Origin of the sequence: Streptomyces sp. NPDC001816 (assembly GCF_042892235.1) — a bacterium.
GTDB lineage: Bacteria > Actinomycetota > Actinomycetes > Streptomycetales > Streptomycetaceae > Streptomyces.
On sequence record NZ_JBIATY010000005.1, the window covers coordinates 1 to 458,701 of the forward strand.

The 458,701-nt window shown below is 71.5% G+C and carries 366 protein-coding genes and 24 pseudogenes (1 of these 390 cut by a window edge); 188 read left to right on the forward strand and 202 right to left on the reverse strand.

The genetic code is table 11. The features are described from left to right. The 8 genes from ACFYZZ_RS18850 to ACFYZZ_RS18885 all read left to right on the forward strand — a co-directional run. Positions 1-660, forward strand: a 660-nt coding sequence (locus ACFYZZ_RS18850) for an alpha-glucosidase C-terminal domain-containing protein (RefSeq protein ID WP_389176906.1), incomplete at its 5' end; no start/stop codon positions are given. 30 nt (positions 661-690) lie between these two features. Then, entirely contained in the window at positions 691-2,055 is a 1,365-nt protein-coding gene (locus ACFYZZ_RS18855) for a maltokinase (RefSeq protein ID WP_389176908.1), read from the forward strand. A 4-nt stretch (positions 2,056-2,059) separates the two neighbouring features. Beyond that, the gene (glgB, locus tag ACFYZZ_RS18860) at positions 2,060-4,267 is read left to right on the forward strand and encodes a 1,4-alpha-glucan branching enzyme (protein ID WP_389176910.1); all 2,208 of its coding nucleotides are present in this window, start codon (positions 2,060-2,062) and stop codon (positions 4,265-4,267) included. Positions 4,268-4,357: 90 nt separating this feature from the next. Beyond that, entirely contained in the window at positions 4,358-5,446 is a 1,089-nt protein-coding gene (locus tag ACFYZZ_RS18865; RefSeq protein ID WP_389176912.1) for a glutamate--cysteine ligase, read from the forward strand. Between the two features lie 189 nt (positions 5,447-5,635). Next, the gene (locus ACFYZZ_RS18870) at positions 5,636-7,540 is read left to right on the forward strand and encodes an AMP-dependent synthetase/ligase (protein WP_389176914.1); all 1,905 of its coding nucleotides are present in this window, start codon (positions 5,636-5,638) and stop codon (positions 7,538-7,540) included. Between the two features lie 160 nt (positions 7,541-7,700). Beyond that, entirely contained in the window at positions 7,701-8,135 is a 435-nt protein-coding gene (locus ACFYZZ_RS18875) for an ATP-binding protein (protein WP_389176916.1), read from the forward strand. A 219-nt stretch (positions 8,136-8,354) separates the two neighbouring features. Then, positions 8,355-9,731 (forward strand): NAD(P)/FAD-dependent oxidoreductase, encoded by a 1,377-nt coding sequence (locus ACFYZZ_RS18880; protein WP_389176918.1) that lies wholly within the window; start codon positions 8,355-8,357, stop codon positions 9,729-9,731. A gap of 123 nt (positions 9,732-9,854) precedes the next feature. Then, a complete protein-coding gene (locus tag ACFYZZ_RS18885) occupies positions 9,855-12,071 on the forward strand; it encodes an FUSC family protein (protein ID WP_389176920.1) in 2,217 nt (738 codons plus the stop codon). A 7-nt stretch (positions 12,072-12,078) separates the two neighbouring features. Here ACFYZZ_RS18885 and ACFYZZ_RS18890 read toward each other — a convergent pair whose 3' ends face one another. Then, positions 12,079-12,933: a SigB/SigF/SigG family RNA polymerase sigma factor gene (locus tag ACFYZZ_RS18890; protein ID WP_389176921.1), complete on the reverse strand. Its 855-nt coding sequence runs from the start codon at positions 12,931-12,933 to the stop codon at positions 12,079-12,081. Between the two features lie 155 nt (positions 12,934-13,088). Between ACFYZZ_RS18890 and ACFYZZ_RS18895 the strand changes: the two genes are divergently transcribed. Continuing rightward, positions 13,089-13,331, forward strand: coding sequence for a hypothetical protein (locus ACFYZZ_RS18895; protein ID WP_389176923.1), 243 nt, complete (start codon positions 13,089-13,091; stop codon positions 13,329-13,331). A gap of 257 nt (positions 13,332-13,588) precedes the next feature. Beyond that, positions 13,589-14,047, forward strand: a complete 459-nt coding sequence (locus ACFYZZ_RS18900; RefSeq protein WP_386578654.1) for a cyclic nucleotide-binding domain-containing protein — start codon at positions 13,589-13,591, stop codon at positions 14,045-14,047. A gap of 4 nt (positions 14,048-14,051) precedes the next feature. Here the strand turns inward: ACFYZZ_RS18900 and ACFYZZ_RS18905 are convergent, their stop codons facing one another. Then, positions 14,052-15,386, reverse strand: a complete 1,335-nt coding sequence (locus tag ACFYZZ_RS18905) for an MFS transporter (RefSeq protein ID WP_389176925.1) — start codon at positions 15,384-15,386, stop codon at positions 14,052-14,054. Between the two features lie 88 nt (positions 15,387-15,474). Then, positions 15,475-16,089: a LysE/ArgO family amino acid transporter gene (locus tag ACFYZZ_RS18910; protein ID WP_145881705.1), complete on the reverse strand. Its 615-nt coding sequence runs from the start codon at positions 16,087-16,089 to the stop codon at positions 15,475-15,477. Between the two features lie 66 nt (positions 16,090-16,155). On the opposite strand from ACFYZZ_RS18910, the gene ACFYZZ_RS18915 reads away from it, so the two are divergent. Continuing rightward, complete coding sequence (locus ACFYZZ_RS18915) at positions 16,156-17,040, forward strand: LysR family transcriptional regulator ArgP (protein ID WP_389176927.1); 885 nt, start codon at positions 16,156-16,158, stop codon at positions 17,038-17,040. Positions 17,041-17,049: 9 nt separating this feature from the next. Here ACFYZZ_RS18915 and ACFYZZ_RS18920 read toward each other — a convergent pair whose 3' ends face one another. After that, positions 17,050-17,757 carry a TetR/AcrR family transcriptional regulator gene (locus ACFYZZ_RS18920; protein ID WP_389176929.1) on the reverse strand — a complete coding sequence of 236 codons (708 nt, stop codon included), beginning with the start codon at positions 17,755-17,757 and terminating at the stop codon, positions 17,050-17,052. Between the two features lie 136 nt (positions 17,758-17,893). Between ACFYZZ_RS18920 and ACFYZZ_RS18925 the strand changes: the two genes are divergently transcribed. The 3 genes from ACFYZZ_RS18925 to ACFYZZ_RS18935 all read left to right on the forward strand — a co-directional run bounded on the left by ACFYZZ_RS18925 (position 17,894) and on the right by ACFYZZ_RS18935 (position 21,307). Further along, positions 17,894-19,114 (forward strand): saccharopine dehydrogenase family protein, encoded by a 1,221-nt coding sequence (locus tag ACFYZZ_RS18925; protein ID WP_389176931.1) that lies wholly within the window; start codon positions 17,894-17,896, stop codon positions 19,112-19,114. Between the two features lie 100 nt (positions 19,115-19,214). Further along, positions 19,215-19,463: a WhiB family transcriptional regulator gene (locus tag ACFYZZ_RS18930; protein ID WP_389176933.1), complete on the forward strand. Its 249-nt coding sequence runs from the start codon at positions 19,215-19,217 to the stop codon at positions 19,461-19,463. A 317-nt stretch (positions 19,464-19,780) separates the two neighbouring features. Beyond that, on the forward strand, positions 19,781-21,307 hold the full coding sequence (locus ACFYZZ_RS18935) for an alpha/beta fold hydrolase (protein ID WP_389176935.1): 1,527 nt from the start codon (positions 19,781-19,783) through the stop codon (positions 21,305-21,307). A gap of 31 nt (positions 21,308-21,338) precedes the next feature. On the opposite strand, the gene ACFYZZ_RS18940 is transcribed toward ACFYZZ_RS18935, so the two are convergent. The 4 genes from ACFYZZ_RS18940 to ACFYZZ_RS18955 are packed head-to-tail and all read right to left on the reverse strand — an operon-like array spanning position 21,339 to position 26,132. After that, positions 21,339-23,174 carry a sensor histidine kinase gene (locus ACFYZZ_RS18940; protein ID WP_389176937.1) on the reverse strand — a complete coding sequence of 612 codons (1,836 nt, stop codon included), beginning with the start codon at positions 23,172-23,174 and terminating at the stop codon, positions 21,339-21,341. After that, positions 23,171-23,875 (reverse strand): response regulator transcription factor, encoded by a 705-nt coding sequence (locus tag ACFYZZ_RS18945; protein WP_389176938.1) that lies wholly within the window; start codon positions 23,873-23,875, stop codon positions 23,171-23,173. The genes ACFYZZ_RS18940 and ACFYZZ_RS18945 overlap by 4 nt, the downstream gene beginning before the upstream one ends. Positions 23,876-23,895: 20 nt before the next feature. After that, entirely contained in the window at positions 23,896-24,648 is a 753-nt protein-coding gene (locus ACFYZZ_RS18950) for a L,D-transpeptidase family protein (RefSeq protein ID WP_389176940.1), read from the reverse strand. 56 nt (positions 24,649-24,704) lie between these two features. After that, positions 24,705-26,132 (reverse strand): M1 family metallopeptidase, encoded by a 1,428-nt coding sequence (locus ACFYZZ_RS18955; RefSeq protein WP_389176942.1) that lies wholly within the window; start codon positions 26,130-26,132, stop codon positions 24,705-24,707. Positions 26,133-26,295: 163 nt separating this feature from the next. Between ACFYZZ_RS18955 and ACFYZZ_RS18960 the strand changes: the two genes are divergently transcribed. Next, on the forward strand, positions 26,296-26,646 hold the full coding sequence (locus tag ACFYZZ_RS18960; RefSeq protein ID WP_389176944.1) for a DUF488 domain-containing protein: 351 nt from the start codon (positions 26,296-26,298) through the stop codon (positions 26,644-26,646). Between the two features lie 2 nt (positions 26,647-26,648). Here the strand turns inward: ACFYZZ_RS18960 and ACFYZZ_RS18965 are convergent, their stop codons facing one another. Then, positions 26,649-28,322, reverse strand: a complete 1,674-nt coding sequence (locus tag ACFYZZ_RS18965; RefSeq protein ID WP_389176946.1) for an FAD-binding dehydrogenase — start codon at positions 28,320-28,322, stop codon at positions 26,649-26,651. Between the two features lie 65 nt (positions 28,323-28,387). Then, on the reverse strand, positions 28,388-29,014 hold the full coding sequence (locus tag ACFYZZ_RS18970; RefSeq protein WP_389176948.1) for a TetR/AcrR family transcriptional regulator: 627 nt from the start codon (positions 29,012-29,014) through the stop codon (positions 28,388-28,390). Between the two features lie 113 nt (positions 29,015-29,127). Here ACFYZZ_RS18970 and ACFYZZ_RS18975 point away from each other — a divergent pair, with 113 nt between their 5' ends. The 3 genes from ACFYZZ_RS18975 (at position 29,128) to ACFYZZ_RS18985 (ending at position 31,862) form a co-directional block, all read left to right on the forward strand. Next, positions 29,128-29,757, forward strand: a complete 630-nt coding sequence (locus ACFYZZ_RS18975) for an alpha-ketoglutarate-dependent dioxygenase AlkB family protein (protein WP_389176950.1) — start codon at positions 29,128-29,130, stop codon at positions 29,755-29,757. A 91-nt stretch (positions 29,758-29,848) separates the two neighbouring features. Continuing rightward, positions 29,849-30,595, forward strand: a complete 747-nt coding sequence (locus tag ACFYZZ_RS18980; protein ID WP_389176952.1) for an MBL fold metallo-hydrolase — start codon at positions 29,849-29,851, stop codon at positions 30,593-30,595. A 31-nt stretch (positions 30,596-30,626) separates the two neighbouring features. After that, on the forward strand, positions 30,627-31,862 hold the full coding sequence (locus tag ACFYZZ_RS18985; RefSeq protein ID WP_389176954.1) for a DUF4032 domain-containing protein: 1,236 nt from the start codon (positions 30,627-30,629) through the stop codon (positions 31,860-31,862). A 28-nt stretch (positions 31,863-31,890) separates the two neighbouring features. Here ACFYZZ_RS18985 and ACFYZZ_RS18990 read toward each other — a convergent pair whose 3' ends face one another. Beyond that, positions 31,891-32,757, reverse strand: coding sequence for a universal stress protein (locus tag ACFYZZ_RS18990; RefSeq protein ID WP_389176956.1), 867 nt, complete (start codon positions 32,755-32,757; stop codon positions 31,891-31,893). 190 nt (positions 32,758-32,947) lie between these two features. Here ACFYZZ_RS18990 and ACFYZZ_RS18995 point away from each other — a divergent pair, with 190 nt between their 5' ends. The 3 genes from ACFYZZ_RS18995 to ACFYZZ_RS19005 are packed head-to-tail and all read left to right on the forward strand — an operon-like array spanning position 32,948 to position 36,449. Then, positions 32,948-34,624 carry an FAD-dependent oxidoreductase gene (locus ACFYZZ_RS18995; protein ID WP_389176957.1) on the forward strand — a complete coding sequence of 559 codons (1,677 nt, stop codon included), beginning with the start codon at positions 32,948-32,950 and terminating at the stop codon, positions 34,622-34,624. Then, positions 34,621-36,102 carry an ATP-binding protein gene (locus ACFYZZ_RS19000; RefSeq protein ID WP_389176959.1) on the forward strand — a complete coding sequence of 494 codons (1,482 nt, stop codon included), beginning with the start codon at positions 34,621-34,623 and terminating at the stop codon, positions 36,100-36,102. The genes ACFYZZ_RS18995 and ACFYZZ_RS19000 overlap by 4 nt, the downstream gene beginning before the upstream one ends. Further along, a complete protein-coding gene (locus ACFYZZ_RS19005) occupies positions 36,099-36,449 on the forward strand; it encodes a UBP-type zinc finger domain-containing protein (RefSeq protein ID WP_389176961.1) in 351 nt (116 codons plus the stop codon). The genes ACFYZZ_RS19000 and ACFYZZ_RS19005 overlap by 4 nt, the downstream gene beginning before the upstream one ends. Positions 36,450-36,493: 44 nt before the next feature. Here the strand turns inward: ACFYZZ_RS19005 and ACFYZZ_RS19010 are convergent, their stop codons facing one another. The 5 genes from ACFYZZ_RS19010 to ACFYZZ_RS19030 form a co-directional block, all read right to left on the reverse strand. After that, positions 36,494-37,714 carry an SGNH/GDSL hydrolase family protein gene (locus ACFYZZ_RS19010; RefSeq protein ID WP_389176963.1) on the reverse strand — a complete coding sequence of 407 codons (1,221 nt, stop codon included), beginning with the start codon at positions 37,712-37,714 and terminating at the stop codon, positions 36,494-36,496. Further along, the gene (locus ACFYZZ_RS19015) at positions 37,711-40,062 is read right to left on the reverse strand and encodes a glycoside hydrolase N-terminal domain-containing protein (protein WP_389176965.1); all 2,352 of its coding nucleotides are present in this window, start codon (positions 40,060-40,062) and stop codon (positions 37,711-37,713) included. Before ACFYZZ_RS19015 ends, ACFYZZ_RS19010 begins: the two co-directional genes overlap by 4 nt. A gap of 12 nt (positions 40,063-40,074) precedes the next feature. After that, complete coding sequence (locus ACFYZZ_RS19020; RefSeq protein ID WP_389176967.1) at positions 40,075-41,877, reverse strand: alpha-galactosidase D; 1,803 nt, start codon at positions 41,875-41,877, stop codon at positions 40,075-40,077. A 36-nt stretch (positions 41,878-41,913) separates the two neighbouring features. Next, entirely contained in the window at positions 41,914-43,101 is a 1,188-nt protein-coding gene (locus tag ACFYZZ_RS19025) for an ROK family protein (protein WP_389176969.1), read from the reverse strand. 155 nt (positions 43,102-43,256) lie between these two features. Continuing rightward, entirely contained in the window at positions 43,257-45,038 is a 1,782-nt protein-coding gene (locus tag ACFYZZ_RS19030; protein WP_389176971.1) for a M4 family metallopeptidase, read from the reverse strand. A 310-nt stretch (positions 45,039-45,348) separates the two neighbouring features. Between ACFYZZ_RS19030 and ACFYZZ_RS19035 the strand changes: the two genes are divergently transcribed. The 9 genes from ACFYZZ_RS19035 to ACFYZZ_RS19075 all read left to right on the forward strand — a co-directional run bounded on the left by ACFYZZ_RS19035 (position 45,349) and on the right by ACFYZZ_RS19075 (position 54,702). Next, positions 45,349-46,548, forward strand: a complete 1,200-nt coding sequence (locus ACFYZZ_RS19035) for a serine hydrolase domain-containing protein (RefSeq protein WP_389176973.1) — start codon at positions 45,349-45,351, stop codon at positions 46,546-46,548. Between the two features lie 52 nt (positions 46,549-46,600). Next, positions 46,601-47,875 carry a CAP domain-containing protein gene (locus ACFYZZ_RS19040; protein ID WP_389176975.1) on the forward strand — a complete coding sequence of 425 codons (1,275 nt, stop codon included), beginning with the start codon at positions 46,601-46,603 and terminating at the stop codon, positions 47,873-47,875. Between the two features lie 56 nt (positions 47,876-47,931). Continuing rightward, a complete protein-coding gene (locus ACFYZZ_RS19045) occupies positions 47,932-48,609 on the forward strand; it encodes an AIM24 family protein (protein WP_389176976.1) in 678 nt (225 codons plus the stop codon). 153 nt (positions 48,610-48,762) lie between these two features. Continuing rightward, positions 48,763-49,803 carry a tetratricopeptide repeat protein gene (locus ACFYZZ_RS19050; RefSeq protein WP_389176978.1) on the forward strand — a complete coding sequence of 347 codons (1,041 nt, stop codon included), beginning with the start codon at positions 48,763-48,765 and terminating at the stop codon, positions 49,801-49,803. After that, the gene (locus ACFYZZ_RS19055) at positions 49,800-49,922 is read left to right on the forward strand and encodes a hypothetical protein (RefSeq protein WP_389176979.1); all 123 of its coding nucleotides are present in this window, start codon (positions 49,800-49,802) and stop codon (positions 49,920-49,922) included. Before ACFYZZ_RS19050 ends, ACFYZZ_RS19055 begins: the two co-directional genes overlap by 4 nt. Then, positions 49,919-50,944, forward strand: coding sequence for a polyprenyl synthetase family protein (locus ACFYZZ_RS19060; protein WP_389176981.1), 1,026 nt, complete (start codon positions 49,919-49,921; stop codon positions 50,942-50,944). Before ACFYZZ_RS19055 ends, ACFYZZ_RS19060 begins: the two co-directional genes overlap by 4 nt. Positions 50,945-51,170: 226 nt before the next feature. Further along, positions 51,171-52,781: a serine/threonine protein kinase gene (locus ACFYZZ_RS19065; RefSeq protein WP_389176983.1), complete on the forward strand. Its 1,611-nt coding sequence runs from the start codon at positions 51,171-51,173 to the stop codon at positions 52,779-52,781. A gap of 123 nt (positions 52,782-52,904) precedes the next feature. After that, positions 52,905-53,939 (forward strand): hypothetical protein, encoded by a 1,035-nt coding sequence (locus ACFYZZ_RS19070; RefSeq protein WP_389176985.1) that lies wholly within the window; start codon positions 52,905-52,907, stop codon positions 53,937-53,939. 109 nt (positions 53,940-54,048) lie between these two features. Beyond that, entirely contained in the window at positions 54,049-54,702 is a 654-nt protein-coding gene (locus ACFYZZ_RS19075; protein WP_389176987.1) for a DUF2238 domain-containing protein, read from the forward strand. A gap of 15 nt (positions 54,703-54,717) precedes the next feature. Here the strand turns inward: ACFYZZ_RS19075 and ACFYZZ_RS19080 are convergent, their stop codons facing one another. Beyond that, positions 54,718-55,701, reverse strand: coding sequence for an aldo/keto reductase (locus ACFYZZ_RS19080; protein WP_389176989.1), 984 nt, complete (start codon positions 55,699-55,701; stop codon positions 54,718-54,720). Between the two features lie 168 nt (positions 55,702-55,869). On the opposite strand from ACFYZZ_RS19080, the pseudogene ACFYZZ_RS19085 reads away from it, so the two are divergent. Beyond that, a pseudogene (locus ACFYZZ_RS19085) lies at positions 55,870-56,891 on the forward strand (cholesterol oxidase substrate-binding domain-containing protein); the annotation flags it as partial. Positions 56,892-56,911: 20 nt separating this feature from the next. On the opposite strand, the gene ACFYZZ_RS19090 reads toward ACFYZZ_RS19085, so the two are convergent. Next, positions 56,912-57,805 (reverse strand): SDR family oxidoreductase, encoded by an 894-nt coding sequence (locus ACFYZZ_RS19090; RefSeq protein ID WP_389176991.1) that lies wholly within the window; start codon positions 57,803-57,805, stop codon positions 56,912-56,914. Between the two features lie 168 nt (positions 57,806-57,973). Between ACFYZZ_RS19090 and ACFYZZ_RS19095 the strand changes: the two genes are divergently transcribed. Continuing rightward, a complete protein-coding gene (locus ACFYZZ_RS19095) occupies positions 57,974-58,873 on the forward strand; it encodes a LysR substrate-binding domain-containing protein (protein ID WP_389176993.1) in 900 nt (299 codons plus the stop codon). A 1-nt stretch (position 58,874) separates the two neighbouring features. On the opposite strand, the gene ACFYZZ_RS19100 is transcribed toward ACFYZZ_RS19095, so the two are convergent. Both ACFYZZ_RS19100 and ACFYZZ_RS19105 read right to left on the reverse strand, forming a co-directional pair. Then, a complete protein-coding gene (locus ACFYZZ_RS19100) occupies positions 58,875-59,480 on the reverse strand; it encodes a TetR family transcriptional regulator (RefSeq protein WP_389176995.1) in 606 nt (201 codons plus the stop codon). Further along, complete coding sequence (locus ACFYZZ_RS19105; RefSeq protein WP_389176997.1) at positions 59,477-60,970, reverse strand: MFS transporter; 1,494 nt, start codon at positions 60,968-60,970, stop codon at positions 59,477-59,479. The genes ACFYZZ_RS19100 and ACFYZZ_RS19105 overlap by 4 nt, the downstream gene beginning before the upstream one ends. 431 nt (positions 60,971-61,401) lie before the next feature. On the opposite strand from ACFYZZ_RS19105, the gene ACFYZZ_RS19110 reads away from it, so the two are divergent. After that, positions 61,402-61,776: a tyrosinase cofactor gene (locus ACFYZZ_RS19110; protein ID WP_389176998.1), complete on the forward strand. Its 375-nt coding sequence runs from the start codon at positions 61,402-61,404 to the stop codon at positions 61,774-61,776. 34 nt (positions 61,777-61,810) lie between these two features. After that, on the forward strand, positions 61,811-62,632 hold the full coding sequence (locus ACFYZZ_RS19115) for a tyrosinase family protein (RefSeq protein ID WP_389176999.1): 822 nt from the start codon (positions 61,811-61,813) through the stop codon (positions 62,630-62,632). Here the strand turns inward: ACFYZZ_RS19115 and ACFYZZ_RS19120 are convergent, their stop codons facing one another. Together ACFYZZ_RS19120 and ACFYZZ_RS19125 are read right to left on the reverse strand one after the other, a co-directional pair. Then, positions 62,633-63,325 (reverse strand): ribonuclease H, encoded by a 693-nt coding sequence (locus ACFYZZ_RS19120; RefSeq protein WP_389177001.1) that lies wholly within the window; start codon positions 63,323-63,325, stop codon positions 62,633-62,635. A gap of 34 nt (positions 63,326-63,359) precedes the next feature. Beyond that, a complete protein-coding gene (locus ACFYZZ_RS19125; protein WP_389177003.1) occupies positions 63,360-64,154 on the reverse strand; it encodes a VOC family protein in 795 nt (264 codons plus the stop codon). A gap of 156 nt (positions 64,155-64,310) precedes the next feature. On the opposite strand from ACFYZZ_RS19125, the gene ACFYZZ_RS19130 reads away from it, so the two are divergent. The 5 genes from ACFYZZ_RS19130 to ACFYZZ_RS19150 all read left to right on the forward strand — a co-directional run bounded on the left by ACFYZZ_RS19130 (position 64,311) and on the right by ACFYZZ_RS19150 (position 70,018). Continuing rightward, complete coding sequence (locus ACFYZZ_RS19130) at positions 64,311-65,348, forward strand: zinc-binding alcohol dehydrogenase family protein (protein ID WP_389177005.1); 1,038 nt, start codon at positions 64,311-64,313, stop codon at positions 65,346-65,348. A gap of 231 nt (positions 65,349-65,579) precedes the next feature. After that, entirely contained in the window at positions 65,580-67,022 is a 1,443-nt protein-coding gene (locus ACFYZZ_RS19135; protein WP_389177007.1) for a family 2B encapsulin nanocompartment shell protein, read from the forward strand. Between the two features lie 16 nt (positions 67,023-67,038). Next, on the forward strand, positions 67,039-68,091 hold the full coding sequence (locus tag ACFYZZ_RS19140; RefSeq protein WP_386578605.1) for a family 2 encapsulin nanocompartment cargo protein terpene cyclase: 1,053 nt from the start codon (positions 67,039-67,041) through the stop codon (positions 68,089-68,091). A gap of 49 nt (positions 68,092-68,140) precedes the next feature. Continuing rightward, on the forward strand, positions 68,141-69,025 hold the full coding sequence (locus tag ACFYZZ_RS19145; protein ID WP_389177009.1) for a geranyl diphosphate 2-C-methyltransferase: 885 nt from the start codon (positions 68,141-68,143) through the stop codon (positions 69,023-69,025). A 96-nt stretch (positions 69,026-69,121) separates the two neighbouring features. Then, entirely contained in the window at positions 69,122-70,018 is an 897-nt protein-coding gene (locus ACFYZZ_RS19150; RefSeq protein ID WP_389177011.1) for an aminoglycoside phosphotransferase family protein, read from the forward strand. Between the two features lie 45 nt (positions 70,019-70,063). On the opposite strand, the gene ACFYZZ_RS19155 is transcribed toward ACFYZZ_RS19150, so the two are convergent. Beyond that, positions 70,064-70,546, reverse strand: coding sequence for a VOC family protein (locus tag ACFYZZ_RS19155; RefSeq protein ID WP_389177013.1), 483 nt, complete (start codon positions 70,544-70,546; stop codon positions 70,064-70,066). Between the two features lie 122 nt (positions 70,547-70,668). On the opposite strand from ACFYZZ_RS19155, the gene ACFYZZ_RS19160 reads away from it, so the two are divergent. Beyond that, complete coding sequence (locus ACFYZZ_RS19160; RefSeq protein ID WP_389177015.1) at positions 70,669-71,874, forward strand: epoxide hydrolase family protein; 1,206 nt, start codon at positions 70,669-70,671, stop codon at positions 71,872-71,874. A gap of 19 nt (positions 71,875-71,893) precedes the next feature. Here ACFYZZ_RS19160 and ACFYZZ_RS19165 read toward each other — a convergent pair whose 3' ends face one another. The 3 genes and pseudogenes from ACFYZZ_RS19165 to ACFYZZ_RS19175 form a co-directional block, all read right to left on the reverse strand. Continuing rightward, positions 71,894-72,349: a helix-turn-helix domain-containing protein gene (locus tag ACFYZZ_RS19165; protein WP_389177017.1), complete on the reverse strand. Its 456-nt coding sequence runs from the start codon at positions 72,347-72,349 to the stop codon at positions 71,894-71,896. Positions 72,350-72,358: 9 nt separating this feature from the next. Further along, a complete protein-coding gene (locus tag ACFYZZ_RS19170) occupies positions 72,359-72,811 on the reverse strand; it encodes an ATP-binding protein (RefSeq protein WP_386578599.1) in 453 nt (150 codons plus the stop codon). Between the two features lie 387 nt (positions 72,812-73,198). Then, a pseudogene (locus ACFYZZ_RS19175) lies at positions 73,199-74,494 on the reverse strand (DUF6777 domain-containing protein); the annotation flags it as partial. A 183-nt stretch (positions 74,495-74,677) separates the two neighbouring features. On the opposite strand from ACFYZZ_RS19175, the gene ACFYZZ_RS19180 reads away from it, so the two are divergent. Beyond that, on the forward strand, positions 74,678-75,946 hold the full coding sequence (locus ACFYZZ_RS19180) for a streptophobe family protein (RefSeq protein WP_389177019.1): 1,269 nt from the start codon (positions 74,678-74,680) through the stop codon (positions 75,944-75,946). 19 nt (positions 75,947-75,965) lie between these two features. Here ACFYZZ_RS19180 and ACFYZZ_RS19185 read toward each other — a convergent pair whose 3' ends face one another. The 4 genes from ACFYZZ_RS19185 to ACFYZZ_RS19200 all read right to left on the reverse strand — a co-directional run bounded on the left by ACFYZZ_RS19185 (position 75,966) and on the right by ACFYZZ_RS19200 (position 80,368). Further along, entirely contained in the window at positions 75,966-76,967 is a 1,002-nt protein-coding gene (locus tag ACFYZZ_RS19185) for a serine/threonine-protein kinase (RefSeq protein ID WP_389177021.1), read from the reverse strand. After that, positions 76,967-77,527: a hypothetical protein gene (locus ACFYZZ_RS19190; RefSeq protein WP_389177023.1), complete on the reverse strand. Its 561-nt coding sequence runs from the start codon at positions 77,525-77,527 to the stop codon at positions 76,967-76,969. Before ACFYZZ_RS19190 ends, ACFYZZ_RS19185 begins: the two co-directional genes overlap by 1 nt. 8 nt (positions 77,528-77,535) lie before the next feature. Then, a complete protein-coding gene (locus ACFYZZ_RS19195) occupies positions 77,536-79,875 on the reverse strand; it encodes an FHA domain-containing protein (RefSeq protein ID WP_389177025.1) in 2,340 nt (779 codons plus the stop codon). A gap of 82 nt (positions 79,876-79,957) precedes the next feature. Continuing rightward, positions 79,958-80,368 carry a hypothetical protein gene (locus ACFYZZ_RS19200; RefSeq protein WP_389177027.1) on the reverse strand — a complete coding sequence of 137 codons (411 nt, stop codon included), beginning with the start codon at positions 80,366-80,368 and terminating at the stop codon, positions 79,958-79,960. Positions 80,369-80,695: 327 nt separating this feature from the next. On the opposite strand from ACFYZZ_RS19200, the gene ACFYZZ_RS19205 reads away from it, so the two are divergent. Both ACFYZZ_RS19205 and ACFYZZ_RS19210 read left to right on the forward strand, forming a co-directional pair. Further along, on the forward strand, positions 80,696-81,076 hold the full coding sequence (locus ACFYZZ_RS19205) for a nuclear transport factor 2 family protein (protein WP_094221750.1): 381 nt from the start codon (positions 80,696-80,698) through the stop codon (positions 81,074-81,076). Positions 81,077-81,204: 128 nt separating this feature from the next. Beyond that, positions 81,205-81,309: pseudogene (locus ACFYZZ_RS19210) on the forward strand (DUF1905 domain-containing protein); the annotation flags it as partial. A gap of 126 nt (positions 81,310-81,435) precedes the next feature. On the opposite strand, the gene mgrA reads toward ACFYZZ_RS19210, so the two are convergent. Next, positions 81,436-82,428 (reverse strand): L-glyceraldehyde 3-phosphate reductase, encoded by a 993-nt coding sequence (gene mgrA, locus ACFYZZ_RS19215; RefSeq protein WP_389177029.1) that lies wholly within the window; start codon positions 82,426-82,428, stop codon positions 81,436-81,438. 126 nt (positions 82,429-82,554) lie between these two features. Between mgrA and ACFYZZ_RS19220 the strand changes: the two genes are divergently transcribed. Further along, on the forward strand, positions 82,555-83,436 hold the full coding sequence (locus ACFYZZ_RS19220) for a LysR substrate-binding domain-containing protein (RefSeq protein WP_389177031.1): 882 nt from the start codon (positions 82,555-82,557) through the stop codon (positions 83,434-83,436). Between the two features lie 133 nt (positions 83,437-83,569). Then, positions 83,570-84,085, forward strand: coding sequence for a DUF664 domain-containing protein (locus ACFYZZ_RS19225; protein WP_389177033.1), 516 nt, complete (start codon positions 83,570-83,572; stop codon positions 84,083-84,085). Here ACFYZZ_RS19225 and ACFYZZ_RS19230 read toward each other — a convergent pair. The 8 genes from ACFYZZ_RS19230 to ACFYZZ_RS19265 form a co-directional block, all read right to left on the reverse strand. After that, positions 84,067-85,137, reverse strand: coding sequence for an adenosine deaminase (locus ACFYZZ_RS19230; RefSeq protein WP_389177035.1), 1,071 nt, complete (start codon positions 85,135-85,137; stop codon positions 84,067-84,069). The genes ACFYZZ_RS19225 and ACFYZZ_RS19230 overlap by 19 nt on opposite strands. Before the next feature lie 46 nt (positions 85,138-85,183). Beyond that, positions 85,184-85,576 (reverse strand): VOC family protein, encoded by a 393-nt coding sequence (locus ACFYZZ_RS19235; protein ID WP_389177037.1) that lies wholly within the window; start codon positions 85,574-85,576, stop codon positions 85,184-85,186. A 108-nt stretch (positions 85,577-85,684) separates the two neighbouring features. Then, entirely contained in the window at positions 85,685-86,614 is a 930-nt protein-coding gene (locus ACFYZZ_RS19240) for a M48 family metalloprotease (protein WP_389177039.1), read from the reverse strand. Continuing rightward, a complete protein-coding gene (locus tag ACFYZZ_RS19245; RefSeq protein ID WP_389177041.1) occupies positions 86,614-86,982 on the reverse strand; it encodes a BlaI/MecI/CopY family transcriptional regulator in 369 nt (122 codons plus the stop codon). The genes ACFYZZ_RS19240 and ACFYZZ_RS19245 overlap by 1 nt, the downstream gene beginning before the upstream one ends. A gap of 257 nt (positions 86,983-87,239) precedes the next feature. Next, on the reverse strand, positions 87,240-88,148 hold the full coding sequence (locus ACFYZZ_RS19250; RefSeq protein WP_389177043.1) for an aldo/keto reductase: 909 nt from the start codon (positions 88,146-88,148) through the stop codon (positions 87,240-87,242). Positions 88,149-88,185: 37 nt separating this feature from the next. Next, positions 88,186-89,508: an aldehyde dehydrogenase family protein gene (locus tag ACFYZZ_RS19255; protein WP_389177045.1), complete on the reverse strand. Its 1,323-nt coding sequence runs from the start codon at positions 89,506-89,508 to the stop codon at positions 88,186-88,188. Between the two features lie 122 nt (positions 89,509-89,630). Continuing rightward, positions 89,631-90,833 carry an RNA polymerase sigma factor gene (locus ACFYZZ_RS19260; RefSeq protein WP_389177047.1) on the reverse strand — a complete coding sequence of 401 codons (1,203 nt, stop codon included), beginning with the start codon at positions 90,831-90,833 and terminating at the stop codon, positions 89,631-89,633. Next, complete coding sequence (locus ACFYZZ_RS19265; protein ID WP_389177049.1) at positions 90,833-91,183, reverse strand: YciI family protein; 351 nt, start codon at positions 91,181-91,183, stop codon at positions 90,833-90,835. The genes ACFYZZ_RS19260 and ACFYZZ_RS19265 overlap by 1 nt, the downstream gene beginning before the upstream one ends. Before the next feature lie 151 nt (positions 91,184-91,334). Between ACFYZZ_RS19265 and ACFYZZ_RS19270 the strand changes: the two genes are divergently transcribed. Beyond that, positions 91,335-92,387 (forward strand): acyl-CoA dehydrogenase family protein, encoded by a 1,053-nt coding sequence (locus ACFYZZ_RS19270; protein WP_389177051.1) that lies wholly within the window; start codon positions 91,335-91,337, stop codon positions 92,385-92,387. 478 nt (positions 92,388-92,865) lie between these two features. Here the strand turns inward: ACFYZZ_RS19270 and ACFYZZ_RS19275 are convergent, their stop codons facing one another. Next, positions 92,866-93,402, reverse strand: coding sequence for an HXXEE domain-containing protein (locus tag ACFYZZ_RS19275; RefSeq protein ID WP_389177053.1), 537 nt, complete (start codon positions 93,400-93,402; stop codon positions 92,866-92,868). A 2-nt stretch (positions 93,403-93,404) separates the two neighbouring features. After that, positions 93,405-93,617, reverse strand: a pseudogene (locus ACFYZZ_RS19280) (alkanesulfonate monooxygenase); the annotation flags it as partial. A gap of 35 nt (positions 93,618-93,652) precedes the next feature. Between ACFYZZ_RS19280 and ACFYZZ_RS19285 the strand changes: the two are divergent. Then, positions 93,653-94,044 (forward strand): annotated as a pseudogene (locus ACFYZZ_RS19285) (FAD-binding domain-containing protein); the annotation flags it as partial. Positions 94,045-94,072: 28 nt separating this feature from the next. Here the strand turns inward: ACFYZZ_RS19285 and ACFYZZ_RS19290 are convergent. Then, positions 94,073-95,107, reverse strand: a complete 1,035-nt coding sequence (locus ACFYZZ_RS19290) for a MerR family transcriptional regulator (RefSeq protein WP_389177055.1) — start codon at positions 95,105-95,107, stop codon at positions 94,073-94,075. 94 nt (positions 95,108-95,201) lie between these two features. Here ACFYZZ_RS19290 and ACFYZZ_RS19295 point away from each other — a divergent pair, with 94 nt between their 5' ends. Next, positions 95,202-95,666, forward strand: a complete 465-nt coding sequence (locus ACFYZZ_RS19295; protein WP_389177057.1) for a sigma factor — start codon at positions 95,202-95,204, stop codon at positions 95,664-95,666. Between the two features lie 224 nt (positions 95,667-95,890). Further along, on the forward strand, positions 95,891-96,328 hold the full coding sequence (locus ACFYZZ_RS19300; protein WP_389177059.1) for an SPW repeat protein: 438 nt from the start codon (positions 95,891-95,893) through the stop codon (positions 96,326-96,328). A 143-nt stretch (positions 96,329-96,471) separates the two neighbouring features. Here the strand turns inward: ACFYZZ_RS19300 and ACFYZZ_RS19305 are convergent, their stop codons facing one another. Then, the gene (locus tag ACFYZZ_RS19305) at positions 96,472-97,929 is read right to left on the reverse strand and encodes an APC family permease (protein WP_389177061.1); all 1,458 of its coding nucleotides are present in this window, start codon (positions 97,927-97,929) and stop codon (positions 96,472-96,474) included. A gap of 119 nt (positions 97,930-98,048) precedes the next feature. Here ACFYZZ_RS19305 and ACFYZZ_RS19310 point away from each other — a divergent pair, with 119 nt between their 5' ends. Beyond that, the gene (locus ACFYZZ_RS19310) at positions 98,049-99,233 is read left to right on the forward strand and encodes an ROK family protein (protein ID WP_389177063.1); all 1,185 of its coding nucleotides are present in this window, start codon (positions 98,049-98,051) and stop codon (positions 99,231-99,233) included. A gap of 101 nt (positions 99,234-99,334) precedes the next feature. After that, the gene (locus tag ACFYZZ_RS19315; protein WP_389177065.1) at positions 99,335-102,058 is read left to right on the forward strand and encodes an exo-beta-D-glucosaminidase; all 2,724 of its coding nucleotides are present in this window, start codon (positions 99,335-99,337) and stop codon (positions 102,056-102,058) included. Positions 102,059-102,097: 39 nt separating this feature from the next. On the opposite strand, the gene ACFYZZ_RS19320 is transcribed toward ACFYZZ_RS19315, so the two are convergent. After that, a complete protein-coding gene (locus ACFYZZ_RS19320) occupies positions 102,098-103,552 on the reverse strand; it encodes a hydrolase (RefSeq protein WP_389177066.1) in 1,455 nt (484 codons plus the stop codon). A 216-nt stretch (positions 103,553-103,768) separates the two neighbouring features. Between ACFYZZ_RS19320 and ACFYZZ_RS19325 the strand changes: the two genes are divergently transcribed. Beyond that, a complete protein-coding gene (locus tag ACFYZZ_RS19325; RefSeq protein ID WP_389177068.1) occupies positions 103,769-104,032 on the forward strand; it encodes a GlsB/YeaQ/YmgE family stress response membrane protein in 264 nt (87 codons plus the stop codon). Between the two features lie 7 nt (positions 104,033-104,039). Here ACFYZZ_RS19325 and ACFYZZ_RS19330 read toward each other — a convergent pair whose 3' ends face one another. Next, on the reverse strand, positions 104,040-104,816 hold the full coding sequence (locus tag ACFYZZ_RS19330; RefSeq protein WP_389177070.1) for a GNAT family N-acetyltransferase: 777 nt from the start codon (positions 104,814-104,816) through the stop codon (positions 104,040-104,042). A 40-nt stretch (positions 104,817-104,856) separates the two neighbouring features. Then, positions 104,857-105,018, reverse strand: coding sequence for a hypothetical protein (locus ACFYZZ_RS19335; RefSeq protein ID WP_389177072.1), 162 nt, complete (start codon positions 105,016-105,018; stop codon positions 104,857-104,859). A 909-nt stretch (positions 105,019-105,927) separates the two neighbouring features. Between ACFYZZ_RS19335 and ACFYZZ_RS19340 the strand changes: the two genes are divergently transcribed. Next, the gene (locus tag ACFYZZ_RS19340) at positions 105,928-106,410 is read left to right on the forward strand and encodes a nucleoside deaminase (protein WP_389178235.1); all 483 of its coding nucleotides are present in this window, start codon (positions 105,928-105,930) and stop codon (positions 106,408-106,410) included. Positions 106,411-106,452: 42 nt separating this feature from the next. Here ACFYZZ_RS19340 and ACFYZZ_RS19345 read toward each other — a convergent pair whose 3' ends face one another. Next, a complete protein-coding gene (locus tag ACFYZZ_RS19345) occupies positions 106,453-107,307 on the reverse strand; it encodes a GNAT family N-acetyltransferase (protein ID WP_389177074.1) in 855 nt (284 codons plus the stop codon). 249 nt (positions 107,308-107,556) lie between these two features. Then, positions 107,557-108,177, reverse strand: coding sequence for a chaplin (locus tag ACFYZZ_RS19350; protein ID WP_389177076.1), 621 nt, complete (start codon positions 108,175-108,177; stop codon positions 107,557-107,559). A gap of 308 nt (positions 108,178-108,485) precedes the next feature. Here ACFYZZ_RS19350 and ACFYZZ_RS19355 point away from each other — a divergent pair, with 308 nt between their 5' ends. Continuing rightward, positions 108,486-110,123, forward strand: coding sequence for an alpha/beta hydrolase (locus ACFYZZ_RS19355; protein ID WP_389177078.1), 1,638 nt, complete (start codon positions 108,486-108,488; stop codon positions 110,121-110,123). A 107-nt stretch (positions 110,124-110,230) separates the two neighbouring features. Then, positions 110,231-110,755: a DUF4232 domain-containing protein gene (locus ACFYZZ_RS19360; protein WP_389177080.1), complete on the forward strand. Its 525-nt coding sequence runs from the start codon at positions 110,231-110,233 to the stop codon at positions 110,753-110,755. Between the two features lie 221 nt (positions 110,756-110,976). Here the strand turns inward: ACFYZZ_RS19360 and asnB (ACFYZZ_RS19365) are convergent, their stop codons facing one another. The 6 genes from asnB (ACFYZZ_RS19365) to ACFYZZ_RS19390 all read right to left on the reverse strand — a co-directional run bounded on the left by asnB (ACFYZZ_RS19365) (position 110,977) and on the right by ACFYZZ_RS19390 (position 133,424). Continuing rightward, positions 110,977-112,818, reverse strand: a complete 1,842-nt coding sequence (asnB, locus tag ACFYZZ_RS19365) for an asparagine synthase (glutamine-hydrolyzing) (RefSeq protein ID WP_389177082.1) — start codon at positions 112,816-112,818, stop codon at positions 110,977-110,979. Between the two features lie 274 nt (positions 112,819-113,092). Then, positions 113,093-113,872: an alpha/beta fold hydrolase gene (locus ACFYZZ_RS19370; protein WP_389177084.1), complete on the reverse strand. Its 780-nt coding sequence runs from the start codon at positions 113,870-113,872 to the stop codon at positions 113,093-113,095. 62 nt (positions 113,873-113,934) lie between these two features. Next, positions 113,935-115,074 carry an alpha/beta hydrolase gene (locus ACFYZZ_RS19375; protein WP_389177087.1) on the reverse strand — a complete coding sequence of 380 codons (1,140 nt, stop codon included), beginning with the start codon at positions 115,072-115,074 and terminating at the stop codon, positions 113,935-113,937. Next, entirely contained in the window at positions 115,071-117,710 is a 2,640-nt protein-coding gene (locus ACFYZZ_RS19380; RefSeq protein WP_389177090.1) for a thioester reductase domain-containing protein, read from the reverse strand. The genes ACFYZZ_RS19375 and ACFYZZ_RS19380 overlap by 4 nt, the downstream gene beginning before the upstream one ends. Before the next feature lie 33 nt (positions 117,711-117,743). Further along, positions 117,744-131,567, reverse strand: coding sequence for an SDR family NAD(P)-dependent oxidoreductase (locus tag ACFYZZ_RS19385; protein WP_389177093.1), 13,824 nt, complete (start codon positions 131,565-131,567; stop codon positions 117,744-117,746). A 132-nt stretch (positions 131,568-131,699) separates the two neighbouring features. Continuing rightward, entirely contained in the window at positions 131,700-133,424 is a 1,725-nt protein-coding gene (locus ACFYZZ_RS19390; protein WP_389177096.1) for a fatty acyl-AMP ligase, read from the reverse strand. 422 nt (positions 133,425-133,846) lie between these two features. Here ACFYZZ_RS19390 and ACFYZZ_RS19395 point away from each other — a divergent pair, with 422 nt between their 5' ends. Beyond that, on the forward strand, positions 133,847-134,941 hold the full coding sequence (locus ACFYZZ_RS19395; RefSeq protein ID WP_389177099.1) for a chemotaxis protein: 1,095 nt from the start codon (positions 133,847-133,849) through the stop codon (positions 134,939-134,941). Positions 134,942-135,062: 121 nt separating this feature from the next. After that, on the forward strand, positions 135,063-136,088 hold the full coding sequence (locus ACFYZZ_RS19400) for a Gfo/Idh/MocA family protein (RefSeq protein WP_389177102.1): 1,026 nt from the start codon (positions 135,063-135,065) through the stop codon (positions 136,086-136,088). Here the strand turns inward: ACFYZZ_RS19400 and ACFYZZ_RS19405 are convergent. Both ACFYZZ_RS19405 and ACFYZZ_RS19410 read right to left on the reverse strand, forming a co-directional pair. Further along, positions 136,078-138,102, reverse strand: coding sequence for a phosphocholine-specific phospholipase C (locus ACFYZZ_RS19405; RefSeq protein WP_389177105.1), 2,025 nt, complete (start codon positions 138,100-138,102; stop codon positions 136,078-136,080). The genes ACFYZZ_RS19400 and ACFYZZ_RS19405 overlap by 11 nt on opposite strands. Positions 138,103-138,241: 139 nt before the next feature. Continuing rightward, positions 138,242-138,655: an SsgA family sporulation/cell division regulator gene (locus tag ACFYZZ_RS19410; protein WP_389177108.1), complete on the reverse strand. Its 414-nt coding sequence runs from the start codon at positions 138,653-138,655 to the stop codon at positions 138,242-138,244. A 348-nt stretch (positions 138,656-139,003) separates the two neighbouring features. Here ACFYZZ_RS19410 and ACFYZZ_RS19415 point away from each other — a divergent pair, with 348 nt between their 5' ends. Beyond that, positions 139,004-140,440, forward strand: coding sequence for a PP2C family protein-serine/threonine phosphatase (locus ACFYZZ_RS19415; protein ID WP_389177111.1), 1,437 nt, complete (start codon positions 139,004-139,006; stop codon positions 140,438-140,440). A 43-nt stretch (positions 140,441-140,483) separates the two neighbouring features. Here the strand turns inward: ACFYZZ_RS19415 and ACFYZZ_RS19420 are convergent, their stop codons facing one another. Beyond that, positions 140,484-141,977, reverse strand: a complete 1,494-nt coding sequence (locus ACFYZZ_RS19420) for a hypothetical protein (RefSeq protein ID WP_389177113.1) — start codon at positions 141,975-141,977, stop codon at positions 140,484-140,486. A gap of 308 nt (positions 141,978-142,285) precedes the next feature. On the opposite strand from ACFYZZ_RS19420, the gene ACFYZZ_RS19425 reads away from it, so the two are divergent. Both ACFYZZ_RS19425 and ACFYZZ_RS19430 read left to right on the forward strand, forming a co-directional pair. Next, positions 142,286-143,431 (forward strand): aminoglycoside phosphotransferase family protein, encoded by a 1,146-nt coding sequence (locus ACFYZZ_RS19425; RefSeq protein ID WP_389177116.1) that lies wholly within the window; start codon positions 142,286-142,288, stop codon positions 143,429-143,431. Between the two features lie 243 nt (positions 143,432-143,674). Beyond that, a complete protein-coding gene (locus ACFYZZ_RS19430) occupies positions 143,675-145,645 on the forward strand; it encodes an N-acetylmuramoyl-L-alanine amidase (RefSeq protein ID WP_389177119.1) in 1,971 nt (656 codons plus the stop codon). Positions 145,646-145,658: 13 nt separating this feature from the next. Here ACFYZZ_RS19430 and ACFYZZ_RS19435 read toward each other — a convergent pair whose 3' ends face one another. The 8 genes from ACFYZZ_RS19435 to ACFYZZ_RS19470 form a co-directional block, all read right to left on the reverse strand. Beyond that, positions 145,659-146,156: a hypothetical protein gene (locus ACFYZZ_RS19435; protein WP_389177122.1), complete on the reverse strand. Its 498-nt coding sequence runs from the start codon at positions 146,154-146,156 to the stop codon at positions 145,659-145,661. A 55-nt stretch (positions 146,157-146,211) separates the two neighbouring features. Continuing rightward, the gene (locus ACFYZZ_RS19440; protein ID WP_389177125.1) at positions 146,212-149,106 is read right to left on the reverse strand and encodes an ATP-binding protein; all 2,895 of its coding nucleotides are present in this window, start codon (positions 149,104-149,106) and stop codon (positions 146,212-146,214) included. Positions 149,107-149,247: 141 nt separating this feature from the next. After that, complete coding sequence (locus ACFYZZ_RS19445) at positions 149,248-150,144, reverse strand: universal stress protein (RefSeq protein WP_389177127.1); 897 nt, start codon at positions 150,142-150,144, stop codon at positions 149,248-149,250. 140 nt (positions 150,145-150,284) lie between these two features. Then, positions 150,285-150,527, reverse strand: coding sequence for a DUF397 domain-containing protein (locus ACFYZZ_RS19450; protein WP_386578545.1), 243 nt, complete (start codon positions 150,525-150,527; stop codon positions 150,285-150,287). Positions 150,528-150,609: 82 nt separating this feature from the next. Continuing rightward, on the reverse strand, positions 150,610-151,776 hold the full coding sequence (locus ACFYZZ_RS19455) for a thiolase domain-containing protein (RefSeq protein ID WP_389177130.1): 1,167 nt from the start codon (positions 151,774-151,776) through the stop codon (positions 150,610-150,612). Then, entirely contained in the window at positions 151,773-152,855 is a 1,083-nt protein-coding gene (locus tag ACFYZZ_RS19460) for a thiolase domain-containing protein (RefSeq protein ID WP_389177133.1), read from the reverse strand. The genes ACFYZZ_RS19455 and ACFYZZ_RS19460 overlap by 4 nt, the downstream gene beginning before the upstream one ends. After that, positions 152,852-153,802, reverse strand: a complete 951-nt coding sequence (locus ACFYZZ_RS19465; protein WP_389177136.1) for a Zn-ribbon domain-containing OB-fold protein — start codon at positions 153,800-153,802, stop codon at positions 152,852-152,854. The genes ACFYZZ_RS19460 and ACFYZZ_RS19465 overlap by 4 nt, the downstream gene beginning before the upstream one ends. 175 nt (positions 153,803-153,977) lie before the next feature. Further along, on the reverse strand, positions 153,978-154,778 hold the full coding sequence (locus ACFYZZ_RS19470; RefSeq protein ID WP_389177139.1) for a crotonase/enoyl-CoA hydratase family protein: 801 nt from the start codon (positions 154,776-154,778) through the stop codon (positions 153,978-153,980). Between the two features lie 187 nt (positions 154,779-154,965). Here ACFYZZ_RS19470 and ACFYZZ_RS19475 point away from each other — a divergent pair, with 187 nt between their 5' ends. Continuing rightward, a complete protein-coding gene (locus tag ACFYZZ_RS19475; protein ID WP_389177142.1) occupies positions 154,966-156,579 on the forward strand; it encodes an acyl-CoA synthetase in 1,614 nt (537 codons plus the stop codon). 170 nt (positions 156,580-156,749) lie between these two features. Beyond that, positions 156,750-158,498, forward strand: a complete 1,749-nt coding sequence (locus tag ACFYZZ_RS19480) for a sulfatase (RefSeq protein ID WP_389177145.1) — start codon at positions 156,750-156,752, stop codon at positions 158,496-158,498. Here the strand turns inward: ACFYZZ_RS19480 and ACFYZZ_RS19485 are convergent. Both ACFYZZ_RS19485 and ACFYZZ_RS19490 read right to left on the reverse strand, forming a co-directional pair. Further along, the gene (locus ACFYZZ_RS19485; protein ID WP_389177148.1) at positions 158,467-159,339 is read right to left on the reverse strand and encodes an alpha/beta fold hydrolase; all 873 of its coding nucleotides are present in this window, start codon (positions 159,337-159,339) and stop codon (positions 158,467-158,469) included. The genes ACFYZZ_RS19480 and ACFYZZ_RS19485 overlap by 32 nt on opposite strands. Before the next feature lie 50 nt (positions 159,340-159,389). Further along, positions 159,390-159,857, reverse strand: a complete 468-nt coding sequence (locus ACFYZZ_RS19490) for a bacteriocin immunity protein (RefSeq protein WP_389177151.1) — start codon at positions 159,855-159,857, stop codon at positions 159,390-159,392. A gap of 142 nt (positions 159,858-159,999) precedes the next feature. Between ACFYZZ_RS19490 and paaK the strand changes: the two genes are divergently transcribed. The 4 genes from paaK to ACFYZZ_RS19510 all read left to right on the forward strand — a co-directional run bounded on the left by paaK (position 160,000) and on the right by ACFYZZ_RS19510 (position 163,760). Next, positions 160,000-161,295, forward strand: coding sequence for a phenylacetate--CoA ligase PaaK (gene paaK / locus ACFYZZ_RS19495; protein ID WP_389177154.1), 1,296 nt, complete (start codon positions 160,000-160,002; stop codon positions 161,293-161,295). 88 nt (positions 161,296-161,383) lie between these two features. Continuing rightward, on the forward strand, positions 161,384-161,716 hold the full coding sequence (locus ACFYZZ_RS19500) for an ArsR/SmtB family transcription factor (protein WP_389177157.1): 333 nt from the start codon (positions 161,384-161,386) through the stop codon (positions 161,714-161,716). Positions 161,717-161,848: 132 nt separating this feature from the next. Beyond that, the gene (locus ACFYZZ_RS19505; protein WP_389177160.1) at positions 161,849-162,763 is read left to right on the forward strand and encodes a TIGR03620 family F420-dependent LLM class oxidoreductase; all 915 of its coding nucleotides are present in this window, start codon (positions 161,849-161,851) and stop codon (positions 162,761-162,763) included. A gap of 46 nt (positions 162,764-162,809) precedes the next feature. Continuing rightward, positions 162,810-163,760 (forward strand): hypothetical protein, encoded by a 951-nt coding sequence (locus ACFYZZ_RS19510; RefSeq protein ID WP_389177163.1) that lies wholly within the window; start codon positions 162,810-162,812, stop codon positions 163,758-163,760. Between the two features lie 7 nt (positions 163,761-163,767). Here ACFYZZ_RS19510 and ACFYZZ_RS19515 read toward each other — a convergent pair whose 3' ends face one another. From ACFYZZ_RS19515 to ACFYZZ_RS19525, 3 genes are read right to left on the reverse strand one after another with little or no spacing between them, the layout of a single operon-like run. After that, positions 163,768-165,294, reverse strand: a complete 1,527-nt coding sequence (locus ACFYZZ_RS19515) for an acyl-CoA synthetase (RefSeq protein WP_389177166.1) — start codon at positions 165,292-165,294, stop codon at positions 163,768-163,770. A gap of 42 nt (positions 165,295-165,336) precedes the next feature. After that, the gene (locus ACFYZZ_RS19520; RefSeq protein ID WP_389177169.1) at positions 165,337-166,887 is read right to left on the reverse strand and encodes an acyl-CoA synthetase; all 1,551 of its coding nucleotides are present in this window, start codon (positions 166,885-166,887) and stop codon (positions 165,337-165,339) included. Beyond that, a complete protein-coding gene (locus ACFYZZ_RS19525) occupies positions 166,884-168,011 on the reverse strand; it encodes an NAD(P)H-dependent flavin oxidoreductase (RefSeq protein WP_389177171.1) in 1,128 nt (375 codons plus the stop codon). Before ACFYZZ_RS19525 ends, ACFYZZ_RS19520 begins: the two co-directional genes overlap by 4 nt. A 153-nt stretch (positions 168,012-168,164) precedes the next feature. On the opposite strand from ACFYZZ_RS19525, the gene ACFYZZ_RS19530 reads away from it, so the two are divergent. Continuing rightward, positions 168,165-169,931: a serine hydrolase gene (locus ACFYZZ_RS19530; protein ID WP_389177174.1), complete on the forward strand. Its 1,767-nt coding sequence runs from the start codon at positions 168,165-168,167 to the stop codon at positions 169,929-169,931. Between the two features lie 42 nt (positions 169,932-169,973). Here ACFYZZ_RS19530 and ACFYZZ_RS19535 read toward each other — a convergent pair whose 3' ends face one another. The 9 genes from ACFYZZ_RS19535 to ACFYZZ_RS19575 form a co-directional block, all read right to left on the reverse strand. Continuing rightward, a complete protein-coding gene (locus ACFYZZ_RS19535; RefSeq protein WP_389177177.1) occupies positions 169,974-171,533 on the reverse strand; it encodes a phytoene desaturase family protein in 1,560 nt (519 codons plus the stop codon). Between the two features lie 65 nt (positions 171,534-171,598). Further along, positions 171,599-173,818, reverse strand: a complete 2,220-nt coding sequence (locus ACFYZZ_RS19540) for a tetratricopeptide repeat protein (RefSeq protein WP_389177180.1) — start codon at positions 173,816-173,818, stop codon at positions 171,599-171,601. A gap of 121 nt (positions 173,819-173,939) precedes the next feature. Beyond that, positions 173,940-174,788 carry an oxygenase MpaB family protein gene (locus ACFYZZ_RS19545; RefSeq protein ID WP_389177183.1) on the reverse strand — a complete coding sequence of 283 codons (849 nt, stop codon included), beginning with the start codon at positions 174,786-174,788 and terminating at the stop codon, positions 173,940-173,942. A 60-nt stretch (positions 174,789-174,848) separates the two neighbouring features. Continuing rightward, complete coding sequence (locus ACFYZZ_RS19550) at positions 174,849-175,532, reverse strand: MBL fold metallo-hydrolase (protein WP_389177186.1); 684 nt, start codon at positions 175,530-175,532, stop codon at positions 174,849-174,851. Positions 175,533-175,681: 149 nt separating this feature from the next. Then, positions 175,682-176,191, reverse strand: a complete 510-nt coding sequence (locus ACFYZZ_RS19555) for a 3-isopropylmalate dehydratase (protein WP_389177189.1) — start codon at positions 176,189-176,191, stop codon at positions 175,682-175,684. After that, on the reverse strand, positions 176,188-177,444 hold the full coding sequence (locus tag ACFYZZ_RS19560; protein WP_389177192.1) for an aconitase/3-isopropylmalate dehydratase large subunit family protein: 1,257 nt from the start codon (positions 177,442-177,444) through the stop codon (positions 176,188-176,190). The genes ACFYZZ_RS19555 and ACFYZZ_RS19560 overlap by 4 nt, the downstream gene beginning before the upstream one ends. After that, positions 177,435-178,367 carry an oxaloacetate decarboxylase gene (locus ACFYZZ_RS19565; protein ID WP_389177195.1) on the reverse strand — a complete coding sequence of 311 codons (933 nt, stop codon included), beginning with the start codon at positions 178,365-178,367 and terminating at the stop codon, positions 177,435-177,437. The genes ACFYZZ_RS19560 and ACFYZZ_RS19565 overlap by 10 nt, the downstream gene beginning before the upstream one ends. A gap of 11 nt (positions 178,368-178,378) precedes the next feature. Continuing rightward, positions 178,379-179,812 (reverse strand): MmgE/PrpD family protein, encoded by a 1,434-nt coding sequence (locus ACFYZZ_RS19570; protein ID WP_389177198.1) that lies wholly within the window; start codon positions 179,810-179,812, stop codon positions 178,379-178,381. Between the two features lie 47 nt (positions 179,813-179,859). Further along, the gene (locus ACFYZZ_RS19575; protein ID WP_389177201.1) at positions 179,860-181,257 is read right to left on the reverse strand and encodes an MFS transporter; all 1,398 of its coding nucleotides are present in this window, start codon (positions 181,255-181,257) and stop codon (positions 179,860-179,862) included. A gap of 141 nt (positions 181,258-181,398) precedes the next feature. Between ACFYZZ_RS19575 and ACFYZZ_RS19580 the strand changes: the two genes are divergently transcribed. The 6 genes from ACFYZZ_RS19580 (at position 181,399) to ACFYZZ_RS19605 (ending at position 187,798) form a co-directional block, all read left to right on the forward strand. Next, positions 181,399-182,163 carry an IclR family transcriptional regulator gene (locus tag ACFYZZ_RS19580; RefSeq protein WP_389177204.1) on the forward strand — a complete coding sequence of 255 codons (765 nt, stop codon included), beginning with the start codon at positions 181,399-181,401 and terminating at the stop codon, positions 182,161-182,163. 193 nt (positions 182,164-182,356) lie between these two features. After that, a complete protein-coding gene (locus ACFYZZ_RS19585) occupies positions 182,357-183,553 on the forward strand; it encodes an exo-beta-N-acetylmuramidase NamZ domain-containing protein (protein WP_389177207.1) in 1,197 nt (398 codons plus the stop codon). Positions 183,554-183,637: 84 nt separating this feature from the next. Continuing rightward, the gene (locus tag ACFYZZ_RS19590) at positions 183,638-184,624 is read left to right on the forward strand and encodes a GNAT family N-acetyltransferase (RefSeq protein ID WP_389177210.1); all 987 of its coding nucleotides are present in this window, start codon (positions 183,638-183,640) and stop codon (positions 184,622-184,624) included. Beyond that, complete coding sequence (locus tag ACFYZZ_RS19595) at positions 184,621-185,973, forward strand: ABC transporter substrate-binding protein (protein WP_389177213.1); 1,353 nt, start codon at positions 184,621-184,623, stop codon at positions 185,971-185,973. The genes ACFYZZ_RS19590 and ACFYZZ_RS19595 overlap by 4 nt, the downstream gene beginning before the upstream one ends. Further along, the gene (locus tag ACFYZZ_RS19600; RefSeq protein ID WP_389177216.1) at positions 185,967-186,932 is read left to right on the forward strand and encodes a carbohydrate ABC transporter permease; all 966 of its coding nucleotides are present in this window, start codon (positions 185,967-185,969) and stop codon (positions 186,930-186,932) included. The genes ACFYZZ_RS19595 and ACFYZZ_RS19600 overlap by 7 nt, the downstream gene beginning before the upstream one ends. After that, positions 186,929-187,798: a carbohydrate ABC transporter permease gene (locus ACFYZZ_RS19605; protein ID WP_389177219.1), complete on the forward strand. Its 870-nt coding sequence runs from the start codon at positions 186,929-186,931 to the stop codon at positions 187,796-187,798. The genes ACFYZZ_RS19600 and ACFYZZ_RS19605 overlap by 4 nt, the downstream gene beginning before the upstream one ends. Before the next feature lie 22 nt (positions 187,799-187,820). On the opposite strand, the gene ACFYZZ_RS19610 is transcribed toward ACFYZZ_RS19605, so the two are convergent. Next, positions 187,821-188,126, reverse strand: coding sequence for a hypothetical protein (locus tag ACFYZZ_RS19610; RefSeq protein WP_389177222.1), 306 nt, complete (start codon positions 188,124-188,126; stop codon positions 187,821-187,823). Continuing rightward, positions 188,126-188,719 carry a hypothetical protein gene (locus tag ACFYZZ_RS19615; protein ID WP_389178238.1) on the reverse strand — a complete coding sequence of 198 codons (594 nt, stop codon included), beginning with the start codon at positions 188,717-188,719 and terminating at the stop codon, positions 188,126-188,128. Before ACFYZZ_RS19615 ends, ACFYZZ_RS19610 begins: the two co-directional genes overlap by 1 nt. 57 nt (positions 188,720-188,776) lie before the next feature. Between ACFYZZ_RS19615 and ACFYZZ_RS19620 the strand changes: the two are divergent. After that, positions 188,777-189,109: pseudogene (locus tag ACFYZZ_RS19620) on the forward strand (alcohol dehydrogenase catalytic domain-containing protein); the annotation flags it as partial. Positions 189,110-189,162: 53 nt separating this feature from the next. Here ACFYZZ_RS19620 and ACFYZZ_RS19625 read toward each other — a convergent pair. Genes ACFYZZ_RS19625 through ACFYZZ_RS19635 form a run of 3 tightly spaced genes read right to left on the reverse strand, consistent with a single transcriptional unit; the run spans position 189,163 to position 194,416 of the window. Then, positions 189,163-189,555 (reverse strand): hypothetical protein, encoded by a 393-nt coding sequence (locus tag ACFYZZ_RS19625; RefSeq protein WP_389177225.1) that lies wholly within the window; start codon positions 189,553-189,555, stop codon positions 189,163-189,165. After that, positions 189,555-191,900, reverse strand: a complete 2,346-nt coding sequence (locus tag ACFYZZ_RS19630; protein WP_389177228.1) for a DUF4132 domain-containing protein — start codon at positions 191,898-191,900, stop codon at positions 189,555-189,557. The genes ACFYZZ_RS19625 and ACFYZZ_RS19630 overlap by 1 nt, the downstream gene beginning before the upstream one ends. Then, the gene (locus ACFYZZ_RS19635; RefSeq protein ID WP_389177231.1) at positions 191,900-194,416 is read right to left on the reverse strand and encodes a DUF4132 domain-containing protein; all 2,517 of its coding nucleotides are present in this window, start codon (positions 194,414-194,416) and stop codon (positions 191,900-191,902) included. Before ACFYZZ_RS19635 ends, ACFYZZ_RS19630 begins: the two co-directional genes overlap by 1 nt. Before the next feature lie 900 nt (positions 194,417-195,316). Here ACFYZZ_RS19635 and ACFYZZ_RS19640 point away from each other — a divergent pair. Beyond that, positions 195,317-196,360 carry a trypsin-like serine protease gene (locus tag ACFYZZ_RS19640; protein WP_389177234.1) on the forward strand — a complete coding sequence of 348 codons (1,044 nt, stop codon included), beginning with the start codon at positions 195,317-195,319 and terminating at the stop codon, positions 196,358-196,360. A 58-nt stretch (positions 196,361-196,418) separates the two neighbouring features. On the opposite strand, the pseudogene ACFYZZ_RS19645 reads toward ACFYZZ_RS19640, so the two are convergent. Next, positions 196,419-197,401 (reverse strand): annotated as a pseudogene (locus ACFYZZ_RS19645) (LysR family transcriptional regulator). A gap of 245 nt (positions 197,402-197,646) precedes the next feature. Here ACFYZZ_RS19645 and ACFYZZ_RS19650 point away from each other — a divergent pair. Continuing rightward, the gene (locus tag ACFYZZ_RS19650) at positions 197,647-198,567 is read left to right on the forward strand and encodes an NADP-dependent oxidoreductase (RefSeq protein WP_389177237.1); all 921 of its coding nucleotides are present in this window, start codon (positions 197,647-197,649) and stop codon (positions 198,565-198,567) included. A 123-nt stretch (positions 198,568-198,690) separates the two neighbouring features. After that, entirely contained in the window at positions 198,691-199,395 is a 705-nt protein-coding gene (locus tag ACFYZZ_RS19655; protein ID WP_389177240.1) for a type 1 glutamine amidotransferase domain-containing protein, read from the forward strand. Positions 199,396-199,509: 114 nt separating this feature from the next. Here the strand turns inward: ACFYZZ_RS19655 and ACFYZZ_RS19660 are convergent, their stop codons facing one another. The 3 genes from ACFYZZ_RS19660 to ACFYZZ_RS19670 all read right to left on the reverse strand — a co-directional run bounded on the left by ACFYZZ_RS19660 (position 199,510) and on the right by ACFYZZ_RS19670 (position 206,765). Beyond that, on the reverse strand, positions 199,510-201,600 hold the full coding sequence (locus tag ACFYZZ_RS19660; RefSeq protein WP_389178240.1) for an ATP-binding cassette domain-containing protein: 2,091 nt from the start codon (positions 201,598-201,600) through the stop codon (positions 199,510-199,512). Positions 201,601-201,669: 69 nt separating this feature from the next. Next, positions 201,670-203,535, reverse strand: a complete 1,866-nt coding sequence (locus ACFYZZ_RS19665) for a S8 family peptidase (RefSeq protein ID WP_389177243.1) — start codon at positions 203,533-203,535, stop codon at positions 201,670-201,672. 380 nt (positions 203,536-203,915) lie between these two features. Beyond that, positions 203,916-206,765, reverse strand: coding sequence for a LuxR C-terminal-related transcriptional regulator (locus tag ACFYZZ_RS19670; RefSeq protein WP_389177246.1), 2,850 nt, complete (start codon positions 206,763-206,765; stop codon positions 203,916-203,918). Positions 206,766-207,009: 244 nt separating this feature from the next. Between ACFYZZ_RS19670 and ACFYZZ_RS19675 the strand changes: the two genes are divergently transcribed. The 3 genes from ACFYZZ_RS19675 (at position 207,010) to ACFYZZ_RS19685 (ending at position 210,448) form a co-directional block, all read left to right on the forward strand. Next, entirely contained in the window at positions 207,010-207,483 is a 474-nt protein-coding gene (locus tag ACFYZZ_RS19675) for an ATP-binding protein (RefSeq protein ID WP_389177249.1), read from the forward strand. Positions 207,484-207,527: 44 nt separating this feature from the next. Next, positions 207,528-209,258, forward strand: coding sequence for a sigma-70 family RNA polymerase sigma factor (locus ACFYZZ_RS19680; RefSeq protein ID WP_389177252.1), 1,731 nt, complete (start codon positions 207,528-207,530; stop codon positions 209,256-209,258). Positions 209,259-209,326: 68 nt separating this feature from the next. Next, positions 209,327-210,448: an RNA polymerase sigma factor gene (locus tag ACFYZZ_RS19685; protein WP_389177255.1), complete on the forward strand. Its 1,122-nt coding sequence runs from the start codon at positions 209,327-209,329 to the stop codon at positions 210,446-210,448. Here the strand turns inward: ACFYZZ_RS19685 and ACFYZZ_RS19690 are convergent. The 3 genes from ACFYZZ_RS19690 to ACFYZZ_RS19700 form a co-directional block, all read right to left on the reverse strand. Next, a complete protein-coding gene (locus tag ACFYZZ_RS19690; protein ID WP_389177258.1) occupies positions 210,426-211,001 on the reverse strand; it encodes a YceI family protein in 576 nt (191 codons plus the stop codon). The two genes, ACFYZZ_RS19685 and ACFYZZ_RS19690, sit on opposite strands and share 23 nt — an antisense overlap. Positions 211,002-211,236: 235 nt before the next feature. After that, positions 211,237-211,569, reverse strand: coding sequence for a hypothetical protein (locus tag ACFYZZ_RS19695; RefSeq protein ID WP_389177261.1), 333 nt, complete (start codon positions 211,567-211,569; stop codon positions 211,237-211,239). Positions 211,570-211,745: 176 nt separating this feature from the next. Next, entirely contained in the window at positions 211,746-212,702 is a 957-nt protein-coding gene (locus ACFYZZ_RS19700) for a proline dehydrogenase family protein (protein WP_389177264.1), read from the reverse strand. A 133-nt stretch (positions 212,703-212,835) separates the two neighbouring features. On the opposite strand from ACFYZZ_RS19700, the gene ACFYZZ_RS19705 reads away from it, so the two are divergent. Both ACFYZZ_RS19705 and ACFYZZ_RS19710 read left to right on the forward strand, forming a co-directional pair. Then, the gene (locus ACFYZZ_RS19705) at positions 212,836-213,792 is read left to right on the forward strand and encodes a GlxA family transcriptional regulator (RefSeq protein WP_389177267.1); all 957 of its coding nucleotides are present in this window, start codon (positions 212,836-212,838) and stop codon (positions 213,790-213,792) included. Between the two features lie 381 nt (positions 213,793-214,173). Next, positions 214,174-214,309, forward strand: a pseudogene (locus ACFYZZ_RS19710) (IS5/IS1182 family transposase); the annotation flags it as partial. Between the two features lie 44 nt (positions 214,310-214,353). Here ACFYZZ_RS19710 and ACFYZZ_RS19715 read toward each other — a convergent pair. From ACFYZZ_RS19715 to ACFYZZ_RS19730, 4 genes are all read right to left on the reverse strand, one after another. After that, a complete protein-coding gene (locus tag ACFYZZ_RS19715; RefSeq protein WP_389177269.1) occupies positions 214,354-215,412 on the reverse strand; it encodes an AraC family transcriptional regulator in 1,059 nt (352 codons plus the stop codon). A gap of 61 nt (positions 215,413-215,473) precedes the next feature. Next, positions 215,474-216,901, reverse strand: a complete 1,428-nt coding sequence (locus tag ACFYZZ_RS19720; RefSeq protein ID WP_389177272.1) for an aldehyde dehydrogenase family protein — start codon at positions 216,899-216,901, stop codon at positions 215,474-215,476. After that, entirely contained in the window at positions 216,898-217,776 is an 879-nt protein-coding gene (locus tag ACFYZZ_RS19725; RefSeq protein ID WP_389177275.1) for an SDR family NAD(P)-dependent oxidoreductase, read from the reverse strand. Before ACFYZZ_RS19725 ends, ACFYZZ_RS19720 begins: the two co-directional genes overlap by 4 nt. Further along, a complete protein-coding gene (locus ACFYZZ_RS19730) occupies positions 217,773-219,119 on the reverse strand; it encodes a flavin-containing monooxygenase (RefSeq protein WP_389177278.1) in 1,347 nt (448 codons plus the stop codon). The genes ACFYZZ_RS19725 and ACFYZZ_RS19730 overlap by 4 nt, the downstream gene beginning before the upstream one ends. A 353-nt stretch (positions 219,120-219,472) precedes the next feature. Between ACFYZZ_RS19730 and ACFYZZ_RS19735 the strand changes: the two genes are divergently transcribed. Beyond that, positions 219,473-220,705 (forward strand): MFS transporter, encoded by a 1,233-nt coding sequence (locus ACFYZZ_RS19735; protein ID WP_389177281.1) that lies wholly within the window; start codon positions 219,473-219,475, stop codon positions 220,703-220,705. On the opposite strand, the pseudogene ACFYZZ_RS19740 reads toward ACFYZZ_RS19735, so the two are convergent. The 3 genes and pseudogenes from ACFYZZ_RS19740 to ACFYZZ_RS19750 all read right to left on the reverse strand — a co-directional run. Continuing rightward, positions 220,671-220,832, reverse strand: a pseudogene (locus ACFYZZ_RS19740) (Appr-1-p processing protein); the annotation flags it as partial. The gene ACFYZZ_RS19735 and the pseudogene ACFYZZ_RS19740 overlap by 35 nt on opposite strands. Before the next feature lie 563 nt (positions 220,833-221,395). Beyond that, entirely contained in the window at positions 221,396-222,574 is a 1,179-nt protein-coding gene (locus ACFYZZ_RS19745; protein ID WP_389177283.1) for an acyl-CoA dehydrogenase family protein, read from the reverse strand. An 83-nt stretch (positions 222,575-222,657) separates the two neighbouring features. Further along, positions 222,658-223,032: a ferredoxin gene (locus tag ACFYZZ_RS19750; protein WP_386578513.1), complete on the reverse strand. Its 375-nt coding sequence runs from the start codon at positions 223,030-223,032 to the stop codon at positions 222,658-222,660. A gap of 216 nt (positions 223,033-223,248) precedes the next feature. On the opposite strand from ACFYZZ_RS19750, the gene ACFYZZ_RS19755 reads away from it, so the two are divergent. After that, a complete protein-coding gene (locus tag ACFYZZ_RS19755; protein WP_389177286.1) occupies positions 223,249-223,614 on the forward strand; it encodes a DUF6479 family protein in 366 nt (121 codons plus the stop codon). A gap of 112 nt (positions 223,615-223,726) precedes the next feature. On the opposite strand, the gene ACFYZZ_RS19760 is transcribed toward ACFYZZ_RS19755, so the two are convergent. Beyond that, a complete protein-coding gene (locus ACFYZZ_RS19760) occupies positions 223,727-224,182 on the reverse strand; it encodes an RpiB/LacA/LacB family sugar-phosphate isomerase (RefSeq protein WP_389177289.1) in 456 nt (151 codons plus the stop codon). A gap of 878 nt (positions 224,183-225,060) precedes the next feature. Here ACFYZZ_RS19760 and ACFYZZ_RS19765 point away from each other — a divergent pair. From ACFYZZ_RS19765 to ACFYZZ_RS19775, 3 genes and pseudogenes are all read left to right on the forward strand, one after another. Beyond that, on the forward strand, positions 225,061-226,203 hold the full coding sequence (locus ACFYZZ_RS19765; RefSeq protein ID WP_389177292.1) for a globin domain-containing protein: 1,143 nt from the start codon (positions 225,061-225,063) through the stop codon (positions 226,201-226,203). Positions 226,204-226,382: 179 nt separating this feature from the next. After that, positions 226,383-227,516 (forward strand): nitric oxide synthase oxygenase, encoded by a 1,134-nt coding sequence (locus ACFYZZ_RS19770; protein ID WP_389177295.1) that lies wholly within the window; start codon positions 226,383-226,385, stop codon positions 227,514-227,516. 139 nt (positions 227,517-227,655) lie between these two features. Continuing rightward, positions 227,656-227,774: pseudogene (locus ACFYZZ_RS19775) on the forward strand (Tn3 family transposase); the annotation flags it as partial. Between the two features lie 153 nt (positions 227,775-227,927). Here ACFYZZ_RS19775 and ACFYZZ_RS19780 read toward each other — a convergent pair. Both ACFYZZ_RS19780 and ACFYZZ_RS19785 read right to left on the reverse strand, forming a co-directional pair. Beyond that, on the reverse strand, positions 227,928-229,214 hold the full coding sequence (locus tag ACFYZZ_RS19780; RefSeq protein WP_389177298.1) for an MFS transporter: 1,287 nt from the start codon (positions 229,212-229,214) through the stop codon (positions 227,928-227,930). Then, a complete protein-coding gene (locus tag ACFYZZ_RS19785; RefSeq protein ID WP_389177301.1) occupies positions 229,211-229,750 on the reverse strand; it encodes an ArsR/SmtB family transcription factor in 540 nt (179 codons plus the stop codon). Before ACFYZZ_RS19785 ends, ACFYZZ_RS19780 begins: the two co-directional genes overlap by 4 nt. Positions 229,751-229,827: 77 nt before the next feature. Here ACFYZZ_RS19785 and ACFYZZ_RS19790 point away from each other — a divergent pair. The 5 genes and pseudogenes from ACFYZZ_RS19790 to ACFYZZ_RS19810 form a co-directional block, all read left to right on the forward strand. Continuing rightward, a pseudogene (locus ACFYZZ_RS19790) lies at positions 229,828-230,213 on the forward strand (ATP-binding cassette domain-containing protein); the annotation flags it as partial. Positions 230,214-230,411: 198 nt separating this feature from the next. Then, a complete protein-coding gene (locus ACFYZZ_RS19795) occupies positions 230,412-230,531 on the forward strand; it encodes a hypothetical protein (protein ID WP_389178244.1) in 120 nt (39 codons plus the stop codon). 93 nt (positions 230,532-230,624) lie between these two features. Then, the gene (gene dhaK / locus ACFYZZ_RS19800) at positions 230,625-231,617 is read left to right on the forward strand and encodes a dihydroxyacetone kinase subunit DhaK (RefSeq protein WP_389177304.1); all 993 of its coding nucleotides are present in this window, start codon (positions 230,625-230,627) and stop codon (positions 231,615-231,617) included. A 46-nt stretch (positions 231,618-231,663) separates the two neighbouring features. Next, positions 231,664-232,275 carry a dihydroxyacetone kinase subunit DhaL gene (gene dhaL, locus ACFYZZ_RS19805; RefSeq protein ID WP_389177308.1) on the forward strand — a complete coding sequence of 204 codons (612 nt, stop codon included), beginning with the start codon at positions 231,664-231,666 and terminating at the stop codon, positions 232,273-232,275. Beyond that, positions 232,268-232,678 carry a PTS-dependent dihydroxyacetone kinase phosphotransferase subunit DhaM gene (locus ACFYZZ_RS19810; protein ID WP_389177311.1) on the forward strand — a complete coding sequence of 137 codons (411 nt, stop codon included), beginning with the start codon at positions 232,268-232,270 and terminating at the stop codon, positions 232,676-232,678. Before dhaL ends, ACFYZZ_RS19810 begins: the two co-directional genes overlap by 8 nt. Positions 232,679-233,028: 350 nt before the next feature. Here the strand turns inward: ACFYZZ_RS19810 and ACFYZZ_RS19815 are convergent, their stop codons facing one another. Both ACFYZZ_RS19815 and ACFYZZ_RS19820 read right to left on the reverse strand, forming a co-directional pair. Next, positions 233,029-233,265 (reverse strand): hypothetical protein, encoded by a 237-nt coding sequence (locus ACFYZZ_RS19815; protein ID WP_389177314.1) that lies wholly within the window; start codon positions 233,263-233,265, stop codon positions 233,029-233,031. 68 nt (positions 233,266-233,333) lie between these two features. After that, positions 233,334-234,140: a glycoside hydrolase family 75 protein gene (locus tag ACFYZZ_RS19820; protein WP_389177316.1), complete on the reverse strand. Its 807-nt coding sequence runs from the start codon at positions 234,138-234,140 to the stop codon at positions 233,334-233,336. Positions 234,141-234,709: 569 nt separating this feature from the next. Here ACFYZZ_RS19820 and ACFYZZ_RS19825 point away from each other — a divergent pair. Further along, positions 234,710-235,696 (forward strand): fibronectin type III domain-containing protein, encoded by a 987-nt coding sequence (locus ACFYZZ_RS19825; protein ID WP_389177319.1) that lies wholly within the window; start codon positions 234,710-234,712, stop codon positions 235,694-235,696. Between the two features lie 182 nt (positions 235,697-235,878). Beyond that, complete coding sequence (locus tag ACFYZZ_RS19830; RefSeq protein ID WP_389177322.1) at positions 235,879-236,418, forward strand: hypothetical protein; 540 nt, start codon at positions 235,879-235,881, stop codon at positions 236,416-236,418. A 10-nt stretch (positions 236,419-236,428) separates the two neighbouring features. On the opposite strand, the gene ACFYZZ_RS19835 is transcribed toward ACFYZZ_RS19830, so the two are convergent. The 4 genes from ACFYZZ_RS19835 to ACFYZZ_RS19850 all read right to left on the reverse strand — a co-directional run bounded on the left by ACFYZZ_RS19835 (position 236,429) and on the right by ACFYZZ_RS19850 (position 240,550). Further along, entirely contained in the window at positions 236,429-237,001 is a 573-nt protein-coding gene (locus tag ACFYZZ_RS19835) for a PadR family transcriptional regulator (RefSeq protein WP_389177325.1), read from the reverse strand. Positions 237,002-237,031: 30 nt separating this feature from the next. Continuing rightward, positions 237,032-239,047: an FAD-dependent oxidoreductase gene (locus ACFYZZ_RS19840; RefSeq protein WP_389177328.1), complete on the reverse strand. Its 2,016-nt coding sequence runs from the start codon at positions 239,045-239,047 to the stop codon at positions 237,032-237,034. A 115-nt stretch (positions 239,048-239,162) separates the two neighbouring features. Continuing rightward, positions 239,163-239,531 carry a hypothetical protein gene (locus ACFYZZ_RS19845; protein ID WP_389177331.1) on the reverse strand — a complete coding sequence of 123 codons (369 nt, stop codon included), beginning with the start codon at positions 239,529-239,531 and terminating at the stop codon, positions 239,163-239,165. A 134-nt stretch (positions 239,532-239,665) separates the two neighbouring features. Then, positions 239,666-240,550 (reverse strand): hypothetical protein, encoded by an 885-nt coding sequence (locus ACFYZZ_RS19850; RefSeq protein WP_389177334.1) that lies wholly within the window; start codon positions 240,548-240,550, stop codon positions 239,666-239,668. Between the two features lie 288 nt (positions 240,551-240,838). Here ACFYZZ_RS19850 and ACFYZZ_RS19855 point away from each other — a divergent pair, with 288 nt between their 5' ends. Further along, a complete protein-coding gene (locus tag ACFYZZ_RS19855; protein ID WP_389177337.1) occupies positions 240,839-242,905 on the forward strand; it encodes a SpoIIE family protein phosphatase in 2,067 nt (688 codons plus the stop codon). A 4-nt stretch (positions 242,906-242,909) separates the two neighbouring features. On the opposite strand, the gene ACFYZZ_RS19860 is transcribed toward ACFYZZ_RS19855, so the two are convergent. Beyond that, entirely contained in the window at positions 242,910-243,695 is a 786-nt protein-coding gene (locus ACFYZZ_RS19860) for a putative protein N(5)-glutamine methyltransferase (RefSeq protein WP_389177340.1), read from the reverse strand. Between the two features lie 247 nt (positions 243,696-243,942). Between ACFYZZ_RS19860 and ACFYZZ_RS19865 the strand changes: the two are divergent. Beyond that, positions 243,943-244,521 (forward strand): annotated as a pseudogene (locus tag ACFYZZ_RS19865) (VWA-like domain-containing protein); the annotation flags it as partial. A 68-nt stretch (positions 244,522-244,589) separates the two neighbouring features. Here the strand turns inward: ACFYZZ_RS19865 and ACFYZZ_RS19870 are convergent. Then, positions 244,590-245,678, reverse strand: coding sequence for a hypothetical protein (locus ACFYZZ_RS19870; protein WP_389177343.1), 1,089 nt, complete (start codon positions 245,676-245,678; stop codon positions 244,590-244,592). Positions 245,679-245,802: 124 nt separating this feature from the next. Between ACFYZZ_RS19870 and ACFYZZ_RS19875 the strand changes: the two genes are divergently transcribed. Continuing rightward, positions 245,803-246,201 carry a MarR family winged helix-turn-helix transcriptional regulator gene (locus tag ACFYZZ_RS19875; RefSeq protein WP_389178246.1) on the forward strand — a complete coding sequence of 133 codons (399 nt, stop codon included), beginning with the start codon at positions 245,803-245,805 and terminating at the stop codon, positions 246,199-246,201. A gap of 7 nt (positions 246,202-246,208) precedes the next feature. On the opposite strand, the gene ACFYZZ_RS19880 is transcribed toward ACFYZZ_RS19875, so the two are convergent. Both ACFYZZ_RS19880 and ACFYZZ_RS19885 read right to left on the reverse strand, forming a co-directional pair. Next, entirely contained in the window at positions 246,209-246,931 is a 723-nt protein-coding gene (locus ACFYZZ_RS19880) for a GNAT family N-acetyltransferase (protein WP_389178248.1), read from the reverse strand. Positions 246,932-247,008: 77 nt separating this feature from the next. Next, positions 247,009-247,543, reverse strand: a pseudogene (locus tag ACFYZZ_RS19885) (zinc-binding dehydrogenase). Positions 247,544-247,711: 168 nt separating this feature from the next. On the opposite strand from ACFYZZ_RS19885, the gene ACFYZZ_RS19890 reads away from it, so the two are divergent. From ACFYZZ_RS19890 to ACFYZZ_RS19915, 6 genes are all read left to right on the forward strand, one after another. Continuing rightward, positions 247,712-248,317 (forward strand): sulfite oxidase-like oxidoreductase, encoded by a 606-nt coding sequence (locus ACFYZZ_RS19890; RefSeq protein WP_389177346.1) that lies wholly within the window; start codon positions 247,712-247,714, stop codon positions 248,315-248,317. Beyond that, complete coding sequence (locus tag ACFYZZ_RS19895; RefSeq protein ID WP_389177349.1) at positions 248,310-249,080, forward strand: ferredoxin reductase; 771 nt, start codon at positions 248,310-248,312, stop codon at positions 249,078-249,080. Before ACFYZZ_RS19890 ends, ACFYZZ_RS19895 begins: the two co-directional genes overlap by 8 nt. 267 nt (positions 249,081-249,347) lie before the next feature. Then, positions 249,348-249,932, forward strand: a complete 585-nt coding sequence (locus ACFYZZ_RS19900; RefSeq protein WP_389177352.1) for a hypothetical protein — start codon at positions 249,348-249,350, stop codon at positions 249,930-249,932. Positions 249,933-250,143: 211 nt separating this feature from the next. Further along, positions 250,144-251,112: an acetylxylan esterase gene (locus ACFYZZ_RS19905; protein ID WP_389177355.1), complete on the forward strand. Its 969-nt coding sequence runs from the start codon at positions 250,144-250,146 to the stop codon at positions 251,110-251,112. 25 nt (positions 251,113-251,137) lie between these two features. Continuing rightward, complete coding sequence (locus ACFYZZ_RS19910; RefSeq protein ID WP_389177358.1) at positions 251,138-251,542, forward strand: nuclear transport factor 2 family protein; 405 nt, start codon at positions 251,138-251,140, stop codon at positions 251,540-251,542. 182 nt (positions 251,543-251,724) lie between these two features. Beyond that, positions 251,725-252,468 carry a GntR family transcriptional regulator gene (locus tag ACFYZZ_RS19915; protein WP_389177361.1) on the forward strand — a complete coding sequence of 248 codons (744 nt, stop codon included), beginning with the start codon at positions 251,725-251,727 and terminating at the stop codon, positions 252,466-252,468. Here the strand turns inward: ACFYZZ_RS19915 and ACFYZZ_RS19920 are convergent. Next, positions 252,446-253,216, reverse strand: coding sequence for a class I SAM-dependent methyltransferase (locus ACFYZZ_RS19920; RefSeq protein ID WP_389177364.1), 771 nt, complete (start codon positions 253,214-253,216; stop codon positions 252,446-252,448). The genes ACFYZZ_RS19915 and ACFYZZ_RS19920 overlap by 23 nt on opposite strands. A gap of 99 nt (positions 253,217-253,315) precedes the next feature. Between ACFYZZ_RS19920 and ACFYZZ_RS19925 the strand changes: the two genes are divergently transcribed. Continuing rightward, positions 253,316-253,714 carry a nuclear transport factor 2 family protein gene (locus ACFYZZ_RS19925; RefSeq protein WP_386575466.1) on the forward strand — a complete coding sequence of 133 codons (399 nt, stop codon included), beginning with the start codon at positions 253,316-253,318 and terminating at the stop codon, positions 253,712-253,714. 41 nt (positions 253,715-253,755) lie between these two features. Here the strand turns inward: ACFYZZ_RS19925 and ACFYZZ_RS19930 are convergent, their stop codons facing one another. After that, entirely contained in the window at positions 253,756-254,622 is an 867-nt protein-coding gene (locus tag ACFYZZ_RS19930; RefSeq protein ID WP_389177367.1) for a hypothetical protein, read from the reverse strand. A gap of 475 nt (positions 254,623-255,097) precedes the next feature. Between ACFYZZ_RS19930 and rho the strand changes: the two genes are divergently transcribed. Next, positions 255,098-256,246 carry a transcription termination factor Rho gene (gene rho / locus ACFYZZ_RS19935; RefSeq protein WP_389177370.1) on the forward strand — a complete coding sequence of 383 codons (1,149 nt, stop codon included), beginning with the start codon at positions 255,098-255,100 and terminating at the stop codon, positions 256,244-256,246. Between the two features lie 91 nt (positions 256,247-256,337). Next, positions 256,338-257,171 (forward strand): annotated as a pseudogene (locus tag ACFYZZ_RS19940) (D-alanyl-D-alanine carboxypeptidase family protein); the annotation flags it as partial. Between the two features lie 131 nt (positions 257,172-257,302). On the opposite strand, the gene ACFYZZ_RS19945 reads toward ACFYZZ_RS19940, so the two are convergent. The 14 genes and pseudogenes from ACFYZZ_RS19945 to ACFYZZ_RS20010 all read right to left on the reverse strand — a co-directional run. Further along, positions 257,303-258,613: a glycosyltransferase family 87 protein gene (locus tag ACFYZZ_RS19945; RefSeq protein WP_389177373.1), complete on the reverse strand. Its 1,311-nt coding sequence runs from the start codon at positions 258,611-258,613 to the stop codon at positions 257,303-257,305. Further along, a complete protein-coding gene (gene mptB / locus ACFYZZ_RS19950; protein ID WP_389177376.1) occupies positions 258,610-260,004 on the reverse strand; it encodes a polyprenol phosphomannose-dependent alpha 1,6 mannosyltransferase MptB in 1,395 nt (464 codons plus the stop codon). Before mptB ends, ACFYZZ_RS19945 begins: the two co-directional genes overlap by 4 nt. 131 nt (positions 260,005-260,135) lie before the next feature. Beyond that, a complete protein-coding gene (locus tag ACFYZZ_RS19955; protein WP_389177379.1) occupies positions 260,136-261,074 on the reverse strand; it encodes a glutaminase in 939 nt (312 codons plus the stop codon). A gap of 50 nt (positions 261,075-261,124) precedes the next feature. After that, positions 261,125-262,534 carry an aspartate ammonia-lyase gene (gene aspA / locus ACFYZZ_RS19960; RefSeq protein WP_389177381.1) on the reverse strand — a complete coding sequence of 470 codons (1,410 nt, stop codon included), beginning with the start codon at positions 262,532-262,534 and terminating at the stop codon, positions 261,125-261,127. A gap of 143 nt (positions 262,535-262,677) precedes the next feature. Further along, entirely contained in the window at positions 262,678-263,694 is a 1,017-nt protein-coding gene (locus ACFYZZ_RS19965) for an asparaginase (RefSeq protein ID WP_389177384.1), read from the reverse strand. 32 nt (positions 263,695-263,726) lie between these two features. Next, positions 263,727-265,169 (reverse strand): amino acid permease, encoded by a 1,443-nt coding sequence (locus ACFYZZ_RS19970; RefSeq protein ID WP_389177387.1) that lies wholly within the window; start codon positions 265,167-265,169, stop codon positions 263,727-263,729. Further along, positions 265,166-265,843: a FadR/GntR family transcriptional regulator gene (locus tag ACFYZZ_RS19975; protein ID WP_389178251.1), complete on the reverse strand. Its 678-nt coding sequence runs from the start codon at positions 265,841-265,843 to the stop codon at positions 265,166-265,168. Before ACFYZZ_RS19975 ends, ACFYZZ_RS19970 begins: the two co-directional genes overlap by 4 nt. A gap of 170 nt (positions 265,844-266,013) precedes the next feature. Then, positions 266,014-266,850 carry an undecaprenyl-diphosphate phosphatase gene (locus tag ACFYZZ_RS19980; protein WP_389177390.1) on the reverse strand — a complete coding sequence of 279 codons (837 nt, stop codon included), beginning with the start codon at positions 266,848-266,850 and terminating at the stop codon, positions 266,014-266,016. Positions 266,851-266,926: 76 nt separating this feature from the next. Beyond that, positions 266,927-267,301, reverse strand: a complete 375-nt coding sequence (gene crcB, locus ACFYZZ_RS19985) for a fluoride efflux transporter CrcB (RefSeq protein ID WP_389177393.1) — start codon at positions 267,299-267,301, stop codon at positions 266,927-266,929. Then, positions 267,298-267,678, reverse strand: a complete 381-nt coding sequence (locus ACFYZZ_RS19990; RefSeq protein ID WP_389177396.1) for a DUF190 domain-containing protein — start codon at positions 267,676-267,678, stop codon at positions 267,298-267,300. Before ACFYZZ_RS19990 ends, crcB (ACFYZZ_RS19985) begins: the two co-directional genes overlap by 4 nt. Beyond that, complete coding sequence (gene crcB, locus ACFYZZ_RS19995) at positions 267,675-268,136, reverse strand: fluoride efflux transporter CrcB (RefSeq protein ID WP_389177399.1); 462 nt, start codon at positions 268,134-268,136, stop codon at positions 267,675-267,677. The genes ACFYZZ_RS19990 and crcB (ACFYZZ_RS19995) overlap by 4 nt, the downstream gene beginning before the upstream one ends. 215 nt (positions 268,137-268,351) lie before the next feature. Beyond that, entirely contained in the window at positions 268,352-269,317 is a 966-nt protein-coding gene (locus ACFYZZ_RS20000) for an SMP-30/gluconolactonase/LRE family protein (protein WP_389177402.1), read from the reverse strand. A gap of 100 nt (positions 269,318-269,417) precedes the next feature. After that, on the reverse strand, positions 269,418-269,708 hold the full coding sequence (locus ACFYZZ_RS20005) for a winged helix-turn-helix domain-containing protein (protein ID WP_389177405.1): 291 nt from the start codon (positions 269,706-269,708) through the stop codon (positions 269,418-269,420). Positions 269,709-269,891: 183 nt separating this feature from the next. Next, positions 269,892-270,179, reverse strand: a pseudogene (locus ACFYZZ_RS20010) (glycosyl hydrolase 53 family protein); the annotation flags it as partial. Here ACFYZZ_RS20010 and ACFYZZ_RS20015 point away from each other — a divergent pair. Continuing rightward, positions 270,178-270,918 (forward strand): annotated as a pseudogene (locus ACFYZZ_RS20015) (LacI family DNA-binding transcriptional regulator); the annotation flags it as partial. The pseudogenes ACFYZZ_RS20010 and ACFYZZ_RS20015 sit on opposite strands and share 2 nt — an antisense overlap. A 15-nt stretch (positions 270,919-270,933) precedes the next feature. On the opposite strand, the gene ACFYZZ_RS20020 reads toward ACFYZZ_RS20015, so the two are convergent. Both ACFYZZ_RS20020 and ACFYZZ_RS20025 read right to left on the reverse strand, forming a co-directional pair. Further along, positions 270,934-271,617 (reverse strand): response regulator, encoded by a 684-nt coding sequence (locus ACFYZZ_RS20020; RefSeq protein WP_389177408.1) that lies wholly within the window; start codon positions 271,615-271,617, stop codon positions 270,934-270,936. Then, positions 271,614-272,462, reverse strand: a complete 849-nt coding sequence (locus tag ACFYZZ_RS20025) for a sensor histidine kinase (RefSeq protein ID WP_389177411.1) — start codon at positions 272,460-272,462, stop codon at positions 271,614-271,616. Before ACFYZZ_RS20025 ends, ACFYZZ_RS20020 begins: the two co-directional genes overlap by 4 nt. Positions 272,463-272,601: 139 nt before the next feature. Here ACFYZZ_RS20025 and ACFYZZ_RS20030 point away from each other — a divergent pair, with 139 nt between their 5' ends. The 4 genes from ACFYZZ_RS20030 (at position 272,602) to ACFYZZ_RS20045 (ending at position 276,567) form a co-directional block, all read left to right on the forward strand. Then, positions 272,602-273,309: an ABC transporter ATP-binding protein gene (locus ACFYZZ_RS20030; RefSeq protein ID WP_389177414.1), complete on the forward strand. Its 708-nt coding sequence runs from the start codon at positions 272,602-272,604 to the stop codon at positions 273,307-273,309. After that, positions 273,306-275,615: an FtsX-like permease family protein gene (locus ACFYZZ_RS20035; protein WP_389177417.1), complete on the forward strand. Its 2,310-nt coding sequence runs from the start codon at positions 273,306-273,308 to the stop codon at positions 275,613-275,615. Before ACFYZZ_RS20030 ends, ACFYZZ_RS20035 begins: the two co-directional genes overlap by 4 nt. A gap of 129 nt (positions 275,616-275,744) precedes the next feature. Beyond that, positions 275,745-276,095, forward strand: a complete 351-nt coding sequence (locus tag ACFYZZ_RS20040; RefSeq protein WP_389177419.1) for a VOC family protein — start codon at positions 275,745-275,747, stop codon at positions 276,093-276,095. A gap of 73 nt (positions 276,096-276,168) precedes the next feature. Further along, entirely contained in the window at positions 276,169-276,567 is a 399-nt protein-coding gene (locus tag ACFYZZ_RS20045; RefSeq protein WP_386575435.1) for a MarR family winged helix-turn-helix transcriptional regulator, read from the forward strand. Here ACFYZZ_RS20045 and pqqB read toward each other — a convergent pair. The 6 genes from pqqB to ACFYZZ_RS20075 all read right to left on the reverse strand — a co-directional run bounded on the left by pqqB (position 276,564) and on the right by ACFYZZ_RS20075 (position 282,323). Further along, positions 276,564-277,454, reverse strand: coding sequence for a pyrroloquinoline quinone biosynthesis protein PqqB (gene pqqB, locus ACFYZZ_RS20050; protein WP_389177422.1), 891 nt, complete (start codon positions 277,452-277,454; stop codon positions 276,564-276,566). The two genes, ACFYZZ_RS20045 and pqqB, sit on opposite strands and share 4 nt — an antisense overlap. A gap of 65 nt (positions 277,455-277,519) precedes the next feature. After that, entirely contained in the window at positions 277,520-278,632 is a 1,113-nt protein-coding gene (locus ACFYZZ_RS20055; protein WP_389177425.1) for a hypothetical protein, read from the reverse strand. A 19-nt stretch (positions 278,633-278,651) separates the two neighbouring features. Further along, a complete protein-coding gene (locus ACFYZZ_RS20060; RefSeq protein WP_389177428.1) occupies positions 278,652-279,047 on the reverse strand; it encodes an SseB family protein in 396 nt (131 codons plus the stop codon). A 134-nt stretch (positions 279,048-279,181) separates the two neighbouring features. Next, positions 279,182-279,808 (reverse strand): UTRA domain-containing protein, encoded by a 627-nt coding sequence (locus ACFYZZ_RS20065; RefSeq protein WP_389177431.1) that lies wholly within the window; start codon positions 279,806-279,808, stop codon positions 279,182-279,184. Positions 279,809-279,853: 45 nt separating this feature from the next. Next, complete coding sequence (locus tag ACFYZZ_RS20070) at positions 279,854-281,566, reverse strand: purine-cytosine permease family protein (RefSeq protein ID WP_389177434.1); 1,713 nt, start codon at positions 281,564-281,566, stop codon at positions 279,854-279,856. A 139-nt stretch (positions 281,567-281,705) separates the two neighbouring features. Continuing rightward, the gene (locus ACFYZZ_RS20075) at positions 281,706-282,323 is read right to left on the reverse strand and encodes an AAA family ATPase (RefSeq protein ID WP_389177437.1); all 618 of its coding nucleotides are present in this window, start codon (positions 282,321-282,323) and stop codon (positions 281,706-281,708) included. A gap of 45 nt (positions 282,324-282,368) precedes the next feature. Between ACFYZZ_RS20075 and ACFYZZ_RS20080 the strand changes: the two genes are divergently transcribed. From ACFYZZ_RS20080 to gap, 5 genes are all read left to right on the forward strand, one after another. Beyond that, positions 282,369-282,641 (forward strand): hypothetical protein, encoded by a 273-nt coding sequence (locus ACFYZZ_RS20080; protein WP_389177440.1) that lies wholly within the window; start codon positions 282,369-282,371, stop codon positions 282,639-282,641. A gap of 137 nt (positions 282,642-282,778) precedes the next feature. Then, positions 282,779-283,900, forward strand: a complete 1,122-nt coding sequence (locus ACFYZZ_RS20085) for a glycoside hydrolase family 19 protein (RefSeq protein ID WP_389177443.1) — start codon at positions 282,779-282,781, stop codon at positions 283,898-283,900. A 26-nt stretch (positions 283,901-283,926) separates the two neighbouring features. After that, positions 283,927-284,694, forward strand: coding sequence for an NPP1 family protein (locus ACFYZZ_RS20090; RefSeq protein ID WP_389177446.1), 768 nt, complete (start codon positions 283,927-283,929; stop codon positions 284,692-284,694). Positions 284,695-284,747: 53 nt separating this feature from the next. Further along, the gene (locus ACFYZZ_RS20095) at positions 284,748-285,704 is read left to right on the forward strand and encodes a GlxA family transcriptional regulator (RefSeq protein WP_389177448.1); all 957 of its coding nucleotides are present in this window, start codon (positions 284,748-284,750) and stop codon (positions 285,702-285,704) included. Between the two features lie 103 nt (positions 285,705-285,807). Then, complete coding sequence (gap, locus tag ACFYZZ_RS20100) at positions 285,808-286,806, forward strand: type I glyceraldehyde-3-phosphate dehydrogenase (protein ID WP_389177451.1); 999 nt, start codon at positions 285,808-285,810, stop codon at positions 286,804-286,806. 92 nt (positions 286,807-286,898) lie between these two features. Here the strand turns inward: gap and ACFYZZ_RS20105 are convergent, their stop codons facing one another. After that, positions 286,899-287,621 (reverse strand): IclR family transcriptional regulator, encoded by a 723-nt coding sequence (locus ACFYZZ_RS20105; protein ID WP_389178254.1) that lies wholly within the window; start codon positions 287,619-287,621, stop codon positions 286,899-286,901. A gap of 134 nt (positions 287,622-287,755) precedes the next feature. Here ACFYZZ_RS20105 and ACFYZZ_RS20110 point away from each other — a divergent pair, with 134 nt between their 5' ends. The 8 genes and pseudogenes from ACFYZZ_RS20110 to ACFYZZ_RS20145 all read left to right on the forward strand — a co-directional run bounded on the left by ACFYZZ_RS20110 (position 287,756) and on the right by ACFYZZ_RS20145 (position 300,487). Continuing rightward, positions 287,756-287,902, forward strand: coding sequence for a hypothetical protein (locus ACFYZZ_RS20110; protein WP_389177454.1), 147 nt, complete (start codon positions 287,756-287,758; stop codon positions 287,900-287,902). Beyond that, positions 287,866-289,011, forward strand: a pseudogene (locus ACFYZZ_RS20115) (MFS transporter); the annotation flags it as partial. The gene ACFYZZ_RS20110 and the pseudogene ACFYZZ_RS20115, both read left to right, overlap by 37 nt. Positions 289,012-289,362: 351 nt before the next feature. Continuing rightward, positions 289,363-291,948, forward strand: a complete 2,586-nt coding sequence (locus ACFYZZ_RS20120) for a Pls/PosA family non-ribosomal peptide synthetase (RefSeq protein WP_389177457.1) — start codon at positions 289,363-289,365, stop codon at positions 291,946-291,948. 13 nt (positions 291,949-291,961) lie between these two features. After that, positions 291,962-295,216, forward strand: coding sequence for an amino acid adenylation domain-containing protein (locus ACFYZZ_RS20125; protein WP_389177460.1), 3,255 nt, complete (start codon positions 291,962-291,964; stop codon positions 295,214-295,216). A gap of 42 nt (positions 295,217-295,258) precedes the next feature. After that, positions 295,259-296,263, forward strand: a complete 1,005-nt coding sequence (locus tag ACFYZZ_RS20130; RefSeq protein WP_389177463.1) for a TauD/TfdA family dioxygenase — start codon at positions 295,259-295,261, stop codon at positions 296,261-296,263. Further along, positions 296,260-297,330, forward strand: a complete 1,071-nt coding sequence (gene sbnB / locus ACFYZZ_RS20135; RefSeq protein WP_389177466.1) for a 2,3-diaminopropionate biosynthesis protein SbnB — start codon at positions 296,260-296,262, stop codon at positions 297,328-297,330. Before ACFYZZ_RS20130 ends, sbnB begins: the two co-directional genes overlap by 4 nt. A 36-nt stretch (positions 297,331-297,366) precedes the next feature. Continuing rightward, positions 297,367-298,392, forward strand: a complete 1,026-nt coding sequence (gene sbnA, locus ACFYZZ_RS20140; protein WP_386575411.1) for a 2,3-diaminopropionate biosynthesis protein SbnA — start codon at positions 297,367-297,369, stop codon at positions 298,390-298,392. 148 nt (positions 298,393-298,540) lie between these two features. Then, a complete protein-coding gene (locus ACFYZZ_RS20145; protein ID WP_389177469.1) occupies positions 298,541-300,487 on the forward strand; it encodes a protein-arginine deiminase domain-containing protein in 1,947 nt (648 codons plus the stop codon). Between the two features lie 97 nt (positions 300,488-300,584). On the opposite strand, the gene ACFYZZ_RS20150 is transcribed toward ACFYZZ_RS20145, so the two are convergent. Beyond that, the gene (locus ACFYZZ_RS20150) at positions 300,585-301,502 is read right to left on the reverse strand and encodes a pirin family protein (RefSeq protein ID WP_389177472.1); all 918 of its coding nucleotides are present in this window, start codon (positions 301,500-301,502) and stop codon (positions 300,585-300,587) included. A 74-nt stretch (positions 301,503-301,576) separates the two neighbouring features. Between ACFYZZ_RS20150 and ACFYZZ_RS20155 the strand changes: the two genes are divergently transcribed. Continuing rightward, positions 301,577-304,966, forward strand: coding sequence for a hypothetical protein (locus ACFYZZ_RS20155; protein WP_389177474.1), 3,390 nt, complete (start codon positions 301,577-301,579; stop codon positions 304,964-304,966). A 25-nt stretch (positions 304,967-304,991) separates the two neighbouring features. Here ACFYZZ_RS20155 and ACFYZZ_RS20160 read toward each other — a convergent pair whose 3' ends face one another. From ACFYZZ_RS20160 to ACFYZZ_RS20175, 4 genes are all read right to left on the reverse strand, one after another. After that, positions 304,992-306,158 (reverse strand): substrate-binding domain-containing protein, encoded by a 1,167-nt coding sequence (locus ACFYZZ_RS20160; protein ID WP_389177477.1) that lies wholly within the window; start codon positions 306,156-306,158, stop codon positions 304,992-304,994. A 26-nt stretch (positions 306,159-306,184) separates the two neighbouring features. Beyond that, the gene (locus tag ACFYZZ_RS20165) at positions 306,185-307,231 is read right to left on the reverse strand and encodes an ABC transporter permease (RefSeq protein WP_389177480.1); all 1,047 of its coding nucleotides are present in this window, start codon (positions 307,229-307,231) and stop codon (positions 306,185-306,187) included. Further along, positions 307,228-308,742: a sugar ABC transporter ATP-binding protein gene (locus ACFYZZ_RS20170; protein ID WP_389177483.1), complete on the reverse strand. Its 1,515-nt coding sequence runs from the start codon at positions 308,740-308,742 to the stop codon at positions 307,228-307,230. Before ACFYZZ_RS20170 ends, ACFYZZ_RS20165 begins: the two co-directional genes overlap by 4 nt. 86 nt (positions 308,743-308,828) lie before the next feature. Then, a complete protein-coding gene (locus ACFYZZ_RS20175; RefSeq protein WP_389178257.1) occupies positions 308,829-311,720 on the reverse strand; it encodes a SpoIIE family protein phosphatase in 2,892 nt (963 codons plus the stop codon). Positions 311,721-312,091: 371 nt separating this feature from the next. Here ACFYZZ_RS20175 and ACFYZZ_RS20180 point away from each other — a divergent pair, with 371 nt between their 5' ends. Both ACFYZZ_RS20180 and ACFYZZ_RS20185 read left to right on the forward strand, forming a co-directional pair. Further along, positions 312,092-312,991, forward strand: a complete 900-nt coding sequence (locus tag ACFYZZ_RS20180) for a DUF6424 family protein (protein WP_389177486.1) — start codon at positions 312,092-312,094, stop codon at positions 312,989-312,991. A gap of 13 nt (positions 312,992-313,004) precedes the next feature. Continuing rightward, positions 313,005-314,129 (forward strand): DUF2235 domain-containing protein, encoded by a 1,125-nt coding sequence (locus ACFYZZ_RS20185; RefSeq protein ID WP_389177489.1) that lies wholly within the window; start codon positions 313,005-313,007, stop codon positions 314,127-314,129. A gap of 113 nt (positions 314,130-314,242) precedes the next feature. Here the strand turns inward: ACFYZZ_RS20185 and ACFYZZ_RS20190 are convergent, their stop codons facing one another. Beyond that, positions 314,243-315,028, reverse strand: coding sequence for a TetR/AcrR family transcriptional regulator (locus ACFYZZ_RS20190; protein ID WP_389177492.1), 786 nt, complete (start codon positions 315,026-315,028; stop codon positions 314,243-314,245). A 240-nt stretch (positions 315,029-315,268) separates the two neighbouring features. On the opposite strand from ACFYZZ_RS20190, the gene ACFYZZ_RS20195 reads away from it, so the two are divergent. The 3 genes from ACFYZZ_RS20195 to ACFYZZ_RS20205 all read left to right on the forward strand — a co-directional run bounded on the left by ACFYZZ_RS20195 (position 315,269) and on the right by ACFYZZ_RS20205 (position 319,742). After that, positions 315,269-316,981 carry an MFS transporter gene (locus ACFYZZ_RS20195; RefSeq protein ID WP_389177495.1) on the forward strand — a complete coding sequence of 571 codons (1,713 nt, stop codon included), beginning with the start codon at positions 315,269-315,271 and terminating at the stop codon, positions 316,979-316,981. Between the two features lie 185 nt (positions 316,982-317,166). Continuing rightward, the gene (locus ACFYZZ_RS20200; protein ID WP_389177498.1) at positions 317,167-318,498 is read left to right on the forward strand and encodes a cytochrome P450; all 1,332 of its coding nucleotides are present in this window, start codon (positions 317,167-317,169) and stop codon (positions 318,496-318,498) included. A 131-nt stretch (positions 318,499-318,629) separates the two neighbouring features. Beyond that, positions 318,630-319,742 carry an aminotransferase class V-fold PLP-dependent enzyme gene (locus ACFYZZ_RS20205; RefSeq protein ID WP_389177501.1) on the forward strand — a complete coding sequence of 371 codons (1,113 nt, stop codon included), beginning with the start codon at positions 318,630-318,632 and terminating at the stop codon, positions 319,740-319,742. 116 nt (positions 319,743-319,858) lie between these two features. Here ACFYZZ_RS20205 and ACFYZZ_RS20210 read toward each other — a convergent pair whose 3' ends face one another. From ACFYZZ_RS20210 to ACFYZZ_RS20225, 4 genes are all read right to left on the reverse strand, one after another. Beyond that, positions 319,859-320,278 carry a roadblock/LC7 domain-containing protein gene (locus tag ACFYZZ_RS20210; protein WP_389177504.1) on the reverse strand — a complete coding sequence of 140 codons (420 nt, stop codon included), beginning with the start codon at positions 320,276-320,278 and terminating at the stop codon, positions 319,859-319,861. Next, positions 320,275-322,248 (reverse strand): nitrate- and nitrite sensing domain-containing protein, encoded by a 1,974-nt coding sequence (locus tag ACFYZZ_RS20215; protein WP_389177506.1) that lies wholly within the window; start codon positions 322,246-322,248, stop codon positions 320,275-320,277. The genes ACFYZZ_RS20210 and ACFYZZ_RS20215 overlap by 4 nt, the downstream gene beginning before the upstream one ends. Positions 322,249-322,546: 298 nt before the next feature. Beyond that, positions 322,547-323,266: an LmeA family phospholipid-binding protein gene (locus ACFYZZ_RS20220; RefSeq protein ID WP_389177509.1), complete on the reverse strand. Its 720-nt coding sequence runs from the start codon at positions 323,264-323,266 to the stop codon at positions 322,547-322,549. A 46-nt stretch (positions 323,267-323,312) separates the two neighbouring features. Next, entirely contained in the window at positions 323,313-325,457 is a 2,145-nt protein-coding gene (locus ACFYZZ_RS20225; RefSeq protein ID WP_389177512.1) for an MMPL family transporter, read from the reverse strand. Positions 325,458-325,678: 221 nt separating this feature from the next. Here ACFYZZ_RS20225 and ACFYZZ_RS20230 point away from each other — a divergent pair, with 221 nt between their 5' ends. After that, positions 325,679-326,302 carry a TetR/AcrR family transcriptional regulator gene (locus ACFYZZ_RS20230; RefSeq protein ID WP_389177515.1) on the forward strand — a complete coding sequence of 208 codons (624 nt, stop codon included), beginning with the start codon at positions 325,679-325,681 and terminating at the stop codon, positions 326,300-326,302. 274 nt (positions 326,303-326,576) lie between these two features. On the opposite strand, the gene ACFYZZ_RS20235 is transcribed toward ACFYZZ_RS20230, so the two are convergent. Beyond that, positions 326,577-328,646, reverse strand: coding sequence for a SpoIIE family protein phosphatase (locus tag ACFYZZ_RS20235; protein WP_389177518.1), 2,070 nt, complete (start codon positions 328,644-328,646; stop codon positions 326,577-326,579). A gap of 249 nt (positions 328,647-328,895) precedes the next feature. On the opposite strand from ACFYZZ_RS20235, the gene ACFYZZ_RS20240 reads away from it, so the two are divergent. Then, positions 328,896-331,268, forward strand: coding sequence for a SpoIIE family protein phosphatase (locus ACFYZZ_RS20240; RefSeq protein ID WP_389177521.1), 2,373 nt, complete (start codon positions 328,896-328,898; stop codon positions 331,266-331,268). Between the two features lie 23 nt (positions 331,269-331,291). On the opposite strand, the gene manD is transcribed toward ACFYZZ_RS20240, so the two are convergent. Both manD and ACFYZZ_RS20250 read right to left on the reverse strand, forming a co-directional pair. Next, positions 331,292-332,533, reverse strand: coding sequence for a D-mannonate dehydratase ManD (gene manD / locus ACFYZZ_RS20245; RefSeq protein ID WP_389177524.1), 1,242 nt, complete (start codon positions 332,531-332,533; stop codon positions 331,292-331,294). Between the two features lie 56 nt (positions 332,534-332,589). Continuing rightward, entirely contained in the window at positions 332,590-334,035 is a 1,446-nt protein-coding gene (locus ACFYZZ_RS20250) for a gluconokinase, GntK/IdnK-type (RefSeq protein WP_389177527.1), read from the reverse strand. A gap of 249 nt (positions 334,036-334,284) precedes the next feature. Between ACFYZZ_RS20250 and ACFYZZ_RS20255 the strand changes: the two genes are divergently transcribed. After that, positions 334,285-334,482: a hypothetical protein gene (locus ACFYZZ_RS20255; protein WP_389177530.1), complete on the forward strand. Its 198-nt coding sequence runs from the start codon at positions 334,285-334,287 to the stop codon at positions 334,480-334,482. Positions 334,483-334,508: 26 nt separating this feature from the next. On the opposite strand, the gene ACFYZZ_RS20260 is transcribed toward ACFYZZ_RS20255, so the two are convergent. The 7 genes and pseudogenes from ACFYZZ_RS20260 to ACFYZZ_RS20290 all read right to left on the reverse strand — a co-directional run bounded on the left by ACFYZZ_RS20260 (position 334,509) and on the right by ACFYZZ_RS20290 (position 341,789). Continuing rightward, a complete protein-coding gene (locus ACFYZZ_RS20260) occupies positions 334,509-335,696 on the reverse strand; it encodes a VWA-like domain-containing protein (RefSeq protein WP_389177532.1) in 1,188 nt (395 codons plus the stop codon). Between the two features lie 11 nt (positions 335,697-335,707). Further along, on the reverse strand, positions 335,708-336,973 hold the full coding sequence (locus ACFYZZ_RS20265) for an AAA family ATPase (RefSeq protein WP_389177535.1): 1,266 nt from the start codon (positions 336,971-336,973) through the stop codon (positions 335,708-335,710). Then, the gene (locus ACFYZZ_RS20270; protein ID WP_389177537.1) at positions 336,916-338,697 is read right to left on the reverse strand and encodes an ankyrin repeat domain-containing protein; all 1,782 of its coding nucleotides are present in this window, start codon (positions 338,695-338,697) and stop codon (positions 336,916-336,918) included. The genes ACFYZZ_RS20265 and ACFYZZ_RS20270 overlap by 58 nt, the downstream gene beginning before the upstream one ends. After that, positions 338,694-339,827 carry a gala protein gene (locus ACFYZZ_RS20275; RefSeq protein WP_389177540.1) on the reverse strand — a complete coding sequence of 378 codons (1,134 nt, stop codon included), beginning with the start codon at positions 339,825-339,827 and terminating at the stop codon, positions 338,694-338,696. The genes ACFYZZ_RS20270 and ACFYZZ_RS20275 overlap by 4 nt, the downstream gene beginning before the upstream one ends. Positions 339,828-339,936: 109 nt before the next feature. Beyond that, positions 339,937-340,009: pseudogene (locus tag ACFYZZ_RS20280) on the reverse strand. 59 nt (positions 340,010-340,068) lie between these two features. Beyond that, positions 340,069-340,622: pseudogene (locus ACFYZZ_RS20285) on the reverse strand (FAD-dependent oxidoreductase); the annotation flags it as partial. Between the two features lie 33 nt (positions 340,623-340,655). Then, positions 340,656-341,789 (reverse strand): aromatic ring-hydroxylating dioxygenase subunit alpha, encoded by a 1,134-nt coding sequence (locus ACFYZZ_RS20290; protein WP_389177543.1) that lies wholly within the window; start codon positions 341,787-341,789, stop codon positions 340,656-340,658. A 271-nt stretch (positions 341,790-342,060) separates the two neighbouring features. Here ACFYZZ_RS20290 and purU point away from each other — a divergent pair, with 271 nt between their 5' ends. Continuing rightward, positions 342,061-342,930: a formyltetrahydrofolate deformylase gene (purU, locus tag ACFYZZ_RS20295; protein ID WP_389177546.1), complete on the forward strand. Its 870-nt coding sequence runs from the start codon at positions 342,061-342,063 to the stop codon at positions 342,928-342,930. A gap of 31 nt (positions 342,931-342,961) precedes the next feature. On the opposite strand, the gene ACFYZZ_RS20300 is transcribed toward purU, so the two are convergent. The 14 genes from ACFYZZ_RS20300 to betA all read right to left on the reverse strand — a co-directional run bounded on the left by ACFYZZ_RS20300 (position 342,962) and on the right by betA (position 364,430). Then, complete coding sequence (locus tag ACFYZZ_RS20300) at positions 342,962-345,292, reverse strand: FdhF/YdeP family oxidoreductase (protein ID WP_389177549.1); 2,331 nt, start codon at positions 345,290-345,292, stop codon at positions 342,962-342,964. A gap of 36 nt (positions 345,293-345,328) precedes the next feature. After that, positions 345,329-346,156 (reverse strand): dihydropteroate synthase, encoded by an 828-nt coding sequence (gene folP / locus ACFYZZ_RS20305; protein WP_389178260.1) that lies wholly within the window; start codon positions 346,154-346,156, stop codon positions 345,329-345,331. A gap of 138 nt (positions 346,157-346,294) precedes the next feature. Beyond that, positions 346,295-346,906 carry a sarcosine oxidase subunit gamma gene (locus tag ACFYZZ_RS20310; protein ID WP_389177552.1) on the reverse strand — a complete coding sequence of 204 codons (612 nt, stop codon included), beginning with the start codon at positions 346,904-346,906 and terminating at the stop codon, positions 346,295-346,297. Continuing rightward, entirely contained in the window at positions 346,899-350,156 is a 3,258-nt protein-coding gene (locus tag ACFYZZ_RS20315) for a sarcosine oxidase subunit delta family protein (protein WP_389177555.1), read from the reverse strand. The genes ACFYZZ_RS20310 and ACFYZZ_RS20315 overlap by 8 nt, the downstream gene beginning before the upstream one ends. Before the next feature lie 11 nt (positions 350,157-350,167). Continuing rightward, positions 350,168-351,400: a sarcosine oxidase subunit beta family protein gene (locus ACFYZZ_RS20320; RefSeq protein WP_389177557.1), complete on the reverse strand. Its 1,233-nt coding sequence runs from the start codon at positions 351,398-351,400 to the stop codon at positions 350,168-350,170. Further along, a complete protein-coding gene (gene glyA, locus ACFYZZ_RS20325; protein ID WP_389177560.1) occupies positions 351,397-352,683 on the reverse strand; it encodes a serine hydroxymethyltransferase in 1,287 nt (428 codons plus the stop codon). The genes ACFYZZ_RS20320 and glyA overlap by 4 nt, the downstream gene beginning before the upstream one ends. Then, entirely contained in the window at positions 352,680-353,540 is an 861-nt protein-coding gene (locus tag ACFYZZ_RS20330) for a bifunctional methylenetetrahydrofolate dehydrogenase/methenyltetrahydrofolate cyclohydrolase (RefSeq protein ID WP_389177563.1), read from the reverse strand. The genes glyA and ACFYZZ_RS20330 overlap by 4 nt, the downstream gene beginning before the upstream one ends. Positions 353,541-353,562: 22 nt before the next feature. Then, positions 353,563-356,001, reverse strand: a complete 2,439-nt coding sequence (locus tag ACFYZZ_RS20335; RefSeq protein ID WP_389177565.1) for an FAD-dependent oxidoreductase — start codon at positions 355,999-356,001, stop codon at positions 353,563-353,565. Positions 356,002-356,220: 219 nt separating this feature from the next. Continuing rightward, complete coding sequence (locus ACFYZZ_RS20340; protein WP_389177567.1) at positions 356,221-357,189, reverse strand: ABC transporter substrate-binding protein; 969 nt, start codon at positions 357,187-357,189, stop codon at positions 356,221-356,223. A gap of 13 nt (positions 357,190-357,202) precedes the next feature. Further along, complete coding sequence (locus ACFYZZ_RS20345; protein ID WP_389177569.1) at positions 357,203-359,203, reverse strand: ABC transporter permease; 2,001 nt, start codon at positions 359,201-359,203, stop codon at positions 357,203-357,205. After that, complete coding sequence (locus ACFYZZ_RS20350) at positions 359,203-360,291, reverse strand: glycine betaine/L-proline ABC transporter ATP-binding protein (protein WP_389177571.1); 1,089 nt, start codon at positions 360,289-360,291, stop codon at positions 359,203-359,205. The genes ACFYZZ_RS20345 and ACFYZZ_RS20350 overlap by 1 nt, the downstream gene beginning before the upstream one ends. A gap of 20 nt (positions 360,292-360,311) precedes the next feature. Further along, positions 360,312-361,781, reverse strand: a complete 1,470-nt coding sequence (locus tag ACFYZZ_RS20355) for an aldehyde dehydrogenase family protein (protein WP_389177574.1) — start codon at positions 361,779-361,781, stop codon at positions 360,312-360,314. Between the two features lie 138 nt (positions 361,782-361,919). Beyond that, complete coding sequence (locus ACFYZZ_RS20360) at positions 361,920-362,756, reverse strand: 5,10-methylenetetrahydrofolate reductase (protein WP_389177577.1); 837 nt, start codon at positions 362,754-362,756, stop codon at positions 361,920-361,922. Between the two features lie 3 nt (positions 362,757-362,759). Next, positions 362,760-364,430 (reverse strand): choline dehydrogenase, encoded by a 1,671-nt coding sequence (gene betA, locus ACFYZZ_RS20365; RefSeq protein ID WP_389177580.1) that lies wholly within the window; start codon positions 364,428-364,430, stop codon positions 362,760-362,762. Positions 364,431-364,579: 149 nt separating this feature from the next. Here betA and ACFYZZ_RS20370 point away from each other — a divergent pair, with 149 nt between their 5' ends. Then, positions 364,580-365,377, forward strand: coding sequence for an IclR family transcriptional regulator (locus ACFYZZ_RS20370; RefSeq protein ID WP_389177583.1), 798 nt, complete (start codon positions 364,580-364,582; stop codon positions 365,375-365,377). 70 nt (positions 365,378-365,447) lie between these two features. On the opposite strand, the gene ACFYZZ_RS20375 is transcribed toward ACFYZZ_RS20370, so the two are convergent. The 7 genes from ACFYZZ_RS20375 to ACFYZZ_RS20405 form a co-directional block, all read right to left on the reverse strand. Next, the gene (locus tag ACFYZZ_RS20375) at positions 365,448-366,581 is read right to left on the reverse strand and encodes an aromatic ring-hydroxylating dioxygenase subunit alpha (RefSeq protein WP_389177586.1); all 1,134 of its coding nucleotides are present in this window, start codon (positions 366,579-366,581) and stop codon (positions 365,448-365,450) included. Between the two features lie 32 nt (positions 366,582-366,613). Next, the gene (locus ACFYZZ_RS20380; RefSeq protein WP_389177589.1) at positions 366,614-367,798 is read right to left on the reverse strand and encodes an NAD(P)/FAD-dependent oxidoreductase; all 1,185 of its coding nucleotides are present in this window, start codon (positions 367,796-367,798) and stop codon (positions 366,614-366,616) included. Further along, on the reverse strand, positions 367,795-368,157 hold the full coding sequence (locus tag ACFYZZ_RS20385) for a bifunctional 3-phenylpropionate/cinnamic acid dioxygenase ferredoxin subunit (RefSeq protein ID WP_386575325.1): 363 nt from the start codon (positions 368,155-368,157) through the stop codon (positions 367,795-367,797). The genes ACFYZZ_RS20380 and ACFYZZ_RS20385 overlap by 4 nt, the downstream gene beginning before the upstream one ends. A gap of 255 nt (positions 368,158-368,412) precedes the next feature. Further along, positions 368,413-369,048, reverse strand: coding sequence for an MBL fold metallo-hydrolase (locus ACFYZZ_RS20390; protein WP_389177592.1), 636 nt, complete (start codon positions 369,046-369,048; stop codon positions 368,413-368,415). Continuing rightward, the gene (locus ACFYZZ_RS20395; protein ID WP_386575322.1) at positions 369,045-370,130 is read right to left on the reverse strand and encodes an S-(hydroxymethyl)mycothiol dehydrogenase; all 1,086 of its coding nucleotides are present in this window, start codon (positions 370,128-370,130) and stop codon (positions 369,045-369,047) included. Before ACFYZZ_RS20395 ends, ACFYZZ_RS20390 begins: the two co-directional genes overlap by 4 nt. Positions 370,131-370,569: 439 nt before the next feature. Further along, positions 370,570-371,367, reverse strand: a complete 798-nt coding sequence (locus ACFYZZ_RS20400) for a maleylpyruvate isomerase family mycothiol-dependent enzyme (protein WP_389177595.1) — start codon at positions 371,365-371,367, stop codon at positions 370,570-370,572. Between the two features lie 143 nt (positions 371,368-371,510). Next, entirely contained in the window at positions 371,511-373,019 is a 1,509-nt protein-coding gene (locus tag ACFYZZ_RS20405) for an MFS transporter (RefSeq protein WP_389177598.1), read from the reverse strand. 131 nt (positions 373,020-373,150) lie between these two features. On the opposite strand from ACFYZZ_RS20405, the gene ACFYZZ_RS20410 reads away from it, so the two are divergent. Next, positions 373,151-373,588 carry a MarR family winged helix-turn-helix transcriptional regulator gene (locus ACFYZZ_RS20410; protein ID WP_389177601.1) on the forward strand — a complete coding sequence of 146 codons (438 nt, stop codon included), beginning with the start codon at positions 373,151-373,153 and terminating at the stop codon, positions 373,586-373,588. 50 nt (positions 373,589-373,638) lie between these two features. On the opposite strand, the gene ACFYZZ_RS20415 is transcribed toward ACFYZZ_RS20410, so the two are convergent. Together ACFYZZ_RS20415 and ACFYZZ_RS20420 are read right to left on the reverse strand one after the other, a co-directional pair. After that, positions 373,639-374,442, reverse strand: coding sequence for an SDR family oxidoreductase (locus ACFYZZ_RS20415; protein WP_389177603.1), 804 nt, complete (start codon positions 374,440-374,442; stop codon positions 373,639-373,641). Further along, positions 374,439-375,446 carry an NADP-dependent oxidoreductase gene (locus ACFYZZ_RS20420; RefSeq protein WP_389177606.1) on the reverse strand — a complete coding sequence of 336 codons (1,008 nt, stop codon included), beginning with the start codon at positions 375,444-375,446 and terminating at the stop codon, positions 374,439-374,441. The genes ACFYZZ_RS20415 and ACFYZZ_RS20420 overlap by 4 nt, the downstream gene beginning before the upstream one ends. A gap of 235 nt (positions 375,447-375,681) precedes the next feature. Between ACFYZZ_RS20420 and ACFYZZ_RS20425 the strand changes: the two genes are divergently transcribed. Beyond that, positions 375,682-376,188, forward strand: a complete 507-nt coding sequence (locus ACFYZZ_RS20425; protein WP_389177609.1) for a DUF485 domain-containing protein — start codon at positions 375,682-375,684, stop codon at positions 376,186-376,188. Next, positions 376,185-377,801 (forward strand): cation acetate symporter, encoded by a 1,617-nt coding sequence (locus tag ACFYZZ_RS20430; RefSeq protein WP_389177612.1) that lies wholly within the window; start codon positions 376,185-376,187, stop codon positions 377,799-377,801. The genes ACFYZZ_RS20425 and ACFYZZ_RS20430 overlap by 4 nt, the downstream gene beginning before the upstream one ends. 190 nt (positions 377,802-377,991) lie before the next feature. Here ACFYZZ_RS20430 and ACFYZZ_RS20435 read toward each other — a convergent pair. Together ACFYZZ_RS20435 and ACFYZZ_RS20440 are read right to left on the reverse strand one after the other, a co-directional pair. Then, positions 377,992-378,165, reverse strand: a pseudogene (locus tag ACFYZZ_RS20435) (helix-turn-helix domain-containing protein); the annotation flags it as partial. Beyond that, positions 378,158-378,685: pseudogene (locus ACFYZZ_RS20440) on the reverse strand (hypothetical protein); the annotation flags it as partial. The pseudogenes ACFYZZ_RS20435 and ACFYZZ_RS20440, both read right to left, overlap by 8 nt. A gap of 293 nt (positions 378,686-378,978) precedes the next feature. Between ACFYZZ_RS20440 and ACFYZZ_RS20445 the strand changes: the two are divergent. Next, positions 378,979-379,470, forward strand: a pseudogene (locus ACFYZZ_RS20445) (SDR family NAD(P)-dependent oxidoreductase); the annotation flags it as partial. Between the two features lie 101 nt (positions 379,471-379,571). Here the strand turns inward: ACFYZZ_RS20445 and ACFYZZ_RS20450 are convergent. Genes ACFYZZ_RS20450 through ACFYZZ_RS20470 form a run of 5 tightly spaced genes read right to left on the reverse strand, consistent with a single transcriptional unit; the run spans position 379,572 to position 384,523 of the window. Further along, positions 379,572-380,849, reverse strand: coding sequence for an ABC transporter substrate-binding protein (locus ACFYZZ_RS20450; protein WP_389177614.1), 1,278 nt, complete (start codon positions 380,847-380,849; stop codon positions 379,572-379,574). A 5-nt stretch (positions 380,850-380,854) separates the two neighbouring features. Further along, positions 380,855-382,078, reverse strand: coding sequence for a branched-chain amino acid ABC transporter permease (locus tag ACFYZZ_RS20455; protein ID WP_389177617.1), 1,224 nt, complete (start codon positions 382,076-382,078; stop codon positions 380,855-380,857). Continuing rightward, positions 382,075-382,956, reverse strand: a complete 882-nt coding sequence (locus tag ACFYZZ_RS20460) for a branched-chain amino acid ABC transporter permease (protein ID WP_389177620.1) — start codon at positions 382,954-382,956, stop codon at positions 382,075-382,077. Before ACFYZZ_RS20460 ends, ACFYZZ_RS20455 begins: the two co-directional genes overlap by 4 nt. A 5-nt stretch (positions 382,957-382,961) precedes the next feature. Next, the gene (locus tag ACFYZZ_RS20465; RefSeq protein WP_389177622.1) at positions 382,962-383,768 is read right to left on the reverse strand and encodes an ABC transporter ATP-binding protein; all 807 of its coding nucleotides are present in this window, start codon (positions 383,766-383,768) and stop codon (positions 382,962-382,964) included. After that, complete coding sequence (locus ACFYZZ_RS20470) at positions 383,765-384,523, reverse strand: ABC transporter ATP-binding protein (RefSeq protein ID WP_389177625.1); 759 nt, start codon at positions 384,521-384,523, stop codon at positions 383,765-383,767. Before ACFYZZ_RS20470 ends, ACFYZZ_RS20465 begins: the two co-directional genes overlap by 4 nt. Before the next feature lie 188 nt (positions 384,524-384,711). Between ACFYZZ_RS20470 and ACFYZZ_RS20475 the strand changes: the two genes are divergently transcribed. Genes ACFYZZ_RS20475 through ACFYZZ_RS20485 form a run of 3 tightly spaced genes read left to right on the forward strand, consistent with a single transcriptional unit; the run spans position 384,712 to position 387,379 of the window. Continuing rightward, a complete protein-coding gene (locus ACFYZZ_RS20475; protein ID WP_389177628.1) occupies positions 384,712-386,007 on the forward strand; it encodes a PucR family transcriptional regulator in 1,296 nt (431 codons plus the stop codon). Then, on the forward strand, positions 386,004-386,669 hold the full coding sequence (locus tag ACFYZZ_RS20480; RefSeq protein ID WP_389177631.1) for a TetR/AcrR family transcriptional regulator: 666 nt from the start codon (positions 386,004-386,006) through the stop codon (positions 386,667-386,669). The genes ACFYZZ_RS20475 and ACFYZZ_RS20480 overlap by 4 nt, the downstream gene beginning before the upstream one ends. A 59-nt stretch (positions 386,670-386,728) precedes the next feature. After that, on the forward strand, positions 386,729-387,379 hold the full coding sequence (locus tag ACFYZZ_RS20485) for a dihydrofolate reductase family protein (RefSeq protein ID WP_389177634.1): 651 nt from the start codon (positions 386,729-386,731) through the stop codon (positions 387,377-387,379). On the opposite strand, the gene ACFYZZ_RS20490 is transcribed toward ACFYZZ_RS20485, so the two are convergent. Both ACFYZZ_RS20490 and ACFYZZ_RS20495 read right to left on the reverse strand, forming a co-directional pair. Continuing rightward, a complete protein-coding gene (locus ACFYZZ_RS20490) occupies positions 387,357-387,599 on the reverse strand; it encodes an SDR family oxidoreductase (protein WP_389177637.1) in 243 nt (80 codons plus the stop codon). The two genes, ACFYZZ_RS20485 and ACFYZZ_RS20490, sit on opposite strands and share 23 nt — an antisense overlap. 125 nt (positions 387,600-387,724) lie before the next feature. Further along, entirely contained in the window at positions 387,725-388,168 is a 444-nt protein-coding gene (locus ACFYZZ_RS20495; RefSeq protein WP_389177640.1) for a hypothetical protein, read from the reverse strand. A 41-nt stretch (positions 388,169-388,209) separates the two neighbouring features. On the opposite strand from ACFYZZ_RS20495, the gene ACFYZZ_RS20500 reads away from it, so the two are divergent. Both ACFYZZ_RS20500 and ACFYZZ_RS20505 read left to right on the forward strand, forming a co-directional pair. After that, positions 388,210-389,340, forward strand: a complete 1,131-nt coding sequence (locus tag ACFYZZ_RS20500) for a saccharopine dehydrogenase family protein (protein WP_389177643.1) — start codon at positions 388,210-388,212, stop codon at positions 389,338-389,340. Positions 389,341-389,412: 72 nt separating this feature from the next. Beyond that, positions 389,413-389,772 (forward strand): annotated as a pseudogene (locus tag ACFYZZ_RS20505) (aminotransferase class I/II-fold pyridoxal phosphate-dependent enzyme); the annotation flags it as partial. 162 nt (positions 389,773-389,934) lie between these two features. Here ACFYZZ_RS20505 and ACFYZZ_RS20510 read toward each other — a convergent pair. From ACFYZZ_RS20510 to ACFYZZ_RS20545, 8 genes are all read right to left on the reverse strand, one after another. After that, positions 389,935-392,331: a glycoside hydrolase family 65 protein gene (locus ACFYZZ_RS20510; RefSeq protein ID WP_389177646.1), complete on the reverse strand. Its 2,397-nt coding sequence runs from the start codon at positions 392,329-392,331 to the stop codon at positions 389,935-389,937. Then, a complete protein-coding gene (locus tag ACFYZZ_RS20515) occupies positions 392,328-393,071 on the reverse strand; it encodes an HAD family hydrolase (RefSeq protein ID WP_389177649.1) in 744 nt (247 codons plus the stop codon). The genes ACFYZZ_RS20510 and ACFYZZ_RS20515 overlap by 4 nt, the downstream gene beginning before the upstream one ends. Before the next feature lie 189 nt (positions 393,072-393,260). Continuing rightward, positions 393,261-396,008 carry a bifunctional YncE family protein/alkaline phosphatase family protein gene (locus tag ACFYZZ_RS20520; RefSeq protein WP_389177652.1) on the reverse strand — a complete coding sequence of 916 codons (2,748 nt, stop codon included), beginning with the start codon at positions 396,006-396,008 and terminating at the stop codon, positions 393,261-393,263. A 4-nt stretch (positions 396,009-396,012) separates the two neighbouring features. Beyond that, entirely contained in the window at positions 396,013-397,368 is a 1,356-nt protein-coding gene (locus ACFYZZ_RS20525) for an ABC transporter permease (RefSeq protein ID WP_389177655.1), read from the reverse strand. Continuing rightward, positions 397,365-398,306, reverse strand: a complete 942-nt coding sequence (locus ACFYZZ_RS20530) for an ABC transporter ATP-binding protein (RefSeq protein WP_389177658.1) — start codon at positions 398,304-398,306, stop codon at positions 397,365-397,367. The genes ACFYZZ_RS20525 and ACFYZZ_RS20530 overlap by 4 nt, the downstream gene beginning before the upstream one ends. A gap of 182 nt (positions 398,307-398,488) precedes the next feature. Then, positions 398,489-399,463 (reverse strand): antibiotic biosynthesis monooxygenase, encoded by a 975-nt coding sequence (locus tag ACFYZZ_RS20535; protein WP_389177661.1) that lies wholly within the window; start codon positions 399,461-399,463, stop codon positions 398,489-398,491. Between the two features lie 6 nt (positions 399,464-399,469). Further along, complete coding sequence (locus ACFYZZ_RS20540) at positions 399,470-402,187, reverse strand: molybdopterin-dependent oxidoreductase (protein WP_389177664.1); 2,718 nt, start codon at positions 402,185-402,187, stop codon at positions 399,470-399,472. Further along, entirely contained in the window at positions 402,184-403,011 is an 828-nt protein-coding gene (locus ACFYZZ_RS20545; protein WP_389177667.1) for an FAD binding domain-containing protein, read from the reverse strand. The genes ACFYZZ_RS20540 and ACFYZZ_RS20545 overlap by 4 nt, the downstream gene beginning before the upstream one ends. A 503-nt stretch (positions 403,012-403,514) precedes the next feature. On the opposite strand from ACFYZZ_RS20545, the gene ACFYZZ_RS20550 reads away from it, so the two are divergent. The 5 genes from ACFYZZ_RS20550 to ACFYZZ_RS20570 all read left to right on the forward strand — a co-directional run bounded on the left by ACFYZZ_RS20550 (position 403,515) and on the right by ACFYZZ_RS20570 (position 409,261). After that, on the forward strand, positions 403,515-403,646 hold the full coding sequence (locus ACFYZZ_RS20550) for a hypothetical protein (protein ID WP_389177670.1): 132 nt from the start codon (positions 403,515-403,517) through the stop codon (positions 403,644-403,646). Beyond that, a complete protein-coding gene (locus ACFYZZ_RS20555; protein ID WP_389177673.1) occupies positions 403,643-404,116 on the forward strand; it encodes a hypothetical protein in 474 nt (157 codons plus the stop codon). The genes ACFYZZ_RS20550 and ACFYZZ_RS20555 overlap by 4 nt, the downstream gene beginning before the upstream one ends. After that, complete coding sequence (locus ACFYZZ_RS20560; RefSeq protein ID WP_389177676.1) at positions 404,097-404,690, forward strand: hypothetical protein; 594 nt, start codon at positions 404,097-404,099, stop codon at positions 404,688-404,690. The genes ACFYZZ_RS20555 and ACFYZZ_RS20560 overlap by 20 nt, the downstream gene beginning before the upstream one ends. A 263-nt stretch (positions 404,691-404,953) precedes the next feature. Continuing rightward, positions 404,954-407,809: a peroxidase family protein gene (locus ACFYZZ_RS20565; RefSeq protein WP_389177679.1), complete on the forward strand. Its 2,856-nt coding sequence runs from the start codon at positions 404,954-404,956 to the stop codon at positions 407,807-407,809. 84 nt (positions 407,810-407,893) lie between these two features. Then, on the forward strand, positions 407,894-409,261 hold the full coding sequence (locus ACFYZZ_RS20570; protein ID WP_389177682.1) for a hypothetical protein: 1,368 nt from the start codon (positions 407,894-407,896) through the stop codon (positions 409,259-409,261). A 36-nt stretch (positions 409,262-409,297) separates the two neighbouring features. Here ACFYZZ_RS20570 and ACFYZZ_RS20575 read toward each other — a convergent pair whose 3' ends face one another. Both ACFYZZ_RS20575 and ACFYZZ_RS20580 read right to left on the reverse strand, forming a co-directional pair. Then, positions 409,298-410,392 carry a response regulator gene (locus ACFYZZ_RS20575; protein ID WP_389177685.1) on the reverse strand — a complete coding sequence of 365 codons (1,095 nt, stop codon included), beginning with the start codon at positions 410,390-410,392 and terminating at the stop codon, positions 409,298-409,300. Then, on the reverse strand, positions 410,385-410,627 hold the full coding sequence (locus ACFYZZ_RS20580; protein WP_389177688.1) for a hypothetical protein: 243 nt from the start codon (positions 410,625-410,627) through the stop codon (positions 410,385-410,387). Before ACFYZZ_RS20580 ends, ACFYZZ_RS20575 begins: the two co-directional genes overlap by 8 nt. 457 nt (positions 410,628-411,084) lie before the next feature. Between ACFYZZ_RS20580 and ACFYZZ_RS20585 the strand changes: the two genes are divergently transcribed. Further along, positions 411,085-411,633, forward strand: coding sequence for a DUF1062 domain-containing protein (locus ACFYZZ_RS20585; RefSeq protein ID WP_389177691.1), 549 nt, complete (start codon positions 411,085-411,087; stop codon positions 411,631-411,633). 49 nt (positions 411,634-411,682) lie between these two features. On the opposite strand, the gene ACFYZZ_RS20590 is transcribed toward ACFYZZ_RS20585, so the two are convergent. Continuing rightward, positions 411,683-412,156, reverse strand: a complete 474-nt coding sequence (locus tag ACFYZZ_RS20590) for an ArsI/CadI family heavy metal resistance metalloenzyme (RefSeq protein WP_389177694.1) — start codon at positions 412,154-412,156, stop codon at positions 411,683-411,685. A gap of 79 nt (positions 412,157-412,235) precedes the next feature. Here ACFYZZ_RS20590 and ACFYZZ_RS20595 point away from each other — a divergent pair, with 79 nt between their 5' ends. From ACFYZZ_RS20595 to ACFYZZ_RS20610, 4 genes and pseudogenes are all read left to right on the forward strand, one after another. Continuing rightward, positions 412,236-412,616, forward strand: coding sequence for an ArsR/SmtB family transcription factor (locus ACFYZZ_RS20595; RefSeq protein WP_389177697.1), 381 nt, complete (start codon positions 412,236-412,238; stop codon positions 412,614-412,616). Next, a pseudogene (locus tag ACFYZZ_RS20600) lies at positions 412,613-413,357 on the forward strand (aquaporin). The gene ACFYZZ_RS20595 and the pseudogene ACFYZZ_RS20600 overlap by 4 nt, the downstream one beginning before the upstream one ends. Before the next feature lie 27 nt (positions 413,358-413,384). Further along, entirely contained in the window at positions 413,385-413,807 is a 423-nt protein-coding gene (locus ACFYZZ_RS20605) for an arsenate reductase ArsC (RefSeq protein ID WP_389177700.1), read from the forward strand. A gap of 382 nt (positions 413,808-414,189) precedes the next feature. Further along, positions 414,190-414,849: an NADPH-dependent FMN reductase gene (locus ACFYZZ_RS20610; RefSeq protein ID WP_389177704.1), complete on the forward strand. Its 660-nt coding sequence runs from the start codon at positions 414,190-414,192 to the stop codon at positions 414,847-414,849. 58 nt (positions 414,850-414,907) lie between these two features. On the opposite strand, the gene ACFYZZ_RS20615 is transcribed toward ACFYZZ_RS20610, so the two are convergent. After that, entirely contained in the window at positions 414,908-415,336 is a 429-nt protein-coding gene (locus ACFYZZ_RS20615) for a VOC family protein (RefSeq protein WP_389177707.1), read from the reverse strand. Between the two features lie 282 nt (positions 415,337-415,618). Here ACFYZZ_RS20615 and ACFYZZ_RS20620 point away from each other — a divergent pair, with 282 nt between their 5' ends. The 6 genes from ACFYZZ_RS20620 (at position 415,619) to ACFYZZ_RS20645 (ending at position 423,486) form a co-directional block, all read left to right on the forward strand. Further along, positions 415,619-416,698: a GlxA family transcriptional regulator gene (locus tag ACFYZZ_RS20620; protein ID WP_389177709.1), complete on the forward strand. Its 1,080-nt coding sequence runs from the start codon at positions 415,619-415,621 to the stop codon at positions 416,696-416,698. Continuing rightward, a complete protein-coding gene (locus ACFYZZ_RS20625) occupies positions 416,695-418,473 on the forward strand; it encodes a thiamine pyrophosphate-binding protein (RefSeq protein WP_389177711.1) in 1,779 nt (592 codons plus the stop codon). The genes ACFYZZ_RS20620 and ACFYZZ_RS20625 overlap by 4 nt, the downstream gene beginning before the upstream one ends. After that, positions 418,463-419,098, forward strand: a complete 636-nt coding sequence (locus ACFYZZ_RS20630) for an SRPBCC family protein (RefSeq protein ID WP_389177714.1) — start codon at positions 418,463-418,465, stop codon at positions 419,096-419,098. Before ACFYZZ_RS20625 ends, ACFYZZ_RS20630 begins: the two co-directional genes overlap by 11 nt. Further along, a complete protein-coding gene (locus ACFYZZ_RS20635) occupies positions 419,095-420,114 on the forward strand; it encodes a 3-oxoacyl-ACP synthase III family protein (RefSeq protein WP_389177716.1) in 1,020 nt (339 codons plus the stop codon). The genes ACFYZZ_RS20630 and ACFYZZ_RS20635 overlap by 4 nt, the downstream gene beginning before the upstream one ends. A 3-nt stretch (positions 420,115-420,117) precedes the next feature. After that, positions 420,118-421,137, forward strand: a complete 1,020-nt coding sequence (locus ACFYZZ_RS20640; protein ID WP_389177719.1) for a histidinol-phosphate transaminase — start codon at positions 420,118-420,120, stop codon at positions 421,135-421,137. 186 nt (positions 421,138-421,323) lie between these two features. Then, complete coding sequence (locus ACFYZZ_RS20645; RefSeq protein WP_389177722.1) at positions 421,324-423,486, forward strand: SpoIIE family protein phosphatase; 2,163 nt, start codon at positions 421,324-421,326, stop codon at positions 423,484-423,486. Between the two features lie 15 nt (positions 423,487-423,501). On the opposite strand, the gene ACFYZZ_RS20650 is transcribed toward ACFYZZ_RS20645, so the two are convergent. Beyond that, entirely contained in the window at positions 423,502-424,686 is a 1,185-nt protein-coding gene (locus ACFYZZ_RS20650; RefSeq protein ID WP_389177725.1) for a type III polyketide synthase, read from the reverse strand. A gap of 734 nt (positions 424,687-425,420) precedes the next feature. Here ACFYZZ_RS20650 and ACFYZZ_RS20655 point away from each other — a divergent pair. The 21 genes from ACFYZZ_RS20655 (at position 425,421) to ACFYZZ_RS20755 (ending at position 452,930) form a co-directional block, all read left to right on the forward strand. Beyond that, positions 425,421-426,899, forward strand: a complete 1,479-nt coding sequence (locus ACFYZZ_RS20655) for a sugar transferase (RefSeq protein ID WP_389177728.1) — start codon at positions 425,421-425,423, stop codon at positions 426,897-426,899. Between the two features lie 73 nt (positions 426,900-426,972). Beyond that, positions 426,973-428,298: a nucleotide sugar dehydrogenase gene (locus tag ACFYZZ_RS20660; RefSeq protein ID WP_389177731.1), complete on the forward strand. Its 1,326-nt coding sequence runs from the start codon at positions 426,973-426,975 to the stop codon at positions 428,296-428,298. Next, on the forward strand, positions 428,288-429,568 hold the full coding sequence (locus ACFYZZ_RS20665) for a glycosyltransferase family 4 protein (protein WP_389177734.1): 1,281 nt from the start codon (positions 428,288-428,290) through the stop codon (positions 429,566-429,568). Before ACFYZZ_RS20660 ends, ACFYZZ_RS20665 begins: the two co-directional genes overlap by 11 nt. Continuing rightward, complete coding sequence (locus ACFYZZ_RS20670; protein WP_389177737.1) at positions 429,565-430,935, forward strand: Wzz/FepE/Etk N-terminal domain-containing protein; 1,371 nt, start codon at positions 429,565-429,567, stop codon at positions 430,933-430,935. Before ACFYZZ_RS20665 ends, ACFYZZ_RS20670 begins: the two co-directional genes overlap by 4 nt. Next, positions 430,932-432,452, forward strand: coding sequence for a Wzz/FepE/Etk N-terminal domain-containing protein (locus ACFYZZ_RS20675; protein WP_389177740.1), 1,521 nt, complete (start codon positions 430,932-430,934; stop codon positions 432,450-432,452). The genes ACFYZZ_RS20670 and ACFYZZ_RS20675 overlap by 4 nt, the downstream gene beginning before the upstream one ends. 3 nt (positions 432,453-432,455) lie before the next feature. Beyond that, positions 432,456-434,390: an asparagine synthase (glutamine-hydrolyzing) gene (gene asnB / locus ACFYZZ_RS20680; RefSeq protein ID WP_389177743.1), complete on the forward strand. Its 1,935-nt coding sequence runs from the start codon at positions 432,456-432,458 to the stop codon at positions 434,388-434,390. Between the two features lie 19 nt (positions 434,391-434,409). Next, the gene (locus ACFYZZ_RS20685) at positions 434,410-436,605 is read left to right on the forward strand and encodes a bi-domain-containing oxidoreductase (protein WP_389177746.1); all 2,196 of its coding nucleotides are present in this window, start codon (positions 434,410-434,412) and stop codon (positions 436,603-436,605) included. Further along, positions 436,602-438,548: an alginate lyase family protein gene (locus tag ACFYZZ_RS20690; RefSeq protein ID WP_389177749.1), complete on the forward strand. Its 1,947-nt coding sequence runs from the start codon at positions 436,602-436,604 to the stop codon at positions 438,546-438,548. Before ACFYZZ_RS20685 ends, ACFYZZ_RS20690 begins: the two co-directional genes overlap by 4 nt. Positions 438,549-438,561: 13 nt before the next feature. Next, the gene (locus tag ACFYZZ_RS20695; protein ID WP_389177752.1) at positions 438,562-440,106 is read left to right on the forward strand and encodes a right-handed parallel beta-helix repeat-containing protein; all 1,545 of its coding nucleotides are present in this window, start codon (positions 438,562-438,564) and stop codon (positions 440,104-440,106) included. 1 nt (position 440,107) lies between these two features. Next, complete coding sequence (locus tag ACFYZZ_RS20700; protein WP_389177755.1) at positions 440,108-441,349, forward strand: O-antigen ligase family protein; 1,242 nt, start codon at positions 440,108-440,110, stop codon at positions 441,347-441,349. A 2-nt stretch (positions 441,350-441,351) separates the two neighbouring features. Continuing rightward, complete coding sequence (locus ACFYZZ_RS20705; protein WP_389177758.1) at positions 441,352-442,557, forward strand: glycosyltransferase; 1,206 nt, start codon at positions 441,352-441,354, stop codon at positions 442,555-442,557. Beyond that, positions 442,558-443,793, forward strand: a complete 1,236-nt coding sequence (locus ACFYZZ_RS20710) for a class I SAM-dependent methyltransferase (protein ID WP_389177761.1) — start codon at positions 442,558-442,560, stop codon at positions 443,791-443,793. It abuts the gene before it with no gap. A gap of 13 nt (positions 443,794-443,806) precedes the next feature. After that, positions 443,807-444,601 (forward strand): glucose-1-phosphate cytidylyltransferase, encoded by a 795-nt coding sequence (locus ACFYZZ_RS20715; RefSeq protein ID WP_389177764.1) that lies wholly within the window; start codon positions 443,807-443,809, stop codon positions 444,599-444,601. After that, positions 444,598-445,245 (forward strand): PIG-L deacetylase family protein, encoded by a 648-nt coding sequence (locus ACFYZZ_RS20720; protein ID WP_389177767.1) that lies wholly within the window; start codon positions 444,598-444,600, stop codon positions 445,243-445,245. The genes ACFYZZ_RS20715 and ACFYZZ_RS20720 overlap by 4 nt, the downstream gene beginning before the upstream one ends. Positions 445,246-445,248: 3 nt before the next feature. Beyond that, positions 445,249-446,274, forward strand: coding sequence for an NAD-dependent epimerase/dehydratase family protein (locus ACFYZZ_RS20725; RefSeq protein WP_389177771.1), 1,026 nt, complete (start codon positions 445,249-445,251; stop codon positions 446,272-446,274). Continuing rightward, entirely contained in the window at positions 446,262-447,545 is a 1,284-nt protein-coding gene (locus ACFYZZ_RS20730) for a DUF4910 domain-containing protein (RefSeq protein WP_389177774.1), read from the forward strand. The genes ACFYZZ_RS20725 and ACFYZZ_RS20730 overlap by 13 nt, the downstream gene beginning before the upstream one ends. Further along, positions 447,542-448,849 (forward strand): hypothetical protein, encoded by a 1,308-nt coding sequence (locus ACFYZZ_RS20735; protein ID WP_389177777.1) that lies wholly within the window; start codon positions 447,542-447,544, stop codon positions 448,847-448,849. The genes ACFYZZ_RS20730 and ACFYZZ_RS20735 overlap by 4 nt, the downstream gene beginning before the upstream one ends. Then, complete coding sequence (locus ACFYZZ_RS20740; protein WP_389177780.1) at positions 448,846-449,802, forward strand: glycosyltransferase family 2 protein; 957 nt, start codon at positions 448,846-448,848, stop codon at positions 449,800-449,802. The genes ACFYZZ_RS20735 and ACFYZZ_RS20740 overlap by 4 nt, the downstream gene beginning before the upstream one ends. Further along, on the forward strand, positions 449,799-451,031 hold the full coding sequence (locus ACFYZZ_RS20745) for a polysaccharide pyruvyl transferase family protein (protein WP_389177783.1): 1,233 nt from the start codon (positions 449,799-449,801) through the stop codon (positions 451,029-451,031). Before ACFYZZ_RS20740 ends, ACFYZZ_RS20745 begins: the two co-directional genes overlap by 4 nt. After that, the gene (rfbC, locus tag ACFYZZ_RS20750) at positions 451,028-451,579 is read left to right on the forward strand and encodes a dTDP-4-dehydrorhamnose 3,5-epimerase (RefSeq protein ID WP_389177786.1); all 552 of its coding nucleotides are present in this window, start codon (positions 451,028-451,030) and stop codon (positions 451,577-451,579) included. The genes ACFYZZ_RS20745 and rfbC overlap by 4 nt, the downstream gene beginning before the upstream one ends. A 7-nt stretch (positions 451,580-451,586) precedes the next feature. Next, the gene (locus tag ACFYZZ_RS20755) at positions 451,587-452,930 is read left to right on the forward strand and encodes a glutamate-1-semialdehyde 2,1-aminomutase (RefSeq protein WP_389177788.1); all 1,344 of its coding nucleotides are present in this window, start codon (positions 451,587-451,589) and stop codon (positions 452,928-452,930) included. Positions 452,931-452,962: 32 nt separating this feature from the next. On the opposite strand, the gene ACFYZZ_RS20760 is transcribed toward ACFYZZ_RS20755, so the two are convergent. After that, entirely contained in the window at positions 452,963-453,604 is a 642-nt protein-coding gene (locus tag ACFYZZ_RS20760) for a phosphatase PAP2 family protein (RefSeq protein WP_389177791.1), read from the reverse strand. A gap of 259 nt (positions 453,605-453,863) precedes the next feature. Between ACFYZZ_RS20760 and ACFYZZ_RS20765 the strand changes: the two genes are divergently transcribed. From ACFYZZ_RS20765 to ACFYZZ_RS20795, 7 genes are all read left to right on the forward strand, one after another. Next, positions 453,864-454,877: a L,D-transpeptidase gene (locus ACFYZZ_RS20765; protein ID WP_389177794.1), complete on the forward strand. Its 1,014-nt coding sequence runs from the start codon at positions 453,864-453,866 to the stop codon at positions 454,875-454,877. 61 nt (positions 454,878-454,938) lie between these two features. Next, complete coding sequence (locus ACFYZZ_RS20770; RefSeq protein ID WP_389177797.1) at positions 454,939-455,445, forward strand: SigE family RNA polymerase sigma factor; 507 nt, start codon at positions 454,939-454,941, stop codon at positions 455,443-455,445. Further along, positions 455,438-456,160, forward strand: a complete 723-nt coding sequence (locus tag ACFYZZ_RS20775) for a L,D-transpeptidase (protein ID WP_389177800.1) — start codon at positions 455,438-455,440, stop codon at positions 456,158-456,160. Before ACFYZZ_RS20770 ends, ACFYZZ_RS20775 begins: the two co-directional genes overlap by 8 nt. Before the next feature lie 91 nt (positions 456,161-456,251). Further along, on the forward strand, positions 456,252-457,619 hold the full coding sequence (gene dacB, locus ACFYZZ_RS20780) for a D-alanyl-D-alanine carboxypeptidase/D-alanyl-D-alanine-endopeptidase (protein WP_389177803.1): 1,368 nt from the start codon (positions 456,252-456,254) through the stop codon (positions 457,617-457,619). Between the two features lie 15 nt (positions 457,620-457,634). Continuing rightward, positions 457,635-458,054, forward strand: a complete 420-nt coding sequence (locus ACFYZZ_RS20785; protein ID WP_389178277.1) for a hypothetical protein — start codon at positions 457,635-457,637, stop codon at positions 458,052-458,054. Beyond that, complete coding sequence (locus ACFYZZ_RS20790; protein WP_389177806.1) at positions 457,976-458,329, forward strand: cytochrome P450; 354 nt, start codon at positions 457,976-457,978, stop codon at positions 458,327-458,329. Before ACFYZZ_RS20785 ends, ACFYZZ_RS20790 begins: the two co-directional genes overlap by 79 nt. After that, on the forward strand, positions 458,319-458,701 hold the 5' portion of the coding sequence (locus tag ACFYZZ_RS20795) for a hypothetical protein (RefSeq protein WP_389177809.1). It continues 70 nt past the right edge of the window; only the first 383 of its 453 coding nucleotides appear in the window; its start codon is at positions 458,319-458,321; the stop codon falls past the right edge of the window. The genes ACFYZZ_RS20790 and ACFYZZ_RS20795 overlap by 11 nt, the downstream gene beginning before the upstream one ends.

The following is a 458,701-nucleotide window of genomic DNA, read 5'->3' on the forward strand; positions in this document are numbered from 1 at the left end:
CGTATGCGCGCCAACATCGGCATCCGCCGCCGCCTCGCCCCCCTGCTCGACAACGACCGCAACCAGATCGAGCTGTTCACCGCCCTGCTGCTCTCCCTGCCCGGCTCACCGATCCTCTACTACGGCGACGAGATCGGCATGGGCGACAACATCTGGCTCGGCGACCGCGACGCCGTGCGCACCCCCATGCAGTGGACCCCCGACCGCAACGCCGGATTCTCCTCCTCCGACCCCGGCCGGCTGTTCCTGCCCACGATCATGGACCCCGTCTACGGCTACCAGGTCACCAACGTCGAGGCCTCCATGTCCTCGCCGTCCAGCCTGCTCCACTGGACCCGCCGCATGATCGAGATCCGCAAACAGAACCCCGCCTTCGGACTCGGCACCTACACCGAACTGCAGTCCTCCAACCCCGCCGTCCTCGCCTTCCTCCGCGAACACGGCGACGACCTGGTGCTGTGCGTCCACAACTTCTCCCGGTTCGCACAGCCCACCGAACTCGATCTGCGGGTCTACGACGGACGGCACCCCGTCGAGCTGATCGGCGGCGTGCGCTTCCCCGCCATCGGTGAACTGCCCTACCTCCTGACCCTCGCGGGCCACGGCTTCTACTGGTTCCGGCTCACCCGAGTCGCATCCCGCATCGGCCGCCGCCGCTGAGCAGCGGCGCCGAGGAAAGGACGCGTCACCATGCCGAAGACCATCACCCACCGGCCGAGAGGCGCGAGGGGCACCGAGCGGCCCCTGGCCTCGCTGAGCGGGCTGCTGCGCGAATGGCTGCCCCTGCAGCGCTGGTTCGCGGGCAAGGACCGGCCCGTCACCGATCTGTCGCTGCTGTCCATGAGCGAGCTGTTCCCGGGATGCCTGCACCTGCTGGTCCACGCCTCGCACGCGCCGGTGCCCACCCCCGGCGGCACACCGCCGCCCGGCGACTGCTACCAGCTGCTCCTGGGTGTGCGTGAGCACCTCGCACCGCGGCTGGAGCGGGCGTACGTCGGCCGGGTCGAGGAGGGTCCGTTCGCCGGCCTCGCCGTGTACGACGCGCTGCAGGACCCGCGCTCGGCCCATCTGCTCCTGGAGCGGCTGCGGCAGCCCGGCACCTCGGGTCCGCTGTGCTTCGAGAAGACCCCGGGCGTCCGACTGCCCGGTGGCCTCCCGCCGCGGCTGCTGGAGGCCGAGCAGTCCAACTCGTCGATCGTCTACGGCGACGCGTACATCCTGAAGCTCTTCCGGCGCATCCAGCCGGGCGTCAACCCCGACCTCGAGGTGCCGGGCGCACTGGCCGCACAGGGTTGTGCGCGGGTGCCGGCGCCGGTCGCCTGGTTCAGCACGAGTGCTCCGAGCCCGGCCACGCTGGGCGTCCTGCAGCCGTTCCTGCCGGACGCCACCGACGGCTGGACGCTGGCGCTGCGCGCGCTCGCCACGGGTGACGACTTCACCGCCGAGGCCCGGGAGCTGGGCCGGGCCATGGCCGAGGTGCACCTCGCGCTGGCCGACGCCTTCCCGCCGGCCGGGCCGGGCGAGCGGGGCCGTACCGCGGAGGCGATGTGCGCGCGGCTGGACGCGGCCACGCACGCGGTGCCCGCGCTGCGGCCCTTCGTACCGGGCCTGCGGGCCGCGTTCGGTGCGCTGGCCACGTGCGACACCGGGCCGCCGGCCCAGCGCATCCACGGCGACATGCACCTCGGGCAGGTGCTGCAGGCAGGGCGCGACTGGTTCGTCATCGACTTCGAGGGCGAGCCGTCCCGGCCGCTGGCCGAGCGGCGGGCCGCGCAGTCCCCGGTGCGGGACGTGGCCGGGATGCTGCGCTCCTTCGACTACGCGGCCCGGCAGCGCCGCCCCTGGCGGCCGGAGTGGGCGCGCCGCTGCCGCGAGGCGTTCTGCGCGGGCTACGCGGCCCGCGCCGGGTGGGATCCACGCAAGAAGCACGCGCTGCTGCGCGCGCACGAGACGGACAGGGCGGTGTACGAGGTGCTGTACGAGGCGAGACACCGTCCGGACTGGCTACCGGTTCCGATGGCCGCGATCCAGCGGCTCGCGGTGTGGGGAGGCTGACGTCATGACCCGGAACGACACCGCACTTCCCCGGCCGGCGGGACCCGCTCCGTCCGCGGCCGCCCCGCTCGACCAGGGCGACCGCGACCGTCTGCTCGGCGGCGCGCACCACGACCCGCACGCCCTGCTGGGCGCCCATCCGGTGCCGGGCGGCACGCTGTTCCGGGCGCTGCGCCCGAACGCCCGCAAGGTCAGCGTCGTCGTCGACGGGATGCACAGCGCGCTGGCGTCGGAGGGCGGCGGTCTGTTCGCCGCCGTGCTGCCGTACGACGAGATCCCGTCGTACACGCTCCATGTCGCGTACGACGACGGTGAGCAGGAGGCGGAGGATCCGTACCGCTTCCTGCCCGCCCTCGGCGAGCTGGACCTGCACCTGGTCCGCGAGGGCCGGCACGAGCAGCTGTGGCGGGCGCTCGGCGCCGAGCCCATGACCCATCAGGGGGTCGCGGGCACCCGCTTCACCGTGTGGGCGCCGAACGCCCAAGGGGTGCGGGTCGCAGGCGACTTCACGTACTGGGACGGCATGCAGTACCCGATGCGGTCGCTCGGCGCGTCGGGCGTGTGGGAGCTGTTCCTGCCGGGCATCGGCGAGGGCGCCCGGTACAAGTTCGAGATCACCTCCCGCCACGGCGACCGGCTCCTGAAGGCGGACCCGATGGCCCGCCGTACGGAGGTCCCGCCCGCGACCGCCTCGGTGGTCGCGGTGTCGCGGTTCGAGTGGGGTGACGCGCAGTGGATGGCCCACCGGGGCGACACGCCCGTCCACGAGGCGCCGTTCTCGGTGTACGAGGTCCATCTGCCCTCCTGGCACCCAGGACTGACATACCGCCAGCTGGCCGACGAACTGCCCGCCTATGTCAAGGAGATGGGCTTCACCCATGTCGAGCTGATGCCGGTCGCCGGACATCCCTTCAGCGGCTCCTGGGGCTACCAGGTCACCTCCTACTACGCGCCCACGCCCCGCCTCGGCTCCCCCGACGACTTCAAGTACCTGGTGGACGCGCTGCACCGGGCCGGCATCGGCGTGATCATGGACTGGGTGCCGGCCCACTTCCCCAAGGACGACTGGGCGCTGGCCCGGTTCGACGGTGAGCCGCTGTACGAGCCCGGGGACTGGCGGCGGGCCGAGCATCCGGACTGGGGCACGTACGAGTTCGACTACGGGCGGACCGAGGTGCGCAACTTCCTCGTCGCCAACGCCGTGTACTGGTGCGAGGAGTTCCACATCGACGGGCTGCGGGTGGACGCCGTCGCCTCCATGCTCTACCTCGACTACTCGCGGGACTCCGGGCAGTGGGCGCCGAACGTCTTCGGCGGGCGGGAAGATCTGGACGCGGTGGCCTTCTTGCAGGAGATGAACGCCACCGTCTACCGGCGCTGCCCGGGCGTGGTCACCATCGCCGAGGAGTCCACCGCCTGGGACGGGGTGACCCGGCCGACGGACAGCGGCGGACTCGGCTTCGGGCTGAAGTGGAACATGGGCTGGATGCACGACTCGCTGGAGTACATCCGGCACGAGCCGGTGCACCGCAAGTACCACCACCACGAGATGACCTTCTCGATGGTGTACGCGTACAGCGAGAACTACGTCCTGCCGATCTCCCACGACGAGGTCGTGCACGGCAAGCAGGCCCTGGTGTCGAAGATGCCGGGCGACTGGTGGCAGCGGCGGGCCAACCACCGCGCCTACCTCGGCTTCATGTGGGCCCACCCCGGCAAGCAACTGCTCTTCATGGGCCAGGAGTTCGCCCAGGGCGCCGAGTGGTCCGAGGCGCACGGCCCCGAGTGGTGGCTGCTGGACGAGGACTACCACTCCGCGGGGGACCACCGGGGCGTACAGCAACTCGTCCGGGACCTGAACGCGCTGTACCGGGCCACCCCGGCGCTGTGGCAGCGGGACACGGATCCGGGCGGTTTCCGGTGGGTGCAGTGTGACGCGGCGGACGACAATGTCTTCGCGTTCCTGCGGTTCGACACCGGTGGATCGCCTCTGCTGGCGGTGTCGAACCTCTCCCCCGTGGTCCGTGGTGACTACCGTCTCCGGGTCCCTGAGGAGGTCCCCGCCTGGCAGGAGGCGCTGAACTCGGACGACGCGCGCTACGGCGGCAGCGGTGTCGGTGTCGGCGCTCCGGGAGCGATCAAGCCCGAGGACGGGTTCCTGCGGCTCACGCTGCCGCCGCTCGCCACTGTCTGGTTGACGCCCGTGCGCTGAACCCACAGGTGTCGGCTGCCCGCTCCGGGGGGCAGTCAGGGTCGTACAGACTTACGACTGCTCCTCGTCATGAACAGAAGGGCGGCCCACGTGCGCACTGTCGGAGTGGAGGAGGAACTCCTTCTGGTCGACCCGGACAGCGGGGAGCCGAAGCCGCTGTCGGCCGCAGTCCTCGCCCGTGCCACCCAGGACGATCCCGGACAGGACGTGTTCCAGAAGGAGTTGTTCGGGCAGATGCTGGAGTTCGCCACGCATCCGCAGGCGGACATGGCGGACCTCGGCGCCGAGATCGTGCGCCTGCGCAAGGAGGCGTCCCGGCTGGCCGGTGAGATCGGCTGCGCGGTCGCCGCGCTCGCCACGTACCCGATGCCGGTGACTCCCTCGTTCACTGTGCACGAGCGCTACCAGTGGATGGCCGGGCGGTACGGGATGACCGCCCACGACCAGCTCGTGTGCGGCTGTCATGCGCATGTTTCGGTGGAGTCCGACGAGGAGGGCGTCGCCGTCCTCGACCGGATCCGGCCGTGGCTTCCGGTGCTCCTGGCGCTGAGCGCCAACTCGCCGTTCTGGCAGGGCCGGGACACCGGCTACGTGAGCTACCGCGGCCGGGTGGTGCGGCGTTGGCCGCAGGCGGGGCCGAACGAGCTGTTCGGCTCGGCCGAGCGCTACCACCGGCTGGTGCGGGACATGGTGGCCAGCGGGGTCGTCCTCGACCGGGGGATGCTGTACTTCGACGCGCGCCTGTCCGCGAGCTACCCGACGGTGGAGATCCGGGTGGCGGACGTGTGCCTGCGCGCGGACACCACCGTCCTGATCGCCACGCTGGCCCGTGCCCTGGTGGAGACGGCGGCCCGCGAGTGGCGGGCGGGCCGGCCGCCGCTCGACCACAGTGTGAGCCTGCTGCGGCTCGCCGCCTGGCAGGCCGCCCATTCCGGCCTGGACGAGGACCTGTTGGACCCCGTGACCATGCTGCCCCGGCCCGCGGCGGAGGCGCTGTACTCGCTGCTGGAGCACACCGGGGACGCCCTCACCGACAGTGGTGACGCGGCCGGCGTCGAGGAGGCCGTCACCAGGGTGCTGCGCCGGGGCAACGGCGCTCGCGAGCAGCGGCTGCTCATGGAGCGGACGGGCAGCCTGCGGGACGTCGTGACCGCGTGTGTGCGACACACCCAGGACTGAGGGGCGGTCGGCCGGGGTCCGGGTTCAGGTGACTCGTGTGCTCAACGGCCGCTGGACACGCACAGATCATCAGCGGATCACGACTTGCCTGTTCCTGGCCCCGAAACCGCTTGCCTGGGCTACATTCGAGCACCGCCGGCAACTGAGCCGACCGGCGGAGTCACCCTCCGTACACCTCGGGAGCAGCGCATGCGCGACGACGCCCTCGCTCCGGCAGCCGTACCGCCGATGACCGGCGGGCTCGCCGACAGCGTCTTCGAGACCGCGCACCGCAGTCCGACGCTGCCCCTCCTCGCGCGGCGCACGGATGCGGCGCCCGGCGTGTGGGAGGAGGTGACGGCGGTCGAGGTGCGGGACGAAGTGGTCGACCTGGCCAAGGGCCTGATCGCCTCGGGGATCTCCCCGGGCCACCGGGTGGCCCTGATGGCGCGGACCCGTTACGAGTGGACGGTGTTCGCCCACGCACTGTGGACCGTCGGCGCGGAGGTCGTCCCGATCCACCCGGCGTCCTCGCGGGACCAGGTGGAGTGGATCCTGCGGGACGCCAACTGCGTGGCCGTGGTGGTGGAGGACGAGCAGGGCGTCATGACGGTCGGCACCGTGTGCGCGGGGCTGCCGCGGCTGAAGCACGTCTGGCAGCTGGACGCGGACGCTCTGGCCCGGCTGGCCGAGCAGGGTGCGCTCATTCCGCTGACCACGGTGGAGTCGCTGCGCCGGATCGTGCTGCCGGACGCGACGGCGGTCATCGCCTACACCTCGGGCACCACCGGCCGTCCGCTGGGCTGCGCACTGAGCCACCGCGGCCTGGCCCACCCGTGCGACATCCTGCTCGCCGGCTGGGGGCACACCGCGGCGCCCCCGGGCGAACAGCCGTCGGTACTCGCCTTCCTGCCCTTCTCCCACGTGTACGGGCTCATGATCCAGGTGATGTGCGTACGCGGCGGGGTCCTGATGGCGCACGAGCCGGAGATGACGGCGGAGGCCCTCGCATCGGCGCTGCGCACATTCCGGCCGACGTACCTGTACGGCGTGCCGTCGGTGTTCGAGAAGCTGTACAAGACCTTCCTGAGGATCGCTCAGCAGGCGGGACGGGGTGCGCTGTTCGAGCGGGCGGCGCAGACCGCGCGGGACTTCGCCGAGGCGGAGGAGCGCCGGCGGCTGGGTCTCGGGCCGGGCCCCGGGTTCGATCTGCGGCTGCAACACGCCCTGTACGAGCGGACGGTGTACCGCAGGCTGCGGGCCGCGCTCGGCGGGCGCGCCGTGCGGGGCACCTCGGGCGGCTCGTCGCTCAGCCGGGAACTGTCCCTGTTCTACGAGGGCATCGGGCTGTACCTGCACGACGGTTACGGGCTGACGGAGACCTCCGGCGGGATCACCATGCAGCCGCTGGGCCGGGAGAAGTCCGGGACCGTGGGCCGGCCGCTGCCGGGCACCGAGGTCCAGGTGGCCGACGACGGCGAGATCCTGGTGCGCGGCGCGTCGGTGTTCCAGGGCTACGTCGGCGACGAGGCGCGGACGCGGGCCACGCTGTACGGCGGCTGGCTGGCCACCGGGGACATCGGACGGCTGGACTCCGAGGGCTATCTGACGATCACCGGCCGGAAGAAGGACGTGATCGTCACCAGCAGCGGCAAGAGCGTGGCGCCGGCCCCGCTGGAGCAGCGGCTGCGCATGCATCCGCTGGTGCACCAGGCGGTGGTCGTCGGCGACGACCGGCCCTGCGTGGGGGCCCTGATCACGCTGGACCCGGAGTTCCTCGCGCACTGGCGGGCCGGTCTGGCCCTGCAGGGCGAGTCGCCGAGCCGGGAGGCCCGGGAGGAGAACGCGCTCAGGGAGGAGATCGCGCGCGCCGTCTCCTCGGCCAACAGTGCGGTGTCCCGCTCGGAGTCCATCAGGGTCTACCGCGTCCTTGCGGAGCCGTTCGCCCCGGACAACGGGCTGCTGACACCGTCCATGAAGCTGCGCCGGGACGCCATAGCGCGCCACTATGCCGCCGAGATCGACGCGATGTACGAGGCCCGGTCGCGCGCGGCATGGCGGCCGGGTCCCGAGGAGCCGGCCGACTGGGACGAGTCGGACAACGTCTTCCGCTAGGAGTTCCGCCAGGAGGTGCAGGTACGGGGCCCAGGTGGCCGGGCGGAGGGGTAACCCGGCCCGGCTGGGGGAACCCGCAGCAGTGGAGTGATCAGCAACGACGACCGCCCTGGTCGCGAGGGGCCGCCGGCCCCGACCGGACGGGGCCGGGGAATGCGAGATGGCGACGGAGCCGCGTGGGGACGACACACCGCCCTCGGAGGAGTGGGCCGAGCGGGCGTTCTCCTTCCCCGGTGAGCTGCGCAATGTGACGGGGGCGCGGCTCGCCGCGGAGGAGTTCCTGTGCGCCCTCGCCCGGGACGCGCCGCCCGGCACGCCCGAGTGCTGGGACGACATCCTGCTGGTCGTCACGGAACTGGCCGCCAACGCCGTCCAGTACGCACCCGGGCCCTTCGGTCTGCGGATGCGCCGCACCTTCGACGGGGTGCACGTGACGATGCACGACACCAGCACCACCCGGCCCGAGCCGCGGCCCTTCCAGCCGAGTGCGGGCGGCGGCGGGATCGGCTGGCACCTGGTGCACACGCTGTGCAGTCAGGTGAGCGTCGTCGTCGAGGACGAGGGCAAGGACATCCACGTGTTCCTGCCCTGGTGACGGGGAACGCCGTACGCGTGGTGCCCATGAGTACGACGTATATCTGTGCGAGATCGGGTTACTACGGGCTTCAGCAGGGGCATGCTGGTGCCCACGCGTTCGTCTGCCTGCCGCACCCGGCTGGCGGAGCGGCTCGGGGCACGGTGGGATCGGTGTGGCCGCAGCGATCCCGGGCATGCGAACGGCGTCGAGTCGGACCGCCTGGAGCCGCAGAGAGGGATGAACACCGTGACACGACCCAGGATCCTGGTGGTTGGCGCAGGCTTCGCCGGAGTCGAGTGCGTCCGCCGCCTGGAGCGGAAACTCACCCCGGACGAGGCGGACGTCACTCTGGTGACGCCGTTCTCCTACCAGCTCTACCTTCCCCTGCTGCCCCAGGTCGCCTCCGGTGTGCTGACACCGCAGTCGATCGCCGTCTCACTGCGCCGCAGCAAGAAGTACCGCACCCGGATCATCCCGGGCGGTGCGATCGGCGTGGATCTGAAGTCCAAGGTCTGTGTCATCCGCACCATCACCGACGACGACGTCAACGAGCGGTACGACTACCTCGTGCTGGCGCCGGGCAGCGTGACCCGCACCTTCGACATCCCGGGGCTCACCGAGCACGCCTTCGGGTTGAAGACCCTCGCCGAGGCCGCCTACATCCGCGACCACGTCATCTCGCAGCTGGACCTCGCGGACGCCAGCGACGACCCGGCCGAGCGGGCCGCGCGGCTCCAGTTCGTGGTGGTCGGCGGCGGCTACGCGGGCACCGAGGCCGCGGCCTGTCTGCAACGGCTCACCCACGCGGCCGTGCAGCGCTATCCGCGTCTCGACCCGAACCTGATCAGGTGGCACCTCATCGACATCGCGCCCAAGCTCATGCCGGAGCTGGGCGACAAGCTGGGCCGCAGCGCGCAGGAGATCCTGCGGCGGCGCGGCATCGACGTCTCGCTGGGTGTGTCGATCGACAAGGCGGGAGCCGAGGAGGTCACCTTCACCGACGGCCGGGTGGTGCCGACGCACACCCTCATCTGGACGGCCGGTGTGGTCGCGAGCCCGCTGATCGCCACGCTCGGCGCGGAGACGGTCCGCGGCAGGCTCGCGGTCACCTCCGAGATGACCGTGCCCGGTCACGACGGGGTGTTCGCACTCGGCGACGCGGCCGCCGTGCCCGACAAGGCCAAGGCCGAGGAGAACGCGGTCTGCCCGCCCACCGCCCAGCACGCCATGCGCCAGGGCCGGAGGGTGGCCGACAACGTCATCGCGACCCTGCGGGGCGAGCCGCTGTTGCCGTACGTGCACAGGGACCTGGGCCTCGTCGTCGACCTCGGCGGCAAGGACGCCGTGTCCAAGCCGCTGGGCCTCGAGCTGCGGGGCGTGCCCGCGCAGGTGGTGGCCCGCGGCTATCACTGGTCGGCGCTGCGCACCAACGTCGCCAAGACCCGCGTCATGACCAACTGGCTGCTGAACGCGGTCGCCGGCGACGACTTCGTCCGCACCGGCTTCCAGTCCCGCAAACCGGCCCGGCTGAAGGACTTCGAGTACACGGACAACTATCTGACACCGGAACAGGTCCGCGCCCGGGTGGAGGGCGGCGACGCCGCGAGTTCCTGATGTAGCAGGTCGGCCGAGGGCAGGCGGGCCGGGCCGCCGTGCCATGCTGGAGCGGAGATCAAGTTCTGGCACGGGAGAGAGCGCGGCGGCGTGAGGGCAGCGGTTCGGTCGGGGTGGGCACGGATGTGGGACCGGCTCGCGGCGTCCGATCCCGGACTGCTGCGGCTCACCGCGGGTCTGCGCACGGTGGCCGCCATCGTCCTCACCCTCGCCGTGCTGGCCCTGCTGCGGGTCCCGGTCCCGCAGCTCGTCGCGGGCGCCATGGCGTCGATGGTCGCGACCTTCGCCCTCCGCGAGAAGCAGCGCTCCCGGCAGGCCGTCACCCTCGCGCTGGGCCTGCCGGTGGCGCTCGCCTCGGTGTCGCTGGGTGCGCTGCTGAACCAATGGGTCGTCGTGGGCGACGTGTTCTTCGTCGTGCTCATCTTCTGTGCCGTCTACGGCCGCCGGTTCGGCGACCGCGGCACGGCGCTGGGCCTCATCGGCTTCCAGATCTACTTCCTCTCCCTGTTCGTGCACGCGACCACGGCCACGCTGCCCGCCCTGTACGGCGTGATCACCGTGGCGTTCGTGTGCAGCGCCGCCGCCCGCTTCGTCCTGCTGCCCGAGACCCCGGCGGGCACCCTCGACCGGCTGCGCCGGGCCTTCCGGGCCCGGCTCGGGCAGCTGATCGCGGCCCAGATCGAGCTGCTGGACGCCGGTCCCGACGACGTCGAGAAGGTGCTGGCGCACCTGCGCACCGGCACCGCACGGCTGCACGAGACGGCGCTGATGATCCAGGGCCGGCTGGAGGAGGGCACCGCCGACGAGGCGACGGCACGGTTGCTGCAGCGCCGTATCGCCGACGCCGAGATCGCCGCCGAGCGGCTCGGGCTGCTGCTGCTCACCGCGCGCAGTGCCGAACGGACGGACACGCTCACCCTGCATCTGCCCGGCGCGCCGCTCCCGTCCGGCGGCGAACTGCCGGTGCGGGACGAGGCGACGGCGGTGCTGCGCCGGGACCTGGAGGCGCTGCGCCTGCTGGTGCTGCGCCCGGTCGGCGAGGCCTCGGGTACCGCGCTGGCGCAGGTGCGCAACCGGCTGCTCGGCTACCGCGAGGAGGAGAACCTGCCCAAGGCGTCCCCGGCCGTACAGGACGTCTTCCGGGGACTCGGCGAGGCCGCGCGGGCCGTCCTCGGGCTGCGGATCGCCCTGGACGGGCCGCAGGACGAGTCCGACGACACTCCGGCGACGGCCCGCTCCCGCGAGGAGCTGGACGCCGAGGACGCCGCCATCGAGAGCGGCGAGGAGGCCGAGCCCGAGAAGCCGGAGCCGACCGGGCTCGGGCGGCCCACCACCCGGGCCGCCGTGCAGGTGGCCGTCGGTTCGGCCCTCGCCATCGCGGGCGGTGAGCTGCTGTCCGGCCAGCGCTGGTACTGGGCGGTGCTGACCTGCTGGATCGTCTTCCTGAACACCGCGTCCACCGGCGAGATCCTGGTGAAGGGCTACCGGCGGCTGGTCGGCACGGTGCTCGGGGTGGTGGCCGGCATCGGGCTCGCGGGACTGGTCGGACACCACACCTGGACGGCGTTCGCGCTGGTGCTGGTGTGCATCTTCGCGATGTTCTTCACCGCGCCCCTGTCCTACACGCTGATGTCCTTCTTCGTGACGGCGATGCTGGGGCTGCTGTACACGCTGCTGAGCACCTACAGCGTGTCGGTGCTGGTGCTGCGCGTGGAGGAGACGGCGCTCGGCGCGGCCGCCGGGGTGATCGCTGCGGCGGTGGTGCTGCCGGTCCACACCGACCGGCGCACCAACGACCTGCTAGTCGATGTCCTCGACAAGCTGGCGGACGTCACCCGGGCCGCCATGGACCAGCTGAGCGGCGCGCCGCCGGCCGACCTGGTGGACCAGGCCCGCGACCTGGACCAGGCGCTGGCCGACCTGCACGCCGCCACCCAGCCGCTCACCCACCCGATCGCCCCGCAGCGCGGCCGCCGGGACACCGCCCGGTACGTGGTGGCCCTGCTGGAGACCTGCGCCTATCACGCGCGTTCGCTCGCGGCCACGGCCGAACTGCTGCCGACGCACCCGTCGATCGCGGCGGATCCGCGGCTGCGCGGGGCCGGCCGGCGGATCGTGCACAACATCGAGGCGATCGCCGCGCACGTCGCCGACCCCCGCTCGACGGCGGGGATCGAGACCGGCCCCAGCATCGCCTCGATGCTGGAACCGGGCACCCTGCGCACCCCGCGCTACGGCCGGGTGACCGACCGGGTGCTGCGGCATCTGCAGCGCCTGGACGAGGCGGTGTCGGGTCTGGCCCGGCCGCTGGGTGTCGCGCGGGAGCGGTCGAAGAAGTGACGGCCGGTCATCCGGCGGTCCGGCCGCCCTGCCGCTGTCCCAGTGCGACGGCACGTACGCGGGCGCAGCTGCGGCTGATGAGCCGGGAGACATGCATCTGGGAGATGCCGAGCCGGTCGGCGATGCGGCTCTGCGTCATGTCCTCGAAGAAGCGCATGTAGAGGATGGCCCGCTCCCGCTCGGGCAGCCGGCGCAACCCCTCCTTCGCGGCCTCGCGGTCGACGACGACGTCGTACGAGGTGTCCGCGGCACCCAGCGTGTCGGCCAGGCTGTGGCTGTCGTCGCCGGTGGGCAGCTCGGCGTCCAGCGAGAGGGTGCTGAAACTCTCCAGTGCCTCCATGCCCTCGGTGACCTGGTCCTCGGTGAGGCCGGTGTGCGCGGCGATGTCGGCGGCGGTGGGTTCGGGGGCGCCGGGGTGCTGGGTGAGTTCGCGGCGGGCCAGGCGCACCCGGTTGCGCAGCTCCTGCACCCGGCGCGGCACCCGCACGGCCCACATCCGGTCCCGGAAGTGCCGCTTCACCTCGCCGGTGATGGTCGGCACGGCGTAGCTCTCGAAGGCCCCTCGGGAGGGGTCGTACCGGTCGATGGCCTTGACCAGGCCGAGCGCGGCCACCTGGCGCAGATCCTCGGTGGACTCCCCTCGGTCGCGGAACCGGCCGGCGATCCGGTGGGCCATGGGCAGCCACTGGGTCGCCAGTTCGTCGCGTACGGCCTCCCGTTCGGGGCCGTCGTCCAGTTCCACGAGCCGCTTGAAGAGGGCCACGGTGTCGGGGGCGTCGTCATGGGTCCGCCGCACCGAGGCGACGGAGGCGGTGTCGGTGTCGGGCGTACTCGTACGGCTTGTCGACGTGTCGGTCAGCATGCGCAATCGCTCCTGAAAGGTGGCTGCAGCGCGGCGGACTGGGGGTGCGCCTGCCCGGCCGCCCGGGTGGCAAACGCCGCTTGCCGGAACTTCGGCCACCGGCTTCGGCACGGCGCCACCGGGATCAGTGGGCGCGGTCCGGGTACCCGGACCACATGACCGACTGTGTGGACGCGGACGAGTTGTTGCGGCGCATCCGGCTGGGCCGGGACCGAGCGGCTGAGCACGAACGAGCCTGCCGGGAGCGGGCGCGGGGGCTGACGGTGACCGATCCGGACGCGGCGAGGGAGGCGTCCGCGCGGGCACTGGCGTACGAGGCGGTGCGGCTGGTACTCGAGGAGGTGGTCGACCCGGGCGGATCACCCCTGGCGCCGACCGGGGTGAAACAGGTCACGTGACCGGCTCCCGATTGGGTGAATTCCCGGGAGATGGTTTACCGTTCATCAATAAGTGGTGACGGAGTCGACCGAAACCGTCCTCCCTTGCCACCGCATACGGCCCTGGCTGGCTCCCCCGTCCAGCCAGGGCTTTTTCATGCCTCCGCGACACATCGCCGACAGAAAGTCGCGCCCTTCGAGGTGCCCCGGACGGCGGCAGCGGCTGAAATGGGCTTGGGGAAACCACCCCAACCGCTGCCGGCGAGGAGTCCCGCGCCATGACCAAAGCGATAAAACTGCTGACCGCCCTCCCGCAGGCCCAGCGCGAGCGGCTGATGGAGCTGGCCAAGGAGGTGTCCTTCCCGGAGGACACCCGCATCTTCGAGGCGGGCGGCACCGCCGACCGCTTCTGGGTGGTCCGCTCCGGCGCGGTCCACCTGGACCAGCAGGTCACCTCCCGGCAGCGGGTCACCGTGGCCACGCTCGGCGCGGGCGACATGCTCGGCTGGTCCTGGCTGTTCCCGCCGTACGAGTGGGACTTCGGCGCCGTGGCCTTCAGCAACGTACGGGCCTACGAGTTCGACGGACCGTCGGTGCTGGCGCTCTGCGTGGAGGACCCGCTGCTCGGGCTGTCGCTGGTGCGCACGGTCGCCGAGGTCCTCGCCCACCGCCTGGAGACGACCCGCGGCAAGCTGATGGAGCAGTACACGATCCGGCGGCGCAGCGGCCCCCTGTAGGCCCTCAGATCCGGTAGCGCCGCAGCGCCGGAACCGCCGCTGCGAGACCCAGCATGACCGCCACCACCAGCGCGCCACCGCCCGCCACGGCCGCCCTGGGGCCGAACGCCGAGCCCGCGGTGCCGTGCAGCACGTCGGCCAGGCGCGGACCGCCCGCGACGACCACGGTGAACACCCCCTGCATCCGGCCGCGCATCTCGTCGGTCGCGGCCGAGAGCAGGATCGCCCCGCGGAACACCATGGAGACCATGTCGGCGACCCCGGCCGCGGCGAGGAAGGCCACGGCCAGCCAGAGGTTGCCGCTCAGCCCGAACCCGGCGACGGCCACGCCCCAGCCGACGACCGCGCCGATGACCATCCAGCCGTGCCGCCGCGCCCGCGAGAAGACGCCGGAGAACAGGCCGCCGAGCACCGCGCCGACCGGGATCCCGGCGAACAGCACACCGAGCGCCAGCCCTTCGCCGTAGGAGCCGTACGTCTGCGCGGCCAGCTGCGGGAACAGGGCGCGGGGCATGCCGAAGACCATGGCCACGATGTCGGCCAGGAACGAGAGCAGCAGCACCTTGTGCCCAAAGATGTAGCGGAAGCCGGCCGCGATCTCGCGCACCCCGGCCCGGCGGGCCGGCCCGTCGCCCAGCGGGGGCAGCGCGGGCAGCCGGAACACCGCCCACACGGTGACGCACAGCGCCAGCGCGTCGATCAGGTACAGCTCGGGCAGCCCGATGACCGGTATCAGCGCGCCGGCCAGCAGCGGACCCGCGACGAGGCCGGTCTGCATCACCGTCGAGCCGAGCGCGCCGGCCGCCGCCAGCTGCTCGGCCGGGACGAGGCGGGCGATCGAGGCGGTGCGAGCCGGGGAGTTGAGGCCGAAGAACGCCTGCTGCACGGCGAGCAGCAGCATGAGGACCACGACGGAGTGCAGGCCGGTGACGGCCTGCGTCCAGAACAGCACCGAGGTCACGGCGATCCCGCTGTTGGTGACCAGCAGCAGCTTGCGCCGGTCCACCGTGTCGGCGACCGCCCCTCCCCACAGCGCGAACACCACCATGGGCACCAGACCGGCGAGGCCGGCGTAGCCGACCCAGGCCGAGGAGTGGGTGATGTCGTAGATCTGCTTGGGTACGGCGACGGCGGTCAGCTGGCTGCCCACGGCGGTGACGATGGTCGACGACCACAGCCGCCGGTAGGCGGGGATGCGCAGCGGCCGGGTGTCCATCGCCCAGCGGCGCCGGCCGCGCCGGGGCGGGGCCTGGGCGGCGGGGCTGTCGGTCCCGGTGCCGGCGTCACGTTCGGCGCTGCTCTCGCTCGTGTCCACGGGCTTCCTGGTTGCTCGATACATCTTTCGATTTCGAGCCTCACTATGGCAGCAACTTCTGTGCCTGCCGAACCGGTTGTTCCAGGATCCGGTGCCTTAAGGATCCGGTGCCTCAGGATCCGGCGAGGAGTGTGGCGCCGAGCGCGAGCATGGTGACGGCGACCAGGCCGTCCAGGACCCGCCAGGCGGTGGGCCGGGCGAGGAAGCGGCCGAGCAGCCGCGCGCCGAAGCCGAGCGCGGCGAACCAGCACAGGCTTGCGAGGGCGGCGCCGAGCCCGAAGGTCCAGCGCAGCGGGCCGCGGTCGGCGGCGAGGGAGCCGAGCAGGAACACGGTGTCCAGGTAGACGTGCGGGTTGAGCCAGGTCATCGCCAGGCAGGTCAGGATCGCACGCCGCCGTGAGCCCACCGCCTCGCCCTCAGCGCGCAGACCGGTGCCGGGCCTGAGGACGCGGCGGGCGGCGAGGGCGCCGTAGCACAGCAGGAACGCGCCGCCGATGAGCCCGACCGCCCGTACCGCGCCCGGCCAGGCCACCACCACGGCCCCGACCCCGCCGACGCCGAGGGCTATGAGCAGCGCGTCGGACAGGGCGCAGATGCCGACCACGGCGAGGACGGCGTCGCGGCGCACCCCCTGGCGCAGGACGAAGGCGTTCTGGGCGCCGATGGCGACGATCAGGGAGAGGCCGGTGCCGAATCCGGCGGCCGCGGCGGTCAGTGCGTGGTTCATACCGTCGACGCTAGGCAAACGATCACTGCAGGTACAGCTAAAGATTCTTACGTATCATTAGTGCTCGTGATGGAGGAGCTTCCCCTGGAGCAGGTGCGGACGCTGCTCGCCGTGGTGGACGAGGGCACGTTCGACGCGGCGGCCGCGGCCCTGCATGTGACGCCGTCGGCGGTCAGCCAGCGGGTCAAGGCGCTGGAGCAGCGCACCGGCCGGGTGCTGCTGCAGCGCACCAAGCCGGTGCGCCCGACGGAGTCCGGCGCGGTGCTGGTCCGGTTCGCCCGGCAGCTGGCCCGGCTGGAGCGGGACGCGCGCGGCGAGCTGGGCCTGAGCGGTGCCGGCGAGCCGACGCGGGTGTCGGTCGCGGTGAACGCGGACTCGCTTGCGACCTGGTTCCTGGGTGCGCTCACCCGGGTGGAGGGGCTCTGCTACGAGCTGCACCGGGAGGACGAGGCCCATACGGCGGCGTTGCTGCGCGAGGGCCTGGTGATGGCGGCCGTGACCTCCTCGCCCGACCCGGTGCCGGGCTGCTCGGTCCGCCCGCTCGGCCGGATGAGGTACGTGGCCGCGGCCGCACCGGGGTTCGCCGAGCGATACCTGGACGGGCCGCTGCGGGATGTCCTGCCGGAGGCTCCCGTCGTGGTCTTCGACCGCAAGGACGACTTCCAGGACGGCTTCGTGCGACGGCTGGGCGGCACGGGCGCCGGCCGGCTGCGGCACTACGTGCCGTCCTCGGGGGCCTTCGCCGACGCAGTCGCCGCGGGCCTCGGCTGGGGCATGATCCCGGAGCCCGAGGCCCGGCCGCTGCTGGACGAGGGCCGCCTCGTCGTGCTCGCGCCGCGGGAGTGGTTCGACGTCCCGCTGTACTGGCAGCAGTGGAAACTCGACTCCCCCGCGCTGGCGGCGCTGGCCGAGGCGGTGACGGCGACGGCGGCCGAGGCACTGCGCCGGTGACGGCGGCGGTCAGGGCGCCTGTGGGTCGAGCCGCCCGGCCGCGCTGTCCAGCAGCATCTCCAGGGCCGTCGGGTAGGCGCTGGTGACCATGCGCCGGGCCAGCAGCGGGGCCGCCTCGGCGATGCGGGGGTGGGTGGCGCGGGGCAGCCGGGCGTAGGTCGAGTGCCACTTGTCCTCGTCAGCCCGCTGGGATGCGCTCGGCAGGGCCAGGGACGCGGCGTCGAGCGCGGCGAAGGCCAGCGTCTGGTCGATGAAGGCGTGGTAGACGCGGACCGTCTCCGGCAGGGAGAACCCGGCCGTGCGCAGGACGTCCAGGACCGCCTCGTCGGCGGCCAGTTCCTGGGCGCGCCCGGTGACCCGGTTGGCGGTCAGCAGCGCCGCCTGCGGGTGCGCGACGTACGCGGCGTGGATGCGCAGCCCGATCGTCCGCAGGTCCGCCCGCCACTGTCCCGTCGGCTCCCAGCCCGCCAGGGCCTGACCGATGAGCGCGTCACCGATGGCCAGCGTCAGGTCGTCCATGCCCCGGAAGTACCGGTACAGCGTGCTGGGGTCGCAGTCCAGGGCGAGGCCCAGGCGGCGGGCGGTGAGCCCGGTGCTGCCGTGCTCGCGCAGCAGACGCAGCGCGGTCTCGACGATCAGCGGCTCGGACAGCACGGTGCCGCTGCGGGTCGGACGGCGCCGACGGCGTTTCTCCTCGGGCACCACGGGCTTGGGCACGACGGATCCTCCCTGCGCTCCCAGCTCTCCTTATGCCAACGCCATTGACCTTCCGCCATGCCCCGGCGTTGGATTCCGGACAAGGCGCGCCTGCCCCGTCCCCCCGTTACGTTCGTGTCAGGCAGGGAGTTTCGTCATGCGTGTACTGCTCGTGGGAGCCGGCGGTGTGGGCACCGCCATCACCCGGATCGCGGCCCGGCGCCCGTTCCTCGACCTGATGGTGGTCGCCGACTACGACCCCGCCCGGGCCGAGGCGGCGGTCGCGGCCCTCGGCGACGCCGAAAGCCGGTTCCGCGCCGAGCGCGTGGACGCCTCCGACGAGGCCGCAGTGGCCCGGCTGCTCGCCCACCACGGCTGCGACGTCCTGCTCAACGCCACCGACCCGCGCTTCGTCATGCCCCTGTTCCGCGCGGCACGCGCCGCCGGCGCCGGCTATGTCGACATGGCGATGTCCCTGTCCCGGCCGCACCCCGAGCTGCCGTACGAGGAGTGCGGGGTCAAGCTGGGCGACGAGCAGTTCGCGCTGGCCGAGGAGTGGGAGAAGGCGGGGGCGCTCGCCCTGGTCGGCATGGGCGTGGAGCCCGGACTGTCGGACGTGTTCGCCCGCCACGCGGCCGACGAACTCTTCGACACCATCGAGGAGATCGGCATCCGCGACGGCGCGAACCTCACCGTCGACGGCCACGACTTCGCACCCTCCTTCAGCATCTGGACCACCATCGAGGAGTGCCTGAACCCGCCGGTCGTGTACGAGGCCGGGCGCGGCTGGTTCACCACGCCCCCGTTCAGCGAGCCGGAGGTGTTCGACTTCCCGGAGGGCATCGGCCCGGTGGAGTGTGTGAACGTCGAGCACGAGGAGGTGCTGCTGGTGCCGCGCTGGGTCGGCGCGCAGCGCGTCACCTTCAAGTACGGCCTGGGCGGGGAGTTCATCGAGACGCTGAAGACCCTGCACCGGCTGGGACTCGACCGCACCGAGCCGGTGACCGTGCCCGGCCCGGACGGACCGGTCGCCGTCTCGCCGCGTGACGTGGTCGCCGCGTGCCTGCCCGATCCGGCGACGCTGGGCGACCGGATGCGCGGCAAGACCTGCGCGGGCACATGGGTGCGCGGCACGAAGGACGGGGCGCCGCGCGAGGTGTACCTGTACCACGTCGTCGACAACCAGTGGTCCATGACGGAGTACGGCTGTCAGGCGGTGGTGTGGCAGACGGCGGTCAACCCGGTCGTCGCCCTCGAACTCCTCGCCACCGGCGCCTGGTCGGGCACCGGCGTCCTCGGCCCGGAGGCCTTCCCTGCGCGTCCCTTCCTCGACCTGCTGACCGAGTACGGCTCCCCGTGGGGCGTCCGGGAACAGTGACGTGGCCGGTATCCGCTGTTTCACCGCGCATCGACAGGCGACCCGAAGGCGAGTACGCATCTTCCAGGGGCAGGTACGACCTCGATCGCAGGTGACGTTGATGGACGACTGGCGAGACGGCGCCGCATGCCGCCGCGAGGAACCCGACCTCTTCTTCCCGATCGGCACCACGGGACCGGCACTGGTGCAGACACAGCGGGCGAAGGCGGTGTGCGGACGCTGCTGCGTCCGCGAGGAGTGCCTGCACTGGGCACTGGACACCGGACAGGACGCGGGCGTCTGGGGAGGCATGACGGAGACGGAACGCCGCGCCCAGGCCCGGCGCATGGGGGCACGGCGCCCGCGCTAGGGGCACGGATCCGGCGTGCGTCGCCGGCCCTGGAGCAACTTGCGGGACGGGCAGCGCTATGCACCAAATGGGTGGTAGTGGTGCCCGTCCCGCCGATGGGACCGCGCTGACGAACGGCCTCATCTCCGACGTCGACAGCGGATACATCGACGACTCCGCACGGAAGCTACGGCCCGCCGGACTGCCCCGCTCGCCGGCACGCAGATCCGCGGGCCGGGTCGGGAGACACGATGACGGTCCGGCGACCGCTCGGTGGTGGTGGCAGGCGATACCGGCGAGGGACCGGCAGGGGCGTCGGCCGCCGCAGGATCGGCACGGTGGCAGGCCTGGTGGCTGCCGTGCTCCTGACGGTCGGCGCCGCCGGACGGGCGAACGAGGAGCCGACGCCGGCCGGGCGGGCGAGTTACGCTCCGGCCACGTGTCCGCAGCCGATTCTCCCCGGGGTGCCCCCGCTGGGGCCGAAGTTCAGCTGCGGCTATCTGACCGTGCCGGAGAACCGCGCCGAGCCGGGCGGGCGCACCATCAGGGTCGCGGTGGCCCGGCTGAAGGCCGCCGCGGCGCGGCCCGAACCCGACCCGGTGGTGTGGCTGACCGGTGGGCCGGGCGGGTCCGGGCTGCTGGACGCCTACACCGTGACCAGGCTCAAGCCGGCGATCAACGCCGACCGGGACGTCATCTTCGTCGACCAGCGTGGTACGGGACGCTCCGAGCCGCATCTGAGCTGCCCGGAGATCGACGCGGCCAACCGGCAGGCGGTCACGCGGGTGTCCAGCGACCCGGAGACCACCCGCGAGGGCATCGAGGCGACCTGGGCATGTCGCGCCCGCCTGGCCGGCATGGGTTACGACCTGTCGGCGTACAACACCACCGAGAACGCCGCCGACATCGCCGACCTGCGCACGGCGCTGGGCATCAGGGAATGGAACGTCTACGGGGTGTCCTACGGCAGCGACCTTGCCCTGCAGCTGCTGCGCGACCACCCGCAGGGCATCCGCAGCGTCGTCCTGGACTCGGTCGTCACCCCTCACCTCAACCTCCTGGAGGGCCTGTGGGCCAATGCCGCCGAGCAGTACCGGGCCATGTTCGAGGCATGCGCGGCCCAGCCTCCCTGCCGGGCGGCCTACCCCCGGTTGCAGGCGGAGTTCGCCGCCACCGTGCAACGCCTCGACCGCCACCCGCTGACGGTGACCGTGCCCGCCGCGGCGGGAGCCCCGGCCACCACCGTGGTGTTCGACGGCTACCAACTGGCCGACATGGTGGTGGTGGCGTCGCTGCCGCCGTGGGCGCTGACCACCGTGCCGACCGCGGTGCACGCCCTCGCCGCCGGTGACGGTCTGCCTGCGGCCAGGACCATCCTCGCCGGCCTGTCCCCGCCCGGCTTCACCGGCTGGGGTCTGTTCTACGGCGTCGTCTGCCGCGAGGAGGCGGCCTTCACCGACCCCCAAAAGCTGCGGGCCGCGGCCGAGGCCGCCCTGCCCGGCTTCCCCGACCGGGTGCTGTCCCAACTTCCCCAGCAGGAGTTCGTCGACCGGATCCTCGCCCGGTGTGCGGCCTGGGACGTCGGACGCGCCGATCCCGGAGTGAAGGCCCAGACCCGCAGCGACGTGCCCGCCCTGCTGATGTCGGGAACCTTCGACGGGCCCGCCGGAACACGCTGGGCCGCTGCCGCCGCCACCGGTCTGTCCCACTCACGCCGCCTGGTGTTCCCCGGCCTCGGACACGCCGCCCTCCTCCAGTCCGACTGCGCCCGGTCGATCCTGGTCAGCTACTTCGACCACCCCTCCGGGGGCTACGACACCTCCTGCTTCGACACACTGACCGTCCCGCCGTTCAACACACGCTGACCTCATGCCGGGGAGGCGTCCCGCGGCCGGATCACGGGGCGTCCGCCGGCGCCGGGGCGGACGGCAGCCGCAGGGTGAACACCGCGCCCGCGCCCGGCTCGCTCGCCACCTCCGCCGTACCGCCGTGCGCCGCGACCAGGTGGCGGACGATCGGCAGGCCGAGGCCGCTGCCGCCGGTGCGGCGGCTGCGGGACTTCTCGGCGCGCCAGAACCGGTCGAAGACGTGCGGCAGGTCCTCGGGGGCGATGCCCGAGCCTGTGTCGGTGACGGTGAGCAGGACCGACTCGCCGGCGCGGTGGGCGGCCAGGGTGACCGTGCCGTCGGCGGGGGTGTGCCGCAGCGCGTTGGAGACCAGGTTCCCGAGCGCCTGCCGCATGCGCACGGGGTCCGCGTCCAGCCAGGCGGCGTCGTCGGCCTCGGTGCGCAGGGCGACCCCGGCGGCGTCGGCGGCCACCCGGTGGGCGGCGGCGACCTGGTCGAGCAGGTCGCCGGCGTGCAGCGGCTCGCGGTGCAGGCGCAGGGTGCCGGCGTCGGCGGCCGCGAGATCCTGCAGGTCGTCGATGATCCGCTGGAGCACCAGCGACTCCTCGTGCAGGGAGGCCAGCAGGGCCGGGTCCGGGTCGACGACGCCGTCGCGGACGACTTCCAGCCAGCCGCGGATGTTGGTGAGCGGGCTGCGCAGCTCGTGGGCGATGTCGCTGACCATCGCCTTGCGCTGGGCCTCCAGGCGCTGGCGTCGCTCGGTCAGGTCGTTGAACGCCTCGGCGAGGATGCCGGTCTCGTCCCGGGTGGTCACCGGCACCCGCACATGCAGCTCGGGCGGCTGCTGAGCGGCCGCGGTCAGCGCGCGCAGGGGCCGTACGAGACGTACGGCGACGACGGCGGTCACGGCGACGGTGACGGCGAGGACCAGCCCGGCCGCGCCGACCACCTTGGCCTTGTTGCCCGTGGACATGTCGAAGCGGGAGGGGTTCTGGTCCCCGATGCCCAGGAACAGCTCGGCGACCGGGGCGACATACGGCTCCAGCTGGATGCGGCGGGCGCTCAGCACGCAGCTCTGCGACGCCTGGATCTCGGACTTGCTGTCGGCCACCCGGGGAGACTTGCCCACCAGGAAGCCGCCGCCGAGAGGATTCCTCGCGCTGGGGTCGAAGGTGAGGAACAGCCGGCCGCCGATGTACAGTCCCGCCCGTTTCAGGCACGGCCGGGCCAGCTCCGTGAGGTCGGTCAGGGCCTGCTCCTCCGTCGGCGTGGGGGTGTTCAGCTGCCCGTCCCCGCACTGCTGCAAGGCGTAGGAGGTGTCGGTGCCCTCCGGGGTGCTGAGCACGGGGCGGCCGCTCGGGATCCGGACGACCGTGGCGTCGACGCCGAAGTGCTCGTAGCACTGCCTGCGCTTGGCGGCCAGCGCGTCCAGCCGGTCCCGCTCCTTGGCCGTGACCCGGTACGGCCCCACCACCCGGGGGTCGATGCCGCTGAGCTGGCTCCCGCTGTCGGTGTAGGTGTCCGTGCGCAGGGGGTCGACGGTGGCGGCGGGCCGGGGCGGCAGCGGGGTGCCGCGCGGCGCGGAGTCGGCGACCAGGGTGCGGTCGGCGTTCGTCAGGGCGATGCGCCGGCCGGTCGAGCGGGCCAGGTCACGGACCGTGCGCCGGACGCCCGACCAGTCCGGGTGGGCGGCGGCGTACCCGCTGAGCTCGGCGAGGATGCTGTTGTCGGCGGCGAGGTCCTGGCCCTGCTCCTCCTTCAGCGCGCTGGTGGTGGTCGTGACCGCGAGCCAGGCGGTGGCCGCCACCGAGCAGACGGCGATGAGAGCCGAGACGAACAGCAGCCGGACGAGCAGCCGTTTGCGCAGGGGTACCCGGCGCTTCACGGCCGGCCGCCGGTCAGCTTGTAGCCGACGCCGAACACCGTCACCAGGCGCACCGGTCGCCGCGGGTCGGCCTCGATCTTCCGGCGCAGGTTCATGATGTGCACGTCGACGGCCCGCTCGGTGGAGGCCCGGTCGAAGCCGCGCGTGCACTGCAGCAACTGCCGCCGGGAGAACACCCGGTCCGGCTCCCCCGCCATAGTCAGCAGGATCTGGAACTCGGCCGGCGTGCACTCCACCGGCTTCCCGTCGCAGCGCACCTCGTGCCGTACAGGGTGCACGCTGATCCCCCCGGCCCGTACGACCGGATCGTCGTCCCGGACGCTCCCGCCGCGCCCGCTGCGCCGCAGGACGCTACGGATCCGGGCCATCAGCTCGCGCGGGCTGTACGGCTTGGTCATGTAGTCGTCGGCGCCGAGTTCCAGACCGAGCAGCACGTCGTCCTCGGCGGCGCGGGCGGTGAGCATCACCACGGGGATGTCCGGGTCCTCGCCGCCGCGCAGCACCCGGCACACCCCGAAGCCGTCGATCACCGGGAGCATCAGGTCGAGCACGACCAGGTCGGGTCTCAGGCGCCGGGCCGCGTCGAGCGCGGCGGCGCCGTCGTGCACCACCGTGGCGGTGTGCCCCTCGGCCAGCAGGGAGCGGCGGATCAGTTCGGCCTGCTTCTCGTCGTCCTCGGCGACCAGCACATGTGCGCACACGAGTTCGGATCCTAGGCCGCTCAGAGGGCGAGCCAGTCGGCGTACCCCATGACGACCACCGGATGCCGCTGCGGGTCGAGGGTGCGCAGGAGGTCCTTCATGTGGGACTTGGCGACGCTGACGCAGCCGTGGGTGGGGCCGCCGTGGTCGACGTGGAACCAGACTCCGCCGCCCCGGCCCGGGCCCAGGGGGCGGGTCCAGTCCAGGGGCGAGGTGCCCGGCCTGCGGTTGTAGTCGATGGCGACGACGTAGTCGAAGGACCCGGCGAGGGGTTCGCCCTCGAAGCCGGTGCCGGGCGAGACGAACCCGCTGGAGTGGTGGTACGGAAGCCTGCTGCCCGGGTCGGCCAGCAGGCCGCCGGCGTCGCTGAGCGTGAAGACGCCGAGCGGGGAGCGCAGGTCTCCGGCCGTGTGGTGGGCGCTCCAGCCGCGCAGGGCGTTGTGGGCGGGCCACGCGGTGCCCGCCTGCCAGCCGCCGGCGGTGCGCTCGTGCAGCACGACCGTGGACCGCGGGGAGTTCCTGCCGCGCCCGGTGACGACGACGGCCTGCCGGGAGTGGTCCGGTATCGCGGCGTGGAGCTTGGGGCCGAGGCCGACTATCCGACGGGCTGCCGACTCCACATCTGGCTGGGACGTGGGGGCGGGCGTGGGGGTGGCCGTCGGCGCCGGGCGGGCGGCGGGGGTGCGGCGCTCGGTCGCCTCGGCTCCGCCGCCGCAGCCGGTGAGCAGCAGCGGGGAGACGAGGAGAGCGACGGCGGCTCTGCGATCGATCATGGGTCGACCCTGGCCGACACATGTTTGGAACCCGTCAGGTTCCGGCAGCGGGGCCGCTAGGCCTTGCTCGGCTTGCCCTTCGTGTAGAGCCAGGTGTGGAAGAGACCGTCCAGGTCCTTGCCGGACACCCGCTCGGAGAGCTTCACGAACTGGGCCGTCGTACCGTGCCCGCCCCGGTGCTCGGTTGCCCAGGCTCGCAGGATGCGGAAGAAGTCCTGGTCGCCGACCGCCTTGCGCAGCTCGTGCAGGGCCATCGCGCCGCGGGCGTAGACGGGCGTGTCGAAGAGGTTCTTGCCGCTGCCCGGGTCGCCGGGCGGGAAGGCCCACAGGCCGTCGTTCGCCGGGCGGGCGTAGAGGGCGTCGAATGTCTTCTGGGCGCTGTGGCCGCCGTGCTGCTCGCTGTAGAGCCACTCGGCGTAGGTCGCGAAGCCCTCGTTGAGCCAGATGTCCTTCCAGGCGGTCAGCGAGACGGAGTCGCCGAACCACTGGTGGGCGCTCTCGTGGACGAGGGTGCTCAGGTCGGGCGCCGAGTCGTAGACGGGCCGGCTCTGGGTCTCCAGGGCGTAGCCGACGTTCGGTGCGTGGTCGACGATGGAGCCGGCCGCGCGGAACGGGTACGGCCCGAACAGCTTGCTCTCCCACTCCAGTACGGAGGGCAGCTTCTTCAGCACGGGCGCGGCCGAGCGCGCCTCCCGGGCGTCGACGGCGTTGTAGACCTGGATGCCGTCGGGGGTGGTGTACTGCTCGACCTTGAACTTGCCGACGGTGGCGGTGGCCAGGTAGGCGGCCATGGGCTCGGCCTGGTGCCAGCGGAAGGTGGTGCGGCCGTTCGCGGTGCGCTGCCCGCGCAGTACGCCGTTGGCGACGGCGGTGCGCCCCTTCGGGACCGTGATCGTGAAGTCGTACGACGACTTGTCCTTGGGGTGGTTGTTCCCCGGGAACCAGGTCATCGCGCCCTGCGGCTCGCCCGCGACGAACGCCCCGTCGTCGGTGCGGATCCAGCCGTCCGCGGAGCCGTCCGGGTCGGTGACCGACTTGGGGGTGCCGTGGTAGGTGACGGTGACCCGGAACTCCTGGTCCTTGCTCAGCGTGTGGCGCGGGGTGACGACGAGTTCCTGGCCGCTGCGGTGGAAGCCGGCGGCGGTGCGGTCGACGGTGACGCCGGTGACCTTCAGGCCCTTGAGGTCCAGGTCGAAGCGGGTCAGCTTCTGGGTGGCGCGGGCGGTGAGGACCGCCTTGCCGTCCAGGCGCCGGGAGGTGGTGTCGTAGCGGAGCGTCAGGTCGTAGTGCTTGACGTGGTAGCCGCCGTTGCCGCTGAGCGGGAAGTAGGGGTCACCGGCGCCCGAGGTGCCTATGGTGCCGGCCGACGCGGGTCCGGCGGCGCCGAGCAGTGCCGCCACGGCGACGGGGACGGTGGCGAGGACCGCCTCACGGCGCAGGACCGCGGTGCGTCGTGGTGAGGTATGTCTGTGCGCTGCCGTCATGGGCGCTCCTTTGGGGGTGGCGATGATCATTCGTCACAGACTAGGGCCGCGCCTGTCCCCGTTTCCCCCTCATTCAGGTCAAGTCACGCCGCGTTGCCGCCCGGTGTCGCGGGGCGGCCGAAGTACGCTCGCAGGGCCGTCCGCGACCGAGGGGAGCCAGACCGTGAACGTGCGCGTGCGCCGGATCTACGAGCCGCCGGAGCCCGACGACGGCCTGCGGGTGCTGGTGGACCGGCTGTGGCCGCGCGGTGTCGCCAAGGAGGCGGCGCAGGTCGACGAGTGGCCCAAGGGGCTCACGCCGTCGACGGAGTTGCGCCGCTGGTACCACGCGGGCGAGGCCTCGTACGAGGAGTTCCGCGGCCGCTACGAGGCGGAGCTGACCGCTCCTGAGGCCGCCGAACTCCTCGACGGCCTCAGGGAATCGGCCCGCAAGGGGCCGGTGACGCTGCTCACGGCGTCCAGGACGCCGGAGCAGAGCCATGCCACGGTGCTGGCGGATCTGCTGACGGGCTGAATTCAGCCCGTCTGCTTCGCCGCCGCCCGGCCCGCCGCCCGGCCGGAGAACAGGCAGCCGCCGAGGAAGGTGCCCTCCAGGGCGTTGTAGCCGTGGACGCCTCCGCCGCCGAAGCCGGCTACCTCGCCCGCCGCGTACAGGCCGTCGACGGGCGTGCCGTCGGGGCCGAGGGCGCGGGAGTCGAGGTCGGTCTGGATGCCGCCGAGGGTCTTGCGGGTCAGGACGTGCAGCCGGACGCCGATCAGGGGGCCCGCTGCCGGGTCGAGGATGCGGTGCGGGGTGGCGACCCGCCCGAGGCGGTCGCCGATGTAGCGGCGGGCGTTGTGGATGCCCTGGACCTGGGAGTCCTTGCTGTACCGATTGGCGATCTGCAGGTCGCGGGCCTCGATCTGGCGGCGCACCTCGGCCGCGTCCAGCAGCGGCTTGTCGGTGAGGCCGTTCATCTTCTCGACCAGCCGCTCCAGGGTGTCCGCGGTGACGAAGTCCGCTCCCTTGTCGAGGAAGGCCTGGACGGGTGCGGGGGCGCCCTTGCCGAGCAGTCGGTCGCGCAGCACGGCCCCCCGGTCCTTGGCGGTGATGTCGGGGTTCTGTTCCGAGCCGGAAAGCGCGAACTCCTTCTCGATGATCTTCCGGGTGAGGACGAACCAGGAGTGGTCGTACCCGGCGATGTCCTCGGTGGTGCGCAGGTACTTCAGAGTGTTGAGGGTGTCGTAGCCCGGCAGGCAGGGGTCGGGCAGCCGGCGGCCGAGGGCGTCGAGCCAGATGGAGGACGGTCCGGGCAGGATGCGGATGCCGTGGCCCGGCCAGACGGGGTTCCAGTTCTGCAGGCCCTCGGTGTAGTGCCACATGCGGTCCCGGTTGACCAGGCGCACGCCCGCCTCGGCGCTGATGTCGAGCATGCGGCCGTCGACGTAGGCGGGGACACCGGTGACCATCTCGGCGGGGGGTGTGCCGAGCCGCTCGGGCCAGTAGCGGCGGACGATGTCGTGGTCGGCGCCGATGCCGCCGGTGGTGACGATCACGGCCTGGGCGGTGAGTTCGAAGTCGCCGACGCGGTCGCGGTTGGAGGCGACGCCGCGCGGCGCGTCGTCGTCGGCCAGGACCGTGCCGCGCACCCCGCGGGCCGTGCCGTCCTCGACGACGAGTTCGTCGACCTGGTGGCGGTGGTAGAAGGTGAGCAGCCCGTCCCGGGCGGCCTGCCGGGCGTACCGGACGAAGGGTTCGACCACGCCGGTGCCGGTGCCCCAGGCGATGTGGAAGCGGGGTACGGAGTTGCCGTGCCCGTCCGCGCGCAGGTCGCCGCGCTCGGCCCAGCCGACGGTCGGCAGCAGCGCGATGCCGTGCCCCTCCAGCCAGGACCGCTTCTCGCCGGCCGCGAACTCGACGTAGGCGCGGGCCCAGCGCACCGCCCAGGAGTCCTCGCCCTCCAGGCGGTCGAACCGGGCGCTGCCACGCCAGTCGTTCCAGGCGAGGTCGAAGGAGTCCTTGATGCCGAGGCGCCGCTGCTCGGGCGAGTCGACGAGGAAGAGCCCGCCGAAGGACCAGAACGCCTGGCCGCCGAGGTTGGCTGCGTTCTCCTGGTCGACCAGGGCGACGCGCCGGCCCCGGCTGGTGAGTTCGTGCGCCGCGACCAGGCCGGCGAGGCCGGCTCCGACGACGATGACGTCCGCGTCCATGGCGTCCGTTCCTTCCTTCCGCTTGCTTCCGCTTGCTTGTGCTTGCGTCTACTTCCGTCTGCGGCTCATGCCGGGGTGCCGCTTCCGTCGGTCAGCAGGGCGGTGAGCAGTTGCCCCAGCCAGGTGCGGGCCGCGTCGACGTCCTTGTCCAGCAGCAGCTGGGTGGTGACGCCGTCGTAGGCCGCGACCACCGCGCGGGCGGCGCCGTCGGCATCGCCGAGCACGGCGGGCAGTTCGGTGTGGCCGCGGGCCCGGAAGAGCCGGTCGGCGATGGCCTCCCGGAGCCGGGTGCGGTGGTCGAGGAGGGCTTGTGCGACGGCCGGGTCGCGGGCCGCGTGCACCAGGAAGTCGGTCTTCACCAGCAGCCAGTCCACGTCGAGCAGCAGGACCTCGGTGACCCGGTCCACGGAGGCGGGCACGTCGAGGTCGGGTCCGTCCTGGGCGAGGGCGTCGGCCACCTGGGCGGCGATGAGGTCGGCGCGCTCCTGGTAGAGGGCAAAGAACAGCTCGTCCAAGGTGGCGAAGTTGGAGTAGAAGGCGCCCCGGCTGTAGCCGGCGGCCTCGCAGACCTCCTCGATGGAGACGCGGCCGAAGCCCTTGGCGGCGAACACCGCGAAGGCGGCGTCGAGCAGGTTCGCCCGCGTCCGCGCCCGCCGCTTGGTGACCCGCCGGGCCGTGTCCTGCGCCGTCATCGTCGAGACCTCCGTCGCCCTGCGTTCGATACAGAAATGTATCCGATACATCGATGTATCGAAAGACTCTCCACGATGGGAACGTATTTTCGATTCAGGGGTACGCTGGATCCATGTCCACGCAACTCCAGGGGTCCCTGTTCGACCAGACCGACGAGCTGCGGCTCGGCCCGCTCGACGGGCTGCACCGGACCGAGCTGGGCCGGGGCGCCTGGATCGACGTGCTGCCGGGCTGGCTGAGCGGCGCCGACGCCCTGTTCGAACAGCTGGCGGCCGAGGTCCCGTGGCGGGCGGAGCGCCGCAAGATGTACGACAACGTGGTGGCCGTACCGCGTCTGCTGGCCTTCTACGCGGCGCAGGACCCGCTGCCCCACCCCGTCCTGGACGAGGCCCGCACGGCCCTGTCCGTGCACTACGCGGAGGAGCTGGGCGAGCCGTTCACCACCGCCGGGCTGTGCTTCTACCGCGACGGACGGGACAGCGTGGCCTGGCACGGCGACCGGATCGGGCGGGGCGCCCGGCAGGACACGATGGTCGCGATCCTCTCCGTCGGCGCGCCCCGGGACCTGCTGCTGCGGCCGGCCGGAGGCGGCGGCACGACGGTCCGGCGGCCGCTCGGGCACGGCGACCTCATCGTGATGGGCGGCTCCTGCCAGCGCACCTGGGAACACTGCGTCCCCAAGACCGCCCGCGCGACAGGACCGCGCATCAGCATCCAGTTCCGGCCGCACGGGGTGCAGTGACCGGCCTGTGACGGCCGCCCTCTTGCGCAGGACGGTGCGCCATCTGGTTGGCTGTCCCCGACGACCGGTCGCTCAGGGCCTCGGGGAGATCATGCAGGCAGACGTACGCCAAGTCGCCGACGGCACCTACCTGGTGCACGGCCACAACACCAACTGGGTGATCCTCAAGGACGGCGACGCCGTCACGCTGGTGGACACCGGGTACCCCGGGGACCGGCAGGGCGTCCTCGAATCCCTCGCCGTGGTGGGCAGTTCACCCGAGGCGGTCGCCGCCGTCCTGATCACCCACGCGCACAACGACCACGTGGGCTCCGCCGAGTACCTGCGCAGCAACTACGGCACCCCGGTCTACCTGCACCCGGCAGAAGTCCCGCACGCGCGCAGGGAGTTCCTCCAGCAGGCCACGATCGGCGACGTCGTGCGCAACGCCTGGCGGCCCGGTGTGGTGCCATGGGCGGTGCACGTGATCCGGGTGGGCGGGATCGAGCACAACCCGGTCACCGCGCCCGAGCCGTTCCCGGCCGAGGGCGCGCTCGACCTGCCGGGCCGGCCCGTCCCCGTACACACCCCCGGCCACACGGACGGCCACTGCGTGTACCACCTGCCCGACGCCGGCATCGTCATCTCCGGCGACGCCCTGGCCACCGGCCACGCGACCTCGCGGCTCAAGGGCCCCCAGATGCTGCACGGCTTCTTCCAGCACGAACGCTCCCGGGCCGTGGCCTCGCTGGACCTGATCGCGGCGCTGGACGGCGACACCCTGCTGCCCGGGCACGGCCCGGTCCACCGGGGCTCCGTGCGGGCCGCCGCCGAACAGGCCAGGGAACGCGCCTCCTGAGGATGCCCGGTGGGGCCTTAGGGTTCGTCCCATGGCCTTGCAGATCAGCGCCACGAACCCGGAGCACCCCGCGCTCCTGCTCGAACTCCCCTGGGACGTGCCCCTGGAGGAGTGGCCCGAGGAGTACCTCGTGCCGCTCCCCAGGGGCATCTCCCGGCACGTCGTGCGCTACGCCCACGCCGGCGACGAGGTGATCGCGGTCAAGGAGCTGGCCGAGCGGCCCGCCCTGCGCGAGTACGAGCTGCTGCGCGACCTGGACCGGCTGGGCATCCCCGCGGTCGACCCCCTCGCGGTGATCACCGGCCGCACGGACCGCGCGGGCGCCCCGCTGGAGCCGGTGCTGGTGACCCGGCATCTGCGCGGCTCGCTGCCGTACCGCTCGATGTTCGAGACGACCATGCGCCCGGCGACCATGCACCGCCTGATGGACGCACTCGCCGTGCTGCTGGTGCGGCTGCACCTGGCCGGGTTCGCCTGGGGCGACTGCTCGCTGTCCAACACGCTGTTCCGCCGCGACGCGGGCGCCTACGCCGCGTACCTGGTGGACGCCGAGACCGGCGACCTGCACCCCCGGCTCAGCCCCGGGCAGCGGGAGTACGACCTCGACCTGGCCCGGGTGAACATCAGCGGCGAGCTGCTGGACCTGGAGGCGTCGGGCGCGCTGCACCCGTCCGTCGACCCCGTCGATTTCGGCCACGAGATCTGCACCCGCTACGGCGGCCTGTGGCAGGAGCTGACCCGCACCTCGGTGTACCCGGCGGGCAAGTACCACTACATGGAGCGCCGGATACGCCGCCTGAACGACCTCGGCTTCGACGTGGCCGAGATGCAGATCGAGCACTCCTCGAACGGCGACACGGTCACCTTCGTGCCCAAGGTCGTCGACGCCGGCCACCACCAGCGCCAGCTGCTGCGACTGACCGGCCTCGACACCGAGGAGAACCAGGCCCGGCGGCTGCTGGGCGACCTGGAGAGCTGGATGGCCACCCAGGACGACTACGCGCCCGGCGACCCCCTCGCCGCCCGCCCGGAGGTACTGGCCCACCGCTGGGTGCGCGACGTGTTCCGGCCCACCGTCCGTGCCGTCCCGCTGGAGCTGCGCGGCACCATGGACCCGGCCGAGATCTACCACGAGCTGCTCGAACACCGCTGGTACCTGTCCGAGCAGGCGCAGCACGACATAGGCCTCGACACCGCGGTCGAGGACTACATCGCGAACGTTCTGCCGAAGGCCCGCGGGACCCTGGAGCCGACGACCCCCGACTAGATCACGCGTACCGCGTCCTCGTGCCGGGTCACTCGTTCGGGACCACGGCGACCGGGCACTCGGCGTGGTGCAGCACGCCGTGGGCGACCGAGCCGATGCGGGCGCCCACCGCCGTGCGGTGCGCACGCCGGCCGACGACCATCAGCTGGGCCCCGCCGGCCACCGAGAGCAGCACCTGCCCCGCGCTGCCCATCTCGATGTGCTCGGCCACGCGCACCTGCGGGAAGCGCTCGCGCCACGGCTGGAGCGCCTCGCTCAGGGCCTTGCGCTCGTACGGTTCGAGCCCGCCGACGTCGTCCAGGAGCTTCAGCGAACCGGGGCTGTAGGCGAAGACCGGCGGCAGCGTCCAGGCCCGGACGGCCCGGACGGTGGCGCCGCGGGCGGCCGCCGTCTCGAACGCGAACCGCAGCGCGGCCGCGCTGTCCTCCGGACCGCCCTGCTGGCCGACCACGACGTCCCGTCCGGCCGCCTCCGCCGCCGGCTCGTTCCCGGCGCGCACCAGGACCACGGGCCGGTTCGTCCCGGCTATGACCTGCTGGCCGACGGAGCCCAGCAGGAACCCGACCACCGTGCCGTGCCCGCGCGAGCCGAGCACCAGCATCTCGGCCTCCGCCGCGGCGGCGACCAGCGCCTCGACCGCCCCGGCCTCGACCACGTCGACGCTCATCCGCAGCTCCGGATGGCGCGCGGAGAAGGCGCGCAGGGCGTCCGACACACCGTCCGACACCCAGCCGTGCTGGGTGTCCCGGTCCGCCGCGTGCAGGCCCTCGTGGAAGCGCCAGGCGTGCACCACGCGCAGGGGCAGCCCCCGGCGTACGGCCTCCCGGCCCGCCCAGTCCAGCGCGGCCAGGCTCTCCTCCGTACCGTCCACCCCTGCCGTGATCGGGCGTGTCATGCGCGGGCCTCCCAGCCTTCCGTGTCCGTGGGGCCAGTCTTCACCACTTGGCGGTCCCGCCGCTGGTGGCCGCCCCCCGGGGCCGTACCCCGGAGCGAACCGGGGCGATCGAACATACGATGGGCGGGAACCGGTGCGGTGGGCCCAGCAACACCGTCCCGTGGAACCGATCGCTCGGGGTGGGAGACGTATGGCACAGGCCGCCGACGCAGCGCGGACCGTCATCCTGACCGTGGACGACGACCCGGGGGTCTCCCGAGCCGTCGCCCGTGACCTCAGGCGGCGCTACGGCGAGTCCTACCGGATCGTGCGCGCCGAGTCGGGCGAGTCCGCCCTGGAGGCGCTGCGGGAGCTGAAGCTGCGCGGCGACCTGGTGGCCGTGATCCTCGCCGACTACCGGATGCCGCAGATGAACGGCATCGAGTTCCTGGAACAGGCCCTGGACGTGTATCCGGGGGCGCGGCGCGTGCTGCTCACGGCGTACGCGGACACCAACGCGGCGATCGACGCGATCAACGTCGTCGATCTCGATCACTATCTGCTCAAGCCGTGGGACCCGCCGGAGGAGAAGCTCTATCCGGTGCTGGACGACCTGCTGGAGGCGTGGCGCCACAGCGACTACCGGTCCGTGGCCACCACCAAGGTCGTGGGGCACCGGTGGTCGGCGCGGTCGTCGGACGTGCGTGAGTTCCTGGCCCGCAACCAGGTGCCGTACCGCTGGTACTCGGTGGAGGAGCCGGAGGGGCAGCGGCTGCTGGCGGCGGCCGGGCAGGACGGGCAGCGGCTGCCGCTGGTGATCACCCCGGACGGCTCGGTGCTGGTCGAGCCCGAGGCGCCGGAGCTGGCCGCACAGGTGGGCCTGGCGACGACGCCCACGGCCGACTTCTACGACCTCGTGGTCATCGGCGGCGGTCCGGCCGGGCTCGGCGCTGCCGTGTACGGCGCCTCGGAGGGGCTCAGGACCGTGCTGGTGGAGCGGTCGGCGACCGGCGGGCAGGCCGGGCAGAGCTCCCGGATCGAGAACTACCTCGGCTTCCCGGACGGCGTCTCCGGAGCCCAGCTCACCGACCGGGCGCGGCGGCAGGCGGCCAAGTTCGGAGCCGAGATCCTGACCGCGCGCGAGGTGACGGGTCTGGAGGTCAACGGCGCGGCCCGGATCGTACGGTTCGCGGACGGCTCGGCGATCGCGGCGCACAGCATCATCCTGGCGACCGGCGTGCAGTACCGGCAGCTGGAGGCTCAGGGCTGCATCGACCTGACCGGCTGCGGGGTGTTCTACGGCTCCGCGCTGACCGAGGCGGCCGCCTGCCAGGGACACGACGTGTACATCGTCGGCGGCGCCAACTCGGCGGGCCAGGCGGCGATGTACCTGTCCAGGTTCGCCAAGTCGGTGACGCTGCTGGTGCGCGGCCCCGACCTGTCGGCGTCGATGTCGTACTACCTGATCCAGCAGATCAACGAGGCCCCGAACATCTCGGTGCGCAGTCACACGGTGGTCGACGCCGCGCACGGCTCGGACCGCCTGGAGCGGCTGACGCTGCGCCATGTGGCGAGCGGTGAGAGCGAACAGGTCGACGCCCAGTGGATGTTCGTGTTCATCGGCGCGGCTCCGCTGACCGACTGGCTGGGCGACACGGTGCTGCGCGACGAGCGCGGTTTCATCCTCGCCGGGCCCGATCTGACCGCCGACGGACGGCCGCCGGCCGGCTGGGAGCTGGACCGGCCGCCGTACCACCTGGAGACCAGTATTCCCGGCGTGTTCGTGGCGGGCGACGCACGCGCCGAGTCCGCCAAGCGTGTCGCGTCCGCCGTCGGAGAGGGAGCCATGGCCGTGATGCTCGTCCACCGGTATCTGGAGCAGTCATGAGCGGGCAGGTGATGCCGTGCAGCCCGAGGGAGATCGGCTCCCTGTTCCTCTTCGAGAAGCTGACGCCGGAGCAGTTGGGCCGGCTGTGCAGCGAGGGCCGGGTGGAGCTGTTCCAGCCGGGCCCGGTGTACACCGAGGGGGACCTCGCCACCTGCTTCTTCGTGATGATCGAGGGCACGGTCGTGCTCTCGCGGCGTGTCGGCGGCGACGACGTGGAGGTCACCCGCACCTCGCAGCGCGGGGTGTACGCGGGTGCCATGCAGGCGTACCTGGGTGACCGGGTGCGGCAGGTGTACAACAACTCGATGCGGGTGACGGAGCCGACGCGGTTCTTCGTGCTGCCGGCGGACACCTTCGCGGCCATCGTGAGCGAGTGGTTCCCGATGGCCGTGCACCTGCTGGAGGGTCTCTTCTTCGGTTCGAAGAACCTCCAGGCCACCGTCGGGCAGCGGGAGCGGCTGCTGGCGCTCGGCTCGCTGTCGGCCGGTCTCACGCACGAGCTGAACAACCCGGCAGCGGCGGCCGTCCGGGCCACGTCGACCCTGCGGGAGCGGGTCGCGAAGATGCGGCACAAGCTCGCGGTCATCGCCGAAGGCCCGTTCTCCCGGGACGCGTTGGCGGGCCTGATCGAGATCCAGGAGCGCACCGCCGAGCGGGTCGCCAAGGCTCCGGCGCTCAGCCCGCTGGAGGCCGCCGACCGGGAGGACATGCTCACGGAGTGGCTGGAGGACCACGGCCTCGACTACGGCTGGCAGCTGGCGCCGACCTTCGTGCAGGCCGGGCTCGACATCGACTGGCTGGAGCAGGTCGCGGCGGCCGTGGACGAGGAGATCCTGCCCGGGGCGATCGGCTGGCTCAACTACACCATCGAGACCGAGCTGTTGATGACCGAGATCGAGGACTCCACCACGCGTATCTCGCATCTGGTCGACGCGGCCAAGCAGTACTCGCAGCTGGACCGGGCGCCCTACCGGGTGGTGGACGTGCATGAACTCCTCGACAGCACGCTGCTGATGCTGTCGGGAAAGATCGGCTCGCGCATCCAGGTGGTCAAGGAGTACGACCGTACGCTCCCGCCGGTCCCCGGCTATCCGGCGGAGCTGAACCAGGTGTGGACGAACCTCATAGACAACGCGGTGTGCGCCATCAACGGCGCGGGCGGGGAAGGCACGTTGACCGTGCGGACCGCGCTGGACCACGAGCGGTTCCTGGTGGAGTTCCGGGACACCGGACCGGGAATCCCGCCGGAGATCAAGAGCCGTATCTTCGACCCGTTCTTCACGACCAAGCCGGTCGGTCAGGGCACCGGTCTCGGCCTCGACATCTCCTGGCGGATCGTCGTGAACAAGCACCACGGCACCCTGCAGGTCGAGTCGGTGCCCGGCGACACCCGTTTCCAGGTGCTGCTGCCGCTGACCGCCGAGACGCCGGACGGCGAGACGTCCGCCCTGACGACCACCTCCGAGGAGGCAGTATGAGCGACGAGGCCGCGATAGACCCGAGCGCACCGCCGAGCGGCACCGGGTGCGTGGAGTGCGACGAGGCCGGCGGCTGGTGGTTCCACCTGCGCCGGTGCGCGACCTGCGGGCACATCGGCTGCTGCGACGACTCACCCGCCAAGCACGCCACCGGCCACTACCGGGAGACCGGGCATCCGGTGATCCGCAGCTTCGAGCCGGGCGAGGGCTGGTTCTGGAACTACGACAAGAACGAGCTGTACGAGTCCGGTCCCGAACTCGCGCCCCCGGTCAGTCATCCGGCCGACCAGCCGACGCCCGGACCGGCGGGCCGGGTGCCGGCCAACTGGGCCGAGACGCTGCGCTGAACCGGCGGCCGGCCGGGTCGGAGTGATCCGGCCGGCCCCGGCTGTCAGCGGGTGCAGTCGAGGCTGCCCAGGTCGACGGAGTCGGCCAGGGCCTGCATGCCCTTGTCGTTGGGGTGCAGATGGTCGCCGTTGTCGAAGAAGGGCAGGATCCGTTCGCGGACGTAGGGGCTGCGCAGGGTGCGGTCGAAGTCGGTGACCGCGTCGAACTCCCCGCTGGTGCGGATGAACCGGTTGACGTCGTCGCGTACGGCCTCGGCGGCCGGGTCCCATTCGGACCAGCCCTCGAACGGGCCGACGGTCGCGCCCACCACGCACTTCCCGGCCGCGTGCGCCCGCCGGGCGATCTCCCGGTATCCGGCGATGAGGTCGGCCGCGGTGACGCCGGTGTGGGCCTTGAGGTCGTTCACCCCCTCGAAGAGGAAGACGGTGCGCACGCCGGGCAGGGCGAGGACGTCCCGGTCCAGCCGGTGGAGTGCGCTCTGCCCATTGCCGTCCGCGAGCACCTTGTTGCCGGCCACGCCCTCGTCGGCCACGCCCTGGACGGCCGTACCGGCCCCGCTCAGGCGCCGGGCCAGGTAGTCGGGCCAGCGCCGGTTGAGGTCGGTGGTGGACTGCCAGCCGTCGGTGATGGAGTCGCCGAGCACCGCCACGGCACCGGTGGCGGCGTTCTGCGGGCGTACGGAGACGGCGTCGAGGTACCACCAGGATCCGGTCGTCCCGGTCCAGTTGGCCGCGCCGGCCTCGGCGGTGTGGTCGCCCTGGGCGACGTACGACGTCTGCATCGCCATGCCGTGGCCGGTGGCCGGACCCGCCGCCTCCGGGCTGTGCAGGCTGACGACCAGGTTGACGGCGGCGGGAACCTTTCCGGGCAGCGGGTCGCTCCACGCGACGGCACCGGCCGGGACGGTGACCGTGCGGGCGCCGCCGAAGGTCAGCCGCCGATTGCTGCCCGGCCGGAGTGCGGCGCCCTCGCTCTGCAGCCCGGCGTAGACGCTGTCCAGGGTCAGCGGGCGGTCACCGAAGGCGTTGGACAGGCGGACGCGCAGGTCGCTGCCGCCGACGCTGGTGTGCACGACCAGCCGGTATGCGCTGTCGGCCGTGCCCTCGCCCAGCCGGTCGGCGCCAGCCGCCCAGGTGACCACTCCGGAGCCCCGGGTGGTGGCCTCGGCCGGCGGGCCGGAGGCCCTGGCCGGTACGGACTGGCAGGCGACGGCCACCAGCAGGACGGCGGCGATCCGGCAGACGCGCCCGAACCGGCCGGTCACCGTGCGAAGTCCTTCAACGTGACGGACTCGCCGGGCTTGAGGCGGACCGTCCGGGACGTGCCTGCGTATCCCACGGAGGTCATGGTGCCGCCGATGCTGCGGATCCGCACCTCGGTGGGTTTCCCGTCCCGCCAGCGCAGGTCGACGACGAAGCCGCCGCGGGCCCCGGCGCCGGTCAGCGAGCCGGAGGCGGCCCAGGCGTCCGGCAGGGCGGGCAGGAGTTCCAGGTGCCCGGGGCGGGAGTACAACAGCATCTCCAGCGCGGCGGCCGGGGTGCCGAAGTTGGCGTCGATCTGGAAGATGCCCCGGCCCTGCTCGACCTGGTAGATGTCGAAGAGGTTGGGAGCGGTGCCGTTGCCGCCGCCGGTGGACGGGCGGAGGTTGTTGACGATCAGCTGGTAGGCCTTGCCGGGGTTCTTCAGCCGGGCCCAGCACAGCGCGCGCCAGGCGTTGGCCCAGCCGAAGCTGTCCATGCCGCGGGCGGTGAGCAGGGCGGTGGCGCCGGCAACGATGTCGGCGGGGGTGGAGCCGTCGGGGCGGATGCGGTCGCCGGGGAAGAGGCCGATGAGCGGGGACAGGTGCCGGTGGGTGGTCTCGCCGAGGTTGTCGGGGGACATCCACTCCTGGAGCCAGCCCGTCTTCGGGCTGACGACCGGGAGGTAGAGGCGGTCGCGGAGTGCGCCGACGGTACGGGCGTACTCGGCGTCCCGGCCCAGCTCGGCCGCGGCGGTGCGGAAGTTGCCGAAGAGCGCCAGGACGAGTTCCTGGGCGTAGGTGATGCCCTGGGCGTCGAGCGGGCCCTGTTCCGGTGACCAGTCGCTGTCGGCGATGAGGACCTCCCGGCCGGTGTCCGGCAGGGTGTGGGTGAGCAGCCGTGCCTCCCAGAACTGGCAGGCGCCCTTGAGGAGCGGGTAGATCTTCTTCAGATGGGCGCGCGATGCCGTGAACTCGTAGTGCTCCCAGAGGGAGTTGCAGAGCCAGGCGTTGCCCGCCGGATGCCACCACCAGCCGCCTCCGCCGTACGGGTTGGTGGAGATGGCGACCGTCCAGCCGGCGTTCCTGCCGCTGGAGTTGCGGTAGCGGTTGCGGGAGTCGTTGAAAAGCCTCCTGGTGAGGTCGGTCCAGGAGGGGAGCTGGGCCACGCAGTAGTCGGTGAACGCGTCGAAGCAGGGCGCAAGGCCCGCCCGGTCGGCCATCCAGTAGTTCATCTGGATGTTGATGTCGGTGTGGTAGTCGCCCATCCAGTCCGGGTCGTTGCCGTCCAGCCACAGTCCCTGCAGACCCATCGGCAGGCTGCCGCGGGAGCCGGAGATCATCAGGTAGCGGCCGAACTGCAGGTAGGCAGCCTCCAGTTCGGGGTCCGGCGTGTCGTCCAGGGCGCGGGCGTTGATCCGCTCCCAGGTGTCCAGGGCGCGCTGCCGGTCCGACGAGGTGCCGAGCCGGATGTCGAACCGCCCGTACAGCGCCTGGTGGTCGGCGACGTGGGTGCGCAGCAGCGTGTCCGCCGGGTGGCCGGCGGCCGCGTGGACCTTGGTGCGGGCGAGGGCCTCGGGGTCGAGGGAGGGGTCGCGGTAGTGGGCGGCGGCGTCGGGCGCGTAGTTGGTGCCGCCGCTCAGCACCACGGTCAGGTCCGTGCACCCGGAGAAGGTCACGCGGGTGCCGTCGACACGGACGGTGCCGCCGCTGCCGTACGCGGTGACCGCGGCCGCGTACCGCAGTCCGTTGCGGAAGGAGCCGACGAAGGACGTGGCGCTCGACGACTTCTCGCCGTGCGTGCCCTCGAGGGTCACCGTGCCGGTGTAGCGGCCGCCGCCCTTCTGCGTGAGGTGCAGGACCACCACGTCGTCGGGGCGGCTCACGAACAGCTGCCTCTGGTACGTCACTCCGGAGCGGACGTACGACGTCGTCACCACGCCCTGGGCGAGGTCGAGGGTGCGGCGGTAGCCGGTGACGGCGCCGAGGTCGTGGTCCGGGACGTCGACGGTCAGGCGGGCGAGCAGGGTGAGCGAGCCGAAGTCGTCGCGGCCGTAGGGGAACTGACCGTCGGAGTCGAGGGTGTCGTTGAGCCCGCCGGTCCACAGGGTGGCGTCGGTGACGAGCAGGACGTCCCGGCCGGGATCGTTGGTGGCGAGGGCACCCAGCCGGCCGTTGCCGACGGGCAGTCCCTGCTCGATCAGCGAGTGCTCGTCGGCGGGGGCCCGCCACCACAGCTGGTGACGGGGGTCGGGCGCGGGAGTCGCGGAGGGCCGCTGCGGGGCGGCGGTCGCGGTGAAGGAGGGCAGTGAGGTGAGGGCTCCGGTGGCCGCGGCGAGGGCGAGGAAGCCGCGTCTGCTGGTCGGATTCTCCATGGCGGGCTCCGATCACAGGCGGGGGGAGGCGGGGACGTCGATGCGGTCGATGTCGGGCGCGTAGTCCGAACCGCTGTCGAAGGTGAGGGTGTTGGCGCCCCCCTTCAGGGTGACGGGCACGCTCACCGTCTCGACGCTGCCCCAGTCGCCGGTGGAGGGGAACTTGTGGCGGGTGGCGCCGCCCGAGCCGGCGGACATGTTCACCGGGCGGGCGTCGCCGCTGACGTAGGCGACCTTGATCAGGTAGGTGCCGGGCTTGTCGACGACGACGTTGTCGAAGCGGAGCTTGCCGCCGAGGTACAGGTTGCCGACCTTCTTGCCACCGGAGCAGGCGGAGCAGTCGGCGACCGACGCGTTGCCGCTGAGGATGTTGCCCGCGGACTCGGCCTCGTAGCCGGTGGTGTGCAGGGTGCTGCCGTGCGGGGAGACGGTGAACAGGCGGGAGCCGTGGGCGGGCAGGGCCTCGGTGATCTTGTTCTTGTACGTGCCCAGGTTCTCGTGGTTCCACAGGTCCCGCACACCCGCCTTGCCGGTGAAACCGAGGGAGGACCAGTCGGCGGTGACGGCGGCCGGCGAGCCGGCGAGGTTGAACAGGGCGAGGGTGTAACTGCCGTCGGGGTTCTTCGCGGCCCACACCTGCTGCGGGTCGGAGGGTGTGACCGGCCGGGCGGGCGGTGTGTCGCCCTGGTCGACGGCGATGACCTCCTTGTTGGTCAGCAGGGAGAGGCCGTAACTGTCGAGCGTGGTCAGGTCGTCGCCGGTGTAGAGCGGGGACTTGGCGACGGCCCACAGGGTGGCGTAGGTCTGCCGTTCGGCCTTGGTCAGGCCGTCCATGGCGCCGTTGCCGACGTCGAGGGAGTCGAGGTCGTTCCAGCCGCCGGGTCCGGCGTGCCGGGTCCAGCCGGGGGTGTCGTCGAAGCGGTCGTCGACGGAGTTCTCCCAGCTGACGAGGGTGTTGCAGTAGCACTCGACGTCGGTGTCGACGCGCCAGCCGCCCGAGTACTTCTTCCAGTCGGCGGCGTGCCCGATGTCCAGGGACCAGGAGATCTCCAGATGGACGGGCCGGCCGGTGGCGGCTATGGCCTTCTGCCAGGCGGCCACGTCGGCAACGTTGTCGTAGTTGTCGCCGCTCTTGAAGGAACCGGGGCCGACGCCGTCGAGCTTGAGGAAGTCATAACCCCAGTCGGCGAGCGCCTGGGCCTGGGAGTCGACGTACTTCTGGGTGCAGGGCTTGGCGAAGTCCAGCTTGTAGGCGCTGTCCCAGCCGTTGGTGGTGCGCAGGTCGCCGTGGACGATGTCGGCGGTGGTGCAGCCGTCGGTGTGCCATATCGGCACCTTGCCGTCGCCGTACGCCTCCTTCTCCAGGCCGACCGGCAGGTAGATGCCGGCCTTGAGGCCCTTGGCGTGGATATGGTCGGCGACCGCCTTCATGCCGTGCGGGAAGCGGCCCGGGTCGGGCGTCTGGCGGGCGTACTGGTCGAACTCGGGCTTCCAGGTCTTGTCCCGCCACCAGCCGGCGTCGATGTTGACGTAGGTGTAGCCGTACTTCTTCAGCTTGGCGGCGAGGGCGTCGGTCTGCTTCAGGACGTTCGCCTCGGTGAGGTAGCTGTAGTCGCCGTCCGGGTTGAGACCAGGGTACTTGGACGACTGCATGCTCCAACTGGACCAGCCCATGTAGGGCCTGGCGGCCGGGGCCGGCCGGGTGTCGGCGTGCGCGGCGGCCGGTGCGATGGTGGCGAGACCCGCGGTGAGGGCGAGGACGACGGCCGCTCTGAGCCCGCGTGCGGGCAGGACGGAATACGAGGGTGACCACATGGGCCGTACCTCCTGGGTGGGTGAGGGTCGGGGCGCTCAGCCCTTTCCGCTGCTGGGGGTCGAGGTGATGAAGGACTGGATCGCGGCGGCCGCGGCGCCGCGCGCCCACTCCTCGAAGGGGAGCGGGCGGGTCTGAACGTCGCACTGGGCGGCCGAGCCGAAGGCGGCCGCGGTGAACGCCTCACGGATCTGCTCGGCGAAGAGGTCGTAGGCGGCCAGGCCCTCGCCGGAGATGATCACGCGCTCGGGTCCGAGCAGGTTGGCCACGGTGGCGATGCCCCGGCCGATGGCCTCTCCGGCCCGTGCGTAGACCTCGCGGGCCCCGGGAAAGCCCTGGTGGGCGAGGGCCACCGCCTCGGCACTGTCCGTGACTTGACGGCCGGTCACCTCACGGATGCGGGCGACGACGGCGGCGTCCCCGGCGATCGCCTCGACACAGCCGCGGTTGCCGCAGTGGCAGGGCGCTCCCGCCGGGTCGATGACGATGTGGCCGATCTCCCCCGCCACGCCGTGCGCGCCCGCGACCACCTGTCCGTGGACGACGAGTCCGCAGCCGATGCCCGCGCCGACGGTGACCACGGCGAAGTCGCTGAGGCCCGCTCCGGCGCCGAACCACTGCTCGGCGACGGTCAGCGCGCGCACGTCGTTGTCGACCGTGACCGGCAACCCGCTGGTCATTCCGGCGAGTTCGGCGAGGGGTACGTCCCGCCACGCCAGGAAGGGCGAATAGCGCACCACGCCCTCGGCACGGTCGACGTCGCCGGAGACGGCGATGCCGAGCCCACGGACGGGGGCCCCCGACTCGGCGGCGTGGCCGAGGAGTTCCTGGACGAGGTCCGCGATCGAGGCCAGCACCTTGCGGGTCGCCCGGCCCGGAAGGGCGACGCGCCGGGCGAGGCGGATGCGGCAGCACAGGTCGGTCAGTACGGCGATCAGCTCGTCGCCGGTCACCTTGACGCCGATGAACAGGGCCCGTTCGCCGTTGACCCGGACCAGGCCGGCGGGCCGGCCGAGGGCGGGGCGGGCCTCCTCGTCGGCGCCCTCCACCAGATAGCCGGCCTCCAGCAGGGGACGGACGGCCTTGGTGACGGCGGCCGGGGACAGCCCCGCGCGGCGGCCCGCCTCCAGGCGGGTCAGCGGGCCGTGGGACAGGACCGTCGTGAAGACCTGCGAGGCGGCCGGCGTGTGGACCGGGAACGACTCGGCGGCGGGGGTCGGGCGCATGGCCGGGAACCTATGGTCATTAATTTCCGCTGTCAATAAAAGAAACAGCAGTTGTTGCGGGGGCAGTTGGCCCGGCACCGGCCCACGGCTGTGGACATGCGGATGCCCCGCGCGAGGCGGGGCATCCGGTGGTGCTGGTGTGCTGCTGCCGTCCGTCAGTGGGCGGCCGGCGTGTTGGCGGCGGTGACGTTCACCGCGGCCCACGCCTTGTTCACCGTCTTGTACTCGGTGCTGGTCGAGCCGTACAGGTCCTTGGCCGCCTTCAGCGTCGCGACGCGCGCCTGGTGGAAGTCGGTGGTGGAGACCATGTAGCGGGTCAGCGCACGGTAGAAGATGGCCGTGGCCTTGGTGCGGCCGATGCCCTTGACCGTGGAGCCGTCGAAGGTCGGCGAGTTGTAGTTCACGCCGTTGATCGTCTTCTTGCCGCTGCCCTCCGCGAGGAGGTAGTAGGCGTGCGAGGAGACACCGGAACCGGCGTGCACCTCGGTGTAGTACGTGTCCGGCGACCAGTAGTCGATCGTGCCCTCGAGCTTGTCGAGCGACGGGTGGTCGAGACGGCGCAGGAACTTCTGGTCCAGGCCCAGCTTCTCGCCGACCAGGTAGTCCGGCGTGTCCTTCGTGTTGTTGGCGTAGAACTCCACGTTGGAACCGAAGATGTCCGCGAGGGACTCGTTCAGCGAGCCGGGCTCACCGTACTGGTTGCCGTCGTTGTCGACGTAGGTCGGCTCGAGCTTGGCCGTGGCCTCCACGACGCCGTGGGTCAGCTCGTGACCGGTGACGTCGAGGACGACGAGCGGCTTCTTGAACATCGTGCCGTCGCCGTCGCCGTACAGCATGCAGTTGCAGGTCGGGTCCCAGAACGCGTTGGCGACCTTGTTGCCCCAGTGGACCATCGCGCGGGCGGCCTTGCTGTTGTTGGCGATGCCCTTGCGGTTGAAGGTCTTCTTGTAGAAGTCCAGGGTCTTGGTCACGCCGTACTGGGCGTCCGCGGCCGCGCTGGCACGGCTGCTGGTCTTGTTGTTGCCCCACACGTTGGTGGTGCTGGTGAACTTCGTGCCCGCGCCGAAGCTCTCCGTGTACTTGTTCTTGGCGTCCCGGGTCTCGGTGCCGTACCGGGTCGGGTCCTTGAGCAGGTAGTGGCCGCGCGAGGTCGCCGTGGTGGTCAGACCGACGTTGCCCACGAAGAGGGTCTTGCCGGTGCCGTGCGCGGTCGAGGGGTAGCTCGTCGCGCCGGAGGCGCCCGAGCCGAGCAGACCGGCGGAGGCGTCGGAGCCGATGCCGGTGGCCGGGTCGATGGTCTCGCCGCGCTTGCGCAGCGTGTCCACCAGCTTCGGCGACAGGAACTGGTCCGCGTCGGGCGTGTTGCTGCGCACCTTGCCGGTGACGGCGTCGATGACGACGGTGCTGGAGGCACCCTTGTCGGTGACGGTCACCTGGTAGGCGAGGGCGGAGGCGCCGCCACGGGCGTCCACGACCAGCTCGGCGTCACCCGCGTCGCCCTTGGCGACCTGGGCTGCCTTCGCCGCGGCCTGACCCGCGGTCAGCTTGGCCTTGGTGGTGGCGGGCTTGACGGACTTGCCGGCCGCGCGGGTGACACCCGCGTAGCCCAGCTGCCGGTTCAGGTGGACGATGAGGTCGCCACCGAGAACGGGCATTCCGTTGTGAGTGCGGACGAAGCGGACGTGGCGCGCACCCTCGGGGTCGATCATCACGTCCTGGACGTGGAGTTCGTCGCCCTGCGAGACGCCGGTCGCCGTGTTGTGGGCGAAGGCCGCGGTGCGCGCCGCCTCCACCACCAGCGTGGCCGTCGAGGCGGCGGAGGCGGAGGACCGCTCCACCCCCGTGGAGGGACCCGCGAAGGCCGTACCGGCCAGGCCCGTAGCAGCCGTCGTCACCGCGACGGCGACCGCCACGCTGCGTATGTGCGGTCTACGCAATCTGATCAGGGTTCCTTCGTTCGAGGCAGCAGGAATCACCAACTGCCTTGAGACATGGCACTGTTGGGCACCATGGGAGCTGGTCGGGCTCCGAGGGGTAACCCTTACGGATGAGTCATGCGCGCGTAAAGCCGGAATGATCCATTTCGCGGTTTTCTATGACAATCCTTTACGAATGCCTGCCGCGAGGGTGATCACGATACGGCCAACTGTGTGTCGGATGTGGAGACGTTGCCCACATCCCCTAGGTTCCCAGGCCGGAATGTGACCGATGTCGCATCAGAAACCGCATGGATGGAGTGAGAGCCGGATGGTCTCAGCAAGGGTGAGCAGCGGTGCGGTACTCGGAGCGGTCGTGCTGTCGCTCGTCGCGGTCCCGGCGCGGGCCGCGACCGCGCAGGCGGACGCACCCACGCCGGCGGCGCTTCCGGCGCCCGACACCACGGGCCTGGACGCGGTGCTGCGCTCGGCGGTGGCACAGGGCGCCCCCGGTGTGCTGGCGCGGATCGACGACAACGGCAGCACCTACCGGCTGAGTCGGGGCGTCGCCGACCGCGGCACACAGCGGGTCATCAGCACCGACGACCGCTTCCGCATCGGCAGCGTCACCAAGTCCTTCTCGGCCGTGGTCCTGCTGCAGCTGGCCGACGAGCGCAAGCTGGACCTGGACGCCCCCGTCAATCGCTACCTGCCCAAGCTGCTGCCGGACGACCACATCACGGTCCGGCACATCCTGAGCCACCGCAGCGGCCTGTACGACTACAGCAACGACATGTTCGCCAAGAGCGTGTCCGGCTTCGAGGCGGTACGGAACAAGGTCTACACCTACCAGCAGCTGGTCACGCTCTCCCTCAAGAAACCCCGCACCAACGCGCCCGGCGCCGCGTACTCGTACTCCAACACGAACTTCGTGGTGGCGGGCATGCTCATCGAGAAGCTCACCGGGCACTCCGTGAAGACCGAGTACCAGAACCGCATCCTCAAGCCGCTGAATCTGACCGACACCTTCTACGTCCACCCCGACACGAAGATCCCGGGCCGGTACACGCGCGGGTACCTCACCCCGGACACGGCCGGCGCCCAGCTCGTCGACGCGACCGCGCAGACGGTGTCGTGGGCACAGAGCGCGGGCGCGATGATCTCCAGCGCGCACGACCTGAACACGTTCTATTCGGCGCTGCTGCGAGGGAAGCTGATGTCCGCCGCGCGGCTCGCCGAGATGGAGCGGTTCACCCAGGTCAACAGCACCACGGCATACGGGCTCGGGCTGCGGCGGCGGGATCTGACGTGCGGGGTGTCGGTGTACGGGCACACGGGTGCGGTGCAGGGGTACTACACGTACGCGTTCGCCTCCAAGGACGGGAAGCGGAGTGTTGCCGCCGTGGCCAACACGTCCAACAACTCGAAGGTGCTGAACACGATGGCGGGGGTGCTGGAGTCGGCGTTCTGCGGCAAGCCGGCGAAGACGCCGAGCGGCTCCGCGGTGATGGAGAGGGATCTGAAGGAATAGGGGTTTCGTCGTCGCTGGAACCTGCCCGTGCCCGCCATGCGTTCCTTGTGATGTGACGAGCGAGTTGGTCCCCGGAGGGAATCTGGCTCTGCCCGGCGGTGCGCTGGTGTTGCGGGTTGCCGGGCCCTTCGATGTGTCCGCCCTCGTCACGGACGGGGGCGGGAAGGTCGGTGGGGACGGGGACTTCGTGTTCTACAACCAGCCGGGTGCGCCTGGGGTGCGGCTGCGTGGTGACGCGCTCCACGTCGATCCGGCACGGCTGCGGGCCGGGGCCACCCGGGTCACCGTCGCCGTCAGCGCGGCCGAGCCAGGCATACCTCTCGGGCGGTTGCCCGCGCCCCGGCTGGAAGTCACCGACGGTTCCGGACGCACTTTGATCCGCTTTGTCCCGCCGCGGCTCGGGCCGGAGACCGTGCTGCTGCTCGCCGAGCTGTATCAGCGGGGTCCGGGGTGGAAACTGCGGGCGATCGGGCAGGGGTATGCCGACGGGCTGGCAGGGCTCGCCCGGGACTTCGGGGTGGACGTCGTGGACGACGGTCCGCAGGCGGGGCCCGGTCCGGATGCCGACGGCTTCCTCGGGCTGGTCAACTCCGCCCGGGCCCGGGCCGGCTCCCCTCCGGTGGCGCTCGACGCATGCCTCGGCTCCGCCGCGCGGGCGCACGCCGACGCGATGGCCGCCGCGGGTCGGCTCACCGCCGAGGGCCTGGACGGCGTCTCGGTTCACCAGCGGATCACGGCCACCGGATACGCGTACGTCACCGTCGGCGAGCACCTCGTGTCCGGGCCCCGCACCCCGGCCGAGTTCGTCGCCTACTGCCTGGACACCGGCCAGGCCCGGCACACCCTGCTCGACCCGGGCTTCACCCATCTCGGCCTGGCCCACTCCGACGCGGGCGACCGGTACTGGACCGCACTGTGGGCCAGGCCCCTGACGCCGGGCGAGTTGGCCCGGACGGTCGCCGAGGTCGTCGCGCTCACCAACGCCGAGCGGGCGAGGGCCGGGCTGGCTCCGCTGGCGGCGGATCCGCCGCTCGCGCGGGCCGCGCAGGCGCACTGCGCGGACATGGTGGCCCGCGACTTCTACGCGCACACCTGCCCCGACGGAAGCCGGCCCTGGGACCGGGCCGCCAGGGCGGGCTCCCGCCGGCGCACCATCGGCGAGAACATCGCCTGCGGTCAGCGCTCCCCCGCCGAGGTGGTGGACGGCTGGATGAACAGCCCGGGCCACCGCGCGAACATCCTCAAACCGGACTTCACGCACATCGGTGTCGGCTTCACCGGCGGCGGCCGGGCGGGCACCTACTGGGCCCAGTTGTTCGGTGGCTGACCGGGCACGTGCCGTGATCTTGGCGGAGCGACACCTTCCGGGTCACCATGCCCCGCATGAAGGGTGATCTGTTTTCCAGTCAGCACATGGTGCGTCCGGCCGTGGAGCCGGGCATGACCGTCGAGAACGCCAAGTGCATCAAGTACGCGGTCGACGGTGAGATGTTCGCCCGCCAGGGCGCGATGATCGCCCACCGCGGCGGTCTCCAGTTCGAGCGCAAGGGCCAGGGCGTGGGCGGCATGCTCAAGCGCGCGGTCACCGGTGAGGGGCTGCCGCTGATGGCGGTGCGCGGGCAGGGCGAGGTGTGGTTCGCGCACGAGGCCCAGAACTGTTTCATCGTCGAGGTGGAGCAGGGCGACCAGTTCACCGTCAACGGCCGCAACGTCCTGTGTTTCGACCCGTCGTTGTCGTACGAGATCAAGACCGTGAAGGGCTCGGGCATCACCGGCGGCGGCCTGTTCAACAGCGTGTTCAGCGGACAGGGCCGGCTCGGTCTCGTGTGCGAGGGCAACCCGCTGGTCATACCGGTCTCGGCCCAGTACCCGGTGTACGTCGACACGGACGCGGTGGTCGGCTGGACCGCGCATCTGCAGACGTCCCTGCACCGCTCCCAGTCGTTCGGCTCGATGCTGCGCGGCGGCTCCGGGGAGGCCATCCAGCTGATGCTCCAGGGCGAGGGATACGTCGTCGTACGACCGAGCGAGGAAACCCCGCAGAAGGTGCAGCAGCACTGACGCCCCGTGACGTGATCTACGCCTCACGGGCAACCCCCGTTGCCGTACCGGCGTCTTGACCGACAACAGACCAAGCCCTGACCCCCGGGGTCAGGGCATGTTTTCGGCACGCTATACACATCATGTATACACACCGTGTATAGAAAGGCATACATGTACGGCAAGGCTTTCGCCCCGGAGTACCAGGGCACCCTGACCACCCTGTCCGTGAACTCCTCGCTGGTCGACGTACTGAGCGAGGGCACCGAGCGGCTGCGCGACGCCGAGCGGTCGGGCCGCCCCGACGAGGCCGCCCGCTGCGGGCTCGCCGTCGCCGAGGCGCACCGGCGGCTCGGCCAGGTGCGAGACGCCGACCGGGCCTGGAAGGCGAGTTACCGGTCCGCCCGGGAGGCCGGGGACACGGCCGCGATGGCGTGGGCGCTGTGGAGCGGCGGCACTCTCGCCCGGCAGCGCGGCGCGTTCCCGCTGGCCTGGCGGCTGCTCGGGCTCGCGGCCGAACTCGGCGAGCAGGGCGGCGACATCGTTGTCCGCGGCTACTCGCTGGCGGGCCTCGCGGAGACCGGCCGCATCCAGGGCGACTACGAGGCGGTCGGCCGGCTGCACGAGCAGCTGCTGGCCGAGGCCCGCAGGCGCGGGGAGGCCCGGCACACGGTGTGGGCGCTGGAGGGCATCGCGCAGATGCACCGCAACACCGGGGGGTACGACAAGGCGTACACGCTCTTCGAGGAGGCGGCGGAGATAGCCGAGCGGGCCGAGGACCGGCGCGGCCACGCCTGGGCGCTGCGCGGACTCGCCGACGTCCTCTCGGTCCGCGACAAGGACACCGAGCGGGCGCTGGAGCTGCTGGCGCGGGCCGAGGTCACCTGCCGGGCGATGAACCTGTCCAGCGCGCTCGCCTACAACCACAAGATGCGCGGCAACGTCTTCTACCGCGCGGGGCGGTACGCCGAGGCGCGGGACCTGTACGAGCTGGCCCTGGAGGAGTTCCGGGCGATGAGCGAGCCGCGCGGCGAGGCGCTGGCCCGGCTGGGCCTGGCCAAGTCGCAGGCCCACCTGGGCCACGACCGCGCCGAGACGGCGGCCGAACTCGCCGACCTGGCCCGGGTGCTGGAGCGCAGCGGACTCAGGCACGCACGGGAGATGGTGGCCCGGGCGCAGGCGGAGTTCGGCCTGGACGCGGAGGCCGTACGATGACCGCGCTCCCCTCGACGGTGCAGGCGCCGACCCCGGCTCCGGAAACCCTCGACCACTGCCGGAAGTTGACACGCCCTGCGCTGACGGAGTTCGGCCTGGACGTGGGGGTCGTACGGTGACCGCGCTCCCCTCGGCGCTGCAGGCGCCTGCCTCGGCTCCGGAAATCCTCGACCACTGCCGGGAGTTGGTGCGCCCCGCGCTGACGGAGGCGGTGGGACGGCTGCACCCCTGGGTGGCCGAGATGGCCGCGTACTCCTTCGGCTGGTGCGAGGTCGGCGGCGCTCCCGCCGCCGCGCCGGGCGGCAAGGGCGTACGGCAAGCGCTGGCGGTGCTCGGCGCCCGGGCGGCCGGCGCCGACGGGCGCGCCGGGGTCCCGGCGGCGGTCGCGGTGGAACTGGTGCACGCCTTCTCCCTGCTCCACGACGACATCATGGACGGCGACGCCACCCGGCGCCGGCGCCCCGCGGTGTGGAAGGCGTACGGCACGGGTCCCGCGGTCCTCGCCGGTGACGCCCTGTTCGCGCTCGCCGTGGAGACCCTGGCCGCCGAGCCGGGCGGTCCTGGTGCCGTACGGCTCCTGTCCACGGCCCTCGCCGATCTGGTGCGCGGCCAGGCCGACGACCTGCTGTTCGCCGCACGGCCCTTCGGCGGGCCGGAGCGGGTCACGCCCGAGGAGTACCGGGCGATGGCGGAGCACAAGACGGGCGCGCTGCTGGGCTGCGCCGCTGCGCTCGGGGCCACACTGGGCGGGGCGCCCGAGCCGGTCGTCACCGCGCTGGACCGCGCCGGGCGGCATCTGGGCGTCGCCTTCCAGCTGGTGGACGACGTGCTGGGCCTCTGGGGCGACCCGGCCGTCACCGGCAAGCCGGCCGGCGGCGATCTGCGCGAGCGCAAGAAGACCTTCCCGGTCCTGGCCGCGCTCGACTCCCCCGCCGCCCGCCACCTGCCCGCCCTGCTGGACCACCCGGGCCGGACCGAGGAGGCCGCCGCGCTGATCGAGCGGGCGGGCGGCCGCACGGCGGCACTGACCGAGGCGCGCAGGCACACCGCCGCCGCGCGCTCCCTGCTCACGGAAGTCCCGCCGCCCGCCGCCGAGGAGATGCTCCGGCTGCTGGACTTCCTGGTGGCCCGCGACCTCTGAAACCGCACTGATTCCAGACATTCCGAACACGGCGGCGCACCCGGGCATTTACCATCGGTTACCCGCAGGTCGATGCCCGGTCATGTGCCGTTATCCCAAACTCGCAAGCGCTTTCGGCAAGTTGAATAAAAGGCAGGAACGGGGCCGGAGTTTCGGATTCTTTGAACGCTCCCCCGCACACCCCGCGTACCTGTGAGAAAGGACGAGTCAGGGGTTTCAGCGAGGGATGACCATGGTCAAGGCGCACGTCTCCGCACACGAGTTGGTCGCCGGCCGGTACCGGCTCCTCGAGGTCTTCGCCCGGGAGACGAACCGGCTGTGGTGGTACGCGGAGGACGTGGTGGCAAACCAGCCCCGCCTGGTGGCACAGACCGGCCTCCCGGAGACCTGCGACGCGGACACCCTGCGCCGCGCGACGGCCCGGGTCGTCCGGACCTCCGAGACCATGCGGCTCCTGTGTCCCGGCCAGGTCGCCACGGTCGTCGACGCCGTCGTGGAGGCGGGCACCCTGTGGACGGTCACGGACTGGATCGACGGCACCCCCCTCAGCGAACTCCTCGACCGCGAAGGCCCGTTCAACCCGGTGCGGGCGGCGCGCATCGGCCTCGAAATTCTCGACGTGCTCCAGGCCGCGCACGACGAGGGCATCACCCACGGCGAGCTGAGCCCCGGCCAGGTCTTCGTCCGGGACGCGGGCCCGGTCGTGGTCGCCGGGTTCGGGCTGGCGGGCGCAACGCTGGCCCCGAGGCTCACGGCACCGTCGTACGCCTCGCCGGAACAGGCACGCGACGAGCGCATCGGACCGGCGGCCGACCTGTGGGCGCTGGGCGCGATCCTCTACACGGCGGTCGAGGGGCGCCCGCCGTTCCGTGACCGGGGCCGCCCGGACGCCACGCTGAAGGCCGTGGACCGGCTGCCCCTGCGCACCCCGCTGCGCACCGGCCCGCTCACCCAGTCCGTCCAGGGGCTGCTGCGCAAGAACTCCCGGGAGCGGCTGACCCGGCCGGTGGTCCGCGAGGCGCTGATCCGGGCCCTCGACGAGGACGCCGACGCGGACCGCGACCCCGCGCCCGCGCCCCGGCTGCGCAGCGCCTACGCGGCCGTCCGGCACGTGGGCCCGGTACGCGGCAGAGGGATGATGGTGGCCGGGACCGCGCTGGCCGTCGTCACCGTCACGGCGGCCGTCCTGGCAGCGACCCACCAACTGCCCGGCACCTCCACCGCTGCCGAGCCGCCACGGCCCACCGCCACGGCCGCCCCACCGGCCGACCGCACCGAGAACAACACCCCCAGCCCGAGTGCCAGCCCCACTACGAGCAGCACGAGCACGAGCATCAGACCGAGCCCCAGCAGTTCCCCGTCCCCGGCCCTGCCTGCCGGCTTCCACCGCTACACCGCCCCGGAGGGCTTCTCCGTGGCCCTGCCGGACGACTGGAAGCGGCTGACCACCTCACGCGGGGCCGACCACGCCTACCGCATCACCTTCGGCACCGACGCCGACTCCCCGACCCTCGCCGTCACCTACAGCGAGCAGGCCGGCCCGGACCCGGTCGCCGTATGGCGGGACGAGGTCGAACCGGTGCTGGAGCGGCTCCCCGGCTACCACCGGGTCGGCAGCATCCGGGCCACGGCCTACCGGAGTTACCAGGCAGCCGACCTGGAGTGGCTGTCCGGATCCGGCGACGCACGGGTGCACACCTTCGGGCGCGGATTCCTGCTCGGCGGCGGGCGCAGCTTCTCCCTGCGTTTCACCACTGCGGACAAGGCCTGGGACGATGCCGGTAGCCAGCTCGCTCTCAGGACCTTCCTGCAGACCTTCCGCGAGACCAAGGGCTGACCGGCACCCGGCGGCGGACAGGTAGGGCCGTCAAAGCGTTGCCAATGGGTGGATATAGGCTGTCCAGTCGCACTCGCGCACCGAGTGCGGTCCCGCCCAGACATGCCTCCAGGAGAGTCATCCGTGACCCTTGCGATCGACCCGTCCGAGACGTCCGTGCCGGCCGTGGCGCCCCTGTCCGACCTCGTGGCGCGGGACGCACGCGAGTTCGGCGTCTACGCGCGCACCGGCGGCTGGGCCTTCGCGCTGATGGTGGCGCGCAGCGTGCGGCCGGGCGGACAGGCCGCCGGAGAGACACCCAAGGTATCGGCGAAGGAGTTCGCTGAGCTGGCCGGCTGCTCGCCCGAGCGGGTCATGCGCTACTACAAGGCCTGGGACCGTGCGGCCGACGACGGGCTCGTCCCGCACTTCGAGGCGCTCCGGCCGGGCCAGGACGTCGAGCTGCCGGACGCCGACGTGTGGCTGAGCTACTACGTCTCCCGCAACAGCGCCACCTCCGAGCGCGGCACCGCCATCGCCCAGGCCGCCGAGGCCGAGGGCATCCGTCCCACCAAAGCCCTGGAGGTCGCCGAGAACCCCACCGCGCTGCGCGCCGCGATCCTCGCCGACCCCTCCACCGCCCGGGCCGCCCGCTCCGCCCTGCTGGACCGGCTCAAGGAGGACCCGGACCTGCAGGCCGAGCTGGCCCGGGACGTCGTACGCACCGACGACCTGAAGAAGGCCGTGGCGAGCGAGAGCCGCTCGGCCGACCGGATCGGCTACGTCCGGCAGATCGCCGAGTCCGGACAGATCAGGACGCCGGCCGGACAGACCGTGGACGCGCCCGTCGAGCTGCGCGAGGAGGCCGAGCGCCACCTGTCGCTGATCGACGAGCTGGACGACGGCGAGGACACCGGCGAGTGGGCCACCGAGGCCTACGACACCCTGAAGTCCCTCGTCGCCGAGACGGTCGAGGCCGACCCCGAACTGCGGGTCCAGGAGCGGCGGACGAAGTTCTACAGCAGCCTGCAGAAGGCGACCCGGGCGTTCGAGGAGCTGACCTTCGACGACGCCCAGGACTTCTACGAGGACGACATGGTCCAGCGCCTGGAGGAGCTTCAGCAGGCCATCGGCACCTGCCTGACCGTGCTGCGCGGGGCCGTCGGAAGCCAGTCGTAGGGCGCGGCGGACATCCTCAGCCCGGGCTGAGTAGCGGTACTCATGCCCGGGCCCGTCGGCCGCCGTCACGATGGGGGTTCCTTCCTCTCCTCCTGCAAGGAGCCCCGCCATGACCTCAGTGCACCCCGCCCCGCTGCCCGCACCGCGCCGCGTGCCGCCCGCCCTGTTCGCGGGCGTGGTGGCCGTGGGCCTCGCCGTGTCGGCGTGGGACGTGCACGACCGCACGACCTGGTTCCTGGAGACGGTCTGGGCGCTGGTCGGGCTGCCCCTGGTGGTGCTGGTCTGGCGGCGCTTCCCGCTGACCGGGCTGCTGTGCGGGCTGCTGGCCGTGCACGCGCTGGTCCTCGCGGTCGGCGGCCACTACACCTACGCGCAGGTGCCCGCGGGCGACTGGGTGCGGGACACCTTCGGTCTGTCCCGCAACCCGTACGACCGGTTCGGGCACCTGATGCAGGGCTTCGTCCCGGCCGTCCTCGTCCGCGAACTGCTCAGCCGCACCTCGCCGCTGCGCGGCAGCCGCTGGCTGGCGCCGCTCACCGTGTGCGCCTGCCTCGCCTTCAGCGCCTGCTTCGAACTGCTGGAGTGGGCGGCCGCCGTGACCGGCGGGCACAGCGCGGACGCCTTCCTCGCCACCCAGGGCGATGTGTGGGACACCCAGTGGGACATGTTCTGCGCGCTGATCGGCGCCGTGCTGTCGCTGCTGCTTCTCAGCAGGGTGCACGACCGTCAGCTGGCCGCACTGGAAGCCCGTACGGCCGGCTGACCGCCCGGACGGCACCTACCAGCGCTGCTCCACCTGGTCCTTGATCCGGCGCTCGTACAGGTCGCGGATCGCGGTGAACGTCTCCTCGGGCAGCGGTGGCAGCTTGGCGGCGGCCGCGTTGGCCCGGGCCTGCTCCGGGTTGCGGGCGCCGGGGATGACCGTGGTCACGCCGGGCTGCTCGGCGATCCAGCGCAGGGCCAGCTGGGCCGGGGTGTACCCCTCGGGGGCGAGCGCGGCGAACTCGGCGGCCGCCTCGACGCCGGTCGCGTAGTCGACGCCGGAGAAGGTCTCGCCCTGGTCGAAGGCCTCGCCGTGCCGGTTGTAGGTGCGGTGGTCGTCGGCCGCGAAGACCGTGTCCTTGGTGTACTTGCCGGACAGCAGTCCGGAGGCGAGCGGCACGCGCGCGATGATGCCGACGCCCGCCTCCCGTGCCGCCGGGAGCACCTCGTACAGGGGCTTCATGCGGAACGCGTTGAGGATGATCTGCACGCTCGCCACGTTCGGCCGGGCGATCGCGGTCAGCGCCTCGGCACAGGTCTCCACGCTCACGCCGTACGCGGCGATCCGCTCCTCGGCCACCAGGGTGTCGAGGGCGTCGAACACCTCGTCGGAGGAGTAGACGGGGGTGGGCGGGCAGTGCAGCTGCACCAGGTCGAGGCGGTCGACGCCGAGGTTGCGGCGGGAGCGGTCGTTCCAGGCGCGGAAGTTGTCCAGGACGTAGTTCTCGGGGATCTGCTCGACCCGGCGGCCCATCTTGGTGGCCACGAGCACGTGCAGATCGGGCCGGCCGCCCAGGAAGGCGGCGATGGTCGACTCGCTGCGTCCGTCGCCGTACACGTCGGCCGTGTCGAAGAAGGTGACCCCGGACTCGGCCGCCGCCTCCAGGACGGACAGGGCCTCCTTGTCGTCCACCTCGCCCCAGTCGGCGCCCAGCTGCCATGTGCCGAGTCCGACGACCGATGCCCGCTGACCCGACCTGCCGATTACGCGTTCGTCCATGGCGTCAGTGTGTCACCAGGTCTCGCATCCCGCGGAACACGTCGCTCCGGCGGGAGTCTGTGCGTGTTTCACCCGCACAGTCCGTGATCGATCGTTCAGCGAGCAACTCCCTGTACCGGGACGGTGGTTCGGTTCCCGTGAGCCGCCGCGGCCGAACTCCCGGGCTTTCCGGCCGAGGTGGCGCTCCACCGCTCGGCGTACCGCAACTGGGTGGGCGATCTCACCGCGGACGGGCTGTGGGCCTGCGCGCCCACCACCCCGGAGCAGGTGCTCTCCGTCGTCAACTGGGCCTGGCGCAGAGGGTGGTGGGTGCGTGCGCGGGGCAGCTCGCACGACTGGTCGCCGCTGACGATCACCGAGGGCACCACGGCGGACACCCGCGTCCTGCTGGTCGACACCGCACCCCATCTGACCGGCATGGCGCTGGAGGGTGCGTCGGCGGTGCGCGCCGGCACGGGAGTGAGCCTCGAAGCCCTGCTCACCTTCCTGGAGGAGCAGAGCCTCGGCCTCACCGCCACACCCGCGCCCGGCGACCTCACCCTCGGCGGCGCCCTGGCGATCGACGCGCACGGCACGGCCGTGCCGGCCGACGGTGAGCACCCGCCGGCCGGCATCTCGGCCGGTCCTTCGTCACGGAGGTGGTCCTGCGGGTCGGCCCGACGGGTGCGCGATCCTCACCACTCGGGCCGGGGTGCAGCGGGTGGTGCACGAGTTCACCAGCCGCTACCGGGAACGGCTCGAGGCGTGCGCGGCGCTGGGCCGGTTCCCGGTGAAGGGCTCGGTGGAGATCCGGGTGACCGGCCTTGACGACGCCGCCGACACGGGCGTCGAGGGCGCCCGCGCCCCGCTGCCGTCCGGGCTGCGGCCGAGCGGGGCCCGCCCCGAGTGGGACACCGCGGTGTGGCTGGACGTGCTGACCCTGCCGGGGACGCCGTACGCGCAGGCATTCCTGCGCGAGCTGGGGGGTTCCTGCTGGACACGTACGACGGCGGGTACGCCCTCGCGCGCGTGGAGTGGTCCAAGGGCTGGGCGTACACCGAGGACGCCGCATGGAGCGACCCTGAGGTGCTGGGCTCGGCCGTGCCCGGCTCGTCCGAGGCGGGCGTGTGGGAGCAGGCGGTCGGGATCCTCGACCGTCTGGACCGCACCGGGTGTTCGGGAACGGCTTCCTCGACCGTCTGCTGCGCTGACTTCGCCTGGACGCGGCTGACTACGCCTCGAAGTAGTGGCCCGCGTCGAGGTCGGCGAGGAGGCCGGGCCCCTGCGGCTCCCAGCCGAGGAGCCCGCGGGTCCGCGCGCTCGACGACGGGCAGTCGGCGCCGGCGAACCGGCCGAGCCAGCCGAAGTGGTCCTGAGCCCCTTCGACGGGCATGCTGACGACGGGCACGTCCAGGTGCCGGCCGATGACCGCGGCGATGTCCCGGAAGGGCACCCCTTCCTCGTCGGTCGCGTGCAACCGGGTGCCGGCCGGTGCGGACTCCAGGGCCAGCCGGTACAGCCGGGCCGCGTCCGAACGGTGCACGCCCGTCCAGCGGTTGGCACCGTCGCCGACGTAGGCCGACACGCCCTTCGCCCGGGCGATCCCGATCAGGCGCGGCACGAAGCCCTGGTCGCCCCGGCCGTGCACGGAGGGGGCGAGCCGGACCAGGCAGGCACGCACCCCGCGCTCGGCCAGTGCGAGCGTGGCCTCCTCCGACGCGGTCCGGTGCCCGCCCGGCGCGGGCCCGTCCTCCTCGGTGACCGCTCCGCCCCCGTCCGCCCGGACGATCCCCGTGCCGGAGGTGACCAGGAAGGGCTTGCCGGAGCCGGTCAGAGCGGCGCCCATCGCCTCGATGGCGCGCAGGTCGGTGGCGCCCGCGGCGTAGATGTCGGTGAAGTCGTGGATGAAGGCCAGGTGGATCACGCCGTCGGCCGCGGCCGCGGCGCGGGCCAGGCTCTCGGGGTCGTCCAGACTGCCGCGGTACGCCTCGGCCCCGGCCGACTTGAGCGAGGCCTCAGCCTCGTCCGAGCGGGCGAGGCCGACGACCTCGTGTCCGGCGGCGACGAGTTCGGGAACGACGGCGGATCCGACGAACCCCGTGGCGCCGGTGACGAAAACACGCATGGTTGATCTAGCTCCTCGGATGCTGGGTGGGAACGACTTCATCGTTGGCCCGGGGCCGGCTCCAGGTCCAAAGCCTGTTTCGCATCACGCAATGCACATCAGGCATCACCGCAGCTCAGCATGGTTACGAGCGTCCACTCAGACTTCGTGCGGCAGTACGCTTGAGGCATGACCGACTCGGCCGCCCCCGTGGACCTCGACCTCCGGCTGGTGCGGTACTTCACGGTCGTGGCCGAGCACCGGCACTTCGGCCGCGCCGCGACCGCCCTGCACATCGCCCAGCCGTCCCTGAGCCGTCAAGTGCGGCGTCTGGAGCAGCAGGTGGGTGCCCGGCTGTTCGACCGCACCCCGCAGGGCACCCGGCTCACCGAGGCCGGAGAGGCCTTCCTGCCGCGCGCCAAGGCGCTGTTGCGCGCCGCGGCCCAGGCTACGGCCGTCGCCCGGGCCGCGGCCGAGCCCAGCCGGATCACCGTCGGCTACACCACCGGCGTCTTCGTCACCCCGGCCGTGCGCGACCTGCGGCGCAGGTTCCCGGACGCCGACGTGCGGACCGCGCATCTGCGCTGGAACGAGGCGCGGGACGCGCTGCTCGACCACCGCGTGGACGCGCTCGTGGCCCGGCTGCCGTTCGTCACCGAGGGCCTGCGGGTGACCGTCCTCTACGACGAACCGCGGATCCTGGTCGTCCCGCTCGACCACCGGCTGGCGGGCAAGGAGTCGGTCACCGTGGACGACATCGCCGACGAGCCGCTCCCCCGGGTGCCGGACCGGCTCTGGGACGCGTTCTGGCGCATCGACCCCCGCCCCGACGGCAGCCCGGCCCCGGACGGCCCCTACATCGACGACATCGAGGACAAGTTCGAACTCGTCGCCTCCGGGCAGGCGGTGGCGATCGCGGCGGGTGTCCCCAGCCTCCGCATCCGCCCCGGCCTCACCTCGATCCCGCTGCACGGCGTCGAACCGAGCCATGTCGCGCTGGCGACCCGCGCGGGCGACAACGGCCGTCTGCTCACGGCGTTCCGCAGGTGCGCGGAGGCGCTGCTGACCGGCCCCCAGGCCGTCGAGTGACTCAGGTGCCGGGCGTCAGCTGTTCCTGTACGAGGGGGCCGTAGCGGTCGGCGATGACGTCGATGTCGGTCTCGCGCAGATGCGGGCCGCGCGCGATGCCGTACATCGCCCCGAGCCCGAGGAGTCCGGCGACGGCGAGTTCGGCGCGCAGGCCCGCGTCGGGGCCGGTGAGCCGGGCGGCGAGGCGTTCGATCACCTGGGCGCGGAAGTTGGCGCGCAGGATCTCACCGTGGTCGCCCTGCAGGGGCGCGAAGGCGATACGCACCAGCGGGTCGGCGCCGCGCTCGCGCTGGCTGGCCAGCACATGGCGGACCATGTGGCGGCCCAGCTCCTGAAGCGGCGCGTCGAGCAGGTCGTCCGCGTCGGTGTCGAAGGACATCACGCGGGCGAAGAGGGCGTCCTTGTTGCCGAAGTACTTCAGGATCAACGGCGGACTGACACCGGCCCGTTCGGCGACGGCCTTCAGGGTGATGTCGGCGTGCGCGTGCCGGGCCAGCAGGTAGCGGGCGGCCTTGAGGATGACCGCCTTGGTGGCCTCGGCGTCGCGACGTGCGGGGGCTTCCGGGAGGTGCGCTCGGGGGCCGGATGGAGTGCTCACGGCACTCATGCTCCCTCCATCGCCTCGTCGCGCGCGCCCCGGGTGGCTGCCCCGGCGCGCCTGGTGTCGCCGGAGGGCCCGTCGCCCGGGATGGACAGGGCCGCGGCGCAGGCGACCAGGGCGATGGCCCCGGCCATCGCGAACGCCAGCAGATAGCCGTGCAGTGTGGGCACCGGAACGCCGCCGACGGGGCTGCTGTGGTGGACGAGGACGGCGGCGACGGCGGCGCTGGAGACGGCCTGGCCGATGGTGCGCATGAGGACGTTGACGCCGTTGGCGGAGGCGGTCTGGGCGGCCGGGACGGCCCGCAGGATCAGGGTCGGAAGCGCGGAGTAGGCGAGGGTGGTGCCGGTCGCCACCACCGTGGCGCCGAGGATGATCATCCACAGGTCGCGGCTGTCGGCGATGCGGACCGCGTAGCCGCAGGCGATGACGGCGGCGCCGAGGGCGAGGGTGACGCGCGGGCCGCGCGCGGCGGAGATACGGGCGGACAGGGGCGAGAAGAGCAGCATGGTGACGCCGCCGGGCAGCAGGCACAGGCCGGTGGAGACGATGGACAGCCCGAGGCCGTAGCCGGTGGCCTTGGGCGCCTGCACCAGCTGGGCGGTCACGAGCGAGTTGGCGTAGAAGGCGAAGCCGGTCAGCAGGGCCGCCACATGGGACAGGCCCACCCGCGGCCGGGTGACCATGCGCAGGTCGACCAGCGGCCGCTCGGTGCGCAGCTGCTGCCACCACCACAGGGCGAGGACGGCGACGGCCGCGAGGAACAGCCCGAGGATCCGGGGGCTGCCCCAGCCCCACTGGCCGCCCTGGGAGACGCCCAGCAGCAGGCACACAAGGCCGGCGGCCAGGCCCAGCGTGCCGAGGACGTCGAAGCGGCCGGGCTCGCGCACCGGCGACTCCCTGACCGCCCACCAGGTGGCCGCCACACCGAGTGCGCCCAGGGCACTGGTCAGCCAGAACATGGTGTGCCAGTCGGCGTACTGGATCACCAGCGCGGCGAGCGGCAGGCCGAGGGCGGCGCCGATGCCGACCGTGGAACTCATCAGGGCCACCGCCGAGCCCCGGCGCTCCGGCGGGAGTTCGTCGCGCAGGATGCTGATCGAGAGCGGGACGACGGAGGCGGCGGCGCCCTGGAGGGCACGGGCCACGATGAGCACGCCGATGTCGGAGGACAGGGCGCACATCACCGAGCCGACGGTCATCAGCCCGAGCGCGGCGGTGAGCACCCGGCGCTTGCCGTACATGTCGCCGGCCCGGCCGAGCACGGGGGTGAGCACCGCCCCGGACAGCAGGGTCGCGGTGACCATCCAGGAGACGGTGGCCGCCGAGGCGTGGGTCAGCCGTGGCAGGTCGGGCAGGAGCGGTACGACCACGGTCTGCATGACGGCCATGAGGATGCCGCCCGACGCGAGCACCGGGATGGTGAGGCGGTCCCGCAGCCGGGGCGCCGCGGTGGACGTGCCGGACGGCTGGGATATCGGGGCGGGGTGGCCCATGGGCGCTCCTGTGAACAGCTCGGACTGCCAGGTGAATACGAATTCACCTTATCCGGTGAATGGCCATTCACCCAAGATTTCACCCCGCACTCCGGCCGCCCACCGGGCCAGGTTCTCCTCGCACCCGGTCGCGGACGTGGGCCACGCCCTGGTTCCAGCCGGATCGCGTCAGTCTGGCGCGGTGACCCGCGCCACTCGGGCGCATCGCGAACGAGAAAGATGACCGGATCACCGGACACCCCGGCAAGGAATTCCCCGTTCCGCAGCAGAAGAGCCCATCTTCACAGCAAGATCACCTTGCTTCAATCTTCTACGACATGTGGCCAATTGTCCGGATCACAGCCAACCGGTTCCGGGCGATTTCTTCCCCTCCGGGACGGCCCGGTAGGCATGCGGAGTCACCACTCGAACTCCCCCACAGGAGGACACGCATGCCCGAAATCACCCGGCGCCGCGCGCTCACCGCGGCGGCCGCCCTGGCCGCCACGGCCTCGGCCGCCACGCTCGTCGCACCCGGCGCCTCGGCCGCCGGACACCAGCACGGCGCACCGGACTCCTTCGACGAGGTCTACAAGGGCCGCCGAATACAGGGCCGTCCGTCGAGCATGGGCGGTCACCACCACGAACACGGCGGCGGCTACTCGGTGTTCGTCGACGGGGTGGAGCTGCACGTGATGCGGAACGCGGACGGCAGCTGGATCAGCGTCGTCAGCCACTACGACCCGGTGCCCACGCCGCGCGCCGCCGCCCGTGCCGCTGTGGACGAGCTGCAGGGCGCCCCGCTGCTGCCGTTCCCCGCCAACTGACCGCCCCCGCAAGGACATCCGGAGCACCACGCACATGACCGTTCGCAAGAACCAGGCCACCCTGACCGCCGACGAGAAGCGCCGTTTCGTGGGCGCCGTCCTCGAACTCAAGCGCAACGGGCGCTACGACGAGTTCGTTCGCACGCACAACGGCTTCATCATGTCCGACACCGACAGCGGTGAACGGACCGGCCACCGCTCACCGTCCTTCCTGCCCTGGCACCGCAGATTCCTGCTCGACTTCGAGCAGGCCCTGCAGGCGGTCGACTCCTCGGTCGCCCTGCCGTACTGGGACTGGAGCACCGACCGCACGGTGCGCGCCTCGCTGTGGGCGCCGGACTTCCTCGGCGGCACCGGGCGCAGCAGCGACGGCCGGGTGATGGACGGCCCGTTCGCCGGGTCCACCGGCAACTGGCCGATGAGCGTGCGCGTGGACGGCCGTACGTTCCTGCGCCGCTCGCTCGGCACGGCTGTGCGCGAGCTGCCGACGCGCGCGGAGGTGGAGTCCGTGCTGGCCATATCGACGTACGACATGGCGCCGTACAACAGCTCCTCCGACGGCTTCCGCAACAACCTCGAGGGCTGGCGCGGGGCCAATCTGCACAACCGGGTCCACGTGTGGGTCGGCGGGCAGATGGCCACCGGGGTCTCCCCCAACGACCCGGTGTTCTGGCTGCACCACGCCTACATCGACAAGCTGTGGGCCGAGTGGCAGCGCCGGCACCCGGACGCCGGTTACCTGCCGACCGGCGGAACGCCCGACGTCGTCGACCTGGACGACACGATGAAGCCGTGGAACGACGTGCGTCCGTCGGACCTGCTGGACCACACGAAGTTCTACACCTTCGACAGCTGATCAGGCCTCGGCGGTACGGCACTCCGGGTGGCCCCAGCCCTGCGCGTTCTTGGCGATGGACTCGCCGGCCGCGTAGCTCCGGCCGCACAGGCAGCGGCCGGGGAACTTCGCCTTGATGGTGCGCGAGGACGCTCCGCCGCCGGTCCGGCGGGGCGCCTTGCGGCGCGGGGCGGCCGCCTTGGGCGTGTCGGGCGACGGCGGCGGCTCCGCGGAGCCGAGGGCGCTGCCGGCCTCCTCCTGGACCGAGGCGGCCTGGCTGGCGGCGCGGTCGGCGAAGTCGTTGAGCGGGTCGCCGTCGACCTGGTGGGCGGGGACGTAGCGGAACTCCACGGAGCGGCCGTCGAGCAGCTCGTCGATGCGGACCACCAGCTCCTGGTTGGCGACCGGCTTGCCGGCGGCCGTCTTCCAGCCGTTGCGCTTCCAGCCGGGCAGCCAGGTGGTGACCGCCTTCATCGCGTACTGCGAGTCCATGCGGATCTCCAGCGGCACGTCCGGGTCGACGGCCGCCAGCAGGCGCTCCAGCGCCGTCAGTTCGGCGACGTTGTTGGTGGCCCGGCCGAGCGGGCCCGCCTCCCAGCGGGCGGGGGTCCGCTCGTCGTCGGAGACCACCCATGCCCATCCGGCCGGTCCGGGGTTTCCCTTCGAAGCCCCGTCGCACGCGGCCACCACACGTTCACGCATGCGCTCGATCATGCCATGGCCGCGCCCGCCACCGCTCCGGGCCTGGTCAGACGTCCTGGAAGCTGGGCCTGTCGCCCTCGGTGGTCGTGGTGTCGATCACGGAGAAGTTCGCGCCCTGCGGGTCGCTGAGCGCCGCGAACCGGCCGAAGGGGCTGCCCATGGGCCCGAAGCGCAGAATGCCGCCCAGCTTGGTGGCCCGGGCCACGGCCCCGTCGCAATCGTCGACGCCGAAGTACACGTTGATGTACGACGGAACCTCGGGCGGGAACTCGTCGGTCATCCGCATCCGGCCCAGGACCGTGTCGTCACCGAGGTTGAAGACACGGAAGTCGACCCCGTCGTCCTCGAGCTGCTTCGCCGCGTACGGGAAGACAGCCGTGAGGAACGTATCCGTTTTGTCGGGGTCGCGGGTGAAGACCTCGGCCCAGGTGTAGGCGCCGGGCACCGCCGTCGCCTCGAAGCCCTCGTGGGCACCCGCCTGCCATACGCCGAACACGGCACCGCTGGGCTCAAGAGCGAGGCACATCGTGCCGAAGTCGCCGACCTGCATCGGCTCCATCAGCACCTCGCCACCGTTGTCCCGGATCCTGGCCGCGGTGGTGGTGGCGTCCGGCGACGCGAAGTACAGGCACCACTGCGACTGCCCCTCCTGGCCGGGCATCGGCGGTACGACGGCGGCCACCGCCTTGCCGTTCGCATAGGCCTGTGTGTAATTGCCGTACTCCGACGCCGCCTCGCCGAAGGTCCAGCCCAGGACCTCGCCGTAGAAGCTCTTGGCGCCCTCGACGTCGCTGAACATCGCGTCGGCCCAACAGGGCGTTCCTTCAGGTTGCACGGCCATGGTCACGGCCCTCTCCGGTGAGGCGTATGGTCCCGATTCTCACGCTAGCCATCCCTCGGTCGGCCCGCGCGCCGAACGAGTGAAACTGCCTGACACTGGACGAGGGAGACGAGGGCGGCGAGGGAGACGGCGGGCTTCGACGGGACGGGGCGCGGAATGTCGGAGTTGATGGCGACGGCAGGGACGGCACGGGCATGGTCGGTGACCCGGCCCGGGCCGGTGGAGGAGGATCCCCTCCGGTTCGTAGAGCGGCCGGTGCCCGTTCCCGGGGACGACGAGCTGCTGGTCCACGTGCGCGTCTGCGGAGTGTGCCGCACCGACCTCCACGTCACCGAGGGGGATCTGCCGGTGCACCGGCAGGGGGTGACCCCCGGGCACGAGGTGGTGGGCGTGGTCGCCGGGTTCGGGGCGGGTGTCGAGGGCTTCGCCGTGGGCGACCGGGTGGGCGTGGCCTGGCTGCGGCACACCGACGGCGCGTGCGCGTACTGCCTGCGGGGCGCCGAGAACCTGTGCCCGCGATCCCGGTACACGGGCTGGGACGCCGACGGCGGTTACGCCGAGTACACGACCGTGCCGGCGGACTTCGCCTACCGGCTGCCGGGCACACTCGACGACGTGCCACTGGCGCCGCTGCTGTGCGCCGGGATCATCGGCTACCGCGCGCTGCGACGCGCCGCGCTGCCGCCGCGCGGCCGGCTCGGGCTGTACGGCTTCGGGGGCAGCGCCCACCTGTGCGCGCAGGTGGCCATCGCCGAGGGCGCCACCGTGCACGTCCTCACGCGCGGCGCGGCCGCCCGGCAGCTGGCCCTCGAACTGGGCGCCGCCTCGGCTCGCGACGCGTACGACCTGCCACCGGAACCCCTGGACAGCGCGATCCTGTTCGCCCCGGTCGGCGACCTGGTCCCGCTCGCGCTGCGGGCGCTGGACCGCGGCGGGGTCCTGTCCGTGGCGGGCATCCACCTGAGCGACGTACCGCCCCTGCACTACGAGACCGACCTCTTCTACGAGAAGGAACTGCGCAGCGTCACCTCCAACACGCGCGCGGACGGCCGCGAGTTCCTGGAGAAGGCCGCGCTGCACAAAGTCCACGCGACGACGCACACGTATCCCCTGTCGCAGGCACCGCAGGCCCTGAAAGACCTCAAGGCCGGGCGCTTCGACGGGGCGGCGGTGCTGGTGAACGATCTTTCCTGATCGCAAACATGAGAATTCACCGCGTGCGGAGGCAGAGTTCCGGCGTGTGATCACGAACACCGCCTCCCAACGCTCTCACCGGCGGGTTCGCACCACTTGTTGATCAAAGGCGCCCCCTGCGCGCTGTACCCGAAGATCACGCGTCCTGTTTGGCTGGTCGGAGCGCACCGGCACCCCGTGCACCACCGACCGATCCCCATCACCCCCGTTCGCCTCTCCGCAGGAGGGAATGTGTCCACTCCGGACATCGCCACCGGTTCCGCAGTCGACGAACCCGATCCCGGGCCCCCGACCGACGGGCAGCTCACCAGCCTGAGCACCCGGGCGGCCCGCAACCTCGCCACCACGACCAAGTCCGAACCGCAGATGCAGGCCATCACCTCGCGATGGCTGCTGAAGACCCTGCCGTGGGTGGACGTCAAGGGCGGCACGTACCGGGTCAACCGCCGTCTGCAACTGCGCACCGGGCGCGGCCGCGTGCACTTCGAGCAGAACGGCGCCGACGACATCCGGGTCATTCCCGAGACGCTGACCGAGCTCCCGATCCTGCGCGGCTACCCCGACCTGGACGTGCTGCGGGAGATGGCCACCCGCTTCCAGCCCCGGGAGGTGCGCCCGGGCCAGGTGCTGTTCGAGGCCGGGCAGCCGGTCACGGAGGCGTACCTGGTGGTGCACGGCCGGTTCACCCGGTTCGCGGCCGGCAAGTACGGCGAGGAGGAGATCGTCGGGGTCGTCAGGGACGGCGACCAGATGGGCGACGAGGCGGTCGGCCAGTCCGACCCGCTGTGGCTCACCTCGGTGCGGGCGGAGACGGCGGGCGTGGTGCTGGCGCTGCCCTGGGACGCAGTCCAGGAGTTCACCGAGCGGGTGCCGTCCCTCGCCGCCCATCTCCACGCGTACGTCGAGCAGCAGCGCAAGCCGATGAACCGCAAGGGGGAGGCGGAGGTCCCGGTGCAGGCCGGCCACGTCGGCGAGCAGACGCTGCCCGGCGGCTTCGTGGACTACGAACTCGCCCCGCGTGAATACGAGTTGTCGCTCACCCAGACCGTGCTGCGGGTGCACACCAGGGTCGCCGACCTCTACAACAGCCCGATGGACCAGACCCAGCAGCAGCTGCGCCTCACGGTCGAGGAGATCCGTGAGCGCCAGGAGTGGGAACTGGTCAACAACCGGGAGTTCGGACTGCTGCACAACATCGACTACGGCCAGCGGATCAGCTCCTTCACCGGGCCGCCGACGCCCGACGACATGGACGAGCTGCTCTCCATGCGCCGCAAGACCAAGGTGTTCCTGGCGCATCCGAAGGCGATCGCGGCCTTCTTCCGGCAGTGCAACCGGCGCGGTCTGGTGCCCGCCTCCGCGAACATCGACGGGCACGAGATCCCGGCCTGGCGCGGGGTCCCGATCTATCCGTGCAGCAAGATCCCGATCAGCGACGACCACACCACCAGCATCATCGCGCTGCGCACCGGCGAGGCCGACCAGGGCGTCATCGGCCTCTACCAGACCGGTATCCCGGAGGAGTTCCAGCCGGGTCTGAACGTCCGCTTCATGGGTATCGACACCGCCGCGATCATCAACTACCTGGTCACCGCCTACTACTCGCTGGCCATCCTGGTCCCCGATGCCGCGGGGATCCTGGAGAACGTCCAGCTGGGTCGGACTGCCGACTGAGGGCCTGGAGCACACCATGACCACACCCACCAACGCCTACACACTCCCCGGGCCGCACAACATCGCCCAGAGCATGCGCCGGCCGCGGCGCACCGGGGTCATCCCCGGACTGCACTACCAACCGGCCGTTCCCGCCGACCCGGAGAAGGCCGCCGAGATCGACAGCCGGCTCGAGACCTGGGCCCGCGACCTGGATCTGTTTCCCGCGGCCTGGACCGGGGACTTCTCGGACTTCCAGTTCGGCCGGGCCGTCGTACTCCAGCATCCGGGCGCTCTCGACCTTGACCGCCTCACCGCCGCTGGCAAGCTGCTGCTCGCCGAGAACATCGTCGACTCCTGCTACTGCGAGGAGGACGAGGGCCGGGGCGGATCGCGGCGCGGTCTGGGCGGCCCGCTGATCATCGCCCAGTCGGCGCTCGACCCCTTCCACGGCATCCCGGAGCTGGAGGAGGAGTGGCGCGAGGGCATCCGGGCCGACGGTCCGCTGCGCTCGTACCACTTCGCCCTCGCGGACTACGCGGCCATCGCCACGCCCAGCCAGACCGACCGGTTCGTGCACGACATGGCCCGGCTGCACATGGGCTACCTGGGCGAGGCAGCCTGGATGGAGACCAAGTACGTGCCGCGGGTCTGGGAGTACCTGGTGATGCGGCAGTTCAACAACTTCCGTCCCTGTCTGTCGCTCGTCGACGCGGTGGACGGCTACGAACTGCCCGAGCAGGTCTACGCCCGGCCGGAGATCCAGCGGATCACCGCCCTCGCATGCAACGCCACCACGATCGTCAACGACCTGTACTCCTTCACCAAGGAGCTGGCGAGCGATCCGGACCACCTCAATCTGCCCCAGGTGGTCGCCGCCAACGACCGGCGCGGCCTGAAGGCGGCCTATCTGAAGTCCGTCGAGATCCACAACCGGATCATGGAGGCCTTCGAGGAGGAGTCCGCCCTCCTGTCCGCCACCTCGCCCCTCGTCGAGCGCTACGCCCAGGGGCTGTCCGCCTGGGTCGCCGGCAACCACGAGTGGCACTCCACCAACACCAGCCGCTACCACCTTCCCGACTACTGGTGATCCCACCAGTTCTCCGAAACACCGTCAGACGCACTTCGAGGAGTCACTGTTGACCACCGCCCCTGTCGCCCGGAAGACCCCCACGTCAGCTCCGGTGCCGACCCAGTCCACGTACCAGACCCGTGTCGCGGACTACTGGAACGCCGAAGAGAACCCGGTCAACCTCGAACTCGGAAAGATCGACGACCTGTACCACCACCACTACGGCATCGGGGACGCCGACTGGTCGGTACTCGACGAACCCGACCCGGACCTGCGCAAGAAGCGGGTCACCGGCGAACTGCACCGTCTGGAGCACGCCCAGGCCGAACTGCTGGCCACCCACCTCGGCCCGCTCACCGCCGCCGACCGCGTCTTCGACGCCGGCTGCGGCCGGGGCGGCGGCAGCGTGGTGGCGAACCTGCGCCACGGCTGCCACTCCGACGGTGTCACGATCTCCGCCAAGCAGGCCGAGTTCGCCAACGAGATGGCCCGCAAGCGGGGCATCGACGGCAAGGTGCGCTACCACCACCGCAACATGCTCGACACCGGCTTCGAGTCGGGCGCGTACGCCGCGTCGTGGAACAACGAGTCCACCATGTACGTCGAGCTGGACCTGCTGTTCGCCGAGCACGCCCGGCTGCTGCGCCGCGGCGGACGGTACGTGGTGATCACCGGCTGCTACAACGACACCTACGGGCAGGCCTCGCGCGAGGTGTCCCAGATCAACGCGCATTACATCTGCGACATCCACCCGCGGTCGGAGTACTTCCGCGCGATGGCCCGCAACCGGCTGGTGCCGGTGCACGTCGAGGACTTGACGCAGGCCACCATCCCGTACTGGGAACTGCGCAAGGAGGCGGACCACCTGGTCACCGGCATCGAGGACACCTTCCTGTCCGCGTACCGCAACGGCAGCTTCCAGTACCTGCTGATCGTGGCCGACCGGGTCTGATCCCGGCAGGCCGACGGGCGGGGGCGGTGTCCAACGACGCCGCCCCCTCGGTATTTCGCTCGACAGGGGGCGCGCCGGGCTCTTGGATGGGGCCCCATGTGTGCGGTGAAGATGCACGAGGACGAGGTCGAGACCGATGCTGCGCTGGTCCGACGGATGATCGCACGGCAGTTCCCCGCCTGGGGGTCGCTGCCCGTCCGGCGTCTGGAGTCGTCCGGTACCGAGAACGCGATGTTCCGTCTGGGGACGGAGCTGGTGGTGCGGCTGCCCCGGCGTCCCGGCGCCGTGGGCGACGTGGTGCACGAGCAGCGCTGGCTGCCCCTCCTCGGGTCGCGCGTTCCGGTGGCCACGCCCGAGCCGGTGGGGCTCGGCGAGCCGGACGAGGACTTTCCGTGGCCCTGGTCGGTGTACCGCTGGCTGGACGGGCGCAACCCGGTCGCGGGCGCCGTCGAGGCGCCGGAGCGGCTGGCCGAGGAGCTGGGGGCGTTCGTGGCCGCGCTGCGCCGGACCGACCTCGGGGACGGGCCGTCCGCCGGCCGGGGCGTCCCGCTCGCGGCCCGCGACGAGCCGACCCGTGCGGCCCTGGAGCAGCTCACCGGCAGGATCGACACGGACCCGGTGACAGCTCTGTGGGAGCGTGCGCTGCGCGCCCCGGAGCACGGCGGGTCGCCGGCCTGGATGCACGGCGATCTGTCCCCCGGGAACGTCCTGGTGGCCGACGGGCGGCTGAGCGCGGTGATCGACTTCGGTTGTGCCGGGGTCGGCGATCCCGCCGTGGACCTGATCGTGGCCTGGAACCTGCTGCCCGCGACCGCCCGAGACACCTTCCGCAAGGCCGTGGGAGCCGACGACGCCGAGTGGGCACGCGGGCGGGGCTGGGCGCTGTCGATCTCGCTGATCCAGCTGCCGTACTACTGGCACACCAACCCGGCGCTCGCGGAGAACTCCCGGCATGTGATCGCCGAGATCCTCGCCGAGGATCCCGGCACGTGATCACCGAGGACGGGTGGCGGCCCAGCCTGCCGTGGGACGGACGGCCTACTCGCCCGCGTACGCCTTGTCCAGCTCGGCGATGTCGAGCTTGCCCATGCTCAGCATGGCGCGGCTGGTGCGGGTCGCCTTCTCCGGGTCCGGGTCGCCGATCATGTCGATCAGGCGGTCGGGGACGACCTGCCAGGAGACGCCGTACCGGTCCTTGAGCCAGCCGCAGGGGCCGGCCTCGCCGCCGTTCTCGGTGAGCCGGTTCCAGTAGTAGTCGATCTCCTGCTGGTCGGAGCAGAAGATCTGGAACGAGATCGCCTCGGTGAACTTGAACTGGGGGCCGCCGTTGAGCGCGACGAACCGGTGGCCGTTGGCCGTGAACTCCACGGCCACCACCGAACCGGCCGGCCCGGGCCCGGCCTCGGTGAAGCGGCCGACACGGCCGACGCTGGAATTCTTGAAGATCGACACGTAGTAGTCGGCGGCCTCCTCGGCCTGGCCGTCGAACCAGAGACACGTGGTGAATCCGTCGGTGGTCATGCGCACCTCCTGGAGCGTGGAACACGGTCATGTGTATCGACCGGCCCACGCCCCGAAACTCATCGGCCGGCCACCGACCGGCTTCCCAGGGACACGGCCCGCCGGGCACTGGCATCCGGGCCATGACGTCTGCGTCCGCCGAGACCGTCCGGCCGTATCGACTGTCGGTCCCGCAGAGCGATCTGGACGACCTGTACGACCGCCTCGACCGCACCCGCTGGCCGGCCGAGCTGCCGGGGACCGGCTGGGAGTACGGCGTTCCCGGCGGCTACCTGCGGGATCTGGCCCGGTACTGGCGGCACGAGTACGACTGGCGGGCCGCCGAGGCGCGGCTGAACGAGTGGCCGCAGTTCACCACCACCGTGGACGGGGCGCACGTCCACTTCGCCCATGTGCGCTCCCCCGAGCCGGACGCGACCCCGCTGATCCTGACCCACGGCTGGCCAGGGTCGATCGTCGAGTTCCTGGACGTCGTCGGGCCGCTCACCGACCCCGTGGCGCACGGCGGCGAGGCCGCCGACGCGTTCCATGTCGTGGTGCCGGGCCTCCCCGGCTTCGGTCTCTCCGGGCCCACCACGCAGCCCCGCTGGGAGGCGGCCCCGATCGCCGGCGCCTGGGCGGAGCTGATGCGGCGGCTCGGCTACGAGCGCTTCGGCGCGCACGGCGGCGACTGGGGCGCGGTGGTCTCCCGCGAGTTGGGCCGCGCCCGTCCCGACCGGGTGATCGGCGTTCACCTCACCCTGCTGCCCGGCGCCCAGGCCGCCACCGAGCCCGGCCCGGAGGAACTGAGCGGGCTCGGCGCGCAGGAACGGGAGAACACCCTCGCCTCGTGGCGGCGGTGGGCGCAGTGGTCGCGCGAGGGCACGGGCTACGCCGTCCTGCAGTCAACCCGGCCGCACACCCTCGGGTACGCGCTGACGGACTCGCCGGTCGGTCAACTCGCCTGGATCGTCGAGAAGTTCCGGGAGTGGACCGACTCCGAGGCGGTCCCGGAGGAGGCCGTCGACCGGGACCGGCTGCTGACGAACGTCATACTGTACTGGCTGACCGGCACGGCCGGTTCGTCCGCGCGCATCTACTACGAGCGGGCCCACGCGCACGGCCGGACCACCCGGCCCGCCGAGCCGTCCACGGTGCCGACGGCCCTCGCCCTGTTCCCGGCCGAGCCCCAGATCCCGCTGCGCCACAAGGCGGACCGGACCGAGAACATCGTGCGCTGGACGGAGTTCGACCGGGGCGGGCACTTCGCGGCCCTGGAGGAACCGGACCTGCTGGCCGCCGACCTCCGGGCCTTCTTCCGGCAGCTGCGCGAGAAGGGCACCGGCTGAGCGGACCGGGAGCCGTACCTCAGGCCACCAGGCACAACCCGTTGTACGGCTGGTACGGGTGCTGCGGCACCGCGGCCGTACGGCGGCCCGCGGCGGTGTGCCGGGTCAGCTCGCCCTGCGCGAGCGACAGCAGGTCACCGAGGCCCAGGCCGAGCGCGCGGGCGGCCGCCGCGAGGACCTCGGAGGAGGCCTCCTTGCGGCCGCGCTCGATCTCGGAGAGATAGGGCAGGGAGATCTGGGCCTCATCGGCCACGTCCCGGAGCGTGCGCTCCTGCGCCAGCCGCTCACGGCGCAGCACCTCACCGACGAGATCGCGCCACAGGGGCTCCCTGGGCGCGGGCTCAGGAGCGTCCGTCCGGACCGGCTCGGGGCGGACGGGCTCGGGGCGGACGGGCTCCGTCCGGATCGGCTCGGTCCGGATCGGCTCCGGGCGGAGCGGGATCACACGGGCTTCGTTGCTCACCTGGTTGCTCACCCCCTCACCCTAGGCCCCGAGTTCCACTCGCGCGCACACGCGCTTGCCGACCGGCACGCGCTCCACGGTCACCTGCGCGGCCAGGGCGTGCACGATCTCCAGACCGTGCCGGCCGACGCGCTCGGGGTCCTTCGGGAACCGGCGGGGCAGAGCCGAGCTGCTGTCGTACACCACCACCGTGACGGCGGTGTCCGTGCCCTCCAGTTCCAGGATGTACGGGCCGCTGCTGTGCCGGTCCGCGTTGGTGACCAGCTCGCTCACGACGAGGAGCAGCTCGTCGTCGGCCCGGCTGTCGATGGCGGCGCACCACTCGGTCCTCAGCTGCTGCAGGAACTGGGCCGCGAAAGCCCGTGCGTCTCCGATGCATCCGGGTTCGCCGGTGTAGTGCGCCGCGCGTCGCAGCGGCTCCACGGGTACGTCGAAACCAGTCGGTATCACTGCCCCGCCCAGGTATTCGGTCATGCGTGTCTCTCTCGGAAGCCCGATCCGGCCGTTCAGTGTTGCACCAGTCCTCGTACCCCGAGCCGGGCCCGGCAGTCCCCCTGGTGCGTTCGCCGACCGCGCACAGCGAGCTTTGTCACAGCCGCCGGGGCGGGAGTGTGGGGCCGCTCACGTCGCCGGGGCGTTCTCGGCGGGCGGGTTCTCGGCCGGAGAGTTCTCGGCGGGCGAGTTCTCGGTCGGCGGCTGCTCCTGAGCGCTGGAGGGCTCCGCGGCGCTGGACTTCTCCGCCGACTGTCCGGTCTGCGGGGATTCGCCCTGACTGGACGGGGGCTCCGACTTGGGGGACTCCGAGGACGGCGACCCCGAGGTGGAGCCCTCCGTGGACGCGGACTCCGAAGAAGGGGACTCGACCGACGGCGACTCGGACGACGGGGACTCGGACTTCGGCGACTCGGACGACGGCGACTCGGACTTCGGCGACTCCGAAGACGGCGACTCCGACGATGGCGACTCCGAGGACGGCGACTCGGACTTCGGCGATTCAGAGGATGGCGACTCGGAGCTGGGCGAAGTCGAAGTCGAAGTCGGGGACGACGACGAAGGGGACGACTTGGACGGGCCGGTCGACGTGGACGTCGGCGAAGGTGTCGACGGACAGGGCTTCGGCCCGGTGCCCGGTGCCCCGGTCGTGCCCGGGGTGGACGCGCAGGCGACGGGGGGCCGGGTCCAGGGGTGGGTGTCCCGTGGCGGCTTGGTGTGCTGGTCGTGCCGGCCGCTGTCGTCGCCACGGTGCCGGTCGAACCAGTCGTCGCGGTGGAAGTCGTAGATCACGAAGACGTTGACGATCACCGTGGTGGGCCGCACCACGACGACGTTCGCGGGCTGGTACGACGCCCAGTGGTCACCCGTGTGCCGTGGCGTGGCGCGCTGGGCGACCGGCGGGGTCAGCGGGTTGCCGCAGGCGCAGCGCGCCCGGGGAACGCCGTGCCCGTCGACCAGGACGGCGGTGCCGGACTGGAGGACGGCCTGGTAGGAGGTGCCGGAGCCGCCGCGGTAGCCGTGGTTGGTGACGCGGGTGTCGGCACGCAGCGTCACGGGGGTGAGCGAGCGCAGGTAGGCGGGGACGGCGGAGGGCTGGATGCCGGCTTCCGCCGCGTACGCGCGGTTCTTGGCCGGGTTGGCCTGGAGGGTCCTGATCTGCTTCTCGACGTCACAGCTGGGGCGGTTCTTGACACCGCTGTAGAGGCCCGGCGCGCCGCCGTCGACCGTGCGCACCTGGCCGGCGGGCGCGGACGTGGTCGCCTGCGAGGTGCCGGTCGGGGCGGCGGTCTTCCCCGGTGAGGCGGTCGTCGCCGGGGCGGAGGTCTCGGGCGGGGCGGAACTCTCCGTCGCGGTCGACTCCATGAAGGGGTCCGGGCCGGTCTTGCTCGCGGCCTGCAGGAAGACCTCGCCACCCTGCGCGGTACCTCCGCCGCCGGGGCGGGTCAGGACCAGCGCCACCACGACCGCGGCGACCACGACGCCGGTGAGGACGGCCACGCGCGGGGCGGACCTCCACCACGGCCGGTGCGGTCCACCGGCCCCCGCCCCGGCGCCACCGCCGGGTGGTGGTTCGGGCGGTCCGGAGGGGGGCTGGGAGGGTCCCGACAGCGGGCCGGAGGGCGGCCCGGTCGGGCGGCCTGATGACGGAGGTTCGACGCCCACGAGCACTTCTTCCCGTCGCGCTTCCCGTCGTGATGCGCGGCTCTTGTCCGAGAAAGACCCGTTTATTGTGCATTTGCTGCACAATTCCTCCTATTGTGTGCTCCTGCCCCAGGTGACTCGCAAGCCGACGCGGACGGGCCACCCGGCGGGCGGGGTGCCCGCGCGCTGCCTAGCGTGGCAAGGGTGAGCCCTGAGACCGTCCCCGAGCGGCCCGTCGCCCGCCACGGCTGGGTGCAGGCCGCGGCCGCGGTGCTGGCCGGGCTGGCCGTCATGGTCGTACTCGCAGCGCTGGGCCTGTGGGCGGCCGGAGCGGCGGATCTGCCGGACGGCGCCTTCGCCCGGGTGGTGATGGCGACCGTGGTGGCGGCGGTGGGCGGCACGCTCGAACTCTCCGGCAACGCGGGTGTGCTGGCGCAGACCCGGGCCGGCCTCACGGTGATCCCGCTGTCGGTGACCCTCGCCGGTGCACTGGTGATCGGCGCGGGTTTTCTGCGGCCGTTGCGGCACAGGGCGGTCGCCTCGGCCCGGGAACTGGTGGGCTGGGCCGCCCGGATCGCGGTGCTGTGGCTGATCGCGCTGCTCGGCCTTTCCTTCGCCGCCCGGCAGACCTTCGCCGTGGACGTGGGCAACGGCGCCCTCAGCGATCTCACCGACCTGTTCGACGCGACGCCGAAGGTCGGGTTCACCACGAACGTGCCGCTGACCGTGCTGTTCGGGCTGCTGTGGCTGGCCGGGGTGCTGGTGCTGACCGTGCTGGTCGCGCCCGGCGCGCCGCTGCCTGGGCGCCTGCTGCGCTGCCAGGAGTCGGTGCGCCCCGCCGCGCACGCCATGGTCGTCCTGCTGCTGGCCTATGTCGTGCTGGGCCTCGTCGTCGCGCTGGTGTCGGCGGTGACGCGCGGGCACGTCACCGAGATGTTCGCGGTGATCCTGCTCGGACTGCCCAACCTGGCCTGGCTCGCTCTCACCCTCGGTCAGGGCGCCACCTGGCACGGCCGGGTCGAAGGTCCGTTCGGCCTGCCGATGCCGCATGTCCTGGACCAGATCCTGCGCACACCCGACGTCGCCACGCTGAATCTGCGCACGCTCACCGAGTACGACCGCGGGATGTGGTGGCTGCTGGTCACGCAGGTGGTGGTGCTGTCGGGGGTCGCCTTCCTGATGGCGGCGCGGTCCCCGGCCCGGGTCCGGGCCTGGCAGCACGCCCTGCGACTGGCCGCCGCCCTGGCCCTGACGGTGCTGATGATCTGTCTGCTGTGCCGGGTCGCGGCGCACTACGGCCTGTCCCTGCTCGGCATCGGCGACCTGGGCGGCGGTCTGTCCGGGGAGCTGTTCCTCGAACCCGAGCTGTGGCAGGCGGTGGGCATCGGTGCGCTGTGGGGGCTGGCTGCCGGCTTCCTGGGCGCGCTGCTGGCCCGACCGGTGCACCGGAGGGGCGAGGTCGAGACGCCTTAGCGACCCTCTTGGCGCCCCTCTAGCGGAAGAAGGGCTGAGCCCACTGCGGTGGCTGCGGGGGTTCGGCCGGTTTCCGCAGGTCCGTCTCGGTGTCCGGATCGCCGTCACCGTCACCCTCACCGTCGCCGTCGTCATGGCCGACGTCGCCGGCCGGGGCCGTGCGCAGGGCGGCGACGAAGTCGAGGCAGGTGTCGTAGCGGCCGTCCGGGCTCTTGGCGAGGGCCCTGGCGAAGACGGCGTCGACGGCCGGGACGAGGTCGGAGCGGGACTCGCTCGGCGGGGGCGGCTCGTCGTACTGGTGGGCCCACAGCAGCGCCATGTCGTCCTCGCGCACGAAGGGCGGGTGTCCGGCCAGGGTCTCGTAGACGACGCAGGCGAGGCCGTAGACGTCGCAGCGCCCGTCGACGGGCCGGCCGGAGATCTGCTCGGGGGCCACGTAGTCGAGGGTGCCCACGAACTGGCCGACGCTGGTGAACCCGGTCAGGGACAGCGACTTCTTGGTCAGTCCGAAGTCGGTGAGGTAGACGTGCTCGGGGTGCTCGCTGTCGGTGCCCCGGGCGACCAGGATGTTGCCGGGCTTCACGTCCCGGTGGACGAGTCCGTGTTCGTGGGCGGCGTCGAGCGCGGAGGCCACCTGCGCGGCGATGCGTACGGCGACCTCGAACGGCAACGGCCCGCGTTCGTCGAGGAGATGGCGCAGATCACTGCCGGGGACGTACCGCATGGCGATGTAGAGCACGCCGTCCGTCTCGCCCGCCTCGAAGACGGGCACGATGTGCGGATGGTCGATCGCGGCGGCCACCCGGGACTCATGGGTGAAGCGCTGCCGGAAGGTGTCGTTGCGGGCGAGTTCCGGGGCGAGCAGCTTGAGCGCGACCGTCCGGTCCAGGCGCAGGTCGCGGGCGCGGTAGACGACGGCCATGCCGCCGCGGCCGATCTCGCTCTGCACCAGGTAGCCGGCCACCTGGCAGCCGATCAGTTGCGAGGGCCGACGGGAGGACAGGCTCGTCTGGCGGGCCATCACGGCTCACCCTTGGGGGCCGTGAAGCGGGTGGGGGCGTGCCCGGTGTCCTCGTCCGACGGCGTGCGGTCGGTGGCGTAGGTGTGCAGCCGCCGTCCGTCGGCGTACAGCCACCGTTCCTCCTCGGGGTCGTACACCCACATGGACTCGCCGTCCAGCACGACCCCGATGCGCAGTCCGCTGGTGCGGTCACCGAAGGACTGCCCGTCCAGGTCTCCGGCCGCGAGTTCCTCCACCGCGGACCGGTAGTCGGCCAGGGCCTGCTCGGCGCGGGCCAGCAGCGGGCGCGGGTCGGCGGTGCCGGTGGGCGGGCCGTCACCGGCGGGCGGGTCCTGGGGTACGGCGATCAGGTGGCGGCCGTCGACCCAGGCGGCCCAGCCGTTGGCACAGCGGATGTGTCCCCAGTCGCCGAGCCGCTCCACCAGCACCACGGGCAGCAGCGGGTCGAGGGGCACGGTGGGCCGGGAGGGGTCCGGGGCCTCCCAGGCGGGCATGCCGTTCGGCGGGACGACGTGGGTGGGCCGGAATCCGGGGGGCTGCTGTTTCGGCTGCTTCGTCATCGGTCCGCCTACTTCCGCATCACGGCGGGTTCGTGCCGGCGCAACAGCCGGGCGACCAGGAGGCCGTAGCCGACGGACAGCACCAGCAGCATGGCGAGGTCCAGCAGCCAGACGCCGGCCGAGTGCCGGAACAGGGGGTCGGCGGTGAGGTCGCCGGGCACGATCCGGGCGAGGTCGACCGTGCCGGCCATGGCGCCGAGCGCCCAGCGGGAGGGCACCAACCAGGACAGTTGTTCGAGGACGGGCACGCCGTGCAGCGGGAGCAGGGCGCCGCAGAAGACGACCTGGACGATGGCCAGCAGCACCAGCAGCGGCATCGTCACCTCCTCCTTGCGCACCAGCGCGGACACCAGCAGGCCGAGCATCATCGCGGTGAAGGCCAGCAGGGCGACGGCGAGGGTGATCTCGGCCAGGGGTGGCAGCAGGACGCCGTGGCCGCCGGGGGCGCCCAGATCGACGCCGAGCAGGGCGACCAGGGTGAGGACGACGGCCTGGACGACCGTGATGGTGCCGAGTACCACGACCTTGGACATCAGGTACGCCGATCTGGGCAGGCCGACGGCGCGTTCGCGCCGGTAGACCACGCGTTCCTTGACGAGTTCGCGCACCGCGTTGGCGGCGCCGATGAGCACGCCGCCGACGCACAGGATGAGCAGCGCGTTCATCGCGGTGTCCTGGGTCAGCTTCCCGCCCGCGAGGGCGCGGTCCATGGCGCCCATCACGAACGGCAGGGCGATCATGACGGCGAGGAAGGTGCGGTCGGCGGCGAGAACGGCGGTGTAGCGGCGGACGAGCGTGCCGAGCTGGGCGCCCCGGCTGCGGGGGCGGGGCGGTGGTGCGGGGGCGAGGGGCGCGGAGTCCGGGCGGCGGGGCTGGGTGGTGGCCTCGGAGACGTAGTGCCGGTGGAAGGGCGAGTCGCGGTACTCCCCGGCCCAGTCCCGGTCCTGGTCGCGGTCGAAGGCCTCGAAGGCCTCCGGCCACTGCTCGAAGCCGAAGAAGGCGAGGGCGTCGTCGGGCATGCCGTAGTACGCGATCCGGCCGCCGGGGGCGAGGACCAGGAGGCGGTCGCAGACGTCCAGGCTGAGGACGCTGTGCGTGACCACGATGACGGTGCGGCCGTCGTCGGCGAGACTGCGCAGCATGTGCATCACCGACCGGTCCATGCCGGGGTCGAGGCCGGAGGTCGGCTCGTCCAGGAACAGCAGCGACGGCTTGGTCAGCAGTTCCAGGGCCACGCTGACCCGCTTGCGCTGCCCGCCGGAGAGGCTGTGCACGGGCTGCTCGGCGCGCTGTTCGAGGCCGAGTTCCCGGATCACCTCGTCCACCCGGGCCAGGCGTTCCGACCTCGCCGTGTCCTCGGGGAAGCGCAGCTCGGCGGCGTAGGACAGGGCGGCGCGCACGGTGAGCTGGGGGTGCAGGATGTCGTCCTGCGGGACCAGGCCGACGCGCCCGCGCAGCTCGGCGTAGTCGTGGTACAGGTCGCGACCGTCGTACAGGACGGTGCCGTGGTCGGCGGGCCGCTGGCCGGTCAGGGCGTGCAGCAGCGTGGACTTTCCGGCGCCGCTCGGTCCGACCACCGCGAGCAGGCACTTCTCCCCCACAGGGAAGGAGACGTGGTCGAGCAGGATCTTGCTGCCGCGGTCGACGGCGACCGTGAGGTCCTGCACGTCGAGGGAGATCTCGCCGCGGTCGACATACTCCTGGAGTTCGTCGCCGACCAGGCAGTACGCCACATGCCCGACGCCGATGATGTCGCCGGGGCCGACCGGGGCGCGGGTGACGGGCCGGCCGTTGAGGTAGGTGCCGTTGTGGCTGCCGAGGTCGACGATCTCGTGGCCGCCGCCGAGGAGGGCGCGCAGTTCGGCATGGTGGCGGGAGACGGTCAGGTCGTCGACGACGAGGTCGTTGCCGTCGGAGCGGCCGATGCGGATGGTGTACGCGGGCAGGGGCCGTACGCTGCTCGGGGTGCGGAAGGTTCCGGTCAGCTCGGGACGCGAGATCCCCGACGGGCGGTCGGTGGCGGGTGCGCGCGGGCCGAGCGGTACGGCTCGGGGGCCGTCGTCGGGGTTGCCGAAGCGGATCACGCTGCCGGGGCGGACGTCCCACTCCCGGATGCGCAGGCCGTCGGCGAAGGTGCCGTTGGTGCTCTGCTCGTCCCTGAGCGTCCAGCCGTCGTGGCCGCAGCTCAGCACGGCGTGGTGCCATGAGACCCGGGCATCGTCGAACACGATGTCGCTCAACGGATCACGTCCGACGTGGTAGTCGTGGCCCGGGCTCATCACCGTGGAGCCCGTGTCGGTCTCCAGAACGAGTTCGAGTGACGTCGGGGCGACCGGCTGCTCCGCCATGGCCAGAATTGTACCGATTCGTTCACATATGCGCCCCTGTGGCTCCGGGGTCTCAGGGCGCGCGGAGCCGCCGTGGCACGTGTCAGGCGACGGGTACGACGAGCGCCGGGAGGGTGCGTTGCATGCGCAGCGCGTCCACGGACTCGGCGAGCAGCTCGTACTCGGTGGTGTCGTCACTGGCGGCGATCCGCACCAGCCGTCCACCGGCCAACTCGTCCGCGACCAGCTCCTGCTGCACGTCGTCGGCGCACCAGGCACGCAGCAGCGCGGGGACGTCGGCCACCGTGTCCGCGACCGGCACGAGCGCCCCCGAGGGGTAGGCGGGGCCCTCCGGACTGGGGTCGAGCCGCTCGGCGATCCAGGACGCCCGGTCCCGCAGCCACCACAGGGCCAGCGCCAGGGTCGGCGCGCGATAGGTGCCGAGCGGTACGCCGATCCGCTGTCCGCCGCACACGCCGTACGCGGTGACATGGCACAGGAACTCGTCGTGCACGATCACTCCCCCGAACGCATAGCTGCGGTGCCGGCCGAACCCTCGCTTTCCGTACGGCTCCCGTGCGGTGAAAGTGCCCCTGAAGTTCGAGTATCGCCACTCCCGAAACACAGTCACCATGACTTTCCGGCCAGTCTCTTGGCATATTCACCGCGCGTTCTGGCTGAAAATGCACCGGCTATGCGCCGGCTGTACAGCGCCTCCGTCATTACCCGGGAGGTAATCGACCCGCCCCCACCGCTCGGGCATGGTGGTCACACCGGATCGACGGAACCCCGGATCCGGCTTCTGACCAGCAGATACGACCTCGATGGAGGCTGATTCGCCATGACCGTGAACACCAACAGTTACGACAGCGCCGTCGCCCGTTACTTCGAGGCCTGGAACGCCACCGAGCCGGAGGCCCTGCAGAAGGCGGTCGCGGCGGCCTGGACCGCGGACGGCAGCTACACCGACCCGCTCGCCGACGTCCGCGGGCACGACCAGATCGCCGCCGTGATCGCCGCGGCCCACGAGCAGTTCCCCGGGTTCGCCTTCCGGCCGCTCGGCGCGGTGGACGGGCACCACGACACCGCGCGGTTCGGCTGGGAGCTGGTGAACGAGGCGGACGGCTCGGCGCCGGTGGCCGGGTTCGACGTGATCACGCTGGACGGCGAGGGCCGGATCCGCCAGGTGCTGGGCTTCCTGGACCGGCTGCCGGGCGCCTGAGGCAGAGACGGCGATGAGTTTTCCCGCTCGCGGCGGTCTGGTGAGGCAGGAAAGGATCACCGCGAGCGGAGACCGTCATGAACGCCAACGGCAGGAACACGGGCACGGCGGGGAAAGTCGACGAGGAACTGGGCGACGGCACCCACAAGCTCCCCGTGAAGGCCGACGTACGCAAAGCGATCGGCAAGGGCGAGGGCGACACGGTGACCGTACGCCTCCAGGAGCGACTGTGACCTCAGCCCTCCCTGATCACGGAGCGGCTCAACTCCTGGCCACCTCCCGTCCCCGGCCGGATCATCGACACTCTGGGAGGTCAGCGAGCGGCTCACGGCCTGACGGTCACTCACCGCCCCGCGTGCTCAGCCCTTCACGATCGCGTCGATCCGCGCCAGTTCCTCGTCCTCGAAGTCCAGGTTGCGGATCGTGCCGACGCTGTCCTCGATCTGCCGCGGGCTGCTCGCTCCGACCAGGGCGGAGGTCACCCGGCCGCCCCGGAGCACCCAGGCCAGGGCCAGCTGGGCCAGGGTCTGGCCGCGGGACTTGGCGATCTCGTCCAGGGCGCGCAGCCGGCCGACCAGGTCCTCGGTGACCGCGTCCGAGTTCAGGAAGGGGCTGTCGCTCGCGGCCCGGGAGTCCTCGGGGATGCCGTCGAGGTAGCGGCCGGTGAGCAGTCCCTGCTCCAGCGGGGAGTAGACGATGGAGCCCACCTGGAGTTCGTCCAGGGCGTCCAGCAGGCCCTCGTCCTCGGGGCGCCGGTCGAGCATCGAGTAGCGCGGCTGGTGGATGAGGAGCGGGGTGCCGAGTTCACCGAGGATGCGGGCGGCCTCGCGGGTCTGCTCCGCCGAGTAGTTGGAGACGCCGACGTAGAGCGCCTTGCCCTGCTGCACCGCGGAGTGCAGGGCGCCCATCGTCTCCTCCAGCGGAGTGTCCGGGTCGAAACGGTGCGAGTAGAAGATGTCGACGTGGTCCAGGCCCATCCGCGTGAGGCTCTGGTCCAGCGAGGACAGCAGGTACTTGCGCGAGCCCCATTCACCGTACGGGCCGGGCCACATGAGGTAGCCGGCCTTGGTGGAGATCACCAGCTCGTCGCGGTACGGCGTGAAGTCGGCCTTCAGGGCCTCGCCGAGCGCGGACTCGGCGGCGCCGGGCGGCGGGCCGTAGTTGTTGGCGAGGTCGAAGTGGGTGACGCCGAGGTCGAAGGCGCGGCGCAGGATGGCGCGCTGGGTCTCGACGGGCCGGTCGGGCCCGAAGTTGTGCCACAGGCCGAGGGACAGCGCCGGGAGCTTCAGGCCGCTGCGTCCGGTGCGCCGGTAGGGCATGTCGGCGTAACGGTCGGGGTGTGCGGTGTACAACGCGCCTCCAGAGGGGTTGGCACAGGTGAGTCCGGTTCCGGGGAACCGGTGTCCACTCTGTCGCGGCCCGCGGGCAGTGGTCCAACAGGAGAATCCGATGGAATTCAGCGGATACGCTTCTGAGTCATGGAACTGCGCCATCTCCAGCACTTCGTCGCGGTCGCCGAGGACCAGCACTTCACCCGGGCCGCCGAACGCCTCATGGTGTCCCAGTCCGGCCTGTCGGCGTCCATCCGGGCGCTGGAGCGGGAGCTGCGGGCGCCGCTGTTCGTCCGCACCACCCGGCGGGTGACGCTCACCGAGGCGGGGCGCGCGCTGCTGGTGGAGGCCGAGCGGATCCTGGCGCAGGTGCGCTCGGCGCACGAGGCGGTGGCGGCGGTGCAGGGCGTGCTGCGCGGCACGCTGGCGCTGGGCACCGAGCAGTGCATCGCCGGGGTGCATGTGGCGCAACTGCTGGCGGGTTTCCGGCGGCGGCATCCGGACGTGGAGATCCGGCTGCGGCAGGCGGGCTCGGGCGCGCTGGCCGAGGAGGTCGCGGCCGGACGGCTGGACCTGGCCTTCGCCTACCGGACCCAGGCGGACGACGACCAGCTGCGCTCGGTGGCGCTGACCAGCGAGCCGATGACGGTCCTGTGCCATCCCGATCACCGGCTCGCCGCGGCCGGCGCGGTGCTGACACTGGACGACCTGGCCCGTGAGGTCTTCGTGGACTTCCACCCGGACTGGGGGCCGCGCCGCACCACGGACTCCGCCTTCGCCGCGGCCGGTGTCCGGCGCACGGTCGCGCTGGAGGTCAACGACGTGCACAGCCTGCTGGACCTGGTCGACGAGAACCTCGGCATCGCCGTCGTACCGCGGCATTTCCGGCACAAGCGGCCCTCGCTGACGGCACTCCCGGTGAAGGGCACGGGCGAGGCGGAGTACGAGACCGTGGCCCTGCTGCCGCCGGAACGGGCGACGAGCCCCGCGGCCCGCGCCCTGGTCACCCTCCTGGAGACCGGCGCCTGACACCGTCCCAGGACGGGCCCCCGGCCTCCTGATCGGACGGCCGAGAACCCGCCCCTCACCGCCGACACCGGGTTCGGGCACGAGGGGCCGGATTCCGCACGCATGACCGCGGGCGATGCGCGATGGTGGACGCATGCATGCGAAGGACATCCTCATCGACGGCTACGGCCGCATCCAGGAAGAAGTCCATGCCGCCCTCGACGGCCTCGGTCCGGACGAACTGCACTCCCGCCCGGCCCCCGACGCCAACTCCGTCGCGTGGCTCGTCTGGCACCTCACCCGGGTGCAGGACGACCACATCGCCGACGCCTTCGACCTCGACCAGGTGTGGCTGACCCAGGACTGGCAGAAGCGCTTCGGCCTCGACCTGCCCCGCCACGACACCGGCTTCGGACACACGCCCGCGAAGGTCGCCAAGGTGCGGGTCGAGTCGGCCGACCTGCTCACCGGGTACTACGACGCCGTGCACGAGCAGACCCTCGGCGCCCTGCGCGAGCTGGCCGCCAAGGATCTCGAACGCGTCGTGGACGAGCGCTGGGATCCCCCGGTCACCCTGGGGGTCCGCCTGGTGAGCGTCCTGTCCGACGACCTTCAGCACATCGGACAGGCCGCCTACCTGCGGGGGCTGCTTCAGAGCGCGGCGGCGTAACCCGGCAGGACCACGTCCTCGATGAGGGCGTTGCGCTCGTCGAACGGGATGAACGCGCTCTTGAGGGCGTTCACGGTCACCGTGCGCAGGTCCTCGACGGTCCAGCCGGCCTCCTCGACCAGCAGGGACATCTCCCGGGTCATCGTCGTGCCGGAGACCAGCCGGTTGTCGGTGTTGAGGGTGACCCGGAAGCCCAGGTCCTTCAGCGCGGTGATGGGGTGCTCGGCGATGGAGGTGGCGCAGCCCGTCTGGAGGTTGGAGGTCGGGCACATCTCCAGGGCGATGCGGCGGTCGCGCACCCAGCCGGCCAGGCGGCCGAGCTTGCCGTCGACGATGTCCTCGGTGAGGCGCACGCCGTGGCCGATGCGCTGGGCGCCGCACACCTGGAGGGCCTGGTGGATGCTGGGCAGGCCGTGCGCCTCGCCGGCGTGGATGGTGAAGGGCACGCTCTCGCGGCGCAGGTGCTCGAAGGCGGCCAGGTGGTCGGCGGGCGGGAAGCCGTCCTCGGCGCCGGCGATGTCGAAGCCGACGACACCGGCGTCGCGGTAGGCGACGGCCAGCTCGGCGGCCTCGCCGACGCGGTCGAACATGCGCATGCCGCACAGCAGGGTGCCGACACGGACGGGCGTACCGGCGGCGGCCGCCTTGGCCATACCGGCGGCGAGGCCCTCCTGGACGGTCTCCACGACCTCGTTCAGCGTGAGCCCGCCCTTGGTGTTCAGCTCGGGCGCGTAGCGCACCTCGGCGTAGACGACACCGTCGGCGGCGAGGTCGAGGACGTACTCCTCGGCGACGCGCAGCAGGCCCTCACGGTTCTGCATGACGGCGAGGGTGTGCTCGAAGGTGGCTATGTAGCGGACCAGGTCGCCGGAGTTGGCGGCCTCGTAGTACCAGGCGGCCAGCTCGTCGGGGTCGGTGGTCGGCAGGGTGTGGCCGACCGCGGCCGCGAGCTCGACGACGGTGGCTGGGCGCAGGCCGCCGTCGAGGTGGTCGTGCAGGACGGCCTTGGGCAGGCGGCGGATCACGTCGGCGTCTACGCGCGTAGCAGTCATGGCGGGTCTTTCCTTGAGCAGGCGGTTCAAAGCAGCGGGAGGAGGGTCAGGCGGCGGGCTGGAGCAGGTCCCAGCGGTTGCCGTAGAGGTCCTGGAAGACGGCGACCGAGCCGTACGGCTCGTGGCGCGGCTCCTCCAGGAAGGTCACGCCGGCGGCGGTCATGCGGGCGTGGTCGCGGGCGAAGTCGTCGGTGTACAGGAAGAACCCGACCCGCCCACCGGTCTGGTCCCCGATCCGGGCGCGCTGGTCCTCGCCCTTGGCGCGGGCGAGCAGCAGGCCGGTGCCGTGGTCGTCCGTACCGGGCTCCACCATGACCCAGCGGGAGCCGTCCGGCCGCGGCGTGTCCTCGACCAGTCGGAATCCGAGGGCCTCGGTGTAGAAGCGGATGGCCTCGTCGTAGTCGTCCACGACGAGGGTGACCAGGGCAACGCGTCGCATCGGGGCCTTCCGGTGAGGGTGGTTAGCGGGTGAGGTTATACGTAAAACTTCGCGGACGCCAGTCACCCGCCGCACGGGTGGGTCCGGCGGTTCGCGAGGAGCGGTGGATCAGGGCTTTTCGTCGCCCTGGGCGACCTCGACCCGGTGGTGGAAGTCGGCCATTCCGGTCACCGCGGCCACACAGGAGACGGCGGCGCAGGCGAGCAGGAGCGCGGCGATGCGCCGACCGGTGCGGTGCACGGTCCGGGGGGCGGCCAGCAGAGCCTGGACGCGCCGGGGGACGGGGCCCGTCGTGGCCGCCGCGGCGAAGTCGGGGCGCTCCGAGCGGGTGGCCTGGCCGGCGAGGGCGGCGCGGGCGATGGCGCGGGCGGTCAGACGCCGGTCGCCCACCGAGGCCGCGGCGGCCTCGTCGGCGGCGCGCTCGGCGGCGAGCCGGATGGTCTCGCGGACCGGGCGCAGGGCGGGATGACAGTGCGCCGCGAGTTCGGCGGCGGCCAGGAAGTAGTGGTGCCCGCCGTCGTTGTGCGCCCGCTCGTGCGCGAACAGCGCCTCGCGCTCTCGGCCGTCGAGGCTGCGCAGCATGGCGGTGGTGACGACGATGCGGTGCGGGCGTCCGGGCAGGGCGTACGCGTCCGGGCAGGGCGAGTCGACCACGCACAGGTCGCCCGCGGCGGGTCCGCGGCCGGCCTCCGTGCGGGCGGCCCGGAAGGCGCGGGTCTGGCGCAGCACCGAGCGGACGAGGCTCCAGCCGCACACGGCGAGGGCGCCGACGGAGGTCGCGGCGGCGGGCAGGACGACGAGGTCCGAGGCGGTGCGCAGCGGGTGGACCAGCTCACCGAGCGCGGCGAACAGCGGCACCTTGAGCAGACCCGTCAGGACGAACGCGCCGAGCGCGGCCAGCGAGCTGCCCGCGAGGACCACCGCACAGGCGGTGATCGCCCACAGCGCGACGGCCGGGACGAGCCGGTCCAGGGCCCGCCGGGCCAGTGCCGGCAGGGCGAACGGCAGCAGCAGCGGCAGCAGGAGCAGTGCGGTCATCAGTCGTCGGACTCGAGCAGGTCCCGCAGGATGCGTTCGTCGTCGGGGCTGAGCTGGGCGACGAAGCGGGCGAGGACGGTTTCGCGGTCGCTGTCCCGGTCGAGTTCGGTGTGCATCCGGCGGGCGGTGAGGCCCTGGGCGTCCTGGAGCGGGAAGTAGGCGTAGCCGCGGCCCTGGCGCTGCCGCTCCACCATGCCCTTGTCGTGCAGGCGGGTGAGGATGGTCGTCACTGTCGTACGCGCGAGGGCCGCGCCGAGGCTCAGCTGGACCTGGCCAGGCGTCTGGGGCGCGCCGGCGGCCCAGAGGGCGGCCATGACGCTCGCTTCGAGCTCACCGGCCGGCCGGCGTTCGTCCTTGGCGTCGGTCATGGGAACGTTCCTCACCCCGTCTTCGTCTGCAGTTCGGAAGACCGTCTACGCCATTGTAGTCAGCCGGGTGCCGTGCTGGGCCGAGCGCCCGCACGCCCATGACGGGAGGGGGCGCCGACGATCTCCGTACGGCTGCGTGCCAGGCCGCCCTCGGATCCTGCTGCCGATGCCGCCCATGGCCTGCTGCGCGGGTGGCGGCGGGGCAGGTGGTGAGCCGGCCGCCCCGGACCGATGGCCCGGCACGGCCGCGCCGGGTGTCAGACGGCCTGAGTGTGCAGAGCGTTCAGCCGCTCCAGCTCCTCCCGGCTGAGCCGCAGGGCGCCCGCGGCGACGTTCTCCGTCAGGTGGTCCGGGTTGCCGGTGCCGGGGATGGCGAGGACGTGCGGGCCCTGGTGAAGGGTCCAGGCGGTGCGGATCTGCGCGGGGCTCACGCCGTGCGCGCGGGCGACGGCGAGGACCTCGTCGTCGTTGCGCGTGCCGGCCGCGCCGCGCTCGGCGCCCTCGCCCGCGACGGCGAAGTAGGGCACGAAGGCGATCCCCCGTTCGCCGCACATCCGCAGGAGTTCGTCGTCCCGCGGGTCCGGGACGTCCAGTGCGTACCGGTTCTGCACGGAGACAACGGGGGCGATCTCCAGCGCCTCGGTCAGGTGCCGGGGTTGGATCGCGGAGATGCCGAGGTGCCGGACCAGGCCGGCCTCGCGCAGTTCGGCGAGGGCACCGAAGTGTTCGGCGATGGAGTCCTGTCCCATCCGGCGCAGATAGACGAGGTCGAGATGGTCCCGGCCGAGCTGGCGCAGGTTCTCCTCGACGTGACCGCGCAGCTGGTCAGGGCGGGCCGAGGTGCCCCACTCTCCGCAATAGTCGCGGAACGGGCCGACCTTGGTCGCGATGACCAGGTCGTCGCCGTACGGCGCGAGGGCGGTGTTGATGAGTTCGTTGGCGGAGCGCAGGGAGGAGAAGTAGAACGCGGCCGTGTCGATGTGGTTCACACCGAGTTCCACGGCCCTGCGCAGGACGGCGATCGAGCGTGCGCGGTCGCTGACGGTGCCGAGATGGAAGGCGGCACTGCCCGTCAGCCGCATGGCACCGAAGCCGATGCGGTGGACGGGCAGGTCGCCGAGCTTGAACGTACCGGAGGCGTCCGCGGTGATCGTTTCAGCGGTCATCGGCGGAGTCTCGCACAGACGCCCCGGAACCGTCCCTTCAGCCCAGCGGCTTGGCCAGCACCGCCTTGCGGTGGCTGAACGTCTCGATCGAGTAGCGCCCGTGGTAGCTGCCCATCCCGCTCTCCCCCACACCGCCGAACGGCAGGTCGGAGACGGTCAGGTGGGCGAGCGGCAGGCCGTAGCCGAGGCCGCCCGAGGAGGTCTCGGCGGCGATGCGCCCGCGCGTCTGCTCGGACTCGGTGAAGACGTAGAGCGCGAGCGGCTTGTCGCGGTCGTTGATGAAGTCGATCGCCGCGTCCAGGCCGGACACGGTGACGATCGGCAGAACGGGGCCGAAGATCTCCTCCTGCATCACCGGGGACTTCGGGTCGACGTCCGCGAGCACGGTCGGCGCGATGTACTTGTCCGTACGGTCGCTGCCGCCGCCGACCGCCACCCGGCCGGAGCCGAGCAGGGCGGAGAGCCGCTCGAAGTGGCGCTCGTTGACGATCCGGCCGTACTCGGGCGAGGCCTGCGGGTCGGCGCCGAAGAGAGCATCGACGGCGCGGACCAGCGCGGTCTCCAGGGCTGCGGCGGTCTCCGGGTCGGTGAGGACGTAGTCGGGGGCGACGCAGGTCTGGCCCGCGTTCAGGAACTTGCCGCGCGCCAGCCGGTCGGCGACCACGTCGAGGTCGGTGCCGCGGTCGACGAACACCGGGGACTTGCCGCCCAGTTCGAGGGTGACCGGGGTGAGGTGCTCGGCGGCGGCGCGCATCACGATGCGGCCGACGGCGCCGTTGCCGGTGTAGAAGATGTGGTCGAAGCGCTCGGCGAGCAGGGCCGTGGTCTCCGGGATGCCGCCCTCGACCACGGCGACGGCGTCGGTGTCGAGATGGGCGGGGATCAGCTCGGCCAGCGCGGCCGAGGTGGCCGGGGCCAGTTCGCTCGGCTTGGCCACGACCGCGTTGCCGGAGGCCAGCGCGCCGACCATGGGGGCGAGCAGGAGCTGGGCCGGGTAGTTCCAGGGGGCGACGACGAGGACGACGCCGAGCGGGTCGTACTGCGTCCAGGCCGTCGCGTCGCCGCCGAGGTGCGCCGGGACGGGCGCGGACTCCGGGCGCAGCCACTCGTCCAGGTGCTCGAGAGTGTGGTCGATCTCCCGGATCGTGAAGTCGATCTCGGTGCGATAGGCCTCGGTGCTGCTCTTGCCCAGGTCGGCGTGGAGGGCGGCGGCGAGGTCCGCGCCGTTCTCCGTGAGCATCGCGCGCAGGCGCCGGAGCTGGGCGGTGCGCCACTCGACGGGCTTGGTGCGGCCGGTGCGGAAGGTGGCGCGCAGCCGGGCCACGACGTCGGCGGGCTGCTCGGAGGTGGAGTGGTTCACGGATGCCTCGCTGGTGGTGCACGGGCGGGTCGGCCCGAGCGTAGGGTCTCGGAAGGTCAGATGTAAATACCAACCTTTCAGGTACCCAAGTAAATTCCACCTGCTGCCGTCGGTGACGAGGGTCACGTCGTCCGATGGTCGAGGTCCCGTCGGCGCCGCTCCAGATGGGCCCGCTCGGCCTCGCTCGCGGCCAGCTCGACGGCTTTCGCGTACTCCGCCGCGGCCTCGGCGGGCCGGTCCAGGCGGCGCAGCAGGTCGGCGCGGACGGCGTGCAGGACGTGGTAGCCGGTGAGGTCGAGGGAGTCGACCAGCGCCAGGGCCTCGGCCGGACCCTCGACCTCCGCCACCGCGACCGCCCGGTTCAGCGCGACGACCGGTGACGGAGCGACGGCCGTCAACTGGTCGTACAGGCGGAGAATCTGGCCCCAGTCGGTGGCGGCGGCGATCGGTGCGTCGCTGTGCACGGCGTTGATCGCGGCCTGGATCTGGTACGGCCCCGGCCGGTCGCGGCGCAGGCAGCGCCGGACCAGGTCCTGGCCCTCGGCGATCAGGCCGCGGTCCCACCGGGCGCGGTCCTGCTCGGGCAGCGGCACCAGGGCGCCGTCCGCGTCCTGCCGGGCCGGCCGGCGCGCCTCGATCAGCAGCATCAGGGCGAGCAGTCCGGTGACCTCGGGTTCGTCCGGCATCAGCTCGGCCAGCAGCCGGCCGAGCCGTACGGCTTCCGCGCACAGGGCGGGATCGCCGGTGTAGCCCTCGTTGAAGATCAGGTAGACGACGGCGAGGACTCCGCCGAGCCGATCGGGCAGGTCGGCGTCGCGGGGCACGCGGTACGGGATGCCCGCGTCGCGGATCTTGGCCTTGGCCCGCACCAGCCGCTGGGCGAGGGTCGGCTCGGGGACCAGGAAGGCGCGGGCGATCTGGGCGGTGCTCAGGCCGCCCAGCAGGCGCAGGGTGAGGGCGACCCGGGACTGCAGGGCGAGCGCGGGATGGCAGCAGGTGAAGATCAGACGGAGCCGGTCGTCGCGCACGGGGCCCTCCTCGGGCGGTGCGTCGGGCGCGTACAGCCGGACGGCCTCGGCGTGTCGGGCGTCCCGGGAGGACTCGCGGCGCAGCCGGTCGACGGCCCGGTTGCGGGCGGTGGTGATGATCCAGCCGGCCGGGCTCGGCGGCACACCGGTCTCCGGCCACTTGCGCACGGCGGTGGCGAAGGCGTCCTGCACCGCTTCCTCGGCGAGGTCGATGTCGCCGAGGAAGCGGACGAGGACGGCGACCGCGCGCCCGCACTCCGCGCGGAAGACGGCCTCGATGCCGGGCGCCTCGGCCATCAGTGCTGGTCCACGAAGGGCCGTACCTCGATGGGCAGGGTGGTCGCCAGGGCTGCCTTGCGTCCCCACTCCAGAGCCTCGTCCAGGTCGGCGGCCCGGATCAGGCAGAGCCCGCCCAGGTACTCCTTGCCCTCTGCGTAGGGCCCGTCGGTGATGAGCACGTCGCCGTCCTTGGGGCGCAGCATGGTGGCGGTCTCGGGGCCGTGCAGGCCACCGGCGAAGACCCAGGCTCCGGCCGCGCGGAGTTCGTCGTTGAAGGCCTCGACGTCGCGCATGATCTCGGCGAGCGCCTCCGGGGCGGGCGGCTGTCCGCCGGCCGGCTGGACCACGCTGAGCAGGTAGTGCTTCATGATGTCCTCCTGCGGTTCCTCCCCGGCGTCTTCCCGCTGCCGGGGGTGTCTGTCACCTCCTACACGAACGGGCGGAGCCCGGATCGACACCGCGCACCACGGATCCGGAAGAAAAAACCGGCAGCGGTCGGTCTTCGGAAGAATCCTCCGCATGACCGACACCGCACATCCGCTCGTCGTCCGCGCCCGGCGGCTCGCCGCCGACCTGCTCCTCCCCGAGGCCGAACGGGTGGACCAGGAGGGCGTCCCCGCGAGCCACATCGAGGCGGTGAAGGAGTCCGGGCTGCTCGGCGTGGTCGCACCCGTCGCCTACGGCGGCGCGGGGGCACCCCCGGCCGTGCTGCGGGAGACCGCGGAGATCCTGGCCGGCGCGTGCTGCTCGACATGGTTCGTGCAGACGCAGCACCACACACCGGTACAGACCCTGGCGAAGAGCGAACTGCCGGTACGCGAGCGCCTGTTGGGCCCTCTGGCCCGCGGCGAGCTGCTGTCCGGGGTGGCGTACGCGCACCTGCGGGCGTATCCGCGCGTCCCGGTGCGGGTGCGGCGGGAGAGCGGCGGCTGGCGGTTCGACGGGACCGTTCCCTGGTACACCGGATGGGGCCTGAACGACGTCATGCTGCTCGCCGGGGTGACCGAGGCGGACGATGCCCTTTTCGCCTTCGTCGAGGCACGCGACCAGCCGGGCCTGCGGGCCTCGCCGCCACTGCGCCTCGCGGCGCTCACCGCCGCCCGCACGGTGTCGCTGGAGCTGGACGGCCTGCGAGTACCCGAGGAGGCGGTGGCCCTGCGGACGCCGTACGAGTCGTGGGCGCCCGGCGACCGGGCCAGAACACTGAACGCCAGTCCCGCGGTCTTCGGCATCGCTCAGGCGGCCCTGTCCTTGCTGGACGAGGAGTCCGCCCGCCCGCTGCGCGCCCGCCTCGCCGCCGTCCGCCGCCACGCCTACGCCCTGGCCGACCACCCGGTGCCGCTGGAGCGGGTCGCGGAACGGCTGGCCGTGCGTGCCGAGGCGTACGACGTCCTTGGTACGGCCACCACGGCGGCGGTGGTGGCGGGGGGCGGCCGCGCGATGTCCCTGACCAGCCCCGCCCAACGACTGGCCCGCGAGGGGCTGTTCCTGCTGGTGCAGGGGCAGACGGCGGAGACTCGGCGGGCGCATTTGCGGGCGCTGGCCGGGGGGTGGGGCGGGGGTGGGGCGTGAGGCCGGGCTGGGCGTGAGGCCGGGCTGGGCGTGAAGCCGAGCGGGGCGTGTTGCCGTGCCGCGTGTGAAGCGAACGGGCGCGTGAAGCGAACGGCGCTTTGCGGCGCGTAAGCCGAGCAGGGCGTGAACCAGGCGCGGCTTGCAGGTGGGCGCCGAGCGCCCCTGCCGGGGGCTTGCACGGCGACGGTGCGAGATGGGGTCGGTGCCCGGGCACACCCGAGGTGGGCGCCCAGGCACACCGACGGAGGCCGTACGCCACAGCCAGTCGGCTCGCGCGTACGCACCGCACGCGGACGGGCCGGCGGCGGCCGCCCGGACAAACCGGCGGAGGCCGTACACCTCAGCGAGCCGGCTCGCGTGTACGCGCCACACGCGGACGGGCCGGCGGCGACCGCCCGGCCACACCCAAGGCGAACGCCCAAGCACACCGACAGACGCCGCGCGCCACAACCACCCGACTCGCGTGCGCGAGCCGGGGTCAGCGGTGGCGCAGTACCCGGCGCGCCACGGCGTGGGTGCCTACCGTGGCGGCCGCGGCGAAGGCGAGGCCCTGGAGTGCGTCGCGCGGGCGGGTGGGGCGGAGGACCCCGGAGCGGCGCAGGCGGCCGCGGGCCCAGAGGGTGAACGGGAGGACGATCAGCGGGGTGGTCACCGAGCCCGGGGTGTAGCCCCGGAACGCGGCCGCCTGGGCCAGGTGCACCACGCCGTGCAGGCCGAAAGCGTTGAGCGCCGTCTGGTAGACGGCGGAGCGGCCGCCGGTGCGGTGCCCGTCGCCGGCGGCCGCCGCGACCACCACCGCCATCGCGGCCACGGCGGTCGTGAACTCGCGGCCGTCCACCGATTCCAGTTGCCGCCACACCGTCTCCGGCACGCGGGGATACCGCTTCCGCAGCTCCGGGACCGCTGTCCGCACCCACCTCGGCACCATGACCAGTTCCTCGGTGTCGTGCACGGCCCAGGCCGCCAGCAGCCCGAAGGTGACGGACGCCCCCACATCCAGCGGTTCTCGTGTCATGAACCCGCAGTCTGCCAGGCGGAGTTGCTCACCTGGTCAGCGCCCAGAGCGTCGCGGCTGCCGCCGTGCAGGGCGAGCATGCGCCGCTGCCCCTCGGACTCGTTGCGGCCCAGACCCGCCTGGACGGACCGTACGGTCTCCGCGTCGAAACCGTCGAGCAGCCGGTTCGCCTCGGCCCAGGCCTGCTCGGAGGTGTCCCGGGTGATGGCGTGCAGCTCGGCGGCATCGTTCAGCAGGGCTGGTATCGACGGGCTGGATCCACCACCGCGGCCGTCTGCTGACGGCGAGCTTCCTCACCAAGACGCTGCACGTCGACTGGCGGGTGGGCGCCCGGTACTTCCTGGAGCTGCTGGTCGACGGCGACGTGGCCACCAGTGAACTGGCAGTGGGTGGCCGGGACGGGCACGGACACCCGCCCCCCACCGCATCCTCAATCCGGTCACGCAGGGCATGCGGTACGCCCCGGACGGTACGTACGTCCGCCGTTGGGTGGAGGAGCTGAGGGGCGTCGAGGGGCACGCGGTGCACGACCCGTGGAAGCTCTGGGGCCCGGAGCGGACGGCCGCCGGTGCGTAACCGGACCCGATGGTCGAACTGGCCGACGGGCTGGCCCGCTTCAAGCGGGCTCGCGGACGTGGCTGAGGACGGTCCGCCCGCTCTGCGGAGCGTTCTACCGTTCCCGGCCCGGTCGGCCGCAGGCCACCGCCAGCGCGTCGAGGGCTTGGGGCAGGCTCGTGGGGCGGAGCATGCCGTGGCCGGCCCGGCCCGCCCAGCCGGGGCCGCCGAGCAGGACCAGCGGCCGCGACCTGGCCCCCTTCACCCCCCACTCCGTGGCCGCGATGTGCTGCGCCAGCGGCAGGCTCGCCGTGGAGCGGGCCTGCGCCCACAGCACCACGGCGGCCGGGCCCAGGCGCCGTACCGCCGCCGCGAGCGCCTCCGCGGGGACGGCGGCGCCGAACATCCTTGTGGCGATGCCGAGTTGGCTCAGTCCGGCGTTGAGCGCCTCCAGGGGCAGGGTGTGCTGTTCGCCGGGCACGCAGGCCAGCAGGACCGGGCCCGCCGGCGTGGGACCGGCGGACGCTACGGGCGGCCGGGTGTGCCGGCGCAGGGTGGTGGAGACGTGCCAGGACAGCAGGTGCTCCACCTCCACATAGCGGTCTCCGGACGTGGCCCACTTGCGGCCCACGGCATGCAGGGTGGGCACCATGACCTCCTGCCAGGCGTGGATGAGGCCGAACCCGGCCACGGCGGTGGCCAGCCGCTCCTCCATCGCCGGCGCGTCCAGCCGTACCGCCGCGCGGGCCAGGCCACGGCGCTCCTGGCGCACCTCGCCCAAGGGCGGCGCGGCGGCCGTGAGGGGGCGCGCGGTCGCAGGTCCGCCGGTGGTCTCCTCGTCCTGGGCCGCGGGGGGCCGGGGCCCGCCCACGGAGGCCTCGTTCCGCGCGGCCCGGGCCGCCTCGGCAGGGGGCACACCGGCCGAGGTCAGCCGGCACATCGCCTCCAGCACGGCGACGTCCCGGGGCGACCAGCGCCGGTGCCGGCCCGCCACGCGCTCGGCGGGGCCGATGCCGTAGCGGCGTTCCCAGGAGCGCAGGGTGGTGGGTGAGACCCCGAGCCGACGGGCGAGGGCACCCGTGGTCAGCACCACCTCGGCCGCCGCTGTGTCCGGGGCGGACGGGCCGTCTCCGACGTGCTTTCCGTCCACACCGTGACTATACGATGCAGAATCGATGCGGGTTGAGGTCATGGATCCCGCGCTCCGAGGATGACGGCACCGTCTCGTCCGAGGAGCCGTGATCATGCAGCACCACGTCGAGGAACGCCACAGCGACGCGGAGTCGGCACGGAGCCTGCCTACGGGCGACGACGCCTGCCTGGCCGCGATACACCGGCGCTGGTCCGCCCTCGTGTACGGCCTGGCGCGGCGTTCGCTGGGCGATGCCTGGGTGGCGGAGGACGTAGCCCAGCAGGTGTTCCTCGGGGTGTGGCGGGGCGGCGCGGATACCGGCCCGAGCACGGTCCGCCGGCCGGCTGGATCGTCTGCATCACCCGGCGCAGGATCGCCGACGCCCTGTCCGCGCGGGCCCGGCGGGCGTCGCTGGTCGCGGCCGCGGGCTCGGCCCTCGTACTCAACGGCACAGCCGAGCCGGGCCCCGAGGCGGCGCGGCACCGTGAAGAGCCACGCCCGGCGCGGCCTGTACCGGCTACGGCGGCTGCTCGGGCCGCTCCGGGCCGGAGCGGACGCCGGAGTTTTCGATGCGTAAACGGTGCGGTGTGCAGGAGATCGCCGCTGAGGCGCCGCTCCACTCGGTCGACCCCGGAGAGAGTCGGCGCTCTTCGGGGGCTCTCCTTCGCCCCGGGCCGCACGGCCAAAGCTGCGCACCGACCTCTACACATAAAGGGCGAATAAGAGGAAACTAGGTACGCGGCGCTTACCGCACACCGCACCAGAGGCGGTCGGGCCCGCAAGTCAAGAAGGAGACGAGTCATGGCCAACGTCTCGCACAGGGGTGACATGACAACCCACCCCGATATCTCCGAAATGCGGGCCCGGTACGCCCGCATGCTCGGTGGTCGTGATGTGGCGCTGGTGGACGGGCCGGTGTTCCTGCTCGGTCTGTACTGCGCGGCATCTCCGTGGATCCTTCACTACACGACAAGCCAGCCGGCGCTCGCCACCCACAACCTGATCGTGGGCATCGCCATAGGCCTGCTGGCCCTGGGGTTCACCACGGCCCCCGAGCGGATGTACGGCCTCAGCTGGGCCATGTGCGCCTTGGGTGTCTGGATGATCGTCGCGCCGTGGATCGTGGGCAGCAGCCCGGACACCGGCGTGATCCTCAACAACATCATCATCGGCGCCCTGGCCTTCGTTCTCGGCCTGATGTGTGCCGGTACGGCTGCGAAGAGCGTCCCCAAGCCATAAGGACAAGACACGAGGAAGGGAGGACCACGTCGAAGGAAGTGAAGGCCACAAAAGGAAGACGGGGCCGGTCCGCCCGGGCGGACCGGCTTCCGTCTGCCCGCACCTCATGGCGGTGACGTCGGTGCGGCGCACGGCTGTTGGAGTCAGGCCCCCGCCGGCTGACCGTCCGGCAACGGTGCGGCGGCCAGGTACTCCTCGCTGATCTCCCGCTCCCCGAACGGCCACACCTTCTCCAGCCGTGCCCAGATCAGGAAGGCGACGCAGCCGAGGACCAGCCAGGCCAGGGACCACTCGACGGGGTGACGGCCCGGGGAGTTCTTGTCGGCATAGGCGTAGATCACGCACCAGCCGGCGAAGGCGATGACGCTGGGGAGCGGGTAGAGCCACATGCGGTACGGGCGGCGCAGGGTCGGCTGCCGCTTGCGCAGGACGGAGAGGGCGATGATCTGGGCCAGCGCCTGGACGATCACCATCACCGTGGTGAGCAGCTGGATGAGCGTGGCGAGGTCGGTGTGGCGGCCGATCAGGAAGCCGACGGCGGTGATCACGCCCATGGTCGCAAGGCCCAGCATCGGGAAGCGGTGCTTGGGGTGCAGCTTCTCGTACGGGCGGAAGAAGACCCGGTCGCGGGCCGCGTCGTAGGGGACGCGGGAGCCGCCGAGCAGGCCGGTGAAGACCGAGGCGAAGGCCGTGATCAGGATGAGGACGGTCACCGTGTCGGCGGCACCCTTGCCCCAGGTCTCCTCCAGCACCGCGGAGGCCACGGAGGTGGAGGCGATGTCCTTCGGGTCGGTCATGCGCTGCCAGTCGAGGACGCCGAGCGTACCGATCTGCAGGAGCAGGTAGATCGCCATGATGCCGAGGATCGAGAAGAGGATGGAGCGCGGCAGGATGCGGCCGGGGTCCTTGATCTCGGCGCCCATGTAGGCGGTGGTGTTGTAGCCGAGATAGTCGTAGATGCCGATGGTCAGGCCCGCGGCGAAGCCGAGCCAGAAGTGGTTCGAGGTGAGGTCGAAGGCGTGCGCCCGGTAGGTGAAGGCCCGGTGCGGGCTGAAGTCCGTGGCCGCGGCGACGATCACCAGGAGGACCGAGGCGATCATCACGGTCCACATCACGGCGGTGATGCGGGCGATGTGCTCGATGCCGCGCCAGAGCAGCAGCACGACGAGGGCGATGACGCCGAGGCCGATCAGGTCGCCCGAGGTCCGGCCGAGGTCGGGGGCGAGGTAGCCCAGGTACTGGACGAAGCCGACCACGCCGGTGGACATGATCAGCGGGATGAAGAGCATCGCCGTCCACACGAACAGGAACGGCATCAGCCGGCCGGTGCGGTACTGGAAGGCCTGGCGGAGGTAGACGTAACTGCCGCCGGAGCCGGGCATGGCGGCGCCCAGCTCGGCCCACACCAGCCCGTCGCAGAGGGCCAGCACGGCGCCCGCGACGAATCCGATGACCGCCTGGGGGCCGCCGAACGCGGCGACCATCAGCGGGATCGTCACGAACGGGCCGATGCCGCACATCTGGCTCATATTGATGGCCGTGGCCTGGAACAGGCCGACACGGCGGACGAAGCCACCCGAGGGTGGCGGGCTACCGGACATGGGGGCTCCTGACGCGAGGCACGGAGAGGGGTCTGCCGGAGGAGGCGGGATGGCCGATAAAGTTAAGGAGCCTTACTAGATACGTCAAGCATGCGTCAGTAATACGTGAGAATGGTGCGATGGCCGCCAGCGACGCCGTAGAGCAGCACGAACAGCCGTGGAGCCGTCGACGGCTGCGCAGCGCCAACGAGCGGCTGCTCCTCGACCGGCTGCGCCATGTCGGCGCCGCCTCACGTGCCCAGCTGGCCCGGGAGACCGGCCTGTCCAAGCCGACGGTGTCCAGCGCGCTCGCCTCGCTGGAGGCGGCCGGACTCGTGCACGAGGTCGGCACCCATGCTCCCGAGCGCGGGCGCGTCGCCGTGCTGTACGCACCCGACCCGGCCGCCGGTTACGCGCTCGGCGTCGACATAGGCCGCAGCTGGCTGCGGGTCGCGCTGGCCGACCTGGACGGCACGGTGGTCGCCCGGTCCGATGTGCGCAACCCCGCCCGCGGCGCGGACGCCCTCGCCGACCTGGTCGTGGGCACCGCCCGCCAAGTCGTCGCCAACTCCGGGGTGGACCCGGCGGAGGTGGTGCACGGCGTGGTCGGCACGCCCGGGGTCTACGACGCGAAGCAGCGGCGGGTGCGGTACGCGATGCATCTGCCGGGCTGGGGCCGCGCGGGGCTGCTCGACCGTCTGCGCGGGGAGCTGGGGATACCGCTGGAGGTGCACAACGACGCCAACCTGGCCGCCCTCGGCGAGTACACCTACGGGGTCGGCGCGGGCAGCCGGCTGTTCGCGTACATCCTGATCGGCACCGGCCTCGGCATGGGAGTCGTCAGCGAGGGACGGCTGTTCACGGGGGCGCACGGGCTGGCCGGGGAGATCGGGTTCCTGCCGTGGCCCGGCCGGCAGAAGCCGGAGCGGCTGGAGGACGCGGTGTCGGGGGTGGCCGTCGTGGAGGCGGCGCGGCACTTCGGGATGCGCGGGCAGCTCACGGCGAAGGCCGTGTTCGACGCGGCCCGGCAGGGCAACACGGCCGCGGTGCAGGCGGTACAGCTGGAGGGCGAGCGGATAGCGCACACCGTGGCGGCCGCGGCCGCGGTGCTCGACCCGGACCTCGTCGTGCTCGGCGGCGGCGTGGGCCACAGCGTGGACCTGCTGCTGCGACCGGTCCGGGAGCATCTGCGCACGCTGACTCCGCTGCGGCCGAAGCTCGCACCCAGCCGACTGGGTGAGGACGCGGTCCTGTTGGGCGCGGTGGCGACGGCTCTGGGCACGGCGCGGGAGATGGTGTTCGAGCACAGGACGGCCGCGCCCTGAGCATCTGCCGCCGCGGCCACGGTGATTGACACCACCCACCCTGCGCCCTAGCTTGAGGCAGGTTAGTAAAGTTTCCTAACTTTACAAGCCTGGAGACCGCCGTGTTCCCTCGCCCCGCCCGCAGACGCCGCCTCGCCACGGCCACCGTGGCCCTGGGTCTGCTCTGCTCGCTGTCCACCAGTGCCTGGGCCGGGTCCCGGGATCCAGCCCCGGCACACCGGCACGCCGGGGTCACCCATGTCCCCTCCGCAGCCGGGAGCAGCACCCCGCTGTCCGGCTACGCGGTCCAGTCGACGGCGGAGGTCGACGACTCGGCGGAGGCCGTCTCCTCCCCCGGCTACCCGGCGACGGACTGGTATCCGGCGGGCCCCCGCTCGACGGTCCTCGCGGCGCTGCTCGCGAACGGCCGGTACGCGGACCCGTTCCACTCCACCAACCAGGACAAGATCCCCCGGGCCGACTTCCAGGTCCCGTGGTGGTACCGGGCCGACTTCACGGTCGCCGACACCACCGAGCGCACCCACCTCGACTTCAGCGGCGTGATCTCAGCGGCGGACGTCTATGTGAACGGCCGTCAGGTGGCCCGCGCCGCCGATGTCACCGGCGCCTACACCCGCCACGAGCTGGACATCTCCTCGCTGGTGAAGTCCGGCACGAACACGGTCGCCTTCCGCATCCAGCCCAACGAGCCCAACAAGAACCTCACCATGGGCTGGATCGACTGGCTCCAGCCGCCGCCCGACCGGAACATGGGCATCGTCCGTGACGTCCTGGTCCGCCGGGGCGGCCCGGTCGCGCTCCGCGACGCGCACGTGGTGACCAAGCTCGCCGTGCCGTCCCTGGCCTCCGCCGACCTGACCGTCAAGGCGCAGGCCCGCAACGACTCCGGGACGGCGGTCACGGCCGAGATCTCCGGCACCGTCGCCGGGGCGGCCTTCACCAGGTCCGTGCCGCTCGCCGCGCACGAGACGAAGACCGTCACCTTCTCCCCCGCCGACGTCCCCGGACTCCACCTCACCTCCCCGAAGGTGTGGTGGCCGGCCGGCATGGGCGGGCAGTCGCTGTACGACCTGGACCTCACCGCGTCCGTGTCCGGCACGGCCTCTGACACCGCCCACGAGAGCTTCGGCATCCGCGACGTGCAGGCGCCCCTGAACTCCGACGGCGCCCGCCAGTACCGGATCAACGGCCGCAAGCTGCTGGTCAAGGGCGGCGGCTGGTCGCCGGACGAGTTCCTGCGCTGGGACTCCACCTATGTGGAGGACCGGCTGAAGTACGCCGTCGACCTCGGGCTGAACACCATCCGCCTGGAAGGCCACATCGAGCCGGACGAGTTCTTCGACCTCGCCGACCGGTACGGCGTGCTCACGCTGCCGGGCTGGGAGTGCTGCGACAAGTGGGAGGGCCAGGTCAACGGCAACGGCGAGTCCGGCGACGAGTGGACCGCCGCCGACTACCCGATCGCCAAGGCCTCCATGGCCGCCGAGGCCGCCCGGCTGCGTGACCACCCGAGCGTGATCTCGTTCCTGATCGGCAGCGACTACGCGCCCGACGCGACCATCGAGAAGAACTACCTGGACGCCCTGAAGGCAGCCGACTGGCCGAACCCGGTGGTCTCCTCGGCCTCCGACAGGTCCTCGCCCCAGCTGGGCAGTTCGGGCATGAAGATGACCGGGCCCTACGACTGGATCCCGCCGAACTACTGGTACGCCAAGCGCGAGGGCGGGGCCACCGGCTTCAACTCCGAGACCAGCGCGGGCCCCGACATCCCCACGCTCGACACCCTGCGCCGGATGATGACGCCCGCCGAGCTCGACACGCTCTGGAAGAACCCGGGCACCAGGCAGTACCACCGCTCACCCTCGCCCGTGTTCGGCACGCTCAAGATCTACGACGCGGCTCTCACCGGCCGCTACGGCGCCCCGACCGGCCTGACCGACTATGTGCGCAAGGCGCAGCTCGCCCAGTACGAGAACGTCCGCGCCCAGTACGAGGCCTACGCACGCAACGCGACGGACGCGAGCAAGCCCTCCACCGGAATGATCTACTGGATGTTCAACAGCGGCTGGACCTCGCTGCACTGGCAGCTGATGGACCGTTACCTGGACCAGGGCGGTGCCTACTTCGGCGCCAAGAAGGCGAACGAGCCGCTGCACGTCCAGTACTCGTACGACGACCGCTCGGTCGTCGTGGTGAACAACCGGCACACCGCGGCCGGCGGACTCACCGCGCGGGCCACGCTGTTCTACCCCGACGGCACACAGAAGTACGACAAGACCGTGACCGGGGTGACGGTGAACGGCGACGGTGCGCACGGCACCGCGCTCACCCTGCCCGCGTCGGTGAGCGGCCTGTCGTCCACCTACCTGCTGCGGCTGACCCTGACCGGCGCGGACGGCAAGGAGGTGAGCCGGAACGTGTACTGGCTCTCCACCAAGGCCGACAAGCTCGACTGGGCGAAGACCGACTGGTACCACACGCCGACGACCGGCTACGCCGACCTGAAGGGGCTCACCTCGATGGCGCAGGCACCGGTGTCGGCCACGGCGTCGACCGAGTCGTCCGGCGGTACGTCGACCACGACGGTGACCCTGCGCAACACGGGCAGCGGCCGTACTCCGTCGCTGTTCACGGACGTCCATCTGGTCGACGCCCAGGGCAAACCGGTGCTGCCGGTGCGGTGGTCGGACAACGAGGTCGGCCTGTGGCCGGGCGAGTCGGTGACGCTGACCGCCACCTACCGGACCGCCGATCTGCACGGCTCGGCGCCGGGCGTGCGGGTCTCCGGCTGGAACACGCCGGAGCAGACGGTCCCGGCCGCCTGACGTGCCGGGGGTGGGCCCGGTGGCTCACCCCCGCACGGTTCAGCTGACGTTGAGCGCGGTGTCGTCCACGACGAACGACGTCTGGAGGGTGGAGCCCTCGGTGCCGGTGAACTTGATCGTCACCGTCTGGCCCGCGTAGCTCGCGAGGTTGAAGCTGCGCTGGGTGTAGCCACTCGCCGCGTTCAGGTTCGAGTAGGTCGCGAGAGTCGACAGCACCGTGCCGCTGCTGCCCAGGACCTGCGCCTTCAGGGTGTCGTAGGCCGTCGAGGTGGTCGTCTCGGCGGTGTCGACGTGGAGGTAGAAGCTCAGGGTGGCGCTCGTGCACCCGGCAGGGATGGTCACCGACTGCGCGAGGGTGTCGGTGTGGGCGGAGCCGTAACCGCTCAGCCATGCCTTGTAGGAGCCGGTGCGGGCGGCCTCGCCGGTGTCGTTGGTGATGACGCCGCTGGAAGCGGTCCAGGAGGTGGCGCCGGACTCGAAGCCGGGGTTGGCCAGCAGCTGGGCGGCCGTGCAGGTACCGCCACCACCGCCACCGCCTCCGCCGGTCGTGCCGTCACCGGCCAGCCAGGCGGTCGCGTTGAGGGCGAGGGCCGCGTTGGTGGCGCCGGAGTCGTTCCAGCCGTCGTACAGGGTGTTGCCGGACTGGCCGGTGCCGTCGTCGATCGGCGAGCTGTCGCCCCAGAAGGCGACGCGGCCGCTGCCGAAGGTGGACGTCGCGAAGAAGGCGCCGGTGTTGCCGGAGTAACCGGTGCGGTAGAGCAGGCCCTTGACGCCGGCGTTGTCGGCGGGCTTGAGCGTGGCGGTGGTGCCGCTGGCGATCAGGCTCTTGGTGACGGTGCCGAAGGAGCCGTGCAGGACCGGGTCGGTGCTGTCGCTGATCGCCGACGGGTAGTCGGAGCTGATGCTCAGCGAGTCGATGGAGAAGCCGAACGGGTCGGTGGAGTCGACGCTGTTGTTCGTCATCAGGTCGTTGAGGATCTCGACCGCGTCGTAGCCGTCGTTGTTGCGGTCGGCTCCGGTGTGGTCGGAGATCATGAAGAGACCGCCGCCGTTCTTCACGAAGTTCATGATCGCCGTCTTCTCGGCGGTCGTGAACATCGTGTTGGGCTCGGGCAGGACCAGCGTGTCGAAGTTCGACAGGTCGGTGGTCGAGGAGCCGCCGTAGCTGAGGCTGGAGCCCGAGGGCAGCGTCTTCAGGCTGTAGCTGCCGGTCTTCTGCAGGTCGACGCCCCAGGAGGACAGGGCGCCGGTCCAGTCCGTCTCGGCCGACGGGGTGGAGTCCTGGCCGAGCGGGTCGGGCTGGCTGGTGGAGATGATCCAGTCCGCGTTGCCGGCCGTCTCGGCGTGGGCGTTGTCGAACAGGATCCGGTGCGTGGTGGCCGCGTGGGCGGGGGTGGCGCTCGTGCCGATCTGCAGGGCTGCGGACGTGACGAGCAGCCCGAGTCCGGCCAGGGCGGTGGTGAATCTGCGGCGGGATCTCCTCGATCCGAGCATCCGGCGAACCTCCATGAGGGGTGGGGAGAGGCGGTGGGGGCGCCAAGTCTGCGCGCGTAGAACCCGCTTGAGGGTTCTACACGCGTCGATTGGTTGAAAGGTACATGGCATGACGGCTCGGTGAACAGAAAGTCCCGGCAATAAGCGCAGCGGAGTGCCCGCCGCCGGAGCGGGCACATGGAACGTCAGCGGGGAACGCGACGAAGAGGGGTGGACATGGAGATCTCAGGCCTCATCAGCGCCATCGTCATCGGGCTCGTCATCGGCGTGCTGGGCCGGCTGGTCGTGCCCGGGCGGCAGCACATCGGCATCCTGTGGACCATTCTGGTCGGCATCGTGGCGGCACTGCTGGGCTCGGCGATCGCCGCCGGGTTCGGGGTCGCGGACACCAAGGGGCCCGACTGGATCGAGTGGTTCATCCAGATCGCCCTCGCGGCCGTGGGGGTCGCCGCGCTGGACCGGGCGCGGACCCGGCGCTGATGCAGCGTCAACTCCCGTACAAGTAAGGGGTCGTGGTGCTCACCGCGTGGAAGCCGAGGCGTTCCAGGATCGGGCGGCTCATGGCCGAGGCGTCGACCTGGAGGTAGCGGTAGCCGTGGGCGGCGGCGACGCGGGCACGGTGGCCGACCAGGGCACGGTAGATGCCCCGGCCCCGCCAGGCCTCGACGGTGCCGCCGCCCCACAGTCCGGCGAAGCGGGTGCCGGGCACCAGCTCCATGCGGGCGGCGCTGACCGGCTCGTCCCCGGCGAGCGCGACCACGGCGACGACCGTGCCGGGGTCGGCGGCCAGCCGGGCGAGCAGCCGGTGCCGCAGCCGGGTGCCGTCGGTGCCGAAGGCCTTCTCGTGCACGTCCACGACGAGGTCGATGCCGGCCGGGTCGGTGGCCTGGACGAAGCGGATCCCTTCGGGCGGCTCGGCGTCCAGGGCGAGCCGGGCGACCTCGCCGATCAGGAGCGTCTCCTCGGGCTCCGCGCGGAATCCGGCGGCGGTGAGCCGGGAGCCGAGGTCCACCGGCCGGTCGTGGCCGTAGAGCTTCCACTCGAAGTCGCGGCCGAGGCCGGTGAAGTACGCGATCTGTTCGCCGATCGCCCGGTCCACGCTCCCCTCGTCCAGGGCGGACCACACCACGCTGTTCCAGCCCTGCGCGTCGGCGACCTGGCGGACGACCTGACCGGTCCGCTCGATCCGGGCTCCGGGCCCGTCGGGGCGTGCGCCCTCACGTATGTCCCGGTCGTACAGGGCTAGCACCGCGGCATGATCCATGGGATCACTCCAGCATCAGCGCCCCGGCGGGGCAACGGAATTACCCTCCGGGCGCACCACGGACAGGTACGACGGCGCTGCGCGGGCTGCCGCGGCGGCCGGTGCTGTGCGGCGCGGTGCTGGGGTTCGCGGTCAGCGACGCGCCCGTCGCGCTGTCGTCGTCGTACGCGCTCACCTTCCTGGCCCGGCCGGCCGACGCCATGGGCGGCACGCTGTGGGCGATGCTCGTCGGCCATGCGGTCCCGGATGGTGCCGGCCGCCCGGCGCGGCCGGGCCATCGCGGTCGTGCCCGCCGGGATCACCCTGGCCCTGGCGCTGGGCCTGCCCGCCGGTACTGCGCCGGCGGGGCGGTGGGCAGGCGGACGGCCTTCGGCTCGCCGGCCGTCCTCGCCGTCCTGCTCGTGGTGTGGGTACGGCTGCGGGTGCCCGGCTTCACCGGCGAACTCCCGCACGCGCGCGTGCCGCTCGTCCGGGGTTGCCGTACGGCCCGGGATCTGCCCGGTGCTCTCCGTGACGCTGTGTCTGCAGCTGGGGCACCAGGTGATGTACACGTACGTCGCCCCGTTCGCCGCGCACGCCGGATGCGGCCGTACCGGCGGGCTGCTCGCGGTGTTCGGGGCCGCCACGGTGGCCGGGATCCGACTTCGGCGTCCTGGTCGACCGGCATCTGCGGCCCACGCTGCCGGCGGTGCTCGCCCTGTTCCCGACGGTCCTGTTGGTGCTGGGGCTGGCCTCCGGTGCGCACGCGGTGCTGGTCTGCGCCGTCGCCGTGTGGGGCGTGGCCTTCGGTGGGGCGCTGGTACTGATCCAGACCGCACTGGTCGACGTCTCGGGCCCGGCGGGCGACGTTGTGGCGACGTCGCTGCAGACCACGGTGTACACCGCGGGGATCGCCGCCGGTTCGCTCACCGGCGGGGTGGCGCTGGACGCCCTCGGTGCCGGTGTGCTGCCCGCTGCCGTGCTCGCGCGGGCGACGGTCGCGGCGGGGCGCCGGGACGCCTTCCGGCCGTACGGCGCGGTGCGCCGCCGCACGGGAGCCGGGTGGCTGTGTCACCCTCGGTGCCCTTGCCCTGCGGCGCCGGGGATCATGCTGCGAGGAGGTCCGTGCCCCATGGTGAAGGACAGTGAGCTGGGTCATCTGCGCCGGTGCGTCGAGCTGGCGCGGGAGGCGCTGGAGGCGGGCGACGAGCCCTTCCGGTCGGTGCTCGTGGCGGCGGACGGCACGGTCCTCGCCGAGGACCGCAACCGGGTGGCCGCCGGGGACCGCACCCGGCATCCGGAGTTCGAGCCGGCCCGCTGGGCGGCCGCCCACCTCACGCCCGCGGAGCGCGCCGCCGCCACCGTCTACACCTCGGGCGAGCACTGCCCGAGGTGCGCGGCCGCGCACGCCTGGGTCGGGCTGGGCCGCATCGTGTACGTCGCCTCGTCCGGACAACTCGCAGCCTGGCTGACCGAGTTGGGCGTACCCGCGGCGCCGGTGCGGGCGCTGCCCGTGCGTGCGGTGGCCCCCGGTGTGGCCGTCGAGGGGCCGGTGCCCGAGCTGGTCGATGAGGTACGGGACCTGCACCGCCGCTGCCACGCGGAAAGTCGCTGACCGGCGCTTCACGGCCACAGCTGTCGACCGGCGCCGGCCGCCTCAGCCGAGTTCGAGCGTGGCGACACCGAAGATCCGCTCGCGGGCGTGCTCACGGACCGGCCCGGTGTACATCCGGGCGGTCTCGAACGAGGCGCTGAAGCCGGCCTCCTCGGCCAGTGCGACGCCGGCCGTGTTCGGTTCGGGGACGTCGATGGCGACCTCGTGGCCTGCGGCCTCGGCGGTGAGCGCGGCGAACAGGGCCCGGGCGTCGTCGGCGGTGTCGGCGAAGAGCGGGCCGATACGCAGGCTGTCGTGGCCGGGCCGGATCACGCCGTAGCCGGTGAGGCGGTCGCCGTCGTGGCGGAGGAATGCGCGGTGACCGGGGCCGGTGAGCCACTCGGCGAGGAAGCGCGGACGGTCGGCCGGGGAGCAGGCGCTGTCGTAGGCGGTGACGGCGGGCAGGTCGGCGGGCCCGGCGGGACGGACACCCTCGGGCATCCGGCTCTGCGGGGCGGTGCCGGTGAAGCGGGTGGTGCGGTAGGCGAGTTCGAAGCCGGACTGGCGGTAGTTGTCCTGCTGGGCGACGACTCCGTCCAGGCCGACAGTGCGGTTTCCGGCGTGGGCCAGGCCGGTCTTCCAGGTGGCGAGGCCGTGGCCATGGCCGCGCAGGTCCGGGCGGACGAGGTAGCAGCCGAGGAAGGCATAGTCGGAGCCGTAGTTCACGACGGAGATGGCCGACACCGGCTCCCCGTCGATCCGGCCGAGGAAGAACCCGTCCGGGTCCTGGGCGAAGAAGGCCGGACCGTCCGAGGGTCCGGGATTCCACCCCTCTGCCGCCGCCCACCCGCTGATCACCGGCCAGTCGGCGAGAGTGGCCTGCGTGACGACGAGGTCCTGGGGGGCCGGAGAGGTCATCGGTGCGCTCCATTGCGTGGGGGTCGGGACGTGCCGGACGGCGCGGTACGGCGACCGCGCCCGCAGCATCTTTAACATCCTTGCCGATCAACGCGGGCCGCGCCAAGCACGGTTCGGTCGATACGGTGCCCAAGCTGGGCTGCTGCGAGCCGAGTTGGCAGCGCGCGACGGACGTGATCCCGGACCGGCTCACGCCGACGGCCCCACCGGGCCGGCGTCCGGCGGGACCGCTCTGTGCGTGGGGGGGGGTCAGCGGTCCCGGCCGGGGCGGCAGCGGCGGTACAGGGTCGCGCCGGTGAGCAGGAGGGCGGCGCTGCCGGCGACCGCGGGGGCCGTGAGGTCGCTTCCGGTGTGGGCCAGGGTGGCCCCGGGCGGCTGCGCGGCGGGGTGCGGAGTGCGCGGGTGGGACTTGATGGGGGTCGGCGGCTTCGGGGGCGGTGCCGGGTGGTGGGTGTTGACCGAATGGTTGCCCGTGGCCGGGTTGCCCACACCTACGACGTTCACGGAGTTGCCGCTGACGTTCACGGGGACGTGCACCGGGAGCTGGACGGTGTTGCCGGAGAGCACGCCGGGCGAGTCCTTCGTGCCGCCCTGCGCCGACGCGCCGCCGGACGTCGACGAGGCGCCCGTGCCGCCACCGCCACCGTTCGCGCAGGCGTTGCCGGCCGCGGGGTTGAGCAGCCCCACCACGTTCACGGTGTTGCCGCACACGTTCACGGGGACGTGCACCGGGAGCTGGACGGTGTTGCCGGAGAGCACACCGGGCGAGCCGACCGCCGAACCGTCGGCGCCAGCCCCGTCGGCCGCGAAGGCGGCGGACGCCGGCATCGCCACGGCCATCGCGCCGGAGGCGGCGACGACGGCGATCACACCGTTTCGGGTAGCCCGTCTCATAGCTTTCCCTGCCTTCCAGACTTCGTCGCGGGCACTCACCCGCACCCCAGAAAACGCAGACGAACCATCCGAGTTATGGCTTATCGGCCTTTCACCCCGTCGAGTGACATGATCATTCGAACCGCACGCAAAGTAATCGAAAGATCATTGATCATGACGGAAGCCGCGAAGAATAGATCATCGGACATGGCCCCGCTCGCCCGGAGGCGGCCCGTACAAGGCCCGCTTATGGTGAGCGAGGGCGCGGCCCCGGTCCGCGGCGGGTGTGCCCCGGGAGGCGATCGATGCTGGTCAAGCTGTCCACACGGCCCGCCGTGCGGCGCTGCGCGGGCGCCGGAGCCCTCACGCTGGCGCTGCTCGGGTCCGGGCTGCCCGCGGCGGCCGCCGCCGACCAGCCGCAGCCGGACCTGTCCCGCTTCTACCGGCAGAAGCCGTCCTGGGCGGCCTGCGAGGGCCCGGACATGCCGAAGGATCTCCAGTGCGCGAAGGTGACCGTCCCGCTCGACTACGAGCACCCGAACGCGGGCACCCTCGACCTGGCCCTGGCCCGGTACCGGGCCACCGGTAAGTCGCGGGGCTCGGTGCTGCTGAACTTCGGCGGGCCCGGCGGCGCAGGCGTCCCCGAACTCTCCGGGGGCGGCAAGGAGTTCATGGAGCTGACCAACGGCTACGACGTGGTCACCTTCGATCCGCGCGGGGTCGGCCGCTCCTCTCCCGTCAGCTGCGGCCAGGGCACCGAGGAGGCCTCGGCGGCGATGGGTCAGAACGCCGACATCAGCCATCCCCAGGCCCTGCTGCAGAAGCTGCGGCGGGCCGCCGACCAGTGCGCCAGGCACTCCGGCCCGGTCCTGCGGCACATAGGCACCGTGAACTCCGCCCGGGACATGGACGTCATCCGCCAGGCCCTGGGCGACAAGAAGCTCAACTACCTGGGCTTCTCCTACGGCAGCCGGCTCGGCGCGGTGTACGCGGCGCAGTTCCCGCACAACCTCGGCCGGATGGCCCTGGACGGCGTGGACACCCTGACCGAGCCGCTGTCCGAGCAGGGCCTGGCGGGCGCCGAGGGGCAGCAGACCGCGCTCGACGACTTCCTGGACTGGTGTACGACGGACATCGCGTGCCCGTTCGGTCAGGACCGGCGCATGGCCGGGGACCAGGTCGTCCAGCTGGTGCGCTCGCTCGACGAGAACCCGGTGCCCACGGACTTCGGCGGCACGTTCACCGGACAGGACCTGGTGGGCGCCGTCGGGCAGGCCCTGTACAGCAAGGAGATGTGGCCCTCCCTGGAGCGTGCGCTCGTCTCGCTGGTCGAGGACGGCGACACGCGGCGGCTGCTCAGCCTCACCTCCGGCGGCGGTTTCGCCGTGCCCGTCCGGTTGGACGGCCAGGGGAAGGGCAAGGACGGCACGAGGCGGGACGGCGGGCTCGTGGACGCCCAGGACATCCCGGCGGACAACCTGCCGGCCGCGCTGATGGCCATCAACTGCGCGGACGACCCCGACCGGCCCAGCGAAGCGCAGATCACCAGGGACCTCAAGGATCTGCAGGCCGCCTACGACCATGCGTCGCCGGTCTTCGGCCGCTTCCGGCTCACCCAGCTGCTGATGTGCTACGGCCGCCCCAAGGGCACGACCTTCATCCGCGACCGGGTCAAGAACCTCGACTCGGCCAAGATGCTGCTGGTGGGCACGCGCGGCGACCCGGCGACGCCGTACCGCTGGACCGAGGAGACGGCCGGGCGGCTCGGCTCCTCCGCCGTGGTACTCGACAACAAGGGCGACGGACACACCGGCTACTCGTCGTCCACGTGCGTGCACCGCAAGGTCAACGACTTCCTGCTGTACGGCACCCTGCCACCGAGCGGCAGCTCCTGCCCCGCGGATGGGAACACCTGGAGATCCACCACGAACACCGCCAATTGACGACAGGAGCAGCGCAACCGAGGTATCCCGGCCGGCCCGGACGTCACACTGGGCAGGCGCGCCTCGGCCCGCCGTACTCGTACGTGACCGAGACAGGGGAACCCGCCATGCGCATCCGCGCCGCCATCGCCGTACCCGCCGTCTCCGCCGCCACGGCGGCCCTGCTGCTCACCGCGCCGCCGAGCCAGGCGGCCGCGGGGCACACCCAGCCCGCCCGCTGCACCGAGAAGGCGCTGAGCCTGCGGGCGAAGGCCGCGTCCGGCGATCCCGCCGTGGTGCGGGTCAGCGTGACCAACCGAACCGCCCGGGCCTGTGTCGTCGACCGGGTACCCACGGTCACCTTCGGTGACCTGGACGGGGCCGCACTGCCGGTGCCGGAAGGCGGCAACGGCACGTACCGGCTCGGCGCCGGAAAGACCGCCTACGCGGCCCTGCGCACCATCGCCGACCCGGCGGACCCCGAGGCCCGCCGGGTGGACGCGATCACGGTGGCCGCGTCAGCCGCCCAGTGGGGCCGCGCCTTCACCGCCGCACAGCTCGGCACCGGCAGCGAGGTCCGGGTGTGGGAGCCGGTGACCACGTGGTGGCAGCCGACGGCGACGGCCGCGGACCGGGTACTGGGCCTCGGCTGAGAGCCGGCTCCGGAGAGCCGCGGACCAGCACCGGGCCACGGCTGAGGGCCAGCTCCGGAGAGCCCCGGACAGGCACCGGGCCACGGTTGAGGGCCGGCTTCAGGGAGCCGCAGACCGGCACCGGGCCACGGTGTCGGGGCCTCAGCCGAGAGCCACTTCCAGGAAGTCCTGGACCAGGCCCCCGACCTCGCCCGGGGAGCGACGGACCCGGTGTCGGGGCCTCAGCCGACGGGCAGTTCCGGGTTGTAGAGGTCCAGCCACTGGGCGAGGTCCAGGGCGCGCTCCAGGCCGCGGCGGGCCACCTGGGTGTTGACGGGGGTGTCGCGTTCGGCGGTCTCCCGGACCCGCTCGCGGTCGACCAGGTCGAAGACGGGGTGGGAGGGCCGGGCGAGGAGGTCCTTGACCTGGGCCTGCAGGGCGCGGGCGTACCGCGGGTCCTGGGTGGACGGGTACGGGCTCTTGACCCTGTCGTACACCGACCGCGGCAGGAGGTCTGCGGTGGCCTCCCTGAGCAGGCTCTTCTCCCGGCCGTCGAAGGACTTCAGCGACCAGGGCGTGTTGTAGACGTACTCGACGAGCCGGTGGTCGCAGAACGGCACCCGGACCTCCAGGCCGACGGCCATGCTCATGCGGTCCTTGCGGTCGAGCAGGATGCGGACGAAGCGGGTCAGGTGCAGGTGGCAGATCTGCCGCATCCGGTACTCGAAGTCGCTCTCGCCGTCCAGGCGGTGGATGGCGGCGACGGCGGTGCGGTAGCCGTCGGCGATGTATCCCTCCAGGTCCAGGGTCTTGGCCAGGTCGGGGCGCAACACGTCGGCGTCGTCGCCGAAGTGGCGGCCGAAGTGCACCAGCCACGGGAAGGTCTCGGCGCGGCGGGCCTCCTCGTCGAAGAACTGCAGGTAGCCGCCGAAGACCTCGTCGGCGGACTCGCCGGACAGGGCGACCGTGGACTGGTCGCGGATGGCGCGGAAGAGCAGCAGGAGCGAGGTGTCCATGTCGCCGAAGCCGGCCGGCAGGTCGCGGGCGCGGATCACCTTCTCGCGCACGCCCGGGTCGGCGAGGGACTGGGCGTCCAGGACGATGTCCTGGTGGTCGGTGCGGGCGAGCCGGGCCACGTCGTGCACGAAGGGGGTGTCCGGGGTGCCGCGCAGTTCGTCGGCGACGAAGTTGTCGGTCTGGCCGACGAAGTCGACGCAGAAGCTGCGGACCTTCTCGCCGTGCTCGGCGAGCTGCCGGGCGGCGAGCGCGGTTATGGCGGAGGAGTCGAGGCCGCCGGAGAGCAGGGTGCAGCGCGGGACGTCGGCGACCAGCTGGCGGCGCACGATGTCGTCGAGGAGCGAGCGGACGGTGTCGATGGTGGTGTCGCGGTCGTCGGTGTGCGGTCGGGTCTCCAGCCGCCAGTAGACGCGGGTGCGCAGACCCGTGCGGTCAAGGGTCACGACGGTGCCGGGTTCGACCTCGTGCATGCCGTCCCACACGGCGTGTCCGGGGGTCTTGACCATGGTGAACAACTCGCGCAGGCCGTCCAGGGCGACGCGGGGCCGGGCGAGCGGGTTGGCGAGGATCGCCTTGGGTTCGGAGCCGAACAGGACGCCGTCCGGGGTCGGGTGGTAGTAGAACGGCTTGATGCCCATGCGGTCGCGGATCATCACCAGCCGGTCGTGGCGGGCGTCCCACACGGCGAAGGCGTACATGCCGTTCAGTCGCTCGGCGACGGCGTCGCCCCATTCGAGGTAGCCGTGGAGGACGACCTCGGTGTCGGAGTCGGTGGTGAACCGGTGGCCGCGGTCGGTGAGTTCGCGGCGGAGTTCGGTGAAGTTGTACGTCTCACCTGAGTAGACGAGGGCGACGGCTCCCTCAGGGGTGCGGACGGACATCGGCTGGCGGCCGCCGGGGAGGTCGATGATCGCGAGGCGGCGGTGGCCCAGGGCGGCGGGGCCCTCGGCCCAGGTGCCCCGGTCGTCCGGGCCGCGGCAGGCCATCGTCTCGGTCATCGCATGCAAGGCGGCGGACTCGCTGGTCAGGTCACGGTCGAAGGAGACCCATCCGGTGATGCCGCACATGCGCTACCTCCTGCCTCCGGCCCGCGGCCGTCCCCCGCTCACCTGCGCTTTCCGGGTGGACAGAAGGCGACCGCCGAACCAGTTGTATCGAGCACCTATATGACGAGCCTCCGTCAGGCGCTCGCGGCGGTCAACGCGGGCGTAACACAGCGGCCCACACTCCCTCAGAGTTTCGGCCGCGTTTTGCCCGCGCGAAATCGAAGAACCGCCGTCCTGCCGGGCCGGCCCGGCAGGAACCGGCCACGGGCAAAAACTTCACCAAGCGGCTCCCGCACTACGCCTTCGCGGTCAGAAACCAGTCGAGCGCCGCGGTGAGTTCGGCCGGCTTCTCCACGGGCAGCTCATGACCCGCGTCGATGATGCGCACGACCGCGTTCGGGTAGGCCTTCGCCATCCGGAGCATCTGCCGCACGGGCAGCTGGATGTCGTGGTAGCCGTGCACCATCAGGGTGGGCGTGGCGATCTCACCGGCCCGGTCGAGGAGATCGAAGGCCCGCATGGCGCCGTACAGGGTCATGACGACCTCGCGCGGGGTGTCGGCGGAGGAGCGGATGTACTCCCGAACCTCCTCGCGCGGATACCCCGGGGCGAAGGCCCGCTGGATGTTGGTCGCGACGAACAGCTTGTACGGCACCAGCGTGGAGGCGGCCATGAGCAGGCCCCGGCCGCGGTTGTAGGTCATCCGCCCGATCGAGTTGACCAGCACCATCCGCTCCACGCGCTCCGGGTGGGAGAGGGCGATGGTCTGGGAGATCATCCCGCCCATCGAGTGGCCGACCAGCACGAACCGCTCCACCTCCAGGTGGTCGAGGAGGGCGAGGACGTCCTTCGCCAGCTCCGCGATCGTGCGCACCCCGGCCCCCGTGCTCTCGCCGTGCCCGCGCAGGTCCAGCCGGATCACCCGCCGGCCGGCGGAGAAGTGCGCCAACTGGTGGTCCCAGCGGTGCCGGTTCGCGGTCCAGCCGTGCACGAACACCACGGGCACGTCCGCGCCGTCACGGGGGCCCTCGTCGTCGTACGTCAGTACGGCTCCGTCGACGTCGAGCTGCGGCATGGGGGCCTCCTGGGTGCGCTGCGGTTACTGTCCGGTACGGTAACCGGCCGCGCGCCCCGGCGTCACCGGCGTTCCCCGAGGAATTCGAGGATGTGACCGAAGACGTCGAGGGCGGCGCCCCGGCCCAGGAACGTGTCCAGGTGACCGTAGCCCGGGATCTCGGTGTAGGAGACGTCGAGCTGCGGCTGCCGGCGGGCCAGCACCTCGTGGCAGAGCCGCTGCGAGTCCAGCCACAGCCCGTTCTCGCTGCCCGAGAGCAGCAGGACGGGGGTGTCGATGCGGGCGGCCGCGTCGAGGGCGTTCTGCGGCAGGGCCCGGTAGCGGTGGTCGGTGTCGTGCCAGCGGACCACGCTGCGGGCCAGCTCGATCCGGCGCAGGTGCGGCAGGATCCACAGCGGTGCGGGGCCGAGCAGCTCGGCGAGCCGGTCGTGGGTGGCCTCGGCCAGGTTCTCGTGGACGAAGAGCGAGGCGCCCGTGCCCCAGGCCGAGTGGTGCAGGATCTGGCAGGTCGGATCGGGGCAGCTCGCCCTGCGGGCGGCCAGGGCGAACAGCGGGGTGTACTTCGACCACAGGCCCACCTTGCGGAAGTCGACCGGGATGTGGTCGATCCGGGTCTTCAGCAACTCCCCCGCCACGGACATCCGCAGCGACGTCCGCCCCGCCAGCCTGGGCGTCAGGAAGACTCCCTGCGAGACCACGCCGGCCAGCCCCGGCACCAGCCCGGCCGTCATGCTCAGCGACAGGGTGAGCGAGCCGATGCAGTGCGCGACCACGAACAGCGGGCGCTCGCCGATGCGATCGCGGATGTGGGCGACGGCCTCGGGGATGTCGTACAGCGCCACGTCGTCGTAGGTGTAGCGCCGGCCGGTCTCGTTGTACGGCAGCCGACAACTGCCCCGCCAGTCCAGCAGCCAGGGCTCGTAGCCGTCGTCGAGGAGCGCGTCCACGAGGTTGCGGGTCTCGGGCAGCAGGAACATGTCGGCGGAGGCGGTGTGCCCGTGCAGGAGCAGCACGGCGGGCCGGCCGGTGTCCCCGGTGTCGACGCGGGTCAGGCCGAGGCGGACGCCGTCGCTCGTGCGGAACGGGATCTCCTCGACGCGGGCCGGGTCGAGGCGGTGGCGCAGGGGGCGCAGGGCCGCGGTGGTGCGGACCCTGCGGAGCGCCGGCCGGGCCGTCCGGGAGGGGGTGGTCCTGAAGATCATCGGTGGTGCTCCGTGAGGGTGGGGGTGCGGCGCAGGTCGAGAAGGTCCGCCGCGGCCCGGGCGAACGGGGCGAGCAGGCCGCGGCCCATCTCCAGGCCGAACCAGGCGAGCCAGGTCAGCTTGGCGGCCCGCTTCTCCTGACCGGTCAGGCGCGGGTCCACCTTGATGCCGTCGATCTGGTCGCGGACGTAGGAGTCGGCGGGTACGACGACCTCGCCCAGCAGGCTCGCGGCCTCGCCCTCGCGGCCGATCTCCACGGTGAGCGCGCGCGTCTGACGCCACAGGTCCCGGCGGGCCCGCGCGTACTTACGGCCCTCCAGCCACCACTGACCGCCGTCCGCGTCGCGCAACCTGAGCCGGTAGCGCAGGAGTTGGTGACGGAGGCCGTGCTGGAGCGGGATGCCCTCCTCGGGGCGGACCCAGACGTCGCCGCGCTCCACGGTGAGCGGCTCGGGGTGGACCGCCGGGCAGGTCACCTCGCCCGTGACGTCCACCCGGCGCTCCTTGACCAGCTGGTACATGCTGGCTATGGACAGGGTGAGCGCCATCGAGCACGGGGTCTCGGCGGCCGCTCCGACCGGGCCGACGGTGCCCTCGGTCGTCTCGGCGAACCAGAGGTAGGGCTGGTCGTCCTTGTGCGGAAGCCGGGCGAGGCCGTCGTCGGCGAGCTTCTCGAAGGTCTTCAGCTGGGCCTGGGCGTCGTACCGTGCGGCGGGCGTGAGGCCGAGGGCGGCGACCAGGGCGTCGGTGCGGTCCGCGCCGGCGGCGGGGCCCTTCAGGGTGGCCTCGCACAGCTTCAGCGCGGTGGGGCTCTGCAACACCCGGGAGAGGAAGGCGAGTTCGGGCACGGGCTCGGCCTGCAGTCGGGCGAGCGTGTCGGTGCGCCACTCGTCCCAGTCCTGGACGCGGACGTGCATGCCGCCCAGGGCCATGTCCTGTACGACGTCGTCCAGGGTGTTGGGCACGCCGGTGAGGTTGTAGTCGAAGCCCCACGCGTCGGGCTCGCAGATCGCGGCGACCGCGACCCGGCTGACCCAGTCGACGGGGGCCGCGTTGAGGTAGCGGAACGCCGGTACGGTGCGGAAGCGGCCGAAGGCGGAGATCAGACCGCTGCTCAGGTCCAGCGGGTTGTACGCGCCGGTCTTCGTGTGGCCGCCGATGCCGCCCGGGCGGAGCGCGGTCACGACGAGTCCGTGGTCGCGTGCCCGGCGCAGCGCGACCTCGGCGGCCCACTTGGACTGGTCGTAGCCGGAGATGAGCCGGTCGACGTGGGCGAGAGGGTCGTCCTCGCCCATGGACGTGATGCCGACCTCATTGAACACGGCGATGGACGAGATGTGGTGCAGCGGCTTGGGACGGCCGGTCGCGGCGAGTTCGGCGAGGGTGAGCGCACCGAGGACGTTGCTGCTTCTCAACGACTGGTAGCCGCGCAGGAAGTCCACGGCGGCCGCCACACCCACGATGCTGTCGAGTTCGTACGCGAGGGCGTGCCACTGCTCGTCGGTGAGGCCGAGACGCGGGCTGCGGATGTCGCCGGGCAGCACGGTGATACGCCGGCGTATCTCCGAGGACCACGGCAGCTTGTAGCTGCGCAGCTGAGCGCCGAGCCGTTCGGTCGCGGCCGCCTCGTCGGCCGCGCGGACCAGGCAGTACACATGCGCGTCGCTGTGCCGCAGCAGGTCGAGCAGCATATGGCTGCCCAGGAACCCGGTCGCACCGGTCAGCAGGATCCGGCGCGGCGCCAACGGTTCCGGTACGTCGGCGAAGGGCAGCCGGTCGGCGAGGGCGAGGTCGGCCAGGATCTGGTCGAGGTCTTCCTGCCGGGCCCGGGAGTGGGGGGCGTCGGGCCGGTACGGGGTGGCGGGTACGGCGGGTGGGGTGCGGGGAGACGGGATGGGGAGGGTGTGGGGGGCGGGCGCCGGGGATGCGAAAGAGGTGGGGGTGGGGGTGGCTGAGGGGGGCGCGTCCTGGGAGACGCCGGACGCGGCGAAAGCGGCCGGCGCGGCCGAGGGGGTGATGGGCGCGGAAATGCCCGGTGCCGCGGCGAGGGGTGCCGACGCGGTCGAGGGCGCCGTGTCCTGGGAGACACCCGGTGCACCGAGAGCCACCGACGCGGTTGAGGGGGCCGCGGGTGCAGCGGCGACGTGTGCCGGCGCGGCCGAGGAGCCCGCGGCCTGAGAGACACCCGGTGCGGAGACGCCCGGTGCCGTGGCGAGAGGTGCCGGCGCGGCCGAGGGCGTCGTTGTCGTCGCCGCTTCGACCAGCAGCAGCCACCTTCGGGCCAGACTCGCCGGGCGGGCGTCCGCGAAGACCTCGTCGAGGTCGATCTCGATGCCCAGCTCGGCCTCCAGTTCGGCGGCCAGCTCGACCGCGTCGACGGATGTGCCGCCCGCGTCGAAGAAGTCGGCGTCGGGCGCCAGCCGGCCGGAGGGCAGATGGCGGCCGGCCGCGGCGGTGATGATGGCCGTCAGGCCCGGCAGGTCGGGCGCCGGGGCCGGGGCGGGCTCGGGCTCGGTGCCCGCCGCCCGCACTTTGGCCAGCAGGTCGGCCACGCCGAGTCCGCCGCCGCCCCGTTCGATCGACTCGGCGATCGCCCGCCGGCCGGCGTAGGCCGACTCCTCGTTCACGTCACGCATGAGAGCCCTTCGCGTTGTGCTCGGTCTTGTTCCTCACTGCTGCTCCCAGGAGCGGAAGGCCCGCAGGTGTTCGGGGGTGGTCACGACGTCCAGCCGTTCGTCGTCCGGGTCGCCGCCGCCGAGCGCGGCGAGCAGCCGGCGGGCGGGGGCGTTGCGCGGGGTGCGCTCGGCGGTGAGCCGGACCTTGGCGCAGCCCAGCTGTTCGGCCCGGTCGGCGAGCAGGCCGAGCAGCCGCTCCTCGACACCCCGGCCGAGGGCGCGGCAGCTCATCAGCCAGGCGAGCACGTCGAGTTGGTCCCCGTCGGCGTGGACCGCGAGCAGTGCGATCTGGCCGTAGTCGCCGAACCGGTCCCGGGCCGCCGCCGTCCACACCTCGCCCCGTTCCCGCCACCGGGCGAGGTCGCCGCCGTCGGCGGACCGGGCGCGCAGGGTGAACTGGTTGGTGCGGCGCACGAGTTGCTCGCCCCGCTCGACGTCCGCGTCCGTCAGCTCGCGGATGTCGACCTCGAGGTTCAGCTGGGCGAGGAACTCCTCGAACCCGGCGCCCTCACGGACGGCGTCCCGCTCGCGCTCCTGTGCGTAGAACCGGGCCCGCAGGGCGTCCTCGGCGGTCGCCGCGACCGGGACGAGCGGCCACAACCGGTCAAGGAACGTGTCGAGTTCGGTGGCCGGCGGGCAGGTCACGGACAGCACCTGCGGGTGCGCCGCGCGCATCCTCGCGATCTCGGCCGGGTTGTCGTCCAGGAACAGGAAGCTGTCCAGGCCGAGGTTGAGGGTGCGGGCGGCCTCGGCGAGGCGGTCCGGCTTGGGGTTCCAGGCGGCGGAGACCACGCTGAAGTGCTCGGCCTTCAGCAGGCTGTCGGGCCGGTCCAGGACGGCTCGGACCGTGGCCTCGTCGTTGTTGCTGACCAGTGCCAGCAGCGCGCCCGCTTCCCGCCACCGCAGCAGCCTGCGGGCCAGCCGGCCGCGCGGGCCGGTGAGGTCCACCGCCTCGGGCCCGGCCTCGCCCGCCACCCCGCCCCACAGGGTCTCGTCGCCGTCGACGGCGATCACCTTGGGCGCGGGGCGTCGCACGGCCCGTACCACCTCGGCCAGACGCAGCGCCACGGCTGCCTGGAAGGCGGGGGTGAAGGGCAGGTGGGCGAGGCGCTCGGTGCGCTGGTCGAAGCGGTCCTCGACGGTGTGATGCCGGGTCCACTCGTCCGGGCCGAGCACCGCGATGCCGGGCAGTTCGGCCAGGTCGGCGGCGATCCCGCGCTCCCAGTCGAGGAGGCGGTCGTCGGCTCGGGCGGTCGGCAGGACGCCGACGACGAGCGGCCTGCGGGTGCGTTCGGCGAGGGACTTCAGCGCGGCCGGGTAGGCGCCGCGCAGTTCGGCGAGGACCGTGTCGTCCACCGGTCCGAACCGCTCCAGGTCGGCGGCCCGCAGCAGGACGACGCCCACTGTGGTGGCCGGGTCGGCGAGGACGCCCGAGGGGTCCTGGAGGGCGGCGAGCACCTGATGGTACGGCGCCTCGGCGACCGTCGCCCGCTCGTCCTCCAGCGCCGCCTCGCACATCAGGGGCAGGTTGCCGAGGGCGAAGGTGGCGGCGAGGGCGAGACGCGGTCCCTCGACCGGTGTCTGCTGAACGGCCGTCGCGCTCTCGCGTACGACGCCGGTCGCGTCCTCGGCGGTCTGCGCGAGCAACTCCAGGAACTCCTCGCCGAGTTCGGTCGCCGTGTCCGCGTCCAGGATGTCGAGGTTGTGGTCGAGGCGGACGGTGCCCGAGTCCGGGGTCATGGTGATCATCAGGTCGAGGTCGGTGTGGCCGACGCCGGCGGGCAGCACTTCGAGGCTGGTCAACCGGCCCGAGAAGCGGACGTAGTTGAAGTACACCTCGACGAGCGGTGCGTTGGCGCGGTGCAGTCCCTGCCGGGCGAGCGTGGCGAGGACGTCGGAGAACATGGCGCCCTTCGCCAGGATCCGCTGCAGGCGCTGGTCGGTGCGGACCAGCACGTCCGCGATCCGCTCCCCGGCCCTCGCCTCGGCGGGGAAGGGCACAGGGACGCCGAAGAAGCCCACCGCGCCGTACGCGTCGGCGTGGATACGGGTGTCCACGGGCACGGCGAGCGCGAACCGCTCCCGCTCCCGCTTCCTGGCCAGCAGCACGGTGAGCGTGCCGAGGCAGAACGCGGCGGGCGTGACGGCCAGAGCGCTCGCGGCGGCCGAGACCCGCTCCATGAGACCGTCCGGGACGGTCACGGTGACGCTGCCGGACCGGTAGGAGCGGGTCTCGGGGCGCGGCCGGGCCAGGGTCAGGTCGAGCCGTTCGCTGCCCTCGAAGGCCGCGCGCCAGTCCTCGCCGGGGCCTTCGCCGCCGCCTTGCTGGGCCTCGATCAGCAGGTCGATGTCCCGGTTGGTGACGGTGCCGTCCAGCGGGGTGCCGGAGAGTTCGGCGTCGATCTCCGCGGCCACGAGGAGCAGGGACTGCAGATCGCTGACCGCGTGATGGGCGCCGAACACCAGGATCTGGCCCTGCGAGCCGCCGTCGGCGAGTTCGAACCGCCACAGCGGCGGGACGGCCAGGTCGAACGGCGGCTCCAGGAGCAGCCGCAGCCGCTCGGCGGCGTCCACCTCCGTGGCCTCGGCCCACCGCAGCAGCGGCGTGGGCGGCCGGCGGTCCACCCGCAGCTGCCGGCCGCTCTCGTCGCCGGTCACGACGGCGGTGCGCAGGGCGGCGTGGCGGGCGGCGAGCCGGTCCAGGATGCCGCTGAGGGCTTCCTCGGTGGTCGGCGTCCTGAGCCGTACGGCCAGGCCGACGCCGTGGGCCGCGTCGGGCATGTCCGGCTGGGCGCTGCGCAGGAGTCGTACGACATCCCGGGTGGCGGGCCGCAGTTCGGTCTCGGGCACGTCCTGCGCGGGTGAGCTGTCGGCCTCCTCGGCGGAGGCGGCCCGCTCGGCAGGTGCGGCGCGCTCGGGCAGGGCCTCGCCGAGGGTGCGGGCGAGGCCGCGGACGTCGGCGGCGGAGAACACGTCGGCGGCCGGGAGTTCGACGCCCAGCTCGCGGGCGAACGCGTTGCGCAGCCGGACCAGCATCAGCGAGTCCAGGCCCAGCTCCTTCAGGGCCGTGGTGGCGAACACGTCCACGGCACCGCCGGAGACCTCGCCGACGCGGGCCCGTACGTAGGTTTCGAGCCACTCGGTGCGCTCCTGGCCGGGTGTGGCCGCGAACACCTTGTTGACGAGGTCGTCGGTGTCCGCGCCACCGGCCGGGGCGGTCACCAGGTCGGCGAGCAGCGGGCGGCTGCGTGCCGCGTCCGGGTCGAGGGCCAGCAGCTCCCAGTCGAGGGCGATCGGGGCGAGCTGGCGGCGGGCGGTGGTCAGCACCCGCTCGAAGAGTTCGCCGCCGTCCTGCGGGGAGAAGGCGACCAGGCCGGAGCGGCTGGTCTCGGCGGCCCGGGTGCCGGACTCGGCGACCATGCCGACGCCCGCCCAGGCACCCCAGTCCAGGCTCAGCGCCCGTCGGCCGGTCCGGGAGAGGTGGTGCGCCCAGGCGTCGAGGAAGGCGTTCGCCGCCGAGTACGGGCTCTGCCCGGCCGAGCCCAGCAGACCGGCCGCCGAGGCGAACAGGACCAGGTTCCCGGCCTCCGGGACCAGTTCGGTGAGCAGCGCGGTGCCGAGCACCTTGGGCGCGAGGACACGCCGGACGCGCTCCTCGGTGAGGTTCGCCAGGGTGGCGTCGTCCAGGACACCGGCGGCGTGGACCACGGTGGAGACCGGGCCGGCCTCGCGGCGCAGGGCGTCCAGGGCGGCGGTGAGTCCGGCACGGTCGGCCACGTCGGCGCGGGCGAGGTGCACGGTGACGCCCCGCTGTTCGAGGCCCTGTATCCAGGCGGTGGCGGCCGTGCCGGGCGTGCCGCGGCTCAGCAGGGCGAGCCGCCGGGCGCCCCGGCGCACCAGCCGCTCGGCGACGACACGGCCGAGGCCGCCCAGACCACCGGTGATCAGGTGCACGCCGTCGGGCAGCTCGGGGTTGTCGCCGTCGTCGGGGCGGGTACGGGCCAGGCGCGGGACGAGCCGGCCGGTGCCGCGCAGCGCCACAAGGCGCTCGTCGTCGGCGTGCCACAGCTGGGTCCACAGTGCCTCGGCGCCGCCGTCGGCGGGCAGGTCGACCAGTGTGGTGGCGAGTTCCGGGTGCTCCTGGGCCACGGCGAGTCCGAAGCCCCAGGCGAGGGCCTGCTGCGGCTGGTGCACCTCGGTGCTGTCGCCGGCGGCCTGGCTGGCGCGTACGACGACGAACAGGCGCGGTGTCCGGCCCTTGGGCCGCTCGCGCTCGGTGAGGGCCCGCACCAGGTGCAGGGTGGTCAGGCAGCAGAGCCGGGCGGCCTCTTCGGCGCCGCGGTCGTCGGAGACCGGTGGGGCGTCGAGTGCGGACAGCTGGACCACCCGCTCGGGCGGCGCGTCCGCGAAGGCCTCGTCCAGGAGCCGGGCCCACTGGGTCGGGTCGGCGGGGTCGAGGACGTAGCGGCCGGAGCCTTCGACGCCGTACGCGGTGCCGCGGCGGGCGACGACGACGTGCGGCGCCAAGTCGCCGAGCCGGGACGTGAGTTCGTCGGCGACTCCGGTCTCGTCGGCGACGATGAGCCAGCTGCCCTCGGCGGGCGGCTCCTGTGCCGCGGGGCGGGGCTGCCAGCGGGTCTCGAAGAGGGCGCCGTCCAACGGGGACAGCGCGGCGAGCCGGAACTCGTCCGCTGCGAGGACGAGTTGGCCGTCCTCGTCCCACAGGCGCAGGTCGAGGAGGGCGGTGTCGCCGTCCACCGCGCGCAGGTCGCAGCTCACCCAGGCGGGTGCGGCGCGCAGTCCGGTGAACCGTACATGTCCGGCGCCGGCGGGCACGAACGCCCGGCCCTGCGGGGCGGCCGCGGGCAGTGCGGCCGTGTGGAAGGAGGCGTCGAGCGTGGCCGGGTGCAGGAGGTGGCCGGCGGCGGGCCGGGCGGCCAGGCGGGCCACCGCTGTCGTGCCGCCGTCCCGGTGCCCCTCGGCCAGGCCCCGGAAGGCGGGGCCGTAGTCGATGCCGAGGGCGGCGAGACCGGCGTACACGGCGGGCAGGTCGACGCGCTCGGTGCAGCGTTCGCGCAGCGCGGCGAGTTCCGTGCCCGCGTCCGCCGCCGGCTCTGCCGTGAGGGCGGTCGGCTCCGGAGTGAGGGCGATGCGCCCGGTCACGTGCCGCTCCCACCGCGGCCGGCGCGCACCGGCGGGGGCCGAGGCGACGGAGAACTCCCGGGAGCCGTCCTGCGCGGGTCGCAGCACCAGTTGCAGCCGTACGGGCCGGTCGGCGTCCAGTCGCAGCGGCTGGACGAACCGGACGTCGGCCAGCCGCACCTCGCCGCCGTCGGCGAGCGTGGTCGCGGCCTCCAGTGCCAGGTCCAGGAAGGCGGCGCCCGGCAGCCACACCTCGCCCGTGACCTGGTGGTCGGTCAGGTAGGCGAAGCGGCTGTCGTTCAGGTCGATCTCGCTCTGGAAGAGGTCCCGGCCGGGTTCGTCGCTGGCCTGGACGTGGGTGCCGAGCAGCGGTGATCCGCCGGTGGAGGTGGCCTGGACGGGGGCGAGCCAGTGGCGTTCGCGGGCGAAGGCGTAGGTGGGCAGGTCGGCGCGGCGGCCGTGCGGGAAGAGCGCCGTCCAGTCGGGCGTGTGCCCGGCCTCGTACAGCTCCCCCAGCCTGCCGAGCAGTACGTCCTGTCCGTCGCGGCCGCGGCGCAGTGAGCCGATGCCCACCGCGTCGATCCCGGCCTCGGCGGCGACGGCCTCGATCGACGCGGTGAGCGAGGGGTGCGGGCTGAGTTCCACGAAGTAGCGGTAGCCGTCGTCGAGCATCCGGCGGACGGTGTCGGCGAAGCGGACCGGCCGGCGCAGGTTGTCGAACCAGTAGGTGGCGTCCAGGCCGTCCCCGGTGACGGGTTCGGCGAGCACCGACGAGTAGAGCGGGGTCGGTGTGCGGGTGCCCTGTATGCCGGAGAAGCGGTCGAGGAGTTCCGCGCGCAGCGGTTCCATGAGCGGGGTGTGCGAGGCGAACGGCGTCGACAGGACGCGCGTGGAGACACCCCGCTCCTCCAGTTGGCGACGCAGTGCGGTGAGCGCGTCCGTCTCGCCGGACACGGCGGTGGCACCGGGACTGTTGACGGCTCCGACGAACAGCCGGCCGGCGTAGAGCTCCAGCAGCTCCTCGACGTCGGCGAGCGGCAGCTCCAAGGCGAGCATGCCGCCCTGCCCGACGAGCGGGACGACCGCGGCGGCCCGCCCGGTGACGGCGGTGACGGCGTCGTCCAGGGTGAGGGCGCCCGAGCTGTACGCTGCGGCGATCTCGCCCAGGCTGTGGCCGACGACCGCGTCCGGGGTGACGCCGAGTTCCCGCCAGGCGGCGGCCAGTGCGGCGTTGACGGCGAACAGGACCGGCTGGAGGTATTCGGTGCGGTCGAGCGGGGAGAACTCCTCGGGTGCGCGTAGCACGTTGAGCACCGACCAGCCGGCCTGCCGTTCGACGGCGCCGTCGATGCGGGTCAGCTCCGTCCGGAAGGCCTCGGACTGAGACAGCAACTCCAGGCCCATGCCGGTCCATTGACCGCCGTGCCCGGCGAAGACAAAGGCCACCTTCCCGGTCTGGTCCTCGCGGGGTGCGGGCACGGGCTTGCGTCCGCCGCCCAGCGCCTTGAGGGAGGAGAGCAGTTCGTCGCGGTCGCCCGCGACGAGAGCGGCGCGCCAGTCGAAGTGGCTGCGGTGCCGGGCCAGGGTGTGGGCGACGTCCGGGAGGGCGGTGTCGGGGGTGAGGTGGCGGGCGAGCCGGGCCGCCTGCCCGCGCAGACCGGCCTCGCTGCGCCCGGAGAGCAGGAACAGCCGCTTCCCATCCCGGGGTTCCGGTTCCTGCCGCGGCCTGGCGGGAGCTTCCTCCACGATGACGTGGGCGTTGGTGCCGCTGATGCCGAAGGCGCTGACCCCGGCCCTGCGCACCCGCTCCTCCGTCGCCGGCCAGGCGACCGGTTCCTGCAGCAGGTGGAGCCCGCTGCCGTCCCACTCGACGTGCCGGCTCGGCGTGCCGGCGTGCAGGGTGCGGGGCAGGGTCTGGTGGCGCAGCGACTGCACGACCTTGATCAGCCCGGCGACGCCCGAAGCGGCCTGCGCGTGGCCGATGTTGGACTTCAGCGACCCCAGGTACAGCGGGCGGTCCTGGGGGCGGGAGCCGGCGAAGACCTCGGCCAGGGCGTTGGCCTCGATCGGGTCGCCGAGGGTGGTCCCGGTTCCGTGGGCCTCGATGTAGTCGAGGTCGGCGGGTGCCAGCCCGGACAGCTCCAGCGCGCGGCGGAGCACCTGTTCCTGGGCCGGGCCGTTGGGCGCGGACAGACCCTGGCTGCGGCCGTCCTGGTTGACGGCCGTGCCGCGCAGTACGGCGAGCACCTCGTCGCCGTCCCGCTCGGCGTCGCTCAGCCGCTTGAGGACGAGCATGCCCGCGCCCTCGGCCCAGATCGCGCCGTCGGCGTCGTCGGAGAAGGACCGGCAGCGGCCGGACGGGGACAGGCCGCGCAGGCGGCTGAACTCCACATAGGTCTGCGGGGTCACCATGAGCGTCACCCCGCCGGCCAGGGCCAGGTCGCACTCCCCGGCGCGCAGGGCCTGGGCGGCCAGATGCGTCGCGACCAGGGAGGACGAGCAGGCCGTGTCCACGGTCAGGGCCGGGCCGTGCAGGCCGAGCGCGTACGCCAGCCGGCCGGAGGCGACGCTGAGGGCCGAGCCGGTGCCGACGTAGCCGTCGAGCTGGTCGAGGCGGGAGCCCGCCAGGTAGTCGCTGCCGAACATGCCGACGTACACGCCGGTGGTGCTGCCGGCGAGCCGGGCGGGCACGATTCCGGCGCGTTCCAGCGCCTCCCAGGCCGTCTCCAGCAGCAGCCGCTGCTGGGGGTCCATGGCGGCGGCCTCCTTCGGGGTGATCCCGAAGAAGCCCGCGTCGAAGGACTCGATGTCGTCCAGGAAGCCGCCCTCGCGGGCGTAGGACTTGCCGAGGGCGTCCGGGTCGGGGTCGTAGAGCGCCTCCACGTCCCAGCGTCCGGCCGGGAACGGGCCGACCGCGTCCCGGCCTTCGGCGACCAGCCGCCACAGGCCGTCCGGGTCGCTCACCGAGCCGGGCAGCCGGCAGGCCATGGACACGATGGCGATCGGTTCGTCGCCGGCGGGCGCGGCCGTAAGGGTCCGCTGGACCTGGGCCTTGCCCGCGGTGCGCCCCAGCACGGTGGCGAGCAGGTACTCGGCGAGCCGGTCGGCGGTGGGGTGGTCGAAGAGGAGGGTGGCGGGCAGGCGGGTGCCGAGGCGGGCCCCGATGCGGTTGCGCAGTTCGACCGCGGTGACGGAGTCCATGCCGAGGTCGCGCAGCGGCTGGTCGGGGCGTACGGACTCGGCGGAGCGCAGGCCGAGGGCGCGGGAGGCCTCGTCACGGACCAGGGCGAGGACGCGCTCGGCCCGCTCGGGCTCGGGCAGCCGGGCCAGGCGGTCGGCGAGGGCGTCTCCCCCGGTGCCGCGCGGCGCGGGCAGCAGCGAGCGCCACAGGGCGGTGCCGGCCGCGTCCGACTGGCGCAGACGGGGCAGGTCGAGGGCCCAGGCCACCAGGTGCGGGGCGGTGCGCGGCAGGGCCAGCGCGACGAGGTCGCGGCCCTGCTCCGGGGTGAGCGCCCGGTGGCCGAGCCGGGCCATGCGCTCCAGGTCGGCGTGGGCCGCGGCGAGGCCCTCACCGGCCCAGGCGCCGAAGGAGATCGAGCTGCCGGCCAGGCCCAGGGCCCGCCGGTGGTGGGCGAGTTGGTCGAGGAAGGCGTTGGCGGCCGCGTAGTTGCCCTGGCCCGCGTTGCCCACGACGCCGGCGGCCGAGGACACCAGCAGGAACAGGTCCAGCGGGGTGTCGGCGGTGAGCCGGTGCAGGTGGAGGGCGCCGTCGACCTTGGGTCGCAGTACCCGCGCCAGCCGCTCGGGCGTCAGCTCCGCGACGACCCCGTCGTCGAGGATCCCGGCGCAGTGCACGACTCCGCGCAGGGGCAACTCCTCGCCGGCCCGGGCGAGTACGTCGGCGACGGCGGCCGGGTCGGTGACCTCGCAGGCGACGACCTCGGCCGTGGCGCCGAGCGCGGCCAGTTCGGCGACCGTCTCGGCCGCGCGGGGATCCTCGGCTCCCCTGCGCGCCGTCAACAAAAGTCGGGGAACGCCTCGCCCGGCGAAGAGGCGGGCGATGTGCCGGCCGACGGCGCCCAGACCGCCGGTGATCAGGACGGTCCCGTCCGTGGGGAGCTGACCGGCCCGGCCCTGCTCGTGCCGGTCGGGGCGTGCACGCACCAGCCGCGGGACGAACAAAGCCCCTTCGCGAAGGGCGAGTTCGGGTTCCCCGGCCAGGCCTGCCGCCGCCCTGAGCGCGGACGCGGGATCGCTGCCGTCGAGGTCCAGCAACGTCAGCCCGAGGTCCGGGTGCTCGGCACGGGCGCTGCGGGCCAGCCCCCACAGCACCGACTGGGCGTATCCGGCGACCGGGTCGCCGTCGGCGGCGGCGATCGCGCCGTGGGTCACCCACACGGTCCGGGCGGGCGTCCGGTCCTCGGGGAGCGCGATGAGCCGCTGCAGCTCGGCAAGCGCGGCGGCCGCCAACTCGTGGGCTCCGGACATCGGTTCGTCGGGGCGCGGCCAGAATCGTACGGCGACGTCGGCGTCCGTCTCGCGCAGCGCGAGGCCCTGCAGAGCGGCCTCCGCCTTCGCGTCGGCCGGGTCGCCTGCCACGGTCCAGGTGAGGTCCTGCGCGGCGGCGGGCGGCTCCTCGGTGAGGGCCGTCCAGGCCACCTCGTACAGGTGCCGGGCGTTCTCCGAACCTGCGTCGAGGTCGGCCGGGGCGGCGGCGCGCAGGCGTACGGCCTCCAGGCGTCCGGCGGGCAGGCCGTCGGCGTCCCACAGCGTGACGTCGAGGGTGAGGTCCGAGTCGGCGTCGCCGGTGCGCCGCACCCGTGCGGTCAGGTCGCCCGCGCCGCCGTGGGGCAGGACGCAGCGGCCCACGGCGACGGGGAGCAGGGCGCGTCCGTCGGCCGCTCCGAAGGCGGCGGTGACGTGCAGAGCGGCGTCCAGCAGGGCCGGGTGCACCGGGTACGGGTCGGCCGCGTCGCGGGCGCCGGCGGGCAGGGAGAGCCGGGCGAGGAGTTCTCCGTCGCCGGTCGTGACCGCCGACCGTACGCCCTGGAAGGCGGGCCCGTAGCCGAGACCGAGGCCGGCCAGGCGCTCGTACGTCTCCTCCGTCCAGGCCTCTTCGGCGGTCTCGGGCCACTGAGGCGGGCGGCCCGCGGTGAGCGGGGTCGACTCGGCCGCGGACGCGGTGGCGTGCAGGGTCCAGCCGGGGGCGTCCTGGCCGCGCGGGCGGCTGTGCACGGTGATCTCGGGTACGGGACCTGCGGTGACGACCTCGACGGAGACCTCGACCGTGCCGGTGCCGGGCAGGACGAGGGGGCTGAGCAGGAGGAGGTCGGTGACGTCGGCCGCGTCGTCCGGGCGGGCCACGGCGAGCGCGGCACGGCACAGCTCCATCAGGGTGGTGCCGGAGACCACGGTGCGGCCGAACACGGTGTGGTCGGGGAGCCAGTCGGCGGTGGCCGGGGACCACTCGTTGCGGAAGGTCCAGCGGGTCTCGTCGGCGGACTGGAGCTGGATGCCGAGGAACGGATGCGCGGCCTGGTCGAACAGGGCCGGGCCACCGGTGGCGGCCTCCGGTTCGATCCAGTGGCGCTGCGCGTCCCAGGCGTAGGTGGGCAGGTCGGCGGTGTCGCCGTCGGGGACCAGGCGGTGCCAGTCGATCCGCCGTCCGTGGACGTGGAGTTCGGCGGCGGCTCGGTCCAGGCAGGCGGGGCCGTCCTCGTCGCGGCCCAGCGAGCCGACGGCGGTCAGGTCGTGGCCCGTGTCCTCGCCGAGCGTGCGCAGCGCGGTGAGCAGGGCCGGGTGGGGGCTCAGTTCCACGAAGTGGCGGTAGCCGTCGGCGAGCATGCGCTCGACGGTGGGCGCGAAGCGGACGGTCTCGCGGAGGTTGGTGTACCAGTAGCCGGCCTCCAGTTCCTCGGTGACCGGTTCGGCGGTGATCGTGGAGTACCAGGCGATGTCCGCCGGGTACGTGGTCACGCCGTCGAGTTCGTCGAGGATCCGTTCGCGGACCGGTTCGACCCGGTCGCTGTGGGAGGCGTAGTCGACGTCGATACGGCGCACGAACACCTGGCGTGCTTCGAGTCGGGCGAGCAGCGCTTCGACCGCTTCGACGGCGCCCGCGACCACGGTCGCCCGGCCGCTGTTGACGGCGGCGACCGAGACGGGTCCGTCGAGTTCGGCCCGGACCTCGTCGTGGGACAGCGCGATCACGGCCATGGTGCCGGTGCCGGACAGGTCGGTCAGGGCCTGGCTGCGCAGGGCGACGACGGCGGCCGCGTCGTTGAGGCTGAGTGCGCCGGCGACGCAGGCCGCGGCGACCTCGCCCTGGCTGTGTCCGATGACGGCGTCCGGGCGGATGCCCCGGGCGCGCCACACCGCGGCGAGCGACACCATCACGGCGAACAGGGCGGGCTGGACGACGTCCACGCGGTCCAGGGACGGGGCGCCGGCGTCGCCGCGCAGCACGGCGGCCACGGACCACTCGGTGAACGGGCGCAGCGCCGCGTCGCAGTGGTCCAGCTCGTCGGCGAACACCGGGTCCCGGTCCAGCAGGTCGCGGGCCATGCCGGCCCACTGGCTGCCCTGGCCGGGAAAGACGAAGGCCAACTTGCCGGCGGGGGCGGTCCGCTGCGGGCCGGTGGTGTGGTCGGGGTCGGGGTGTCCGTCGGCAAGCGCGCGCAGGGCGTCGACGAGCCGGGTGCGGTCGCAGGCCCGGACGACGGCCCGGTGGTCGAAGTGGGTGCGGTGGTGGACGAGGGTCGCGGCGACCGCGGGGAGCGACAGCTCCGGGCGTGTCTCCAGGGCGTCGAGCAGCCGGGCGGCCTGACCGTGCAGGGCGGGGAGGCTGCGGGCGGAGAGCGGGAAGAGGGTGGGCGCGGGCTGCGGTGCGGGGGGCTCCGTGGTGGCAGGTTCCGGTGCTTCGTGTGCGGGGGTGTCCGCGGTGGCAGGTTCCGGTGCTTCCTCTGCGAGGGCGTCGGCGGTGGCAGGTTCCGGTGCTTCCTCTGCGAGGGCGTCGGCGGTGGCAGGTTCCGGTGCTTCCCCTGCGGGGCCTTCGGCGGCGGGTTCGGGTGCCTCCTCCAGGACCACGTGGGCGTTGGTGCCGCTGATTCCGAAGGCGCTGACCCCGGCCCGGCGTACCCGGTCCGCGGTGCGCGGCCAGTCCTGTCCGGCGCTCTGTACGTGCAGTCCGCTGCCGGTCCAGTCGATCTGGTCGGTGAGGCGCTCGGCGTGCAGGGAGGCCGGTATGTGTTCACGGCCGAGCGCGAGGACGGTCTTGATGACGCCGCCGATGCCCGCGGCCGCCTGGGTGTGGCCGATGTTGGACTTCAGGGAGCCGACGCCGAGGGGGTGGCCGGCCGGGCGGTCGGGGCCGAACACGTTGGCCAGGGCGCGGAGTTCGATGGGGTCGCCGAGCCGGGTGCCGGTGCCGTGGGCCTCGACGTGGTCGAGGTCGCGCGGGGTGAGCCCGGCCGCGTCCAGCGCAGCGCGCACCACCCGTTCCTGTGCCGGGCCGTTGGGGGCGCTGAGGCCCTGGCTGCGGCCGTCCTGGTTGATCGCCGAGCCCTTGACGACGGCCAGGATCCGGTCGCCGTCCCGGCGCGCGTCCGCGAGCCGCTTGAGCACGACGAGACCGCAGCCCTCGCCCCATACGACGCCGTCCGCGTCGGCGGAGAACGGGCTGCACCGCCCGGACGGGGACAGCCCGCGCAGCCTGCTGAACTCGACGTGGCCGCGCGGGGTGACCAGCAGGGTGGCCCCGCCGGCCAGGGCGAGATCGCACTCGCCGCTCGCCAGGGCGCGCGCCGCCAGGTGCAGGGCGACCAGTGAGGACGAGCAGGCGGTGTCGACGGTCACCGCCGGCCCCTGCAGGCCGAGGGTGTAGGCGATGCGTCCGGAGGCCACGCTGGCGGCCGAGCCGGTGCCGACGTGTCCGTCGAGCTGGGTGAGCGGGGCGGCGGCGAGGTAGCCGCTGTCGTACAGGCCGAGATAGACGCCGGTGGAGCTGCCGTTCAGGGACTCCGGGAGGATTCCGGCGCGTTCGATCGCCTCCCAGGTGGTCTGGAGGAGCAGCCGCTGCTGGGGGTCCATGGCGGCGGCCTCGCGCGGGGAGATGCCGAAGAAGGCCGCGTCGAAGCGGTCGATGCCGCCGTCGAGGTAGCCGCCGCGCAGGGTGTAGGCCTTGCCGAGGGCCTCGGGGTCGGGGTCGTACAGGCCGCTCGTGTTCCAACGGCCCGCCGGGACCTCGGAGATGGCGTCCTCGCCCGTGGTCAGCAGCCGCCACAGGGCCTCGGGGTCCTCGGCGCCGCCGGGGAAGCGGCAGGCCATGGAGATGATCGCCACGTCGTCGCCGGGGCCGGTCCGCTCCACGGCTGTACTCGGCAACGGTGTCTCCGCCCGCTCGGGTTCGAAGACGGCCTGCGCGACGGCGGCGATGGTGGGGTGGTTGAAGACGAGGGACGGCTCCAGGAGGCGGCCCGTCAGCGTGCCGAGTTCGGCGGCCAGGGTGACCAACTGGCGTGATCCTAGGCCGAATTCGGCCAGCGGACGGTGCGGATCGACGTTGGCCGGGTCGGTCCCGGCCGCCTCGGCGACGGCCGATGCCAGCCAGGCCCGGACGCCCTCGGAGGTCGTCAGGGACGGCTCGGGGGTGTGCTTCGGGGACTCGTTCGCAGGCATCTGGGCAGCTGTCCTCGTGAACTCGGGTTCATGCTGGATTCCGTACCGGGCGACGGGTGTGCGGTACGGCGGAACGGGCGGCGTACGGCCGCGAGGCCTCCCGCACCGACGGGGGCGCGGGAGGCGGCGGTATCACTCCGCAGCGGGCGCGGTCACCACGGAGAGGGTGCCGTCGAGGTACGCAGTGCGCGTGGCGCGGCGCTGGATCTTCCCGCTGGAGGTCTTGGGGATGGTGCCGGGCTGGACCAGGACGATGTCGCGCAGGGACAGGCCGTGGGCCTCGCCGACCGTGCTGCGGATCAGGTCGGTGATCTTCTCGGACTCGCCGGCGTCGTCCGGGGCGATCTCGGCGACGAGGACGGGCTGTTCCCCGACGGCGGCGGTGTCCACGGAGAACGCGGCGGTGCAGCCGGGGCGCAGGGCCGGGTGGGACAGTTCGGCGGTCAGCTCCAGGTCCTGCGGGTAGTGGTTGCGGCCGTCGATGACGATGAGGTCCTTCAGACGGCCGGTGACGAAGAGTTCGCCGTCCCGCTGGAAGCCGAGGTCGCCGGTGCGCAGGAACCGGCCCTCGTGGCCCGGGAGTTGGGCACGGAAGGTCTCGCGGGTGGCGAGGGCGTTGCGCCAGTAGCCCTTGGCGACGCTCGCTCCGCCCACCCAGATCTCGCCGATCTCGCCCTCGGGCAGCTCCTCCTGCCGCTCGGGATGGACGATCGCCACGCTCATGCCGGGGCCGGGCCGGCCGCAGCCGACGGCGGCCGCGTCGGCCTCGCCGGCGTTCGGGGCGCCGTCGGCGGCGGCGAGCAGCGTCGGCGGGGTGTCCACGGCAGTGCCGGTGACCATCAGGGTGGCCTCGGCCAGGCCGTAGCAGGGGTAGAGGGCCTCGCTGCGGAATCCGGAGGGGCCGAAGGTGTCGGCGAAGCGGCGCAGGGTGGCCGCGCGCACCGGTTCGGCCCCGTTGAAGGCGACCTTCCACGAGCTGAGGTCGAGGCCGTCGAGCAGGTCCGGGCCGGCGTGCTTCAGGCACAGCTCGTAGCCGAAGTTGGGTCCGCCGCTGGTGTGCGGGCGGTAGCGGCTGACGGCGGTGAGCCAGCGGGACGGCTGCTGGAGGAAGTGCAGGGGCGAGAACAGGGTGGCGGTGGCGCCGAGGTACACCGTGTTCAGGACGGGACCGATGAGCCCCATGTCGTGGTAGACCGGCAGCCAGCTGACGAACAGTTCGTGGTCGTGTGCGGCGAGCACGTCGGGCGTGTGGCCCATGCGCTCGGTGATGACCCGCTCGTTGTCCATCAGGTTGCCGTGGGTGACGACGACGCCGCGCGGGGCGGAGGTGGAACCCGAGGTGTACTGGAGGAACGCGACGGAATCCGCGGTGAGTTCGGGTTCGCGCCAGGCGGCGGCCGCGTCGTCGGGTATGTCCTCGGTGGCCAGCCGGGCTATATCGTCGAGTTCGGGCAGGTGCGCGGCCATGCCGTCGAGTGCGGTGATCACGTCCCGGTCGCCCAGGATGACCTTGGCGTCCGCGTCGGCCATCAGGCGCTTCATCCGGGTCAGCGCACGGTGGTTCTGTGAGCGGCCCTGCGGGGGCACGCCCGGGACGGCGACCACACCGGCCGACAGGCAGCCCAGGTAGGCGCAGATGAACTCCAGGCCGGGCGGGTAGAGCAGCATGGCGCGCGAACCGGCCAGTCCGCGCTCCTGCAGCCGGGCGGCGATGGCCCGGGAGCGGGTGGCCAGCCGACCGTAGGTGAGTTCCTGGATCTCTCCGTCGCAGTCACCGGTGACGAGGTGGCGGTAGGCGGTGCGCTCCGGATGGTTCGAGGCGTGCGCGGTCACTAGATCGACCAGGGAACGTGCCATGGGACGAGTCTCACCTGTCTGAATAGGTGGTGTAGAAACAGAAGTTCGGGCGTCGCGCCACACGGACGCACGGGGCCGGATTCAACCCGGCCCCGTTGCCGGATCGATGGACGCGACCCCTCGCACTGGGCGCCATGGGTCAGACAGCGCCGCGTAATCCCCCCGCAGCAGATTGCTACCGGCGAGTAGCACCATAGCAGCCCGAATGACCGACATGTCGAACACATGTAAACGCTTCGTGTCCAAGCTAGTTGACAAAGCTGACGGTCCGTGACGAACGCGTGAACAGGCCGCAGGAATCCGGCCTGACGCGCATCCCGTGACCCTTGTCACGCCCCGCGTTCGACCCGCCACGCAACGTTAGTAAAAATCACGCTATTACCCCGCATGCCGGACAGGTGATTCCGCCCTATCGTTCTGTCATGGAGCACGCACTGAGTCCCGCAACCCTCGCCGAACTGCGGCGCCCGCGTCCCTACCCCGCGGTGTCCGTGCTGACGCCGACACACCGCCGCGAACCCGAGAACGGCCAGGACCCGGTCCGGCTGCGCAATGTGGTGGCCGAGGCCAGGAAACGGCTGGAATCCGACCCCTCGGTCACCCGGGAGCGGCGCGCCGACGTCGTGGCACAGCTCGACCGCGCACTGGCGGAGGTGGACCTGGCGCACGCCGAGGACGGCCTGGTCATCTTCGCTGCCCCGGGTGAGCACCAGGTCTGGTCGCTGGCCCGCACCGTCCCCGAGCGGGTGGTGTTCTCGGACACCTTCCTCACCCGCAATCTGGTCTCCGCGCAGGCCGCCGAGCGGCCTTTCTGGGTACTGTCACTCGCCGCCGACCGCGCGACCCTGTGGAGCGGCGGTCCCGAGCGGGTGGTCGAGGAGCATTCCGGCGGCTTCCCGCTGATCCACATCCGGGAGAACTTCGACGCCGAGCGCCAGGAGCAGATCGGTGACGTGCCGAGCATCTACGCCGACGAGGGCACGCGCCAGTTCCTGCGCGAGGTCGACACCGCCCTGGGCACGCTGCTGCGCGACCAGCCCCGTCCGGTGTACGTCACCGGCGAGCAGGCGGCCCTGTCCCTGCTGGACGAGGTCGGCAGCGCCGCCAAATCCGCCGTACAGGTCCCGCACGGCGGCCTCGCCCACGCCGGCCCGGAGGCTGTGTGGCAGGCCCTGAGGCCGGTCCTGGAGTCGGAGGCCCGCAAGGACGCCTCGTCCGTCGTCAGGGAGCTGACCTCGGCACGCGGGCGCAAGATCTTCGCGGCCGGGGTGGACGAGCTGTGGCAGAACGCCCGGGAGGGCCGCGTCCGGCTCCTCGCGGTAGAGGAGAACTACCGCGTGACCGTCCGCGACCAGGGCGACCACCTCGTGCCGGCCGAGCCCGGTGATCTGGACTCCCGCGACGACATCGTGGACGAGATCGTGGAGCAGTGTCTGGAGACCGGCGCCGACGTGCGCTTCGTCCCCGACGGCACGCTGGGCGACGCGAACGGCATCGCGGGGGTGCTGCGGTACTGAGGCACTCCCCGGACAGCGGCACCGAGGCCCCCTCGGGGCCGCTGCGCCGAGCCACTCCCCGGGCAGCGGTCCCCTCGCGGCGTACGCTACGGCGTGATCGTCGGCAAGAGGGAGCGCGCACATGGGTGACCTGCTGGGTGTGGCCGTACTGGGTGCCGGACACATGGGAGCCGACCACATTCGACGCCTCGACGAGGTGGTGAGCGGCGCCAGGGTGGCCGCGGTGGGCGATCCCGATCTCGAGCGGGCGAAGGAGGCGGTGGTCGGCCTGGACGGCGTCACCGTGCACACGGACCCGCTGGCCGCCCTGGAGGCGCCCGGCGTGGCGGCCGTGCTGATCGCCTCCCCCGGCCCCGCGCACGAGGAGGCACTCCTCGCGGCCTTCGAGCGCGGCCTGCCCGTGCTGTGCGAGAAGCCCATGGTGCCCGACTCCACAGGTGCGCTCCGAGTGGTGGAGGCCGAGGCGCGGCTCGGCCGCCGGCTGGCCCAGATCGGCTTCATGCGGCGCTACGACGCCGAGTACCGACGGCTGAAGGCGCTGCTGGACGGGGGCGGCCTGGGCCGGCCGCTGATGCTGCACTGCACCCACCGCAACGTCTCCTCCCCGCCCGACTTCACCAGCGCCATGCTGATCAACAGCTCCGTCGCGCACGAGATCGACGCGGCCCGCTGGCTGCTCGGGCAGGAGCTGACCGCGGTCACCGTGCTGCGCCCGGCGTCCTCCGCGGGTGCGCCCGAGGGCCTGCTCGATCCGCAGTTCGTGCTGTTCGAGACCGAGCACGGCGCCCTGGTCGACGTGGAGGTCTTCGTCAATTGCGGCTTCGGCTACCAGGTGCGCTGCGAGGCCGTGTGCGAGGCGGGCAGCGCCCGGATCGGCGACGAGCACACCATGCTGGTCACCCGCCGGGGCAGCGCCGCCGAGGAGGTGGCGCAGGACTACCTCGTCCGCTTCGCCGACGCCTACGACCGCGAGGTCCAGGCCTGGGTCGACGCCACGCGGCGTGGCGAGGTCACCGGCCCGAGCGTCTGGGACGGCTACGCGGCCTCCGTCGTCGCGGAGGCGGGGGTCCGGGCGCTGGAGTCCGGCGGCCGGGTGGCCGTCGGGCTCGCCCCGCGCCCGGACCTGTACGCCGAGGTCAGCCGCTGACGCTCGCGGCGCCGGTCTCCAGGTGCCCGGTGAACCGGCGCGACCAGGTCGCGTCGGAGTCGACGGTCACCGTGAAGTCGTACCAGCCGTTCTGGTACGCGACGGCGTTGAAGTAGTCCTCCGCCGAGGCTCCCGCGGCGACGGTGTAGGTCCAGGGACCGTCGGTGCGGTAGTGGTTGGAGGTGATGGTGAACTTCACCGAGGACGGACCCGAGTTGGCCATCTTGAAGTAGACGGCCAGCTTGCCCGTGCCGGGCTCCACGGCGTAACGGGTGCTCACCTCGGCCGATTTGCCCGCCTTGGTGGCGTCGCCCTTGAAGCGGCGCAGGAAGCGGTTGGGGCCGACCATGGTCAGGTCGTACCTGCCGCCGCCGAAACCCGTGCCGATGTTGAAGGAGTCGGAGGCGGTGCCGCCCGCGTCGACCGTGTACTGGTAGGGCGTGGTGTCGCGGTAGGCGTTGGGGTGGATGGAGAAGTGCGCCGCCCTGGCCGCCGGACCGCCCTGGTTGGTCATGGTGAACCAGGCGAGGACCTTGCCGGCCGCCCCGAACTCCAGATGGTCCAGGTATCCGCCCGGCTGGTACGGCAGCGCGCGGGCCGGGCGGGTGCCGGACTCCTGGGCGGGCAGGGCGTTGTTCGTCGGCACCGGGTTGGGCAGCGGGCCGCAGGTGGCCATGCCGATGACGCTCGTCGCGGGCAGCGGGACGGTGCCGTGGACCGGGTTGGCGAAGTCGAAGACACCGGTCAGGTCGCCGCTCACCCTGCGCCGCCAGTCGCTGATGTTGGGGCACTTGGCGGGTTTGCCGATCGCCGCGGTCCAGGTCTCCAGGAACCGCAGCACCGAGGTGTGCTCGAAGACCTCGGAGGAGACCCAGCCGCCCCGGGTCCAGGGCGAGATGACGAGCATCGGGACGCGGAAGCCGAAGCCGTACGGCACCCCGTTGAGGAACTCACCCGCGGTACCGGCCGGCGGGGCCGGAGGCGGGACGTGGTCGAAGTAGCCGTCGTTCTCGTCGTAGTTGAGGAACAGGACGGTGGAGTCGAACACGTCCTGGTCGGCGGCGAGGGCCTGGTAGACGAGGCTGACGAAGTGGGCGCCGTCGCCGGGCGGGGCGTACGGGTGCTCGGAGAAGGCCTGGTTGGGGACCACCCAGGAGACCTGCGGGAGGGTGCCCGCGAGGACGTCGGCCTTGATGGCGGCGGCGATGTCGTCCGGGGTCGAGCCGGTGACCTTCGGGACGGAGGACATGCCGCGGTCGTGGAGCGGGTCGCCCGCCTTGGCGTCGGCGAAGTTCTTGAAGTAGGCGCAGCCGTTGTCGCCGTAGTTGTCCGCGGCGTTCTGGTAGACCTTCCAGGTCACCCCGGCGGCCTGCAGCGCCTCGGCGTAGTTCTGCCAGGTCAGGCCCGACTCGTCGCCGCCGTCGTAGCTGGCGGAGTCGACCTTGCCGCTCCACAGGTAGGTGCGGTTGGGGCCGGTCGCGCTGAGGGTGGAGCAGAAGTAGGCGTCGCAGATCGTGTAGTTGTCGGCGAGCGCGTAGTGGAACGGGATGTCGGAGCGGTCCAGGTAGCCAAGCGAGCGGACGTTGCCGACGCCGGTGACCCAGTTGTCGAGGCGGCCCTTGTTCCACGCGGAGTGCTGCGAGGACCAGGAGTGCGGCAGGTCGCCGTTGCACTGGGCGAGGGTCTCGCCGTCCTTGCCGCCCGCGGCCGGGGTCGCGCTGAGCTTCCACGGGTACTGGCGGCCCGTTCCGTTCGGCTGGTCGAAGACCGAGTGGCCGCCGCTCAGTGTGATGCCGCTGCGGTCGTCGAAGCCGCGGACGCCCTTCAGGCGCCCGAAGTAGTGGTCGAAGCTGCGGTTCTCCTGCATGAGGATGACCACATGCTGCACGTCCCTGATCGTGCCGGTCGCGGCAGTCGCTGCCGCGGCCGCGGTGCGGGAGCCGGCGCCCAGCGCCACGCCTGCCGCCACGGATGCGCCGAATCCCACGAAGCCTCTTCGGCTGATCGGTGTCATTCGCCCCGTCCTCGTCAGCGGAGTGCCCGTGCGGCACACCGCGCGCCAGGGTGCACGCGGTGATCGCCGAGGTCCACAGCCGTGCGGTGAGGCATGTGTGAATAGAAGTCAAAGTCGGGGCACCGGCCCTGACAGGGGCTCACACCCCGCCGAACAGGCTGCTCAGACCGCGTTCCACGACCGCCGCGACGTCCTCCTGCCCGGCCGGAACCACGGTGTAGGTGTGCAGCAGGAAGCGGCGCAGCGCCGAGGTGGGAAACTGGAGCAGGGCGAGGCCGCACGGCGAATGGAGTTCGAGGACCGTCCGGGTGCGTCCGTACGGCCAGATCTGTACGTCCCCGCGTCCGGCCGGGGCGCGCAGACCCTGGTCCAGCAGGGAGCGCGCGAAGGTCCAGGTGACTTCGTCGCCCGCCAGGGTGGCCTCGGGCGGGAAGTCCACGCATACGGCCAGCGGATCGTCCGCCGTGTAGCGCAGGAGAGCGTACACCGGGACCTCCCGGTCCTCGGCGGTGATGAGACGGGCGTGGGCGGGCTGCTCGACGAAGATGTCCATGCCATTAAGGAGTCCGCGAAGGCCCTTCACAGGACGTCAAATCCAGACAGAGTTGGTGCGGATCGAGCAGTCGGCGTCACCATGGAACACCTGAGCGTCGAACGGGTAGCCGACTACGGTTGTGAAGCTCTACGGCATGCGTCAAGTCCCGTAGAAACCCTACGGCTTGAACCTACTCGCGCGTACGCCATCCGTACCCTCGGAGCAGCCCGAGAAGACTCTGGCATATGCCGGAAGCACCACCGTATCGGGTGTTGCCAAATCCCTTACAGGGAGTCGCGGGCTGTGCAACAGTCGTAACGGTCCCTCCACCCCCCTTGGTCGTACCATCCCCCTTCGGAGTGCGTCATGCCGTCCCCAGTCTCCGCGGACCACCCAGCCGCCCAGCCGCCCGGGCGCGGCTCGGTCGAGTCGTTGATCACGCAGGCGCGGCGGCTCAAGGGCGATGTGGACGCCGTACGGCGGGACGCGCAGAGCGAGGGATCGGACCCGGAGGAACGCTGGCAGCGGGCGCTGTACGACCTCGCACTGCACCAACTCGAGGACTTGGACGCCCACTTGGCGCAGCTGCGGGACGGCCCGGAGCCCGCCCCTGCGGACGGGCCCGCCGAGACCCCGGCCGTCCGGCCCGCGGCGGCCGCCGACGCACCGCGCGCCTCGCTGCTCAGCCGTGTCGGCAGCGCGGAGTGGAACCTCCTCACGGACGAGGCGAGTTGGTCCGGAGAGCTCTACCAGATCCTCGGCCTCGACCCGGCCGGCCCCGCCCGCACCCTGGACGAGCTGCCTTCGCTGGTCCTGGAGGAGGACCGGGCGAAGCTGACCCGGATGGTGACGGACTGCCTGGTCGACGCCAGGCCGATCGACGGCGAGTTCCGTGTCGTACGGCCCGACACCTCGGTGCGGACCGTGCACATGATGGGCGAGCCCGTGCTCGGCGGCGACGGCAGCACCACCTCGATGTGGGCCGTGCTGCGCGACGTGAGTGAACTGCGCCGCAGCCAGCGGACGGTGCGCGAGACCCGTGACTCGCTCCAGCACCACCAGCGGCAGGCGCAGACCGAGCAGCGGCTCGCGGTCGAGCTGCAGGAGGCCGTGCTGCCGCCATGGCGCGGCTCCCTGCGGCTCCCGCACCGGGGGCCGCAGACCCTCGACCTCGCCGCCCACTATCTGCCGGCCGCGACGAGCGCCCTGATCGGCGGCGACTGGTACGACGCGCTGCAGCTGTCCGACGGCGCGACCCTGCTCAGCGTCGGCGATCTCACCGGGCACGGCGTCGCCGTCACCTCGGGCATGGCGATGCTGCTGGGTGCCGTGCGCGGCATGGCCATGGCCGGCACGCAGCCCGGCCCCCTCCTGGCCATGCTCAACCAGTTACTCGACGCCACCGTGCAGCCGTCCCTCGGCAGCGCCGTGTGCTGCCACTACCGGCCCGAGACCCGCACCCTGGTGTGGGCGCAGGCAGGACACCCCGCCCCGCTGCTGTACCGCGGCGGGACGGGGCGCGTGCTGAAGGCACCGGACGGCGTCCTGCTCGGCGCCACCACGGGCGCCACCTACGGGCAGGCCGAAGTGGCCCTGGAGCCCGGCGACCTCCTCCTGCTGCACACGGACGGACTGGTGTCCGGGCGCGGCGGAAACACCGCTGTGGACCGCCTGCTCGACCTCGCCCCACGCTTCGGCGCGGCGCGCACCGCGCAGGAGTGTGTGCGGACGGTCGTGGAGGAGTTCGGCGGAGCCGAGCGCGAGGACGATGCCTGTGTGCTCGTCGCCAAGGTCACCTCATGAGCTGACCTACTGCACCTGTTGAAGAACGCAGCGCACAGGCCCCTCACACCTGTGCGCTGTTGTCACGCCCGCCCTTCGGCGTCGGCAGGGCGAGCCTGATCTCCTCCCGCAGTTCGTGGATCCTCGGGTAGCCGGAGTACTCGGCGGTCAGCCGGTACATCTGCCGCAGTCGGTCCCAGGTGCGGCGGGAGGAGTTCGAGCCCATCGACATCAGGGCCAGCCGTGCGTAGCGGTCGGCCTGTTCCGGGTCGTCGGCGATGAAGCAGGCCGAGGCCATGGAGAGATGGTCGAAGATCTTCGACCGCTCCCGCCCGTCGACACGCAGGGCCAGGGCCTTCTCCGCGTAGTACTGGGCGTGCGCGGCCGCACCGGGGTCGAACTCCGCGAGGGTGCGGTAGGCGAGGGCCTGCATGCCGTACAGATCCTCGTCCTTGAAGGTCTGCATCCAGTCCGGCGGTTCCAGGTCCCGCCGGTCGGAGACGAAGAGGTCCTCCGCCTGTCCGAGCGTGCGGCGCATCGCCTGGCCCTTGCCCATGGACGCCTGCGCCCAGGCCTCGATGGTGTGGAACATCGCCTTCGTACGCGGCTGCAGACGCTCCCCCGAACCGGACTGGGCGAGCTTCATCAGGTCCAGCGCGTCGTCGGGCCGGCCGAGGTGCACCATCTGCCGGGCCGCCCGGGACAGGGCCTCCCCGGCGCGCGGCCGGTCACCGCCCTCGCGGGCGGCGTGGGCGGCGATGACGAAGTACTTCTGGGCCGTGGGCTCCAGGCCGACGTCGTGCGACATCCAGCCCGCGAGGACGGCGAGGTTGGCGGCGACGCCCCACAGGCGTCGCTGGAGATGGGGTGGATGGTGGTAGGCGAGCATGCCGCCCACCTCGTTGAGCTGGCCCACGACCGCCTTGCGCTGGAGCCCGCCGCCTCGGGCGGCGTCCCAGGCGCGGAACACCTCGACCGAACGCTCCAGTTCCTCGATCTCCTGCGACCCGATGGGGGCGGCCTCATAGCGGTCGAACCCAGCGGGGTCGGCGTGCAGGGGATCGTCGAGGGCAGGGGCGTCGGCCTTCAGTGTGGGGTCGGCGTGCAGCCAGTCGTACATGGCGCTGCTGAGTGTGGATCCCGCGGCGAGCGCGGCACCCGCGCCCACCAAGCCGCGTCGGTTGAGCATGAGGTCCATTCCCGTGAATTCGGTGAGGACCGCGGCGGTCCGTTCGGGCGCCCACGGCACTCCGTCGGGATGTTCCGCATTCCCGTCGCCCTGCCGTTTCCCCGTACGCCCGTGCCGCACCAGACCGAGGTCCTCGATGGTCACGACACGGCCGAGACGCTCGGTGAACAGGGCCGCCAGCACCCGCGGTACGGGATCGCGCGGGATCTCTCCCATGTCGATCCACCGCCGCACCCGGGAGGTGTCGGTCGACAGCTGGGGGTGGCCCATGGCCGCCGCCTGCTTGTTGACCAGCCTCGCGAGTTCGCCCTTGGACCAGCCGGCCAGGCCGAACAGGTCCGATAGGCGGGTGTTGGGTTGTCCGCTCACGTCAAGCCCCCAGGTTCTCGGCTGAGTTGACAGTAGACCCGTGGACGTTGCCGGGCGACTATTCGCCACGGTTCGCCAGGGTGCGCCAGATGGTGTGCCACTGGGCATCGGGTGTCAGGTAGGAACGCGCCACCCCGACCCGGTCGCCCTCCCAGTGACGGGTGCATTCCCCAGGGTGCACCCGGGCGACCGGGTCGGGTGGGCGTATGAACTCGAAGCACCCGCATTGCGTATCCACTTCGCACGGGGGTTTTGAGCATGGATGTACAGGCAGGCACCGCAGGCACACGAAGGGATCTGTATCTCCCATGTACGCAGCATCATCCTCCGTGTCCGCTCCGCCCCGGCCGCTGCGTCCCCGCCCGGCGGGCGGCGGGCCGTACCTCGACCCGGCGGCGCGGCCGGCAGCACCCGTGCTGGGCGCGGGCCGACCGCGGCGCGTTCCGGGGCAACCCGGATCCCAGCCCCTCAGCGGGCGACTCGACCTGTCGGGTCCCCAGGGCGCGCAGTTGCGCACCGCGATCGCCTCGGTGCACCGGATCTGTCCGGAGTTCGCTCCGGTGCAGGTGCTGCGCCGCAGCGGACGCTCCGTCCTCCTGGTCGGGACGACCGGACGCAGCACGGCCGTGGCCAAGTGTCTCCTCGACCCATCGCCCGCGTGGTCGGAGCGGATCCGCCACGAAATAGCCGCATACCGCTCGTTCGTCCGGCACCGCCCGCCGGTGCGGGTGCCGAGACTGATCGCAGCGGATCCGGACAACTGCACGCTGGTGATCGAGCGCATGCCGGGCCGGGTGGCGGCGCTCCAGCGGCATCCGTTGGAGGCTCCGCCCCGGCCGGACATCCGGGCGGCGCTCGGCGCGATCTGCCGGCTGAACGCCTGGCGCCCCCCGGCGGGCACCTTCGACGCCCCCCTGGACTACGCGGCCCGCATCGCCCGGTACCACGAACTGGGCCTGCTGACCGACCGGGACCTCGGGGACCTGCAGAAGCTGCTGCACGGCATCGCGCACGCGGCGGGCCGCCAGGGGATGGGCCAGTTCTGCCACGGCGACGCCCTGCTCTCGAACATCCTGCTCTCACCGGCCGGTCCAGTGCTGGTGGACTGGGAGCACGCGGGCTGGTATCTGCCGGGGTACGACCTGGCGACGCTGTGGCTGGTCCTCGGGGACGCGCCGGTGGCGCGGCGTCAGATCAGCCAGATCGCCCAGTCGGGGGGCCCGGCCTCCCGGGACGCCTTCCTGGTGAACCTGATGCTCCTGCTGACGAGGGAGATCCGTACGTACGAGACGGCCGTGCAGCGTTCGATGCACGATACGGCCCCGGCGGCACCGGGTACGGCCCACCCGGGTGCTGCGCCGTCCGGCGAGGAACAGCGGCTGCTGCTCAGGCGGCTGCACGACGACTGCCAGCTGGCCCGCCGGGCCGTGCGCGCGGCGGTCGGCACTCGCTGACGGGGACGACGGCTCCGCGGTGCGCCCAGAGCGGCGGCGCACCGCGGACCTTCGTGTGTGACTGGTGTACGCCACTGACGCCCCGCAGGCCCGTGCGCCACCGCGGCGAAACTCGCCGAAACCCTTCGTGACGTGGGAAATCAGGGACCTGAAGGCATCATTGACGGATCGTCGGCAAGCCGGTACCACTGATCCAGCTCGGAGCCGCACGCCCCGCCGCCCGCCCGTCACAGGAGGCCGCACTTGCGAGGATCCGCCACCGACCCCACGTCCACACCCGGCCACAGACACCTGAGGCGAAGCGTCGGTACGCTCGCCTCGGCCGCCTTACTCCTACCCCTGCTCGGCGCGGCCCCCGCCCAGAGCGCGACGGACTCCTCGGCCGGCCGGCTCCAACGCGCCTTCGCCGACGCTGCCGCCGAGTACCACGTGCCGCAGAGCGTCCTGCTGGCCGTCTCCTATCTCCAGTCCCGCTGGGACTCGCACGCCGGGGCGCCCAGTGTGACCGGCGGCTACGGCCCGATGCACCTCACCGACGCACGCACCGCGCTCGCCACCACCGAGCACCTCGCCGAGGGCACCGAGGACGCCCGCGGCGACAGCGCCCGCCCCGCCCTGCACCCCGACATCAAGGTGCCCGAGAACTCGGCACTCCCGGCCCGCCTCAGGACGCTGCCCAAGGCGGCCGAACTGACGGGGCTGCCCGCGGCCGAACTGCGCACCGACCCGGCCGCCAACATCGCGGGCGGCGCCGCCCTGCTCGCCTCCGCCCAGAAGGAGCTGGGCGAGCCGGCGAGCGCCGACCCGGCCCACTGGTACGGCGCGGTGGCCCGCTTCTCCGGCGCGGACGACACGGCGACCGCGCGCGCGTACGCGAACGACGTGTACGACGTACTGCGAACGGGTGAGCAGCGCACCACGGACGACGGCCAGCAGGTGGCCCTCGCCGCCCGGCCGCACCTCTCCGCCGACACCGGTCAGCTGAAGCGGGCGGGGCTGCGCACGGTCGCGGCGGACGACGTCGAGTGCCCGAACTCGGTGTCCTGCGAGTGGATCCCGGCGCCGTACTCCGAGTTCGGGGACAACGACTACGGCAACCACGACCTCGGCGACCGTCCGGACTCGCAGAGCATCAAGTACATCGTCATCCATGACACGGAGGGCACCTGGGACGGGGTGCTGAACCTGGTCCAGGACCCCACCTATGTGTCCTGGAACTACACCATCCGCTCCACCGACGGTCTGATCGCCCAGCACGTCAAGGCGAAGGACGTGGCCTGGCACGCGGGCAACTGGTACATCAACGCGAAGTCGGTCGGCATCGAGCACGAGGGCTTCCTCGCGGCGCCGGACGCCTGGTACACGGAGGCGATGTACCGGTCCTCGGCGCGCCTGGTGAAGTACCTGGCCCGGAAGTACGGCATCCCGCTGGACCGGCAGCACATCCTGGGCCACGACTCCGTGCCGGGCCCGACCACCTCCACCATCCCCGGGATGCACACGGACCCGGGCCCGTACTGGGACTGGCGGCACTACTTCCAGCTGCTGGGCCACCCCTTCAGGGCCACCGGCGGCAAGTACTCCGACTTGGTGACGATCCGGCCGGACTACGCCGCCAACGAGCCGGTGTACACGGGCTGCACCACCAAGGGCGAGCCCTGCACCGAGCACGGCTCCAGCGAGGTGCGGCTGTACTCCGACCACGACGAGAACGCCCCGCTGATCAAGGACATCGGCCTGAAGACGGATCCGACCAACGGGGTGAACGATCTGTCCTCTCGGGTCTCGACCGGCCAGCAGTACGCGGTCGCCGACCGCTGGGGCGACTGGACGGCGATCTGGTACCTGGGACAGAAGGCCTGGTTCGAGAACCCGGCCGAGCAGCCCACGGCGGTGCCGGCGTCCGGTCTCGTCGTCACCCCGAAGGACGGTCCGGCGAGCGTCCCGGTGTACGGCCGCGCGTATCCGGAGAAGGAGGCCTACCCGGCGGGGGTGCCCGCGCAGTCGGTGGTGGCGCTGCCGTACACGCTCCCGGCCGGGCAGAAGTACGTGGTCGGTGACGTGGTGCCGGGCGAGTACTACTACGCGGTCACCTTCACCACCGACTCGCACCGGGTCGTGGTCGGCAAGGACCTGTACTACGAGATCCAGTACGGCCACCGGGTGGCGTTCGTGCGCGCCGCGGACGTCCGCCTGGAGAGTGCCGTCGGCTAGCCGGGACCGGCCGTCAGCCCTGCTGGAACAGCTCCGCCGGGAGCGGCTTCAGCAGGGCGTACAGGTCGTCGGTGATGGGGCGGTCCCAGGCGGCGATGGTCACGAGGACGCCGTCGCTGCGGTCGAACTGGACGCAGGAGATCCGGCTCTCGGAGAGCTTCAGCCGCCGCACGATCAGCAGGTTGTCGCCCTGGAGGACCGGCGTGTCCTCGATGCCGACGACGGTGACCTCCTCGTCGTTGTCCAGCGCGAGCAGCAGCTGGCCCACCTCGAAGGGGACCTCGCCCTCGGTGACCTCCCGGGCCGGGGAGCCCTCGGGGAGATTGCCGATGATCATGGCGGGGCCGCGGCCGCCGAACAGGTCGTAGCGCAGGAAGACGCCCTGGCAGGAGCCGTCGGGGGCGGGCAGCAGACCCGCGCCGAGGTTGCCCGGCCAGTCGCCCGGGTCCATGGCCAGGACGTCGAAGTCGGGTCCGGCGGGAGTGGCGCTGCGGCGGCGGAGGAACGACATGCGGCCATGGTACGTGCCTGAGCACACTCGGCGACGTGTGGGCACCCTCCGGTCTCTAGCCCGGCCCCGTCCCCGCGCCCAGTGCCGCTCCCAGCCCCGACCGGTCGGTTCCGAGCTTCCGGTACACCGCCGAGAGGAGGTGTACGACGCTCTGCTCGTCGGTGTGGAGTTCCACGGCGGTCTCCGCCTCGGTGCAGCCCTGGACCGTGAGGGTGGCGGCGACGCGTTCGCGGCTGGTGAGGGTGTCGGTCTCGGTGCTGTGGAGGCGGCGTGGGCGCAGGCCGGCGGCGGCGAGTTCGGCGCGGGCTGTGTCCACGAGGCCGTCGGCGCCGCACTGGACGGCCGTGTCGAGGCCCCGGTACAGGTGCTCGGCGGCCTCCCTGGGGCGGCCGGCGTGGCGCAGTTCGGTGCCCAGGGCGACCAGCGCGCAGGCCAGCTCGTACGCGGCCGGGGAGCGCTCCAGATGGGCGACGGACTCTTCCAGGTATTTGACGCGCGCTGAGCCCGAGGACACCTCCGCCAGCGTCCGCAGGGCCTGTCCGATCGCGGAGGGGGCGCCGAACTGGCGGGCACGGTCCACCGCTTCGAGGGCGGTGGTCAGGGCTCGTTCGGGGGCGTCGTGGCTCTGGGCGCGGGCCAGGTGGAGCTGCCAGGGGCACCAGGCGGGGTTGCGGATGCCCCGCGGGTCGAGGCGGCGCCCGGCGGCGGACAGCTCGGCCGCCGCGTCCTTGGTGAGGCCGCGGACGAGGAGCAGTTCGCCGTACACCGTCTGGGCGTCGGGGAAGACGACGGCGGCCGGGAAGGGCTGCCCGAAGCAGAAGTCGTCGGCGGTCTGTGCCGCCTCCGCGACGCGGCCCCGGGCCAGCAGGACCTCGATCAGGATGCCGACGGCGTACCAGTGGGCGGGCGTGCCGGGGCCGACGCGTTCGGCGAGCCTGAGGCCCGCGCGGACGAAGTCCTCGGCCTCGGCGAGCCGCCCGCGCCGGTAGCGGACGTAGGCGAGGAGGGTGTACGCGAACGAGAGGTGGGCGCCGCGCCAGCCATGGTGCTCGTAGTCGGCGATCCCGGCGGCGAACAGCTCCTCGGTGCGGCCCGGCCGGTCGGCGTACATGAAGGCGAGCGCGACCAGGACCGGCACCTCGAAGCCACGGTCGGGCTCGGTCCAGCCGAGGCCGCCGGCCAGGGCGCGTTCGGCGTGCTGGAGGGCGACGTGGGCGGGTTCGCCGCGCTGGACGGCGTCCCAGGTGCGCAGCCCGATGATGTAGCGCTCGGTGAGGTCGCGGCCCTTGAGGCGGCTTGCGAGCCTGGCCAGGCGGCGGGAGCGGGAGGGGTGGTCGGGTTCGTCGGCGCGGAAGGCGTCCCACATGAACTGCTCGGAGACCATGCGCAGCCTGACCCGCGCGTCCCCGGTCAGCCGGATCTCGCGGGCCAGGGTGTCGGAGGCCTCGGCGAGGCGGTCGCTGTGGGCGAGGACCTGGGAGAGGCGGTAGACGATGTGGTGCCGCAGCTCGGGGTCGGTGATGGGCTCTTCGAGGGCGGCGCGCAGGTGGTTGACGGTGGTGGCGGGTTCGGTGAGCAGGGAGGCGGACCCCAGTTCGTACAGGACGGCGGCCCGGTCCTTGGGCGGCGGCGGCTCGAGCAGGGCGCGGGCGAGGTAGCTGCAGGCGGCTTCGGGGGCGCCGGCCCGGAGGGTCTCACCGGCGGCGGCGCGCAGTTGCTGCACGACCCAGGTGTCGCCCTCGGGGTGGGTCTCCAGGAGGTGGCGGGCGGCGGCGGAGGGTCCCTGTCCGTCGTTGATCACGCACCAGGCGGCCTGTCCGTGCAGGGCGACGCGCACGCCGGACGGGATGGCGCGGTAGACGGCGGTGGCGATCAGGGGGTGGACGAATTCGAGCGTCTCGACACCCGTCAGGATGCGCGCGCCGCGCAGCGCGTCGGCGGCGTCGGCGGCCTCCTCGTGGCCGAGTCCGGCGACGGCGGCGCCGAGCCGGGGATGGATCTCGGTACCGAGGACGGCGCAGGCCCAGGCGAAACGGACGGTGGAGGTGCCGAGGCGTTCGAGCCGGGCGATCAGGCCGGTGCCCTTGACGGCGGCGGCGAGGTCGCGCAGCAGAGGGGCCCATGCCTCGGTGGGGATGAGTCCGCGATCGTGCACCTTGGCGGTCAGCTCGACGGTCTCGAAGGGGTTGCCGGCGGTGACGACCCAGCACTCGCGGCAGAACGCGTCGTCGGCGTGCGTGCCGAGGACCTCCCGGACCAGCTCGGCGACGGCGGCCGCGCTGAGCGGCTCCAGGTCGAGGGGGCGTCCGCCCGCGCGGCCGGGGAGTCCGCGGAACGACTCGGCGTGGTCGGGAAGTTCGTCGGGCCGGTAGGCAACGACGACCAGCAGCCCTAGTTCCTCGGCGCGGGGCGCGAACGCGGCCAGCCAGCGCAGGGATTCGGGGTCGGCCCAGTGGGCGTCGTCGAGGACGAGGACCATCGGGGCGCGGCGTACGGCGAGGTGGGTGAGGACCCAGTCCAGACCGTCGCGCAGGCCCTGCTGGTCGGGCGGGGCGCCCTCGGTGGGTGCGCACAGGCCGAGGGCGGGGCCGACGATGTCGTACCAACTGCCCAGCGAGGACCGCAGTTCGCCCTCCGGCACTCCGGCGAGCTGCGGCTGGAGCAGCTGGCGGGCCACGTGGAAGGCGACGCGCTGTTCCTGGTCGCCGCCACGGGCGGACAGCACGGTGCAGCCGAGGGCGGTGGCCCGGCGGCGGACTTCGGCGAGGAGGGTGGTCTTGCCGATGCCCGCGCGGCCGGCGAACGCGAGCAGCGCGCCGCGTGGGCGCTGCGCCGCCTCCGCGCCGTCCGCGCGCAGGCCGGTGAGCCCGTCCAACGCCTCTTCCACAGCGGCGAGTTCACTCTCCCGCTCGAAGAGCGTCTTACGGCTGCGCACCATCCGTTGTCCCATCACACACCCCCCCGACGGCGTCGGCCCCGCGCGGGGAGCGGGCGCACACCGTGACCGTCAGGCACCTCAGCGTACGCCTCGCGGGGCCCGTTCGAGCCGGTCTGGCGGGCCTGGCTCGGGCCGGTCCAGGCGGGCTTGCGCTCACATCGGTTCCGGTGGTACCACCGCGATCGGGCTCCCCGCGTGCAGCAGGACCGCCTGGGTGACCGAGCCCATCATCCGGGCGGGCGCCAGCAGGCGTCGCCGGTGGCGGCCGACGACGACCAGGTCGGCGTCCTTCGAGGCGGCGACGAGGTGGCCGGCCGCGTCACCGGGCAGGGCCGCGACGTCGGCGCGGACGTCCGGGTGGCGCTCCCGGTGCGGAGCGAGGAAGCCCTCGGCGAGGGTCCGGGTCTCGCTCTCGACGGCGGCCTGGTCGATCGGGGGCGGCACCAGCTGGCCGGGCGCGGACCAGGTCTGCACCGGCCACGGGTACGCGGCGATCACCTCGACGCGCGCCCCGCGCAGGGCGGCCTCGGCGAAGGCGAGGCCGAGGGTGTCCTCGTCGGGGCTGTCGACGTGCAGGCCGACGACCACCCGGGGCCCGGGCTCGGCCGGGTCCTCCCCATAGACCTCCCGGTCGGGCCGGGGTACGACGACCACCGGGCACTCGGCGTCGCGCGCGGCGGCCAGGCTGTTGGAGCCGAGCAGCAGGCTGGCGAAGCCGCCGCGGCCCCGTGAGCCGAGGACCAACAGCTGGGCGTCCACCCCGAGTTCGGGCAGCACCGCGCCCGGTACGCCCTCCAGCGCGACGTACTCCACGGTCTGTGCGTCGGCGCGGTCCCGCAGCAGTGCGCGGACCTCGTCGAGCACCGGGTCGCCCTGCGTGTCGGGTGGCCCGGCGACCAGGACGTCGGCCTGCCCCCAGGCGGCGTACTGCCGTACGTGCACCACCCGCAGCGGCGCCGCGCGACGGTGGGCGGCGTCCACGGCCCACTCCAGCGCCCGCCGGCTGTCCTCGGAGCCGTCCACCGCGGCGATGACCGGCGCACTGCTCATCTTCCCTCACCTCCGGAACGCGACCTTCCCCTTGCCGGGGCCAGCCTCGCTCAGGCATCGGCCCCGACAGGGTGCCGTGGATCGCGTGTCCGGAAATCCGCGCCGAACACTCCCCGGTTCGGCTCGCGGCACGGGGTCACTCAGGTCAGGTCGAACTCGCCTTCCCGTGCCCCGGAGACGAAGGCGCCCCATTCGGCGGGGGTGAAGATCAGGGAAGGGCTTTCCGGGCGTTCGCCGTTGCGCATGGCGATGAATCCCTCGACAAAGGCGATCTGGACATCGCCCAGCCCTCGGCTGCTGGACCGCCACTCGGCCCTGCTGAGGTCCAGCTCCGGCTTGTCCCAGCCCACGAGCGGCTGCTGCTGGGTGGTGGTCTCGGCCACGTCCGTGCTCCTCCCGGTTCGTCGTCCGCGGTCAGCCTAGCGACCGCTTCCCACGGCGGACAGGCCGTGTCGGAAGGACCTTTCAGGAGTCGGGGGGCTCGGATCCGACGAGCCACATGGAGAAGAACTGCGAACCGCCGCCGTAGGCGTGCCCGAGCACCTTCCGGGCGCGGTCCACCTGGTGTTCTCCGGCCTGGCCGCGCACCTGGAGGGCGGCTTCGGCGAAGCGGATCATGCCGGAGGCGCCGATCGGGTTGGTGGAGAGCACCCCGCCCGACATGTTGACGGGCAGGTCCCCGTCCAGCTCGGTCACCCCGGCCTCGGTGAGCTTCCAGCCGCCGCCCTCCTCGGCGAAGCCCAGGTTCTCCAGCCACATGGGCTCGTACCAGGAGAACGGCACGTACATCTCGACGGCGTCGATGTCCCGGCGCGGGTCGGCGATGCCGGCCTGACGGTAGACGTCGGCGGCGCAGTCCTTGCCGGCCTGTGGGGAGACGAAGTCCTTGCCCGCGAAGAGGGTCGGCTCGCTGCGCATGGCGCCGCCGAGCATCCAGGCGGGCGGCCGGGGTGCACGGGCGGCCCCGGCGCGGTCGGTGAGGACCATGGCACAGGCGCCGTCGGAGGACGGGCAGGTCTCCGAGTAGCGGATCGGGTCCCACAGCATGGGTGAGGCCTGGACCTTCTCCAGGGTGATGTCGTGCTCGTGGAGGTGGGCGTACGGGTTCTTCAGGGCGTTGCGCCGGTCCTTGTAGGCGACGAGGGAGCCGACGGTGTCGGGGGCGCCGCTGCGCCGCATGTAGGCGCGCACGTGCGGGGCGAAGAAGCCGCCCGCCCCGGCGAGCAGGGGTTGCTGGAAGGGGATGGGCAGGGACAGGCCCCACATGGCGTTGGATTCGGACTGTTTTTCGAAGGCGAGGGTGAGCACGGTGCCGTGGACGCGGGCCGCCACCAGGTTGGCGGCCACGAGGGCGGTGGATCCGCCGACCGAGCCGGCGGTGTGCACCCGCAGCATGGGCTTGCCGACCGCGCCGAGGGCGTCGGCGAGGTACAGCTCGGGCATCATGACGCCCTCGAAGAAGTCGGGCGCCTTGCCGATGACGACGGCGTCGATGTCGGCCCAGGTCAACTCGGCGTCCTGGAGAGCCCGTCCGGCCGCCTCGCGGACGAGTCCGGCGATCGACACGTCCCGGCGGGCGGCCACGTGCTTGGTCTGGCCGACTCCTACGACGGCCACGGGCTCCTTGCTCATCGTGGATCCCCTTCGAGTACGGCGACCAGGTTCTGCTGCAGGCAGGGGCCGGAGGTGGCGTGGGCGAGGGCGCGCTCGGACTCGCCGCGGTGGATGCGGGCGGCGGCCTCGCCGATGCGGATCAGTCCGGCGGCCATGACCGGGTTGGCGGCGAGTGCGCCCCCGGAGGGATTGACGCGGACGCTCTCGTCGAGCCGGAGCGCCTTGCGCAGCACGACCTCCTGGGCGGTGAACGGCGCGTGCAACTCGGCCGTGTCGACGGTGGGGGCACCTCCCATGCCGTTGAGGCTATGGGGGAGTTCGAAGGCGCCGGCCTTTTCGGCGGCCAGTCGTGCGGAGGGCGAGTCGGTGAGGTCGCGCACGCCGAGCGAGTGTGCCTCGATGCGGTGGTCGATGCCCCGGATCCAGGCGGGCCGTTCGCACAGCTCGCGGGCCCGCTCCCCCGCCGCGAGGATCACGGCGGCTGCGCCGTCGCCGACGGGCGGGCAGTCCCCGGTGCGCAGGGGGCGTACGACGTAGTCGCCCTGTGGGATCGAACCCCTCAGCTGTGCGTGGGAGTTGGCGGTGGCGGACGCGCGGCTCCGCGTCCCGATCGCGGCGAGGGCGGGCTCGTCCGTGTCCCCCGCGTCGATGAGCGCCTGTGCCTGGAGGGCGGCCAGCGCGACCGGGTCCGGCCAGAGGGGTGCCACGTAGTACGGGTCCAACTGGCGAGTCAGGACGTCTCGTACGGATCCGGGAGAGGACTTGCCGTAGGAGTACACCAGGGCGGTGTCGGCGTCTCCCGTCATCAGCTTGGTCCATGCCTCGTACAGCGCCCAGGCGCCGTCCATCTCGACGTGCGACTCGGAGAGGGGCGGCCAGGCGCCGACGCCGTCGAGGGCGAGGGTGAAGGAGAAGGCCCGGCCGGCCAGGTAGTCGCTGGAGCCGGAGCAGGTGAAGCCGATGTCGGCGGTCTTGAGTCCGGTCTGTGCCAGCACCTGGTGCAGCACCGGCATGAGCATCTCGACCTCGGAGGACTCCTCGGTGGAGCGCCGGTGGTCGGTCTGGGCGAAGGCGACGACCGCGATCTCCCGTGTCACAGCAGCTCCTTGTAGGTGTCGTAGTCGGCGTCGGGTTCGCCGGTCGGGCGGTAGTGATCGGGGTAGCGCGCGCCAGGCGTCCACACGGGCTCTACCCTCAGGCCCATGCGCACCTCGTCGTACGGGATCCCGCCGATGCGGGCGTGCAGGGCCAGGTCGGCACCGTCGAGGGCGATGTGCGCGTAGACGTACGGCACCTCGATGTCGAGATTCGCCGTATGAGCAGCCTTGATGTTGACGATGCAGAAGGTGGTGACCGTGCCGCGGGGACCCACCTCGACCTGTTCCGATGTGGCCAGGCCACATGTGGGGCACGCACCCCTCGGCGGGATGTACACCTTGCGGCAGGAGGAGCAGCGCTCGCCGACGGACCGCTGTTCGGAGAGGGCCCTGATGTAGTCGGTCTGGGCGCGGCCGGGAGAGTAGGTGTAGTCGAGGCGGGCGTGGGCGACGATCCCGGTGAGCGGGTTCTCGAACTCGCCGGAGTGGCCGCCCGGTCGGTCCGGTTCGCCGTCGTACGGTTCGAAGCAGGCGATGTCGGTGATGGCGCCGGTGCGTTCCCCGGCCCAGCGGATCCGCACCCGCATGCCGGTGTGCACGGCGTCGGGTCCGGGGGCGTCCAGGGCGTGAAGCAGGGCGGTGTCGGCGCCGTCGAGCCGGACCAGGACCCAGGCGAAGGGCGTGGTGAGGGGCTGGCCCCGGCGGGGTTCGTGGTTCCAGGCCCAGGTGGTGACCGTGCCGGTGGCGGCGACCTCCACCAGGTCGCTGATCTCCTCGGCGGTGACGGGGTCGTACTCGACGGGCGGGACGAGCGTGCGCCCGTCGGTGGTCTTCACCCCGAGGACGACGCGTTCGCGCAGTCCGGTGAGGAAGGCGCTCTGGACGGGGCCGAGAGAGCGGGTGAAGGGGAACTCGACCACGAGCGGGGCTTTGAGGACTTCGGGCATCGGGGCTTGCCTCCTTGGGAAGGTCGGCGAGGTCGCGCCCGGTAGGGGCGCGGGGCTGTGTCGATGTGCGGCTCCGCCGCGATGGGGGTCCCCCCGCTCGAGCGAAGTCGGGAGTGGGGGAGCGACCAGCCACACACGGCCCGCAGTGTCCAAACCGGCCTGAGCCAGCGCAGCGCTACGCGCGCCTGTAGACGGGGGGCCGCTTCTCCGCGAAGGCTCTGGCGCCCTCCTTGGCGTCGGCGGTGTCGAAGACCGGCCAGCCACGGGCGAGTTCGGCGGCGAGTCCGTCGGTCTCGGTCAGCTCGGCGGTCTCGTACACCGAGGCCTTGACGGCCTCCACGGCAAGCGGTCCGCAGGCGTTGATCTGCTCGGCGATCTCCAGCGCCCTGGCGAGCGCGGTGCCGTCGGGGACGACATGCCCGATCAGCCCGATGGCGGCCGCCTCCTGCGCGCTGTACGGCCGTCCGGTGAGCAGCATCTCCAGGGCGTGGGTGCGCGGGATCTGGCGCTGCAGCCGGACGGTCGAGCCGCCGATCGGGAACAGGCCGCGCCGGACCTCGAACAGACCGAAGGTCGCGGACGCGCCCGCGACCCGGATGTCGGTGCCCTGGAGGATCTCGGTGCCGCCGGCCACGCAGTACCCCTCGACGGCGGCGATCACCGGTTTGCGGGGGCGGTGGTGGCGCAGCATGGCCTTCCAGTGCAGGTCGGGATCGGCCTTGAGCCGGTCGCGGTAGTGCTGTCCCGCCATGCCGTCCCCGGCCAGTGCCTTGAGGTCCATGCCGGCGCAGAAGGTGCCCCCGGTCCCGGTGAGCACGATCGAGCGGATCGTGTCGTCCTCGTCGGCCTCGACCCAGCCGTCGTACAGGCCGACGAGCATGGGAAGCGAGAGCGCGTTCTTCGCTTCGGGCCTGTTGAGCGTGAGCACCAGTGTGGCGCCTTCGCGCTGCACGGCGAGGTGTTCCGTCCCACCCATTGCCCATCTCCCCTCGGTTGGAACGAGAACAGGTTGCAGTAGGCGGGGAGGCACTTCAAGGGAACTTCGCGGGTTTTCTGACAGACAGTCAGATTTCTTGACGCGAGCCCTTCACAGTTGCAGCGCCCTTTGCTCTGATGACCGGCGAACCGGTGGATCGCCAGGCCGTCGGAGGTCAGGAGGAGCGGTGGAGTACAACCTTGCCGATCTGTTCGAGTCGGTCGTCGACGTGGTACCGGACCGCGAGGCTCTCGTGTACCTCGACCATCCCGGCACCGGCGCGGAACGCCGCCTGACGTACGCGGAGCTGGACGCGGCCGCCAACCGCATCGCCCACCACCTGATCGACAGCGGGATACGCCCCGGGGAGCATCTGGGCCTCCACCTCTACAACGGCGTCGAGTACCTGCAGACGGTCCTGGCCTGCATGAAGGCCCGGGTCGTCCCGGTCAACGTCAACTACCGCTATGTCGAGGAGGAGTTGGTCTACCTCTACCGGGACGCGGATCTGGTCGCACTGGCCTTCGACGGGGAGTTCGGCGACCGGGTGGCGGCGGCGCTGCCGCGTGCGCCGAAGCTGCGGCACCTGCTGCGGGTGGGCGATTCGTCTTCGCCGGTGCCCGGCGCCGTCCCGTTCGCCGAGGCGGAGGCGTCCGGATCGCCCGAGCGGGACTTTCCCGTCAGGTCGGGCGACGACCAGTTCATCATCTACACCGGCGGCACGACCGGCATGCCCAAAGGGGTGATGTGGCGTCAGGAGGACCTGTTCTTCGCGGGGCTGGGTGGCGGGGCGCCGACAGGTGAGCCGGTGAAGAGCCCAAAGGAGCTGGCCGAGCGGGTCGCCGCGGGCGGGTCGGGGATCACCTTCTTCCCCACTCCCCCGCTGATGCACGGCACGTCCACCCTCACGGCGTTCATCGGCTTCAACTTCGGCCAACGGGTCGTCCTGCACCGCAAGTTCGTGCCGGAGGAGGTGCTGCGGACCATCGAGAGGGAGAAGGTCACCAGTGTCTCGCTGGTCGGCGACGCCATGCTCCGGCCGCTGATCGACGCGCTCGGCGGGCCGCTGAAGGGCACGGACTGCTCGGCGCTGTTCAGCGTGTCCTCGTCGGGCGCGATCATGTCGGAGACCGTGCGCCGGCAGTTCCGGGAACTGGTCCCGAACGCGCTGCTGCTGAACAACTTCGGCTCCTCCGAGTCCGGCTTCAACGGTACGGCGACGGAGGACTCGGGACCCGAGCGGGGTTTCCGCATCCGGGTCAACTCCCGCACACAGGTGGTGGATCCGGCGACACATGAGCCGGTCGCCGTCGGCGAGATCGGCCGGGTCGCGCAGTGCGGCCATGTGCCGCTCGGCTACTACAACGACCCACGCAAAACCGACGAGACGTTCTTCGAGAAGGACGGGAAGCGCTGGGTGCTGCTCGGCGACATGGCGACGGTGGACGAGGAGGGCGTGGTCACCGTCCTCGGCCGGGGCTCGCAGTGCATCAACACCGGGGGCGAGAAGGTGTACCCGGAGGAGGTCGAGCAGGCCCTCAAGGCCCATCCGGACGTGTACGACGCGCTGGTCGCCGGGGTGCCGGACGCCACGTGGGGCAACCATGTGGCGGCCGTGGTGCAACTGCGCGAGGGAGCCCGGCGCCCCTCGCTGACCGACATCCAGGACCACTGCCGCACCCGGCTGGCCGGCTACAAGATCCCGCGCCAGCTGGTGATCACGGACTCCATCCAGCGGTCGCCGAGCGGCAAGGCGGACTACCGGTGGGCGCGGGAGGTGGCGGTGGCCGCGGACCGCTAGGGCGGGGTGTCCACCGCTGCCGTGCAGGCGGGGCCGCGTACTGTGTGCGCCACGGTTGAACGGACGGTGACGGTCGGCCGTACGGGTGATGACGGCGTCGGCCTCCTGGTTCCGGCCCGTCGCAGCCGGGACCGGGCCACGCACGGAAGGACCTTCGGGTGTCGCACCTCATGCCTCGTCAACTGCCGGATCCCGGAGCGGAGTCGGACACCGATGACGAGGGGAGCGGGCAGGACACCCTGCGGGACTCCCCAGCGGGCGCCCGCCCCGGCTGGTTCGGCTGGCGCCTGCGCCACCCACGGGTCGCGCGGGGCGTGAGCGTGGGGACGACGGTCCTCGCGGCCGTCCTCGTGCTGGGCGCGCTGCTGTTGCCGAACCGGCTCGACGGACTCACCTTCATCACGTTCCTGCGCATCCCCGCGGAGGGGATCCTGCTGGCCGGTCTGCTCCTGGTGCTGCCGCACCGGGGTCGACGGGTCGCGGCGGTGGTCACGGGCCTGCTGCTCGGTCTGCTGACCATCCTCAAGTGCGTCGACATGGGCTTCTACTCGGTGCTGGTGCGGCCGTTCAACCTGGTGATGGACTGGGGCCTGCTGGGCGACGCGGCGGACTTCCTGCGGGAGTCGCTCGGCCGGACCGGCCAGCTGCTCGCCGTCACCGGCGCTCTGCTCCTCGCCGTCGCGGTTCTCGTCCTGACCACGCTCGCCACGGTCCGGCTGACCGGCCTGATGGTCCGGCACCGCCAAGTGGCCACCCGCAGCACCCTGGTGCTGGGCACCGCGTGGATCACCTGTGTCACGCTCAGCCTGCAGATCGGTGACGTGCCGATCGCCTCCAAGATCAACGCCGTCATCGTGGACAACAGGGTCGAGCAGGTGCGCGCGGGCCTCGCGGACGCCCGGGTCTTCCGCGAGGAGGCCGCCGTCGACGCCTTCGCCGGCACACCGCGCGACCGGTTGCTGACCGGCCTGCGCGGCAAGGACGTCCTGTTCACCTTCATCGAGAGCTACGGCCGTACGGCGATCGAGGACCCGGCGATGGCGCCGCGGATCGGTTCCGTGCTGAAGGAGGGCACGGCCTCCCTGAAGGCGGCGGGATTCGAGGCCCGCAGCGGCTGGCTCCGCTCCCCGGTGACGGGCGCGGGCAGCTGGCTGTGCCACACGACCTTCCTGTCCGGCCTGTGGGTCAAGAACCAGCAGCGGTACCGGACCGTCACGGCCAGCGACCGGATGACCCTCACCAAGTACTTCCGCGAGACCGGTTCCTGGCGCACGGTCGGCGTCGTACCGGGGGTGCGGTACGCCTGGCCGGAGGGCAGGTTCTTCGGCCTGGACCACATCTACGACTCCACGCACCTCGGCTACCACGGCCCCTACTTCAGCTGGACGCCCGTGCCGGACCAGTTCAGCCTGGAGGCCTTCAACCGGCTGGAGTTCGGCAAGAAGGACCGGGGGCCGCTGATGGCGGAGATCATCCTCGCCTCCAGCCACAACCCCTGGGCGCCGGTCGCCCACATGATCGACTGGAAGGACCTCGGCGACGGCTCGGTCTTCCACCGCATCAAGAAGGAGGGCAAGGACCCGAAGGAAGTCTGGAAGAACGCCGAGAGCGTGCGCACCGAGTACCGGAACGCCATCGAGTACTCGCTGCACAGCCTCGTCGAGTTCATGCAGCGCTACGGCGACAAGAACACGGTCCTGGTCTTCCTGGGCGACCACCAGCCGGTGCCGACCGTCACCGCGGGCAGCCCCCGCAAGGACGTGCCCGTCACCATCGTCGCCCACGACCCGAAGGTGCTGGACCGTGTCTCCGGCTGGGGGTGGACGCAGGGCCTGAAGCCGGCGGCGGACGCCCCGATCTGGCCGATGAACAAGTTCCGCGACCGGTTCATGCGGGCGTACGGCCCGCAGCAGGGCTGACCGTGTCCGCGTCGAGGAAGGCGAGGGTGCGGCGGACGAAGTGCTCCGGGTCGTCCAGCCACGGGTAGTGGCCGGCGCCGGGCTGGACGGTGACCTCGGCGTTCGGGAAGGCCTCGGCGGTGCGGCGGGCGAGGTCGGGGCGGGGGCCGCCGTCGGCTCCGCCCGCGTACACCAGAACCGGGGCGGTCAGGGCGGCGAGCGCGGCCCGGGTGGCGTCCGGGGTGAAGGCTCCCTCGCCGAAGTACCGGTCGCCCGCCTCGTCGTTGGTCTGCTCGTCCGCGGCAGCGTCATGCGCGCGGGCGGCGTCGTCCCAGCGGCCGTAGAAGAAGGGCATGAAGACCTCGTCGAAGTCACCCTCCCCCGTCAGCCACGCCTCGAACGCGGGAAACGCCTCCGCGAACCACGGCTCGTCGGCCCGCAGCCGGGCGGCGGCCAGCCGGTCCTCGGGCGACGGCGGCATCCCGAGGGCCGAGGGATTCGGGGTGATCAGCAGGAGCCGGCGTATCCGGTGGGGGTAACGGGCCGCGTAGAGCATTGCGAGACTACCGGCCGCCGAGTGAGCCAGCAGATCCATGTGCTCCAGCCCCATGTGGGCCCGCCACACTTCGACGTCGTCCACCAGCCGGTCACAGCGGTACGTCGCCGGGTCGCCCGGCACCCCGGAATCCCCGGTACCCCGCAGATCGAGCAGCGCCAGCCGCCGGTGCGCGGCAAGCCCGCCCAGGTCCCCGAGATAGACGGAGGCGCGCATGGGCCCGCCGGGCAGGACAGCGAGGGGCTCGCCTTCGCCCCTGAGGTGGTAGGAGAGCTGGGTCCCGTCGGCTGCACTGAAGGTCTGCATGCCGGTGATCATCCAAGTTCGGGCCGCCGGGCCGCAACGCCATTGCTCGCTCACAGGGCGATGGGCCGGTAGGCCGGCAGCTCCTCCACAATCCGCTCCGGCGGGGCGTCCGCCAGGTGGGCAGGCGGGTGGAAGAGCAGGTCGGCGGCCCGAGGATGAGTGATGTTGGTCCGCAGCACCGACAGGTAGTAGTCGGTGTCGGGGTCCCCCGATGCGCATCCGGCCAGGATCCGGCGGACGATCTCGACGAGTTCCTCGCGGGTGACGTCCGGGACGCGTGGCCGGGCCGGCCGGGCGGCCTGCAGAGCGAACTCCTCCAGATCACGCGATGCGGACCGGCAGAGGAAGGCCGACGGCTCGTATGCGCACCCGGTCGCCGCGTTGAAGGCGTCGACAGCCCGGCGCCCGGCCTCCGCGTCCTCGCACAGCAGCCTCTCGATCCGCTCGATCTCCTCGCCCAGCTCCGCCAGCCGCTCGGCCGGCACGGGCGGGGGCAGCAGTTCGCGTCGTAGCTCCACGCCCCCATTCTCCGCGCCGTCGCGTCGGGAAATTCCGAGCCGGCCTCTTGCCTGGAGGCGGATGGTCTGAATTTACTGATCCCGGAGGGTCGACCGAATGATCGGTCGCCCGGAATGTGCGGCTGACGAGGGAGAAGTCCCGATGGCGGATGCGACGGACCTGCTGGATGCGGGCGAGAAGCTCGGGCCCGATGAGTTGCGGGCGCTCCAGCTGGAGCGGCTGCGCACCTCGCTGCGGCACGCCTACGACAACGTGCCCTTCTACCGGGAGTCCTTCGACAAGGCCGGCATCCGTCCGGAGGACTGCCGTTCACTGGCCGACCTGGCGCACTTCCCCTTCACCACCAAGGCCGACCTGCGGGAGCACTACCCGTACGGCATGTTCGCCGTGCCCCGCGAACATATCCGCCGCCTCCATGCCTCCAGCGGCACCACCGGGCTGCCCACGGTGGTCGGCTACACGGAGAACGACCTTTCCATGTGGGCGGACATGGTGGCGCGTTCCATCCGGGCCGCTGGCGGGCGCCCCGGTGACACCGTGCATGTGGCCTACGGCTATGGGCTGTTCACCGGCGGGCTGGGCGCCCACTACGGTGCCGAGCGCCTGGGCTGTACGGTCATCCCCGCGTCCGGTGGCATGACGGCGCGCCAGGTCCAGCTGATCCGGGACCTCGAACCCGGCATCATCATGGTCACCCCCTCGTACATGCTCACACTGCTGGACGAGTTCGAGCGGCAGGGCGTGGATCCGCGGAGCACCTCGCTGCGGGTGGGCGTGTTCGGCGCCGAGCCCTGGACCGAGCAGATGCGGCGGGAGATCGAGGAGCGGTTCGCGATCGACGCCGTCGACATATACGGGTTGTCCGAGGTGATCGGTCCGGGGGTCGCCCAGGAGTGCGTGGAGACCAAGGACGGTCTCCATGTGTGGGAGGACCACTTCTATCCGGAGATCGTCGACCCGATCACGGGTGAGGTGCTGCCGGAGGGCGAGCAGGGCGAGCTGGTGTTCACCTCGCTCACCAAGGAGGCCATGCCGATCGTCCGGTACCGGACCCGGGACCTGACCCGGCTGCTGCCCGGCACGGCCCGGGTGTTCCGGCGGATGGAGAAGATCACCGGGCGCAGCGACGACATGGTGATCCTGCGCGGGGTCAACCTGTTCCCGACGCAGATCGAGGAGATCGTGCTGCGCACCCCCGGCGTGGCCCCGCACTTCCAGCTGCGCCTCACCCGCGAGGGCCGCCTCGACGCGCTCACCGTGCGCGCCGAGGCCCGCCCGGGTGCCACGCCCGAGGCGCGGGAGGCGGCGGCCCTGTCCATCGCCGCGGCCGTGAAGGACGGCGTCGGCGTCTCCGTGGCCGTGGAGATCGTGGAGCCGGAGTCGCTGGAGCGGTCCGTGGGCAAGATCCGCCGCATCGTGGATCTGCGGCCGCGCTAGCGGACACGGCACGGACCCGGCCGGTAGGGCGCCCCTGGCCACATCGACGTATCTCGAAACGTCGGCGGCGAACCTATACTCCGGATGCATGACCGACACCGTCCCCTCCCCGGATCCGGAGCTGGTCGGCGCGTTGCGGGCGCTGTCCAATCCGATGCGGCTGCAGATGCTGCAGTGGCTGCGCGAGCCCGAGCGGCACTTCCCCATGGAGGCGGCGATCGCCGATCCGGCCGAGGTGGGTGTGTGCGTGAGCCACATTCAGGCGAAGGCGGGACTGGCCCAGTCCACCGTGTCGGCCTACATGGCCGAACTCCAGCGCGCCGGGCTGGTGCGGGCGACCCGGGTCGGCAAGTGGACCCACTACAAGCGGGACGAGCAGCGCATCGCCCACCTCGTCGCGGAACTGGGCCAGACGCTCTAGCCACCACCCTCCACAGTCACCCCCGCTCCACAGTCACCCCTGGTCGACACGCAGGCCTCCACTTGCGCTTCATATCGAGATTCTGCGATATTTCGATCAACCGATGTGATCCAATCCACGAGGGAGCGCACGATGACCGGGGACAACCATCTGGGGCTCGGCACGTTCGGGATCTACACCTTCGACTTCGAGCACCAGCCGGCCGCGCTGATCCGGGACTCGGTCCAGGAACTGGAGGAACTGGGCTGGCGGGCGCTGTGGATCCCCGAACTCCTCGGGCGGGACGCGTTCAGCCACGCCGGCTATCTGCTCTCCTGCACCGAGCGGCTGAGTGTCGTCAACGGCATCGCCCGCATCTGGTCACGCGAGGCGCGGTGGACCTACGGCGCCGCTGCGCTGCTCGCGGACGCCTACCCGGACCGGCACGTCCTCGGCCTCGGCTTCGGCGGTCAACCGCGCCCGGGGGTCAAGCCGCTCGCCGCGATGTCCGCTTACCTGGACGAGCTGGACGCCCTGGAGACGGAGACGCCCAACCCCCGTCCCGAGGCCCCGATGCGGCGCCTGCTGGCCGCGTACGGCCCCCGGATGCTGGATCTGGCCCGCGAGCGCGCGGACGGGGCCCAGACCTACCACGTGAACACGGCCCACACCGACCAGGCAAGGGAGATCCTCGGCCCGGACGCCTTCCTGGCCGTCGAGCACGCGGTGCTCTTCGAGACCGACCCCGACCGGGCCCGGGCCCTCGGGCGCGAGCACCTGCACGGCTACCTCAACACCCCGTACAACCTGGCGAAGTTCCGCAGGCTCGGCTACACGGACGACGACTTCTCGGCCGGCGGCAGCGACCGCCTCGTGGACGACCTGGTGTTCTGGGGCGACCCGGACACCGTCGTACGCAAGCTGCGGGGCCACACCGAGGCGGGCGCCGACCATGTGACCGTGCAGGTGATCGGCGTAGAGCCGGGCACCTCGGCGCTGCCACAATGGCGCCTGCTCGCCGAGGCCCTGCTGCCCGGAGGGTTCGGTCGGACAGGTACGGCATCATGACGGAAACGCCCGGGGCCCAGCCCCACGCCAGTGAAGGGTTCGCCCCGTGAGCAACATCCCGCCCCCCGAAGGATCCGACGGGGGACCGGAGGACCACTCCTCCATATCCGACGAGCAGTTGGCAGCGTTCTTGCGAGACGCCGCCGAAGGCCACGGCACCTCCGCGCCGAAGGAGCCGTCGGCACGGGCCAGGATGGCGAACCGGCGGCTCCGGAAGATGCTCAAGGCAGAGCGGAAGGGCCGGAGCCCGAAGGGCCGTGCGTTCCGCGACGGGGCGGGTGCGGTGATCCCGTGGATGGCCGTGGCGGCCGTCGTGCTCGTGGGCGCCTGGCAGCAGGGCCTGTTGTCGTGGGACAGGGCACCCGCGTCGGGGCCGGCCAAGGCCGTCGCACTGCCGGGAGGCGGGACCTCCGACGGCGATCGGTGCGGAACCAGGGGCTTCCACCACTTCCCGCTCCCCGCAGCCGCCTCCTCACCCGCGCCCAAGGCCACCCCACGCCCCGGCCCGCAGCTCGAACTCGGCTCCTACGGCTATGCGCAGCCCGACCACGACGCCGCCAGTTTCCACATCGGGCTGCTGTTCGCTCAAGGCCCGAAGGGATCCCTCACGGTGTCGCGGACTTTGGGCGGGGAGGGAGTCGCGGTGGAGATCGAGGGCCCGAACGGACTGGTCGCCGGCGCGCACGGCCTCCCTGTCACCTGGAACTCCCCCGGGAAGACCGGCCGCGAGGACAAGACACGCATCGACCTGACCGGCGGCGGCAGCGGCGAGATCAGGCTGCCGGCACGGGCCCTGTGCCCCGGCTACGACGCCGACGCGGTGTGGAAGGGGCTCCAGCCGCCGGTCAACTCCTCGAACACCATCACCGGGCAGCCGATCTACACCCTGACCGTGTCCGTCCGCGATCCGGGCATCGGAGAACTGCGGAAGTCGATCGGCGTTCCGGTCGGCGGCAATCTGCTCAGCACGAACAACCTCGTGCCCGACGGCCCCTGAACCCGCGTCAGCGACCACCGGTCGAAGCGCCGTCGCCCTGGTCACTGAACCGGTCCCGCAGCTCCCTCTTGAGGATCTTCCCGCTGGCGTTGCGCGGCAGTTGGTCCACGAACAGGACCCGCTTGGGCGCCTTGAAGGAGGGCAGCTTCTCCCGTACGTGCGCGATGAGCTGATTCTCCGTCACCTCGCCGCGTGGGACGACGACCGCTGTGACGGCTTCGATCCACCGCTCGTCGGGCAGGCCGATCACGGCGGTCTCGGCGACGGAGCCGTGGGTGTAGAGGGCGTCCTCGACCTGGCGTGAAGCCACCAGCACGCCACCGGAGTTGATGATGTCCTTCACCCGGTCGACGATGGTGAAGTAGCCGTCCGGGTCGCGCACCGCGAGGTCGCCGGAGTGGAACCAGCCGTCCCGGAAGGCCTCGGCGGTCTCCTCGGGCTTGTCCCAGTAGCCCTCGCACAACTGCGGTGAGCGGTAGACGATTTCACCGGGGGTACCGTCGGGAACGTCCTCACCCTTGTCGTCCACGACACGTGCGTCCACGAACAGCACGGTCCGGCCGCAGGAGTCCAGCCGGCCCTCGTGCTCGTCGGGCCCGAGCACCGTGGCCAGGGGGCCGATCTCGCTCTGCCCGAAGCAGTTGAAGAAGGCCAGCCCGGGCAGGTGTTCGCGCAGTCGCTGGAGCACCGGCACGGGCATGATCGACGCGCCGTAGTAGGCCTTGCGCAGGCCGCTCAGGTCCCGGGTGGTGAAGTCGGTCCGGTTGGCCAGGCCGATCCAGACGGTGGGCGGCGCGAACACACTGTCCACGCGGCCCGCCTCGATCAGGTCGAAGAGGCGGTCACCGTCGGGCGCGTCCAGGACGATGTTGGTCGCGCCGACCGCGAGGTAGGGCAGCAGGAACACGTGCATCTGCGCCGAGTGGTAGAGCGGCAGCGCGTGCACGGGCCGGTCGCCGGCGCTCAGGTCGAGGGCGGTGATCGCGCTCAGGTACTCGTGGACCAGAGCCCGGTGGGTCATCATCGCCCCCTTGGGCAGGGCGGTGGTGCCGGAGGTGTACAGCAGCTGCACCAGGTCCTCGGTGCGTGGTTCGGGGCCGTCGTACGGAGGTGCCTCGGCCAGCCGGGCGAGGAAGGAGTCGTCCGAGTTCCGCAGGGGCAACACCCGTACACTGTCGGGCAGTCGACCGGCGATGTCCGGATCGGCGAGCACCAGCGTGCTGCCCGACTGGCCGACGATGTACGCCAGGTCGGTGCCGGTCAGGTTCTGGTTGACCGGCACGTGGACCAGGCCCGCGCGGGCGCAGGCCAGGAAGGCGATCAGATAGGCGTCGGAGTTGTGGCCGTAGGCGCCCACCCGGTCGCCGGGGGCGAGCCCCTCGGCGTGGAGGAGGCCCGCCGCACGGGAGACGGCGGCGTCGAGTTCCCCGTACGTCCAGGTGCGTTCGCCGTACTCCAGTGCCACCCGCGCCGGGGTGCGGCGGGCGCTGCGCCGCAGCACCCCGTCGACCGTGCTGCCGTGTCCCTGCGTCATGACAGCCGATCCTCGGCCCGCCGGACGCGCAGGTCAAGAACCTCACACCAGTCGTGTGCGGCCCTCCCAGTACGGATCCCGCAGGCGTCGCTTGTACAGCTTGCCGTTGGGGTCGCGGGGCATCTCGGTGATGAAGTCGACGCTCCTGGGCCGTTTGTAGCCGGCGAGCCGCTCCGCGCAGTGGTCGAGGAGGGCGGCGGCGAGGGCCGGGCCCGGCTCGTGCCCGGGGGCGGGTTCCACGACGGCCTTGACCTCCTCGCCCCAGTCGTCGTGCGGGATGCCGAAGGCGGCGGCGTCGGCGACCGCGGGGTGGGCGAGCAGCGCGGACTCGATCTCGGCCGGGTAGATGTTGACCCCGCCGGAGATGATCATGTCGATCTTGCGGTCGCGGAGGAAGAGGTAGCCGTCCTCGTCCAGGCAGCCGAGGTCGCCGACGGTGAAGAAGTCGCCGATGCGGTTCTTGCGGGTCTTGTCCTCGTCCTTGTGGTACGAGAACCCGCCGGTGCTCATCTTCATGTAGACGGTGCCCAGTTGGCCGGGCGGGAGCCGGTTGCCGTCGTCGTCGAAGACGGCGAGTTCGCTGATGGGCCAGGCCTTGCCGACCGTTCCGGGCTTCTTCAGCCAGTCCTCGGCGGTGGCGAAGGCTCCGCCGCCCTCGCTGGCCGCGTAGTACTCCTCCACGCAGTGCCCCCACCAGTCGATCATGGCCCGCTTCACATGGTCCGGGCAGGGGGCGGCGCCGTGGATGGCGTGCCGCATGGACGAGACGTCGTACCGGCCCTTCACCTCGTCCGGGAGGGCCAGGAGGCGGTGGAACTGGGTGGGGACCATGTGGGTGTGAGTGCACTTGTGGGCGTCGATGAGACGGAGCATCTCTTCCGGGGTCCACTTGTCCATGAGCACCAGGCGGTGGCCGATGTGCAGGGACGCGCCCGCGAACTGGAGGACGGCCGTGTGGTAGAGCGGCGAGCAGACGAGGTGGACGTTGTCGTCGAAGGGCCTGATGCCGAAGATGCCGAGGAAGCCGCCGAGGTAGGCCTCCTCGGGGGCTTTGCCGGGCAGCGGGCGCCGGATGCCGCGGGGGCGTCCGGTCGTACCGGACGTGTAGTTCATGACCCAGCCGAGCGTGCGGTCGAAGGGCGCCGACTCGGGCTGTCCGTCGAGGAGTTCGGCGTACGGCCTGAAGCCCGCGACCGCGCCGACCGCGTAGCGGTGGGTGGCCGGCAGGCCGGCCTCGTCGGCGGCGTGGCGGGCCGGTGCGGCGAAGCGCTCGTGGGCGATGAGCACCTTGGCGCCGGAGTCGGCGACGATCCAGGCGATCTCGGGGCCGACGAGGTGGTGGTTGACCGGGACGAGGTAGAACCCGGCCTGGCTGGCGGCCAGGTAGGCGGTGAAGAACTCGACGCCGTTGGGCAGGACGACGGCGAAGGCGTCGCCGCGTTCGAGGCCCGCCGCGCGCAGCCCGTGGACGAGCCGGTTGGCTGCGGTGTGCAGGCGTCCGGCGGTCCACTGCTCGCCGTCGGGGGCGATCAGGACCGTGCGGTCGGGATCCTGGGCGGCCTGGGCCCAGAAGCCGGTGGGGGGTGTGCTCACGACTGGCCACTCCTTCCGGCGATGCGGTTGATGCGGTCGACGGCCTGCTCGAAGCCACGGGTGAGGTCGTCGAAGACGGCCTGGACGCTGCGTTCGCTGGTCATCCGGCCGACGATCTGGCCGACGGGCGTGCCGAGCAGCGGCTCGACCTCGTACTTCTGGATCCGGGAGACCGCCTCGGCGACCAGCAGGCCCTGCAGCGGCATGGGCAGCGTGCCGGGCCCGGCGGGGTCGTCCCAGGCGTCGGTCCACTCGGTGCGCAGCTGACGGGCGGGCTTCCCGGTCAGGGCGCGGGAGCGGACGGTGTCGCCGGACCCGGCGGCGAGGAGCTTGCGGGTCAGGGCGGCCGAGTGGAGGTCCGCTTCTGTGGTGGTCAGCCATATGGAGCCCAGCCACACACCCTGGGCGCCGAGGCTCAGGGCGGCCGCCACCTGCTGTCCGCTGCCGATGCCTCCTGCGGCCAGCACGGGCAGCGGATCGACCGCCTCGACCACCTCGGGGGTGAGCACCATGGAGGCGATCTCGCCGGTGTGGCCGCCGGCCTCGTAGCCCTGGGCCACGACGATGTCGATGCCCGCCTCCTGGTGCTTGCGGGCGTGCCGGGCGCTGCCCGCGAGTGCGGCGACCAGGACGTCCTGGTCGTGGGCGCGGGCGATGACGTCGGCGGGCGGGGAGCCGAGGGCGTTGGCGAGCAGCCGGATCGGGTGGTCGAAGGCGACGTCGAGCTGGGTGCGGGCGACCTGTTCCATCCACCCGGTGATGCGCCACCCGGACGCCTCGCCCTCGGCCAGCTCCGGCACCCCGTGCTTGGCGAGCGTGTCCCGCACGAACTGCCGGTGCCCCTCGGGGATCATCGCCTCGACGTCCGCCTCGGTCAGTGTGTGGTGGTTCGGGGCCTCCACCTTCTTCGCGGGCATCACGACGTCCAGCCCGTACGGCCTGCCGTCGATGTGCGCCTCGATCCAGTCGAGGTCCCGTTTGAGGTCGTCGGGGGCGGTGTAGCGGACCGCGCCGAGCACGCCGAAGCCGCCGGCCCGGCTGATGGCCGCGGCGACGGCGGGGAACGGCGTGAAGCCGAAGACGGCGTGCTCGACTCCGAGTTTCCTGCTCAGCTCCGTCTGCATGGGCGCAGGATGCCGCAGTCACCCGGACGACGGAAGAGGTTTTCTGATGCTCCGTCAGATACTTGGCAGATTTTGCTCCGCCGGACTCATGTTCGCCCCGGTCGGCGCGCACGCCTCATTGACACGCCCCGCCCCCGACAGGACAGTTTCACGATGACCGATGAGGTGGCCACCAGACTCACCCGCCGTCACCTGGGCGCCCTGACCCTGGGCGGCGCCCTCGCTCTCGCCGGCTTCCCGGCCGGCCCGGCCGAGGCCGCGTCCGCCTCCGGCCACCGCACCCTGCGGCACGGCTCCCCGGAACAGGCCGGACTGCTGGCCGCCCACCTGCGCCTGCTCGTCACCGATGCGGAGGCGTACCTCGGGCCCTCCCCCAAGCACCCCTGGTACGCGGGCGCCGTCCTGCTCGCCGGACGCGGCGCGACCGTGGCGCTGCACCAGCCGATCGGCATGGCGGTGCGCTATACGGGATACGACGACAAGACCGACACCGGGATCGAGTTCCCGGCCGGCCGGCAGATCCCGATGTCCGAGGACACCGTCTTCGACCTCGCCTCGGTCTCCAAGCTCTTCACCTCGCTGCTCGCCGTGCAACAGCTGGAGCGCGGGACGCTGGAGCTGGAGGCGGCCGTCGCCTCGTACCTCCCGGACTTCGGCCAGGCCGGCAAGCAGGACATCACGATCCATCAACTCCTGACCCACACGTCCGGTTTCCGCGCCTGGCTCCCGCTCTACAACGCGCCGACGCACGAGGAGAAGCTCCGTCTCATCTGGAACGAGGCGCCGCTCAACCCGCCCGGCACGGTCTACCTCTACTCGGATCTCAACCTGATCTCCCTCCAGCTCGTCCTGGAGAAGATCACCGGCCGCGCCCTCGACGTCCTCCTGCGCGAGGAGATCACCGCTCCACTCGGCCTGGACCGCACCCGCTACAACCCGCCCGCGTCCTGGAAACCGACGATCGCCGCCACCGAGGTCGCCCGCCCGCCCTGGTCGGGGCTGGACCGCGGGCTGGTGTGGGGCGAGGTGCACGACGAGAACGCCTACAGCCTCGGCGGAGTGGCGGGCCACGCCGGGGTGTTCTCCTGCGCCTGGGACCTCGCGGTCCTCGGCCGCACGCTGCTCAACCGCGGCGCCTACGGCCGTACCCGCATCCTGGAGCCGGAGTCGGTGGACCTGATGTTCACGAACTTCAACACCGCCTTCCCCGGCCACGACCACGGTCTCGGCTTCGAGCTCTACCAGCACTGGTACATGGGCGCGATGGCCACCCCGCACACGGCGGGCCACACCGGCTTCACCGGCACCTCGCTCGTACTCGACCCGACGACCGACTCCTTCCTCGTGGTGCTGGGCAACTCCGTTCATCCGGTGCGCACGTGGCGGTCCGGGTCCGCGCCCCGGGTCGCCGCGGGCACCCATCTGGCCCGCGCCGTACCGGTCCCCCCGGCCCGTGGCCGTACCGCCTGGTTCTCCGGAACGGACAACGCGACGACGGCGACCCTGACCCTGCCCACGGTCGACACCTCGCCCGGTGACGCACGGCTGTGCTGCGCCCTGTGGTGGGACATCGAGTCCGTCTCGGACGTACTCGTCCTGGAGGCCAGCACGGACGGGGGCAGCACCTGGCTGCCGGTGCCGTTCACCACCACGAGCCACGGCGAGGAGCCGCAGGAGCACCCGGCGGGCTCGGTGACCGGATGGTCCGGGCGGGTCTGGCACCGGCTGACCGCCGATCTGCCGGCCGCCCGGCAACTGACCGTGCGCTGGCGGTACACCACGGACCGGCTCTACGTCGGCCGCGGCGCCTACGTGGACGCGTCGCGCGTCGAGGCCGACGGCGAGGCCGTCTTCGACGAGACGCGGCCGGCCGACGCGGCACGGATCCAGGCGGTGGGGTGGACGGCCTCGGCCGACTGACGCCCGTCGGCCGGGCCGGCAAGGCGCAGGAGGAGCCGCGTACTACCCCTCCAGCACCGCCATGGCCGCGTTGTGCCCCGGCACCCCGCTCACCCCTCCCCCGCGCACCGCGCCCGCGCCGCACAGCAGGATGTTGGCGTGCCGGGTCTCGACGCCCCAACGGCCGGTGTCCTCCTGGGCGTAGGGCCAGGACAGGGCGCGGTGGAAGATGTTGCCGCCGGGCAGGCGCAGGTCACGTTCGAGATCCAGCGGGGTCTTGGCCTCGATGCAGGGGCGGCCGTCGACGTCCGTGGCGAGGCAGTCGGTAAGAGGTTCGGCGAGGTGGGCGTCGAGCTGGGCGAGCGTGGACTTCAGCAGTTCCTCGCGTACGGCGTCGTTGTCCCGGGCGAACAGCCGGGCGGGGGTGTGCAGGCCGAACAGGGTGAGTGTCTGGTAGCCGCGCTCGGCGAGTTCGGGGCCGAGGATGGAGGGGTCGGTCAGGGAGTGGCAGTAGATCTCCGAGGGCGGCGCGGCGGGCAGTTCACCGGCGGCGGCCTGGGCGTGGGCGGTGGCCAGTTGGCCGTAGCCCTCGGCGATGTGGAAGGTGCCGGCGAAGGCCTCGCGGGGGTCGACGGAGGGGTCGCGGAGCTTGGGGAGCCGCGTGAGCAGCATGTTGACCTTGAGCTGGGCGCCCTCGGCGGGCTCGGGCGCGGAGTCCCCCGTCAGGGCGGCCAGTTCCTGCGGTGAAGCGTTGACCAGAACGTGTCGGGCGGCGGCGACGCCCTCGCCGTCGGCCGTGCGGTAGGTGACCTCGGCGGTGTGGCCGTCGGTCTCGATGCGGACCGCCTCGTGTCCGGTCACGAGTTCCGCGCCTGCCTCGCGCGCGGCGGTGGCCAGGGCGTCGGTGAGGGCGCCCATGCCGCCGACGGGCACGTCCCAGGCGCCGGTGCCGCCGCCGATGACGTGGTAGAGGAAGCAGCGGTTCTGGGCCAGGGAGGTGTCGTGGGCGTCGGCGAAGGTGCCGATCAGCGCGTCGGTGAGGACGACGCCCCGGACCAGGTCGTCGGTGAAGTTCTCCTCGACGGCGACGCCGATCGGCTCCTCGAACAGGGCCCGCCAGGCGGTGTCGTCGTCGATGCGGCGGCGCAGCTCGTCGCGGGTGGGCAGGGGCTCGGTGAGGGTCGGGAAGACGCGCTGGGCGACCTCGCCGGTCATGCCGTAGAAGCGCTGCCAGGCGTCGTACTCGCGCTCGCCGCCGGTCAGCCGGGCGAAGGCCTCCCGGGTGCGCCGCTCCCCGCCGCCGACGAGGAGACCGGTGGGCCGGCCGCCGCGCTCCACAGGGGTGTACGAGGAGATGGTGCGCCCGCGGACGCGGAAGTCGAGACCGAGATCGCGCACGATCTTCGAGGGCAGCAGGCTGACCAGGTAGGAGTAGCGCGACAGGCGGGCGTCCACCCCGGCGAACGGGCGGGTGGAGACGGCGGCGCCGCCGGTGTGGCCGAGCCGTTCCAGCAGCAGCACCGAGCGGCCGGCGCGGGCCAGGTAGGCGGCGGCGACAAGGCCGTTGTGGCCGCCGCCGACGATGACGGCGTCGTACGTCCGGGTTCCCTCGTTGGCAGGCATGGCCTCTTCGTAACACGTGATGATCTACGTCGGCCAGAGGCATGCCGGACGTGTCGGTGCGCGGGTCAGGGAACGGGCCGGTGTCCGCCGGACGCCCGCTGCCGGCTCAGTACGGCGACCCTGCGGTACAGCTCCACGGCCTCGGCGCCGCGGCCGAGCTGTTCCAGGCAGTGGGCTTCGTCGTTGCGGCTGGCGAGGGTGTCGGGGTGATCGGACCCGAGGACGCGTTCGCGGGCCGTGGCGACCCGCCGGTACTCGGTGAGCGCGTCCGCCCACCGCCCCAGCCAACCGAGGCTCACCGCGACCTCGCGCCGGCTGACCAGGGTGTCCGGGTGGTCGGCGCCGAGGGCGCGTTCGCGCAGCGCGCATACGTCGCGGGCCTCGGCGAGGGCCTCCTCCCAGCGGCCGAGGCGGCCGAGGTTGACGCCGAGGCCGTGGCGGGCGCGCAGGGTCTCGGGGTGGGTGGCGCCCTGGACGCGGGTGCGGTCCTCGATCAGGTCGCGGTAGAGGCGCAGGGCGTCCGCGCTGCGGCCGAGCCGGCCGAGGCTGATGCCGGCCTCGTAGCGGGCGGCGAGGGTGTCCGGGTGGTCGGCGCCGAGGGTGCGGGCGCGGGCGTCGGCGACCTCGCGGTAGGTGCGCAGAGCCTCGTCCCAGCGGGCCAACTGACCCAGGGCGTAGGCGACTTCGTAGCGGGTGACCAGGGTGTCGGGGTGGTCGGGGCCGAGCACGCGGGCGCGGGCGGCGGCCACGTCGAGGGCCATGCGGTACGAGTCCTCCAGGCGCCCGAGCCGGCTGAGGTTGAAGGCGAGGTTGTGGCGGCAGCGCAGGGTGTCGGGATGGTCGGGGCCCAGGACGCGCATCCGGGCGGCCAGGACCGAGGTGTAGCCCTGGTGGGCCTCGAAGTGGCGGCCCAACTGGCCGAGCACGTAGGCCGTTTCCTGGCGGGCGGCCAGCGTGTCGGGGTGCTCGGGGCCGAGGACGCGCGCCCGGGCCGCGGCGACGTCGGTGTAGGCGCGCAGCGCGTCGGCGGCCCGGCCGGTGCGGCTGAGGGTGAAGGCGGCCTCGTAGCGGCTGGCGAGGGTGTCGGGGTGGTCCGGGCCGAGGAGCGCCGCCCGTTCGGCGGCGACGGTCAGGTGCACGTCGCGCGCTTCGGCCCAGCGGCCGCGCCGGGCCAGGCCGAGGCCCTCGTGGTGCCGTGCGGTGAGGGCGGCGACGGCGTCCGGCGCCGGCCGGGAGAGGACGGCGACCCGGGCCCCGGCGGTCCAGGCGCCGCGCAGGGCCGCGCCGGGGTCCGGCGGGACGGCGCGCAGCCCGGCACCGACCGCCTTGTGGCCGGTGGTCATGCCCCGGCTCCACGCCGGCAGGCGTATCTCGTGCGCGGCCGGCTCGCCGGCGCGCGGCCGTCCTGCCACGACCGTCGGCACGTACGTGGCCGCCGTACGCCCCGCGGCCAGGCGACGGCCCAACTCACCGGCGTCGTAGGGCCGTTCCTCGGGCTCTTTGGCCAGCAGGTCCAGGACGATCCGCTCGAAGGGGGCGGGCAGTTCGGGGCGGTGGGCGCGGGGCGGGCGGGGCGGGGTGTCACGGTGGCCGATGAGGATCGCCCAGGCGTCGTCCAGGTCGAACGGCGGTGCCCCGGTGGCAATCTCGTACAGGACGCAGCCCAGCGAGTACAGGTCGCTGCGCTGGTCGACCTCGGTCCCGCCGATCTGTTCCGGGGACATGTAGTGCGGGGTGCCCATCGCGATGCCGGTGCCGGTGAGGCGGGCGGTGAAGCCGATGTCGTGGCCGAGGCGGGCTATGCCGAAGTCGCAGATCTTCACCGTGCCGTCGGCCAGGCGCACGATGTTGGCGGGCTTCAGGTCACGGTGCACGATGCCCTGTTGATGGGTGTAGGCGAGGGCGGCGGCGACCTGTTCCGCGATGTCGATCACGTCGTCCACGGGCAGCGGATGCCCCTTGTTGTCCTCCAGGAGCCGGCTCAGGTCACGTCCTTCGAGCAGCTCCATGACGAGGTAGAGGACGCCGTCGTACTCGCCGAAGTCGTGGATGACGGTCACTCCGCGGTGCGAGAGCGCGGCGGCCACTCTGGCCTCCCGGCGGAACCGCTCCCGCAGGACGCGGGTGAAGGACGGGTCGTGCTGCGGGGCGACCGGCTTGAGGCACTTCACCGCGACCTGCCGCCCCAGGGACTCGTCGCGGGCCCGCCACACCTCGCCCATCCCGCCCCGCCCGATCAGGTCGAGCAGCCGGTACCGGCCCTGAATCAGCCTGTTCTCCCCCATTGCGCGCCGTCGCCCCCGTCGCTGTCCGCCCCGCCCCCTGGAGGGGCATCGCCACGTGCCGCGACCGCGTACGACGCGGCCCGATCCGTGACACACCCCCCTGCTCGTCCAGTATGGCGGCCTATCGCCCCAGTTTGTACGGTGCCGGTCGGGCGTCCGGGCCGAGCCTCGCCATGGCCCGCAGGATGTGTTTGGGCGGCAGCTGCCAGCGCAGACGTGCGGGAACGCACCGCAGCAGGGCGCCCGTGGCCCGCAGCCGGCGGGCCACGACGTCGGGTCGGGGAGCCGGTCTGCCGTACAACTCGTGGGCGTACGGGGGCAGGGAGGCGTACGCCAGCTGCGCCACGCGCCGCCACAGCACCTCGCGCGCCAGGACCAGGAGGGGATGCGTCGGCGGGCGGAGAAGGAAGTCGTCCACCGCGCGTGCCTCGGGTCCCGCGACCAGCTCCGGCCGCACCTTCTCGAAGTACGCGGTCAGCTCGGCCCGGTCGGCCGGTACGGCGTCCGGGTCGAGGCCCACCAGACGGGCGCTGACGCGGTGTTCGGCGATGTACCGGTCGGCCTGGGCGTCGGTGAGCGGGTAACCGGAGCCGCGCAGGACGTGCACATAGGAGTCGATCTCGGCGCAGTGCACCCACAGCAGCAGCTCGGGCTCGTCCACGCCGTACCGCTCCCCCGTGTCCGGGTCGCTCACCTGGAGCATGCTGTGGATCTTCCGCACCCGGGCACCGGCCCGCTCGGCCGCCTCGCTGGTGCCGTAGGTCGTGGTGCCGACGAAGTTGGCGGTGCGCATCAGCCGGCCCCAGGCGTCACGCCGGAAGTCGGAGTTCTGCATGACGCCGCGCACGGCGCGCGGGTGCAGCGCCTGGAGATACAGCGCGCGGACGCCGGCGACCCACATCATCGGGTCGCCGTGCATCTGCCAGGTCACCGAGAAGGGGCCGAACAGCCCCGGGTCGGCATCGGTCATGGGGTCACCTCCGCCCTGCGACCACGATGCCACGGCCGCGGAGCGTAGCGATACCGCCGGTTACGGACTCTCGACGAACCGCCGGAACGTCTCGGCCCCCGCGCCGGTGAGCGGGGCGCCGTGGGCGAAGCCGACCGCGCGGACGTCCGCCGGCAGTTTCGCGAGGCTCTCCGCCCGCAGTCCGGGGTCGGCGGCGAGAGCCGCGTGACCGAGATCGAGGCTGCCGCGGTGGAAGACGGCGTCGCCCGTCAGCAGGGTGCGGCTCGGCTCGTGCCACAGCACGATGTGCCCGGGGCTGTGCCCCGGAGTGTGGATCACCCGCAGCCCGCCGGACCTGTCGACGAGATCGCCGTCGGCGAGGGTGCCGTCCGCGGCGACCGGCGTCCAGTGCAGCTTCGGCAGCCGGTCCAGGAGCCGCCCGGGCAGCCCCGAGCGCCCCTCGGGCGGCACCCGGCCGGCCTCCAGCCAGGGCCGGTCGGCGGCGTGCACCAGGATGTCCGCGCCGCTGCGGCGCCGCAGGTCGGCGGCGCCCTGGACGTGGTCGGGGTGGGCGTGGGTGATCACGATCCGGCGGATGTCGCCGGGCTTGCCGCCGAGGTCGGCGAGCGCGTCGAGCAGGACACCGGGGGCGCCGGCCCAGCCGACGTCGACGAGGGTGTAGCCGTCGTCTCCGGCGACGAGGAAGGCGTTGTCGCGCCGGGTGGTGGCGATCTGTGTGATGCCGGGGGCGAGTTGGTGGTGCATGGAGGTCCTCAGGGCTTGGGCACGGGCCTTACGACTCGGGTACGGGGCTCGCAGCTGGGCGCGCGGGCCTCATCGCTCAGGCGCGGGGCTCATGGCTCGGGCACGGGCTCGCGGCCGGGGGCGCGGGCCCCGTCGCTTGGGCACAGGCCTCATCGCTTGGGTACGGGCACGTAGCCCTCGCGGGCGAGTTTCGGCAGGATGCCGCCCGCCGCGAGGATGTCGAGGACGAGCGGGGGCAGGGCGCCGCCCCGGAGCCGGGTGCCGGTCGCGGTGTTCTCCACCCACCCCTCGGCGAAGTCCAGTCGTGCCGTGTCGCCGTCGGCGAAGGCCGCGGTGACACCGGGGACGGTCAGGACGGGCAGCCCGTGGTTCACACAGTTGCGCAGGAACAGGGAGTTGAACTCCTCCGCCACCAGCGCGGCCACGCCCAGCTCACGGAAGAGCGCGGCCACGGGGCGCGAGGAGCCCAGCCCGAAGTTGCGCCCCGCGACGACGAGGTCGCCGGCCCGCACCTGGTCGGTCCAGCCGGGTCGCAGCTCGTAGAAGACGTGCCGGGCGGCCTCGGGCACGGGCAGTTTCATGGCGAAGGCGGGGTACATGGCGTCGGTGGTGACGGAGTCGCCGACGACCCACACCCTGCCGGTGATCAGCGTGTTCATCGGGCGAGCACTCCTCGCGGGTCGGTGACGTGCCCGGCCAGGGCGGAGGCGGCGACGGTGGCCGGGGAGGCCATGTAGATCTCCGCCTCCGGACTGCCCATCCGGCCGGTGAAGTTACGGGTGGAGGAGGTCAGACAGACCTCCCCGGGCGCGAGCAGGCCCATGTGGTAGCCGAAGCAGGCACCGCAGGTCGAGTTGGTGACGACGGCTCCGGCGTCGGCGAGATCCTGGAGGTACCCGGCACGCAGGGCCTCCCGGTACACCTGTTGCGAGGCCGGAGTCACCAACAGCCGGACACCGGGCGCGACTTGGCGACCTCGGACGATCTTCGCGGCGATCCTCAGATCGTCCAACTGCCCGTTCGCACACGACCCGATGAAGCACTGGTCGACCTTGCGCCGCTCGATCGCGGAGACCGGGAGCGCGTTGTTGCTGACGGTGCCGGGGCGGGCGACGTACGGCTCCAGCGAGGAGAGGTCGACGGTGCGTACGGCGGCGTAGGCCGCGCCCGGATCGGGGTCGGCGGCGCTGTACGACTCCGGGGGCGCGCCTCGGCCGGCGAGGAACTCCCGGGCCAGGTCGTCGATCGGGAAGGTGGAGAAGTCGGCGGAGATCTCGGCGCCCTGGGTGGCGATGGTGCGCCGGTCGTTCATCGGGACCGAGGCGAGGCCGGGGCCGCCGTACTCCAGGTTGTGGTTGGTGGCGTCGCCGTAGGTGCCGGCGATGTGCAGGAAGACGTCCTTGCCGAAGACGGCGGCGGGCTTGGTGCCGGTGAGTTCGTAGCGGATCGTCGGGGCGGTCTGGTACCAGGTCTGGCCGGTGCACAGGATCGCGTACACCTCGGCGGGGCCGAGCCCGCGTGCCGCCGTGTTGTAGGCGCCGGCCGCGCAGGTGTGGGAGTCGGTGCAGGCGAGGATCTCGCCGGGCCGGGCGAGGCCGTTCTCGGCGATGACCTCGTGACAGATGCCGTGCCGCCCGACGTCGTAGAACTTCTCGATGCCGAAGTCCCGGGCGAAGGCTCGGGCGTGAGTGCCGCCGAGGGCGTCGTGGACGCTCGGGGCGGGGACGGCGTGGTCCATGACGACCGCCACCTTGTCCGGGTCGTTGATCCGCAGCGGCCGGACCCAACCGGTCGCGAACTGCAGGTCGATCATGACGGTCATGTCGACGTCGCAGACCACGGTGTCGCCCGGCCGGACGCGCTCCAGGCCCGCCTTCCGGGCGAGGATCTTCTCGATCATGGTCATGCCCATCGGGTGCGCTCCTCGTCGTTCGTGCCGGTGCTCGATGTTCGTGGTGCCGCTCGTCGGGCACCGCCCGCATGGCGGTGACGCTCGCCGAGCGCGAACCACTCGCGCAGGCCGACGAGTTCGAACAGCCCCTGCGGACCGGCTGCGACCTCGGGCAGCGTGCCGCCGAGGCGGGTCAGGGCCTCCAGTCCGTGCAGGACGTACGGGCCCAGCAGGGCGCCGGGGTGGATGGCGATGCGGTAGCCGAGGGCGGCGAGCCGCTCGGGGGCCGTGTCGGGGGTGAGGCCGCCCTGCACCATGTTGATGAGCAGCGGGGCGTCGACGGACGCGGCGATCCGCTCGATCTCGTCCATGCTCTGGGGCGCCTCGACGAACAGGACGTCCGCCCCGGCCTCCGCGTACCGGCTCGCCCGGTCGACGGCCGCCTCGACGCCGAGCGGTCCGCGGGCGTCGGTGCGGGCGACGATCACCGTGTCGGTGTCGGTGCGGGCCTCCAGCGCGGCCCGCAGCACGACGAGGAAGTCGTCCGCGTCGACGAGTTCCTTGTCGGGCAGATGCCCGCACCGCTTCGGGAACTTCTGGTCCTCCAGCTGGATCGCGGCGACACCGGCCTTCTCGTACTCGCGCACGGTGCGTACGACGTTGAGCGGGGCGCCGTAGCCCGTGTCGGCGTCGGCGATCAGCGGCACGTCGCCGAGCGCGGTGACGATCGTGCGGGCGCGGTCGGTCATCTCGGTCTGGGTGAGCAACCCGATGTCCGGCAGGCCGAATCCGGCGACGGCGACTCCGGCGCCGGTGAGGTACGCGGCGGTGAAGCCGGTGCGGGCGACGAGGGCGGCGCCGAGGCCGTCGTAGACGCCGGGGGCGGTGATCAGGCCGTCGGCGGCGAGGAGCCCGCGCAGCCGTGCGGCTGGGGTGAGCGACATGGTGGGCCCTCTCAGTCGAGCGCGCCGCGGACCGGGGCGGCGAGCAGGTCGGTGAGGGCGGCGATGTCGTCGAGGTCCTCCAGGCCCAGGACGGCGGCCTCGATGGCGTCCGCGCGGCCGGCGTCCATGACGCGTGCGGTCAGGGCGCGGTACTTGTCGGTGATCTCCTCGTTCGTGAGCGGGTCGTCGGGGCCGCCGTGCGGCTGCCGTACCAGCCGCTCGACCTCGCGGCCGTCGCGCAGGGTGATGCGGACGCGGGTGGAGAAGCGGGCCTCGGGGCCCTCCTTGTCGAAGCTGTCGTCCAGGGTGGCGTCGACGCGGTCGATCAGCTCCCACACGTCGTCGGAGTCGATGCGGGACGGGGTGAACTGCTCCGGGCGCACGTGCCCGTCCAGGAGCGCGACCGCGACGGCGTAGCCGAGGAACATCTGCGCGCCGATGGTGGTCAGGGGGCGCTCGGGCTGCCACCAGCCGTGGTGGTAGATGGCATGTGGGGCGGCCACATGGACGCGGATCACATCGGCCGCGCTGAATCCGTGTTCTCGGACCAGAGCGAGCACGGCGTCGATGGCCGGGTGCAGGGCTCCGTTGGCCGCGTGCGCCTTGATGCTGATGCCCTCGGTGTGCCAGACCTCGCCGAGGCCCGCGAAGATCCGGGAGGCGTCGGGATCGTGGCCCTCTCCGAAGGTCGAGAGGAAGCCGCCGTACTCGCGCTCGAAGACCCGGTCGATGCCGGTGTACCCGGCGGCCGCGAGCCCGGCGGCGTAGAAGCCGTTGCGGGCGGCGAAACCGTGCTGCATGCGCTTGGACATGGCCTCGAACTGCGCCGCCATCAGCCCGCCGGACTGGGTCGCGGCCAGGCCCAGCGCGTCCTCGAAGCCGGCGGCGTCCAGGCCGCGCAGCACGCCGGACGCGGCCGCCGCCGTGTGGGTGCCGAACACCGGGCCGGAATGCCAGCCCCGGGACAGCATCTCGGGTCCGTTCAGGGCGAGGCCCACGCGCGTTCCGGTCTCGAAGCCGGCGATCGCGCCGAGCAGGAAGCGGCCACCGGTGACCGGGCCGGTCTGCCGGGCGGTCGACAGGAGGGACGGCAGAACGAGGGAGGCGCTGTGGAGCGGGGCCGGCGCGAAATAGTCGTCCAGCTCGAAGCCCTGGACGAAGGTGCCGTTGAGGAGGGCGGCGGCGGGTCCGCCGGCCGTACGGTCCCAGCCGATGAGGGGGACGTCGCCGGTGCCCTCCATGGCCAGGACGGCCTCCACGGCCCTGCGCGACCAGGGCAGCTGGGCGCCGATGAGCGCGCAGGCGATGCCGTCGAGCAGGAGGTGGCGGGCGCGGGTGCGGACGCGGTCGGGGATGTCGTCGAGGGTGACGTGGGCGAGCCACGTGGCCAGCCGTCCGGTGGGGCCGGCCGGGTCGCTGGCGGGCCGCTGGTCGGGTGCGGTCATCGGTGTCTCTTCCTTCGGGTGCGGAGGGTGGGAGGCGTGGCGTGTGGTCACACCGCCTCCAGGCGTACGGAGTTGGTGCGCGGGCCGAGGACGGCCACGGCGACGCTCATCAGCGCGATGAGGACGGCACAGCCCAGATAGAGCGGGCCGGCGCCGAGCGCGTCGAGGACGGTCACCGTGCAGAACGGGAGCAGGGCGGCGACGAGGCGGGAGAGGGCGTATGTGCGGCCGAGCGCGGTGTTGCGCACCTCGGTGGGGAACAGCTCCGCCCCGTACGCGCGGGAGACGGTCGCGTTGACGACGCCGACGAGTGTGGTCGCCAGTCCGGCGGGCACGATGACCAGGACGTCGGTGCCCGTGCCGAACACCGTGCCGGCCAAGGCGACGAGCAGGGACGAGACGATCACGAGCGTTCTGCGCTGGAACCGGTCGGCGAGGCGCGTCAGCAGCAGGCAGCCGAGTGGATATCCGAGCGCGGTCAGGGCGGAGTACGTCAGCGACTCGACGACCGAGTAGCCCTTGTCGACGAGGACGAGCGGGGCGATGGTGGCGAAGCCGTAGAAGCCGATCGGGCCGAGGGTCTCCATGACGCAGAGCAGGAGCGTGCGGCGGCGCAGCGCGGGGTCCCACAGCCGGGAGCGCGGGGCTTCGCCGGGGGGTGTCCGGCTCCGGGGGTGGCCGGCGGGGTGGGCACGGCTCCGCGTCACGGAGGCGGGTACGGCGGTGCTCGGGCGCCCCGCCAGAGCCTCGATCCCGGCCATCGCCTCGGCGACCCGCTCGGGGTGGTGCGCGGCCAGCCAGCGCGGCGACTCGGGCAGGGACCTGCGCAGCAGCAGGACCGGGAGGGCGCCGAGTCCGGCCAGGACCATGAGCCGGCGCCAGCTCGCGAAGCCCGCGAGGGTGTGCGGCAGCGCGGCGGCGAGAAGCCCGGCGACCGGGACGGCGGTCATGCCGAGGCCGTACGCGGCCGCGAGCATCCGGCCCCGGTGTGCGGACGGCATCAGTTCCGTCAGATAGGTGTCGACCAGGATGAGTTCCGCGCCGAGCCCGACGCCCAGCAGGAACCGGAGCGCGATCAGCGTGGCGGCGTCCGGGGCAAAGGCGGCGCCGACGGAGACCACGGCATAGGCGAGCAGATTGAGCTGGAACATACGGCGCCGACCGTGGCGGTCGGCGAGCCCCGACAGCAGCAGCGCGCCGAGGAACTCGCCCGCGAAGGTGGCCCCGATCAGCAGCGACCGCTCTGCGGTGGTCGCCGTCCAGCCGGCCGGAAGCAGGGGCACGAGCAGACTGCCGAGGGCGACCTCGAAGAAGTTGAAGAAGGTGCCGAGGCCTACGGCAGCAAGCACCCCGCGGTGCCAGCGGCCGACGGGAAGGCCGTCGAGTCGGGCCGCGACCGATGCCGGGTCGGTCGCCAGGTCCGGAATCACTCCGTCTGGTTTCATTATCTGCAACCTTGGTCTCACAAGGGGTGGCAGAGGATGGCAGGCGCTCCTTGACGTGTCAAGGCGGTGGCATCGCTTCGATGCGTTCTGGATACTGATTTCAGTACTTCAGATACTGGGACCCTTCAAAGGAGTGTGCGCATGACCGCGAGCCGTACCGAAGGCGGCGACACCGCACGCCGCGCACTGCGGCTCGTGGAGGCCGTGGTCGCGTCGGGATCCCCCGCGGGCCTGCAGGAGCTGGCGGACACGGTGGGGCTGAGCAAGTCCACCGCGTACCGGCTGCTGCGGGTGCTCCAGGAGGAGGCGTACGTCAGCCGGGCCGACTCCGGCGGCTACCGCGTCGGCACGCGGCTGATGGGGCTCGCCGCCGAGGTCATGCCACGCGCGGACGTGTTCGCGGGTGCCCGTCCCGTGCTGCGGGCGCTCGCCGACATGTCCGGGGAGACGGCGACGCTCCATCTGCGGGCCGGGGACGAGGCGGTGCTGGTGCTGGGCGCGGAGAGCGACTACGAGCTGCGGCGGGCGGCCCGGCTCGGCTCGGCCACTCCCCTGCACCGGGGGTGCAGCGGGCACGCGATCCTGGCGCACCTGCCCGCGCAGGAGGTGGCGGCGATCCTGGCACGCGCGGGCGACGCGATCCGCCCCGCGGAGGTGGAGGCCTCGCTCGCGTCCGTTCGCGCCGACGGTTTCGCGCTGTCCACGGGGGCCAACCACCCCGGCCTCAGAGGCGTCGCCGTACCCGTGCGGACGACGGACGGACGGGTCGCGGCCTCGGTGGCGGTGTCCGGCCCGGCCGACCGCTGGACGGCGAAGCGGGCCACGGCCTTCGCCGAGGTGATGGTGGACCGGTGCGCCCGGCTGTCGCTGCTGTTCGACGCGGCGGAGGCGCCGGGCACAGCGTGACGGGGGCAACCAAGATCGCCGACCGGCGCTCCGCGTGCGGGCCCTCCTCGCGCCGCCGCACCGCTCCGGCCGCGCCGAGGGATGCCGCGGCCGCCGTCGGAGCGAACTGTGGCCAAATCCCGCAAAATTCCCGGGCATGCACGTACATTTCCGACCATCGCTTGGAGATGTCACCGGCAGACGGGGGCAAAGGATGGGCACGGACGACCGCGTCCCGGTGACGACCGGGATCGCACGGCTGCATGCGTCGCCCGGACTCGCCGGGCCCGGCCGGCTCGGGCTGGTGACCAACCACACCGGTGTCCTCCCCGACCTGCGCCCGGCCGCGCCCGCGCTGCTCGAGGCCGGCGCGCGGCTGGTCGCCCTGTTCGGTCCCGAGCACGGGCTGCACGGGAGCGGCCAGGCGGGCGAGAGCGAGGACGCCGAGGCGGACCCCGCCACCGGCCTGCCGGTCCACGACACCTACCGCTGCGGCGGCGAGCGTCTGGACAAACTCCTGATCGACAGTGGCGTCGACGCCCTGGTGTACGACCTGCAGGACATCGGGGCCCGGTTCTACACCTACGTGTGGACCATGTTCGACCTGATGGTCTCGGCGGCACGTACGGGCGTACGGTTCGTGGTCGCCGACCGGCCGAATCCCCTCGGTGGGCTCGTCAGCGAGGGCCCGCTGCTCGACCCGGTGTGGGCCAGCTTCGTCGGTCGCGCCCCGATCCCCGTCCGGCACGGCCTCACCTGCGGCGAACTCGCCCGGCATCTCAACGCGTCGGCCGTGCCCCAAGAGGCGGGCAGCGCGGCCGACTTGACGGTGATCGAGACAGTCGGCTGGCAGCGCGCCATGGACGCGGAGGCCACCGGCCTGCCGTGGGTCGCGCCCTCGCCGAACATGCCGACGCCCGCCACCGCCACCGTCTACCCCGGCACCTGCCTGTTCGAGGGCACGAATCTCTCGGAGGGCCGTGGTACCACGCAGCCGTTCGAGATCGTCGGGGCCCCGTACATCGATGCGCGGTTCGCGCCCTCGCTCGCCGAACTCGCCCTGCCCGGAGTGCACTTCCGTGATCTGCGGTACGTACCGACCTTCCACAAACACGCCGGACGGCCGCTGCGCGGGGTCCAGCTCCACATCACCGACCGCGAGGTGTTCGCTCCCGTACGCACCGCCGTCGCGATGCTCGCCACGCTGCGGCGGCTGTACCCGGACGACTTCGCCTGGCACACCGCGGACGGCGGCGCGGAGGGGACCGGCCATCGTCACTTCGTCGACCTGCTGTGGGGGTCCGACCGGTTGCGGCACGCCGTCGACGCGGGCGACGACCCGCTGCCGCTGTGCGATCCGCCGGCGCCGCCCGGCCGGTGGGCCGGCGACGACGTGCTGCTCTACCCGTGAGGCCTCTGAGGCCTCCCGCCCCAGCGCCACTGCTCGCTGCTCTGCCCGGAAGGACAGCTCCGTCCCGGAAGGACAACCCCGTCGATGACCGATCGCACGACGACGACCAGATCCCGGGCCGGGATGCGTGGCTTTCGCGCGGGCGACGGCCCGCACCTGGTGGAGGCGTGGCGCCGGAGTGCGCCGGCCGACCCGATCACCCCGGACCGCTTCCGCTCCCTGGTGCTGCTCGACGCCAACTTCGATCCGGAGGGGCTCAGGGTCGCCGTCGACGGCGACCGTGTCGTCGGCGCGGCCTACGCGGTGCGCCGTCTGACGCCGATGAGCGGCACCGACCTGGAGCCGGAGCAGGGCTGGATCCCGTTCTTCTTCGTCGACCCGGCCGCCCGCGGGCGCGGCCTCGGCCGACGGCTGCTGACCGACGCCCTCGACTGGCTGCACGGCCACGGCCGTACCCGGGTGGACTTCTCCTCGTACACCCCGAACTACATCCTCCCGGGCCTGGACGCCGAGGCGTACCCGGAAGCGGCGGGGCTCCTCGAATCCCTGGGCTTTCGCGCGCTGTACGAGGCGGCGGCGATGGACCGCAGCCTGGTCGGCTATCGCTTCCCGGGGGATGTCGCCCGCCGCGCGGACGAACTGACGGCGCGGGGCCACCGGTTCGCCACCCCGTCCGACGACGACCTGGTGGAACTGGTCGCGCTCGCCGGGAACCACTTCAACCCCGACTGGGCGCGCGCGATCCGGGAGTGTCTGGCCGCAGGCACGCCGCTCGACCGGATCGTCGTCGCCCGGGACCCTGCGGGCCGCCTGGCCGGCTGGGCGATGCACGGCGCGTACGAGTCGGTGGACGAGCGGTTCGGCCCGTTCGGTGTGCTGGAGGAGATGCGCGGCACCGGGCTCGGCAAGGTCCTGCTCCACCTGGTCCTGGAGCGGATGCGGGAGCGGGGTGCGCACTCTGCGTGGTTCCTGTGGACCGGCGAACGGTCCCCGGCGGGCCACTTGTACCGCGCGGCCGGTTTCACCACGACCCGGGTGTTCCGTGTGCTGCGCCGGGAGGCCGCCCGATGACGACGCCGGCACGCCGCACCAGGGCCCCAGGCGGCCTGAGCCGCCGTCACTTCGCGCTGGGGCTCCCCTCGGCGCTGCTCGCCGCCGGATGCGCCGCGCCGTACCGGGGCACCGGCCGGCCCGGGGATCCGATCGTGCTCACCCTGCTCTCCCACTACGCGAGCGGGGAGCTGAAGGAGGCCCTGCAGGGCCCGGTCGACGAGTGGAACGCCACGCACGACCGGGTCAAGGTGCGGACGAAGGCCGTCGAGTTCACGGATCTGCTGACCACGTTCATGGTCCGGCAGGCCGCGGGCCAGGGCGCCGACATCCTCCACCCGTACTGCCTGTGGAACGGCCAGCTCGTCCGGGCCGGCGTCCTGCGGCCCGCTCCCTCCGAGCACGCCGAGGAGATCAGGCGCGGCTACGGCAGGGCCGCGGTCGGCGCCGCGTCGGTGGGCGGCGCGGTGTACGGCTACCCCACCGAGGTGCAGACGTACGCCCTTTACTACAACAAGCGGCTGCTGCGCGAGGCGGGTGTCGCCGGACCTCCGCGCACCTGGCGGGAGCTGGAGGAGACGGCCCACCGCACCGCCAAACAGGACCGGTACGGCAACACGCTGGTCCAGGGGTTCGGGCTGTCCACCTACGACGACTCCACCACCGTCGGCCAGACGCTCGCCCTGCTCAACGCGGCCGGTGGAAGGTTCGTCTCCGCGGACGGCAGGAGCACCGCCATCGACTCGCCGGCCGGCCGGGCCGTGTTCGATCTGGAGCACCGTCTCGTCGTCAAAGGTGCGAGCGCGCCCGGCGTCAACGTGTACAAGGCGTTCGCGTCCGGGCAGGTGGCCATGGTGGTCAGCGCCGGATGGTGGACCGCGGACCTGAAGGGTCTGATGGGCAAGGACTATCGCGACGTGGGCGTCGCGCCCGTGCCCGTCCCCGAGGCGGGCGACAAGCGCGCCACGCTCTCCACCGGCTTCATGCTGGGCGTCAACGCGGCCAGTGAACACCCCCGCGAGGCCTGGGAGTTCCTGCGCTGGCTCAACAGCGAGAAGGTGGGCGTGAAGAGCGCCGGGAAGGGCGCGACAGCGACCCGGATGAGCGCGCTGCAGGTGTCGGTCGGTTCCCTGACCGGCCGTGCCGACGACATGCGGACGCTGCTCGGCGGGGCCGGCGATCCGAACCTGCGCCCGTTCCTGGACGCGCTGGCGTACGCGGTGCCGGAGCCGAACGTGCCGGGCGCGCAGCAGGCCAAGTCGCTGCTGCGCAAGAACATCGAGGCGTTGTGGACCGGTCAGCAGTCGGTCGACGAGGCGCTGCGCACCACCCGCCGTCAGGTCGATCAGGAGGTGTCCCGCTCATGGTGAACGCCCTGGCGCCGGAGACGACCGAGCGAGTGCCCGGACCGCGCTCCGCCGGGCCCGCGGTCGACGGCCGCAGCCCCACCCGGCGCCGGCGCCGCCAGGCCGTCGTCGCCTATCTCTTCCTGGCGCCGACGCTGCTGTTCTTCGCGGTCTTCCTGATCCTGCCGCTCGGCTTCGCGCTGCTGCTGTCGACGTCCCGCTGGGCCGGGTTCGACCTCGGCGACATCGATCCGGTCGGACTGGACAACTTCACCCGCCTCTTCGCGGACGGATCGACGTTCCTGACGCCGATCCTCACCAACACGCTGCTGTTCGCCCTGGGCACGGTGGCCCTGGCGCTCGCCGGCTCCGTGGTCGTCGCCACCTGTATCGACAACCTGCGGTTCCAGGGGCTGTGGCGCACGCTGTACTTCCTGCCGATCGTCACGACGGTCGTCGCCGTCGGCAACGTGTGGAAGTACATGTACGAGCCGGGCGGGCTCGTCAACGGCGTCCTCAACGCCCTCGGGCTCGACTCGGTGGCGTTCCTCCAGGATCCGGACACCGCGCTGCCCTCCGTCGTGGTCGTCCAGGCCTGGGCCTCGGTCGGCTCGGCGATCCTCATCCTGACCGCCGGTCTGAAGTCCATTCCCGAGTCGTACTACGAGGCCGCCGCGCTCGACGGCGCCGGGCCCGTCACCGTCTTCCGGAAGATCACGCTGCCGCTGCTGCGTCCGTCCCTGCTGTTCGTCTGCATCACCCAGTTCCTCACCGGCCTGCAGTCGTTCGCGCTGATCATCGTGATGACCAAGGGCGGGCCGGGTGACGCGACCAACGTGGCCGCGCTGGAAATGTACCGGCAGGCCTTCTCGTACGGCGACTGGGGCACCGCGAGCGCCGCAGCCTTCGTGCTGTTCGTGGTGGTCCTCGTGGTCACCCTGGCGCAGTTGTGGATCTTCCGGCGCAAGGGGGAGGACGCATGAACCGCCGCCGTTTCCCATGGTTCTCGTATCTGCTGGTCATGACGGGCGCCGTGCTCACGGTCGTGCCGTTCCTCGACATGGTGATGACGTCCTTCAAGGGGCCGGGTGAGGCGGGCACACTGCCGTACCGGTTCCTGCCCGACACCTTCGACCTGTCCAACTACCGGGCGGCGGTCGACCAGCTCGATCTGCCGGTGCTCTTCCGCAACAGCGTCGTCGCCACCGCCGTGATCACCGGATCGGTGCTGCTCACGTCGTCGCTCGCGGGCTACGCGCTCGCCAAACTCCGCTTCCCCGGACGGAACTTCATCTTCCGCCTGGTGCTGTCGACGATGATGTTCCCGCCGTTCCTCTTCTTCATCCCGCACTTCCTGATCCTGGTGCACTGGCCGCTCGCGGGCGGCAACGACCTGTTCGGGCGCGGGGGCGCGGGCCTGACGGTCAGTATCGTGGCGCTCGCCATGCCGTTCCTGGTCAACGGCTTCGGGATCTTCCTGATGCGCCAGTTCATGGTCTCGATCCCGGACGAGGTCCTGGAGGCCGCACGCATCGACGGGGCCGGCGAGTTCGCCGTGTGGTGGCGGATCGTGGTGCCGCAGACCAAGCCGGTTCTGGTGACGCTCGGGCTGCTGACCTTCGTCGACGCCTGGAACGAGTACATCTGGGCGCTGCTCGTCTCGACCGCCAACCCGGACGTGATGACCCTGCCTGTCGGCATCCAGCTCCTTCAGGACTACGTCGACCCGTCCCGCACGATGCCCATCGTCATGGCCGGACTCGTCCTGAGCATCCTGCCCGTCCTGGTCCTCTTCCTGCTGCTGCAGAAGTACTACATCCGTGGCGTCATGCTGAGTGGGCTCAAGTAGGGAGCGAATCCCGGCGAAGGTGTCATGCTGCGGCCTCCGATTCGAGGCGATTCACAGGCGCGGGGACGGGCCTGAGCAGCACGCTCGTGACCGTGGTGGCGAGGACCAGCGCCGCCGCGATCAGCAGGCTGGTGCGCAGGCCGTGGAAGAAGCCGGCGTGCTGGGCGATCAGGGCGCCGAAGACGGCCACGGCCAGGGCGCCGCCGCCCTGACGGGAGGCGTTGAGGACGCCACTCACGGTGCCGGCGCGGTCCGCCGGGACTCGGTCCAGCAGCAGGGCGGTCACGGCCGGGACGGCGAGGGAGCCGCCCGCGCCGACCGGGATCATCAGCAGGACCACAGGACCACGAGCCAGGTCGGCGCCGAGGCCGGGGCGAGGCTCAGGATCAGCAGGCCGGCGGCCATCGTGAGCTGCCCGGTGAGGATGGGCATCCGTGGGCCGAACCGGGCGGCGAACCATGCCGCGCCGGGGCTGACGAAGGCGGTCAGGAGGGTCATCGGCAGGAACGCCATGCCGGTGGCCAGTGGGGACAGGCCCCGGGTCTGCTGGAGGTGGAGGCTGAGCAGGAAGACCATGCCGTAGAAGTGGACGTCGAGGGCGAAGCCCACGCCCGCCGGGACGAGCATCGTCCGGGCCCGCCGCAGGGGCAGCGGCACCATCGGGTGCCGGCCGCGCGCCTGCGTCACCAGGAACAGGGCTCCGGCGATCACGGCCACGCCGAAGGCGTCGAGCACCCGGGGCGCGGCGAGGCCGTCCGCGCCGGCCTCGATGGCCGCGTACGTCAGACCGCCCATCGTCACCACCGCGCTGAGCCGGCCGGCCCGGTCGAAGCCGGTGTCCGCCTGTCGCGGCGAGGGGCCGATCCGCATGAGCAGGAACAGCGCCGGCAGCCCGACCGGCAGGTTGACGAAGAAGATCATCCGCCAGCTGATCAGGCTCAGGACGCCGCCGACCACAGGACCGGCGGCCGCGCCGACCACGAGATCGTCGGAAGGGTCGTCCAGGTCGGCTCGGAGGTCACCCGGCACACCGTCGGCGACAGCGTGGGCGTCGGCTGCATGGCCGACTCCTGCCGTGAGTGCGCCAACTGCCTGAAGGGCGAGGAGCAGTACTGCCTGAAGGACTTCGTCCTGAGGATCCCCGACGGCCTCCCGCTCGACACCGCCGCACCGCTGCTGTGCGCGGGCATCACGACCTACTCGCCGCTGCGTCACTGGGGCGTGGGCCCCGGCAGGAAGGTCGCGGTCGTCGGCCTCGGCGGTCCGGGCCACATCAACGAGGCGTTCGACCGGGTCCTCGCCTCCGACGTCCGCTACCGGTTCGTGGTCGACACCTCCTCGCCGGCCTGACGCACGAGCACGGCTCAGCCGCCGACGAGGGCGACGAGCTTGATGAAGACCAGGTCGGGATCGACGGTGAGATCCACGACGTCGTCGAGTTCCTCGACCTGGCGATCGCCGGCCAGCACGAAGAACCCGTTGGCCAGGAAGGCCCGCTCGGCGATCGTGGCCTGGCGCTCCCAGTCGATGCGGCGGACTTCGCGGAGCCGGTAGCCGTTCAGCTCCGTCTCGGCGTCGTCGGGGCGGACGAGGCCGTTGAAGCGGTCGCTCGGCCGGGCGTTGTGCCGGGCGACCTCCTCACGGACCCGGAGCCTGATCAGCTCCCGTACGGTCATCCGCTCCGGCAGCCCGTCGACCTGCCACTCGGTGACGGGCTTGCCCGTCGCGGTCTCGTCCCGGAACGTCACGGTGGCCATCAGGCACCTCGCTTGATCTGCATGAGGATGGTCTCGTCGGTGATCTTGGTGTCGGCGGCGAGCAGGAACGCCTTGCTGAGGATCAGGGAGAGCCGTTCGTCCTCGAACGGCAGGAACACCTTGCTGTCCCCCGAGCGCCCGGCCGGGACGATGCACAGGTAGCTGTCGTCCGGTGCCATCAGGATGTTGGCCGAACCCAGATGGATCTTGTACGTGCGCAGATCGCCTCGGACGACCAGGAAGCGGCCGTCGAGCGTGCACCGGTCTGCGATCTTCAGGCGCGGCAGGATCCGTTCCAGGACGTCGCGGCGGGCCTCGGCGCTCGCCGTCAGCTCGGCGAACCCGGCCCGCTCCCAGTAGCTGCGCACGGGGCCGCCGTCGGTCCAGTCGGGGTCGGCGGCGATCGAGGTGACGCCGACGAAGAGGTCCACGTCGCGCATCGCCTCGCTGAACACCAGCGGGGGCACGTCGGTGAGCGGTGCCTCGCGCCAGACTCCCTCCACCCGGCGGTGGAACCGCACTTGGTCGGTCGACGCCAGTTCGTCGTTGCCCGCCCAGTCGGCCCAGCTGTGGTAGAAGCGGACCCGCCACTCCCCCGCCGCCAGCGTGCGCTCGGCCGCGTCGCCGTCCCCGCCGTCCCAGGGACCGAGCAGGTCGCTCTTCCATCCCCGGGCCCGGAACAGGGCGAACATCCTGCGGTAGTGGACGAGGTGGGCGGCGAAGCGGTTGGAGTAGACGCGGGTCTGCTCCTCGGCCGGGGTGAGCAGGTAGATCTCACGGAACGCCTGCTTGAAGGGCTGGCGTATGCACCGCTCGGAGAGCAGGTCCCGCCAGGCCCGCACGGCGTGGGGTTCGGAGCGGAGCGGGTGCCAGAGCCGGACGAAGGCGTCGTCGGGTGCGTCGGGAAGGCGCTCGTCCGCCTCGGGCAGTACGGCCCGCCACTCGCCGGGTGCGACCTCGATCTCCCAGATCAGTCGGCGTACGAGGGTACTGGCGAGGGGGTGCCCGGCCAGCTCGGTGCGCCACCAGCCGTACGGGTGGACGGCCTCGACGGCGAAGCCGCCCTCCAACGCGCGTACAAGGGTGGCGAGTTGGGCATTGACGCGCTTCACCAGCTCGCGCAGCTCCTTGACCAGGCCGGCGTGGTCGCGGCGGACCGGCGCCGGGAGGCTGCGCAGCGGGCGGCCGTCCTTCTCCCAGGTCAGCGTGGCGGTCTCGGTGACCGTGACGACGGCCTGGTAGTCACCGGCCGTGCGGCGCAGGACGCCGCCCGCGGCGGAGCCGCCGATGGATACGGTGTCGAACTCCAGCCTCGGCAACCGCAGTGCCACGTCGGTGCGTTCGGCCAGCGCCGCGTCGACCTTCTTGAGCATCTTGTCGAGCTGCTTGGGCACCCCTGCGTGCAGGACGGTCCGGCGCACGGTGCGGATCGCGGTCACCAGCTCGGGCGTCGGGAAGTCCTGCGCGGCGCGAACCACTTCGTACAGCAGGGCCTGCGAGGGAAGCGTCTTCGCCGCCGTCGGGGCGAGGGCGACGCCGGGCAGCAGCCGCTCGAACAGCTGCGGCAGCCAGGGCTCGTCGCGCTGCAGCGCCACCCGCAGGGCCTGTCCGAGCGAGGTGATCTCCCGGTCCGTGAACGCCTTGTCCGCCCGGTAGGGGATCTCGCCCGCCCGGATCGCATCCGTGCGGTCGGCCGCGGCTTCGAGCGCGCGCCGGGCGAACGCCACGTAGGCGGGGTTGTCGGCCGCCCGGCGCCACGTGTGCGCGAGCGGCGCGACGAACCTGTGGTCCCGGTCGATGTCGGACAGCAGCGCCCGTTCGGCCGGGGTGCAACCGGCCATGACGGCGATCTCGTCCGCGACGATGGGGCCCACATCAGCGGAGAGGCGCTCCACGACCGCGCGCAGGGTCCCGTCGCCGGCGAACCCGGCGACCGCGAGCAGCGCGTACGGTTGGCGCAGGGTGTCCTTCTCCAGCCGGAACTCGACCAGGCGACGGGCCGGTTCGGACACGTCGGGCAGCGGCCCTGTGCAGGACTCCAGCGCACTCAGGCCGAGGGTGAGGTCAGCCCAGCCGGACTCCTCGCATCGCTCGACCAGTACCTCGAACATCCGGCGGCACGCCTCGGGCGTGTAGCGCGGCTGCCGTTCCCTGGCCGCGTCCTCGACCGCGAAGCGGACCGTCGTCATCGTGTGCGGGGCCGAGGCCCTCACCTGGTAGGCCGCTACGAACAGGCTGCCGAGCTGCTCGTCGGAGACCTGTGACAGATCCGGGTTCCTGTCCTGCTCTGCGAGCGTGAAGTCCGGGTCGGTCAGCGCGCGTGTCAGCCGGGCTGCGAGGTCCATCAGGCGCCCCTCTTGATCTGGCGGAGGATCGTGTCGTCGGTGATCTTGGTGTCGGCGGCGAGCAGGAACGCCTTGCTGAGGATCAGGGAGAGCCGTTCGTCCTCGAACGGCAGGAACACCTTGCCGCCGCCCTTGCCGCGTGACGGGACGATGCACAGGTAGGCGTCGTCCGGTGCCATCAGGATGTTGGCCGAGCCGAGATGGATCTTGTACGTGCGCAGATCGCCGCGGACGACCAGGAAGCGGCCGTCGAGCGTGCACCGGTCTGCGATCTTCAGGCGCGGCAGGATCCGTTCCAGCGCCTCGCGGCGGACCTCGGCACTCGCCGTCAGCGCTCCGAACGTGGCCGTGCGCCAGTACCCGGCGTAGCGGTCCTCGCCCCGGTCGGTCCAGTCGGGATCGGCGGCGATCGAGGTCACGCCGACGAACAGGTCGACGTCCCGCATCGCCTCGCTGAACACCAGCGGGGGCACCTCGGCGAGCGCGACCTCCCGCCATTGGCGGCCGCTGCGCCGCTCGAAGCGGACCTGGTCGGTCGCTGCGTGCTCGGGCGCGTAGCCGCCGTCGTCGTCCGCGGCGGGCTCGTGGTGGAAGCAGGCCCGCCACGCGCCGTCGCCGAACTCGGCCCGGGCCAGCCCGTCGTAGCCGCCGTCGTACCGGCCGAGGAAGTTGGCCTGCCAGCCGCGCTCCTTGAACAGCGCGTAGAGCTGCCGGTAGTGGACGATGTGGGCGGCGAACCGGTTGGAGTAGCCGCCGGTCTCCTCCTCCGCCGGGGTGAGCAGGTATATCTCCCGGAAGGCCTGTTTGAACGGCTGCCGCAGCCGCTCCGTGACGAGCCGCTCCCGCCACGCCCTGATGTCGTCCGTCGACGCCCGGATCGGATGCCACAACCGGACGCGCTCCGGCGCACCGGGCGGCTCGGCCGTCGGCGCCACCGCACGCCACTCGCCGTGCGCGTCCTGGAACTCCCAGATCAGCCCGCGCACAAGAGTGCCGGTGACCGGATGGTCGCGGTAGTAGCGGCACCACTCGTCGTACGGCCACTCACGCCCCGCCGACATCAACGCCTCGACGCGGGCCCGCTCGCCGGAAAGCGTCCCCCGCACCTCCCTGGCGAGGGCCTTCAACTCCTGGAGCTCGTCCGGGAACTCGTCCTTCACCGCTGCCGGAGCCGTACGGGACGTCCGGCCGTCGGGGCCGGTGAAGGTGAGCCGCACGGTTGCCGCTTCCTCGATGGCCACCCGCACCCGGTGTCCGCCCAACTCCCGTTCCAGCGAGCCGTCCGGTGCCAGGCCGTGGTCCGGCACGCTGCGCTCGATGAGCTGCTCGGCCGTGATGCCCTGCTTCCCGGCCGCCGTCACCAGCGCGGTGTCGAGCTGCTTGCGCAGGGCCCGGTGCTTGATCCGTGACTGCAGCCGCCACAGGGCCTCCAGCGAGGCCGGATCGCCGGTCTCGGCCAGCGCGTTGATCGCCGCACCCGCGAGCTTGAGGTCCTCGATCACGTCGGTTCCGGGGCCGCCGGCTCGCAGAGCGAGCGCGCGGAGATGCCGCACCGCGGCCGGGGCGCCGGTCAGCACGGCCGCCCAGACGACGCCGCGGGCCAGGTCCCCGTCGTTCTGCTGGACGAGGTAGTGGTAGTGGTAGCCGTCGTCGAGCCAGCCGGTGTGCGCACCGCTTCGCCTTGTGCACAGCGGATCGTCCTCGGCCAGCGCGCGCAGCACGTCGGCCACGAGGTCCCGCGCCGACGCCGCGTCCGCGAGTTCGAGGCACGTCCGCCGCCACTTCTGCGCGGGACGCGGCCCGGACAGACTCGCCAGGTGCCGGACGAAGTCGGCCAGCTCCGCCGTCGGCGACGTGGTCACGCGGTCGCGCAGCGGGGCGGCCCAAGGGGCGTACGGCGGGATCAACCCCTCGGGGATGTGCGCCTCGTCCACGCTCGCCAGCAGCGCACGGAGACGTTTGACGACCGGCCCGCGCAGGTGCGCGGGAGCATCGCCGCTCATGAGCTTCCCGTGTGCGTGCCGCAGCCACGGCGCGATTGCACGGCACCCGTCGGCGCCGAGCCGCTCGGCGGCAATCAGCGCCACCCCCAGGGAACCGGCGGACCAGAAACCCATGTCGAACTCGGAGACACGGACCAACAGCACCGCGACCTCATCCGGCGTCCAGCCGTGCACCCGTGAGATCACGGTTCCGATCTCGGAGTCGTACCGCCAGAGTCCCATGTCGTCGAAGCGGGAGGCCAGCATGAGGCACAGGGCCGCCGCCCTGCCCTCCTCCTCCGAACACTCCGCGAGCCGCCCTTCGATCTCGGCCTGGGTCGCCGCGCGTATCGCCTGGATCCGCTCGAATTCCCCCGGTCCTCCCCGCAACGCCGCGTAGGCGTCCCACTGGGGATCCGTCCGCTGACGTTCCAGGAGATCGACGAGCCAGCGCACGCGGTCGAGCGCGGCGCACCTCACGTCGTCGAGCGAGTCGTTCCTACGGGATTCGGCCACCAAGGTGTCGTAGAGCATGGCGGGATGATGGCAGGGGGGACTGACAATGCCTCAGGCACCGAGGACGAAACGGTGTGACCAGATTTGTAGTTGGCATCAGGCAACGTTCGTGGCCTGCGCAGGTCACAAGGCGTGTCGCCGTAGCTGCGGATCCAACAAGCGACTGCGCGGCAGGTATCGGGGCACTCTGCATGAACGATGCCGTAGGCGCAGGGCCCCGCTGACCTGGGTGGCGGTGTGGCGATCCTGTCGCTGATGCTGCTGCGCATCCTCACGTCCGTGTCCGTCGTCGCCTTCTTCCGCACGACGCGGCTCGCCCCTCCCTCTGGAACACTCTCGTCGCCTTGATCGCCGCGGTGGTGCTGCTCCTGAGCGCCACCGCACTGCCCTGAAGGTCGACGACCCGGACACGGCCAACCTCGACCGGACCGCCGAGTTGCTCGGCGCGGTCGGTGTGGGCATCGACAACGCACTCTTCGACAGGTCGTCGCGGTACAGGCCCGCAGCCCGCTCAAACAGCGGGCGCGCCCTGTCGTCGTACTCCCGGTGCTCGAGCAACGGCGCAGTCAAGACTCGCCCGGACTTCGTGCCCAACTGCATACGCTGCTGTTGAGTCCGTATACGTGTTTGGGGGCTACGGATAGCCGACTCCGGCTTGTGCTCCATAGGTTTGCCGCATCCACAGACCACAGCCGTGGCTGTGGTGCCGAGGTTTCCCGTCGTTGTCACCTCCGTTCGAGGCACCAAGGTGGCGCCCCACGAGTGCCTGGCATCCCGTCAGGTGAAGCGCGCCTCAGATGGTTTTTCTCGTTTGTCGGACGCGCCGGCCTCGTCGCGCGGCCGCGACGGTGAACTGGGCTTCGGCTGCCATCCGATCACAGTGACGTCAGCTCGTCCCACGCAGAAAGGGTCTCCGCCATGGCCAAACACAAGAGGACTTCCGCACTGGGCAGGCATAGGAAGATATCCCCGAAAGGTCACCGGGGACTGGCGACCGCAACGGCGACGGGACTGCTGACTGGTGCGCTGTTCGTCACGGGCGCGTCGGCTGCTGAGGCCGCCGATGAAACGTCCGTCAGTATGGAGGACACGCAGCCCAGCATTGATGAGCAGCCGTACGTGCAGCAGCAGCCCGGTGCGGATGACACTCAGTCGGACCAGGATCAAGGATCGCAGCCCGGTGTGGATGGTGGTCAGCCGTATCAACAGGCGCAGCCCGGCGGGGATGACCAGCAGTCCGACACTGCAGGCGACGTGCGAGCCGAAAGTGAATCTGCCGATGCGGGAGAGCAGTCCGGCGCCCGGGACCAGTCCAGCGCCGATGCGGACACGGCGGACGGACAGCCCAGCATCGCTCCTGGCGACAAGCTCCAGGTCAAGGACGACCCCACGAGCTGGTGCTCGGCTGGTGCCAATGTCAGCAACGGGGAGGACAATTTCATCGTCACTGCAGGGCACTGCACAGCCGAGCATGGCTGGACCACGGACAGCGATCACGGCGGGCGGGACGTCGGTGACACCGACGAGGTAGGACCGGACGGCACCGACTACAGCTTCGTGCGCAACGACCTCGCACCCGACCCCGGTACCTTCGCCGAGGTCGGCGATGCCTACGTCGGCCAGGACGTCTGTAAGCACGGCGCTACCACGCACGTCACGTGCGGGAAGGTCACCGGCCTCGACGAAACCGTTCACTACGACAGAATGGTCAACACGACGGAGGACGGGCTGGGGGTCTACGAAATCGGGCCGACCGTCGACGGCCTCATCAAGACCGACCTCTACTCTGAGGGAGGCGATAGCGGCGCCCCGCTCTACAGCAGCGACGGACACAGTCTTCTGGGCGTGCTCAGCGGTGGCACCGCCGACAAGGTCAACCCCGTCAGCCAATACCAACCCCTTTCCGGTGTGCTGGCAGAACACGGCCTGCACCTGGTGACACCGGAGGGGTCCGGTTCGTAGCGGGCTCGTCGGAACTGGCAGGCCGGACACATCTAATTTTCAGTTCGGTTGGCCAACCCTATGCGTCTGCGGATGGCCCGTGCAGGTCTGGCTTCCTGTGCGTCGAGGTGGGCGCTGGCTCCGCTGGGCGGGCTCGCCAGGTCTTGCCGGCGGCCAGCAGGTACTCGCGGACCAGGGTCAGGTGTGGGTTGGTGGGACTGCCCGGGCGCTGCACGAGGTAGGCGGTGTTGATCGGTGGATCCTCCGGCTGGTGCAGCAGTTGCAGGACGCCGGAGGCGAGTTCGGTGCGACACAGGTAGCTTGGCAGGACGCTCCAGCCGGCGCCGGCGGCGACGGCGGTGAGGACGCCGCGCAGGTCGGGGATGGTGATCGCGGCCTGGGCATACAGGCGGAAGTTGAAGACTGGCGCCAGTAGCGGCGGGCGATGGGCAGGTCCTCGGCGTAGGCGATGAGTGGGATGCCCTCCAGGGCAGTGGGCAGCTCCTGCCCCTTGAGCCGTTCGGCCCATGCCGGGGCGGCGACCAGGACGAATTCCTCGTCGGCGAGGAGTTCGGCGTGCAGCGTCCGGCCACTGAGCCGTCGGGTGGCAACGACGAGGTCGTGGCGTCCGGCCCGCAGTTCTTCGAGCAGCGGTTCCGTCAGTCCGATGGCCATCCGCAGCTGGACCCCCTGGGCTACCAGCGGGGCCAGTACTTTGAGGCCGGCGCCGCTCAGGAATTCCGCGGGCCCCACCAGGTGCACCGGCGCCGGGCTGTCGCTCGGCCCTTCACCGGTGATGCCGGCCAGCTGGTCCATGGGAACCGACAGCTGCGTGGCGAGCTCGTGCGCATGGGGCAGCGGGGTGACGCCGCGCGCTCGGCGTTCGAACAGTTCACGGCCCAGGTGGTTCTCCAGCGTCCGGATCTGCGTGGTGACGGTGGACTGCGACAGTCCCAGCCGACGCGCGGCGGCGGTGAAGGACCCCAGGCGGTGCACTGCGAGGAAGGTGCGCAGCAGGTTGAGGTCCAGCGGACCGGACCCACGAGTGTCCTGATTGCTCACGGTGTCGAGCCTACGAGATCAGCATGGCAGCCACCCGCCGTCCATCCCCGTATAAGGCATCGGTTCATCGATACCTGGTACCGGTGTTTCCATTGGTGCGGGCACGTCGGCGGTTTTAGATTCGAGGCAGAAAGCACTCAGCTACGCGACCTCACAGGCGCCAGACTTCCCCTACGCGACCTCACAGGCGCCAGACTTCCCCACTGGCCGGGACGCGCCGACTGCCCGGAAAGCGACCGTGAATCATGAAGGCCATCGCGCTCGAACAGTACGGCTCGTCCGACGATCTGCGGCTCATCGACCTGCCCGATCCCAAGGTGGCGCCCGGCGAGGTACTCGTCCGGGTGAAGGCGGCCGGGGTCAATCCGGTCGACTGGAAACTCGCCGCCGGGTACCTGGATCCGATCATGGAGGTCCGCTTCCCGCTGATTTCCGGCTGGGACGTCGCAGGTGTCGTGGAACGCGTCGGGTTCGACGCAGGCGAGTTCGCCGTGGGGGACGAAGTCTTCGGCTACATCCGCAAGGACTGGGCACAGAACGGGGCGTACGCCGAACTGGTCTCCGCCCCCGTCCGCACCCTGGCCAGTAAGCCCGCCGTGCTCGGCTGGGAGCAGGCCGCGGGGGTGCCGCTGGCGGGGCTCACCGCCTACCAGAGCATCAAGCGGGTCGGCCTCGGCAACGGCGAGACCGTGCTGATCCACGCCGCGGCGGGCGGTGTCGGCTCGCTCGGCGTCCAGATCGCAGTCGCGTTCGGCGCCCGGGTGATCGGCACCGCGAGCGAACGCAACCACGGCTTCCTCCGTGAGCTCGGCGCGGAGCCGGTCGCCTACGGGGACGGGCTCGTCGAGCGCGTACGTGAACTGGCGCCCGACGGCGTGGACGCGGCCCTCGACTTCGTCGGCGACGGCGCGGTGGATGTGTCGCAGCAGCTGCTCAAGAGACGCGACCGGATCGCGTCCATCATCGATGCCGAAGTAGCGGCGAAGGGCGGCCATTACGTGTGGGTCCGCCCGGACTCGGCCGGCCTCGCGACCCTCGCCGACCTCGCGGACGCGGGGAAGCTCACGGTGCCCGTGGAGCACTCGCTGCCGCTGGCCGAGGCGGCCGAAGCGTGGCGCCTGAGCCAGGCAGGTCACACCCGAGGAAAGATCGTTCTGACCGTCTGACATCGCCTGCGGAGGCGGGCCCTGGGGAAGCGGAGCCCAATGCGACCTCAACCCTGCCGGGCGGCGTTCACCGGTCACGAACCGTACTCCCCATGAAGGGGCGAACCACAGTTGGAGGTAGTCATGCCCGCAGCCAAGAAAAAGATCCTTGTCATCGTCACCAACGCCGACGAATACCAGAAGGTCGGCCTGCGGACCGGACTCTGGCTCGGGGAGCTGACCCATTTCTGGGACTTCGCCGAGGAGCGAGGGTTCACGATGGATATCGCGAGTCCGTCGGGTGGCAAGATTCCGCTCGACCCGGAGAGCCTGACGCGGCAGATGCTGGATGCCGAGGGCACCGGCAAGCGGTACCAGGACCGGGCCTTCATGGACCTCCTGACGGACACCATGAAGGTCTCCGACGCGGAAATCGACGACTACGACGCCATCTACCTCACCGGTGGCCACGGGGTCATGTTCGACTTCCCGCAGAGCGAGGACCTGGAAGCCCTGATCGCCCGGTTCTACGAGACCGGCCGTGTGGTGGCGACCGTCTGCCACGGCGCAGCCGGCCTGCTCAACGTCACCCTGAGCAACGGGGAACCCCTGATCAAGGGCAAGCGGGTCACCGGGTTTTCGTGGCCCGAAGAGGAACTGGCGAACCGGGCGGAGGCGGTCCCCTACAACGTCCAGGAGGACCTGAAGAAGCTGGGTGCCGATTACAGCACGGCCGCCCAGCCGTTCGCCTCGTATGTCGTCGAGGACGGGCGTCTGATCACCGGCCAGAATCCGTCCAGCGCCAGGGCAGTGGCCGAGGCAGTCGTCAAGCAACTGGCCGGCGAATGAGGGCTCCGCGGCAAAGATCGTGGCCGTCCACGAGCCGGACCGGGGCACTCCAGCGGCGGCCCGCCTTCTCGCCCGCGAGCTCGCCTTCCTCCAGACACATCTGTCAGAGGTCACTCAGCGCCTTCGTACCACAGGCGGTTCATGCCGGCGCAGGAGCCGGATCGTGAGCGCATAGCAGCCCATCGCCAGGCCGAACAGCACGCCCATGTCAGTCAGCCACTGGCTGAGCGAGTGACGCCACAGGGGGTCGGTGGCCGAAGGCGCTGACTTGTCCATCGGACCGAGCAGTGGCCCGAGATCGAGTGTCACGCCTTCCGCTGCGATGGCCCAGCGCGACGGCGCCAGCCAGGCCACCTGTTCGACCCCGGGATTGTTGAAGAGGTGGAAGGTGACGCCTGAGAAGAGGTACTGGAAAACACAGAACAGAACCAGCAGGGGCATGGTGCTTTCGGCAGTCCTCGCCAGTGACGAGATGACCAGGCCGCACATCATCGAGGTGAATCCGAGCATGGTGATGACGAAGGTCATCTCAAGGAGCGGGGCGTCCTTCGCGACCATTCCTTCGGTCGGTAGTTCACGCGGTACGAGACCGAGCAGGCACAAGGTGATCCCCTGAAGGCCGGAGATCAGCCCCAGTACCGTGATCTTCGACATGAGGTAGGCGGATCTGGAGAGACCTGCGGCCCGTTCCCGCTCATAGAGTGCCCGTTCCTTGACCAGTTCACGGACGGAGTTCGCGGCCCCCATGAAGCAGACGCTGATGACGAGGGAAGCGAGGATCGTGCCGGCTGCGAGATTCGGCGTGCCGTCGGGTGCTCTGCGAAGGCCGAAGTCTGCGGGTATGACGGTGCTGGCCAGACCCAGGATGACGGGCAGGAGGGCCATCAGGCCGACGAACCGGCGATCTGAGGCCATCACCGCCAGCTGCCGGCGGACAAGCACGGACAGCTGAGCTGTCCAACGGGGTGGCTTCGGGGTATGGACGGCCTCAGGGGCCGTGGTCGCCGTCTGCCGCGGGGCGGCCGCAGATGCTACGTGTTGCCGGCACTCGTGCCACCTGCGTGACCAGTCGAGGTCGCGGTGCTCGTCGAAGGCGGAGAAGACGTCGGCCCACGTAGCCTGCCCGAAGAACTCGAGTGCCTGGGCCGGGGGACCGAAGTAGGCCAGGGACCCGCCAGGACCCAGGACCAGTACTTTGTCGCACTGCTCCAATTCCCCGACGGAGTGCGTGACCACCAGCACGGTGCGGCCGTCGTCTGCGAGTCCCCTCAGCAACTGCATGACGTCGCGGTCCATGCCCGGATCCAGGCCGGAGGTCGGCTCGTCCAGAAACATGAGCGAGGGTTTGGTCAATAGTTCGAGGGCGACCGAGACGCGCTTGCGCTGCCCGCCGGAGAGCGCGGCGATGCGTTGGTCGGCGTGGAGGCCGAGTCTGAGCTCAGTCAGTACCTCCTCGACCCGGCGGTCGCGCTCGGTTGCCTCCGTGCCGCGGGGGAAGCGCAGTCTGGCGGCGTGGCGGAGCGCGGACCGCACCGTGAGTTGTGGGTGAAGGATGTCGTGCTGAGGAACGATGCCGATGTGCTGACGCAGTTCGGCGAATCGTTCATGGAGGTTCTGGTTGTCGTACAGCACCTCACCCTTGACGTTCGGCTGATGGCCCGTCAGGGCACGCAGCAAGGTGGACTTGCCGGAGCCAGACGGACCGACCACCGCGATCAAGGCTTTCGCGGGCACCTCGAAGCTCACGTTCTGCAGCAGAGTCCGATTGCTCTTGCCGTGCCGGACCCTGACGGTCAGTCGGCGGACGATCAACGAGCCGGCGGGAGCAAGGCTGAATTCGGCGTGGTGCGAGGAGACGTCGTGCTCACGGACGACCAGATCGTTGTCGGGAGCCCGGCCGATACGGGTGACCGAGGTGCCACCAGCAGTGTCCCGGCGCGCCGGTCGAACCGTGAAGCGAAGCCGTGGCCCTTCAGCGGCGCCACCGAGGGTGAGCAAGGCACCGTGGCCGACCTCGGCCAGCGAGATGCGCCGGCCGAGGTCGTACGTGCCGTTGGTGCTGTTGAGGTCCTGCAGGACCCAGCTCGTTCCGCCCCAGTAGATGCGGGCGTGCCACCAGGAAACGATGGCTTCCCGGAACACCACGTCCGACTGCGGATCACGACCCACGGTGTACGTCCTGGCAGGATCCAGCCTCTGGGTGATCCCCTCAACGGTCAGGAAGAGGGGCGGATTTCCGCAGTGCACCGTGGCGTCTCCCCACAGCGAGCCGGATCAGGAAAGGCGGACGGTGGCCCGGTCCCCATCGATGCTGATGAGGTCGACCACGAGGTTGTTGACGGTCGACTGGCCCGGGGCGGTCTGGCTGCTGCTGGACTGCTGAGCGCCGTTGCCGGACGAACCCGTGAAGTTCAGCGTGTTGTCGGCGACGCTGTCGATCCTGAGTTCGTCGACGCCCGCCTTACCGTCGAGCTGGATCATGTCTCCGCCCGTCACCTCGACCTCGCAGGCGTTGTCGAAGCACGCGCCGAGATCCGTGCCGTCCGCCGTCTGTCCGTCACCGGCCGACGGTGAGGGCGAAGCGGGAGCCGAGGCAGGATCGGGAGACGAAGTGGGCGAGGCCGCGCCCTTCGTGACGCTCTCGACGGTCTTGGCGGCGTCGGCGAGCCCGGCACCGCAACCGCCCTCGCAGGTGCCGGGCAGGGGCCGGGCGTTGGTCTGGATGGCCGTCTCGATCTCCGCGGGTGTCAGTGTGGGGTTGGCAGCCTTCACCAGGGCGGCGAGGCCGGCGATGTGCGGGGCGGCCTGACTGGTGCCCACCTCGAACTTGAAGTTCTCGCCGCCGGGCTTGTCGGTGCCTGCGTTGAAGGTGGAGAGGATGCCGTTGGCGGCCTTCTGCCTCATGTCGCCGCCCGGGGCCGCGATGTCCACGACATTGCCGAAGTTGGAGTACTCGGCCCTGTTTCCGTCGCGGTCGGTGGCGGCGACGGTGATGACGTTGCGGCAGCTGGCCCAGTCGAAGTTGCCGGCGTCCTGGGGCGCGGGACGCGTGTCCCGGTTGCCGGCTGCCACGACGATCGTCGTGCCACGGGCGACGGCTGCATCGACTGCGTTCTGCATCGCCGCGTCGCAGGGGCCCTGGAGACCCAGGCTCATGTTGACGACCTGGGCAGGGGTCTTGTTGTCGGGTACGCCGGCGACGCTTCCGCCGGAGGCCCAGGTGAGGGCGTCGATGATGTCGGAGTTCGGGGTGTTGCAGCGGCCCAGCACACGCACCGGCTGCACCTGCACGCCGGGCGCGACGCCTACGGTGCCCTTGCCGTTGTCGGCCGCGGCCACGATGCCCGCGACATGGGTGCCGTGCCAGCTGGACGGGTTGGCGGACTGGCTTCCGCAGTCGCCCGGCTTGGTGGCGTCACCCGGGTCGGTGGCGTCACCGTCACGGCCGTCGCCGTCGTTCGCCGACAGGGAGTCGCTGATGAAGTCGTACCCGGGGACTGTGTTGGCCGCCAGGTCGAAGTGCTGGGTGATGCCGGTGTCCAGGACGGCGACCGTCACTCCTTTGCCGGTGGACGTCTTCCACGCGTCGGGAACATCCATTCCCGCCTTGGCCTCGGACAGGTTCCACTGCTCGGCGGCGAGGTCCGCGTCGCCCGTGCGGGTGTCGTCGCCCGCGGCGTCGGCGACGGGAGCGTCGGTGACCTCCTGGGACGCGATGGCCGGCATCCGGCGGTCCGGAACGACGTAGGCCACGTCCGGGTCGGCCCGGAGCCGGTTCATGAGCGCGGCGACGTCCTTGGCGGGCCGTACTCCGCCGAGGTCCATCAGCACCGCTCCCGTGCCCAGGCGGCGCTTGTACGACAGTTTCTGGCCCGACTCTGCGGTCATGGCCTTGATCGCGTCGCGTACCGCCTTGGTCGAAGGTGCCTCCATCGACTTCGACTTGTAGCCGACGATGAGACCGGCGGCCCGCTCGGCCGGCGCGGCGGCCTTCAGCAAGGCGGGGGAGGCGGGAGCCTGGGACGTCGGCCAGTCCTGTCCTGCCATGGCGGTGGCAACGACTCCGCCGACGAGCGCGGTGACCAGCGCCGTGGCGGCAAGTGCCCGGCCGCGCCGGGTTTTTCGGTGTGTGCGGTTCATGTGCGCCTCTCGGATCGACCGGATCCGGGCATGCCGGAGCCGGGCGGTGTGATGGTGGGTTTCGACCCGGGCCCTGGGCCGGCCCGCCCGGTGCGTCAGGGCCGCCGCACGGGCGGCCAGGGGGAAGGCCGTGACGGCACCGGGCGGTGTGTGTCCCGCACCCGGTCTCGGATCGATCGGGGCGGCGACCACACGCCAGGCGCCCTGCGATGCTGCGGACGCCCACGGTGCCGGCTTCTGTCTGCCTGCCGGTACCGCACACTCTCGAGCAGCAGCGCGTCTGGCTGTGCAACGAACTTAGGGTCGGCGCAGGGTGGTTACCAATCCGAGGTGGGAGATCACGGGTACCTAATCAACTGCGCGGCAGGTGAGCCGCGTACTCAGTTTCCCTGTGTGCCGTCCGGGTCCGGCTGCGCCAGGTCGTGCCGCGAGACCGCGCCCAGCTTCTTGAGGGCGCGCGCGACATGCTGCTCCACGGTTCGCGGGGACAGGTGCAGGGTGGCCGCGATCTCGCGGTTGCTCAGGCCGGCGCCGGCGAGCTGTGCCACCTCCTGCTCACGCGGCGACAGCCGCTCGCCGTATCGGGGACGGCCGGGCGGGCGTCGCTCCGCGGCGGGATGGGCCCGCAGTGCCGCCCGCACCCGGGCTACGTCCCAGGTCGCCCCGAGAGCTTCGAACTCCTCTGCCGCAGCGGTCAGTTCCTCCATGCCCGCAGCGCTCTGCGGGCTGTCTGCCAGGGCGGCGCACCGTCCCGCCGCCTCCGCGGCGAGAGCCGCCTCGTAGGGCCGGGGAAGGGCCTGATAGCACGTACGGGCGCGGCGGAAGCGCTCCGCTGCTTCCGGGAACTCTCCGCCGATCCCGGCCAGTAGTCCCCGGCACCACGTGAGCGCCGCCGTGGCGGCGGGTGCGTGTCTGTTCGCGATGCCTGCCGCGAACTCCTCCACCATGTCCAGTGCCGTTCCGGGCTCACCGGCGCGGGCTGTCGCCTCCACGGCCCAGGGGGCCAGTTCGGCGGCCCATACCCATACGCCCTTGGCCCGCAGTCCGGCCCACGCGTCGGCGGCTCCCCGGGCCGCGGCCCCCAGGTCCTTGCGGGCCAGCGCGAGCCTGACGCGACCGCCCGAAGCGGCCGCTGCCACAGGTACCGGGCCGCCTTCCTCAGACGGGCCGACGGCGCCCGTCAGCCATGAGCCCACCTGACCCCATTCGCCTTTCGCCAAGGCCAGCATGCCGAGCACCAGCATGGCATCGCCCGCGCTGTACGGCGTCTCGCCCGCCTCGGTCACATATGCGCGGGCCCGGTCGGCCAGGCCCGCCCAGCGGCCGGTCACCAGATCCAGAAGCAGCGCCGTACTGTGTACCATCTGATCGGAATACAGATCCCCACTGCGCACAGCCAGCCTCGGTCCCTCGACCAGCAGCTTCCGCGCCCGCGCATACTCACCCAGCCAGATCGCCGCGTCAGCGGCGTTGCAGACGCCCCTGGCCGAGTGGCTGAGAACCCGTAAGTCATCGCTTTCCCTGGGTAGTTGATCCAGCTCCCGCCACCCGTCCGCATCGCCCACGCTGAGCAGCGTTGTCGCCCGGTTCGCCGCGACGGCCGCCTGGACCGCCGCATCCCCGCTCTCGGCTGCTGCCGCATCGGCCCGCGCCAGCCAGGTGAGATTGTCCGCCAGCGTGCCGGCCGGCCAGTACGGCAGCGCGAGCGCCGCCATGGCCCGTGCCGCCAGCGCCGGCCGGGCACTCACCTCTTCCACGGCTCGGGTGAGTTCGACAAGTCCTTCGTTCGGCCGCCCGACCTGGTTTCCCATGAGCAGCCCCAGGTCCAGCCGGATCTCGCCCCGCACGACGGCGGGCAACTCGGGGTCGTCGACCAGTCGTCCCAGCACCTCGACCGTCTGCTCGGAATGCAGCCCGCTGTACGCGCTGCGGGCGAGCATCAGGGCCAGCCGAGCCCGGTTCTCCTGCCGTATTCCGGGGTGCGCCAGCGTGTCCTCGAGCAACGCGATGGCCAACTGGTGGTTCCCGGCCTCGGCGGCCTCCCACGCGGCGTTCTCCACACTCTGCAGCCAGTCCATCGTCCGGCCGGCCGCGAACTGGTGGCGGGCCAGCCGCGCCCGTTGTACGGGGCGCCTGGCCTCCAGGGCGTCGGCCGCGCGAGCGTGCAGCTCCCGTCGGACCGGGCCGGGCAGCAGCTGATACACGCCCGCGGCCTCCATCGGCACGCGGAACCCGTACTGTCCGAGCCTGAGCTCATGAAGCACCGCTTCGGAAAGAGCAGCCGTCAACGCGTCCCGGCCGCTCTCCGCCGACAAGGCGGCGACCGAGGCCAACTCGTCCTCCGTGGTGGCCTCGTCGAGCACGGCCGCCGCCCACACCAGGCGTCTGGTCTGATCGTCGAGCGCCGCCATGCGGCCGACCACCAGTTCGGTGAGCCGGACCGGCACCGCGGCCTCGTCCACATGCCTCGCGGTCAAACGGGCCCGGCCGGCCACCGTGGGCCTCCCGCCCGGTAGCGGACCGGCAGTCTTCAGCTCTGTCACGAGATCGGCCACGGCCTGCGCGACGCCGCCCGAGCGTTCGTAGAGCCGGGTGATGAACTGGGGCGGACAACGGTCTTCGCCCAGTGCTTCCACCGCCATCCGGCGGACCTCGTTCTCGTCGAGCGGGCCGAGCGTCAGTCGGATCAGGGCCATCTCGGCGGGGTAGCCCACCGGAGCGCCCAGCACCAGCCCGGGATGTGCCAGTTCCTCGGGGCGGTAGGTCAGCACCGCGCGTAATCCCACCGGAGGATGAGCCAGCAGGGTGCGCAGCAGCCGGGCGTCCTGCACGTCCGCACGGTGCACGTCCTCGACCACCAGCAGCACCGGAGCACTGGTGCCGAGCGAGGACGCCAGTTCTCCCAGCGAGGAGGCCGCGAACGGAGTCGGCGCCGGCGTCGCCAGGGCTGCGGGCCGGGTACCGGCGGGACGACGTGCGGACCTGGAGTCCGGCACCGCTGGCGTGGTCTCTCTCGGGCGGGCGGACTCCTGGACGACAACGGCGCCCGAAGCCTTGAACATCACCTGCAGGCGAGGCATCCCTGCGAACTCCGGAAGCGCGAGAAGCCACTTCACGAAGCGGGTCTTGCCCGTCCCCGCCGCTCCGGCGACGAGGAACAGCACCGCCGCATCCGGCGCGGCCGATGCCAGCGGCTGGCGTACCGCCGTCTCCCACTCGCGCTCACGCATCACGGCCCCCTGTGATTCTTCCGCGCTTGCCAGGACGCCGCCTTGACCCCTGGTGATTGGTCAGCCGCGTGATCGCGCAGCGCCCGAGTTGTATCGAACCAGAGGATCGGACGGCGGCGTGGGTACTCAGCGTTATTACGTATCCGTAAGTTGCTACTCCTGCTTGTCGTGGTGGTGCGCGGGCGGCCACGGTCGGAGCGATGCCCCGCACAACCAATCAGCGATCACTCCTGGAGATATCGGCATGTCCATCATCGACGGCCTTCGCTCCGTCACCGCCGACTGCCCGTGGCCCGCCCCAGCAGTGCGGCCGGGGTCGACGTGGTCTTGGGCGCTGTGCATCACCCGGGCGGTGGATGCCGCCGTGCCCGAGGCACGACAGTTCGCGCGCCATGCAGCGCGGCGCTGGGCCCTCCCTGAAGATCCGACCGCAACGTCGTCACTCGTCGTCAGTGAACTGGTGACGAACGCCGTGCTCCACAGCGGGACTGAAGACGTCACCACGCTGATCGTCTTCGACGGGCTGGACGTGACCGTCGAGGTCACCGACTCCGGCCGGTGGCTGGAACGCGGCACCAACCGCCGTGTGGCAGAGGACGAGAACGCCGCATTCGGACGAGGACTGGACCTGGTCAGGGCCTGCACCAGCTGGTGCACGATCCACCCGACCTCGGCGGGCACCCGAGTCGTAGCCCGTCTCCCCGTTACGGGGCCCTAGTACACCAACCGTCGCCCACAGCACTTGGAAGGCTTGACTGGCCCATGGCTGACGACCACCACGAACCGACCTCCGACGCCGAGCTCACCGGCTTCCTGAGAAACCCGGGATCCGACGCCTGGGCCGAGGAGCTGCACCGGCGGCATCGTCCAGCGGTTCTCTCCTACGCATACGTCTGTTGCCGCGACTCGCGCACCGCCGGGGACCTCACCTCGGAGGCCTTCACGCGGGCATTGCAGACCGTACGGTCCGGCAGCGGTCCCAAGGCGGCCTGGCGCCCATACCTCCTCACCGCCGTCCGCCGTACCGCCGCCGACTGGGCGGACACGACACGCCGCAGCGACCTGTCACCGGAATTCGAGCGATGGCTCGCCCAACTGCCCGAGGGCCGGGGGGCGGACAGCAGTGCGGCGCGCATGCTCCTCCTGGAGGAAGGCAGCCTCGTACTCCGGGCGTTCCGGTCGCTGTCCGAGCGTCGGCAGACCGTGCTGTGGCACACCGCGGTGGAAGGGGATCCGGCCCGGTCCGTCGGCCTGCTGCTCGGCGCGGGCGAGGGCGACGTCGCCACGCTCGCCGAGCGGGCCCGGGACGGCCTGCGGGAGACCTGCCTGGCCGCCCTCGACGACCACGCCGGCAGCGATGCCTGTCGCCGCTACCGCCCCATGCTCGGCGCGGTCGTCCGCACGGGTTGGCGCAGTACCGAGGACTTCGACCGGCATCTCGTGAAGTGCCCGCATTGCCGTGGCGCGCTGACCGAGCTCACCGGCCTCGACGAGGGACTGGGCCCGGCACTGTCGGCGGCGGTGTTGCTGTGGGGCAGCAGGGCTTACTCGGCTGCCAGGATGACCGAGACCGGAGTACGGGCCACCGGTGTGGCGAGGGCATCCAGGGCTCCGGAAGGCGATGCCCGCCCGGACGGCCGTACGCCGTGTCGTTCCTGGGCCGGGGGCTCCCCACTGCGTTCGGGTGCGATCGCCGGTGGCATCGTGGCCGCCGTCGGGCTCGCCGTCCTCGCCCTGCCCCTGCGGTCGGACGGCCGGGGCACGGAGCGCTCGTCCGCGCAGGCGCAGGCCGTACGGACCCATACGGTCGTCGCCGAGCCGCCACCCGTCACCGTCACGGCCGAGCCCTCCCGGCCCGCACCGTCACGCCCGGCCGAGCCGTCCACGGCGGCCGGATCACATACGGTTCCCGCGGGACCGGCCGCCTCCCACCGCGCCCGCCTCGGAACCGTCACGTGGGCGGGCACGCTTCGCAACGCGGGACTCGGCAATCAGTGTGTCGAGCCCGTCGGCACGACGGTCGTTCAGAACCCCTGCGATGGCGGCCGGGACCAGGTCTGGGAAGCCGTGTCGCTCGACCGGAATCGGGGCTACGGCTTGCTGCGCAACGCCGCCACCGGTGAGTGCGTCGACTACGGCGCAAGCCGTCGGCGAGTGCGGCAGAACGCCGTCAACCTGGCCGTGACGACGGGCTCTTGCCAGCCCTCGGGAGCAGGGCAGCTGTTCCGCCTCGAGCCGTTCCAGGGTGCGAGCGACGGCAGCTTCCTCGTACGCGCCGAAGCCGACGACGGCAAGCCATGGGACGAGATGCAGCTCGGGATGCTCGACTGGTGGGAGGGGAACACACCGTCCGCGACGAACGCCTCCGTCGTGCTCACGTTCAACTACTACAACTGCCCTCGGCTCCGGTACTTCGCCGAGGAGCCGACGTACGGGCCCGTCCGTACCCCCTCCGCTCCTGCCGACGCAACGGCAGTCGCAGCGACCCCGTAGCACGTCACCGTAGCCCGGCATCGCGGCTGTGCGGGCTGATCGACCGGACTTGAATGGATGGCTCCCCGATGCACCTGCTCCTGGGCTTGCGGCCGCCACAGCAGCCCCTCTCCGACGCGGCCTTGATGCTTGCGATCCGCAAGGGAGAGGTCGAACCCTTCCGGCAGCTCTACCGCCGCCACTACGCCGCCGTGCAGGCGTACGCCTTCCAGTGCATGGTGGGTCCGCTGCAGGCGCAGGAGGTGACCGCGCATGTCTTCGCCGGCCTGCTGCAACAGATACTGGCCGGCGAGTCCTTCGTCGAGCGCCGTCACCCCGGCTGTCTGCGCCCCCACTTACTGGGCAACGTCCGTACAACCGCGATCACGAGCTGGCACCAGGAGCCCGAGACCCTGTCACCGGACTTCCGTGACTGGGTCGCGGCGGGATCCCGGTGGCCCTGGGGTGACGACGGACAGCTGGCCCTCGCGTTCGAGCGCCTCCCGATGAGCGCCCAGCGTCTGCTGTGGCACTCGGTGGTGGACCGCGACGCTCCCGCGTTGACGGCCCGCATTACGGGGCTGCCACCCCATGCGGTTCCGGATGCGTGCGACCAGGCCAGAAGCGCACTGCGCCAGGCCCGTACGGACCTGTATCTGGAACGGCTGGAACTGCAGGACTGCAGGGAGGCGATTAGACGCCTCGCGCAACGGCCCGAGGTGCCCCCGGAGAAGGAACTCGCGGCCCACCTGCGCGCCTGTTCCGCCTGCATGAGCGTCTACAAGGACGTGACCCGGCTTGACCGGCAACTCGAAGCACAGTTGCCGGTACGGCTGTTGGGATGGTGGACCGGCGAGCCGTATCTGCGGGCGAAGGCCGCGATCCCCGTACCCCTGAACGAACCGGCGTTCCTGGCCAGGCTGGTGGAGTCGCTCCGCGCGGATGCCCCCGCGCAGCCTGCGCACCGGCCTCCTGCACCGACGACCGCTGCTGCCACGGCGAACACCGCGAACACGTCGTCCACGGTTCCAGGGCGTCACAGAAGGGACAGACGCCCGCTCCCTTTCCCCCACTCCGGTGCCACTGTCGCAATCGGGGGCTTCCTGGCCGGCGTCGGCGTGGGCATGCTCCTGCTGACCTCTTGTCAGGAGCAACCCGGCCAGCAGCGACCGCCCGGCCCGGCCGGCATCACGTCCGTGGACCATCCTTGACCGCCTGGATCTCCAGTTCCAGCATGACGGTGTCGCCGATCAGCGCGCGTCCGCCCGGAAGGGGCACATTGCCCGTCACCCCGAACTGCGAGCGGCTGATCCGGGAATACGCCCGGAATCCGGCTCGGGTCCCGCCCGATGCATCCGTCTCCACACCCAGCAGAAACAGATCGAAGGTGACCGGACGCATCTCGCCCCGAATGGTCAACTGCCCCTCGACGACGTACCGGCCGTCCTTCCTGCCGACCCGGCAGGACTCGAAGAATGCCGTCGGGTGACGGTCGCTGTCGAGATAGTCGGCGGACCGCAGACGCGTGTCCCGTCCGGCATGGCGGGTGTCGACCGACGTGGTGTCGATCTCCGCCCACACTCCGGACCGTGCGGGGTTCTCCGCAACGGTGATGGTGCCGGAGAAGCGAGTGAAGCCACCTCGCACGCGGACCATGAGATGGCGCACGGCGAAACCGACCTCGGAGTGGGCGGGGTCGATCCGCCAGACGCCGGTGAGACGGTCGATGTCGACGGGGGTGCCGAGCATGGTGATCTTCTCCATCGGTGCGTGGGTCGACGGGCGGCAAAGCGGGTCACGGCGACAGACCGACAGCGCCATATGACAGGACGGCGCGTCGATCCGGCGCCGTCAGCACAGGTCCACGCCTGGGACCGGCAGAACGGTGATTCCGGGCTGTGAACCCCCGATGCGGCTGTGCGGATGGATGCCTCGGGGCCCGATCACTCTGGCCGATGCCGTGGGACGCAGCAATAAGCGCGCCGGGGACCACCTACACCTAAGAAACCCCGACGCGCTCCCCGTCACGCGCGCTCAAGGCGAGCGCGACAGCGTGGATCTCGTGGGCGCGGAGCAGACCGAACAGCGCGCGGCAGTCCTGTGGGCGCTTGTGCCAGCGGAACTCCAGTCCGCGTTCGCCGTACGGCAGGTGGCGGGGCCGGGTGACCGCCGTGCCCTTCGGCTTCACCGAGATCACCCCGCAGACCGGGCAGGCCCGCGCTCCCTCGTCGACGGTGGTCAGGTGCACCCGCCGGGTGCCGGCCTCCAGCCGCTCGACCCGGACGACAGACACCCCGTCAAGGCCGAGCAGCAACGTCGTATCGTTGAGCAAGCCCGTGGCTCCTGCCTGATTTCTCCCCGGAAAACAGAAATGATCACGCGCTCGATAGCGAGTCAGGAGCGGCCCGAGGCTGTCGTTGCGGCGGAACAGCTCTGGCCGTCGGGTCGCTGACGCTTCGCAGGGCAGTGCGCTCAGGCATCATGACGTGGGCCCGCATCAGGTAGAGGTCATGCGGCCGCGTCGACGAGGGCTTGGAGCAGGCGCTGGGGGTCTTCGGCGATTCGGTTGCAGACGTAGAGCCACCATTCCGTGCCGAAGACGATGTACTCCCGGGTGGGGTGGCCGCGCTCGGCCATGGCCTGGAGGCGGTCGGGCCCGAGGCCGAGGAGGGTCTCGAACTCCCAAGGATCGGAATCGGTGCCCTTCCCTCCGAGGTGCTGGTCAATACGGTTGATCAAATCCCAGTCGTGGGTGGCGAAGGAGCACAGATGGCCCGAGTCGGCCAACTGTTGCGCATACGCAAGATAGGCAGCGGTCAGGGCCGGGGCCTCGCGCCGGTGCGCTATGGCCTCAGGTTCGAGGAAGGCGCCCTTGACCAGGCGGATGCGGCCGGGACGGGAAAGCAGCTCCGACAGGTCGTCTGCGGTGCGATACAGGCGTGCCTGGACGGTGATGCCCACATGGTCGAACCGCTCGCACAGCCTGCGGTGCAGGGCAAGCACCTCGTTGGTCCGGTCGGAGCCTTCAGCCGAGATCACCATCTCACGCCCGGTGTCGGCAGTGGCCTCGGCGATGCGGGAGGCGTTGGCAAGGGCAAGCTCCGGATCGACGGCGAGGCCGATGTGGGACAGGTCGAGGGAGATCGAGCACCCCGGTGGCAGCAGACGGGCCGCGGAGAGGAAGGTATCGGTCTCTTCCGTGGCCCGCTGCGGGTCGCGGCAGCTCTCGCCCATGTACTCGACGTTCACGCGGTGGCCGACGGCCAGGACCTGCCGCGCCCGGTCCAGGGCGTCGGGCAGGGTTTCACCGGCCACGTACCGCCGCGCAACCTTGCGGGCCAGAGGGCCGAGGACCGGGTCGCCTGGGACGCGCCACTTCAGCTCCTCGTCGAGCGCAAGCCCACGCAGGACTTGGGCAGCCTGTGACGACAAGGCGGCGTTGGTGGCGGGGGTCTGTGTGGTCATGCGCTGTGCCTAGCTGTTCGCGGGATGGATGAACGCCTGCGAGCCTTCCAAACCGGGGCTCCCACCTGAGAGTGGCAGAAACGACAGGTAAGCTGAAATTCCTGCCATCGTCGTGAGAGGGGATCGGGAACCTGTGCTTCACGACATCGCCGTCCTGGCTCTTCAGGGTGCCCACGCATTCGAGCTGGGCGTGTTCTGCGAGGTCTTCGGGATCGACCGCAGCGATGACTCGCTGCCCGTGTACGACTTCGCTCTTGTCTCGGCCACCGGCGACAGCGTGCCGACCCGCCACGGCTTCGAGGTGCGGGCCCGGCACGGCCTGGAGCGGCTGGCCTCGGCGGACCTCATCTGCGTCCCGGCCTACGACCTCAACGTCCGCCAGCCGGACCACCTGACCGAGGAACTGCGGGCTGCTGTGCAGCGTGGCGCTCGGGTCCTGAGCATCTGCACCGGGGCCTTCCTCCTGGGCGAGGCCGGGCTGCTCGACGAGCGACGCTGCACCACGCACTGGCGCTACACCAACGAACTCGCCCGCCGCCACCCGCGTGCCCGGGTCGAGTCGGACGTGCTCTACGTCGACGAGGACCCGGTCATCACCGGCGCCGGCACGGCCGCCGGCGTCGACACCTGCCTCCACCTCATCCGCAAGGAACACGGCAGCGCCGTCGCCAACTCGATCGCCCGCCGCATGGTCACACCCCCGCACCGCGACGGCGGCCAGCACCAGTACCGCCAACGCCCCCTCCCCCGAGAGGGGACTGGGTCTCTCACCCCTGTCCTGGCCTGGATGGAAGCCAACCTCGACCAGGACCTGACCGTCGACGCAATGGCCAACCGTGCCCACCTTTCCCCGCGGACCTTCGCCCGACGCTTCCGGCAGGAGACCGGGACCACTCCGCTGCAATGGCTCACCGGACAGCGGGTCCTGCTCGCGCAGCACCACCTGGAGACCACGGACGATCCAGTAACCGTGATCGCCCACCGCACCGGCTTCGGTACCGTCGACAACCTCCGCCACCACTTCGCCCGACACCTCGGCACGACGCCCCAGACGTACCGGCGCGCGTTCAGGACCCTGCCCACCGGCTGACGATCCGCGCCCGCCACAGCTCCACACGGGCCGCGCAGTGCTGTCGGTCCTCATGAACAGAACCAGGTGGGCAAGCCGTCACCGACCGCGACTCCACGTCAGCGGCCCAGGCGACGCGCACCGCTGAAGATCGAAGACCCCGAAAACTGCGGGCACTGGATCCCCGACGAGAAGCCGGAGTTCCTCTCAAAGGAGCTGATTCGCTTCTTCGCGCAATCCGACCAGCAGCGATAACGGAAAAGATCACGAGTGATCGATCCGCGGCGCGATCACTCCCGGGAGGACGACATGCGAGTTGATAGGTGATTTGCCGTCACCTGAACGCGTGGGACTGTGGCATCCGGGACCGGTCGGTGGCTCGGGCGTGCTGGGCTGAACCCCGTGAGCGATCACAAGCCCTACAACCGTCCTGTCCGACGGGCAGTGGGCGCTGATCGAGCCGGTGATCGCCGCGTGGAAGGCCGCGCAACCCTCGGTCAGCGGTCACCAGGGCCGGTACGAGATACGGGAGATCGTCGCGCCCACGCGGCGGAGCCGCACATGAACACAGCCCCGCGCCCCTTACGGGGCGCTTAGGAACCCCTCCCGCAGTTGCAGCGGCGCCACGCCGTGCCACCTGCGGACCGCCCTGCGCAGCGCGCGTTCGTCGGAGAAGCCTGCCTGGCGAGCCACCTCGCGGAGGGTGAGGTGGGGGCGGTGCAGGAGTTGTTCGACGCGTTCGCGCCGTACGCCCTCGACGATCGCCTCGTAGGAGGTGCCGCAGTCGGCCAGGCGGCGGCGTAGCGTGCGCTCGCTCGACGCGTGTCTGCGGGCCTGCTCGGCGAAGGAGGGGACGTCCGGAAGGCTCTGCGCGACGGAGATCTCCAGTACCTCCAGAAGGTCCTGCTGCTGGCGGCGCGGGGCCATCTGCGCTTCGAGCAGTTCGAGGGTCGAGGCGTAGGTCACCGGATCGCGGCCCGGCATCGGCCGGTTGATCCATGCCTGCGGCACCACCATGCGGTTGTGGGAGGCGCCGAAGTGCAGCGGGCAGCGGAAGAGGTCACGGAACGGCTGGACGTCGTGCGGAGCGGGGAAGGCAAAGTGGACGTCCTGCGGTGCGAGGCCGGCGCCGGCGGCGAGGCGGCCCAGCGTGACGACGCTGGAGAACGCCTCCTCAATGAGGAAGACGGCGACGTTCGGGTCGACCACCGGATCCGGGAGGTCGGCCCGCACCACGTAGTCGGGGCCCTCCCGGCCGGCCGACCAGACCGTCATGGCCCCGGACACGTTCTGGAAGCGCACGCCCGTCTCGATGGCCACCTGGAGGGTGTCGCTGGCGAGCATGGCGAAACCCAGGAGACCCCAGGCGGTGAGGTGCTGGGCGGCTCCGACCCGCAGGCCCAGGTTCTCGTCGCCGGTGAGTTCGACGGCGCGTCGGATGACGGCACTGCCTTGCCGGTAGGAGACGCGCAGGGCCGCCGATGCCATCAGGCTCTCGGCGAGACCCACTTGTGTCAGCTCCGGTTGCAGGTCGACGCCGTACTCCCGGGTGATCTGGCTCAGGTAGCGCAGGATGTTCGGGGAGATCGTCGCCGACGTGCTGCGCGTGGTGCCGTTCTCCGGACTGGGTGCCTCGGGCATGGCTTCTCTCCAGGGCCGTACTGGCGACCACTTTAGGCAGGGGCGTCCGGTTTCCGCCTTGTCAGCGGGTGCGGATCCACACCGTCTTCTCCCTGGTCCACTGGTCGAAGGCGTTGGTGGATCGCTCCGCCCCGCCGAATCCGGACTGCTTCCAGCCTCCGAAGGGGAAGGTGATGTCGCCCTCGCTGTAGGCGTTGACGGAGACCATTCCGGCCTGGATGCCACGGGCGAGGCGGAAGGCGGTGTCGAGGTCGCGGGTCCATACGGAGGCAGCAAGGCCGTAGGCGGTGGCGTTGGCCGTCCGGACGGCCTCCTGCTCGGAGGTGAAGGTCTCGACGGTGACCACGGGTCCGAACAGTTCCTCGGTGAGGACCCTGCTGTCGTCGGGTGCGCCGACCACCACGGTGGGCGGGTAGTAGGCCCCGTGCGGGTGCAGGCCTTCCGGCAGCCGGGCCATGTGCGCCACGGCTCCGGCGGCGACCGCCTCGTCCACGGCGCGTGCGACCCGGTCCCGCGCGGCACCGCTGATCAGCGGTCCCATCCTGGTGTCCGGGTCGGCAGGGTCACCGATGGCCAGCGCCCCGGCGGCGGCCGTGAACCGGGCGATGACCTCGGCGGCGATGTCCTCGTGGACCAGGACGCGGGAGCCCGCCGTGCAGTTCTGGCCCGTCGTGAGGAACGCGGCCTCGACCATGTCGTCGATGAGTTCGGCGCCGAAGTCGAGCGCGTCCGGCATCAGGACCTGGGGGCTCTTGCCGCCCATCTCCAGACAGACCCGTTTGAAGTTGGTCTCCGCGGCATCCGCCAGGATCCGCCGTCCAGTGGCCGTCGAGCCTGTGAAGGACAGGGCGTCCACCCCGGGGTGGCGGGCGAGCGCCCGGCCGGCTTCCGCCCCGTGGCCGGGCAGGACGGTGAGCGCCCCGTCCGGCAGACCCGCTTCCATAGCCAGCCGGGCCATGTGGAGGGCCGAGCGGGGGGTCGCTTCGGCCGGCTTGAGCAGCAGGCTGTTGCCCGCGGCGAGGGCGGGGCCGATCTTCCAGGCGGCCATGGCGAGCGGGTAGTTCCACGGAAGGACGGCCGCAGCCACTCCGACGGGTTCCCGGCTCATCAGGCCGAGGTGGTCGTGGCCGGTGGGCGCGACGCGCCCGAAGACCTTGTCGGCCGCCTCCGCGAACCAGCGGATCGACTCGATCGCGGCGGGCACGTCGCCGGTGCGGCAGTCCGTGATGGGTTTGCCCGCGTCCTCGCAGTCCAGGCGGGCCAGGATCTCGGCGTCGCGTTCCATCAGGTCCGCGAGGCGCAGGAGTGCCGAGGCCCGCTGCCGGGGTGGCCGGCCCGACCACGCCCCGCTGTCGAAGACTCGGCGGGCCCGGTCCACGGCCGTGTCCACCTCGTCCGCGGTGGCGGCGGGCAGCGTGTCAAGGGTTTCTCCGGTCGCCGGGTTGACGACCCTGAGCAGGCGGACGTTCGTTTCTGTGGTCACGGTCATGCCTCCTTCACCAGTTCCCAGCGGCCGTCGACCTGACGCGCCAGTCCTCTGCGGCGCAGGTCCTCCAGATATCTGGCCAGACCGCGCTCGCCGCGCCTGCGGAAGAGCGGGAGGAGTCTGGGCAGGAGGTTCGGCACCAGCATGGAGAAGCGGACCAGGCGGGATTCACCTGCGCGCGGATACGCCTCGAGTCGCGGCCTGTCGAGCAGGCTCACCACCGCGGCGACGACGTCGGACGGCTGCTGCGGCGGGTCTTGGAACTGCAGGGAATTGCCGCCGTCGACGGCCTCCTGGCGCAGCATCGGGGTGTCGGTGGCCGACGGCAGGACGGAGCCGACGCGGATGCCCTTGTCCCCCAGGTCGAGGGCGATGGACAGCATGGCGCCGCGCAGCCCGAACTTCGACGCCGCGTAGATGGGGGTCTCGCCCTGCGGAAAGATGCCGGCCAAGGACACCGTCGTGATGACGCGGGGATCGCCGGAAGCCCTCAGCAGGGGGACGGCAAGCCGGGTCGCGACGAGCGGGGAGAGCAGGTTGAGGTCGATCTCCCGCTCGATGCTCTCCACCGCGCGCACGTCGAATCGCTCGGTGCTGGTCATGCCGACGTTGTTGACCAGCACATCGAGGCGGCCGAAGGCGAGGGCGACCTGTTCGAAGAGGTCCGCCACCCCTGCCCGGTCCAGCAGGTCGCAGCCGAGGCCCAGGTGACCGGCTCCGGGAAGGGTGTCGGCGACCCGCTGCGCGCGTTCACCGTCGATGTCGACGACGACGCACACAGCGCCGCCGGCCGCGAACCGCCGGCACAGCGCGCTGCCGATGCCGCCCGCGCCGCCGGTCACCAGCATCACCTTGCCGGTGTAGTCGTAGCCGCTCATGCCACCGTTTCCTTGCTGCGGACGGCCGGCACGGCCGGGGGGCGTCCCTCGGTGGGCCAGCCCATGGCGGCGGCGACCTTGGTGAGGTACCTGGTGTACGCGGCGCTGTCGACGTAGCCGGTGTGGCGCGGGGAGTCCACGAACCTCAGGCCGCCGGACAGGTCCGGGCGGTCGCCGCGGATCATGCGGGCGAACCGCTCGGCGTTCGGCATGCCCCGGCGCGTGTCGTGGACGAAGCCGGCGATCAGCTGTGCCTGGGCGTCGAAGAGCTTGTAGGCACCGGAGTTGGTCTCGATGAAACCGACGCCGAACAGCCCCTCGTGCTCGCGGGACAACGACGACAGGTACAGGTCGGGGTGCTGCTCGTCGCCGAAGTAGCGCTGTGCGACGGGCACTTTGTGGACATACCCGGTCGCCAGCAGGATCAGGTCGAAGTTGTTGCTGCTGCCGTCGGTGAAGTGGACGCTGCTGCCCTCGGCGCGGACGATGCCGGGTCGCGCGGTGATGTCGCCGTGCTGCAGGTGGTGGAGCAGCATCGAGTTGACCGTCGGATGGGTCTCGAACAGCTTGTGGTCGGGTTTCTGCAGGCCGAGGCGGCGCGGATCGCCGTTGATGATCCGCAGGAGCGCGCCGAACAGCTTCTGTTCCAGCCACTTGGGCAACCGGGGGCCGACACCTTCCAGGGTGTCCACGGGCCTTCCGAACACGTGCTTGGGGATGAACCAGTAGCCGCGGCGCATGCTGATCTCCGCACGGTCGGCGGCGCGGGCGGCGTCACAGGCGATGTCGCAGCCCGAGTTGCCCGCGCCGACCACGAGGACCCGCTTGCCGCGCAGTTCGTCGCTGCTGCGATAGCCGACCGTATGCCGGATCTCGCCGCTGAAGTGACCCGGGATCTCGGGGATGTTGGGGTGCCACTGCGAGCCGGTACAGACCACGATCTGTCCGTGTCGGCCGGCCCGTCCGTCGGACCGGGTCACCGTCCAGGTGCCGTCCGGGTTCTTCGTCACGTCACGGACCTCGGTGCCGAAATCGATCCGCTCCGTCAGCCCGTACGCGTCGGCGAAGGACGTCAGGTACGACAGGATCTCCCGGCGCGAGGGGTAGTCGGCGAAGTGGTCGGGCATCGGCCAGCCGCCGAAGCCCGAGACGGTCTTGCTGGAGATGAAATGCGCCGACTCGTACATCGGGCTGCCCGGATTGTCGATGTCCCACAGACCGCCCGGACCCGTGTGACGCTCGATGTGCGTATAGGGAAGCCCCCGCTCACCGAGCGCCCGTGCCACTGCCAGCCCCGCGGGACCGGCCCCAATCACACACGTATCGAATTCGGACTCCTTCACGAGTCCACCTCCTCTCGTCGCCACGTTCGGCGTGGGAGGAACTTAGGCAGCGTGCAAGCGCCGGCGGACTGGCCTGTGCGGCCACAAAGGGGGCCGCAGCGGCCAACCCGTTGACCGGCCCGGCGCGGCGACGGCCGGTGGATCTCTCCGCCCTGGTGCCGGTCTCCTGAGGCACCGCTCGGACCATCCGCTCCTGGCCGCCAGGGTCCTCAGTGTGACCGTCGGTGTCCTCCGCCGGGTCGGCCCATTCCTACGGTTGCTCCAATTCGCGCGCACTCCGGCCCGCCCACGGTCCGTGACAGGAAGAGGCCCCCATGACCGCGTCCCTCGGAGCGACGGCTCCGCCTCTACCCGTGAGAAGTGGCCTGCTCGCGGGATCCCGCCGGGTCACAGCCACCGTGTTCGCCGCCCAAGGGGCGGCGGTGGCCGCCGTGTCCACCACCGTGCCCGCCGTGGAGAGCCATCTGCGGCTGTCGTCCCTGGCGATGACAGCGCTCACGATCGCCCTGACGCTGGCCGCGGGTGCCGGCAGCTTCGCGGGCCTGGCCGCTGTACGCCGCTCGGGTCCCGTCACCGTCATGCGCGCGGCGGTGCTGACCGCGGCCGTGGCCCTGCTGTCCGTGGCCTGGGCGCCGGGCCGGCTCGCCGCCTCGGCGGCCTACGTCCTCTTCGGGCTGGCGCTGGGCGCCATCGACGTGTCAGTCAACACCCGCGCAGCCACCGTCGAACGCCACTACGGGCGCAGCATCCTCTCCTCCTTCTACGCCGCCTGGAGCGCCGCAGGCGTGGCCGCCGCGCTGCTGACGGCGGGCGTCTCCCGGCTGGGCTGGCCGGTCGAGTACGTCCTGACCGCGCACGCCGCGCTCGTGGCCCTCCTGGCCCTGACCGTCCGGCCCCATGTCCTCCCGCCCGCGGTCTCCTCGTCCGCCGGCAGACCGGCGCCGGTCGAGGAGGTCCTGGGGCGGCGGGTGTGGGCACGGCTCGTCCCCTTCGGTGTCGTTCTCCTCGTCGCCTACGTCGTGGACTCCACGGTCTCGGCGTGGTCGACCGCCTACCTTCATCAGACCCTCGCCGCGTCCCTGGCGGCCGCGCCGCTCGCGTACGCGGCCTACCAGGCGGGCACGGTGACCGGCCGGGCGAGCGCCGACCTCATGGTCCGCCGGGTCGGGCCGGTGGCGGTGGTCCGCGTAGCCGCCCTGCTCGCGGCAGTCGCCCTGGCCGCTCTGGCAGTGGCCCCGACCTGGCCGTACGCGGCCGTCGCGGCAGGGTGTGCGGGCCTAGGAGTCGCCGCCCTCACCCCGCTGTGTGTCGCTGCGGCCGGCCGACTGCGGCCCGGTGCCCCCGAGACGGTGCTGGCCCGGCTCAACGTCTTCAACTACGTCGGCGTTCTCGTCGGAGCCGGCGCGAGCGGAGGCCTGGGGGCGACGGGCCACTTCCGCATCGCATACGCGATACCCGCCGCATTCGCCATGGTCCTGGTGACCACGGCACGCTTCTTCCGGACCGACGGCACCCTGGCCGCCGCGGGCGTGGACACCGCGGTGTCCGTGCTCAGCTCACGTCCTCCCCGCGGTCGTACCCCGTGACCGCGATCCCCCGCCCGACCAGCCGCTCCTGGATCAGCGGCTCGACCCGGGACCACTGCCCGCCCGTCAGCCCGCACCCTATGCGGGGCATGTGCACACAGGCGCCGAGTTCGACCACCTCGTCGGCCGTGACCCGACACCGTCGCATCCTGGTGCCCTGCCTCCACCATGCTCGGGATCGATACGCCGCTCACGAACGCGCCCTGAAGATGGTCTGGTTGCCGCCAACCTGGTTGATCCGTGCCTTGCCGCCAGATGTACCGTCCGGGCACCTGCGCAAGGAGCGCAGCCAACAGCATGACCGTAACCTCCGCGGGTCACTGGACAGCCCCACTCCGCGCCAGGCGGACCTTTTCAATGTCGAGCTGAGACCTGCCACCACCCCTCCGGCTCCGGGTCCATCGACGGCCGGCCGTACCAGAAGCTCGAGGGGCGGAACCGGAAGCGATCGTGGACGCGCACTGCCGTCAGGCGGTGCCCCATCCCGGACAGCTCGGCCGCGGCGGCGCGGGCAGCGTCCTCGCTCGGCAGGCTATGGAGGTGAGCCTAGTCGGCGTCAGCAGCACTGGTTCCAACTTTCGTGACCAGGTTCCAACTAGCGTGTCACCGGCTCACCGGGGATGCTTGCCTGGTCCCTCCGGTGCCAACTAGTCCCTGTTTGTGACAACTAAAATCAGCAGTCGCAAACGGTCACCGCCGAACCCGAGGCATCCCCAGCCCGATCCACGAGATGATCTCGCGCTGGATCTCGTTGTTGCCGCCGCCGAAGGTGAAGATCACGGCGGAGCGGTAGCCGCGCTCCAGTTCGCCGTGCAGGACGGTGCCCACCGAGCCCTCCTTCAGCGGGCCGGCGGCCCCGACGACCTCCATGAGCCAGGCGTAGGCGTCCCGGCGGGCTTCGGAGCCGTAGACCTTGACGGCGGAGGCGTCCTGCGGGGTGAGGGTGCCTTCCTGAACGGCCGTCACCATCTGCCAGTTGAGGAGCTTCATGGCATCGAGCCGGGTGTGGGTCCGGGCGAGCAGACGGCGTACCCAGGGCAGGTCGACGACCCGGCGGCCGTCGGCCAGTTTGGTCTCCATCGCCCAGTGCTGCACGTCGTGCAGGGCGCGGATCGCCATGGTGCCGTGGGCGGCGAGGGTGACGCGTTCGTGGTTGAGCTGGTTGGTGATCAGGCGCCAGCCCTGGTTCTCCTCGCCGACCCGGCGCGAGACGGGGACGCGGATGTCCTCGTAGTAGCTGGCCGTGGTGTCGTGCGAGGCGAGGGTGTTGATGACGGTGCAGGAGTAGCCCGGGTCGGAGGTCGGCACCAGGAGCATCGTGATGCCCTTGTGCGGCGGCGCCCCGGGGTCGGTGCGCACGGCCAGCCACACCCAGTCCGCGGTGTCGCCGTTGGTGGTCCAGATCTTCTGCCCGTTGACCACGTACTCGTCGCCGTCGCGTACGGCTCGTGTCTTCAGGGACGCGAGGTCGGTGCCGGCCTCGGGCTCGCTGTAGCCGATGGCGAAGTCGATCTCGCCGGAGAGGATGCGGGGCAGGAAGTACGCCTTCTGCTCCTCGGTACCGAACTGCATGATGGTCGGGCCGACCGTGTTCAGCGCCATCAGCGGCAGCGGTACGCCGGCCTGCGCCGCCTCGTCGAAGAAGATGAACTGCTCCATCGCGGACATCCCGCGCCCGCCGTACTCCTCGGGCCAGCCGACGCCGAGCCGGCCGTCCGTGCCGAGCCGCCGGATCGTCTCGCGGTAGAACCGCTTCTGCGCGGCCGGATCCGCGTACCGGGCGTAGGCATGGTCGGGCACCAGCTCGGCGAAGTAGGCGCGCAGTTCGCTGCGCAGTCGCTGCTGCTCGGGCGTGTGGTCGAGGTGCACGGCGCCTCCAGGGTCCCCAAGGGCGGTCCTGACGGCGCACACCGTAGAACGTGTTTCAGAAATAGGGAATGGCGCGCCGGGGCTCAGTTCAGGGCCGCGATGAAGCCTGTGCACGCCTCGGCGCAGGCCCGGCACACTCCCGCGGTCGATTCGGCGCCGGGCTGCCCGGCGAAGGCGTCCGCACAGTCGAGGCAGACCGAGCGGCACCACTCCAGCTGGATCCTGACCCCTTCCTCGTCCTGACGGTCCTGCTCGGACAGCATCCGGCAGGTGGCGTCGCACACCTCGGCGCACATGATGCCCAGCCGGCGCACGCGGTCCTGGCGCGGCGAGCCGACCGGATCCAGGAGGCCCGCACGCACCGCACACGCCCTGGCACACTCCGTGCACGCCTGGGCGCACTCGAAACGGTCCTCCAGGAACCTGTAGAGCTGCTGTGGAGAAGTCGGCGATGTCACACCGGGCGGGTAGCCGGGCGGGAGCGTCGCAAACCCGTTCACCGGGACCAGGTGATACCGCTTGGCCGGGGCGAGGTGACACCGCTCCACCGCGACCGGATGATGCCGCTCCACCGGGACGAGGTGATGCCGCGACCGGGCCGTGTCGCCGTCCGTGGAGGTGCGGTCACCCAAGGTGTCCGGTTCGTCCTGTTCCGGGCGGGGTACTCCTGTTCTATGAGTACCGCACAGATGCAGCTGGCTGCGGCAAGCGGTCTGATGAGCCTCGTGCTCTTCCTGGTGGCCGTGGCTCTCCTGGCGTTCCTCGCCGGCGGCTACTGGATGACCTCCCGCGTCAAGTACCGGGAGCCCCCGCGACCGCGCCCCGAGGAGCAGCCGCACCTGCCACCCGAGGGCCCGGTGCACGAGGTCCGGGAGAACAGGGAGTCCCAGGAGGTTCCCGAGATGCCCAAGGGCGGTCGCCCGCTCACCCCGTACGAGCTGACCAACATGGACACCAGGCCCAGCGCCTCGAAAGAGCGCCCGCGCTGGAGCAAGGGGTCGAGCGGCTCGTTCGGCGGCGGCGGACTGGGCGCCCACTGAATCCGACCCGACGCCGAACACCGACACCACGCCGAACACCGAACACCGGACACCACCCACACGACACCGAGCGAACGACCGGCCCTGGCCCGCGCCAGGCCGCTGTACGCCGCTAGGAGACCATCCTGGCAGCGTCCAGGCGGCCGACGCGGGCCACGTTCTGCACGTCCTCCGGGTCCTGGCTCGGCTCGGCCGTGAACCAGGCGTCGAGGATCTCCGTCAGCACCGGTGCCGAGGTGAGCCGCAGGCTGAGCGCCAGGACGTTGGCGTCGTTCCAGCGGCGGGCGCCCTCGGCCGTGCCGGCGTCCGTGCACAGGGCCGCGCGGACGCCCGGCACCTTGTTCGCGGCGATGGAGGCGCCGGTGCCGGTCCAGCAGCACACGACCGCCTGATCGGACGTGCCCTCGGCGACGTCACGGGCGGCCGCCTCGGAACAGACCGCCCACTGCGGATCGGCACCGGACCGCAGCGCGCCGTGCTCACGCACCTCGTGGCCGCGCCGGCGCAGCTCCTCCACGAGGAGGCGGGCGACGGGTTCGTCCATGTCGGAGGAGACGGAGATCTTCATGCGCGGCTCAATCCTCCCGGGTAAGGGAGCCTCGGAGGCCTGGTGACATCTGTTGTGGACATCTGTTGCGGACATCGGTTTCGTCAGCTCTCAGCAACGAGCCTATCCAACGCCTCACCTCGAGCGCAGCGTGCGTATGAACCGATACCCGAGTGCCCCGGTTATCCGGATTTACTGACAGAGATCACGTTCAGCCCGGTGAATTCACCCCGTATGACGCTGTCGTGAGTCATGCCTTCTGAATGCACTGCAGCTCGCGAAACCTACTGGTTTCGGGTGGCAATTCGGAGCTGCTTCGACACCACGCCAGCAGAAGTGGACGCTGATTCCCTGGAGTTGCCGGGCTGCGCGCGAATGGCGGCGAGGTCGTGCCTGCCCCTTGGTTGACGGGTGAAGATTGTGTATTAGGGTGAATGCGTTCCTGTCGATCACCACCGAACGGCAGGACGTCCCAGGGAGTTCCGCCCCGTCCGTTCCCAAAGTCGCCGGCGTGCGGCCGAGTTGATCCCTGGCGTCGTATCGTGACGGCGCCACAGCCGAATGGCGGACCTATTCTGGGTGCTGGGCGGGCATCCGGCACAGCGGAACGCGGTGCCGGCCATCGGCTTGTCCCCGGCGGCCGCGAGCGGTTTGTGCAGCGGTCGCGGCGGTCCCCGATCCCCACTGCTCTGACACCGAATTTCCCTGATGGTGATGACGATTCAATCTGAAACGGGAGGCGCCCGGTGATATTTTCCCGTGCGTCGCGAGGACGCCGTGACGCAGCGGAGGCCACGGCACAGTCACCGGAATCAGCAGCGCCACCTTCCACTCCCTCGCCTCCGGCGCCGAGTCCGCTGCCGGACCTCGTGCCGCTGACCGCGGAGGAAATCGCCCTGATGCGCGCGAGCGTGGCCGTGGTCGGCCCGCAAGCAGCGGACATGACGGTGTACTTCTACGCCATTCTGTTCGCGCGCCACCCCGAGGTGCGCGAGCTCTTCCCGGAGAACCTGGACGTCCAGCGCGACCGGTTGCTGCGCGGGCTGCTGCAGATCGTCGACCTCGTCGACGACCCGGAGAACCTGATCCGCTTCTGCGGCCGACTCGGTCGCGACCACCGCAAGTTCGGGGCGCTGGACGGCCACTACCCCGCGGTGGGCGAGTGCCTGCTCGCATCCCTGGCCCGCTACGCCGGCCCGGCGTGGAGCCCGGAGCTGGCTGCCGCATGGACGCACGGATACGACGTCGTCGCGCAGGTGATGATGCACGCCGCCGGGGAGGACGCCCGCACGGCGCCCGCGGTGTGGGAGGCGGAGATCATCCACCACCTGCACCGCGGCCATGGCATCGCGGAAATCACCGTGCGGCCCGACGCGCCCTACCCGTACACGGCAGGCCAGTACGCGAGCGTGGAGACGCCCTGGCACCCCAAGGCGTGGCGCTACTACTCCCCCGCGCACGCGCCGCGAGCGGACAACACCGTGACCTTCCACGTGCGTGCGGTCTCCCAGGGCCAGGTCAGCCAGGGCCTGGTCTACAGCGCCAAGCCCGGGGACAAGGTGCGGCTCGGACCCACTCAGGGCGACATGACGCTCGACCCGCGCACCGACCGGGATCTGGTGTGCGTGGCCGGCGGGACCGGCATGGCCCCCATCAAGGCCCTGGTCGAGGACGCGGCCCGCACCGGGAGAGAGCGCTACGTCGACGTCTTCCTCGGCGCGCGGACCGCCGAGGAGCTCTACGGCCTGGACGACATGCTCAGGATGTCCCAGCGGCACCACTGGCTCTCGGTGCGGGCCGCGGTGTCGGAGGAGCGTATTGCGGGGCTGGAGGGCACCCTGCCGCAGGTGCTGAACGAGTTCGGGCCGTGGTACCGGCACGAGGCGTTCCTCTCCGGGCCGGTGGACATGGTCACGCAGGCCAGCGCCACCCTGGCCCGGCAGGGTATCCCGCAGGAGCGGATCCACTTCGACCCCTTCGACGTGCCCGCACTCGAGGCCGCGTTGCTGCCCCGGCAGTTGCGGGAACCGCCCGAGGACTGAGCGCCCGGCCCCATCCGGCCGACCCGGCCCAGGCCGTGCGGCCACTCGCTTGCCGCGCCCGCCCGCCGGACTCGGCTTCGACCCGACCGCTCCCGACCGCTCCCGGCCGAGCGGCCGCCGGACCACCGCCGGCGCACCGGGCCCGTGTGAGCACCAGACCCCAGGCAGGAGAGAATCCGGTGCAACTCCCCCCTTCGCCCGACCCGGCTCGGCGCCGCCCGTCGGCGCACGAGGCCGTCCTGGCGGCCGCCGAGGTGTTCATCCGCCAGTACGCCGCCGAGAACCCGGGCGACGGCGATCCGCGCCGGCGGCTCGCGGAGGTCACCGCGGAGGTGGAGCGCTTCGGCACGTACGAACACACCCCGGCGGAGCTGGCGTTCGGCGCACGGGTGGCCTGGCGCAACGCGGCGCGCTGCATAGGCCGCCTCTACTGGAACAACCTGATCGTGCGGGACCTGCGGCACGTCACGCATCCCGACGACATCGCCAGTGAGTGCTTCGAACATCTGCGGATCGCGACCAATGGAGGCCGTATCCGGCCGGTCATCAGCGTCTTCGCCCCCGATCGCCCCGGCCGTCCCGCCGCCACGCTGCTGGGCGAGCAGTTGGTGCGCTACGCGGACGACCCGCGCAGCACCCACCGGGTTGCGCTGGCCAGGGACTTGGGCTGGAAGGGCGGCGAAACCCCCTTCGAGGTGCTGCCGTTGCTGGTGCAGCCCGGCCCCGGCCTGACCCCGGAGTTCTACGAGGTGCCCGAGGACGCCGTGCTGGAGGTGCCGTTGACGCATCCGCGCCATCCAGGGTTCGCCGACCTCCGTCTGCGCTGGTACTCGGTGCCGGCCGTCAGCGACATGTCGCTGGAGATCGGCGGGGTCACGTACCCGGCCGCGCCCTTCAACGGCTGGTACATGGGCACCGAGATCGGCTCGCGCAACCTCGCCGACACCGACCGCTACAACCTGCTGCCCGCCGTCGCCGAGTTGTTCGGCCTCGACACCGGCAACGAGCGCACCCTGTGGCGGGACCGCGCCCTGGTCGAGCTGAACCTGGCGGTCCTGCACTCCTACGAGCAGGCGGGGGTGAGCATCGCCGACCACCACACGGAGTCGCGGCGGTTCCTCGCGCACGTGGACCGCGAGAGGCGGCACGGGCGCCCGGTGCCGACCGACTGGAGCTGGATCGTCCCGCCCCTGTCCGGAGGGGCGACCGCGGTGTTCCACCGCTACTACGACCCCGAGGATCCCGACCTGCGGCCCGCCTTCGTGCACCGGACCGCAGCGGTGCCGGAGGGATGCCCCTACGGCTCGGCCTGAGAGGGAATTCCTTCCGGAACCGATGTGGCCCTCGGTGCCGTCCTTGGGGCGGCGGGTGATGTCCAGCCGGTCGGGGGCGTCGCACAGCAGCCGCACCTACCGCCGCCTGATGAACCGGCAGCTCACCGTGCAGGAGTCCCGCCCCGGCCGGCCCGCGCGATCTGCCACGGGGGCCGGGGCCAGATCCGCCGGGCGTACCGGGAGGGCCAGGAGGACCGGCTCGCTGCCCTCGGTCTGGTCCTCAACGCGGTCGTCCTGCGGAAACACCCGCTTCCTGGACGCCGCCGTGGCGGCGCACCCGGCCCGCTGGGCCGCTCGTTGCGTCCCGCGGAGGCCAGGTGCCCGACGTTCCGGGGCCGAGGCGAGGAACGCCGAGCTGGGCTCAGCACTGGTCAACGACCTCGCGGAGCCCTAAATGGCACCCTCCTGAACGGGATCCCGGGATTCCGGGTGATCTGGATCATCGGCCGGGGCGGCGGCACGCAACGCCGCCTCGACCCGGCGGTTGCTGGTCATGGTCGACGTGACGGCGGTCATGGCGAGGAGGAGGCCGGCGGCGGTGTAGAGCGGGGTGCGTACGTCGTAGGTGGTGGCCAGCCAGCCGCCGAGGAAGGCGCCGAACGGGGCGGCGCACATGGCGAGCATGCGGGAGGTGGAGGCGACCCGGCCCATCAGGTGGGCGGGGACGATCGCCTGTCGGAGGGAGGGGCCGAGCACCATCGTGGCGCCCATGCCCGCTCCGCAGACGGCGAGCGCGAGGCCGGCGACGTACGGGTTCGGGGCGGCGGCAAGGCCCAGGATGGCGAGTCCCTCGACTGCGGCCGTGCAGGTCAGTGCGGCGCCGGTGCCGAGCCGTCGGCCGAGGAAGGAGGCGATGCCCGCGCCGAGCAGACCGCCGGTGGCCTCCGCCGTGAGGAGCAGGCCGAAGCCGAAGGTGTCGATGCCGAGACGATCGTGCGCGAAGAGGGCGAGTACGGTCTCCACAGCGAGGAAGGCGATGTTCCCGACCGCCGGACGCAGCGCGAGCCCGAGCAGCAACTGATCCCGGAACACGTACGAGGCACCGGCCCGCGCCTGCCGCAGCAGCGACTCACGGGCCTGCGGTACGGGCCGGGGTGCGGCAGGCAGCGACCGTACGAGCAGTGCGGAGAGCGCGAACGACACCGCGTCGGCGAGCAGCGGAAACGCCCGCCCGAGCGCGAGCAGGGCACTGCCCGCAGGCGGCCCCGCGAAGCCGGACGCGGCGGTCTGGGTGCCGCGCAGGCGGGAGTTGGCGCGCTCCAGGAGCGCGGGGTCGCGGCCGAGCAGATCCGGCAGATAGGCCGTGGCGGCCGTGTCGAAGAAGAGTCCGCCGAGGCCGAGCAGGAAGGCGACGGCCGCGAGCAGTGGAATGCTGAGCACGTCGAGCGCGGTCGCTGCCGCCGGTATCGCCAGCAGCACCGCACGCGCGGCGTCCGTGACCCACATCGTGCGCCGACGGTCCCAGCGGTCCACCAGCGCACCGCCGAGCACCCCGAAGAGCAGCCACGGCAGCGTTCCGGCGGCCGTCACGACGGCGAGCGCCATCGGATCCCGCGTCAACGTCAACGCGAGCAGCGGCAGCGCGGCATGAGTCACCCCGTCACCGAGCGAGGACACCGTCTGCGCAGTCCACAGCCGTCCGAACCCGGTCGGCAACTTCCGCACGTCTGAGATCACTTGGCGTCCCCTTCGGCCTGCTTGAGCGATGCGGGGTGGAACAGTGCGAAGACGAGTGACGCGTCCGGCAGCGACGGATCGGACAGCTCCCGGTACTCGTCCGCCAGTGCCTCAAGCCGCGCCCCCAGCTCCGCGAACTGCTCCTCGGTGAGCCGCAGGTGCGCCATCCGTACGTGCCGCTCGCCTTCCACCGGCGCTGCCTCCAGGTCCGCCACCGCGTGCCGCATCAGCACATCCGGCCCTCCCTCGCCCGGATCCGGCAGCACGATCGCCCGCGCGGCCATTGCGTAGTACCGCTCGGTGACCCCTCGGACCTTCCGCGTTCGTACCACCTTCACCAGGCCGGCCCGTTCGAGCAGCCGTACGTGGTAGCTGGAACTCCCCTTCGCAAGGCCCACTCGCTCGGCGATCTGCGTGATCGTCGCGGGCTCGAAGCGGAGCACGGCCATGATCCGGTGACGCGTGAGATTGGAGACGGCGCGTAGCTGCTCGTCCGTGGTGACGTGGAACGTCTCGGGAAGATCATCGGTAGGCATGCCTCTAATGGTCAACACTTCTTGACCATTAGGCAAGGGGTTTTCGGCACCTCGGTCCCCGCGGCCGGGTCACGGCCGTGGACCGCGTCGGCCTCCGGCTGCCGGCCGGCCGCACCACCGCTCTGGTCGGCGGGTCCGGTTGCGGCACGTCCACGCTCGCCCGCGCGATCGTCGGACTGTGGACGCCGGGCGCGTCGTCGTCGACGGACGGGTGGTACGGGTGCGGACCGTACGGGAGCGGCGATGGCTGGTCGGGCGGGTGCCGAGGGTGTTCCAGGATCCGGACACCGCTCTCGATCCGCGGATGCGGGTCCGGGACACGCCGGCCGAGGCGGCGACAGCGCTGCGCCGACTGGAGCGGCCGGCTCGGGAACCCCGCGTCGCGGAGCTGCTCGACCTCGTCGGACTCGACACCCGGACCGCCTCCCGGCTCCCACGCGAGCTGTCCGGCGGCCGGCGGCAGCGCGTCGCCCTGGCCCGAGCCCTGGCCGTGGAGCCCGGTGTGCTGATCGCGGACGAGATCATCTCGGCCCTCGACGCGCCGTCGCAGGCCGCCGTCCTGGGGACCCTGCGGGAGCTGCAGAGCCGTCTCGGCCTGATCGTCCTGTTGATCAGCCACAGTCTCACCGCCGTACGGCAGGTCGCGGACGACGTCGCCGTCATGCACCGGAGCCGCATCGTGGAACACGCCTCAGCCGACGGCCTGTTCCGCACGCCCCGCCACCCGTACACACGGCTCCTGCTGGACGCGGCACCGACTCTCGTGAGCGGCGAAGGATGACCTGCGCTGCCACAGGGCCGATACTGAGGAACAGGACTCCCTTCGTCTGTCATCAAGATCAGAGACCACTTCTAGGCTTCTTAGGAGATACGGATGAAGATGCTGATCAACGTCCCGGAGACCGTGGTGGCAGACGGGCTGCGGGGTATGGCGGCCGCACATCCCGAGCTGACCGTGGACGTGGAGAACCGGGTGATCGTCCGCCGGGACGCTCCCGTGGCCGGGCAGGTCGCGCTCGTCTCGGGTGGTGGGTCGGGGCACGAGCCGCTGCACGGCGGATTCGTCGGTCCGGGCATGCTCTCGGCGGCCTGTCCCGGCGAGGTGTTCACCTCGCCGGTGCCGGACCAGATGGCGCGCGCCGCGGCCGCCGTCGACAGCGGGGCCGGCGTGCTCTTCGTCGTGAAGAACTACACCGGTGACGTGCTCAACTTCGACATGGCGGCCGAACTCGCCGAGGACGAGGGCATCCAGGTCGGGAAGGTGCTGGTCAACGATGACGTGGCGGTGACCGACAGCCTGTACACGGCCGGCCGGCGCGGCACCGGCGCGACCCTGTTCGTGGAGAAGATCGCGGGTGCCGCGGCGGCCGAGGGACAGCCGCTGGAGCGGGTGGAGGCCGTCGGGCGCCAGGTGAACGAGAACGCCCGCAGCTTCGGTGTCGCGCTGAGCGCCGTCACCACCCCGGCCAAGGGCACGCCGACCTTCGATCTGCCCTCCGGCGAACTGGAGTTGGGCATCGGTATCCACGGCGAGCCGGGCCGGGAGCGGCGGGCGATGATGACCTCCGGGGAGATCGCCGACTTCGCGGTGCACGCCATCCTGGAGGACATGCCCCCGCGTGGCCCCGTGCTGGTCCTGGTCAACGGCATGGGCGCCACCCCGCTGCTGGAGCTGTACGGCTTCAACGCCGAGGTGCAGCGGGTGCTCGGCGAGCGGGGCGTGACCGTGGCCCGTACCCTTGTCGGCAACTACGTCACCTCCCTCGACATGGCGGGCGCCTCGGTCACGCTGTGCCAGGTCGACGAGGAACTCCTGCGGCTGTGGGACGCACCGGTGAAGACCCCGGCACTGCGCTGGGGGATGTGACACGGCGTACGAAGCGGTCAACACCCCTACGACGCAAGGAGATCCAGTGCTCGACGCCGATTTCTTCCGCCGTTGGATGACGGCGACCGCCGCGTCCGTAGACCGGGAGGCGGAACGGCTCACGGCCCTCGACTCGGCCATCGGGGACGCCGACCACGGCAGCAACATGCAGCGCGGGTTCACCGCCGTCCTGGCCAGCCTGGAGGAAGAGTCGCCGGCCACCCCGGGTGCCGTGCTGGTCCTGGCCGGGCGCCGGCTCATCTCGACGGTCGGCGGGGCGGCCGGGCCGCTGTACGGCACCCTGCTGCGCAAGGCCGGCAAGGCGCTCGGGGATGCCTCCGAGGTCAGCGAGAAGCAGCTGGCCGAGGCGCTCAGGGCGGGCGTGGACGGGGTGATGGCGCTGGGCGGTGCGGCACCAGGTGACAAGACCATGATCGACTCCCTCGTCCCCGCCGTGGACGCGCTCGGCGACGGCTTCGGCGCGGCGCGGTCGGCCGCGGAGGAGGGCGCGACAGCCACCATTCCGCTGCTCGCCCGCAAGGGCCGGGCCAGCTATCTCGGCGAGCGCAGTATCGGGCACCAGGATCCGGGGGCCACCTCGTCGGCCCTGTTGATCGCCGGACTGGAAGAAGCGGCTTCGGGAGCGTCCGGTGGGTGACGGGAAACTGGTCGGGATCGTGCTGGTGTCGCACAGCGCGGAGGTTGCCACGTCCGTCGCCGAGCTGGCGAAGGGCCTGGCGGGCGGGGCCACCGCGGTGCCCGTCGCAGCGGCGGGCGGCACCGAGGGGGGCGGGCTCGGCACCAGCGCCGAGCTGATCTCCGCGGCGGCCGCGTCCGTGGACCGCGGGGTCGGGGTGGCCCTCCTCACCGACCTCGGCAGTGCGGTGCTCACTGTGAAGGCGCTGCTCGCCGAGGGCGATGAACTCCCTGACGGCGCACGGTTGGTGGACGCGCCGTTCGTCGAGGGTGCGGTGGCGGCGGTCGTCACGGCGGCCACGGGCGCGGACCTCGAAGCGGTGGAGGCGGCGGCCGTGGAGGCGTACAGCTACCGCAAGGTGTGACCGAGCGGGGTCCAGGGGCTCCACCCCCTGGACCCCCGGCCCATGCCACCCACCACCCGACTCGGTGGGCAAACGGGTCGCCCCCGCCCTGGCTCGTCGGCGGCAGAGGCGCCCGCCGCGAAGGCGCCCCGCCATCCCTACTCGGTGGCCGCAAAGGGCGCCCCCCCCCGCCCCTGCTGACACCGTCGGCCCCGGGCGCCCCCGGCGGTCGACGCGGACGGGGCGAACGGGGCGGCCGAGACGGTGCGGGCAGCCCAGGACACGGCCCTGCCGCCCGCCAATCGTCAGCACCGCTTCCGAGGCCGGCCTGCGGCGCAGCGCGGCCGGCGCACCGCCTGCACGGCGTCCCCTCACGGCTTGGCCGGCCTGACCCAGTCCCTGGACACGATGTACCGGAACCAGGGCATCCGGGCGAACGCCACCGCCCCGGCGGCACCCGGACCGCCATCGCCCTGGACCTGGAGGACGGCGCCCACGACCCGGCCCCACTCGGGGCCCCGCTTCGGGCACGTCGGCCGCACCTCCGAGCCGGCGGAGCAGGCCGCCGCGATCGTGTTCCCGACCTCGGACGCGGCGAGCGGTGTCAACGGAGCGATACCGCCCGCGGACGACGGCCGGGCCGCCGTCCGAGCCTGCCGCCCGCGTCCCGTCGGCCTCAGCGCTTGGCCTGCACGAACTGCCGGGCCAGACGCTCACCGGTCTCCACCGCCGCCCGGTGGTCCTCGATGGGGGTGACCTCGGAGTCCTTGAAGACGATGTACGTGACCCCGGAGGGGACTCCGCCGTTGCGCGGATCGGGCCGGATGCCGAGGGCCCGGGCGGTGGCGTAGGAGGCCTCGCCGATGATGTCACGCGGGCCTGTGTCGCCGAGGACCGCGTACTGCACCCGGTCCCGGTAGATCACGGCCGCCACGGAGCCGCCCCGGACCCCGTTCGCGCGGTGGTCCCAGATGCCACTCGGAGCGGGGACCACGATGTAGGGCAGGGACTCGGCGTTCAGGTGGCGGCCGTCGGACTGCTGGTAGGCGGTGGCGGTGTAGAAGAACGGATCGGTGCGGCGGTTGCAGCGGGCGGTGGACCGTCCGTCGCAGTCGACGTCCAGGTCTGCCTTCCAGAACACCGCCTTGCGCGTACCGCAGACCGGCACGGTCGCGGGGGCACCACCGTCGGTGCGGTACCGGCCCCGGGAAACCTGGGTGCACGTGCGTACCCGGTCCAGCAGGTCGGCGGCGGTCACGGCGTCCTCGCCGCGAGCCACGGGCCCTGGGTCGACAGTGGTCACGGCGTCCTCGCCGCGGGCCACGGGCCCTGGGTCGACAGTGGTCACGGCGTCCTCGCTGCGGGCCACAGGCTCTGGGGCGACAGCGGCGGGAGGCGTCGTCGGGGCGAGCAGGGCGGCGCCGGCCGCGGCCAGCTTCAGCGACTGGACACGGACTTTGAGAGACCCTCTCCTGGAGAACATTTCGGACATATTGCCCAAGTCGCGAGTGCAGCCACCTCTATGGGGCTGGATGGAGCAGCCCCCTGACACCCTGTGACACGGTCGGTCAGGCACCGAACCCGGCATCAGTCAGTTGCACAACCTGAATTGCCCGCCGCCCGCCGCAGGCAGACGCTCGCCAACCGCGAATTCGCCACCCGGCGCCTTTCCGCCGCGCTGGGCACTCCCCCCGGCGGATCCGCCCGTCGCGGACGGCCCAAGGCCACGACGTCAAAGCGCGGGAAGTAGGGCCGGAGCTTTTCTTCCGGGCCCTTCGGGCGAACCCGAGAACGCAACAGGGGCCGGGGGCCTGAGCCGATGTCGGCCCAGGCCCCCGGCCGCCCGTGTCGGCGCGGGTCCGGCGACGACAGCGTTTCCGCGCCACAGGCATGAACTTCCCTGCCCTCTCGGGGAGTTCAGCCCCAGGGAGCCCTCAGCATACGTAACTCCCGCGGATGGTCACCAACACGGCCCCCTTGCTTCGACCGCACACGCCGGGCCATATTGGTCCGGACCTTTGCTCGTGATGCCGTCTCCAGGGGGGCAGCGCCGTGCGACCTGTTCCCCTCCGGCCCGCGCTGGCCTGCAGCGCCCTGCTGCTGGTCGGGTCCTGCGGCTGGAGCGGTGCGGCCGAAGGCGACGGCGGGCGGGCGCCCGGAGCTCCGACGGGTGTCACCGCCGCGGCCGGGAGCGCCACCAGCGTGCACGTCATGTGGAACGCGGTGCCGGACGGGCCCGGGGTCCGCACCTACGAGGTATATCGCGGCCCCACGAAGGTCGCCGAAGTACCGGGCTCGCAGCACATGGTGGACGTCACCAGGCTCAGGCCGTCCACCGTGTATGTCTTCACCGTGCGGGCCCGGGACGGGGACGGCCGGCTCGGGCCGCCGAGCCGCGAGGTGCGGGCGCGGACGCCCGCCGTGGTGGCGGCGGACCGCTCGGCCCCGACCCGCCCGCTGCGGCCGGCCGGGCGGGCGGTCGGCAGCCGGGCGGTCCAGCTGTCCTGGGCCGCCTCCCGGGACGACAAGGGCGTGGTGTCGTACGACGTCTACCAGGGCGACGCGAAGATCCACAGCGTCGGCGGCGGCCAGACCGCGACCGTGGTCACCGGGCTGCGTCCCGGCAGCCGGTACGTCTTCAGCGTGCGGGCGCGGGACGCGGCCGACAACCTCTCGCCCGCGAGCGCGCCGGTCCGGATCGCTACGCCGGGCACGGACGACGGCCGGGACACCGCGCCGACCGGGATCACCGCCACGACCCACCGGTCCGCCGGGGCCTACTACATCGACCTCGCCTGGGATCCGCCGCGCGTGGACGGGGTGATCACCGAGTACCAGATCCGGCTGGACACCGCCACGGCCACCTCCCTGGTGTGGGGCGGCGATCCGCCGCGCGGCCGGGCCCGCTACAGCTTCTACGTCGGGCGGGACACGGGGGCGGAGCACCGGGTACGCCTGCGGGCGCGACTGCCGGACGGCACCTGGGGCGGGTTCTCCGCGGAGCGGACCGTGACCACAGGCGAGGACGCGGGCGGCTGACGTTCGGTCGGCCGGAGTCGGCCCGCACCGGACCGGCGAATCCCGTCGGCCGTCACCTGACCGGGCGCGGTCCGCGTGCGGCGGGGTCCGGGGCCGCGTTTGCTGCCCTTGAGGGCAGCACGGACGTTTCCCGACCCTCGGCGGCGCATGGGACCGCCAACCGTGCCGCCGGAGGCCAGCCAATGCGAAACTCCAGACTCCTCCTCCGCTCCGGCCTGACCCTGGCGGCCGCCGCCGCGCTCCCGACCGCACTCGCCGGGCCCTCGGCCGCGGTCTCGGGAATCTCGGTGAGCACCACCGGGTCCACGGTCTCGGTCGTCACCAGCGCCTGTGTCCAGAACAACGGCAGCTGGGGCACCGCCTCGCTGCTCAGCAGCGGCCAGGCGAACTTCGCCCAGGGCCGCCAGGTGGCCCTGTCGGGCACGACCATCAGCCAGTCCGCGGCCTGGTCGAACGTGAGCCCGGGCACGTACACGGTCGTGGTGGTGTGCTCCAACGGCGTGACCGCCGGCAGCCAGTCCGTGATCGTGTCGGCCGCCACCACCCCCACGACCTCCTCGACGCGCGCCGCGTCCCCTTCGCGCGGTGTGATGGGCGGCCTCGGCGGCGCGGCCCGCGACTACGGCCCGCTGACCCTGGGCGTCGGCGTGGCCCTGGTGACCTCGGGCGTGGTCGGCACGGCCTGGTTCCTGCGCCGGCGCTCGAAGCCGTACCGCCTCTGAGGCCTCCCCGTCAGCCGGACGTGTCGCCCGTCGGTTCCGGTGCTTCGGCGGGCAGTTCGGCGAACTCGTTCAGGGCGTGGGTCAGCCACTGGGTCCAGAAGGTCTCCAGGTCGATGCCCGCCCGCAGGACCAGATGCCTCAGGCGGTCCTCCGGGGCGGCCCGGTCCGGCGGGAAGTCGCGCCGCTCGATCTCCTCGTACTCGGCCAACTGCCGCTGGTGCAGCTCCAGATGGCGGCGCAGGTCGGCCTGAAGGCCTGCCGTGCCGACCACCGCCGAGGCGCGCAGCCGCAGCAGCAGGATGTCCCGCTGCGGCTTGGGGTCCTGGGAGGCGGCGGTCCAGCGGGCCAGTTCGGCGCGGCCCGCGGGCAGAACCTCGTAGCTCTTCTTCTGCCCACGGGCCGGCTGCTCGGCCGGCAGGGTGCGGATGTAGCCCTCGCCCTCCAGCTTCCCCAGCTCGCGATAGATCTGCTGGTGCGTCGCGGACCAGAAGTAGCCGATCGACTTGTCGAACCGGCGGGTCAGTTCGAGACCCGACGACGGCTTCTCCAGCAGGGCGATGAGGATGGCGTGCGGGAGTGACATGGGCTCATCCTAGGGACCGGCGTACGGCCCCTACAGGGCCGCCGCCACCTCGGTGCCCTGCTTGATGGCCCGCTTGGCGTCCAGCTCGGCCGCGACGTCGGCGCCGCCGATCAGGTGGGCGCTGCGCCCGGCGGCGACCAGCTCCTCGTACAGGTCGCGGCGCGGCTCCTGGCCGGTGCACAGCACGACGGTGTCGACCTCCAGGACCGTGCTCTCGTCGCCGACGGTGATGTGCAGGCCCGCGTCGTCGATGCGGTCGTAGCGCACGCCCGGGACCATGGTCACGCCGCGGTGCTTCAGCTCGGTGCGGTGGATCCAGCCGGTGGTCTTGCCGAGTCCGGCGCCGACCTTGGTGGTCTTGCGCTGGAGCAGGTGGACCGTGCGCGGCGGGGCCGGCCGCTGCGGCGCGGCGAGGCCGCCCGGTGCCGCGTAGTCCATGTCGACGCCCCAGTTGCGGAAGTACGTCCGCGGGTCCTCGCTCGCCTTGTCGCCGCCGTCGGTGAGGTACTCGGCGACGTCGAAGCCGATGCCGCCGGCGCCGAGGACGGCGACGCGGTCGCCGACGGGGGCGCCGTCGCGCAGGACGTCGAGGTAGCCGAGGACGCGGGGGTGGTCGACGCCGGGGATCTCGGGGGTGCGCGGGGTGACGCCGGTGGCTACGACGATCTCGTCGTAGCCGGCCAGGTCCTCGGTGGTGACCCAGGTGTCGAGGCGTACGTCCACGCCGTGCTCGTCGAGCTGGTGGCGGAAGTAGCGCAGCGTCTCGTCGAACTCCTGCTTGCCGGGGACCTTGCGGGCCACGTTCAGCTGGCCGCCGATCTCGCTCGCGGCGTCGAAGAGCACCACGTCATGGCCGCGTTCGGCGGCGCTCACCGCGCAGGCGAGGCCCGCCGGACCGGCGCCGACGACGGCGACGCGCTTCTTCAGCCGGGTCGGGGAGAGCACCAGTTCCGTCTCGTGGCAGGCGCGCGGGTTGACCAGGCAGGAGGTGATCTTGCCGCTGAACGTGTGGTCCAGGCAGGCCTGGTTGCAGCCGATGCAGGTGTTGATGGCCTCGGGCGTGCCGGCCGCGGCCTTGTTGACGAAGTCGGGGTCGGCGAGCATCGGGCGGGCCATGGAGACCATGTCCGCACAGCCGTCGGCGAGCAACTCCTCGGCCAGCTCGGGGGTGTTGATGCGGTTGGTCGTCACCAGCGGGACGGACACCGCACCCATGAGCTTCTTGGTGACCCAGGTGTAGGCGCCGCGCGGCACCGAGGTGGCGATGGTGGGGATGCGCGCCTCGTGCCAGCCGATGCCGGTGTTGATGATCGTCGCCCCGGCGGCCTCGACGGCCTTGGCGAGGGTGACGACCTCCTCCAGGGAGGAGCCGCCCGGGACCAGGTCCAGCATGGAGAGCCGGTAGACGATGATGAAGTCCTCGCCGACGGCCTCGCGCACCCGCCGGACGATCTCGACCGGGAAGCGCATCCGGTTCTCGTACGAGCCGCCCCAGCGGTCCGTGCGGTGGTTGGTCGGGGCTGCGATGAACTCGTTGATCAGGTAGCCCTCGGAGCCCATGATCTCGACGCCGTCGTAGCCGGCCTGCCGGGCGAGGCGGGCGGCGCGGGCGTAGTCGTCGATGGTGCGCTCGACGTCGGCGTCGGTCAGTTCGCGCGGTGCGAAGGGGCTGATCGGGGCCTGCAGCGGGCTCGGGGCGACCAGGTCCTGGTGGTAGGCGTACCGGCCGAAGTGCAGGATCTGCATCGCGATACGGCCGCCCTCGCGGTGCACGGCCTCGGTGACGGCCTTGTGCTGTTCGGCCTCCGCCTCGGTGGTGAGCTTGGCGCCGCCCTCGTAGGGCCGCCCCTCGTCGTTGGGTGCGATGCCGCCGGTGACGATGAGCCCGACTCCGCCGCGCGCGCGGGCCGCGTAGAACGCCGCCATCCGCTCGAAGCCTCGCTCGGCCTCCTCAAGACCGACGTGCATGGAGCCCATGAGCACGCGGTTGGGCAGGGTGGTGAATCCCAGGTCGAGCGGGGACATCAGGTGCGGGTAACGGCTCATCGGGCCCTCCGTGCGCGGTGTGGTGGTCTCTGTTGTAGAGGACCCCACAGCCATTGTGCAACTAGTTGCATAAACGCACGGAGGTGAACCCGATCACTCCGTCACCACCGGCACGTCACCGGGGTTCGAGCAGGACGTGCAGCTCCCTTTCCTGGTCCCCCGAGGCCGAGGAGAGGTTGCGCACCGTGAAGAGCGAGTCCAGCGTCCGGTGGAGCCGGTTGATCGCCCAGTAGCTGCCCTGTGCGTCGGCCTCGACGGAGGCGGCGAGCCGGGCGGGCGGCCTGCAGGCGTGGGTGTCGGTGACCTCGAAGGTGCCGAGCCACACCATCGGGCGCGTTTCGTGGAGCTGCTGCGGCACGTCCTCGGCGGACCGGTCGGACTCGAAGCACTCGCACAGCGCATCGAACACGATCCGGGCGTCTTCCTTGCTGCATCCGCTGATCTCGAGGGAGACGGACTCCTCATGCGATCGCTCAGGGGCCATCGTGATCGCTCCTCTCATGGCGGTGGCGCGATACCGCGGGCTCCCCGCGCACCGCGCCACCTGACCAGAAAACCACCACTTTCCGGAAACGCACCACCTGTCGCGTCATCGGAGGCGGCGGGGGGCCCAGCCGCTCAGCCGCGCGCGAACTTGTACGTCTTGCTGTCCGTGAGCACGCAGAACCCGGGCGAGATGACGATCACGCGCAGGATGCCGGTGCGGCGGTCGTAGTCGATGCCCTCCGTCTCGAAAGTGCCCGAGCAGGAGCTGCGCAGCGGCAGCTTGCGCAGGGCGGTGACATGGCCGGACACGTCCGCCGAGCCCGGGGCCGCGGACAGGTCGATCTGGAGCAGCGGCTTGGTCATGCCAAAGAGGGAGCCGTCCGGGTCGTCCGAGGAGCACAGCAGGGTCGTCGGGCCGGAGAAGTCGCAGCCCTGGACGTCGCGCACGGCGTGGTCGAGGTTGACCTTGGAGGCCTGCGGGAGGTTCACCGAGGGCGAGGTGCTCGGGTTGATGCCGGGGGTCGGGAAGACCAGCAGGCGATTCATGGTGCCCCACTCCCCCGCCAGCATCCACTGGCCGTCCGGTGAGATCGCGTCCCAGGAGTTGTTGAGGGCCTCGCCGGGGCTGAGCGTGTGGACGTACTCCGACCAGGCGCCGCCCGGTGCCTGCACGCGGAACATCTTCGAGTTGCCGGAATCCTGCTGGTAGGGCTCGATGTAGTAGCCGTTGTACGAGGCGTCGGGGTCGCCGACGTGGTTCCAGCCGCGGCTGGAGACGCCGATGGGGATGGTGCCGATGCCGGTGTACCGGTTGGGGCTGTTCGCCGGGACCTCCACCGAGGTCAGGCCCTGACTCTCGGTCAGCGGGTCGGCGCGGTCGGAGCCGGTCTCGGTCCAGGTGTCGGCGGCGGAGGCCGGGGCGGGTGCGGCGAGGGACACGACTGCGGCGGTGGCCAGGGTGACGAGTCCGGCGAGGACGGTGTGACAACGTTGCCGGACGGACGGGGACGCGGGCATGGCCGACTCCTCGAACGGGGGGGTGGGGGCACTCGGTCGGCGGACAGTCTGGCGGGGCGTGATGGTCATGTACAGACCAATGGACGACATCAACGTGAACTCTCATGCGCCCGGGTACTTGCCGACCGGTCATGGGGGTGGTTACTTCGGCGGACGTCCGCAGCCGTGTTGAGAGATGGTGGAGATAGTCGGCCACGGCGTCGGAGAGTCGGGTGTGAGCGCGATAGAACAAGGGGAGTCGGCACGGGGGATGACGTGCCGTGCGGACGGGCGAAGGCGGTGCATGGCATGAGTGCAGCCGGGGCTCCGGTGGCCGAGGGCGGCGGGCCGGTGCGTCCGAGCGGGCTGCTCGACGTACTGAGCGTGGCGTCGGTGGTGCTGGACGCCGAGGGCCGCATCGTGCTGTGGAGCCCCCAGGCGGAGGAGCTGTTCGGCTACTCGGCGCAGGAGGCGCTCGGGGAGTTCGCCGCGCGGCTGATGGTGCACGACGAGCACCTCGAGCTGGTCGGCAAGCTGTTCGCCGACGTGATGCGGACCGGACAGAGCTGGGCCGGGGCGTTCCCCGTCCGGGTCAAGGGCGGCGGCGCGCGGCTGGTGGAGTTCCGCAACATGCGCCTGCTGGACGACCAGGGCGACGTGTACGCGCTGGGGCTAGCGGCCGACCGGTCCACGGTGCGCCGCCTCGAACAGGACGTGGCGCTGTCCGAGCGGATGGTGAAGCAGTCGCCGATCGGATTCGCCGTGTTCGACACGGACCTGCGGTACGTCTCGGTCAACCCGGCCCTGGCGAAGATCAACGGCATTCCCGCCGCGGAGCACGTCGGGCGGACCGTCGGCGAGATGCTGCCGCTGCTGGACGTCGACGCCCTCGAAGGCGCGGCCCGCCGGGTCATGGAGACCGGGGTGCCCCTCGTCGCCAAGTCCACCATCGGCCGGACCCCGGCCGATCCGGACGAGGACCACGCCTGGTCGGTGTCGCTCTACCGGCTGGAGGACTCGGTGGGCACCGTGCTCGGCGTCGCGGCCTCGGTCGTGGACATCACTGAGGCCTACCGCGGACGGATCGAGACCGAGAAGGCGCGGCGCCGGCTCGCTGTCATCGCCGACGCCTCCGCCCGGATCGGTACGACGCTGGAGCTGGAGCGCACTGCGTTCGAGCTGGCCGAGGTCGCCGCTCCCGCGCTGGCCGACGTGGCCGCCGTCGACCTGCTGGACGCCGTCGTGGAGGGCCGGCCCAGCACGCTCGGCCCCTCGGAGCCCGCGGTGATCCGGGCCCTGGCGCTGCGCGCGGAGCAGGAGTCGGACGCCGTCCGGGCCGCCGACGCTCCGGGCCGGATCGCCACGTACGGGCCCGACCGGCTGGTCACCGAGTGCGTCCGTACGGGTGAGGCGGTGCTGGTGCCCCATGTGAAGGACGAGGACCTGCCGCGCATCGCCCGCTCCCCCGAGTCGGCGGTGCTGCTGGGCCGGGCGGGCCTGCACTCGTACCTGGCCGTGCCGCTGATCGCCCGCGGCGAGGTGCTGGGCGCCCTCGACCTCAAGCGGACCCGCAATCCGGCGCCCTTCGACGAGGACGACGTCCTGCTGGCCCGGGAGCTGGCGGCCCGCGCGGCCGTGCAGATCGACAACGCCCGCTGGTACCAGAACGCCCGCAACACCGCGCTCACCCTGCAGCGCAGCCTGCTGCCCAGCCATCCGCCGGTCACGACCGGCCTGGAGGTGGCCTCCCGCTACCAGCCCGCGGGCGCCACCAGCGAGGTCGGCGGCGACTGGTTCGACGTCATCCCGCTGGAGGGCGGCCGCACGGCGCTCGTGGTGGGCGACGTGATGGGCAGCGGCATCAGCGCCGCCGCCACGATGGGCCGGCTGCGCACCGCGACCACCACGCTGGCCTCGCTCGGCCTCGACCCGGCGCTGCTGCTGGAGCACCTGGACAAGACGACCTCGGCGCTGGACCACTCGATCGCCACCTGCGTGTACGCCGTCCACGACCCGCATCTGCGGCAGTGCCGGATCGCCAATGCCGGCCACCTGCCCCCGGCCCGGGTGCGTTCCGGTCACCCGCCGGAGCTGCTCGACCTGCCCACCGGGGTCCCGCTGGGCGTGGGCGGGGTCGAGTTCTCCACCGTGACGGTCGACTTCGAGCCGGGCGACGAGCTGGTGTTCTACACCGACGGGCTGGTCGAGACCCGCTGCCACTCCCTGGACGAACGCCTGGACTTCCTGCTGTCCCTGCTCGGCGACCCCGCCCGCCCCCTGGAGGAGGCCTGCGACCTGCTCCTGCGGACACTGCACCATCCCGACAACCACGACGACGTGGCCCTGCTCATCGCCCGGGCCCAGGAACTGGAGTGAGCTGCTACTCCTGCACGCCGATCACCACGTGCGCGTACGCCTCCTCCGCCACCGCCAGACGGGTCGTCAGACCGGCTCGCGTGAACGCCTCCACGGCAGCCTGCGCCTGGCGTTCGCTGGTCTCGGTCAGGAGGCAGCCGCCGGGCGCCAGCCACTGCGGAGCCCCGGCGGCCACCCGGCGCAGCACGTCGAGGCCGTCCGCGCCGCCGTCGAGGGCGGTCTGCGGCTCGTGGTCGCGGGCCTCCGCCGGGAGGAACGCCACCTCGGCGCTGGGGACGTAGGGGACGTTGGCCGTGAGGATGCCGACGCGGCCCCGCAGGCCGGTGGGCAGGGCGTCGAACAGGTCGCCCACGTGGGCCCGGCCGTCGTAGGGGGCGAGGTTGCGGCGGGCGCAGCGTACGGCCGTCGGGTCGATGTCGGCGGCGTGCACCTCAACAGCACCCAGCGCGGCGGCCAGGGCCGCGCCGAGGGCACCGGAGCCGCAGCACAGGTCGACCACGACCCGTGCGCCGGGAGCCTGGGCCAGTGCCTGGTCGACCAGGAACTCGGTACGGCGGCGGGGGACGAAGACGCCCTCGTCCACGGCGATCCGCAGACCGTGGAACTCGGCCCAGCCGAGGACGAGTTCGAGCGGAAGTCCGGCGGCACGCCGGTCCACCATCACGGACAGTTCCTCGGGGGTACGGGCGGCGGCGAGGAGCAACTCCGCCTCGTCCTCGGCGAAGACGCACCCGGCGGCGCGCAGCGCGGAGACGACGGCGGAAGGGGAGAGCGGGGACAGGGAGGGCATGGAAGCCGAGAGCCTTTCGGAAACCTGGAGCCGAAGGGCGCTCTCGCGGTCACCGGTGCCGGTGGTCCGCGCTGTCACAGAAGGCTGTCACAAGGAGAGAGCACCCCAGCTGACACAGCGGTAATGGGTCTCACCTCCTCGACAGCCGGTGGCCGCGTACCGTGCGCGGCCGGACGGCCACCTTACCCCAGTGGCCGCATCGGCCGTCATCCGCGCCGAGTTCGAAACTGCCTGGCGCGGCATGATGCGGTTCGTGCACCTCCAGTGAACCCACGACCACGACGTCGTCGTGCGCGGCCTGGGCGGGACCTGGCCCCGGGCCGCCCTGCCCCGGCTCGACGCGGAGCAGCTGCCGGAGGCCGTGGACTTCGCGCGGCGCGCGGTCTGCGGTTTGCTGACCGCGCGCCCGGCGCTCGTGCACCGGCTGCCCAGCGGCAGCGCGCTGCTGGAAGTCGCCGCAATCTCCCGGGCTGCCGTGGGCGGCCGTCGCGACCTGGTCACCGTGGTGTCGTGCGATGCGGCGGCCCAGACCGTGCACTCGCTGTGCCGGGACGAGGGGATCGCGCTGGTGGGCGGAGGAGGTACGGACCTGCGGACGGGCTTCGCCCGGGCGCTGCGGGCACGGCCGGCCCCTGACGTCGTCGTGGTCCTGACGGACGGACAGACGCCCTGGCCTCAGTCGCGGCCACCGTGCCGGACGGTGGTGGGCCTGTTTCCCCGGCAGCGGCCGGGCCGCGGGTCCGGGGACGAGGACAACCCCGAGTACCGGCCGGACGTACCGCCCGAGTGGGCGCGGGTGGTGACGATCGGGACAGGGGGCCGTTGAGCCTGACACGGCGAGGGGGCGCCGTCCGTCGCCGGACCGTGCACCCCTTCTCCCCGTACGCCGGCCGGTCAGACGCCGACCGTCTCCTCGACCTCCGCCTCAACCTCCGCCTCGGCCTCTTCGTCGACCGCCGTTTCGGCCTTCTGCCGGGCCGGCTCCGCGCTCGGTGCGCGTTCGGCAGGAGCGGCTGCCTGCCGGGACACCCGGGCCCGCTCGTACGTGGCCGCGATCGCGGTCACCGCGAGGCCGACGAGCAGCCAGACCACGAGCGTCCACACGTTGCGTGCGAGGCCGTCGTCGCCGAAGTACAGCAGGCTGCGGACGCCCTCGACGAAGCCGGCGCCGTTCCAGAAGGCGTGCAGGGTGCCGAAGAAGCCGTTCTGCAGCTCGGGCCGGAACAGGCCGCCGGAGCTGGTGAAGTTGAGCATCACGAACAGCACCATCATGGTCAGCGTGGTCCACCGCTTGAGGAAGGTGTGCAGGCCGACGCCGATGAAGAGGATGCCCGCCGAGTAGAGCCACGCCATGCCCCACAGGCTCGCGAGGCCGTGGTGGGCGAGGTGGAACACCGGCCCGGCGAGCAGGGCGCCGATGCCGCTGACCACGGCGGAGACACCGAGCGCGAGCAGCGCCCGTATCCGCATCGGGAGCGTGGCGCCCGCGGCGCCGAGTGCGGCGACCGAGGCGTAGGAGCCGATGCTGAGCGCGATCAGCAGGAAGAACAGGCCCTGGCCGGTGGGGTCGTCGGCGACCGGCGCCACCACGTCGGTGACCTTGAGCGGGACGCCCTCCTTCGCGGCGACCGGCGTGAAGACCTTCTCGACGGCCGTGGCGCCCATGTCGGAGGCGGCGGTGGCCACCAGCAGCTCGGGCTCCTTGGTGCTCGGCACATAGGCGCCGGTGACGTCCCGGGACTTCAGCAGGTCGACGGCGGCGGCGCGGGTGGCGACGGTGCGGACGTCGAGCTTGTCCCCCGCGGCGTCCTTGACGGTCTGGGCGAACACCTTGGCCCGGGGCCCGGCGCCGACGACGGCGACGGGCAGGTGGTTCGGCTCCGGGGTCACGAAGGCCCCCATGTACGCGAGCCCCATGCCCAGACACATCAGCAGCGGGGTGATCAGGTGCGTGAGCACATGGCGGAGCGCTGGTGACCTCATCGGGCGCGACCTCCAGTAGTTGGCTTATACAACTTTCTCTTCAAGTTGTACTATACAACTAGACGGCGGAGGAGGTATTCCGGTGACAGCAGCGGAGACGGCGATCGAGACCATCCAGCGCGAGATGACGACCTTCGCCCGCCGGGCCCGGGCCTCGGCGGGACGTATGCATCCCGAGCTGTCGCTCGTGTCGTACACCCTCCTCGGCCACCTGGAGGAGAGCGGCGGCTGCCGGGCCACCGACCTGGCCGCGCACTACGCCCTGGACAAGTCCACGGTCAGCCGGCAGGTGGCCGCGCTGGAGCGGGCCGGGCTCATCGAGCGGCGCCTGGACCCGGAGGACCACCGGGTCCAGGTCCTGCACCTGACCGAGGCCGGCCAGGAGATCCTCGCGCAGGTCACCCGGAGCCGCCGGACCGCCTTCCGGGAGCGGCTCGCCGGATGGGCCGAGGAGGACCTGACCCGCTTCGCGGCCTACCTGGAGCGGTACAACGCCGGTCCGTCCGGGGCTGACTCGGACTGAGGGCCGGTCACGGTACCGGTACGGCGGCCCGGCCGTCCGACAGGTGTTCGGGGGCCAGGGCCCCGAGGAACGCCGTGCGGCGGCGGAGCCGGAAGCCGAGGGACTCGTACAGCCGGATGGCGTTGGTGTTCCGGGCGCTGGCGTGCAGGAACGGGGTCTCGCCGCGCTCCCGTATGCCGTGCGCGACCGCGAGGATCAGACGGGTGGCCAGGCCCTCGCCACGGAAGGCCGGGTCGGTGCAGACCGCGCTGATCTCGGTCCAGCCCGGCGGGTGCAGCCGCTCCCCCGCCATCGCGATCAGGGTGCCCCCGCGGCGGATGCCCAGGTAGGTGCCCATCTCGATGGTGCGCGGCAGGAAGGGGCCGGGCTGGGCGCGTGCCACGAGTTCGAGCATCTCGGGTACGTCCGCCGGGCCGAGGCGGACCGCCTCCGCGTCCGGTGCGGCGGCCAGGCCCTCGTCCACGAGCTGCACGCCCTCGACCCGGAAGGTCACCTCCCAGCCGTCCGGCACCTCCCCGCAATAGCCGGCCAACGGCACCTCGGTGCCGGGGCCCGCCAGCGCGGCGAGGTCCGCCCAGTCGTCCGCGTCCGGCTCACTGGGCAGGGCCGACCACGGGGAGACGTCCAGCGGGTAGCGCAGCACGCGACCGCGCCGCTCAGCGAAGTGGGCGTGCGGGCCGGTCAGGGAGGCGAGGGCGGGGTTGTCGAGGACGTGCGGGCCCGTCGTCACCTCGCCAGAGCCGATGCTCGTGCCGGTTCCGCTGCCGATGCCGGTACTGGTGGCGGCACGGGGGCCGATCAGGTCGCTCATGCGTTCACCTCTATCACGATCTTGCCCCGGGCGTGCCCGTCCTCGACGGTGCGCAGGGCCTCCCCGGCCCGGTCGAGCGGAAAAGTGCGGGTGACGTGCGGGTTCAAAGCTCCGCGCAGGACGAGGTCGGCCACCGCCTGCAGGAAGGCGGCGGTGCGGGCGCGGGGGCCCCGGGAGCCGCCCAGCGCAGCGACGGCCTCGGGCGGGGCCCCCGCGGTGACCAGCCTGATCCGGTCGGCGAGCAGGGCGGCCGCCTCGGCGAGCGTCTCGGTGCCTACCAGGTCGTGCACCGCGTCGATGCCCTCCGGCGTGACGGCCCGCACGCGCTCGGCGAGGCCCGGGCCCCCGGGCACGTTCGGCGCTCTCGCCGGGGCGGCGGAAACCGCCCCGCAGTTTCCAGTCGGCGGGGTTCACTCCCGCCGCCCCGACGGCGATCAGCAGCCGGCCGGGGCCGGGGGTCGGCCGTTCCACGTCGGTCAGCGCCTCGGTCTCCGGGCCGCCGTACCGCGTGAAGACGTACGCCTTGGGCATCGTCTTTCCTCGCTTCCCGCGCACTGTCGCCGGCGCACCGGCCGGTACTCAGGGCCAAGGAGCAGCACGGGGCGGCCATTCCCGGCCCTGCGCAGAGTTCGTACGGCCGCCAGGGCCGGGGCACTGACCTGGGACGGGGCACCCGTGACGACAGCGTACGGTTGAACCATGAACGTCACCCGAGGCTTCACGGGTCGCCGGCGCGTCACCGATCCAGGGCTGCCACCGGGGCAGTACGACGCCGGGGACGACTGGCCCGTCCTGTCCGCCGAGGTCACCCCCGACCTCACGCCCGCCGACTGGTCGTTCCGCATCGACGGACTGGTGGAGCGGCCGCACACCTGGGACTGGGAGCAGGCGCACGCCCTGCCCGCCTCCTCGTACACGGGTGACATCCACTGTGTGACCAGCTGGTCGAAGTTCGGGGTGCGGTTCGGCGGTGTCTCGTTGGACACGTTCTTCGATGTGGTCCGGCCCCATGGGTCCGCCACCCATGCGATCGCCTACTCGCACACCGGCTACACCGCGAACCTGCCGCTCGCCGACCTCACCGGCGGGCGCGCCTGGATCGCCTGGGAGTACGACGGCGCGCCGCTCGCACCCGAGCACGGCGGCCCGGCGCGGCTGCTGGTGCCGCACCTGTACTTCTGGAAGAGCGCCAAGTGGATCGCCGGCATCACGCTCCTCGACCACGACGAGCCGGGTTTCTGGGAGCGCAACGGCTACCACGAGCGGGGCAACCCGTGGGAGGAACAGCGGTACTCCGGTGACTGAGACGACGGCGACCACGGACTTCACTCCCGCGACCCGCTTCGCCGTGCCCGGCCGCATCGCCGTGAGCAACCAGACGGCGTCGGTGTGGCAGACGGCCACCCTGACGGAGATCCGGCGCGAGACCCCGCACGCGGCCACGTTCCGGCTCGCGGTGCCGGACTGGCCGGGGCATCTGCCCGGGCAGCATCTGATGCTGCGGCTGACCGCGAAGGACGGCTATGTGGCCCAGCGCCACTACTCGATCGCGTCCGCACCGGACGACTTCGGCCATATCGAGCTGACGCTGGACCATGTGCCGGGCGGTGAGGTCTCGGGCTGGTTCCACACGGTGGCCAGGCCCGGTGACACGGTCGAGGTACGGGGCCCGCTGAGCGGCTTCTTCGCCTGGCCGGGTGACCGGCCCGCTCTGCTGCTGGGGGCCGGTTCCGGGGTCGTACCGCTGATGTCGATGGTGCGGCACCACCGGGCGCGGGACCTCGCCCTGCCGCTGCGGATGCTGGTGTCGGCGCGCAGCCCCGAGGAGCTGATCTACGCCGGGGAGTTGGGCGGGGAGACGACGGCCGTGTTCACGCGCAGCGCCCCCACGGGAGTGCCGGTGGGTCGTATGGCTGCTGCACATGTGGCGCCACTCCTGGCCGAGCAGCCTCCGGGTGGGTGGGAGGCCTATGTGTGCGGCTCCAACGGGTTCGCGGAGCACGCCTCCCGCCTGTTGGTCGAGGCGGGCCAGCCGGTCGAGCGTATCCGTATCGAGCGCTTCGGCTAGGGATCGAACGCTTCCGCTTCGGCCGGGGAACGTTCGCTCGGCCAGGGCAAGCCCTGGGCGCGCGGGTCCCGTGCGCGGCCGCTCGCGCTGTCTTGGGGCGCGTGCCGCATGCAGTGCTCCATGAGGGCTTGAAGTCGCGGTAGGCGGCGTGAGCCGAGGAGCGCCGTACGGGGTACGAGACCGGTGTGGACGCTCGTGTGCGGCGGCGGGAGCGGACGACCGGTGACCCGGCTCGCCCGGCCCTCCGGCTCCGGCAGGGAGGTGGACATGCGGACCCAGGTGCGTGGCTGGCGCTGGCGGCGCAATCCGCTGCGGCGCCGCTCGGACGTCATCGAGGCATGGACCGTACTCGTCGTCACCGTTCTGCTGTTCGTGGTCACGCCCCTGGCCGGGGTGGCAGCGGGCCTGCGCGCCCATGAGCAGGCGCGCTCGCTCGCGGCGTCGCAGCGGGCCGAGCGGCGTCAGGTGCAGGCCGTGGTGGTCGCCAACACGCCCGAGCGGCTGCCCACGGAGCAGGGCGACCGTGATCATCCCTACCGTGCCCGGGTCCGCTGGACCGAGCCCGGCAAGGGGACGCGTACCGTGATGGCCCGCGTCCCGGCGGGGACCCGGGCCGGTGACCCGGTGACCGTGTGGTTCGACGCCCAGGGGCGCAGTGTCGCCCCGCCGCCGGACGAGTTCGCGGTCTGGCAGCACACGATCACGGTCGGCGTGTGCGTGACGGGCGGTGCGGCGGCCGTGGTCCTCTTCGGGCACGCGCTGGAGCGCCGGTTCGCGCTGCGCCACCGGCTGGCCGAGTGGGAGCGGGAGTGGGCGCGCACGGGACCGAAGTGGACCCAGCCGAGGACCTGACCGGCCGGTGACCCGACCACCGGACCCCCCGGCGATCGCCCCACCGGGCCATCGCAGCAAGCGATTTCGCACCCTTGGCCAGCGCGGCGACCGCGGGCGAGGGGCCACCCACCGAGTCCGTGCCCGGCACAGGCCTGGCGAGTCATCCGATCACCCACGTACGGTGAGAGCGCAATCTTCCTTCACGCTCCCTCCGCAAAGGCGGTTGCCGATGGCCCTGTTCGACCTCCCGATCGACGAACTCCGTGCGTACCGTAGCGAGTCCGGGGCGCCCGAGGACTTCGACGCGTTCTGGGACAAGACGCTCCAGGAGGCCCGCGAGCACGCTCTGGATGCCCGCTTCGAGCCGGTGGGCACCGGGCTGTCCACGGTGCAGGTGTACGACGTCACGTTCGCCGGGTTCGGCGGTCACCCGGTCAAGGGCTGGCTGCGGCTACCGGCCGGCGCCACCGAACCGCTGCCGCTGGTCGTGGAGTTCATCGGCTACGGCGGCGGACGCGGCCTCGCGCACGAGAAGCTGCTGTGGGCGTCCACGGGCCGGGCGCACTTCGTGATGGACACCCGCGGGCAGGGCAGCGCGTGGGGCGGCGGGGGCGGCACCGCGGACCCGGTGGGTGCCGCGCCCGCGTATCCCGGGTTCATGACGCGGGGCATCGACGCGCCCGAGAACTACTACTACCGGCGCGTGTTCACGGACGCCGTGCGCGCGGTGGAGGCCGCCCGTGCGCATCCGCTGACCGACGCGGCGCGGACCGTGGTGATCGGCGAGAGCCAGGGCGGCGGCATCGCACTGGCCGTCGGCGGGCTGCTGCCCGACCTGGCCGCGGTCGCCCCGGACGTGCCGTTCCTGTGCGACTTCCCGCGTGCGACGACGCTGACGGAGCGTCACCCGTACCGGGAGATAGGCCTGTTCCTGAAGACGCACCGGGGCCGCGCGGCGGACGTGCTGCGCACCCTCTCCTACTTCGACGGCGTGCACTTCGCGGCCCGCGGCCGGGCCCCGGCCCTCTTCTCGGCGGCGCTGGAGGACCAGACCTGCCCGCCGTCGACCGTGTTCGCCGCGTTCAACGCCTGGGCGCACGAGGACAAGGCGATCGAGGTGTACGACTTCAACGACCATGAGGGCGGCGGGCCGTTCCAGGAGGGGCGGAAAATGCGCTGGCTGAGGTCGTACGCCTGAGGAGACGGGCAGAAAGGGCGGGGGCATGGAGACGCAGAAGGCCGCCGAGCGGTTCGTCCGGGTCTGGGAGCGGGCCTGGGTCGCGCATGACGTGGACGCGCTGGTCGAGTTGTACGCCGAGGACCGCGTGCACCGGTCGATGCCGTTCCGCGAGCCGCACCGGGGGCGGGACCAGCTGGCCGCGTATCTGCGCTGGTCGTTCGCCGAGGAACGGGTGACCGACGTACGGTTCTCCGCGCCCCTGGTGGGTCCGGGCCAGATCGCGGTGGCGGAGTTCCGGGTGCTGAGCGAGGAGGGCGGCGCCCCCGTCGCCCTGGCGGGCTGCGTGTTCGCACGGTTCGACGAGGAGGGGCGGGCCGTGGAGACCCGCGACTACTGGCACACCGCCGAGGGTCACCAGGAGCCGGCGGGCCCGCTGTTCCTCCTCTGATCTCCGCTCCTCGTCCTTTTCAGCCACTCGCCGCTCGCCGTGACCCCCGTGACACCGGGATCACGCGGGTGGGTTTCGGCCTAACCGGCAGGGCACTCTTCCCTCGTGGTTTAGACCAATGCTAGATCTGGTCGCGCAATGAGCCCGCACGGCTACGTCTTGTCACCAACAGGAGGCGCGGCATGGCCCGCACCACCCCGCACGACTCCCCGCAGACCGACGCCAGACCCCTTTACTGGCAGATCGCGTCGCTGCTCCTGGACGACCTGCACGACGGCACCGTTCCGCCCGGCGAGCGGCTGCCCGGCGAGCGGCATCTGGCCCAGCGCTACGGGGTCAGCCGGGAGACCGTCCGGCAGGCGCTCGAAGTGCTGCGCCGCGACGGTCTGGTCGCCACCGACCGGCGGGGCAGCCATGCCACGCTGCCCCGCCGCCCGGTCGAGGACCCGGTCTCGCTCACCTTCCCGGTCGGCGCCCGCCCGGCGGACCTGGGCGCGGCGGACCGGGCGACGGTGTTCTGGGAGGCGCCGCCGCCGCAGCACGCCGAGGCGCTGGGCCTGGCCCCGCACCGGCCGACGCTGGTGCACCGCTACCGGTCGGCCGCGCCCGACGGCCGGTCGCTGCGTACGGCGGTGACGTCGTTCTCGGCCGTGGCGCTGGCCGAGGTCGCGGAGCTGGGCCGCTACCGCGACCGGGCCGACGGGGCCACTCCCGCGCAGCTGCGCCGGGCTTACGACTGGATGCGCAAGGCCGGTCTGACCCTGCACCACCGGGACTCGATCACCCAGGTCGGCGACGCCGCCTCGGTCCGGGTGACCCGGCGGGTGCACGACCAGTACGCGCGCCCGCTGGAGATCACCGATCTGGTGGTGAACGCCGAACAGGACGCGCTGGTCTACGAGTTCACACTGCCGGCGGCGGGGTAACCCCGTCGGCCCGGCGCGCCGACACCAGCCGGACGCGGGGGCTTCCGTCACCGCGTCGCCCGAACTCGGGCAGCGCGTGCAGGTCGACCGTGAAGCCCGCGCGCGTCAACTCCCCGAGGACGTCGCCGAGTCGGAAGGCCCGGTAGTACATGACGAAGGGCGGTCGCCACAGGGCGTTGCGCACCCGCATCACCGCGTCGAAGCCGAACAGCATCCAGAACGCGGGGCTGGACGGGCGGGGCGGGGCGAGGACCGGGAAGGCGAACCGGCCGCCCGGCCGCAGCGCCGAGTGGACCTGGGTGAACAGGCCGGGCAGCTCGCGGGGCAGGAAGTGGCCGAACGCCCCGAAGCTGACCACGAGGTCGAAGGCAGCGGTGAACGGCAGGGCTCGGGCGTCGGCGCGCACCCAGGCAACGCCCGGCCTCTGCGTCCCCGCCGAGAGCCCCGCGCTCGCGGCCCGGCGCCGGGCGACGTCGAGCATGCCGGCGCTGAAATCGACGCCGGTGACGCTGCGCCGGCACAGCCCGGCCAGGACGTCCGTTCCGGCGCCGGTGCCGCAGCACAGGTCGAGGCCGTCCTCGAAGGGGCCGAGCGGACCGAGGGCCTTCGCCACCGAGTCCAGCACCGCGTCGGGTGTCCGGAAGGGGGTGTGGTCGAACTTCGGGGCCAGCAGGTCGTAGCCGTGCTCGACGGACGACAGCGCCTGGACGGCTAGCTCACGGAGCGTGGGGCCTTCGGGGCTGAACATCCCGTCAGCCTAGGCGCTCACGCGACTGTGGACACGCCTCCCGCAGCTGACTACTCTCATCCGCAGCTATTCATCTAATTGACTATGCGAGGTGATCCGATGCGCGCGTTCCGCGAGGCGGTCGAGGCGGGAGACCTGGCGGCCGTCGAGGCGCTGCTGGCCGACGACGTCGTCTTCACCAGCCCGGTCGTCTTCAAGCCGTACCCGGGCAAGGCCATCACCGCGGCGATCCTGCGCGGGGTCTTCCAGGTGTTCGAGGACTTCCGGTACGTCCGTGAGATCGGCGCCCCGGACGCCTCCGACCACGCGCTGGTCTTCACGGCCCGGGTGGGCGACCGGCAGCTGACCGGCTGCGACTTCCTGCATGTGAACGAGGACGGGCTGATCGACGACTTCATGGTCATGGTCCGTCCGCTGTCGGGCGCCCAGGCCCTCGCCGAGGCCATGGGCGCGCGGTTCGACCAGATCGTGAAGGAGGCGGAGGCGCGGTCCGCCTGAGCGGTACGGCTCCGCCCCCGGCGGTTTTGGCGACCTGAGGGTCAGCCCTTCAGCTGCTCAAGCGTCGCCTTGGTGTCCGTCTTCAGCCAGTCGGACACGTCGGTGAGCGCGGGCGGGGTCTTGTCCTGGCCGTAGGAGCTGAGGTAGGCGCTGTAGCTCATCGTGTACGTCACCCAGCCGTCGCGTACGGCGAGGGTGGCGTAACGGGAGCCGCTGGTGGAGCCGCTCGTGGTGTCCTGGCTGACCAGGTAGGCCTCGTCACCGATGCCCTTGACCGGGCTGACATCGTAACCCGTGTGGCTGTCGCCGTAGTTCTTCCAGGTGGCGGTGAACTCCGGCCCGGGGTCGGTCTTCCGGTGCAGGTCCACCTGCATGGAGAGGTAGGCGTCCGCATAGCTGGAGCCGGTCTTCTTCAGGCTCAGGCTGCAGTAACTCTCGTCCAGCGCCTTGTCCTTGAGGGAGTTGTGCGTCGGGGAGGAGTCGGTCTCGGGGTACTCGTCCTTGAAGGACGAGTAGTCCCCGCCCGAGCACATGTTGGAGGGCGCCGAGTAGCCGCGCAGGTCCGCGCTGTCGCCCATGCCGCCGAGCAGGAACACACCGGCCGCCCACGCGGCGGAGGCGACGGCCGCGCCGACGGCGAGCCACAGCACGGCACGCCCGGCACCACCCCCGCCACCGGACGGCGGGGCGGGCACCGGGCCGTACTGGGGCGGCTGTGCGTAGGGGTTCCCCGGCACCCCCGGCTGCGGCGGGGCCGGCTGTCCGACCAGCGTGGGCTGCGCGTAGAAGTTCCCCGACGGGGGAGACTGCGGGTTCGGGTACGGGTAGGCCGTCGGCTGCGGGGCCGGCTGTCCGGGCTGCGGCGCGGGCCGGTCGGCCGGCTGTGGGGGCTGCGGTGGCGTGGACATGTCGTGACGATAGTGGACGGTTGGTGGTCAAGTCCCCTGAAGTCCGGGATCGTTACGGTGTGGGGACGTCTGGTGCGGGTTCCGCTGGTGTACGGCTCAGCCGCCCAGGTGCACGGAAGGTGCGCGGACGCTGTTGCTCTCCTTGTGGCCGTAGGACGGGAACGAACCCGATCTTCCCCCAGGGTCCGCACCGCCGGGAATAGCTCACGCCGTCGACGTGTTTGACGGATCGCAGCCGTACCGCGCCATCGAGTGGTAGCGTGCATTCAGCACCTGTGTACGCCCCTTTGTGGGCGCCGGTGCCAGTTTTACTCTCCGCACTGATCCGTCCGCCGTTTCCCGGCGCAGGCGCGTCAGCTTCTCAGCACCACCTCGGACCGAGGTGTCGTTTCCGCCGCCCGGAGGCACGTACGCCCTCCCGTTCTGCGGCTTCCTCCCCCCTTCCTCATGTCTTCCGTCCGTGAAAGGACCACCCATGACCACCACACTCGAACCCCCTCACGTGGACCAGCAAGCCCCAGCCACCCGCACCGTCACCGGTGTCCTCGACATCGACGCGCACGGGAAGGGACATCTGCGGGCCGTGAACTGCCTGTCCTCCCCCGCCGATCCGCAGGTCCCCGCCGCGCTGGTGCGCAGGCACGGCCTGCGCAAGGGCGACCTCGTCGAGGGCGTCCGCGGGGCACAGCGCGCACTCACCGAGGTCACGCACGTCAACGGCCGCGACCCGGGCGAACTCCGCGGCCGCCGCCACTTCCGGGACCTCACCCCGCTCCACCCGCACGAGCGCATCCGCCTGGAACACCCGGCGGCCGGTCTCGCCGGACGGGTCACCGACCTGTTCGCACCGGTCGGCAAGGGCCAGCGCGGGCTGATCGTGGCCCCGCCGAAGACCGGCAAGACCGTGCTGCTCCAGCAGCTCGCGGCCGCCGTCGCCGGCAACCACCCCGAGTGCCGCCTGATGGTCGTCCTGCTGGACGAGCGTCCCGAGGAGGTCACCGAGATGCGCCGCTCGGTGCGCGGCGAGGTCTACGCCTCCACGTTCGACCGGGCGGCCAAGGAGCACATCGCCCTCGCGGAACTGGTCGTCGAGCGGGCCAAGCGGCTCGTCGAGGACGGCGAGGACGTCGTCATCCTGCTGGATTCCCTGACCCGGCTGTGCCGGGCCCACAACAACGCCTCCGCCGCCGGCGGGCGCACCCTGAGCGGCGGTGTCGACGCGGGCGCCCTGCTCGGCCCCAAGCGGTTCTTCGGCGCCGCCCGCCAGGCAGAGGAGGGCGGCTCGCTCACCATCCTCGCCACCGTCCTGGTGGACACCGGCTCCCGTGCCGACGGCTACTTCTTCGAGGAGCTGAAGAGCACGGGCAACATGGAGCTGCGGCTCGACCGGGAACTCGCCGCCCGCCGTCTCTTCCCCGCCGTGGACATCGACCCCACGGGCACCCGACGCGAGGAACTCCTGCTCACCCCCGCCGAGTTGACGGCCACTCGGAGCCTGCGCCGGGCGCTGCGCTCCCGGGAGGGCGGGCCGGCCAACCTGGAGACCCTGCTGGAGCGGCTGCGGGACACCCCCGACAACGCCACCTTCCTGCGCCGCGTCCAGCCGACCCTGCCCACGGCCTGAGGCCGTCCCGGAATGCGGCATCCGGGTGCTCCGGTGGCCCGTCCGGCCCCGGCAGCGCGCTCAGCGACCCTCCAGTTCCTACGTTGATCATATGATCACCGGATTCTCTTGTCGGGCGGTGTCGTCGGCCTGCGCCCTGTGCGTCGCGGGCGTGCTGGCCCTCGCGCCGGCCGCCGCCGCCACCGCACACCGCGCGGGGGATCCCGCACCGCCCGGACCGCGAGCGGCGGTGCCGAAGCCGTCCCTGCTCTACGGCTCCGGCACCCAGGTCAGACCGCACCGCGGCGCGCCCGAGCTGCCGGACGTCTCCGCGCTGTCCTGGCTGGTCGCCGACGCCGGCACCGGCGAGGTGCTGGCCGCGGGCGACGCCCACCGCAGGCTGCCGCCCGCCAGCACCCTGAAGACCCTGTTCGCGCTCACCGTGCTGCCGCGACTGCCCGCCACCATGCAGCACACCGTCCGGTACGAGGAACTGGAGGACGTCGGCGAGGGCAGCAGCCTCGTGGGCGTCGAGGAGGGGCACAGCTACCGGGTGTCCGACCTGTGGCGCGGGGTCTTCCTCAGCTCGGGCAACGACGCGGTGCACGTGCTCGCCGCCCTGGGCGGCGGCTGGCACGCCACAGCCAGCCGGATGCAGGCCAGGGCCCGCACCCTCGGTGCCCTGGACACCCATGTCGTCTCCCCCGACGGCTACGACACCCCCGGCCAGGTGTCCTCGGCGTTCGACCTCGCGGTCTTCGGCCGGGAGGGACTGCGCAACCCCGACTTCGCCCGCTACTGCTCCACCGCCGAGGCCCAGTTCCCCGGCGACGGGACCCCGTACGCGATCGAGAACACCAACCGCCTGCTGACCGGCGAGGACGGCGTCGCGCGGTACCCGGGCCTGATCGGCGTCAAGAACGGCTACACCAGCAACGCGGGCAACACCCTCGTCGCCGCGGCCCGCCGGGGCGGGCGCACCCTCGTGGTGACGGTGATGAACCCTCAGGAGGGCGGTGGCTTCGCCGTGTACGAGGAGGCCCGCGCCCTGCTCGACTGGGGTTTCGCGGCGGCCGGTCAGGTCGATCCGGTGGGCTCGCTGGACGGGCTGCGCGCCGGATCGGGACCGGCATCGACCACGGTCGCGGCCGCCACGTCCGCGGGGTCGGACGACGACGAGGACTGGTCGCCCGCCGCCGTCGCGGGTCTCGCCGGGCTCGGCGCGGGTGCGGTGTGGCTGGGGCTGCGCAACAAGGGCGGTCGCTCCCAGCGCGGCTGACCGGTCGGCAGGCAAAGCAGCAGGCCCAGCGTGATCCAGGTGTAGATGTTGCTGCCGAGGAAGCCGTCGATGCCGGAGGAGTCCTCGAACCAGAGCCACACCACGCTGGTGCACAGCACCGCGTACAGGGCGCCCGCCGGCCGCGGGTGCCCGGCGCGCGCCAGCACCGCGAAGGACGGCAGCAGCCACACCAGGTGGTGCACCCAGGTGATCGGGCTGACCAGGCAGGCCGCGGCACCGGTGAGGGCGAAGGCTGCCGTCCAGTCGCCGGCCGCCACGGCCCGGCTCGCCCGCCACGCCCACACGCACAGCACCAGCAGGACCACCGCGGCCCACAGCGTGCGGTCCGGGTCGCCGAGCCGGGCCAGAACGCCCTGCAGCGACTGGTTGGAGACGTAGTCGAGGCGGCCGACCCGGTTGGTGTCCCAGAGCGCCTCGGTCCAGTAGAAGCGGGACGCACGGGGGTCCGCCCAGGCGGCGAGACCGGTCGCCGCGAGCGCCACGGCCGTGGCCACCCCGGCCGCCCGCCAGCGCCGGGCGAGCAGGAGCAGGCCGATGAACAGGGCGGGCGTGAGCTTCACGGCGGCGGCGAGCCCGATCCCGACGCCCGCCCAGCGGTCCCGGCCGGTCGTCAGCAGCCAGGCGTCGCCGAGCACCAGGGCCAGCAGGACCAGGTTCACCTGGCCGAAGCTGACGGTGTCCCGCAGCGGCTCGAACAGCGCGAGCGCGCACAGGGCCAGCGCCCAGCGGAACCAGCCGTGCCGTCGCCAGCCGGGCCCGGCCAGGATGCGCAGGACCACCGCAAGGGCGGCCAGGTTCACCAGCAGGGAGGCCACGATCGCGGTGTGCCGGCCCATCGGGGCCAGCGGCAGCATGAGGAGCGCGGCGAACGGCGGATACGTGAAGCCGTACGTCGTCCCCGGCACCCGGTAGTCGTAGATCCGGCCGCCGTGGTGCACCCAGGTGTGCACAGCGCCGTAGTAGACGCGCAGGTCGAAGAAGTCCCGCAGCAGCGGCACGGTCGCCGTGAACACGGTCACCGCGGTGGCCAGGGCCAGCACGAGCAGCGCGCGACCCCGGTCCGTGCGTGGCAGCGTCGGCGCCGTCATGCCGTGCGTCCCGTCGCCGGAGCCTGGGCCGCCTGGTGGGCCTGCCACAGGACGACCACGCCGAGCAGCCCGCCCGAGACGGCGAGGACCAGTTGGCCGACGTCCGCCGGGCCGCCGCTGGGCAGCACGGCGAGGGCCAGGACACCGGCGAGGGCGGCCACCCGGTGCCGTACCGAGGTGCTGGGTGCGGCGGCCGCGATGAGGAACAGGCCCCACAGCACGTACCAGGGGCGGATCGCCGGGCCGAAGACGGCCACCGCGAGCAGGCTCAGGCCGAGCGCGTACACCGGTCGCAGGCGCAGCCGGAGCCATATCAGCACGATGGCCGCGGCGGTGGCCGCAAGACCCAGCAGATGCCAGACCGGTACGGCGAGCGGGGCCAGGTCGCTGCCGAGGCGGTCGAGCAGGGCTCCGGTGGCGCGGCCCAGCAGGCTGGTGAGCGCCCAGTTGTGCGGGGAGACGGGTGTGTCCAGGGCGCGGATCCAGCCGTAGCCGGTGCCGGCCACGGCGGTCGCGGCGACCGTGGTCGCCGCCGCGGCGGCCGCCGTCGTCAGGGTGGCCCACAGCGGGGTGCGGCGGGTGCGGATCTGCAGGATCACCACCGCGAGCAGGCCCAGCGCGGCGGGTGCCTTCACCAGGGCGGCCAGCGTGACGAGCACCGCCCCGAGGACGGGCCACCGGCCACGGGCGGCGACCAGGCCGAGCCCGAGCAGCCCGAGCATGAGCGCGTCGTTGTGGGCGCCCGCGACCAGATGCAGCAGGACCAGCGGGTTGAGGGCGCCGAGCCACAGCGCGGCGGCCGGGTCGGCGCCGCTGTGCCGGGCCAGGCGGGGCAGGGCCGCCGCCATGAGGGCCACCCCGAGGACGGCGACCAGACGCATGCCGATCAGGCCCGCGGGCAGTTCGCCGCGGGTCAGGCCGGACAGCGCGGAGGCCAGCCACAGGAAGGCGGGGCCGTACGGAGCGGCCGTGTGCTGCCACACCGGGGCCACCTCGTCCGCCAGCGGGCCGCCGAGCTGGGCGGGGCCCTGGGCGTACACGTCCATGTGGGCGTCGACCATGGCGCCCTGGGCGAGGTAGCTGTAGACGTCCCGGCTGAACAGCGGGGGCGCGAGCAGCAACGGGGCCGCCCAGACGGCCAGGACCACCAGCAGGGACCGCTGGGTGGGCGGTTGCGGGCCGCGCACCAGGCGGCCGAGGAGCACCCAGGCCGCTATCAGCAGGACGACACCGAAGTAGACCCCGACCAGCCCGAGCGCGGCCCGCGCGGACGCCGGGGCGAGGAGGTCCTCCACGGGCAGGGCACCGGCCGTCTCACCGCCCAGGGCGAGAAAGGCGGTACCGGCCAGGCCCAGCACCTGGCAGCGGCGGAGATCGACGGGAAAAGCCATGGCCAACACTGGTTCAGCGTGTCAACGCGGGGTGGCCGGAAGGAGACACTCCACTCACCAACGGGCGGCCTGCACATGACCGGCGCGTGAGAACTGCTGCTCAGTACGGTGTGCAGGGGCCGGGCGGACACTCAGAACACGGACAGTCCGGTCAGCGTCGTGAACCGGTCCAGGGCCGCCACCCCCGCCACCGAGTTGCCGCGCTCGTCCAGCCCGGGGCTCCACACACACAGGGTGCAGCGGCCCGGGACGACCGCGATGATGCCGCCGCCGACACCGCTCTTTCCGGGCAGGCCGACGCGGTAGGCGAAGTCACCGGCCGCGTCGTACGTCCCGCAGGTCAGCATGATCGCGTTGATCTGCTTGGCCTGGCTGCGGGTGAGCAGCCGGGTGCCGTCGGCGCAGATGCCGTGGCGGGCCAGGAAGGCGGTGGCGAGGGCCAGGTCGGCGCAGGAGGCGGCGATCGAGCACTGGCGGAAGTACTCGAAGAGCAGCGTCGGCACGGGGTTCTCGATGTTGCCGTACGACTTCATGAAGTGCGCCAGCGCCGCGTTGCGGTCGCCGTGCGCGGTCTCGGAGGCGGCGATCTGCCGGTCGAAGTCCAGGTCCGGGTTGCCGCTTTCGGCACGCAGGAAGGCGAGCAGGGTGTCGGCCGCGTCTCCGGTACGGGTCTGGAGGCGGTCGGTGACGACGAGGGCGCCCGCGTTGATGAAAGGATTCCGCGGGATGCCGTTCTCGTACTCCAGCTGCACCAGGGAGTTGAACGGGTTGCCGGAGGGCTCGCGGCCCACGTGCTCCCAGAGTTCGTCGCCCTCGCGGGCCAGCTCCAGGGCGAGCGTGAAGACCTTGGTGATGGACTGCGTGGAGAACGGCTGCCGCCACTCCCCCACCCCGTACACCGTGCCGTCCAGCTCGGCGACCGCCATGCCGAAGCTGCGCGGATCGCGGGCCGCGAGGGCCGGGATGTAGTCGGCGGGACGCCCGCGGCCGGGCGTGCGCCCTATCTCCTCGGCGATGCGCTCCAGGACCGGCAGGAAGGTGAGGGACGACGTCGTTGTCATGATCACCATTGTGCCTCCCGGCCGGTCCAGGTGCGTAGTCGCAGGGGCGTAGCCGCAGGTCAGGCGGCAGGTGCCCCGCTGCCCGCGACGATCTCGGGGCGCAGCAGGTCGGCCAGCCGCTCGGCCGGCAACAGGCCCTTCTCCAGCACGAGTTCGGCCACGCCCCGGCCGGTGGCGAGGGCCTCCTTGGCGATGTCGGTGGCGGCCGTGTACCCGATGTGCGGGTTGAGCGCGGTGACCAGGCCGATGGAGTTCTCGACGGTCGCGCGCAGCACCTCGGTGTTGGCGGTGATGCCGTCCACGCAGCGCTCGGCGAGGGTGAGGCAGGCGCGCCGCAGGTGCGTGATGCTCTCCGACAGGGAGTGCAGGATGATCGGCTCGAAGGCGTTGAGCTGGAGCTGTCCGGCCTCGGCCGCCATGGTGATGGCGACGTCGTTGCCGATCACCTCGAAGGCGACCTGGTTGACGACCTCGGGGATCACCGGGTTGACCTTGCCCGGCATGATCGACGAACCGGCCTGCACGGGCGGCAGGTTGATCTCGCTGAGGCCCGCGCGCGGACCGGAGGACAGCAGGCGCAGGTCGTTGCAGCTCTTGGAGAGCTTGACCGCGACCCGCTTGAGCACGCCGGACGTCTGGACGAAGGCACCGCAGTCCTGGGTGGCCTCGACCAGGTTGGCCGCCGTGACCAGGGGCAGCCCGGTGATGGCGGCGAGGTGCCTGCGGGCGGCCTCGGCGTATCCGATGGGAGCGTTGAGGCCGGTACCGATGGCCGTGGCGCCCAGGTTGATCTCATGGATCAGCTCGACGGCCTCGGCAAGACGGCTCCGGTCCTCCTCGATCATGACGGCGAACGCGGAGAACTCCTGGCCGAGCGTCATCGGCACCGCGTCCTGCAACTGTGTACGGCCCATCTTGAGCACGTCACGGAACTCGACCGCCTTACGGGCGAAGGAGTCCTGGAGCACGGACATCGCCTTGAGCAGGCCGCGGACCGCGAACACCGTCGCGATCTTGACGGCGGTCGGGTAAACATCGTTGGTGGACTGCCCGAGGTTGACGTCCTCGTTGGGGTGCAGGTACCGGTACTGGCCCTTCGCGTGCCCGAGCAGCTCCAGCGCGCGGTTCGCCACGACCTCGTTGGCGTTCATGTTGGTGGACGTGCCCGCGCCGCCCTGGATGACGTCGACGACGAACTGGTCGTGCAGCTTGCCGTCCCGGATCTCCCGGCAGGCGGCGACGATCGCGGCGGCCTTCTCGGGCGCCAGCAGACCCAGCTCCTCGTTGGCGAGCGCGGCGGCCTCCTTGACGGCGGCGAGGGCGTCGATCAGGTGCGGGTAGGCGGCGATCGGGGTGCCGGTGATGGGGAAGTTCTCCGTCGCGCGCAGGGTGTGTACACCCCAGTACGCGTCGGCGGGTACGTCGCGGTCGCCGAGCAGATCGTGTTCGCTTCGGGTGGGCGCGGTCATGGGAGTACGGTCCTCTTTCTGAGGTACAGAGGTGAGAGCGCCCCTGAAAGGGGCGCGGGGCGTTGTCGATATGCGGCTACCGCCGCGCGGGCGCGACCAGCCACAACCGGCCCGCAGATCAAGACGGCCTAACCAGCGGAGCCCTACGCGCAAGCAGTGAGCGGCACCGGATCCAGCGCACGCACCGGCCGCACACAGCCCACCGGCTCCCCGCCGCCCAGCAGCGCCTCTCCGGCGAACTCGGTCAGCAGCTCGGGGTCCACGCCCGCGCGAGCGAGCGCCGCAGCCGAAACCGGAATCCGCGCCCGGTTCGCCCCGTCGGCGATCTTGACGGCGACCGCGCGGCCGTCGGGCAGCGCGGCCACCTGGACGCCCTCGAAGCCGTCCTTGGCGAGCAGCCCCGGCACGGCCCGCATCAGCGCGAAGACATCCCGGCCGGAGCCGGAGGCCATCTCCGCGTGCTCGCGCATCGCGTCGGCGACGCGGGCCTCGGGGGTGCCCGGAGCGGCGGTGGTGATGCGGGCGACGGCGCGGGCGAGGCCGTGCAGGGAGATGGAGAACAGCGGCGCGCCGCAGCCGTCCACCGTCACCTGGGCCACCTGCTGCCCGGTCAGGTCCTCGACGATCTCGGCGATGGCCTGCTGCAGGGGGTGGGCCGGGTCCAGATAGTCGTCCAGGGACCAGCCGTTGAGCTTGGCGGTCCACAGCATCGCCGCGTGCTTGCCGGAGCAGTTCTGGGCGAGGCGGGAGGGCAGCCGGCCCTCGCGGACCCAGGCGTCCCGCACGGCCGGGTCGTACGGCATGTCGGGCGCGTTGCGCAGGTCGTCCTCGGTGAGACCGGCGAGTTCGAGGATCCGCCGGGTGCCGGCGAGGTGGCGCTCCTCGCCGGAGTGGCTCGCGGCGGCCAACGAGAGCAGGTCGCCGTCGAGCGGCAGCCCGGCCCGCAGCATGGCCACGGCCTGGACGGGCTTGATGGCCGAGCGCGGGTAGAACGCGGCCTCGATGTCGCCGAGCTGGAACTGGACCTGGCCGTCGGCTCCGAGGACGACGACGGAACCGTAGTGGATGCCCTCGACGACCCCGCCGCGGATGAGGTGGGCGACGGGGGCGTGGAGGGGCTCGCGGACGAGGGGTGGGTCCGCAGGGGAACTGCTGTACATCACTGCCTGCTTGTCAGGGAGCGCCGTGCGGGTCACGCATCGGCTCCGGAGGTGGACTTGCGCGATATGCGCCCGCGGATGGCGTACCAGCCCGCGACCAGCGCTGCGACGATCAGCGGCAGGCACAGCACGGTGGTGCGTGCGGCGCCGCCGTCGACGTACATGAGGACCAGGACGGAGGCGAGGAACGCCAGCGTCACCACTTCGGTCCAGGGGGAACCCGGCAGCCGGTAGGCGGGCCGGGCCAGTTCGCCCTTCTGGGTCTTCTGCCAGAAGAGCAGGTGACAGAGCATGATCATTCCCCAGGTGGCGAGGATGCCGATCGCCGCGAAGTTCAGGACGATCTCGAAGGCGTCCGCCGGGACGACGAAGTTCAGGCCGACACCGAGGACACAGATACCGCTGGTCAGCAGGATCCCGCCGTACGGGACCTGGGTGCGGCTCATCCTCGCGGTGAACTTCGGGGCCGAGCCGCTGACCGCCATGGAGCGCAGGATGCGGCCGGTGGAGTACAGGCCGGAGTTGAGCGAGGACATGGCCGCGGTGAGCACGACCAGGTTCATCACGCCGCCCGCCGCCGGGACACCGATGTTGGACAGGACCGTCACGAAGGGGCTCTCGCCGGCGCTGTACTTGTTCCAGGGCAGGAGCATCGAGAGCAGCACGACGGAGCCGACGTAGAACAGGCCCACGCGCCACATGATCGAGTTGATCGCCTTGGGCATGATCTTCTCGGGGTTCTCGGTCTCACCGGCGGCGACGCCGACCAGCTCGACGGAGGCGTAGGCGAAGACGACGCCCTGGATGATCAGGAGCATGGGCAGCAGGCCGTTCGGGAAGATGCCGCCGTTGTCGGTGATCAGGGACGGGCCGGGGGTGCCGCCGTCCACGGGGTGCTGGGTGACCAGCAGGAAGATGCCGATGCACATGAAGACCACCAGCGCGCTGACCTTCACGATCGCGAACCAGAACTCCAGTTCGCCGAAGATCTTCACCGAGATCAGGTTCACCGTGAGGACCACGGCCAGGGCTATCAGCGCGATCACCCACTGCGGGATGTCGGAGAACATGCCCCAGTAGTGGGTGTAGGTGGCCACCGCCGTGATGTCGGCGATGCCGGTGGTCGCCCAGTTGAGGAAGTACATCCAGCCCGCGGTGTAGGCGCCCTTCTCGCCCAGGAACTCCCGGGCGTACGAGACGAAGGCGCCGGAGGACGGGCGGTACAGCACGAGTTCGCCGAGCGCGCGCACGACGAGGAAGGCGAAGACGCCGCAGACGGCGTACGCGACGAACAGGGAGGGTCCGGCGTCGGCGAGCCGGCCGCCCGCGCCGAGGAAGAGGCCGGTGCCGATGGCACCGCCGATCGCGATCATGTTGACGTGCCGGTGCTTCAGGCTCTTGCTGTAGCCCGCGTCTCCGGCGTCTACATGGGTGGACGAGGGGCGCGTCTCGTCTTTGAGGTGCTGTTCGCTCACGCCTCGGGTCCGCCTTCCATGGGGAGGTCCGTGCGCCCGGGGCGCACGATGTGGGTGAGGGTCGTCTCGACGCGGTCGAGGTGATGACTCATGGCCTCGACGGCGTCGTGCTCGGAACCGTCGATCAGCGCCTCGACGATCGCCCGGTGCTCGCGGTTGGACTGCTCGCGGCGCCCGCCCAGCTCGTTGAGGAAGGCCGACTGACGCGCCAGTGCGTCACGGATCTCCTCGATGACCCGGCGGAAGACCGGGTTCTGGGCGGCCTCGGCCACGGCGAGGTGGAAGAGGCTGTCCATCGCGACCCACGCGGTGGTGTCCGTCTCCCGCTCCATGCGGTCGAGGAGGTGGGCCATGTGGTCCAGGTTCTCCGGGGTGCGGCGCACGGCCGCGTACCCGGCGACCGGGATCTCGATGTGGCGGCGCACCTCGAGCAGGTCGCTTGCCGCGTAGTCGCCGAAGGTGGGGTCCTCGACGGCGTTCGCGACGACGAAGGTGCCCTTGCCGGTCCGGGAGACCGTCAGGCCCATCGTCTGCAGGGCGCGCAGCGCCTCGCGGAGCACGGGCCGGGACACCTCGAGGGTGCGGCACAGCTCGGCCTCGGAGGGGAGTTTGTCGCCGATGCCGTACTCGCCGCGCTCGATGGCGGCGCGGAGGTGGCCGAGGACGGCTTCCATGGCGCTGACGCGCCGCGGGGCCGGGCCACCTGTCTGGCTGTCTGACAGGTTCACGGGAGCGATCCTGCGGGTTGCCTGCGGGAACTGTCAAGGCGTCGCGTAAGAAAACATTCACGGGGCGCGGCGCCTGAATGCAGGCATCCGCGCCCCGTGGGCGGTTCGGGGGTCGCTCAGCTGCTGAGCGTGCCGGTGGCGAGCAGGCCGAGGAGGGCGGCGCCGATCACGATCCGGTAGATCACGAACGCGTTGAAGGAGTGCTTGGCGACGAACTTCAGCAGCCAGGCGATGGAGGCGTAGGCAACCACGAAGGACACGATCGTTCCGACGGCCAGCGGGGCGGCGCCGACGCCCGCACCGAGGGCGTCCTTCAGTTCGTAGATGCCGGCGCCGGTCAGGGCCGGGATGCCGAGGAAGAAGGAGAGGCGGGTGGCGGCGACGCGGTCCAGGTCGAGGATGAGCGCGGTGGACATGGTGGCGCCGGAGCGGGAGAAGCCGGGGAAGAGCAGGGCGAGGATCTGGGAGCAGCCGACCAGCATCGCGTCCTTGAAGGAGGTGTCGTCCTCACCGCGCTTGTGGCGGCCCATCTGGTCCGCTGCCCACATCACGCCGGAGCCGACGATCAGGGAGCCGGCGACCACCCAGAGCGAGGCGAGCGGGCCGTCGATCAGCGGCTTGGCGGCCAGTCCGACGATGACGATCGGGATGGTCGCGGCGATCACCCACCAGGCGAACTTGTAGTCGTGGTGGTAGCGCTCCTCGGGCTTGGTCAGGCCGCGGAACCACGCGGAGACGATCCGCTTGATGTCCTTGAAGAAGTACACGAGCACGGCGGCGATGGCGCCGACCTGGATGACGGCCGAGAACCCGACGACGGACTTGTCGTCGACCGGGATGTCCATGAGCCCCTCGGCGATCTTGAGGTGGCCGGTGGAGGACACGGGGAGGAACTCGGTCACCCCCTCGACGACTCCGAGGACGACGGCCTGACCGACGGAGATGGCGCTCATGCGGATCCAGTTCTGAGAAAAATTGGTCGACAGTGCTGTAGACAGTACTCACTATGCCCGGCCGTACGCCAAGCGCCTAGCCCCACAGAGCCCCGGCAAGGGACACACCCGCGAAGGCCGTTGCAAGCCCCGCCACCACGCTGGCGACGGCGTTGGCGGCAGCGTAGAGCCCCGCACCGGCCTCGGTCAGCCGCAGGGTCTCGTAGGAGAAGGTCGAGTACGTCGTCAGCGCCCCGCACAGCCCGGTGCCGATCAGCAGCTGCAGGTGCGGACCTGCGGCTCCGGCGGACACGGCACCGGTGAGCAGGCCCAGGATCAGGCAGCCCGTGACATTCACCACGAAGGTGCCCCAGGGGAAGAGCGAGTCGTGCCTGGCCTGGACAGCCCGGTCGGTGAGATAGCGCAGGGGCGCGCCGACCACGGCCCCCAGGACGACCAGCAGCCAGTTCACAACGACTTCTTACCCTTCGGTTCCGTCCCGCCCGGGCCGGGTGCACGCCCCACGTACCGGATGACCTCGCACTCCTCCAGCGTCACGAGGCCTTCGCCGACCAGCTCGTCCAGCTGCGGCAGGAAGGCCCGGACCCGCTCCTCGGTGTCCACCACGACGATCGCCACGGGCAGGTCCTCGCTCAGGGACAGCAGCCGGGTGGTGTGGATGCGGGAGGAGGCGCCGAACCCCTCGATCCCCCGGAAGACGCTGGCCCCGGCCAGCCCGGCGGCGCGGGCGCGGTGCACGATCTCGGTGTAGAGGGGCTTGTGGTGCCAGGTGTCGTCCTCGCCGATGTAGACGGTCAGCCGCACGGCCCGGCCGGTGAGTGCGGTCATCGCTGCCTCCGGGTGAGCACCAGGCGGGCGGCGACCGAGGCCAGCCACACCGCCGCGAGGGCCGCGAACAGGGTCGCGGCGAGATAGGCCAGCCCCGTGCGGGGGTGGCCGGTGTCGACCAGCCTGCGGATGTCGACGGCGTAGGTGGAGAAGGTGGTGAAGCCGCCGAGCACGCCGGTGCCGAAGAAGGGGCGTACGAGGCGGTGGGCAGCCCACACGTCGGTGATCAGCACCATGAACACGCCGATCACGGCGCAGCCGACGACATTGGTCCAGAAGGTCGCCCAGGGGAATCCGCCCAGGGGCGTGGGCCAGGCCAGGGTCAGCGCGTAGCGGGCCGTCGCGCCGAGGGCGCCGCCCACGGCGACCACGGCGACGACGGGGGCCTGGGTACGCCACTGAGCCCGCCGCGCGGGTGCGGGGCGGGCCTGCAGGCTCTCGGCTTCCGGGACTGTCATGCTCGTACTTCTCCTACTCGCCGGAGCCCTGGGCACACGGGCGCCATGCCGTCGCAAGTAGGGACCGTTGGCGGCGCCTTCACCGCGGTTCGGGTACGGCGGGCCCCACCGCCGCGCCGCGCAGGATGATCGCGGCCGCGGACCAGGGTAACGCCGACGGCGCCCCGACCGCACACGCGGCCGCGGCGGGCGGCCGCCGAGCACCTCGGAGTGACTCAGCGTGTGGGCTCGGGCAGGGCGCAGACCGCGATGCCCCGCTCCCACACGCTGCCCAGGATCAGGTGACCGGAGGCCTCGCAGACGCTGGTGGCCATGCGGTAGCCGGAGCGGCGACGGGTGAGGTGCTCCAGGACGCGGCCGTCGTCGTCGACGGCGAGGACGCCGACGGTTCCGGCGGGCCGGTAGGGCGCGCGGACGGCGACTCGGGCGGCGGCCCGGCGCAGGGCCGCGGGACCGCGGTGCAGCAGGTCTAGCGGGGGTACGCGCGGCCCGGCCAGGGCCACCCGGATCGGGCCGGCCTTGCCCGCGCGCCAGAGGTTGTCGGGCATGCCGGGCAGGTCGTCGGCGAACGGTTCGTGCCGCCCGGACTTCGGCCCGGTCAGCCAGTAGCGGGTCAGTCGGTAGGCGCTGGTCTCGGCGACGACCAGGAAGGACTCGTCGGCAGCGGGTACCAGGCCGTTGGCGAACTGGAGCCCGTCCAGCAGTACTTCGGGCCGATCGCTGCCCGGCGCGAGGCGCAACAGGCGGCCGGTGCCGGTGCGTTCGACCACGTCCCCGATCCAGTGCTCCAGCGGGTAGCGGCGGCTGGAGACGGTGAAGTACACGCTGCCGTCGGACAGGGCGACGGCGTTGCTGCAGAACCGCAGCCGCTCCCCCGCGACCGTCTCGGCGAGCACTTGGACGCGGCCGTCGTCCAGACCCACGCGCAGCAGTCCGCGGTCGGCGTCGCACACCAGGAGGGCGCCGTCCGGCACGAGTTCGAGGCCCAGCGGCCGCCCGCCGGTCTCGGCGAGCACCTCGACACGGGTGGCCGAGGGGTCCGCGATGCCGTCGATGCGCAGGATCCGGCCGTCCGCCACGCCGGTGAGCACGCGGCCGCGGGAGTCGGCGACGACGTCCTCGGGACCCTCGCCGCCGACGGCGACGTACCGGTGGACGACCAGAGGAGTGGGAGGGGTCATGCGCGCCTGCCCTTCGAGGTCGACGGTGCTCCATCGTCCCAGCGTCTGCCGCGTGCCGGGGGATGTCGGCGAAATCGCCGCCGACGACGTCGGCCCCGGTTCACCAGCCCTTCTCGAACATCCTGGCCACCTCGGCGATGCGGACCTCGTCGCGTCGGTAGTGGGTGCGGCAGCGGATCCGGCGGGTGCGGAGCAGGCCCATGCGGCTGAGGAGGTCGAGGTGGGCGGCGGCGGTCCGACGGGAGACGCCGAGCTTGGCGGCCACCGCCCGCGCGGTGACTCCGGTCTCGGCGAGGTCGCCGTGGCGGCGTCCTGACGGGAAGTGGGCGGCCGGGTCCTTGAGCCAGTCCAGGATGTCCCGCCGCATGCCGCCCCTGGGGTTCCTCATCATCCGTCCCGCCTCCGTTCCCGGCCTCCTCGTGCGCCGTGTTCCCACTCTCGCGCAGCCGAAGCCCTCCCGTACGGGACTCCGCGACCCTTGTCCGGTATCGAACGGCCGTTCCCGCCGGTCCCGTTCACGGAAACGGGGAGGGGCCCGGCCGTCCCCTTACGGCCGGCCCCCGTCAGGGGTGGTTCAGTCGTGGCTGAACCACGACATGGAGGACAGCGCCTTGTCGTCGTAGCCGAACAGGGCCTGGTTCTCCCAGCCGCTGCCGGAGGTGGCGTCGGTCGGGTCTCAGCCGTTGCCGGTGACCGCGGTCCAGGTCGCCTCCCAGTAGAAGACACCGAGGCTGCGGCCGTTCGGGACGGCCTCCACGATGCTCGCCACATCGTTCATCCACTTGGTCTGCCCGGCCACGCTCGCGGGGTAGCCGGAGACCAGCTCGCCGGTGGTGTCGATCTGGTTGACCAGCGAGTCGTCGCAGGCGCTGGCCGGGCACGACATCCCGCTGCTGCTGATGCTGGCGGGCACAAAGGACGAACAGCGGCGCATCACGCGCTACATCACGGCCGGGCACGCCGACGGGGTGCTGCTGGTCTCGAGCCACTCCGGTGATCCGGTCGCGGAGGAGCTGCGGGACGCGGGTGTGCCGCTGGTCGCCTGCGGCAAGCCGATCGGCCTCGGCTCGAAGGTGAGTTACGTGGCCGCCGACGACCGCGACGGCGCCCGGGACATGGTCCGGCACCTGCTGTCGCTGGGCCGGCGCCGGATCGGTGTGGTCACCGGTCCGCTGGACACCCCGGGCGGGGTGGAGCGGCTCGCCGGGTACAAGGAGGTGCTCGCCGAGGCGGGCGTCGAGGTGGACGAGCGGCTGATCGTCCCCGGCGACTACAGCCGGGCCAGCGGTGAGGCGGGCGCGGAGCGGCTGCTGGCGCAGGCCCCGGACCTGGACGCCGTGTTCGTCGCCTCCGATCTGATGGCACAGGGTGTGCTGGCGGTGCTGCAGCGGGCGGGCAGGCGGGTGCCGCAGGACATCGCTGTCGGCGGATTCGACGACTCCCCCGCGGCGACCGCCGTCACCCCGGCGCTCACCACCATCCGCCAGCCGTGGGACCGGATCAGCTCCGAGATGGTGCGGGTGCTGCTCGCACAGATAGGCGGCGAGGACCCGGCCGCGGTGATCCTCCCGACGGAACTGGTGCGCCGCGAGTCGACCTGAGAACACCCGGGCTGGTCAGCGCTGCCCCGGTCTGACCAGCCCCGTCTCATAGGCGAGGACGACCGCCTGGGCGCGGTCGCGCAGCCCCAGCTTGGCGAAGATCCGGGCCACGTGGGACTTGACCGTGGCTTCGCTGAGGGTCAGCTCGGCGGCCAGTTCGGTGTTGGACAGGCCACGTCCCATCAGGGTCAGCACCTCCCGCTCGCGGGGTGTGAGGGCGGCCAGGTCGGCGGGGACGGCCTGGGCGGTCCGCTCGGCCTCGGCCGCGTACCGTTCCACCAGGCGCCGGGTGATCTGCGGCGCCAGCAGGGCGTCGCCGGTGCCGACGAGCCGTACGGCCGCTGCCAGGTGCTCCGGCGTGACGTCCTTCAGCAGGAAGCCGCTGGCCCCGAGCGACAGGGCCGTGTACACGTACCGGTCCAGGTCGAAGGTGGTCAGCATCAGCACCCGGCAGTCCGAGGCCTGCTCCAGGATGCGTCGGGTGGCCTCCAGGCCGTCCATGGCCGGCATCCGGATGTCCATGAGCACGACGTCCGGCGCGAGTTCACGGGCGGCGGCGACCGCCTCGATGCCGTCGGCGGCCTCGCCGACCACCTCGATGCCCCGGGCGGTGAGGATCAGCCGGAAGCCGGTCCGGATGAGCGTCTGGTCGTCGGCGATCAGGACGCGGGGCGCCCGCTCGGGCGCCTGCCCGGTCACGGGCGGTCCAGGGGTATGCGGGCGCGGACGCGGTAGCCGCCGCCGAGTCTGCGCCGGGCGTCCAGGTCTCCGCCGTAGACGGCGACCCGCTCGCGCAGTCCGAGCAGACCGCGCCCGGTGCCCGCGCCGTGCGGTTTCGGCGCGGCCGGTGCGGTGCCGGTCAGCACGCTGGGTCCGGTGTTGAGCACCTCGACGCGCAGGGCGTGGTCGGCATAGCGCACCGTCACCTCCGCCTTGCCGCCGTCGCCGTGCCGGAGCGCATTGGTCAGGGCCTCCTGGATGATGCGGTAGGCGGTCACGTCGACTCCCTGGGGCAGCGGGCACGGCTCGCCCGAGATGCGGACCTCGACCGGGAGGCCGGCGAACGATATCCGGTCCACCAGGTGCCCGAGCCGGTCGAGGCCGGGCTGCGGGGCGAGGGGCGTGCCGGGGTCGTCGGGGCGGGCCGGGCCCGGGTCGGTGTCCTCGCCGTTCTGCGCGGGCGCCAGCAGCCCGAGCAGGTGTCTGAGGTCGGTCATCGCGCCCCGCCCGGCGTCCTCGACGGCGCGCAGGGCGGTCGCGGCCTCGTCGGGCATGGTGCCGAGCACCTCGCGGGCGGCGCTCGCCTGCACGACCATGAGGCTGACATTGTGGCTGACGATGTCGTGCAACTCGCGCGCGATACGGTCGCGTTCGGCCGCGATCGCGGCCTCGGCGGCGCTCTCCCGCTCCCGTTCCAGCAGCCACCCCCGCTCCCCGACCGCGGCCTGCCACCGGCGCCGGATGCGCACCAGCGTAGCCGTCAGCACCAGGACGGCCGCGCACGCCACCGCGAGCGCCGCCGCCAACACCTCGTACTCCCCCATGGCCCAACTCTCGCAGACGGCACTGACATCCGCATCGACCTGTGGATTCAGCGCCCTGCATCCCTGGGATGAGTCCCGCCGCCGGGTGCCATCCGCGGAGGGATGCCCGGGTCCCCGTCGCCCCTCTAGCGTCCTGTCCATGGTCACTGAGGTGAGAACGGGAGACACCGTCGTACGGCTCGACGGGGTGCGCAAGGAGTACGGCGAGACGGTCGCCCTCGACGGGGTGTCGCTGGAGATCCGAGCCGGGGAGGCGGTCGCGGTGATGGGGCCCTCGGGGTGCGGCAAGTCCACGCTGCTCAACATGATCGCCGGTCTCGACCGGCCGTCGGCCGGCACCGTCGTCGTACACGGCGAGAACGTCGGGGAGTTGAGCGAGAAAGGGCTCGCGCTGTACCGGCGGCGCCGGATCGGCATGATCTTCCAGTTCTTCAACCTCATCGACGACCTGTCGGCGCTCGACAACGTGGCCCTGGCCGGCCAGTTGACCGGCACACCGGCCCGGCAGGCCCGTCGGCGGGCACTGGAGCTGTTCGGGGAACTCGGCATCGCCGACCGCCGCAATGCCTACCCCGCGGTACTCAGCGGTGGTGAGCGGCAACGGGTCGCCGTGGCACGGGCGTTGATGAACCGTCCCGCGCTGCTGCTGGCCGACGAGCCGACCGGCGCGCTGGACAGCAGGGCCGGGGAGCAGGTGATGGACCTGCTGCTCGACCTGAACCAGATCGGGCAGACCCTGATCATCGTGACGCACGACCGGCATCTCGCGCGGCGCTGTGCGAGCCGGCTGGTGGAGGTCGCCGACGGCCGGGTGACCGGCGAGCACACCCTGGAGCCGTCCGCATGAGGGCGGTGTGGAAGGCCGCGCGGGCGGCCGTACGCCGGCGGAGACTTCAGACGCTGGTCATCTGGCTGGTCACGCTCGTGTCGACGGGGTCGCTCGTGGTCGCGCTGGGCCTGGTCGACGCGGCGTCCGCGCCCTTCGACCACGTCTTCGGGAAACAGCGGGGGCCGCATGTCATCGCCGCGTTCGACTCGGCCGAGGTGTCGGACGCCCAACTGGCGCACGCGGCCCGGCAGTCCGGGGTCGAGGCGGTGGCCGGGCCGTTCCGGCAGGCCTCGGTGGACCTTCCGCGCGGTGCGGGCGACTTCGGTCTCGGCGGCGAGGTCACGCTGGTGGGGCGTCCCGGCCCTGGTGGCCCGGTGGACCGGGTGAACCTGTGGGCGGGCCGGTGGCCCACCCGGCCCGGGGAGATCGTCCTGAACCGGCAGTCCGACTGGACCGCCGACGACATGGGCAAGAAGTTCCGCGTGCCGTCGGGGCCCACGCTGACGATCGTCGGGTTCGCCTTCGACCTGAGCCACACGGCGGACGCCTGGGTCGCCCCCGACCAGATCGCGGCCCTGCACCCGACCGGCACCCAGATGCTGTTCCGGTTCCGGGACGCGTCGTCGGAGCGCGCCCTGCGCGCGGGTATGACCGACGTGACCGAGAACTTGCCGAAGGGCGCGCTCGCCGGATCGGAGACATATCTGGCCCTGAAGCACCGGATCGGCAGCACCGCGCGCGCGTACGCGCCGTACCTGATGGCGTTCGGTGTCCTGGGCATCCTGGTGGCCGTGCTCATCGTCGCCAATGTGGTCGGCGGGGCGGTGGTCTCCGGGTTCCGGCACATCGGCATCCTCAAGGCGCTGGGGTTCACGCCGGGGCAGGTGCTGGGCGTCTACCTCGTGATGATCTCCGTACCGTCGGTCCTGGGCTGTGCGCTCGGCACACTCGCCGGCAACCTGGTGGCGCACCCGTTCTTCCAGTTCGTGTTCACCGGGCCGAACTCGGGGGTGCTGCACGGCAGCGTCGGTATCGCGCCCTGGGTGAACGCGCTCGCCCTGCTCGGCATGCCGCTCGTGTGCGTGCTCGCGGCGCTGGGGCCCTCGATGCGGGCGCGCCGGATGTCGGCGGCGCGGGCGATCAGTGCGGGAAGTGCGCCACGTGCCGGACGGGCGCTCGGCATCCAGCGGCGCCTGGCGGGTGCCCGGTTGCCCCGGTCGGTGAGCCTCGGCGTGGGGCTGCCGTTCGCCCGTCCGGCGCGCAGCGCGCTCACGCTGGCCGCGGTGGCTCTCGGCGTGACGACGGTGACGTTCGCGACCGGTCTGGCAGCGACACTGACCGACTTCGGGAATGGGGGACAGCACGCGTTCGACGTCACCGTGTATGTCGGCAACTACCGGCACGGCAAGGAAGTGCGGCCGGTGCACAGCGACCGGCAGCTCCAGGCGATGCTGGAGTCGTTGCCGGGAGCGACCCGGGTCACGGCGCGGTCGGACGAGGAAACGCTCCTCGTCGGCTCCACCCAGGTGGTCATGTTCGAAGGCCGGCGCGGGGACGTGCCCCTGGACAGCGTCCTGATCCGGGGCCGCTGGACGCACCGCACCGGGGAGGTCGTGGCCGGCACGGCGTTCCTGCACCGGACCGGCACGCACGTCGGCGATCAGCTGCGGCTGCGCAAGGGCGGCCGCGAGGAGCGGTTGACCATCGTCGGCGAGACCATGCTGGACAACGACCGGCTGGTCGTCGGCGCCTGGCCGACGGTCACGGCCCTGACGCCGGACGTGAAGCCCATCGCCTACCACGTCAGACTCCGCGAGGGCGCCGACCAGCAGGCCTACGCGCGCGCGGTGCGGGCGGCCGACCCGGGTCTGTCCCTCCAGCTGAGCGGTCCGAACAACGTCACCCGCACCATCGTCGGCTCGGCGACCGCGCTCACCCTGATGCTGGCCCTGGTCTCCTCGCTCGGCGTGTTCAACACGGCCGTCCTCAACACCCACGACCGGCGCCGCGACCTCGGCATGCTCAAGTCGATCGGCATGACCCCGCGCCAGGTGACGGTGATGACGGTGACCTCCATGGCGGTGCTCGGCGCGGTGGGCTCACTGCTCGGGATCCCGCTGGGGATCGTCGGCTACGAGCTGGTGATCCCTCGGATGGCGGCCGGGATCGACATCACCCTCCCGCCGTACATGACGGACGTCTGGCACGCCCCGACGTTGGCCGCTCTGGCCCTGGCAGGGCTTGTGATCGCGGTCCTGGGCGCGCTCGTCCCGGCCCGGCGGGCCGCCCGCCTGACCGTCGCTGAGGTGCTGCGCAGCGAGTGACCGGCAGGCCCGGGAGAGCCCGCCGCCGCAACCGGTCAGGATCGAAGAAGCGGTGGCGGGCTCCCCCGCCCTAGCGTGAGAGCACCGACGCAAACCCGTCGGCCCACGCACCTCGAAGGAGTGAGTTCCATGACCGCCGGCATCCAGACGATCATCTACCCCGTCAAGGACAAGGACAGCGCCAAGGCCCTGTTCACCGCCCTGCTGGGTGTCGAGCCGTACGCGGACCAGCCCTACTACGTCGGTTTCAAGGCCGAGGGGCAGGACGTCGGCCTCGACCCGAACGGGCACGCCCAGGGCCTGACCGGACCGGTGCCGTTCTGGCATGTCACCGATCTGCGGGAGCGGCTGGCGGCCCTGCTGTCGGCGGGTGCCGAGGTGGTGCAGGACGTGCGGGACGTCGGCAACGGCCGTCTGATCGCCTCCGTGAAGGACGCCGACGGCAACATGATCGGCCTTCTCCAGGACCCGTCCGCCTGAGGCCCGTACGGGTGCTTGCACCCGCACTAGTTGCACACTCAATAATTGGCCGAATCGGTGCTACGGTGCGGGTATGGCAGTCAAGACGGCCGACACCCGGCTCGAGGAGCGGTGGCGGGACATCCTCACGCTCCACGCGCACACGATGTGCGAGATCGACCGTGCCCTGCACCCGCACGGGCTGGGCGCGAGCGACTTCGAGGTGCTGGACATCCTCGCCACCGCGGCGCCCGAGGAGGGCGACCAGTGCCGGGTGCAGAACCTGGTCGGGCGGGTCCATCTCAGCCAGAGCGCGCTGTCCCGGCTGATCGGCCGCCTGGAGAAGGAGGGCCTGGTCGAGCGCTCGGTGTGCGTGGAGGACCGGCGCGGGGTGTGGGTCGCGCTCACGGACAAGGGCCGCGCCCTGTACGCCGAGGTACTGCCACTGCAGCGGGCCGTGCTGGAGCGGATGCTGGCCGAGCAGGCCGGCTAGAGCGTCAGCTCCGCCCCGTCCGGCAGGACCTCCACCCCGTGCTCGGCCACGCGCGCGCGTGCCCGTGAGGCGGGGTCGAGCAGCGGGTTGGTGTTGTTGAGGTGGGTGTAGATCCGGCGCGCGCCCGGATGGCGGGCCAGCGCCTCCAGTGAGCCGTCGGGGCCCGTGACCGGCAGGTGTCCCATGGCCGCCTGCCCGGCATCGGTCCGCACCGCGCTGCCCATCTCGTCGGCCGCGAAGAACGTGCCGTCCAGCAGCACGCAGTCGGCCGACGCGCACAGTTCGTCCAGCACGGGGCTCCAGGCGCCGACGCAGGGCGCGTACACCAGCACTCCCCCGCTGGCCAGGTCCTCGACGCGGTACGCCGTCACCCACGGGCCGCCGGCCCCGGGCGCCTGTGCCGGTACGTACTTCGGGATCTTGGTGCCCACCGGATGGGCCGTGACGACCAGTCCGCCGGACAGCACGAAGCCGCCGTCGGCCACGCTGTCGGCCCACTCCCAGGAGGCGTAGCGGTCCAGGGCGGCGCGGGCGGGCGTGAGGACGGCGCGGACCGGCGGGGCCGCGTAGACCTTCAGGCCCGCCGCTCCGCGCAGCTCGGTCAGACCGGTGACGTGGTCCGCCTCCGCATCGGTGAGCAGTACCCCGCGCAGCGGCGTGTCCCGGGGCCCGGGGCCGGGCCGGAGGACTGGGGTGGCGATGAGCTGGGTGCGCAGATCGGGCGACGCGTTGAGCAGCCACCAGTCGCGGCCGTTGCCGGTGACGGCGGCGCACTCCTGGGTCCGGGAGGGCAGTTTCCCGTCCCGGGCGGCCGCGCACAGCGCGCAGGCGCAGTTCCACTGCGGGAAGCCGCCTCCGGCGGCGGTACCCAGCAGGACGACCCTCACGACCATCGGCTCCTTCGCATGCGACGGACCTTCCGGTGGGATCTTCCCGCCCGAGGGCGGGGTGACTACTCGGAGACGGGGGGCAGTTCCGGCCGTCCTGCACCGGGCCGGCGGTCCACGGGGCGCCGCGGCGGGATGGGCCCGCCGGAGAAGTCGCGGGGGCCGGTCCACAGACCCGGCACCGCGTCGCAGCGGCGGCACAGCTCGTACGCGACCGCCTCGTAGTTGACGCGCCAGCCCTGGAAGTGCGGCCAGGCCTCCTTCGGGCTGCGTTCCGCACGGAAGCCGGCCGTCCCCAGCATGGCCACCGCCTCGTCGAACTCCTCGAAGGTCAGCAGGATCGCACTGCCCGGCGAGGGATCCTGGTCGAAGGGGATGCGCACCACGCGGGCGATGTCGCGCAGGGCCGTGAACCCGGCGCGCAGCACCAGACGGGCCTCCGGCGGCGCGAGCCGCGGGTCCAGCGCGAGCTGCAGGGCGGCCGCGTCCATGACGGCGACCAGCCCGACCAGCCAGCTGCGGTGCGGGCGCGGGGAGCGGAACGTCAGCAGGATCGGGTACGTGGAGTGGCTCTCGCCCATGTCCGAGGCGAGGCGCTCCCAGGCCCGGTACAGCTCGGGCAGCGCGGTCTCGGTCTCGACCAGCCACTGCCGGGCGAGGATCTCCGGCCCCCAGGCGGGCTCGCCGGCTCGCGCCTGGAGCAGGGTGACCTCCAGCTCACGACGGTTGTAGGCGGCGTAGAGGGTGGGCAGGTAGGCGATCTGGAGGGCGATCAGGACGGGTCCGGTGGCCGCGGCCATGAAGTCGAGCACGGACAGTTTCAGCCGGGCACCGCTCGCGAACCCGAGCGTGAACAGGCTGGATCCCGCCTCGCGGAAGGCGGCCGTCCAGGACAGCGGGGACGCCGCGTACAGCAGGAGGCCGAAGCCGAGCAGGGCCCCGCCGAGCCAGGTGACGAGCATGCCGATCAGCATCAGCGGGGCGAGCCAGGTCTGGGCGCGGTCGATGGCGTGGTAGCCGCGGCGCGGGGCGGCGAGCCTGAGGAGCCTGCGCAGCAGCCACCACAGGCGGAACACCAGCGCGGAGTAGAGGCCTCGGGGGACTACGAGGGTGCGCAGGATGCTGGTCAGGACCAGCACCAGTACCAGCCCGCCGGCAGCTCCGGAGATCCATTGCATGCGGTCATTTTGTCGTGGTTCACCTTGCGAGCAGTGTGCGGACTCCGTGTGACGTGAGCGTCAGGCCGTGGGTCGAGTTGCCGTCTATGGCCAGGGAGAGGTCGTCGTCGGGCCAGTGGGCGGCCAGTGTGCCGAGCGGTACCAGGTGGTAGCGGGAGACGAAGGGCAGCAGGTCGGCCATCGTGCCCTCCGAGGTGAACACGGGGACGACCGGATCGCCTCCGGCCTGTTCCATGACGGGCAGGGCGATCGTCGAGCCGTCGCCGTCGCCGTCCACCGCGTCGTCCGGCACGGGGACGAGCACGTCGCAGTGGGCGAGGGTGTCCAGGGCGGCTTGGTCCTCGGCGTTCACGGCCAGCGCGTCCAGCGCCTGCTGGGCCGGCGTCGGAAGGTCGTCGTGTGCGGGTGTTTCCATGGCAGATCCCCAGGTAGCGGCGGTCGTACGGCCACGCGCGCGGGCCGACGCCCGGGCGTGCTCCGCTCGCGTACCCCGTGCGGCCGAGGGCATGCGTGAGGATTCCGGGGAGGGCAGGTGTCCGTCTTGGCGGGTCAGCCGAAGGCGATGGTCAACTGGAAGTGGTCGGGGTCGAGCAGGCCGGCGACATGCTCGGCGAAGGAGCCGTCGGCGGCCCGGCTGGTGCGCCGCGCGTCGAGGAACCAGTTTCCCGGCTGCCGCAGCAGCAGCTCCGCCTCGTGGGCGTCGATCCGGCGCCCGGAGACCCGCTGCTCTCCGTGGTCGGGCCGTAGCCCGGCCCGCAGCAGCACCTCGGCGAGCGAGTCCTGGCCGAGCCCCTGGGCGGGCAGCTCCCGGATCACGGACACGGGCGGCAGATAGCTGCGTTCGTACAACACGGTGGTGGCGTCCGCGACCAGCTCCCGGGTCCGCTCCACGCACGCGAACGTGTTCTTCTCCAGGCGGAGTTGGGTGGCGAGGCCACTGTCGTGCGTCTCGTGCACGGCGAGGGTGCGCAGCCGGCTCTCGACGCCCTTGCGGGCCGGCGCGCCGGCCCAGCCGAGCCGGTCGTCGGGCGGGCGGCCGTCGAAGAGGACGGAGGAGCCCTTGCCGGTGCAGTGGTGATCAGCCCCTCCTCGGCCAGTTCGGCGAGGGCCGCGCGCATGGTCGTACGCCTGACGCCAAGCTGCGCTCCCCCCCGCCGGGCGCCTCCTGTCGAGCATGAGCGGCGGCAGTGTCGGAGGCGGTCCGCCGGGGCTTCATCGGCCTCAGGCAGGAGACGGGCCGCCGCCCGGCCGGACGGCGGGCATGGCGAGGTCGACCGGTCCCGAAGGGCCGGCGCTCTTGCAGGAGTCGTGGCAGTCCTTCTCCAGGCTGCAGCACAGCGAGCAGATCGCGCCCTGGTGGAAGGGGCAGCCCGCCATGTCCGGCCGCTCGAACTCGGTCGTGCACACCGAGCAGGTCAGGGTGGCTGCCGAGGGCAGCCCGTCGGCGCCCAGCAGTGGTTCGTCCAGGTCGTCGACGCGGGCGATGTAGTAGCGCCCCTTCGTGAGCACCGCGAACAACGGCGAGAGCACCATCGCCAGGAACAGCGCGATGAACGGCGAGAACGCCTTGCCGTAGGCGCCGAACGCCTCGAAGTAGGCGGCGATGGACACCGCGGAGGCGATCAGCATCGAGCCGAAGCCGACCGGGTTGAAGTGGTACAGGTGGGCCCGCTTGAACTCGATGTACGAAGGACTCAGCTTCAGCGGCTTGTTGATCACGAGGTCGGCGACGACCGCCCCGATCCAGGCGATGGCCACGTTGGAGTAGAACCCGAGGACCGTGTTGAGGAAGCCGAAGACCCCGCCCTCCATGAGGGCCAGCGCGATACCGACGTTGAGGAAGATGTAGACCACGCGACCCGGGTGACGGTGCGTCAACCGGGAGAAGAAGTTGGACCAGGACAGCGAACCGGAGTACGCGTTGGTGGAGTTGATCTTTATCTGGGAGAGGATGACGAAGAACGTGGCGAGGCCCAGCGCGACGGGTGCGGCGAAGGTCCCGAACCCGTGAACGTACTGCTGGATCGGCTCGTTGGCCTTGGACAGCCCGACGCTGCCGGCGATGAAGAAGGCCAGGAAGGCGCCGCCGATCTGCTTCAGCGCGCCCAGGACCACCCACCCGGGCCCGGCGCCCAGCACTGCGGCCCACCACCGCCGGCCGTTCTCCGGTGTCTTGTCGGGCATGAAGCGCAGGTAGTCGACCTGTTCGCCGATCTGTGCGATCAGCGACAGCGCGACACCCGCACCCGCCCCGACACCGAGCATGCTGATGCTCGACCCGGTGGGCGAGTCGCCCGCGAAGTGGGTGAACTCCGAGAACTTTCCTGGCTCCTGGATCGCGATGGACACGAACGGCGCGACCATCAGCACCAGCCAGACCGGCTGGGTCCACACCTGCATCCTGGACAGCGCGGTCATGCCGTAGACGACCAACGGCAGGATGACCAGCGAGCAGATGACGTACCCGAGGGCCAGCGGGATGTGCAGGCCCAGCTCCAGGGCCTGCGCCATGATCGACCCTTCGAGGGCGAAGAAGATGAAGGTGAAGCTGGCGTAGATCACCGAGGTGAGGGTCGAGCCCAGATAGCCGAAGCCCGCACCACGGGTCAACAGGTCCATGTCGATGGAGTACTTGGCCGAGTAGTACGAGATCGGTATGCCGGTGAGGAAGATGACCACGGCCGCCGCCAGGATCGCCACCATGGCGCTGGAGAAGCCGTGGGAAAGGGCGATGGAGCCGCCGATGGCGAAGTCGGCGAGATAGGCGATGCCGCCCAGTGCCGTCGTGGCCACCACGTACGGCGTCCAGCGGCGGAAGGACTTGGGCGCGTAGCGCAGCGAGTAGTCCTCGAGCGTGTCGTTCTGCGTCCAGCCGTTGTAGGTACGGCTGCCGGGCGGGGCTGGCGGTGCCTGCTTGTCGACGATCTCCGTCACGGCTCTTCCCTCTTCCGCAGGGGCAGTTCGAGGGAAGGTTGGCGCCGACGTGTTTCCCGCCAGTTTCGCGGCCTTTAAAACCCAGCAAGGTGCCGCGGCAGCCGGAAATGACGGGACGTCAGGCCGTGAACCTGATGCGTCAGACCGGATTCCGCAGAGTCGTGCCGAGCCGCTCGAAGGCGGTGGGCCGGGGTCGGTCCGACAGGAAGTCGCGGATGCGCAGGGCGCATTCCTCCGGGGAGAGCAGGCTGGTGTCCACGTCGAGGTCGTGGACGCCGTGCGCGTGCACCTGGTCGTACTGCATGGCGGCCAGCCCCGCTTGCCGGTCGCCCCGCTCGCGCTCACGGCGTTCCAGCTCGGGCAGCGGGCAGTGGACCCCGATCAGGACGGTGTCCTCGGGTACGAGCAGATCGAGGAGGTCGAGCAGCCGCCAGCGGCGGGAGAGCGGATGGTCCACGACCACGTTGTTGCCGGCCGCGGCCATCCCGGCGACGGCACGGTGGAAGCCCTTGGCGGTGCGGTCGATCTCGGCCTGGAGGTCCTCGTCGGCCATGGGCTTGTCGCAGCGCATGGAGTGGAACGCGTCGACGGGCATGTGGAACCACGTGCCGTCGAGCAGGTCGAGGAGCGCCCGGGCGATGCTGGACTTGCCGGAGCTGGATGTGCCGTTGAGCAGGATGACCGTGCCCCCGGCCGGGGTGTCCGGGATGCGTGCGTGGTGCGGGTCGGCCATGATCCGAGCCGCCTCGGTCGCCATGGTGGGGTCCTTCCGTCCGCGGGGATCCTGAGCCGGTATGGCTTCGTGATCATCGCATGGGACCGTCCCGGAGCCCGAGAGGATTTCGGCCCCGGCCGGCGGAAGTCGGTCGGACCGGCCGAGGTCAGCACCACGAACAGGTACAGGGCCGGGCCCGGCACGAACACCACGCCCGCGACCGCCGCGACCGAGACCAGGTACGACCGGGCGGCGGCCGTCACCCTGCCCCAGCGGCCCGCCAGCGCCCCGCCGAGCACGGAGCTCGACGTCTTCCGGCGCACGTTCGGCCACACACCGGGCTCCCACCCGGCGGGCTGACGGACACGGCCCGGCCGGGCTACAGCTGAGTGTTCGTCAACTCGCCTTTCCCATTACTTACTTCACCTCTTGACGAAAGCAGGTCCAGACCTTTAGGTTCCCGGGCGCCCCCACACAACCAAGGAGTGGACTCCTCCATGCCGACTTCCAGCCGCAGACGGTCCCGCTTCACGATCGGCTTCGTTCTCGCCGCCGTCCTCGGCGCCCTGTTCACCACCGCTCCCGCCCAGGCCGCCGACGGCGCGATCACCGGACTCGCCGGAAAGTGTGTCGACGTGGCAGGTGCCAACAGCACCAACGGCACCGCCGTTCAGCTCTACGACTGCAACGGAACCGGCGCCCAGATCTGGTCCAACCCCGGCGACGGAACCCTGCGGGCGCTCGGCAAGTGTCTGGACGTGGTCGACCGAAGCACCGCGGACGGCGCTTCCGTCCAGCTGTGGGACTGTTCGGGCGGCGCCAACCAGCAGTGGGTGGTGATTGCGGCGCACGACATCGTCAACCCGGCGGCCGACAAGTGCCTGGACGTACGGGACAACAACAGCGCCAACGGCACCCGGCTGCAGATCTGGAGCTGCTCGGGCGGCGCGAACCAGAAGTGGAACGCGCCGGCGAGCGGTGGTGGCGGGGGCACCCCGTCCGGATTCGTGGTGAGCGAGGCGCAGTTCAACCAGATGTTCCCGAACCGGAACTCGTTCTACAGCTACAGCGGACTGACCGCGGCCCTCAGCGCCTACCCCGGCTTCGCGCACACCGGCAGCGACACCGTGCAGAAGCAGGAGGCGGCCGCCTTCCTCGCCAACGTCAGCCACGAGACCGGCGGCCTGGTGTACGTGGTCGAGCAGAACACCGCCAACTACCCCCACTACTGCGACTGGAACCAGCCCTACGGCTGCCCCGCGGGACAGGCCGCCTACTACGGGCGCGGCCCGATCCAGCTCAGCTGGAACTTCAACTACAAGGCCGCCGGTGACGCGCTCGGCATCGATCTCCTCAACAACCCCTGGCAGGTGGAGAACAACGCCTCCGTCGCCTGGAAGACCGGCCTGTGGTACTGGAACACCCAGTCCGGACCGGGCAGCACGACCCCGCACAACGCGATGGTGGGCGGGGCCGGCTTCGGCCAGACCATCCGCAGCATCAACGGCTCCCTGGAGTGCGACGGCAGGAACCCCGCGCAGGTGCAGAGCCGCGTCGACGCCTACCAGCGCTTCACGCAGATCCTCGGTGTCCCCGCGGGCAACAACCTGTACTGCTGACGCGAACCGCCCGGCAAGGAGCCGTCATGCGCAACCCGAAATCCCTGACCAAGGCCCTCCTCGGCGCCCTCGGCGCGCTGACACTCGTCGTGGCTGTCCCGGCGAGCGCCCACGCAAACGTGCTGCAGCTGCTGCCGCAGCACGCCGACGGTCTGGAACAGACCTTCTCCCCCGCCTACGACTACGACGGCGACGGTTGCTACGCCACGGCCGCCATCGGAGCCGACGGCACCATCAACCCCGGCCTGAGACTCGGCGGCGACGTCAACGGGCACTGCCACGACTACGCCCAACTGGCCAACGCCAACACCTACTCACGCGAAAAGTGCAACAACGACTGGTGCGCGGTGATGTACGCCAGCTACTTCGAGAAGGACCAGGCGACGCTCGGCCCGGCGGCCATCGGCCACACGCACGACTGGGAGCACGTCGTGGTCTGGATCAAGGACAACCAGGTCCAGTACGTGTCGGTGTCCCAGCACACCGGCTACCAGGTGGCCGCCCGCTCCGCGGTCCGCTTCGACGGCACGCACCCGAAGATCGTCTACCACAAGGACGGGGTGTCCACCCACGACTTCCGTTTCGCCAACACCAACGACGAGCCTGCGGAGAACGTGACCGGCGGGTGGTTCTTCCCCCGTCTCGTGGGCTGGGACGGCTACCCGGCGGGCTACCGCGACAAGCTCCTGGGCGCCGACTTCGGCGCCGCCACCATCAAGATCAAGGACGGCGACTTCCCGTACGCACTGGCGCACTCCATGCCGTCCGGGATCCCCTTCGACCCAGGCGCCTGACGGCTCCTTCACCCCCGGGAACCGGTAGCGCGCAAGCGATTACCCTGGTCATCGTGCCTGTCTCCCGCCTGCGCCGCGTCGCCGTTCTCGTGCTCGAGGGCGCGAAGCCGCTCGACGTCGGCATTCCGGCGCAGGTGTTCACGACCCGCGCGAGCATGCCGTACGAGGTGCGGGTGTGCGGCGCGGCGCCGGGTCTGGTGGCCGGCGGCGACGGCCTGTCGTACCACGCCGCCCACGGTCTCGACGCGCTCGGCTGGGCCGACATCGTGTTCATCCCCGGCTACCGGTTCCCGGACCGCGAAGACCCCCCGCAGGCCGTCGTCGAGGGGCTGGTCGCCGCCCACGAGCGCGGTGCGCGGCTCGCCGCCATCTCGACGGGCGCCTTCGCGCTCGCCGCCACGGGCCTGCTCGACGGCAAGCGCGCCACGACGCACTGGCACTACGCACGGGCGCTCGCGGCGAAGCATCCGCTCGTCCGGGTCGACGAGAACGTGCTGTTCGTCGACGAGGGCAGCGTGCTGACGTCGGCCGGAGCCGCCTCCGGGATCGACCTGTGCCTGCACATGCTGCGCGGCGATCTCGGTGTGGCCGCCTCGAACCACGCCGCCCGGCGCCTGGTGGCGGCCCCCTACCGCAGCGGCGGCCAGGCGCAGTACGTGCCGCGCAGCGTGCCCGAACCCCTCGGCGAGCGGTTCGCCGCCACCCGCGAGTGGGCGCTGCACCGGCTCGCCGAGCCGCTCACCCTGGAGGCGCTCGCCCGGCACGCGGCCGTCTCTGAGCGCACCTTCTCCCGGCGCTTCGCCGAGGACACCGGGTACACGCCCATGCAGTGGGTCATGCGCGCCCGGATCGACCTGGCCCGTGAGCTGCTGGAGCGTTCGGAGCGGAGCGTGGAGCAGATCGCCGCCGATGTCGGTCTCGGCACCGGCGCGAATCTGCGGCTGCACTTCCAGCGCGTCCTCGGCACCACGCCGAGCGAGTACCGGCGCACCTTCACCAAGGGCGAGTAGTCGATCACCACCTGGCGCGATCCTTTCGAACCATGGCGATCGCGCCGCTGTCCCGGTCGGCCGTGTACCGAGACCCTGGTGGCGAACCGAAGGGACATGACTGATGACTCGCATCGCCATCAACGGATTCGGCCGCATCGGACGCAATGTGCTGCGCGCGCTGCTGGAGCGCGACAGCGATCTCGAGGTCGTCGCCGTCAACGACCTCACGGAGCCCGCCACCCTCGCACGGCTCCTCGCCTACGACACGACGGCCGGCCGGCTCGGCCGCCCCGTGACCGTCGACGGGGACACCCTCGATGTCGACGGCCGTCGGATCAAGGTGCTCGCCGAGCGCGATCCTGCGCGCCTGCCGTGGGCCGAACTCGGTGTCGACATCGCCCTGGAGTCGACCGGCCGCTTCACCTCGGCGAAGGCCGCCCGTGCCCACCTCGACGCGGGCGCGAAGAAGGTGCTCGTGAGCGCGCCGTCGGACGGCGCCGACGTGACGCTCGCGTTCGGCGTGAACACCGACGCGTACGACGCGGCCCTGCACACGATCGTCTCGAACGCCTCGTGCACCACCAACGCGCTCGCGCCGCTGGCCGCGGTGCTGGACGAACTCGCCGGTATCGAGCACGGGTTCATGACCACGGTGCACGCCTACACGCAGGAGCAGAACCTGCAGGACGGTCCGCACCGTGACGCGCGCCGTGCCCGTGCCGCCGCGGTCAACATCGTGCCGACCACGACGGGTGCGGCGAAGGCGATCGGTCTCGTGCTGCCGAACCTCGACGGCAAGCTGTCGGGCGACTCCATCCGCGTGCCGGTTCCGGTCGGCTCGATCGTCGAGCTGAACACGACGGTCTCCCGCGACGTGACCCGCGACGAGGTGCTGGCGGCGTACCGCACCGCGGCCGAGGGCAAGCTCGCCGGCGTCCTCGAGTACTCGGACGACCCGCTGGTGTCGGCCGACATCGTGGGCAACCCGGCCTCGTCTATCTTCGACTCGGCCCTCACCCGCGTCGACGGCCGCCACATCAAGGTGGTCGCCTGGTACGACAACGAGTGGGGCTTCTCGAACCGGGTGATCGACACCCTGGAACTGCTCGCCACCCGCTGACCGAGCGCCAGGGCGGCCCCACATCCGGGGCCGCCCTTTTTTCTTCCGGCCTTCTTTCCCGGCTCTTTTCGGCTTTCCTTCCCGGCTCTGCTTCAGCCGGCCCCGCGCAGCACTCGGGACAGCCCCAGCGCGGCCGTGCGCACCGCCGGAGCCAGTTGGGCCGGTCTGAAGCGTGAGCAGGGTACGGCCACCGAGAGGGCGGCCACCGTCGCGTCGCCGGCGAAGACGGGGGCCGCGATGCAGCTCACGCCGAGCGCGGCCTCCTGCTCCTCGTACGCCAGGCCTGAGACCTGGATCTTCTCCAGGGCCGTGCGCAGGCGTGCCGGGTCGGTGATCGAGTGGGGGGTGAGGCTCGGCAGCGGGCCGGAGAGGACCTCGTCGGTCAGTGCCGTGCCGGAGAAGGCCAGCAGGGCCTTGCCCACTCCGGTGCAGCTCAGCGGGAGGCTGCCGCCGATGTGGGAGGGCAGCTGCAGGGCCTCGTGGCCGTGGATGCGTTCGAGATAGATCACCTCCACGCCCTCACGGACGCCGAGGTGGACGGTCTCACGGGTGGCCTCGAACAGGTCCTGGAGGAAGGGCCGGGCCGTCTCGCGCAGATCGCGTCGGCGCGGCACGAGGGAGCCCAGTTCGAACAGCTTCGCGCCGAGCCGGTACTGCGGCCCCGACCGCTCCAGCCAGCCCAGCCCGACGAGGTCGGCCGCCAGCCGGTGCACCGTCGGCTTCGGCAGGCCGGTCTGCTCCGAAAGTTCCGACAGACGGTACGGCCCGCCGCCCGGAGTGAAACATTCGAGGATGAGCGCGGCCTTTTCCAGCATGTTGCCCGTTGCGCTGTTCCGTGACATGGAACAAAGTTTGGCCCATCCGAGGGGTGCTGTCTAAGACGGTGTGCACACCGGGGGACGTAGGTCGTACGTCCGCCCGCTCCCCCACCGCTCCCCTGGAGGCAACCGTGTCGACCGTGCCCGACCCCGTCCGCCCGGACGCGCATCCACCGGCCGTGGTCAAGGCCGCCGATCTGCTGGCGGAGGCCGCCCGGACCCGGGCCGCCTGTCCTCCGGTGTGGACGTCGGCCCGCTGCTCGCCGGATGGCTGCTGAGGGACCACGCCTGGGGCTCGACCTTCCTGATCAACGTGCCGATCGCCGTCGTCGCCGTCATCGGCGCGTTCCTGCTGGTGCCGCCGTCGAAGGCGGCGGACATGGGCCGGATCGACTACGTCGGCGGCCTGCTCTCGATGGTCTCCGTCGGCTCCCTGGTCTACGCCATCATCGAGGGACCGCACTTCGGCTGGGGCACCGGTCCCGTCACCGCGGCCGTGGTCAGCGGCGTGGGCCTCCTGGCCTTCGCCCTGTGGGAGCTGAAGCACCCGAGCCCGATGCTGGACGTCCGCAAGTTCCGGCTGCGGCCCTTCAGCGGCTCGATGATCGCGGTTCTGTTCTTCTTCGGCGCCTTCGGCTCGCTCTACTACTCCGCGCAGTTCCTGCAGTTCGTCCTCGGCTACGACCCGCTGCAGACCGGCGTTCGCCTGCTGCCGCTGGCCGGCGCCGTGTTCGTCGGCGCCGCGGTGACCGGCCGGCTGACCCCGAAGCTCGGCGTGAAGGCCATGGTCGTGCCCGGCATGCTCATCGGTACCGTGGCCGTGTTCCTGCTCACCCGCGTCGACCAGGGCTCGGCGTACACCGACTTCCTGCCCACGCTGCTGATGCTCGGTTTCTCGATCGGCCTGAGCGTCTCCCCCGCCACCGACACGATCTTGGGCTCCTTCCCCGGGTCCGAACTGGGCGTCGGCGGTGGCGCCAACGACACCTCCCTGGAGCTCGGCGGCTCCCCCGGCATCGCCATCCTGGGCTCGCTGCTGGCCACGGCCTACAAGGACAAGCTGGGCGACCTGGTCGGCGGGCACCTCCCGGCCGCCGCGCTGTACAGCGCCAAGGAGTCCGTGGGGGCCGGCCTCGCGGTCGCGGAGCAGGTCGCGCAGACCCCGTCCGGCGGCCCCCAGCAGGCCCAGGCCCTGGTGGACCCGGTGCACGAGTCCTTCGCCCACGGCCTCGCTCAGACCAGCCTCGTCGGCGGGATCATCATGGCCGCCGGCACCGTGATCGTCCTGGCCGTGCTGCCCGGGCGCAAGGCCGGCGGGAAGCACCGTCAGGAGACCGCGAAAGAGGCCGAGAAGGTGGCCGGGAAGGAGCGCGCGGAAGTCGCCTGACGCTTCAGCCCCTGGACGCGCCGTGCCTTGAGCGGCGCACGGCCCCAGGACGGTGCCGGGAAGGGACGCCCGGCACCGTCCCCTTTTTGCGTGCGGAATCCGGTGCCTCTTCCCGTCCGGAAGTCGGCGCCGGCGGCTTGACCAGCCGGTCGATGACGGCCGCCATTCGGGTGATCCGCAACGCGCCCCCGTACTGCGGGGAGCCAGGGAACACGGGGCCGTCGGCCGTTCCGCGTCGAACGGTGGTCGATTGCGAAGTGGCAACCTCCCGGTGGCCGACCGAAACTGAACCCGGCGGTTCGTGATCAGCAAGGAGAACGCGCCCGATCCAGACGTCTTCCGGGAGATCGCATGGTGCAGCAGTCCTCCGAGGTCCATATATCCGGGCCGGACGAAGCAATCGCCGCCAGGCAGAACGGTTCCGGCCCATCGAGGACAGACACCGAGAAGAGACTCGCGGACGTACTGGCCGACGTATCGAGCGTCGAACACGTTCCGGTCGACAGCCACTTCTTCACCGACCTCGGTGCCAACTCCTTGGTGATGGCCCAGTTCTGTGCGCGGGTCAGGAAAATACCGGATCTGCCGTCGGCGTCCATGAAGGACATATACCGGCACCCCACGATCCGGAGCCTCGCAGCGGCTCTCGCGGAGGCCACTCCCGCTCCCGCCGACGCGTCGATCCCGGCCTCACCGCCGGCGCAGCCGACGCCGACGACGAAACGCCGGCCGAACCATGTGCTCTGTGGAGCACTCCAGCTGCTGATTTTCCTGGGGTACTCCCTTGTCGCCGGATTCGCCGGCGCCCGGGGCTACGAATGGATCGCCGCCGGCTCGGATCTGGCCCACATCTATCTGCGGTCGCTGCTCTTCGGAGGCATCGGGTTCGTGGCCATGTGCCTGTTCCCGGTGCTCGCCAAATGGATTCTCATCGGCCGCTGGAAACCGGTGGACATTCCGGTCTGGAGTCTGGCGTATCTGCGCTTCTGGTTCGTGAAGGTGCTGCTCCACGGCAATCCGATGATTCTCTTCGTCGGCAATCCGCTGTACGTGCTCTACCTTCGGGCCCTCGGCGCGCACATCGGCAAGGGAGTCACGATCCTCTCCCACTCCGTCCCGGTCTGCACCGACCTGCTCACCATCGGCGAGGGTACGGTCATCCGCAAGGAGGCGTTCTTCCTCGGCTACCGGGCGCACGCGGGCCGTATCCAGACCGGCCGGGTCACGCTGGGCCGTGACGTGTACATCGGGGAGAAGACCGTCCTCGACATCGACACGACGATGGGCGACGGAGCCCAGCTGGGTCACTCGTCCGCCCTGTACCGCGGTCAGGCGGTCCCGGACGGCGAGCACTGGCACGGCACCCCGGGACAGCCCACGGAGATCGACTACGTCAGGGTCGCACCGGCCAAGTGCGGTACCGGACGCCGGACCTGGTTCGGCCTCGTCAGCCTGCTCCAGTTGTTCCTCCTGTACATCCCGCTGACCGTGGGCGGGTTGTACATGCTGTTCACCGCGGTCCCGGCGATCGGCAAGCGACTCGGACCGGACGCGGCCTCGCTCAGCTGGTGGGAGCTGATCGACGACTCGCTGGTCCTGTCCCTCGTCCTGTTCCTCGGCTTCCTCGTCCTGGGCGCCGTCGGCCTGTTCTCCGTTCCGCGTCTGCTGAGTGTCGCCATCAAGCCCGACCGGGTCTATCCGCTCTACGGATTCCACTACGCGCTGCAGCGGGCGACGGCACGCATGACGAACATCAAGTTCTTCAAGTGGCTCTTCGGTGACAGCTCCTACATCGTGCACTACCTCCGCGCTCTCGGATACGACCTGTCCCACGTCGAGCAGACCGGGTCGAACTTCGGTACCGAGGTGCAGCACGAGACCCCGTATCTGGTCTCCGTCGGCAGCGGAACGATGGTGGCCGACGGGCTCTCCATAGTGAACGCGGACTTCTCCAGCACGTCTTTCCGGGTGTCCCGGGCGTCGATCGGACCGCACAACTTCCTCGGGAACAACATCGCCTATCCCGCGGGCGGCAGGACGGGGGACAACTGTCTGCTCGCCACGAAGGTGATGATTCCCCTCGACGGTGAGGTCCGGGAAGGCGTGGGACTCCTCGGCTCGCCCTGCTTCGAGATTCCCCGGTCGGTGGAGCGCGACTCGCGGTTCGACGACCTCAGGACCGGCGACACGTTCCATCGGCGGCTGACCTCGAAGAACCGCTACAACCTCCGCTCGATGACCCTCCATCTGTTCGTGAGATGGGTGCACACCTTTGCGCTCACGGTGTTCGGGCTGGCTTCCGTCGACCTCTACGGCGTGCTCGGACACGTGGTGATCGCCACCTATCTGGCACTCACGCTCGTGTTCTCCACCGCCTACTACATCCTGGTGGAGCGCTGCCTCACCTCGTTCCGTGCGCTGCGCCCGCAGTTGTGCTCCATCTACGACCCCTACTTCTGGTGGCACGAGCGCCTGTGGAAGGTGCCGGACCACTACCTCAACATCTTCAACGGAACCCCGTTCAAGAGCCTGGTCTGGCGACTGCTGGGCGTACGCATCGGCAGCAGGGTGTTCGACGACGGCTGCTACCTGACGGAGCGGACGCTCGCCACCATCGGCGACGACTGCACCCTCAACGCCGGGAGCAAGATCCAGTGCCACTCGCAGGAGGACGGCACCTTCAAGTCCGACGGCACCACGCTCGGCTCCGGCTGCACGCTGGGCGTCGGCGCCCATGTGCACTACGGCGTGACGATGGACGACGGTGCCGTGCTCGCACCCGACTCCTTCCTCATGAAGGGCGAGGAGGTCCCCGCCCACGCACGGTGGGGCGGCAACCCCGCCGTGGACATGCCGGATGCCGCCGAACAGCTCTGCGGCGGCGACCGGACAACATCACCCTCTTCGGCCGACGCCTCCGCGTCGACCGCGAGTTGAGGGAGGTCATTCGATGGGAGCGCGCGTGGAAGCGGACCGGGAGTTCTGGAGCCGTGTGCTGGCCGCCGGCGGTACGACCGCGGTGCCACGGTGGGTTCGGGAGCCGGTTCCCGGAACGGCCGAGCACGAGGTGTCGGTGCCGGACGACGTGGCGGACGCGGCCCGTGGGCTGGTGCGGCACCTGGCCGTACCGGTCAGCGCACTGCTGCTGGCCGCGCACGCCAAGGTGCTGGCCGCGCTGTCCGGCGAGCAGGACGTGGTGACGGGGTACGCCGCCGGGGTGCGGGGCGAGCCGCTGCCGTGCCGCCTGTCGGTTCCCCCCGGGTCCTGGCGCGCACTGGTGTCGACCGCTCAGCACGCCGAGGCGGAGCTGCTGGCGCACCGGGAGTTCCCGGTGGACGAGCTGTGCCGGGAGCTGGGAACGGCTGAGCCGTCGTACGAGGTCGTGTTCGGTCCCCGGGGAGGCGCCGAGAACACGCTGGTCGACGACGGCGTGCTGCAGGTGCGCTGGTCCGACCGGGACGGGCGGCTGAGACTGCGGCTCCGGTACCGCACCGACGTCCTGGACGCCACGAGTGCGGCCCGGATCGGCGGCTACCACCTGACGGCGCTGCGGCTGATGACGGCCGACGTGGACGCCGAGCACGCGCGGCAGAGTCTGCTGTCGGACGACGAGGTGCAGGAGCAGCTCGAAGAGCTGGCCGGACCCCGCCGGGAGCTGCCGGACGCGCGCGCACACGAACTGTTCGAGCAGCGGGTACGGGCGCATCCGGACGCGGTGGCGGCCGTGTACGGCGAGCAGGAGTGGACGTACGCAGAACTCAACGCGCGCGCGAACCGGTTGGCGCGGGCCCTGCTGCAGCGGGGGCTGGGCCGGGAAGACGTGGTGGCCGTGGTCACCGAGCGCAACCTCGACTGGATGGCCGCCACCCTGGCGGTGTTCAAGGCGGGCGGCGCGTACCTGCCGATCGAGCCGCACTTCCCGGCCGACCGCATCGTGGCAACGTTGTCGCGCGCGGGATGCCGGCTGGTCCTGACCGAATCCGGCAGCACCCACACCCTCGACCAGGCGCTGGCCGCCCTGCCCGGCGTCGAGAAGCTGCTGATCGAGGAGGCGTACGCGGAAGGGCACGCCGACGGTGACGTCGGAGTCCGGGTGGACGCCGGCCAGCTGGCCTACATCTACTTCACGTCCGGCTCCACCGGCGAGCCGAAGGGGGCGATGTGCGAACACGCGGGCATGCTCAACCATCTCCACGCCAAGATCGACGACTTGGGGATCGGCGAGGGCTGCGTGGTGGCGCAGACGGCCCCGCAGTGCTTCGACATCTCGCTGTGGCAGCTGGTGTCCTCGCTGCTGGTGGGCGGGCGGACGCTGTTGGTCGGCCAGGACGTGATCGTGGACGTGGAGCGATTCGTCGACACGCTGGTCGGCGGCCGGGTCGGTGTGGCGCAGGTCGTGCCCTCCTATCTGGAGGTCGTGGTCTCGTACCTGGAGCAGCATCCCCGCGCGCTGCCGGACCTGCGGTGTGTGTCGGTGACCGGTGAGGCGTTGAAACGGGAGCTGGTCCAGCGCTGGTTCGCGATCCAGCCGGGGATCAGGCTGGTCAACGCCTATGGGCTGACCGAGACTTCGGACGACACCAACCACGAGGTCATGGACGCCGTGCCCGAGCGGGTTCTGCTGGGGCGTGCGGTCAACAACGTGCACGTCCGTGTCGTGGACGAGCATCTGTCGTTGGTGCCGCTGGGCGCCCCGGGTCTGATCGCCTTCTCCGGCGTCTGTGTGGGCCGGGGGTACGTGAACGATCCCGAGCGGACCCGTGAGGCCTATCGCGAGGACCCGTTCCGGCCGGGTGAGCGGCTCTATCTCGGGGGTGACTGGGGGCGCTGGCACCCGGGCGGCAAGCTGGAGTTCCTCGGCCGTCGGGACAACCAGGTCAAGATCCGCGGCTTCCGTATCGAGATCGGCGAGATCGAGAACGCGCTGCTGCGGGTGCCCGGGGTGCGGGACGGTGCGGTCGTCGTCGCCGAGCGGGCCGGCCAGAGCAAACACCTGATCGCGTTCTACACGGGCCGCCGCCTGGAGGCCGACGTCCTGCGCGAGGCGCTGGGTGCGGTCCTGCCCGCCTACATGGTCCCTTCGGCCTTCCACTGGCAGGCCGGCCTGCCGCTGACCGCCAACGGCAAGATCGACCGGAAGGCGCTCACCGCCCTGGCCGCGCAGCCGGAGCCTGCCGTGCCCGGCGAGGACGAGAGCGCCCCGCTCACCCCGACCGAGCGGAAGCTGGCGGCGGTCTGGGCCGATCTGCTGGGAGTCCCCGAGGACCGGATCGGCCGCGAGGACCACTTCTTCGACGCCGGGGGCACCTCCCTGACGGCGGTCAAACTCACCCTGGCGCTGGACCGCGCGGTGTCCCTGAAGGACATCACCCGGCATCCGGTGCTGGCCGATCTGGCGGCCCTCCTCGACGGCACGCCCCGGCGCCACCCGGAGCTGCTGCAGCCGCTGACCGCGGGCGGCGGTGCGACACAGTGCACACTGGTGTGCTTCCCCTACGCGGGCGGCAACGCGGTCAACTACCAGCCGATGGCGAGCGTGTTGGCGGGCCGCGGCATGACGGTCCTCGCGGTGGACCTGCCCGGTCACGACCTGGCCGCGCACCCCGAGCCGTTCGCGGCGATCGAGCAGGTGGCCGAGCGGGTCGCCGCCGAGATCACCGCGCGTGGCCTGACCAGGGTCCTGCTGTGGGGCCACTCGTCGGGCACCGCACCGGCGTTGGAGACGGCCAGGAAACTCCAGGAGCAGGGTGTGGAGGTGCTGCGCGTGTTCCTCGGCGCGCAGTTGCTCGGCACCGCCGCCGACCGGTACGCCGCCGTCGGCGAACTGACGAGCCGGAGCAACGCCGAGATCGCCGCACGGCTGACCGCGGACAGCGGCTACACCGAACTCGCGGAGCTGAACGCGCAGCACGCCGAGCACATCGGTGCCGCCTACCTGCACGACTGCGTGTCCGCGCACCGCTACTTCTGCGCCGCGCTGGACGGGCCGCCGCCGGTGAAGCTGTCCGTGCCGGTCTCGGTGGTCGTCGCCACCGACGATCCGCACACGGCAGGCCACGCCCACCACTACCGGGACTGGCTGCTCCTGGCCGAGCACGTGGATCTGCACGAGCTGGCCGACGGCGGCCACTACTTCACGCGCACCCGTCCGGCCGAGGCAGCACAGGCCGTCCTGGGTGTCGTGGCTCCGCTGGCCTCTTCCTGAGCCATGCAGAGCCTCCAGACGGGCAACCGAAGGGAAACCGAGATGTCGTCCTCACCTCTGGCAGCACCCCTCGATGTGGAGCTGCGGCCGGACAGACCCGCGATCCTGCACGTCGAGTCGCCCGGTGACACGGCGAGTTGGGCGGCCCAGTACCGCGAGTCGCTGCATGCGCAGGTCACCGAGCACGGGGCGCTCCTCGTCCGCGGACTGGGGCTGCGGGACGTGTCCCAGGTCGGTGCCGTCTTCGCGGGGCTGGCCGGCGCTCTGCTGCCGGAGCAGGAGGCGTTCGCCCCCCGTGAGGCGTACGGCCCGGGGCTGTACTCCTCCACGGCCTGGCCGGCCAACCAGCCGATGTGCATGCACCACGAACTGAGTTACCGGCTGGAGGTTCCCGGCCTGATGCTGTTCGCGTGTCTGACCGCGCCCGCCGAGGGCGGGGCGACCGCGGTGGCCGACGCGGAACAGATGCTCCAGGTGCTGCCCACCGCGCTGACGGAACGGTTCGAGCGTGAGGGCTGGCTGCTGACCCGCACCTACAACGACGAGATCGGCGCCTCCCTGACGGAGTCGTTCGGCACCGACGACCCCGCCGGGATCGAGCGCTACTGCCGCGCCCACGCCATCGACTTCGCCTGGCAGCCCGACGGCTCCCTGCGCACCGAGCAGCGCCGCAGCGCGGTCGTGCGGCACCCGCTCACCGGCCGGCGCTGCTGGTTCAACCAGATCGCCTTCCTCAACGAGTGGACGCTGGCCCCGGAGGTGCGCGAGTACCTGGTGGACGAGTACGGCGCGGACGGACTGCCGTTCAACACCCGCTACGGCGACGGCACCCCGATCGGCGAGGACGTCGTCGAGCTTCTCAACACCACCTACGAACAGCACACCCGGCGCGAGCCCTGGCAGGCCGGCGACCTGATGCTGGTCGACAACCTGCGCACCGCCCACAGCAGAGAGCCCTTCACCGGAGAGCGGCAGGTGCTGGTCGGCATGGCCGAGCCGCGCCGCCTGGCCGACTGCTGGCCGACCTCGGAGGCGAGCGAGCGATGACCCAACTGTCGTCCACCGCCACCCGGCGGACCCACCCCGACGGGGTCCCGGCGCCGACGTTCGCGGTGATCTCCGGTGCGCAGGTGCAACAGGCGCTCAGCGGGCGCGAGAAGCAGATCGTGGAGCTGGTCGAGGCCACCTACCGGCTGCACGGCGCCGGGGACTCGGTCAACCCGCCCTCCTACTTCCTGCGTTTCCCCGACCGGCCGAGCGCGCGGATCATCGCGCTGCCCGCCTCCGTGGGCGGTTCGGTGCATGTGGACGGGGTGAAGTGGATCTCCAGCTTTCCGGACAACGTGCGGGCCGGACTGCCCCGTGCCTCCGCGGTCCTGATCCTCAACGACCCCGAGACGGGCTACCCGTTCGCCTGTCTGGAGAGTTCCGTCATCAGCGCGACCCGGACCGCCGCGTCCGCCGCGCTGGCCGCCGACTGGCTCAGCCGGGACCGGCCCCGCCCCACCCGGATCGGCTTCTTCGGCACCGGGCTGATCGCCCGCTACATCCACACCTTCCTGGCCGGCACCGACTGGACGTTCGACACGATCGGCGTGCACGACCTGTCCGCCGAGAGCACCGCCGGGTTCTGCGGCTACCTGCGGCAGGCCGGGACCAGCGCGGAGATCGTCGTCCACGACAGCGCCGAGGACCTCATCCGCTCCAGCGACCTCGTGGTCTTCGCGACCATCGCCGGCGAACCGCACGTCACCTCCCCGGCCTGGTTCGACCACAACCCGCTGGTGCTGCACATCTCCCTGCGCGACCTCTCCCCCGAGGTCCTGCTCGCCTCCGCGAACTTCGTGGACGACGTCGAGCACTGCCTGAAGGCCGACACGTCCCCCCACCTGGTCGAGCAGCGCACCGGCAACCGCGACTTCCTGAACGGCACGCTCAACGACGTGATGCTCGGACGGGCCGCCCCGCCGCACGACCGCCCAGTGATCTTCTCGCCCTTCGGACTGGGCGTGCTCGATCTCGCCGTCGGCAAGTACGTCTACGACGAAGCAGCCGGGGCGGGCGACCTCCGCCTCATCGAAGACTTCTTCCACGACCTGCGCCGGTTCGGCTGAGGCGTTGTCCTCAGCCCTGGCACCAGGAGGCCCAACGTGCCCGTAGTATCCGCTCCCCATGACTTCAACGAAGGCTGTCTCTTCGTCGACCTCGAGTCGATCTTCGGATGCTCCCTCTACCTGAAGTGCGAGGGCTTCAACTTCGCCGGCTCCATCAAGTTGAAGGCCGCGAACGAGATGGTGGAGAGCGCCGAGCGGGACGGAATCCTGACGCCGGATTCCATCATCGTCGAGTCGTCCTCCGGGAACCTGGGCGTGGCGCTCAGCATGATCGCCGCGAGCAAGGGCTACCAGTTTCTGTGTGTCACGGACTCCCGCTGCAACCTGTCGACCCGGCTCCTGATGGAGGCGCTCGGCAGCCAGGTGCACGTCGTGGCCGACCTGGACGCGAACGGCGGTTTCCTGGGCACCCGGATCGAGTACGTCCGCGCGCTGTGCGCGTCCGACAACCGGTACGTGTGGCTCAGCCAGTACACCAACGCGGGCAACTGGCGGGCCCACTACCGCACGACCGCACCGGAGATCGCAACCCACTTCCCGCGCCTGGACGTGCTGTTCGTCGGGGCGGGCACCGCCGGGACCCTGATGGGCTGCGCCCGCTACTTCCGGCAGTGGCACCGGCCGGTGCGGATCGTCGCCGTCGACAGCGTGGGCTCGGTGGCCTTCGGCGGCAAGCCGGGCCGCCGGATGATCCCCGGCCTGGGCATGAGCATGGTTCCCCCGCTGCTCGACGAGTCCTTCGTCGACGAGGTCATCCGGGTGGAGGAGGCGGACACCATCCGCACCTGTCACCGGATGGCCAGGCGTGGCTTCCTGTTCGGCGGCTCCACGGGGACGGTGGTCAGCGGCGCGACGGAGTGGCTGTCCCGGCAGGACGCACGCGGTCTCACCGCGGTGGCCATCGCACCCGACCTCGGTGAGCGCTACCTCGACACCATCTACCAGACCAACTGGCTGCAGGACCTCTACGGCGATCACATCCTCGACGACCAAGAGGCGATCGCCCTGCCCCGCAAGGACAAGTCCACCTCCGAGACACCGGATCGCCGATCAGGACCGTAGCGGCACACACCGGACGAACCGGCGGCCCATCACGCATCGCATGCGTGGCGGGCCGCCGCCGTTCGGCCAGGTACGCATCGCACAGTGAACGCACAGCTCGTATTCCTCCTCTTGCACAGCGAAACCCCCCAATGGAGAGGAACACGCTGTGCGTTCACGTGCACGCATACGCCTGCACCCTGCCGGACCCGTCATCCTCGCCCTCGCCGCGGCCGGAACCGTACTGGCCGCACCGAGCGCCACCGCCTCCGTGCCCCAGCCCCGCGCCGATCTGCGCGCGGACGTGAACCGTGACGGGCAGGTCGACATCACCGGCAGCACCGACGAGACGGGTGAGGACTCGTGGTCCGTCGGACGCGGAGCGGTCTATCTGCCCAACCTCGACGACGACACCAAGCGTTGCCCCGTCACCGGTCCCGGCGGCAGAAAGCTGTCCGACGCCGAGCTGGCCGCGTGCGACGACGCCGCCGACAAGGTGGTCAACGGCACCGCGGACGCCGCCGACCTCGCCCGGGTCCGCTCCGTGCCCGTGCCGGACCTTCCGGCGGACGCCGAGGGCAGCCTGAAGGTCACCGCGGGAGCCAAGCACACCCACGTCTTCCTGAAGCGTTCCGGCCACTGGGTCCTGGTCACGCCGCGGACCCGGCTGACCGCGGCCGAGCTGCGCTCCGGTGTGGAGTTCGGCGTCGAGGCGACCGACGTGATCCGGGACAGCGCGAAGTGGGACGGCCGTGCGGTGATCCGCCTGACGGTGACGTCCGCCGGCGGGTCCACCTCCGACTCGGTCACCCTGCGGGTCGCACCGCTGCTGACACAGCATCACCTGCAGGACGCCCAGCAGGTGATGGTCACCAAGGTCCGGGGCGGGGGCGAGTACGGGCGCCTGCAGCGCAAGTTCGTCAAGGACCTGGCGAAGGAGGTCACGAGGGCCGGCATCACCAAGCCGCTGGTCACCTTCGACAAGTACGGAGACCCGTGGGCGCAGGACTTCGTGGAGCCGGCCTACGTCAGCATGACCGGGCCGGACGGCCGGCGGCACGTGATGCGGGTGCTGCTGCGCTCCGCCCAGCTGGACCGGGAGTCGGGCCGGGAGCTGTTCGAGAAGGTGCGCGGCCGGAACATCGGCGTCGTCCAGGTCACCGACCGGGCCCGCCCGGACGACTGGTCGCTCAACTCCATGGGCAACCTGGAGACCATCCCGCCCTACGCGCACGGCGGGCGTTCGTTCCCTGCCGGACGCATCATCATGGGCCACCGGGGGGACAGCGGGGCGCGCCCGTCGAAGGCGATGCGCACCCTGCTCACCTCGCAGGGCCTGCAGGACCCGCTGCCGCTGGACACCTCCTGGCTGAGCGTCGGTCACGTCGACGAGTTCGTGCAGTTCCTGCCGGCCGACACCCCGCGCGGCTGGCGGATCGGCGTCGCCGACCCGAAGGCCGGGCTGCGGCTGCTGCGTGACGCCCGGCGCGACGGCCACGGCAGGACGAAGATGTTCTCCGTCCCGGGCCTGAGCGGCGTACCGGCGCCGAAGGAGACCATCGACCAGGCGCTCGCCTCCCGGAACCTGGTGGCAGACAACGAGATGGCGGCCGAGCGCATCGCGGCCAACCTGGAGGTCCTGAAGCGGGAGACCGGCGTCACCGACGACGAGATCGTCCGGGTGCCCGCCCTGTACACGCGTGACTCGGCGGCGTCGGCCGGCCGCGGACGGGCCGTCCCCGTACCCCGCCTGACGCGCATGGGCGCCGGCTCGCCCCTCGCGGGCATGCTCAAGGTACACGGCCGGCAGAAGTGGCTCGCCCGGAAGGGATCCGCTGCCCGCGCGACGGTGACGACCAGCGCGTACGTCCCCGGAGCGGTCAACGGCGTGCTCCTCGGCCGCGACCGCTACCTGGCCCCGCGCCAGTGGGGACCCGTCATCGACGGCAAGGACATCTTCACGCAGGCGGTCAACGCCACGTACCGGCAGGCCGGTCTGAAGGTGTCGTACATCGACGACTACTACACGTACCACCTCGGCATGGGCGAGGTGCACTGCGGCACCAACACCCTGCGCGACGCGTCGGCCGCGTGGTGGCAGCTCCCGGCGCAGTGACCGGCAACGGGTAGCCCGACCCGTCCAAGGGGCCGGACCAGCGCTCGGGTACAGCTGGTCCGGCCCTCTCGCGGCGATCTCCGCGCAAGGACGGAGGTCAGCTGCGCGGCGGGTTCCCGCGCGGCGTGATGACGGCGTTCGGCAGGGCCGGTGCGGGCAGCCGGCTCCCCGGGTACCCCTTGACGGTGCCGAAGCGATCGGACGAGGCCTCCCAGTCCGCTCGGGCGCGGACGATGTCGTCATGGCTGCGCCCGATGAAGTTCCACCAGATGACGATCTCCTCCTCGAACGGAGGACCGCCGAGCAGGATCGCCCGTGCCGGGACGTCCGACTCGTTGACCAGCGTCAGGGCGTCGACGCCGGGGGGCGCATAGCCGAGTTCGGCGGGGCGCAGCACGGTGTCGGCCAGCCGGACGTCCCCGCTGTCCACGAGAAGGCCGTGCTCGAAGCCGGTGTCCACGGCGAGGGTGATCGTCGCACCCGGTTCGAGGACGATCTCGGCGCCGAGCAGTGGGGTGAAGGTCCGCACCGGAGAGGTGTCTTCGGCGAGAGAGCCCAGGAAGACCCTGATCTCCGCCCCGTCGATGCGCACGGGTTCGGGCACGTGGTGCTGGAAGTCGCGTTCGGTGTTCCGGTGCTGTTCGGGCAGCGCCACCCACAGCTGGACGCCGTGGAGCACGGTGGTGCGCGGCGTGGAGACCTCCGAGTGGCAGATGCCGAACCCGCCCGTCATGAGGTTCATCTCGCCCGGCCGTACGAGGGCGTGGGTGCCGATGCTGTCGCGATGCTCGATCTCCCCGCTGAACAGCCAGCTCACGGTCTGCAGGCCGGTGTGCGGATGAGGAGGGACGTCCATGCCGCGGGTCACGGTGACGTCGACGGGGCCGTAGTGATCGGCGAAGCACCAGGCTCCGATCAGCGTCCGGGCCCGCTGCGGCAGCGTCCGCCGTACGAGCAGAGCCCTCGGTCCGCCCAGGGGCACGTCCCGCGCGGACAGCACATCAATAGTTGACATATCAACCATCATGCCACCAGCCCGCGCTTCCATATTCGATCGCATGCGCGGATCCGACCAGGCACAATCTGCGCATGCAGATCACCGCGGACCATCTCCTCTCCGCGCTCGAACCACTCCCGTTCCCGGCCCGTCTCTCCCACACCGCGCGAACCGCACGCGGACTGGCGGACAGGAAGCAACTCGCCCCGCTGCTCTCCGACCTGGACGCGCGCGGCCCGTACGAGCGGCGGGTCGCGGCGCTGGCCGCCTTCGCCGGACAGGACGTCGGCTTCCTCGCCGCACGGCTGGCCGACCCCGACCCGGTCGTCGCCGGATACGCCCTGCGGGCCGCCCGCGTCCTGCCCGTGCCGGACGAGGCGGTGGAGGCGGCGTACGACGACGCACCGGCCGCCCTGCGGTACCGCCTGGCACGTCTGCTCTCCTGCGGTGGCCGTACCGCGCTCGCCGAGCGGCTGGTCGTACGACTGCGCGCGGAGTGGGGTGACGCCGAGGCCGCGCGCCTGCTGCCGGCCTGTTCCACCCCGTTCGTGTCGGAGCAGCTGCCCACGCTCGCGCACGCCGTGGACGGCTGGGCGAGGCTCGCGCGTCGGCATCCCGACCCCGTGCTGGACCACGCCGAGGCCGCTCTGGCCGACCGTGCCCGCGGACAGCAGCGCGAGGAGTGGTGGCGCCTGCACGCCACCACGGTCGCGGTGCTGGCGCCGCTGCGCCCCGAGCGGGTGCTGACCCTGCTGGAGCGGTACGGACCCCTCAGCCTGCCGTTGGCGCTGAACCGAGGGCTCGGCCCCCTGGTCACCGCCGACGCCGAGCGGGTGGTCCGCTGGATCACCTCCCCCGACCGCAGCGAACAGCGTTACGAACCGGTGCCGCCGCCGGGCGTGCTCCGCAGGCTGGTACGGGCCGAGCCCGCGTCGCTGCCCGCGCTCGGGAGGCACTGGCTGCGCCGCGGCGACCGCTTCGCCGCGCTGCTGAAGGCCATGGCCCCCGGCCGTCGGCCGGCGTTCCTCGACATGGTGATCGCCGACGGGGCGCCCGGGGAGCCGGTTCTGGCCGTACTCGACCTGCTGCCCCGCGAACGCCGCTGGGCGGAGGTACGGCGGGCGGTGGCCGAGGCCACCGGCGACAACTGGTGGGCGGACGACCTGGACACCCTCGCCCACGGCCCGTTCGACGAGGCACGCTCCGCGTTGTTCGCCGCGATCCGCCGGCCCGACGCCGACGACCGGGCCGTCGCCTGGCGCCTGCTGGTGGAAGCCGCCGCCCGCGACGGCGGCCGCGGGACGCTCACCGAGGTGCTGACCGCGGCGGGGCGTCTGCGCAACGACCAGGATCCGGTGCGCGCCGCGGCGCTGCGCGCACTCGCCGCTGTGCGCCCGCGGCTGTTCGGCTCCGACCACGCCCCGCTGCTGGACCGGATCGCCGTCGACGCCCTGGAGGCCCGGGACAGGTCGGTGGACACGCTGGCGGCGGTGCGCACGCTCGCCGGGCGGGTCCTGGCCGAGTACGCCACGGACGGCGAGTCGGCGCTGCGGCCCTGGGCGCTGCGCACCCTGGAGCGGATCACGGCCCGGGCCGGTGTGCCCGACTTCGGCCCGCTGCACCGGATCCTGCGCCGCGGCCAGGAGCACGAGGTGTTCGGGGCGCTGCGCCCGTGGCTCGAAGCCGCGGCCGGGCGGGCCGACTTCCGGCTGCTGCTGGGCCTGGCCGACGCCTTCGGTCCACGCGCCCGGCTGGTCCCGGAACTACAGGACATGCTCGCCACGGCCCTGGAACGCGGCGACGACGACACCTTCGAGGCGGCCGCGGCCCGGTGGCTCGCCGCACCGGCCACCCGCGACGAACGGGTCGCCGAGATCATCGCGCGCGAACCGTCGGCGGTCGTCCTCCCGTCCGTACGGCACGTGGTGGCGCGGCGGCGCACGGATCTGCTGGACGCCCTGCTCGACGACACCGCGCCGTACGGCCGCTTCCTGGTGCCCGGCTCCGGGCGCCCGCTGCCGGACCTCGGCGACAGCGACCGCTGGCTGCCCCGCCAGCAGCAGGCCGCGGCACGGCTCGCCGGACAGGCAGCCGCGGACGGCTCGCTCCCGCTCGACGACCGGGCCGCGGTGATCCGCGCCGCCGCACCGATCCCGCAGCTGGGCTCTGCCCTTGCGATGCGGTACAAGGACGACGGTGAGACGGTCGTCGCCGAAGCGGCGCTCGCCGCGCTGCCCTGGACCGACCGGCCGCAACAGGCGCTGCCGGTGCTGCTGGAGCAGGCCGGCGGCGACCGGGCGCGGGTCGCGGTGTACGCGGCGGAACGTGCCGCACGCTTCACCGCCTCGTCCGAACTCGCCCTGCAGCTGGGCCCGTTGCTGACCGGCGAGCGGGCCGCGAAGGTGACCTCCCGCAAGGAGGCCGTACGGCTCGCCGCCCGCTTCCTGCCTCCGCGGCAGGCCGTAGTTCTGCTGGCTCGCGCCTTTCACGCGCCCGACCGCCACCCGGACGTGCGGGCGGCCGTCGTCGGCGCACTGCCGCCGCTGCTCGGCATGCCCGAGGCCTGGGACCTCCTCCGGGACGCCGCACGCGACGACGCCCCCGCCGTGCTGGCGGCGTTCCTGCATGTCAGCCCCTGGGAGCTGGCCGAGGCGCACCGCCGCCCGTACGCCGCCCTGGTCGACACGGCATACGACGCGTGCCTCGCGTCGGTCGACGGCTTCGCGGGCTACGGCACCCTGCGGGCCGTGGGCGTGTGGACCCGTTTCGCCCCCGGCCTGGCCGGCCGGATCTCGCGTACGGTCTGCGATCTCGGCAGCCGTAAGCACTGGCAGTACGCGGCGTGGATGCTGCGCGACCTGGCCATGTCCGACCTCCCGCGTCCCGTGGGAGGTACGGCACCGGGCAGCGTGTTCCACGGCGCGGTGGCCACGTTGATGGCGGCCATGCACGAACCCGAGGGCGGCAGCGACGCGCTGGAGCACCGGGATGTACCCGCCCTGCAGCGGCTGCGAACGCTGCTGTCCCTGGGTCCCGGCGAGTCCGAGCCGCCGGAACTGCTCGCGGCGCTCGTCGGACAGCTGGCGCCGGAACCGCTGCTGACGGCCGAACGCGCGGACCTGCTGGGCCGGATGGTCGACCCCGCCTCGGAGCCGGACGCGCTCCTGGCACGTCTGCAGGACCTGGCGCACGCCTTGGAGGACGCCGGGGTGACCGTGGCGGTGCAGACCGCCGGCCGGTTGCAGGGTGCCTGGGCGCGCCACACGCTGCCGCAGGACACCGGGCCCCTTCTGGCGGCGGCCGACCGGCTGGCCCGGGACGGCGGTGCCGCCTCCGGTCTCCTGGCGACCGCGCTGGTCACCGCAACGGGCGGCAGCCTCGACTGGCCGCAGGAGTGGCGGTCACTGCTGCGTCTGCTCCGCGGGCACGCGCATCCCGACGTACGGCACGAGGCGTACCGGACGGTGACGGAGTCGGAGTGACGGTCCCTTCACGAGGCGGCACCGGTCACCGGCCCCAGATCTTTCGGTAACCGTCCCGGTAACCCGGTGGGTCCCAGGTCGTGGTGGCGTCGCTGTTGGCCGCCGTGGCCAGGTGGACGGGGGCGACATAGCCGCTGGCGGGCTGCCCCGCGTAGGCGCGGTTGAACTCGTCGATGATCTGCCAGCCCTGCAGGGACAGCGGCTCGGGGACCGTGGCCGCCTGATACTGCCGGGTCTCCACGCGCTGGAAGGCGGACGGGTCGCCGTCGCCGGCACCGATGTTGAAGGGCGGGCCGGATCCCTTCAGTCCGGCGGCCCGGAAGGCCGGGGCGGCATCGGCGAAGTACAGGTCGTTGATGGCGACGGAGTGCGTCCACCTGCTCCGGAAGCGGGAGAGCAGCGACGAGACCTCCCGCGGGGTACGGCTGCTCGCGTCCGCGATGGGGATGTTCTCGTACGCGAGCAGCCGCACGCTCGGGCAGGTGGCGAGCGCCTTGCGGATCAACTCGGACTTGTCCTTGGCGAACGGGATCGAGGCGTCGGTGATGAGCACGACCCCGGCGTGGCCGTCGGAGTCCGCGATGATCCACTGCGCGCTGATGGCCGCCACGTCCTCGACGCGGGTCGTGACGTTGGTGAAGAGCGGGGGGTGGCGGCTGGGGCCGGGGGCGGCGAGCGCGTGCCAGCCGACGAGCGGGATGTGTTGCGCGTCGGCCCGGGCGACCTGCTGGGAGGTCGAGTTGGGGTCGAAGCCTCCGATGACGATGCCCGAGGGCTTGAGGGTCACGGCCTGGCTCATGGCCGCCTGGATACCGGCGGGGGTGCCTCCGCCGTCGATCACCCGGACCTTCCAGCCGATGACGCGCGCGGCTTCCCGTACGCCCTTCGCGGCGCCCGCGACCCCGGGATTGGTCAAGGTCTGGGCGACGAAGACGATGTTCTTGCCGGACACCGCCCTGGGGCCGTTCGTGGGCCCGCCCCAGGGCATGTCCGTCTTCTCCGCCTGTTCCACCGCGGCCCGCGCCCTGGCGTGGACCGCGGGGCAGCCGGCCGGGCCGGTGGTGGCGCCTCCCTGCACGTCCGAGGAGCCGTGTGCGCAGCCGGCCAGCGTGGCTGCCGCCGCTGCCAGCAGGGCTGCGGCGGTGTACCGGGCCTTGACGAGGCTGCGGGTGGCCTTGCGGGTGCCGTGCACGGGAACTCCTCGCAGAAGCGGTGCGATCACGGGGGTGGGGGCGGCGCGGAGGGCAGGTCGCCGGCGACCACGGTGCCGGTGCGCAGGCGCCGGCGAGCGGAGTAGCCCGCCAGGCCGACGGCGAGGAGCAGGGTGCCGCCGTAGAACAGCGGGGTCGTCCAGAAGTCGCCGCCCAGCTGGGCGATGCCGGTGAGGCCGACCGCCAGGACCGCTACGGCGACGAGCGTGCCCAGGGCGTTGGGGCGGCCGGGTTTGACGGCCGTGGAGCCGAGCAGGGCGCCGGCGAAGGCGGGCAGCAGGTAGTCCAGGCCGACGCTCGGGTTGCCGACCTGCAGTTGGGCCGCGAGCAGGACCCCGGCGAAGCCGGTGATCAGCCCCGACGCGGTGAAGGCGTAGACGGTGTACCTGCGGGTCGGAATGCCGAGCAGGTAGGCGGCGCGCGGGTTGGATCCGACGACGTAGAGACCGCGGCCGAGCGGCAGCCGCTCCAGGACCAGCCAGAGGGCGGCTGCGAGGGCCAGCACGTAGAGGGCGGGTACGGGCAGGCCGAGGAACGTGGAGTCGTAGAGGTCGGTGAAGCCCGTGGGGAGTCCTCGGGGTCCGGGGACGATGCGGGCACCGCCGGTGACCCATCCGGTCACGGCGTACAGCATGCTGCCGGTTCCGAGCGTGGCGATGAAGGAGTCGATCTGCCCGAACTCGACGATGACGCCGTTGAGGACGCCCACGACGCCCGCTCCGACGAGTACCGCGAGGCAGGCGAGCGGCCACGGCCAGTGTGCGTCGACGATGAGCTGCAGCACCATGACGTGCGCGAGACCGAGGACGTAGCCGATGGAGAGGTCGAACGCCCGGGTGACCATGGGGACCATGGCGGCGAGCGCGAGGATGGCCGGGATCGACTGGGTGGACAGGATCGAGCCGATGGTCTCCCGGGTGGGGAAGGTGCGGGGCAGGGCGAGGGAGAAGACCAGGAAGAGCAGGGCCGTGAGGGCCAGGAGGCCGTAGGCGGCGGCGAGGTGGCCGCCGGATCGGTGCCGGGGTGGCCGGGGCGGGGAGGGCGAGGCGGTCACGAGGTGGTCGCGGATCCGGACTCGGGCAGGGCGGAGGCGGCTCGGGTGAGCCCGGAGACCGTCAGGCCCGCACCGCTCAGCTCGGCCGTCAGGGATCCGCGGACGAAGACCAGGGCGCGTCCGCAGACACGGGTGACCTCCTCGAAGTCGGTGGAGACGAGCAGGGCTCCGAGGCCGGCGGCGAGGGCCTGGTCGAGCAGGCGGTAGACCGTGGTGCGGGCGCCGATGTCCACGCTCGCCGTCGGCTCCTCGAGGATCAGCAGGCGCAGGCCCGCGCGCAGCCACCGGCCGATCATGACCTTCTGCTGGTTGCCGCCGGACAGGACGGCGATGGGGGCCTCGCTGTCGCGCGGACGCACCGAGAAGCGGTCGATCAGGGCGGTGGCGTAGGCACGTTCCTGGCCGGGGCTGATCCAGCGCGACGCCGGCCGGCCGCCCGCGCTGGGGTTGGCCAGGAGGTTCTCCCGTACCGTCAGTTCGGCTGCGCAGCCCTCCCGTTGGCGGTCGGCGCAGACGAGGCCGACGCCGAGGCGTACGGCGTCCGCGACGGTGCGGGGGTGGTAGGGCCGGCCGCCGAGGAGCACCCGCCCGGCGAGGATCGGCCTGGCGCCGGCGAGGGCCCGGCCCAGGTCCGTGTGTCCGGCGCCCGTCAGGCCGACCAGACCCAGGACTTCGCCGGCCGCGAGTTCCAGGCTGACCGGTCCCACGCCAGGGGTGCGGACACGGTCGAGGGTCAGGACGGCCGGACCGCCGGCACGGACTGCGGTGGGGTGGAAGTCGGTCGGTTCCGCACCGACGATGTCGCGCACCAGGCGGGCTGGGCTGTGGCCGGCCACCGGGCCGTGGCTGACCAGGCGGCCGTCGCGCAGGACGGCGAAGGCGTCGGCGACCTCGTACACCTCGTCGAGGCGGTGGGTGACGTAGAGGATGCCGTGCCCTCGGTCGCGCAGGGCGTGCAGGACGCCGAAGAGCCGGGCGCAGTCCACCGCGGGGAGACGGGCGGTGGGCTCGTCGAGGACGATGAGCTTCGCCCGGTTGGCGAGGGCTCGGGCGATGGCGACCAACGAGCGTTCGGCGGGGGCCAGTTGGGCGACGGTTGCCTCGGGGTCGAGATGCGCCGCGACGATCCGCAGGGCTTCGGTGCACTGCTCCCTGGTGCGCCGCCAGGAGATCAGTCCGGCGCGGCGCGGGTATCCGGTGCTCAGCGCGATGTTCTCGGCGACCGTCATCCACTCCACCAGAGCGAGGTCCTGGTGGATGAAGGACATGCTGCGGGAGGCCTCCCGGGTGCCGAGCGGGTGCCCGGCCACGGTGATCTGCCCCGCGTCGGCGTGGTGGACGCCCGCGAGCACCTTGATGAGGGTGGACTTTCCGGCGCCGTTGGGGCCGAGGAGGGCGAGGACGCTGCCGGCCCGGACGTCGAGGTCGACCCCGGCCAGCGCGAGGGTTCCGCCGAAGCGCTTGCCGAGCCCGCGGACACGGACCAGGGGTGGAGCGTCGGGCACGGACATCTCCGGAGATTCGGCCTGGCTGGTTCATCCCATACGCACAAAAGATACTAACGGGGCGAATCACCAAATTCAGGGTCAGTCGGCCGTCAGGCCGCGTCCAGCGCGCATTCGGCCCAGATGACCTTGCCCTGGGTGGTGTAGCGGGTGCCCCAGCTCTGCGACAGCTGCGCCACGAGGAACAGACCGCGGCCGCCCTCGTCGGTACTGGCCGCCCGGCGCAGGTGCGGGGCGGTGTTGCTGGTGTCGGAGACCTCGCAGATCAGGTTGTGGGCGTGCAGCAGCCGTACCCGGATGGGCCCGGCGCCGTGCCGGACGGCGTTCGTGACCAGCTCGCTGAGGATCAGCTCCACGGCGAACGCGGTCTCGTCGAGTCCCCAGTCGGCCAGCTGTCGTACGGCGTCCGCGCGGACCTCGCCGACGAGGGCAGGGTCGGCGGCCAGGTCCCAGGTGGCGATCCGGTTCCGGTCCACGGCGTGGGTACGGGCGACCAGCAGGGCGATGTCGTCGTAGGGGTGGTCGGGCGCCACGAGATCCAGCACGGTCTGGCAGGCCTCGTCCGGTGTGTGCTCGGCGTGCGCCAGGGCGCCGCGGAGGTGGTCGAGCACCTCGTCGACGTCGCGGTCCCGGTCCTCGATGAGTCCGTCGGTGTACAGGACCAGCTGGCTGTCCTCCGGCAGGTGGACCTCGGCCGTCTCGAAGGGCAGGCCGCCGAGGCCGAGCGGGGGCCCTGCGGGCAGGTCGGGGAACGAGACGGTGCCGTCGGGGCCGACCAGCGCGGGCGGGGGGTGGCCGGCGCGGGCCATGGCGCACTGCTGCGTGATCGGGTCGTAGACGGCGTACAGGCAGGTCGCTCCGATGATGCCGAAGTCCTCGGACTCGGGGTCCTCCCGGTCGAGGCGTCCCACGACGTTGTCGAGATGGGCGAGGACCTCGTCCGGCGGGAAGTCGAGTTCGGCGAAGCTGCGGGCGGCGGTGCGCAGGCGCCCCATGGTGGCGGCGGAGAGCATGCCGTGACCCACGACGTCGCCGACGAAGAGGCCGACGCGCGTGCCGGAGAGGGGGATGACGTCGTACCAGTCGCCGCCCACGTCGGACTCGGCGGGCAGATAGCGGTGGGCGACGTCGACGGCGTCCAGATCGGGCAGCTCGTGCGGGAGCAGGCTGCGCTGCAGGGCCAGGACCATGGCGCGTTCGTGGGTGTACTGCCGGGCGTTGTCCATGGACAGGGCGGCACGCGAGGCGAGCTCCTGGGCCAGCGAGCGGTCGTCGTCGCCGAAGGGGGCGGGGTCCTGCGAGCGGTAGAAGCTGGCGACGCCCAGGACGACGCCGCGGGCGACCAGGGGGACGGTGATGAGGGAGTGGACGGCGGCCAGCAGTTGTCCGCTCAGCTCGGGATCCTGGGCGAGCCAGCCGGCGGCGACCTTCAGGTCCGGTTCCAGCACCGCCTGCCCGCTGACCAGGCAGCGCAGCTGCGGCGTGGTCGGGCCGAAGTCGATCCGCTTGTCGACCGGGCTGAAGGGCAGGTCGTCGCGGATGCCGCGCACCACCGTACGCCGCAGCTCGCCGAGGGGGTCGGCGGACTCCTCGCCGCGCAGGACGGACTCGGGCAGGTCGATGGTGACGAAGTCGGCGAGTCGTGGAATGGCCGTCTCGGCGAGTTCCTCGGCCGTGCGGCGCACGTCCAGGGTCGTGCCGATGCGGGCGCTGGCCTCGGAGAGCAGCTCCAGTCGCCGGCGCGCTGCCAGGGCGTACTCCCCCACCGTCGGCTCACCCACCAGCACGAGCCCGCTCGCCAGCGGCCGGGAGTCCGCGGGAAGGTCCGGCTCCCCGGCGGGGGCTGCTGGGTAGGCGGGGTAGGCCCGCTCACGGCCGGCGCCACCCTGGGCCGGCGCGGCTCCGGCACGGTGATCGGGCACCGGGCCGACGTGGAGACGGTCCGGCACGAGGAGGACAGGACGGTCTCGGGGCGGCCGGAGGAAGGACAGGGCGGCGGGCCGGGCGCTTGCGACAGCGTCGTCTGCTCGGCTCGGGACGGCGCCGGGCGGCCGGGGTGCGGGGCCGGTCAGGACGGCTTCGATGGCGATGCCCTCCACCCCGGAGGCGCTCGTCGTCGGCCTGCTCACGAGCGTGACCCGCCGGCCGTCGGACAGGCGCAGCTCCACGGCGCCCCGCTGTGCGCAGGAGATCAGTTCGGTGGCCTTGTCCAGGAGAACGGCCCGGTCGGCGGGGCGCAGCTCGGGGGCCAGCTCGTCGACGCCGATGCGGGTGTGCGGCCCCGCGGCGGCATCGGCCCGGGCGTCCAGGTACGACCGCAGCAGCGCACGCTCGCGCAGGGAACTCTGCCCGAGCAGCCGCCGTTCGACGGCCTCGGCCGCCTTGCGGATCACGGTGGCGAGCGCCGGGTTCTCGGCGCCGCGTGGATAGCCGAAGCAGAGAACGCCTTCGATGCGCCCGCTGAGCGGGTCGCGGACGGGAAGTGCACGGCAGGCGTTGCCCTGGGAGCGCTCGGCGAAGTGCTCGGCGCCGTAGACCCGGATGAGTTGACGCTCCGCCAGCGCGAGACCGATGCCGTTGGTTCCGGCGTACCGCTCGGCGAACACGAATCCCGGGACGCGCTGGAACGCGGGGAGGGTTCTGACCATGGACGCGTCGCCGAAGCGGCGCATGAGGACGATCCCCCGCGCGTCGGCGACGGAGATGTTCATCTGGCTGCCGGCGAATCTGGACTGCAACCGGTCGAGCACCGGAGTCGCCGCACGGACGAGCCTGCTGTCCGGATCGAAATCCGTTCGGAAGGGGAGATCGGCCTGGTCCGGCGAGAGCCCCAGGGACCGGGAGCGCTGCCAGGAACCCAGGATCGGCGACCGTACGCCTCCCTCGACCGCCTCCCCCTCCAGGAACCGCTCACGGGTACGGACGGGCCCTGCCCCACCGGTCGCACGCCCCCTGGGCGTCGGTTCATCGCCGGACCGCACCACGCCTCGCCTCGCTCGCACTCGCATCAATCGCAATGCACCTAAACCCGGCATTGACGAGGATACGGTCATAAAGGGCATGAGTCATGGCGTGCCGGGTGGATCACGCTCCGTCACCGGACGGCACCGTCCGTCAGCGGATACCGCGGCCGGTGTCCTGGCCGACGGGAGAGGTGGCCCGGAGGCTCGCGCTCGCCCCAGCCGGATCCCGGGCACTGGGCCCGGCCGCCCGCAAGGGACGTCCGGCGGGTGTGTGTCGACGTCAGAAATACGCCTCGGCAAGCCGGTTCGTGGCGCCCGGTGCCTCCTCTCGACTCGCGGGCGACCCGTCGGAGGCGCACGATGGACTCAGGGGAACTCCGCCCCGCGAGCCGGTGACAGGCCGTGGGGCCGGCCGAGGAACAGCCATGACCCACAGCGAGCTTCAGCCGGGCGGCTTCGAATCGGAGAACCATCCTTGGAAGATCCGCCTCGTCAAACATCCGAAGCGGTTTGAATCGTCGCACTTCGTCGCCGCCAAGAAGACGGCCCACGCGATCCTGCGCACTATGGACGACCAGGACCTGCCCTACGGGCCCAGACCCGTCGATCCGGATGCGGGACCGAACGGTGCCGAGCACTGGGAGATGCACCACGGCGGCAGCCTGTGGGTCAAAGGACGCGACCGCTGGCTGATGTACCGCGCCCGGGTCGGCATCGAGTGGAGCATGCAGTTCTGCGCCGACCCCGCGAAGGTGGACCGGCTCCGGCAGGAGGCCGCCGAGCTGGTGGACGCCTTCCCGCTCACGCTGCCCGCCCTGGCGGAACTGGGCTACGGACGCGCCGAGGAGCTGCTGCGCACGCCGATCGAGGACGCCGACGGGGTCGAGGCCTGGACCGACTCCCTGTTCAACTCCTGTGTGCCGCTGAGCCGTGCGAACCACCAGGGGATCCTGCCCAAGGTGCCGGGTGAACACCACTATCCCTGGCCCGTGAAGGGCGCGGACTTCGTCCGGTTCGACGACTTCCAGCTCTGGGTGACTCTGCCGGACGGCACCCACGGTGCCGTCACCCCGGTGGACCGCCGCGGCTCCGGCGACGGACACGTCCGTCTGGCCTTCGTCCCCGAGGGCAGCGAAGCCGCCGCGACGATCGCGGAGGCGCAGAACCGCGGGCTGATGGCGGTCCTGCCGGCGAACAGCGAGGTGGCCATGCAGGCCTTCGCCCGGCAGATCGCCCCGGGCCGGCACACCGCCGCCGGTCCTCTGTGGCACGACGGACCCACTTCCGGCTAGCAAGGAGGTCGGCATGCCTCGCACGATCGTCGTCTGCCTCGACGGGACGGGCAACCAGGTGGGCGCGAGCCATCCCACCAACGTGGTCAGACTGGTGGAGATGCTGGACGCGGACGATCCGGCGCGGCAGCTCGTCTACTACGACCCCGGCGTCGGGACCATGTCGTCGGCCACCGCCCACGGACCGGTGAGCCGCCGGCTCTCCCGCCTGTGGGGCCTCGCCTTCGGCAGCGGACTGCGGGCCAATCTCGCCGAGGCGTACACGTACCTCATGCGGCACTGGGAACCGGGCGACCAGGTCTACGTGTTCGGCTTCAGCCGCGGCGCCTACACCGCCCGGGCGCTCGTCGGGATGCTCAACAAGCCCGGCCTCATGCGTCCGGGCTCGGAGAACCTGGTGCCGTACGCCGTGGCGAAGTACTCCTTCAACCAGGACATCGACCGGAGCGAGAAGGAGGTCGCGCGGTTCTCGCACGCGTTCTGCCGACGCACGGAGAACGAGCCGCTGTGGGCGGAGGTGAAGAAGAACAATCCGCGGCAGGTCTCCCACCACGCCCTGCCCGTGGCCTACCTCGGCGTCTGGGACACCGTGAAGGCGGCCGGCCTTCTTCGGCTGGGCAATCTGCAGTGGCCGTTCACGCACCAGTTGCCGAACGCGGCCCGCATCCGGCATGCCGTGTCGCTCGACGAGACCCGCCGCCCCTACCGCGAGTTCCTGGTGACGCCCCGCCCGGCGCCGCGTCAGGACACCGCCGAAGAGGTGTGGTTCACGGGGGTGCACTCCGATGTCGGCGGCACCTTCACGCATGCCGCGGACGACCCCCTGCTCTCGACGATCCCGCTCAAGTGGATCACCGACGGCGTCACCCAGGACCTGGTGTTCCGGCCCCAGGCCTACGGCACGACCTGCGCGGTCACCGAGGACTTCGCCGGCGCTCCGGTGCACGACAACGGCCCGCTGTGGATCCTCGCGGGTCGGCGCTCCCGTCCCCTGCCCGACGACGCCCTGCTGCACGCCAGCGTGAGGCTGCGCCGGGAGCGGGATCCCGGGTACCGCCCGGACCTGCCCGGCCCGCAGGAGCCGGGCCGCTGGGCCGACCTCGACTGGACCAAGCCGGAACCACCGCCCGGCGGCTGAGGGCCGCCTGCACTGGTGCATGGAGTTCGCCTGCTTCTCACTGCGGCTGTGGCGCGGGCACCGGCTGCGCGGCCTCGCCCCGGGCCAGGGTGTCGGCGCCCGGTCGGCAGGTGTCAGTCGCCCGGCCGGCCCATCTCCCTGTCGGGCAGGTAGCTGGCCAGGCCGCGCAGGATGATCTCGACGCCGAGGTCGAACCGCTCGTCGGAGGAGTCCGTCACCATCAGCCCGGACAGGGCCCGCAGATGGGGGAAGTCCGATTCGGGCAGGGACGCGAAGTAGTTCTGCATCTCCTCGGCCATCTCGCGCCAGTCGGGGCGGGCCAGGGACGAGCCGTCGCCGCCGTGCCGGTCGGCCCGGTCCTCCCACATGCCCTCCTCCAGGACGAATCCGTCGATGTAGGTGGAGATGAGGTCACCGGCCTCCGCCGCGATGCGGTCGGGCAGCCCGGCGGTGCGGAAGACGGCGAGCAACGCCTCGACGTGCGGCAGCAGTTCGGCGGTGAAGGGGACGTGGGCCATGGAGATCCTGGCCATGTCCCGGTGGGAGCGCAGGCGCTGCCGTCCGGAGCGGGCGTAGTCCCGCACCTGCTCCTGCCACCGCTCCGGGTCGGCTTCGGGCATTTCGAAGCCGTCGAAGAGCCGGGTGTACATCAGCTCCAGGAGATCGTCCTTGGAGCTGACGTGGGCGTAGAGGGCGGAGACCGTGACCCCCAGCTCGGCCGCGACCTGACGCATCGACAGCCCGTCGAGTCCCTGGCGGTCCAGCACGGTGAAGGCGGCCTCGACGACCCGCTCGCGCGACAGCGGTGCGCGCGCGGGCGCGACGCGGGCACGCGCGGGGCGCTCGCGCTCCCAGGGAGACGGCGGAGGGGTTGCGGGGGTGTCGGCCGCGTCGGTCATGAGGACAGTCTAGGCGCAGGGAGAACAGTGTTCACCTTCTACTAGCTGCGGCGCGCCGTTCGAACGCGATATATCTTGTCCGGCAGCCAGATTTGCGCTATATCTTAATGAACACCGTTCTCCCGGTGAGCACTGTTCTGTTAGAGTGAACAGCGTTCTTCCGTCAGGACAGTCACATCCATCCGTCCCACCGCGCCCGCGGGTCCTCACCGCGGCGCGGTCCATGTGCGAGGAGTTCCGATGTCCACCACCGGTGTCGCGTCCGTCGAGACGCCCGCCGACTCGCCAGCGCCCTACCGGTGGCGCTGGGCTGCGCTCTTCGTGATCCTCGCGGCCGAGGTGATGGATCTCCTCGACGCAGTCGTCACGAACATCGCCGGCCCCTCCATGCGGGCCGACCTCGGCGGCGGCGCCTCCACCCTGCAGTGGCTCGCCGCCGCGTACACGCTCTCGATGGCCGTCGGCCTCGTCACCGGAGGGCGGCTCGGGGACATTCACGGACGCCGCCGGATGTTCCTGGTCGGGGCCGCCGGCTTCACCCTGGGCTCGCTGCTGTGCGCGATATCCGTGTCACCCGAGATGCTGATCGGCGCGCGTGTCGTCCAGGGCCTGTTCGGCGCGGTGATGCTGCCGCAGGGCCTCGGCATGATCAAGGAGATGTTCCCGCCGAAGGAGTCGCAGAAGGCGTTCGGCATGTTCGGCCCGGTCATGGGACTGTCCGCGGTGTGCGGGCCGATCCTGGCGGGCTGGCTGGTGGACGCCGACTACTTCGGCACCGGCTGGCGGATGATCTTCCTGATCAACCTCCCGCTGGGTGCCGCGGCCTTCCTCGGCGCCCTGCGCTACCTGCCGAGGGGCCGCTCCGAGACCAAGCCGCGCCTCGACATCCCCGGCATGCTCCTGGTCTCGCTGGCCGCGCTGCTCATCATCTTCCCGCTGGTCCAGGGCCGCGAGTACGACTGGCCCGTGTGGACGTTCGTGATGATGGCCGCCTCGGTGGTCGTGTTCGTCGCCTTCGCCGCGTACGAGTCGCGCCGCAGCAAGGACGGCCGGGACCCGCTGGTCGTCCCCAGTCTGTTCCGCAAGCGCGGGTTCAGCGGCGGTATGACCCTCGGGCTGGTCTTCTTCTCGACCATGCAGGGCTTCATGCTGGTCTTCAACCTCTACACCCAGATCGGCCTGGGCTATTCGCCGCTCAAGGCCGGCCTGGTGATGGTGCCCTGGTCGGGCGGCATGATCGTCGGCTTCGGGATCGCCCAGGGTGTCGCCCGGTTCGGGCGGGCCGTACTGCAGGCGGGCACGCTGGTCATGGCACTCGGCGTGTTCGGCGTGTGGCTGACCCTCGACATGGTCGGCAGCGGCGTCGGCCCCTGGCAGCTCCTGCCCTCCCTGCTCGTCACCGGCATCGGCATGGGCCTGCTCATGGCGCCGTTCTTCGACATCGTGCTCGCCAGTGTCGAGCAGCACGAGACGGGTTCGGCGTCGGGCACGATGACCGCGATGCAGCAGCTCGGCGGCGCCTTCGGCGTGGCCATCCTCGGCACCGTGTTCTTCGGCCTGCTGGGCGGCGGGATCGCCACCGCCGTGGACCACCGCTCGGACGGTCTGCGGGGCCAGTTGGCCGCCGCGCACGTCGCGCCCGCCGCTCGGGACCGCATCGTGACGGACCTGCGTGCGTGCGCCTCGGACCGCGCCGTCGCCAAGGATCCCGCCGCGACCCCGGCATCCTGCACGCGCCTGGAGAAGGACACCCGGTCCGCCGTGACCTCGCCTCAGGCCGGGGCCCGGATACCCGCAACGCTCAAGTCCACCGCGTCGTCGGCCTTCCAGAGCGGTTTCGGCTCCGTCATGAAGACGGTGCTGTGGATCGTGGACGGCATGCTCGCCCTGACCTTCCTGCTCGCGTTCCTTCTGCCGCGCCACGCGCGCCCCGAGGAGTCCGCCGGGCACTGAGTCGCGGCCGCATCGGCACCGCGAAGTACGGCCGCCGGCGCCCTCCTCAGGGGTGCCCGGCGGCCGTCCCGTTGCCGAGGTGGCCGCGCCGAGACGGCCTGTCACCGGATGCGCCCGCTCCCGTACAGTCCGTGGTGCCGGCGCTCCATCACGCCCACGCCCGTCGGTTGACCAGGAGAGGAACCATGGACACCGAAGCCAGTCCCGACTCCCTTGCCCGCCTTCCCGGAACGGGGCGGCCGGTTCCCGAAGCCGACCCCGGGCTCGTGGAGCGGTGGCGTTCGGCGGGAGGCGAACTGGTCGACCTGCTGGCCCAGGTACGGGAGCAGCTCGGCGGGGTCGCCGCGTTCCGCCTCGGGCCGGCGCCCACCGTTCTCGTCACCGACCCGGAGGCGGTCCAGCACGTCCTCGCCCGGCACCCGGACCGGTACGTCAAGCGCTCCCACCGCGCCCGGCTGCTGATCGGCGACGGTGTCCTCGCCGCCACCGGCACGGCGTGGAAGCAGCAACGCCGCCTGTTGCAGTCCCAGTTCACCGGCATCGGGATGCGCCGCTACGAGCAGCGGATCATCGGGGCCGCCCGGACCACCGCCGAGCGCTGGAGCGGTTATGCACGTACCGGGCAGACTCTCGATGTCGCAAGGGAGATGCGCCGCTTCGCCCTCGACGCCATCTGGCGCTCGCTCACCGGCCACGCTCTGGACGACCGAACCGAGCACGAACTGGCCGCTGTGGCAGCCGTGGCGGCCGCCCTTCCGACGCTGCCCGCCGATGCCACCGGCGCCGAGGGTGCCGTCGCCGCCGATCTCGCCAGGATCGACGCGGTCGCCCGGCACGCGATCGAGGCCGCCCGCGGCGGGTCGGCCGGCCCCGACGGCCCGGGCCTGCTGCAGGTGCTGGTCGAGGCCTCCACCGAACGCCCCGAGTACACCGACCGGCTGATCCGCGACGAACTGGTCACGCTGCTCGTGGCCGGGCACGAGACCACCGCCAGCACCCTGACCTGGCTCTATCTGCTCCTCGACCGACACCCCGCCGCCCGCGAACAGGCTCTCGCCGCCGGCGCCGAAGGCTCGGCCGGGCGCCGCCAGGCCATCCAGGCCCTGGTGCACGAGACGCTCCGGCTCTACCCCTCCGCCTGGATCCTGCCCCGCCACGCCACCGAGGACGACACCCTCGCCGGCTACGCCGTCGAGGCGGGCACCGACATCCTGACCTGCCCGTATCTCACGCACCGCGATCCCGACCTGTGGCCGGATCCCGAGCGCTTCGATCCCCGGCGCTTCCTCACCCCGGACGGCCGCCCCACCCACCCGGGCGCCTACTTCCCCTTCGGTATCGGAGCCCGCGCCTGCCTCGGTCTGCAGTTCGCGCTCCGCGAGTCGACCATCCTGCTCGAACACCTGCTCCCGGCCCACACCCCGGCCTTCTCCTCCACCCCCACGAAGGCGGCGTACGGCATCACCGTCCGCCCCGACGGCCCCACCCCGGCGACGCTGGAAGCTCCCCGCGCCTGACGTTTCATGGAGACCTGGACGATTCAGGATCAGGTCGGCCGGCGTTCACCCGGTGAAGCCGGACGACTTACGCTACGACTTCGCCGATGCCCTCACGGCAGGACCCGCACCGTCCCGAAAGGACGAGCCCCGTGCTCACGTCGTACGCAGCCCACTTCGACACGCCCGCCGGGTATCTCGACTTCGCACGGTTCGGTCCGCCGTCGCGGGACGCCGTAGCCGCCACCGCGCGAGCCATGGAGGAGTCCGCCGGCGCCGACCACACCACCGTGGACGGTCTGATGGGCGCGGAAGGGGTCGCGCGGGATGCGGCCGCCCGGCTCGCGGGCACGGACGCCCGGCACACCGTGCTGCTCCCCAACGCGTCCACCGGTCTGTTCCACGCCGCTCTCGGCATCCGGGAAGGTGTGGTCCTCGCGCCGCGCACCGACTTCCCGGCCAACCACTATCCGTGGCGCCGCACGGCGGACCTGGGCCGGGCCACGCCGCGCTGGCTCGACCCGGCGCCCGGCGGCGGGGTCACCCCCGACCTGGTCCGCGCCGCGCTGACCGACGACGTCGTCGCCGTGTCCGTCAGCGCCGTGGACTTCCGCACCGGCTTCCGTGCCGACCTGGGGGCGCTGCGCGAGGCGGTCGGACCGGACCGGCTGCTGATCGTGGACGCCATCCAGGCGTTCGGCGTGGCCGAGATGGACTGGGACGCGGCCGACGTGCTGGTCGCGGGCGGTCAGAAATGGCTGCGCGCGGGATGGGCCACCGGCTTCGCGACGCTGTCCGATCGCGCGCTGGAATCTCTGGAGCCGGTCCTCACCGGCTGGACGGGCGTCGAGGACGTCGGCCTCTTCGACGGAGCGGAGCACCCACCCGCCCCGGACGCGCGCCGATGGTCGATCACCAATCTCAGCCCGGTGACGGCCGCCTCGTTCGCGGCCGCACTGGACCTCGTCGAGCGGCACACCGTCGCGGCGATCGAGGCCGCGATCGCCACGCGGATCGCCGAACTCACCGACGTCGTCCAGGAGTACGGCGGCCAGATCCTCTCCCCCACCGACCCGGCGCGGCGCGCGGGCATCCTCTCCTTCACGATGCCGGACCACGATCCGTCCCTCGTCGCGAAGTCCTTGCACGCCGAGGGTGTCACTCCGACGGTGCGCACCGACTCGCTCAGGCTCTCCCCGCACGCCTCGACCCCGCCGGAGGCGTCCGACCGGGTCGCTGCCGCGCTGTCGTCGCTGCGGAACTGACCCCGCCGGCAGGACGATCCCCCTCTTCAGGACAGCCGTTCGTACGCCCCCCTCCAGCCCGCCCCGTCGACGAATCCGCCATGGAGTGCCCAGCGTGGGTTCCCGTCGCGCCGCGCCTATCCCGCGGCCATGGGCGCGGAGTGGAGTTCGCGTACCAGTTGCGGGGTGAGCAGTTCGCCGGCGCGGTCGGCGAGGACGGCCATTTCGTAGCCGACCAGACCGACGTCGCATCCCTCGGCCGCCAGGACGCCGAGGCAGCTTCCGTCGCGGATGCGGCCGACCATGAGGAAGCCGCCGAGCATCTCGATCATGACGAGTTTCATGCCGTGGAAGCCGTGCGCCGTCGCCGCGTTCTGGGCGAGGCTGGTGATGCCGGAGACGATGGCGGCGAGGTGGTCGGCGCGGTCTCGGCCGAGGCTGTCCGAGGCGGCCATGAGCAGGCCGTCGGAGGAGACGGCGACGGCGTCGGTGACGCCGTCGGCGGTGCGGACGAACTCCGAGATGAGCCAGCCGAAGCTCTGGACGGCGGTGGTCATGATGACGCTCCTTGAGTGGTGCGGGCCTCGCCACGGGCGACACCTGCTCTGAAGCCGTTGAGCAGGGAGGAGACGGCGGGCCCGGCGGGCTGAGGTGAGGCGGCGGGATCCTGCACGGGGGCGAGCAGGCGCCCGGGGAGGGCGAGGAGTGCGGACAGGCCACCGCCGGTGGTGTCGAAGAGGTGGACCTGGGTGCCTTCACCGAGGCGGTGGGCGAGTCGGCCGACGACGAGGTGGCCGAGGAACCGGGTGGGCGCCGCGAGGAGGGCCTCCTCCCCGGATCCGGAGAAGCGGGCGTGGGCGCGTTCCTTGTCGGCTTCGGACATGCCGACGCCGTGGTCGACGACGGCGAAGCAGTATGTGTCGTCCTCGGTGTCGTACCAGCCGTGCACCTCGACGGGTTCGGTCGGCGGCGAGAAGGTCAGCCCGTTCTCGATGAGTTCGGCAAGGAGATGAACGACATCGGCGACGGCGTGTCCGCGCACCCGCACCGGCTCCACGGGCGCGATCAGCACCCTCCGGTACTGCTCCACCTCGGCGACGGCGGACTGGACGACTTCCAGGCCGTCGGCCGGTGCCGCGGTGGGCCGCGGCGGATTCTGCCCGGCGAGGACCAGCAGATTCTCGGCGTTGCGCCGCATACGGGTGGCGAGATGGTCGAGCTCGAAGAGCTCGGCGAGGGCGTCCGGGTCGAGCTCCTGCCGTTCCAGACGGGTGATGAGAGCGAGTTGACGACGCACGAGGTTCTGGTTGCGGCGACCGAGATTGGCGAGCGACTCGGTGGTGTTGCGGCGCAGGCCGGCCTGCTGGGCCGCGAGGTGGAGGGCGGTGTGCTCCACCTGGTGCAGGGAGGCCGCGACCTCGGTGATCTCCGTCGCGCCGCCCAGCAGCCGCGCATCGCGCTGGTCAGGGGCGTCCGCCGCCAGGAGCAGCTCCATGTGGTCCTGCGGGGCCTGTTGGATACGGGCGACGGTGGCGGGCAGCCGGTGCCGTGCCACGTCGTGGGCGGTCTCGGTGAGCGCACCGAGCGGGCGCGTGAGGGAGCGGGAGGCGAAGGCGGCGAGGCACGCGAGAAGGGCGGCCACGAGCGTCCCCGCGACGAGGTACGCGGCAAGGCCCGTCTCGGCGTCGCGGCTGAGCCGGTCGGCCCGGTCCCGTACGTCCTGACCGACCGACAGCTGGACGGCGTACAGATCGTCGACGAGCACGGTCATCGCGTTCCACCAGGTGCCGGCGTCGGCGCGCAGTGCGGAGCCGGCGGGGGCGTCGTCCGCCCGGTCCTCGTAGGCGATGGCGCGTCGGGCGTCCGCGGTTGCGAAGGCCCGTTCCAGGGCCGCGCGCTGAGGTGCGGTGGCGACGTGCCGGAAGCGGGCCAGGGCGGCGACGCGCGTGGCGCGCACCTCGGTGAAGGTGAGGTACTCGCGGCCGTGGAAGGTGCCTTCGGCGAACACGCCGTTGAGGAGCCCGCGTTCGAGAGCGACGGACTCCTTGGCCGCGGCCAGCTCCCGCAGTGCCGCGAGCCCGTCGCCCAGTCGGCGGTCGGCGCGGGCCGCGGTCTCCGCGAACGGGTCGACGGCGTCGAGGGCGTTGACGGCGCCGGTGTAGAAGGTGAGGGTCGCCGTCCTGTCGGCGGTGCCCCGGTCGGCAGCGGCACGGATGTCGGCGAGACGCGCCAGGTTCCGTCGGACGACGCCCTCGACGGCGCTGTCACCCCGCATGGCGCGCAGCGTCGTGTCCACGCGCGTGCGGGTGGCGTCCAGCGTGGGGCGGAAGGCCTTCTCCCCTCCCAACAGACCGTTGGTCAGGCCGCGTTCGCGTTGCAGCTGGTGCACCAGGGCCTGGATCCGCAGGCTGAGACCGACCTCGGTACGGGTCGTGCGGGCATTGCCGAGGTCCTCGACGCGGTCGTGGACCGCGAGACCCGCCACCGCCAGCAGCAGGCAGATCGGGACCGTGATGACCACCGCCACCCTGCCCCTGATGCTGCGCCAGCCCGGCATCGGCCGCCTGCCCGGAGCAGCTCGGCCGTGGTGGCGGCTCCCTGAACTGCTCTTGTCCAACCTGCTCTTGTCCGACCTGCCCTTGCGGATTGCGCCAAGCCTGCCGAGCAGCGGCCGTAACGGCTCCCACACCCTCATACGTCACGAAGCTAGCCCGACCGCCGCCCCGGGCGGTTTCCGACCCGTAAGGCCGCATGGGAAGTTCGGTTGCGCCACCCTCACACCGTGGTCGAGGAGACTGTGACCGCGGCCGACGCCGTTCGGACCGTCAGGCGGCTCCTCCGCGTGTGCCCGGTGTCGGGCCCGCCGCGATCGAGAAGGCGAGCGCGAGGCCGTCGTCGGTGGCGTGCGCCGAAGTCAGCGCGACGCCATGGGGCAGTCCGGTGACGGGCACGGTCCGGGGTTCGAGCTTGTCCCGCAACCCGGAGGCGGCCGGCAGGGCATCGAGGTCGTCGACCGCCATACTGCGGCCGAGAACGGTCACGGTCGTGGGCGTGACGGTGAAGGCGTCCGGGGTCGTGGACACCTTGGCCCGTACGGTGACCGGCAACCCGAGGCGGCCGACGCTCCCGCCGAGGATCAGATCGCCGCCTTGGCCACCGGCTGTCAGGCCGTCACCCAGCGCGCCCATGCGGCGGGTCACCTGGTCGTATCCGACGGTCGCGGTCCCGGTGCCGCCGGCGCTGTCGCCGTCCGTCGTGACGTCCTTCAAGCGGACGGTCACGTCCATCACCGCATGCTGACGGCGCACACCCTTGGCGCTCAGCTCGACGTCGCCGATCTCCCCACCGAGGGTACGCAGCCCGGCGAGCGGCGTGGTCAGCTCGGCGTGCACCGGGCCTTGCGGCTTCAGCCGGCGCGACGCCTGGAGGCCGATCCGCTCCTCGGTCCTGTGCTCGACCAGGAGATCGGTCGTGCAGACCAGGGCGGCCAGTGCCGCGCTGATCGCGGCGAGGATGCGGGGCTTGTTCCGAAAGTTGAGGGCCACGTGCTCACTTGCTCCGAATCGGTCGGTGGGCGGACGGATGAGGCGATCAGGCGTGCAGGCGTGGGAGGACCCGGTCGAGTCGGCGGGGCAGCCACCAGTTCGCCCTGCCCATGAGGAACATGGCGGACGGCACGAGGACCAGTCGGACCACCGTGGCGTCGACGATCACGCTGATCGCCAGCCCCAGCGCGAGCATCTTCACGACCACGGTCGGCGAGGAGGTGAAGGACAGGAACACCGCGGTCATGATGAAGGCCGCGGCGGAGATCACGCGGGCCGTCGCGGACAGCCCCTCCCCTACGGCGAGCCGGTTGTCACCGGTGCGATGCCAGGCTTCGGCGATCCGGGACAGCAGGAAGATCTCGTAGTCCATGGACAGCCCGAAGACGATCGCGAACATCATCATCGGGACGTACGACTCGATGGGCACGGGCTCGGACAGTCCCAACAGCGAGTCGCCCCAGCCCCATTGGAAGACGGCGACGAGCACACCGTAGGACGCGGCCGTGGTGAAGAGATTGAGGACGACGGCCTTGAGGGGGATCACCACGCTGCGGAAGACGGTCATGAGCAACAGGAAGGCGAGGACCAGGACGATGCCGATGACGATCGGCAGCCGCTCGCCGACCGTGTCACGGAAGTCGGCCTGGCCGGCCACGCTGCCGGTGAGATAGGCCGCGGCGCCCGTGCCGTCGAGGGCCTTCGGCAGGGTGCGCCCGGAGAGGGTGTCGAGCAGGGCGCCGGTCGCGGCGTCCTGTGGGCCCGTGGTCGGGGTGATGGTGGTGACGAGGATCTTTCCGTCGGCGCTCGGCCTGACCGGGGTGAAGGACGCCACGCCGTGGGTGTCCTTCAGCGCCGCGGTGACGTCGTTCGAGATCCGGTCGACGGGCGTGTGCGCGTGGCTCACGTCGACCACGGTGACGACCGGGCCGTTCGCCCCCGCTCCGAAGCCCTGGCCGTCGGCGTGCGCGATCCAGTCGTACGCGGTGCGGGTGCTGCTGCCGGGTCGGTCCGCACCGGCGTCGACGTGGCCGAGGCGCATGGACAGCAGGGGTGCGGAGCACACGCCGAGGATGGCGAGGCCGACGGCCAGGAAGGTCCACGGGCGCCGGGAGACGAGTTCCGCGTAGCGGTGCCAGCCGTCGCGGGCTCCACCGCTCTCGGCCACGGGGCGGCGGCGCAGGCGGAGCCGGTCGATGTGTCCGCCGACCAGGCCCAGGGCTGCCGGGACCAGGGTGAGGGCGGCAGCGGCGGTCACGATCACGGCGAGGGTGGCCGCCAGCCCTATCTTGCCGATGAAGCTCAGTCCGCACGCGTACAGGCTCAGCATGGCGACGGCCACGGTCAGGGCGGCGATGAGAACGGCGCGTCCGCTGGTGTGCGCCGTGCGGGCAGCGGCCTCGACCGGATCACGTCCGTCCATGAGGTCCTGGCGGAAGCGCGTCGTCAGGAACAGGGCGTAGTCGATGCCGACGCCCAGGCCGATCATGCCGGCGAGGGTCGTGGCGGAGGTCGCGAACGACAGCGTGCCGGCGACGATGCCCACGACGCCGAGGCCGACTCCGACGCTGATCAGGGCGGTGGCCAGCGGCAGCAATGCGGCGAGGACACTGCCGAAGGCCAGCAGCAGGATGACCAGGGCGGTGACGACGCCCACGCTCTCGCTCAGCTTGTCGTCGGCCGGTTCCCGGACCACCTGTTCGAGGTCGCCGCCGTAGGCGACGCCCAGCCCTGCCGCCCGGGCGGGCTCCGTCGCCGTGTCGAGTCGCCCGGTGTAGTCGTGGCCGAGACTCTTCAGCTGCTCGTCGAAGGAGACGGTGGTGTACGCGGTGCGTCCGTCGTCGCTGGTCACGGGGGCGGAAGCGGCGGTGACGTGGGGCAGGTCGCGCAGGTCGGCCAGGGTTCGGTCGAGGGCGGACCGCTGGTCGGCCACGGTGCCGGAGCCGGCGTGGAAGACGACTTTGCCGCTGGGCCGGCCCGCTTGGGGCAGGGAGGTGGCGAGGAGGTCGGTGCCGGTGTGGGAGGCGGTGCCGGGCAGGCTGACCTGGTCGCTGAAGGTGGGCGCGGCGAGGTGCCGCCCGGCCAGGGCGGCCACGAGGACCAGCAGCCAGGCGGCGATGACCATGGCTGGATGCCGGGCGCAGAAGCCGCCGAGGCGGCCGAGTCCGCCCAGTACCGGGGCGGGGTCCACCGGCGGACGCGTATCGGTGCGGGCGTCGGCCGGCGCCGGGGGGTGCTGTGAGGGTCGGGGCACCGTGGTCTCCCAAGGAAAGTGTCACGAGTGACACGAACTCTAGAGAGAAAGTGGCATGGATGACAATTGGCATCCATGCCACTTTGCGGCTGCGACAGCTCTCGCGTGACACGCGTGCCAATTGACAGCCGCGACACCAATGGCGGAGGCTTCGAGCCATGCCGAGTGAGATCACCCCTGCTGGACTGCGTGAACGCAAGAAGGAGGAGACGCGGCGCCTGCTGCTCGAAGGGGCCGCGCGCCTGTTCAGGGAACGCGGCTTCGAGGCCACGACGGTTGCGGACATCGCCGCATACGCGAACGTCTCCGCGCGCACGTTCTTCCGCTACTTCGACAGCAAGGAAGCACTGCTGCTGCCGGACGGCGTCGAGATCTTCGCCTACGTCGAGAACGCCCTGGCAGAGCGTCCGGCGGACGAGGAGCCCCTGGACGCGGTGTGCAACGCCCTGCTGGAGGCGGCCAAGCCGTTCGCGGCCTCCACCCTGACCGCCCTCAGCCACCCGCTCGAGGACATCCAAGTCGTCGTCACGGCCCGCCTCGTACAGGCCTTCTCCGACTTCGAGGAGCGGCTCACCGTCCTGGTCCGTCGAAGGCTCCCGCCGGACACTCCGGACGCCGACCTCAAAGCGGCCGTGATCGCCTGCGCAGCCCTCTCCGCGGTGCGCGCCGTACTGCGGACCCGCCGGGCGCGCCGCGCGTCCGGCATCACGGACACGGGCCAGGCACCCCTCCTGCGGGCCTTCGAGATGCTGCGCGAGATCGGTTCTCCCGAACGTCCGTGACGACGGGCGGAATGCCGGCGAACGCGGTCGCCGCCGTGACGACCCGCCGCGCAGGGCGCGCCTCATCCTCCCCGACTGAACATCACCGGTCCCCGTATTCCTACCGAGCAGCCGAGCAGGATCGAGACATGGTCCCTCTGTGTCCCCGTCAGGCCGGCCGGATACGAGGAGGATCCCGAGGACGCGCACATCGTGCGCGGAATCGACTGATTCGGCTCGGCGTCCTTCCGCACCGTGTGGGCTCCCTCCCCGGCCGCGGCGATGCTCTCATTGCTCAGGGCTGGGCTCGGGCGACGAGCAGCGCGACGTCGTCCTCGCCGCCGGGCGAGCGCAGAATCTCCAGGATGCGGTCGCAGGTGTCCTCCAGGTCCTGGCCGCGTGTCGCGGTGAGTGCGTCGAGGAGGGTGTTCAGGCGGGCGTCGATGGGTTCGCTTCGGGTCTCGACCAGGCCGTCGGTGTAGAGGGCCAGTTCGTCGCCGGGGCGGAAGTCGATGGTGGTGGCCTCGAAGGGCACCCCGCCGACGCCCAGCGGTGCGCCGGTGGGAAGGTCCAGCAGCTGTGCCGCGTGGCCGAGCCGCATCAGGGCCGGCGGCAGGTGGCCGGCGAGGCAGATCTCGCACTGGCCCCGGTGCGGGTCGTAGACGCAGTAGATGCAGGTGGTGATGGTCTGCTCGACACCTTCGGTCAGGTGATCGAGGTGACGGAGGGCCTCGTCGGGGGCGAGGGCGACCTCGGCGAAGGCGCGGGCGGCGCTGCGGAGTTGACCCATGGTGGCGGCGGCGTTGATGCCGCTGCCCATGACGTCCCCGACGACCAGGGCGGTTCTGTCGCCCTGGCAGGGTATGGCGTCGTACCAGTCGCCGCCGACCTCGCTCATGGCGCCGCCGGGCTGGTAGCGGCAGGCGACCTCCAGGCCGGGCAGGTGCGTCGGGGGCTCGGGAAGCAGGCTGCGCTGGAGGGTGAGGGCCGCATGGCGCTGGGCCTGGTATCCGCGCGCGTTGTCGATGCAGACCGCGGCGCGGGCGGCCAGCTCCCGGGCGAGGAACGCGTCGTCGTCGTCGAAGGGCGCGGGGTTCCGGGTGCGCTTGAGGTCGAGAGCGCCGAGTACTTCGCCCCGGGCCAGGAGCGGTACCGCCAGGTAGGAGTGCACGCCGGCCTCCGCGAGGCGGGCGGCGGCCTCGCCGTCCCGGGCGATGCGCGCCAGATCCTGCCGGGTGGTGTGGGGCACCAGAACCGGTTGACGGGTGCGCACGCACTGGGTGATCAGGCGGTCGCCGGCGTACGAGGCGAGTTCTCCCGGAGGGTCGGCCGCCGGGACCGCCTCGGTGGAGTGGGCCGCCCTGACGGCCAGGGCGCGGAAGAGGGCCGGACCCTCGTCTGGCGCGGTTCGGCCGTCAAGGGCGCTGTCGAGTACGTCCACGGCTGCCACATCGGCCAGGACCGGTACGACGACGTCGGCAAGCTCGCGCGCTGTCGTGTCCAGATCGAGGGTGGTACCCACGGAGGCGGAAGCCGTGGCGATCAGTGCCAGCCGCTGCCGGGCCTGCGCCGCCTCGGTAGCGGCCTGGTAACGCTCGGTGACGTCGATGACGGAGTAGGCCAGGCCCAGCACCCGCCCACCGGAGTCCTCCAGCCGGTAGTACGAGACGGACCAGGCATGCTCGTGGTCGGGGTCGCCCGGGGGACGACAGACGATGTCCCGGTCCACGACCGACTCGCCCGTCTCCAGGACCCGGCGCAGCCGTGCCTCGGGATCCGTGTCCAGGAAGGCCAGGACCTCTCCGGCCCGCCGACCCAGACGCTCGGAGGCGGACTGGCCGGTGATGCGTTCGAGAGCGGGATTCACGGCCAGGTAGCGCAGGTCCGGGTCCAGAATGGCCAGCCCGACCGGGGACTGGGACACCAGACGCACGGCCAGTGCGGCATCGCGCTCGACCCGCTCGACGGTCGCCTGGTCCGCGGCGAGGCCCAGGGCGTAGACGTCACCGAGGTCGTCCAGCAGCCGCATGTTGCGGAACTCCACCAGGCGGGTGCTGCCGTCCTTGTGCCGGATCGGGAAGGACCCGGCCCAGTCGGTGCCGGACTCCATGACCTCGGCGAACAGCTTGATCACCTCGTCCTGGTGCTCCTCGTGGACCGTCAGCCCGGCCGCGTTGCGGCCCAGCGCCTCCGCCGCGCTGTAGCCGAACAGCTCCTCGGCCTTCGGGCTCCAGAAGACCACCTGGCCCTTCGCGTTCAGCACCACGGCCGCGACGCTGAGCAGATCGAGCAGGCCACTGGGCGGCGCGGCGCGGTCGGCCGCCGACCAGCCGTCGCCTGCTCTGGAAGAGTCCGTCGTGCCCATGCCCTCATGTTCCTCCCGGCTCGGCGCCTTGGCTCGTGCCGTTCCGGCGGGCGTTCTGCCTTCGTCCATGGTCGACCCAGACCGAGGCAGCGCACACCTCGTGGCTGCTGTTGGTGCGGATACAGGATCGTCGCTGCTGGTCACGCACCTGGCGGGGATGTCGGTGCACCGCGGCGGCGGCGATCGCGCGTGCGGTTGTCGTCCGTCGTGCGGCACGGGATGCTAGGGAGCACGAAGGGAAGCGGTGTCATGGATCGTTTTCCGCATGCCGCCAACGTCGATTTCCACAGTCCACTGGACCTCTCCAAAGCCGCCGTCGCGGTACTGGACGCCGAAGGCAACATCTCCGGGTGGGGAGCCTCGGCCCAGCGCCTCCTCGGACATTCGCCCGAGGACGTACTCGGAAAGCCGGCCGGCCGGCTGCTGGCAGCGGCCCCCGGGCAGCGGCTGTCCGCCCTCTGCGGGACGCACAAGCCCCGCAGCACCGTCCTGGACCTCTCCTGCCGGAACGGACGTACCCTGCGTGCGGCCGTGACGCTCAGCCCGCTCGAACACCTGGGCGTCGCCGCGACCGTCGTGGTCGCGGCCGAGCTGGAGGCGCTGCGCGGCTGGGAGGCGCAGCTGGCGCTGCTGCAGGGAATGGCGACCGAGTCGACCGTGGGCCTGACGATCTTCGACACCGACATGCGCGTCGTCTGGGGAAACGTCTCCACCGATCTGGAGCTCGCCGGGATCGCCCAGTACATCGGCCGGCCGGCCGCGGATCTCTTTCCCGAGGGCGAATTCATCTCACGGCACCACCCCCCGGACGAGGACCAGATCATGGAGCACGTCATGACGACGGGCGAACCGATCATGGGCATGCACTATCGCGGCCGCGCCCCCGCCGACCCGGTGCGCGAGCACGTCTGGTCCTGCTCGTACCACCGGATGGTGGATGCCCGGGGCGAGCTGCTGGGGCTGTTCGAGGAGTCCCTGGACATCACCGACCGCTATCGCGCCCAGGAACGGCTGTCGCTGCTGGTGCGGGCGGGAAAGCGCATCGGTGCCTCGCTGGACGTGCGGCGTACGGCCGCGGAGCTGGCCGACGTGGCGGTACCGCAGCTGGCCGACGAAGTGCTGGTGGACCTGCCGCCGGCGGTCATCGAGGGACGGCAGCCGCCGACGGGCTCGGCGCCGGGGCACAGTCTGCTGCGGATGCACGGCAGGACCCCGGAGGAGTTCCGGACCAGTCCCGTCTCCTATCCACCGTCGTCGCCGCAGGCGCAGAGTCTGGGCACCGGCCGCCTCGTCGTCGACGCCTCCCCGCCCGAGGCACCGGGCGAGGAGGGATCGGCCCCCTCGCACTCCTGCCTCTTCGTGCCGCTGCTCACCCGCAATACGGTCCTGGGCCTCGCCACCTTCCGGCGCAGCAGCAACCCCGACCCGTTCGGACCCGAGGAGCAGACGCTCGCCGTGGAACTGGCCGAGCGAGCCGCCGTCGGCATCGACAACGCGCGCCGATACACCAGCCAGCATGCGGCAGCCCTGGTACTGCAGCGCAGCCTGCTGCCCCAGCACCTGCCCGAGCAGAGCGCGGTCGACGTGGCGTACCGCTATCTGCCTGCCGACAGCCGCGTGGGCGTGGGCGGCGACTGGTTCGACCTGATCCCGCTGTCCGGTGCCAGAGTGGGCCTGACCGTCGGCGACGTGGTGGGCCACGGCATGCACGCGGCCGCGACCATGGGCCGGCTGCGCGCCACGGTACGGACCCTGGCCCTGCTGGACCTGGACCCGGCCGAACTGCTCACCCGGCTGGACGGCCTGGTCGCGCAGGACTCGGAACCCCACGGGAACGACGGGCTGAGCGACGAGGCGCTCGGGGTGACCTGTCTGTACGCGATCTACAACCCGGTCAACGGCCGGTGCTCCTGGGCGAGTGCGGGCCATCCCCCGCCGATCGTGGCCGATGCGAGCGGCTCGGTGGCCTTGTCCGCGCTGGCGCCGGGACCGCCCCTGGGGCTGGGGGGCCTGCCCTACGAGAACGTCGATCTGAACTTGTCCAGCGGCAGCTTGGTGGCGTTCTTCACCGACGGTGTCGTGGAGGACCGGCGCACCGACATCGACAGTGGCATCGACCGCCTTGCCCATGTGCTCACCTGGCAACGCTGCCCGCTGGAGGAACTGTGTGACCGGGCGCTGTCGGCCCGGCCGCCCGGACCGCAGGCGGACGACGCCACGCTGCTGCTCGTGCGCACCCGGCGTCTCGACGCCGACCGGGTGGCGGATCTGGAGCTGCCGCCCGACCCGGCCATGGTGGCGCACGCCCGCACGGTCGCCGAGCGCCAGTTGGAGGCCTGGGGCCTGTCCGAGCTGTCGTTCACCGCCGAACTCGTGGTGAGCGAGCTGGTCACCAACAGCATCCGGTACGCCACCGGGCCCGTCATGCTGCGGCTGATCTGGGACCGCTCCCTGCTGTGCGAGGTCTCCGACAACGCGCACACCGCACCCCACCTGCGGCGAGCGCGCCGGGACGACGAGGGAGGCCGCGGCCTGTTCCTCGTCGCCCAGATGTCCCAGCGCTGGGGCACGCGGTACACGTCGTCCGGGAAGACGATCTGGGCCGAACTGGCCATACCCTAGGAGCCCTTGCGTCCTTCCCCTCCTCACCAGTCGTGCACGGTCCCGTCCTGCAGCCTGCTGACCGGCAAGTACGCCTGCTGATAGGGGAAGTGGCGTGCCGCTTCGATGTCGAGGTCGACGCCCAGACCCGGCGTGTCGGACGGATGCAGCAGTCCCTGCTCGAAGCGGTAGGAGGTGCGGAACACCTCCAGGGTGCGCTCGGAGTGCCGCATGTACTCCTGGATGCCGAAGTTGTGCACGGCCAGGTCCAGATGGAGGGCGGCGGCCATACCCACCGGGGAGATGTCGGTGGGACCGTGCATCCCGGACCTGACACCGTAGACGGCCGCAAGGTCGAGCAGCTTCTTCATCGCGGTGACGCCGCCGGTGTGGGTCACCGCGGAGCGCACGTAGTCGATCAGCCTCTCGCTCAGCAACGTGGTGTAGTCGTACACGGAGTTGAAGACCTCGCCGATGGCCAGCGGTGTCGTCGTGTGCTGCCGGATCAGGCGCAGGGCCGCCTGGTCCTCCGCGGGCGTGGCGTCCTCCAGCCAGAACAGGTCGTACGGTTCCAGTGCCTTGCCCAACTTGGCGGCCTGGATCGGGGTCATCCGGTGGTGTCCGTCGTGCAGCAACGGGAGTTCGGGCCCGAACTCCGCCCGAACGGCCTCGAAGACGCCGGGCAGGTGCCGTAGGTACGCACGTGTGTCCCAGGTCTCCACGGTGGGCCGGGGCCGGTCGCCGACGGTGGGGCGGGCGGGCTCGTAGTCGTAGCGGTCTCCGCCACCGGCGCTCGACGCGGCGACGCCGTACACCGAGTCGAAGCCGGGGATCCCGGTCTGGATGCGGATGGCGCGGTAGCCCTGCTCCTGGTGGGCCCTTATGGAGTCGAGCAGTTCGGGCACGTCGCGGCCGGAGGCGTGTCCGTAGGCGAGGGCGCCGCTGCGGGACGCGCCGCCGAGGAGCTGGTAGAGAGGCATCCCGGCGTACTTGGCCTTGATGTCCCACAGCGCCGTGTCCACGGCCGCGATGGCCGCCATGGTCACGGGGCCGCGCCGCCAGTACGCCCCTCGGTAGAGGTGCTGCCAGGTGTCCTCGATGCGGGAGGCGTCGCTCCCGATGAGCAGGGGCACGACATGACTGTCCAGGTAGGAATGGACGGCCAGCTCACGGCCGTTGAGCGTGGCGTCGCCCAGGCCGACGACGCCGTCCTCGGTGGTGATGCGCAGGGTGACGAAGTTCCGTCCCGGGCTGGTGACGATCACCTCGGCGGACTCGATCTGCATGGTGGATCCCCCCTCTTTCCGGCGGTTCGGTCGGTCGGTTCGGTCGGTCGGTTCGGTCAGCGGCCCCGGGCGCGCCGGGTCAGCTCGGTCTGGACCTCGGCGACGATGCGTTCGATGGGCAGGGTCGCGTCGACGGTCATGCCGGCCTCGTCGTCCTCAAGCGGTTCCAGGTCCTCGAACTGCGAGGACACCAGGGAGGCGGGCATGTAGTGCGACTTCCTGCTCTCCACGCGGGAGGTCGCCTCGTCCCGGTCGATCGTCAGGTGCACGAAGAACGCGTCGGGCCGGGCCACGCGCAGCAACTCGCGGTAGATACGTCTGAGTGCGGAGCAGGTGATCACCAGCCCCTCCTCCGCACCCGCCGCCCGCATGCGGCTGGCGAGGGCGGCCAGCCACGGACTACGGGTGCGGTCGTCGAGAGGGGTGCGGTTCTCCATCGACCGGACGTTGCGGCGGGGATGGAAGTCGTCCCCCTCCTCGAACGGCACCCTGAGCGACTCCGCCAGGTACCGGCCCACGGTGCTCTTGCCGCACCCGCTGACTCCCATGACGACGACGGGTGCGCGCCGGGCGTGGAACAGGCCCGCCATGGCTTCCTGGAAGCCGGCTCGATGCGCGGGTGGCAGGCCGTTGGTGTTGAACTGGTCCAGGCCCGCCCGCAGTCGGTCGCGTACGCCGGGATCGTGCAGTCGTCCGCTGCGGATCTCGGCGAGGAGAGCTTCCGCGAAGGCTTCCGCGGCCGTGGCCAGCCCCTGGTCGATGGCGTAGGCCAGCCCCATGTGCAGCCACATGGCGATCGGCTCCGGCCGGGTGGGATACCGCTGGACGGTGTCGGCGCCTACTACGGCCCGCGTCGGCGTGATCACCGACTCCTGGTGCGCGCCGGCCCAGTCCCTGTCGATGCGGTGGTTCAGCGCCATGACGACCGGATAGGAGAGGCGTACGAACAGCTCGTTGCGCGAGCCGGCGAGGAGCGTGCGGTGGAAGGCCGCATCCACGTCCCTGAAGCGCTGCCGGATCGCCGCACCCTCCCCTGGCTGCGCGAAGTCCGGGTCCTCGCTCAGGGCGAGCAGGGTGCGGGCGTGGCTGGTGAGGTCGTGGCAGATCTCCGCGGACCGGCTCAGGGCGGCCAGCCTGGCCGCGCGGGGCTCGATCACCTCGCGCAACTCGGTCAGTGACCGCATCTGGCTGTCGGGAGCCACCTCCAGACGCCACGCGATCACGTCGGGGTCCAGCAGATCCCACCGCTCCAGCGCCTGGACAGTGGCCCCGATCCGGGGCTGCAGATTCACCAGGCCCTTCTGGTGCAGCGTCTGCAGGGCCTCGCGGGCCATGGGCCGGGTGACCTCGAACTCCTGCGTGACGGCGTCCACGGTGAGGTGGTGGTCGCGGGGCTTGCCGCCTTCCACGATCTGGCAGCCCAGTCGCTCCACCACCCTCGCGGTGGAGCCCCGTAACACGTCCTCGGATCCTTCGGGCAGGTCGACTTCGGGACCAGTCATGGCGGAGATGCTAAGTCACAGCGGCGGACTGGTCAGCCGTCCGAACGCCGCCTGAAGGAGCGCGGAATGCCCTTGGGGCGCACGCCGGAGCGCTTCGCAGGGCACTACCGCCCCTGTGCGACTCCGAGACCGATTGATGAGGCATCAGAAGCCTTCTCTGACCTAGATCACATGAGTACCGTGGTCACCCATTCGAAAGGTTTCGGTACTGCCTCGTCCCCGATTCTGACGCAGCCGCAGGAGAGCCGTATGCCCGAACCGACCTCGCCCACGCCTCCGCCGGAGCGGTTGTCCCTGCGCTGGGCGCTCATCTTGTTAGCCGCGGTGGTGGCGGGACTGCTGGCAGGCCTGCTGACGTACGCCCAGTCCCGCAACTGGCCGGCCTCGATCCTGGCGGCGCTCGGCGCGAGCGGCGCGGCCCTGGTGAGTCTTCCCCTGCTGCTGTGAGCACGGCGTGCGCCGGGCTCCCGGTGTCAGGTGGGAATGCGTACCGTCTCCACCCAGCTCGGGGGCTGTGGTGCGGCAGAGCCGATCAGAGCCGCGATGACGCGGCAGGGTGGGTTCTCGTCGGGCCAGGGGGTGAACCCGTCGGTGAGGACGACGACGATGCTCGGGTGGTCCGGCGTCGCGCGCGCCGCTTCGATGCCGACGCGCATGTCCGTGCCGCCACCGCCGCCCAGGGTGATCTGCTCGGTGGCCGCCACCCGGGAGACGGCCTGTACGTCGGCGTCGCACGCAAGCACGGTCACACGATTGCCCCGTATGCCCACCTCGCGCAGAACGCCCGTCACCTCCGCGAGAGCGGCGGCCAGTTCGGCATCGCCCATCGACCCTGAGGTGTCGATGACGACGGCCACCCGCGGCAACGGGCGGCGCAGGCTCGGCAGGACGACGCCGCGCAGCGCCGGGGTACGGCGCGAGGGGCGGCGGTAGGTGTAGTCGACGGCTCCGCCGGCCCAGGCGGCGGCCTCCCGGACCGCGCCGGACAGCGCCCGCCGCCAGTCCACCGTGGGCTCCAGGACCTCCTCGGCCCAGCGCTGCCAGCCCGCGGGCAGGGTGCCACGGGTGCGCTGATGGGCGCGCATCGCCTCGGCGGTCTGCCGCCGCAGGGCCTGCGCCTCGACCTCGCCGAGCCGTGCGGGGCCGGCGGAGTCGGGGAGTTCCCAGGGCGCGGGCCGACCGTGGGCGCCCGATCCGCAGTCCGGCGCCCGCACCTGCGGCGGCAGCCGGTCGAGGTACACCTCGAACAACTGGCCCTCGGGAAGGCCGAAGAGGCGGGGTTCCATGCGCCCCTCGGGCAGGCGCAGGCCGTCGGCGAGCAGGTCGTCGTTGATCTCGCAGTCCTGCGCGACGTTGACGCGGTGCCAGTCGCGCTGGGCGGCGGCGGGGAGCCGGTCCGCCCGGCCGTGGTGGTCGCGCAGCAGGTGCGCCGCCTCGTGCATCCAGACGCCCGCGAGTTCGGGCACCGGCGTCGCGTCGACGAAGGCGGGCGACACATAGCAGCGCCAGTGCCGGTCCACTCCCATCGTCCGGACCTCTGTGCTGGGCACGACGGTCAGGGCGTACAACGCCGAGGCCAGATACGGCCGGTCGCTCGCCGCCCGGTAGCGGGCGGCGAGCAGCTTGGTCATGTCCAGGGGCCGGCGGGATTCCTCCGTCATCCCCGCACTCCTCACCGGCCGGCGCCGGGCAGCGCCCCCGACATCTGCAGCAGGTCCAGGAACCCGTCGATGCCGGGCGGGACGGGCCAGTCGAGGTGTCGCATCGCGGCGAGGTCGGTGGCGGCCCGGGCGGCCACGTCCGGTACGCCCGCGTCCACGGCCTTCGCCAGCACCGCCCAGCCGGCCTCCCACCGGGGCCGGGTGAGGTCGCTCTGGATGGCGGCGACCACCGCGATGAGGAACGCCAGTTGCCGGTCGCCGCGGTCGGGCAGGGCGAAGGCGTCCGGGTCGGCGAGGACCCGGTCGGGGTCGGGCAGATCGAGGTGTTCGAGGTAGGACAGCAGCTCGATGCCCGCGCCGTCCCCGACGGCGCCGGTGAGCGCGGCGGCGAGCGCCTCGCGGCCGACGCCGGCCGCGTACCCGGCGGCGAGCAGCTTGAGTGCCATCTCCCAGGTGCGAGGGGAGGGCCAGGACCGGCCCCGGCTCTCGGCGTCGGCGGGGATGTGGTGGACCAGGCCGGGCCGGGCCGTGAGGAAGCCGGAGATCGCGCCACGGGCCCGTGCGACCGCACCGGGCACCTTGCCGGCGTCGACGACGGGCACGGTCAGATCCGGCCAGGTGCCGGCCATGCCACGGGCGACCGTCCGGGGGTCGTGGGTCCATTCGAGGTGGACGAACCGGTTGGCGAGCGGCGGGCTGAGATGCCAGCCGTCCGCTGCGCTGGACGGCGGGTTGGCGGCGGCGACGATGCGCACCGCCTCCGGCAGGACCAGGCTGCCGACCCGTCGTTCGAGCACCACGCGCAGCAGCGCCGCCTGCACGGCCGGCGGTGCGGAGGACAGTTCGTCGAAGAAGAGCAGGCCCTGTCCGGCCCGGGCGAGGCGGACCGCCCAGTCCGGCGGAGCCATCGGCACACCGGTCACGGCCGGATCGTCACCGACGATGGGCAGTCCGGCGAAGTCGGAGGGCTCGTGCACGCTGGCGATGACCGTCTCCAGCGGCAGGCCGAGCCCGGCGGCGAGCTGCTCCAGGGCGGCCGACTTGCCGATTCCCGGCTCCCCCCACAGCAGCACGGGCTGATTGGCCGTCACGGCGAGGGCGAGCGCCTCCAGCTGCGGGTTCGCGGCGGGCTCGGTCCGGCGTGCGCGCAGCCTGCGGTTGAGGTCGTCCGCGGCCGCCAGCGGGCCGGACGGCGCGGTCGGGGCAGTGCGGTCGGTGCTCAAAAGGGAAGCTCTTCCTCGTCGTCGGGGCCGTACTCGTCCTGCTCGTCCATCCATTCGTCCCACCACTCGGCGCCGACGCCTGGATGCTCCGCCTGCACGCGCTCCCGGAGGAAGGCAAGGTCGGGCCGCTTGTACCGGCGGACGAGCTGGGCGAGCGACAACTCGGACTGGTCGATCACGTCGAGCCGCGCCCCGGCGGCGACGAGCGCCTCCACCAGCGCCTTCGAACCGAGGTCGTTGACCGCGACGAACAGCGGCGTGCGCTCCCGCCGGTCGCGGGCCTCCAGGTCCAGTCCCTGCGCCAGCAGGCGCGGCAGCAGCGTCTCGTGGTCGAGGAGGTTCAGTACGTGCAGCAGGCTGCGGCCGCCGGCGTCCCGCACGCGGGGGTCGACGCCCGCGTCCAGGAGTTCCAGCACGCCAGTCGTGTCGCCGTGTTGGGCGCGCAGGAACAGTTCGTTGCGTTGCGCCCGCAGCGCCTTCGGCAGACGGCCTTCTCCAGAGGTCCACGTCTGCTCCACGGCGAAGCATCCGGCGACGGCACCGCCGAAGGCGCGCATGGCGCGTTCGCGCTGCTGTTCCTCGTCGCTGTGCGGCATGCGCAGCAGGCCGCCGGGCCGGAAGGCCACCTCGTGCCATTTCCCGCGGCACCTGACCCGCACGGGTGCGGGAGCCGTCGCTCCTGGCGGGCCGACCGGGCCTTGCGGGACCTGGAGGGCGGGGAACAGCGACTCGCGGACGAGCGGATGCAGATGCTCCGCCGCGACGCCTCCGGCGCGCATCAGGTCGAGGTCGGGGAGCCTGCGCCACAGGGCCTCGGCGAGGACGGGCTCGCCCTTCACGTCGTCCCGGTCGACGGCCCGCGCCAGCAGCCCGCCGGCGTCCACGGGCTCCAGCAGGATGTAGGTCCGCCAGTGCGCGGCGATGAGGAAGCGGTCGCCGACGCCCTCGGCCATCTGCCGACGGATCTCCGGCTCCAGGCGGGTGTGGTCGAGCGCGAGCCGGCCCAGGAGCTGCTCCGGATCGGCCTGGTACCAGCCCGATTTCTGCGGGGGTGTCAGGTCCAGCTCGATACCGGCGGCGGCGAAGGCGGCCTGGGTCTCGCCCTTCTGGTGCAGCAGCGTGGCCCACTCGGCCCGCGCCGCCGGGTCGCCGTCGCCTGGATCGGCCGCGGGCAGTTGGTCCGTGCCGCGCAGGGTGGCGTCGGCGTGGAAGAACGGCGGCCTGTCCGTACCGCCGCACCGTTCCCGCAGCTCGGCTGCGTGCCGTGCGTCCCACAGGTGCCGGGCGTACCGCCAGTCCTGGGTGGTCCGTCCGAAGACGCCGGCGGCCTGCTCGTCCGTGACCGTGCTGAACCGCAGGGCGATCCGCTGCGGTCCGTCGATCATCGCAGGAGTGGTGATGTGCAGGTAGGGCGTGGCCCGGCGGCCCTCGTCCGCTGCCTTCGGGCGGTAGCGCGCGAGGACGACCGTCGTGTCCGTGGCGAGCGTGGTCCGTCCGCCGAGCAATCGCGGCAGGTGCCAGCGCAGCAGGTCGGGGGCGAGATGGCGGAGGTCGTCCTCAAGGGCCGCGGCGACCTCGTCGCCACAGTGGTCGGCGACTTCGGCCAGGTCGAAGGTGACGTCGACGTTCGCCGCCGCGCAGGCGCCCCGCCAGTCACCGGCCAGACGGCGTTCGGTCGCGCGCTCGATCATCCGGCCGGGCACCGCGTACCGGCGGATCCGGCGCCGGCTCGCCGCCTCGTCCGCGGGGAAACAACGGAGTTCGCTACGAGAGCTCAACGGTAGACACTCCCTATCGCGCGCAGGTCGGGATGTGTCCGGCCGACGGGCCGCAGACGCTGGGTGAAGGACCGCTTCACCTTGCGGGGCAGGCCGGGCCCCAGACCGACGTACTCCAGGGGCGAGTTGTCGGGCACGGCCGCCAGCAGCGTCTTCGCGCCCCGGCCGGTCAGACCGGTGTGGCACAGCTCCAGCCGGCGCAGCGGGCTGCCCGGCAGGGCGGCGGCCAGCGCGTGGGCGCCTTCGTCGCCGGTGGTGTTGGCGGGGGCGCCGAGGCTGCGTTCCGACATCGGGCGGCCCAAGTCGAGTGCCTCGATCCCTTCGAGGGAGTCGGCGAGGGCCCGGGCACCGACGGGGCCGATGCCGTTGCCGCCCAGGCCGAGGCGCACCGGCCGTTCGGGGTCGGCCGCTGCGGCGAGGATCGCGGCGCCCTCGTCTCCGAGGTGGTTGGCGGGGAGGTACAGCTCGCCCACACCCGCCTCGCGGATCAGTGCCGCCAGCAGCGGGGCGGCGTCGGCGGTCAGGCCGTTGCCGCCGAGGAAGAGGCGTTCCACCGGGCTGGGCCGGTCGGTGAGGGCGTCGACCAGGGCCCGCAGACCGTCGGTGGTCAGACCGGTGTTGACCAGGTCGAGGGTGCGCAGCGTGGTGTTGCGGCGGAGCATCGCGGCGAGTGCGCGGGCGCCTTCGTCGCCCACCGGGTTGCGCTTGAGCCACAGGGCGCGGACGGTGCCGTCCGTCGTCAGCGCGTCGGCGAGCGCGGTGACGCCCTCGGGGCCGATGCGGTTGCAGCCGAGGTAGAGCGTGTGCAGGCTGTGGTCGTCGACCAGCGCGTCGGCGACCGTGCGGGCTCCTTCGTCCCCGATGGCGTTGGTGCCGAGCAGGACATGCGCGGCGTGCGCGGAGGCGGCGGCGACGGGCATCAGCCGCGCGGCGCCGACCGCTCCGAGGCCCTGCTTGCACAGGTCGACACGCCCGTCCGCGCGCACCGTGCCGAGCGGGAAGGCCTCGTCGGCCTCGACCGGCTGCGCGGACTGCAGTCGGGTGAGCAACGGTTCCAGAGCGGCGGGATCACTGATCGGGATGTCGGGGTGCTCGATCGCGGGGCAGCGTACGGGTGTCGGCTGCGTCATCACCACTCCACCGGTCCATCGCCGGTGCCCGGCTCGCCGAGGGCGGCATCGCCCTCCGCCCGCCCAGGACGAACCGACGCCAATCGACTTTCCTCCACGACAAGGGCGGCAAGGCTGGTCGGATTCGAACCGACGTCCTCCAGCTTGATGCGTGGGCGCGACGACCTCTGCGCTACAGCCTTGCCACGGAGATCATAGCGGCTGTCGCCTTTGTGTTCGAACCCGGTTGGTCCTGGGCGTCGGAGCCGGCGAGCCAGTCGGTGGAGGGTCGCACCCCCACCCCGACCACGACGATGTCGGCGGGCAGCACCCGCCCGTCGGCCAGTCTCACTCCGGTGACCCGGCCGTTGCCCGTGAAGCCGGCCACGCCGGTGCCGCACAGCAGGGCGACCCCGTGATCGCTGTGGAGCGAGGCGCACACCAGCCCCATCTCGCGCCCCAGTTGACGCTCCAGTGGTACGTCGAGCGCCTCGACGACGGTGACATGAAGCCCGAGCCGGTGGGCGGTGGACGCCACCTCGGCGCCGATGAAACCGGCGCCGATGACGACGACCCGGGGCAGGCCGTGCAGCAACTCGGTGCGCAGGGACCGGGCGTCGTCCAGGTCCGCAGGGTGTGGACGCCGGCCAACCCCTCCATGCCGGGGAGCCTGCGGGGGGTGGCGCCCGTCGCGATGACCACGCCGTCGGTGCGCAGTTGCCGTCCTCCGGCCAGGGTCACGGAGCGGTCCGAGCGCAGCGCGCGCACCGTGCTGAGGCCGGCCAGCGACGCTCCGACGACGGTGATGCTCCTCATGCCGGTCCTCCGGGTTCAGAAAGCTGTCTCGAATCAGCGGACGGCTCGTACGTCGAGCTTGTCCTGCAGCCAGGTATGGAAGGCGCCGATGTGGTGCTCGCTGGGCACCAGGACACCGCCCTCGGTGTAGGCCCGCGAGCTCATCCCGGGCTGGGTGCGCTCACAGGCCTCGAAGTCCTGCTGGTTGACGCGGTGGAAGAGCTCCACCGAACGGTCCACGTCCTTGCCGCTCTCCACCACGTGCGGGAGGTAGAGCCAGTCGCACTCCACCACCGTGCGGTCGTGCGCCAGCGGGTACATCCGGTGGAAGATCACGTGGTCGGGCACGAGGTTGATGAAGACCTGCGGCTTGACGGTGATGGCGTAGTACCGGCGGTCCTGGCCCTCCGCGACCCCGGGAATGCGGTCCAGGCCCTCGGAGCCGTCGACGGTGAAGCCCTTGACTTCCTGCCCGAACTCCGCTCCGTGGCCCACGTAGTACTGCGCCGCGTATCCGTCGGCGAACTCCGGTAGAACCTCGGTGAGTTCGGGATGGATGGTGGCGCAGTGGTAGCACTCCATGAAGTTCTCGACGATGAGCTTCCAGTTGGCCTTGACGTCGTAGGTGATGCGCCGGCCCACCTTGAGGTCGTCGATCCCGTAGTTCTCGATCGTCTCGGTGTCGCCCAGCCGCTCGGCCGCGGCTCCGATCACGTCCTCCTCGAAGGACGGCGGGTTGTCGGCCAGGCACACCCACACATATCCGAGCCACTCCCGGACGTGGACGTCGACCAGGCCGTACGCGGTCCGGTCGATGTCCGGCATCGAGGTCAGGTTCGGCGCGGCGACCAGCTTGCCGTCCAGGCCGTAGGTCCAGGCGTGATACGGGCACTGGAACGCCCGTTTGACCTCGCCGGACTCCTCGGTGCAGAGCTTGGCGCCGCGGTGCCGGCAGATGTTCAGGAACGCCTTGATCGCGCCGTCCCGGGTGCGTGAGACCAGCACGCTCTCCCGCCCGACCTGACAGGTGCGGAACTGACCGGGCTCGGCCAGTTCCGCGGCACGGGCCACGCAGAACCACATGGCCTCGAAGACGCGCTCCTGCTCCGACGCGAAGACGGCGGGGTCGGTGTAGTACTCGCCGGAGAGCGTGGAGATCAGGCTCGGTGGCAGATCGGTCGTGGTCATCGGTGTCACCTCGAAAGATTCGTTGCGCATTACGCATTAAGTATCGCTATAAGCAACTGTCAAACTGTCTGCCCCTGCGGCGGCAGCTGTCAAGGGGTTGCCGCGCGTCGCGCGTGCGCGCCACGGTGATGTCGGTCGGCGCACGACCGTTGCGTATCGCACAGCGCGATGCGTCAAGAAGAACTCCACCCCTTGACCAGTCAGCCACCCTGGCTGGACCATGTTGCGTATTACCCATGTCGTTGCGCATTGCGCATCCAGGGAGGATGTCATGTCTCCTCGACCGCAGCCCGGCCGCGAGTTCGTCCTCACCCTCTCGTGCCCGGACCGGGCCGGCCTCGTCCACGCCGTGACCAGCTACCTGGTGACCCATTCGGGCAACATCCTGGAGAGTCAGCAGTTCGACGACCGGCTCCAGGACCGCTTCTTCATGCGGGTGCACTTCGACGTCTCGGGTCCCGCCTCGCTGGAGGACCTGCGCACCGGCTTCGGCCCGGTCGCCGAGGCGTACCGGATCACCTGGCGGCTGCACGACGCGTCGACCCCGACCCGCACGCTGATCATGGTGTCGAAGTTCGGCCACTGCCTGAACGACCTGCTCTTCCGCAAGTCGACAGGTGCGCTCAACATCGAGATCCCGGCGATCGTCTCCAACCACCGCGACTTCGAGCCGCTGGCGCAGAACTACGGCATCCCCTTCCACCACATCCCGGTGACACCCGACACCAAGGCGGAGGCCGAGGCCCGGCTGCTCCGGCTCGTCGACGAACTCGACGTCGACCTGGTGGTACTCGCCCGGTACATGCAGATCCTCTCCGACGACCTGTGCAAGCAGCTCGAAGGCCGGGCCATCAACATCCACCACTCCTTCCTGCCGAGCTTCAAGGGGGCCAAGCCGTACGTCCAGGCCCACCAGCGCGGCGTCAAGCTCGTCGGGGCCACCGCGCACTACGTCACGCCCGACCTCGACGAAGGCCCGATCATCGAACAGGACGTCGTCCGCGTGACCCACTCGCACGCCCCGGACGAACTGGTCACCCTCGGCCGCGACGTCGAGGCCCAGGTGCTCGCCCGCGCCGTGCAGTGGCACAGCGAGTCCCGGGTGCTGGTCAACGGCCACTGCACGGTCGTCTTCCGCTGACGCGCCGGACGCTTTCAGCGTTGCCGTCGCGCTACCTGGGCCGAGCCCCCTCCCGGCCCGCGGCGGGCGCGACACGGCGTTCCAGGCGTACGACGACGCTCTTGGACGTCGGCGTGTTGGAGGTGTCGGCAACCGAGTCGAGCGGGACGAGCACATTGGCCTCGGGGAAGTAGGCCGCACAGCAGCCACGGGGCGTGTCGTACGCGACGGCGCGGAACGCCTCCGCCCGCCGGTCCGGACTGTCCGGCCACTCGCTCACGAGGTCCACCACCTCACCGTCGTCGATCCCGCGCTCAGCGAGGTCGTCGGGGTGCACGAAGACCACCCGTCGTCCCTGATGGATGCCGCGATAGCGGTCGTCGAGGCCGTAGATCGTGGTGTTGTACTGGTCATGGCTACGCAGGGTCTGCAGCAGCAGGCGGCCCGGCGGTACCCGCAGCACCTCCACGGGGTTGACCGTGAAGTGGGCCTTGCCCGTGCCCGTCGGGAAGCGCCGCTCGTCGCGCGGGGCGTGCGGCAGGGTGAAGCCGCCGGGGCGGCGTACCCGGGTGTTGAAGTCGGTGAAGCCGGGCACGACCCGGGCGATGCTGTCGCGGACGGCGTCGTAGTCGGCCTCGAAGGCCGCCCACGGCACGTCGCCGCCCGGGCCGAACAGGCTCTGGGCCAGCCGGCAGACGATGGCGGGCTCGGAGAGCAGGTGCGGCGATGCGGACGGCAGTCCGCCCCGGGAGGCGTGCACCATCCCCATCGAGTCCTCGACGGTGACGAACCGGTTCGCGCCGTCCGGCCCCTGGTCGCGCTCGGTACGGCCGAGCGTGGGCAGGATGAGGGCCTCGCGGCCACAGACGGCGTGGGAGCGGTTCAGCTTGGTGGAGACCTGGACCGTGAGCCGGCAGCCGCGCAGGGCGCGTTCGGTGGCGGCCGTGTCCGGGGCGGCGGAGACGAAGTTGCCTCCCATGGCGAAGAACACCTTCACCTCGCCGGTGCCCATCGCCCGGATCGTCTCCACCGCGTCGAAGCCGTGCCGGCGGGGCGGCTCGAAGCCGAACTCGCCCTGCAGCGCGTCGAGGAAGGCCGGTGCCGGTTTCTCGTGGATGCCCATCGTGCGGTCGCCCTGCACGTTGGAGTGGCCGCGCACGGGACACACCCCGGCGCCGGGGCGGCCGATGTTGCCGCGCAACAGAAGGAAGTTCACCACCTCACGGATGGTGGGCACGGAGTGCTTGTGCTGGGTCAGGCCCATCGCCCAGCACACCACGACCGACCGGGCGGACAGGACGTCGCGGGCGGTGGCCTCGATGGCGTCGAGCGGAAGCCCGGTCGCCTCCGCGACGTCGCCCCGGTCGAGTGTGCGCAACTGGTCGGCGTAGGCCTCGAAGCCGTCGGTGTGCTCGGCGATGAAGTCGTGGTCGAGGACCGTGCCGGGCGCGGCGTCCTCGGCGTCCAGCAGCAGCCGCGACAGCGCCTGGAAGAGCGCCAGGTCGCCGCCGAGCCTGATCTGCAGGAAGCGGTCCGCGAGGGGCGTGCCGCCGCCGGCGAGGCCGCGGGCGTTCTGCGGGTTCCTGAAGCGCAGCAGCCCTGCCTCCGGCAGCGGGTTCACGGCGACGACGTGCGCACCGCGGCGCTTGGCCTCCTCCAGGGCGGACAGCATCCGGGGATGGTTGGTGCCGGGGTTCTGCCCGACGACGAAGATCAGCTCGGCGTCGTACAGGTCGTCGAGGCGGACACTGCCCTTGCCGATGCCGATCGTCTCGGTGAGCGCCGAACCGCTCGACTCGTGGCACATGTTCGAGCAGTCCGGCAGGTTGTTGGTGCCGAACTGCCGCACGAACAGCTGGTAGAGATACGCGGCCTCGTTGGAGGTGCGGCCCGAGGTGTAGAAGGCGGCCTCGTCGGCGCTGCGCAGCGCCCCGAGTTCCCGGGAGACGATGTCGAACGCCGTCTCCCACGTGACAGGTACGTAGGTCTCCGAGTCGGCGGGCTTGTGCATCGGCCGGGTGAGCCGGCCCTGCTGTCCCAGCCAGTAGTCGCTGCGGCCCGCGAGTTCACTCACCGGGTGCGCGGCGAAGAACTCCGGAGTCACCCGGCGGACGGTGGCCTCCTCGGCGACGGCCTTGGCGCCGTTCTCGCAGAACTCGGCCGTGTGCCGGTGGTCCGGCTCGGGCCAGGCGCAGCCCGGGCAGTCGAAGCCGTTCTTCTGGTTGACCTTGAGCAGGGTCAGCGCGGTGCGCCGGACGCCCATCTGGTCGTACCCCATGCGCAGTGCGTGAGTCACCGCGGGGATCCCGGCGGCCCACTGCTTGGGCGCGGTCACCTCCAGGGCTCCCTCGCCCGGTTCCTCGCGCGGGGCCTTGCGTGCCATGGCTGTCTCTCCTCATGGACAGGGCGAACAGTGCCGTCAGCGCAGCCGAGTCCGCGCCGACACATCCGCCTCGACACCCCAGCGAGCGGTCACCCGTACCGCGTCGCACGTCGAGGCCACATCGTGCACACGCAGGCACCAGATGCCCTGCGCGGCGGCCAGAACGGACACGGCGGTGGTCGCGGCGTCCCGCTGCGGCGCCGGGCGGGGGTCTCCGGTCACCGGGTCCGCCAGCAGTCGGCCCAGGAACGACTTGCGTGACGCGCCCAGGAGGACGGGGCGGCCCAGTGCGGCCACTTCCCGGAGCCGGCCCAGCAGTTCCCAGTTGTGCCCGGGCTCCTTGGCGAAGCCCAGCCCGGGATCGACGATCAGGCGGTGGGGCGGGATCCCCGCCCGCAGCGCGGCCTCGATCCGCAGGCGCAGTTCGTCGATCACATCCGTGACGACATCTCCGTAGACGGCGTTGGCCTGCATACCGGCGGCGTGTCCGCGCCAGTGCATCACCACGTACGGCGTGTCCGCCCGCGCCATCAACGGCAGCATCGCGGGGTCGGCGAGGCCTCCCGAGACGTCGTTGACCAGCCGGGCGCCCGCGTCGAGGGCGCGGGCGGCCACCTCGGCCCGCATGGTGTCCACGCTGACGGTCCCGCCCGCCGCGGCGAGTTCCCGCACGACGGGCAGAACGCGCCGCAACTCCTCCTCGGCGGACGGGCGTACGGCGCCCGGGCGGGTCGACTCGCCGCCGACGTCCACGATGTCCGCGCCCTGCTCGAACAGCGCGAGTCCGTGCGCGACGGCCGCTTTGGGGGCGAACGACCGGCCGCCGTCCGAGAACGAGTCCGGGGTCACGTTCACCACGCCCATGACCAGCGTGCGGCCCGGCCGGGGCAGCCCGTGCGGGTGCAGGTCCGGGAGTCCGGGGCGCGTCGAGACGGTGGCGGTCACCGGGGTTCCGCCCTGCGTACCGGCATGCTCGTCACGTGGCGCGCCACGTGACGCGGATCACGCGACACCGGCGTATTCCGCGGCCGCGTCCAGCAGCCAGTCGGCCAGGTAGCCGGCGAAGGAGGAGCGCACCAGTACCCAGAAGCCGGCCCTGGTCTCGTCACGGGCGACGAGGACGACCTGGGCGCGGGCCAGCGTCGTCTGGGCGCAGCGGCCGGGTCCGAAGGCGCGCGGGTGGAGGTCCAGCGGGCAGCCGTGGGAGAGCAGGTCTCGGGCGCGGGGGCCCGCGACGAGGAGGGTGGTGCGCTGGGCGGAGACGTCGGTGACGGAGACGGGCTCGTCCCCGGCCGCGGCCCGGATCCGGCTCTCCAGATCGCGCTCGGTGCCGGGCCGGCCCACCACCAGCCATTCGTCGGGGCCGAGCCACACCGCGGTCACGTCACCCGCGTGCACGACCGTGTTGGGTTCCAGGGGCAGTTGGAGTCCCAGGGCCAGCCCGACGGCGTCCGCTGCCGGGCTCTTGGCATCGAGGCGGACGTTCACCTGGGCCAGGAAGGGGAGTTCGGCCAGGCGGATCGCGCCCCGGGAGGAGCGCGTCACGGCGGCCAGGCGGTGCGCGGCATCCGCCATGGGGCTGCGCTGCCGTGCGGTCTGGGCGGTGTCAGCCATCGCGGCGGGCTCCCTCGGGGTCGTAGAGGACAGGGCTTGCGACGGTCACCGGCAGCAGCCGGTCGGCGACGGGCGCGTAGAGGCGTTCACCGATGCGGTCCCGGCCCCCCTTGACGAGGGCGAGCGCGAAGGTCCGGCCGAGCGCCGCGCTGCGGTAGCTGGAGGTGACGTGGCCGAGCATCGGGACGGGTGGGGCGGGCAGTTCGCTCTCGGCGACCAGCTGCGTGCCCTCGGGGAGGAAGGCGCCGGGATCGTCCGGGAGCAGGGCGACCAGGTGCCCCCGGTCGGGGCGGACAGTGTCGGCTCGGGCGTAGGAGCGCTTGCCGATGAAGTCGGGCTTCTTCTTCGACACCACCCAGCTCATGCCGAGGTCCTGCGGGGTGACCGTGCCGTCCGTGTCCTGACCGATGATCGGGTAGCCCTTCTCCGCGCGCAGGACGTGCATGGTCTCGGTGCCGTACGGGGTGATGCCGTACGGGGTGCCTGCCCGGTACAGCGCCTCCCACAGGGCGAGGGCGTTCCACGGCGACACGTTGATCTCGTAGGCGAGTTCCCCGGAGAAGCTGATCCGGCACACGCGCGCGTCGATGCCGGCGACGGCCGTCTCCCGCCACGCCATGAAGGGGAAGTCCTCGTTGCCGACGGCGAGTCGAGGCGCGAGAGAGGCCAGGACCTCACGGGAGCGGGGGCCGACCAGCGCCACGGTGGCCCACTGCTCCGTGACCGAGGTGCAGTGCACCCGCAGTTCGGGCCACTCGGTCTGCAGCCACTCCTCCATCCAGTCCAGGACGGCGGCCGCGTTGCCGGTCGTGGTGGTGACCAGGAACCGGTCCTGGGTGAGCCGGATGACCGTGCCGTCGTCGAACACCATCCCGTCCGGACGGCACATGACGCCGTAGCGGATCATGCCGACCTTCAGGGTGCTCATCATGTTCGTGTAGAGCAGGTCGAGGAAGTGCGCGGCGTCCGGGCCCTGCACATCGATCTTGCCGAGCGTGGAGGCGTCCATGAACGCCACGCCCTCGCGGGCCGCCCGGCACTCGCGCAGCACCGCGGTCTCCATGTCCTCGCCGTCCTGCGGGTAGTACCAGGGCCGCTTCCACTGGCCGACGTTCTCGAAGAGGGCGCCGTGCTCGACATGCCAACGGTGCAGGGTGGTCGTGCGGATCGGGTCGTGCAGCGCGCCGCGGTCGCGGCCCGCGAGGGTGGCGAAGGAGACGGGGGTGTACGGCGGCCGGAAGGTGGGCAGGCCGAGCGCCGAGACGTCCACGCCGAGGAGTTCGGCGACGACTCCGCTCGCCAGGACGCCCCCGGTCCTGCCCTGGTCGTTGGCGGTGCCCGCCGTGGTGTACCGCTTGGTGTGCTCCACCGAGCGCAGGCCCGCACCGGTCGCCCGCGCGAGGTCGTCGACCGTGACGTCGCGCTGCAGGTCGACGAACCGGGGAGCCCCGGTGGCGGTCGGGACGGTGAAGACCTGCATGGGCGGGGTGTGCGGCTGGGCTGCGACGGTGGGCAGGGTGGGTGTCTCCGCTGTGTACCCCTCCGCCTCGACCGCGCGGGCGCCGGCCGCCGCGCCCTGCGCGAGGGCCGTGGCAAGGTCGAAGGCCCCGTTCGCACTGCCGGCGACCTCCACCGCCTGACGGCAGCTGTCGGGCACGAACGTGCCGAGCACGTCGTCGTGGCGGAGCTTGCCGCCCGCCTGGCTGAAGAGGTGCGCGACCGGGTTCCAGCCGCCGGCGACCAGGAGCAGGTCGACGGCGAACTCCCGTTGTCCGGCGGTGTCCCCGTACGGGGCGACGGTCACGGCGGTGAGACGGTCCACGCCCTCCGTGCCGGTGACCGCGTGTCCGGCCAGGACCTCGATCCCGGCGGCCCGGGCACGCTCGGCCCACTCCCCCGGCTCGGGCCGGGTGTCGACGATCGCCGCGATGCCCACACCCGCCGCCGCCAGGTCCAGTGCGGCGGCGTAGGCGCTGTCGTTGGTGGTGAATACGACCGCGTGCCGGCCGGGCAGGACGGCGTACCGGTGGAGGTACGTCCGGGCCGAGGCCGCCAGCATCACGCCGGGGCGGTCGTTGTCGCCGAACGCCAGCGAGCGCTCGTGGGCACCGGTGGCGAGGACGACGCGCCGGGCGCGGATCCGCCAGACGCGCTCGCGGGAGACGTGCTCCGGGGCGTCGGCACCGAGGTGGTTGGTACGGCGCTCCACCGCGAGGAGGTGGTTGTCGTCGTAGTGGCCGAAGACGGTGGTGCGGCGCAGGACGCGTACCTCGGGGGCGGCTTCGAGCCGGGCGCGCGTCGCCGCCACCCAGTCTGCGTGCTCGCCGGTGCCGAGGAGGCTGCCGCCGGGCTCGGGCTGGTCGTCGGCGAGGATGACGCGTGCACCGGATGTCGCTGCCGCGGTTGCTGCAGCGAGGCCGGCTGGGCCGGCGCCGACGATCAGCAGGTCGCAATGGGCGTGTACGGCGTCGTAGCGGGCGGGGTCGGGTTCGGTGGCGAGGCGTCCCTGGCCGGGGAGGCTGCTGGCTACCAGGCCGTCGTACAGCTCCACGGTGGTGGCGGGGAGCATGGGCTCGGGGAAGGGGGCCTCGATCTGGACTACCGCGTTGGGTTCTTCGACGCCGGCGGAGAAGATGCCTCTCGGGCGGCCGAGTTTGATGCTGGTGGCGGCTTGGATGATGCCGTTGGCGAGGAGCGCCGAGGCGAGGGTGTCGCCTCGGTAGCCCTGGTATTCGGTGCCGTCGAAGGTGAAGGTGAGGGGGGTGGTGCGGTCGATTCGGCCGCCGGTGGGGGTGCGGAAGGGGTGGTCGCCCCCGCCGCCCCTACCCGTCCCGTCCTCCAGGGGCGCTGCCCCTTCGACCCCGCCAGGGGGCTCCGCCCCCTGGACCCCCGTCGGCCCTGAAGGGGCCTCGTCCTCAAACGCCGGACGGGCTGATACAGACGGAGTCGGCTGCGAAGCGGCCGCAGGTCGCTCCGTAGGCTCCGGGCGCGGCTCGCCCACCCGGTACACCGTCAGGATCTCGTTCGTCGCCGTGTTCCGTACCGCGTTGAACCATCTGCGGCAGCCGGCCGCGTGGCTCCAGCGCTCGGCGAAGGGGCCCTTGGGGTTGTCGCGGAAGAAGAGGTAGCGCGCCCACTCCTCGTCGGTGAGGGCCGCGGGGTCCTCGGGGTAGGGGACGTGGGCCTGGCCGCCGTAGTGGAACTCGGCCTCGTCGCGGGGCCCGCACCACGGGCAGGGGATGAGCAGCATGGTTCGGCTCCCTAGTGGGCCACCGCGGCCGCGCCGTGCTCGTCGACGAGCGCGCCGGTGGTGAAACGGTCGAGCGAGAAGGGGGCGTTCAGGGCGTGCGGGGTGTCGTGCGCGATGGTGTGGGCGTAGACCCAGCCGACGCCCGGGGTGGCCTTGAAACCGCCGGTGCCCCAGCCGCAGTTGAGGTAGAGGTTGTCGACCGGGGTGAGGCCGACGATGGGTGAGGCGTCCGGGCTGACGTCGACGATGCCGCCCCAGGTGCGCAGCACATGAGCGCGGGCGAAGACCGGGAAGAGTTCCAGGGCGGCGGACATCTGTTCCTCGATGATGTGGAACGCGCCGCGCTGGGTGTAGGAGTTGTAGGCGTCGATGCCCGCGCCCATCACCAACTCGCCCTTGTGGGCCTGGCTGACATACACGTGGACCGCGTTGGACATGACGACGGTGGGATGAACCGGCTCCAGCAGCTCCGACACCAGAGCCTGCAACGGGTGGCTCTGGAGCGGGAGTTCGATGCCCGCCATGGCGGCGAGCACCGAGGTGTGGCCGGCCGAGCACAGGGCCACCTTGCCCGCCGCGATCGGGCCGCGCGTGGTCTGCACGCCGACCACCCGGCCGTCGGCCATGTCCAGGCCGGTGACCTCGCAGTTCTGGATGATGTCGATGCCGGCGGCGTCCGCGGAGCGGGCGAAGCCCCAGGCCACGTAGTCGTGCTTGGCGATGCCGGCGCGCGGCTGGTAGGTACCGCCGAGGACCGGGTAGCGGACGTCGGGCGAGACGTTGACGATCGGGCAGACCTCTTTGACCTGCTCGGCGTCGAGCCATTCGGCGTCGACGCCGTTGAGCCGGTTGGCCTCGACCCGGCGCACGCTGTCGCGGACGTCCTGCAGGCTGTGGGCGAGGTTCAGCACGCCACGCTGGGAGAAGAGGATCGGGTAGTCGAGTTCCTCCTCCAGTCCCTCCCACAGCTTCAACGCGTGCTCGTAGATGCCCGCGCTCTCGTCCCACAGGTAGTTGGAGCGGATGATCGTGGTGTTGCGGGCCATGTTGCCGCCCGCGAGCCAGCCCTTCTCCAGGACCGCGACGTTGGTGATGCCGTGGTTCTTGGCGAGGTAGTGGGCGGTGGCCAGGCCGTGTCCGCCGCCGCCCACGATCACCACGTCGTACGACCGCTTGGGCTCGGGATCGCGCCAGAGCCAGTCGGGGTGGTCGGGCAGGTCGGCGCCGGGGGTGCGCGGGCTCATCGGACGTCTCCTGAAGTACCGGAAAGGTGCGGGTAGAGCGGGTGCCTGTCGGCCAGTGCCTGCGTGCGGGCGCGCAGGGCGGGCACGTCCGGCTCGGGCTGGAGGGCCAGTGCGATCACGTCGGCGACCTCGGCGAAGTCCTCCTCGGCGAAGCCGCGGGTGGCCAGGGCCGGGGTGCCGATACGCAGGCCGGAGGTGACCATGGGCGGGCGCGGGTCGAAGGGGACGGCGTTGCGGTTGACCGTGATGCCGATCTCGTGGAGGAGGTCCTCCGCCTGCCGGCCGTCCAGTTCCGAGTCCCGCAGGTCGACCAGGACGAGGTGGACGTCGGTGCCGCCGGTCAGCACCTTCACTCCGGCCGCTGCCGCGTCGGGCCGGGTGAGGCGCTCGGCGAGGACGCGGGCGCCCACGAGCGTACGGGCCTGCCGGTCGGCGAACTCGGGCGATGCCGCGACCTTGAAGGAGACGGCCTTCGCGGCGATGACATGCTCCAGCGGGCCGCCCTGCATCCCGGGGAACACCGCCGAGTTGAGCTTCTTGGCGAGGTCGGCGTCGTTGGTGAGGATGACTCCGCCGCGGGGTCCGCCGAGGGTCTTGTGCGTGGTGGTGGTGACGACGTGGGCGTGCGGGACGGGGCTGGGGTGCAGTCCGGCGGCGACCAGGCCCGCGAAGTGCGCCATGTCGACCATGAGGAGGGCGCCGACCTCGTCGGCGATACGGCGGAAGGCCGCGAAGTCCAGCTGCCTCGGGTACGCCGACCAGCCCGCGATGATCATCTTGGGCCGGTGTTCCTTGGCGAGCCGCTCCACCTCGTCCATGTCCACGAGGTTGTCCGCCTGGGAGACGTGGTACGGCACGACGTTGAGCATCTTGCCGCTGTAGTTGATGCGCATGCCGTGGGTGAGGTGGCCGCCGTGCGCGAGGTCGAGGCCGAGGACGGTGTCGCCGGGCTGGAGCAGGGCGAAGAAGACGGCGGTGTTGGCCTGGGCGCCCGAGTGCGGCTGGACGTTGGCGAAGCCCGCGCCGAAGAGGGACTTGACGCGTTCGATCGCCAACCGCTCGGTGACGTCGACGTGTTCGCAGCCGCCGTAGTAGCGGCGCCCGGGATAGCCCTCGGCGTACTTGTTGGTCGCGACCGAGCCCTGCGCCTCCATCACGGCGGTGGGCGCGAAGTTCTCGGAGGCGATCATTTCCAGGGTGGACTGCTGGCGGTGCAGCTCGGCGCGGAGCGCGGTGTGGACCTCGGGGTCCAGCTCGGCCAGCGGGGTGTTCAGCGCGTTCATACGGGGTTCGCGTTCCTCTCGGCGGCCTCGACGACGTTGGCGAGCAGCATCGCCCGGGTCATGGGTCCCACTCCGCCGGGCATGGGCGCGATCCGTCCGGCGACCTGGGCGGCCTCCGGGTGGACGTCGCCGACGAGCCCGTGCTCGGTGCGGGTGATGCCGACGTCCAGGACGGCCGCGCCGGGGCGCAGCATGTCCGGAGTGATCAGTCCGGGCGAGCCGGCCGCCGCGACGACGATGTCCGCCTCGCGTACGTGCCAGGCCAGGCCCCTGGTTCCGGTGTGGCACAGGGTGACGGTGGCGTTCTCGGAGCGGCGGGTGAGCAGCAGTGCGATCGGCCGTCCCACGGTGATACCGCGCCCGATCACACAGACCCGCGCGCCGGCGATGGGCACTTCGTAGCGGCGGAGCAGTTCGACGATGCCCCGTGGGGTGCAGGGCAGTGGGGCGTCGACGCCGAGGACGAGCCGGCCGAGGTTGACCGGGTGCAGGCCGTCGGCGTCCTTGGCGGGGTCCATGCGCTCCAGTACGGCGCCCGCGTCCAGGTGGCCCGGGAGCGGCAGTTGGACGATGTAGCCGGTGCAGGCCGGGTCGGCGTTGAGTTCGTCGATGACGTCCTCGACCTGCTGCTGGGTGGCGTCGGCGGGCAGGTCGCGGCGGAGAGAGGCGATACCGACCTGTGCACAGTCGCGGTGCTTTCCGGCGACGTAGGCGTGGCTGCCGGGGTCGTCGCCGACGAGGACGGTGCCGAGGCCGGGCTGCCGTCCGGTGGTGGCGGTCACCTTGGCCACGCGCTCGGCGAGTTCACGACGGACGGCGGCGGCGGTCGCCCTGCCGTCGAGGAGTTGTGCGGTCACCGGCGGTTCTCCTTGTCCACGGTCAGCCACGCAGGCGGGACATGGTCGGGTCGAACAGGGGTTCCTCGGCGACGGTCGCCTCGACGCGCTGGTCGAAGTAGCCGATGTGCACCGTGGTACCGGGGGTGGCCAGCTCCGCCGGGAGCCAGGCGTAGGCGATGCCCTTGCCGATGGTGTGGCCGTGGGCGGCGCTGGTCACGTAACCGACGGCGCGGTCCCCGTCGTACACCGGTTCCTTGCCCATGACGACGGCCCGCGGGTCGTCGATGGTGAGGCAGCTCAGCCTGCGCCGCACGTCGGCCTTGCGGCGCTCCAGTGCGGCCTTGCCGACGAAGTCGCCCTTGTCGGGCTTGACGGCGAAGCCGACGCCGGCCTCGTAGGGGTCGTGCTCGTAGGTCATGTCGGTGCCGAAGGAGCGGTAGCCCTTCTCCAGGCGGAGGCTGTTGAAGGCGCCGCGGCCGGCGATGATGCCGCCGAGCGGCCGGGCCGCCTGCCACAGGGTGTCCCAGAGCTTGGCGCCCTGGTCGGCGGTCGTGTACAGCTCCCAGCCGAGTTCGCCGACGTAGGACAGCCGCATCGCGGTGACCGGCACCGAGCCGATGTAGGCGCGCTTGGCGCGGAAGTACTTGAGGCCCTCGTTGGAGAAGTCCTCGTCGGTCAGCGGCTGCAGGACCTCGCGGGCCAGCGGGCCCCACAGGCCGATGCAGCAGGTGCCGGGGGTGATGTCGCGGACCTGGACCGTGCCGTCGGCCGGGAGGTGGCGGGTGAACCAGTCGAGGTCCAGGTTGCCGTTGGCGCCGACCTGGAAGAGGTCGCGGGCGAGGCGGGCGACGGTGATGTCGCTGCGGATGCCGCCGTCGTGGTCCAGGAGCAGCGTGTACGTCACCGATCCGACGGACTTGGCGACCTTGCCGGTGACCAGGCCCTCCAGGAAGTCGGCGGCACCGGGGCCGCTCACCTCCAGGCGCTTGAGGGCCGTCATGTCGTACAGGGCGACGGTCTCGCGGGTGACCTGGGCCTCGGCGCCGACGATGGGCGACCAGTAGCGGGCGGCCCAGTCGTTGGGGGTGGGGATGGCGCGGCCTTCGACCAGGCCCGCGTTGGCCTCGTACCACTGGGGCCGCTCCCAGCCGTTCGCCTCCAGGAAGAACGCGCCGTGTTCCTGCTGGCGGGCGTAGAAGGGGCTGGTGCGGATCGGGCGCGGCTTCCCGGACGGCTGGAGGGGGTGGAGGATGTCGTAGACCTCGACGAAGTTCTGGCAGTCGCGGGCCAGGACGTACTCCGGGGAGAGCTGGTGCGGCTCGAAGCGGTTGACGTCGCACTCGTGCAGGTCGAAGGAGGAGCAGTAGCCGTCGACCAGCCATTCGGCGACGGCCCGGCCGACGCCCGCGGAGTGGGTGACCCACACGGCCTCGGCGACCCAGAAGCCCTGGACGTGCGGGGATTCGCCGAGCAGCGGGTAGCCGTCGGTAGTGAAGGAGAACAGGCCGTTGATGCCCTCCTCGACCTTGGCCTCGCGGGTCGCGGGAAGCAGCGACCGGGTCTCGGTCCAGGCGTCCTCGAAGTCCGCCTCGGTGAACTTCAGGACCGAGGGCATCTGTTCGGCCTCGTCCACGGAGAGGATGTCGTCGGCGGAGACGGGCATGGGGCGGTGGCCGTAGTAGCCGATGCCGAGGCCGTCGAAGCGGTCGCGGTAGTAGAGGTCGGCATCCTGGTGGCGCAGGATCGGGCGCACCGCCTCCTCGGTCTGGCCGGCGAGGGCGGGGACCGGGCCGGTCCAGGCGAGCTGGTGGGCGAGCGGGGTGAGCGGCAGGTTCATCCCGACCATGCGGGCGATCTTCGGTCCCCAGATGCCGGCGCAGCACACGACGATGTCGGCGGGGATCTCGCCCTGGTCGGTCACCACGCCGGTGACGCGGCCCTCGCTCTGCCGCACGTCGAGGACCTCGTGGCGGGCGAGGAAGCGCACACCGCGCTCGGTCGCCCGGCGGATCTGGGCCTCGACGGCGAGGACGGCCTTGGCGAGGCCGTCGGTGGGGACGAGGAGACCGCCGAGGATCTTGTCGCGGTCGACCAGCGGGTGCTGCTCCACGCACTCGTCGGGGGTCAGCAGGCGCGACTCGATGCCCCAGGCGGTGATCCAGCCGTGGCGGCGCCGGAGTTCGGTGAGGCGCTCGGGGCTGGTGGCCACTTCGAGGCCGCCGACCTGGAGGAAACAGGGCTTGCCGTCGACGTCGAGGGAGCAGAACTTCTCGACGGTGTAGCGCGCCAGCTCGGTCATGGTCTTCGAGGGGTTCGTCTGGAAGACCAGGCCCGGCGCGTGCGAGGTGGATCCCCCCGTGGCCGGGAGGGGGCCCTGGTCGACGACGGTCACCTCGGTCCAGCCGCGTGCGGAGATCTCGTCCGCCAGAGCCGCTCCCACGACGCCCGCTCCGATGATGACCACTCGGGGTCCCGCCATCGCCCAACCTCCGAACATTGAGACCGGTGCAGTTGCTTTCTCCGCAACGTGATTCAGGTTGCGCAACTCAATGTGCCCGTCCCCGAAGGGGGTGTCAAGGGGTCCGTGACGTCGGAAAACGGCCCGAAACACGCCCCTGGACACGGCAATGCCCGGCGGGCGGCGCGCATCTGCACGCACCGCCCGCCGGGCATGTCCGACCCGTCGTCCCGACTCGGCCTACTTGAGCCAGGCGTCCACCTTGTCCTTGTTGGCGTCGACCCACTTCTTCGCCGCCGCCTCGTCGGACATCTTGTCCTGGGCGATGTACTTGGCGACCTCGTTCTGGTCGTCGTTCGTCCAGTTGAAGTTCTTCACCAGGTTGTAGGCGGGGCTGCCGGACTTGGCGAACTTCGCGCTGACGATCTTGTTCAGGTCGTACACGGGATAGTCGCAGGCGATCTTCTCGGCGACGGCGTCACAGCCCGTCGTGTACTTCGGCAGGGAGACCTTCTTCAGCGGGACCTCGGACAGGAACCACTGCGGCTCGTAGAAGTAGCCGAGCACCCACTGCTTGTTCTTCTCGGCGGTGCGGAAGGCCTGGATGAGCGCGGTCTCGCTGCCCGCGTACACCACCTTGAAGTCCAGCTTCAGGTTCTTCACCAGCGCCGCGTCGTTGGTGACGTACGACGGGTCGCCGTCCAGGAGCTGGCCCTTGCCGCCCGACTCGGAGGTCTTGAAGTGGGACGCGTACTTGTTGAGGTTCTTCGAGTCGAGGATGTCGGGGTGTGCCTTGGCCAGCCACGGCGGCACGTACCAGCCGATGATGCCCTTGTTCCCGGTCTGGCCGGCGTCGACGGCGGTCTTCTGCTGGTCGATGTACTTCTTCTTCAGATCGTCGTGGCCCCAGTTCTCCAGGACGGCGTCGACCTCACCGGTCCCGAAGCCCTGCCAGGCAATCTCCTCCTTGAGGTTCTTCTTGGTGACCTTGCAGCCGAGGTTGTGCTCGGCCACGTACGCGACGACCGCCGCGTCCGCCTCGTAGCCCACCCACGGGTTGACCGCGAGGTTGAACGTGCCGCACTTGCCGGAGCTGCCCGCGTCGTCCGAACCCGAGGAGGTGTCGCCGACCTTCGCGCCTGAGCACGCGGTGAGCGTGAGGCCGAGGACGGCCAGGCCGGCCGCGCCGGCTCGCCAGTGTCTTGCCATGGTGTCGTGCTCCTTATGCGCTCGCGCGTCGCGCCGCTGCCTGAGTGATCCGGTCGAACATGACTCCGAGCAGTACGATGGCGAGTCCCGCCGCCAGCCCCTTGCCGTACAGCTCTCCCTGCGAGAATCCGGCCACGACGTCGTAGCCGAGGGCGCCCGCGCCTACCAGGCCGCCCACCACAACCATCGACAGCACGTAGATCAGGCCCTGGTTGGTCGCGAGCGTCAGGGCACTGCGTGACATCGGCAGTTGAACCTTGGTGATGATCTGCCAGGTGTTGCACCCGGCGGAGGTGGCCGCTTCCACGGTGGTCTCGGGCACGGCCCGGATCCCGTCCGCGATGATCTTCATGGCGACGGGGGCGCCGTAGACGATCGCGGCGACGATGGCCGTGAAGCGGCTGGCGCCGAACAGTGCGAGGAACGGCACCAGATAGACGAACGGCGGCATGACCTGGGCCGCGTCCAGGCTGGGCCGGATCAGCCGGTCCACCATCATGCTGCGCCCCATCCAGACGCCGAAGACGATGCCGAGCACCATCACCAGCACCGTGGCGACGAGCGTCGAGGCCAGCGTGGTCATGGCGTCCGACCACAGGCCGGTGCCGACCAGCAGGCCCACGCACACGGCCGTGGTGACCCCGGCCTTCCAGCCGCCGAGCACCACGCCGAGCGCGACCAGCACCGCGCCGACGAGCCACCATGGGGAGTCGGTGAGCAGCGTCTGGAACGGGTTGAGCAGGCCGTTGGTGATGACGTCGCGGATGGCGTTGGTCAGGCCCGCCAGGTTGTCCTGCGCCCAGTTGGTCGCGGTGTCCGCCGCGCTCGCGATGTGGCTGCCGACGGTGCCGTCGCCGGGGAAGTCGGCCGCCCACACGTAGGTGTGCGAGAGGTAGATCAGGACAACGGTGACCGCGGCGCCGGCACCCAGCAGGGGCCGGCGCCACTTCGCGAAGCTGTGCTTGGAGTTGCGTGCGTTCTCCTCGCGTGCGGCGGCCGCGGTCGTGACCCGGTCCAGGACGATCGCCATGACGACGATGGCGAGGCCCGCGTTGAAGGCCGTGCCGACGTCGAGCGACTGCAGGGCCTGGATGACGACCGGGCCGAGGCCGGGTGCGTTGATCAGGGCCGCGATGGTCACCATGGCCAGGGCGGCCATGATGGTCTGGTTGACGCCCATCACGACGGTCCGCTTGGACATCGGCAGCAGGACCTTCAGCAGCGACTGGCGGCGCGTGGCGCCCAGCGAGTCCGCCGCCTCCACCGTCGTCGCCGGCACGTTCCGGATGGCGTGCGCGGTGATGCGGATCGCCGGCGGAGCCGCGTAGATGACGGTGGCGATGGTGGCGGAGGCACCGCCGATGAGGAAGAACAGGGTCAGCGGTGCCAGGTAGACGAAGGTCGGCATCGTCTGCATGAAGTCCAGGAACGGCGTCATGATCCGGTTGAACCGGTCGGACAGCCCTGCCCACACCCCCAGCGGGATCGCGAATAGCAGCGCCACGAAGACCGCGGAGAGGGTCAGCGCCAGGGTGTCCATGCTCGGCTGCCACAGGCCCTGCAGCCCCATGAAGGTGAAGCCGGCCACGGCCAGCAGCGCAACCCGCCAGTTGCCCACGGCCCAGGAGACGTAGCCGACGAGGCCGACGACGCCGAGCCAGCCGATCTGCGGGACCGGGCGGGCGCCGGAGGGCTGGGAGATCAGGTGCTGGATGAAGGTCACCAGGTTGTCGATGACCAGCCGGATCTCGTTGAAGAAGTACAGGAAGAGCGGGTTGGAGTTGCGGTTGGCGCCGATGGAGTCGTTGAGGTCGTTGAGCCACCGGTGCAGATCGGTGAGGTCGGCCGCCGCCAGGGACAGGGTCTCCTTGCCGCGCAGCACGGCGAACAGCACCAGCCAGACGACCAGGACGGCGCCGACCACCATCGGCCGGCCGACCTTGCGTGTCCCTTTGGCGGGAGCGGCCGGTTCGGCCGTCCCCGTCTTCTCGGGTTTCTCGATGGCGACGGTCATCACGCGCCGCCTTCCTGCCCGGCGACCACCGCGAGGATCTCCTCGTCGCCGACGATGCCGAGCAGCTTGCCGTTCTCGACGACCTTGACCGGCTTCTCGGCCGCGAGGACGGCGCGGGTGGCCTCGCGTACGACGACGTCCGGCCCCAGCTCGGGCCCGTCTAGGGCGTCGCCGGGCTCGGCGGGACGCATGATCCACCGCAGCGTGAGCACGTCGCCGCGCGGCACGTCCTTGACGAACTCGCGTACGTAGTCGTCGGCGGGGGCGCCCACCAGCTCGTCGCCGGTGCCGCACTGGACCATCTTGCCGTCGCGCATGATCAGGATGCGGTCGCCCAGCTTGAGCGCCTCGGAGAGGTCGTGGGTGATGAACACCATGGTCTTGCCGACCTCGTGGTGCAGCCGGATGACCTCGTTCTGCATGTCGCGGCGGATCAGCGGGTCGAGCGCGGAGAACGGCTCGTCGAAGAAGAGGACGTCGGGGTCGCCGGCCAGGGCCCGGGCGAGGCCGACGCGCTGCTGCATACCGCCGGAGAGCTGGTCGGGGTAGGAGTTCTCGTAGCCGGCGAGGCCCACCAGCTCGACGACCTCCAGGGCCCGCTTGGTGCGTTCGGCCTTGCTCATGCCGCGGATCTCCAGGCCGAAGGCCACGTTGTCGACCACGCGGCGGTGGGGCAGCAGCCCGAAGTGCTGGAAGACCATGGAGAACTTGCGGCGGCGCAGCTCGCGCAGGCGCCGGTCGTCCGCCTCGCGGATGTCCTGGCCCTCGAAGACGACCTCGCCGGCGGTGGGTTCGATCAGCCGGGTCAGACATCGCACCAGCGTGGACTTGCCGGAGCCGGACAGGCCCATGACGACGAAGACCTCGCCCGGCGCCACCTCGAAGTTCACGTCGCGCACGGCGGCGGTGCATCCGGTGCGCTCCATGAGCTCGCGGCGGGAGAGACCGCACAGCTCCTCCGATCCCGGCACCCGGTCGGCCTTCGGCCCGAACACCTTCCACAGATTGCGCACGGATATGACCGGAGTGGCGTCCGAGTCCTGGGGTGTGCCGCGCCGCTGCGGCACCTCGGTCTGTGTTGGGGTCACGATCGACCTCTTTTCGGCGTTCAGCCGCGGAACCAGTGCTGCGGCCGGGGGTGGATGTTCTGCCAGATGTGTTTGGGCTCTCGGTACTCGTTCAGGCCGGTCGGCCCCAGCTCCCGGCCCACGCCCGAGTGCCCGAAGCCACCCCATTCCGCTTGCGGCACATAGGGGTGGTAGTCGTTGATCCACACCGTGCCGTGGCGCAGCCGCCGGGCGACCCGCTGGGCCTTTCCGGCGTCCTGGGTCCACACGGCTCCGGCGAGTCCGTACTCGGTGTCGTTGGCGATGCGTACGGCGTCGTCCTCGTCGGTGAAGCGCTCGACGGTGAGGACGGGGCCGAAGGACTCCTCGTGCACCACGCGCATGTCCTGCCGGCACTCGTCGAGGACGGTCGGCGGGTAGTAGTGGCCGTTCGCGAGGGCGGGGTCGGTGGGCCGCTGCCCGCCGCAGCGCAGTACGGCGCCCTCGGCGAGGCCGGCCGCGACGTACGCCTCGACCTTGTCCCGGTGCTGGGCGGAGATCAGCGCACCGGTCTCGGCCTCGGGGTCGAAGGGTCCGCCGAGACGGATCTGCCGGGCGCGGCGGACGACCTCGTCGACGAGGCGGTCGTGCAGGCAGTCCTCGACGATCAGGCGGGCGCCGGCCGAGCAGACCTGCCCGGAGTGCAGGAAGACGGCCGTGAGGGCGAAGTCCACGGCCGTCTCGAAGTCGGCGTCGGCGAAGATCACGTTGGGGTTCTTGCCGCCGAGTTCCAGCGCCACCTTCTTCACGGTGGCGGCGGCGGTGGCCATGATCCGCTTGCCGGTCTCCAGGCCGCCGGTGAAGGAGACCATGTCGACGGCGGGGTCCTCGCAGAGCGGGGCGCCGACCTCGGGCCCGGTGCCCAGGACGAGGTTGGCGGCGCCGGGCGGGAGCCCGGCCTCCTCCAGCGCCCTCATCAGCAGGACGGAGCTGGAGGGGGTCAGCTCACTCGGTTTGAGGACGATCGTGTTGCCCGCGAGGAGCGCCGGGGCGACCTTCCAACTGGCCTGCAGCAGCGGATAGTTCCACGGGGTGATCAGTCCGCACACGCCGACGGGTTCGTAGACCACGCGGCTGACGGCGTCGTCGCGGCCGGTGTCGATCACCCGGCCGGCGTCGGTGCCGGCGAGCCCGCCGTAGTAGCGGAAGCAGGAGACGACGTCGGCGATGTCGTACTCGCTCTCCACCAGCCGCTTGCCGGTGTCCAGCGACTCGGCGCGGGCGAACTCCTTGGCGTCGCGCTCGATCAGGTCGGCGGTGCGCAGCAGCAGTGCGCCGCGCTCACGCTCGGGGGTACGCGGCCAGGGGCCGAAGTCGAAGGCGCGCCGGGCCGCGGCGATCGCCGCCTCGGTGTCGGGGCGGGTCGCCTCCGAGACCGTCGCGACCGGCGTGCCGTCCGCCGGACAGCGGATCTCCCGGTGACCACCGGCCACCGCGGCCCGCCATTCTCCGTCCACATACAGATCTGCCACTGCCGCGCCCTTCGAAAATTCGTTGCGCATTGTGCACTGTATTGCTTGTGGTGGAACACCCTGGCCGAATGTACGGACACCCGTCAAGGGGTCTGCATATCCCGATTCGGCCACCGCGACGCCGCTCCACCGGGGGTGTCAGCCGCCCAGCCGGTCCAGCACCTTACGACGCCAGCGCTCCGTCTCGGCGATCTGATTGAAGGTGAAGAGGTGCAGTCCGGCCACCCCTGCCGACGGCCGGGTGAGCGCCTGCGCGCCGCGGGCGAGCAGTCGCTCGGGGTCGTATCCACCGGGTGCCGCGAACCGCAGGAACCAGGAGACGTGCCGGGTGAGAAAGCGGGTCGACTCCCCCACCCCGATCTTCGTCGCCATGGACAGCAGCTTCGCCCGCTGCACGGGCCCGGCGACGCCCACGTGAACGGGGAGTGTCACATCGCGGCCCCGTATCCGGGCGACCCAGTCGCCGAGCGCGCGCGGATCGAAGCACAGGTTGCTGACGATGTACGTGGCATGCGTCCGCTTGTCCCACATCGACTGGATGGTGACGTCGTCGTGGATGAGCGGATGGCTCTGCGGATAGCCGGTGATCCCCAGGTCCGCGAAGGGGCTGCCCAGCTCGCTCAGTCTGCGCAGCACCGGCAGGGCTCCGTCGTACGGTCCGGCCGGCGGGTCGGCGTCACCCGCCGGTACGAAGAGGTCGTCGACCCCCGCCGCCCGCAGCCGCTCGGCGACGTCCTTGAGGTGCGCGTCGTCCCGCAGCAGCCGCGCGGGGACGTGGGGCACGACGCGGTAGCCGTGCGCCGCGAGCCGCTCGGTGAGGCCGAACGTGGGCTCCAGCCCCTTGACCGGCGACGCCGTGACCGTGACCACGACGTCGCGGGGCACATGGGCGAGGACCTTCTCCTCCGTCGCCCTCGCCGGCAGCACCTCGTAGCGGACCCGGGTGAGCAGCGCCCGCAGGGCCTCGGCGCCCACCGGCTACCCGGCCTGCTTCTGGGCGTCGCGGTGCCGGTAGTACGCGGCCTTGGAGGGCTCCAACGGCTCCTTGCCGAGGATGAGGTCGGCCGCCTTCTCGGCGATCATCATCACCGGCGCGTAGATGTTGCCGTTGGTGACGTACGGCATCACCGAGGCGTCCACCACGCGCAGCCCTTCCACGCCGTGCACGCGCATGCTCGTCGGGTCGACGACGGACATCTCATCGGTGCCCATCTTGCAGGTGCAGGAGGGGTGCAGGGCCGTCTCGCCGTCCTTGGCGACCCAGGCGAGGATCTCCTCGTCCGTCTCCACGGAGGGGCCGGGCGAGATCTCCCCGCCGTTGTAGGGGGCGAGTGCGGGCTGGTTGAGGAGCCTGCGGGCCACCCGGATCGCCTCGACCCATTCGCGGCGGTCCTGCTCGGTGGAGAGGTAGTTGAAGCGCAGCGCCGGGTGTTCGCGCGGGTCCTTGCTCTTGATCTTCACCGAGCCGATGGCGTCGGAGTACATGGGCCCGACGTGGACCTGGTAACCGTGGCCGCCGGCGGGCACGGAGCCGTCGTAGCGGACCGCGATGGGCAGGAAGTGGAACATCAGGTTGGGGTAGTCCACGTCCTCGTTGCTGCGGCAGAAGCCGCCGGCCTCGAAGTGGTTGGTGGCGGCCGGTCCCTTGCGCAGGAGCCACTGCAGGCCGATGAAGGGGGCCCGCCACTTCGCCAGGTACGGCTGCATGGAGACGGGCTGCTTGCAGGCGTACTGGATGTACACCTCAAGGTGGTCCTGCATGTTCTCGCCGACGCCCGGCAGGTCGTGGACGACGTCGATGCCGAGGGCGCGCAGCTCCTCGGCGTTGCCGACCCCGGAGAGCTGCAGCAGTTGCGGGGAGTTGATCGCGCCGCCGCAGAGGATGACCTCCTTGGCCCGGACCTGCTGGAGGGCGCCCTTGCCGCGCTGGAACTCGACACCCACGGCCCTCTTGCCCTCGAAGAGGACGCGGGTGACGAGGGCGCGGGTCTTCACGGTGAGGTTGGGCCGCTTCCTGGCGGGCTTGAGGTACGCCTTCGACGCCGACAGGCGCCGGCCGCGGTGGACATTGCGGTCGAACTTGGCGAAGCCTTCCTGCCGGTAGCCGTTGACGTCGTCGGTGGGCGCGTGACCCGCCTCCTCGGTGGCCTTGAGGAAGGCGGAGAAGAGCGGGTTGGTGGCCGGGCCGCGCTCCAGCACGAGGGGGCCGTCGTGGCCGCGGAACTCGTCGTCCGGGTCGGCGGCCAGACAGTTCTCCATCCGGCGGAAGTACGGCAGACAGTGGGCGTAGTCCCAGGTCTCCATGCCGGGGTCGGCCGCCCAGCGCTCGTAGTCCATGGGGTTGCCACGCTGGAAGATCATGCCGTTGATGCTGCTGGAGCCGCCGAGCACCTTGCCGCGCGCGTGGTAGATGCGCCGGCCGCCCATGTGGGGCTCGGGCTCGGACTCGTACTTCCAGTCGTAGAAGCGGCTGCCGATGGGATAGGTCAGCGCCGCCGGCATGTGGATGAAGACATCCCAGGGATAGTCGGGGCGGCCCGCCTCCAGCACGAGTACCCGGTTGCCGGGGTCGGCCGAGAGCCGGTTCGCCAGTGCGCTGCCGGCTGATCCACCGCCGACGATGACGAAGTCGTAGTGCAGGAGAGCCATGGTGCCTCGTCTCGCTCGCGTCGTCGCTTGCGGGGATGCTAATACGGGTATCGCGATGCGCACCAGGTTGCGAACAACGCAACTTGTAAGATCTTTGTTCACACCGCGTTACTTGCCGCGGTGTTGTTTACTGCGCGTATAGTTCCGCTATGAGCAACTACAGTCCGGATACCGAAACGAACGGTTCACCGTCGGGCGGCGTGCAGTCCGTCGACCGGGCCATCAGCGTTCTGGAGATCCTCGCCCAGCGCGGCGAGGCGGGCGTGAGCGAGGTGGCCGCCGAGATCGATGTTCACAAGTCGACCGCGTTCCGTCTGCTCGGCGCCCTGGAGGCGCGCGGTCTCGTCGAGCAGGCGGGCGAGCGCGGCAAGTACCGGCTCGGTTTCGGCATCGTACGCCTGGCGGGCGCGGTGACGGGACGCATCGACATCACCCAGCAGAGCCGTCCGGTGTGCGAGCGCCTGGCCGAGGAGATCGGCGAGACGGTCAACATCGCGGTGATGCAGGAGCACTACGCGATCAACCTCTACCAGGTGCGTGGCCAGTCCGCCGTCACCGCGCACAACTGGGTCGGCCAGCTGACTCCCCTGCACGCCACCTCCAGCGGCAAGATCATGCTGGCCCATCTGCCGGCCCAGGAGCGCGCCGCGCTGGTCACGGAGGCCGGCCTGAAGAAGCTGACCCCGCACACGATCTCCTCGAAGGCGAAGCTGGAGAAGAATCTCGCCGAGGCCCGGGAGCGCGGTTACGCCTGGACGCTGGAGGAGCTGGAGATCGGGCTGCACGCCATGGCCGCGCCGATCCGGGACCGGGATGGCCAGGTCATCGGGTCGATCAGTGCCTCCGGGCCGTCGTACCGGTTCACCGAGGAGCGCATGCACGAGCTGGCTCCGGTGCTGGTGAAGGGCGCGGAGGAGATCAGCCATCGCATGGGGTACCTGGGCTGAGCGCACACAGTACGACCGCCGCAGGGCCCGCGTTCGCCCCCCGCGCGGGCCACGGGCGCCCTCCTCCGGCTCACTCCGGCTGCTGTGTGCCGAGCCGCTCGTGCACCCAGTCATGGAAGGCGCCGATGTGGTGCTCGCTGGGCACCAGCACACCGCCCTTGGCGTACAGCCGTGAGCTCATGCCCGGCTGGGTGCGCTCGCAGGCGTCGAAGTCCTGGCGGTTGACCCGGTCGAAGAGTTCCACGGACCGGCCGACGTCCTTGCCGCTCTCCACCACGTGCGGGAGATAGAGCCAGTCGCACTCGACGACGGTGCGGTCGACGGCGACCGGATACATCCGGTGGAAGATCACGTGGTCGGGCACCAGGTTGATGAACACCTGCGGCTTGACGGTGATCGCGTAGTACCGGCGGTCCTGGTCCGCGGAGACTGAGGGGATGCGGTCCAGTCCCTCGGTGCCGTCGACGGTGAAGCCCTGGACGTCCTCGCCGAACTCGGCTCCGTGGCCGACGTAGTACTGGGCGGCGTATCCGTCGGCGAACTCGGGCAGCACCTCGGTGAGTTCGGGATGGATCGTGGCGCAGTGGTAGCACTCCATGAAGTTCTCGATGATGAGCTTCCAGTTCGCCCTGACGTCGTAGACGATCCGCCTGCCCACCGCGAGGTTGTCGATGTCGTAGCGCTCGATCGACTCGACGTCGCCCAGCCGCTCGACCACGGCCCCGATCACGTCGTCTTCGAAGGAGGGCGGGTCCTCCGCGAGGCACACCCAGACATAGCCGAGCCATTCGCGCACGGCCACACTCACCAGCCCGTACTCGGTGCGGCCGATGTCGGGCATCTTGGTGAGGTTGGGCGCCGCGACCAGCTTGCCGTCCAGGCCGTAGGTCCAGGCGTGGTACGGGCACTGGAAGGCCCGCTTGACCTCGCCGGAATCCTCGGTGCAGAGCTTGGCTCCGCGGTGCCGGCAGACGTTGAAGTAGGCGCGGATCGAGTCGTCCCGGGCTCGGGTGACGAGGATGCTCTCGCGGCCCACGTCGACGGTACGGAAGGCGCCGGGCTTCGGCAGGTCCGCGGCCCGGGCGACGCAGAACCACATCGACTCGAAGATGCGCTCCTGCTCCAGGGCGAAGACTGCGGGGTCCGTGTAGGCGGAGCCGGGAAGGGTGGCGATGAGGCTGTCCGGCAGGTTTGTCGAGGTCAACGCTGCACTCCTCGGAAAACGTCGTGGAAGGATCAGAGGTCGCCGGCGCGGTGTCGCGATGCCGTGGCGGTGAACTGCTTGCGCCAGCGGGTGAACAGCCGCGGCTGGTTCATCCCGAGCGCGGCGACCGGCCGGTCGGCCCGCCGGTAGACGGCCAGGAAGCTGCGGTCGTCGGTGGAGCCCTCCTCGACCGTCACACTGTCGGCCCCGGCGGCGTGGCCGACGAACTGGATCTTCACGCCGTACTGGTCGGACCAGAAGTACGGCGGCCGTGGGACACCCGGTTCCGTGGCACCGTGCGCGAGCAGCGTGGCCACGGCGGCGTCGGGCCGTTCCAGTGCGCCGGTCCAGTGCTCGACCCTGCGGTGGATTCCGGTGTGCGGGTCGTACCAGTTGGCGCAGTCGCCCACGGCGACCACCCCGGCCAGGCTGGTGCGCCCGTCGGCGCCGCACTTCACGCCGTTGTCGAGCGCGACGCCGGACCCCTGAAGCCACTCGACGCAGGGATGCGCGCCGACCCCGACGACGACGGTGTCGGCGGGCACGGAGCGGCCGTCCTCCAGCAGGACGGCATCGACCCTGTGCTCCCCGCTCAGCCCCTTCACCCCGACCCCGCACAGCAGCCGTACGCCGTGGTCGGCGTGGAGGGCCGAGACGACCCGGCCCATCGCCTCGCCGAGCGGTCTGGCCAGCGGTGTCGGCGCCGCCTCGATCACGGTCACGTCGAGGCCGAGGGCGTACGCCGTGGAGGCCACCTCGGCGCCGATGAACCCGCCGCCGATCACCACCAGCCGTCCGCCGCGGGCGAGGTCGTCCCGCAGGGCGCGGGCGTCGTCGACGGTGCGCAGCACGTGGACCCCGGCAAGTCCCTCGGTGCCGGGCAGGGTACGGGCGGCGGCTCCGGTCGCGATGACCACGCCGTCGGCGCGGATCTCGCGGTCGTCGGCGAGCCGGATCGCCCGCTCGGTGCGGTCGAGCCCGGTGGCGCGGACCCCGAGCACCCACTCCGCCCGGAGTTCCTCGTCGTCCCGCTCCAGTGCCAGGTCCGCCTCGCCGACGGCACCGGCCAGGAACTCCTTGGACAGCGGCGGCCTGTCGTACGGGCGGTGGGGCTCGTCGCCGATGACGACGAGCCGGCCGTCGTACCCGCGCTGCCGCAGTGAGCGCGCCGCCGACAGACCGGCCAGCGACGCGCCCACCACGGCGACGGTCCTCACGCGGGGCCTCCGGCGAGGCGGGCGGCGACGCACGGCGGCAGGTTGGGCGCGTCCGTGGACAGCCGGACGTAGACCATCCCGTCCTCGACGACGACCTCGTGGGTGCGGACCGGGAGCTTGGCCGGGGGTGCGTCCACGGCTCCGGTCCTGAGGTCGAACTTGGAGGCGTGCAAGGGGCATTCGACCTCGCAGCCCTCCAGCCAGCCGTCGGCGAGCGAGGCGTCCTGGTGGGTGCACGTGTCGTCGATGGCGAAGAGCTCGCCGTCGTCGGTGTGGAACACCGACACGGGCGGGTCGATGTCGAGCCGTTGGGCCTCGCCTCGCGGCAGATCCGCGAGACGGCACGCGGGAATCATCATGACACCTCGGTGCGTATAACGAAACGGATTGCGATTGACGCAACGCCAGTCTGCGGGCCGTTCTGAAGCGTTGTCAAGGCGTCCACAGGCCGGGTTCTGCACGGTCCGACGACGGTCTTCGAGGCACGCCGAAGCGACCTCGAAAGCGCAGGTGAACAAGGGGGACACGGCCTCGCCGGGTACGACGACGACCCCGACCCGGTGCCGTCCACGAGGTCCGTCACCGGGTCAGGGCCGCTCGCTGAGCCGACGCGGTCAGAAACCGCGGTCGATCCACTCCTGGAGATGCGGCGCCTCGGCACCGACGGTGGTGGTCTCCCCGTGGCCGGTGTGCACGACGGTGCCCTCCGGCAGGCCGAGGAGCCGGTCCCCGATCGAGGTGATGATGGTGGGGAAGTCGCTGTACGACCGTCCCGTCGCCCCCGGCCCGCCGGCGAACAGCGTGTCGCCGCTGAAGAGCGCGGAGAGGTCCGGGGCGTGCAGACAGACGGCTCCGGGGGCATGGCCCGGGGTGTGCAGCACGGTCAGCTCGGTACCCGCGACCGGGATGCGCTGCCCGTCGGCCAGTTCGCCGTCGGGCAGCCGCTCGGGATGGGTCTGTTTCCACAGCGGCAGATCGTCGGTGTGCAGCAGGATCGGGGCGCCGGTCCGGTCGGCGAGTTCGGGCGCGGCGTCGATGTGGTCGTTGTGGGCATGCGTGCACACGATCGCCCGCAGGGTGCGTCCGCCGAGGGCCCGGACGATTGCGTCGGCGTCATGGGCGGCGTCGATGACGAGCGCCTCGTCGTCGTCCCCCACGATCCACACGTTGTTGTCGACGTCCCAGGTGCCGCCGTCCAGCGAGAACGTCCCCGAGGTGACGAGGTGTTCGATACGGGCGCCGGTCGTCACAGGACCACCACCGAGCGCAGGACGTCGCCGTGGTGCATGCGCTCGAAGGCCTTCTCGACCTCGTCCAGGGCGATGGTCTCGGTGACGAAGGCGTCCAGGTCGAGGCGGCCCTGCAGATAGAGGTCGATGAGCATCGGGAAGTCACGGGAGGGCAGGCAGTCCCCGTACCACGAGGACTTCAGCGCCCCGCCCCGGCCGAAGACGTCCAGCAGCGGCAGCTCCAGCTTCATCTCCGGGGTCGGCACACCGACCAGCACCACGGTCCCGGCGAGATCGCGGGCGTAGAAGGCCTGCCGGTAGGTCTCCGGACGGCCCACCGCCTCGATGACGACGTCGGCGCCGAAGCCCCCGGTCAGCTCACGCACCGCGTCGACCGCGTCGGTCTCCTTGGAGTTGACCGTGTGGGTCGCGCCCAGCTTCGCGGCCGTGGCCAGCTTGCGATCGTCGATGTCCACGGCGATGACCTTCGCAGCGCCCGCGAGCTTGGCCCCGACGATGGCCGCGTCCCCCACGCCGCCGCAGCCGATGACCGCCACGGTGTCACCGCGCCCGACGTTGCCGGTGTTGATGGCCGCGCCGAGGCCCGCCATCACCCCGCAGCCCAGCAGTCCGGCGGCGGCCGCCGACGCGGCCCGGTCCACCTTGGTGCACTGCCCGGCCGCGACGAGCGTCTTCTCGGCGAAGGCGCCGATCCCCAGCGCCGGCGACAGCTCCGTGCCGTCGGTCAGGGTCATCCTCTGCTTCGCGTTGTGCGTGTTGAAGCAGTACCAGGGCCGCCCGCGCAGACAGGCCCGGCACTGTCCGCACACGGCACGCCAGTTCAGGATCACGAAGTCACCGGGTGCCACGTCGGTGACCCCCTCGCCGACAGCCTCGACCACCCCCGCCGCCTCGTGCCCCAGCAGGAACGGGAAATCGTCGCTGATGCCGCCCTCGCGATAGTGCAGATCGGTGTGGCACACGCCGCAGGCCTCGATCTTGACCAGGGCCTCACCCGGGCCGGGGTCGGGCACGACGATCGTTTCCAGACTGACAGGGGCGCCCTTGCTCCGCGCGACGACCGCTCGGACCTGCTGAGACATGGCCACTCCTCGGCTGACGAGAGGGACGAGACGTTGCCTAATGCGGTACGCATCTCGTGTTTCGCAACACAGCATCGCGGAGGCCGAAGCAGCGGTCAAGGATCCGTCAGGCGGTAGACGCAGACCTGCGGGGCAACGGGCTTACGGCCCAGCCGGTTGCTCCGCCCGCCGAGGGGTCGGGCGGAGCAACCGTGCACATCGACGGAGCAGCCTCAGCGTGCGGCTCGTCCCCGCCCCCGGCGCTCAGCCGGTGCCGGAGGGGTGGCAGCGGCCGCCGGCCGTTCGAACGCCCGTGAACCTCAACCCAACTGGGCTGGAATCCCCGTCTTTTGAGAGGGGGAGGATGTCAAAGCTACGTCGATGTCGCGCTCCCCTGCCGGCGGCCGAGGCCTACCGCGTGATCGTCCCCTACCTCCGCGGTCACCAGAGTGGCGCCTTCTCAGAAGGCGGAGTTGGCGAACCAGTGGGCCAGCAGCTGCTCGTCACCCTCGTGGGCGAGGGCCTCTGCCTCGTAGGGCAGCCGGCCGTAGACGAGCAGGAGCAGGTCGGCCGCGGTTCCCTCGACGGTCGCATCAACGGCGGCCGATGCCGGGTGGGCCGTGTCGAGCCCGAAGCCGTCGGGCCGCAGTCGGACGACCCAGGCATCGTCCCCGTCGGTCGCGCGGAAGCGGATGGTCCTGTCGGGGCCGCGCAGGTCGGCCACCTTGGGGGCGAAGAAACCGGCGAAGGGCAGATTGACGAGGAACTCGTCGATCCCGTCGACCGCGACCGGGCGGTCGATCGCGGGCCGGAGTCCGAGTGCGAACTCGGCGTCGGTTCGGTGCAGCAGGGTCTCGAAGAGCATCCGGCGGGCCCAGAACCGGGCGTACTGGTCGGCGCCCCATGCCCACATCGGCAGGTCCGGGTCGGTGGCCGCGAAGGCGTCCGCGGCCACGGTCGCGCTCTCGGCCAGCCAGTCGGCGTATCCGTCCTCCTGGTCCGGGAGCCGAAGGTCCACCTCACGGGTGCGCGGGGGTTCCTGGATACGCGCCCGCAGCAGGACCGAGAACCAGCGCTGGACGCTGCCGGTGTGCTTGACCAGGTCGGCCAGCGTCCAGCCCGGACAGCTCGGCACCGCTGTGGCCAGGTCGGCGTCCTTGACCGCCGCGACGAACCGGGCGGTCTCCGCCGCGACCGCCGCGCGGTGATCGACCGAGGTGAAACCGGGCTCGTGCCCGGTGTGGTCAGACGTCTTCATCGTGACGTGCCTTTCGGAGAAACCGCGGGTTCAACCGGACGGTCGGCCGATGACGGCCTTGTCGTGGCTGAACCCGTCGTTGGACACAGGTGCTGTGCCGGCCCCGCCCGTGCGCAGGGCCGGCGGCGGTGCATGAAGCACGGTCACACGAGCTCGGCGTCGGCTTCCGTCTCTGCGGTCCCCGGCGTCCCGGAGTCGGCGGCCTTCTTCGACACGGGCGTACGAGGTGCATGTGCCGACTTGATGCCGAGGAGGGACACGGCGACCACCAGGCCGAAGGCCACGCCGGCGATCACGAAGCTTGTCGTGAACTGGCTCTCCTGGGGCAGAGCGGGCGCTCCGGCGGGAAGCGGGATGGTCTTCGACGCCAGGAGTGAGGTGATCACCGCGCTGGCGACGGCGCTGCCGACCGAGCGGGAGATGGAGTTGATGCCGTTGGCGATGCCGGACTGGTGGGCGGGGACGCTGGCGACGATGAGCGCCGGCATGGCTGCATAGCCGAAGCTGATCGCCAGGCCGATGACCATGCCCGCGCCGATCACCGACGCGGTCGTATCGTGCGCGACGCTCAGCCAGGTGAAGCCGAGCACTCCGAAGCCGGCCCCGGCGGCCAGGGTGAAGCGCGCGCCGAGCCGGCGCACCAGTACGCCGCCGAACTGGGCGCCCGCGAGCGAAACGAGTGTGGTCGGAAGCAGATACACGACGGACGCTTCGAGCACGGAAGCGCCGAAGCCGTAGCCCGCGATCTTCTCCGGCATCTGGACGAGGTAGGAGACGCCGATGAACTGGGCGAACATCGCGAACCCCAGCAACAACCCGGCCAGGTTGGTGAAGAGAACGGGCCGGTGGGCGAACATCTTCATGTCCACCATCGGTTCCCCGACCCGGCTCTCGGTGATGACCCACACGACCGCCATGACGACCGCCCCGGCGAAGGAGCCGAGCGTACGGCCGGACGTCCAGCCCCACTCGTGCCCCTGCGAGATGGGCAGAAGCAGCAGCACCAGCAGCGTCGCCAGAGTGACCGCGCCCAGCCAGTCCGTCCGGCCTCCCGTCGTCGTCCGGGAAGCGGGCACCGTGAACAGCGCTCCCGCCAGCGCCACCGTCGCGAGCACCACCGCGAGCCAGAAGACCCGGTGGTAGTCGGGGTCGGAGCCGCGGGTGAGGAGCCCCGCGCCGACCAGCGCGAGCCCGCTGCCGAACGCGAGCGTGCCGCTGACCAGGGCCATGGCACCGTGCAGCTTCTCCGGCTTGATCTCCTCGCGCAGGATGGAGAGCGCGAGCGGGAAGATCGCGGTCGCCGCTCCCTGCATCACGCGGCCGACGATCAGCCACGTCAGCGAGGTGGTGGTGGCGGCGAGGACCGAGCCCGCGATCATCACGAGCAGAACGCCTACGAGGGTGGGCTTCTTGCCGTGCTGGTCGCCGAAGCGGCCGAGCAGCGGGGTGAAGACGGCGGCCGACAGGAGCGTGGCGGTGGTCACCCAGCTGACGTTCGCGGTGGTGGCGTGCAGGTCGCTCTGAATGATGCCCAGGATCGGGACGACCAGGGTCTGCATCATCGAGACGACCATCGCGGCAAGGCCTAGCACCAGGACGATCGCGGTGTCCGCCGAGCGCCGTCCGGCCGCCGTGTGCTGTTCGTGAGACACGGAATCTCTTCCCTCAGTGAGACTTCGACGAACTACTTCAGAACATCGAAGCTTGAGAACTTCAAGTAATGGGCGAGACCGTAGCCGTCAATATTTGAGATCGTCAAGTTTCCGGGGGTAAGGTGCCCAGCATGACGGCACTCCCCCGCGTCACCCCCGCCCAGCTCATGGAGCTGCTCTCCGTGTCGCTGGCTGCCTACTACGGCGACTTCACGGTCGCCGCCGCGAGCGAGAACCTCACGGCCAGCCAGGGCAAGACACTCAATGTGCTGCGCCGGGGGCCCGCCTCCATGAGCGTGCTGGCCACCACGCTGACCTGCGACGCCTCCAACATGACCGGGATCATCGATCGGTTGGAGAAGCGCGGCTTGGTACGCCGTGAGCCCAGCCCCTCCGATCGGCGCGTCAAGAACGTCCTCCTCACCGCGGAGGGCGAGCAGGTCATCGACGTGATCCGCGGGAAGATGAACAACACGCTGGCCGGCCTGAACAGGCTCAGCCAGCAGGAGCAGGACACCCTGTACGCGCTGCTGGAGCGCGCCTTCACCGCGCAGGCCGCGGCTGCCTGACCCGGCGGCTCACCAGGGACGGCGAGCCGCCGAGTACCTCAGCCCCCTCCTCAGGTGCCGTCAGGCTTGCCCGGACCGGGGACCTTACGGAAACGGAACGGCTCCGGGTCGCGGCCGGGCTGGATGAACCAGCACTCCCCGGTGCCGTCTCCGGTGACGATCCGCAGCACCGTGTCCGCCACGACCTGCGCCGGGATGACCGGCAGTCCCTGCTCGGAGAGCATGTCGCGCAGCGGATCGATGATCCGCGACTCGGCGAAGCCGGGGCAGACGGCGTTGAAGCGCACGTTCTCCGGCGCAAGAGCCGGCCCCAGCGAGCGGGTAAGTCCTACGACCGCATGCTTGTTGGCCGCATACAGGGGATCGAGCGGTACGGCCGCCAGGCCCGCCAGGGACGCCGTCGCCACGATCGTGCCTCCACCGCGGGCCCGCAGCGCCGGCAGCACCGCATGGGTGCCGAAGACCACGCCGTCGAGGTTGGCCCCCATCGCGCGACGGTAGCGCGCCAGGTCGAAGTCCTCGCCAAGGCCGCATCCGGTCGCCACCCCGGCGTTGAGCAACGCGATGTCGATACCGCCGCACTGCTCTTGGGCGAACTCCACCAGCGCGCGGTTGGCGTCGGGGTCGGAGACGTCACAGGCGCGGAAATGGCCGCCCACCATCTCGGCCACCTCGCGGCCGCCCTCGGCGTCGAGGTCCGCGACGACCACGCGCGCCCCCGCCTTCGCCAGCGCCAGTGCCGTGGCCCGGCCCAGTCCGCTGGCACCGCCGGTGACGACGGCCACCTTGCCCTGAAGCGCGGCACCGTCCGGCTGTCCCGGCCGTGCGGCGGCGTCGCTCTCGACGGCGGTCATGACAGCTCCAGGACGAGCTTGCCGACGTTCTCCCCGCGGAAGAGCATCCCCAACGTCTCGGGGAAGTCGTCCACGCTTCCCCTCACCACGTGTTCCTTGACCTTGATGCGGCCGGCTGCGATCCAGGCGGAGATGTCCTGCGCGGCCTGCGCGTAGCGCTTGGCGTAGTCGAAGACGACGAAGCCCTCCATGCGGGCGCGGCGCACCAGCAGCGAGAGGTAGTTGGAGGGGCCCTTGACCGGCGTGGCGTTGTTGTACTGACTGATCGCACCGCAGACCACGACGCGCGCGTGCATCGCCAGTCGCGTCAGGGCGGCGTCGAGGATGTCACCTCCGACGTTGTCGAAGTAGACGTCGATGCCGTCGGGGGTCTCCCGGCGCAGCGCCTTCCTGACGTCCTCGGCGCGGTAGTCGATCGCCGCGTCGAATCCCAGTTCGTCGGTGAGCATGGCGCACTTCTCCGGCCCTCCGGCGATGCCCACGACCCGGCAGCCCTTGGCCTTCGCGATCTGACCGGCGATGGTGCCGACCGCACCGGCCGCACCCGACACCACGACGGTCTCACCGTCCTTCAGCGCCCCGACGTCCAGCAGACCGAAGTAGGCGGTCATGCCGGGCATGCCCAGTGCGCCGAGATACGTCGAGGGCGGGGCGAGGGAGGTGTCGACCTTCATGGCCCCCTTGCCGTCGGAGACCACGTACTCCTGGACGCCGAACGTGCCGACCACGTGGTCGCCCGGCTGGAAGTCGGGGTGGTTGGACGCGGTGACCTCGATGACCGATCCGGCGCGCATCACCTCGCCGATGCCCACCGGCGGCAGGTAGGAGGGACGGTCGTCCAGCCAGCCCCGCATCGCCGGGTCCAGGGAGATGACGCGCGTCCGGCCCGCGAACCGGCCCGGACCGGGCTCGTCGACGAGTCCTGAACAGTGCTCCCAGTCATCGGGTTTGACCTCGCCCACGGGGCGGGCTGCCAGACGGATCTGGCGGTTGGTCGCAGACATCGCGCCTCCTGTCGTTCACGGCTTCGCCGTAGGGTACCGACCAGTAGGTATGTCGGTGGGTGTGACGTTCACCACGCCCCGGGCCGCACTGTCGTGCACACGACCCCGAAACGTGATCCACGGTGGCCTTATGGGCATGCCAACCAGTCGGTATCGTGCGCCGCCACAGCCATCCCCTCCCCCGTCCACCCCCCGTCTCCCTCCACGGATCCGAGCCGCAGCGGAAGGCCATGCGATGACATTCGCCGACGATCACCGGTACCCGCCAGCAGAAACGGGGTGGCCGCCCCGTGTTGAGCCCCAGGGGTACGCACCCAACGCCCCTCGGTACGAGTCGTACGGGCAAACCCCTTGGGACGCACCGTACGGGCAGACCCCCTGGAACGCGCCCTACGGGCAGGCCTCTTGGGGCGATCCGTACGCGCACGAGGCTCATCGGCGCAGTGCCGACCTAGCCGCCCTGCGTTCGGCCTACCGCCTGCTCCGCCGGATCTCCACGCTCACGGCGCTCGGCTCCTTCGTGGTGTACGTCGTGCTGTCCTGTTACGCGCCCGGCCTGATGGGGGCCAGGATCGCCGGGGAGCTGAGCCTGGGCATGGCCCTGGGGGTCCTTCAGCTCGTCGTCACCTTCGCGGCGGTCTCCTGGTACGGACGCAGCGCACGACGCTCGGTGGACCCCTTGGCCCGCGCCGTCAGAGAGCGGGCGGTCCCCGCCGGCCGGAACACGGGGATGGCGAGATGACCGACTTCAGCACCGGGACGCAGGCCACGGTCCTGATCCTGTTCACCACGCTGGTCACCGTCACGCTGCTGATGTGCGTGATGGCGGGACCGGACCGCGACGACCTGACGAACTTCTACACCGGCTACCGCTCGCTCACCCCGTTCAAGAACGGCCTCGCGATCGCGGGCGACTACATCTCCGCGGCCACGGTGCTGAGCACCACGGGCATCATCGCGCTCGCCGGATACGACGGGTACGTCCTCGCGGTCAGCACGGCCCTGTCCCTGGTACTGCTGATGTTCCTGCTGGCCGAACCCCTGCGCAACGCCGGCCGGTTCACCATGGGCGACGTCCTGGCCCGCAACATGCCCGGACGGGCCGTGCGTATCGCGGCCTGCGTGGTGACGCTTTCGGCGACCCTGCCCTTCCTGGTCGTCCAGCTCTCCGGCGCCGGGTCTCTGCTCACCTTCATCCTGAACATCCCGCACGTGGCGGGCGCAAGGACGGTGTGCATCGTCATCGTCGGCAGCCTGATGATTATCTACGCGGCGCTCGGCGGTATGCGGGGCACCGCACTCATTCAGATGATCAAGATCGTGATCCTGCTCGGCACCAGCGTCGTCGTCGCCGCTCTGGTGCTGCACCGCTTCGACTGGAGCCCCGGCGACGTCCTCAGGGCGGCCCAGCACGGCAGCGGCGCGGGCCCCGCCTTCCTCCAGCAGGGCCTTCAGTTGGGCACCTCGCCCATGGACCGGCTGGACTTCGTCGGTCTCCAGATCACCGTGGTCCTCGGCGTGGCCTGCCTGCCCCACATCACGATGCGCCTGTACTCCGCGCAGGACGTGCCCGCCGTACGTCGCTCCATGTCGTGGGCGGTCGGCACGGTGACCACGTTCTGCCTGCTCGTGATCATCATGGGTACAGGCGCGGCTGCACTGGTGGGATCGCGGTACATCACCGCGGCCGACCCGCAGGGCAGGACCTCGGTGCTCATGCTGTCGCAGGTGCTCGGCGGAGCCCCCGGCTCCGCAGGCTCGACGATTCTCTACTCGGCCGTGGCGGGCATGGTGTTCATCACCCTGCTGTCGTCGGTCGCGGGGATGACCCTGGCCGCGGCCTCGTCGCTCGCCCACGACCTGTTCGCCCACGCGGCGCGCCGGGGACAGGCCGAGCCGCGCACGGAGATGGCGCTGGCGGCGTGGACGAGCGTGGCCCTGGGGACCGTTGCCATCGGGCTCGCCACCCTGGTCCAGAACTGGAACGTCGGCGTGCTGACCACCCTGGCCATCTGCATCGGGGCATCGGCGGTGGCACCCGCGCTCACCTACTCCCTGTTCTGGCGGGGATTCACACGCACCGGCCTGCTCGCCACCCTCTACGGCGGCGCGGCCTGCGCGCTGCTGCTCATGTCACTCTCCAAGGCCGTTTCGGGCACGCCGTCCGCCGTCTTCCCGAACGCCGACTTCGACCTGTTCCCCATGCAGTCCACCGGACTGGTCTCCATCCCGTTCGGCTACCTGACGGGATGGCTGGGCAGCCGATGGGACCACCGGCGCCGCCCCGCCGTAAGCCACGAGAACCAGCAGCTGTACGAGGAGAGCGAGGCCCGGCTGCTCGCCGCAGCCGAATGACCATGTCGGCGAAGGCGGACCGCACGAACGGCCTCGGTGCCGGCGCTGTGGTCCGCCAGGGGCCCAAGTCCCGTCGCACGGTGTCGCGATGCTGCCGCGAGAACCTCGTCCGCTTCTGCACCGGACACCGCTCGGAAGCCTGTTCCGCCGGGCCTCGCAGCAGTGTCCCCAGCTCGCGTGCCGCCAAGGCCCAGCTGAGTTCCACCGCGGTGTCCGGAGCGTCCAGGCTGGTGCCGGTGAGCTGCTCGAAACGGCGCAGCCGGTAGCGGACGGTGTTGACATGGACGTGTGCGCTGCGAGCGACTTCGCGGATGTGCCGTCCGCGCGGGCTGCTTGCAGAGCCTGCCGGCGGCGCGGAAGGAATGGTGAACCGCGGCCAGGTCCGTCGGTGGGCCCAGCCCCGCCGTCACCTCCAGACCACCGGTCTCCGGCTTTGCCTCGACGACTCCGGCGACAGCCTCGTCCAGCACGGTGAACAGCGCGCCTCGGCCGCTCCTGCGGCCGTGGGACTCCAGGGAGCGTTCCAGCGCATCCGGACCGACGTTGCCGTCCGGTGCAGCTCTGATGGCCCGGTACGGCCGCGACAGGTCCAGTCCGTAGATCGCCGCACCGCTGTGGATCTCCGCCGCGCTCAGCGTCCCGTGGAGCAGTCCACGCAGAAAGTCGGCGCGGCGGCGGGCGTCGGACAGGGCGGAGGCGACCTCCGCCTGCCGGTGGACGGCGGCGATCTGCAGGCTCGCGACGTCCGCCAGCTCCCACAGGCACTTGGTGCGGTCGACGATGAGGCCGGGGTCCAGCCCGCGTCGGGTCGCCTCGGCGAGGAACAGATCCCGTATCGCGCTCAGCGCCCGGCGGAAGGCGCGGAGTCCGTCGCTGAGCGGCACGCCGCGGCCGCACGGTCACGGGCCACATCGGCTTCGTCGAAGTCCTCCGGCTCGGGCACCGTCCCCGCTCTCACCACCGTGAGAGCTCGCTGGAAGCACACGCCGATGCCTGAGCCCCGGCACACCGCGACCCACCCGGTCGGCCTCCTTACCGGACGGCACGTACTCGTCGTCGGAGCGGGCACTCGCCCCAGCGACGATCCGAAGGCCCCAATGGGCAACGGGCGAGCGGTCGCCGTGCTCGCCGCCCGCGAGGGAGCCGCCGTGGCCTGCGCCGACGTCTCCCCTCCGCCGTGGCAGCCACTGCCGCCCTGGTCGATGAGGAGGGCGCCCGTGGCCTGCCCGTGGTCGGTGACGCCACAGATCCCGGCCAGTCGTCGGCCATGGTCACCGAAGCCCTCCGCGAACTCGGCTCGCTCGACGCACTCGTGGTCTACGTCGGGATCGGCCTCGGCGCGGGCCTGGCGGAGACCTCACCGCACCAGTGGGAGCGTGTGCTCTCGCTCAACCTGAGCGCCCCCCTCTTCGCCGCCAAGTACGGACTGCCCGCGATCGCCGACGGAGGATCGATCGTCTTCATCGGTTCCGTTGCCGGATTGCGCGCGGCCACCGACTCGCCCGCCTACGACAGTTCCAAGGCAGGCCTGTTCGGTCTCACCCGTCATGTCGCCAAGGAGGGTGCGCCGCGCGGGATCCGCGCCAACCTGGTCGTCCCCGGCCTGATCGACACTCCGATGGGCCGCGAGGCCTCCGCCCGGAGAGCCTCGCGGCCCACCTCGTTCACCCGCATACCGCTCGGGCGCCAGGGCACCGCCTGGGAGGTGGCCGAAGCCGTGACCTTCCTGTCCCGGTGGTCAGGGCATCGACCGGGACCGCCCTCGCCGGCTCACTTCGTCAGCGGGCCGAACTCCTTGCGGGTGTCCACCGGCTTGCCGAACAGCTGCCACCGCTCGCCCTTGAACCGCATCAGCTGCATCGTCTCGAGCGGGAAGTCGTCGCCGTGGCCCGTGGACAGGGTGACACCGGGGAGCAGCAGTCCCACCTTCACGTCCTTCAGGTTGCGCACGGCGTCCCGCAGCCCTTCTCTGGTCGGGCACTTCATCGCGTCCAGGGCCTTGTGCAGGCTGGAGGCGACGGCCCAGCCGTAGGCGTTGAACTGGTTGGCCGGGTCGGCGTCGGGGGCGTACTTGTGCAGGGCGTTCGTGTAGGTCTTCATCTCGGGGTCGTTCGCCCAGTGCGGGTCGGCGGGGTCCTTGAAGTACGTCGCCGAGACCACGCCCTGCACGTTCTTGAACCCGACGGGCTGGAGCACGGCGGCGGAGGAGGCCACGTTGTTCACGATGTGCAGCGGGTTCCACTTGGTGTTCTTGGCGTCGGCGGCGAGGGCCTGGCTGCCGAACTTGGGGGTGGTGACGTCCAGCAGCACGTCCGCCCTGGAGCGGGAGAGGCTCGCCATCTGCGCCGACACGGACGGGTCGGTGACCTCGTAGCTCTCCTCGGCGACCACCTTGATGCCGCTGCCGGCGACGGCCTTCTTGAACCCGCCGAGCAGGTCCTTGCCGAAGTCGTCGTTCTGGTAGAGGACAGCCACCTTGGCCTTCGGCTCCTTGTCCTTGAGGTACTTGGCGTACACCCGGGCCTCGGCCACGTAGTTGGGCTGCCACCCGATGGTCCAGGGATGCCTGGCGTCCGTGCCCCAGACGGAGGCACCCGTGGCGACGAAGGGCTGCGGCACCTTCTGCTTGTTGAGGTAGTCCCACACGGCCGCCGTGGATGGAGTGCCCAGGGTCTGGAACACGGCGAAGACCTTCTCCTGCTCGACGAGTCTGCGGGCCTCTTCGACCGCCTTGGGCGGCTGGTAGCCGTCGTCGCGGACGATGAACTGCACCTTGCGGCCGTCTATGCCGCCCTTGTCGTTGACGTACTTGAAGTAGGCGGCCACGCCCTTGCTGATCGTGCCGTACGCGGACGCGGGTCCTGACAGCGGGTAGATCCCGCCCAGCTTGATGGTCTTGTCGGTGATGCCGGTGGTCTGCTGGCCCTTGCACGCGCCACCGGCGGCGGTGGACTGGTCGTCCTGCCCTCGCTGGCTGCTGCAGGCGGTGGCGGTGAGCAGGGCGGCGGTTGCGGCCGCAGCCGCCCGCAGAGCGGTCGTCTTGCGCATGTGGTTCATTCCTTTTCCGTGCGGGGCGGTGCGCCCACGGGTTCGGCGTCGACAACTGCGGGGTCCGCAGGAGTGAGGGTCGTGACGGGTCGTCGGGATCCTGCCGGGGACGTCGGTTCCGCCTCGGGTGCTGAGTCGGCTTCGGGTGCGGAGTCCGCCTCGGGTGGGGAGTCCGCCTCAGACACGGAATTCGCCTCAGGCACGGAGTCCGCCTCGGGCGTCCGGTCGAGGGCGGCGATGGTGCGGGGCAGTCGACGGGCGACAGCGCCCAGGACACGGCCCGGCAGACCGGCCAGTCCCGTCGGGGCCACGAACATCACCGTGATGATCAGCAGCCCGAACACCACTCCCGGTGCCGCCTCGCTCAGGTCCTGGGAAACGCTCGGCACGTACATCACGAACGCCGCGCCCAGCAGGGGTCCGTACAGCGAGGCCAGCCCTCCGACGACCAGGCCGGCCAGCAGGGTGATGGACAGAACGAAGCTGAAGGAGTCGGGCGAGACGAAGCCGATCACCCAGGTGTACAGGCATCCGGCGACGCCCGCGAACATCGCGCTCCACGCGAAGGCGAGGGTCTTGTGCAACGACAGCCGCACGCCCATGACCTCGGCGGCGCTCTCGTTGTCCCGCACGGCGAGCAGTGCCCGGCCGACCCGGGACCGCAGCAGGTTGCGGGCGAGCAGCAGGGCCACCGCGGTGACGGTGAGGACGACGAAGTACATCCACTGGTCCTCGGCCAGCCCGCTCCACGCGGGCGGCTGCAGCTTGTCCACGGTCAGGCCCATGGAGCCGCCCGTCACCGGTTCGAGCCGCTTGAGCAGGGGCGGCAGGAACACCGCGAACGAGAGGGTGACCAGGGCCAGGTACAGCCCGCGCAGCCGCAGGGCGGGCACTCCGAACCCGAGGCCCAGCACGAAGCATCCGGCGGCCGCGACCGGCAGCGTGGCCAGGTGGCCGGTGTCGTACCGGTCGAGCATGACCGCCGCCGTGTAGGCCCCCGCCGCGAAGAACGCGCCGTGCCCGAGCGAGATCTGCCCACCGAAGCCGACCAGCAGGTTCAGCCCGGCCAGCGCCACGGCGTACAGCAGCACCATGGTCAGCTGGAAGACCTGGAAGGGGGCGAAGTAGAAGGGTGCTCCGACGGCGACCGCCCCCGCAAGCAGGACAGTGAGCGCGGCCCGCAGCCGCCGGGCCCGGTCGGTGCCGAGCGCCGTTGTGATGGTGTTCATGCGCGCTCCACCGCCGCCCGTCCGAACAGGCCCTGGGGCCGCACCAGCAGCACCGCCAGAATGATCACCAAGGGGACGCCCACCTTCAGATCGGCACCGATCGCGCCCACGTACGCCCCGGTCAGCGTCTCGGCGACGCCCACGAACAGGCCGCCGACGACCGCACCGACCGGGCTGTCGAAGCCACCGAGGGTGGCCGCGGCGAACGCGTAGATCAGCACCCCGCCCATCATGTTGGGCTCCAGGAACAGCACCGGGGCGACGAGCACGCCCGACACCGCACCGACCGCCGCGGCCAGCCCCCAGCCGAGCATCAGCACCCGTCCCACCCGGATGCCCGACAGCCGGGCGGAGGAGGGGTTGCAGGCGACCGCCCGCATCACCAGGCCGATGGAGGTGTGCTGGAACAGCAGATAGAGCAGGCCCATCACGACGGCCACCACACCGAGAATCCCGAGCGTCGCCCAGTCCACACGCACCCCGCCCAGGTCGAGCCCGCCGTCGGGGAACGGCTGCGGGAAGTCCTTCACGGTGAACGACCAGACCAGGCCGGCCAGCGCGTTGACGAAGATGAACAGGCCGACCGTCACGATGACCACCGTCAGCTCGGGCGCGCTCTGCACGGGGCGGATGACGATCCGCTCGACCAGCATGCCGCCGGCGAAGGACACCGCGAGGGTGACCGGCAGCGCCAGCCAGAACGGCATCCCGGACGCCACCAGCTGCCAGGCGACGTACGTGGAGAGCATGGCCAGCTCGCCCTGCGCGAAGTTGACGATCCCCGTGAACCGGTGGATCAGCACCAGTGCCAGCGCCAGGCTGGAGTACACCGCCCCGGAGCCCAGTCCTTCCACCACTTGCTGGAGAAGATCGGTCACGGTACTCACCCGGCCTTCCCGGAGAGGACGGAGACACCGAGGTACACCTCGGCGACCTGCCCGTCCTCGCGGATCCGGTCAGCCGGTCCGGACAGCACCAGGCGGCCGGCCTCCAGTACGTGGGCCCGGTGCGCGATGTCCAGCGCCAGCTGGGCGTTCTGCTCGACGACGACCACGGTGGTGCGTTCCTCATCGTTGACGGCACGGACGATCTCGAACAACTCGCGAGTGACCAGCGGCGCCAGGCCCAGGGACGGCTCGTCCAGGAGCAGCAGCGAGGGCCGCAGCATCAGCGCCCTGCCGATGGCGAGCATCTGCTGCTCTCCGCCGCTGAGGCTGCCGGCGGCCTGACGCGACCGCTCGCGCAGTTTGGGGAAGTAGTCGTAGATCCGTTCCAGGTCGGCCGCCACGGCCGCACGCTCGGCGCGGCCCCGCCACCGGGGACTGGTGCGCAGGTGGGCGCCGATGCGCAGGTTCTCCTCGACGGTCAGGTCGTTGAACGTTCCCCGGCCCTCGGGGACGTGCGCCACGCCGAGCCTGGCGGCCTGCTCGGGCGAGCGGCCCAGCAGTTCGGTGCCGTTCAGGGTGATCGAGCCGCGGCCGCGGACCATGCCGCTCAGCGCCCGCAGCGTCGTGGTCTTGCCCGCGCCGTTGGGTCCGAGGATCGCGCACACCTCACCGCGGGCGACGGAGAAGTCGAGGCCCTGGAGCACGCGGGCCTGGCCGTATCCGGCGTGCAGACCGGTGACCTTGAGGAAGTCCGGCTCCGCGCTAGCCGCAGCCTGGGTGCGGTCGGCAGTGGGCTCGCTCATGCGGCCGCCCCCAGGTACGCCTCGACGACCGCCGGGTCGCGTTGGATCTCCTCCGGCGCGCCCTCGGCGATCTTGCGGCCGAAGTCGAGGCAGACCACCTTGTCGCACAGGCCCATCACGAACCCCATGTGGTGTTCGACCACCACGAGCGTGAGGTCGAACTCCTGGCGCACCGACCGGACCAGATCCGCGAATTGGCCGACCTCGCCATGGCTGAGCCCGTTGACGGGTTCGTCGAGCAACAGCAGCCGGGGCCGGACCGCGAGGGCCCGGGCGAGTTCGACGCGTTTGAGCGTGCCGAACGGCAGCCCGCAGGCGGGGTGGTCGGCGACGTCCGCCAGGCCGAGCCGCCGTAGCAAGTCGTCCGCCCGGTCACGTAGTTCCCTCTCCTCCCGCCGGACGCGGGGCAGCCGGAGCGCCGCGGCGAGGTGTCCGGTGCGCCCCCGGCTGTGGGCGCCGACCATGACGTTCTCCCGGACCGTGAGCCGCGGGAACAGGCCGAGGTTCTGGAAGGTGCGGGCGATGCCGCGCCCGGCCACGGCGTGCGGAGGGAGGGCCAGCAGGTCCTCGTCCTCGAACCGCACGTCTCCCCCGTCGGGAGTGCAGCGCCTGGTGAGGCAGTTGAACAAGGTGGTCTTGCCGGCTCCGTTCGGCCCGATGAGCCCTACGGCGGTGCCCGGCTCGACGGTGAACGCGACACCGTCCAGTGCCGTGATCCCGCCGAAGCGCACGGTGATACCGTCGACCGCGAGCATGAGTGACGCCCCTTCCGACGTGCTGGGGGGTGGGCGAGCGTCACAGTAGGTGGGGGCGTTCCAGACACACATTGGGTGTGAGCACCCAACTTGCGGGTCACCGAACTGTGCGCCGCGCACAACTGCCGGGAGATGTCTCACGCCGAGCCTGTTGACGGAGCACGAGGTGGACGGCGACGATCGGCGCCATGCCTCGCGGTCCTGCCCTGGGCACTCCCCGACTCTCCGAACCCCTCCGCCGGGAGCGGTGGCGGATCCTGCACGCCGTCCACGACCGGGTCGAGGAGGTGGCGGAGACCGCCGTCGAGGTGATGCGCGCGGAGATCCCGTCGTACGCGCTGCAGGACGAACGGTTCTTCGTAGACGTACGGGACCAGGTGCTCGAGCACTACCGGATGCAGTTGGCGGCGGTGGCCGGCGACCGGGACATCGCCCCCGAGGACCTGGTCTTCAGCCGTGCGGCGGCGATGCGCAGAGCGCGCGCGGGATTCGCCCTGGAGGACTGGATCAGTGCCTTCCGGGTCGGCCGGCAGGTGCTGTGGGACGCGCTGCTGGAGTGCGCGGGCGCGTCCGCCGAGGCCCAGCAGGCCGCGCTGTCCCTCGTGACCCCGCTGATGCGGTACATGGACTACGCCGCCACCCATGCCGCGCAGGCATACGTCGAGTACCAGCAGCATGTGGTGGCGGACGCGGACCGGGAGCGGCGGGATCTCCTGGACCAGCTCCTGGCAGGTGTGGCACCGTCGCGCGGTCCGCTGTTCGCCGCGGCCCAGGCGTACGGCATCGGACCGCGCTCACCGATGATGGCGGTCGTGGCCGTCTGCGTCGGTGACACGCGCTCGGGGGACCACGCCTCGGCCGAGAACGGGTATGCCACCAGCGCGTCGATCAGCGTCGCCGGGCCCTGGGCCGGCCGGACCCTGGTCGTCGTGCGCCACGGCGAGGTGGTGGCCGTGCCCGTGCTCCGGGCAGGCATGGACGCAGACGACATCTGCGCCCACTTCGAGGCCTTGCAGGAGCGGCTCGCGCGGCAGGGCACCATGCTCTGCATGGGCATCAGCACGGTCGCCCGGGGCGCGTCCGAACTGCCGCGCGCGTACGAGGAGGCGCGGGCCGCTCTCGACCTGGTGCCGAGCGAGGGCGGGGTGGCGGCGCTGCCCCGGCTGTCCCCGTTCGACTACCTGGCGCTGCGCGCCGACGACCTCGCCCGCCAGCTGGTCGATCCCCGGGTGCGGGCGCTGCTGGAGGAGGACCGCAGGCGTGGCGACACGCTGGCCGCCACCATACGGGCCTTCGCGGAGGCGGATCTCAACCTGCGGCTGGCCGCCGACCGGCTGCGGGTGCACCACAACACGGCGCACTACCGGTTGCGCCGGATCGAGGAACGCACCGGCCGTAATCCGCGCCGGATCGCCGACCTCCTGGAACTACTGGTCGCCCTCGCCATCCGCGACGGCGCCGGGGAAGGTGAGGATCGCCAGTGAGCGGCATCGCGGAATCGGCCGGGACCGAGGCGGCACGTCAGCTGCCGGGCAGGCAGGGGGACGGGGGCCTGCCAGAGGAACTCGCGGGGCAGAGCCCGACGCTCCGGCGTGCGCTGCTGGACGCCGCGCTGGAGGTGTTCACCGAGCGCGGTTACACCGACGCCGGCCTCACCGAGATCGCGGCACGCTCCGGCATCCCGGTGGGCACCCTCTTCCAGCATTACGGCGGAAAGCGCGGGCTCTACCTCGCCCTGTGGGAGGAGTTCCGGGAGGAGCAGGAGCGCCGGACCGCGGCCACGCTGGCCTCCGAGCGCAGCCGTGGCGTGGACGACCCCATCGCACTCTTCGTGGCGGGAGCCAGGGCCTACCTGGAGGGTGCCTGGGACAACCGCAGGCTCGGCCGATTCCTGGTGGAGGACGACAGTCCCGCGGGCTTCGACGCGCTGCGCCGCCAGTGGGACCGCGCATGGGTACGGCGCAACGCCCGCCTGTTGGAGGTGGACGAGCGCCGCCGCGCCGGCCGGGTCCGGGTGAGCGTGCTCACCACCGTCATCGGAGGGGCGGCGCGCGAGCTCGGCGACTGCCAGGACGAGACGGAGGCCCGGGAGATCGTGGACGAGGTGTGCGGCATCCTGATCCATCTGTCGACGCCGCCCTGCTGAAAGGCCCGGTGTCCTGTCTTATGGAGTCGTAACCGGCAGAAGGAAAGGAGTTGCCAGCCATGTCACTCGCCCGCGTCCACAACTTCTCCATCTCGCTCGACGGTTTCGGCACCGGTGAGGGTCTGAGCCATGACGCGCCGTTCGGCCACGCCGGCGAAAGGCTGCACGAGTGGATGTTCACCACCCGGTTCTGGCACGAGATGACCGGCAGGTCCGGCGGAACCGGCGGCCTCGACGACGCCTTCGCGCGGCAGTTCACGCCCAGTATCGGCGCCGAGATCATGGGCGCCGGCAAGTTCGGCCCGCCCGGATGGCACGAGGTCCCGGAGTGGAAGGGGTGGTGGGGGCCCAACCCGCCGTTCCACACACCGACCTTCATCCTCACTCATCACCCGCGTCCCTCGATCGAGATGGAGGGCGGCACGGCGTTCCATTTCCTCGACGCTTCGCCCGCCGAGGCGCTGGAAACGGCCCGCGAGGCCGCGGGCGGCCAGGACGTACGGATCGGCGGGGGTCCCACCGTGATCCGCAACTTCCTTGCCGCCGGGCTCATCGATCACCTGCACATCGTGGTGGCCCCGATCCTGCTCGGCCGAGGCGTACGCCTCTGGGACGGGCTGGCGGACCTCGAAAAGGAATACCAGGTCGAGGCCGCCTCTTCGCCCAGCGGAGTCACGCATGTGACGTTCACCCGTGCGGAGCGTGCGTAGCCGGTCTGAACGGGATCGCGTCACCGAGGAGCTGGCCGCCGTCGATCACCATCGTCTCGCCGGTGATCCAACTCGCCGCGTCCGAGACGAGAAAGGCGACCGCCGAGGCGATGTCGGCAGGCTCCCCGATGCGCCCGAGCGCCGTGGCGGCACAGACGGCCTGCTCGAGTTCCTTCCACAGAGCCTCGGCCAGCTTGGTGCGCACCACGCCCGGTGCCACCGCAGCGTGCGGTGTGCATGATCCTGTACTCGAAGGTCCCCGACACCTCTGCGGCCACGGCTCCCGCTCCTTCCCCGGATCCGGTACAACCTCGATTCTCGTGGGGAAGTACTACTGACGAAGTACTACCGCCGCTTCTCGACCAGGTACCGGGCCCGCCACTGCGGCAGGCAGTCGTGGAGGTACAGCGCGAAGGGGACCCACCAGATCAGATCGTTGGTGACGAGAATGACGCCGGAGGCCAGGGGCCACTCGCCGGTGAGGGCCAGCCACAGCCAGCCGAGCGGTCCGAGGACCTTGCCGGCCAGGCCGACCGCCGCGATGGCGAAGCCCTCGGCGGGGCGGAGGGCCACGTCCAGATAGAGCAGCCCGTACAGGCCGAGCACCATGCCCAGCGTCATGAAGATCTGGGGGTGGTTCAGCGGGGGCATGCCGGCGACGCGGAAAAGCCATTGCGGGTCGACGGCCGCGTAGCAGCCCCAGACAATGTTGTAGACGCCGGCCGCCGCGAAGACCCGTCGGTGCAGCCGCTCACGGGTAACGGGAGAAGTCTCACGTGATCTGAACACGGCTCTATTGTCGTGTCCACGTGCCGGTAGCATGCCACCGCATGGGGGAATCGAACATCGTCGTGGTCGGGGGCAGCGGCTTCTACGGCCGGTACGTCGTCGCCGATCTGCTGCGCCGGCCCGACGTCCGCGTCACCGTCGTCTCCCGCAGACCGCCGCATCCCCCCTTCGCGTCCGAACGGGTCCGCTGGGTCGCAGGCGACCGTGACGACCCGGAGAGGCTGGGCGACCTCCTGGGTGACGCGGTCGCGGTCGTGCACTGCGCGGGCCCGTTCCAGGCCCTCGACGGCGCCGGCACCCACCCGCTCGGACCGCTGCGGGCGGCGGTGACCGCCGGGGTTCCGTACGTCGACATCTGCGAGGACCGTGCCTTTCTGCACGCGGCAGCGACGGTGGCCCGCTCGGCGACGGCCCCCGTCCTCACCGGGGCGTCCGTCGTGCCGGGCCTCCAGGCGCTGATCGTCCACGACCTCGCACAGGGGATGGACCGTGTCGACGGCGTCCTGTGCTGCGCCGCTCCCGACACCCGGCGGCACCGCGGCCCGGCGATGTTCGAGGCGATGATGCACGGCGCCGGGCTCCCGTTCACCGCTCCTCGCGGGGGCGTACCCACCGTGGTGCATGGCTGGTCCGAGCCCGAGTGGACAGTGTTCCCGCCGCCGGTCGGCAGACGGCTGGTCCACCAGGTGTACGAGATGGCCGACCTGGATGTCCTGGCCGAACTGTGCGGTGCCCGCACGATCGCTTTCAAGGCCGGTACCGAATTCACCGCGGTCAACCGGGCTTTGGGGCTCTTCGCCACGCTGCGGGCCCGCACCGGGCGGCCCCGTGCCACCCGGCGCTGGACCCCGCTGGTGCGCGCGGCGTCGTGGCTCGTCGGCCGGGTCGGCGACGAGGCAGGCGGCTTCACGGTCGCCGTGAGCGGGGAGCGCGATGGGCGGCCGGTCACCCGCCGGTTGGGGATGACGGCCCGGCAGGACGGCGGCCGCATTCCCTCACTGCTCGCCGGCATCGCCGTCGACCACCTGCTGGCAGGCCGACTCCACACCACCGGCCTCGTCCCGCTCCATTCCTGGCTGGCACCGCACGAGCTGCGTGCTGCGCTGCGCGACCGTGGGATCGGCCTGTGGCGGAGCGACGACGAGGACGGCTGGCGCCCCTGGGAGGAGTGACGAGCCGTCAGGCTGCCACGCGACTTCGCCGGTGCCGTCGCCGTTCGCCGGCACGGCGGACGGGACTGAGCCGTGAACATCCCCGCCTTGCACGGACTTGCCCGCGGTCGGCAGCGGATCGGTCGGCGTGGCCTTGCAGTTACTCCTGGCAGTGGTCCAGCCCGGCGACACAGTGGCCTACGCCTGGCGCACGTTCGACGCCTCCCCTCTCCTGGCCGCCATGGTCGGCGCTTGCCCTGTCCCCATACCCCTGTCGCCAGACGAACACCAGGATCTGGGCGCCCCGCACACCCCGGCCTGCTGGTCCTGCGCGCCTTCTCCAAGGCATACGGCCTCGCCGCTCTGCGGGTCGGCTACGGACTCGGCGCCCCCGACCTGGTGGACCGGATCCGTCGGCAACAGCTGCCCTTCCGGAGCATCGCGGTGGCACCAGCGGCGGTGAAGGATCGCTGCGGGCCGGAAGCGAGCTGCGCCTGCGCGTGGACACCGTCATCGCCGAACGCGAACGGCTCCGGCGTGAATTCGTATCCCTCGGCCGGCGTGTACGCCCCGGCCACGCCAATTCCATCTGGCTCGCCGCGCCGCAGACAGAACCTAGTCCTGTGTGTCCGCCTGGTGCTCCTCCCCTGCGAGCAGGCCCTCCGGACGGCGGCCCGGCGGCTGCTGCGGCTCGGGGCGCGCAGGTGCCGGGGGCACCGGCCGGTCCACGGGGGCGTCGGTGGTCACGGTCAGCGGTTCCCCGTGATGCAGCAGAACCAGCGGTTCACCTTCCACCAGCCGGTAACGCGCATGGGCCGGGCCGATGTCCACCTTCAGTCTGCGTCCGCGTACCAGCACCGTGAACGCCACCCTGGAGAGCGCCTCCGGCAAGCGCGGTGCGAACGCCAGCCGGTCCGGCCTTCCGTCCTCGCCGATGTACCTGCGCAAGCCGCCGAAACCCGCGACCAGGGCGATCCACGTCCCGGCGAGGGAGGCGATGTGCAGCCCGTCACGGGTGTTGTGCTCCAGATCGTCCAGGTCCATGAGGGCGGCCTCGCCGAGGTAGGCGTAGGCCAGCCGCAGGTGCCCGGTCTCGGCGGCGAGCACCGCCTGGCAGCACGCCGACAGGGAGGAGTCGCGGACGGTGAGCGCGTCGTAGTAGGCGAAGTTGCGCGCCTTCTGCTCGTCGGAGAAGAGGTGTGGGCACTCCAGCATCGCCAGCACCACATCGGCCTGCTTCACGACCTGCTTGCGATACAGGTCGAAGTAGGGGTAGTGCAGCAGCAGCGGGTAGTTCTCGGGCGGCGTCGCCTCGAAGTCCCAGCGCTGAAAGCTCGTGAACCCGGCGGACTGTTCGTGCACGCCGAGGGACTCGTTGTACGGCATCGCCATGCGCGCCGCGGCGTCCCGCCACACGGCGGTCTCCTCGTCGTCGACACCGAGTTCCGCGGCCCGGTCGGGATGACGCGCGGCCGCCTCCGCGGCGGCCAGCAGGTTCTGTCGGGCCAGCAGGTTGGTGTACAGGTTGTCGCGGGCGATGGCGCTGTACTCGTCGGGTCCGGTGACCCCGTCGATGTGGAACACGCCTTCCGGGTCGTGGTGTCCGAGGGAGCGCCACAGCCGAGCGGTGTCCACGAGGAGGTCGAATCCCTCACCGCGTTCGAAGTCCTCGTCCCCCGTCACCATGACGTACCGGACGGCGGCCGTGGCGATGTCGGCGTTGATGTGGAAGGCAGCCGTGCCGGCCGGCCAGTAGGCGGAGCTTTCGCCGCCGTCGATCGTCCGCCAGGGAAACGCCGCTCCCGACAGGCCCAGCTGGCTCGCGCGTTCCCGGGCCGCCGGCAGCATCTGGTGCCGCCATCTCAGTGCCGACGCGACGGTCTCCGGCGCGGTGAACGTCAGGACCGGCAGCACATAGGACTCGGTGTCCCAGAAGGAGTGCCCGTCGTACCCGGTTCCGGTCAGGCCCTTGGCGGGAATGGCCCGGTTCTCACCGCGGGCCGCCGCCTGGAGCACGTGGAAGAGCGCGAACCGCACCGCCTGCTGGATCTGCGCGTCGCCCTCGACCTCGACGTCCGCGCCGGCCCAGAAACGGTCCAGGTACGCCCGTTGCGCGGCGACCAGCCCGTCCCACCCCGTGCTGACCGCGGCCGCCACGGCTCCGTCCACCTGATCGTGCACGGCCGGCAGCGAACGCTCCCCCGACCAGCCGTAGGCCACGAACTTGACCAGCCGCAGCGGCTGGCCGGGCACCAGGTCCGCGGTCACCGTCAGACGGCTGACATCAGGCTCGCTCTGCGCCGTCCAACGAGTGCTGTCGGGCCCCTCGACGAGATGGTCGGCCGCTGCCGCCACCCGCAGTGCGCTGCGGCTGGTGCAGTGCACGAGCCGCAGGCGGGTGTCCTGCGCGAAGTGCTCCTCGGCATGCAGGGGGGACTCGATCGCCGCGGCCACGCGCGGGTCGCCCTTCAGGCCGGGCAGTTGTTCGTTGGCGACCAGTTCGGACTGCACGGCCACCGTGGTCGGTCCGTCGATCGGCTCGACCGTGTACACGATGGCGGCCACCGCGCGCTGGGTGAAGGAGACGAGCCGCTGTGACGTGATCCGGACCGTGCGGCCGCCGGGCGAGGTCCACCGGGCCGTGCGGCTGAGCACGCCGGACTGGAAGTCCAGGACCCGCTCGTGCGCCACCAGCCGGCCGTAGCGCAGATCGCACGGGTGGTCGTCGACCAGCAACCGGATGACCTTGCCGTCGGTGACATTGATCATCGTCTGGCCGGACTCGGGATATCCGTAGCCCGCTTCCGCATAGGGCAGCGGATGCCGCTCGTGAACGCCGTTGAGGTAGGCGCCGGGCAGCCCGTGGGGCTCTCCCTCGTCGAGGTTGCCGCGCCACCCGATGTGCCCGTTGGACAGCGCGAACACCGACTCGCTCTGGGCGAGCACGTCCAGGTTCAGCTCGGTCTCGCGCAGGCACCACGGCTCGACCGTGTAGCTGGGATGGGTGATCATCGCGACTGCAGAAGGTCGGCCAGGTCACGGATCACGATGTCCGCCCCGTGCGCCCGCAGCTGATCCGCCTGGCCCACCCTGTCGACGCCCACGACCACGCCGAACCGTCCCGCTCGCCCGGCCTCGACCCCGGCCAGGGCGTCTTCGAACACCGCGGCCGCGTCCGGATCCGTGCCGAGCACGCGGGCCGCCTCCAGGTAGGTGTCCGGGGCGGGCTTGCCGCGCAGACGGCGCTCGTGCGCCACCACTCCGTCGATCCGTTGCTCGAACAGGTCCTCGATGCCGGCCGCTGCCAGGACGTCCCGGCAGTTCGCGCTGGACGACACCACTGCGCAGCGCAGGCCTGCCTCCCGCGCCGCGTGGACGAAGCGGACCGAGCCCTCGTAAGGTTCCACCCCGTCCTCGCGGATCCGGCGCAGCACCAGGTCGTTCTTGCGCTTGCCCAGTCCGTTCACCGTCTCCGCCTGCGGCGTGTCGTCCGGCGTTCCCTCGGGCAGGTGCACCCCGCGTGCGGCGAGGAAGGTGCGAACGCCGTCCGCACGGGGCCGCCCGTCCACGTATTCGTCGTAGTCGTCCACCGCGTCGAAGGGGACGAACTCGGTCCCCTCACGTGTGGCGCGCTCGCGGAGATAGTTGTCGAACATCTCCTTCCAGGCGGCCGCGTGCACCTTCGCGGTCTGGGTGAGGACACCGTCGAGGTCGAACAGGCAGGCACGGACATGAGCAGGAAGCCCCAGCATGTCGCCGAGGTTAGGAGGCGTCCGCGGCCGCTCGCGTCAAGCCGCCGTCCGGCACGCCGGAAGGCACCCGCTCGGTCGAGGGCCGAGCGCGGCCGGGGTGGGCACGGGACGAAGGGCCCGGTAATGGCGCAGCAGGGCCCCTGGCCTGCGGTGCGGCCGGCCAGGGGCCCTGCGGGCGGTCGGGCTGTGTCAGCCGTCGGACTCCGACGACGGGATGTAGGCACCCGGCACGTCGTTCGGGGCGTAGATCTTGCTCTCGCCGGGGTACGGCTTGGCCCAGTTGTGGGTCTGGTACCAGGTGAGGTGGTTCAGCTGCGCGGGGTTCGCGTAGTCGGGCACGGCGTGCGGCCCGGTCAGCCGCTGCTTGGACTTCCAGGCCTCCCACTTGGCCGCGAGCTGCCGCTTGTCCGCCGGCACCTTCGACGGCGGCACGGCCGCCGCCTTGGGGTCCTGCGGCGCGGGGGTGTCCACACCGCAGGAAGGCGGCGTCTTCAGACCGTCGGTCAGCGAGGTGCGGTTGGGCAGCGCCGTGAACGGCGTGTAGTCCGGCTTCCAGGTGAACGCCCCGGCCATCGGGCTGGCCGCGCTGTCCTTCTGGTTCATCGGGTGGATCCCGAGGATCTGCTCGATGGTGCGGATCATTGTGATCTGCGAGTAGTAGTGGCTGTCGACGGCGCCGTGCTGGGCCCAGGGGCTGATGATCTGGATCGGGGCGCGGTGGCCGTCGACGTGGTCGAGGCCGGCCTGGGAGTCGTCCTCGACGACGAAGATCGCCGAGTCCTTCCAGTACGTGCTGTGCGAGATCTCGTCGACCATCCTGCCGACCGCGAGGTCGTTGTCCGCGACCTGAGCCGCCGGGCTCGCCGGGCCACCGGTGTGGTCGTTGGAGAGCCAGAACATGTTCAGGTTCGCCGGACCGTTCTTCTCGAAGTCCTGCTTCCAGATCTCGTACTTGTAGATGTCCGGGACGCTCGTGTCGAACATCGGGAAGCCCGGCACCGACACGTCGTTGAGGGACGGGATGGCCGAGCCCGTCTGTATCGGGTAGGCGGTGTTCTGCCCGGTCGCGGCCATGTTCTTGGCGTCGCAGTACAGGTTCTGCCAGGAGGCGTCGGACGGCTTGCTCTCGATCGACTGGAACTCGCCGAAGTCCCGTACGGTCTTGTCCGCCGCCTGCGCACCGGTCCACAGGAAGCCGGACTTCTGGTGGCCGAGAGCGTCGTTCTCGGTGTCGTAGCTGCGCGCGTACTCACCGGCCGAGGACTCGGTGTACTCCGGGTCGTCGGCCTGCATCAGCCAGTTGTGACCCTCGGCGGAGTTCGTGCCGATGTCGTAGGTGTTGTCGTACAGGCCGAACTGGTCGGCCAGCGCGTGCTGGTTCGGCGTCACGTTCTCGCCGAACTGTGTCACCGAGGGATCGCCGTTGCCCTCCGGGATGTCACCGAAGACCTGGTCGTAGGTCCGGTTCTCCTTGACGATCAGGAAGACGTGCTTGATCGTCGAGGGGTCGCCGAGCCGCTGCGGGACCGGGACCGGCATCCTGTGGCTCGTGCCCTTGGCCAGCCTGACCGAGCCGGGGGTCCAGCCGTTCTGCTGGAAGACCTTGGCCGTCTGGGACCTGATCACGCTGTCGTCCGGCAGCGTGAAGCGCTGCACGCTCGACGTGGTGTCGTGGGTGCCGTGCCCGGCGCTGTTGGTGGGCCGGCGGGCGTCGACACCACGGGTGTTGGAGACCAGCACCTGGTTGCCGACGATGGTGATCTCCGCGGGGAAGTAGTCCGTCGGGAGCAGGCCGACGTAACTGACCGGCTCCTGCGCGCTCTTGTACCGGTAGACCGCGACCGCGTTGGCTCGGCCGAGCGTCACCAGCAGACGACCGTCGTCGGTGAGCGTCACCGCGTTGGGCTCGTAGCCCACCGACGCCTCGGGCCACGGCCGGGTGTCGATGGTCTGCACGACCTCGTCCTTGTCGGTGTCGATGACCGACACGTCGTTGGTGGCGGTGTTGGTGACGAACAGCGCCTTGCCTTTGGCGTACAGGGCCGTCGGGTGCAGGCCGACGTCGATGCTCGACGGGGCGGCCTGAGGGTTCGCCAGGTCGATGACGCTGACCGTGCCGGTGGTGGTGGCACCGGTCTTCGGGTCGGCCGGAACCTGGGTGCCGTACGAGTTCATGGTGGTTTCGCCCGGCTTGGCCGGTCGGCCGCCCTCGTTGCTGACGTAGAGCTTCCCGCCGGCCTGGACCATGTCGCGCGGGGCGTTGCCCACGGCCCAGCTCTGCTTGACGGCACCGGTCGCCGCGTCGATGGCGACCACCCGGTTCTGGCCGTTGACCGCCGAGTACACGGTGGAGCCGTCGGACGAGAAGACCGCCTCGCCGACCAGCGCGTGCTTGGACCCGTCCGCCGGGATCTTGATCGACGTCGGGTTGGTGACGGAGCCGTCCGGGTTCACCGTGAACCGGGTGTAGCCGTCGGTCTGGCCCAGCCACAGCTGCTTGCCGTCGGGCGAGTACGTGGGGCCTTCCTGTCCCACACTGTTGCTGCTGAGGCGCGGGACCGACGACGCGGCGGTGCCGACGACCTGCTGCACCTTCCAGTTCTGCACGTCGACGATGGCCAGCGCACTCCCGCCGTCGGTGACCGCGGCCGCGAGGTGGGTGCCGTCCGGGCTGGCGGAGGACGACATGATCTTGCCGTTGTTGATGACGAGGCGGTCACCGTACGGGGCGATGTACTGGTCGCTGGAGATGACCTGGCCCCGGTCGGTGGTCTGACCGACCTGATCGGTGCCGAACTGGCGCGTCTGGGCGTAACCGATGCCGGCGGTGACGGCGAGGACGACCGCGGTGGCGGCTGCCGTGAGGGTGCTCCGGCGACCGAGTCGTCTGCTGAGAAGGCTCGTCTCGACAGTCCTGCGGTTGCGGGTTACCTGCATGGAGTCATTCCTTCGGGACGCGGAGAAGTTCGACGTTGCCGTCGAACTGCCAAAGTGGGTTCGGTGCGTCGCCGGTCGGGGTCCGCACCAGGAAGTAGCCGTTCACTTCCTTCGGTCCATCGCCGTCGGCCATGAACCGCCCGTCCGGGGTGACGTCGAGTTGATAGATGGCCGTGCCTGTGGCCTCGACGCCGGGGAGATGCCACGAGACGACGCAGCGCCAGTCGTTGCCCGGTCCTTCGGCAGCGACCCTGACGCTGCCCTTGTTGCACGTCGCCGTGGCCTTCACCTGCGCTTCGGTGACGTCGGGGCGGTTGAGCTGCTTCGTCTGCATGCGATAGAGGTGGGCGAACGCCGTGGCCAGCGAGCGCTGCACCTTGTCCTGTTCGACCCCGGAGCCCGTGGCCCCGGTCGTCGCGGCCACGACCGCGACGCTCACCGCGACCACCCCGGCCAGCGGCAGGACTCCGGCGGTGACCGCGCGGCGCCCCGAGCCGTCGTAAGCGGCGTTGGTGAAGTCGCGCCGCACGAACAGCAGATAGGCCAGCAGCGTCGCGACCGCCGCCCACACCAGGCTGACCACGATGCCGATCAGGAGCGGGCCGAGTTGAGCCGGGCTGGTGAACAGACCGTTCCAGGCGATGAAGGCGTAGCTCGGCAGGGCCAGTCGTACGGCGGCGGGAAGCGGCATCATCTGCGCGAGCTGCATCGCCAGCGCGACGCCGGCGGGCAGCAGCAGCCCCATCGGGGAACGCCCCAGCGCGACGGACCCGAGCAGTCCGATCCCGGCGAGCGCCAGCGTCGGGGCGAGTACGCAGACCCAGGCGAGCAGGACCTTGACCGCCGCGTCCGCGGGCGTCAGCAGGTGGCCGTCGAGACCGACCAGCGGCTGGTTACCCACTGCCAGGAGACCACCGGCCGTACTGGAACAGGCCAGCCCGGCCACGAGCAGCAGCAGGACGGTGAGGCTCGCCAGTGCCTTCGCCGCGAAGATCCGCCTGGGCGACCGGACCACCACGAGCAGGTGGCGCCAGGTGCCGAGCCGGTCCTCGGAGGCGAACACGTCGCCGGCGACCACCGAGGTCAGCAGCGGGAGTGCCCAACTGCCCGCGAACCCGAGCATCACCAGCGGTCCGGCCCATCCCGTGGCGTGCATCCAGCGGCCGAAGAGCGTGTCGACAGGCAGCGTGCTCTGCCGGCTCACAGCGGCGACGAAGAGCGCCGGCGCGATCCAGCAGGCGAGGACCAGCAGGCGGATCCGCCCTTGTGAGACCAGCTTGACCAGCTCGAAGCGGTAGCCGCGCGAAACCGGGACGGGGCGGGCAGAGGCAACGTTGTCGGCGGCGACGGTCGCGGTCACCGGCCGGTCCCCGCCGGCTCGGTGAGGGCGAGGAACGCGGCTTCGAGCGGCGACACCACGGGTGCCAGCTCGCGCAACGCGATGCCCGCGCGCACGAGTTGCACCACGAGTTCGTCCAGGGCGGGCACCAGCGCGCGCACGACGAGCGCCTCTGTGTCGTGCCGTGCCCCGGCGTCGTCGACGATCCGGATCCCGGCCGCGTCAACAGCGAGCCGCCGGGCGGCCTGCGGGTCGGAGGTGAGCAGCCGGTAGTCGAGTTCACGGTTCTCGGCGGCCAGCTTGCTCAGCGGGCCGGAGAAGACGACCCGTCCGGTGGCGATGATGGTGACTTCGGAGCACAGTGCCTGGAGGTCGTCCATGCGGTGGCTGGAGAGCACGACGCTTGTTCCGTCGGCCGCGAGCCGGGTGAGGACACCGAGTACGTGTTTCTTGCCGGCCGGGTCGAGGCCGTTGGACGGTTCGTCCAGCACGAGCAGCCGGGGCCTGGTGAGCAGGGCTGCGGCGAGCCCGAGTCGCTGGCGCATGCCGAGGGAGAAGCCGCGGGCCTGGTCGTCGGCGACATCGGTGAGCCCGACCTGGTCGAGCACGTCGTCCACCCCAGCCGTCCTCGCGTCGCTGCCGCGCAGAGCGGCCAGCGAGGTGAGGTTCTGCCTGGCGGTGAGCGAGGGGTAGAGACCGGGCCCGTCCACGAAACCGGCGACACCGTCGGGAGCGTCGAGTGCCCGCCGGACCGGCGTACCCAGGATCTCCAGGCGGCCGCCGTCGGCGACGGCCAGGCCCAGCAGAAGACCGAGCAAGGTCGTCTTGCCGGCGCCGTTCGGTCCGACCAGGCCGTGGATCTGACCCTGCGCCACATCCAGGTCGACGCCGTCGAGCGCGACGACGTCGCCGAAACATTTGGTGATCCCGCGAGCCCGGACTGCGAGGAGTGTGTCCATGAGTCCCTTCTTCGAGTCCCTGCTTTCGAAACCTTCAGGGACCCTAGGGACAGCTCACAACGCAGGCACAGTCGGCCGGTTGAACCCTCATGGAACGAATCGTCAAGGCGTGGTAAGCCCGGGATGCACAAAACAGCCTGCATCCAGGCAGACTTGGGCATCCCTGGAAAGCAGGGCTGCGGTCAGGGCAGTGTCCAGAACCGGACCGTGACGAGGTAGAAGACGACAGCCCAGAAGACCATCGCCACCGCTACGACTCCGAGGCCACGGAGGTTGCTCCTTGCCGGCGGTTCGTCCGGCGGTGGCCGCAGCCATCGCCCGAGCAGCGGGTTCACATAGTAGGGCATGGTCAGGAAGCTCATGATGAAGCTGGACAGCAGGTTGCCCACGAGCAGGCCGATCCAGAGCCGCAGGTGCAGCGGGGACAGAGCGAGCGTCAGCAGCACGACGGTCGGGTACAGGCCGACCCAGATGGCGAGGGAGGTCCTGGTCTCGGAGGGCGGCGGCGGTGCCTCCTTGCCATCGCCCTGGAAGGCGAACCAGCTGCCGAACGAGTTGTCGATCGTACGCAGTTTGAAGTCGCTGAACCTATGGCCCTCGGCGAGGATCTGCTGCCGCTCGGGCGACGTCAGCCAGGCGTCGAGGTGCTCGGCGCTGTCGTAGCGGTAGAGCGTGGTCCATTCCTCCTGGAGCCCCTCGATGGGGCGGAACAGCTCGGTCCCGCGAAACCCCTCGAACTTGCTCTCCTCCTGGACCATGTGGTGCTGCCAGTCGAGGAAGTCGTCGACCTGGTTCGGGTGGACGCGGTGGGTGACCACCACGGTGACCAGCGGATCCAGTGACTGGGTGCCGCTGCTGACCACCTGTTGGGTCGCCGGACCGTCGAAGTACTTGGCGCCGACGTCGAGATACGTCTGCCTGGTCCCGCTGTTGATCCACGCCTGCAGATGCGCCACCGAGTCGAACCGGTACACGACGACCCAGTCGGGTTGCAGCGGTGTCGGCGGGGAGATCTCGGCGCCGAGGAAACCGGGGTAGTAGGAGGCCGCGGTGTTGAGGTCCTTCTGCCACGACTCGAACTCGCGCTCCATCCCGGGCAGCACCTTCTGGCCGATGATCGCCGTCGCCGTGGCGGCTACGTTCTTTCCGGTGTCCATGGTGGCTCAGCCTGCCGACACCGACTGCTCCGCGGGGAGTCGGCCGTAGAGGCGTTCCGGAGTCAGCGGCAGCGCACGGTAGCGGATGCCCGTGGCGTCATGCACCGCGTTCGCGAGCGCGGGGGCGACCGGGTTGATGCAGCACTCCGCCATCCCCTTCGCCCGCATGGGCCCCACCGAATCCGCCGAGCCCACCAGGAGGACCTCGGTACGGGGGATGTCGGCGTAGGTGGGGATGCGGTAGTTCCGGAGGTTCGGGTTGACCATGACGCCGCTGTCGTCGACGTGATGGTTCTCGGTCAGCGCGAAGCCGATTCCCTGGGCGACACCGCCCTCCACCTGACCGCGGACCTGCGCCGGGTTGATGATCACCCCGGCATCGGCCGCATGCACGCTGTACAGGATCCGTATCTCACCCGTCACGCGGTGCACGGCCACCCGGAACCCCTGCGTGTTCGAGGTGACGCTCCGGGGCGAGCCGTACGCCTTGCGCGCGGCGGTGAAACGGATTCCACGCGCCCGGGCCAGCGCGACGAGTTCGGCCAGCGACACCCGCCGGTCCCCGCAGACGACACCGTCGTCGTCCATCGTGCACATCACGACATGGACGCCCGTGTGCGCCGCGGCGAAGTGCAGGATGCGGTCGCGCACGGCATTGGCCGCCCGCAGGACCGCGTTGCCCGCCACGAAGAGGCCCGCGCTCGCGAAGGCGCCGGTGTCGAATCCCGTGCGGTCGGTGTCGGACTGCACCAGACGGATCCGCGACGGCGTCGTGCCCAGCTGGTTGGCTGCGATCTGGACGTGAGCCGTGGAGGTTCCCTCCCCGAACTCGGCGGTCCCGACGGCCAGTTCGTAGATGAGATCGTCGCCAAGGGTGACCCAGGCCTCGGAGAGGTGTTCCGTCGGGGGCGCGGTCTCGTGCAGGGAACTCGCCACGCCGGCTCCGACGAGCCACCCGGGGCCGGGAGGCGGCCGGTCGGCCGTTCGGGCCAAGGCCTTGCCCACCAGGTCGATGCACTTGGCGAGCCCGTCCTCGGTGAAGATCACGTCGTCGGGGCCGTCGTGCAGGGCGACCAGGGACTCACCCGGCCGCACGATGTTGCGCCGGCGCAGTTCCAGCGGGTCGAGGTGAAGGGCGCGGGCCAGTTCGTCCATCGCCGACTCCACGGCGAACGCCGGCTGGGTCATCCCGTAACCTCGCAACGCGCCGCTCGGCACGGTGTTCGTGTAGACGGAGTACGCGTCGTACTTCTTGTTGGGGCAGCGGTAGATCATGACGGCGGCTCCGCCCGCGTACAGCGTTTCGCCGCCGTGGTTGCCGTAGGCGCCGGTGTTCGACACGTTGCGTACCTCGAAGGCGGTGAGTGTTCCGTCGGCCTTCGCACCGAGCCTGACCGTCAGGCTCATCGGGTGCCGTGGCGAGGCCGTGGTGAACTCCTCCTCGCGGGTGAACTCGAGACAGGTGGGCCGCCCGGTGTCCAGGGTGGCGAGCGCGACCAGGTCCTCCGTGATCACCTCCTGCTTGCCGCCGAATCCGCCGCCGACGCGCTTGCAGAACACCCTCAGCTGGTCCGGACGCAGCGCGAACAGGTACTCCAGTTTGACCTTCGCGATCGACGGTGACTGCGAACTGGTGCGGACGTTCAGCCTGCCGTCTTCCATCCAGGCGATCGAACCGTGGGTCTCCAGATGCGCGTGCTGCACCCGCGGTGAGAAATACGTGCCTTCGTGGATCACGTCGGCCGCCTCGAATCCCGCGCCGACGTCGCCGATGTGCGAGTGGAGTTCGACCAGGATGTTGTGGACCGGATCGCGGACGAACGGATCGTCGGAGCCGTGCAGTTGGGGCGCGCCGTCCGCCATCGCCGCCTCGGGGTCGAACACCGCGGGCAGCACCTCGTACTCGACCGCGAGACGCCGGCAGCCCTCCTCGGCGGCCGCGACCGTGTCGGCCAGGACCACGGCGACGCGCTGGCCGGCGAAGCGGACCGTGTCGTCGAGGACGTAGGTGTCGTCCGGGTCGACCAGGTGGTCGGTGTGGATCGCCGTGGTGAAGCGTTTGCGGGGTACGTCCTGCCAGGTGTAGACCCGGTGCACGCCGGGCACCGCGAGGGCGGCGCTCTTGTCGATCGAGAGGATCCGGGCGTGCGCGTGGGGTGAGTGCAGCACCTTGAGGTGCAGCATGCCGTCGATCTGCGTGTCCATGGTGAACTCGGCGTGGCCCGTCACCACGTCGTGGCCCGCGGGCGCACCGACGCTCGTCCCGACGGCCTTGCCCGGTGCTGCCGTCTCCACCGCGCTGACGCCCTTCACGGCGTCCTCGATCGCCCGGTATCCGGTGCAGCGGCAGAGATTGCCCTTCAACGCCCGTGGCAGATCCGCCTTCTGGTCCTCGGTGAAGGTCGCCGACGTCATGATCATCCCTGCGGTGCAGAAACCGCACTGGAACCCCGGGGCGTCCTCGAACTGCCGCTGCATGGGATGGGGGGCGCCGGGCCGTCCCAGGCCCTCGATGGTGGTCACCTCCCGGCCGTCCGCGCGGAACGCGGGGGTGATGCAGCTGTGTACGGGCTCGCCGTCCAGCCACACCGTGCAGGCGCCGCAGTCGCCCGCGTCGCACCCCTTCTTGACGCCGAAGTGGCCGAGTTCGCGCAGGAAGGTGCGCAGGCACTGACCGGGGGCCGGCTCCCGGTCGAATTCCTTGCCGTTCACGAGGTAGCTCATGGCAGGTCCCCAGCCGTGAGTTCGCGGCAGATCTCCTCGGCGAAGTGCCTTGTCAGATGCCGACGGTGGTCAGGGGTCCCGTTGGGATCGGCGAACCAGACGTCGGCCGGCAGGGCGTCGATGCTCTGCCGCAGGGTTCGGACATCGGGCAGGGAGTCGAAGGCGATGCGGACCGGCCGCGTGGTGCCGGCGGTGATGGTGAGCAACAGGTCACTCGCTCCGAGCCGTTGCGTGCCGACGAGGAACACCGTCGAACGGCCGAGCCGGGTCAGCGTGAAGCGGCGGTGCGCCGTCCGTTTGCGCAGCGCATGCTCCGGAATGGTGATGCGCCGAAGGATCTCCCCGGGGGCGAGGACGTTGCGATGGTCGCCCGTGACGAAATCGAGGGCGTCGACGAAGCGCACGGAGCCGTCCGGCGCCCACAGTTCGTACTGCGCCTCCAGCGCGACCGTCAACGTGATCATCGGCCCGGCGGGCAGGGACATACAGATGTTTCCGCCGACCGTCGCCGCGTTCCACACCTTGAACGAGGACAGGAATGCCTCACAGCTCTGCCGGAAGAGAATTCCGGCGGTCCAGCCCTTCGGCCAGGAGAAGGCGTACAGGTCGCGAATGGTGCACGTGGCGCTGATCTCCAGGCCCTCGCCCGTCGGAACAAGAGGCTCCCAGCGCAACGCCGTCAGGTCGATCAGCCGTCGCAGGTCCGGCTGCTCCGTGGAATAGAGCCATGTTCCGCCTGCGAGCCAGGCGTCGCCCTCGTGCCAGTCCGTGCCTGGCCGCTCGGACGGTCGCCGAACTACTTCGGTGATGGTGTTGAGGTCCATGAGAACCGACCTACAGGAGAACGGACATACGGACCGACAAGAACAGACATGTCAGAGTTTATCGCAGCATGCCGATGAGGGCCCGGCCGAAGACAGCTGAAAGTAATCGACATGCTCCGGACGGTCACCAGTACAGGACCCAGCCGTCTGCATCGCGGATTCCATGCCCTTGCAGGGTGATGCGCCGGTCGTCAGGAGATCTTCTCCTCCCAGCCCTGTGAGCCGCGCGGCGAACCCGCGGACGGCCAGGGCGACCAGTGGTGGGTCCAGGATCTCAACTCCTGGACCACGCGCCACTGGCCCGAGATCTCGGACTCCTTCGCCCCCTCGGCAGTCGGCTCCGGCCCCTATCGGGCGAGATGGTCGGACCCCGAACCCCTCTTCGAGAGTGCGGTCGTCCTCGGTGACCAGGCCTGGCGCAGCATCCCGGCGATCTGGACCATCTCGGTCTTCAGGAGCGCAGCACGGAGATCGTCGCCCGGCTCGGACTCCAACTCTCGTCCGTGGTCTGGCGGTTGTCGGCCGACCTCGCCCAGGCACGGCCCGTCGTGGTGGAACCGTTCCCCGAGGTGGAGCAGTTGCGCATGGTGTGGCTCGGGCTCGGACCCCAACTCGTAAAGGTGCTGTTCCCATGATCTATGCGGTCGGCCTCGCCGCCGAGAGTACCTTCGCCCACTTCACCGCCGAGGCCGAGGAGCGAGGCGTACTGGTCCGGGTCGCCGATCTGGCGGCCCTTCAGCAGGACCGCGAGTCGGCGCAGCGCTGGCGCTGGCTCACGACGGCCCTCGCGGCGTGGCTGGACCACATCCCCGGCCCGGTGGTCAACCGGCCCTCGATCCGCTCCGACAACGGGTCCAAGCCGCTGCACGAACGGTCGTTGTCCCAGGCCGGGTTCCGGGTGCCCGCGAGCATCACCAGTTCGTCGCCGCAGCGTCTGCGGGCCTTCGCCGGGCCGACCCTGGTCAAGGCGGTCTCCGGGGTACGGGCCACCAGCAGGCTGGTGAGCGCGGCCGACCTGGACGGCTTTGAACCCGGGCAGGGACCGGTGCACCTCCAGCGGTACGTCGCCGGCGCTCGCCGGGCAGGTGGTCCGCCACACCGCTGATCTGGGCACGGCCTTCGCGGGCTGGGACTTCAAGGTCGCCGGTGACGGCACCTACTGGTGCCTGGAGGTCAACCCGATGCCGGCGTACGACTGGTACGACCGGCGGCTCGGCGGAGCCATCAGCGCGTCGCTCCTCGGGCTGCTGCGGGGAGGTCCACCCGTGATCGACTCGCTGACCGTACTCACCGGGGCGAACAGCGCCGCACTGCGCGACGCCGTGCACAGCCTGCGCCGGCGCTGGACCTCTCGCGGCCCGGAACCGGCCGCCTTCTTCACCCTGGGCGCGCCGAGCTACCTCGACCTCGCACCGGACCCGGAGTCCGGCATCTACCAGAAGCGGGCCGACATCTCACGACCCGTGCTCCAGAACTCCTTCGGCCGGCTGTGCGAGCGCCTGGCTGACGTCTACCCTGCCGGTCCGGCTGCCCGCTGCAGGCGGCGACCTGAACCTCTGGGAGGTGAGTCACGACCAGTTCCGGCATGCGCTGGAGAAGGGCTGGATCGAGTCCGTGGCCGATCTCAGTCGCTTCCACGCCACGAGGTACATCCCTTACCGCCCGGGCTGGCCTCGTAGGCATCCGGTCTCGCGGCCGCCGCGAAGTGCGAGCGGCGACCGGTTGCGCGAACATGGTCGAGTGGCTCGGCGGTGAGGAGACCCGTCGGCTGCCCCTCCTCAATCGGAGGCTCAGTGCCGCTCCACCCCCGCCGGAGGATGGAGGATCCCGTATGCGGGTCTGCGTGCGGAGCTGCTCCCGGTCCTGGACGCCTGCGGGCAGCATCCGCGGCGTGAAGCGCGGGCGGTAGCGCTGACCGGCGTAGGAAAGGCATGGCGCAACCATGGGCAGGACAGAGCAGTACGAGCGGTACGAGGGCGGCAGCGCGGAGGCCGAGCGGCTGGTCTTCGAGGAACTGGCCAAGGAACTGATGCGTGTCCAGGCCAGGATCAGGAAGGCCGGCGGGGCAGCGGCCTTCGCCAGAACCTTCCATGCGAAGCCGGTGCTCGGCGTGGAGAACGCCCGGCTGAGAATCCACGACCAGGTGCCAACGGAGCTGCAGACCGGCTTCGTCCGGCCCGGTGCCGAGTACCCGGTGACGGTCCGGCTGTCGAACGCCGGCGGCGCCCCGCAGGCAGATTCCCTGCCCGACATGCGCGGCGCAGCGCTCCGCGTCGAGGCCTCCGACGGCACGCACGACCTTCTCATGACGAACTTTCCGGTGTCCCACGCGCGCAATGCCCGGGAGTTCGTGGCGTTCGCCAAGGCGATGGCGGGCGCCCGCACCCGCCTCCAGAAGGCGTTCGCGCTGTTCGTCAAGTTGCCCTTCGCCGTCGGCTGGTCCACCGCCGCCCGGATGCGCCGCAACGTGCGGGCCGGTGCGCGCGGCTGTGTGCGCAGCCTGGCTCTGGAGACGTACTGGAGCCGCGGCGCCATCCTGTGGGGCGAGGCCGGCCCGGTGCGCTACCAGATGCGCCCTGTGCGCGGGGCACCGGACGCGCCCGCACCGCCCCGCGCCGACCCGGACCATCTGAGCCGGGAACTCGCGCAGCGCCTGGCCCGCGGCGACGTCGCCTTCGAGCTGCTCGTGCAGCGGTATGTCAACGAGGCGATCACCCCCGTCGAGGACGGCTCGGTGGAATGGCGTGAGGACGTCGCACCCGCGCTGCCCGTGGCCACGCTGACCATCCCCCGGCAGAACGTGGCCACCGCCGAGGCTCGTGCGGCCGCGCGCCGGATCGAGGAGCTGGCGTTCAACCCCTGGCACACCACGGAGGAGTTCCGTCCGCTGGGCAATCTCAACCGTGCCCGCAAGGCCGCCTACCAGGCGAGCAGCGCGCAGCGGCTCGGCTACCGCTTCACCACCGACGAGCCCCGGCGCAACAGGGTGCTGAGCGCTCCGGTCGGCGCCGGCTTCCGCGTCCTCAACCGGTGGGTGCCCTGGTACCGGCTGCCGTTGCCGGCCGGCCTGCTCAACCTCGTCTTCCTGCGCAAGACGTTGCGTACGAAGAACCTCATCGACACAGAGCACCACGAGGCACCGCCGCGGCCCGTCCCGGTGCCGCCGCCGATCGACGAGTCGCTGCGGGTCGCCCGCAGTTACGACGGCACGTTCAACGACCTGTCCGCACCCGCGATGGGGGCCGTGGGCGCGGCCTTCGGCCGCAACATGCCGCCCGTACTGCGCCCGGACCTGTTCGACGAACCCAGCCCGTACGAGGTCAGCAGGCTGCTGCTGCACCGCGACATGTTCCTGCCCGCACGGTCCCTGAACCTGCTCGCCGCCGCGTGGATCCAGTTCCAGGTGCACGACTGGGTCAACCACAGCCGCTACCCGACGGGTACCTCCAGCGTGGAGGTACCACTCCCGCCGGGCGTCGAGTGGCACAACACCCCGGGCGGTCCCGCGGAGCACATGATGCGCTTCGCCGAGAACATGGCGATGCCCGGAGCCGGCGGGCCGGTCCACTTCGCCGACTCGGCCTCCCACTGGTGGGACGGCTCGGAGCTGTACGGCGGCGACGAGAAGGCCGCCCGCTCCCTGCGCGACGCCGACGGTGGCGCCGGCCTGCGCCTGGAGGACGGCCATCTGCCGCTCGGCCCGAACGGCATCCCGCTCACCGGGGTCCGCGAGAACTGGTGGCTGGGCCTCAGCCTGATGCACACCCTCTTCGCCAGGGACCACAACGCGGTGTGCGCGGCGCTGCGGCGCGAGTATCCGCGTATGGAGGAGGAGCGCGTCTACCACACGGCGCGGCTCGTCGTGTCCGCGCTCATCGCCAAGATCCACACGGTGGAGTGGACACCGGCGATCCTCGCCACCGAGGCGATCGACATCGCGCTGAAGACCAACTGGCAGGGTCCGCCCGCGAAGTGGCTGGAACGGCTGGGGCTGTGGCTGTTCGAGGCGCACTCGCTGACCGGCATCCCCCAGACCGTGCCCGACCACCACGGCGCGCCCTACTCCCTCACCGAGGACTTCGTCACCGTCTACCGGATGCATCCGCTGATCCCGGACGACTTCGAGATCTGCGACCACCGCTTCGGGCGGCGGCTGGACATCCTCGGCTTCGACGACGTGCAGGGCGCCGCGGCCGAGCCCCTCATCCGCAAGACCGGGCTGCCCGACTCGCTGTACTCGTTCGGCATCGCCCATCCGGGCGCGATCACCCTGCACAACTTCCCGCGCGCGCTGCAGCACTTCGAGCGGGACGGCGAGATCATCGACCTGTCCGTCGTCGACCTGGTACGCACCCGCCGCCGTGGTGTGCCCCGTTACAACGACTTCCGAGCCGGCCTGCACAAGGAGCCCATCCGCCGCTTCGAGGACCTGACGGAAGAACCCGGGACGCTGGCGCGGCTGAAGGAGGTCTACCGTTCGGTCGACGAGATCGACACCATGGTCGGGCTGTTCGCCGAGAACCCGCCGACCGGATTCGGATTCAGCGACACGGCCTTCCGCATCTTCATCCTGATGGCGTCCCGGAGGCTGCAGAGCGACCGCTTCCTCACCGTGGACTACCGCCCCGAGCTGTACACACCGCTCGGCATGGACTGGATCGAGCGCAGTGGCATGACCGAGGTCATCCTGCGGCACTGCCCGGAGCTGGCGAGCTTCCTGCCCCGGGACGCGAGTGCGTTCGTACCGTGGCGGCCGGTGCTGACACCGCCGAACGGTCACCGCACCACGGAGTCCTGAGTCAAACGGAGTCCCGAGTCGAAGGGTGTCCTGAGTCGCAGGGTGTCCTGAGTCGCAGGGCGTTCCTGAGGCAAGGAGAGGACCATGACGGTGTCCACCCGGCATCGGGGGCTCGAAGCGCTGCTGGCGCGGCCGCTCCTGGAGACCATCTGGCGGCGGCGCACCCACCGGGTCAGCCGGGGAGCGGCCGTCCCCGCCGGCTCGATGAGCTATCGCTCGTCCGACGCCCCGCTACCGCTCGGCGAGCTGGAGGAGGCGGTGCTGATCGCCCTCACCGGCTGCACCGGGCTCACCATGCCGGACCGGCCGTTCGAGGATCCGCGCGACGGCCAGCCCATCATGGCCAAGCCGAACCTCAACATGCCCGGCCGGACGGCAGGCAGTCCCGACAACGCACAGGGCACCCACTTCTTCATGATCAACGACAGTGGCACCTACTATCTGCGCAAGCTGCCGCCGTCCCCGGACGCCTCCTTCGAGCCCGGCGCGCTGGTCGAGCGGGCTCGGCAGGCCAAGGTGCGGGTCCTGGACCACCGGCTGGACGTCGCCGAGGGCATGCGCGACTTCCCGGCCTACCTCGACTCCAACCGCGTGCTGTCCAACCTGCCGGGCAGCACCGTCTTCCTGCCGGTCGTCGACCTCTCGCACCAGTACATCAACGGCCTGATGTACCTGCTCACCCAGCCGGACGGGGCCCGGCCCACGCTCGTCGACGACCGCAACTTCTACCGCCCCGCCGGGGTGCGCAAGTGGGTGCGCAACGGCTTCCTGAACAAGGACCTCAAGCTTCCGCTGGGTGTGCTGGGCCCGCTGCGGACCCAGATCGAGGCCGAGTTGCTGCTGCAGAACCTCATGCTGACCGCGGACGCCATGGGGCTGGGCGCGTGGATCCATGCCTCGATCAACCCCCAGATCATGGTGGGCGACCCGAAGTTCTCGGCCCGGTACGGGCGGATGCTCGGCTTCGACTTCGTCACCCCCCGCTGGCGCCCGCTGGACCTCCCGCGCTGGCAGCTGCCTCTGCCCCGGTTCGCGACGGCGCGGTCCCATCCGGTCGGGCTCAGCGTCGACGGCGAACCGCTGATCACAGCGGCCTGTCCCCCGTACCACCCGTCGATGTCGCAGGCCGTGGACGCGGTCGTCCAGGCGAAGTTCGGCCCGAAGGGCATCTACCACGACAAGGACATCTTCACGGGCATCTACCGCAACGACTACGGGCAGCGCTACCTCGCCGAGGCCCGCGAGTACGACCAGCGGGTCATCGAGTGTGCCCGCGACGTGTGCGAGTACATTCACTCCACGCACGGCCGGTTCCCCGCACACGTCGACGCCATTCAGGTGCCCGGCATCTGGCTCCAGACGCACCATCCCGAACTCGGCTACTACGAAAGGTTCTTCCGGGACGGCCTGACCGAGGCGCACAGGGAGCACACGAGGCGGTGGGACACCTGACGGCTCCCTCGTGAACCCTGGCCGCTGGACTCGGTATCACTGGTCTCCGGCGAGGCGCCGTTGTTCGAGGTAGATACGGGTGAAGACGGCGACTTTGGCACGCAGGACCCAGGGATCGAAGGGCTTGCCGATGTAGTCGACCGCGCCGGCGGCGTAACCGCGGGCAGAGTGTTCGGGATCGGTGCCCATGGCGGTGAGGAAGATGATGGGGACGTCATGGGTGCGGGGGCGTCGTTTGATGTGGGCGGCGGTCTCGTAGCCGTCCATGTCGGGCATCTGGACGTCCATGATGATCACGGCGAAGTCGTCGTGATCGAGGAGGGCTTTGAGGGCTTCGCGGCCGGAGGAGACGGCGACCAGTTCTTGGTCGAGGGTGGACAGGACGGCGGTCATGGCCATCAGGTTGTCCGGCTGATCGTCGACGATGAGGACCTTGGGCATGGCCCGCGAGACCGCGGGGGTCACGGCGGCGACGGTCTGGACCTGTTCGACCGCTTCCAGCTGTCGTTCCAGCAGAGTGCAGCGCTGTTCGGCTTCGTCGCGCTGTTTTTGCGCTTCGTTGAGCTGGGCGGACAGGCGGGTGACTTCGTCCTGCAGCTGGTCGCGTTCGTGGAGCAGCTCGCTTACGTCCGGGTTGGCTGCGGCCAGGCGTTCGGCTCGTTCGCGTTCCGCACTCCATTCGGCTTCCAGCTGATTCAGACGCACTTCCAGGTCGGCGATACGGTGTTTGCGGTCCAGCAGCGCGTCGCTCAGTGCGTCGCCGCGGGCGGTGGAGCGGCGTGAGTCACGGTCGGCTTCGGCGAGTTGCTGCTCCAGTACCGCGACCGCGTGGCGGGGTGAGGTGCTGGACTCGACGGCTGCCCGGTGCAGGCGGCGCACCAGTTCGATGGCGTGCGGGGTGGCGGCCGTGCCCCGATGTTCGGCGATGTCGGTGAACAGGTCCATCACCACTTCCCACGGCGGCACGCGGGTGCCACCGAGATAGCGGGAGAAGGTGCCGGCATCCCGAACGCGGCGGGCCGCGTAGCGGCGGACCGAGACTTCCAGGCCTTCGAACAGCTCCCGCAGGGCCATGGCCAGTGCACGGGATTCCGGTGTCAGGTCCGGGGCGAGAGGACGCAGCTCAGCCACGGGCGCTACCGTCCTTCGTTCCCGCCCGGCGTACAGCCGGCCCGCTGTGGGTGGTGTCCGGGGCGATCACCTGATTGAACACGGGCACGGCCCCGCCCGCGGCAGTGAGCCCGGCGAGCACACCGCCCACCACCCCGTTTCCGGCCAGCACCGACAACAGGCCGACCCCCACACCGGCCAGCGCGGCGAGTAACAGCACCAGTGCCGCCCTCACCGACACAAGCGAACGATCCATCGGACCTTCCCTTCCTCACCCCACCGGACGCCGGTCGGGGGCGGCGCGCCCCGGATGGGCCCGCCTTGCTGCGAGCCACACAATGACGACAGATGAATCCGTTGCGCCGGGTAATCGGCAAACCGGCAACGTCCGAGGCCCGTTGCGGCCGCCGCCCGACAGGCCGCAACACTGCCGATCCACAGCTCAGGACTGGTGCACTGTCAGCTGTTGCGGCAACACCCGCATCAGTCACGGGCATGACGTCGACGCCTGGGGTCTGTCCGGCGGTGAGGCTCGAAAACCGGTGGAGCAGCGCCGCTGTGCGCCACTACCGTGCTGCCGAACCCAGTCGTCAAGGCAAGGACGTGCCGTTGTACACCCTGTGAGACCTCCCGAGAGCTGATGTGTCGCGCGTCGCGCATGTGCGCCGCGCTCCTTTTTGCTGCGGACTTCTCACTGAAACCGGTGTACTTCTGTGCTCAATAGCTGGGTGGTCATGCCCACCTGCCTGCCGACCGTTCTCCGCCGTTGCCACGCGTGCGCGTGCGAGCGCTTCCGGGCCAACGGCAAATTTCGCGTCAACGCCAACCACAAGCTCCTCGACGCCTGGCTCCTCGTGCTCTGTACCGCTTGCGGGGACACGGCAAAGCTCACGGTCCTGGAGCGGATGAACGTGCGCTCCGTGCGACCTGAGCTGCTGGACCGTATGCATGACAACGACCCTGGCCTGGCAGCTGAGCTGCTCCGGGATCCGGTCGTGCGGCGCCGTAATCGCATCGCCCTCGACTGGGCAGGCGCCTGGCGCCTCGACACCGGCGGATCGGCTCACCTCGACCGCGAGGTGATCGACGTCTCGGTCCGCTTTGCGGCGCGGATCCCCGTCCGGCCGGTGCGACTGATCGCTGAAGGCTGCGGTCTTTCGCGGGCCGAGGTCGAGAGACTGATCACGGAGGGGAAGCTCGTTTCGGCAGTCCGGCTGAGCGGCAAGCTTTCCGGCGACTTCACCTTCACGCTCAAGCGCTGAGCCCTCCTCGGGACCAGGGGCCTGTTCGGCAGGATCCGCCGGACAGGCCCTAGCCGCAGCTGCAACCGGTCGCGGCCGAGGCCCCTTCGTCGGTCCGGCCGGTGCAGCAGTCGTCGCCGGCGGCGGCGTTGGGGTCGGCGTTCTTGCCAAAGGTGTCCGCGTCGGCCTTCACCACATAGACCTCCCACGGCTCCTGGCCGGGGCCGTGCACCCAGACCTTGTCCTGGAGGGCATAGCAGCAGGACGTGTCGTTCTCTTCGAAGGTGGCCAGACCGGCGTCCTTGAGCCGGGTGGTGGCGGCGTTCACCTGCTCCGTGGATTCCACCTCCACGCCGAGGTGGTCGAGGCGGGTCTCCTCTCCGGGCTCACCCTCGATGAGTACGAGCTTGAGCGGGGGCTCGGCGATGGCGAAGTTGGCGTAGCCCTCGCGCCGCTTGGCCGGTTCAGTGCCGAAGAGCTTCGAGTAGAAGGTGATCGACGCTTCCAGGTCGCTGACCCGCAGGGCGAGCTGAGCACGGGACATGACACCACTCCCATCTGCTTGCATTGATATCTATCGATGCAAGCTTGCGCGCTGGATCGAAAAACGTCAACATAGAAGTATGTCGAAGCAAGAACTTGTGGTGCTCGGGCAGGATGACGAGTCCGCTGCCTGCTGCCCTGGACTGGTGACCGCACCCCTCGACGAGGACCAGGCGGCCGAGCTGGCGAAGATCTTCAAAGCCCTGGGCGACCCGGTTCGCCTGCGGCTGCTGTCCATGATCGCCTCGCGGGCCGGCGGTGAGGTCTGCGTGTGTGACCTGACCCCGGCTTTCGACCTGTCCCAGCCGACGATCTCCCACCACCTCAAGCTGCTTCGACAGGCGGGCCTGATCGACTGCGAGCGTCGCGGCACGTGGGTCTACTACTGGGTGCTGCCCGCCACGCTCGACCGGCTTTCCGCGTTCCTGACGACCCCACAGACGGCAGAGGCAAACGCGTGAGCGCCTCGCTGGGCCGCCGGGCCCTCGCGGAGGCTGTCGGTTCGGCCGCGCTGGTCGCGGTGGTGGTCGGCTCCGGGATCCAGGCCACTGAGCTGACCCAGGACATCGGCGTTCAGTTGCTGGCCAACTCGCTGGCCACCGTCTTCGGCCTCGGCGTCCTGATCGCGCTCCTCGGGCCGGTCTCCGGTGCACACTTCAACCCCGTCGTCACGCTCGCGGCCTGGTTCACCGACCGACGCACCGGTGAAGGGCTGAACGGCCGTGACATCGCGGCGTACCTACCGGCTCAGACAGTAGGAGCGATCGGCGGCGCGATCCTCGCTGATGCCATGTTCGCCCAACCGCTGGTGCACTGGTCCACGCACGACCGCTCCGCCGGCCACCTGTGGCTGGGCGAACTGGTGGCAACGGCCGGACTCATCCTGCTGATCCTCGGACTCGGCCGCACCGGTCGCGCCCACTTCACCCCCGTGGCCGTGGCCTCCTACATCGGGGCGGCGTACTGGTTCACAATCCTCCACGTCGTTCGCCAACCCGGCCGTGACCATCGGCCGCGCCTTCACCGACACGTTCGCCGGCATCGCCCCCGCCTCGGTCAGCCCCTTCCTCGCCGCACAGATTGCCGGTGCGGCGCTCGGCCTGGCCCTGATGGTCGCGCTGTTCGGACGTACGGAACCGGTGCACACCGCTCCCATCCCGGCCGCGGACGAACCCGATCTCGCCACACCCACCCGCCTCTGAACTGCCGCTCCCAGAAAGACATCTGCCATGAGCACTCCCGCCGAACGTCCGTCTGTGCTGTTCGTCTGCGTCCACAACGCCGGACGCTCGCAGATGGCCGCCGCCTTTCTGACCCACCTCGCCGGCGACCGCGTCCAGGTCCGCTCGGCCGGTTCCGCTCCCGCCGACACCGTCAACCCGGCGGTCGTCGAGGCCATGGCCGAGGTGGGCATCGACATCTCGGCCGAAGTGCCCAAGGTGCTGACCGTCGAGACCGTTCAGGCGTCCGACGTCGTGATCACGATGGGCTGCGGCGACACATGTCCCGTCTTCCCCGGAAAGCGCTACCTCGACTGGGAACTCCCCGACCCGGCCGGACAGGGCGTCGACGCCGTCCGCCCGATCCGCGACGAGATCGAAAAGCGCATCCGGGGCCTGCTCGACGAGGTCAGTCCGGCGGAACAGGCTTGACTCATCTCGGCAGGACGCCCGCGACGTCCCGCCCGGCCCGGCCCTGCCGGGCGAAGCTCCTCGTGACAGCGATGTCACCGTGGGTTCACATCCCCAGCAGGACCAGGCATGCGGGTGCACCGCTCGTCACAGGCTCCCATGTCCTGGAAGTTCCGACGAAGAAATGGAGGGACACGACCGCATCCTGCCCAGCCACGCCACCGGCCGCGACCCAATAGATTGCTTGAGCGGCCAGGGGGGCGGTGGCACGGGGTCCGGCCATCGTCCTGACCGGCTCGGGCCTGTCGGTTCTCGGCCCTGTCGCGTGGCGTCCGCCGGGGAACCACACTGGTCGGTGGGGCGCCTTCTTGGAGGCGCGTGCCCGCGACGGAAGGACGGACCCATGCCCACGGACACGCTTCCCGGCCCGCTGCGATTCCTGGTCTTCGGCGCGGCACTGCGAGCCGATTCGGCCAACGCCCGCCTTGCCTCCCTCGTGGCCCGGCTCATCTCCGACACCGGTGCCGCCGTCGACCTCGCCGGCATGCGCGACTTCGACATGCCCTTGTACGACGGCGACATGGAGGCCGGCGAAGGGTTGCCGAACGGCGCACTCGCCCTGCGCGACCGGCTTGAGCAGTGCGACGCCTTCGTCATCTCCTCGCCGGAGTACAACGCCTCCGTGCCGGGAGTGCTGAAGAACGCGATCGACTGGGTCTCGCGTGTCCGGCCGCAGCCGTTCAAGACCAAGCACGCGCTGCTCGTCTCAGCGTCGCCGTCGCTGGTCGGCGGCAACCGCGGGTTGTGGGCTCTGAGGATCCCCCTGGAACACCTGGGCACCCGCGTCTACCCGGACATGTTCAGCGTGGCCAACAGCTACCAGGCCTTCGCCGAAGACGGAACGCTGGCCGACCCGGGGTTGCAGCAACGTCTCGCCGAGACCGTGTCGGGTTTCCTCAGCCTCGTCGAAGCGGACGTGCGCTACGTCTGCCTCGAACGCCGTTGGTACGAGTTCCTGGGGGACCGTACCGAGGCGGCCATCACCCAGCGGGCCGAGAAGTGATGCCGGAACGCCGCGCCGCAGACCGAACTGCCTGCAACCTCGCCGGCTCGGAGGATGCTCAGTCGAGACAGAACTCGTTGCCCTCGATGTCCTGCATCACGATGCACGAATCGTTGCCGTCATACAGGAGTCGCACGCGTACCGCGCCGAGCGCGACCAGACGTGCACACTCGGCTTCGAGCGCGGCCAGGCGCTCTTCACCCACGAGCCCGGTGCCGACCCGCACGCAAAGATGCACCCGATTCTTGGCGACCTTGCCTTCGGGGACGCGCTGAAAGTACAGCCGCGGGCCCACACCTGAGGGATCACTGCAGGCGAACCATGCACCCTGATCCTCCGGAGACTGGGAGCGGTTGAAATCGTCCCAAGTGGTGAACCCCTTTGGCGGCGGCGGTACGACGTACCCCAACACCTCGCACCAAAAGCGAGCGACGCGCTCAGGTTCTGCGCAGTCGAAGGTGACCTGGAACTGCTTGATCGATGACATCGGCGCACCATAGCAGGGGGACTCGGTTGCTCATCTCCCGGCGTGGACAGGCATGTTGTCGGGAGGACGACCCCTGCTGGCCGCTGCTTGCGTCACGTGGCCGGAGGGCCGAAGACCATTCCTCAGCGGCTTCAGTAACGACGGAGGGCCGCCATCCGAGGGACCCGCCGCGGTCGGCGGCTCTTCAGGGTGGCTCCTTGTGAGTTGCCTCACCCACCGCTGTCGGCACCCGCGCACAAACCGCCTGGCCAGCACCCCGCTCCCCCATCCGACGACTGCCTGTTGGCCGGATACGTCAATAAACTGTCATTGCAGCCAGTGCACTGCCCGATACACGCTGTGACCGTGCTTGAGCGACGTGTTGTTGTGGTGGTGTACGCGGGTGCGATGGCCCTGGACATCACCGGACCGATTGAAGTGTTCGATACGGCCAACCGGCTCCTTGCCCCGTCGAGCGCCCCCTACCGGATCGACCTGGTCTCCGCCGACGCACCGCTGGTGCGCACGAGTTCAGGAGTGACGATAGGAGCCTCACCACTGGAGGCAGGGCACGGCCCCATCGACACGCTTCTCGTGCCGGGCGGATGGAGTCTTGGCGAAGCGCTCCAAGACAGGACGCTGGTCTCCTGGATCGGCCGGGCAGCGGCCCGGTCGCGCAGGGTCGCCTCCGTATGCGGCGGATCCTTCCTGCTGGCCGAGGCGGGCCTTCTGGACGGCAGACGCGCCACCACGCACTGGGCGTACAGCGAGGCGATGGCCTGCCGCTATCCGGACGTGACGGTGGACGCCGAGCCGATCTTCGTCTGGGACGGTCCGTTTGTGACGTCAGCGGGCGTGTCGACCGGGATCGACATGGCGCTGGCCCTGGTGGAGGCCGATCACGGTGCGGCGCTCGCGCTGGAGACGGCGCGGTTTCTGGTGCTCTTCCTGAAGCGGCACGGAGGGCAGTCCCAGTTCAGCGCCGTCCTCGACGCCCAGTTGGCCGACCATCCACCGATCCGGACCGCGCAGGAGTGGATTCTGGACAACCTGCACAACCCCTTACCCGTGGCCGAGATCGCCCAGCGGGCCAACATGAGCCTGCGCAATTTCGCCCGGGTCTTCAGGCGCGAGGTGGGCACGACGCCCGGCCAGTACATCGAGCGGACGCGCATCGCCCGCGCACGCGAGCTACTGGAGACCACCGACCTGACGATCAAACAGATAGCCGGCCGCTGCGGATTCGCCGCCACCGAGACGTTCTTCCGCTCCTTCGGGCGCACCCTCGGGCTCACCCCGAAGGAGTACCGGCACCGCTTCCAGGTCATCACACCATCCGGCCTCATCGACCAGCACCATGAGACGGACAGGAGCCCCGCATGATCACTCCGACGTCGGACATGCCCGAGGCAGGAACGGTTCGCCTGGTCGACCACCTGGCCGGGGAACTCGCCAGGGCCGGCGTCACCCATGTGTTCGGCGTGGGCGGCGCGAACATCGAGGACCTGTATGACGCCGTTCACCGCTGCGGCACCGTCCGCTGCGTCGTCGCCAAGCACGAGTTCTCCGCCGTCACGATGGCCGACGGATACGCCCGAACCACCAGACGCCTCGGCGTTGTTGCCGCCACCTCGGGCGGCGGGGCGATGAATCTCGTACCGGGCCTGGCAGAGGCGTACGCCTCCCGGGTCCCCGTGCTGGCCCTGGCGGGCCAGCCGCCGACCGGCCAGGCAGGCCACGGGGCGTTCCAGGACTCCAGCGGCAAGGCGGGCTCCTTCGATGCACGGGAGGTCTTCGCACCCGTTTCCCGGTTCTGCGCCTGGGTCGAGGACGCGGACTCGCTCATGGAGTTACTGCCCCAGGCGATGGCGGCGGCACAGGCCGAGCCGCGGGGGCCGGCGGTACTGCTGCTGCCCAAGGACGTGCAGCAGGCACGGATCCGGTTGCCCGGCCGCAGCAAGGCGCCGACACCGGGCGTACCGATGCCGGCGCCGACGCCACCGGCGCCACGGCTCGACGGGACGGCCCTCACCACCGTGTCGGACATCCTTCGCGGGGCCGACCGCGTCCTCGTCATCGCCGGTGAAGGCGTCGCCGCCGCGGACGCGCGTGCGGAACTGGCCGAGCTGGCCCGGAACCTCGGGGCGTGGGTGGCGGTCACCCCGGACGCCAAGGATGTCTTCGACAACCGTGATCCCCGGTTCGCCGGCGTAGCCGGGGTGATGGGCCATGCCAACGTCGAGGACTGTCTGCGGCGGTCCGACGTGTGCCTGCTGGTCGGTACCCGGCTGCCGCTCCTGGCACGCGGCGGCCTCGACCGGGCCCTGGCCGCCACCGAAGTCGTGTGCCTCGGTCCCGAACCGCCGTACGTAGCGGGCACCGCACTGCGCGGGGACCTGCGGGACGCGCTGCGCGCGGTGACCGGCCGGCTCCCGCCGCGCCCACACGACTGCCCGCCGCACGTCGGCCCCCTCCCCGCGCCCGTTCCGATCCCGGTTTCTCCGTCCCGCGGACGAGTTGTCCCCTATACCCAGGCAATCGCCGCGGTGGAGGCGGCACTTCCCCAGTGTGCGCATGTGTTCGTGGACGCCGGCAACGCAGGTGCCAGCGCGGTCCATCTCCTCCCGGCACCGCGCCACGGCCGCTTCGTGGTCGCGGTCGGCATGGGCGGCATGGGCTACACCTTCGGCGCCGGCATCGGCGCCGCGCTCGCCACCGGGCGACGCACCTACGTCCTCGCCGGCGACGGGTCCTTCTTCATGCACGGGATGGAAGTGCACACCGCCGTGGAGTACGACGCACCCGTGACCTTCGTGATCTTCAACAACAACGCCCACGCCATGTGCGCGCTGCGCGAGGAGTTCCTCCAGGGCGGCATACGCAGCGACGACCTGTTCGGCCGGACCGACCTCGCCGCCGGAGTGGCCGCCGCCTTCCCGTCTCTCGACGTCACCGGAGCCGACGACGCGGGGCAGTTGCGCAAGGCACTGCTGCGCAGCAACACGAGCGGCGGCCCCGCGTTCGTCGCAGTGGACTGCGACCCGGGGGAGATCCCTCCGTTCCTTCCCTTTCAGTCCTTCACCACAGTCACCGACAGCCCTGAACGCCCCGGCAGCAAGGAGAATTCAGATGAGCGAGGAGTCGTCCATGTTGGCTGACATCCCCGGCCTGGTCCGGATCGAGAACGCCGGCAAGGAGGAACTGACCGCCCACTGCATGGAGCTGACCCACGCCGTCTACCCCCACCATCAGGTCTACGGGCAGTACTGCACCATCCACGAGTACGTCGACTGCCCCCCGGAACAGGCCTACGACTACCTCCGCCAGGGCCACCACCTGGAGGAGTGGACGTGCAGCCTGCGGGACTTCGCCCCCACCGGCACACCGGGGCTGTGGGTCGGCCACGACCGCCTCGAGGACGACACCAGGATCTACTGCAGGGTGGCCGCCCACCCCGAGGCCATGACCGTGGACTACCACTGCTCCTGGGACCAGGGCGAGAAGCTGTGGATGATCTACCTGATGCGCGTCGTACCGGCCCGCCTGGTGCTCGACAAGCCGGGTTCGGTGATCACTTGGACCAATTGCCGGCACCCGTACTACGACGCCAACCCGCACCCCGACATGGCCCCCCGCCCGGACCGGCCCTGGGTGGGCGACTACTGGGACCTCTTCTACGCGGGGCACACGGTGGAGATGAACAACCTCAAGGCCATCCTGGAATACCGCCACCGTAACGGCCTGCCCGTCAGCGTGGCTCCGGCGACGGCGGTACCGCGATGACGACGGTCAGTCTCACCGACGTCGCGGGTTACCTCCCCGGCGAGCCGGTCCCCGCCGAGTTCTACACCGACTACCCAGGGGCCGAGGACAAGCTCCGCAACCATGCCATGTTCAAGGTCCCGCCGTCACGGCACCACGTGGCCCCGGACGAGACCAACGCAGACATGATCGAGCGTGCCGTTCAACCCCTGATCGAACGGCACGGCAGGGCCGCAATCCGGGGCGTCGACGTGCTGTTGGTGCACAGCCAGTTGCCGGACCTGCCGTTCGTGGGCGCCGGCACCGAGGTGGCGCGCCGGCTGGGCCTGAACCCGGAGTGGCTCGTCGACGTGGCCAACGCGGGCTGCGCCTCCTTCATATACATGCTGAAGCTGGCCCGGCAGATCCTCACCACCACCGACGCGAAGACCGCGCTGATCTGCAACGCGCAGAGCGCCGCAGGCCAGTGGTTCACGCAGTCCGAGGTGCGCAGGCTCGCCCAGGCGGCAATTCCGGGCGACGGCTGCGGGGTCGGGTATGTGACGACTTCGGCGGACACCCCGGTGCTCGGCGTGGAGACCCGGCACATCGGTGAGTATGCCGGGGAGATGACCGTGGCGGTCGACGACGGCCGCAAGTACTGGGAGCCGGGAGAGTCCCAGTTGCGGATCGGGTTCACCGACTCCAGCGTCGCCAAGGTCCTGGCACGCGGCAACCGCCTCGTCCCGGAGGCCGTCACGGACCTGTGCCGACGGCTCGGCGTGGCGACCGGCGACATCGACGTCCTCATCACCAACCAACCGAACCGCACCTTCCTGCGGAACTGGCAAGAGGCGCTGCAACTGCCGGCCGAACGGCACCTGAACACCTTCGACCAATGCGGGAACCTCTTCGGAGCGGCCATCCCGGTCACCCTGAACCGCGCGATCCGCTCGGGTCGGGTGAAGGACGGTGACCTGGTGGTACTGGCCGGATTCGCGCACGCGGGCGACTTCGCCGGAGCCGCCGCCATCCGCTGGCGCGGCGGGCGGGGATGAACCATGGGCGTTCCCGTGCTGCACCGACTGGCCCTGAACGAGAGCCCTTACCCTCCCCTGCCCGCAGTGCGTACGGCGATGGAACGGGCCGTCGCGGAGGCCCACCGGTACCCGCAGTTCTACCCCGACGACCTCACCGAGCGGATCGCCGCATGGTGCCGGTTGCCACCCGACCATGTCGTGGTGGGAAGCGGATCGGTGGGCGTGGCCCTGCAGTTGCTCCAGGCGGTCGTCCGACGCGGCGACGCGATGGCCTACGCCTGGCGCACCTTCGACGCGTACCCCCTGCTGGCCGCCATGGTCGGCGCTCGGCCCGTTCCCGTACCCCTGTCGCCGGACGGACACCAGGATCTGGGCGCCCTGCTGGCCGCGGTCGACCACCGCACCCGCGTCGTGGTGGTGTGCAGTCCGCACAACCCCACCGGAAGCCTGGTCACCGCCGACGCCCTGTCGGCGTTCCTGCACCGGGTCCCCCGGCACGTCATCGTGCTCCTCGACGAAGCGTACGTGGAGTTCGCCGGTGGCACCGACCTGCCGGACCCGCCCGCGCTCGTGCGCTCGCACCCCAACGTGCTGGTCCTGCGCACCTTCTCCAAGGCCTACGGCCTCGCCGCCCTGCGGGTCGGCTACGGACTCGGCGCTCCCGACCTGGTGGAGCGGATCCGCCGGCAACAACTGCCGTTCGGGATCAACGCGGTGGCGACGGCGGCCGTGAAGGCCTCACTACGGGCCGACAGCGAGCTGCGCCTGCGCGTGGACACCATCGTCGCCGAACGGGAACGACTCCGGCACGAGCTCGTCGGCCTGGGCTGGCACGTACCCCCTGGCCATGCCAATTCCGTCTGGCTCGCCGCGCCCGATCCGGTGGACGAGGGCGCGGGCGCACTCACCACCGCCGGCGTCCGGGCGCGGCACTATCCGGGCGAGGGACTACGGCTCACCGTCGGCAGCAGGAGGGCCAACGACACCGTGCTCTCCGCGCTGGCGGAACTGCGCGCGCCCCAGCATGGATCACGGGCCTGAGTACTTCACTGCACATCCCTACCAGAACCGACGGCGCCGGCACCCAGTGCCAGCGGCGCTCCCCTAGTCTGGGCGAAGCGAGCGCCGGTGTTATTCAATGAGGTGTGCGGCCAGGGATCTCGGGGCCCAGTCGCACGGGTCCGAGTACGGCCTCGGCGCTGTGCCGGGGATTGCTGAGAGAGCCGCATGGACTCCACATCCTCCCCCTCGCCCTCTTCGCCGTTCGAGCTGGTCAGCAGCGCCCTCGGGCGCTACATCCCGCGCGGTGGAGCGGCAGCGGCCGCCGGTTCCGGCGACACGCAGGGCGACCGCACCACCCGCCGGCGCGTATCCGACAGCCCGGCAACCAGCCCTCAGGATCAGATTCTCGGCGCGGTCAACCTGGACAGGGATCTGAGAATCACCCGTTGTAACCTTGACGCCCCCGTATTCGCGGGTCTGGACGCCGCGGCCGGGAGCCCCTTCGCCGATCTCCTGCCCCCCGGGGACGTACCGACGGTCACACGGCGGTTGCGGCAGGTCCTGGAGACCGGTGAGGCGCATGTCGCCCGGATCCAGCGCCTGCGGCGCGGCGACGGGTCCGAGCTGGTGGTCTCGATGAGCATCCTGCCCGCCGCGGTGCCTCAGGAGAGCCTGACCGTCTCCCTGATCGCCATGGCCAGGAGGCTGCACCTGTACGCCGCCGAGACCGCGATCGGCACCTCGCTGGACATCGGCGAGACCGCGCAGTCGCTGGCGCAGTCCCTGCTGGCCTGGGGAGACGTGGCAGCCGTCGACCTCGACTTCGCCGTGTGGACGGGCGAGGGAGTCATCGGGCAGGCGCAGGGGCGCATCCACCTTCGGCGGGCGGCCCTGGTGCCGGACCGGGCGTGGCCCGACGGCTATGTGACTCCCGGCGACGATCTTCCCAGCGACGCGAGCCGCCTGCTGGCGCAGGCCGTACGGCGGGACGACGCCCCGCAGGCCATCGTCATACCCGACCGGGAGGCGGTCGAGCGGGTACTCGGCGGTCCGCGCGTGATGCGTGCCCTGGTGCCCGGCGACCGGTCTGCGGGTGTGGCGTGCATACCGCTGGTCCTGGACGGCACCCCGCCCGTCGTGCTGGGCGTCGCGGAGGTCTGGCGGCGGGCGGACTGCCCCTTCCGCGACAGCGAGCTGCTCGACCTGCAAGAACTGGTCGCCAGGACCGCCCACCACGTCGACCTGGCCCGTCAGCACCAGCGCGAGCACACCCAGGTGCTGGCGTTGCAGCGCCGGCTGCTGCCCCGCACCGGCGGCGACACCATCGAGATCGCCAGCGTCTGCCAGCCCGCCACACCCGACAGCGCGGGCGTCGGCGGCGACTGGGTGAACAGTTTCCCCCTGCCGGACGGCCGTACCGCGCTGGTGGTCGGCGACGTCGTCGGCCACGGTCTGGGAGCCGCGGCGACCATGGGCCAGCTGAGCACGGAAGCCCGTGCGCTGCTGTCCGCGGGGCTCGCGCCCGACGAGGTACTGGAGCACCTGGACGAGACCGTGTCGCTGCTGGACGACGCGGAGTCCGGGCTGGCGGCCGGCTACAGCGCCCTCGGGTCGACCTGCTGCATCGCCCTCTACGACCCGGTCAGCCACCAGGTGGCGCTGTCCAGCGCCGGCCACCTCCCCCCGGTCCTGGTCTCCCCGGACGGGCACGCAGGTCCACTGGCGGTCCACCCTCACCCCGGCCTGGGCACGGAATTCGCGCTGCGGGAGCCGTTCGACGTGCAGACGTTCGGCGCACCCCCGGGCTCCCTGCTCGCCCTCTACACCGACGGCCTGGTGGAGGATCCGGCCATATCGATCGACGAGGGCATCGACAGGCTGGCGGGCGCCGTGTCCTCGGTGCACCCCTGGGACGCCCTGCAGCAGGCCGCACGGCACGTCGTCTCCGCAGTGGCACCCGTGCACCAGCGCGACGACGTGACCCTGCTGCTCGCCCGGATGATCGGCTACCGCAAGGGAGACACCGCGACCTGGCGGCTGCCCGCCCGCGACGACGCCCCTGCCCGTGCCCGCGCGCAGGTCTCGTCCCTGCTGCGGCAATGGCGCACCAGGGACGGGACCCGGGACAACGCCCTGCTGCTGGTCAGCGAGCTGGTCACGAACGCTGTGCGCTTCGCCACCGGTCCCATCACGGTACGGCTGATCAGGACCGGTCACGGCCTGCTGTGCGAGGTGGGCGACACCGGCAACGGCAGGCCGCGTCTGAGCCGGGGCGGCCTCCTCGACGACGGCGGCCGCGGCCTGCACGTCGTGCACAGGCTCACCACCCGGTGGGGGGTGCGGTGGACCGACACCGGCAAGGTGGTCTGGGCGGAAGTCGCGAGGTGACCCGGCTTCGGGCCGCTACAGCCACTCCCCTTCCAGGGCGGTTGCGGTGAGGCCCGGTGCCGCCGCGTACAGGACGGCGCGACTGCCGGACTTCTGCCCGGCGTCGTACGCCCGCCGCATGATGTCGAACACGGCGGCGCCGCCGCGGTTGCCGGTGGTGTAGCTGTCCCGGCTGTGGTCCAGCAGCCCCGACGGCCACGCGTCGGGCATCGTCTGCTCCATGTACTCCAGTACCCGGGTCCCGCCGGGGTGCGCGAGCAGCACGTCGGGGTGCCAGGAGTCGGGGTGGTCCTGGTAGCGGACGCGCAGCCACTCCCACATCGCGGCGACCGTCTCCTGTACGGCGCGCGGCCCTCGCCGGTCCATCACGAAGTGGGTGCCGTCCGACCGCGTCTCCAGGCGGTGCAGGTCCTGGGTGCCGGGGAGGGTGTGGTGCCAGGCGGCGTCCAGCCGCAGCACCGACTCGCGCCGCGGGCGGCCCGTGACCACCGCGGCGACCGCGGTGTCCGCGAACAGCAACCGGACGATCAGGGACTCGAGGGTGTCGTCCGCGGGCTGGTAGGTCGTGCTCAGCGCCTCCGCGATCACGACCAGGACCACCCGGTCGGGGTCCGCGGCCACGAGGTCCGCCGCCAGTGCCAGGGAGCGGGTCCCCGCGATACAGGCCCACTGTGTGGCCGGAAGCAGCATCACGTCGCCTCGGAGCGAAAGCTTGTTGGCCAGGGCGATGTCCAGACCCGGCAGCGCCGGGGTGGTGGTGTTACTGGTGATCAGGCAGTCGATGTCCGCGACGTCCAGCCCGGCGATCTGCAGGGCCCCGCGCGCCGCACGCTCCCCGTAGGACTGCACGGCCTCCCAGGCCGGCGCGGTGCGCTCCTGGACGGTCTGCGGCCCGGGTATCGCCTCAAGTGCGGCGATCACGCGGTCCACGTCCTGCTGGGTGAACCCGTCGCGGGCCAGCGCCGCTTGGGCCGGCCCTGTGCCGACATCCCGCAGGCCACCGCCGTCGCCGGGCGCGACGGCGGTCTCCAGCGGCAGCATCCACCCGCGGGTCTCGATGCCCGTGCCGGCCGCGATGCCGTCGATCCGCGGCGCCCACGCCGCGTGCGGATGCCGGTCGCGCACCTCCGCGACGATCTGACTGGTCTCCACAGCGTGCTCGCCGTGTATCACGGCAGGAGGACAGAGGTAAGCGGCCATAGCGGGGCACCTTTCCGGGGGAAACAAGCGGGAATGTCGCAAGTGCTGAGTGATGGGTCACTTTGGTACTTCGCGCCCAAGAGGTTGCCGACGGGCTCCACTTCGGGAGCCCGTGTCCGTTTTGAGCATGGACGCTAAAGGGACATTTCCGCTGTGATGCACACAACTTCGGCGGACTTTGGATGACGTGACACGGCACACACCGCCGGGACGGGGGCCCTCGGACCGGCCCCGCAGGCCATACCTGACTTACCGCCAGCCAGTAGGTCACGTTGGTAGATCCAGCCAGCCTCACAGGTTGAGCACAAATTACATACAACCCCCTCTTCATACTGGCCCCGATGGTCTAGATTGACCGTGCTTCAGCTGTTCGGACACGAGGCGACCAGCAATGATCTATAAGTCCGGCGCTATGGAAAGCCAGCAGTCGCGTCCCCGGCGCCGGACGTGGGGGTGATCAATTCTTGGAGCACCCGAGGTTTCGACGGGTTCTCGCGCACCTCGAGAGTCGGGCAGGACATGCGCGTCTGCTGCCGCCGGGGTGGGTTGTTCAAGTAGCTCTGAAATAGCCGGGATGTCATACGCGGGGGGCGGGGGCCTCCCGCGGAGGAGGAACAGCGCGGCGCGGGGTCGGGGGCCCCGAGGGGAGGGACAGCGCGGGAGGCGGGGGCCTCCCGGGGGGCGAAACAGTGTGAGGCGAACACGTCGAGCCACTGGGGACCTTGGGGGGTTCTGTGCGGCAAGGGGGACTAGTCGGCCCGTTTCCGTCTGCGCGCGGGCGTCTGGCGAACGGGGCAATCAACCGGCCCGCGATCGACTGGGAGCAGCGTTATCGCCGTGCCGTGATCATCAGCGACACCGTGGCCACCGCCTTCGTGGTGGCGGCGATCGGCGACTTCTTCGGGGCCCGGGACGCGGCCAACTGGCACGAGAAATGGGGAATTCTCGCATTCGGCACCGAACTGCTGGTGCTGGGGGCGCTTGCGGTGAGCCGGGCGTGGGCTCCGGCCGTGCTCGGCCAGGGCGCCGAGGAATTCCGCCGGCTCGGACGCTCGCTGTTCACGGCGACCGTCGTACTGGCGCTCGGCGGAATCGCCCTCACCTCGCGCAACATCAAACTCTGGATCTTCGTCGCGATTCCCGCGATCGCGCTCATCACCATGATCGAGCGGTATGTGCTGCGCCTCTGGCTGCACAGACAGCGGAAAGAGGGCCGGTGCCTGAGACCGGTGCTCGCTGCCGGAAGCACGGACACCGTGCGCGACCTGATCACCCGAACCCGCAAGTTCCCGCACATCGGATGGCGGGTGGAAGCGGTGTGCACGACGGACGGTCGCGGGCTCGACGGTGACCAACTGGACGAAGTGCCGGTCGTCGGCCGACTGACGGACGTCGCCAAGCACGTCCGCCACGACGGCTACCGTGTCGTCGCGGTCACACCGGACCCGCACTGGTCACCGGACCGCCTGCAGCGGCTGGCCTGGAACCTCGAAGGCAGCGATGCCGAGATGGTCGTGGCCCCCGTGCTGATGGAGGTGGCCGGCCCGCGGCTGCACGTCGACGCAGTGCTCGGGATCCCGCTGCTGCGGGTCAGCATGCCGACCTTCACCGGTGGCCGCCGGGCGGTCAAGGGGGTCGTCGACCGGGTGGGTGCGGCGATCCTGCTGCTGCTGTTCGCGCCGCTGATGCTGCTCGTCGGGCTGCTCGTACTGACGGACAGTCGGGGCGGGGTGTTATACCGCCAGCGCAGGGTGGGCAAGGACGGCCGCGAGTTCACCATGGTCAAGTTCCGCACCATGGTCGCCGGGGCTGACGGGGCACGTGCCGAGCTGGCCGAGCGCAACGAGGGCGCAGGGCTGCTGTTCAAGCTCCGCCGGGATCCGCGGGTGACCCGGGTGGGGTCGGTGCTGCGCCGGTACTCGATCGACGAACTGCCGCAGCTTTTCAACGTGCTCACCGGCTCGATGTCGCTCGTCGGTCCGCGGCCTCCGTTGCCGGAGGAGTGCGCCGCGTACGACCCGGACATCCGGCGGCGGCTGCTGGTCAAGCCCGGGCTCACCGGCCTGTGGCAGATCAGCGGACGCAGCGATCTGCCATGGGAGGAGGCCGTCCGTCTCGACCTGCGGTACGTGGAGGACTGGTCGCTCGCCCTCGACACAGTGATCTTGTGGAAGACGCTGCGTGCGGTGCTCCAAGGACAGGGGGCGTACTGATGCGCGGGGGTCGGCGTCCGGCCGGCGCACGGACCGCAGGCCGAAAGGGCCTGCCTGGGGGGAGGAACGGGGCATGAGAGTAAGCGTCTTCGGGCTCGGCTACGTGGGCTGCGTGTCGGCCGCGTGTCTGGCCAGCATGGGGCACGAGGTCATCGGGGTGGACGTGAACCAGGCGAAGGTCGACCTGGTCAACAGCGGCTCGGCCCCGGTGGTCGAGGAGCGGATCGGCGAGCTGATCGCCGAGGTCGTGCGGACCGGAGCGCTGCGCGCCACCGGCGACGTGCGCGAGGCGATCATGGGCAGCGAGGTGTCGCTGGTCTGCGTGGGTACGCCGTCGGAACCCAACGGCAGCCTGTGCACCACGTACCTGGAGCGGGTCACCGAGCAGATCGGCGCCGCGCTGGCCGAGGGGGCCAAGCAGGGGGGTCGGCACACCGTCGTGTTCCGCAGCACCATGCTCCCCGGCACCTGCCTGAACTTACTGGTACCGATCCTGGAGAAGTTCGTCGGCGGTACGGCCGGGGTGGACTTCGGGGTCGCGGTCAACCCGGAGTTCCTGCGCGAGGGCACGAGCGTGCGGGACTTCTTCGACCCGCCCAAGACCGTCATCGGCGAACTCGACCCGGCAAGCGGCGACACGGTGCTGGCACTGTACGACGGCTTGCCCGGCGAGGTGTTCCGGGTCCCGGTCCCGACCGCCGAGGCCATCAAGTACGCGGACAACGCGTTCCACGGCCTCAAGATCGGCTTCGCGAACGAGCTGGGCGCGGTGTGCCAGGCGCTCGGGGTGGACTCGCACCAGGTGATGGACGTGTTCCTGGCCGACCGCAAGCTCAACATCAGCCCCGCCTATCTGCGGCCCGGCTTCGCCTTCGGTGGCTCCTGCCTGCCCAAGGACCTGCGCAGCCTGGTCCACGCGGCGCAGCGGGCCGATGTCTCGGTGCCCATCCTCTCCCATGTCCTGACCTCCAACTCCGCACATCTGCAGCGTGCGGTGGAGCTGGTCGAGCGCACCGGAAAACGCCGGGTGGGCCTGTTCGGGCTGTCCTTCAAACCCGGCACCGACGACCTCCGCGAGAGCCCGCTCGTCGAGCTGGCGGAGAGGCTCTTCGGCAAGGGTTACGACCTGCGGATCTACGACGCCAACGTGAGCCTCTCCCGGCTGATCGGCGCGAACCGCGAGTACATCGAGACCCGGCTGCCGCACCTCGCGCAGCTGCTCGCGGACTCCGTCGGCGAGGTGCTCGAGCACGCCGAGGTGTGCCTGGTCGGGACCAAGGAGCCGACCGTGCTGTCGGCGTTGCCCCATGGCGACGGCCCCGTGATCGTCGACCTCGTCCACCTTCCCGACGCCGAGGCGCGCCGGGCCGAACCGGGGTACATGGGCCTTGCTTGGTGACACATCGTTCGGTGACACAGCCGGCGGCGACCGGCAAGGCCGGCGCGCGCTGATCCTGGTGGAGAACCTGTCGGTGCCGTTCGACCGGCGGGTGTGGCAGGAGTGCACGACGCTGCGCGAAGCGGGCTGGGAGGTGCACGTCATCTGTCCCCGGGGGGAGAAGCGGGACACGGAGCCGGAGGCGGTGATCGACGGGGTGCGGATTCACCGCTACCCGTTGCGCGCGGCCACCGGAGGGCCGGCCGGCTACCTGCGGGAGTACGGATCGGCGCTGTGGCATACGGCCCGGCTGGCCCGCAAGGTCGGCCCGGTCGACGTGGTCCACGCCTGCAACCCACCCGACCTGCTGTTCCTGCCGGCACTGTGGCTGAAGCGGCGCGGCGCGCGGTTCGTCTTCGATCAGCACGACCTGGTACCCGAGCTGTACCTCTCCCGGTTCGGCCGCGGCGAGGATCTGCTCTACCGCGCCGTGTGCGCGCTGGAGCGGCGGACCTACCGGGCCGCGGACGTCGTGCTCGCCACGAACGAGAGCTACCGGGACGTCGCGCTGCGCCGTGGCGGTCGGCGGCCGGGGGACGTCTTCGTGGTGCGCAGTGCGCCGCAGATCGACCGGTTCCAACCGGTGCCGCCCGAGCTGGAGTTGAAGCGCGGCAAGCCTCATCTGCTGTGCTACCTCGGCGTGATGGGCCCTCAGGACGGCGTCGACTACGCCTTGCGGGCCCTCGCGAAGCTGCGCGACGAGCTCGGGCGGACCGACTGGCATGCGGTGTTCGTCGGCTCCGGCGACGCCTTCGACGCGATGGTGGAGCTGTCCCGGCGGCTCGGGCTCTCGGAGCAGGTGCAGTTCACCGGGCGCATTCCGGACGCCGACCTGGTGCGCTACCTGTCCACCGCGGACGTGTGCCTCTCCCCGGACCCGCACAATCCGCTCAACGACGTGTCGACCATGAACAAGGTCCTGGAGTACATGGCGATGGGCCGGCCGATCGTCTCGTTCGACCTTCGGGAGGCGCGCGTCTCCGCCGGCGACGCCGCCGTCTACGCGTCCGCCAACGACGAGGCCGAATTCGGCAAGCTCATCGCGATGCTCCTCGACGATCCGGAGAAGCGGGCCCGGATGGGCAAGATCGGCCAGGAGCGGATCAGCGGGCCGCTCTCCTGGCGGAACTCGCAGGCGTCGCTGCTCGCCGCCTACGCCGCTGCCTGCCGTGACCATGCTCCGGTGTCGGCAGGTGGGCCGGTCCGCACGGGGAAGAGGCTGCGCCATTGAGTGATGACACGATCCGCCTGGTCACGATCGGACGAATTCTCCGTCGGCGGTTCCGGCTTCTCGCCGTCCTCACCGTGGTGGGCGCGCTCGTCGGCTACGGCACCTCGGTGCTGCTGTTTCCGCCGCGGTACACGGCGTCGGCATCCGTACTGCTGCCGGGGCAGTGGGAGGAGCGCGAACTGCTGACCCAGGTGGACATCGCGACCAGTTCGGCGGTGGTCGACCGCGCGGCCGCCACACTCGGCTGGAATCACGTCAGCGGCGCCGAACTGCGGGATCAAGTCAGCGCCAAGGCCACCGACGGGAACATCATCAAGATCTCGGGTACGGCCGACACCCCGGAGCGCGCGCAGCGGCTCTCCGACCAGGTGGCCCAGCAGTTCGTCACCTTCGCCACGCGGATCGCAGGCGGCAGTACCGACCCCGGAGCGGCCTCGGGGACCGAGGCGCTGCGGAAGAGGGTGGCGGAGACCGACCGCCGCATCACCGACCTGGCCAATGCGGCCGATCCGGGGCAGACCGTGGAGAGTGTGCAGGCCCGCACCGAGCTGGAGAAGCTGCGCACCTCGCTGCAGGACGCCATGAAGAAGCTGGACGAGGCCGACCCTGCGACCAACAAGGCCGGCATGGTCGTCATGGGGCCGGCGCCCCGGCCGACCGGCGCGGCAGCGCCGACGAGGATGCAGCTCATCGTCGCCGGGGCGTTGGTGTTCTTCCTGCTCGCGGTCATCGGCCATCTCGCCGCCGCACGGGTGAGTCGCCGGCTGCGCACCGAACCGGAGATCGCCGCGGCGCTGGGCTCGGCGCTCCTCGGCACCGTCGACGTGCCTGGTGAACGGCGCGCGCACCGGCCGGAAAGCCACGGCCCACGGGCTCGGATCCGCCGGCTTCTCGGCGTCGACACCCGGTGGGACATGCCGACCCCGCAGAGGTCCGGCGACGAGGCCGACAGGCGGATCCGCTACCGGCGGGTGTGCGCTCGCCTCCGGGACCAACTGCCGACTCCCAGGCGGTTGTTGGTCGTCGTACCGGACGGCGACGAGATCGCCCGCCGGGCCGCCGGGCAGCTCGTCGCCGAGGCCAGGACCGATCCGATGCTGCGGGTGGTGGAGGTCTCGGTGGACCGGCCGTTGGTGCCGGACCGCGACACCGAGTCCGGTGCCCTGGTCGTCCTCAGCGCGGGCAGCTGGGCCGCGGAGGAGCTGGCCGGCATCGCCGAGGCCTGTGCGGACGCCGGGCATGAGGTCGTCGGCATCGTCGTCGCCGGCATGGTCCGGGCCCGTCCGACGCGGACCGCCGGCCGTCCTGCGGACGATGCCACTTTGGCGCTCGCGGTGCGCGGCCACGCGACGGGAGGTTCGGTGTGACGACGAGCAAGACGTCGGCGTCGTCGGCCGCCGCTCCGCTCCTCGACCTGCAGGCGCTGGTGGTGTCGGTGCGCAGGCGCCGCCGCCTCTGGTGCTTCATGGCGCTGCTCGGACTGCTGATCGGCGCGGCGGTGGCGGTCCTGCTGCCGCCGTCGCCGAGCGCGGTGACCAAGGTGCTGGTCGCGCATCAGGAGGACCAGCCGAACGACACCGGAACGCTGATCCGCACCGACGTCCAACTGCTGGGGACCACGCAGATCGCCGAGCGGGCCCTGAAGTCCCTCAAGTCCCCGGAAAAGCCTGAAGACTTCATGCGGGAGTACCGGGGTACCGGATTGACCAACAACCTGCTGCAGATCGATGTGACAGGTGACACCGACGCGCAGGCGGTGGCCCGGGCCAAGGCACTGGCCGATGCGTTCGTCGCGGACCATGTGCAGCGGATACGGGACACCGCGGACGCCGAGGCCAAGGCCCTGCTCGACCAGCGTGACCGCATGCAGGACGAACTCGCCGAGGTCAACAAGGCGATCGGCGGCCGATCGCCGGACAGCGACCCGAAAGCGGCGGCGAGCACCGAGGCGCTCTTCGCCCGCCGGGCCGATCTCACTTCGCGGATCGCCGATTTCGGTCAGCGCGCCGAGGAGGCGCGCGTCGGCACGCCGCAGCTCATCGTCGGCACCCAGATCGTGGACGCCCCGCGCGCGGTGCACCACTCCCTGCCCAAGGCCGTCGTCACCAACGCCGTGATCGGGTTCGTCCTCGGGCTCTTCCTCGGGCTCGCGCTGGCCGCGGTCGGGGTGGTGGTGGCGGACCGCCCCGTGCTGCGCCGGGACATCGCGGCGAACCTGGGCGCCTCGGTCATCGCGGAGCTGCCCCGCCGGTCGGGCAGGCTGTGGCAGCGCCGACGGACCCGGAGGACACGCGAACGGCTCACCGGGACCCTGGCCCGCACCGTGCGCGGCTCCGCGGAACCGCTGTCGCTGCTGGAACTGGGCTGTGCGCGCAACACGAGCGTGATCGCCCTGAACCTCGCCCGGGCACTGGCGGCGGAGGAGCCAGTGATCATCGTCGACGGCCTGCCCCGCCCGCGGCTCGCAAACCGACGCCAGAAGCCAGGAGACCCGGCCGTGGTCAGCGGCGAGCGTGCCACGGCCCTGTCACCTCAGGAGCGCCGGATCGGCGTCGGCTCGGTGGCGCCCGGCACGGCGTGGACCGACCTCCAGTACCTCGGCACCCAGACCGTGCTCGTCGTGCGTGCCGGGCACGGCAGCACCGCATGGCTGCACACCGTCGCGCGGCAACTCGCGGACCAGCGCATTCCGGTGATCGGTGTGGTGCTGATCGACCCCGATCCGCGTGACCGGACCGACGGCACGCTGTGGGACGGACTGCACACCGCGCTGCGCGGCCGGAGCGAGCGGCCGGCCCGGCACAAGGGGACGGGCAGGCGGCGGACGGAGCAGCAGCCGATGTGGGCGGGACGGGTCCCGGACAGCGACCAGGAGGCGCGGTAGGACATGTGTGGCATCGCAGGCACTTACCGATGGCCGGACGGGAAAGCCGTGACCGACCGGCTCACCGATACCCTCGCCCACCGCGGTCCGGACGGGGCGGGCCGGTACAGCCACCCCGTCGGTGACGGCGAAGTGCACCTCGGGCACCGCCGGCTGGCCATCATCGACCTGTCCGAGACCGGCGCCCAGCCGATGGTCTCGGACGGCCTCGTCCTGACGTACAACGGCGAGCTGTACAACGCACCGGAACTGCGTGCCGAGCTGGCGGCCGCCGGGGTGCGCTTCCGCGGTACCTCCGACACCGAGGTGCTGCTCGAGGCCTGGCGGCGCTGGGGCACGGACTGCCTGCCCCGGCTGCGCGGCATGTTCGCGTTAGGGATCTTCGACGAGCGAACCGGTGAACTGGTACTCGCCCGCGACCAGTTGGGCATCAAGCCGCTGTTCCTGCTCCGGCGCGGCGAGGGCCTGGTGTTCGCCTCCGAGCTGAAGGCGCTGGCCGCCTCGACCGGCGGCAGGCTGGAGGTGGACCAGGCGGCGCTGGTGGCCTCGCTGCTGTACTACTGGGTGCCGGACTCACGGTGCGCGTTCCGCGAAGCGGAGAAGCTGCCGCCGGGGAGCTGGCTGAGGTGCCGGCCCGACGGCCGGGTGGAGCGCGGCCGGTTCTGGAACCTGAAGGACGTCGCCGCCGAGGGCCGGGAGCGGGCCCGGGCCGGCGAGCAGCCGGACTTGGCCGCCATCGTCGAGGAGTCGACCCGGCGGCACCTGCTCTCCGACGTACCCGTGGCGACCTTCCTCTCCGGCGGCCTCGACTCCAGCTATCTGACCGCGCTGGCGGCCCGCGACCGACCCGGGATCTCCGCTTACACGATCGGGTTCCGCGCCGAGGACGCCAGGTTCGAGGCGATGCCGGACGACCTGCGCTATGCCCGGCAGGTGGCCGAGCGGTTCGGCGTCGACCTGCGGGAGATCGAGATCGCCCCGAACGTGCTCGACCTGCTGCCGCAGATGACGTACCACCTGGACGAGCCGATCGGTGACCCCGCCGCGATCAACACGTTCCTGATCTGCTCGGCCGCCCGGGAGGCCGGAGTCAAGGTGATGCTCTCGGGGATGGGTGCCGACGAGCTGTTCGCCGGTTACCGCAAGCACCTGGCCAACCTGCTTGCACTGCGCTACCAGCGCGTCCCGCGGCCCCTGCGGCGAGGGGTGGCCAGGGCTGTGGACCGGCTGCCGGTCGCCACATCCCGCCGGGGGTACCGGTCGGTGCGCTTCGCGAAGCGGTTCCTCTCCTTCGCCGATCTGCCGGAGGAGACCGCGTTCCGGCGCAGCTACACCATGTACGACCAGGACGAGCTGCTCGCCCTTGTCGATCCGGACCTGGCCCCGGCGGTCGAGGACGTGCTGACCGAACATGCGGACATCTACCAGGACAACGACCTCGACGACTTCGTGAACCGCATGTGCCTGGGCGATGCCCGGATGTTCCTGCCGGGCCTGAACCTCACCTACACGGACCGGTCGAGCATGGCCGCGTCGACCGAGGTGCGGGTGCCGTACGTGGACGTCGAGGTGGTCAAGGCGGCGTTCGCCGTGCCCGGCGACCGCAAGATCGTCGGACGCCAGGGCAAGGCCGTCCTCAAGGAGGCAGCCGGCTCGATCCTGCCCCGGGAGATCGTGTACCGGCCCAAGGGCCTGTTCAGCGCCCCGCTGCGCGCCTGGATGAGCCGGGATCTGGCACCGCTGGTGCGCGAGGTGGTGAACGACGGCGTGCTCGTCCGGTCCGGGTTCCTGCGCCGCGACGCGCTGGCGCGGCTCGTCGCCGAGGACGCCGCCGGGCAGCGGGACTTCTCCAAGCATCTGTGGCATGTGCTGACCCTCGAGTACTGGTACCGCGACGCGACCTCCGGGTCCGGCCAGAGCACTCGGCTGACGGCTTAGGAAATTCAGAGGAGTTCGGGTGAAACAGGTTGTACAGAACTACAAGAGCGGCGAGCTGGCGGTACTCGACGTTCCGGTACCGGGGTGCAAGCCGGGCGGTGTGCTGGTCCGCAGCGCCTTCTCGCTGATATCCACCGGGACCGAGCTGATGAAGGTGTCCGAGGCCGGCATGTCGATGCTGGGCAAGGCCCGCTCCCGCCCTGACCAGGTGGCCAAGGTCATGCAGAGCGTGGCCACCAACGGGGTGCCCGCCACCTACCGCAAGGTGATGGGCAAGCTGGACTCCTACACGCCGCTGGGCTACTCGCTGTGCGGGGTCGTCGAGCAGGTCGGCACCGGGATCGACGATGTGAAGGTCGGCGACCTCGTGGCCTGCGCCGGCAACGAGCACGCGCTGCACGCCGAGCTGAACTGGGTGCCGAAGAACCTCTACGTCCCGGTGCCGGACGGCCTCGCGCCTCGGCACGCGGCCTTCGGCACCGTCGGGTCGATCGCGTTGCAAGGCGTGCGCCGCGGCGAGCCGCAGCTCGGCGACGTGGCGCTGGTCATCGGGCTCGGGCTGATCGGGCAGCTGGTGGTGCAACTCCTTGCCGCCTCGGGCGTCCGCGTCGTCGGGGTCGACCCCGACCGGGTGCGCTGCGAGCTCGCCGAGCGCCTGGGCGCCGCGGCCTGCGGCGATCCCGCGTCGGCCGCCGTGGAGGCTGCCGTCGCCGAGCTGACCGACGGTCACGGCGTGGACCAGGTGTACCTGGCCGCCGGCGGCGGCAGCAACCAACCCGTCGAGCTGGCTGCCCGGCTCTGCCGGGACCGTGGCCGGGTCGTCGACATCGGCAAGTGCCGCCTGGACCTGCCGTGGAACGCGTACTACGAGAAGGAACTCGACGTCCGGTTCTCGCGCAGTTACGGCCCCGGGCGTTACGACCCGGAGTACGAGCTGGAGGGGCGCGACTACCCGATCGGCTATGTGCGCTGGACCGAGCGCCGCAACCTGGCGTGCTTCCTCGATCTCGTCGCCCGCGGCCGCGTCGACGTGGAGCCTCTCGTCTCCCACATCGCCGACTTCGATGATGCGGTCGACACGTACCAGCGCCTGAAGGACGGCGAGTTGAAGGCCGTGGCCGTGCTGTTCCGGTACCCGGAACAGGCGGCGGACACGGGGGAAGCGGCGGCTCCGGTGGTGGCCGTGCCCGCGGTGGCTGTGTCCACCAAAAGCATGAAGCCGAGTCCGGCCCGCGCCACCAGGACGCCGGTGAAGCTGGCGTTCGTCGGCGCGGGAAACTACGCGACGTCGATGCTGCTGCCGCACCTGGCACAGCGCGACGGCGTCGAGTTGTCGACCGTCGTCACCACGACCGCGCTGTCCGCGGCCAACGCGCAGCGGAAGTTCGGCTTCGCCGAGGCGACCACCGATCTCGACGCCGTGCTCGGCGACAAGTCCATCGACGCGGTGTTCGTGGTCACCCGCCACAGCTCGCACGCCGAACTGACCCGCAGGGCGCTGCTGGCCGGCAAGACGGTGTTCGTGGAGAAGCCCCTGGCCCTCACCGAGGACGAGCTGGCGGGCGTACTCGCGGCGGTGGAGGAGTCCGGCAACGACCGGCTGCAGGTGGGCTTCAACCGCCGGTTCGCGCCGCTGCTGCAGGAGGCCAGGAAGCGGTTCGGCGCCCGGACCGGTCCGGCGAGCCTGCGCTACCTGGTCAACGCGGGCCGACTGCAGCACGGCAGCTGGTACCTCCAGCAAGGCACCGAGGGCTCGCGGTTCGCCGGCGAGGGCGGGCACTTCATCGACACGGCGAGCTGGCTGCTCGACGCCGACCCGGTCTCGGTGTACGCGGTCGCCCCGTCCGGCAACGACGACCTGCAGGTCGTGCTGCGCTACCCGGACGGGTCCACCGCCACCATCAGCTACGTCACCACCGGCGCGCCCGGCTTCCCCAAGGAGACGCTGGACCTGGTCGCGGACGGCAAGGTGCTGCGGCTCGACGACTTCGTCCGTGCCTCGGTGTACAGCCGTAAGCGGTGGGTCAGTTCGCGACTCCCCAAGGCCCGGGACAAGGGCCAGTCCGCCGAACTGGCCGCGTTCGTCAAGGCCGTGCGGACCGGCGGGCCGATGCCGGTGCCGCTTCAGTCGCTGGTCGCCACCACGTCGGCCACCCTCGCCGTGCAGGCCGGCCTGGCCGGCGGCGCGCCGGTGACGTTGGCGAGCGCTCGATGACCATGAGCGCGGGCTGGTACCTGCGGAGGCTGTCCCGGATGGGACCGCGGGAGGTCGGCGGCCGGGTGGGCGACGCGGTGCGCAGGCGGCGGTGGCGGTCGGCGCGGCCGGGCTGCCCGAGCGTGACCGGCGCCCGGTTCACCGCGGTACTGCCCGCGGGGACGATCGCCGCGGTGCCACCGGACGCCGCGAAACGTCTCATCGCCGAGGCGGACCGGCTGATGGCCGGGCACGCCGAGTATTTCGGGGTGGACCGCGACGACCTGGCCGACCCGGACTGGTGGTACGACCCGAAGACCGGGCGCCGGGCACCGTGGGGCTACGCCTTCGACATGCCGTACCGGAACGAGGACGCGGTCGGGGACATCAAGCAGATCTGGGAGCTGTCCCGGCATCAGTACCTCACCGTGCTCGCCGCCGCCTACGCGATCACCGGGGACGAGCGGTACGCCGAGAGAGTGGCCGAGCACCTGCGGTCGTGGTGGGCGGGCAACGCGCCGCTGCGTGGAGTGCACTGGATCAGCGGCATCGAGCTGGGGATCCGGCTGCTGTCCTGGGTGTGGATCCGTCGGCTGCTCGACGGCTGGCCGGGCGCGGCCGGGTTGTTCGAGGGCAACCCGGTGGCGCTGAACCAGATCTGGCACCACCAGCGCTGGCTGGCTGCCTTCCCCAGCCGGGGGTCTTCGGCGAACAACCACGTCATCGCCGAGGCCGCCGGGCAGTTCGCCGCAGCCTGCGCGTTCGGGTGGTTCCCCTCCTCGGCGCGCTGGCGAGCCGGCGCGCTGCGGTCGCTGGAGCGGCATCTGCGCAGCAACACCTTTGCCTCCGGCCTCAACCGCGAGCTGGCCACCGAGTATCACGGACTGGTGCTGGAACTCGGCCTGGCCGCGGTGGCCGAGGCGGACGCCGCCGGCGTGCCGGTTCGCGCGTCGGTCCGGCTGGTGCTGCTGCGGATGACCGACGCGCTCGCGGCCGTCGTGGACAGCCGGCTGCGGCCGCCGCGCCAGGGGGACGCGGACGACGGGCACGGTCTGGTCGTGGATGGCGCGGGCACCGACCGCTGGGCCTCGCTGCTGGCCACCGGGGACGCCGTGTTCGGCCGGCTCCCCTGGTGGCCGACGGTGACCGGCACCGACGTACGCACGCCACTGCTGGCCGCACTCATCAAGCCCGGCGAACCGGCCGTGAAGCGCCCGGCGAGCCGGCCGGCCCATTTCGCCGACGCGGGCATGACCATCCTGCGGGCTCCGGCGGGGACGGCCGAGATCTGGTGCCGCTGCGACGGCGGCCCGCACGGATTCCTGTCCATCGCCGCGCACGCCCACGCGGACGCGCTGTCCGTGGAGGTCCGGCACGACGGGGTCGACGTGCTCGCCGACCCGGGGACCTTCTGCTACCACGGGCAGCCCGAGTGGCGGCAGTACTTCCGGTCGACCCTCGGCCACAACACCCTGCAGTTGGACGGCCGTGACCAGTCCGTCTCCGGCGGCCCGTTCCTGTGGACCCGGCATGCTCAGACCCGCGTCCAGGTCGCGGACGTGGACCACTGGTGCGCCGAGCACGACGGTTACCAGCGCTCCGTGCACCGCCGCCGGGTGGAACTGACGGCCGCGAGCCAGGAGCTGAGGGTGGTTGACGAGGTCCGCGGCCAACACAGCCCGCGCCGGGCCGTGCACCTGGCGTTCCACCTCGGCCCGGCGATCGCCGCGGACCTGGCGGGCAACCGGGCAGTGCTCACCTGGACCCGGGACGGCGAGGACCGCTCCGCGGTGCTCGACCTGCCGGGGCAGCTGTCCTGGCAGGCGCATCGCGGCGAGAGTGACCCGCCGCTGGGCTGGTACTCCGCCGGCTTCGGGCGCAAGGAACCGGCCACCACGCTGGTCGGCACCGGCTTCGCCGACGGCGCGCAGGGGTTCACCACCGTGCTCAGGTTCCGCGGTTAGGGAGGAAGGACGCGTGGGGATCAAGTGGCGGCGCTGGGCGTTGCCGGCGGCAGCGCTGGCGCTGGCCCTGCCGGCGGCTACCGGCTGTGAGAGCACGCCGGGCGCGCGGCCGAAGCCGAGCGGTGCGCCGGCCACGTCCGTGGCCGGGGTGCCGTCCACGCCCGTGGCCCGAGTGTGCGCCAAACCCGCGGCCGGGCCGGCGAAGGCGCCGGCGGGCGCGGTGACGGTCGACCCAGCGGTGGCCGGTGACCTGGCTGCGAAGACCAGGAGCAGCCCCCCGAACACCACGTTCTGGCTTCGACCGGGCAGGCACAGGCTCGAACCGGACCGCTACGCCCAGGTCATCCCCAAGGAGGGGGACAGCTACCTCGGCGCGCCGGGCGCGGTGCTCGACGGCCGGAAGACCAACCAGTACGCGTTCAGCGGCACCGCCCGCAACGTCACCATCCGCTATCTGACCGTGCAGGGTTTCGTCGCGCCGCAGAACGAGGGCGTGGTCAACCACGACTCGGCCGACTGGTGGGTGATCGAGCACGCGACGATCCAGAACAACTCCGGCGCCGGGCTGATGGCCGGTGCCCGCCAGCAGGTCCGCGCCAGCTGCCTGCGCGACAACGGTCAGTACGGCATGAACGCGTACAAGGCCACCGGCCGGATCAGCGGCCTGGTGGTCGAGGGCAACGAGATCACGGGCAACAACACCGGCGACTGGGAGCGCCGGCGAAAGGGCTGCGGCTGCACCGGAGGCATCAAGTTCTGGGCTGTCGACGGCGCCGACGTACGCGGCAACTGGGTGCACGACAACCGCGGAACGGGGTTGTGGGCGGACACCAACAACAACGACTTCCTCATCGAGAGCAACGTGCTGGAGGCCAACGACGGTGCCGCGCTGATCTACGAGACCAGCTACAACGCGGTCATCCGGAAGAACACGATCCGGCGGAACAACTGGGTCGAGGGCCGCAGGGAAGCCGACCGCGGCGACAACTTCCCGTACGCGACCGTCTACCTGTCCGAGTCCGGCGGCGAACCACGGATCCGGGCCCGCACGGACAAGATCGAGATCTACCGGAACGTGCTGGAGAACAACTGGTCCGGGATCACCCTGTGGGAGAACGCCGACCGGTTCTGCAACAGCCCGGCCAACACCTCGTCCGGTGACTGCACCTTGCTGGTGAAGAACACCCACCGCTGCGCACAGCCGGCGATCGCCAGGGCACCGCTCTACGCCGACTGCCGGTGGAAGACCCAGCGGGTGGACATCCACGGCAACCGCTTCGTGCTGGACGAGTCCGTCGTCAAGTGCACGGAGAAGTGCGACCGCATGGCGGTGCTGGCCAACTACGGCACCTATCCGGACTGGTCGCCGTACCAGGGCGAGCGGGTCGCCGACGCGATCACGCAGAAGCAGCACAACCGCTGGCACGACAACGTCTACGTCGGACCATGGGAGTTCGTCGCCTACGACCCGAGCCGGATACTCGACTCCGGGCAGTGGCAGAGCACGCCGTACCGGCAGGACGCGGGCAGCACCTTCCGCGCACGGGACGGTGGTTGAGATGAGCACCGACCACACGTCCCACACGCCGAAGATCGTCGGGACAGTCTGGGGGCTGCTGGTCCTCAACACGCTCGGCTCCGCCGGGGCGAAGACCATCGTTCCGCTGCCCCGTTCCCTCATCCAGATGGTCACCATGGGCGCGCTGGTCGCCGCGTTCGCGCTGGCGCTCGTGGTCAATCGCCGGCTGCGCGTCCGAGCCGGCGCCTACGTGTTCCTGCTGACCCTGCTGCTGGTGGCGAGCGTGATCTCCAGTGCGAACCTGGAGTCCGGGTTCGGCGCGCTGTTCCGCTGCGCCCGGCTGGCTCTCTTCGTCGGCACACTGTGGCTGCTCAGCCGCTGGTGGGACGGCGGCCTGACGTTCGTCCGGCACCACATCCGGATGTACTTCGCGGTGCTCGGATCGGTGGCCGCAGGCCTGGTCGTCGCACCGGGCGCGGCCCTGCCCGACCTCTACGGCGGACGCCTTGTCGGCGCGCTGTGGCCGCTCACCCCGCCGCAGATCGGGCAGTACGCAGCGGTGATCATCGGGCTCACCGTGCTGCTCGTACTGGGCCGCCGGACCGACCGGGCCGGCGCCGCGGTGGTCATCGTGCCGTCATTCGTGCTGCTCGCGCTGACCCATACCCGGACGGCCACGCTCGGCCTTTTCGTCGGGTTGGCGTTGGCGATCGGCTCGCTCATCCTGACCAGCGCCGCAGCCCGCCGGTTCTTCACCTGGACGGTGCTGTGCGCCGCGGTGGCCGCAGTGGGGTTCGCCTCCGCGCTGCAGTCGTGGTTCCTGCGCGGACAGAGCAAGGAGAACTTCTCCAGCCTCACCGGTCGGGCCAAGGTCTGGGACGCCCTGCTGGCTGCACCCCGGTCGACCTCGGAGAAGTTGTTCGGCGTGGGTCTGGGCGACAAGTCGTTCGGCGGGCTGCCGATCGACAACAGCTGGCTGGCCGTCTACAACGAGCAGGGCCTGATCGGCGTCACCCTCGTCGCGGCGATCATCATCGTGCTGGGCGGCGTCGCGTTGCTGCGGCCACCGTCGCTGCAGCGGGCCTGCGCGATCTTCCTGATCAGCTACTGCGCGATCGCGTCGTACACCGAGGCCGGTCTTGGCGACGCCTCGCCGTATCTGCTGCATCTGGCCGTGGCCGCCTCGCTGCTGGCGACTCCTGCCGCGGCCACTCCCCTCCCGGCGCCCGAAGTCCCTCAACGACGCATCCCGCGATGGGCCCGCAGATCGGAGGTGATCTGAGCATGCACATCCTCGTGGTGCACAACCGCTACGCCTCGGCGCAGCCGAGCGGGGAGAACAAGGTCGTCGACCAGGAGGTGGCGCTGCTGCGCGGGGCCGGCCACCGGGTCGACGTGTTCGAGCGGCGCAGCGACGACATCGCCGCCCGGTCCCTGCCGGGCAAGGTCGCGGTGCCGCTGCTGGTGCCGTGGAACCCGGCCGTCCGTGCGGAGCTGGCCGCCCGGCTTCGCACCGAGCGGCCGGACGTGGTGCACATCCACAACGTCTTCCCGCTCCTGTCGCCGGCCGTGCTTGCCGCCTGCGCCGACGCCGGCGTGCCCGCCGTCGCCACGCTGCACAACTACACCCAGGTCTGCCCGCCCGGCACACTGCAGCGGGACGGCCGGCCGTGCACCGAGTGCGTCGGGTCCACGCCGCTGCCCGCCGTCCGGCACGGCTGCTACCGGAACTCCCGCCTTGCGACGGTGCCGCTCGCCGTCAGCCTGTCGGTCAACCGGCGCCGGTGGTGGTCCGGCGTGGAGCGGTTCTTCTGCATCTCCGCGGCGCAGCGCGCCGTCCTGGTGCGGGCCGGCATGCCGGCCGAGCGGCTGGCGGTGAAGCACAACTTCGTGCCCGACCCGGGCACTTGCCGAGTCGGTGCCGGTGAGCATCTGCTCTATCTCGGCCGGCTCGCGGAGGCCAAGGGCGTGCGGCTGCTCATGGCCGCGTGGGACGAGATCGCAGCGAGCGGCGGGGTGGGCGTGCCGCTCGTGATCGCCGGCGCGGGGCCACTGGAGCGAGAGGTGACCGCCTGGGCGGCGGGCCGGGACGACGTGCGGTACGTCGGGCTGTACGACGCGGCGGAGTGCCTGAAGGCCGTCGCGCGGTCGGTCGCCGTGGTGGCTCCCTCGACCTGGCTGGAGGCATTCGGCCTCGTGGTCGTGGAGGCGATGGCGGCCGGGGTCCCGACCGTCGCCGCCGGTCACGGCGCCTTCGTCGAACTCGTCGAGGACGGGGTGACCGGGCTGCTGCACCGGCCGGGCGAGCCCGCCTCGCTCGCGTCCTGCCTGCGCCGGATCACGGCCGAGCCGTACCGCAACCGGGAGATGGGACAGGCGGCCCGGCGCCGATACGAGCAGGGGTTCAGCCCGGCCGTCGGCCTTGAGCGCCTGGTGGAGGAGTACCGCACCGCGATCGCGGGTCGGACGGAATCAATGGGGGGGCAGTAGATGACACGATGCCGACTCTGCGGCTCGGCGACGCTGGCGAGCGTCGTCGATCTCGGGGCGACGCCACCGTGCGAGAGCTTTCTCGCCGCGGACGAACTGGATCAACCGGAGCCCGCGTACCCGCTGCATCTGCGGGTCTGCACCGACTGCTGGCTCGCGCAGATCCCGCCGCTGATCACGCCGGAGGAGACGTTCAAGGAGTACGCGTACTTCTCCTCGTTCTCAACGTCCTGGGTTGAGCACGCGCGCACGTTCGTCGCCGACGCCGTACAGCGCCTTGCTCTCGGCCCCGAAGCCTTCGTGGTCGAGGTCGCGAGCAACGACGGGTACCTGCTCAGGCACGTGGTGGACCGCGGGATCCGCTGCCTCGGCATCGAGCCCTCGGTGAACGTCGGCGCGGCGGCGCGGGACGCGGGCGTGCCCACGCTCACGGAGTTCCTGGACCCGGCCACCGGCGCCGACGTCCGCGCCGAGCACGGCCCGGCGGACCTGGTCGTGGCCAACAACGTGTACGCGCACATCCCCGACGTGGTCGGGTTCACCCGGGGGCTGCGCGCCCTGGTCGCCGACGACGGCTGGGTCTCCATCGAGGTGCAGCACCTGCTGACCCTGATCGAGGAGAACCAGTACGACACGATCTACCACGAGCACTTCCAGTACTACACGGTCGCGTCCGCGACCCGGGCGCTGGCGAGCGGCGGACTCGCGCTCGTGGACGTCGAGTTGCTGCCGACGCACGGCGGCTCCGTCCGGCTGTGGGCCCGGCCGGCCGAGGTGGCCGGCGAGCCGACCCGCCGGGTGGCCGACGTGCTGGCCCGGGAGAAGGCCGCGGGGCTGCAGGAGCTGTCCGGGTACACCGAGTTCTCCGCCCGGGTGGCCAAGGTGCGCCGAGATCTGCTGCGGTTCCTCATCGAGGCCGCCGAGCGCGGCGAGACGGTCGTCGGCTACGGCGCCCCGGGCAAGGGCAACACCCTGCTCAACCACTGCGGCATCCGGCCCGATCTGCTCGCGTACACGGTCGACCGCAACCCGTACAAGCACGGCCGGTTCACCCCGGGCACCCGCATCCCGATCCTGCCGCCCGAGCAGATAGCCGCCGACAAGCCGGACTACGTCCTCGTCCTCCCGTGGAACCTGCGGGCCGAGCTGGTCGAGCAGCTGTCCTTCGTGCACGACTGGGGCGGCCGGCTGGTCTTTCCCATCCCGGAACTGAGCATTGTCGAGGTCGCGTCTTGAAAGAGGTCACAGCATGAAGGTCGTTCTCTTCTGCGGCGGTTACGGGATGCGCATGCGCAGCGGTGCCGCGGACGACGTTCCCAAGCCGATGGCGATGGTCGGGCCGCGGCCGCTGATCTGGCACGTCATGCGCTACTACGCGCACTTCGGGCACACGGAGTTCATCCTGTGCCTCGGCTACGGGGCTCACCACATCAAGGACTTCTTCCTCAACTACGAGGAGACGACGTCCAACGACTTCGTGCTGCGGGGCGGGCGGACCGAGCTGCTGTCCACCGACATCGCCGACTGGACGATCACCTTCGCGCAGACCGGCATCGAGTCACCGATCGGGGAGCGGCTGCGCCGGGTGCGGCACCACCTGGACGGCGACGAGATGTTCCTCGCCAACTACGCCGACGTGCTCACCGACGCCCCGCTGCCGGAGATGATCGACCGGTTCGCCCGGCGCGACGCCGGTGCGTCGATGATGGTGGTGCCGCCGCAGTCCTCGTTCCACTGCGTGGAGCTGGGCGAGGACGGCCTGGTGGGCGGCATCACCGCGGTGAGCGAGCTGCCGTTGTGGGAGAACGGCGGCTACTTCGTGCTCCGCCAGGAGGTCTTCGACCACATACCGGCGAACGGCGACCTGGTCGCCGACGGATGCGCCCAACTGGCCAAGCGCGGCCGCCTGGTGGCGCATCAGCACCGCGGCTTCTGGAAGCCGACCGACACCGTGAAGGAGCGGGCCGCCCTTGACGAGGCCTACGCCCGGGGCGACCGTCCGTGGGCCGTGTGGGAACGGGACATCGTCGGAGCGAGGGCGTGATCCGGCTCGGGGCCGGGCGCCCGGACCGGATCGTCGCGGTGGGCGCGCACTGCGACGACATCGCCATCGGCGCAGGCGGCACGCTGCTGACGCTGTGCCTCGCGCGACCGGGCATCCGCGTGGACGCGCTGGTGCTCTCCGGCGGCGGCAGCGAACGGGAGCAGGAGGAGCAGGCCGCGCTCGCCGCCTTCTGCCCGGGCGCCGACCTGCGGCTCACCGTGCACAAGGTGCCGGACGGCCGGCTGCCCGCGCACTGGGAGGAGGCCAAGGCCGCGGTCGAGGAGCTGCGCGCGCAGACCGAGCCGGAGCTCGTACTGGCCCCGCGCACCGATGACGCGCACCAGGACCACCGCGGCCTGGCGCAGTTGATTCCCACCGCATTCCGCGACCACCTGGTCCTCGGCTACGAGATCGCCAAGTGGGACGGCGACCTCGACCGCCCGGTGGCGTACCAGCCGCTGTCGCCGGAGATCGCCGAACAGAAGGTACGGCTGCTGCAGGAGCACTACCCCTCGCAGCGGCACCGGCCCTGGTACGACCGGGAGGCATTCCTCGGTCTTGCCCGGATCCGCGGCATCGAATGCCACGCGCGCTACGCCGAGGCGTTCGCCGTCACCAAACTCACGCTCAACCTGGGGGGTTGAACCTTGCGCGTACTACTGACCGGACACCAGGGCTATCTGGGCACCGTGATGGCCCCGGTCCTCACGGCCGCCGGGCACGAGGTCGTCGGCCTTGACGCCGGCCTGTTCGCCGACTGCGTGCTGGGCGAGCCGCCCGCCGACCCCCCGGGGCATCGGGTGGACCTGCGCGACGTCACGGCCGAACACGTGGCGGGGGTGGACGCGGTGATCCATCTGGCCGCGCTGTCCAACGACCCGCTGGGATCGCTGGCGCCGGAACTCACCTACGACATCAACCACCACGCGTCCGTCCGCCTTGCCCGGCTGGCCCGCGACGCCGGAGTGCGACGCTTCCTGTACGCATCCACCTGCTCGGTCTACGGCGCCGCAGGCGGAGACGGCCTGGTCGCCGAGGACGCCCCGCTGCGCCCGGTGACGCCGTACGCGGAGTCGAAGGTGCGGGTGGAGGACGACCTGCACGCGCTGGCCGACGGCGACTTCACCCCGGTGTTCATGCGCAACGCCACCGCCTTCGGCTACTCACCCCGGCTGCGCGCCGACATCGTGCTGAACAACCTGGTGGGCCACGCGCTCCTGTCCGGCGAGGTGCTGGTGCTCTCCGACGGCACCCCCTGGCGCCCGCTGGTGCACGCCGCCGACATCGCACGGGCCTTCGCGGCCGCGCTGACCGCGCCGCGCGAGGCGGTGCACGACCGGGCGTTCAACATCGGCAGTGAGATCAACAACGTCACGGTCGCCGAGATCGCCGAGCAGGTCGCCGAGGCGGTGTCCGACTCCAAGGTGGTGATCACCGGGGAGACCGGTGCCGATCCGCGGTCGTACCGGGTGGACTTCTCCGCCTTCCGCTCGGCTGTCCCCGGCTTCGACTGCGAGTGGACGGTGAAACGGGGTGCACTCGAACTCGCCGACGCCTACAGGAAGTTCGGGCTGACCAGGGAGGACTTCGACCGACGCTTCACCCGGCTTGCCGTGCTGCGCGCGGCGTCCGACGCCGGCGCCGTCGACGACACCCTGCGGTGGCGCCGATGACCGACGCCGGCGAAGAGATGTATGCGCTGGTGGAGCGGCTGTACCCGCTGTGCCGGAGCATCACCGGCGACGGCGTGCGCGCCACCCTGGAGATCGTCGGCGAGTACGTCCCGCTGCAGGTGCACGAGGTGCCGACCGGGACTCAGGTGCTCGACTGGACGGTGCCGCAGGAGTGGAACATCCGGGACGCGTACATCGCCGACACCGCCGGCCACCGGGTCGTCGACTTCACCGCGTCCAGCCTGCACGTGCTCGGCTACAGCGTGCCGGTGTCGGCGACCATGCCGCTGGCCGAGCTGCGCGGGCACCTGCACACCCTGCCGGACCACCCGGGCTGGGTGCCGTACCGCACCAGCTACTACAAGCCGGAATGGGGGTTCTGCCTGGCTCAGGAGACCCTGGACGCGCTGCCGGACGGCGAGTACGAGGTGCGCATCGACTCCACACTCGCGGACGGCCACCTCACCTACGCCGAGCATGTGGTCCCCGGGCAGGTCTCCGACGAGGTGATCGTCTCCTGCCACGTCTGCCACCCGTCGCTGGCCAACGACAACCTGGCCGGCATCGCGGTGGCGACGTTCCTGGCGCGGGCGCTGGCCGAGCAAACGCCGTACTACACCTACCGGTTCATCTACGCGCCCGGCACCATCGGGGCGATCACCTGGCTGGCCCGCAACGCGGAGCGGGTGGACCGGGTCAAGCACGGCCTCGTGCTGGCCTGCGCCGGGGACCCGGGCCAGTTGACGTACAAGCAGAGCAGGCGCGGCGACGCGGAGATCGACCGGGTGATGCGGCACGTGCTGGCCGCATCCGAACGCCCGCACCACGTCACCGAGTTCACTCCGTACGGCTACGACGAGCGGCAGTTCTGCTCGCCCGGGTTCGATCTCGGCGTGGGCTCGCTCACCCGGACCCCGTACGCCGGCTACCCCGAGTACCACACCTCGGCGGACAACCTGGACTTCGTCTCCCCGCAGGCGATGGCGGACACCCTTGCAGTCTGCCGCGAGGCGTTCGCCGTCCTCGACCGCAACCGGCGGTACCTCAACCTCAGCCCCTACGGCGAACCACAGCTGGGCCGGCGTGGGTTGTACGACTCGCTCGGCGGCCGCAGCGACGCGAAGCAGGCCCAGATGGCCATGCTCTGGGTGCTCAACCTCTCCGACGGCGAGCACACTCTGCTGGACGTCGCCGAGCGGTCCGGGCTGCCGTTCGACACCGTCGCCGCCGCGGCCGGTGCTCTGCACGGCGCCGGGCTGATCAAGGCATGACGCCGATGACCACCGAGGAGGAGAATCCGCAGACAACGGCGCCACCGGCCGGCTCCGCCCGGCGGGCCCTCGTCGGCCGGCTGTCCTGGGGACTGGCCGACCAGGCGGCCTCCAGCATCAGCAACTTCGTGGTGGGCATCTACGTGGCCCGCTCGCTGGGGCTGACCGCGTTCGGGGTGTTCAGCCTCGCCTGGGTGACCTACGGCGTGGTGCTCAACGTCTCCCGCGGCCTTGCCACCGACCCGCTCGTGGTGCGCTTCAGCGGCGTGTCGGAGGCGTCCTGGCGCGGGGCAGTGGCCCGGTCGTCGGGTACCGCGCTCGGCGTCGGTGCAGCCATCGGCGCGGTGTGTCTGGTGGCCGGCCTTGCTCTCGGCGGCCGCGTGGGGCCCGCGTTCGCCTGCCTCGGCGTCATGCTGCCGGGGCTGCTGCTGCAGGACGCCTGGCGGTTCTCGTTCTTCGCCGCCGGCACCGGGCGGAAGGCGTTCGTCAACGACGTCGTGTGGGGCATCGCGCTCGTCCCGGCCATGGTCGTGGCGGCGCGCGTGGGCAGCGTGGCCGCGTTCGTGCTCGCCTGGGGGGCGTCGGCCGCGGTGGCCGCCGGGTACGGCTACCTCCAGTCCGGCATCCGGCCCCGGGTGACCGAGGCGCGTGGGTGGCTTCGCGAACAGCGCGATCTCGGCTACCGGTACCTGGTCGAGAACGTCAGCCTGAGCGGCGCGAGCCAGCTGCGGGCGTACGGGCTCGGCGCGATCGTCGGGGTCGGCGCGGTGGGTGCGGTGCGGGGCGCCGAGCTGCTGATGGGCCCCTTCCTCGCCGTCCTGATGGGGCTGTCTCTGGTCACCGTCCCGGAGGCGGCACGGGTGCTGCGGCAGGCCCCGCAGCGGCTCGGGAAGTTCTGCCTCCTCCTGGGCGGCGGGCAGGGCGCCGCCGCGCTGTTCTGGGGCGGGGCGCTGCTGCTGATGCCGGACCGGCTCGGCGAGCTCGTGCTCGGCGGAGTCTGGCACTCCGCCGCGCAGCTCATCGTGCCGATCACCCTCGGCGTCGCGGGCGCGGGCCTCGGCACCGGCGCGGCGGCCGGGCTGCGCGCGCTCGGCGCGGCCCGGCGCAGCCTGCGCTGCCAGCTGTTCGCCTCCGCCGGCTATGTCAGCGGCGGGCTCGGCGGGGCGGTCGTGGCCGGCACGGTCGGCTCGGCCTGGGGCGTCGCCGCCGCGACCGTCAGCGGCTCGGCCGTGTGGTGGCTGCAGCTGCGGTCCGCCCTGCGCGAGCGCCACCACCATCCCATCCCCGAAGTGAGGACCTCATGACCGCCCGACCCAGGCTGAGCATCGGCCTGCCCGTGTACAACGGCGAGGAGTACCTCGCCGAGTCCCTCGACGCCCTGCTCGGCCAGACCTACGAGGACTTCGAACTGGTCATCTCCGACAACGCCTCGACCGACGGAACCCAGGACATCTGCCGCAAGTACGCCGCGCAGGACTCACGCATCCGCTACCTCCGGCTGCCCCGGAACATCGGCGCCACGCCGAACCACAACCGCGTGTTCGCCGAGTCCCGCGGCGAGCTGTTCAAGTGGGCCTCGCACGACGACCTTTACGGCCGCGACCTGCTGCGGCGCTGCGTGGAGGCGCTGGACGAGCGGCCGGACGTGATCCTCGCGCACGCCGACCAGGCGGTCATCGACGGCACCGGCCAGGTGAAGGTCCCCTACGAGTACACGCTCGCCACCGACTCACCGCGCCCCCCGGACCGCTTCCGCAGCCTGCTGTTCGAGCCGGGCGGCGACGACTTCTACGGGGTGATGCGGGCCGACATGCTGCGCCGGGTGAAACCCCTGGACAGCTACCACCACGCGGACCGCACGTTCGTCGCCGAGATCACCCTGCACGGGCGCTTCCACCAGGTGCCGGAGCTGCTGTACTTCCGCCGCGACCACCCCACCCGCGCCGAGCGGGCGAACCCTTCCAAGCGCTCCCGGTGCGTCAACCTGGACCCGCGCCGGGCAGGCCCGCTGCACCCGACGCCCCGGCTGCTCGCCGAGTACGTCTGGGGCTTCGCCTCGGCGATCCGGCGGGCGCCGTTGTCCCCGGCCGACCGGCGCGCGTGCTACCGCCACCTGGCCGCGTGGATGACCAGCCGGGTCCGGCCGGGCGCCGGCGAGCGGGTCGAGGACCGCGCCCCGGTCGACCCGGCCCTGCTCACGGTCTCCGTCGACGCCCTCGTCGCCGGCCGTGAGGGACACATGGGAGGGCAGGCATGACGTCCGCGGACGAAACTCCGGTGCGCGTCGGGGTGTTCGGCCTGCTCGGCTCCGGCAACCTCGGCAACGACGGGTCGCTCGAAGCCGTGCTCGGGTACCTGCGCGCCGAGCACCCGGAGGCGGTCGTGGACGCCCTGTGCGGCGGGCCCGAGGCCGTGACGACCCGGTTCGGGATCCCCGCCACGCGGCTGCACTGGAACCGCGCGGAGTACCGGACCGCGTCACGTGCGGGCGCGATCGCGGCGAAGGGTCTGGGCAAACTCGTCGACGTCTTCCGCACCGCCGCCTGGGTGCGCCGGCACGACGTGGTGATCGTGCCGGGCATGGGCGTCCTGGAGGCCACACTGCCGCTGCGGCCGTGGGGCTTCCCGTACGCGCTGTTCCTGCTCTGCGCGAGCGGCCGGCTGCTGGGCACCCGGGTCGCGCTGGTCGGCGTCGGCGCCGCCGAGATCGGCAACCGGCCCACCCGGGCCCTGGTGCGCTGGTCGGCGCGGCTGGCCGCGTACCGGTCGTACCGGGACGCCCAGTCCCGCGACGCGATGCGGGCGATGGGCGTGGACACCACGCGCGACGAGGTCTACCCGGACCTCGCGTTCGCCCTGCCGACACCACCGGCGAGCACACCCTCGGGCTCGCCGGGCCCGGTCTGCGTCGGCGTCATGGACTTCCACGGCGGCAACGACGACCGCGCCCGGGCCGAGGAGATATACCGGCGCTACCTCGACGGGACGATCCGGTTCGTCCGCGCGCTGGTCGAGGAGGGCAGGCCGGTCCGGCTGCTCACCGGCGACGAGTGCGATGCGTCGGTGGTCGCCGCGATCCTCGACGCGGTGGACTCACCGCTGGTCACCGCTGCCGAGCCGGCCTCACTGGCCGACCTGATGAAGGAGATGGCAGTTGCCGACACCGTGGTGGCCGTCCGCTACCACAACCTGATCTGCGCGCTGAAGACCGGAACACCCGTGCTCGCCCTCTGCTACGCGGCGAAGAGCGACGCGCTCATGGACCGGATGGGCCTCGGCGCGTACTGCCACCCGGCACGCGAGGTCGACGCCGACCGGCTGCTCGAACAGTTCCGGGACCTGGAGAAGCACTCGGCCGAGCTGCGGCAGACCCTCACCGAGCGGAACCTGGCTGCCGCCCGGCGCCTGGAGCACCAGTTCACCGCCTTGACCACGACCCTGTTCCCGACGACCGGCCACGCCCACACGGTGCGGGAGGCTCCATGAAGGTGACCGAAGTCCCGGCGATCGCCGGCGCGTACCTGTTCGAGCCGACGCCGTACGCCGACGAGCGCGGCTTCTTCTGCCGCACCTTCGACGCCGACGTGGTCCGCTCGGTGGGCCTCGACCCGGACGCCTTCGTCCAGGACAGCGTGTCCCGCTCGGTCCGGGGTGTGCTGCGCGGCCTGCACCTGCGCTCCGGCTCGGGCGAGGCCAAGCTGGTGCGGTGCTCGTACGGGAGGATCTTCGACGTGGTCGTGGACCTGCGGCCGGACTCGCCGACCTACCTGGGCCGGGCCTTCTTCGAGCTGTCCGGCGAGACGCAGACGACCCTGTACATCCCGGCGGGGTGCGCACACGGCTTCCAGGCGCTGACCGAGACCGCCGACACCTCGTACCGGATCGACCGCCCGCACGATCCGGCCGAGGACGTGACGATCGCCTTCGACGACCCGGAGCTGGCCATTCCCTGGCCGCTGCCGGTCACCTCGATGTCCCAGCGGGACCGGGAGGCGCCGAGCCTCGCGGAGGTCCTGAAGCAAAAGGAGAGTTGAGGCCGGCGTGGACACCGAACACACCGACAGGAACGGCGAGTTCCTCCTGCCCCGGTCGCGGCTGGCGAACGAGCGGCTGCACGCCATGATCCCCGGGGGCGCGCACACCTACGCCAAGGGTGACGACCAGTACCCCGACAACCTGGCCCCGGTCATCAGCCACGGCCGCGGTGCCCACGTGTGGGACATCGACGGCAACCGCTACATCGAGTACGGCTCAGGGCTGCGGTCGGTCAGCCTCGGCCACGCCCACCCACGCGTGATCGAGGCGGTGCGGCGGGAACTCGACCGCGGCAGCAACTTCGTCCGGCCGTCCATCATGGAGGTCGAGGCCGCGGAACGCTTCCTGGCCACAGTGCCGACCGCCGAGATGGTGAAGTTCGCGAAGAACGGCTCCGACGCCACCACCGCCGCGGTGCGCCTCGCCCGCGCCGCCACCGGGCGCCCGCGGGTGGCCGTCTGCGCCGACCATCCGTTCTTCTCCGTCGACGACTGGTTCATCGGCACCACACCGATGTCCGCCGGCATTCCGGCGGCGACCACCGAGCTGACCGTGTCCTTCCCCTACGGCGACCTGTCCGCCACGGAGGAGCTGCTGACTCGCTATCAGGACGAGGTCGCCTGCCTGATCCTCGAACCCGCCACCCACACCGAGCCGCCGCCCGGGTACCTCGCCGGCCTGCGTGAACTGGCCGACCGGCACGGCTGCGTACTGGTCTTCGATGAGATGATCACCGGCTTCCGCTGGTCCGAGGCGGGCGCCCAGGGCCTGTACGGCGTCGTCCCCGACCTCTCCACGTTCGGCAAGGCGCTGGGCAACGGATTCGCCGTCTCCGCGCTGGCCGGGCGCCGCGATCTGATGGAGCGGGGCGGGCTGCGTCACTCCGGTGACCGGGTGTTCCTGCTCTCCACCACGCACGGTGCGGAAACACACTCCCTGGCAGCCGCCATGGCCGTGCAGACCACCTACGTCGAGGAGGGCATCACCGCACAACTGCACACCCTCGGCGAGCGGTTGGCCGCCGGCGTCCGTGAGGCCGCGGCCGGAATGGGCGTCGGCGACCACATCGTCGTCCGGGGCCGGGCCAGCAACCTGGTCTTCGCCACCCTCGACGAGAACCGGCAGCCGTCGCAGCAGTACCGCACCCTGTTCCTGCGCCGGCTCCTCGCGGGTGGGGTGCTGGCCCCGTCGTTCGTGGTGAGCAGCGCGCTCGACGACGCCGACATCGATCACACCGTCGACGTGGTGGCCCAGGCATGTGCGGTGTACCGGAAGGCACTGGACGCCGCCGACCCCACCCCCTGGTTGGCCGGACGACCCGTGAAGCCCGTATTCCGCCGCTTGGCTTGAAGTGAACTGAAGTGAAGTGAAGTGACGTGACGTCAGCGACGCCCCTGCCGAACGGCGTCGGCCATCCGATCGACCAGCCACGCTGTCGCTGGTATCACCGCCAGCGCGGTGCACCAACCGCCGAGGACGTCGGTCGGGTAGTGCGCGCCCAGGGCGACCTGCGCCCAGCCCATGGCGGCACCGGCAACCAGCGCCGCCGCGAGCACGAGTGACATGCCGGCCGTCCTGCCGAGGCCGAGCCGGCCCGTCGCGGGCAGCGCCACCACAAGGGCGAGCGCGGTGAGGAAGGCGGTGTGCCCGCTCGGGTAGGACAGGTTGCCGTCGCCGTGGATGGTGCGTCCCACCAGGTGCTTGAGCAGCGTCGCCGTCCCCACGGTCACGCCGAGTCCGGCAACGACGAGCACCGCCGCGCGAGGACGCCGAAGCAGCAGGCAGCCCGTCACGGCGGCCACGACCAGCGTTGCCGCTCCCACGGGCTCCCCCAAGAAGTCCATGGCCAGAGCGACATGCCGCCACGTCGGCCCCACGCCGTACACCGCCGCCCAGATCCGCGCATCCACCATGCCGGGCTTGCTGTCGTCGGCATACAGGACCCCGAGCACGACGACCACCAGCGCGGCGAGAGCCGCAATCAGCCCGAGGTGCGGCCCTTCATCCGACCGGTGGGCAGTCATGCATCAGCGCCTTCCTGCTTCCCCTGTTCCAGGCCCTCTTGACGACTGCCCGGCCTGCGTTCGGCGACCTTCTTGTACCCCGAGCACTTCTATCAGAGCGCCGCGTACCCCGTCCGGGAAACGACGTGCACGACACATCGGAGGCAGCAGGTTGTGTCCCCCGCGTGCAGCTGCCGGCAAAAAGGTTTCGCTCCGATGCAACCCGCCTCCGAGCCCGTTGGTATTAGAGGCGATACCGCACCTCATCCAGGGGGATTACATGTACGTGGACCGTTCGGCCGGTTGGACCGCCGGCCGTTTCGGCGCCGTTGTCGTGGCCTGTGCGGCCCTGTTCTCGGCCGTCGGTTGTTCGGCGGACGCGGGTACCGGCGTCAGGGTTGCCGGTGACGCGGCGGGGGCCAGGGCCTCCGCCGCGGCGGACGGGAAGGCCACGGGCAGGGACAACGACGGCGCGGGCAGGGCGTCCGGCGCACGCCCGGTTCCGTCGGTGCCGGAGCCCGCCGTGCTGGCGCAGGCGCGGGTGAACATACCCGACGGGCAGACGGTGGGTGTGGGCATGCCCATATCCGTCACCTTCTCCCGGCCGGTTCCCGCTGCCGAGCGCAAGGGTGTCGAGAACTGGCTGCGCGTACAGACCTCATCGGGCACGAAGGGGGCATGGAGCTGGGTGAAGGACAGCAGCCTCCTGGACGGACAGCGTGTCGACTTCCGCCCCAGCACCGCCTATTGGCAGTCCGGCACCAGGGTCACTCTCCGTCTGGGCTCGCACGGCGCCCGGCACTTCATCATCGGCCGGTCGCTGGTGGCCACGGTCGACGCGAAGACACACATGATGACCGTCCGCACCGGCGGTACGACGCGGCGCATCCCGGTCACCACCGGGGCGCCGGGGACGGACACCTGGAACGGGACGATGGTCGTCATGGACAAGCAGCGCAAGGTGCTCATGGACTCCCGCACCGTGGGCCTCGGGAACGAGTACCACGGCGACTACTTCTGGGCCGTGCACCTGACGACGTCGGGGACATACGTGCACCAGAACCCGCGGGCCGACACCGAGGCCGGACACCGTAACGTCACCCACGGCTGTGTCGGCCTCGCCTCCGACGGCACCGCCCGGCGCTTCTACGACCAGGTGCGGGTCGGCGACGTCATCACGGTCACCGGGGCGGACAAGGACACCGTGGCCGCCGGTAACGGCTACGGCGACTGGAACCTGACCTGGAAGCAGTGGCTCGCGCACAGCGAGGCCGGCGCGACCACGACCGCATGACCCCCATCGCACCGGCCCCGCGCCGCACGCGCCCCGCGCCGTGAGAAGAGAGCACGACAAGGTGACCGAGGACGAGTTCGACCTCTTCTACACGGCTGCCTGCCCGCGTCTGGTCGGTCAGCTGTACGCCCTGACGGGCGACTACGCCGAAGCCCAGGACGTGGTCCAGGAGGCGTTCGCACGCGCCTGGGAGCGGCGTTCGTCCGTGCTGACCGGCGATCGGGATCCCGAGGCGTGGATCCGCACGGTGGCACACCGTCTGGCGATGAGCCGCTGGCGGCGGGCGCGCCGCTGGTGGGAGCTGGTCCGGGGCGAGTCCGTGCCGCGGCCGGTACCCGAACCGAATCCGGACCACGTGGCATTGGTCGCCGCTCTGCGGCTCCTGCCGGAGGCCCAGCGGACCGCGATCGTGCTGCATCACCTGTGCGATCTGAGCGTGGAGCAGATAGCCGCCGAGACCGGTGCAGCCGTCGGCACCATCAAGGCACGCCTGTCACGCGGCCGTTCGGCACTCGCCGCTCACCTGGTGAGCGAGGACAACCACTCCACGGAGGAAGCCTGTGTCTGACCAGCCGCCACCGCATCCCCTGACCGAGGCGGAGCTGTCGGCCCGGCTCCGTGACCTGGCCGCGCAGGGCGCGGCACCGGCCACGGGGGCACAGGCGAGGAGTCGGGCGCAACGACGCCGCCGGGGCCAGCGCGTTGTGCTCTGCTCCGGCGCGCTGGCGGCGGTGGCCCTCACCGCCGTCACCTCCGCCGCCCTCGGCTCCGCCACCGGGGCGGCCGTACCTCCCGCGGCGTCCGTGTCCCACACCCCCGCACCGACACCGTCCCCGGTGCCCGTCCAGCGGGTGACGATCGACCTGGATGCCCACACACTGACCATCAGGGGCAGGAAGTTCCCCATCAGCGGGGCGCAGGAGAACTGCCCGATCGGCGAGAGCGCGGTGACGGTCACCGCCAAGTACCCCACCCTGACCATGCCCCCCAACAAGTACAGCAAGTTGACCAAATCTGTGGACGTCAGGCAGTGGGTTGTCACCTTCACCGACCGCCGTCACCACGAGCGGCTGCTGATGTGGGCGCTGGACCCCTCCGCCGGTCTCAACAGCATCGGCCATAACGCCCCTCCCGGCTCCATCGCCCTGGCGCCCGAGGCCGGGAAATGGGTGTACGACGCCATCAGGCCCGGCGCACGAGTGGAGATCAAGGGCCGGCAGGCCGCGAGCGCGGACCCGGATTCCGTGTGCTACGACCGCAGGCCGGTCACCGGCGACCACTGATGCCGAACCGGCAGCTCATGTGTGATGGCCGATGCAGCGCGCTTGGCTCTCCTTTTCCCAAGGCCCCCATCTCTGAAAGTTTCGAACCCCGATGACCGAAACAGCTGCCACGACACCCGAGAACACCTTCTCTCCGGGAGGCCGGCGCCGGCACCGCAGGCCCAGACGGAACGGCGCGGGAACCGAGTTTCGCCGGGCTCTTGTCCTCGCCTTGGCCGTGCCCGCGGCGTCCGGCGCTCTGGCGGGTCCGTCCGCCTTCGCGGCACAAGAGGGTGTCGGTACGACGACCAAGACCCACGACCTGGACGCCGACGACCAGCAGATGGCCAAGAACCTGAAGACCCGGATACTCGATCAGCGGCTGGGCTCGAAGGTGAGCGGCGTGGTCCTCGACGCCGACTCGAACACCACCGTCTGGGGCCACCACGCCTCCACCGCGCTGATGCCGGCGTCCAACGCCAAGCTCGCCACTTCGACCGCCGCCCTGACCGTACTCGGCCCGCAGCACCGGTTCACCACGAAGGTCGTCTACGGCCACGGCACCCTGACGCTCGTCGGTGGCGGCGACCGCACCCTGACCACCGCCGGCCTCGCCGAGTTGGCGAAGACCGCGAGCGCCGGACTCAAGGCCGCGGGCCGGACCACCGTGAAGGTCACCGTCGACGACAGCCTGTTCCCGGAGCCGACCCTGGCCAAGGGCTGGAACGACGGCTACTACCCCGACACCGTCGCCCCGGTCCGCGCGCTGGTCGTCGACGGGCGCGGCGTCCAGGACACCTCCATCGACGCCGGGCAGGTCTTCGTGAAGCAACTCGCCGCGCACGGCGTCACGGTCACCGGCGACGTCACCCGCGCCACCGCACGCCCGACGGACGTTCCGGTGGCCCAGCACAAGTCGGCGCCGCTGTCGAACATCGTCCACACGATGCTCAAGCACAGCGACAACGACATCGCCGAGACCCTGCTGCGGATGACCGCCCTGGGCGCCGGCCGCCCGGCCACCTTCGAGGGCGGCACTGAGGTCGTGCGCCACGTGCTGAGCAGGGTGTACGGGGTTTCGCTCCACAACTTCAAGCTCTACGACGGCAGCGGCCTGTCCCGGGCCGACCGCATCCCGGCCGCCACCCTCGCCCAGATCCTCGAACTGCCGGCGCAGCCCCGCCACGCGCACACCCTCGGCTCCGTTCTCGACGGCCTGCCCGTCTCCGGCGAGGCCGGCAGCACGCTCGGCCCGGAGTACGGCCGCTTCGACGACGCCAACTCCACGTGCGCGGTGGGCAAGGTACACGCGAAGACCGGCACCCTCACCGGCGCCATCGCACTGAGCGGTCTGACTCAGGGCAAGGACGGCAAGTGGAAGGTGTTCTCCTTCGTCGAGAACGGCGCCACGGCCGACCCGAACGCCATCAAGGACGCCATGGACGACCTCGCGGCGACCGTCAACGGCTGCTACCAGTAAGGGATTCCCCGTTGCATGGTCTCCCGCTTCAGCATCCTGTCCGAGGACTTCGCCGCCCAGGTGACCGGCGCCGAGCACACCGCCAAGCGAAAGATCGTCGTGCGTGGCTTCACCGGGCAGGCCCTGCAGGACCAGATACGGGCCGTCCACGCCAACGCCGCCGAACTCACCACACCCTTTCTTCCCCGGGGACGGCTGGACCTCGTCAACGACTTCGGCAAACCCCTGGCCGTCCGCGTGACGCTCGACGTTCTCGCCTGGACAAGAAGGACTGGCAGCAGGTCACCGCCTGGCACAGTGGGGTCGCCGAGTTCATCACCAGCGTCGTCCTCACCCCCGAACGCCGACGGCACTGCATGGACTGCGCCGGGCAACTGGAGGCCTACCTCGTTCCCGTCGTACAAGAGCGCCGCCGTCACCCCGGCGGGGACCTGATATCCAGGCTGTGCACCGCCGAGTTCGACGGCATCGCCATGAGCGACCGCGAGGTGACCGCGCTGATCATCAATGTCCTGGCCGCCGCCACCGCGCCCGCCGACAAGACCCTCGCCCTCCTCTTCAAGCACCTGATCGACCACCCCGAGCAGATGGCGCAGGTCCGCCAGGACCCGACCCTGCTCCCCGCCGCGATCGCCGAGACACTGCGCTACACCCCACGGGTCCACAGCCGAGGTCAGTGGTGGCGGCCAAACTTGGTCCATGACCCTTGATCCTGCCGTTCCGGCACCGCTGCCGCAGGTCCCGTCGGGATCAGCGATCAACCCGATGGTGCTGGACCGGCCGATGCTCCTGCCCGTCCTGGACACCAACGCCCTCCTGGTCGAAGCCTGTTCACTGGGCGCTGGTGGGCCGGAGTTCTCGGCGCGGTCGCGGCCGCAGATCTGGGGGCGTGAAGGGCAGGCCAGGGCTCGGACAGCTTTCACGCCCCCCAAGGGCACGGGCGCAGGGGTAGGGCGCCCGGGTGAATCCCTTGTGCGGCTCGACGAGTCTGTGCGGTCTCTCGTCGTCGCGCTCTATGAATCTGTCATGCGGAATCCGGTCGCGGTATCTGTCAGCCGACTGCACGGCGACGGCCGTCGGCC

Excerpts from the sequence above, each read along its gene's own strand:
- ACFYZZ_RS18855 (WP_389176908.1), top strand. The coding sequence starts at position 691 with ATGCCGAAGACCATCACCCACCGGCCGAGAGGCGCGAGGGGCACCGAG.
- glgB (WP_389176910.1), top strand. The coding sequence starts at position 2,060 with ATGACCCGGAACGACACCGCACTTCCCCGGCCGGCGGGACCCGCTCCG.
- ACFYZZ_RS18870 (WP_389176914.1), top strand. The coding sequence starts at position 5,636 with ATGCGCGACGACGCCCTCGCTCCGGCAGCCGTACCGCCGATGACCGGC.
- ACFYZZ_RS18875 (WP_389176916.1), top strand. The coding sequence starts at position 7,701 with ATGGCGACGGAGCCGCGTGGGGACGACACACCGCCCTCGGAGGAGTGG.
- ACFYZZ_RS18880 (WP_389176918.1), top strand. The coding sequence starts at position 8,355 with ATGAACACCGTGACACGACCCAGGATCCTGGTGGTTGGCGCAGGCTTC.
- ACFYZZ_RS18885 (WP_389176920.1), top strand. The coding sequence starts at position 9,855 with ATGTGGGACCGGCTCGCGGCGTCCGATCCCGGACTGCTGCGGCTCACC.
- ACFYZZ_RS18890 (WP_389176921.1), bottom strand. The coding sequence starts at position 12,933 with ATGCTGACCGACACGTCGACAAGCCGTACGAGTACGCCCGACACCGAC.
- ACFYZZ_RS18895 (WP_389176923.1), top strand. The coding sequence starts at position 13,089 with ATGACCGACTGTGTGGACGCGGACGAGTTGTTGCGGCGCATCCGGCTG.
- ACFYZZ_RS18900 (WP_386578654.1), top strand. The coding sequence starts at position 13,589 with ATGACCAAAGCGATAAAACTGCTGACCGCCCTCCCGCAGGCCCAGCGC.
- ACFYZZ_RS18905 (WP_389176925.1), bottom strand. The coding sequence starts at position 15,386 with ATGTATCGAGCAACCAGGAAGCCCGTGGACACGAGCGAGAGCAGCGCC.
- ACFYZZ_RS18910 (WP_145881705.1), bottom strand. The coding sequence starts at position 16,089 with ATGAACCACGCACTGACCGCCGCGGCCGCCGGATTCGGCACCGGCCTC.
- ACFYZZ_RS18925 (WP_389176931.1), top strand. The coding sequence starts at position 17,894 with ATGCGTGTACTGCTCGTGGGAGCCGGCGGTGTGGGCACCGCCATCACC.
- ACFYZZ_RS18930 (WP_389176933.1), top strand. The coding sequence starts at position 19,215 with ATGGACGACTGGCGAGACGGCGCCGCATGCCGCCGCGAGGAACCCGAC.
- ACFYZZ_RS18950 (WP_389176940.1), bottom strand. The coding sequence starts at position 24,648 with ATGATCGATCGCAGAGCCGCCGTCGCTCTCCTCGTCTCCCCGCTGCTG.
- ACFYZZ_RS18955 (WP_389176942.1), bottom strand. The coding sequence starts at position 26,132 with ATGACGGCAGCGCACAGACATACCTCACCACGACGCACCGCGGTCCTG.
- ACFYZZ_RS18965 (WP_389176946.1), bottom strand. The coding sequence starts at position 28,322 with ATGGACGCGGACGTCATCGTCGTCGGAGCCGGCCTCGCCGGCCTGGTC.
- ACFYZZ_RS18970 (WP_389176948.1), bottom strand. The coding sequence starts at position 29,014 with ATGACGGCGCAGGACACGGCCCGGCGGGTCACCAAGCGGCGGGCGCGG.
- ACFYZZ_RS18975 (WP_389176950.1), top strand. The coding sequence starts at position 29,128 with ATGTCCACGCAACTCCAGGGGTCCCTGTTCGACCAGACCGACGAGCTG.
- ACFYZZ_RS18980 (WP_389176952.1), top strand. The coding sequence starts at position 29,849 with ATGCAGGCAGACGTACGCCAAGTCGCCGACGGCACCTACCTGGTGCAC.
- ACFYZZ_RS18985 (WP_389176954.1), top strand. The coding sequence starts at position 30,627 with ATGGCCTTGCAGATCAGCGCCACGAACCCGGAGCACCCCGCGCTCCTG.
- ACFYZZ_RS18990 (WP_389176956.1), bottom strand. The coding sequence starts at position 32,757 with ATGACACGCCCGATCACGGCAGGGGTGGACGGTACGGAGGAGAGCCTG.
- ACFYZZ_RS18995 (WP_389176957.1), top strand. The coding sequence starts at position 32,948 with ATGGCACAGGCCGCCGACGCAGCGCGGACCGTCATCCTGACCGTGGAC.
- ACFYZZ_RS19000 (WP_389176959.1), top strand. The coding sequence starts at position 34,621 with ATGAGCGGGCAGGTGATGCCGTGCAGCCCGAGGGAGATCGGCTCCCTG.
- ACFYZZ_RS19005 (WP_389176961.1), top strand. The coding sequence starts at position 36,099 with ATGAGCGACGAGGCCGCGATAGACCCGAGCGCACCGCCGAGCGGCACC.
- ACFYZZ_RS19015 (WP_389176965.1), bottom strand. The coding sequence starts at position 40,062 with ATGGAGAATCCGACCAGCAGACGCGGCTTCCTCGCCCTCGCCGCGGCC.
- ACFYZZ_RS19020 (WP_389176967.1), bottom strand. The coding sequence starts at position 41,877 with ATGTGGTCACCCTCGTATTCCGTCCTGCCCGCACGCGGGCTCAGAGCG.
- ACFYZZ_RS19025 (WP_389176969.1), bottom strand. The coding sequence starts at position 43,101 with ATGCGCCCGACCCCCGCCGCCGAGTCGTTCCCGGTCCACACGCCGGCC.
- ACFYZZ_RS19035 (WP_389176973.1), top strand. The coding sequence starts at position 45,349 with ATGGTCTCAGCAAGGGTGAGCAGCGGTGCGGTACTCGGAGCGGTCGTG.
- ACFYZZ_RS19045 (WP_389176976.1), top strand. The coding sequence starts at position 47,932 with ATGAAGGGTGATCTGTTTTCCAGTCAGCACATGGTGCGTCCGGCCGTG.
- ACFYZZ_RS19050 (WP_389176978.1), top strand. The coding sequence starts at position 48,763 with ATGTACGGCAAGGCTTTCGCCCCGGAGTACCAGGGCACCCTGACCACC.
- ACFYZZ_RS19055 (WP_389176979.1), top strand. The coding sequence starts at position 49,800 with ATGACCGCGCTCCCCTCGACGGTGCAGGCGCCGACCCCGGCTCCGGAA.
- ACFYZZ_RS19065 (WP_389176983.1), top strand. The coding sequence starts at position 51,171 with ATGACCATGGTCAAGGCGCACGTCTCCGCACACGAGTTGGTCGCCGGC.
- ACFYZZ_RS19075 (WP_389176987.1), top strand. The coding sequence starts at position 54,049 with ATGACCTCAGTGCACCCCGCCCCGCTGCCCGCACCGCGCCGCGTGCCG.
- ACFYZZ_RS19080 (WP_389176989.1), bottom strand. The coding sequence starts at position 55,701 with ATGGACGAACGCGTAATCGGCAGGTCGGGTCAGCGGGCATCGGTCGTC.
- ACFYZZ_RS19090 (WP_389176991.1), bottom strand. The coding sequence starts at position 57,805 with ATGCGTGTTTTCGTCACCGGCGCCACGGGGTTCGTCGGATCCGCCGTC.
- ACFYZZ_RS19095 (WP_389176993.1), top strand. The coding sequence starts at position 57,974 with ATGACCGACTCGGCCGCCCCCGTGGACCTCGACCTCCGGCTGGTGCGG.
- ACFYZZ_RS19100 (WP_389176995.1), bottom strand. The coding sequence starts at position 59,480 with ATGAGTGCCGTGAGCACTCCATCCGGCCCCCGAGCGCACCTCCCGGAA.
- ACFYZZ_RS19105 (WP_389176997.1), bottom strand. The coding sequence starts at position 60,970 with ATGGGCCACCCCGCCCCGATATCCCAGCCGTCCGGCACGTCCACCGCG.
- ACFYZZ_RS19110 (WP_389176998.1), top strand. The coding sequence starts at position 61,402 with ATGCCCGAAATCACCCGGCGCCGCGCGCTCACCGCGGCGGCCGCCCTG.
- ACFYZZ_RS19115 (WP_389176999.1), top strand. The coding sequence starts at position 61,811 with ATGACCGTTCGCAAGAACCAGGCCACCCTGACCGCCGACGAGAAGCGC.
- ACFYZZ_RS19120 (WP_389177001.1), bottom strand. The coding sequence starts at position 63,325 with ATGATCGAGCGCATGCGTGAACGTGTGGTGGCCGCGTGCGACGGGGCT.
- ACFYZZ_RS19125 (WP_389177003.1), bottom strand. The coding sequence starts at position 64,154 with ATGGCCGTGCAACCTGAAGGAACGCCCTGTTGGGCCGACGCGATGTTC.
- ACFYZZ_RS19130 (WP_389177005.1), top strand. The coding sequence starts at position 64,311 with ATGTCGGAGTTGATGGCGACGGCAGGGACGGCACGGGCATGGTCGGTG.
- ACFYZZ_RS19140 (WP_386578605.1), top strand. The coding sequence starts at position 67,039 with ATGACCACACCCACCAACGCCTACACACTCCCCGGGCCGCACAACATC.
- ACFYZZ_RS19150 (WP_389177011.1), top strand. The coding sequence starts at position 69,122 with ATGTGTGCGGTGAAGATGCACGAGGACGAGGTCGAGACCGATGCTGCG.
- ACFYZZ_RS19155 (WP_389177013.1), bottom strand. The coding sequence starts at position 70,546 with ATGACCACCGACGGATTCACCACGTGTCTCTGGTTCGACGGCCAGGCC.
- ACFYZZ_RS19160 (WP_389177015.1), top strand. The coding sequence starts at position 70,669 with ATGACGTCTGCGTCCGCCGAGACCGTCCGGCCGTATCGACTGTCGGTC.
- ACFYZZ_RS19170 (WP_386578599.1), bottom strand. The coding sequence starts at position 72,811 with ATGACCGAATACCTGGGCGGGGCAGTGATACCGACTGGTTTCGACGTA.
- ACFYZZ_RS19185 (WP_389177021.1), bottom strand. The coding sequence starts at position 76,967 with ATGGCCCGCCAGACGAGCCTGTCCTCCCGTCGGCCCTCGCAACTGATC.
- ACFYZZ_RS19190 (WP_389177023.1), bottom strand. The coding sequence starts at position 77,527 with ATGACGAAGCAGCCGAAACAGCAGCCCCCCGGATTCCGGCCCACCCAC.
- ACFYZZ_RS19195 (WP_389177025.1), bottom strand. The coding sequence starts at position 79,875 with ATGGCGGAGCAGCCGGTCGCCCCGACGTCACTCGAACTCGTTCTGGAG.
- ACFYZZ_RS19205 (WP_094221750.1), top strand. The coding sequence starts at position 80,696 with ATGACCGTGAACACCAACAGTTACGACAGCGCCGTCGCCCGTTACTTC.
- ACFYZZ_RS19220 (WP_389177031.1), top strand. The coding sequence starts at position 82,555 with ATGGAACTGCGCCATCTCCAGCACTTCGTCGCGGTCGCCGAGGACCAG.
- ACFYZZ_RS19225 (WP_389177033.1), top strand. The coding sequence starts at position 83,570 with ATGCATGCGAAGGACATCCTCATCGACGGCTACGGCCGCATCCAGGAA.
- ACFYZZ_RS19230 (WP_389177035.1), bottom strand. The coding sequence starts at position 85,137 with ATGACTGCTACGCGCGTAGACGCCGACGTGATCCGCCGCCTGCCCAAG.
- ACFYZZ_RS19235 (WP_389177037.1), bottom strand. The coding sequence starts at position 85,576 with ATGCGACGCGTTGCCCTGGTCACCCTCGTCGTGGACGACTACGACGAG.
- ACFYZZ_RS19240 (WP_389177039.1), bottom strand. The coding sequence starts at position 86,614 with ATGACCGCACTGCTCCTGCTGCCGCTGCTGCTGCCGTTCGCCCTGCCG.
- ACFYZZ_RS19245 (WP_389177041.1), bottom strand. The coding sequence starts at position 86,982 with ATGACCGACGCCAAGGACGAACGCCGGCCGGCCGGTGAGCTCGAAGCG.
- ACFYZZ_RS19250 (WP_389177043.1), bottom strand. The coding sequence starts at position 88,148 with ATGACCGCTGAAACGATCACCGCGGACGCCTCCGGTACGTTCAAGCTC.
- ACFYZZ_RS19260 (WP_389177047.1), bottom strand. The coding sequence starts at position 90,833 with ATGGCCGAGGCGCCCGGCATCGAGGCCGTCTTCCGCGCGGAGTGCGGG.
- ACFYZZ_RS19265 (WP_389177049.1), bottom strand. The coding sequence starts at position 91,183 with ATGAAGCACTACCTGCTCAGCGTGGTCCAGCCGGCCGGCGGACAGCCG.
- ACFYZZ_RS19270 (WP_389177051.1), top strand. The coding sequence starts at position 91,335 with ATGACCGACACCGCACATCCGCTCGTCGTCCGCGCCCGGCGGCTCGCC.
- ACFYZZ_RS19275 (WP_389177053.1), bottom strand. The coding sequence starts at position 93,402 with ATGACACGAGAACCGCTGGATGTGGGGGCGTCCGTCACCTTCGGGCTG.
- ACFYZZ_RS19295 (WP_389177057.1), top strand. The coding sequence starts at position 95,202 with ATGCAGCACCACGTCGAGGAACGCCACAGCGACGCGGAGTCGGCACGG.
- ACFYZZ_RS19300 (WP_389177059.1), top strand. The coding sequence starts at position 95,891 with ATGGCCAACGTCTCGCACAGGGGTGACATGACAACCCACCCCGATATC.
- ACFYZZ_RS19305 (WP_389177061.1), bottom strand. The coding sequence starts at position 97,929 with ATGTCCGGTAGCCCGCCACCCTCGGGTGGCTTCGTCCGCCGTGTCGGC.
- ACFYZZ_RS19310 (WP_389177063.1), top strand. The coding sequence starts at position 98,049 with ATGGCCGCCAGCGACGCCGTAGAGCAGCACGAACAGCCGTGGAGCCGT.
- ACFYZZ_RS19320 (WP_389177066.1), bottom strand. The coding sequence starts at position 103,552 with ATGCTCGGATCGAGGAGATCCCGCCGCAGATTCACCACCGCCCTGGCC.
- ACFYZZ_RS19325 (WP_389177068.1), top strand. The coding sequence starts at position 103,769 with ATGGAGATCTCAGGCCTCATCAGCGCCATCGTCATCGGGCTCGTCATC.
- ACFYZZ_RS19330 (WP_389177070.1), bottom strand. The coding sequence starts at position 104,816 with ATGGATCATGCCGCGGTGCTAGCCCTGTACGACCGGGACATACGTGAG.
- ACFYZZ_RS19335 (WP_389177072.1), bottom strand. The coding sequence starts at position 105,018 with ATGGCGTCGGCCGGCCGGGCCAGGAAGGTGAGCGCGTACGACGACGAC.
- ACFYZZ_RS19340 (WP_389178235.1), top strand. The coding sequence starts at position 105,928 with ATGGTGAAGGACAGTGAGCTGGGTCATCTGCGCCGGTGCGTCGAGCTG.
- ACFYZZ_RS19345 (WP_389177074.1), bottom strand. The coding sequence starts at position 107,307 with ATGACCTCTCCGGCCCCCCAGGACCTCGTCGTCACGCAGGCCACTCTC.
- ACFYZZ_RS19355 (WP_389177078.1), top strand. The coding sequence starts at position 108,486 with ATGCTGGTCAAGCTGTCCACACGGCCCGCCGTGCGGCGCTGCGCGGGC.
- ACFYZZ_RS19360 (WP_389177080.1), top strand. The coding sequence starts at position 110,231 with ATGCGCATCCGCGCCGCCATCGCCGTACCCGCCGTCTCCGCCGCCACG.
- asnB (WP_389177082.1), bottom strand. The coding sequence starts at position 112,818 with ATGTGCGGCATCACCGGATGGGTCTCCTTCGACCGTGACCTGACCAGC.
- ACFYZZ_RS19370 (WP_389177084.1), bottom strand. The coding sequence starts at position 113,872 with ATGCCGCAGCTCGACGTCGACGGAGCCGTACTGACGTACGACGACGAG.
- ACFYZZ_RS19375 (WP_389177087.1), bottom strand. The coding sequence starts at position 115,074 with ATGATCTTCAGGACCACCCCCTCCCGGACGGCCCGGCCGGCGCTCCGC.
- ACFYZZ_RS19380 (WP_389177090.1), bottom strand. The coding sequence starts at position 117,710 with ATGCGTGACGTGAACGAGGAGTCGGCCTACGCCGGCCGGCGGGCGATC.
- ACFYZZ_RS19385 (WP_389177093.1), bottom strand. The coding sequence starts at position 131,567 with ATGCCTGCGAACGAGTCCCCGAAGCACACCCCCGAGCCGTCCCTGACG.
- ACFYZZ_RS19390 (WP_389177096.1), bottom strand. The coding sequence starts at position 133,424 with ATGGCACGTTCCCTGGTCGATCTAGTGACCGCGCACGCCTCGAACCAT.
- ACFYZZ_RS19395 (WP_389177099.1), top strand. The coding sequence starts at position 133,847 with ATGGAGCACGCACTGAGTCCCGCAACCCTCGCCGAACTGCGGCGCCCG.
- ACFYZZ_RS19400 (WP_389177102.1), top strand. The coding sequence starts at position 135,063 with ATGGGTGACCTGCTGGGTGTGGCCGTACTGGGTGCCGGACACATGGGA.
- ACFYZZ_RS19405 (WP_389177105.1), bottom strand. The coding sequence starts at position 138,102 with ATGACACCGATCAGCCGAAGAGGCTTCGTGGGATTCGGCGCATCCGTG.
- ACFYZZ_RS19410 (WP_389177108.1), bottom strand. The coding sequence starts at position 138,655 with ATGGACATCTTCGTCGAGCAGCCCGCCCACGCCCGTCTCATCACCGCC.
- ACFYZZ_RS19415 (WP_389177111.1), top strand. The coding sequence starts at position 139,004 with ATGCCGTCCCCAGTCTCCGCGGACCACCCAGCCGCCCAGCCGCCCGGG.
- ACFYZZ_RS19425 (WP_389177116.1), top strand. The coding sequence starts at position 142,286 with ATGTACGCAGCATCATCCTCCGTGTCCGCTCCGCCCCGGCCGCTGCGT.
- ACFYZZ_RS19435 (WP_389177122.1), bottom strand. The coding sequence starts at position 146,156 with ATGTCGTTCCTCCGCCGCCGCAGCGCCACTCCCGCCGGACCCGACTTC.
- ACFYZZ_RS19440 (WP_389177125.1), bottom strand. The coding sequence starts at position 149,106 with ATGGGACAACGGATGGTGCGCAGCCGTAAGACGCTCTTCGAGCGGGAG.
- ACFYZZ_RS19445 (WP_389177127.1), bottom strand. The coding sequence starts at position 150,144 with ATGAGCAGTGCGCCGGTCATCGCCGCGGTGGACGGCTCCGAGGACAGC.
- ACFYZZ_RS19455 (WP_389177130.1), bottom strand. The coding sequence starts at position 151,776 with ATGAGCAAGGAGCCCGTGGCCGTCGTAGGAGTCGGCCAGACCAAGCAC.
- ACFYZZ_RS19465 (WP_389177136.1), bottom strand. The coding sequence starts at position 153,802 with ATGCCCGAAGTCCTCAAAGCCCCGCTCGTGGTCGAGTTCCCCTTCACC.
- ACFYZZ_RS19470 (WP_389177139.1), bottom strand. The coding sequence starts at position 154,778 with ATGGGTGGGACGGAACACCTCGCCGTGCAGCGCGAAGGCGCCACACTG.
- ACFYZZ_RS19480 (WP_389177145.1), top strand. The coding sequence starts at position 156,750 with ATGCCTCGTCAACTGCCGGATCCCGGAGCGGAGTCGGACACCGATGAC.
- ACFYZZ_RS19485 (WP_389177148.1), bottom strand. The coding sequence starts at position 159,339 with ATGCAGACCTTCAGTGCAGCCGACGGGACCCAGCTCTCCTACCACCTC.
- paaK (WP_389177154.1), top strand. The coding sequence starts at position 160,000 with ATGGCGGATGCGACGGACCTGCTGGATGCGGGCGAGAAGCTCGGGCCC.
- ACFYZZ_RS19500 (WP_389177157.1), top strand. The coding sequence starts at position 161,384 with ATGACCGACACCGTCCCCTCCCCGGATCCGGAGCTGGTCGGCGCGTTG.
- ACFYZZ_RS19505 (WP_389177160.1), top strand. The coding sequence starts at position 161,849 with ATGACCGGGGACAACCATCTGGGGCTCGGCACGTTCGGGATCTACACC.
- ACFYZZ_RS19515 (WP_389177166.1), bottom strand. The coding sequence starts at position 165,294 with ATGACGCAGGGACACGGCAGCACGGTCGACGGGGTGCTGCGGCGCAGC.
- ACFYZZ_RS19525 (WP_389177171.1), bottom strand. The coding sequence starts at position 168,011 with ATGCAGACGGAGCTGAGCAGGAAACTCGGAGTCGAGCACGCCGTCTTC.
- ACFYZZ_RS19530 (WP_389177174.1), top strand. The coding sequence starts at position 168,165 with ATGACCGATGAGGTGGCCACCAGACTCACCCGCCGTCACCTGGGCGCC.
- ACFYZZ_RS19535 (WP_389177177.1), bottom strand. The coding sequence starts at position 171,533 with ATGCCTGCCAACGAGGGAACCCGGACGTACGACGCCGTCATCGTCGGC.
- ACFYZZ_RS19540 (WP_389177180.1), bottom strand. The coding sequence starts at position 173,818 with ATGGGGGAGAACAGGCTGATTCAGGGCCGGTACCGGCTGCTCGACCTG.
- ACFYZZ_RS19545 (WP_389177183.1), bottom strand. The coding sequence starts at position 174,788 with ATGACCGATGCCGACCCGGGGCTGTTCGGCCCCTTCTCGGTGACCTGG.
- ACFYZZ_RS19550 (WP_389177186.1), bottom strand. The coding sequence starts at position 175,532 with ATGCACCACCAACTCGCCCCCGGCATCACACAGATCGCCACCACCCGG.
- ACFYZZ_RS19555 (WP_389177189.1), bottom strand. The coding sequence starts at position 176,191 with ATGAACACGCTGATCACCGGCAGGGTGTGGGTCGTCGGCGACTCCGTC.
- ACFYZZ_RS19560 (WP_389177192.1), bottom strand. The coding sequence starts at position 177,444 with ATGGGCATGACCATGATCGAGAAGATCCTCGCCCGGAAGGCGGGCCTG.
- ACFYZZ_RS19565 (WP_389177195.1), bottom strand. The coding sequence starts at position 178,367 with ATGTCGCTCACCCCAGCCGCACGGCTGCGCGGGCTCCTCGCCGCCGAC.
- ACFYZZ_RS19570 (WP_389177198.1), bottom strand. The coding sequence starts at position 179,812 with ATGACCGCACCCGACCAGCGGCCCGCCAGCGACCCGGCCGGCCCCACC.
- ACFYZZ_RS19575 (WP_389177201.1), bottom strand. The coding sequence starts at position 181,257 with ATGAAACCAGACGGAGTGATTCCGGACCTGGCGACCGACCCGGCATCG.
- ACFYZZ_RS19580 (WP_389177204.1), top strand. The coding sequence starts at position 181,399 with ATGACCGCGAGCCGTACCGAAGGCGGCGACACCGCACGCCGCGCACTG.
- ACFYZZ_RS19585 (WP_389177207.1), top strand. The coding sequence starts at position 182,357 with ATGGGCACGGACGACCGCGTCCCGGTGACGACCGGGATCGCACGGCTG.
- ACFYZZ_RS19590 (WP_389177210.1), top strand. The coding sequence starts at position 183,638 with ATGACCGATCGCACGACGACGACCAGATCCCGGGCCGGGATGCGTGGC.
- ACFYZZ_RS19595 (WP_389177213.1), top strand. The coding sequence starts at position 184,621 with ATGACGACGCCGGCACGCCGCACCAGGGCCCCAGGCGGCCTGAGCCGC.
- ACFYZZ_RS19600 (WP_389177216.1), top strand. The coding sequence starts at position 185,967 with ATGGTGAACGCCCTGGCGCCGGAGACGACCGAGCGAGTGCCCGGACCG.
- ACFYZZ_RS19605 (WP_389177219.1), top strand. The coding sequence starts at position 186,929 with ATGAACCGCCGCCGTTTCCCATGGTTCTCGTATCTGCTGGTCATGACG.
- ACFYZZ_RS19610 (WP_389177222.1), bottom strand. The coding sequence starts at position 188,126 with ATGATCCCGGTCGGCGCGGGCGGCTCCCTCGCCGTCCCGGCCGTGACC.
- ACFYZZ_RS19615 (WP_389178238.1), bottom strand. The coding sequence starts at position 188,719 with ATGATCTTCTTCGTCAACCTGCCGGTCGGGCTGCCGGCGCTGTTCCTG.
- ACFYZZ_RS19625 (WP_389177225.1), bottom strand. The coding sequence starts at position 189,555 with ATGGCCACCGTGACGTTCCGGGACGAGACCGCGACGGGCAAGCCCGTC.
- ACFYZZ_RS19630 (WP_389177228.1), bottom strand. The coding sequence starts at position 191,900 with ATGGACCTCGCAGCCCGGCTGACACGCGCGCTGACCGACCCGGACTTC.
- ACFYZZ_RS19635 (WP_389177231.1), bottom strand. The coding sequence starts at position 194,416 with ATGCTCTACGACACCTTGGTGGCCGAATCCCGTAGGAACGACTCGCTC.
- ACFYZZ_RS19640 (WP_389177234.1), top strand. The coding sequence starts at position 195,317 with ATGGCCAAACACAAGAGGACTTCCGCACTGGGCAGGCATAGGAAGATA.
- ACFYZZ_RS19650 (WP_389177237.1), top strand. The coding sequence starts at position 197,647 with ATGAAGGCCATCGCGCTCGAACAGTACGGCTCGTCCGACGATCTGCGG.
- ACFYZZ_RS19655 (WP_389177240.1), top strand. The coding sequence starts at position 198,691 with ATGCCCGCAGCCAAGAAAAAGATCCTTGTCATCGTCACCAACGCCGAC.
- ACFYZZ_RS19665 (WP_389177243.1), bottom strand. The coding sequence starts at position 203,535 with ATGAACCGCACACACCGAAAAACCCGGCGCGGCCGGGCACTTGCCGCC.
- ACFYZZ_RS19670 (WP_389177246.1), bottom strand. The coding sequence starts at position 206,765 with ATGCGTGAGCGCGAGTGGGAGACGGCGGTACGCCAGCCGCTGGCATCG.
- ACFYZZ_RS19675 (WP_389177249.1), top strand. The coding sequence starts at position 207,010 with ATGTCCATCATCGACGGCCTTCGCTCCGTCACCGCCGACTGCCCGTGG.
- ACFYZZ_RS19680 (WP_389177252.1), top strand. The coding sequence starts at position 207,528 with ATGGCTGACGACCACCACGAACCGACCTCCGACGCCGAGCTCACCGGC.
- ACFYZZ_RS19685 (WP_389177255.1), top strand. The coding sequence starts at position 209,327 with ATGCACCTGCTCCTGGGCTTGCGGCCGCCACAGCAGCCCCTCTCCGAC.
- ACFYZZ_RS19690 (WP_389177258.1), bottom strand. The coding sequence starts at position 211,001 with ATGGAGAAGATCACCATGCTCGGCACCCCCGTCGACATCGACCGTCTC.
- ACFYZZ_RS19700 (WP_389177264.1), bottom strand. The coding sequence starts at position 212,702 with ATGACCACACAGACCCCCGCCACCAACGCCGCCTTGTCGTCACAGGCT.
- ACFYZZ_RS19715 (WP_389177269.1), bottom strand. The coding sequence starts at position 215,412 with ATGCCCGAGGCACCCAGTCCGGAGAACGGCACCACGCGCAGCACGTCG.
- ACFYZZ_RS19720 (WP_389177272.1), bottom strand. The coding sequence starts at position 216,901 with ATGACCGTGACCACAGAAACGAACGTCCGCCTGCTCAGGGTCGTCAAC.
- ACFYZZ_RS19725 (WP_389177275.1), bottom strand. The coding sequence starts at position 217,776 with ATGAGCGGCTACGACTACACCGGCAAGGTGATGCTGGTGACCGGCGGC.
- ACFYZZ_RS19755 (WP_389177286.1), top strand. The coding sequence starts at position 223,249 with ATGAGTACCGCACAGATGCAGCTGGCTGCGGCAAGCGGTCTGATGAGC.
- ACFYZZ_RS19760 (WP_389177289.1), bottom strand. The coding sequence starts at position 224,182 with ATGAAGATCTCCGTCTCCTCCGACATGGACGAACCCGTCGCCCGCCTC.
- ACFYZZ_RS19765 (WP_389177292.1), top strand. The coding sequence starts at position 225,061 with ATGCGCGCGAGCGTGGCCGTGGTCGGCCCGCAAGCAGCGGACATGACG.
- ACFYZZ_RS19785 (WP_389177301.1), bottom strand. The coding sequence starts at position 229,750 with ATGCCTACCGATGATCTTCCCGAGACGTTCCACGTCACCACGGACGAG.
- ACFYZZ_RS19795 (WP_389178244.1), top strand. The coding sequence starts at position 230,412 with ATGCACCGGAGCCGCATCGTGGAACACGCCTCAGCCGACGGCCTGTTC.
- dhaK (WP_389177304.1), top strand. The coding sequence starts at position 230,625 with ATGAAGATGCTGATCAACGTCCCGGAGACCGTGGTGGCAGACGGGCTG.
- ACFYZZ_RS19820 (WP_389177316.1), bottom strand. The coding sequence starts at position 234,140 with ATGTTCTCCAGGAGAGGGTCTCTCAAAGTCCGTGTCCAGTCGCTGAAG.
- ACFYZZ_RS19830 (WP_389177322.1), top strand. The coding sequence starts at position 235,879 with ATGCGAAACTCCAGACTCCTCCTCCGCTCCGGCCTGACCCTGGCGGCC.
- ACFYZZ_RS19835 (WP_389177325.1), bottom strand. The coding sequence starts at position 237,001 with ATGTCACTCCCGCACGCCATCCTCATCGCCCTGCTGGAGAAGCCGTCG.
- ACFYZZ_RS19840 (WP_389177328.1), bottom strand. The coding sequence starts at position 239,047 with ATGAGCCGTTACCCGCACCTGATGTCCCCGCTCGACCTGGGATTCACC.
- ACFYZZ_RS19845 (WP_389177331.1), bottom strand. The coding sequence starts at position 239,531 with ATGGCCCCTGAGCGATCGCATGAGGAGTCCGTCTCCCTCGAGATCAGC.
- ACFYZZ_RS19850 (WP_389177334.1), bottom strand. The coding sequence starts at position 240,550 with ATGCCCGCGTCCCCGTCCGTCCGGCAACGTTGTCACACCGTCCTCGCC.
- ACFYZZ_RS19855 (WP_389177337.1), top strand. The coding sequence starts at position 240,839 with ATGAGTGCAGCCGGGGCTCCGGTGGCCGAGGGCGGCGGGCCGGTGCGT.
- ACFYZZ_RS19860 (WP_389177340.1), bottom strand. The coding sequence starts at position 243,695 with ATGCCCTCCCTGTCCCCGCTCTCCCCTTCCGCCGTCGTCTCCGCGCTG.
- ACFYZZ_RS19870 (WP_389177343.1), bottom strand. The coding sequence starts at position 245,678 with ATGAGGTCACCAGCGCTCCGCCATGTGCTCACGCACCTGATCACCCCG.
- ACFYZZ_RS19875 (WP_389178246.1), top strand. The coding sequence starts at position 245,803 with ATGACGACCTTCGCCCGCCGGGCCCGGGCCTCGGCGGGACGTATGCAT.
- ACFYZZ_RS19890 (WP_389177346.1), top strand. The coding sequence starts at position 247,712 with ATGAACGTCACCCGAGGCTTCACGGGTCGCCGGCGCGTCACCGATCCA.
- ACFYZZ_RS19900 (WP_389177352.1), top strand. The coding sequence starts at position 249,348 with ATGCGGACCCAGGTGCGTGGCTGGCGCTGGCGGCGCAATCCGCTGCGG.
- ACFYZZ_RS19905 (WP_389177355.1), top strand. The coding sequence starts at position 250,144 with ATGGCCCTGTTCGACCTCCCGATCGACGAACTCCGTGCGTACCGTAGC.
- ACFYZZ_RS19910 (WP_389177358.1), top strand. The coding sequence starts at position 251,138 with ATGGAGACGCAGAAGGCCGCCGAGCGGTTCGTCCGGGTCTGGGAGCGG.
- ACFYZZ_RS19915 (WP_389177361.1), top strand. The coding sequence starts at position 251,725 with ATGGCCCGCACCACCCCGCACGACTCCCCGCAGACCGACGCCAGACCC.
- ACFYZZ_RS19920 (WP_389177364.1), bottom strand. The coding sequence starts at position 253,216 with ATGTTCAGCCCCGAAGGCCCCACGCTCCGTGAGCTAGCCGTCCAGGCG.
- ACFYZZ_RS19925 (WP_386575466.1), top strand. The coding sequence starts at position 253,316 with ATGCGCGCGTTCCGCGAGGCGGTCGAGGCGGGAGACCTGGCGGCCGTC.
- ACFYZZ_RS19930 (WP_389177367.1), bottom strand. The coding sequence starts at position 254,622 with ATGTCCACGCCACCGCAGCCCCCACAGCCGGCCGACCGGCCCGCGCCG.
- rho (WP_389177370.1), top strand. The coding sequence starts at position 255,098 with ATGACCACCACACTCGAACCCCCTCACGTGGACCAGCAAGCCCCAGCC.
- ACFYZZ_RS19945 (WP_389177373.1), bottom strand. The coding sequence starts at position 258,613 with ATGACGGCGCCGACGCTGCCACGCACGGACCGGGGTCGCGCGCTGCTC.
- mptB (WP_389177376.1), bottom strand. The coding sequence starts at position 260,004 with ATGGCTTTTCCCGTCGATCTCCGCCGCTGCCAGGTGCTGGGCCTGGCC.
- ACFYZZ_RS19955 (WP_389177379.1), bottom strand. The coding sequence starts at position 261,074 with ATGGTGATCATGACAACGACGTCGTCCCTCACCTTCCTGCCGGTCCTG.
- aspA (WP_389177381.1), bottom strand. The coding sequence starts at position 262,534 with ATGACCGCGCCCACCCGAAGCGAACACGATCTGCTCGGCGACCGCGAC.
- ACFYZZ_RS19965 (WP_389177384.1), bottom strand. The coding sequence starts at position 263,694 with ATGTACAGCAGTTCCCCTGCGGACCCACCCCTCGTCCGCGAGCCCCTC.
- ACFYZZ_RS19975 (WP_389178251.1), bottom strand. The coding sequence starts at position 265,843 with ATGGAAGCCGTCCTCGGCCACCTCCGCGCCGCCATCGAGCGCGGCGAG.
- ACFYZZ_RS19980 (WP_389177390.1), bottom strand. The coding sequence starts at position 266,850 with ATGAGCGCCATCTCCGTCGGTCAGGCCGTCGTCCTCGGAGTCGTCGAG.
- ACFYZZ_RS19990 (WP_389177396.1), bottom strand. The coding sequence starts at position 267,678 with ATGACCGCACTCACCGGCCGGGCCGTGCGGCTGACCGTCTACATCGGC.
- crcB (WP_389177399.1), bottom strand. The coding sequence starts at position 268,136 with ATGACAGTCCCGGAAGCCGAGAGCCTGCAGGCCCGCCCCGCACCCGCG.
- ACFYZZ_RS20000 (WP_389177402.1), bottom strand. The coding sequence starts at position 269,317 with ATGACCCCTCCCACTCCTCTGGTCGTCCACCGGTACGTCGCCGTCGGC.
- ACFYZZ_RS20005 (WP_389177405.1), bottom strand. The coding sequence starts at position 269,708 with ATGATGAGGAACCCCAGGGGCGGCATGCGGCGGGACATCCTGGACTGG.
- ACFYZZ_RS20025 (WP_389177411.1), bottom strand. The coding sequence starts at position 272,462 with ATGGGGGAGTACGAGGTGTTGGCGGCGGCGCTCGCGGTGGCGTGCGCG.
- ACFYZZ_RS20030 (WP_389177414.1), top strand. The coding sequence starts at position 272,602 with ATGGTCACTGAGGTGAGAACGGGAGACACCGTCGTACGGCTCGACGGG.
- ACFYZZ_RS20035 (WP_389177417.1), top strand. The coding sequence starts at position 273,306 with ATGAGGGCGGTGTGGAAGGCCGCGCGGGCGGCCGTACGCCGGCGGAGA.
- ACFYZZ_RS20040 (WP_389177419.1), top strand. The coding sequence starts at position 275,745 with ATGACCGCCGGCATCCAGACGATCATCTACCCCGTCAAGGACAAGGAC.
- ACFYZZ_RS20045 (WP_386575435.1), top strand. The coding sequence starts at position 276,169 with ATGGCAGTCAAGACGGCCGACACCCGGCTCGAGGAGCGGTGGCGGGAC.
- ACFYZZ_RS20055 (WP_389177425.1), bottom strand. The coding sequence starts at position 278,632 with ATGCAATGGATCTCCGGAGCTGCCGGCGGGCTGGTACTGGTGCTGGTC.
- ACFYZZ_RS20060 (WP_389177428.1), bottom strand. The coding sequence starts at position 279,047 with ATGGAAACACCCGCACACGACGACCTTCCGACGCCGGCCCAGCAGGCG.
- ACFYZZ_RS20065 (WP_389177431.1), bottom strand. The coding sequence starts at position 279,808 with ATGCTCGACAGGAGGCGCCCGGCGGGGGGGAGCGCAGCTTGGCGTCAG.
- ACFYZZ_RS20075 (WP_389177437.1), bottom strand. The coding sequence starts at position 282,323 with ATGGCGACCGAGGCGGCTCGGATCATGGCCGACCCGCACCACGCACGC.
- ACFYZZ_RS20085 (WP_389177443.1), top strand. The coding sequence starts at position 282,779 with ATGCCGACTTCCAGCCGCAGACGGTCCCGCTTCACGATCGGCTTCGTT.
- ACFYZZ_RS20090 (WP_389177446.1), top strand. The coding sequence starts at position 283,927 with ATGCGCAACCCGAAATCCCTGACCAAGGCCCTCCTCGGCGCCCTCGGC.
- gap (WP_389177451.1), top strand. The coding sequence starts at position 285,808 with ATGACTCGCATCGCCATCAACGGATTCGGCCGCATCGGACGCAATGTG.
- ACFYZZ_RS20105 (WP_389178254.1), bottom strand. The coding sequence starts at position 287,621 with ATGCTGGAAAAGGCCGCGCTCATCCTCGAATGTTTCACTCCGGGCGGC.
- ACFYZZ_RS20120 (WP_389177457.1), top strand. The coding sequence starts at position 289,363 with ATGGTGCAGCAGTCCTCCGAGGTCCATATATCCGGGCCGGACGAAGCA.
- ACFYZZ_RS20125 (WP_389177460.1), top strand. The coding sequence starts at position 291,962 with ATGGGAGCGCGCGTGGAAGCGGACCGGGAGTTCTGGAGCCGTGTGCTG.
- ACFYZZ_RS20130 (WP_389177463.1), top strand. The coding sequence starts at position 295,259 with ATGTCGTCCTCACCTCTGGCAGCACCCCTCGATGTGGAGCTGCGGCCG.
- sbnB (WP_389177466.1), top strand. The coding sequence starts at position 296,260 with ATGACCCAACTGTCGTCCACCGCCACCCGGCGGACCCACCCCGACGGG.
- ACFYZZ_RS20150 (WP_389177472.1), bottom strand. The coding sequence starts at position 301,502 with ATGTCAACTATTGATGTGCTGTCCGCGCGGGACGTGCCCCTGGGCGGA.
- ACFYZZ_RS20155 (WP_389177474.1), top strand. The coding sequence starts at position 301,577 with ATGCAGATCACCGCGGACCATCTCCTCTCCGCGCTCGAACCACTCCCG.
- ACFYZZ_RS20170 (WP_389177483.1), bottom strand. The coding sequence starts at position 308,742 with ATGTCCGTGCCCGACGCTCCACCCCTGGTCCGTGTCCGCGGGCTCGGC.
- ACFYZZ_RS20185 (WP_389177489.1), top strand. The coding sequence starts at position 313,005 with ATGCCTCGCACGATCGTCGTCTGCCTCGACGGGACGGGCAACCAGGTG.
- ACFYZZ_RS20190 (WP_389177492.1), bottom strand. The coding sequence starts at position 315,028 with ATGACCGACGCGGCCGACACCCCCGCAACCCCTCCGCCGTCTCCCTGG.
- ACFYZZ_RS20195 (WP_389177495.1), top strand. The coding sequence starts at position 315,269 with ATGTCCACCACCGGTGTCGCGTCCGTCGAGACGCCCGCCGACTCGCCA.
- ACFYZZ_RS20200 (WP_389177498.1), top strand. The coding sequence starts at position 317,167 with ATGGACACCGAAGCCAGTCCCGACTCCCTTGCCCGCCTTCCCGGAACG.
- ACFYZZ_RS20210 (WP_389177504.1), bottom strand. The coding sequence starts at position 320,278 with ATGACCACCGCCGTCCAGAGCTTCGGCTGGCTCATCTCGGAGTTCGTC.
- ACFYZZ_RS20230 (WP_389177515.1), top strand. The coding sequence starts at position 325,679 with ATGCCGAGTGAGATCACCCCTGCTGGACTGCGTGAACGCAAGAAGGAG.
- ACFYZZ_RS20235 (WP_389177518.1), bottom strand. The coding sequence starts at position 328,646 with ATGGGCACGACGGACTCTTCCAGAGCAGGCGACGGCTGGTCGGCGGCC.
- ACFYZZ_RS20240 (WP_389177521.1), top strand. The coding sequence starts at position 328,896 with ATGGATCGTTTTCCGCATGCCGCCAACGTCGATTTCCACAGTCCACTG.
- manD (WP_389177524.1), bottom strand. The coding sequence starts at position 332,533 with ATGCAGATCGAGTCCGCCGAGGTGATCGTCACCAGCCCGGGACGGAAC.
- ACFYZZ_RS20250 (WP_389177527.1), bottom strand. The coding sequence starts at position 334,035 with ATGACTGGTCCCGAAGTCGACCTGCCCGAAGGATCCGAGGACGTGTTA.
- ACFYZZ_RS20255 (WP_389177530.1), top strand. The coding sequence starts at position 334,285 with ATGCCCGAACCGACCTCGCCCACGCCTCCGCCGGAGCGGTTGTCCCTG.
- ACFYZZ_RS20260 (WP_389177532.1), bottom strand. The coding sequence starts at position 335,696 with ATGACGGAGGAATCCCGCCGGCCCCTGGACATGACCAAGCTGCTCGCC.
- ACFYZZ_RS20265 (WP_389177535.1), bottom strand. The coding sequence starts at position 336,973 with ATGGATGGACGAGCAGGACGAGTACGGCCCCGACGACGAGGAAGAGCT.
- ACFYZZ_RS20275 (WP_389177540.1), bottom strand. The coding sequence starts at position 339,827 with ATGACGCAGCCGACACCCGTACGCTGCCCCGCGATCGAGCACCCCGAC.
- ACFYZZ_RS20290 (WP_389177543.1), bottom strand. The coding sequence starts at position 341,789 with ATGACCACGACCGATCTGCCACCGAGCCTGATCTCCACGCTCTCCGGC.
- purU (WP_389177546.1), top strand. The coding sequence starts at position 342,061 with ATGTCTCCTCGACCGCAGCCCGGCCGCGAGTTCGTCCTCACCCTCTCG.
- ACFYZZ_RS20300 (WP_389177549.1), bottom strand. The coding sequence starts at position 345,292 with ATGGCACGCAAGGCCCCGCGCGAGGAACCGGGCGAGGGAGCCCTGGAG.
- folP (WP_389178260.1), bottom strand. The coding sequence starts at position 346,156 with ATGGGCGTGGTGAACGTGACCCCGGACTCGTTCTCGGACGGCGGCCGG.
- ACFYZZ_RS20310 (WP_389177552.1), bottom strand. The coding sequence starts at position 346,906 with ATGGCTGACACCGCCCAGACCGCACGGCAGCGCAGCCCCATGGCGGAT.
- ACFYZZ_RS20315 (WP_389177555.1), bottom strand. The coding sequence starts at position 350,156 with ATGCTGCTCATCCCCTGCCCGTGGTGCGGGCCCCGCGACGAGGCCGAG.
- ACFYZZ_RS20320 (WP_389177557.1), bottom strand. The coding sequence starts at position 351,400 with ATGAGCCCGCGCACCCCCGGCGCCGACCTGCCCGACCACCCCGACTGG.
- glyA (WP_389177560.1), bottom strand. The coding sequence starts at position 352,683 with ATGAACGCGCTGAACACCCCGCTGGCCGAGCTGGACCCCGAGGTCCAC.
- ACFYZZ_RS20335 (WP_389177565.1), bottom strand. The coding sequence starts at position 356,001 with ATGGCGGGACCCCGAGTGGTCATCATCGGAGCGGGCGTCGTGGGAGCG.
- ACFYZZ_RS20340 (WP_389177567.1), bottom strand. The coding sequence starts at position 357,189 with ATGGCAAGACACTGGCGAGCCGGCGCGGCCGGCCTGGCCGTCCTCGGC.
- ACFYZZ_RS20345 (WP_389177569.1), bottom strand. The coding sequence starts at position 359,203 with ATGACCGTCGCCATCGAGAAACCCGAGAAGACGGGGACGGCCGAACCG.
- betA (WP_389177580.1), bottom strand. The coding sequence starts at position 364,430 with ATGGCTCTCCTGCACTACGACTTCGTCATCGTCGGCGGTGGATCAGCC.
- ACFYZZ_RS20370 (WP_389177583.1), top strand. The coding sequence starts at position 364,580 with ATGAGCAACTACAGTCCGGATACCGAAACGAACGGTTCACCGTCGGGC.
- ACFYZZ_RS20385 (WP_386575325.1), bottom strand. The coding sequence starts at position 368,157 with ATGATGATTCCCGCGTGCCGTCTCGCGGATCTGCCGCGAGGCGAGGCC.
- ACFYZZ_RS20395 (WP_386575322.1), bottom strand. The coding sequence starts at position 370,130 with ATGTCTCAGCAGGTCCGAGCGGTCGTCGCGCGGAGCAAGGGCGCCCCT.
- ACFYZZ_RS20400 (WP_389177595.1), bottom strand. The coding sequence starts at position 371,367 with ATGAAGACGTCTGACCACACCGGGCACGAGCCCGGTTTCACCTCGGTC.
- ACFYZZ_RS20410 (WP_389177601.1), top strand. The coding sequence starts at position 373,151 with ATGACGGCACTCCCCCGCGTCACCCCCGCCCAGCTCATGGAGCTGCTC.
- ACFYZZ_RS20415 (WP_389177603.1), bottom strand. The coding sequence starts at position 374,442 with ATGACCGCCGTCGAGAGCGACGCCGCCGCACGGCCGGGACAGCCGGAC.
- ACFYZZ_RS20420 (WP_389177606.1), bottom strand. The coding sequence starts at position 375,446 with ATGTCTGCGACCAACCGCCAGATCCGTCTGGCAGCCCGCCCCGTGGGC.
- ACFYZZ_RS20425 (WP_389177609.1), top strand. The coding sequence starts at position 375,682 with ATGACATTCGCCGACGATCACCGGTACCCGCCAGCAGAAACGGGGTGG.
- ACFYZZ_RS20430 (WP_389177612.1), top strand. The coding sequence starts at position 376,185 with ATGACCGACTTCAGCACCGGGACGCAGGCCACGGTCCTGATCCTGTTC.
- ACFYZZ_RS20450 (WP_389177614.1), bottom strand. The coding sequence starts at position 380,849 with ATGCGCAAGACGACCGCTCTGCGGGCGGCTGCGGCCGCAACCGCCGCC.
- ACFYZZ_RS20455 (WP_389177617.1), bottom strand. The coding sequence starts at position 382,078 with ATGAACACCATCACAACGGCGCTCGGCACCGACCGGGCCCGGCGGCTG.
- ACFYZZ_RS20465 (WP_389177622.1), bottom strand. The coding sequence starts at position 383,768 with ATGAGCGAGCCCACTGCCGACCGCACCCAGGCTGCGGCTAGCGCGGAG.
- ACFYZZ_RS20470 (WP_389177625.1), bottom strand. The coding sequence starts at position 384,523 with ATGCTCGCGGTCGACGGTATCACCGTGCGCTTCGGCGGGATCACGGCA.
- ACFYZZ_RS20475 (WP_389177628.1), top strand. The coding sequence starts at position 384,712 with ATGCCTCGCGGTCCTGCCCTGGGCACTCCCCGACTCTCCGAACCCCTC.
- ACFYZZ_RS20485 (WP_389177634.1), top strand. The coding sequence starts at position 386,729 with ATGTCACTCGCCCGCGTCCACAACTTCTCCATCTCGCTCGACGGTTTC.
- ACFYZZ_RS20500 (WP_389177643.1), top strand. The coding sequence starts at position 388,210 with ATGGGGGAATCGAACATCGTCGTGGTCGGGGGCAGCGGCTTCTACGGC.
- ACFYZZ_RS20510 (WP_389177646.1), bottom strand. The coding sequence starts at position 392,331 with ATGATCACCCATCCCAGCTACACGGTCGAGCCGTGGTGCCTGCGCGAG.
- ACFYZZ_RS20515 (WP_389177649.1), bottom strand. The coding sequence starts at position 393,071 with ATGCTGGGGCTTCCTGCTCATGTCCGTGCCTGCCTGTTCGACCTCGAC.
- ACFYZZ_RS20520 (WP_389177652.1), bottom strand. The coding sequence starts at position 396,008 with ATGCAGGTAACCCGCAACCGCAGGACTGTCGAGACGAGCCTTCTCAGC.
- ACFYZZ_RS20530 (WP_389177658.1), bottom strand. The coding sequence starts at position 398,306 with ATGGACACACTCCTCGCAGTCCGGGCTCGCGGGATCACCAAATGTTTC.
- ACFYZZ_RS20535 (WP_389177661.1), bottom strand. The coding sequence starts at position 399,463 with ATGGACACCGGAAAGAACGTAGCCGCCACGGCGACGGCGATCATCGGC.
- ACFYZZ_RS20540 (WP_389177664.1), bottom strand. The coding sequence starts at position 402,187 with ATGAGCTACCTCGTGAACGGCAAGGAATTCGACCGGGAGCCGGCCCCC.
- ACFYZZ_RS20545 (WP_389177667.1), bottom strand. The coding sequence starts at position 403,011 with ATGGACCTCAACACCATCACCGAAGTAGTTCGGCGACCGTCCGAGCGG.
- ACFYZZ_RS20555 (WP_389177673.1), top strand. The coding sequence starts at position 403,643 with ATGATCTATGCGGTCGGCCTCGCCGCCGAGAGTACCTTCGCCCACTTC.
- ACFYZZ_RS20565 (WP_389177679.1), top strand. The coding sequence starts at position 404,954 with ATGGGCAGGACAGAGCAGTACGAGCGGTACGAGGGCGGCAGCGCGGAG.
- ACFYZZ_RS20570 (WP_389177682.1), top strand. The coding sequence starts at position 407,894 with ATGACGGTGTCCACCCGGCATCGGGGGCTCGAAGCGCTGCTGGCGCGG.
- ACFYZZ_RS20580 (WP_389177688.1), bottom strand. The coding sequence starts at position 410,627 with ATGGATCGTTCGCTTGTGTCGGTGAGGGCGGCACTGGTGCTGTTACTC.
- ACFYZZ_RS20590 (WP_389177694.1), bottom strand. The coding sequence starts at position 412,156 with ATGTCCCGTGCTCAGCTCGCCCTGCGGGTCAGCGACCTGGAAGCGTCG.
- ACFYZZ_RS20595 (WP_389177697.1), top strand. The coding sequence starts at position 412,236 with ATGTCGAAGCAAGAACTTGTGGTGCTCGGGCAGGATGACGAGTCCGCT.
- ACFYZZ_RS20605 (WP_389177700.1), top strand. The coding sequence starts at position 413,385 with ATGAGCACTCCCGCCGAACGTCCGTCTGTGCTGTTCGTCTGCGTCCAC.
- ACFYZZ_RS20610 (WP_389177704.1), top strand. The coding sequence starts at position 414,190 with ATGCCCACGGACACGCTTCCCGGCCCGCTGCGATTCCTGGTCTTCGGC.
- ACFYZZ_RS20615 (WP_389177707.1), bottom strand. The coding sequence starts at position 415,336 with ATGTCATCGATCAAGCAGTTCCAGGTCACCTTCGACTGCGCAGAACCT.
- ACFYZZ_RS20625 (WP_389177711.1), top strand. The coding sequence starts at position 416,695 with ATGATCACTCCGACGTCGGACATGCCCGAGGCAGGAACGGTTCGCCTG.
- ACFYZZ_RS20630 (WP_389177714.1), top strand. The coding sequence starts at position 418,463 with ATGTTGGCTGACATCCCCGGCCTGGTCCGGATCGAGAACGCCGGCAAG.
- ACFYZZ_RS20635 (WP_389177716.1), top strand. The coding sequence starts at position 419,095 with ATGACGACGGTCAGTCTCACCGACGTCGCGGGTTACCTCCCCGGCGAG.
- ACFYZZ_RS20640 (WP_389177719.1), top strand. The coding sequence starts at position 420,118 with ATGGGCGTTCCCGTGCTGCACCGACTGGCCCTGAACGAGAGCCCTTAC.
- ACFYZZ_RS20645 (WP_389177722.1), top strand. The coding sequence starts at position 421,324 with ATGGACTCCACATCCTCCCCCTCGCCCTCTTCGCCGTTCGAGCTGGTC.
- ACFYZZ_RS20650 (WP_389177725.1), bottom strand. The coding sequence starts at position 424,686 with ATGGCCGCTTACCTCTGTCCTCCTGCCGTGATACACGGCGAGCACGCT.
- ACFYZZ_RS20660 (WP_389177731.1), top strand. The coding sequence starts at position 426,973 with ATGAGAGTAAGCGTCTTCGGGCTCGGCTACGTGGGCTGCGTGTCGGCC.
- asnB (WP_389177743.1), top strand. The coding sequence starts at position 432,456 with ATGTGTGGCATCGCAGGCACTTACCGATGGCCGGACGGGAAAGCCGTG.
- ACFYZZ_RS20690 (WP_389177749.1), top strand. The coding sequence starts at position 436,602 with ATGACCATGAGCGCGGGCTGGTACCTGCGGAGGCTGTCCCGGATGGGA.
- ACFYZZ_RS20700 (WP_389177755.1), top strand. The coding sequence starts at position 440,108 with ATGAGCACCGACCACACGTCCCACACGCCGAAGATCGTCGGGACAGTC.
- ACFYZZ_RS20705 (WP_389177758.1), top strand. The coding sequence starts at position 441,352 with ATGCACATCCTCGTGGTGCACAACCGCTACGCCTCGGCGCAGCCGAGC.
- ACFYZZ_RS20710 (WP_389177761.1), top strand. The coding sequence starts at position 442,558 with ATGACACGATGCCGACTCTGCGGCTCGGCGACGCTGGCGAGCGTCGTC.
- ACFYZZ_RS20715 (WP_389177764.1), top strand. The coding sequence starts at position 443,807 with ATGAAGGTCGTTCTCTTCTGCGGCGGTTACGGGATGCGCATGCGCAGC.
- ACFYZZ_RS20735 (WP_389177777.1), top strand. The coding sequence starts at position 447,542 with ATGACGCCGATGACCACCGAGGAGGAGAATCCGCAGACAACGGCGCCA.
- ACFYZZ_RS20740 (WP_389177780.1), top strand. The coding sequence starts at position 448,846 with ATGACCGCCCGACCCAGGCTGAGCATCGGCCTGCCCGTGTACAACGGC.
- ACFYZZ_RS20745 (WP_389177783.1), top strand. The coding sequence starts at position 449,799 with ATGACGTCCGCGGACGAAACTCCGGTGCGCGTCGGGGTGTTCGGCCTG.
- rfbC (WP_389177786.1), top strand. The coding sequence starts at position 451,028 with ATGAAGGTGACCGAAGTCCCGGCGATCGCCGGCGCGTACCTGTTCGAG.
- ACFYZZ_RS20760 (WP_389177791.1), bottom strand. The coding sequence starts at position 453,604 with ATGACTGCCCACCGGTCGGATGAAGGGCCGCACCTCGGGCTGATTGCG.
- ACFYZZ_RS20765 (WP_389177794.1), top strand. The coding sequence starts at position 453,864 with ATGTACGTGGACCGTTCGGCCGGTTGGACCGCCGGCCGTTTCGGCGCC.
- dacB (WP_389177803.1), top strand. The coding sequence starts at position 456,252 with ATGACCGAAACAGCTGCCACGACACCCGAGAACACCTTCTCTCCGGGA.
- ACFYZZ_RS20785 (WP_389178277.1), top strand. The coding sequence starts at position 457,635 with ATGGTCTCCCGCTTCAGCATCCTGTCCGAGGACTTCGCCGCCCAGGTG.
- ACFYZZ_RS20790 (WP_389177806.1), top strand. The coding sequence starts at position 457,976 with ATGGACTGCGCCGGGCAACTGGAGGCCTACCTCGTTCCCGTCGTACAA.